We start from the raw sequence: 461,373 nt of genomic DNA, 5'->3' as shown, positions 1-461,373 counted from the left end.
ATCCTAGTATTGAGAAGGATAAGCCATTTCTGGAGCAACAAATGAAAGGGTTTACAGGACTCTTGAGCTTTGAACTCAAAGAAGCTAACTTCTCTTGTGTATGCAAATTCATTGACGGCTTGTCACTCTTCAAAATTGGTGTTAGCTGGGGAGGTTTTGAGAGCCTTGTTAACGCCCCAGTGAAGGCTAACAATGAAGAAATCTTAAAGCAACGAGGTATTTCACCAGGATTAATTCGACTATCGGTAGGATTAGAAGGCTCTGATCTTCAAATTAGTGACTTAGAACGTGCATTTCAACAGCTATAAAAAAATGTAGAGGAGAGTTGGTATATGAGTGAGGCTACGATGAAACGTCCTTCATTAGGGATGGCATTACTTCCTATTATTATTTCGTTAGTCATTTTTATTGGTGGTATCGGTATTTTAAAGTATCCTGCAGAATTAATGCTTTTATTTGCAGGAGTTGTCTTTACAATTTTTGCTGTTTTGAATGGACACAAATGGGATACGATCATCAGTGTAATGGGAGAAAAAATAAAAAAAGCCCTACCAGCTATCCTAATTTTATTTAGCATCGGGCTCTTAATAGGTACCTGGATGATCTCAGGAACGATTCCTTTATTTGTGTACTATGGTCTTGCGATTATTGACCCAAACTACTTATACTTATTAGCCTTCTTGGTGACGGCCATTGTATCAACCTGTGTTGGTACCTCTTGGGGCTCAGCAGGGACGATTGGTGTTGCGATCATGAGTATAGCTCAAACAATGGATTTATCATTGGCAATCACTGCAGGTGCGGTTGTCTCAGGGGCTTATTTCGGTGATAAATTATCTCCTCTATCAGATACAACAAATATGAGTTCCCTCGCTGCCGGATCTAATTTATATGAACATATTAAACATATGCTATATACAACCATTCCATCCTCTCTTATTACCATTATTGTTTTTACTATTGTAGGTTTTGGGATTGAACAAGATTCTACACAGCTAGCTAGTATTCAGGAAATGATGAATGGTCTTGATCAGTTATTTAACTTAAACATCTTCTTATTAATTCCAGCAATCGTCGTGATTGCAGGTTCTTTAATGAAAAAGCCACCACTTATTGTTCTATTCACCTCAGCGATTACAGCTTTAGTTCTTGCATGGGTCACACAAGGCGCATCCGTATCAAATCTATTTTCTTCAGCTGTTTCAGGCTTTCATGTTGACATGCTTGGTGAAAATACGATTAGTGAAGAAATGCAATCCTTACTAAACCGCGGCGGCCTTTATTCTATGTATAACGCTACCTTCTTTGTCTTTGTTGCTTTTTTCTTTGCTTCAGCCCTAGAAGTTTCTCAAGCCCTAAACATCATTCTAGAGCGTATCATCGTTCACCTAAAAACAATCGGCAGTATCACGTTCTCCGCACTTGTCACTGGCTTTGCGGTGATAAACTGTACATCAAACGCTCTTGTATCGTTTTTCCTAGTTCAAGATATTTATGGAAAAGTCTTTAAAGAAAAAAAGCTACATCCAGTAAATTTATCTAGAAATATGGAAGATTCAATTACCATAACAGAAGTATTAATGCCTTGGACCGTCTCCGGCGTATTCATGGCCACCACTTTAGGAGTAGGCAATTTTGAATTCCTACCATGGGCAATCTTTAACCTTGGTGGGTTCATATTCTCAGCATTATATGGATTCCTCGCACCATATACAAAAGGATTTGGTATTCGGAAGTTAGAGGAAGGTGGTTTTAAAGCAGCAGCCGTTGGGGATTCTAAGAATCTTCAACAATAGGAAAAAAGAAGCAAGGGAGCTCCCTTTGCTTCTTTTTAGTTGAGTGGGATGGTACTATATCTGGATTACTCTAAAATGTGCATAAAAAACAATATTTTTATCGTATCAAATTATTCTCAGTTCCTTATTACTCTTTTAAGCTAGAAGACAATCTTTCGGTCTCAAAAAAAGACTCATAGAGGTTCCTGATTTCTGGTTGAGTAATCGATTCAGAAACATATGAAATGAGAGATGGATCCTCAACATTACTCAGTTCTGAAAATAAGTAGCTCTTATTTCTTTTTCCTTTTATAGGCTCAATGTGTAGCCCCCAATTTTTGATAGCGAGCTCTAGAGTTGTAGAATTATAACGAACCAAATTGTACTGCTCGATGAATCTTTCCATTAACAAAGTAACAGTATCAAGCGAGTAACCTAATTCAAAAGCAATTTGCTTTTTTGTAATCTGATAGATTCCAATATGATTTGTACTTAAATTCGTTAGAAGATAAAGGTAAAAGAGCTTTTCCTCACTGTTCACTAAAGATGAATTCTTCCAAAAATCAGTATTTAACATTTGACCTGTTTTCATTTTAACCACATTCCCTTCTTCTCAATTATTATTTTCATAGACTATATATAGAAAAATGCAGAAATAGTAGCGTGTAATTTACAAAAAAATAAAAAATTCTATTTTGATTCATATGAATTCCAGCACTTGATTATGGCGATACAAGGATAAAACCTAAAAGAAAGTAAAAGGTTGTTAAAATCAACTTGCTATGCTTCTATTTTTAAAACCTAAGATCACCACCCCTAAAATTACAATGTCAGAAAATCTAACAAGTCATTTGATTAATAATTAGAAAATTCACTATACTTAGTCATGTTAGATTTACTCACATTTATTTGATTTGTATGTGGGTGGGTTTGTTAGTATTTAAAAATTGGAGGTAGGTTCATGTTAACGTCAACTACGGGATATATGATTTTACTTGTTTTCGGGGTGTTTTTTACTGGTTTGACAATTATTATGCAGCGTCGTTCGAAAACAAAGATGACAGCGGAGGAATTTAGTACGGCTGGGCGAAGTGTGGGAATTGGGCTAGCGAGTGCTTCAATCATTGCAGCTTGGACTTGGGCAGCAACGCTGATGATGTCTTCATCAACAGGATTTCAATATGGTATTAGTGGGCCTTATTGGTATGCGGCAGGAGCTTGTATTCAAGTATTATTATTTGCGATTGTTGCGATTCATTTAAAACGAAAGGCTCCGAAGGCACATACGTTTTTAGAGTTTATTGGAAAAAGATTTGATCAGAAAAATCATAAGTTAATGATGTTCTTTGCGCTTATGACAAATATTATTGTAACAGCGATGGTTATTTTAGGCGGCGCAATTGCTTTAAATTCATTAACAGGAATGAATGTTTATGTGGCGGCATTACTCATTCCACTAACGTTTACGATTTATACGATGATTGGCGGCTTAAAAGCATCATTTATTGCAGATTATTTAAATACGGTTATGATTTTTGTTATTTTAACGATTTTTGCAACTGTTGTGTATTTGAAGTTTGGTACAACAACAATTTATGAAGGGTTGCGCGCTTTACCAGAATCACAGCAAATGCTAACGATGGCTTCAGTACCGGGACTTCTTTTTGGAATGATAAATATTATTGGTAACTTTGGTACTGTGTTTGTTGATCAATCGTATTGGCAACGTGCGATCGCGAGTAAAGATAGTGCAGCATCGAAAGCATATATTTACGGAGGGATTGCATGGTTTTCGATTCCGTTTGCGATTGCTACATTCTTAGGGGTAACGGCAGCGGGACTTGGATTAAATATCACCGATCCGGATGCATCTGCACCGTTGATGGCAGCGGAATTACTAGGTAGCGTGGGTTCTATTTTGTTTTTAGTGATGTTGTTCATGGCCGTTATGTCCACAGGGGCAGCAGAGCTAACAGCTATTACAAATATTATTGTAACGGATATTTATCGTAAATCGATTAATCCAACAGCTAGTAGTGAAAAAACATTAAAGGTGTCACGTATTGTTACATTAAGCTTCGGACTTGCAATGGGTATTTTATCGGTTTTACTTTTTAATATTGGAATCGGTCTAGGCTTTGTGTATATGGCGATGGGGATCTTCGTAAGTGGTGCGGTTATTCCGTTAACAATTGGTCTCCTTTGGAAACGTGCAACGAACAACGGCTGTTTTTACGGGGCATTGGCTGGGATGGTGTCTGGTATTACGGTTTGGTTACTTTCTGCTAATATGCTATCAGGAGAAATTACAGTCGAATCACTAGGTCAACTACATGCAATGCTGTACGGAAATGTAACAGTGTTTGTTGTGAGTGGGGTTATCTCAATTGGTCATGCCTTAATTTCTAAACAGGAATTTGATTTTGAAGCAATGAAGGATCAATTCAAGAGCTTTGATGAAGAAGAGAAGGAACTTCAGCTTGCAACAGAAAGAGAGGTTATCTAATCATGGAAGATAAGCAATTGATGAAGGATGCCAAGATGTGCACGCGCTGGGCGCTCGGGTTAACGTTTATTCTGATCTTTGCTTTCCCAGGTATCATGTTTTTGACTGGCTACAATTATACACTGCAATTTTTCAAAGGCTGGACGTATCTTGCCTTTGCTTGGTTGATTATAGCAGGGCTTTATATTTCGATTCGGCCGTGGGTGGAGGTTTATATGGAAAAAAGAAAATAAAAAGAGAAAAAAGTAGGTGGTGCCAATTAACAGGCGTCACCTACTTTTTTACTACAATCCTCGAAGAAACCCAACCAATCTTCCCCGATGGTGTTTCCACCTTCAACCATCGTATTCCAGTTTCGTCGTATTCTTCCTCACCGAGGTATGTGACAACCTCTCCGGATGAGAAATTGCCAACAATTTTTCCTTTTAGGGATGGGGTGGAGCGGATGTTTCCGCCTTCTTTAAAGTCCTTTGTTAATACAAATTCAATTGGATTGATTTTTGCTGTGGCTTGGTTGACTCGACCAAGAATTTTGTTTTGTGTATCACTTAATTGAAATCCGAGCTCTTTTTCTACTTTTTCCGTTGTGACCCAATTGTCAAAGCGATGCCATGTTTCTGAGTAGGATGCGGTTGGATTGTTAACGACTGCGAGCGGTAGTAATATGGCCGACATAATGGCAGCAGTTCGTACAATTCGATTGGCTAAAATACTGTTTCTCTTACGTTTTCTTGAAAGGTCTTGTACCTTTGTTAGCCCCTTAATAAGCAGCGCAAAAACCTCTTCACTACCTTCAATCCAAACCGGAATATGATAGCTACCATTCTCTCTTTGTTTTGCTAAATATCTATGGAATCCGAGCATCACCGGATAGGAGAGCAGCTCGACTCCCTTTGCTAAAAGCATTGCCGTCCATTGAATGAGTCTCGGTGTTAGTCGGATGATGATCGGTCGCGCAACAAGTATGACGAGAAAAACAGTAAGACCAATTCGCAGCCATATGGGCAAAAGGGCTAAAGGGACCCATAGCCAGAATACTTGATTAATAATCGATTCCACTTATATGACTCTCCTTTTGTGACTCTCTACCTCTCGAGAGGAAAATATAGGTTCATTTTCGTCAGCTGTCTTCTTGCTTCAACCTCATCTACAGTAGGATCCAACAGCATTGTTCTGACCTGCTCCTGAACTTCCATTCGAAATCTTTCCTCATTAGCAATCCGATTTTTAATAATGTCAGCAGCAGCTTCATTTTTCTCAGCAATAAGCAGGGCATTAAAAAGGTTACCAGACTTAATTTCTTCTTGAATTTGTGACGCGATAAAACGGGCATCCTCAAGCTCGTATTCTTGCATATATCTTCGAAGCTCACGATCTTTGTCCACTTCACGGAACATTTTATCATGCTCCTGGTCACTGCTGCTTTGCTTCACAAGAACATTAATGTCAGAAACAACAATGCCAACCTGTTTAAGTCCGGTAACCATGGAAGAGTGCTCGTGAAGATCTTCGATATGCTTTTTCACTCGTTTAATATCTTCAATTGAATAATCTACAGTGATTTCTTCAAGCCAATATGGGAGCTTTTTCTTAATAAACGCAACAATCTCTCCAGCTCCTTGCTGCACGAGAGATATAGGGTCAACAACCTTGTAATCTATCGATAAATCAATCTGAAAGCTACGACCGCGGTCGAGTGATGGATACTCGCTTATATCTTTAAAGTTCTGGACACTCATATCGACAATATAAACTTTTGTATATTTACCTGCACGTAAATCACTTCGAGAAAGACGATCTCCGTTCTTAACAACCTCATAGTTACGCTCAGCATTTTCATAAACAAATGCTTGATTCATAGACGAAGCGGGCGGTTTTTCAAAAAAACTAAATTTAACGGGCTGTACTTCAATTAGATTCATAGTTAACCTCCTGTATTCGAAAGCTAGAAAAACTACCTTGAAAAGATGTATGATGCTCGTTCGAGAGTTATGACAGTAAGTTGTCCGTTAGACGGAATTATTATAGAAGTATTATACAGAAACAGAGGGGAAGTTCCAAGGTGGTGTGACTTATAAGGTTGTGAGATTGTGAGGGTTTTGTCGATTTTTGTAGAATCGCAGATAAATCGGTAAAATCGAAGATAAAACCTTCAGAATCGAAGATAAAGTTCCCAAAATCGAAGATAAACTCAAACGAACATGTTAAAGCGGTTTGTTTTTGCCTGTAGATCACTAAGTTTCCATGTTCCACAGCCCTAATTGCCCCTCAATTCCTCTATTATTCAAAAAAAAGAGGCTAACAGAAATCCTGTCAGCCCCAATCCTCATTATGAAAGCACAACATCCGCAACATTACGCTCTACAATCCTAGCTCCTTTCTTAGAAACAAAGTCTCCTCCAGTCGAGAAGAATATGTTCGCAGAAACGATCGTATCCATGACTGTGTTTAAAGCAGCCGTATCAACAGGTTCAATCGGTGAGTCGATGTTGATTTTAACTGTTTTGCCCTCTGTGTTTAAAAATTGAAGTTCTAACGTTTTCGCCATGATGTCACCTCCTTTCCTAATAATCTAGCGGAGCCTAGACTGTAAGCTGATGTGTGTCGCTACGCTCAACAAGTGTTAATGTTTCGGTTTGTAAGCTAGCAATTGCCTGTGCTACTTGAAGCAATTGATCTGGTGTTGCAGCTGTCTTCACGTTGTTGTAGCTTTTACGTTTAGTGATTGGTTTCCCGTTGATGTCCATCCCCATGTCGTAAATTAGGCTTAGGTTAGAATCTAAAATTACTTGATTTGCCATCCTGATCACCTCCTTTCACCCTCTATATATAAAAAAGGGAGACTTGGGTAGCGTGTGTATGAAAAAAAATTAAAAATATTAGTTATGTTGAAAGATTAAGAGGGGGGAGGGTTATTAATTTAGAAGCAACATTCCATAACTGTTCTTGTTACCAAATTCACCTATAAAGTGAAACTTTTACATAAAATAGTCGTCTAATCGAGTAGAGAAAGGGGAGGAAGATGATATGAAAATCCACAAATCATTACTTACTCTTGCTTTATTTATGTCGTTAGTATTATTCGGCTGTAGCAATGAGCCTGATACCGAAAGTAATCACAAAGATGTGATAGCAAGTGAAAAGACATTGCCGGCCGACTTTAATGAGATTGCCTTTGTGAGAGAAACTGGACCAATGTTTGAATACATGGTGAATAAAAGTGTTAATTCATCAGAATTTGAAGAAACATGGGACTTATATGGGTTTGAAAGTAAACGACCAAGCGTTAACTTTGACGAAAAAGATGTATTTTTCATAGGAGTTTATGAATCTGGCAGTTGTCCCTATAAGATTCAAAAAATCGAATTAAGCTCTGACAACCAAACGATGACAGTGCCTTTACCCGCACCAGAGGGAAACTGTACTGCAGATGGAACACCTAGAACATTTGTTATTCAAGTAGATAAAGAAACAGCTGAAAAAATAGAGAATGTAGTGATTGTTGAAAGTGGGTATGAAACGAGGGTCCCTATTGAATAGTCGAGTATTGGCTAAAACAGAAAAAGAGTGAGCCTATGCGTCACTCTTCTTAACAACTTCATTTAATTCACCTTCCCCAACTGCGAAGGCAGCATCTGGATTGATTGATTCAATGCATCAAGCTTGCTCTCAATTCTATTAAGCAGATACAGCGTGACGATAATAGGAAAGCCGACCTCGCTGATGAATGATATCCATTGTTCCATGGTTTGCACCTCACTTTCTGGTTTGTTTTATGCAAAGATGGGCTGACAAAAGTGTATTGTCAGCCCAACACCTTATTACGAAAGCACAACATCCTCTACGTTACGCTCCACGATTCTTGCTCCCTTTTTTGAAACAAAGTCCCCACCAGTTGAGAAAAAAATGTTTGCTGAAACGATTGTGTCCATTACTGTGTTTAAAGCAGCCGTATCAACAGGTTCAATTGGAGAATCGATGTTGATTTTAACTGTTTTTCCCTCAGTGTTTAAAAATTGAAGTTCTAATGTTTTCGCCATGATGTCACCTCCTTTCTGAGTAATTTAGCTCAGCTTAGACTGTTAGCTGATGTGTGTCGCTTCGCTCAACAAGTGTTAATGTTTCAGTTTGTAAGCTAGCGATCGCTTGTGCTACTTGAAGCAATTGATCCGGTGTTGCGGAAGTTTTAACATTGTTGTAGCTTTTTCGCTTTTCGATTGGTTTGCCGTTGATGTCCATCCCCATGTCATAAATTAGGCTTAGGTTAGAATCTAAGATTACTTGATTTGCCATGCTGATCACCTCCTTTCGCCCTCTATATATAGAAAAACTGTCATTGGGTAGCGTCTGATTTTAATTTTTTTAAAAAATTTTTTTAAATGAGGCGCTACTCAATCATGAAAAATCTCTATATAAGCAGTGAAGATTACTTTTTATCTATTAAATAAGGAGTGACAAGCTGTGGAAAAGTTAAATTATGAGACAATCAGGAAGTACCAATCGTTTCAAACGATCGAGGAGATGGATCAGGCTGTGCGAGGTTTTTTATATAAGCATAAAAGTGAGCTGTCAGATGGAACACTTGAGGTCCTTCGTGTGATATGGAGGCATTCGGTTAAGGTGGTTGGGGTGTCATTTGCAAAGTATGACTATATTGCTGAGAGGGTTGGCGTTAGTCGTCGGACGGTGATTCGCGCGGTGAATACATTAGAGGAGAAGGGGATTGTGAAGAAAGTCGCGACAAAACGAATGAATGGGTCACAGGGTGTTAACCTTCTTATCATACAATCCTTTGCTTCTGTTGAGTCATTGCAAGCACCGGTGTCACCCCAGGATGTCACGGCACCTGTCACCCCTAATAAAACAGAGAATAAATTTAGTTCACTCTGTGAGAATAAAAATAAAATACAAAACCAAGAGAAATCAGCTCAAGAAGAGATAGTAGAATTACCAGGCTCAATTCCTAAAGAATTTGTCCAAGTTGTAAAGCCTTACTTTAAAGCAGTTGAGATTTATAAGCTATGGAATTCAGTGATGGTTGCTTACAATAAAGTGAAGTTTCTTCAAGAAATTGAGTCTCTTGTTGATTATGTTATTGAAGCCTTTAAGCAAACACTATTCGCGCAAAAGCTAGGGAAAATACATAAGAGTTTTGAAGGATATTTTTATACAGTTCTTTATCAGCTGTTCTTGGATGAGTCCAGGAGAGAGTATAGAGCTAGGGTTGGCTTGTATGATTTTATTGAGGGTGAGATGAGATTTAGCTAAGCCATACACGAATCATTTGATCCATATAACAGTTTGCTACAATCTGCAACAAATTACATCAAAAGTTTACAAGATTTACAATAATATAACATACTATTCTGGAAAATTAACTTATAATATTGGAGGATATAGTAAATTTTGTAGGAAAATGGAAGGGGGTAGATGTGAGGAAAACGATAAAAAAACCCTAAGCACAAACTTTGGATGGCGAGTGCTTAAGGCCTGATAGGAGCTGGATAAATTCCAACTATATCCGTATTATATCCAACTCTTTTATAAAATTAAAGAATTAAATTTAATTAGAGGGTGATTATATGGAGAGCATTCAAATGTTAAATGATTACATTATTCATGAGTACACAATGGGTATTTTGCCTTATTACTCAGATAATGGTGAACTTTTCAGCATCGTTCTTGAACAATATCGAGTTGTGAAGGTTGCGTTAAGTCCTATAAAAATCATGAATGACAGTTGTATTTTTTACGGAAGTGATATGGACGGAAGAAAGGCCTCAGCACATTCCATTTTTGCAGGCAAAAAAATGATGCCTGTGATGGTTAGTGAAAAATATAGGTTGTGTATGATTCCTGTATGCTCTCCTTATAAGCCAAAATGTGTGTGGGTTGCTTATCAGCATGTAGTAGATATTATGGATGACGAGGGTCAGGCGTTAATTGTTTTCACAAATCATAATAAAGCAAAGGTCGAGTTAACGAAAAGAACATTACATACAAAGCTTGGCATTGCCGCCCGACTTGTTAGTACATATGATTTAAGGTATGAACGAATAACAGAAGGATTACGTCAGTCCTCTGTAGCAGAAGGAACGGAGTTGTATAAAATCGACCCTGAAAAATTTAAAGAGTAGAATGAAATAAGCACCTGTTTTATTTGGGTGCTTTTGTCGTCTTTTGTCTAAATAGGTCAAAATATATCACTTTTGACCTATACAGATCCTATCATCACTAGGTAAAATAGAAGTATCAGGTTAGACACTAGGGGAGTTTTTAATGAATATGTTTAAGCATAAATGGATGTCATATATATCGTTAATTATTATCTGTAATATCTTAGTGGGAACTTTATACTTCTTTTTTCATCATGACAGTTTTTTATATCATATTGTGTTTATTACATTGAATTTCGTGATGATTGCCTTACTTATTTATTTACTTGCAACCGTAAACAAGACAACAAAGGATTTGCAGAAGAGTAATCAAAAGCTGAATAGTATTTTTGATTCATTAGATGTTGCGATTTGGTCACATGATTTAAAAGAGGATCATCTTATGATCACTCCTGGAATTGAGAAGCTTTATGGTTACCCTCTTGAGGAATTTTATCAAGATCAGCTTTTGTGGAAAAAGGCTATTTATCCTGAGGATTTACAAATTATAGAGCAGCGACAGGAAAAGTTGAAGGAAGGAAAGCCAGTTACAGATGTTTATCGGATTTTAAAGCCTATTAGTGGTGAAGTAAGATGGATTCAAGACAGTGGGATTCCAGTATTTGATGAGAAGGGAAACTACGTGGACTTTACAAGTGTGTTATTTGATGTAACAGAAACGAAGGAGCGGGAAGAACGATACAGAGGGTTAGTGGAAATGTCTCCTGATCTTATTGCGGTTATTAGGAAATGGAGTTTGGATTTTATTAACGAAGCAGGTAGTAAACTGCTGGGGGAAGAAAACCCTTTTGAGTTAATGGGAAAATCAATTCTTCGCTATATGCCAACAAATAGTGTGATGATTATTAAAGAGGCACTATCAGACATGGAAGCCAACGCTCTTGAAAAAAATCGCTTTGAAACTGAAATTATCCGGGCAGATGGCAGGACAGTTAACATTGAGATTTCCGTCATGAATATCCTATACGAGGGAAGAAAAGCAAGGCTGATTGTTGGACGAGATATTACCGAACGTAAAAAGGCTGATGAGATTATTCATCAAATGGCTTACTATGACTCGTTAACAGGGCTACCAAACCGAAACATGTTTAAAGATCACTTAAATGAACACTTAAGCCAAGCAAAAGACAAGATGCTCGCGGTTTTATTTCTAGATTTAGATCGTTTTAAAATTATTAATGATACAAAAGGACATTCCACTGGCGATCTTCTCCTGCAGAAAGCGGCGAAACGATTGGTAGAGGCTGTTGGTAATCAAGGTATGGTCTCCCGACAAGGCGGTGACGAGTTTATCATTTTACTAGAGTCAACCTCATATGAGGAGATTGAAGAAGTTGCTCAGGGAATCATTCAAGCTTTTTCTCAACCATTTGATTTAAATGGCGACGAATTCTTTGTCACACCTAGTGTGGGTATTAGTCTCTATCCAGTGGACGGAGAGGATCAGGAAACGTTGATTAAAAATGCTGACACAGCCATGTACCTTGCAAAAGAACGTGGAAAAAATAACTATCAATATTATAATTCTACTCTTCAAAATGTATCAACGAGAAAAATGGAACTTGAGGTTGGCCTACGGAAGGCGTTAGCTAAGGAACATTTTGAAGTGTTCTACCAGCCACAATATAGGCTGGCTACTCGAGAGGTTTGCGGTGTTGAAGCCTTACTAAGATGGAAACACCCAAAGCTCGGAATGATCTCACCAGCAGACTTCATTCCACTTGCAGAAGAAACAGGGCTCATTGTCCCAATAGGAAGATGGGTGCTTCGCAAAGTTTGCGAACAGCATAAGCGCTGGAAGGACGCTGGGTTAGGAACTGTACCGGTTGCAGTAAACGTTTCGGTTAGACAAATACAGGACTTGGGATTTGTTGACGATGTAAAACAGGCACTGAAGGATTTTAAACTAGATCCTGCTGACTTAGAATTAGAAATCACCGAGAGCATCATGCAAAATATCGAATTCTCAAGAATTGTGTTAAAAAAACTGAAGGAGCTTGGAGTGAACATCGCAATAGATGACTTTGGAAAAGGCTATTCTTCACTAAGCTACTTAAAGTATCTTCCAATAGATAAAATTAAAGTTGATAAATCCTTTGTTGATGATATTTTAGACTCTACACTTAACGGTTCAATTGCCAAGGCTATTATAGAAATGAGTCATACGATGAACTTTTCTGTTATAGCAGAAGGGATAGAGGAAGAAGTGCAGCTTACTTTTTTATTAAACAATTTCTGTGAGCTTGGACAAGGTTATTTGTTAAGTAAGCCTTTAGATGTTGTGGGAGTAACAGAGTTAATAAAATAGAAACGGCTCTGCTGGTAATTTTTATGAAGGGAAGAATGTATATAGTACTGCATTCCTATCCCTGTCATTTAGTTAAACATAGATATTAAGGATAAAGTAAGTAAAATGGAACCCTGCAAAAGGTCTATGTACCCGAATATGGCGGAGTGTGTAGCACCATATTCCTATACATTTGGTTTCTTAACAATGATAGAATCAAACCATAATACGTAGAATGATGTAAAACATAGATCTTTGGTAGGGGGAAGCTGACATGTTACGAACATATAGACATTGGACAACTAAAGAAGACTTCCGATTAATCTCCTTACGTGAGAGCGGGAAAAGGTATAAAGAGATTGCCACGATTCTGAATAGAACATCAATAAGTGTAGAGAAAAGGTATAGAAAGCTTAAAAAAGAAGCTATTTACACATATTAAGTCAATCTTTTGAGGGATAGAAAATGAAAACCAAAACAATGACGAGAGAAAACCTGTTGGAAAACATAGAAGTAGCACGACAAGAACTAATCGAAGTTGTTAATCAGTTTGGAATGAACCATGAAATAGTGCTAATTTCCAGTGAAAAGCTAGATAGACTTATAAGTTTGTTTCAACGATCTTTCTAGTTACGGTTTAATAAATAGATAAAACCCCGAATCGCAGATTCGGGGTTTTTTACTGTGTATAAATAATTATTCCGCAAGCCCAGGGGAGGCATTTGAAACCCCAGCAGGAGATTCCTCACGTGCACCCGAACCTCCAGCTCGTCCACTGATTAACATTCCAATTACAACTCCAACGATTGCAGGCAAGATCCAGCCCACACCTTTATCGTAAAGAGGTACATAGCTCAATACAGAATCTAATGCTCTGCCTAGGAACGTGCTATTAATTGTTTCTAGCACACTAAAAGCAGCTGTGAAAAGTGTTGCAACCAAGTATACTTGATTGTTAATCCAATCCTGACATAAACCTAAAACAATCAACACAACGGCTACAGGATAAATCGCCCCTAAAATTGGAACAGAGATTGAAAGGATTTGAGTTAATCCCATGTTCGCTAATAGCAGACTTATAGCTGTTAAAATGATTGCCCATTTCGAATAAGAAAGCTTTGGGAAAATTGTAGAGAAATATTGACTACAAGAAATAACAAGTCCGATACAAACGCATAAGCAAGCTAGTGTAAACAACAATCCAAGCATCACAATGCCCACTCCGCCAAATAATTGATTCATCACAATTGTTAACACCTGCGCACCATTTTCCGCTTCGCCAAGCGATGTGCTAGAAGCTCCGAAAAATGCAAGAATTCCATAGATTGAAGCTAGTAAAACGCCCGCTACAATCCCAGCATAGCCCATGTATTTTGACACTAATTTCGAGTCTGTCACACCTTTTGTGCGAATTGTATTTGCCACAACAATTCCAAACACTAGCGCCGCAAGGGCATCCATTGTTAAATACCCATCCATAAATCCTTGGAAAAAGCCGTTTTGCGCATATGCGCCTGTTGCTTCAGAAAATGATCCAATCGGTGTAAATAAGCTTTTCACAAAAATAATCACAATCATCATTAATAGAAGTGGCGTTAACAGCTTACCGAATCGATCCACAAGTTTTGAAGGATTTAAGCTCAACCATAATGTAATCGCAAAAAAGACGATTGTGTAGAAGAATAAAACCATCGGTTGGCTTACTCCTTCAGCTGGTAGAAACGGCTTTAATCCCATTTCATAGGCAGTAGAGCCTGCGCGAGGAATTGCTAGCCCAGGACCTATTGATACATAAATTAAAAATGGAAAAAGAAACGCGAAAACAGGATGTACTCTGTTTACTAATGTATCAAGGCTACCTGCTTTAGCAACTGCTAATACTCCTAGAATCGGAAGTCCCACTGCAGTTAAGATAAATCCAGCAAGTGAAAGCCAAACATCCTCTCCTGCCGATCTTCCTAAAAATGCTGGAAAAATTAGGTTTCCGGCTCCGAAGAACATAGAAAATAACATAAAACTAATAAGAATAAGTTCTTTTTTCTTAAGCATAATATAATGGCTCCTTAAAAGATAATAGGCAGAATTATAGCAAGGAGCGAACATAAAATCTAGTAAACTCTAAAAAGTGCAACTTTTAAAATTATTATTTATATTCTGATTAAAAAGATATCTTGAGATAGAAAAAATTGCATGTTTGAAATTTTTATAAAATTTATTTTTTTCCTACAACATCGACAATATTTTATGTTAAACTATCTTTTGTGCTTTTTTTCGACAAACATTCATATATTGATATAACTTATTCATGCAGGAGGATATTATGGTAAAAAATTTATCCGGTAAGGAAACAATTGTTATCGGCTTAATGCTGTTTGCCCTGTTTTTAGGTGCAGGTAATATGATTTTTCCACCCGCCATGGGACAGCAGGCTGGTGAGCATGTTTGGGCAGCAACTCTAGGATTTCTTATAACAGGTGTTGGACTTCCCTTTTTAGGTATTCTAGCCATTGCTTTGTCAGGCAGTGACATTCAAACAATTGGAAACAAAGTTCATCCAAAGTTCGGTCTGATTTTTCCGATTATTTTGTATTTAACAATCGGGCCATTTTTCGGAATCCCACGAACAGCAACGGTGGCTTTTGAAATTGGAGTGACTCCGTTTCTACCAGTTGGCCTTGAAGCTCAAGGGTTGCCACTTTTTATTTATACAATATTGTTTTTTGCAATAACGTTTTGGTTGGCCTTAAACCCAAGCAAATTAGTCGATCGTATCGGAAAAATGTTAACTCCGGCTCTCTTAATCATTTTGGTGATCTTAACGGCAAAAGCTGTTTTAACTCCAATGGGATCACTACAAGCGCCGCAGAATGACTATATAGAAGGTGCGTTTTTTAAAGGATTTTTAGAAGGTTACTTAACGATGGATACGTTAAGTGCACTTGTTTTTGGCATTGTCATTGTTTCGGCAATAAAAGAAAGAGGCATTCAAGAACGAGTAGAAGTGATGAAGGTTTGTATCAAGGCGGGGTTAATCGCGTGTGCAGGGTTAATCTTTGTTTATGTTTCTCTTTCGTTTATCGGAGCAACAAGTGTTTCTCAAATTGGCTACCTAGACAACGGCGGGGCCATTCTCTCTGCAACAGCAAGCGCATTGTTTGGTTCGTTGGGAAAAGGAATCCTTGCACTAGCAATCACATTTGCATGTTTAACAACAAGTGTTGGTTTGGTGTCTGCTTGCGGAAACTACCTATCAAAAGTGTTCCCGAGGTTTTCATACAAACAAGTAATCTTCGTATTATCTGTTTTTAGTACATGCATTGCGAACTTTGGATTATCACAGCTTATCTCAGTTTCAGTTCCATTGTTGGTTGCGCTCTATCCGTTAGCAATTGTGTTAATTATTTTATCGTTTATCGATTATGCCTTTGGGATCAAATCGAGAGTCTATGTTTTTAGCTTAATTGCCACGGCAGTTTTAAGTATTATTGACGGCTTAACTGCCGCAGGAATCGCGATTCCAGGAATGAACCTTTTAGTAGACTACGTTCCGTTCTTTGAGATTGGACTAGGCTGGTTGGTACCAGCAGCTATTGGTGCGTTAGTCGCTGGGGTTATGAGAAAATAGACTAAAAAGGTAGTAATCGTCCTTATATACTTGGGGAGATTACTACTTTTTTATATGCCCTGTACAAAACAGAATTATAAAACGTCAAATTCGTGTGAAATATATAGATTTTAAGCTATTTATAAGGATATTCTTTATTTTATAGTTGGAAAAATGCTACTTACCTATGGGTGGTTTACCCTCTTTAATAGTAAAAATAAGCTGGTTTTGCGTTTGATTAACTTTTATCCGCGATTCCGGGTGCTATATCCGTGATTATTGGTGCTATATCTGCGATTCCGAGACATTTATCCGCGATTATTCAGTTTTATCCGCTATTCTACAAATTTCTACAAATTCCTACATATTTCAGCTTGAATATTCAGGTGAGCTAAGACTCTGCCCGCGAACGATTCTTCTCTCTCTTTCCACATCCATGTCTAATGTTTTACGTGTAGAATAAAAAAGCAGCTACTAATTCTATGATTAGTAGCTGCTTATAGAGGGTTTACACCAACTCCAACAAAGGCTCCTCCGCATCTTTCGCGATTTTATTTACAACCTTAGAAAGCCCTTTAACACCCTTGTCTTTTTCAATCCATTTAGCCAGTGCCTTGGATGTGCTGGCAAAGTCCTTAACAACAGTTTTAGTTAGTGGATCGTAGAGGTGTGGAAAATCTACTAAAAACACGTTGTGCCAGAAGGTTTCGTCGCATTCTTCCCAGCTTGAAACAGGGTGTTCTAGGAAGATTTCTCTTAGATCAAATAGGCAGTTTCGATATTTTCTTAGAGTCAAATCAGATTTACCTTCTGTTTTCTCCTTGAAGAACGTCACGAAATCTCCAGCAAAGAAATTATTGACTGTTGCTGGTGTGAAGCCCAACAGTTCATAGTTCGGAATGTCTTCTTCTTTTACGATCGATTTATTTTTAGCTAACGGTGAGTCGATTTTCTCGATAGAAGATGCTCGACCTTTTCCGCCTGTTACGAACGGTGATAGAGGAAGCCCCAATTCTCTACGTACTGAATTAAAGTCTGGTGTAACAGCGATATTCTTAAACTCATAATGAGCTTGAACATATAAGCTGTATTCTCTTTGCTGCAAGTACGCCTCAACCTCGTCCTTGCGTCCTGCTGCAATCAACTCACTAATCGATTGACCATCAAACAATGGAAGAGATTTATCTAAATCAAAACGCAGATCATGCTTTGCGTAGAAAGCAAAGTATTGTGGTGTATCTTCATTCATCGAAGAAATCGTGTTGATGATTTCAACTTGCAAAGGAACAGTTTGTGAATGTGTTTCCTCATTTACAAATGAAACTGCACCAACTCGCTCCATCATACCTTTGAATTCTTCCGCTCTTGTTTCATCTAATGTCACAAATGTAAGTTGATTTCCTTCAATTCGGATCGAGCCGTATACCGAGCCCATACGAATTGGGCCAGAAATCTCGCTATCTGAATATTGGTGCCAATTTTCAACCCAGTTGCAAAGCTTTTGAGCTGGCTCCCATTTATCCATTACGAAAATTCCCTCGTTTTGAAAGAAAGAATCAACAGCCTCGGAATCTTCAATCTTATAGTTGAGATTGTATTGATGAATTTCTTTTGTCCCTAATTCACGTTCTTCACCCTTAGCAATCGCCGCTAAAATCTCAGGGAAGTAATTCATCAAAATTTGCTCATGATTAAGCTCTTTTACCTCACGAAGCTCGTCCACTTTTTTTACAGCATAGTGGAAGTTTTGTGGGCTTTCGAATTTTCGTACACCATTAAAATAGAATAATTGATCAAAAGGTTCTAATAAAGCAATTGTTCCGTACCATGGTGCAACGCTAGGTAAGTTTTCCTGCATACGGGCAACAGGGAATTGCTCATGAGTGAAAGCATCTTCGAAAAGAACACTTTTTTCTCCTGAATCGATCGCCTGTATAAGCCTTGGCTTAAGAGATAGCCAAGTGTTTGCCATTTCGCGCTCATCTTCTGAAAGGCGTGATCCATTTTCCTGGATAAACCATTCAATTCCACGCGCACCATTCTCAAAACGGTTAAAAAAGATCAGCCAAAAATCGAAGAACTGTTTTTCTGCCTGCTCGTTCAAAGTGTGATCCGTTCTTCTTTTAAATTCCGTATGTAATTGGTATTGTTTACTTAAAGGAATCTTCTTAGAAACAAAGTCCTTCACCTTTACAACAAGTGCATGCTTTTGCTGATAAAAGCGTTCTTCCTTTACAGCATGAAGCTGAATCACATTTTCCTTCTTCATGCAGCACTTTTTATATTTTTTTCCGCTTCCACAAGAACACGGATCATTACGTTTTAATTCCAATTTCATCACCTATCATTCTTTTCTAAATGTATATTCTGTGGATGTCCTAGTAACAATCTTAACTCAAAATCAGGATTCTTTCTACCTTCTGCGACGTTCATATGTATATCAAGTGTGATTTTAGTGGAAAGATGGGATAGGATCAAGTCTTGAAATCTAAACTTTTTAATAGAACAATGAAACTTTCAAGAATGGCGATACGTACTAAATAGTAGGAATCATAAATTATAGGAGACGATTAACATGAATCAATTTGTCAATTTTTTCATACAGTCCACCACAGCGTTTGTATCAACGGGTACAATCTGGATGGTCAGCTTTTTCCCGCTCGATCAAACGTATCTTATGTCCAGTGCCTATGCGTTAGGGGGAGGGGCCGTTGCCTTTGCCGGAACAAAAGCACTAACGACTCACCGCTTTTTAAAACAAAACCAACTTTCAAGAAAAGAGTACAAATATATTCATCATCATTTAAAGGAAGCAGATAAGAAAATCAAGCGCCTTCGCAAAACGTTTTTTACGATTCGTTCGGTTTCTTCCATTAAACAAAACATCGAGCTGTATCGTGTTGTGAATCGGATTTATTCCATTACAAAAAAAGAGCCGAAGCGTTTTTACCTAGCTGAGCAGTTCTACTATTCACACCTAGACTCGCTCGTTGAGTTAAGTGAAAAATATGCTTTCTTAGCTTCGCAGCCGAAAAAGAACCGGGAATTGTCTCACTCATTAGATGATACGCGTGACACAATTTCCCAGCTTTCAGAAAAACTTGAGAAGGATTTACACGATGTTTTGTCTAAAGATATATCTCAATTGAACTTCGAACTAGATGTTGCAAAACTTTCAATTAAAAAATAGTAGGAGGCCATCCCAATGAAAAGTGAATTAGATCAGCTGCTTGCCAATCCATTTGGCGAAGAAGAGCTACAAATAAATGAAGTAAAAACAGAGCAAGGAGAACCAAAGCAGGTTAAGCTTATTGACGTTTTACCTGAAGAAAACCGCCAAAAGGCGATTCAGCTTGCCGAGCAAATTGATCCAAAGAATCAACAGGCGATTTCCTTATATGGATCACAGGCGCAATCAAAGCTGTTAAATTTTTCACACTCGATGTTGGATCATGTTCAGAAAAAAGACACCGGGGAGATTGGGGAAATAATCGGTGACTTAATGAAGAAATTAGACCAAGTTAGTCCTGATGCTTTAAAACCGGAGAAACGCGGACTGATTTCTAAGGTGTTTGGAAAACTGTCAAACTCCGTTCAGGAAGTTTTAACAAAATATCAAAAAACAGGTGTGCAAATCGATCGCATTAGCGTGAAGTTGGACCATGCGAAAACAGGCTTGTTAAAGGACATTACGGTTCTTGAGCAGCTTTACGAACAAAATAAAGAATATTTCCATGCGCTAAACGTCTATATTGCCGCTGGCGAATTGAAACTAGAAGAGCTCGAAACAAAACTAATCCCAGAGCTAAAGAAAAAGGCAGAAGCCACACAAGACCAAATGGCGTTCCAAGAGGTAAATGACCTCATGCAATTTGCTGACAGATTAGAAAAACGTACACATGACCTGGTGTTAAGCAGACAAATCACCATGCAAAGTGCACCACAAATTCGCTTAATTCAAAGTGCGAACCAAGCATTGGTTGAAAAAATTCAATCATCGATCACGACGGCGATCCCGTTGTGGAAAAACCAAGTAGCCATTGCCTTAACATTGCTTCGCCAAAAAGATGCAGTGGAGGCACAGAAGCTTGTTTCGAAAACAACGAATGATCTGCTTTTGAAAAATGCTGAAATGCTAAAAGTAAACACAATTGAAACAGCAAAAGAAAATGAACGTGGACTTGTTGATGTGGATACCTTGAAGAAGGTTCAGGATCACTTAGTGTCCACTCTAGAAGAAACACTCCGTATCCAAGCGGAAGGACGTGCGAAGCGACTGCAGGCAGAGCAGGATCTAGCAATGATGGAGACGGATTTGAAGAAGAAGTTGGCGGGGATGTAAGTAGAGCAGGCTCTCTATATAGATAAAAATAGGGTTTTGAATCATTATATTTTAAGCCCTATTTGTGTTTTGGGTTAAAAGCTGAATTCGGTGACTGAGCAAAACTAGATAAAAGATAGAATCATAGGAAAGCTTTAAATAGCTCACCGAAAAATAGAGTGGAACCTAGATTAACAAGTGAGGTGAACGAAGGATGGAAATGTTCTCGAAGGATCACCGGTTCTTTTCAAATAAACTCCCAAATTGGGCAATTGGTGCTCATGTGACGGTTATTTTATGTTTAACGCTTTTGGGTTTAGGAATGGCCTACTTAGCATTTGCGGAAGCGTTTGGAAGCAGCTTTGGTGCTTTTCTGTTGTTATTGTTTGCCGCTCTACTTATTTTACTTTTAGCCTTATTTGCATATAGAAATTTAAGGAAATATCTAGATTATGCAATAAAAGTCGAACTCCGTGATGCCGGCTATTACTATAGTTTTCATAATAAAAAAACAATAAAAACTGAGGAAATCCTATTACCCTATGAAAAAATAGAGTATGTTCTTATTGGAAAAAGCTATCTTTTAATGCCGATCAATGAACAAACGTTTAATGGAATTGAACCGCGGTTAAAGAAGGTCGCTCAAGCAAAGTTATTTATAAAAGGAATAAGCTCCTTAGAAAAGGAAGAAATTTTAACGTTTAAAATTGGAAATAAAGAAATGTTGGAAGAATGGGTCCGTGTATTTAAAGAAAATCAGGTACCCCTTTACCATACTGAATTATCTTTAAATAGAGCTCCTAAGACATCAGAGGCCATTGCGGGAATTCCCAAACAAGAGTATGAAGGCATATTAACATTTACAATCGGCGATATTATTAGTGATTTCGCCGAAGATGATGAGTATTTAATGGAAGAGAGTAAAAAACGGTTGGTAAAACGTAGAAAAAGGAGAAAGTATTATAGTGCTTTTATCGCTATCGCTCAAATACCCATGGTGTGTCTGTTGTTTCCACACTTTCCAATTGAAGATGGATTTTTTACTTCTGAGAGTGACATGCTTCCATGGTTATTGACTCTAATAGCCTTATTCGTTGTAAACATAGGAAACAGAAAATGGTATAAACCGTTATTAGATGGATTTTTAGTAGTTCTAGCTATAAATATTGGTTTATTACTCGTAACAAATAGAACAGACGAATTCAGTGAAGCTGTCTTAAGTTACAACTTAATGGTCACCATCTTCTTTTTGGCGGGCAGTTACCTGCATATGTTTAGTAGGTGGTTGTGGGGGAGGTTTAGGTAGGTGCCCCGTGCCTGTGTCACTTCCGGTTTTGTCGAGAAACTAAGTTATGGTGCCTGTCACTTCCCGGATTTTGTCGAACAAAAAGCCCTGTGTCCCACCAGACACAGGGCTTTTCCTAATTCCGAACAATCGACAATGCTTTCTCCAAAATCTCCGACTTCCGCAGCTCTTTCTGCTCCAAGTATTTATCTTTGAACTCTTCAGCCTCGGCCGCGCTATAGCCGTTTGAGACGAGCTCCTTAGACATTTCTTCATAAAGCACTTTAAATGCAGATTCAATTTCATCCTCAATTTTTTGACCTTCATTGGCGTATTTTTTATAAAGCTCTTTAAGGGAGCCATTCCCAGCTTCTGAAAACTCTTGGTAATCATTTTTTGCTTCAAGGAACAAAGCATCGATTCTCTCGTTCGTTTCAGCTTCGAGATCCGAAAACTTCTGCTGATAACGAGCTTTAATTTCCTCAACAGAGTTAACCTCAACGTGACCAATTTTTGTAGGATTAAAAACAGGTTCTCCAGGAACCTCTATTTCCTTGCCGACAATTTGCCGTTGAGGTGTGTGACTCGTTGGTGATTTCTCTTCATCCACTAACACATATTTACTACCTAGATATAAAATAACCAAAAGAATAAATGCAAAAATCGTAATCCTTCTCATATCAATCATCATCAAGCCTCCTTCCATTTCTCCATCTTGGTCACTTTTCAAAACTTATAAACACATGATGGATAAAATTAACAGGATACGCTAAGATAACGAGAGAGGTGTTAAATAAAGGAGGCTGGAAACATGAAATTTGATTTACATACACATCACGAGCGCTGCGGACACGCACTTGGAACGATTGAGGATTATGTGAAGCAGGCGATTGATTATGGCTTAAAGTATATTGGGATTTCTGATCATACTCCGTATTTTCACAGTGATGAGGATCAGCTATACCCAGGCATTGCTATGGCAAAAAGTGATCTTGTTAAATATGTGGAGGAAGTGCTCCATTTAAAGGAAAAATATCAAGATAAAATACATGTGCTACTAGGGATGGAAAGTGATTTTTTTCCGGATCATTTTAATGTTTATCGTGAGCAGCTTCTCAAGTATCCGTTTGATTACATAATCGGTTCTGTTCACTATGTGCACGATGTGAATATTTTTAAAAAAGGTCGCTGGGAAGGGTTAACGTCACAGGAGCAGATTGAAGTAAAGGATGAGTATTACCGTCTCATTCAGCAGTCAGCCAAAAGTGGCTTCTTTCAGGTGTTAGGGCATATTGACGCGATGAAAGGCTATTATCCTGAGTTTTCTGCGATTGAAACAAATATGATTGATTCAACATTAGAAGTCATCGGCCAAGAGGACGTGGCGATCGAAATCAACACGTCGGGTAAAACAAAATATTGTGGTGGCTGGTATCCGTCTGATGAAATTTTAGAACGAGCTCTACATTATAATGTAAAAGTAACATTCGGTTCCGATGCTCACAAGCCTGAGCGAATTTGCGATGAGTTTGAGCTCGTTCAAAAAAGGCTGAAAGAAATTGGTTTTAAAGAGTGGGCTTATTTTGTGGAGAAGAAACGATATTTAACAAGCTTATAATGATTTTCAATTTATGTATCGTTTTTCAGTGAAAAGGAGCTAAAAGCATACGCAAAAAAGGAATGGAATGCTTTTGTGTAGGTGGGCAGGACTAAACCATTCAAAAGATCCAAAAAAAGAGAAAAGCAACCTGGAAAGTGGTTAAAATTTCAAATATCATCCATTCTTGTATCGTTTTTCAGTTAAAAAGGAGCTAAAAGCATACGCAAAGAAGGAATGCGAATGCTTTTGTGTAGGAGGGCAGGACTAAACCATTCAAAAGATCCAAAAAAAGGGAAAAGCAACCTGAAAAGTGGTTGAAGTTTCAAATATTATCCATTCTTGTATCGTTTTTCAGTTAAAAAGGAGCTAAAAGCATACGCAAAAAAGGGATGCGAATGCTTTTGTGTAGGTGGACAGGACTAAACCATTCAAAAGATCCAAAAAAAAGGGAAAAATGACCTGAAAAGTGGTTAAAATTTCAAATATTATCCATTCTTGTATCATTTTTCAGTGAAAAGGAGCTAAAAGCATACGCAAAAAAGGAATGCGTATGCTTTTGAATGGATGGGCAGGACTAAACCATTCAAATGATAAAAGGGAAGAGTAGCCTAAAAAGTGGTTAAATTGTAAAAGTTATTTTAAGATGTTAATTATTTGAAAAACCCTACATATAAAAATGGCATCAAACAATGTGCAGTTTGATGGCCATTTTGAATTAAAAATTAAAGCCTTAAATCACGCTTCTTTTTCCCTTTACTAAAAAACCTCTTCACAATCAAAAAAACCGCAGCGATTGCAGCATACACTAGGAATAACGCAATATATCCCCACAAACCAACAACCGCATCAATAAACTCCATATTTCCTCGACTTGTAATAGCCTGTTGGATTTCAATAGCAAAGACGAGCACGAACATAAAGGTTAATGTATAAATAAACGCAACAAGATGCAGGCCGAATGGAAGCTTCGCCAGCCATTTTGTAAAAAGATAAACAACGGCAAATGTGCCAATCCCAATAAAGCCCATAATCCAAAAATGCATATCTTTATCTGTCATTTGAAGTCCGAGCATATCGTTAATCAAAACAATTAAAATGTCATGAATGGAATTAACAATGTCAACGAGAAATAAAATAGCATCCTTCATTCCGTCACACTACTTCCTTAAAAAATTCAAATCCGTCTTATACTATGTTAGAAACGGATCAAAATTGCAATAAGCCTCGTACCTTATTTTTTTAATTCCCGTTCTAATTCTTTTTCAATCTGATCATTGGGAACGACTTCTTTTTTATCGGCGCCAAGGTGTTTTATGATCAGATTTAATTGATAGTTTATTTTTGAGAGTCTGTATATGACATATAGCACAATAAGGATACAAACAATAGTCAGGATGTCTCCAAACGTTAACTCCATCAGTTTTCCCCCTTTTAAATCAATTCACCACCCATAATACCATAATTATCCATAAAAATCCTTCCACCCAAAGACATAAAGAATATCTTACCAACCCTCATCATACTCTGTATTAGACAGGCAGAGGGGTGTCCAAAATGCGCAGACGTTCATCAAGTAAGCTGCCGATTATTTTGATCGGTCTTGTGGTAGTGGTAGGTGGGTTTTTCCTAGTTCGCTTGATCTCAGGCTTTGGAGCGAATGATCCTGAAGATGTCGTGAAGGCTTTTTATGAGTATGAGCAAGAGGGTGACTTTGGTAGTGCGTGGGAGCTTTTTCATCCGAGCATGCAGGCGCGGTTTACGAAAAACAGCTATGTGACGGAGCGTTCACATATTTATATGAGTCATTATGGAGTGACGACCTTTTCATATGATGTAGATGGGGAAGAAGAGGTCGAGAACTTTAAAATGGCCAAGGATGCTGAGACGTTTCCTCTAGCGTATCAGATGCTGGTGAGTCAAACGTTTAAAAGTAAATTCGGAACGTTCACAGTTGAACAGGATGTGTACGCTGTTCAGCATGAGGAAGAGTGGAAAGTGGTGTGGGAATATAAATAAAAAAGTCCTTCGGGTGAAGGACTTTTTTATTAACCGCTAAAACCATTCATGACAAAGAAAATACCGACTGCAAACAACAGAATCACGAGAATGATCAAGAGGATCGAGATAATTAAAATGATCCAACCTGCCACTTTACGTCCCGTTTGAATTAAATAAATCCCAAGTACAATCGGACCGAAGATAAATCCTAAAATCCCCCAAAGCCAAGGGTTGCGGTTATGCTTTGGTGCATCAATCGCTAGGTAAATCGCGATTACAATAGAAAGTATAAATCCAAATGAAAATTCCATTAAAAATCCCTCCTTACATACTATATCCTTAAAGAATATGGAATGAAATAAAATTATATGCATTGTCTTTAAGAAAACGAGACAAGATTGAGACGAGTTGTCTAAAACCTGGTCTCGTTAAGAGCAAATCGGGACAGAAACGAGGTCCAGGGTTCAAGATCTGTCTCGATAAAAGCCGAATCGGGACAGAAACGAGGTCCAGGGTTCAAGATTTGTCTCGATAAGAGCTGAATCGGGACAGAAAAGAGGTCTAGAGATCAAGATTTGTCTCGATAAGAGCCGAATCGGGACAGAAAAGAGATCTAGAGATCAAGATTTGTCTCGATAATACCAGTATCGAGACAGAAAAGAGGTTCACCGCTCAAGATCTGTCTCGATAATACCAGTATCGGGACAGAAACAAGGTTCACCACTCAAGATCTGTCTCGATAAGAGCCGAATCGGGACAGAAAAGAGATCCAGCGCTCAAGATCTGTCTCGATAAGAGCCGAATCGGGACAGAAAAGAGATCTAGCGCTCAAGATTTGTCTCGATAAGAGCCGAATCGGGACAGAAAAGAGGTTCACCGCTCAAGATCTGTCTCGATAATACCAGTATCGAGACAGAAACGAGATCCATCGCTCAAGATGTGTCCCGATAATACCAGTATCGAGACAGAAACGAGATCCAGCGCACAAGATGTGTCCCGATAATACCAGTATCGAGACAGAAACGAGATCCAGCGCACAAGATTAGTCCCAATAATACCAGAATCGGGACAGAAACGATGTTCACCGCTCAAGAATTGTCTCGATAATACCAGAATCGGGACAGAAACGATGTTCACCGCTCAAGAATTGTCCCGATAATACCAGTATCGAGACAGAAACGAGGTCCATCGCTGAAGATTTGTCTCGATAATACCAGTATCGAGACAGAAACGAGGTCCATCGCTCAAGATCTGTCTCGATAAAACCATAATCTGGACAGAAAAGAGATCCACCGCTCAAGATCTGTCTCGGTAAAACCATAATCGGGACAAAAAAGAGGTCCAACGCTCAAGATCTGTCCCGATAATCCCAGCACCGAAACACACCGAAACACACCAAAACACAATCAAGGCCAATCTCCAACCCCGCGCCCCAATTACCTACTCCACACTAGCCGTCGTCCCCGAAATCTCCAAATGCTCCCTCAACTGCTCCGACAACGCCAAACGTTCTTCCTCAGAAACAATATAATAATAAACCCCATTAATCTTATCCCCCGACCCTTCGACCTGGAATTGAGTGAGGTTTCTGCTAGCTTCTTTATAATTTTCTTGAATGTCCCACATCTCATCAAAGGTTAAGTTCGTTTTAACGTTATTTTGGACAACATTGAACATATCACCAAATTTTGTGATCGAAGTAATGCTGGCCCCTTTTTTCATTACACCTTCAATGACCTGGCGCTGGCGGTCCTGGCGTCCGAAGTCTCCGCGGGGATCCTCTTTACGCATCCGTGTGTAGGCTAAAGCCTCTTCGCCATCTAAAGTTAATGTGCCTTTAGGAAAGTCATGGCCATCATACGAGAAGTCTAATGTATTTTCCACTGTGACACCGCCGACTGCGTCGACCGTATCTTTGAAGCTATCCATATTGATTTTCACAAAATAGTCAACAGGGACGTCGAGAAAATTCTCCACCGTGTCAATTGCCATTTGGGTACCGCCATAAGCATAGGCGTGGTTAATTTTATCTTGAGTACCCTTGCCGACAATCTCTGTTCGTGTGTCACGAGGGATGCTGACCATTTGTGTTGAGTTTTTATTTGGATTTATGGTCATTAAAATAAGAGTGTCAGCGCGCCCGACGTCACCCTCACGTTCATCCACACCCATTAGCAAGATGGATATTGGGTCTTTTTCGGTAAACACTACTTGTTCCGGTCTTTTTTCGGATACCTCTCTGTCGATATCTTCATGAATGGTCTCAACTGTATTGGCTGCTGATTGAAAAATATAATAGGCATAGCCGCCCACACTGATGAGAAGTAAGCCAATGATGCTTAAGGTAATCCAAAGCCATTTATTCTTCTTTTTTCTAGCTTCTCTCATATCTATTTCATCCTTTTTATTTAGGTATAAAGAAATTATAGAGCGACTAAGACTGGTTACACAATCCTCTTTTGTCAAAATTTGTTGTAAGTATTCTAGAACCTGTCGAAGATGTGTATAATGAGTGAAAGTGACAAGTCTATTTTATAGTTTGGATTTTCAGGAGAGAGAACATGTATGATCAAACTTTCCGCTTTTAGAATCTTTTTCAAGTAAGGTAAACAAATAAAGGTTATTTTTTCCTCATGAAAGGCTATATAGTAGTTAGACGCTAAGTCATCAAAACAAGTTTCACAAATTTATCATATTTTCTATTCAAAATTGCAAATTCCAATAGTAGGATGGGTAGGAATGTTGTATAGTTTCTTAGGGGAACGGCTACAAAAGAAAGAAAAGGTTCGAAGTGTATGATGACGAACCTAGCTTAACCCGCTGATTAGAAAATATTCTGATTGAGGCAATCGTTTAAAAAGTAAATTTGCCTTAATGTGTTAAGCACTTTTTTAACAATAAGTGAATGAAAAGAGCTCAGGTTACCTACATTAATAAGTAATTGTAGGACTTCTGTCTCTGATCTGCTATGACAAAAGAAAAGACAAATTGAGGATTATTTATCCAGTAATTCTAAATGTTCTTGTTGACCTTTTGCGTTCCAAGTGATATTTTTTTTATGATGATTTGTTAATAAAAGTGTTTGAACTATATGAGTACCATTAGAAGGTTCTCTATTTTTTTGATAGCCATGTTTTTAGTATTTGAGGTGATAAGGATGGCAATAAATCGAGCAGAGTCAACAATATTTCAAACAAGTTCATATCAACGATTAGCCGTAATACCGAAGGAAACAGTATATAACTTATATTTAAAACGTTTTTTTGACATTCTAGTTGCAAGCATTGGCTTAATCTTCGCTACCCCTATCATTTTAATCACGATGATATTGATTAAGCTGGAATCACCGGGTAAGGCTTTGTTTTTCCAAGAGCGTGTAGGGTATAAAGGGAAAAACTTCAATGTGATCAAACTTCGCTCTATGAGATCTGATGCCGAGAAAAACGGCGCACAGTGGGCTAGTAAGAATGATCCTCGTGTAACGAAAGTGGGCGCGTTTATTCGTAAAACACGAATTGACGAGCTTCCGCAATTAGTTAACGTGATTAGAGGGGACATGAGCTTAATCGGTCCTCGACCAGAAAGACCTGAATTCACAGAAGAGTTTGAGCGTGATATTCCAGGCTTTAAAATGCGTTTATTAGTGAAGCCGGGCTTAACTGGCTGGGCGCAGGTGAATGGCGGATACGACATTACACCGAAAGAAAAATTAGAATATGATTTAATTTATATAAAAAACATGGGATTTTTATTAGATTTAAACACTGCATTTAAGACAATAAGAGTTATCTTTACAGGTGAAGGTGCTAGGTAGCTTTAGGAGGACATCTCTAGTATGAAGGTTCTTGTAACTGGCGGATGTGGATTTATCGGTTCACATATCGTCGATAAATTAATTCAAGAAAAACATGATGTATATGTGGTTGATAACCTGGTGTCAGGGCACAAGAAAAACGTAGATCCAAGCGTGCAAATCATGGATTGTGATATCAACAGTGATTTGATGGAAAAAGTAATCCAAGATTTTCAACCTGAAGCAATCATTCATCAAGCTGCACAGGTGAGTGTAGCTCATTCAATAAATGATATATTGTACGATGAAAACGTAAATATACGTGGTTCCGTAAATTTAATCGACTTAGCAAGAAAGTATGGGATTAAGAAAATAGTGTTTGCATCATCTGCAGCTGTTTACGGAAATCCTGTTTCACTTCCAGTCGATTTAGCTCATCCGACAAATCCATTATCTCCATATGGTGTATCTAAGCTGTCGGTTGAATATTATTTAAAAATGGCTAGTCAAACATTTGGACTAGATTACACCATTTTGCGTTATGCTAACGTATATGGACCTCGCCAGGATGCACACGGTGAAGGTGGCGTTATTGCGATTTTTTCTGATTGCTTAGCAAACGGAAAATCACCGACAATCTTTGGTGACGGTGAGCAAACAAGAGACTTTGTTTATGTAGAAGACGTTGCTGGAGCAAATGTCCGTGCATTAACAATGGGTCATAACCAAACATTGAATGTATCTTCCGGAGAGGAAATTACTGTGAACAAGCTTTTTGAAACGATGCAAGAAGCCGCAGGAACATCCTTGGAAGTCAATTATAGAGAAGAACGAAGCGGAGATATCCGTAAGAGTGTCCTTTGCAACAAAGTGACGAAGGAACAGTTAAACTGGAATCCGGAAACATCACTGCTAGAAGGACTGCAAAACACATTAAATTTTTATAAGTAAACAATATCTCCCGTCTTGACGAACCTATCCATAGATAGGAGTGACGGGAGTTTTTGTCGTAGGTTCGAAAAACGAAACTAGTTGAATTGAGGGACGAAATAAATGAAGCACATTCTCGTGTACTTTCCATATGAACTACAAAAAAATCCGAAAAGCGGATCAGGTGTTAGGCCAAAACGAATTGTCGAAGCGTTTAAGCAATATTGTGAAGAAGAAAATCTCGAGCTTGTTGTCATCTCAGGGACAACGTCAGAAAGACAAGCAGCAATCGAACATTATCATGCGCGTAACGACTACAACAATGCTCTTTTCTGTTACATGGAAAACAGCACAATGCCATACTGGTTTACAGATCCGGATCGTAAGCCTAAGAACGTTAAGCTAGACAGCGGTTTCTGGAGCACATTGAAACAGCACAACATTCCGATCAGCTTGTTTTACCGAGATGTGTACTGGAAGTTTGACGACATGTATGTGCCACCAAAAGGAATTAAGTTTTTACGCTATTTAATGAGACAAGTTTATAAGCAAGAGCTAAAAACATACCAAAAATATGTAGACCTACTTTATCTACCTTCATTAGAAATGAACAAATATGTGGGCTGGCAAGGTGAAGTAAGTGAGCTACCTCCAGGTATGGAGAAAGTTGAAAAAAGAAACAACATCTCATTAAAGCTGGAAAAGCCATACCAAGCAGTTTTCGTCGGTGGAATCAGTGACCAAGTTGGGATGCTAATGCTTCTTGAAGCATTCAAAGTACTAAACGAAAATGAGCATGTCATTAATCTTGAATTAGTCTGCCGTGAAAATGAGTACACTAAATATCAAGAAATGCATAAGTACGAACAATATCATTGGTTAAAGGTAAGCCATTTATCAGGTGACCAGCTAATCGAAGTGTACGACCGTTCCCACTTGGCGTTAATTCCAAGGGAGAAAAATGCATACCACGATTTTGCAGTGCCTGTTAAATTGTTTGAATACCTTTCACACCACCTGCCTGTTGCGGCAACAGATTGTGATGCTCAAGCTCGACTTTTAAAAGAAGAAGACTTCGGCGCTGTGTCAACAGTTGATCCAGAACAATACGGAAAGGCTATTCTCGACCTTCTGCAGCCTGACACATACAATCAAACAAAGCAAAACATCGAGCTAAAAGCATGGGAAAACCATAGCTGGTATGCAAGAGTGAAAAAAGTTGCAAACGATATGCTGCGCATAAAAGAAGGGAGGAGCTAAAGATGAAGATTGCCGTCTTAGGACCAGCAAGTAACGTACACACAAAAAAGTTCCTTGATTACTATGATAAGCAAGGTTTTGACATCATCAACATTAGCTTTGACAGCCACAAGGATGACCAAGATCGTTCGCATTGGAAAAACGTCAAAACGCGCTACCTTAATGTTGGTTCGAATAAACTAACTTACTTTCTAACGGTATCAACTCTTAAGAAAATATTAAAAGAGGAAAAACCGGATATTCTTCATGCTCACTATGTATCGAGCTATGGAGTAATCGGGGCACTGGCGAATTATCACCCGTATGTGATATCAGTTTGGGGAATGGATATTTTTGACTTCCCAAAAGAAGGTGCTTTAAATACATATATGGTAAAATATGCATTGAAAAAAGCTGACATGATTGGCTCAACAAGTGAGGTCATGAAGGTAGAAACAGCTCAATATACAGACAAGAATATTGAAGTGACTCCATTTGGTGTGAACCTTGATGTGTTTAAGCCAAATGAAGTACGAACCGAATCAGACAAGGTCAACTTCGGTATTGTGAAAACGATGACAGAAAAGTACGGTATTCGCTACCTGTTACAAGGGTATGCTCTTTTTAAGGAGCAAGTGGACGAGGCAACGTATAAGAACACCCACCTAACTATTGTTGGGGGAGGTCCAAAGCTTGAGGAATATCAGAATTTGGCCACAGAGTTAAACATTGCTGACCAAACAACATTTACGGGGAAAATCCCACATGATCAAGTTCCAAACAAAATCAATGAGTTCGATGTATTCTTCGTACCTTCAACTCTTGATAGTGAAAGCTTCGGGGTCGCGGCTGTTGAAGCTCAAGCCTGTGAGGTTCCGGTTGTTGTTGCAAATGTTGGTGGCCTGCCTGAGGTTGTTTTAGATAAGCAAACTGGCTTTGTCATCCCAACAAAGGATGCACAAGTGATCGCAGACAAAATGATTTATTTCATTAACAACCCTGAAGAAGGCAAAAAGATGGGTAAGCTTGGGCGCGAGCATGTGTCAAAGCATTATCAATGGGAGGAAAACGCTGCTTATATGGTTTCCCTCTATCAAAAGAATTTATTATAGAAGGAAGGGAAAAGCGTGGACAAGCCATTAGTATCGATCATCACACCTTCTTACAATAGTACAAAGTTTATCCCGGCAACGATTGAGTCTGTCCTCTCGCAAACCTATCAAAACTGGGAAATGCTGATTGTGGATGACTGTTCAAAGGATGAATCACGAAAAGTCATTCGAGAGTACACAGAAAAAGATGACAGAATCAAATTAATAGAGTTACAAGAAAACAGTGGTGCTGCTGTTGCGCGCAATACAGCGATTAAAGCAGCTAAAGGAAAGTATGTTGCTTTCTTAGATAGTGATGATTTATGGGTGCCAAAAAAGCTCGAAAAGCAAATTGAGTTCATGGAAATCAATGATTATGCTTTTACATATTCAAAGTATCAGTTAATGGACGTGGATGGTAATAAGCTTGACCGCGTCATAGATGTACCAAGAAATATTGATTATAACGGTCTACTAAGCAACACAATCATTGGATGCTTAACAGCCGTTGTGAATATAGAAAAAACAGGTCCAATCGAAATGCCGAACATTCGAACAAGACAAGACTTCGCTCTATGGCTTTCGATTTTAAAACGAGGCATCAAAGCACATGGCCTTCAAGAGGTATTAGCCTATTACCGATTGGTACCGGGCTCAATTTCTAGTAACAAAGTAAAAGCTGCAAAACAAACATGGAAAGTATATCGAGAGGTTGAAAAGCTCGGGCTACTTCGCTCAATGTTTAGTTTTACCGGCTATGCGTTGAATGCAGTTAAAAAAACGTATTTGAAATAGGGGAGGAAATACCATGAAAGTACGTAAGGCGATTATCCCTGCAGCAGGGTTAGGAACAAGATTTTTACCAGCAACAAAAGCACAACCAAAGGAAATGCTACCAATCGTAGATAAACCAACGATTCAATATATTATCGAAGAAGCTGTTGCGTCTGGAATCGAAGACATTATGATCGTCAGTGGTCGTGGTAAACGCGCAATTGAAGATCATTTTGATAAATCATATGAGTTAGAGGAAACACTAGCTAAAAAGGGTAAAGACAAGGTTCTGGCGGAAGTTCAAGAGATTTCAAACCTTGCAAACATCCACTACATCCGTCAAAAAGAGCCAAAAGGTCTTGGTCATGCAATCAACTGTGCAAGCCGTTTTATCGGAAACGAGCCTTTTGCCGTGCTTTTAGGGGATGATATTGTAAAATCAGATGTTCCTTGTACAAAGCAATTAATTGATATGTACGAAAAATATGAGTGCTCTGTTGTGGGTGTACAGCCTGTACCTGATGAAGATGTATCGAAATACGGGATCATCGCTCCTAAGCAAGACCAGCAAAAGCCAGGAGTAATTACAGTTGATTCTTTAGTAGAAAAGCCAGCTAAGGAAGATGCACCATCAAACTATGCCATCATGGGGCGTTACATCTTAACGCCAGACATCTTTAACATCTTAGATGATCTACCAGCAGGTGCCGGTGGAGAAATTCAATTAACAGACGCATTAAAAATCTTAAACGACATTCAATCTGTTGTAGCGTACCCATTCACAGGTGTTCGCTATGATGTGGGAGATAAATTCGGCTTTATTAAAGCATCAGTTGACTTCGCTCTACAACGCGAAGATTTGAAGAATCAAGTGTATGAGTACTTAAAAGAGGTAGTCAGCAAAGATAATGGAGGCAGGTAATATGCAAATTGCAGTAGTAGGAACCGGCTATGTTGGGCTTGTTACCGGAGTATGCCTATCCGATATCGGCCATAACGTTACATGTGTAGACATTGACGAATCAAAAGTAGAACGAATGAAACAGGGCATCTCCCCAATCTTTGAACCAGGCTTAGAAGAGCTTATGGTCAAAAACTATGAAGCAGGCCGCCTGAACTTTACAACAAAGCACGCGGATGCTTTCAATGACGCGCAGGTAGTTTATATTGCCGTTGGTACTCCTCAGCGCGAAGACGGTACAGCAGATCTGCGCTTCATCGAACAGGTAGCGAAGGACATTGCCCAAAACCTACAAAACGATGCAGTCGTTGTCACAAAGAGCACAGTGCCAGTTGGAACAAATGAAAAGGTAAAGAGAATTATCCTTGAGTACTTAACGAAAGACGTAAACGTTGAGGTAGTCTCTAACCCAGAATTCCTTCGTGAGGGCTCTGCCGTGTCGGATACGTTTAATGGTGACCGTATTGTTATTGGAGCAGACTCAGAGCAAGCAGCAGCTATTATAGAAGAAGTAAACAAGCCATTTGGTATTCCTATCTATAAAACAGATATCCGCAGTGCTGAAATGATCAAGTATGCATCAAACGCATTCCTTGCTACAAAGATCAGTTTCATTAACGAAATTTCAAACCTTTGTGAAAAATTAGGCGCAAATGTAAGTGATGTTGCAAAAGGTATGGGAATGGACGATAGAATTGGGAATAAATTCTTGCAGGCAGGAATAGGCTATGGAGGGTCATGTTTTCCGAAGGATACAAACGCGCTTGTCCAAATCGCAAGCTTCGTTGAGCATGAGTTTAATTTATTAAAATCTGTAATCCAGGTTAACAACGAACAACAGCGTTTACTCCTTAAGAAAGCAAAGGAACGTTTTGGTTCACTGGAAGGCAAAACAGTTGCATTACTTGGTCTTGCATTTAAACCAAACACAGATGATATGCGTGAAGCAGCTTCAATCACTTTAGCTCATGAACTAGTGCAGGAAGGGGCTAAAGTCGTAGGCTACGATCCAATCGCCATGGATAATGCGAAGAACCTACTACCAGCAGAAACGATCTACACAAATTCAGCAGAAGAAGCTGTGAAGATGGCAGATGTTGTTTTCATCGTGACCGAGTGGGATGAAATCAAAAACATCAAATTTGTCGATTATGTGAACTGGTTAGAGGTTCCGGTTATTTTTGATGGACGAAACTGCTATGATTTAGAAGAAGCGGCAAAATATAAGGTAGAATATCACTCAATTGGAAGAAAATCCATTAATAATTTATCTTAAAAAAGCCTAAATAATTGCAACCTTATGTCGATAATATTGGTGTAAGGTTGTTTTATACATGCTATTCAAATAAAATATATTTTGAGTAGTGATACATCTTACCTAGCACTTACCATAGTTAACATAGTTTAATATTTTAATGAAATATTAAATTACAATTATTTGGAAAATAAAAATAGTCGAAAGTACTAGAATTTTTCCGAGTTATGTTATATTATTGGTAATGTATTCATCTGGGAGAAAGAGTTTCATAAATTAGAAGAAATTAACTAAAAAAATAGTTGAATTTTCTACTAGAATATGAAATAATTTCTAAATGTACAGGAGAATATAGCTAGAATAGTTAGTAGATTAATAGGGATTTAGCTATACACCTATATCTCCTATTGATAAAAACAATAATTTTTCAAAACTCGAAAGGGGAACACACACAATGTCTAAAAAGAAAGTCGCAAAGTTTGGTTTAACAGCTGCTGCAGCTGTAACAACTGTTGTTGCTGCTAACCCAGCTGGAGCTGCTGCTGCATCTTCAGTAGAACAAGCAGTAGTACAAGCAAGCACAAATGCAAAAGCATTAACAAAATTCTACGGTAACACTGATCTTACTGTATCTGCTGAATTCACAGCAGCATTCAATTCAGCTAAAAAATCTATCGCTAATGCAAAAGCTCAAGTAGCTGCATTCTCTGGTAAAGAGAAAGCTTACTATGAAGCAACTCTTGCACAAGCAACTGAATTACAAACTTACGCTGCTCGTTACATCGATGCAGTAAACATCTTATCTGGTGAACTTGCTGATGCTACTGAAGCTTTACAAGCTGACGTTGAAGCTGGCGAAATCACTGCTGAAGTTGTTGAAAACTACAACACTCTATCTGCTGCAATCAAAAAAGCAGAAAGAACAATCGGTAAAGTTCGTGGAGAAGCTGTTCGTGAAGCATTCAAAGCAGATTTCTTATTAGATGCTAAACTTGCTCGTGAGTCAGTAATCTATGAAGTTTCTCAATTCAACCTATTAACTCAAATCAACGCTAACATCGCAGCTGGAAACACTGCTAATGTTGAAGCTGATTTAGCTAAATTAGATCGTTTAAAAGAGCGTGCTGTTGAAATCAAAGAAGCTGGTAAAGCTCTTTACCCAGACCGCACTGACGTATACCCAGCTCTTCCAGAAATCGAAGCACAATTACGCACAACTGAAGCTGCAACTGTTGTAGCTTACGAAGAGACTTTAGCTCCTGCAGTTAAATCTGTAAGTGCGATTAACGCTAAACAAGTTAAAATAACTTTCAATAAAGTTGTTGACAAAGATACTGCTGAAGCATTAGCTAGCTATCAAGTACAACGTAACAGTGATAACGCTGTTAAAGCATTATCTGATTCAGCATTTGATAACACAGGTGTAGATGCATTCACTGCTGAATTACAGGAAGATGGTAAATCTGTAGTAATTACTACTGTAGAGGCGGAAACTGTTGAAGCAGCTCTTAGTATCCAAGCTGGCACAGCTTTCAACTTTGTTGTTGATGGTGTTAAAACAACAGATGGAAAAGCTTTCCCTAAATCAACTACTGAAATCGTTGTTAAAGATGAAGTTTCTCCAGAGTTAGTTTCTGTATCATCTAAAGCATCAACTGTTACTAAAAATGTAACACTTACTTTCAGTGAGCCAGTTGCTTACTCAACAACAGGAGTATTTAAAGTAGCAGGTAAGACTGTAACTCCAACTGCAGGTTCTAACCCTTATGAAGTAGTTTTACAAACTACTGATAACTTAACTGCTGGTCAATCTTATGAAGTAGAAGTATTAAACTTAAAAGATTATGCTGGTAACTTAGTCAAAGCTAACCCAACAAAAACAACAGTTACTGTTCAATCTGATACTAACGCTGCAACTATTACATCTGTTGAAGCTTTAGAAGATGATAAAGTGAAAGTTGTATTTGATAAGAGCATGAATATTTCAACTCTTTCTAGCAATACAGTTACTGTATTAAATAGTAATGGTGTGGCAACTGGTTCTTACACTGTAAACCGTGTTGAGGGCACTTCAAACAAAGAATTCACAATTGACTTCTCATCTGGTTTATATGCTACTTCAAATACAGAAAACTTAAGCTTTGTGTTCACAAATGCTATTAAAGATTCTTCTGGTAATGCTATTGCAGCAACTACTAAGACTGCAACATTAACTAAAGATACTGTAGCTCCTAAAGTATTATCGACTACAGTTTTAGCTAAAGGTGCTACTTATGATGGAACAACTCACCAAAACGGTGCATTAGTTGTTACGTTTGATGAAAAAGTAAAAGACCCAGGTAATGCAATTGCGGGAACTATTACGTTAATTGACCAAGATGGAAAAGACATTACTGGTGAAGTTACACTAGGTGCTCCTTCTCTTAACAGTAAGGATTCAAAAGTATTAGTTATTCCTTTCACAGCTAATACAATTGCAACAACTTCTAAGACTGCAACTGTAATTGTTTCAGAAGGTATTACAACTGATGCCTCACTTGGTAACAATAAAAACACGGCTGCTACTCTAAATGGTGTTAACTTACATGCTACTTTATCTGATACTCAAAAACCAGTTGTAGCAAACGTAGGTAACTCAAATAACGATATCACTTTCACTGTTACTGAAGCTAACTTAGACAAAGCTACTGTACAAAACGTTGATAATTATCGTTTAGATGGAAAACCACTTCCAGCAGGAAGCTATGTAGTAATTGCTACTAATGCTCAAGATAGCACTTTACACGCTGTAACCGTGAAATTACCTGCTAGTTCTGTTGATGCTAGCCGCAATAACTATGCATTCACTATCACTGGAATTAAAGACCAAGCTGGTAACGTTGCTGACGTAGTTGCTGTTAACAACTTATCTTTAACTGACGATGTTAAACCTGTACTTAACTCAGGTAAATTAAATAGCGACGGAACTATCACTCTTGGTTACTCTGAAGCTGTAACTGGTACTTTAACTGCTGATTTAGTTGTAACATTAAATGGTAAGGAACTTGCTACAACTGCAGTTTCCCCTGCTAATATTACAACTGGTGCAGATGCTGGTGGTACTCTATTACAAATCGCAGTTACTCATGATGCTGGTCTACAAGCTACTGGTGATGAGAAAATCTTCATTAACGTAGCTGGTGGTTCAAACGGTGCTGGATATGATGCTGGTCATGATATCTTACTAGCTGAAGGTACTTTTGTTGATGCTGCTGCTTACAATGGTGGATACATCAAAGCTGCTGATGTATTAACATTAAAGGTTGCAACTGCTGCTACTGGTACTTTAACTGGTGCAGATGCTGCTTCTAACCCATTAGCTAACAACAAATCTGTAACAATTAAATAATAAATTTTCAAAAGACAGAAGGTATAATACCTTCTGTCTTTTTACTTTCTATAGGTAGGATTTCAGTGCTTATTTATAATAAGTCTAACCACAAAATTACACCCGTAACTACATTAAAATTATTTATATTTCCCTAATAAATTATTTTAAACAGATATAGTTTTTATGAATAAAAATTATGTGTTTAGTTCAAACCATGCATACAACAATCATTCCAAAGTGAATGCTTGTTGTATGCATTTTTATTGGAGGTGTATATTAACTTAATTAGTTTGACATATACTTCTCACAGTTTATAAAGTCAAAGGGTAATAATCGTTTTTAAGCACTTTGTAACTTTAATAAATTGTATTTCTAAAGAGGTGTTAAATGGATTCACTGAGAATTGGTATTTCATACTGTCGAAAATCAATTAAACCTAAAGGAACATTGGATGATAGGGAAAGTATCTTATATCAAGAAGAAAGATGCCTCGATTTTTGTAAACGTAACGATATCTATCTAAAGTACCGATTTAGTGATATTGGTTACAGTGGTACTAATACAAATCGTCCGGAGTTACAGAAAATGCTAAATTTAATTAAAACAGGTGATGAAGATATAACAGATTTAATATTTTATACTGTTGACCGTTTAGGTAGAGATTTTCGTAACAACATTGACCTAGTATTAGAGATTAGCAAATTAGTAAAGAATATTACTTTTGTTGTAGAGGGCATAACTAATGACCATGAATATTTCAAGTTAATTCTCATGATGAAGTCCGTCTTTGCAGAAGAGGAAAGATTGTTACTTCTAGATAGGGTTAATTCAGGAAGAAAAGCAGTTGTTTTGTTTAACAAGCTGTTCAGAGGGCAACATAAACCCCTCGGTTATATACAAAAGAATAAGAAAGATTTAGTTCTTGCAGATTTTAATGAAACAAATGATTTAAGAGAAATGCAAAGTTTAGAAGCTGTTCAGTATATTTTTTTAGCTTATCTTGCAAATGTTTCAATGACAAATATAAAGAATCATTTAAACCAATACTATGGTTTAACTAAACGAGGGAAGACTTGGAGCACTAAAGCTGTTTCATATATTTTACGGAATGATATATATGCTGGGATTTTGACAGGTGAGTTTAAAGGAGAGCGTTACCGAGTAAAATCAGAAAAGGTTGAACCATTGTTAAATAAAGATGTATATCAATATGTACAAGTAAAACTTTCAACAGAAAGGACTGGAAGAAAACCAAAAAAACACCTTTTACCTCAGTTGTCACTCTGCATTCATTGTTTAAAACCCTTAGTAACTATACCTAACCATGTATCCTGTAATAGTTGTAAAGGGAGTATGGATGAGGCTATTTTTATTAAAAGTGTAGAAGGTTCTCTCTTGGATTTCTTATTTAACAATCCTAGCCAAAATGAAATATCCCAGAATTGGAAGCGAAAACTTATAAATCACTTTCTTAAATTAAAATCATTACAAGAAGAGATTATGCAATTAGATGGTCGTAGAGTATTAATGGAATCTATGTTTTATGATGAACCCTCCTTTCTGAAAAATCTACTTATGCATAATAAGATACAACAAGATGAGTGGATCTTTTTCACCAAAAACAGAACAGATTAACTAATAAAAGTAGAACAGTAATAACAAGTTATTCTTATATATATAGACAGATATTACTTTTATCTCGAGCGAAATATTAGACTATTCAGATATCTAAAGAGGGTAAAAAAGGGGGCATATTGTTTTTAGTATGAACTTTTTTAAGTTATTTAATTATCAAAGAACAATTGTTTTTCTAACATCTAGATATAAAGTCCAAAGCTGAAATAGATGTTAACTTTATATCGTGTACGCTGTGATATTTTAATAACCTCTTTACATTATCCCTCGAAGCATTCTTAATTAATTCAAGAAATATAAAGTATTCTTCTGCGTATTGGTTAAAATGCTGATCATATAGTTTTTTAAGCCAGCGAGGTAGTTGTCTTTTCTGGTTGGATTGATCAAAACCATCTGATTTATGCTGATGCATACGTAACATATTCCATACTCTGTATTTCCTGTATCCCTTTCCGTAGCAACGGCTATATTTAGCTAAAGTTTTCCCATCACTAGACAGGATCTTAACAGTTCGGTCATTATATTTTATCTTCACCTTTTCTCCTTTATATTCTTCAGGTGCAGAATAATAATTACCATCTAATGAAACTAATGTATCATTTCTAACCTTTCTAGTAATCTCATGAAAGTAAACGAAATGCTTTGAAGGAACTTGGCCTGCCAGTGAACACTCATATTTCATTAGTTTCTGACATGTATTATTTTTTGTTGGGTGTTTTTTATCATTCAATCTTTTAAAGATCACGTTTATTTCATTTTGTAAATGCTTAATAGATTTATAGTCTTGGTTCAGACCATGAAGTTCTTGTTTTAATGTAGCTACAGCATTTTCAACAGTTCCCTTTTGATTTGGTTTATAAGGAGTACACGGGCGTACCGTCATTCCATAATGATTCTCTAGCTGTTTGAATAGGTCTGTTAATTGTATTTGGTTTTCCCTAAATGAACGATTTTTTACAGCAATTTTCATATTATCTATAAGTAGAATGGAAAATACGCATTTGATATGCTTTGTAAAAGAGATAAATGCATCTACGAAAGACTTTGAATCCATTTTCTCAGTAACATGTACATAGCGAAAATTACTGTAAGGTAGAGCAAACACTGCAAAATGGATAAGTTTGTTACGCTGATTTACTCTAATTGTTTTTGATCCCCAGTCGAATTGTACAGCTACACCTGGTTCATGATAAATATCTAGATAGCTTTCCTTCAAACGATTTCGCTCAAATCTTACCCATTGTCCTACTTTAGATTTTTTAACAATATAACCGTCATTTAGTAGACTCAGATGTAATTGATTTACTGTGAATCTACTTTTACGTTTCTCTAATGATAGATAATACCGAATTCTTTGTCTGATCATTTCTTCTTGGGGGTCATACTGTGAAGTTCTCTTTTTATAAGGCATATGTGTGGTACCGGTTTGTTTAAAGTGCTGAATACGTTTATTTACACTATCTAAACAAACAGCAACTTCTTTAGCAATTGCCCGCTGAGCAGTACCGATTAGGTGTAAATCTAGGATTTGTGATTCTTGGGTTCTGGATAATGTCATATTGATTCTCCTTTTTAAATGAAAGAAATACATATTCTTTATCGGTATTGAAAAAGAAGAATTAAGTCGATGATGATAATTTAGCAAGACGGGAAATGGATATCTATTCCATATAATAACTTCTCAGAATATAATAGAATATGAACTTTATGATCAAATAGATGGGGGACTTGTTAATTGGCGAAGATTATGATTGTTGATGATGAAGCTCATATTCGTGAACTTGTTCGTCTGTATTTGGATGATGAGGGCTTTGAGATTGTTGAGATGTCAAATGGGGCAGAGGCATTGGATTATGCAGAGAATCATAAGTTGGACCTAGTGATCTTAGATATTATGATGCCTAAATTAGATGGTTGGGAGCTATGTAAGGAACTTCGTGAATTAGGCGATATCCCAATCTTGATGATTACCTCAAAAGGAGAGGCTCAAGATAAAATTAAGGGGTTTAAGCTTGGTACAGATGATTATTTGGTAAAGCCTTTTGACCCAGTTGAGCTAGTTCTACGAGTACGTGCACTTCTTAAACGATACCGGATTGCTGCTTCTAATATGATAAATCTTGGAGAAGTTGAGTTAGATCGCAAAACATATCAAGTAATATATCAGGATGGTAGAAGGGTAACGATTCCAATGAAGGAATTTGAACTATTATACAAGCTTGGTAGCTATATTGGGCAGTTGTTCACTCGTGACAATCTTATTGAGGAAATTTGGGGCATTGATTATGAGGGGGATGAACGGACAGTTGATGTCCATATCAAACGACTTAGAGAACGTTTCGCAGAGTTCGAAAATGACTTTAAGATCGTAACCATTCGTGGCCTTGGGTACCGCTTGGAGGTGTACAGAGATTAAGTCATTATACACTCGAATTGTTGTTATTTTTGTCAGTACGGTCATGTTGAGTTTAGTGATTGCTTATATTGGGACCAATCTAATGTACCAAGGGAGAATCCATTCTGAGATTCGAGATATCCTCGTTAGCAATGGGGAAAAGGTCATTGAAATCTATAAATCTACAGAATCTGATCAGCTACTACCTTTTTTAGAGGCATTTACTGGCACAGCCCAAACTCGTCTTCAGCTATACAATCAAGAAGGTATTCCACTTCTTGGAGAAGAAATGGAAGTGGATAGGAACTACATAGAGAGCGTTTTATCGGGAGGGAGAGAAGATTATATATATGCAGGAATGAATCATCTTCCGATAGTGGGAATACCATTTGAAGATAACGGAGAGTCTTATGCATTATTTTTAACGGTTGACAGGAATAAAGTCGAAGTTGAGATTATGAATTCTATTCATCTCATGTATGTTATCATTTTATTTTTAGGAAGCCTATTAATTATTATTGCAGCACGTTATGTTGTGAAACCTCTTATTCGCTTAACAGATGCAACAAAAAAGATGTCCCAGGGTCATTTTAATATCGAACTTCCTACGAAACGAAAAGATGAGATTGGTGTCTTAAGTGCAAGCTTTAATGAGATGGCTCGGGAACTTGGAAAGCTTGATCAAATGCGTCAAGAATTTGTGGCCAATGTCTCACATGAAATTCAATCACCCTTAACATCGATTTCAGGTTTTTCAAAAGCTCTAAGACAAAAGCAAATGAGTGAGGAAAAGCGAAACCAGTACTTGACAATTATTGAACAGGAAAGTGAGCGTTTATCTCGTCTAGGAAGGAATTTGTTAGGATTATCTCATCTTCAGCATGACCAGCATCAGCATGTAATCACTTCTTTCCGTTTAGATGAACAACTGCGAGATGTGGTTATTGGATTGGAGCCGCAATGGAGCACTAAGGAAATTACCTTTGATATTAAGCTTGAGCCGTTGAAAGTTGAAGCAGATAAAGACCAGCTGAAACAGGTGTGGACAAATATTATTAATAACAGTATTAAATTTACCCCTAGACAAGGGGAAATTCGAATAACAGCTAAGGTAAAGAATACTGTATTCACAGTATCAATCACAGATAATGGTGAAGGCATTCCAGAAGAGGAACGAAAAGATATTTTCAAACCATTTCATAAAGTGGATAAGTCCCGAGATCCTTCTATTAAAGGAAACGGTCTTGGCTTATCCATTGTTCAACAAATCATCCATCTTCATCATGGAACGATTGAAGTAGGAGAAGGCCCTGAAGGAGGGGCAACATTCACTGTTACAATACCTATGGAATTTAAAGGATAAAAAGCTGGAATGATATAAATCATTTATATGTTAAGAGGCCGAAATCAGCTATTGATTTCGGGTTTCTTTATCAATTATACGTTTTGGAAATACTTCAACAAAAAATCGTTGGATAACAATAAATCCAACATTATAAACTGATCAAACGCTCAGAAAAATCTGGGCGTTTTTTATATATTCATCCTTTCGGAATAACGATGATCCTTTCTTCTTCATTTTATTTCACAAGTTCATATTCAGTTCATATTGAGGTTTTATAGTATGTTCATAGTCAATCTTATAAAGCGTTTATTAAAAGAATAGGAGGGAGCAACCTTTTGTGAATCTTCCCAAACTCATGTTACTACCATTAATACTTTCAATGATTGTCGCATGTAACGTGTTTATTGAAATGGCTATTTCCGTGAGAAGGGGGCTGATTGTTTTAACTTTAGGTTCGATACTATGGTTCATTTACGAACAGTTAAAAGAGCCTGTTGTATCAGTGCAACTTGTCATTGTTATTTTTGTTTTTTCAACGTTTGCTTTTCTGTTAGTCGTATGGACTTTATTTGAAACAGGGTGGTAAGAAGAGTTTTTTCAGTAGTTCATATCCAGTTCATATTGGTGGTTTACATTAACAACAGAAATTGGTGAGGTCATATAGAAGATGGAAAATTGTTAGCCAGAATTTATTTCATTACTGAAAAAGAAGGAGGTAATTAATTGAATATATTTCTATTACACTGGGCAGGTTTTATCTTTTTGGTGGGACTATTATTATCACTGCCACTTGGAGCGGTATATTATCTGCATCATTCCGAGCTAAAGCAGTTTTTTACGAATCCTAGAAAATTAAAATCCGCTCATTTAGATTTTATCATGCAGGCTTTTTCAATTGGTCTGGTGTTTCTATTAGAGCTAGGAACGAACCATCAGCTTCCGGTGTTTGCTGTGATTCCACTCGCATTTGGAACATTTTGTAATCCATTTATTTTTCTTCTTGAGGCCACACCTTTATATAATAGGGGCTTTGTGAAAATCCTCTATCAAATCTTAAAAGGCCTTAGCCCATCGGCATTATTTTTTGCTTGGTTTGTTCTTGCATTTACGTTTTTACCAACTTACATTTTGTGGCTACTACTTGGCTTCATTTTACTGCTAGCCATTGCATCTTTAACGTATAACAAACAACACAAAAAAATAGTTTCAAACACAAAAAAAATCAATAGTGGAGGGAAATAAAAATGATAAAAGTGTCAAATGTATCAAAGGTGTATTCTTTAGAATCAGGAGATTTTTACGCATTAAAAGATAATAATATCCACATTAAAAAGGGCGAATTTGTAGCGATAATGGGCCCAAGTGGATCAGGGAAAAGTACTTTACTGCAATTGCTCGGGGGTCTAGATCTACCAAGCACAGGAAACATTGTGGTGGATGATGTTCAATTAAATGGATTAAGTGAGAAAGAACTGACTCAATTCCGACGTACAAAAGTCGGCTTCGTCTTTCAAAACTATCAGCTTTTACCGATGATGACAGTGGGAGAAAACATTGCCTTGTCACTATCAGCAAACAATGCTTCTAAAGAGAAAATTAAATCGACAGTTAGCCAGCTTTTATCTGATGTGAAACTTGAAGGAAAAGAATCTCAATTTCCTTCTCAGTTAAGTGGAGGGCAGCAACAAAGGGTAGCAATTGCCAGAGCATTGGCTATGAAACCAAAGTTAATTTTAGCGGATGAACCAACAGGAAATCTTGATCAGATAAATGGGGAAGGGATTTTGAACTTACTTTCAAAGCTTAATCTAGAGGACCAAATAACCATCGTGATGGTAACCCATGATTTACAAGCGGCACAAGTTGCCAATCGGATCATCACAGTCCGAGATGGATTAATTATAGAGGACGGTGTAAAAGGAGGTCATCATAATGAAACAATGGCAAATCGCTTGGCGTAACTTAATGCGTCGAAAGTTGAGAACCTTCCTGACAATTTTATCGATTGTCATCGGTGTCGCGTCCACTTTTTCGGTTATTGCTGCAGTGGATTCAGCAGAGAAGTCATTTCCAATCTTTGTGCAAAAAGCCTTCGCAAAAGCGGATTTCATTCTGGCAGGCACCGATGCGTATTTTTCAGAAGACGTGCATAAGCAAATGGAAACGATTGATGGTGCGACATCTGTTGCACTATTAAAAGAAAATACAAAGCTTGTCGTAGAGGAGGAAGAGATATCATCTATCCAAAAAAGGGTGGTTGTGACAGGTTACAGTAAGCTCGATACAACTGTTACTGGATTTGAGCTAATCGAAGGCGATCTAAACGGTGGAGGTGCTGTTATAACTGATAGAACAGCTAAGATATGGGGTTCAAGGATTGGTGATTCTATCTCGTTTAATACAGATCAAGGAATAAAAAACATCGAGGTTTCCGCTATTATCAAGTACACACAAGAGTTAATGGGACCATCCAGTTGGAATATGGCAAAGTATCATCACTGGGCAGTTGCTCTTCCACTACCAGTTGTTCAAGAATGGTTTGGGTTAGAGGGTCAAATTCAAGGAATTCAAGGAAAAGCAAATGATCGGGAAAGTGTTGCATCTGTTAAGCAAGCAGCTGATCAAATTGCAAAAATGAATTCAGACATCTTTATGCAACCAGTCGTTATCAATATTAATGAAGAATTCCAAAAAATGGATTCCTTTTTCATGGCATTGTATATCGCTGGTTTCCTAGGGATCATATTAAGTGCTTTCATCATCTTTAATTCACTATACGTGAGCATAAAGGAAAGAAAAAATGAATTTGCCGTTCTAAAAACGATTGGGTATACCCCAGGACAACTACAGGCCATGGTGTTATCAGAGGTGATCCTGTTAGCGTTGATTGGAACTGTAATTGGGTTGGTCGTTGGATATGGAATGGCATTAGGGTTAACAAATATCGTCTTTATGCTGATCGGTATTCAAGAAGGAAATAGTATTGTTCTTTTACCAGGGATTTTATTATCGTTACTCGCAGGATTGGTTGTTCCAGTCATTGCAGCTTGGTATCCGATTAGAGATGTAGGAAAAATTAGCGTGATAAAAGTATTAAAGGAGCACAAATCAAAAGCGAAACCTACGAATAAATGGGTGGGGATCCTCGGTATCGTTCTAATTATTTCAAGTTTTTTTATTGAACATTTACTATTAGTTTTGCCACTAATGGTGGGGATTGCATGCATCTTCCCATATTTATTTAGATTGTTTGTACTCGTTATAAAAGGGTTTTATGGTCTTATATTCAGATTTTCAGGAGATATGGCAATGAGGAATTTACATCGCAATCTTAGTCGCTCTTCGATGACCTCTGTCATACTTTGCCTAGGGATTGCCATGATTGTATTAATGAGTTCCCTGAATTCAGCACTATTACAGACCTATGAAAAAATGGTTCATTCAACGTATGGTGGGAATCTTGATATCATGTTTCACCACATTGAAGAAGGAGATCTAGAAAAAATCAAAAATACAGAAGGTGTTGCCGATGCAACGACATATTCTTTGCAATCAATCATCTGGACTCTTGATGGAGAAAAACGAATGCTCCCTATATTTGGAGTTGGAGAAGATTGGATTAATCGTTTTCCGCTGTTTACCGGACAAAATGAAACACATGGTGACTTAATTAAACGTTTACATGACGATGAAATCATTCTTGATGAAATTTCCTACGAAGTATGGGGTGGAAGAATTGGAGAAAGCATCATGCTAGATACCCTAGATGGAGCAAAGTCATTTAAGGTTATTGCTGTCGTTAATACAATGAAAAATAGAGGATATGGTGCGTTTATGAACGAGGCTCATTTTAAAGAGAGCTTCGGAGTGAAATTTGAAAAAAATGCATTAGTGTTGAAGGATGATGAAACAAGTTCACTTCAGTTAAGAGAAAATATCTATGGGCAATTTGGAGAACGCGTGGAAGAAATGTGGGGTCCAGAGGATTGGGTAACCGTCATAGGCTCCATGGTGACAAGCTCGTTTAGCATTATTAATGCATTAGTCATTTTGGCAATTATTATATCAGGGATCGGAATCACGAATACATTGCTAATCAATATCATGGAACGTGTTCGTGAAATCGGAATGATGCGTGCAGTAGGGGTCACACGAAAACAAGTCGTCCGAATGGTTATTCTTGAAGGGTTCGGAATAGGCTTAGCAGCAACTGTCATCGGTATTCTATTCGGTATCCTATTAATCTATATGACATCTGGCTTTATGGAGTATAATAACCTAACGTTTGAGTTTGGCGTGTCCCCACTGATCATTACGTTGATTTTCTCGTTTGGAATACTCATAAGCTTGGTTTCAAGTTTTGCCCCTTCAAGAAGAGCTGCAAAAATTCCATTAAATGAGGCGTTGCGATATGAGTAAAAAAAGCCTGATCTTATTTCTATGTTTTTCGGCTGTATTGTTACTGACAGCCTGTAATTCAGATTCATCGTGGGATGAAGAGGAGGTGGTTGAGAGTAAAAGAATCATGACGGATGATGTGAAGGTGGAGTGGGAGCTTGATGAACGTCAAGCTCCTGGTGATGACCATTTAATAAGAATGACGGTTGCTAACAACGGTGACCCCATTGAAGAATTTGAGGTTACTCATGAAAAGCTACTACATTTGATCGTAGTTAGTAAAGATTTATCCTATTTTAACCATATTCATCCAGAGTATAAGGGGAATGGAGTATTTGAGGTGGAGAATCATTTCCCAGCTGGCGGCGAGTATCGGATGATAGCGGACTTCAAGCCAAAAGATGGTGATTCCATGAGTAAAATGGAATGGGTAACAGTTGAAGGAGAAGCTGCTCAACTAAGTCCTGTATCTGTTGATCATCGTCTCGAGAAAATTATAGAAGGAATAAATGTATCGTTAACTGTAAACTCTGGGCTAGAGGCTGGGAAGGAGCTTACATTAGAATTTAGGTTAACGGAAGGTGATCTCAAGGATCCAATAACTGACCTTGAACCCTATCTAGGATCTATTGGTCACGTTGTTGTTTTATCTGAAGACAGTGAACGATATTTACATGTTCATGCATTAGAAAATCAAGGGAGCGGCCCTGTTGCCCTCTTTGAAACCACATTCCCACAACCTGGAGTCTATAAAATTTGGGCCCAATTTCAAAGAAACGGGAATATCTTGACAGTGCCTTTTGTCGTTGACGTTCCATAGAGCGCCAATGGCAGCGGTGGGGTTGTGTAAATAACATCAGGAACATCTATTTTAATAAAATCAACAAAAACTAACTTACGAGGTGAATGATGAAAAAAATAGAGTTCAAAAGTGTGGTTGTAGGTATTCTATTAGCATTACTGGTTTGTAAACTATTCTTTTCCTTTTCATCTCCGTTTTCTTATCAATTGTTTGCATCATTCTTAGCGTATACTGCTTGTGTTTATCTCGGAGCTGCATTGTCAGATTCACGTGTAAAATGGATTTCGACTGAACTAGCATTCTTAGGTCTTGTATTCTCACCTCTATGGATAGCTTTTGGCTACCTATTACATGGGGTAAGTGGGAGTGAATTATGAGTAACAAACTATTAATACAACACTTTGAAAAAATATATAATTTTCGTGACATCGGAGGGATAAAAACAGAGCAAGGATCTACCTTAAAGCAAGGTGTGCTCTATCGCTCAGATAAATTATCAAGCATGACTCCATCTGATCTGGAAAAATTGAAAAAATTTAAGATTAAAACAATTTTAGACCTTCGATCAGAAAAAGAATATAACAAGAATAAGCCCATATTACTTTCTGCCGAGGAGATTAATTCTGTGAACATTCCTCTACTTCCCATAGAGACTCAAGATGCTAATTTCCGAAAGTTTCTTAGCTTTTTGTTTCGAAAGACAGGAGCAGACGATTTTAAAAACTTTACTAGGGAGTATTATCATAGTATTGCATTCTATCAAACGCCACAGATAAAGAAAATACTTACCTTAATCTCTGATGATAAAAATTGGCCGGTGCTCATCAATTGTTCAGCTGGAAAGGATAGAACAGGGATTATTGCATCAATCATTCAGTCCTTAGTCCAGGTACCCTATCAAAAGGTATTGGAAGAATATCTCTTAACCAACGATTATTACAAACATCGATTAGATATATTTATAAAAGTCATGAGATGGATGACTCTTTTTCATGTCTCCCCAGAGCGTACTGAATTCATATTAAAGGCTCATCCTGAAGTGCTCGAGCAATTATATACCAATATTAAGGAACGATTTGGAACAATAGAAGCCTATCTTATGGAGGCTTGCCAACTAGAAGTAGAGATTCTAGATAGACTGAAGCAGAATCTAGTCCTTAAAAGTACGGAATAGAAATGAGTAATAACTGATGGATTCAAATTGTAAAATATCGGATTACAAGTTATTGATGGTAACTCAGATATTACTAGCGATTTAAATAAGTTAGCTCGATTAAAAAAGAGAGCAGTAGCAATTAAAGAAGCAGGTCATTATGAAGATGTACCAACAGGTATTGATACTTCACTCGAAATGTTTGAAAACTCCTTAAGAACTAAACATTTCGTAAAGATCGAAGAGGGTAATAGTTTAGGATTAACGAGTTTGAATACAATGTTTTTTAATGACAAATATCGAAAGGATAATATGCGGTAAAGATAACCCACAAAACTTAAACTTTAAATTAAGTTCTGTTGCAAGAGAAAAATCCAATGATAAGGGTTTATACAACTATTTTAGTCATCAATCTCCAACATACGGTTCACCCACTGAAATGATGAAGCAGTTTGATATCACTTATCAAGTATCAGCTGAAAATATCGCTGCCGGCTATCAAACACCTGAAGCAGTAGTTAGCGGTTGGGTGAATAGTCCTGGACATAGAAGGAGTTTTTTGAATAGGGGTCTGGTTCCTTGTCCCAGGTTTGCCTTGGAGAACTTTTCTACTAATAAAGATAAAATTTAATTGAGTACTAGTAAACTAGCGTCTATTCCAGGGAGAAAAGGGATATAGGCGCTAGTTTATTGTTTTTTATAAAATAGTGCACATGACTTTAACGACTACATGTAGTTTCCAGTAGATGTACAGGCAAGAAGTGATCCAATGGTGGAGGGCAAGAGGGACAGTTTCCTTGTTGTAAATGTTTGATAGAATAATTATTCTTGGTTTAGACCATGAAGTTCTTGTTTTAATGGTTTTATTATCCATGGTTTGCTGAGCAGTTCCAATTAGTTGTAAAACTTTCAATTCTTGTATTCTGGTTTTAATTTTACGGTAAAATATTCATAGGTCTAATAAACTGTAGAGGTGAGACATAACTTGAAAACATACATATTTCTTTTCACACTAGTAATTACATTTATTATCAGTATGAACACCACATATGCAAGTTCATTGGACGATGCTGTAAATGTAGGAGATAAACTGGCTAATCACTTAGAGACATTTGAAAAGTCAATTAATTCAGGAGATATAGTTAGTATTAATGAACAATATGATGGCTTTTCCAATGACATAAAGAAGGTAGAAAGAGCCATTGGAAAGGTGTCTGGAAAAAACAAAAGAGATAACCTTAATGCCAAATACGTAAGGCCAGCAAAAATAGCAAGAGAACGTGTTATCTATGAGGTATCACAATATCGTTTAATAAATATAATTGAGGGCCTATTTGAATCTGGCCACGACGAGAAAGCTAAACAAAACCTAGCTAAGTTAGATCGATTAAAAAAGGGAGCAGTTGAGATTAAAAATGCAGGAGGGTATTAGGCTTTACCTACTCAGATTAATAATACTCTTAAAAACAAAGAAAATTCTGCAGAAGCAAACCTGAACTCAAAAAGTATTTTGAGTACACTTCATCCTAATCTTAGTTGGGATATGACGGTAGAGGAAGTAATGGGCGTAATGTCCGGATACAGCCTTAGTCAAAATGATAATTATAACGCAAGTACTGTATTCTTAACATATGATGGACTAATCTGTTAGAGAGTTATTTAGGTTCGGAAAATCAGAGAATCGCATTGGCGTTTAATAATAATAAACTAGTTTCTATTTACGTAATTAATGAACTAATAACAAGTGATATACCAGATATTAAACAAATAGAAACAGATTATAATAGTTTATACATAAAAACAAAAAGTTTATTTGGAGAACCAAAGGATGGAATTGATGGTAGTGGCCTTAGCCCATCTCCACTTTTCTTTCAAAGACATAATTGGATTAAAAATGACCCATTTGAACAGTTATCAATAAAAATAAGTTCAAGTGAGTGGGAGCCAGGTAATAGTTATATGACAGCATATTCCATCTCTTTGAAAAATTATAAGTTTTAACACCTAGTCATAGATTATCATACTAGTTTTGTCAAAAAAGACTGTAGGCAAACTCAGATATTGAGTCGCCTACAGTCTTTTGATTAAAGATGGCGTTTTTTAACTGATTAATATATTGTGTTTATTTACAGAATATCACATAATATGGTAATATTTTTATGGGTTAATAGACCTATATCTGATGAGGGAGTTTATGTATGAAAAAAATTTTTTTAACTTTTATCATTTTAATATTCACAGTATCCTTTTCGAAGCAAGCTATTGCTAGTAGCCTTGATGAGGCAACTAAGCTGGGGAAAGGTTTACAAAATAAACTATCCAGCTTTGAAAAGACGATTGATTCAGGGGATATTGTGGCTATTAATGATCAATATGACAAATTGTCCAGCGAGATTAAGAAAACTGAGAAAGCAATCGGTAAAGTGTCAGGTAAATCTAAGCGAGATGCTCTTAATTCTACTTACGTTAAGAATGCCAAGATTGCACGTGAGCGTGTTATTTATGAAGTGTCTCAATATAGACTTTTAGGTGTTATTAATGAATCTCTAAAGGCGGGCAATACAGAGAAAGCAAACCTTGACCTAGCTAAATTAGAGCGACTAAAAAAACGTGCTATTGAGATTAAAAAAGCTGGTGGATATAAAGATATCCCAACAAAAGTAACGAATACGTTAGCTACTATGGAAAACAAAGTCGTAACAGAAATTGAAAACACATCTTTATTAACAAAAGCGTTTCCTGGTTTAGAGTGGGGAATGACAATTGATGAAGCAAAGGAAGTCCTAAAAGATAAACAGCTAATAGAAGAAGTTAAAGAAGATAGATTTACAGAGCTTAAGTATAAAGAGTTAACATATTCATTCAATATAGTAAATCCTACTACAAGAGAAGCAAGTGTGGCATTTTCTAAAAACGGATTATTCGCTGTTGATGTAAGTGAGGAAGAAATAAGTAATCAATTTTATACAAAAGAATACCTGGAACAAAAAACTACTCCAATATTTGCTCAATTCAATAAAATGTTAGGAAATGGAGTGAAAGTTTCTTTTAAAGTCGAGGAATTAAAAGAAATGAATTTAACAATCTTAAAAACAGAAACTTGGAACTCTCCTTTAGGTGAAGAAGCAGTTATTACATTATTTGAGGAGACTTTCCAAAGTGAATTAGAAGAACTTCTTGGTGGGAAATATCAAACATACATTTCATTTTATGTAGTAAACCAAAAAGTGAGAGGCTGGTAAATAAAGTCCACTAACATAGAATATTAAAAAAAGAGATGCAAAAATTGCATCTCGAAAGGTAACACACACAATGTAATCATAACATTGTCGAAAACTGTCGATAAGTGTCGTAGGTAGGGTTGCTAATTACCTATTTATATTTCTTAAATACTTATAAAATAAGGTTTTTCTTGAATTTCATATCACTAAAGTGTTTAAAAGCGAGACAGAGGGACAGGTTCCATGTCTCAAAGTTTCTTGCTGACATGATGGGAGACAGCGGGAAAGGTTCTGTGTCCCAACGTTCCTTATTAACTTGAAGGAAGCAGTAGTAAAGAAACAAAGGGCCAAGGTACCTGTCCCTTTAGTCCGCAGTATAATCAATTTCAATAAGATCCCATGCTGTAATTAGACCAAGGGGCTTTTCGTCGATCATGCCATTTTCAGTAATGATCACAGCTTCTAAATCGGTCTTTTTCTTATGGGCAATTTCATAGATTTCTTCTACTTCAAAAATATCAATCGATTTATTTGCAAATTCAATTGGATGTTGTAGTGTGTCTATTAAAATATCCATAACTTTAACATCTGCCAAATCTACTATATGATTAACAGTGTAGCTTGCCATCCATTTTACAATATCACCTGTTGTTAGTAATCCGATAAAATTCTTGTTTTTATAAACAGGGTATTGTGAATAGTTATGCTCCTTAATTGCTTGTATAACCGTCGTGATTTTATCTTCATATTGAAAGGAGATAACACTTTTTGTGGCAATGGTTAGTGCATAGTTTGGTTTTGTAAAGACTTCTGCAATTCTTTCAATTCTTTCTACAACATCATGGTGTGGTTCGGCGATATATGTACCTAACTCTCTTTTTTCATGAACAATCGCATTTCGAAGTCTTCCGTATTGTTCTAGTTCCTCTGAGTAAGCCTTAATAAGTCTATGCTGCTTAGCACCTTCTCTAAGAAGTACCGTAAATCTTTTATCATAATGTTTTACACGTTTCTTTAATATTTCATCTATCTTATTGTAAGCTACCTCAAACCGTTCACTTAGTCTTGTTTCTTTTAACAAAGACATTCAATAACCTCCTTTCTTCATATAGCTGTTTCTGAATAATATACTTTTCATTCCAAAAAAATAGGACGGCTAGCATTAGATAGCACGTCCTAGCAATCAGCTTTTAATAATAATTTCTTTTCATTTTACTCGTATACATCAACAACATTTGAGCTAATCCATCCAGTTAGTGAATCATTAACTTGGACTTTATACCAAATACGGCCTTCTCCATCGGTTTGTTCTTCACCTAAATAAAGAGCGTAATCACCATAAGGAAGAACATGAATATCACGTGAGTCAATACTTGGGCCTTCTCTGATATAAACACCATTCTTGGCATCTTCATTTGGGGAGACATAGTATTCTTCTGATGAAGTAGCGGTTGCTGTTTCCCCGCCGTTCCCCTCTAAAGCACTTTTGACGCTTGTGGAAGCTAGTTCAAAGCTTTTATAAGTAGAGGGATCATAGCCTAAAGGTTGTAAATGCTCGCTTACAAGCCTGTTTTCAAAGTCCGACCAGGCAACAACTAGTTTTCCGGCTGGGCTAAATAGCCCCCAGATAGGTAAACCGACTATGCATAGTATACTGATAAGTTTATAGTTTTTCTTCGTTTTTGGCTTCACTTGGGAACCCTTTATTATTCCGTTTCTTAACTTTGTGCCAAGAGCTTCAATTATTGAAAAAAGCCAGTCTATCAGTCCAGTTCCCACTAAAGGATTTTTTCCTTGTTTTCTTCGATTAGTTGTCATGTTGCCAATTTTATTAGATGAAGCTTCCATAAATTGAATTACATATTTCGTTAAATGGTTGAATAACCAGAGAATAAGCTTGATCGTATATGGAAGAACAATAGCTAATAGTAAAATAATAACGGCCATTCGAAAGGGAGCAGATAAGCTCATAAGTACAATGTATAATTTATAAATTAGTTCCATAATGGAGTCAAAAAGGTTTGTTATCCACTCCGACATGTTTATTCTCCTTTCTCTATTACTTTATTTAGCTCTGCTAATAAAGGGTCCTCTTCCTTCTGTTCCACCGGTTGCTCTATTTGAGCGGCAGACTGCAATTGTGCAGAAGTCAATAATGGGTTAACATGCACACTGCTTTGGAATGTCAACTTTAAGATTTTTTCGATTTCCTCAGGAGTTCTTCCCTCGCTATTTAAACGACTGACGAGTTCCTGTCTTACATTCTGCTCTTTTTCACGTTTTTCTTGAATTTCTTGAATAATAGCCATTCTTTCTTGATCGGAAGACGCATATGCAATACGGGCTCCATCTGGACCATACATTTCCAATAGTTGCTGTAAATTGTCCATTTCTTCATGTTGAATGCGTGTCTTAGACTGTGTTTCTTTAATTTTGGTCCCGGTGTTACTATCAATTTCAGCTTGTTTATAAGCAGTATCCTTTTCTAATTGCCTCATTTTTTCTAAATGTGCTTTTGATTTATCGCTCAAGTTGACTATTGCTTTCACGTCTAGCAATCTAAGTCCGATGCTTTCAATAGAATGAGTAAATCGAGAATCATTACGAAGTCCTTCAATATCAAACTTTAACCCTTGATATTGGTTGATATCGTATTTTTTGGCGATGTTCTCTATTTCAAAGTATAAATGCTTGTCAATTAGTTGCTTATAATTATGATCTCCGTTACGAATAACAAGGACAGGATCGTCAACTTTTACCTGAACAGTTGCTTCAATAACAAAGGTTTCAACGACTTCTGTAGAAGCAAACTCTCTTCTAAATTCAAAGTCCTTAGGGGTTAATTCAATCTTGTACATTTTCGTGAGTTTTTCGGATTTTACCTCCATACGGCTTAGTCTTTGTCCTGCTTTAACGGGGATCATGTCTCCACTAGCATTCGTATATACAAAGGCCACATCTGAAGAGGCCATCGGTTGCTTTTCAGCAAATAGCCCACTTTTTATTTCTTGAGTTCCAATAACGAACGTCATTTTTGCTTCATCCTTTCTAGTTTAATAATTTCATTTACGATCGGTACTGCAACCTCTCGATAAGGCTCTTGTAAGATATCCTTTAATATAGTTAGAATGCTTCCCTTTAGTGGTGAACCTCCTTTAACTAATAAGGAAAAAGTAAACATTCTAAGTGGTTCTTGTATTGTTTGATCTTTATTTGCTTCGCTAAACATGTGTTTTATAATTAGTGAGGCAAACTCTCGCGTTTTCCAGTGGCTTAGCCCCTCTGCAAGCATGCGAGGAAGGATGTCTACTTGAATTTCTTTTTCAGATAAAAGTACTTTCAGAGATTCTTCATCAATATAAGTTAAAATGGCAAAAAACAAATCATAAAAATGATGTTTTAATCCTAGCTCAAGCGTATTTTCCTTTAACCAAACATTAAAAAGATATGGGACAGCTTGATAAAAGAATGGATCGAATTTTCCAAATAGAAACAAATTACTAATGCTTTCTAAAACTATGTTGTCAAGCTTTTGGCTATTAACGTAAAAAATCGAAGCCAGATTGGTAAACGAATCAGGGAACAGATAAACCCCGAGATTGGTTCCATAAGCGGCCGCGGCAGTCCATTGAAGTCTATAGTTATTACTTAGGGACGACCAGTGATTTAAAAGCTTATCAACTATTACAAGATTTTCTTTATATTCTGCAAGCTCATTTAGTAGATTAATTGCTAACACACGGTAATACTGGTCTTTATGATTTGCCCAATCTTGCAGGATATGATTCATGATAAATAGAGTGTCATCCTGAAACAGGACGGCCAACGCTTTGGTGATTTGGCTATTAATTTGTTTATTGCCATGTTCTAATAAAACTTCCAACCAAACTAAGATAGCTTTTTTGAGTTGTGGATAATTATGCCAAATATAGCGCAAGACAGCCTCGGCATCTTCTTTTGTTTTAAATCGAATATATGTATCTCTTACTTGGCCGATATTAGCATTTGATAAGCCTTCGTAACGTTCTGCACCAATAGACTCAAGCTGAAGACCAAATGAAAGGTCTAAGATTTGCGTTTGCTCCTCATCCTTGTTGGAATTTAATTCTATATTCAAACAATCTCTCAGTCTCTTTACTATTACTTCGAGTTGGGAATAGGGATATTCATTAAAGACAGCCAAAGAAGTGATAAAAGCATATTGATCAATCGTTCGTTCTTCCTGAAACCATTGATGAATTCGTTTTTCTACATTTTGCTTTAACGATTGTAGAAATTCATCTGTAGACTGTTTCCCGGTAAGGACAGTAATCAATTTGTTGATTAGTGGTTCTGCATCTCGTGGCTGAAAATCATTTATTATTGAACTAACAATCTGTTTTTCTTCTATAAGATTCTGAAAGTCATCCTGAGTTTTATCGGTTTTATTCAAGTAAGAAAAATGGTTCTTAAGAAGTTGGTAGGTATTTTCTTGTTTCTTATGTTGAATTGAACACTCTTGATGCTCTACCTCAATACTGGTGGTGATTACCATATAAGCATTCAGATGTTGAAGACTTTCACTCAATTTTTTTAGTGAAAAAGAGTTGATTGATAGTAATGTATCTGGAGAAATATTATCGATAATATAACCAGCATTTTTCTCAAAAGGAACTTTTAAAAGTTCCTTTTCTGTAATAGTTGGAATAATTTGAGATAAAGATTCTATCTTTTGATCATTTAAAAGAGATAGACCAGTTGTATATTTACCGCTATGCTCTGAACTATGTAAGAACAAGATTCTTTTTTCCTCTAATAGTAATTTCGCCTTATTAAAGGATGGATCGGGAACAAAAAGTTGTTTAACCTTCTCAATTTCTTGACTCTGGATTTGATAGACTTGTGCAGAGGAATCTTTTAATCCCTTAACCTCTTGTGCTGATTTCCCATAGTGAGAGATTACGGGACTTTGAGAAAGGTTGTCCATTCCTTTTAGTTTCTGAATTAAAGATTCAATAGATTCATCCATGTTAGAAGGATTTACTTCAATCCAGCTCACACGAGATATGTAATATTTCATCCAATCAGAAAGATAGTCATCTATACGAAATGGTATAATCATTTTTTTGTTTTGTGCTGCTAATGAGACTTCACTTTGAACATGCTCGGATGTACAGGAGTTTTGGGAAACAATGACAAGGAAATATTGGAATTTATTGATAGCTTCCGTAATTCTTGAGGCATAGTCTCCCCCTGGGGGAACATCATTCGGGGCAAACCAACAGATAAAGCCTTGCTCTTGTAAAGTAGTATATAATTGTTCGGCAACCCGAGAGTCTTTTGTCGAATAGCTTATAAATATTTCTCCCACTTTTCTAACTCCTTCTTTAAAATAAAATAGGGTATATTTCCCTATTTTATTTTAAGGATACTATGTAAATATTTCCTTGTAAATATATTATTTCCCATAATTTATGGTAAAATATGATCACAAAATGTTGTGAAAGGAAAAAAGATGACATATAACCCTAAACCGATAGAGACTTCACACATACAATTACCTAAGGAAATGGAAGAACTAAGGGAGAAATTAGCGGAAAACATCCATGAAGTTTGGGCATCTCAAAGGATACAAGAAGGATGGACCTATGGGGAATATAGGGATGACCAAAAGAAAACACACCCAAATTTAGTTCCATATGAAAATCTTTCAGAAGAGGATAAAGATTATGATCGTAACACAATGATGGAAACTTTAAAAGTAATTATGTCATTGGGTTATACGATTAAATAGGGGGGGAAGTTATGGCTGTATTTTATAGATTTTCAAGCATGGCCTATTATTATTTTATTGCAATCTTGATGAGTTCTATCATTTGGATTCTTCATTTTAAATTAGGAACACCTGATCATGCAGTTTCTACTATACTAACAGTAATCTTTCTTACATATGGATTAATTTATCGTTTTTTTCGTAAAAATAGACTTCAAGTTTTTTTAGGACTCATTGCAATATCAGTGGGATATTACGGCTTTAAATTTTTAGCTATAGAAAACTATTCATTTATAAATGCGATATACTCAACATTTCGCTTGTTTATCTTAGATGTAGATCCAGTTTTTTCAAAGGAAGCTACAAAATTTATTAAATATCCTTTTGCTATAGAATTGGCGAGGTTTACAGCTGCCGCCTGTACAATCTCTACTGTTTTTTCGCTTGTTTATTCCTTTTTTAATCAATCAGTGAAGCTTCTATGGCACAGGGTATTCGGTGATCATATCGTCATATCTGGTTTTAATAGATATAGCAAAGCTTTAATTGAAAACTTAAGAAATCAACATAAACAAGTAATCTTGTTAGCGGAGGATATACCAGAATCTCAGAAAAAGTATTTACAGAGTCTAGGAGTCATTGTGTTTATGGGAAAACAAGGTGACTCACTATTGTACAAAAAGAGCAAGCTTCTACAAGCTGGAATTTTTATCATTTTTCATGAAGATGATTCCAAAAACTTAAATGAAGTTTTAGCTTTGGATGAGTATGTTGAGAAAGATTGGTCCCGCTTACGTGCTAAGCAAGTCATCCTTCACCTTGTTAATAGTCAATCCTTTGAACTCTTCGAGGATATTGAAGAGAATTTAGCAATTAATAGAATAGTAACGATTAAACCTATTAATCTTCATCGTCTCGTAGCCGAAAAAATTCTTGATGACTATCCTTTATATCAAGGGTATGAGGAGAGGCTAAAGAAAGAAAATGGGCAACCATTGCATTTGCTTTTTGTTGGATTTGGACAAACAGGGCAGCAGATGGCTGTTCAAGCAATTGAACGCTCACATTTTATTAATTCTAATTTATTGAAAATTACAGTATTGGATAAAGAAGCACCAAAGGTTCAAAAGCTCTGGTTTGATAACTATCCAAAAAGCAATAAATTCGTAAACATTAAGTTTCAGAAACTTGATATTGAAATAGAATCCATATACGAATATCTAAAGCAATCTTCTGTTGAATTTACGCATGTTTTTGTATGTCTAAAAGATGACTTTCAAGACTTAAAGGAAGGCATTGAATTAACAAGAAAGGTTCCAGAGCTCCCAATTTACCTAAAAATGAACGAAGAAGCCCAAATTAGTGAATGGCTTCAAAAGAATCAATCAAAATACGGAAAGCTGCGCTTATTTGGTGATTTACAGTCCGTCCTTAATTACGAAAACATAATTGATGATGTTCAAGAAAATCTGGCTAAAAAGGTTCATGAGGGCTATCAAGAAATCAAAAAAGCCGAAACAGGAAAAACTCCTGAAAAATGGGAAGATCTCTCAACTTTTAAGAAAGAATCAAACCGTAACCAATTAAATCATGCTTATGTGAAGCTAATGCTTCTGGAGTTACAGGCTGTGCAAAAGGAAAAAGTAGGAGTCCAAACTATCATTACGGAAACGCAATTCAAGAATTTAGCACTAAGTAAAATGGAAGCTATAGCCGCTGCTGAACACCAGCGTTGGAATACATTCCATTATTTAAGAGGCTGGGACACCCTTGACCATATTACCAAGGAACATGGTGTTAATATCCCTAATAAGCTACACGGATGTATCGTTCCTTATGACGACTTAGAAAGAATAAGTGTCATACGAGGGGAAAATTATAAGCAATATGATAGAGAAACGGTTCTAAACCTCTACAAAACCATGGATATGGCAGGGCTTGTAATTGTTCAAAGGGGTGAGGGCGCTGGTTCAATGTCCCAGTTGGAAGATAATAAAACTGCATAAGAAGTCGTCAGCATAGACAATGCTTAATTATGCTTTTGATTGTAATGATAGAAAAATAATAGACTGATAAACATGTATTATAATAGCCTTAATTCCTTGTTGGAATCAGGGCTATTTTCTACTAATTATATGAAAATGCGAAATAAACATCGTTAGTATTCTGTTTACATCTGCCTAATCTCTATCTTCTAGATTATTACTTGATATATGAGGGCAGTGTGTATAAGAATAAGTTGAATAATATCTATGAAACTGGTAATGAAGAGGGATGAATAATGAAATTCAAAGACTTTTTAATGCAGAAATATCAAATAAGTGAAGGCTCTGCTGAAGATTATGTCGGCCGTTTTAATGGAATTGTGAATAGAGGGTTATATAAGGGAGAAAATGAAATAACTCCAATATTAAAAGCAGCTATAGAGAAAGAATTTCCAAAATCTAAAAATCATTATCTCCTTGCTCTCCAACGTTATGTTGAATATAAAAAAACAAAAGAAAAGTTTTAGAATTTTCTTAGACCAAAAAACGTAAGGACAAGGGACCGGACCCTATGTCAAAAGGAGAGACAAATGATTCATTTCTATTTATCAGATCTTTTATTACGCTGTCAATACAACTTAACAAGAACATTACTTATCCGTCATTCAATGAAGCATGAACGATTTATTAATGCTTATCGTGATGGATCCTTGAGGGAATATACACAAAAGCAATCTCCTGGTTTTTTTGATGGATATGATAGAGTAATTGTTTTCTCTGCGGATGAAGGGACAACTGCAAAGTATTTAAAGTCATATGAAGTACGACACGGAGAGGCTCCAAGTATATCTCCACAGTGTTCACCATTTTTACTAGAGTCATATAAAGATGAAATTATGCATCCCCTATTTGAAATTGAAGATGACCCTTTAATGACATATGAAAATAAGTTATCTATTGAATGGGGTAAGGCAGCTGTGAAATGGTACCAAAAAGGAACAAATGAAAAGCCTATTACGCAGCTAGTGAATACAAGTGAAGTTGTGTTTCCAGGATACGAAAATGTCATAGTAACGTATCAGGAATTAAAACAAATCATCGATAATCAGCAAACATATGCGAATTGGCATATCGCTTTAAGTTCAATAAATGCGATTTATGCAATAACGGACCGTTCAAACGGCAAAATATATATCGGCTCTTCATATAATAAAAACGGTTTACTTGGACGTTGGAAGGAGTATGCCACAACCATTCATGGAGGAAATGAAAAATTAAAGGAGTTATATACTCTCAACCCCACAGCACATTTGAATTTCAGTATATCATCTTAAAAGTTCTACCCAAAGACATCACAGCATTAGAAGCAGTTGAAATTGAAAACTCGTTTAAGAAAAAACTTCAGACAATTCCGTTTGGTTACAACAAAAATTAGGCAAAAATTAGGGACAGGTTCCTTGTCCCAGACTGAATAGAAGAATGCTATTTTATAACTAGAAATCATGAATATAGATATTGTCAACTGCCACTCTTGATGAAGATGTTACAAGGAGAAGTGTTATTATGCACTTCTCCTTTTTAATTGTCTTTTAGAAAAACACATTAAAAAATGTATCAGCAGCTAAGTTCGCTTATAATAATACTTAAGAAAAGAGAGGGGTCATCATATGGCAACATCAATCATGAACAACACCAACACTAATGAGCATTCTAATGAACTAGATTCTTATATAAAAATTATATCTATCATCTCCAAAATGCTTCCTAATATTGCAATGGGAATAAGCAATACGGAAGAATGGCTTGCGTATTATCCAAGTCCTAAAATTGATCTAGGAGCGAGGAAAGGAACCAAAATTAATCCTCGTGAACCGCTCGCAGAATGTATTAGAAATAATAAATCTATTAAAGAGGAGGTACCAGCGGAGTTCTTTGGTTTTTCTTTTACAGGACTAGCACACCCTATTGTTCATCGAGGGAAGGTCATAGGGGCTATTGCCATTCAACTGCAAGAGCATAATGAAAGAGAATTAAGGAAGATTTCGGATCAAATCGTATCATCCGTTGTTTCAACTAACGAGAGAATTGAAACAGTAGAAAAGGGAGCAGAGGGGTTATCAAATATTAGCCATCATCTGTTAAACCAATCTAAACTAGCATCTGAAGAAATGAAAAAAACAGATGATGTTATCACGTTTATTAAGAAAATAGCAGATCAATGTAATCTATTAGGCTTAAACGCCTCAATTGAAGCAGCTCGTGCGGGAGAAATGGGAAAAGGATTTGATGTAGTCGCTAAAGAAATTAGAAAGCTATCCAATGAAACAAGTTCATCTGCTGAAAAGATCCGAGAAACGATAAAAGATATACAGAAATCTATGCACGATATGGCATCATCTATAGAAAAGGTAGTAGCGGTCGGGAAAGAACAGGAAATCTCAACAGAAGAAATCTCAAAATATATCGATGATATCGAAAGGATGAGTAAAGAACTGAATATCTATGCTTCGAAGCTTTAGGGACAGGTTCCGTGTCCCAAATTCCTTACTGATTCAAGGTAGCTCATTTGTAGAAAGAAAGGGGACAAGGTACCTGTCCCTTTGGCATCTCTGAAAAATGGGACAAGTTGCCTGTCCCTATGTCCCTATCATGGTGCTATACTTAGCCTAAGAATACTTAGGGGGTAGGAATTTGAGGAGATTTTTGGGTGTTTTTGTTTTTTTATTAATCATTCCTTTTCTACAAATGAATGAAACAAACGCAGCAGGTAATAGTGGACCTGTTTATCTGGGGTTTGAACCAGCGGATTCAGTACTGGATCCTGATAAGCCCATTATTTATTTAACACGAAAAGGTGCCAATACTGTCTATTCTATTAATTACAAAACTGGAGAAATGAAGACGCTAAATTTGCCATATCCAACTACTAAATTAGAAATATATCAAAATAAACTGGTTCTAATTCAGCATAAAATGGCTCATGATAGCTATAACTTCGGTTCTTATAAGGGAGCAATTGCATTAGTAGATATAAATTCTTTTACGCTTGATCGTACATTTGATATTGTAGCAGATCCATATGATATCGCAGTGGATAAGGATGGCTATGTATATGTGTCACCTGGTTCAGGGCAATGGAATGCAATGAAAGTATACTCACTAAAAGATGGACAAGAAGTTCCGAATAATGAAAATACAGCTAGAATTTATGACCGGTCAACAATTTCTTATAATGCTGTTAATAATAAAATCTATACGATAACGCCTCATATAAGTCCTAGTGATTTAAACGCACTTGAAATAAATAAAGGAACAATTTTCTTTAAATATGACTCGCCTTATCATGGTGATTATCCTTTAACAGACCAGATGAGAATCACTCCGGATGGCCTTAGAATGTTTAATAATAGCGGAATTGTCTTTTGGTCATCTTCGGTGAAAATGGGGGATATGGTATTTCAGGATGATTTAGGAAAAAGGTACAATGATTATGCATTCAATACAAGTGATGATCATATGTATGCTGCAGATGTTAATGGTGGTATTGATGTATATTCGTATGAAAATAATGATTTACTTTATTCTATTAAAACAGGTAATGTAACGAAAATATTGCATTATAAAGATGGTTTTATCTCTATATATAGAGATGATAGTGGATATTATCTTGATTATTATTCTACTCTTGTGGAACTCAAAAATCCTACAAGCTATGATGGGCCTTATTTTACATCTATCAATCATAATCATCCAATAGCCAGACTTTATATTAAACAGCCAGTACCGCTATTAAAAAGAGCACCGAATGGATCCTACACAGTTTATAAACAACTAAAAAAGGGAGAATATTACCGTACATTTGGTATATTAGGAAACTACTATCATCTTGGTGGCGGCTATTATGTTAGACATGAAAAGAACAAAATGGGCCTTCTGATTGGTCGATTAGTTATACGCAAAGAAACAACCCTCTATTCTCCAGATGGTAAACCATATCGTAAAGTAAAAACAAATGAGTTAATTAGGGTGTATAACTATGATGATTATGAATTTGACGTCGGCGGCGGCTACTATATCAAAAACGACCGCAACGTAGCATTCTACGTAGGATTCGTATCCATGCTACAAGACACAAAACTATACGCACCATCAGGCGAAATCCACAAAACCCTAAAAAAAGGTGAATCCTACAGAGTCTACTCCATCGACGGCAACAAATTCCAAGTCGGTGGCGGCTACTACATCATCGACAACAAAAATCAGGTTTCGTATATGAAGAACTAGGGGACAGGTTCCTTGTCCCAGACTAAATTTGCTCACTGGGAGAATGCTTATCTGGGAAAACTAAACTCTTGATTGAGATGGAATTAACTTAAAATCTTACTACAAAAAAGCCAACTATAGCAGTTGGCTTTTCCTGTTCCTCAACACAATACACTCATTAACTTTCAGACTTCACCTTCCCAAATCATCAACCCATCTAAAAACAAATCAAAATTAGCAGCTAATTCGACAATCTTTTCATCATCAACATCAATAAAAATAACAGGAGGATTTTCTCTCGTTTCTCTATAATCAAGAGCAATCCATGAATGCCCACTTCCAGAGATCAGTACAATATTGGTCGGCAGATCCCATTCATTTATTAAATACTCACTGTCTAATATACTGTTTTCTTTACCAATCCCAAAGATATGATCCACATTTACATGATCATCAGCCCAGGATGTTGGAGTAGAACAAGGAAAAGAATCAAACTTAATATATCCCCCATTCTGCTCTTTTAAGATATTTATATATGAGTCCGGAAGCTTAACATTAAGCTTATCCTCTGCCTCTTTTACCATCGCATCTGTTAATGGCTCTAACCTGTAGTACTCATCATCTTCTTGCCATATACTGTTTACCACTTGATCACCTCATAGGGACAGGTTCCTTGTCCCATTCATTTATTCATATCACTAATTATATATTTTTTTCCGCATATCCAAAATCAATTTCTAGTGTACGAAACAATGGGCTTCCATATACATTAATCGTAGCATTCCCAAACTTTTTGCTTGTTTTCTCTTTCGGTTCAACCGCATAAGAATCTTTTATATGAGAACGAACCCATTCTTTTGCGTCATCAGGTTATATATGCTTTTCTTTTGAGCAGAAGATGATAAGGAAAGTTCAACATAGATAAGGCATTTTTACAGATTAATATATCTTAGCAAAGTGAAAAAATGATAGGATATAGGTATATGAGTAAATTTTACTATTTTTAGAATTTATAACTCAAATATTTTATTTTAAACTGATAAGGAGAATTCGATTTGTTGCCTTCATTTCTGACTAAGATAGCTATTGATACCGTTCTTAAGAAAGGCCCTTCAATTTCCTCTGTTTTAATTAAAACCGGAATTAGTATAATTGGGACAAAAGCAGCTGAGGAAAGTGTAAAGAGTTACATAAAATACAAACAGAAAAATAGAATGCTAGTAGCTGGAGATGTTATAGGGGTTAAACGGAAGACGAAGCACGGAGTTCCGTTTGAACATTATGGGGTATACATAGGTAATGATAGAGTGATTCACTTTACCTCTAAAGATTCGGATATCGACATGAAAAATAACGAAATCATGGAAACTGATATGAACCATTTTCTAAGGGAATCCGGTCGTTTTTTCATCTTGAACTGTGAGTATGCACATTCGTCTATCAAAAATTCTCCTATTACAGTTTCAGATATCAAAAATGGATCAGTTAAAACAATGGTAAGGCAAGCAGACCCGATGTATGATCTCATTAAAAATGTAAACTTATTTTTAGAGCTATACACGCTGATCAAAAAAAGACCTTTAAATACAAATGAAGAAACCATACAAAATGCAAGAAAATGTTTAGGGCAAAAAGAATATAATCTTGTTGTAAATAACTGTGAACACTTTGCTATATGGTGTAAAACAGGTGTTCATCAAAGTCATCAGGTAGAATCGTTTATAAAGCTGGCTACAAAAACATTTAAAACAATTTAAAGACGAGGACCTCCAGCTTGAAAACATTACAACAGAAAGTTCATTTAATAATAGATCTAAGGCTTCCTTTTTTGTATTATCATTTCCGTTCTAGCATTCTTAGGATGTGAATTAAGTATTTACACAATTTATCCTTTATAGTAAAATACTAACATAATATACATTTTAGATTTATATACGCTTTATATACTAGATTTTGAAGTTTTATATCTTTATATACGAATCTCTTTCTTTAAGAAGAGATAAAGAGAAAATATACAGTTTTTTTTACGAATCACAAATTTATAAGCTTTTTTAGCACCTTATAACAAGGGCTTATTTAATTATGTGGTTTGTGTCTCTGTATATTTCATTCTTTATCAAACATTAAAGGAGGAGATTTTTTTGTGTTCTCAATTCTAAACTAGTAGAAGCTTTGATAAAAATTTTATTTATTACCTACAATGGAGGGCTAAAACATGAAACCTAGATTTTTAAAGACATTCTTTCTATTCATCATTATTTTATCAAGCCAAATCGGTTGTTCTGCTAAAGAAGAGATTTCATCTCCACAAGTGAAAACTGAAGAAGTACATAAAGTGTTAGATCCTAAGAACATGACACAAGAGGAACTAAACACTTTAAGTGAGGAAGAAATCGATGTGATGAATGGGCCGGAGAATGGAAACCCGATTGAAATCAATAAAACGGTCACGGTCGGAGACTATGAGGTGCAGCTAAACCATTATTACTATACGTTAAATGGTATTTATACAAAATCATCTTTAACTGGACATGTATTTGCTCAGAAACCAAGCAGCAATGACGAGGGCTATGGGGTTCTCAATGTAAAGGTAACAAACCATTCCGGAGAGGAACAGCTTAGCACAGTATCATTTGATGTGATTACACCTAATGGTGAGGTGAAAAGTGGAGGAATTTCTGGAACAAATATTAAAAATCCGTTTAATAATGGCTCAAGTGTTATTGATGGTGGTTTTAAAGAAGGAAATATTGTATTTATTACACCTAAGGACAAACCGAACTTAACGTTAAGAATTAAGCAAATCTTTACCGATAATGGCGAGGATGCAGTAGCAGAGATTCCGTTGCCAGTGGAATAATAAGGTTGCCTCTTTGATATGAAGTCATAGAGGCAAGATCATATTTAATCGTGATGGATTTAAAGGAATCAACGAATTCACCCTACAACGTGTTAAATACAATAGGTACTTATAATGAAGCTAATGAATGTTAGTAATTTTCTAGTACAATAGTCATTAAAAGGAGGATTACAATGTTACTATATTATCAACTTCAACATCTAGTTATGATTCTTGTTATTGCCTTAATTGTTTCATTTTTAATAGGAAAATTGATTGGAAAACTCAATACAATTCCAACGCTTTTGAATATGGCATTTATTGGACTAGGTGACATTTTAATAAGAAGATACAAAACGGGGTTTTTATCAATTTTAGGAACGTTTCCTTTTGCTTTTGTTATCTACTTTTTCTATGAAATAATGCCTGACAGTTTCTTTCGAGAAATGATCGAAAGGAATACAGCTACATTTATTTTCACAATAAATCTCCTATATTCAGTCGGAGCAGCCCTATATTTAGCAGATTTAAGAATGAGAGCAGAGCATAAGGAGTTTTTGAAGTATAAGCAAGATACGATTGATAGCATTAACCGAGATACACAAATGCTAAGGGAAGCAAGACGTAAAAAATCCGTTTTATCTTGGTTGAAAGGAACGCAAAAAAATACTTATACAAGAGAAAAGGGAATTCAAGCGTTTCATTATTCATTAGATTATTGTATGAAAAATGGATATTCCATTTGTATGGATACTAACTTCTTCATGGAGATTGTAAGAAATGATGAGAAGTTATTAGATAAACTATTGAAAATGAAGAATAAAAGCATTTGGGTGTCTACCTTAATTCTTAATGAATTAGAAGATCTGAAACAAGGAGATACCTACTACAAAGTTCAAAAGGCAACTGCTTATTTAACCAGATTAAATGAAAAAGGGAAAATTCAGTATGTTGGACAAGACTCAACAGAGGATTTCAACAAGTACGTTCTTTCTAAAAATTTGAAACCGAGAGTTAATGATGATGTGATTCTTTGTCATTATCTCTATCAATTAGAAACTCTGAGAAAAAGGAAATTATCCATATTCAAAAAGCCAAAAATAATGTTCTTTAATGAAGATCGAATTGCCCTAAATAAAGCTGCCTCACGGGGAATGGATGTTGTGACATTATTTGATACAAATTTAGGAAGAGAAGCATAATGATACTAATTGAACCTTAATCTATTTAAAAGAGTTTTTCAGGAGGGAATCATGTTATCTACTATTCTGTTCATCTCATTAATTGTCGTTTTTGCCCTTTTTCTAATTGCTTTTACGTTCATTTTAGTAATGAGTGCTCTTAGTAAAGGCCCATCATTACGGAAATCGAAAAAGTACTTTAATGAAATTTACAAAAATAAGGGATTAAAGGAGATAAAATTTTATAGGGAAACGTTTAGGAACGAAAACTACGATGTTCCTATTTCTCGTGAAGAGGTTAATGAATTACTAAGGAGGGCTGAAGAAAAGCATTCTACAGCTTTAGTCGGAATTGAAGAAATATCATTCGAAGATCGACCCGAAGAATATCCTTATCAGATTTTTGCTTCTTATACTCCAGATAACGATGATCGTTCAAGTATCGGAGCAGTCATAAGGGTCTATCCACTAGAAAGAGATCCTGAAGAGAATATGTACAGGTTTTATACTGATGTAGAAAAGAACTACTATTGGTTAATTACCAAAGAAGAGGCTCGCGATGAGTTACTATTCTCCCTAGGACATGAAATCGGACATAACATAAGATATAACTTTGAAAGAAGACTCTTCGGAGACGAAATTGAAGACTATTGTGATGAATTCTCAAAACAAATTGGACAAACCACCTACGAACAAGACTATGTGAAAACTCGCAAACTATATAAGCGGGACGGAGGGACAGGTTCCTTGTCCCGGAGTTCTGTTTAGAATCATAGGTTGCGGGTCAGAGGGACAGGTTCCTTGTCCCAAAGTTCTCTTTAAAATCATAGGTTACTTTCTTTCAAAATGTGATCAATTTAACAATTTTTATGTTAGGCCTAACACAGAATAAAGAAGAAGTTTGCGAGATAATCATACTAGAGAAGAAAGAGTGAGGTATTTTCAAAATCTTGTATATTAATAAAATGTAAAATTTTCAAATTTGGAAAATAGTGTTTCTTACAACAGCTATGATTAAGGTTTAGTGCTTATGCAACAAGGCCTTGGCGAAAAGAGGAGGAATTGTATGGGTTCGATGTTTGGAGGAAATTGGGTAAAAGAATCATTAGGGATGCCCACTTTAGATGTAGTTATGATGGTTATGCTTGCAACAATGATTGTTAATGTCCTGTTATTCCGTTTTGGTGGAAAAAGGAGGAAGGATTCGATATCCTTTTTTTCATCATTAGTATTTGTAGGTGCAGGGCAATTTTATAAACGAAAATGGATAAGAGGATCGATTATAACTGGTTTGTTTGTAGGTTGCTCATTTTACAAGCTAAATGTTGGGGAAAGCTTTGCAGATAATATTATTGTGATTATGACCCTTGTTTCTCCAATTGAAGCCTTTGTGACAGGAAACGAAAGTGGTTCATCAGGGTATTCTAGCGGTGGTTCAAGTAGTGGTAGGAGTTCTGGGGGAAGCAGCTATGGCTTGGCTGACCAAATGGAGGATGAGCAATTAGGTCGTTTTCAAGATGACCTTCATGATATGTCGAATGATTACAACCATCATTATTAATAGGTGGGACGAGGGACCTGTCCCGTTGTCCCAATCCGGAGGAGGAAAAACAATGAAAAAACTAGGATTATCAATGGGTATTTTAACAGCTGTATTTTTATTAGTATTCTTACCAAATGCAGGACAGATTCAGGCTGCTGCAGATTCTCAAACTGCGACAACTATAAGCAATGAGCCTAACGAACTATTCTCTACAGCGACAGCGATAGAGTTAAACAAAGAATATGAATCTACATTTGCTGATGATGATTTTAGGAGGGATCCTAAAGATGTTTATAAAATAGAATTACCTACAAGTGGGCTTGTAACGGTTAATGTAGATAGTAAACATGTGAATGGATCAGTTTCCGTTTTGTTAACAAATGGTAAGGTGAATAATGAGTATTTAAATTATGTATCTAAACCTAGCGTGATGGAGGATGAAATTGGTCAAGTGGGATTGCCTGCAGGTACCTATTATCTTGAATTAGCTGCTGGTACAACTGATCTAGACGTTACATATCAATTTAGTGTTTCATTTGAAACTAGTAATTATTATGAGAAGGAAGATAATGATACCTGGGATATAGCAACCGAAATGGAGCTTAATAAGCGTTACAAGGGATTCTTTTCAACTCATCCAAGAACAGATGATGGTGATACATATAAATTCACCCTCCAAAAGGATAGTACGATTATTATAAAACATGCAAAATATCCAAATAGTTATGGAACATTAAGGATTTATGACTCGTTAGGTAAAGATGTTTTTAACGACTACTTGATTAACGATATACCATCATTAGGGAAAGATCGTGTAAATGAAGTAACGCTTAAGGCAGGATCGTATTTCTTAGAGGTTTCTGAGTTTCTTACACATACCTTGCCGAGCTTTCCCTATGAAGTAGAGGTAAGCGTGAAAGAAACAACATCTTCTGATGAATATCCATGGATAGGTCGTGTATTAATCCAAAAAGATGGCATGGCTCTATACAATCCAAACGGCAAAGTTCACCGTAAACTAAAAAAGGGTGAGGGATTAAAGGTTTACGAAATAGAAAATGACCGTTATCAGGTAGGTGGCGGCTATTATGTTCTTAAAGGTAGTGCAAAGGATACACTCTACTATTATGGACATGTGTGGGCAAAAAGTTCATACATGTATGTCTATACACCTGATGGTGACTTCTTTAAGAGGTTCCCATCAAGACAAACCGTAAGAGTGTATGGTATGGAGGATGGAAAATATCAAGTTGGTGGAGGATATTATGTAGTGCCTGACACTAATATTCAACTAGATCGCTAGGGGGACAGGTTCCGTGTCCCGATTTAATGGGGACAGAGGGACAGGTTTCTTGTCTCGGTCTAAAATTGCTGACAAGAAGGATGATTATCGACAGAAAAGCCAACTTTTATTGTTGGCTTTTTCTCTATTTTATCAAATGAACTCAGCTACTAATAAAATATGTAATATATGATGAGGATGTTTGAGGCAATGAACAATGATTGTATGCATTCTTTTATTTTGTTTTGGTAGGAAAAGGAGAAAAGTTTCGGCTTCTTAAATAAATAGTACTAAATATAAAAACTCTTAAAAGTCTTTCGTTGTATGGCGAAAGATCTTTTGGTAGTGAATGAAAGGATTATACTTTTAAAATTTTTCTCCATGACTTTATATAAAAAGTTTAATCCAAGACAAACAGCAAGGGTATATTCTGTGGAATATGGAATGTATCAAGTTGGTGGAGGTTATTTTGTAGATCAAGCAGCTCTTGTTAAATTTGATAGATGATAGATGAACATAGTAAATAGGTTACTTACATACTATTTGGTTTGGAAATGGTGGAATCTAATAAGAATCCTATAGAATTCAAATAAATACAAATAGCTCTGACTCTATTGAGACAGGGCTACTTATGTAATAAGGAAATGTGAACATGAAAATTGAATAAAGCCTAGACAAAGAATCTGTCCGAAACAGCTATATATTTCTATTCCTTTATCGTCTTAATAAATTTATCCAACCTAATGTTGCAGCTTCGTTAGACTTTCTAAGATTTATCTCTTGCATTTGCTGAACGATATTAATTTCTTTCATTTGTTGATCATGGCGTTTTTCTTGTTCAAATAAATTTAAAGCCTCTTTTAAAGAATCTGCTCTTTTATTAATTAAGTAGGATTCTAACTTTGTTAACGCATAATAATTAATATATGTTTTCGGGATATGTATAGGGTTAATATCCTCTTCAATTTCATTCATGAGCCTTTGTAATTCGTTAATCCTCGTTTTATTCTTTTTCACTCTTCTTTTTACACTTAATTTTGGTGCAATAAACAACAAATAAATTAAACCAAATAGAATAATTGCTTTCAAACCATCATCTAATGAGGTAAATGCAAGAATAAAGTAACTTATAAATATAATAAAGATTCTTGATTTGATACTAATTCCAATCATAGGATTTACGTAGTAATCTTGATACTCTGTGTGGAGCTTAGTATACTGTGTAACTACCTCCTTATAATGTTGAATTTCTGATAATAGTTCATCTTTTGATGCCATATAAATCTTCTCTCCAATCAATTGTAATACTTAAAAAAAACTAAATAAAAAAACCTAACAGATTTCCTCGTTAGGTTGCATGCTTCATATAATCTCTAGAAATTAGATTTATAGATGTTTTGCAACCCGACGATCATAGTGGGTTAAACCACCTTAGACTCGTAGCTTTGCGTCCCAATCTTTCAATTGGTTTGCCGTGAATATTTTTTTAATACTTTAGCATTATATCATTTATAGTAATAAAGGAACAGACCTCTTACCCTTTATATACTTGCCTCTATAGATTAAAGTTATTTTATCGTATAAAAAATTTAAATTAGTAAATATTCTGCAGGATTTCCCCAGATAATGTCGAAATGAACTCATATATCCGGTCTTATTTCCCCAACAGTATCACCTCATCATTTTTCCCATTAAATAATACTAAGATATAAGGAGGCCATGCCTTTGACAATAAAAATCTCAAGTGTTAGTTTAAGAGGTTTAGAAGGTTATAGAGTTCAAGTAGAAGTACAAGTTCGCCCCGGAGTGGAGTCAATGGTCATTGTCGGACTGCCAGATGCTTCTGTAAAAGAGTCAAAGGAACGTGTATTATCATCGATTCGAGCGATTGTTAGTTCAGGGACAGCTGAGAAGGTAGTTGTCAATTTATCACCATCAGAGCAGAAGAAAAATGGTCCGTTGTTTGATTTGCCTATTGCGATAGGAATTCTTAAGGAAAAGAATTATATAAAGGAACAGATTCCGCCCGACACCATGTTCATCGGGATTTTGTCGCTAGATGGGATGGTTGAAAGGGTTGAGGGGATGCTGCCTGCGTTAATTGCTGCTAAAAAATTGGGGTATAAGAAAGTTTTTCTTCCATACGATCCACGTGTCCCGATTGATATGTTAAACGGAATCGAGTGTGTTGTTGTTCAACATGTTCATGATGTAGTTAAGCTCCTATCTGGCGAGGCTCCTACACCGTTACCATCATTTACACCCTTTCCTAATCAGGAACCCTCATTCAATGACCATCAAAAGGATTTTTCCCACATCATAGGTCATCAATTTACAAAAGAAGCACTAGAAATAGCTGCTGCTGGAGGTCACTATGTTCTCATGAGCGATCCACCTGGTTGCGGAAAAAGAGTGCTTGCTGAAACATTTCCATCCATTCTTCCACCACTTTGTAAGTCGGCTCAATTAGAAGTAATAAGCTTATATCAACTCACAAACGAGAGACTGTATGATCCCCAAATGGCCCCATTTCGACATCCACATCATTCTGCCTCTTCCATCGCGATTATTGGTGGTGGTTCTTATCCAAAGCCAGGTGAAATCTCACTTGCTCACCATGGTGTTCTTTTCCTAGATGAAATGGCTGAATTTACAAAGAAAACCTTAGATATGCTTCGTCAACCTCTAGAAACGGGAAAGGTCACTATTAGCAGGGTGCACTCAACCGTTATATATCCTACTTCTTTTATCCTCATCGGGGCTATGAATCCTTGTCCATGTGGTTACCTCGGCTCTGCCTCTCACTATTGCACATGTACTCAAAAACAAATAAAAGGTTATCGCAATCGTTTATCAGGACCTGTTTATGATCGAATGGATATCCTGCTTTCGTTGAATTCTGTTAATCTCAATCAGGTCACAGGGAAGCAAGAAACATCCTCGGAAATGCGGGGGCGTGTAGAAAGGGCGAGGGAGATGCAATTTACTCGGTATCAAGAACAGGTTACAAATGCAAAAGTCCCTTATGATTTATTAATTAAAACCAGCCCTTTGATAGATAAACAGCAAAAAATAATAATGCAGGAGGCAAATAAAAATCTCTGGAGTAACCGCGTTCAAATCAAAATTTTTCGCTTAGCCAGAACGATCGCAGATTTAGCAGGAGAACGACAGATAACGGATGAGTCCGTATGGAAGGCTATTCAATTAAGACGAGCAGTTTTCTGGGAAATGAGGTGATTGTTATCCCAAGGATAGCAAGGAAAAAGAGTCGTAGCGGTATCTATCACGTTATGCTAAGAGGAGTAAACAAACAAACGATTTTTGAGGATGACGCCGATAGAATAAGATTTCTAGAAACCGTTAAAAAATATAAAGATCAACGCAAATATCTGCTATTTAGTTATTGTTTAATGGATAATCATGTTCATCTCTTATTGAAGGAGGAAACGGAGAGTATCTCGGAATCTATCAAGCGTATTAGCTCAAGCTATGTTTACTGGTACAACATGAAATACGACCGCTATGGGCATTTGTTTCAAGATCGTTTTAAAAGTGAAGTTGTTGAGAGTACATTTTCTTTTTTAAAGGTTTTAAGATATATACATCAAAACCCTTTAAAGGCGGGAATGACCGGGAATGTTTTCGAAAGTAAATGGACGAGTGTGAACGAGTATATTGTAAAGCCGGAAATTGTTGATATAAATTATGGACTTGATTTGTTTTCTAATGATAGAAGTGATGCTATTAAACTGTATAAAGAATATATGGGACAGCCAAATGATGATGAGTGTCTAGATGATCATGTGAGAATAAGGGTAACTGATAGTGAAGTGAAAGATTACTTATGTGAAATGGGGGTTACCCATGTGAGTCTTTTGCAACAGATGGACAAAGAAAAGAGAGATTTGATCTTAAGTAGGTTGAAAGAGATGAATGGAGTTTCAGTAAGACAGCTGTCGAGAGTGACCGGCGTGTCGAAGTCTGTGATTGATCGGGTGGGTCAGGTGCTATCGGGACAGAGGGACAGGTGAACTGTCCCATAATTTTTTCAATATAAATATATAGGTAAATTACTTTATTCAGATTTTTATAATATACTTCTAGCATTTACACGATATCACAATATGTAACGTATGTAGTAGGTGTGTAACTATCTAAACAACAGAAGTTTCAACGGGACAAGGAACCTGTCCCTCTGTCGTTTTTTGTCAATTAATATACATTCCGTTCGTTGAATAATCATGGTAATATTTCCTTGTTAATAATACTTTTGTACTAGGAGAGAGGATTTGTTTATGAAAAAGGTTTTGCCATTATTACTTGTTTTACTATTATCTCTTAGTTTCGTACAACCACAATCAGCAGCCGCTAAGGTTATGTGGGGGGATATGGAACTTAAAAAAGGCCAAATTGGTCGAGTAACAATGCTGAAAGATGTTAATATCTACACTAAGTCTAACGATGAATATGTTAAATCAGGCACTGCTAAGAAGAATCAGTTAAACAGAGTTTATACAAATCGTAAGGGCTATTTAGGAATCGGTGGAGGAAAGTTTGTGAAAAATGATAGTTCAGTAAAATATGAGACTCCATCTCAATCTAGATTACAAGCTGCTAATGGTGTTAGAATTGTGAAAAAAACATACCCAGGTACAAATTTTATCTATCCTCAAGTAACTGGTATGTTTGACAAAAAGGCAGAAAAGAAAATCAATGACGAGCTATATTCAATCGCTCAATCTATCAACGAAACAATCATAAGCTTTAAAGAGGAAGAAGCTGCTGCAAGAGAAGATTGGGATGATTATGGATACGGAGATTTTTGGGATTGGGAATATGATTTTACATTCGAAATTCACTATAACCAAGAACATCGTTTAAGTGTTCTTTTTAGAGAGTATGCCTATACAGGTGGTGCTCATGGTATGAGCGGTATCTACACATTGAATTTTGATTGTTTAACTGGAAACACAATTAACTTATCATCAGCAATCAAGGGAAAAACAAAAACAGTTAGAAACTATGCATACAATGATTTACGAAACCAAGAAAAACGTGGCGAAGAAATGTTATTATTAGATTCCGTAAACCAAATTGTCATTAACGACAGTGATCGACCATGGGTTTACAATGCAAAAGGAGTTAAACTATTCTTCCAAGAATACGAAGTAGCCCCATACGCATCAGGAAATCCAGAAGTGATTGTACCTTCTGTTGTTTATAATTGAGGGACAGGTTCCTTGTCCCAGCGATTTATGGAATTCGTCGAAGTTCCTGAGGTGTAATTGAATAGTAAGTAAAAGTAAACTAGCGACTTTCAATGGAAAGATCGCTAGTTTTTTTGTGGTAAATCAGTAATGAATAACGTCATATCTTTTGTATGATTTACCACTCATTTTAATGGATGGGACAAAGTGCCTGTCCCCATGTCCCTGTAGAAATGTTATCCTAATAATAGGAAACTTTTAAAATAGTGTGGAGGTATGTATTCTTGAAATCAAACAATAAAAAAGTAGGTTTTCTAGTTGCAGCAATAGTTGTTGTGATTATCTTAGTTGGGTTTATCATTTGGGGAGTAAATAAAGGGAGTGATTCTACTAAGGAAGAGTCTCAACAAGAAGAGAGTCAAACAACTGAACAAACAGAAGATTCAGCAGATGGTTCAAACGAAGAGGAAAAGTCAGAGGTGAAGAATGAGGCTGAACTTCTAACAGTAGAAAAGTATAAACAAATTGAAAATGGCATGACATATGATGAAGTGAAACAAATCATCGGTTCCGATGGGGAAGTCATGTCTGAAGCAGGAGAAAAAGGATCCGAGGTTCACACAGTTATGTATAAGTGGGAAACTGGCGATGAAAATAAAGCCGCAAACTTTACGTTTCAAGGTGGACAACTGATTGATAAGACTCAGATTGGGTTGGAATAGGGGGACAGGTTCCTTGTCCCTCTGTATATCTATTAAAAGGAAATTGAAAGTAGATATGGGTTTTCTAGACTAAGTTATTAAAGGGTTGTCCATACAGGACAACCCTTGTTTTAAATAGGAAAATGTTTAAGAAGGTAAACCAGACCTGTGATTAAATATGGTGGGAAAGGATAGTCAAAATGGGACACGGAACCTGTCCCTATAACAAATAAACCCGAACCATACCGAGGCCTTTTACGTTAATTTTTCCGCGTTCGATAAAGTCGAATTTATCTTTGAGTATCGTGAAGGTAGCTTCGGATACTTGGACTTTGCCATTAATGCCTGTTGATTCCATTCGAGAGGCGGTATTAACGGTGTCTCCCCACATGTCATAGGCGAATTTATTTTTACCAATGACTCCAGCGACGACTGGGCCAGTGTGGATGCCGATTCGAATATGTAATGGTAATTTCGCTTGCTCTTTAAGTGAAGAAATAACTTTTATCATATCTTCAGCTAAATGGACGATCTTCTCAGCGGATTCCCTTGATTCAGATCCTACCTTCGATGACACCATATAAGAGTCTCCAATTGTTTTGATTTTTTCCACATCATATTTCTCGGAAAGTTCATCAAAAGCGGTGAAAATTGTATTTAAAATCGTAACCAGCTCGGAAGCGGGGAGAACCCGAGAAATCTTAGTGAAGCCAACTAGGTCAGCGAATAGAATTGTCACAGAGTCATGGCTATCAGCAATAACGGTATCACCAGATTTAAGCCTATTAACCACATGAACAGGCAATATATTTAATAATAACTCTTCTGATGCTTTGCGCTCCTCTTCAATGATTTTTTGAAAAATAAAATCCCGTCGACTGAAATATTCTAAAAAATAGCATGTTGTTGTACAAAGTAAAGAAAAAGCACCTAGCATGAAAATAATTAACTTTATGACGAGAATTTGTTCCTCAGATGCAACAGGGAATTGATAGAATACTGCAATAAAGGCATAGCTAAGGATATAAAACAAAGCTAAAATATTCGCAGCAACAAAGCGAATTCGTACCATACAATAGGTAACAGCAATGAGGAGAAACACACCTATAAAGTAATAATTAAAAGATATATCATTAGGTTCACTAATCGCAATAATCCATTTTAGCCCTAAATCAATGGAAAGGAGAATAATAGATATATATAACTGTGAAAAAGCTTGAAACTTTCCTGAAAAATTTAATATATAAACAAAGACAAGAATAACTAGTGAAATAAATCGGATGGCAACCATCTTTCTTTGTTCAACAGCCGGAAAGCTTGCCAAATCAAAGAGCATTAAGGAGATAACAAACACAATTCCAACGGGTATATACCAAACTGCATATTGTGCAGTGAGCTGGTTATAGGCAGTGATATACTGCTTTTCCATTTCGTGAGGAAACTTAAGCTTTTTAGAGTTTATGAGTAATGCTTCGAGACTTTTCATCTTTTCACCAATCATCTAAAAAATAAATTAAAATGTAATACAGGTTACAGAATAGAACAACTAACCATGTTATCTTGTTAGGTAGGTAGTAAATATAAGAAAGGCCGTGACCAATTGAGCTATCTTCTACTGATTTATGCGCATTTTCTCGGAGACTATCCGTTACAGGGGAAATACCTAGCTGAAACAAAGGGTAAAAACGTAATAAGTCTCATTGCACACTCTGTGATATGGACAGGTACAGTTTCGATAGCGGGTTTTCTCATTGGCTTTCAAGTCACTATTGTTGATGTGATTTTCCTATTTGTTGTTCATGGAATCATCGATTATTTAAAAGCAAATCAGCTTTGGTTTTTTCGTAAACTTAGCCCTGAAGGACTGGGTTTAGTTGTAGATCAATTGCTCCATGGCATTCAAATACTTATTTTTGCTTTATCAAACTATTAGTCATACACCAACTTGCTCTTCTAAATGAGTTAGTTTTTTAATTGAAATCTTTTTACTTTCTATACTAATCGTATTGCTCTGCTGTAATTCTACTAACACCTTTGAAACAGTTTCTCTTACAACGCCTGACATATCAGCGATTTGTTGATGTGTTAGCTTAAGGTCAATTAAAATTTTTCCTTCAATTACTACCCCATAATCCTCGGACAAATCAATTAGTGTTTTAAGAATTCGAGTTCTAGCATCTAAACTGGTTAGACTTCTAATCATTTCATTGGCTTTACGCAGTCGCTTCATTGAAACATATAATAGCTTAATCGAAATTTGAGGATTTTTTTCTAGTAACTTAGTAAAGTCTGATCGATGAATCGTATAAGCAGTACAAGGTTGTAGGGCCTCAGCATTGGCCGAGCGCTGTTCATTGTATTGAAGAATCCCCATTTCTCCAAAATAATCTCCATCTTTTAAAATCGTCAAAATGGTTTCTCTCGTAAAATCCTCTCTGAAGATTTTGACACTACCTTTTTCGATAATAAAAAGTTCTTCTCCATAATCTCCTTCGTGAAAAAGAGTTGTCCCCTTTTTAAATGTTTTCTCACGGAACAGTCTTTGAACTTCAGACAATTCTTCTTCGTTTAAATCATGAAATAAGTCGATGCTTTCTAAAAGTTGTCTTGGAATGTTTGTCATGTTTTTCACCTCAAAAGTACTAGGAAGAATGATAGAAAATGTGATCAATTTAACATTTTTTATGTTAAGCATCACACAGAATATTTCGGGTAGGTACGAGATAATCATACATGAAAGAGATGAAGGTTGTTAAGTGGTTTTGGAAAAAGAATAGGAGGAAATTCCTAATAGGTGAGATAGCTAGTTCTATTATTATTTTCTAAACATCCAACTATTGTAAAGGGCGTAACAGACTGACTATTAAAACTACTGATAAAATTCTACTTAATCATAAAGCCAAGGGGGACTTATTCATGGAAGTTATTATTTATATTATTGTTGGTTTCGTTATTTACAACCTAGTAAAAAAATCAAAAAAGAAAGCAAAAGGATTATCTAGATCAAAGGTAGCTGCAGGTGTTGGAGGTGCAGCAACAGTAGCATTCTTACATCAACTAATGGGAGACCAACAACTAGATCAAGATATGATTGATCAATTAGAGCAGCTGAACTTACAGCAAATGAAGGAATTTGCCCTGCAAAATGAGCTTTTAGATCAAATGGAAATGCAAAGAATGATGGATGAATCTATGGATCCGTATTTAAACCCAGGTATTGATGTAAATATTGATGAGCACTACCATGGGCACGATCATGGCATAGATCATTCATTTAACGATCATAATCACCATCAGTTTTAAGGGGGACAGGTTCCTTGTCCCAAAATTAGGAGGTAAGAATATGGGATTAATTTTTCTCTTAGTTATTTTAGCTAGTTTAGTAGCTTTTTATTTATTGTTTGGGTTATTACCTAATACTCGAAAGTGGTTAAACACTTATAAGGTTGAGTGTCATGAGGAATTATCACTTCTCGAAAAAGAAATTCAACAGATTACTAGAGTTAGAGAAGACCTAGAGCGTCGTGAGAAAATACAAAATCAGGAGTTCTACGAGTTACTTGAAAAAGAAGAACAAATTGAAATAAAAAAAGAACAAATCATCAAATTAGAAGTAGAGAAGGAAATGTTAGTCAAAGATCTATCAAAGCTCCGAATGGAATATAAAGCAAAACTAGAGGAGGGATTATCATGGAATGGCTTTTAAATATAGACATGATTTTAGATTTAAAAGGTAGTGATGTGTATGCATATCTTAAAGTATTGGTTAGAGGTGTTATCCTTTATTTTCTTTCCTTCTTTTATTTAGCCGTGGGTTTCTTGATCATTGATTTAATAAGAGAGAAAAGGGGATCATCAAATCAAATGATGAACTTTATCATCACTCTATTTTTCCCATTCATATCTTCATATATTTACAATGATTATGAAGCTGAATATAGAGTGAAAATAGATGCTGGGTTTCATACAATATTATTTGCTGCTGGAGTTTTATCACTTCAACCTGAAACATTAGAAATTATTCCATCATTTCATTTCGTGTTTTACAGTCTCCTTGTTACAGCACTTTTATCCATTCACCTTCGAAATCAAGCACTAACAAAACTAGCAAGTAAGGAAGAATACTTCAGAAGAGAAGTAGAAAAGGTCGTAACGAAGAAAGATCAGTTAATAGCATTAAATGAAGTCAAAGAAAAGGAATTACAAGAAATGAAGAAAGAATTCATATGGAAGAAAAAAGCAGTCACAACGGACTTGTATATTCACAATCGAGAATTAGAAGGCTTAGAAAAAACATTAAAACCTAAAAGGCAGCTGGCCAATTCTCTCATATTAAACACAATTATTTTGAAAGAGTTAGACAGATGTAAAGAAAATGACTATGAAATTGCGATCGATTCAAATGTATTTATGAAATTAAACGATGATTTATGTGACATCATCAAAAAATACAAAGTAGTCATAAGCCCTATTGTTCGAGATGAATGGAACGGATTAAAGAAAAATGAAGACCGAAATATTAGGACAGCTGCTGCAAGAGCAAGTGATTTGTTCGATTATATGGTTAGCATAGGGAATGCAAGAGAAATTACGATGACTGAGGAACAGATCATTCAATTTAAAAAGGGTCTCACGATTAAGCTGACAAAAAAAGAAAATGATGATCGCATTATCGAGCATTATGCGTATGAAATGGAACATGGCAATTCTTCTATCATTGTAGCTTCAGATGATACAAACTTCGTAACGTCATCAAGATTAGCAGGACTAAAGGTAATGGAAATAAAAATACCAAAATATTTATCAAATTGGAGTGAGTTAATTGCACAGTAGAAAAATGGAACGTGTAAGTGCGATGGGAATGTACGTATTTTCTTTCATGTTATTTCTATTAAGCGTCATAAACATGGCGTCATTTCTGGAACTAGGGTACGTGGCAATTTATATGGATGTTTACTTTTGTTTTGCTGGTGCAACAATTGCCATCTCATTATTATTTTATAGTGAATTAATATTTAGGCTTTAAGAAAGGCGTAGGGACAGGTTCCTCGTCCCACCCTTTACTATTGTAGTCGGTATTTTAATAAAAACCGTTATTAGCAATGATTGTCATTTTAAAATACAGACATCCCTACATAATATTGACCTATATTAGTAGACAAAAATGATAGTCATAACCAAGGTTGAAAAAAAGTGAAGCCTCCCATACTACTACTTAAACGAAAGAGTATGGGGTTTTTCATGTAAATCAACTAATAACAGCAGAATTTGTGAATGAATAATATTTGGTGTTTCAATTATTTGTGAGAATATTCAAAAATAGCTATACATCATTAACCTAAATCTAGTATGATTATCTTATATAATTTTCAAGTAATATGTGTAAAAAGCACCAGCTATTTGTCTGTTTTAGTCTAAATATAGACAAAAATGAAAGCGCTTTAATATTTTTAGGAGGGTGAGATCAAAATGAACCTTAAATTCCTTAACTCAATCCGCACAAAACTATTACTTTTCAGTTTGCTATTATTAATTATTCCTAGCGCGGTTATTGGGTTCACTAGTTACAACAAAACAGTCGATGAACTTGATGCAGCAGGTCAAGCCCAACTGAAAAATAACGTTCAACTAGTCTTGGAAATGATTGACCTATTAAATAGCGAAGTTGAACAGGGAACCATGACCCTCGAAGAAGCACAGGATAAAGTAAAGACTGTTATTCTCGGAGAAAAAGGGGCTGATGGAACTAGACCTATCAATAAGGATATTGATGTGGGTGAACATGGATATGTTTTTGTGATTTCAGATGATGGGTCATTAATTGCTCATCCTAGTAAAGAAGGGGAAAATATCTGGGATTCAGAGGACCCTAATGGAACAAAGGTTGGGAAACTAATCGTAGAAAAAGCGTTAACTGGTAATGGTTTTTCAACATACGATTGGGCTTTACCTGATAATCCAGACAAAGTTGAACCGAAAATTACCTATGCAGAGCAAGATCCTCATTGGGGCTGGGTTGTTTCTGCTGGTACGTATACGATGGATTTTAACCAAGGGGCAAACCATGTATTGATGAATTTATTAATTACATTAGGGGCATCAATCATAATAGGAGTTATTGTCGTTACCCTGTTTTCTGGAGTCATGGCAAGACCCGTTATCGCCATCACAGAAAGGTCGAAAAGTGTGGCAAATGGTGATTTAACAGTAGAGCCACTGCTTTTTAAATCAAATGATGAAATTGGTGAATTAGCAGAGAATTTTAATAGAATGGTTGATAGTTTAAAAGGGTTAATTAAGCAAGTTGGAGATTCTGCGGAAAAGGTAGCAGCATCCTCTGAAGAGCTAACGGCTAGTTCTGAGCTGACACAGAAGGCTACCGAGCAGATTTCAACATCAATTCAAGAAGTTGCAATCGGATCAGAGAAACAGGTTTTAAGTACAAGTCATGCTAACCATACAGTCACAGAAATTTCAAAAGGTATGAATCAGGTTGCATGTGCGATACAAGAGGTAGCTAAACTTACTGTACAAACAAATGAATCTGCTAATAATGGAAGCCAAGTTGTGACTCAAACGATTGAGCAAATGACGCTTGTAAAGGATAAGGTAAAAACAACCTCTAAAGTTGTGAATAGTCTTGGTGAAAAAACAAAGGAAATCAATGAAATCGTTTATTTCATAACAGAGCTTGCTAGTCAAACAAACTTATTAGCTCTTAACGCAGCAATTGAGGCAGCTAGAGCCGGAGAACAAGGGAAGGGATTTGCCATCGTGGCCGATGAGGTTCGCAAATTGGCTGAACAGTCAGGTCAAGCTGCTGGGAAAATACAAACTTCTATCGGACTTATTCAAAGTGAGGCAACTCAAGCTGTACATTCTATGAATGAAGGAACTGCTGTTGTAGAGGAAGGAATTAAAATGGTCCATCAAACAGGTGAGACCTTCAATGGGATAGCGGAATTAATTGAACAAGTTACCTCTCAAACGCAGGAAGTATCTACGATTGTAGAAGAAGTAAATTCAAGGTCGCAAAATGTAGTAGGAATTGTGGAAGAAGTGGCCCACATATCAGAGCAATCATCCTCCAACACTCAACAAGTAGCAGCTGCTGCAGAAGAACAAAGTGCTTCAATGGATGAAATTGCCGGATCAGCAGAATCACTGAGTAAGATGGCGCAGGAACTGCAAGGGGTTATTCAGAAGTTTAGGTTGTAGGGGGGACAGGTCCCATGTCCCTACCAAAAGTTGTTGAAGAAAGCTCATGCTAGAGAAATCTTGCGTGGGCTTTTTGCTTTCTAGAAAACTCTTTTAAACGGGACAGGGGACCTGTCCCTCCGGCCCCCCCTTAAGAGTGGGACAAGGAACCTGTCCCCTTATACTCCCCAGGTGTGCACCCCTTCTGCTTCTTAAATAACCGAATAAAGTAACTATGATTTTGAAAGCCTACGTCCATGGCGATGTCTAGGATTTTTCGGTCGGATTTTTGTAGGAGGGTGCAGGCTTTGCTGATTCTAATTGTGTTAATGTATTCCATTGGTGTCATACGGACTAGTGATTTGAAAAATCGGCTAAAGTGGCCTTCGCTCATTTGAACTTGTGAGGCTAGGTCCATGACGGTTAGCTTTTGTTTGTAGTTTTGGTCAATATATTGCAGAACTTTTTTTAATAGTTCTGTTTTTGTTAAGTCTTTTTCGGTTACTTCTTCGTTATGAATCCAGGCTTGTTTTCTTAATATATCTGCAAATAATAAAAACAAGTAACCTTTTATTTTTAGTTCATAGCTTGCGTCTTTTGTTGAATATGCCTCGATGATGTTGACGATTGATTTTAGCATGTTTTTTTCATCTGTTGTGTTAGGTTTGATGATCAGTGAATGAAACATTGAGAAGTTTTTTATAAATTGGATGTAGTTACTTTCAATTAAGTCATAACCAAAGCTTCTAATTAAATTAATATGAAAAACAATTGCATGGATTTTGAATGGTTGATCATCACAAGGATACGCCCCGTGTAATTGTTCGCTTGGAATTAAACAAGCACTACCAGCACTTAAGCGATGCTTTCTAGTTCCAATTTGTAAATTGATTTGACCTTCCTCAACATAAATAAACTCCAACTCAGGATGCCAATGCATATTAATAATGACTTGACCGTCTAAGTAGTCAACCATGTATACCCGAAGTGGAAATAATGAATCCCCATGTACTCGATCTTCAAGTAAGTTGTGTTTATTCATTGCTATCACCTTCTAAAAATATCAGAATTGTGCTACTTCTTGTTTTAATTGTACAAGAATTACCTGATTTTTATCAATATAATTATATTTGTAAGTAGGATTAATGACCTACAGCGAAATAAAGGAAGAGAAGCTGCAGTTAGGGGTGTTTCTATGAAATTTACAGATGGTTTTTGGCTAACGAGGGAAGGGTTTGAGATCCAACATCCCCGTAATGTAAGAGATCTTGCAATAGATGAGAAAATGGTAACTTTATATGGACCGTGCAAAGATATTCAGCACAGAGGTGATACGTTAAATCTACCTTCACTCACGATTCAACTATCATCACCACTTGAAAATGTGATAAAAGTAAAAGCTTGGCATCACAAAGGAACTAAGAATAAAACACCAAACTTTGACGTGAAAGAAGAATTAGTAGCGCTAGAGCTTCATGAAGATGAAAACGGCGCCAGCTTTGCAAGTGGTAATGTAAGCGCAAACATAAACTATCAGCCTTTTAAAATCACATTCTCTCAAGGTGATCGAGTATTAACCTCAATTGATTCCAAAGGAGTAGCTTGGATTACCGGACCTCAAAAACAAAGCTATATGCGTAGTCAGTTAAACCTTGGGGTTGGGGAATATATTTATGGACTTGGTGAACGTTTTACTCCGTTTGTGAAAAATGGTCAAACTGTTGACATTTGGAATGAAGATGGAGGAACAAGCTCAGAACAAGCATACAAAAATATCCCGTTTTACTTAAGTAATCAAGGATATGGGGTATTGGTGAATCATCCCGAAAATGTAAGCTTTGAGATTGGATCAGAAGCGGTATCGAAAACACAGTTTAGCGTAGAAGGCGAAAGTATTGAGTATTACATCATCGGTGGAGCTTCTCCGAAAGAGGTATTAAGTAACTATACAGTGTTAACTGGCAAGCCGGCCTTACCTCCAGCTTGGTCATATGGGTTATGGTTAACTACATCCTTTACAACCGATTATAACGAAGAAACGGTGAACCATTTTATCGATGGAATGGCTGAACGTGATATTCCACTAAGTGTTTTCCATTTTGATTGTTTTTGGATGAAAGAATTTGAGTGGAGTAATTTCGAATGGGATCGGGATGCCTTTCCAGAACCAGAAGCGATGTTACAAAGATTAAAAGATAAGGGCTTGAAGATTTGCGTTTGGATTAATCCTTATATTGCTGAAAAGTCTAAGCTTTTTGATGAAGCAGCTGAAAAAGGATATTTATTGAAGAAACCAAACGGAGATGTCTGGCAGTGGGATTTATGGCAGGCAGGCATGGGTGTGGTTGATTTTACAAATCCAGCTGCAAGTGACTGGTACTGCTCAAAATTAAAAGCACTCCTTGATATGGGCGTTGACTGCTTTAAAACAGATTTTGGCGAGAGAATTCCAACGGATGTTGTGTATCATGATGGCTCAGATCCACACCGTATGCACAATTATTATGCTTATCTTTACAATAAAGTTGTTTTTGATTTACTAGAGCAAGAAAAAGGGAAGCAAGAGGCTGTTGTGTTTGCAAGATCTGCTTCAGTTGGTGGCCAAAAATTCCCGGTACACTGGGGTGGCGATTGTAATGCAACGTACGAATCAATGGCCGAAAGTTTACGTGGAGGCTTATCACTAGCACTCTCAGGATTTGGCTATTGGAGTCATGATATTGGTGGTTTTGAAAATACTGCAACACCTGATTTATTTAAGCGTTGGACGGCTTTCGGTTTATTATCAACACATAGCCGTTTACATGGTAGCTCATCGTACCGGGTACCGTGGCTATTTGATGAAGAAGCAGTTGAGGTTACAAAGCATTTTTCAAAACTTAAAAATCGTTTAATGCCTTACTTATATAGCTCATCTGTTGAAAACACCCAATCAGGAGTACCTGTTTTGCGACCAATGGTATTGGAGTTCCCTGAGGATCAGAATTCCCACGTACTTGATCGACAATATATGTTAGGAAGTAGCTTGCTGGTAGCCCCAATTATGAATGAACAGGGTGTGGGCACTTGTTACTTACCACAAGGTAAATGGACGCACTACCTAACAAAAGAAGTAGTGGAGGGTGGTTCTTGGATAAAAGAGACCTATGATTATCTAAGTCTACCATTGTATATAAGAGAAAATACAATCTTGCCAATTGGTCAGGAAAGCAATCGTCCGGACTATGAGTTTGCTGAGAATGTTACTTTCGAAGTTTATCAACTAAAAAATGGTCAGAATACTTCTTCTTTTGTTACAGATTTAAATGGCAACAAAAAGGGTGAAATACAAGCTGTAAAACAGGATAACAAAATCTTCATTGAAACAAATATGGCAGATCTTACGTATTCGATTCTCCTTACAAACTGTGAATCTATTTCTTCCGCTTCAGTTGGAGAAATTGAAACAAGTTTCAATGGAGTGAAAATCAATCTTCAAGGATCACAAAAGCTAGAAATTATTCTGTAGTAATACATGGAGAGTGATATAACGATCACTCTCCAATAAAAATTTGGGGGTAATGTAGGCTATGAAAAAGAATGTGATTAAAGGATTAGGTACAGCTCTTTTATTATCTGGATTATTAGTTGGATGTTCATCAAATAGCAGCGGTGGTGAAGGCGGCGGAGATGTAGTCGTTGATGTTTTTAACATAAAAGTAGAAACAAAAGATCAGTTAGAATCGATGATTGAGAAATACGAGAGTGAAAATGAAAACGTAGACATTCGCCTAACAACAGTAGGTGGTGGGCAGGACGCGGCATCAGCTCTACAAGCAAAATTCTCTTCAAATGAAGAACCAGCGATCTTTTTATTAGGTGGATTATCAGATGCAGAAAAATATCAAAAATATCTTTTAGATGTCTCTGATATGGAATCAGCTAAAACGGCAATTGATGGAACGTTACAAGGCTCAACGATTGACGGGACACCATATGGTATACCGTTAAATATTGAGGGATTTGGTTGGATGATTAATAAAGAAATATTTAAATCTGCTGGAGTAGATCCTGCATCAATTGCTAGTTATGATGATTTTGTTAAAGCGGTTGAGACAATTGATAGTAAAAAAGAAGAGCTTGGCTTAGAAGCTGTATTTGGCTTTAGCGGAAAAGAAGATTGGGTAACGAGTCAGTTTTCAAATCATTTTTCAGCACCTGAATTTGAAAATGATTTAAATGTTGCATATGAAGCAACTGAGCTTACTTATAAATACGGTGACCGTATGAAAGAGTATACAGATTTAGTGAATCAATATAATGTTCAGCCTATTTTATCATTAGATTATAGTAAGAGTGTGGAAGAGCTATTTATTAATGATAAAGTGGCGATTATTCACCAAGGAAACTGGATTGTTCCTTCACTAGATAGTATTGACCCAACGTTTTCACAAGAAAAGCTAGGCATTTTACCACTATATGTTTCTGGTGATGATGAAGGATTTATTAGTGCTGGACCTTCTTGGTTCTGGGGGATTAATAAAGAAAAAGATGAAAAAGTTGTAGAAACATCTAAGGATTTTATTGACTGGATGTACACGTCTGATTATGGAAAACAACAAATCGTTGAGGAGTTTAAATACATCCCTGCACATGATGGATATGATATCGCAAGTATTTCAGATCCTGTATCAAAAGAAGTTTATCAAATGCTATTAGATGAGAAAGCAAGAGTTTGGGCACACAACCAATATCCAAACGGTTTCGGTTCAACAGCCTTTTTCCCAGAGTATCAAAAATACCTAAATGGCGATATCTCTTGGGATGACTTCACAGCGACAACAGGCTCTAAGTTTACAGAAATGCGCTAATTTCTAATACTGAGTGGAGGTATAGATGTTGATCTGCCTCCATTCACTATTTTTTCTTAAGGGATGTGAGCAAGATGAAAATGAGGAATAGTACCTATTGGATCTTTTTAGCACCATGTTTGTTAGCATTAGCAATGGTTTTAATCATTCCCAAGGTGTTTATTATTCTTTTACAGAATATAACGGATTTGAAGTAACAGAATTTGTTGGCTTGGACAATTATATAAATTTATTCAAGGATGACCAATTTCTTTATAGCCTCCTATTCACTGGTGGATTTTCCGTTGCTTCTGTTATTGGAATCAATATTATAGGATTACTTTTAGCTTTATTTGTTACACAAAAGATGGGGAAATTTAATACGGTTTTCCGAACAATCTTTTTTATGCCGAACTTAATCGGTGGTATTATTTTAGGTTTCATTTGGCAGTTTATCTTTCTAAAGGCTTTTGAAGGAATTGCTGACTTAACTGGCCTAGAATTTTTTAAAGGCTGGTTGTCAAATACAGAAACAGGCTTTTGGGGATTAGTGATTCTATTTATCTGGCAAATGAGCGGTTATATCATGATTATTTACATTTCGTTTTTGAATAATATCCCAGATGAGTTAATTGAAGCCTCAACAATTGATGGTGCGAATGTTTGGCAAAGATTCTGGAAAATTAAATTCCCGTTGCTGGCACCAGCATTTACGGTTAGTTTATTTTTATCATTATCAAATGCATTTAAAGTGTACGATCAAAACATGGCGTTAACAGCTGGAGGACCCTTCAGCTCGACACAAATGGCAACGATGAATATTTACGACAGTGCCTTCAAAGTTCAACAAATGGGCTATGCACAAGCAAAAGCGATTATCTTTCTACTGATTATTACTGTCATATCAGTCATTCAGCTATATATGACGAGAAAAAGGGAGACTGACTTATGATTGCACAAAACAAAGCTAAAACATATGGATTCATTTTGCTTGGGCTTGTCCTGTCGATCTTCTGGTTTTATCCATTTTACTTAGTCATTGTGAACTCGTTCAAAACAAAATCAGAGATTTTCGTCAACACTCTCGGATTCCCTACTAAGGCAACATTTGAAAACTATCCAGAGGCATTTGTTGCTCTAGAATTTATTCAAAGTTTCTTTAACTCACTTGTAATTACAACGTTAAGTATCATTTTAATCTGTATTTGTACGTCAATGGCTGCGTATGCTCTATCACGTAGAAAAGGAAAAATGAGTTCAGCAATCTACTTTCTCTTTGCAATCTGTATGCTGATTCCGTTCCAATCAATCATGATTCCGCTCGTATCTATTTTCGGTGCAATAGACATGTTAAATCGAGCAGGGTTAATGGTCATGTATTTAGGATTAGGCTCAAGTCTCGCCGTCTTTTTATACTTTGGTGCACTAAGAGGAATACCACAGGCACTAGACGAGGCCGCAATAATTGATGGCTGCAATAGATTCCAAGTTTATCGTTATATCATTCTACCAATGCTAAAACCAACAACAGTTACTGTTATTGTGTTAAATGCCATCTGGTTTTGGAATGATTATCTATTACCTTCTTTAGTTATCAACAAAGACGGAATGTACACCATTCCTCTAAAAATGTTCTACTTCTTTGGTGAATACTCAAAGCAATGGCATCTGGCACTAGCCGCACTAGTCATTGCCATTATCCCGATCATTATTGTATATATGTTTCTGCAGAAATATATTATTAAAGGTATTTCGGATGGAGCGGTTAAGTAAAGGGACTTGGGGTTCCATGGGGGGGGCCGCGGGGACAGGTTCCTCGTCCCAACCAGAAGTTGATGAAGAAAGCTCATGCGAGAGAAATCTTGCGTGGGCTTTTTGCTTTCTACAAAACCCTTTTGAAACGGGACAGGGAACCTGTCCCCTTGCACTCCGTGGGACAGGTTCTTTGTCCCAATCACTTAACGTTTTCTATTTTTATATTTAACTCTCTCAACCAATTCAACGTAAGAATGTAATAAAACAAGAGGCCAAAAAAAGATGGTTAAAATCGCCTTAAATTGAGTAATACCACTATATCTATAAAGTGAAAGGACTAACCCAATCATCATATAAATCAGTAACTCCATTAGCATGATGATCCTCCTCCTTTTTAAGCATTATATTCAACAGGTGGTTGGTTTGTTATGGAAATTAAAAATAGGAAGTTAAAAAATGGTGAGAGGAGAAGGGGAATTTGTGAAAGCTGCTTTATCGAGACAAGCAAGAACTACAATTGTATTTCTGCCCCGAGGATTCTCAACCAAATAAAACGGGTATAGAAAGAAAAAACAATGTGAGGGAATCCAATGAACAAAAAAAGAAAGATGATCATAATTGGTATGATCGTCATGATCCTAACATCCATCATGATTTATCACAGAATTAAACCCCTTCCACCCGGCATTTCCTATCAAGGTACAATACACACAATTCCCCAACAAGATGTGGAGTTTTTATATGACCTCACCTATCAAAAAGAAGGAAAAGAAGTACATGATCACTCCATTTTCAAGGAAGTTTTTAAAACAATTGAAGAAGCCGAGCATTTTCTAATAATTGATCTTTTTCTTGTGAATGGATATACAGACAACAAACGACCATACCCAAAGCTTAGTGAAAAATTAATGAAATCTATTAAAAAACAAAAAGAGAAGCACCCTGACCTAAAAGTCATTTTTATTACCGATGAAATTAATACAACATATGGCTCACATAAAGCACAGCAAATTGATCCACTAAAGGACAGTGGAGTTGAAGTGGTATATACAGACTTAGACAAACTACGTGATCCTAATCTGATTTATTCTGGTATTTGGAGAGCAGCATTTAAGTGGTTTGGACAAGGTGGATCTGGCTGGCTTCCAAATCCAGTGGAAAGCTCCGCACCAAATGTAACTGCTCGTTCTTATTTAAAATTATTGAACGTCAAAGCAAACCATAGAAAAGTGGTCATCTCAGAAGATGCTGGGTTCATTCTATCTGCCAATCCTCATGATGCTAGCGGATTTCATTCCAACATTGCCTTTAAAGTAAAAGGTGAAATCCTAAAGGATATGGTAAAAGCGGAGAAAGCAATCGCTGAATTTTCGGGCGGTAATTTAAAGGCATTTCCTACAGAGGCAGAATTAGATGAGATGATTCAACCTACCACCTTACGGAATGAAGAATTACCGGTCAAGGCTCAGATTCTAACAGAAGGCAAGGTCCAGAATCATGTAGTAGAAGCCATCACAAAGGCAAAAAAGGAAGATGAAATATGGATCGGCATGTTTTACTTGGCAGACCGTGATATCATCACTAGCATAGAGGAAGCAGCTAAACGGAGAGTAAAAATAAACATCGTCCTAGATCCTAACCAAAATGCCTTTGGCCAAGAAAAAATTGGATTGCCGAATCTACCTATTGCTGCAGAGTTACAGAATGTTGACTATGAAAATATTAAAATCCGTTGGTACGCTACCAATAAAGAGCAATACCACACAAAGCTCATCTACATAAAGAGTCAACAAGAATCAATTGTGATAGGAGGCTCGACCAATTATACATCTCGCAATCTTGATGACTATAACTTAGAAGAAAGTATAAAAATCAAAGCATCTACAGACAGCAAATTAATAAAGGGAGTTGATGATTATTTCAATCGGATTTGGACCAATGAAGACGGCACTTACACGGTGGAGTATGAAAAATATCAGAACAGTTTATCGGTATTTAAATACATGATGTATATTGTGCAAAAGGTTTTTCAAATGACAACTTATTAGGTGTAAAAACATTTGTATAGATAAAATTCTTTCTTATATGAAAATAGGGATCTTTCAAAGGAAAGATCCCTATATAAAGCAAATTGAAATTATTTCTGTAAATCTCTATATGATAAATGTGCCAAGGAACCCATTCCTAGTATTTATAACTCTTAATAAGCCCCTGCAATTCCTCTGCCATAACGGAAAGTGATCGCGCAGAACTTGATATTTCCTCCATTGAAGCAAGTTGTTCCTCTGTTGTTGCGGCAACTTCTTCAGCTGTTGCGGCATTGCTTTTTGCAGAGTCAGCAATTACGTTTGTTGATGCCTCAACTTCTTGGAGACTAGCGGACATTTGCTGTGCTGTTGAAGAAATAGATTCAATCTGTGGCGAGATATCTCTCATACTTGATAGAATATCCTTGAATTTTTGAATAGCTTCTTCTGATACAGAAAGTCCTTCTTTTACATCATCGGTTACTTTTACCATAATAGTTACGGTGTTATCCGTATCGTGCTGAATATCATTAATTAGGGTAGTAATTTGTTTTGCAGATTCTTGAGATTGCGCGGCTAGCTTTTTAACTTCTTCAGCAACTACGGCGAAGCCTTTTCCTGCATCTCCAGCTCTAGCTGCTTCAATTGAAGCATTTAAAGCTAATAGATTTGTTTGCTCTGAAATCCCTTTTATTACTTCAAGAATCACACCAATTTCTTTTGAGCGTTTTGATAGAGAGTGAATCATTTCATTTGACTCGTTTACAGATTGTGAAATAGATTTCATCTGACCAACAGTATTTGAAACAGACACTTCACCTTCCTCAGCTTTAGAAGTAGTGGCTTTTGTTAACTCTGTTACTGCGATCGTATTTGACGCGATCAATGAGGAGCCCTTTGAAATCTCACTTAAAGCCTCAACATTACGATCAATAGTAGTTGTTTGGCTTTCAGCACTACTTGCTACCTCGATAATGGCAGAAGAAACTTGGTCTACGCCTTGACTAGTTTGTTCAGCGCTAGCGGTTAATTGTTCTGAAGAAGAAGCTAACTGAGTAGAATTTTCTCCTAATTTAATTAAAAGATTACGTAAACTAGTCTGCATATTACTAAAGGAAGCCGCTAATTGACCGATCTCATCTTTTGAGGTTATTTCAATAAATTCCGTAAGGTCACCTTCGTCAATTTTCTTGGCCTTTTTCTGCAAATCACTTAATCTTCTTGTGATAGAGGAAACAATAATGACGACTGCAATTCCACCTAAAATGACGGCAATGCCCAAGACAATACTTGTGGTAATCAATATTGGCTGTGCAGAATCACTGATTTCCTTCGTAAAGAATGTACCTGCTACTTTCCAGCCTGTTACTTTGTTCGTCTCAAAATGCAATTCTTTGTCCTCGTTATTTAAAACATAACTAAAACTTCCAGATTCCTTTTTATAAAGCTCACTATAATGTTCTTCTTTCGCTGGTTCTCCAGTTTCGTTATTAGGATGAACAATGAAATTCTGCTTAGGATCCAGTAAAACCGCATAACCTTTCTGACCAATCACTAATTCTTTAACCGTTTCTTCTAGCCTGCTGATACTCAAATCAATTCCAACTACACCTGAACCGTCACTAAGGAACTTTGTAATGGTCACAACCATTTCACCAGAGCTTGCATCTTTATAAGGGCTAGTAATTGCGACTTCCTGCTTGTTTTCCACTGCGTCTTGATACCAAGGACGGTCACGAGGATCATAATCACTTGGTAATTCTAGTTTAGGAGAAGTGATCATTTTTCCATCAACTGTACCAATATAGACAGCCTGCACCTCAGGATGAAGACCAATATATTGATTAAGCTTCTGAGCAACAACTGAATTTTCACTACCATCTCCATACATCTCTGATTTAATTTGTTCAGAGAAAAAGCTAGCATCGTGAATCTTCGGTCCAATCGTATTGTTGATATTAGAATTTAAAAGAATAATATTTTCTTTTGCTGTTGCTAAAAGTTCCTCTCTAATCTCTTTTTTTGCACTGTTGTATGATAACAGACCTACAGTAAGCGAAGGAATGAGAAGAATAAGGGCAAAAGCTATAAGCAATTTGTGTTTGATTTTCATAAGCTGCTCCTTTTGTGTGAATTATATTAGTTTATATATCGGACACAATAAGGATATATAAAGGTGAAAAATCCTTTTTGAATTTAAAAAAGTCGATTATGACATAATATTCTAGTTTTTCTAGTTTTAAAGCGGGGGCCGTGGGTGGGACGAGGGGACAGGCACCACGGCCCACTCACGTTTTTAGATCCTATAATAGGAAGATGAAGAAGGGTCATATGAGAGAAGTCTTGCATGGGCTTTTTTTTGCATACTAGAAAACTTGAATGATGTGTGGGGTTTGTCGGAAATTGTCTAATCGAAGATAAAAGCTAAATAACCGAAGATAAATGTCTGTTTATCGTTGATAAAATGCCAAAAATCGAAGATAAACCTGTCTGCTTTATGCGGAGAACCCTTTTGATCGTCGTTTTCTTGCTAATTTTGCTGCTTTTTCGTTTTAAAAGTCACAAATTCAGGCTCTTAGTTCTAAATTAGCTTTGCAGCAGGAATAAATTCGGACCATAAGAGACGTGTGACTAGGGTTCCTCGTCCCACTCACATCTTTAGATCTATAAAAATGAAGAAAAAGCTTATATGAGAGAAATCTCGTGTGGGCTTTTTTGTTTTTATAGGTTCTTTAATCACCACCGTTCCGAGATGAGGGACAGAAAACCTGTCCCTCTGTCCCAATTTCAAGGACCGGGACAAGGTACCTGTCCCCTTGACAACGAGTGCACTTACCGTGTAATCTATTAACATTGTAAACAGGTTACCTTTATAGTGGTAACCTAATTGTTTTAGGAAGCGGATACAATAAATAAACCAAAGAAGGAGGATTTTCAATAGAATGAAAACAGCTTATATTAATGCCACATTCTTTTCTTTAGATCATGATAACCAAGTCTATGAAAATGGCATGATGATTACCGAAGATCAGCGAATTACCTATATAGGTAAAGGTAAACAGGAATTAGCTGATGTTGACCAAGTCATTGACCTAAAAGGAAAATGGGTTCTTCCGGGCCTTGTTAATGCGCATTCACATATTTTAATGACTCTTTTGCGCGGTAGTGGTGATGATATGCTGCTAAAGCCGTGGTTGGAGACGAGAATATGGCCGCTTGAACAGCGGTATACGACTGAGATTGCTTCTGTCAGTGCTCAGCTTGGGATTCTAGAAATGCTAAAATCAGGGACGACAACATTCTCGGATATGTTTAACCCGAATGGAATTGATTCTGATGTGGTAATGGAATCCATAGTGAATACAGGGATTCGAGGCGCTTTTTCTCATACAATCTTTAGCATGGGCTCCCCTGAAGATCAAAAAAGCAATTTAGTAGAAGCCGAGCGTTTTGCTAAAACATACAAAACTGTCGCAGATGGACGGTTTACGACAATGGTTTCACCGCACAGTCCTTATTCGTGTACAACAGATGCTCTATCAGAAAGCCTTAGGATTGCCACAGAAAACGAGTTAATGATCCACATTCATGTATCTGAAACAGATTATGAAATTTTGGATATTGAAAAACGATACGGAGCTCGTCCTGTTGAATATCTTCGAGGCTTGGGGATATTTAATCAGCCAACTGTAATGGCACATGGAGTGGTCCTTAATGATGAGGAAAGAGACATTTTAAAAGAATATGATGTAAGAGTTGCTCATAATCCAATGAGTAATTTGAAGCTAGGATCAGGGATTGCGGATATTGTTAGTCTGCTAGAAAAAGATATCAAAGTGGGAATTGCGACTGATAGTGCGGCTTCCAACAACAACTTGGATATGTTTGAGGAAATGAGAGTGGCTGCTTTACTTCAAAAAGGAATGTATAAAGATGCAACGAAGCTACCTGCTGAGAAAACATTAGCTTTAGCGACAAGAATCGGAGCAGAAGCGATTGGAATGAAGCATACAGGTTCCTTAGAAGTTGGAAAAAAAGCTGACTTTATCACGATTGATCCTTATGACAAAGCCCATTTACAACCAGTTAGTGAGGCATATTCGCATTTAGTATACGCAGCTAAGGGAAGCGATGTTTGTGATGTGTATATTGACGGCAAACAAGTCGTGAAAGAGGGAAGCTGCTTAACGATTGATGAAGAAAAAATAATAGCAGAAGCAAATCGGTTAAAAAGAGAACTTATTAGCTAACCTGAAGGGAGAAAACAATGAAAAATAGTGAAAGAATTCAAGAAACAAAGGAATATATCGAATCAAAAATTAAGTTTGCCCCAACAGTGGGACTAGTTTTAGGATCTGGACTTGGAGTACTGGCAGAAGAAATTGAAAATGCAACCTATATTAACTATGATGAAATCCCACATTTTCCTGTGTCAACTGTGTCAGGTCATCAAGGTCGTTTAGTGATCGGAGAATTGAAAGGGAAAAAAGTCATTGCCATGCAAGGGCGTTTTCATTTTTATGAAGGTCATTCTCTTGACTCTGTTACATATCCAATTCGGATCATGAAAGCACTTGGGGTTACACAGCTTCTTGTGACAAATGCTGCTGGAGGAATTAATCCTAATTTTAAACCTGGTGATTTAATGATCATTAACGATCATATAAATATGACCTCTCAAAATCCGTTAATCGGTCCAAATGAAGATGGCGTAAGGTTCCCGGATATGTCTGAGGCCTATTCAAAAGGATTAAGGCAATTAGCAAAAACTGTTGCGGAAAGAACAAATATAAAGCTGGTAGAAGGTGTGTATGCTGGTATGCTTGGACCTAGCTATGAAACACCAGCTGAGATCAAGCTTTTAAGTGTTTTAGGTGCAGACGCCGTTGGAATGTCAACAGTTCCAGAGGTAATCGTGGCTAGACATGCTGAGTTAGAGGTGCTTGGTATTTCATGTATAAGTAATATGGCAGCTGGTATTTCCAAAGTTTCTTTAACACATGAAGAGGTCATGGAAACAACCGAGAACATTAAAGCTCAATTTTTATTGCTAGTAAAAGAAATTGTCAGCGAGCTGTAGACGGGGGAATGAATGATGCTTCAACGAATAAATCAACACTTTCAGCTTGCAGAAAATAAGACCACCATTAAAACGGAGGTTATGGCAGGTTTTACGTCATTTTTCACATGTGCTTATATCATATTGGCAAATCCTTTAATTTTAAAAGATGCCGGAATTCCTTTAGGTGCATCGGTCATTGCCACCATTGTAGCCTCCGTTATAGGATGTTTACTAATGGCTTTATGGGTGAATGCTCCAATTATTATGATTCCTGGTATGGGAGTTAATGCTTTTTTTAGCTACACGATGGTTCAATCACTAGGGCTTTCCGTTCAACAAGGGATGTTGGTAATCGTCTTGTCAGGATTATTTTTCTTTCTTGTTAGCATGTCGTCGTATGGACATAAAATACTAGAATCGGTTCCGACTTCTTTAAAGCATGGAATTACCGTTGGAATAGGACTATTCTTAACTTTTATAGGTTTACAAAAAGGTGGAATCATCCAATCTAGTGAGACAACCATGTTGGCACTTGGGCAGTTGAATAGTCCAGTGACAGTCTCTACAATCGTAGGAATTATCATCACTTTAATTCTATTTATTCGGAATGTAAAAGGTAGTTTATTAATTGGAATTGTTGTGACTAGTGTGATGACAATTGCACTTGCTGATGGAAATCATAGTAGTATCGTGGACTTCCAAACAACGAATAATAATTTATTTCAATTAAGCGAACTGAATCTATTACAAATTCCATTTTGGATCGCTGTTTTTTCAATGACAATGATTGTTTTATTTGAAAATATGGGGCTACTTAGCGGAATGCTGCCTGATATGAAGAAATTTCCTCGTGCTTACAAAGCTGTTGCGATTTCAACAATAGCTTCAGGGGTAGTTGGGACAAGCCCAACAATTGCATCTGCTGAGAGTGCGGCAGGAATTTCTGAAGGCGGAAGAACGGGGATACCTGCTTTTGTGGCAGCTATTTTGTTTGGGTTATCAATCTTTGCTATGCCTTTGATTCAACTAATCCCTGGAAACGCCGTGGCACCTGTGTTGATTTTAATAGGGGCGCTTATGATGTCGTCAGTGAAAGACATCCCATTTCATGATCTTTCAGAGGGATTTCCTGCGTTTTTAATTATTATATGTATCCCTATGACATCGAGCATTGCGGATGGATTGGCATTCGGCTTTATTGTGTATCCGATTGTGAAAATCGCCATTGGGAAATGGAGGCAGGTTTCACCTCTAATTTATGTGATTTCAACTCTGTTTCTGTTGAATGTTGTTGCTTCAGCTTTACTTTTGCATTAGGAGAAAAAACCACTCTGGAGTGGTTTTTTTCCTTGTTAATACCTTAATTTCATTAGGGTATTTTTAATATCAGGATCACTCATTAGCAAATCATAATGCTTTTCATTAATTTTTGCTAGTGCAAGATCATGGTAGAAGAATTCTGTAAAAATCTTAATAAATGGTTTGGACATGGTTTTTAAGGCCTGCCAGGCATTCTCTTCCATACCAGCGAAAATCACTTCTTTTTCATCTACAATAATTAAGCGAAAGTGTTCGAGTGACTGGTGTTCAGTTGCTGGAATAAGGGCATGAATATTGGATAGAGGTGTGTCAATGCTGCCGACTACAAGTACCTCGACATCTAGTCCCTGTTTTTCCTTTTCAATTAATAGTGGTAAATACTCTTCAAGGTCTTCATTCCATGTTGAAATTCGAATAGAGTTCTTCGCGTCTTGAACAAGCTGTTTGCTTTGTGCCCGAATGGAGGTATCAACCTTCAAACTCCAAACATGTTCATCATAATATGACTTTTTTTGAAAATTGATGTTTTCTAGTTGTTTTAAATCTTTTTGAAATTCTGTATTTAATTTTTCGATTGCAAGTGATAATGGCAACGCGGTATAATACTTTTTGTTTTCTGAAACAGAATCTAGTATCATCCCTTTTTCGATCATGCGTGAGATCACTTCATAGACCTTTGATTTTGGAACACCTGAATATTTAACGATGCTAGTAGCATCCATCGGTTCCTCACTAGATACTAGAACTTCATAAACACTACTTTCATATTGTGAAAAACCAAACTTCTGTAACATAAATCCTCCTATAACAAACCACATTTTCGTACATACTATCTACTAAATATAATAATTTAAATGGAGGTATTATTCCACTGAGGGTTTGGGAATCGACATATTTCGGGTGGTGCCTGTCACTTATCGACAAAATTCGGGAAGTGACAGGCACCCATTTGACAAACAACATCCGAATATAGTATTCTATGTATGCGGTTACCAACTGAGTGGTAACTTTATGGAATTAATAGAGGTAGGACATCTGACATATTGTGAAATGAAAGGGATTACAGTTTTATTTAAATTAATAATATGGGGGGATCCATAATGAATTTTCTTTGGGGAGTTATGGGCATTGTTTTTATTTTAGGAATTGCATTTTTATTCTCAAACAATAAGAAAGCGATTAACTATCGTACGGTCTTAGGTGGACTTGCTATTCAAATTTTATTTGCTTTCATTGTTTTGAAATGGGAACTAGGGCAAAAAGCTCTTAACTGGTTATCTACGAAGATACAAGATATTACGAGCTACACAAATGAAGGTGTAACATTCTTATTTGGTGGTTTAATAGGAAATGAAGGGATCGGATTTATTTTTGCTTTTCAAGTTTTGACAGTTATCATTTTCTTCTCTTCGCTAATTTCAGTTCTTTACTATGTTGGAATTATGCAGTGGATTGTTAAGATCATTGGTGGTGGACTTTCAAAGTTATTAGGAACAAGTAAATCAGAATCAATGTCAGCGGCAGCAAATATTTTCGTTGGACAAACAGAAGCGCCATTAGTCATTCGTCCATATATTGCAAAAATGACTCAATCAGAGCTTTTTGCTGTTATGACAGGTGGCCTTGCATCTGTTGCAGGTTCAGTACTAATTGGATATTCATTAATGGGTGTACCACTTGAATATCTTTTAGCAGCAAGCTTTATGGCAGCTCCTGCAGGTTTAATCATGGCAAAAATCATGATTCCTGAAACGAAACATGCAGTAGAAGCACAAACTGCTGCAACAGCTGAATCAGCTCTATCTGAAGAAGTTGATGATAAAGAGGACGAACCAGCAAATGTTATTGATGCTGCAGCTCGCGGAGCATCTGACGGATTAGGACTAGCTCTAAATGTTGGTGCGATGTTACTTGCATTTATTGCGTTAATTGCATTAGTTAACGGAATGTTAGGTGGAGTAGGTGGCTGGTTCGGATTCGAATCACTTTCGTTAGAAATGATACTAGGCTGGGTTTTTGCTCCAATTGCATTTATGATTGGTGTACCTTGGGCAGAGGCACTTCAAGCTGGTAGCTTTATCGGACAAAAAATTGTCTTAAACGAATTTGTAGCATATGCTGCATTCACACCTGAAATGGCTAATTTATCAGATAAAACAAACATTGTTATTAGCTTTGCTTTATGTGGATTTGCAAACTTCGGATCACTTGCAATTCTTCTAGGTGGCTTAGGTGGTCTTGCCCCAAGCAGACGTCCAGACATTGCTAAACTAGGCGTGCGCTGTGTTATCGCCGGAGCATTGGCATCACTTTTAAGTGCTGCGATCGCTGGGATGTTGTTTTAGGGAAGGGACATGGGGACAGGTTCCTCGTCCCAGGATGAACAGGGACAGGTCCCGTGTTCCCCGTTATGAATATTATGATGATGAAAGCTCATGCGAGAGAAATCTCGTATGGGCTTTTTTTAGAAAAAAACTATGTAGACTTATCTCAAAATGAGGCTAGGTACCCATATCTTTTTGGAAAACTATATAGACTCTTTCATATGGAATAAGATAACAGTCCCTATGCTCCGTTTTTTCTTCTAGATACGGACAGATACTTATCAGCTCTCACCGAATGATTTATTTTACTATCATTTTAGGGGGAGAAAATTACATGGAGTACAAGAAGTTTAAGAAATTTCTGGTCTGCGGGCCAATCGCGTCAGCACTTATCTTTTCATTAATAACACCAGCCGCATTAGCAACTGAAGGTGTGGAAGATCAGCAAGATTCAGCTGTAACAGAAGAAACAATCACAGTAGGTGACGAAACGTCAACTAGTGAAGATACTACAACAGAAGAAAATGTAGTAGAAAATGAAGAAGCAGCTATAGATGAAAACGAAGAGAATACTGCTGCCGAAACTGAAACAACTCAGGAAGAAGTAGAAAAGGGTACTGCTATCGACATCGAAACAATTGAAGAAGAAGTAGAAGAGAATACTGCTACTGACACTGAAACCACTGAAAAAGAAATTCAAGAAGAAGAGCCTTCATTAGTTCCGGGAGATTTCTTTTATTTTGTAAAGACGATGATGGAAAAAATAAGACTTGCTATAACATTTGACGACTATGAAGAAGCTCGCCTATTAGCAGATTTTGCAGCAGAACGTATTGCAGAAGCCAATAAATTAATAGCTGAAGGTAAAAGTGAAGAAGCAGAAGAACTACTTAATGCAGCAATTGCTACTCAAGAGGAAGCAGCTAATCACTTAGCTGAATCGGAAGAGGTAGCGGGCGACACTATAGAAACTGAAGAAGCAGCGGTTGATACAACAGAATCTGCAGAGGATATTGTTGAAGCAACAGATACACAAGAAGCAGTGGCAGCAGAAAATGCCGATGAAAGTCTAGAAGAAACTGAAGATGAGGTTGAAGTTAAGCTTGCAAATAACATTGACTCATTAGCAAAAGCATTATCTCAAGTGAAAAACCCTACAGCACAAAAGGCATTAATGAAAAATATCCAAAAATCATTTGCTAAACTAGATAAAAAACTAGCAAAGCTTGAGGAAAAAGCGGCTAAATTTGGCCTTGAAGATAGTGAAAAGAGTGAAGAAGCAGAAGAAGTAGTTGCAGAAGAGCAAACAGAAGAGAACATTGCGGATGCTGAACAACCAGTAGATTTGAATGAAGAAACGGTAGAAGAAGAGAACGCTACTGAAGAAGAAACAACTGCCGTACAGCCTGTGAGTACTGTGACTACAACATCAGTTGTTGAAAAGCAACCGAAAGAAGAAAAGCCTGCTCAAACTAAAGAAGTAGCGAACGAGAATAAGCAGGAAACACAAGTGAAAAAAGCAGAAAATAAGCAAAAAGCTAACGAACAAAAGCAAGAAGCTTCCGTGAAAAAAGCTGAAAACCAACAAAAAGCTAATGAGAAAAAACAAGAAGCTCAACAGAAAGCGAACGAAAATAAGCAAAAAGCTGATAATAAAAATACAAACGGTGATAAAGGTAAAGATAATTAAGAATAGAGTTTAGTTTTCGGTGTTTGGAAGAAAGCTTTATCCACCGATTACGGAGGATGTAAAAGGGAAAGATTAGTTGTAACTTTACAAAATGATCCTATTGAAAATGAACATTAGTGAAATTAATGTAACAAAAATAACCCCGTCAACTAGACGGGGTAAAATTTTCACTTTATAAAATGGGACAAGGAACCTGTCCCCTTAATTCAACAACTCAATAATCTCATCATTCCCAATATCATAAGCATGATCAACAGCGGATATCCCCTCAGAATCAGTAAGAGTAGGATCTGCACCTGCATCTAATAATCTTTTAATAGAAGCAGTATCCTCGTCATAAACAGCAGTCATTAATGCCGTCCATCCCCAGCTATCTTGCCAGTTAGGATCTGCTCCATATTCTACGAGTAAGGGAATAAGGTCTCCACGATTATTATCAACAGCAATCATTAGGACACTTTCTTCATACTCATTTATCTCATTAGGGTCTTCACCACTTTGTAAAAGGTCCTCCACTTCTGCTTGATCAGCATCAATTACAGCCTGCATTAAAGGAGTATACTCATAGCTATACCCGTAGTCACTTTCCATGAAAAATTCTTCTAACTTGCTGCCAAATTGTGATAGAACAACTGCTGTTCCTACACCAATACCAATGAAAATTGTAGGAATAACAACAAAGATAACGAACATTAACAGAACAATTCTCTTTGTTCTGCTTTTAAGCTGTACGGAAGGTTCTCCGTATGTGAAACGTTCAATCTCATGAATTCGCTTTGGAATAGGAGGGTGTGTTGATAGTAGCTCAGTTAAAATAGCAAAAATCCCCCGTTTTTCGTTGTATTGCGTTAAATATTCTTGAATATTAACTTTGTTATAAAGCCTTCTACCAGCAGCTAGAACTAAAAGACCGTTTATAGCATTTTCCGGTTTTTCTGTATAATAAGCTGCCATGCGGTCACATGTATATTCTGCCATTCTTGAATAACTTGTGCCTAAGAATGGTACCCACATAGATAATGAGAGTAGGATACTTTTAGCGATATGATTTCTTTTAATGTGAGCTAACTCGTGAGCGATGATGTAATCAATATCGAAGTCCTCTGAATCGTCTGCAATATCAATGAAATCAGAATATAGCACAACCATGTTTTTCCCGAATAATGCTAGAACTTTTGTAGCAAATGCATTTAAAAGTCCACCAGATTCAATCACATACACTTCAGGTATTTTATCTAAATTCATCTTTTGACAAAGAGTAATAACCTTGCTGTGAAGCTCGGGAAACTGATTTTCTCTTAATCTCACCCCGTTTAATTGGATGTGTGCCATAGATAGGGCATGTGAGAATAATGATAATAGCCCAATCGCTAATACAATAAAAACGCCAATGATCGAAAGAAGTAAGTATAATGCCATAAAAACACTGACGATAATACAAATAATAAATAGCGTTTCTTCATGCTTATGGACAAGATTTTTATTATTTTCCAATTTGTTCAACTCCTAACAGTTTCTAACAGACAAATTTTATTATATGATGTTTAAAGGTAAAAATGAATGGAAAAACAACCTTTTCTTTTAAGGGAAAGGGTGGGAAATGCTTTTCAGAAATGTGGTATGATTTAAGTGGTGAAAAACTGTTTAAAATTGGAAGTGTTTTTTGTAGAAAATAGAAATATGAGGTGAAGATCAAGAATGAAAGCTAGTACAAAAAAGGAAATTCTTTCTTGGGTGAAAACATTAGCGCTTGCGATTATCATTGTTTTCATTTGTCGACAATTTATCTTTACTCCAACGTCTGTATTTGGGGAATCAATGTCTCCTACCTTTCATGATGCGGATCGGGTGATAGTGAGTAAAACATCAGGAATACAGCGCTTTGATATCATTGTGTTTGATGCTCCAGACCTTGAAGGAGAACACTATATTAAGAGAGTAATAGGTCTACCTGGAGATTCTATTAAGATGGAAGATGATGTGCTTTCTATCAATGGCAAAGAATATCCAGAAGAGTATTTGAGTGAAAATAAAGAAAATAATACATTAGAAGAATTAACCTTTGATTTCACCCTCGAAGAAATCACTGGAAAAACAAAAGTACCAAAAGACATGCTCTTTGTTATGGGAGATAACCGCTTAAACAGCAAAGACAGCAGAATCTTTGGATTCGTTCCCTATGACTCCGTGATTGGAGAAGTAAAGTTTCGGTTTTATCCTGTGAATGCGGTGGGGGTTCCGGAGTAGGTGGTGCCTGTCACTTTCCGAAATTTGTCGATGTGGGGCGCTGTCTAGTTTAACTTGTGTGCTTAAAGGAGGATGATAAAGGATGAAGAAGCTGCTGCAAATGTTTTTCTTCACTAGCATTCCTTTTGGAGTCATCATGGGACTTATGTTTCAAGAATTGGAAATAGGAGTTATGGCAGGTCTCTTTTTTGGACTAGGAATGACGATTATAGTAGGGGTCATTAACAAAATTTCAATGAAGTCAATTGGAGAATCAGGTACTAGTAGTGTGAAGCAGGAAAAAGAAATGGAATTAACCCTACCATACAACTCTGCCTTCGAGCTATGTAAAAAAGCTGTTCTATCCATCAACGGAACGAAAATCACCTATGAGAATGAACAGGAAGGTATGATCCGTGCAAAAACAGCAGTAAACGCCTTAACCTGGGGAGACAAGATATCCGTTTTTGTAGAGAAGGTGGATGAAGAAAGATCTAAGGTACATATACAAAGTAAGCCTGCCGTTGCCACAACTGTTGTGGACTATGGGAAGAATTTGAAGAATGTGAAAGTGATTGCGAATTATTTGGTGCCTCCCCGAAGTTTGTCAAAAGAGCATGAATGATAAAAAAACGTTTCAACAACATATAATGGGTTCTGTTTTGAAGTGCTAAATTAGAAATAACCATACTATTTGAACGGTAATTCACACTTGAATTAACAGATAATTGATTAGCAAAAATGCTTGGAACATTGTGTCTCCAAGCATTTTTTGCACTATATAGTAGTATTTCTTGAAAAATGAACGGAAAAATTCCGTTTAAATTAGGAAAAACCAACATTTCTCACAAAATAAGAGGATTTTTTCCGCTTATCTGAACCAAAACTTTAGATTTGGTTATATTTAGAGAAGTTAACCGGAATATATCCGCTTATATCGGCTTTTTAAGCACCTATTATATACTTTAACCGGAATTTCTCCGCCTATCAATTCCTATCCATCAATAACATCAGAGAGTCTAATATCTAACTTGAATATCCAAAACCTACCACTTTGATCCCCGAATAATTTAGCAAACAAACTCGAACACTGATTCTAACCTTTGTCATCCTGTTAAAAGGTATGCACATTAGGGTGCTAAAATAACGTTACATTTATGAAAACCTTCGATAAGCCACGAAAAATTTGTTTGCTAATTATGTTTTTGTACTTGAAAACCGAACTACTTCTACAACATGTAGGACGCTTTTTTATTTGCTTAGTAACCTTTCAGACTAGTTTTCTTCAAAAAAGTAAGTACATATATCTAGGAGCATAGATGTGCAACTGTTATTTTTAGATATTATTTACCATATAATTTCCAACCACTTCATTTATAATACATATGTATGTAAAAAATTAACATGAAAGTGAGTGAGTGGGTTGAATGAAAAAATGGAGTTAAAAACACTCGCTATGGAAAAAGTGGCTCAAGTAATTGATTCTTTATCAAATGAAGCAAAGATTAGATATTGTGTGGCAATCAATGAGTTTGCAGATGTGTTTCTTGATGATGAACTTGTCTTTCAAGAACTTTACTATGCTTACAAGCAAGAGCGATCTTCCTACGATATACAATGTACAAATGGAGAAAAGATTACTTATAGAAGAGAATATGATGAGCACGTGATTCAGTTTGCACAAACATATTTTTGTTTACCTGAAAAGCTTTTTGTCCTCTTTCTTACATCCTGTATTGAAATCATGAGAGAGGTACTACCACTAGGAACAGTTGTTGAACTTAATCCACTTCATTTTATTCCGGAACATCAAACGTCTTCACCTACCAAAGTTGTGATTACAAAGCGTTTCATAGCACCAACAGGGTATCAAACGTATTTCCCGTACGGTGGTGCTATTTACCCTGTAGGAGAGATGAAGAAAGATACAACGATTTATTTTACAGAGCCCTTGATTACAAATGTGATCCATACAGGCTATAAAGATGATATGGAAGATGCCTTTCTTCTGCTTATTAAAGAAGATTTTATTGTTCAAAAAAATATGAAGTCAATCGAATTCTCAGCACATGACATGAAACGTCTTCAGCTTGAAATCCAATCTAAGGAAAGAGCGGGTAAAAGGTAATGGCACTTTATACGTCAAGCTTTTGTTATAACATAGTTTCTGGTATTAGCTCGTCTTTGGAGGATGCCAAATATGAGATTAAGAAAAATTTTGAGCAAATGGACTTAGAAAATGCATCTGTTGAAGAAGAGATGAGAGAAATGATAGAAGAAATGATAGCAGAGATTGATCAATTACTTGCCACGATTCAATCTGTTCATTTTAGATAAAAAGTTGGTAGAGAGGAGTTTACGTATTGGGAACAACAAACATAAAGATGAGTGTTCACGATTTACAAACCACTTTACAAACACTTCAATCAAGTATTGAAGAGTTTAGTAGTTATACCGACACCTTCCGTACTGGCACAAGAGATCAATTAAAGAACTTTAATTCTGATTTCATTGAAAAAGTAGATGCGATTCTAGATAATATGAATGATGATATCAATAAGGATTTGCTAAAGGATATGTATGCTATTCATGCTGCTGGTAAAGAAATGCTAGAAGAAATGAAGAAGGCCGACGAAGAAGCGAGTGAAATGATTCGGAGTGGGCAGTCATGAAAAGAGACATACAAATTAACTATGGAATATTGGATCAGATTATTGAACAACTTCATACATACAAGAATGCCTTAAATCAAATGCATAGCTCCCTAACCTCGATAGCTGTTTATGTAGAAAGTAACGCGGGAAAAAGCTTGGATGTTTGGGATGACACCATTCAGCAATCAAAGAAAAATATTACTAGCTACCAAGCTCAAATAGACGACCTTTTATCATTATTTGAAAACTACGTGACCGATACAACAGCCTACATTACACCTATTTCTCGAAACAGTATGATGAGAGTCGATCGCAACGATATCTGGTGGAACCTCACACAGATTGAATCAGGGGTAAACAACAATATGTTCCATGCGATCCTAGAAACACATAAGTCTCCAAGCTTCTTATTTGGTTTGTTTGACGATCCAACTCCAGAAGAAATAGAAAGAAGCAGACATAATAAACAACAGCTCGATGCTATTCGGACGAATATTGAATCTTCCAAGGCAATGCTTGAAAAGAATATAGAAGGTTTATGGGACCTTTATGAAACAAAAGTAAAGAAGTTTGAAAATGTTGATGATGAATACTCAAACAAAGCCTCTGCAGTCAAAGATACCTACACCAACTTCTTTGAAGGAGTAAGTGATGTTGTTTCTGTAACGGTTGAAGGGGTATGGAATTTCATAAAAGGATTAGGTGTTGCCATCTATGAAATCGCAGAAGGCCTGATTAGCCTTGTCATTGATGCGGGAATCATCGCGATATCTAGTAAAATACCAGACTCAATTGAACCCGAATTCTTAAAGAAGGCGGCAAACACAAGAGTAGAGACCTTTGCCGGAACGCTCGAGCAAATCATCGACGACCCAATCATCGTCCTAGAATCCGTAGCACAATCCATATCAGACACCTCAGAAAAAGAAGGGATTATGTATGTAACTGGAGGAGCAGCAACCTCTCTCATCCCATACGTAGGCCAATCAAAATACCTCAAGCTACTAAAAGTAGAAAAAGACAAAGCAAACAGCACCAAAGCAGTAAACCCAGCCATCTCTCAAAAAGTAAAAGAAATCGTCCAAAACAACAAAGTATTTGAAGGAATCAAGAAAGAAACGGTAGAATTATATAAAGATGTAAAAAACGGTGGAACCCAATTTGTCGATGACGTCACTAATTTCTTAGGCAGAACCTTATTTCCTAATCAGTCCTTTCAAATGAGTACGGCGAATTCAGTGCCTGTGAATGTGTTTAGTAGGTCGACGGTGGAAGATCGGATTGATTCGGTTGTTTCTATGTCTGCTGTGAAGGTTGAGGAGAAGGGGACTGGGGATGGTACTAAGGGTACGGTAAAAATTGATTACGATTTAGCTAAAGATTATATTAGAGATGTTGAGTCAAAAACTGGATTGAAACTTCATAAATCACAAATAGAAAAATTAAAGGATACTTTAAGAGAAAATAAATATGAAAAAATGACACCATTGGAAACTTTAAAACACAGGAATAAATTCAATAGTGTGAAAAATAAATTGATTAAAGAATGGGAAGAAAACACGGGACAAACTTGGCCAAGATATACTGAGGAAATTTATGATAAAAAAGGTAGATTAGCAAGGGATATAGGTCAACCATATGATGCTCATCATATTATAGAAAATAATTTTGGCGGTCCTCACGAATGGTGGAATATACATCCCGCTAAATTTCCTGATGAACACCAGGCGGGGATTCATGGTAAGGGTTCGCCATCAAATAAGTTATTTCCAAGGAGGTAGTTTTAATGGCTACATTTGATTTTGTGAAAAATGATAAGCATAAATTTATTAGACTACAAGAAAACGAACTGTTAGATGCGGAAGAAAGACTTGGGTTTGAGTTACCTAATGAACTTAGAGATTTTTACTTAGAAGTTGGGTATGGCTTTATAAAAGGAAGCGATGGGAACGCAATAAATAGAATTATGGATCCAGATACTATAGCTGATATTACTTTGAGAGAAGGTATTTACGAGTTTGATCCAGATTTAGAAGGAATATATGAGGACGATGATAAATTAGTGTTTTATGAAGTAAACGAGGGTGTATATTTAACTCTTGATTTAAATACTCCACAACAAACTCCTGTATATTTTTTTGAAACCCAAATTGCTGGTTCATTGGAGGAATTTATAAGAAAGGTTGATGAGAATGCAGAGTACTTTAGGGATATGGTTGATTAATACTTCGGGTTCTCAGCAATAAAATATAAAAGTAAGCGTAAAATAGTCCACACATACTACTCACGTATGGACTGTTACGCTTGAAAAGTTGTTTTAAAGGTAATGAAATAAAAGCAGTATTAAACGAAAATGATGTAGATGTTTTTAAGACTCTTTATAGATTTTATTTATGGAAATCTTACGTTGCACAACTAAATTATATAGGAAGTAAAACATTGAATAGAGCACTTGATTGTCTACTTATGGCAACAAGTGCTTTTTGTTAGAAATGTAACTTTGGACAAATTAAAATGTCTACATGAAATTCATAACTCATGAAGGTAGTACCATCAAGGCATTCTGTTTTAATACTTGCTTTGCGAGAGAAGTACGATAAATAGGCGAGATGACATTTTACATGCCAAAAGGACTTATGATACTCCAAAATCCACAAACTAATGAAAATGACAAAGTTCGTAATGCTAAAGGTGGTAACGATACAGATACATAAAGCTAGTGAATAAAAAGAAAGTGAGGATTTTTTGGAGAGACAAAAAGAAAATGATTTAATTGAAAATCGAAAGCTCATTGGTTATACCATCAAGGAGTATCGTTTTAATACTTTACGGGAAATGAATAGGAAAGAGAAATAGGCGAGATGACATTTTACATGGCAGGTATAGTTATGATATGGAATGGTTGACAAACTAACGAGATTGAAAAGCTCGTGGCGATAAAAGGTAGGTTACGTAAGAAGGTTACTAGTTTAGCAACAGAGCAGACAAAAATTGTGTTGTATTTTTACAAGAGATGGTCGTATAATACTCGCTATTCGTTAAAAAGCGTTACATAAATTTTAATTTTCGTAACGGGAGGGTGAGAAATTGAACGTTGTAGGGTATATACGGGTTTCGACTCAAGGGCAAGCAAGAGATGGATATAGCTTGAAATATCAAGAAGATGAAATTAGAGCGTACTGTGAGGAACAAGGCTTGAACTTGATACATATTTTTAGAGATGAAGGAATAAGTGGTGCAAAATTAAATGAAGAAGCACTAGAAATAGACAGGGTGGGCTTACAAGAAATGTTGGCTCACCTTTCGTCTATCCAAATTGATTATGTGGTGGTGCTGAATACAAGCCGATTATGGCGGTCTGATATTGTGAAAGTACTAATACAACGAGAGATGAAGAAATATGGATGTGACATTAAAAGCATTGAACAAACCTTTTACAGTATCCATAAGAAAGACCCAAATGATTTTTTGGTAAATGGTTTAATGGAGTTATTGGACCAATACCAACGGCTTGAAATTGCTCTCAAACTAATGAAAGGGAGAAATAAGAAGGCGAAGGAAGGTGGTTATGCAGGAGGAAGGGCAACATTTGGCTATACCAAACAAAAGGGTGAGAAGGAACTAAAGATACATAATAGTCATGCAGAAGTAGTGAAACGATTGTTTGAGCTTAGAAAGATACATATGAAATGGTCACTGTCTAGGTTAGCAGAAGCATTAAATGATGAAGGCTATCAAACTTCGCAAGGGAAAACATTTACGAAAGTACAAGTGAAACGAATACTAGACCGAGAAAGTTTTTATCAAGGGATCTATACATACGGACAAATACAAGCAAATGGGAAACATGAAGCAATAATTTAATAGGTTACTTAAAAAAGGGACTCATTTTCTTATAAGTTACTATGTAACGATGAAAATGGATAGGCTTTCGTACCAATGCGCACCGGATGGTGAACGCTCGAACTAAGGTTGCCGGCATTTTCATTTAATTGAATAGGGGATGAGAAAATGCATGAAAAACAGAAACACTTGTATGTTGGAGTTGACTTGCATAAGCAGCACCATGTGGCTGTGGTCATCAATTGTTGGCAAGAGAAGTTAGAGGAAATAAAGTTTGAAAATAAACCGTCTGCATTCTCAACTTTTTTATTGGATATTGATAAACTGATGAAAGAAGAAGGATTGACACCTGTATTTGGTTTAGAAGATGTAGGTGGCTATGGACGAGCATTGGCATAGTTTTTAACTGACCATGGACAAGTAGTGAAAGAAGTGAATCCAGCACTTTCATACGCTGAACTAAAAAGCCACATGACCACACAAAAAAGTGACAGATGGGACGCGGAAATGTGGTAGGAGGAGTAAACTAATGATATTATATTTTTTAGAACCAGAAGTATCAGGTGGTCATGGTGAATATACTATATATGGAACAGAAGAAGAAATTGCAACAGAGGGTATATCAGAAAAGGTAAAATATTTACATTATGAATTTGAAGGATGGCTAGGAGATGACCTTTTAGAGTCAACACCAGCCTTCATCGTGTCAAGTAAACTTGGAACAGAATTAGAGAATAGTGATTTTATCGATTACAAACTTGAAGAGTGTTTGATTACAAAGACAGATGAGTTTATAGAAATGTATCCAGATAAAGAAATACCTACATTTAGCAGATTTATTCCGCTTGGTAAAACTGAAGTAGAAGAAGAGAACTTCAAAAACTGGTCAGGACATCATTTCTGTTTATCACCGAAAGGCGAGTTAGTTGTAACTCAAGAAGCATTGGATTTTTTAAATAGGTTTTCAATAGATAATTGTTTAATTACACCTCTAACACAGGAATAAAATATATAAACCTTAGAGATATAGACAATCTCTAAGGTTTTATTTTGGGAGGGGAGTGACGAATAGTTCATTTTTTATACTGAGAATATGAGTAACCCCTTGTAAGCCATATATTATGTTTCTACAATTTATAAAGTACGTACACACATTTAAAACGTATGCCCTATTTACCCTTTATTTTGTTAAGCAAATAACCATAATAACATCAGATACCACCATTTCTATTCTTCGAAGCCCAACCTTCTCTTTCTCCCTGACTTTGAAATTTTTTCGCGGCATTTACTTTCATAAAACGATTACTAGAGTGAGGACCACCTCGATTAAACCCTGAAAACTTTTAATACTTTAAAATTATGAAACTCGAAAATGTTGATGATGAATACTCAACCAAAGCCTCCGCAGTCAAAGATACCTACACCAACTTCTTTGAAGGAGTAAGTGATGTTGTTTCTGTAACAGTTGAAGGGGTATGGAATTTCATAAAAGGATTAGGTGTTGCCATCTATGAAATCGCAGAAGGTCTGATCAGTCTTGTCATTGATGCGGGAATCATCGCGATATCTAGTAAAGTACCAGACTCAATTGAACCCGAATTCTTAAAGAAGGAGGCAAACACAAGAGTAGAGACTTTTGCCGGAACGCTCGAGCAAATCATCGATGACCCCATCATCGTCCTAGAATCAGTAGCCCAATCCATATCAGACACCTCAGAAAAAGAAGGAATTATGTATGTAACTGGAGGAGCAGCAACCTCTCTCATCCCATATTTGATGTTTTAAAAAATTCTTTAGTACGTACAATATCTTTAAAACGTATGCCTTATCCAAAATTGATTAAGGAAAAAGCAATTGAAGATGGCCTGATTCCCAATGTAAATGTAATTAAAGCAGATGGAATGAGGTATGGTTTTGCAGATTTCAAGAGTGCGGGACTTGTGGTAGAGACTAAAGATTTACCAGAAAGTCTCTGGTTAAAGTCTGACGAGGCACAATTTGAATGGCTAGATAACATAATTGGAGGAAGGCCAGAAGGTATGACATGGCACCATACTGAAGTACCAGGTAAAATGGAGCTAGTACCTTTTGGAATACACAATATAACTATTCATAATGGTGGAAGATCTACTGGAATGTGGGCAGATGCTCCGAGATAACTAGTAAAGAAAGGAGAACAAATATGAAAATCAAACAGGACACTATAGTAAGGCCATTGCCTTCTGATAAATTAATAAAAAATCACGAAAAGTTTTGGAGACTTTTATTACCAGAGTCTTTCTTAGAATTTATAAAAGAAAATAATGGTGTAGAGGTTGAGGAAGCAACATTTGAGTGTAACAACCGTGGTTATGCGATAGAAAGGTTTTTGTGTATATTAGATGATATTGAGAATCATCCAAAAGGAATTTATGACATAGATGTTGTATTTTCACAAATAGGTGAAAGGTTAACTGATAACGAAGACTTATTAGGGGCAGAGGTATTGCCAATAGCTAGTGTATTTGCGGGTGACTTTGTATGTTTAGATTTTAGAACAGATAAAAATAATCCATCTGTTTGTATATGGTCTCATGAAGAATCTGGTGAGTTTGAGCCTGTTACATATAATTTGGCAGATAACTTTACTGAATTTTTAAGGATACTTGAATAGACAGTACAAGTTGAAAATATAGGAAATTGAATGTGATATTAATAATGGATAAATTTTAGAGTATAGAAGAAAGCACCTGATTGCCTTTTGAGCAACAGGTGTTTTTTATTAAAGTTTTAGATCTTGGTCAACATAGATGATGCATTAATGAAATTCATAACTCATGAAGGTTGTACCATCAAGGCATTCTGTTTTAGTACTTTGTTTGTGAAAATAATAATATAAACAGGCGAGATGACATTTTAAGTGGCAGGAAGACTTATGATACTGTAAAACAGACAAACTAAAGACAATGACAAAGCTCGTAATGCTAAAGATGGTAATGATACAGATACATAAATCTAGTAAAAAGAAATGGAGGATTTTTGAGTGAGACAAAAAGAAAATGATTTACATGAAAATCGAAAGCTCATGATGGTTGTACCATCAAGGAGTATCGTTTTAATAATTGGATAGTAAGAAAAGTACGATAATTAGGCGAGATGACATTTTATATGGCAGGGGTAGTTATGACAGGGAATGGCTAAAAAACTAACGAGAATGACAAAGCTCTTGGCGATAAAAGGTAGGTTACGTAAGAAGGTTACTAGTTTAGCATCAGGGCAGACAAAAATTTGGTTGTATTTTTACTAGAGAGGGTCGTATAATACTCGCTATTCGTTAAAAAGCGTTACGAAAATTAAAATTTATGTAACGGGAGGGTGAAAAGTTGAACGTTGTTGGGTATATACGAGTCTCAACTCAAGGGCAGGCAAGAGATGGATATAGCTTGAAATATCAAGAAGATGAAATTAAAGCATATTGTGAAGAGAATAACTTGAACTTGATACATATTTTTAGAGATGAAGGAATTAGTGGCGCAAAACTAAATGAAGAAGCATTAGAAATAGACAGGGTGGGCTTACAGGAAATGTTGGCTCACCTTTCGTCTGTCCAAATTGATTATGTGGTAGTACTGAACACAAGCCGATTATGGAGGTCGGATATAGTAAAGGTGTTGATACAACGAGAGTTAAAGAAATATGGATGTGACATTAAAAGCATTGAACAACCATATTACAGCATTCACAAAAAAGACCCAAACGACTTTTTGGTCAATGGCTTAATGGAGTTATTAGACCAATACCAACGACTTGAAATAGCCCTAAAACTAACAAAAGGGAGAAATAAAAAGGCGAAGGAAGGTGGGGATGCAGGAGGTAGAGCAACATTTGGTTATACGAAACAAAAGGGTGAAAAAGAACAAGATACATAAAGGTCATGCAAAAGTAGTAATACGGTTGTTTGAGCTTAAACAGCTACATAGGAAATGGTCACTGTCTAGGTTGGCAGAAGTATTGAATGAAGAAGGGTATCAAACAACGCATGGGAAAGCATTTACGAAAGTAAAAGTGAAGCGAATATTAGACCGAGAAAGTTTTTATCAAGGGATTTATACATATGGACAAATACAAGCAAATGGCAAACATGAAGCAATAATTTAAAAGATTACTTAAAAAAGGGACTCATTTTCTTATAAGTTCTTCTGTAAGGTTGAAAATGGATAGGCTTTCGTACCAATGCGCACCAGAAGGTGAACGCTCGAACTAAGGTTGCCGGCATTTTCATTCAATAATTGACAACTGAATAGGAGGATGAACGATGCATGAAAAGCAGAAACATATTTATGTGGGTGTAGACTTGCATAAACAGCACCATGTGGCAGTGATTATTAATTGTTGGCAGGAAAAACTAGATGAAATAAAGGTTGAAAATAAACCGTCCGCTTTCTCAACATTTTTACTAGATATTGATAAACTGACAGAAGAAGGGTTGACACCTGTATTTGGTAAGACAACTTAGCCAATTGCCTGACGCTAAACCACATGATTTATTTTGGTCGATACAACAATTGGTCACTAGAAGAAATGCGTTGGTGAAAGCTCAAGGTGCTTTAAAGAACCAACTGCACATTCAATTGAGCCACCATTATCCAAGCTATAAGAAGTTTTTCTCAGAAGTAGATGGAAAAACGGCATTGGCATTTTGGAAACGATATCCGTCACCATCTTGTTTAGAGAGTATAACCTTACAAGAGTTGACCACTTTTTTATTAGAAGCCAGTAACAATACATGTTCCGTGAAAAAGGCTAATGACATATTAAAGCTTGTAAAAGAAGATGGACGCACTGCGAAAGAACATCAAGAAACACGCGACTTTCTAGTAAGAAGCATCGTTCGAGACATTGTGTTTAAAAAGAAGGAAATGAACTATGTGGAAGGAGAATTAAAACAGTTATTGAGTTTACTAGACTTTCAACTAAACTCCATGCCAGGAATTGACCTTGTGACAGCTTCCGCTTTAATTGCAGAGATAGGTGACGTAAGACGTTTTCCCAATGCCAATAAATTAGCACGATTTGCGGGTATTGCGCCTGTTTACTTTGGGTCTGGTGGGAAAGGCAAGGAACAAAAAAGTAAACAGGGAAATAGGGCGCTGCACGCCTTATTTTATAACCTCGCCGTACAGCAAGTGCAAGTAGCAAAAGGGAGTAAACTGCCGAGGAATCCTGTGTTTCATGCTTACTACCAAAGGAAACTTAAAGAAGGCAAAACAAAGGGGCAAGCATTGGTGTGCATAATGAGAAGGCTTGTGAACATTATTTACGGCATGATGAAGCATAAAACAGCCTATGAACTACCGATAATAAAAGAGAAGGAAGTAGTTTAATAGAGTTTTAGATAGGTTTTTTTATTAGAAGCTTTTAAGATTACAACATAGGGTACGGGTGAAAAGGTTAATAACATTAAAGAAATTGATGACGTAAACTATGGCGAACATTTTACAAAAGGAAAAAGAGGAAGAAAAGAACTTGCACCTAATGTTCGCTATGTGACTCAAGATGGATATAAATATACAACGGATGAATTAGGAAGAATAGTCGATGTAGAAGCCGACAATCTGATATTACAGGAAGCGGATAGAAATTTAGGAATGCAAAGAGCTGCCGGTAGAGAAGACAGGTTACCTGATGATGACGGCGGACATTTAATTGGGAGTCAGTTTCATGGTTCGGGTGATATTGATAATCTTGTTGCTCAGAATAGCCAAATTAACCGTTCCGGTGGAGAGTGGTATAAGATGGAGACGGTTTGGGCAAATGCTTTGAAAGAAGTCCCACCGAAGAAGGTATCTGTAAGGATTGAACCTGTTTATAATGGAGATTCTCTACGACCAAGTAGTTTTGAGATTTTTTATAAAGTTGAAGGAAAAAGGGCTGTTAAAAAAATTATTAAAAACCAATCTGGAGGATGATATTTTTGACTATGGAACAAGAAATGAACCAATTGTATAGAAAAATTGCTGAAGCGGTTAATGCAATGATTCCAGAAAAATGGGTTAAATTTTATATGTATGCTCAAGTGTCAGAAACAGGTGGAGGTACTTACTTCTTCTATAATACTCCAGAAGATGAGTTTAACTATAAATATAGTCTAGAAATTCCTCTTGAATTTAATATTAATAAAGAGCAGTTTAAGCAAATGGAGAGAAACTTATTTGAGCTGAGTGACAAACTAAGAAAAGTTTTCACTGACTATCAGCAAGAGGTATGGTATTCGTTTACATTATCTCTAGAGGATAATGGGAAATTTAATATTCACTATGATTATACTAACTGGTTTGATACAAATTATAGCTTTGATGATCAGTTGGTTATTTGGGAGTATAAATATTTAGGGAATGAACCAGATGATGTTGAGAGTAAAGAGTTGATTGAAAGATATTTAAATGAATATCCAGATAATCCAATTTAATAAAATAGATTAGATAAGGGAAGTCCATAAATGAAATATTTTTAGATAACTATGAAGCGCTTGAATGTCTTTTTAGGCAACAAGTGCTTTTTTGTATGGAGTCACTGCTTTGACAGCAAAAAGGAAAATTCCTGATGAGGACATATGCTAAATCAAGAAGAGCATCGCCATCTTCTAAAAATACAAAGAAAGAGAAAATAAAAAATACTGATGATATTATTAGAACTGAGTATTTTGCTTTATATGGAAAAAATGACAAAAACTGAATGATGACCATATCGTTTCTCTAGAGTATTCGTTTGGATGGTTTTGAGACATTAACTTACAAACAACAGAAGGAAATTGGTGAATCAGCTAATACATCTAAAGGTTCAAAATCATTTGCGGATTGGTACATCTACAAAAAAAAATATTCCGGTAAACCCTGTATTTAGGATTAAAAGAAAAAGAACTTGAAATTGAGATACAAAAGATGATAGATGAATTTAATAGGATAAATAAAAAGGAGTGATTTCGGGTGGATAAATTATCTTTTTTAAGACAATATAGAAAAAGTATAGAGTTTGTGTCTAACAGGGACTTACTCAATATTGAAAAGGAAAATATGCCTGAAAAATGGATAGAGATATTTAAAGAAACAGATAAAACTAGAAAGAAAGATAAATTAATAGCATTATGGAATAGTGTATGTGAAAAAGAATTGAGTAATACTATATCATATTTGAAAGAAAATTTATTAGAATTTGAACTAATTGTAGATAATGGACAATATGCAGTACTATACAGCGTAAAGAGTGAAAATGACGAAATACTTTATTATGAAGGTGGTATACCGACTAATTCTATTTCAGAAATGCAACAAGATTGGTCAAATGTTCCAGAATCTATAAAGGAGTTCTATGAAAAGTTACACAATGGTTTTTATTATCTGCCAAGTAGAGCTATGGGACTTGTACCAGTAGAACGCATTACTCATTTTGAGGATCATGAATGGGGAATACTTGAAGAGTTAGATGGACCATTAGGAGTTAATATGGCTACAACATATGGTTTTTTTGAAAATGGCATGGGAGGATATGTTGCTATAGATTTAAACAACTGTATAGGTGATGTAGCGACATTGTGGTTTACCAATGATAAGCCTGAATATAATGTGGATTTCTGGGATATTGTAGACGAATGGATTGTAATTGGACTTCAAGACAATTAAAAAGTAGTTTCTTGCATACCTTTCACAGAGTAATATTATTGAAGTTATTCTAAATTCTATTTCATGAAGGTTGTGTCGAAGTAGTAGCTAGTTTATGAAAATAAGTACGCATAAGTAGGCGATACGACATTTTATCCTCATGTAAAATTGTTATAGAGAACAAGCTCAAAACTTAGAAATTAAACATGCTTGTGGGTGTTCAGATAGAATTAGTTATGAATTACTCTATATAACTAAACAAAAAACACTTGATTGCCTTGTAGGCATCAGGTGTTTTTGTTTTTTGTTAGAAATTTTGAATTTGGAAGACATTGGATTATGCTTTGCTGGAATTCATAGCTCTTGAAGGTAGTACCATCATAAAGTATCGTTTTAATAATTGGAGGAACGGAATATAAACGAGAAATAGGTGAGATGACATTTTTGGATAGTTATTATACGGATTAGTTGACAAAACTAACGAGATTGACAAAGCTTGTGACGATTAACAATGGATAACGTGAGAGTGTTTGCTTGTGCTATCTTGGCTTAGAGTTCTGGGTTGTATTTTAATTAAAGACAGTCGCATAATACTTGCTATTTGTCAAAAAAACGTAACGAAAATTAATTTTCGTTACGGAAGGTGAAAAGTTGAATGTTGTCGTGAGTCTTAGCAACACAAAACTATTCCTTCTCTGTCACTTCTCGAATTTCGTCACAGAGAAGGAAACCTCTCTATATGTGCCTTATTTGTTTTATCCCGCTCGATTAAAAGAGAGAAGATAGAATACTACTCTATGTAAATGGGACGAGGAACCTGCCCCCTCGTCCTTATTATGGAATATTGGATCAAATTATTGAACAACTTCATACATACAAAAATGCCTTAAATCAAATGCACAGTTCCCTAACCTCGATAGCTGTTTATGTAGAAAGTAACGCGGGAAAAAGCTTGGATGTTTGGGATGACACCATTCAGCAATCAAAGAAAAATATTACTAGCTACCAAGCTCAAATAGAAGACCTTCTATCATTATTTGAAAACTACGTGACCGATACAACTGCCTACATTACACCTATTTCTCGAAACAGTATGATGAGAGTCGATCGTAATGATATCTGGTGGAACCTCACACAGATTGAATCAGGGGTAAACAACAATATGTTCCATGCGATCCTAGAAACACATAAGTCTCCAAGCTTCTTATTTGGTTTGTTTGACGATCCAACTCCAGAAGAAATAGAAAGAAGCAGACATAATAAACAACAGCTCGATGCTATTCGGACGAATATTGAATCTTCCAAGGCAATGCTTGAAAAGAATATAGAAGGTTTATGGGACCTTTATGAAACAAAAGTAAAGAAGTTTGAAAATGTTGATGATGAATACTCAAACAAAGCCTCTGCAGTCAAAGATACCTACACCAACTTCTTTGAAGGAGTAAGTGATGTTGTTTCTGTAACAGTTGAAGGAGTATGGAATTTCATAAAGGGATTAGGTGTTGCCATCTATGAAATCGCAGAAGGCCTGATTAGCCTTGTCATTGATGCGGGAATCATCGCGATATCTAGTAAAATACCAGACTCAATTGAACCCGAATTCTTAAAGAAGGCGGCAAACACAAGAGTGGAGACCTTTGCCGGAACACTTGAACAAATCATCGACGATCCGATCATCGTCCTAGAATCCGTAGCACAATCCATATCAGACACCTCAGAAAAAGAAGGAATTATGTATGTAACTGGAGGCGCAGCAACCTCCCTCATCCCATACGTAGGCCAATCAAAATACCTCAAGCTACTAAAAGTAGAAAAAGACAAAGCAACCAACACCAAAGCAGTAAATCCAGCCATCTCTCAAAAAGTAAAAGAAATCGTCCAAAACAACAAAGTATTTGAAGGAATCAAGAAAGAAACGGTAGAATTATATAAAGATGTAAAAAACGGAGGAACCCAATTTGTTGATGACGTCACTAATTTCTTAGGCAGAACCTTATTTCCAAACCAAACTCTTCAATTGAGTACGGCAAATTCAGTGCCGGTGAATGTGTTTAGTAGGTCGACGGTGGAAGATCGGATTGATTCGGTTGTTTCTAGGTCTAGTGTGAAGGTTGATAAGGGTATAGATAATGTTAATCATCCTATAAGAACTTATAGGAATGCTGAATTAAAAAAATTAGAAGAAAAATATACTGCAGACCCAAGAATTACAGTAGAAATGCCTTATGTGGGTAAGGGTAAAGCAGGAACCAATTCAGAAGGCTGGTTACGTGATAAAGACTTTTATTGGAAAGAAATAATGAATAAACATCCAGAAAGTTTAAGTAAAGCAAATAAACAAAAAATTCAATTGGGTTTCTCTCCGATAAATGATAAAACATTTAGAGAACACTTCCCTCAATATGATATAAAGGAATTATATAATGATAAATTAATCCATCATCATGTAGGTGGGGGTGGTCAAGCAGTTGCAGTGCCTTCCAAGTTACACCCAGGAACAGGTGGTATACATAATGCGGAAAAAGCTGCAGGTGTTTGGGGAAATGACAGTGAGTATGCTGAATTACTTGAAAAATTTTTAAATAAGTAAAGGATGATAACTTTGTCAATAAAAGAAGCAATGCAGATATACTTTAAAATGAGAAAAGAAATAGCTAATGAAGGTTTAGATTTTTTATTTAAAACACCAATTAGTAGTGAAGATAACCTAATAATTTATGATGGTGAAGTTGATGAGGAAGAATATATCTCATGGAAACCTGTAGAAAAGACTGTTTCACAGGACTTTACAAGTTTAGAAGAAGAATTTGATATAAAATTGCATAAATCAATAGTTGAATATTTTAACTCATATTGGTTTGCAGATTTAGATGGATTTTATCAGGAACACTATATTGCATTAGAGTCTGTGCTACCGAATAGCGAGATAAGTTCATTCCGAGAGTCACTGAAAGGATATAAAGAAAATCATGGGGATAGTTTAAAGAAGATACCTATTGGTATTGAAGGGAATGGTTTGTTGGTGGTTATTGAGAACAATAGTGGAATAATACAGTTAGAAGATTTTGAAAGAGGGACATTTGAGCATATTGCTGAGAATATCCAAGAATTAATAGGGGATTTGAGACTGAAAAGATAGCATATTATTTAGTGTCGAATATTTCAACAAGGATAAGTACACAATTATGTATCAGAAACTAACCTTTAAAGAACTAGTTGAACTAGTAAATAAAATATGTAACCCTAAGCTATCTGATGAAGAGGTAAGTGAATATATAGAAATCTTAGAAGAAAATGTTCCTCACCCTGCTCCCAGTGACTTGATTTTTTGGAACGATGAGGATTTATCTCCAGAGGAAGTAGTGGAGATTGCATTAGCATATAAAGAAGAAAAATAATTGTATTTAGAATAATCTTAATAGAACCTTGAAGGGCTATTTACTTCAAGGTTTCTTTTTTTATGTGGGGCCACCCATTGACGAACAATTCCGATTTATATAGAGAAAAGGAGATAAAACATGTAAGCCCTATATTATGTTTTAATAAATTCTTTAGTACGTACAAAATCTTTAATAAAGCTATCCTATCTAGTGAGTTTCATTTGTTTTGAATAACCTAAAATCATCAGATAGTACCATACTTATCCTCAAATACTTTCCCTTCACTTTCTCCATGCCTTTTGAATTTTTTCGCAACTTTGTACATAGTAAGATTATTATGTCTGAAGACTACTCGACCTCGATCAAATCCTTAAAACTTTTAATACTTTTAAATTATGAAGTTTGAAAATGTTGATGATGAATACTCAAACAAAGCCTCTGCAGTCAAAGATACCTACACCAACTTCTTTGAAGGAGTAAGTGATGTTGTTTCTGTAACGGTTGAAGGGGTATGGAATTTCATAAAAGGATTAGGTGTTGCCATCTATGAAATCGCAGAAGGTCTGATCAACCTTGTCATTGATGCGGGAATCATCGCGATATCTAGTAAAATACCAGACTCAATTGAACCCGAATTTTTAAAAAAGGCGGCAAACACTAGAGTAGAGACCTTCACTGGAACGCTTGAACAAATCATCGACGACCCAATCATCGTCCTAGAATCCGTAGCACAATCCATATCAGACACCTCAGAAAAAGAAGGGATTATGTATGTAACTGGAGGCGCAGCAACCTCTCTCATCCCATACGTAGGCCAATCAAAATACCTCAAGCTATTAAAAGTAGAAAAAGACAAAGCAACCAACACCAAAGCAGTAAACCCAGCCATCTCTCAAAAAGTAAAAGAAATAGTCCAAAACAACAAAGTATTTGAAGGAATCAAGAAAGAAACAGTAGAATTATATAAAGATGTAAAAAACGGTGGAACCCAATTTGTCGATGACGTCACCAACTTCTTAGGCAGAACCTTATTTCCTAATCAGTCCCTTCAAATGAGTACGGCGAATTCAGTGCCAGTGAATGTGTTTAGTAGGTCGACAGTAGAAGATCGGATTGATTCGGTTGTTTCTAGGTCTAGTGTGAAGGTTGAGGAGAAGGGGACTGGGGATGGTACTAAGGGTACGGGTAAAGAAAGTACAATTAATATTGGTAAAAATGATATAGATGCATTAAGAAGAAAATGGAATGTTCCAGAAACCGAAACAGTTGCAGTTGGAAAGACTGATGTAAAAGGATTAGAAAATTTGACTTTTGAAGGAGGATCACCAAAAGTACGTAAAGAAGCTGGTTTGCCTGATTTAGATGAAGTAATGCCAAACAGGAATATTAAAGCTCCAGGAAATAACCCATTGTTCACTAGGCATGCAGAGGAAGGCGTTCTGAATGAATTTGATTCAGCAGTAATAAAGGCTGATATAAAACCAGAAGATGTAGCAGGAACATTAAAACTACATCAATCGAATCCTTCAGGTGTATGTAGAAAGTGTTATCAAGGGTTGGCGAACGATAAAGTTCCGCCTGGTGTGTTAAAGCAATTAAGTTTAAAATATCCTAATCTAAAAATCGCAGTAACATCGGAAATTGATGAAAGCATTAAAGTAACTGGTAGGCTTAATCTAATAATTAAAAATGGAAAGTATGTTGACTAGTTGGAGGTTAATTATGGCTAATACTAACTTTAGTAGTTTAACAGATGATGGTAAAGTAATATTATTTCTTGGACTTTCAGAGAAAGTTTTATCGGTATTTTCTCAAAAGGAAGATCAAATTTTAGCTCAGGAAATTATATATAAATGTTGGGAGTGGCTAAAATATAAAGAAAATATAGGAGAAAACCTTTATGAATTATTAGATAACGAGGAAAATGGTATAACAATAATTCAAGAGATGTCAGATAATGAAACAGATGTCATGGCTTGGAACTGTGTTATTGATGCAGTTGCTTATACTAGTAGGAAAGCATTTGAAAGAGAAGGTGTCAAATATTATCCAGAACCAATTGCTTTAGTAGATGATACATTAGTAGACCATTTTATGGATTGTTTTGAAGGATGTATCGAGAATTCAGATAGTTATATTCAAAGAATAAATTCTTTATTGAATGATTACAAGAATGGGAATATTGAGAGTGATTTGCGCACAGAAGTTTTAAGGGAATTACAAATACAAAATTAACTATTTCTGTATTATTTTATGAACTTTTTTGGATTAGAGTTATCAAATTAGAAAAGGATGTTTGCAGTATAAAGTTGCAGGAATCCCTATTATGCATAGAAACAGCACTTGATTTCCTTATAGGTAACAAGTGCTTTTGTTTTCTAATAAAGTATTTATGTCAGGATGATTAAAAATGCTTACTTGAAAGTCAAAACTCATGATGGTTGTACCATCAAGGTATATTGTTTTAATTCAGTAGGAGGCTACTATAATGGAAAAACAAGGATGGGTTTCAATTTGGTTAGGGAATTTTAACGATGAGGATTCAATAGGAGAGTATGTTGATTTAACGTATGATGAGGATGGCGAGTCAGTCCCATCTCAATTCTTTATCGATTTTAATATTGATATGGATGAAACAGATAAGGATACTATAGAAAAAGCGGTCTATAAGAATAGTAGTAGTGATATTTCAGCATTATTAGATGGGTGTTCATATGAAGAAATTGTCATCCAAAAAATCCAGAAAAGTATAAACCTAAAGAAATCATATAATGCAGTAATTTTAATATATAATTTTGAATATAAAAATGAAATTAGTTCAACAGGTGCTTTTGATTTTATTGCTGCTACAAATTATGAGTAAGAGAAATCTTAAAGGTAAGGAGAATTGGTTTAGTTGATGGTTAACTCAGAAATTATTTATCTGGTGGGGTTACTTTATAATACAGATAAAAGTATTTTAATCAGCCAGTTAAAAAAGGTAGATAATCCACTAATACTCCATTACTTTACTGCAAATTATAATTGGAATAGTGGGTTTGAGGTACTAACAGTCATCTTAGATAATGAGGCTTGTGACTTAGGAACAGGTTTACTAATGTTTCATTATGCAGATGGCTGCCGTTTGTTAGAGAGTTCAGATGAAATTTTAAGTTCTTCATTAGAGGAATGGAGAGTTTTTTTGAGGAAGATTTATAATAAACTTTTAAGCTTAGACTTTAAATCACAAAACATTTCTTTTGACCCTGAATTAACAAAAATTCAAAAGTATAAGTTGAAAAAGAATAACCCAGGCCTTCCTGACGTTCTAATTAGTAAGTCTCCAGGCAAAGAGATTGATATACCTAAGATATAATGTAATTTATTTTGGAGTACTGAAAATACAGCTCTGATAAAAAGAGGGCGTGTTCCAAAAGTTGATGAGAAGTTTTTAAAACACTTTCCCAATACAAGGAGTATATAGAAGAACCAATGAGGCATCATCATATTGGAGAAGGTGGGCAAGCTGTTGCTCTTCCAAAAAGTCTGCATCCTGGATATTGTGGTATCCACAATGTGGAGAAGGACTGGGGTATAACTGGAGTAGATGATGAAATTGCAAGAAGATTAGATACCTTTATAAAAGATTCAGGAAGGTGATAGAATGATAACACCAGAAGAATTTATTGATAGATGGATGTTATTAAGAATGGGCCATTAAATAAATTTAAAGAACAAGATTTAATGGATACAGTTTTTTCGGATGGTGTTAAGAGATTTTTGTCTATAGGAGGTCTACCGGAGACATCACCGCCGTATTTGGAATTTACTTCGCCACAATTTAGACCTATTACTAATTTATTTGATATGCCAGAACAATTTCAAAAGTATTGGTTTTTAGGGTCAACTGGTTCGGGGGATCCAATATGTATAACGGAGAAGGAAGAAAATATAGTGTTTCCTAATGGAGATAATTATGAAGAAATATTTGTTAATTCTTCCTTGAACCAGTTTGCAGAGTGTATACTAGCCTATATATCCATGATTGATAAAGCAATAGAGGTTAACGATGAGGATGCCTTTATTGATAACGATATACCTGAATCAGTAATAGACTGGTTAAAAGATGAGCTAGAGAGAATTGATAGTAGGTGTGTGCAAACTGGATTCTTTTGGTCTACTGAGTACGAAAATCTATTTGAATAATCTCACATAGATATGAAACCGTTAAAATAAATACAAAATGAAAAACACCTTCGATTCTATAAACAGGTATTGTCCTGGTTTTGACTCGTAGGTGTTTTTCTGCTTAAGGTAAGATAAATGTACTAGAACATGGGCAAATGCACTGTGACCCACCTACTGCTATGATAAATCCTCATGCACATCATATTCTATTTAAAAAAGGTCTTGGTCAGAAGCAGCAAGAACTGGTTCGAGAAGGTCAGGAAATATTAAGAAGGTATGGGATAGATCCAATAATTGGGGAGAAACCTTGTCTAGGCACCAAATGCCGTAGTAGGACAACATAGTCTTGATGCTCTAGAGTTAGTAGTTAATCGATTAAAGGCTATTGAAGAAATGGGCGGTGACTTTGATGATATTGTTGAAGCTCTTGAAGATTTAGGAGACATAGCTAGTACAAGGTAGCAGGAATATAGGAGGTAATATTATGGATGAAAAAAGTCTAAATAAAACTATAAGAAATGCTATTAAGGTTGGTGATATTAATGAAGTAAAGCGTTTATTAGGCGATAATGCAGAATCTTTACACTCAATGACACCATTTGGCACGTGGTTACATGTTGCAGCAAAGAAAGGACACTTTGGAATAGTAGAATATCTAATCCATAAAGGAGTTGATGTTAATACAAAGGGTGATATATTTGACGCTTCTCCTTTAAGAGTGGCTGCTGGAGCGGGGCATATTGAGATAGTAAAGTATTTAATAGAAGCCGGCGCAGAATTAGATGTAAGCTTAGCAAAAAGAAATCCGCTATTTGGAGCAATTTATGGCGGGCATAAAGAAGTAGCTGAGTTTCTAGTCGAAAAAGGAATAAATATTTCAATTAGATATACTGGAGAGAATATTGAGAATATGGATGCATCTGAATATGCTAGACAATATGGGCAAAAAGAAATTGCTGAATATTTAAAGAAGAAAATGGAGGAAAAAGAATAAAAAGATGTTATAGGTTTGTAGCATGAAAATTTTGAGATTAATATACTCATCAGTTTAGAGATGAGATATAAAGTTAATAAAGCACTTGTTTGCCTGTTAGGTAACAAGTGCTTTTTGTTTATTAGCGTGCCCGGTAATATCAGACACCTCAGAAAAATGTATGTAACTGGAGGAGCAGCAACCTCCCTCATCCCATACGTAGGCTAATCAAAATACCTCAAGCTATAAATTATAGACTTTTTTAAAGCTTTATATTCTCCACTTACCCTCCATGCAACTTACTTGCTTTTCTTTCATCTTTTCCCGATCTAATAACAACAAAAAATTAATAAAAATATTTTCAGATATTGTCGGATATTGTCTATAAGCGTTCTTTTTAAGTCTGAAAGGATTAGTAATTGATCTATATGGAGAATCATATCACCTTAAACCAATTGGACAATATAGGGAATGGTAAATAAAATTGTAAGAAAATAGTCCAAAAGTAATGATGCTTACGGGGGTGTCGAGTATGGGGAAAAGAAAAACCAAGATAAACCTTAATTTCTTTAAAAAAACGATACAAAGGCAGATTTTAATACCTTTTATTACAATGATTATTTTAACGGGTGCGATTATTTCAATTGTTAGTTACCGTTCAAGTGTGTCTGTCACGACAAACGAATTGGTGACAAGTGTTGAAAGTCAAATGGGAAGTATTAATAATTCATATGAACTATTCTTTAGTAATATCAGCAACATTGTTAATCGATTTAGTCATGATCCCACATTAATAAACTATAAAAATGACGGCAATATGGATAACATCCTTCATACGTTTAAGCAAAATGTAGAAAGTAACGAGGCCATTATTAATATCTACATGGGTACAAGTGAAGCTGGAGAGATGATCCTCTATCCACAAGCTGATTTACCATCCGATTTTGATGCACGAACAAGACCTTGGTATACAAAAGCTGTGGAAAATCCTGATAAAGTCATTTGGACGGATCCCTATTTAGATACGGAGGCAAATCAACTTCTTGTTAGTGCAGCAAAAGTGGTGGAACAGTCTGGTGAGGTTGTAGGTGTGTTTTCTGTTGATATAGATATTAAAGCTCTTACTCATATTATTGAGGATGTGAAAATAGGTGAAACAGGCTATGCTGTCCTTTTTGATAGTTCGGGGAGGTATATGGTTCATCCTAACAAAGAATATCTTGATAAAGATGTATCAAATCAAGAGCCTTATAAGAGCATAAAGCAAAGTGGGGAAAGTGGTACGATCCACTATCAATTTGAAGGCGACGAGAAGGTAATGGCCTTTATAACAAACCCAACAACAAATTGGACGATCGGTGGAACGGTATATATTTCTGAATTAGAAGAAAAAGTAAAAGGGGTAATCATGCCAATTGCTATTACCTTAGCCTTAATTATTACGATTGGTATTTTGCTATCTGTGTTTATTACAAGAGGGATCACAAGACCGATTAAGAAGCTTCAAAGCTCAATGAAAGAGGTTGAGAAAGGAAATCTACTAACTAAGCTAGATATAGCTCGTGTGGATGAAATAGGTCAGCTTTCAGCAAGCTTTTCTAACATGCTAACGGAATTTCGCCAAATGCTAAAGAAAGTTTCTCACGTTTCAGAAGAAGTCACAACAGCTTCTAAAACCTTAGTTACAAGTGCTGATGAAAATACGGTCGCTTCAAATGAAGTAGCCGTTACAATGGAACAAATTGCTTCCGGAGCTGGAGATCAAACGGAATTACTTGAAAAAAATGCAAATGTAACAAATGAGCTTGCTGAGATGATTAAAAAGGTAGAAGAACAATCTAGTGATATTCAGGAAGAATCTAGTGGATTATTAACTATTTCAAGTGAAGGAACAAAGAAGATTCACTTGTTGCAACACCAATTTGACAGAACCAATAATATGATGAATGAAATGGTTCATGCTGTAGATTCACTTAGTGAAAAATCGAATAATATTAATGCTATTGTAAACACAATTACAGAGATTGCTAGTCAGACAAACTTATTAGCCTTAAATGCAGCAATAGAAGCTGCCAGAGCGGGTGAGCACGGAAAAGGCTTTGCTGTTGTCGCGGATGAAGTACGTAAGCTAGCGGAGCAATCTGAAACAGCACTCATGCAAATAGGAGAAATTATCAATCAAATGCAGAGTGAAACAAAACATACTGTTGAGTTAATTACAAAAACAAATTCTGTTATGGGTGAACAAGGGGCAGCCGTCACAGATACCGAGGAAGCATTCAAGAAGATCGAAAATGTGATTACTCTAACGGATACTAAGATTATGGATATTGTTATATCTATGAAGCAGATGGTTGAACAAAAGGATGTTATTGTACAGAATGCCACCCAAATAACATCAATCAGTCAAGAAACAGCGGCAGGTACAGAAGAAGTTTCTGCATCAATTGAAGAAACAACTGCCTCGATGGAACAATTAAATAAGTTAGCAGAAAAACTAGACATATATTCACAAGAAATGAGAGAAGAATTGAAAAAGTTTATTCTTGAGTAAAGAGTGGAGGGCTGTTTTCACAAATGTGGGGCAGCCCATTTTAAGGAGGGTAGATTAGTGTTATGAACTTAAAGTTTAAAGTTTCTAATGTAGTAAAGTCGAGATTATTTAAAAGAACCTTTTTGTTTTTATTTGTGTCGATTATATTCTTTTCTGGTTTTATCTATGTAGCCTCAAGCATCATTCTTCCCAAAATAGCTCAAGATCAATATAGAGAAATGACTGATCTAGCCGTACATCGCTTATCTAATCATGCGAAAATGATTGTCGAGAATGCAAACGCTATATCTGAAACGAATAAACAAAATGAGGATTTATTACAAGATGATTCGTTAGTCTTAAATAGTGAATTGACGAAACTTCTCGATTCTTCTCCTTTTTTTGACGGGGGAACAATGACCGATGTTGAAGGTGAGATTTTAGTTGCAAGAAACTTAAACCTTAATGAATTTATTACGAAGAACGGAATTAAGTATGAACCACAGATTGGTAAGGAAGAGACGTTACATTTTAGTGATGTTTTAGTAAACAAATCTGATAAAAAGGAGTCTATTATTCTACTATCCTTTCCTGTTAATAACGAGAAGGAAGAGGTAAAAAGAATCGTCCATATGGCCATCCATCTTGATCAAAAAGGGTTATTTCAGTCGATGTTTAAAGAGCTGAATATAGGCAAGGATAGCTATGCTTATATTGTCGATTCAAAAGGAACTTTAATAGCTCACCCTCAAAGGGAAATGCTAGGTGAAGATGTTTCTGATAATCCAGCTGTACAAGCAATTTTAAAAAAGAAGACGGGTTATATGGAATTAATTAATCAATTTGATGTGGAAATGTATTCCTCCTATCAATATATTCCAGGCTTAGAATGGGGTATAGTTGCACAAGTACCATCAGAAACTACTTATTTAGGGGTAAAGAAATTTCATGAATCTCTCTGGTTAAGTAGTATCATCCTAATCATTTTATTAACATTCCTAGCTGCAATTCATACTGTTAAGACAATGAATCCAATAAGAAAACTTCATTATGCAGTAGATCAGGTAGCTAAAGGGAACTTTCGTTCAGAAATTGAAAATGATGAATCAAAAGGAGAAATAGGGGCCCTAATAAAAAGGTTCAATGAGATGATCACATCGCTCAATCATGCGAAGAAGCAGCTGAAATCTCAAAAAAATTTCTTGAGTAAGATTATCAGTAAAAGTCCTAACGCGATATATGTTGTAGATTATAACGGAAGATTCACGTTAGCAAATGAAGCTTTCACAAAGTTATTAGGAACAACTCCTACGGAAATTGTAGGGAAAAAAGAATCAGAGTTTAACCCAGATGATGAAGAGGTTGAACGCTATTTTCAAATCAACCGTGAAGTGATTAACAGTAAAAAGGACCGTTTTATACCCGAAGCCTCTCTCACTGATAGTGAGGGGAATCAACATTGGATGCAAGTTATGAAAATACCGATTATTGAAGAGGACGGTTCATCACATTCTCTTTTATGCTTTGCTACTAATATAACTGAGCGAATTATGAATGAAGAAAAAATAAAGTTCCATGCTTCACATGATAGTTTGACTCAGTTGCCAAATAGATATAAGTTTAAAAAAGCATTGGAGCAGGAACTGGAACTAGCATACGATGAACAAATGAACGTTGCCGTATTGTTTATGGACCTTGATCGTTTTAAATATGTAAATGATCATTTTGGCCATATGATGGGTGATAAATTACTACAAGCCGTTACGTCCAGATTAAAAGAGAATTTGCATGAAAGAGATACGATTTCAAGGTTTGGTGGAGATGAGTTTACTGTTATACTTTCTAATATAGATGATAAAGATCAAGTGAGCAGTATTGCAAATAAATTAATTCATGCTCTTGGGCAACCTTATCAGATTGACGGGCATTCACTAGTAACAACTACTAGTATTGGGGTCAGTATGTATCCTAATGATGGTGAAGATGTTGATATTTTAATTAAAAATGCTGATACAGCTATGTATCAAGCAAAGAATCAGGGGAAAAATACTTATCGTTATTTCCATAGTGAGATGAACTCATTATTATCAAATAAATACAAGCTAGAAAATTATATGAGAGACGCTTTAGAAAAAGAGGAATTTCATCTTTTTTATCAACCAAAGATGGACACACATACAGGTAAGATCTCAGGAATTGAGGCACTACTTCGTTGGGAACAGAAAGAGCTTGGTATGGTTTCGCCCTCAGAATTTATCCCTATTGCAGAGGAAAGTGGATTGATTTTACAGGTAGGCGAGTGGGTGTTGGAGCAAGCCTGTTTGCAAAATAAGAGATGGCAGGATGAAGGATATCCGCCAATTAAAGTGTCTGTCAATCTTTCTGTATGGCAAATTAAACATTCGGATATTGTCAAAACAGTGCAGCAGATATTAGAGAAAACAGGCTTGAATCCGATATGGCTTGAATTAGAAATTACAGAAACGGCCATCATGGAGAATAAAAGGTCTATACTACGTACTTTGAAACAGCTAAAGAAGATGGGAGTATCCATTGCTATTGACGACTTCGGTACAGGATATTCATCATTGAACTACTTAAAAAGATTTCCTGTTGACACATTGAAAATTGATCGTTCATTTATTCAAGGTATTCTAACGGAACAAGATGATACAGTAATCGCAACAGCGGTTATTTCAATGGCTACTAAGTTAGGATTAATCGTTGTTGCTGAGGGTGTAGAAACGGATGAACAACTGCATTATTTACATGATTTACACTGCAATGAAGTTCAGGGATTCCTTATAAGCCCACCAGTTCCAAAAAAACAAATGACAAAAATGTTAGAAAAAGAGCTTCTTTATTATATGTCTAAGACAGTGAGTTAATAGAAAGGGCCTGTATTCGATGAATACAGGCTTTATCTTATATTTGGGTTTTACATAAAAGGAAGACTAGAAGGAGATATAAAAATGGAGATTTTGGATTACAAACATCTATTTTACTTAGGTGTTGCTGCTATTATTAATTTTATTGGCTTCTTTTTAGGACAAATGTACATTAGGAGATTAATTTCTTCAGATGGGAAATTTAGATTACTTACGCTGATCCTTATGGCAATCGGATCAGGATGTGCACAATGGTCGATTGTTCTAATCGGACTTATTGGTTATCAAGATCCTCATACTCCAACATTTGATTTTGTCTTGCTTGGTATCTCTCTACTATTTGGTTCTATAGGATTACTATTTACTTTTTATAATCTTACTTTAGGAAATAACACAAAAACCAATCGTTTCATTGCAGGTCTAATCTTTTCATTAACCATTATCTCTATGCATCTGACAGGTATTTACTCGATTGGACATTTGGGGCAGATACATTTTGATTGGTTTCGACTGTTAGTAGCACTTTGCTTTTCTATCATATTAACGTTGGTTGCCCCTTACTATATCCAATACGCTAAGTGTATGTCTTTAAGGAGAATTCGCTATTTAGCACTGGCTACGGTATGTTCTATTGTCATGTCTATTCTCGTAATCGGAGTGCAATATTCCTTATTGTCTGCTACAACCTTTATATCTGATCAGTCAAATGTATCTTTTTATGACGGTGATCACAAGCATATTGCTTTATTTATAGGAATTGCTGCTTTGTTCATTTTTATCAACTTCCTTTTTCTAGTTTACATGGATAGAGAAAATATGAAAATAAGTAAAAATTTAGTTGATGAGAAATTTAAATCACTTTTTCATTCAACTCCTATAATGGTTATCGAGGTAGATGAAAAAGGAGTTATTAGGGAAGTGAATGAAACATTATTATACTTACTCGGCTATACGGAGGAAGAAGTAAAAAAGCAGTACGTTCACTTCCTGTTTATGAAGGAACAAGAACGAGATATTGAGAAGGCCCTAAACGATGCAAAATCTGATATGAATAGTTTTATTGAGATTCAAATTGTTAAAAAAAATGGGGAGCTCATTGATTTTAATTTTATTTTTATCCCTATTAAAAATGGTGAGAAGATAATCGGGTTATATCTAATGGGTAGAGATGTTTCAAAAAGAAATGAAGCTTTTCGTAAACAACAAGAAATTGAAGATGATATGCGTGATCTTGTACATAATCAATTATGTATTATTAATAAGTTTAAAAAAGAGGGAAGCCGCTTTGTCCATACATTAGTTGATGGTCAATTTTTATATAAGGTAGGTTTAGTGCCAAGTGATATATTAGGAAAAGCTTTAGAGGAATTACCGATATCGTCCGAGATGTACCATTTTCATTTAAAGCAATATGAAAAAGCCTGGAATGGTGCTGAGGTAATTTATGAAAACAGTATTAACGGTTTAAATTTACTTAGTTCGTTAAAACCTATAGTTAAAGATGGAAAGACAGTCGAAGTGGTAAGTACGATTGTAGATATTACTAAGCAGAAAATGGTTGAGAAAGAGTTGTTAGTAGCAAAGGAAGAGGCAGATAAAGCAAATAGGGCGAAATCTGAATTTTTATCTAAGATGAGTCATGAATTGCGAACACCACTTAACGGTGTATTAGGGTTTGCACAGGTATTAGATATGGAGCCAAACTTGACGAAAACACAGCATTCACACGTTTATGAAATCTTATCTGCAGGACGCCATTTGTTAAAACTAATTGATTCCATATTAGATCTTTCTAGAATTGAAGCTGGGAATCTAAGATTTGAAATGGAAGAAGTATCAGTTAATTCCGTTTTACAACAGAGTGTAAAGATGGTAGAACCACTTACTGAGAAGATGGATCTAAAACTTTACTTTAACGAACAAGCCAATGACCCTATCGTCTGGGCCGACAGCACAAAATTGAGACAATTATTTATAAACCTTTTAGACAATTCGATAAAGTACAACAAAAGAAACGGTAAAATTTTTCTTCATACTTACGAAGAAAACAATCAAATTTGTATATCAATTAAAGATACTGGGATAGGCATACCGAGAGAGGATATTAAGAAGGTGTTTGATCCATTTTATAGGAGCGGCTCTCTCAAGAGTCAAATCCCTGGTGCTGGCATAGGACTTGCACTCGTGCAACAAATTCTACATCGCTTTAATGGCACAATAAAATTATCTAGCAACTTTGGTGAAGGAACACAGGTCTTAGTGAAAATACCTTTAATCTACTCCAGTAATAAAAATGAATTTTCATTACAAAGGGAAGCTGAAAAGGCTAATTTAACGATTTCCCATTCTACTATTTTATATATAGAGGATAATGAAATGAATCGGGAGCTTATGAGAAATGTGTTGAATGAGAAGAATCAGAAATTAAACCTCCTTATAGCCCCTACAGGTAAAAAAGGGCTTGAAATGTTTAGGAGTAGGCATATTGACCTTATTTTGTTAGATTTAGGTCTCCCGGATATTAATGGGTTGGAGTTCATTGATATAATAAGAAATGAAGATAAAAGTAATGTTCCTATCGTTGTATTAAGTGCTAATGCTATCAAAGAAGATATTGAAAATGCATTGAAAGTTGGCTGCAATCGTTATTTAACGAAACCAATAGATATTGGAGAGTTATTTGAGGTACTAAATTATTATTTAAGAAGGTGAAAGAGAAATGAAGGTAGTTATTGCTGAAGATGATCTCCCTTCTAGAAAAATCTTATCGTTGTTTCTTTCAAAAATGCCATCCTATCAAATTGTTGGTGAGGCGAATAATGGAGAAGAACTTATTCGGTATATTGTGACCGAAAAACCGGATATTGCCCTTGTCGATATTGAATTGCCTTTAATAAATGGTATGGATGCAATAAAGTCTTGTAAAAAATTGCTACCTAATTTGCAAATTATATTTATTACTGGAAATGATGAGTATGCCTTAGAAGCCTTTGGTGTAAATGCTGTAGATTACATTATTAAGCCTATAGAGTTCGACCGTTTTAAGCATGCGCTGAAAAGAGCTTCCCATATGGTAATAAAGGAAGAAGAATTAGTAGAAGATCCTTCTAGTAAAAAACAGGAAAATAAATTGGTTTTAAAATATTATAACAATATTACTGTGATTCCAACGAATGATATATATTATATTGAGAAGCAAGAGCGAAAAACATTTATCCATACAAGTAACAAAGTTTATCAATCATCTTTATCCTTGGAAGAATTATTAGAGAAATTACCGGATAATTTTGTCCAATCCCACCGATCAAACATTGTAAATGTTAGTCAGATCGAATATATTGAATCACATGGTCAAACCTACTTTGCTAAATTCTCCGGGTACAAAGAACCAGCTAGGATATCCAAGCTTCAATTAAAATCAATCCAACATATAATAGCCAGACAGTAGAAATAGCGAAATTTGCTATTTCTTTTTTTTCTTAAAATTTTATAATTTTGTCTAATTGTTTCATTATATTGTCTAAAAGGATTTAAAGAGAGTGTAAACATTTAGTTAGGATACATGAACTCACTTGGACATATTTGTAATTGAGAAATATACTTGACGAAAGTAGGTATTTAGTATGGTTTCAATTAGAAAGAGGAGGATTTTCATGTCATTTAGTAATGAATCCGAAATGTATGGTATACATCATAGCTTTCAACCTATCTGGAATATTGCTAAATCAACTATATATGGATATGAGAGTTTTACTAGGAATAATCCGGGCTTAAATGGAGAAAAAGTATATAGTATAGTGCGTGAACATAATCATTTATACCAACATGATATTTATTCAATTGAGAAGGCGATAGAAGCTTTTCCTTTTTTAAAATCGCACTTCTTGTTTACTAGTATCTTTCCATCTACTTTGTTTCATGAAACCTTTCCAAGATTTCTTAATGAGTTAATTAAGAAGTTCCCAGATATAATCGGTCGATTAGTTCTTCAATTAGATGAAACAAATGAGGGAGAGCATAGACGAGACCTATCAGATATAAAGAATACAATTAATACACTACAAGAGCTTGGTATATTTGTTGCGATTACGAACGTTGGAAAAGGGATTAATTCGCTAAAAAAGATGACTGAAATCAAGCCTTCTATTGTGAAGTTAAGCAGTTATTTATCTTTAAATTTAAATACGTCGGAGCAAAAGCAAAAGGTCGTTTCTCTCCTTGTTGACTACTGTACGGAACAGGGAATTGTACTCATAATGGAGGGAATAAAATCTTCAATAGATTTATCTTATTTAAAGAAATTAAAAGTAACTCTTGGACAAGGAGATCTCTTGGGGAGGCCTTCTTGGTCTCTTTCATAATAATTACAAATGGTAGGGGACGAATAATGAGAACATACAAACATTGGACAACAAGTGAAGACTTTAAATTACTAAAGTTAAGAAAAAGTGGCAAGAGATTCAAGGAGATAGCTGATATTTTAGATAGAACGGCCATTAGTGTTGAAAAAAGATATAGAAAAATTAAGTATGAGAAAATATATGCATAACCGTAGGAAAGAAAGTTGTTATCGATGTGTTTTTGTAGAGGGAGATAAAGAAAAGTTAGTTCAAAAAATAGAAGCAGCTCGTCAGAACTTATTTTATACAGCCCAGGCTTTTGGATTTTTGGATGAAAAGACAATTATGAAAAGTCGTGAGTTAGACAAATTAATCGTAGTCTATCAAAAATGTACCTGTTTAAAAGTTAGCTGAATGGATGTTGTGAAGGCTTTCTTTTTTAACTATGCGAAGAAAACTCTAGTGGATGTGGAAGTAGTTGAAATTATTCCAAACCTTTATTCATAAAAGTGATCACTTAAATTCAAAAATTAAAATATTAATAACATATAGATATTTGTTCTTCTTGATCTTTGCGCTTTTTATTTGGATAGATTTTCATGTGTATACTGGCAGAAGTTTAGTCGGACTTTATAGTATCATTATGGTTTTTTCAGGACTTGTTTTTAAACCAGTTTGGCAAGGTATTCTTCAGAGTATATTAGTTACTATTATTAGGTATGTTGTAGCACCAGATGGCTTACCTTTTGAGATTGAAGTTATTTTCTTTCAATGGATCAGTTATTTTGCCATTTGGTATGCGATATCAGCATTGGTACGAAATAGTATTGAACAAAAAGAAAATCTCGTTAGGATGACAACAGCTCTGGCAAATAGTATAGATAAAAGAGATAAGTATACTGCCTTTCACTCCTCAAATGTTGCTAGATATGCTGAATTAATTTCTAAGGAAATGGGGTTTGATCAGAAGTTTTGTAGTGAGATAAAACTCGCTGCCCAGCTACATGATCTTGGAAAAATAGGTATTCCTGAGAGTATATTAAATAAATCAGGTAGATTAACTCAGGAAGAATATGAAATTATAAAAACCCATCCAATGATAGGATATGATATAGTCAAGCACATAAAAACATTTAGTAACAATGGAATTTTAGATGCAATTTTATATCATCATGAAAGAGAAGATGGAAGCGGTTATCCTTCGGGCCTTGAGGGGCAGAAAATCCCGATTAAAGCAAAAATTATTGCTGTTGCAGATTCCTTCGATGCGATGACCTCTAATCGAAGATATAGGGAAAACAATAGCTTCTCATTTGCAGTCAAGGAAATTTTAAGATGTAGAGGAACACATTATGATCCGGCTGTGGTAGATAGCTTTATACAGGTTATTGATCGTAAAGGGACGGATATTTTAAATGTGAAGATTATTAGTGACCAAGGTTAAAGTAGAAATCATGAGACTAATTAATAGAGGACATGCCTTATATAGAGCATGTCCTTTTAACTTATTTCTGCCATACTTCGTGTGTAAGGGTGGGGACGAGGGACCTGACCCCGTGTCCCTTTTATTTCGGGTTTAAAGGTTGGGGAGAGGGACCTGTCCCCATGTCCCTCGTGTGTAAAGATGGGGACGACCGTGTGTATCTTAATTAACCCCTACACGATCCCAAGCTGACTTCACAGCGCTATAAGCACTACTTCCACTACCATATAAATCAGCAGCAGATTGTAATAAGGCAGCACGTGCGTAACTGAAGTTGCTAGTTGGTGTGAGGTAAACAGTTAGTGCACGATAGTAGATTTTTTCTGCTTGTGTTTTGCCAATGCTACTGATTGTATAATAAGCAGCTTTATTTGGAATTCCACTATTCGTATGAACTCCACCGTTGTCAGATGTGGTGTTCACATATTGATTCATGTGCTCAGGCTGGCCGAATTGAGCTGGGTTTGAGAGACTTCGCAATGCATCACCAGGTTGTCCTGGTGTATAAACATCTTCTCCCATTAAATAATCCTGTGGATCTAGGAAATAGCCGAAAACATCTGAGAACGATTCATTTAACGCTCCGGATTGGTTGCGGTATTCAAGAGATGCTGATCGATCTGTCACAGCATGTGTGAGTTCGTGTGCAACAACGTCGAGTGCACCTGATAATGGAGCGAAAACACTACCGTCGCCATCTCCGTACACCATTTGTGAACCATTCCAAAAGGCGTTGTTATAGTTACTGCCATAATGAACAGTTGAACGAATAGTAGCACCTTTATTGTCAAAGCTATTTCGGCCATGTGTGTTTAAGAAGTAATCATATACCTTTCCTGCATAAAAGTGAGCATCAACATCAGCTCGTTGCGTAGAGCTTGTCCAAGCATTATTGCTATCAACAGAACGTGCGCCAGGATATGTTGAACGATTTTGTGCTGTGAATGTTTCAATCACACCATTCATCGGCTTGGTTACATCATATAAATAATACGTGCCACCTGAGGAATAGGTGTTGAGTGTTTTAGAATCACCTAGTACTCCATAACCAGTTCCGGTAGTAGCTGCATCGTTAACAGCGTTGTAAGCATCCACAACTGAACCGTCTTTTGCATTAACAAAAATTCGCCAATTTGCTCCATATGGCTCTATGAATTGTAGCTGGATTTTATAGGTTAATGTGTAGGTGCCCTCGTGATGATAAATCACTAAATCCTTCTTTACTTGAGTATTTTCTGAGCTAGAAAGCTCGTCTTGATGGTCATGTCCACTGTTCGTTTCTTTTTCTGTTAAGCCAATTTTTTCCCAGGCTAAATCTACCGCTTTTTCAGCTGTGATGGAAGCCTTTGTTTGTGTTTTTGCTAGCTTATCAGCAGCATCAGAATATAGTTGTCCAGCTGTAGCGATGACTTCATCGTTTTCGTTCGTATGAACAACAAAGACAGCTCCGTCAATTGGCACGCCATGAATGGCTTGGGCAAACTTGTAGTGAGTCATGCCAAGCTCGTCCGTCTCTTTTTCTAGTAATGTTAGTTCTTTATGGGAATCAATCTTAAATAACTCTTTGTTTGCTTTTAAAAATTCCTTCACATCTTTGTCATTTTTTATTTTATCTTTTGAGAGTTTTCCAGAGAGGAATAATGGAGCATCCTTGTCCTTTTCGATCAGCTTTTGCTCTAAATTCATTTGTTCCATGAGCTTTTCAGATGAAGTTTGGGCAAATGATGTGGATGCGGGTAAGATGGTGCTGAATGCTAATGAGGTACCAAGAACAATAGTAGCTAGTTTTTTTGACATCTTTTCTATCCCCTTTACAAAAATTTTACGATTAGCGAATGCTTCATCGTTTTTTTAGTTTAGAAGGTTAGAAGCATCTGGTCAAAGAGGTTTAGAACGAATAACCAACCTTACAGAAGGCAAGGTGTTTTCAAAAAGCCATTGTCCTTGTTATTTTAAAATATTTTATAATTATACGAATATTCTCTTTTATGTTAAATATGGAAGAGAGTAACATAGATGTATAGTTCACTTTCATGGTATGTTCTTTTTAGTAGATTATGATTAAGATACTGAGCAGGGGGCGTGGAGTATGTATGAAACTGTTGATATTGGTCGTGTCATTAAGGACTTAAGAAAATCGTTGAATTTAAGTCAACAGCAGTTAGCTGAGGGAATTTGTACTCAAGCTCAAATTAGTAAGATTGAAAATTCAAATGAAATCCCATCTTCCCTTATTTTATATAAAATATCACGTAAGCTTGGAGTCGATATGAATTATTTTTTTGAAATAGCAGAAACACCACGACTGGACTATGTAAGGGATGTGTATCAAATGATCAGATATTACATCCGTGAACGTGATTATCAGTCTGTTTATCATATTGTTCAAAAAGAAAAAGGAAACGCTTTGTTTCAAACCATTGAGCATCAACAGTTTTTTACTTGGCATGAAGGAATTTGTCAACATTACCTGTTTAAAGATCTTCAGAGTGGAATAGATAAGTTGAAGCTGGCCCTTTCTATGACTTATAAAGATGGAAATACGCTAATGAAGGAAAGAGAAATTGAAATAGCCAACAGCCTGGCGATTTTCTATAAAGAGAAAGGGAAATATGAACAATCACTAGAGCTATATACAAAGCTGCTTCAAAGTATGAAGTTTTTAGAAGAGATAAAGGATGAAACCATATATCTACGCATCTACTATGGGATTGGAAAGGCTTATACTGATTTGGGAGATTACCAAAAGTCTTTAATTTTTTGTCAAAAAGGAATAAAAAAAGCATTAAGAATGGAAACATTGTATTTGTTAGGAGAGCTTTATTTCCAATGTGGCTCGAATTATTATCGTATGGGTGACGTTGATCATGGCTCCAGTTTTATCAAAAAGTCCATTACGATCTTCAGATTGCAAGGAAAAGAAGAAATGATTCATGCAGCTCAAAGGATTGAGGCTAGCTTCTTGGAAAAAGGCGCCTCCTAATCTAATTAAAATATTCCTATTATTATAATTTCGTATGTTTATGGTTCTAAAACAGAGTACAACATGGTGAAATAAAAGCTAGATGCCCATCATGACCAAATCATGAAAGGTAAATTCCTATTATAATAGAAGAAACTAGTTAGGAGGTCATGTTTATGAAACGGTACTTTTTACATGTAGTTGTTGCAGTAGCACTTACGATTTCTAGTATTTCTTTATTTTCTGAGCCTCAGCAAGTATCAGCAGCTAAAATCGATACTTCAGCTTCGGTGAGTGGACCAAGTTACGCTGATTTACCTGACCAGCATTAAAGAGAATGAATAGTGAAATTGAGACTCCCGAACTTGAAGGCGGGAGTTTTTTTGGTCTTAAATGTAAGGGTAACTGCTAAAAAGGGCCAAAGGGTGTAAATATCAATGAGTAGAAATGCATATTGATTACTCTATCTTTCAACAATGATTTACCGGAAAATACCATTATCAACAACATATCTCCTAAATTTACAAAAAATTTATTTTCAAAACCCTTACAAATTTAGTAAAATAGAAGTGTTGAAGGAGGGTATGATGATTCGATCAAACTATGAACTATCCGATATAGTAGCATACCTAATTGATCCTAAGAACAAAGAGGAACTACAACAAATACTTTTAAATCGCTCATGCCTACTTTATGTAGATGAGATAGAACAAAAAGCAATAAAAGATGTACTTTTAGAAACCATATAAAAAGGAGAGATTTTGAATGAATCCAACAGTTGAGCAAACAGTTAATTACCTAAGAAACAATGAGGTAGAAAAGCAAGCGGTTTTAGCAGGTACAGCTTCTTTAGTAAAAGTAACGAAGGAAGAGACTCTTCAGGTTATTAAAATGATTAAAGATCATAGTAAAGTGTCTTTATCTAAATTCTGGATGTAATTAATATATGCTTTAAAGCATAAAGGAGTTATATAGGAACAAAGTGAATAAAAGACAGTCAAGAGTGTTCTTCACCATTGCCGTAATCATCTTCTTATCAATTGTTGCGTATACAACAGTTTTTATAACTATGCACCCCTATATCGGGGCAAGGGTTACAAATGATCCAGATAAACCAACTACAGTTGTTGAGTTAGAACCAGGCTCAATAGCGGAAGAATCTGGACTCAAGCCGGGAGATATCATACTTTCAGTCAATGGTGAAGATCCACATAATTATAAACTAGTAAATAAATATGAAAGAATTGAACAATCAGATCGAATAAGCGTCCTAAAACAAAATGGTGAAATAGAAGAATTTCAGTTCGATTATACGTTTGATTTGCAAACGGTATTTCAAATTATCGTTCCATCAATTGTCGCTATTTTAGTGCTTTATGCATGCTTCCATATCTATAATACAACTGAAAATGGATTAAATCGCCCTTCATTCTACCTCATTATTTTTCTACTGGATCTCTCAGTTGCATATTTTAGTGCTGGAGGATCTACTAGAGGAGAAGTACTACTTAGAAATTTAAATCTTGTCACTTTTTTATCTGTTCCAGTATTATTCTTACAATTTATCTACCATTACTTTTCAAATATTGGAAAAGTATGGTTCAGCAAATGGTGCTATAAGACAGGTTATCTACTAATTATTCTAAATGTTTTAATTGAACAAATGATATTTGTGGAATTTTCTTATCAAAAATCTATAAACTTATTGTCATTTTTTATCCTGTATGTAATTGCATTTATTGTAATGGTTTTAGGATTAAGACGTATAGATTACAGGGTACAAAAATATCTAATTAAAGTACTGCTTATTTCAAATATCATTGCTATTTCACCATTTGTTATTTTTTATGTCATTCCATATGTATTGTTTAGGGTATATATTTTTCCTCCGATTATATTGGCTGGATTCCTAATTATTATCCCAACCGCGTTAGTTTATCAATTTTTAGCTGACAAAATTCATGATATTGATTTTGTTATTGGGCGAGTACGCTATTACTTTCTTATAGGATTAATTCCTGGATTGCTTAGTATTTCTGTAGTTGCAATGACAAAAGGTAATAACGCTATATTATATTCAATCAGATTATTTGTATTTTTCATATTTATCTATATGCTAACGTTTTACTATAAGGAAATACTAGACAGCAAATTAAACCGTTTTTCTGAAAAGAAAAATTATCAACAGAGTATTTTTCGCTATACAGAAAGTCTTAGGAATGCAAATAATATTAGTCAGGTAATGGATGAACTTAAGAAAACAATACTAGATATTACACTAGTTAGTGATATCTACCATGTTGAGATTGGTAAAGATTCAGAAATACTAAGTGAGCTTAATCCGGATATTTTTGAATATGAAGATGAAATTAAGAAATGCAATAAGTCGGTTGGGCAAATTATTGAAGTAAATAGAGGATTCATTATCAATGTAGGTGAAGTGGATAAAAACTTTTACTTACTTGTATGTACTTCTAAAATAAACACACCCATTTTAACAAGGGATGAACTCTCGTATCTAAAAACTCTTGCCTATTATACCCATGTAACGCTTGAGAACTTCTTGAAAATAGAAAATCTCATGTCATATCTTGAAAACTTGGAGCATTCAAAGGAAGAATCGAATCCAATTTGGCTAAACCGCGTGCTCTATAAGTTAGAGGAAAAACAAAGATCAGAGGTTGCGAAGGATCTTCATGATTCGGTTTTACAAGATTTGCTTTCTTTTCAAAAGAATTTTGAAAGAGCGAGTGAATGGTATGTAAGCGGTAATGATGTAAGTATTGACGAGATAAATAAAATGATGAATGACATCACGAAGGTTATTAAGACAACTAGAGAAACTTGCTATGAATTAAGACCCAATGTTTTATATGACTTAGGGTTAAAAAAGGGTTTGGAAAAGTTAATTTATCAACATGAAGAAAACCATCAAATGACGGTTAATTTAAATATTAACAACCTTAGGGAACCTGAGGATCTAGATGTTCAATTAAATATCTATCGAATTGTCCAAGAGTTGTTAAACAATGCGGCTAAGCATTCTCAGGCCTCACATATTAACCTTATCCTTGTCAACATTAAAGAGGTATTGGTGATTCACTATGAAGACAATGGTGTTGGAACAGGAGTAGATACAGTTTTCTCCAAAGAAAGCAGCATGGGATTGTCGGGTATTCGTGAAAGAGTTACGTTATTAAATGGAACAATGAAGATTGATACGAACCCTGGTGATGGATTTAAAGTAATCATTGAAATATAAAAAGATAACCTGTACTTGCCTAAGACAAGAAGAGGTTATCTTTTTTTTATAACAGTCCTTCAGATTTTGCGATTAAAACGGCTTCTGCACGTGATGATACGTTCAGTTTATTGAATATCTCAGTGATGGAATACTCAACGGTTCGTTTACTTACGTAAATTCTATCTGCAATCTCCTGGTTTGTTAGACCTTCGCCTAATAATTCTAGGATTTTTCGCTCACGCTCCGTGTAGCCAACTTTCTCTCTTGGTGGCTTTGCCGAAGTCTTTAGAGATCTTTTGCAAAGCTCTAATGACATCACAATTTCCCCGTTAAGAACATGATGAATATAAGTAACGATACTTTGTTTTGTTGTGTTTTTGTTTATTGCTCCGTAAATCCCATTCTTGACAGCCTCTAAAAAATAATCCTCAATGTCATATCCCGTATAAATAATGATTTTGCAATTAGGCTGGTCCTTCAGAATAAGTTTAGACACTTCAATTCCGTTTTGATCCAAACCTAAATTAATATCCATTAAAATAACATCGTATTTTGCATAATCTTTGTCCTTAATCAAATCAATAGAAAAAGGGGGCGACAAAGTATCAACAAAGATATCATTACACGTTTCTAAAATAGCCTTTGTTCCTTCAGTTACTGCGATATGATCATCGACAACTAATACATTAACCATTGGAAATCACCCTCGTCCTTCAGCTCTTTTTTTAGTATACAACAAATCTGCGGACAAGGGGACAGGTCCCTTGTCCCACTAAATTAACGGATTTTGGTAAGTGGAATAGGGACAAAGAACCTGTCCTTCTGTCTCGAGGAATACATCAAAGAAGTTTGTATAGAGTGTTAGTAAATAAAATAATAGGTAGCTAGTACTCTATCATATCCATTTCAGTTCATGTATGATGAAGGAAAAAAGTGGAGATAGAGGATGGTAAATAAAAAAATAATTTACTCCATAGCTGTTTTACTTTTGTGCCTTGTATCCTGGATCATCTACTCACTAAATCAACCCCCTGAGTGGGAAGGATCCTCTCAAAATAAGGACTGGAAAACAATGTTCAAGGATGAACTAAGTCCTAAAGGCTTTTGGAACGGTAGCCTTATGTGGAACGGAAAAGAAACAGTCACTGTCTCAAGTGTTCTACTTACTAAAAACAGATCAGAAGTACATTCGGTAGACAGTAAGGTTGTATTAGAAAAAGGTCAAACCTACAATTATTTAACAACAACTGAGATGATAGAAAATAAAGAGGATGAAGTTTTACTAACGATAATTTGGAACGACAAAAATGGTAGTCATGAAGAGGTTATACGATTAGAACCTAAAGTAAGGTATTTTGTAATTCCTGTGTTTTAGGTTGCATGTGAATACGGAGGGAATACGGAGGGACAGGTTCCATGTCCCACCAAAAAAAGGGTGTCCACCACTGGACACCCTTTTAATGTTGAATTAGGAAATGGGACAAGGTACCTGTCCCCCTATAAACTTTTTTTTAGTTGCTTTATTAGTTGTAGTTCGAAAATGAATTTATCTAATTGTTTACTTTTACCTATTGTTCTAGTACTGTTAAGGCCAAAACTTTTAACAGTTTTCTTTAGGTCTTCTTGTAGTTCATTAATTGACTTCTCTAGTTGTTTCTCTAGTATCTCTAGAGTGTTGGATGTTAATGCAGTAGCCAATCTTATTCACTCCTGATAGGTATATTTACCTAATTATTTTACCTTATTATGGTGAAAGTGTGAATCGAAAGTTTCGGAAATTGAAATAAAGTGGTGACTCTCACTGTTAAGCAGCAGAACCTATTCTTTAGTGATAAAGTCATTAATAACGGTATAATAATAGAAGATAAGTTGGAAAGAGACGTTGGAACAGTATAACAATAAACAACTTATGCTGGAGGTTGCATGGAAAATAAAAAGAATGGCTTACATAGTTTTGAAGAAAAGTGGCAGGAAGGGATAAAAGACTGGCAAGGAAATCTGCCTGAGAGAATGATAAACGATCAGAGTGAGGAGAATTTTTGGCAGGAGTTGCTAAAAAAGAAAGACAATATCGGTAACCCAGATCCTTATGCCATCGAAATAATGAAACATGTTTCAAGTTTAATAGATGATCAAGATGAACTACTTGAAATTGGGCCAGGATGGGGAAATTATACATTTTCGTTATCAGAAAGAGTAAAGAAGCTATCACTTGTTGATAGTTCTTCAGCAATTCTTGATTTTTTAAATGGAGAATTACATAAACGAAATATTACGGACGTTGAGTTCATTCGTGAAAAGTGGGAACGTATAGAACTAAATAAAAACTATGATGTTATCTTTGGCTTTAATTGCTTTTATCGAATGTTTGAAATTAAAAAAGCCTTGCTTCATATTCATAAACATGCAAAGCGATTAGCAATCATTGGGATGACAACAGGTCCCATTCAACCACATTACCTAGAGCTTCATGATCAATATGGTATTGAGGTGAAATTTCCACGTAAAGATTATATTGACTTGCTCAACCTATTATATGAACTAGGAATCTATGCAGATTGTAAGATCATCCCTTTATCCAGAACACAGGTATATTCATCATATGAAGAATGCTTAGAGAAAAATATGAGTAAAATTCTAACCGATAACGTAGATATATCATTGGTGGAGGATGTTCTAAGTAAATATATTGTGTGTGAGAACGGGAAGTTTATTTATAGGAATGAGTATAATGCGGCTTTGATTAGCTGGAGACCTAGATAGATAGGTAGGGGGTGCCTGTCACTTCCCGGATTTTGTCGAATAGAAATCTCCCTTTTTGTCATTTTATCAGCGTAATGACTAAAGTGCTTACAAAATAAACCGATAATAAAAGAAAAGACTATTTTGGGGGCACTTAGGATGTTATTTAAACGCTTTAAAAACCTTAAACTTGGTGTGAAATATAATCTTGCACTGAGCATCTCAATTATCCTTTTCACGATTTCTGCATTTTTTATATACAATGAAATGCAAGAAATTCAAGATCAATTATCTGCACTAGAGAGAAGAGGAGAGCGAGCAGTTAAAACAGCTGATATGGCTGGTATCTTTAGAGACAAAGATGGTCGAATCGCGGATTACATTAATTCACCAGATGAAAAATTTGTTACTGACTTTGAAGAAAAAAGAGCACTATTTAATAGTCTTCAAGAAGAACTAAAAAGTTCGATTGATACTAAGAGAGAAGAAGAGCTTTTCAATTTCATTCAAAATAGCGATAACGAAATGAATAGAGTGTTTTTGGAAGAAATTGTTCCTGAAGTAGAAAGCGGGAGTACAGAAGGTCTGGATGCTAAAAGAAAATTAACTCAGGCATTGAGCAATGAGGTCGTTGGGCATTTAATGGAATTAAAGGAAATGATCAACGAAGCCCGTGATAAAGCGATAGTAGCAACAGAGGCTAGTATTAAAGAGACAATCATAATCATCTTCAGTGCGATTATCTTTAATATCATTATAGGAGTTATTATTGCATTTTTTATAAACCGTCAGATTAAGCAAAAATTAAATAATGTCATCAATATGGCAACCGAGATCTCGAATGGAAATCTATTAGTAGAAGAAAGTGATTATGATAGCAAAGATGAAATTGGTCAACTTAGTCTGGCAATGAACTCTATGCTAGTTAATTTAAGAGACATGATCAAGCAGATTTCTAATGTTTCGGAAAATGTATCTGAACAAAGTGTGGTGCTAACTCAATCTTCTGCTGAAGTAAAAGAAGGAAGCAGCCAAGTGGCAGTCACGATGCAAGAATTATCAGCTGGTGCAGAAACCCAAGCTAATGATGCATCAGATCTGGCAGAAACGATGAGTGGATTTGTTGATAAAATTAAAGAATCTAACTCTTTTGGAGAAACCATTGTATTTTCTGCAGTTTCAGCACAAGGGCTTACAGAGGAAGGCACTAGACTTATGGAATCTTCCATTAGTCAAATGGATAAAATCAATACAATTGTGAAAGAGTCAGTTGATAAAGTAAAACAACTCGATACTCAATCAAAGGAAATTTCAAACTTAGTAGGCGTCATTCAATCCATTGCTGAGCAAACAAATTTACTTGCTTTAAATGCAGCGATAGAGGCAGCTAGAGCAGGGGAGCACGGTAAGGGATTCGCTGTTGTAGCCAGTGAGGTTCGTAAGCTGGCTGAGCAAGTTACTTTATCTGTTTCTGATATAACAGGAATTGTGAATAGCATTCAAAAGGAATCAAACAATGTTGTGATGTCTTTAGAAGAAGGCTACAGTGAAGTGGTAAAAGGAACGAGTGATATTCAAACTACCGGTAAAACATTTGAAGAAATTCACCTGGCTATTACGGAAGTTGTCGATAAAATTCAAGGTGTAGCCATGAGATTAAGCGACATTGACATTGAATGTGGAAAAATGAACAACTCGATTTCAAATATAGCATCAATTTCAGAGGAATCAGCAGCAGGAATCGAGCAAACCTCTGCTTCAATTCAGCAAACAAGTACCTCTATGGAAGAAATAGCTAGAAGTGCAGAAGGGCTAACAGAACTGTCTGATGACCTAAACGGATTAATTAAAAGATTTGAGGCTTAATGGGGACAGGTTCATTGTCTCCAAAAGGTCGGGACAGAGGGACAGGTTCACTGTCCCATAGGAGAAGGGGTATCCGCTGGATACCCCTTCTTTATCTTCAATATGGAGATGATACCCCTTCTTTATCTTCAATATGGAGAATTCATCCTAGCTCTATAATGGTGGGACAAGGTGCCTGTCCCCACGTCCCACCGCTTTAATTCTTATTGGCTAGTTTATTTAGTAACTCTTGAGCATTATTCTTAGCAGTACTTGTTTCGTCTTCCAGAACGTTTGCGGATAAAACAGATCCGTCACCAGCAAACTCAACCTCAAGAATACTATCTACTTCTATTCTATCCGGCAACTGATTGCGCGGAACATCAACCTGAACTGTTTCATCTGTTCTTGAGAGCAAAACAGCCAAGTCCTTTTCGAAACGATCTATTGTATAAACCTTCGCTTCCACTAAAACACCCCATTAGAGTGGGACAAGGAACCTGTCCCCATGTTAACGTTCTGTGTAAACCGTGATTTCCTGTCCGTCTGTTGTTATTAGGATGTCTCCGCTTTGAAGAGTTGTGTAGAGGTCTACTCCATAAGTCGTTAAACGATCCATTACAGTGGGGGCAGGGTGGCCGTAGCTATTATCTCCAACAGAGACAGCGGCTATAATTGGATTAACAGCTTCTAGAAATGCTTGTGATGTTGATGTGTCAGAACCGTGGTGACCAACCTTTAACACTTCTGAGTCGAGATTGTATCCTTCTGCCATCATTTCTGCTTCGATCTCAGCATCCGCGTCACCAGTTAATAAGAAATCTGATTCTTTATAAGATACCTTTAATACGACTGATGAATCGTTAGTATCACTGCTTTCTTCTAATGAGTTTAAAACCTCAATGGTAACTGCAGAATCTACGTTCAAAAATGAACCCTCTTTTGCAATTTCAAACGGAATATTTTTCTGATCAATAAGTGCCAGATAATTCATATATGTTTGAGTTGTATGGGATTTACCTGAATCAACCACTTTTTTTACTTCAAATTGTTCTAAAACAGGCACCAGTCCACCAATATGGTCTGCGTCAGGGTGAGTGGCAACCATTAAATCAATTGTTTGGATTCCTAAGTCCGTAAGGTGTTGAATCAATTGATCTGCTTCAGATTCCTTACCACCATCAATTAAAACCGTTTTACCGGTAGGAGTAACTAATAACGTACTGTCACCTTGTCCAACATCAATGAAATGAGCTTCAAAAAGTCCTACACCTGAAAAGTCTTGAGGATTTCTTAGATCTCCTTCTAAGCTTTCAAGATCTGTTTTAATAATAGAAGGAAGTGCTTTGTAGCCACCTGTATCCTTTATTTCATCTGCTCTATTTTTCAAACGATCTAACACTTTAAACTTAGAATCAATTTCACTAGTTTGACCGCTCTCAATTAAGTCAACGATCACGTACATTAAACGAATCTGTGAAACCTCGTAAATTGTGCGTTCAACTGCAACTTTGGCTGGTGTAATATATTTTTCATTCAATGCTGAACGATTATTTGGACCTGAAACTTGTCCAATCTTTAATTCTGTTATGCGTAACTGCTTTGTAAATTGATCATATAGGAAGTCAACCTCATATATATCGCCACTATTTATTGCCTCATTATATGTTGCAAGCAAGTGAGTAAGAAGATTTCCTTGGTGGTTAGCCTCAGTAGCACGTAATGATTTATTCACTCCACTTGGCAGCTGTTGATAACCACCAGCATCTTTAATCTCATCAGCTCGATCCTTTAAACGCTCAAGCTTTTCTGTATTAGAAATTGCCTTTCCGATATTACCCTTTGTAATATCTGTACTAATAAAACTTAACAAACGATACTGTGACACTTCATAAATTGTTCTTTCAATCGCAATTTTTGAAGGTCTTACATACTGCTCATTTAAACTTGAGCGATTAGATGAACCAGATACCTTCCCAATCTTTGATTCTACTAATTTTAATTGCTTCGTAAAAGCATCATATAGTCCATTTATTTTCGCGATATCTCCGCTGTTAATTGCCTGATGATAAGCTGATAATTTGGAATTGAGGATCTTACCTTGATTTACAGCATCTTGGTAAGCTACATTGCTCGTATTTGTTGTAGGTGTGTTTGTAGTTGGAGTAGTGACCTTAACAATCTCACCATTTCTGTGATAGTGATATTCACCGGTTTCTAAGCCGTACTGTGAACAGTTTGTACGACAAGTATGACCACCGTTAGAATCCAAACCTCCTGGAGATGCATTCGTCACAACTGGAGCCATTAATAACGTTGTACCTAATAGTAGTGTGTATAATAGTATCTTTTTTCTCTTTTTTATCAAAAGAATACCCCCTTAATTAATATCCATCGACTATGGTATAGGAAATGAAATGGGATTTCTAGGGGGGATTATTGGAAATGGGAAAAAGGTCCTGAAGAAGGTCCTGAGGGACAGGTTCTCTGTCCCATGGAATGGGACAAGGAACCTGTCCCTTTGTTAATTTTATGTAAAATCGATCTTTATAAACTCTAGTAATATATGGATATATGTTACTATTTCAGTGGGAAAAATATTACTAGTAAGGAGAGTTGATTGTGTATGCGTCTTGATAAAAAACATGTCACAAAAGTAGTAGCTCCATCTGTTTTAGCAACAGCTGTAATGGTAGCAGTAGCCCCAGGTCAGGTTGATGCTGCATCTAGTATTAGTAATCTTGTAAAGCAAGCCCAATTATCTTCAAATCAACTAGTTTCATTTTATGAAATAAAAAATCAAGAGAATTTAGTAATTTCTAACGATTTTCTTGAAAAGTATCAAAAGGCAACAAGTGACATCCTGAAAGCAGAAAAAGCTTTAAAAGACTTAAAAAATGATTCGAATATTAACTGGTATAAAGCTCAGTTAGAAATAGCAAAAAATAAACAATTAAAAGCAGCCAGAGTTATTGATGCAGTAAACATGGGTAACCATTTAGCTGCATCAATGAATAAATTAAATAGCTATGTAAAATCACAAACATTAAATGATGATATGGTCGCTGCCTATCACGAATTATCAGACCAAATTATAAAAGCTGAGAGAGTTTTTAGTAAGGTATACGGTGAAACAAACCGCCAAAAGTTAAGAAAAACGTTCTTAATCAACCCTAAAATTACAAGAGAATCAGTTATATATGAAGTATCTAACTATACCTTACAAAAGCAAATTACAACGTTAATTGATGAAAATAAATTGGAAGACGCAAGAGAGGCCTTTGAAAAGTTAAGCCGTTTAGAAAAACGTGCAGTAGAAATTAAAGAAGCGGGAAATAAACTGTATCCAGGGAAATATCCTTCTCTTCCTAAAATGGATCAAACATTAAATGAAGGAAAAGAGAAGATCAGTGAGTCATTACCATCTATTTTTACACTTTCCCTCATGCATACAAACGATACACATGCTCATTTAGATAACGTGGCGAAAAGTGTAACGGCTGTAAAAGAGGTACGCGCTAAAAAGCCAAATGCGTTACTAGTAAATGCAGGTGACGTTTTCTCTGGAACTCTTTACTTTAATGAGTTCAAAGGACAAGCAGATTTAGAGTTTATGAACTTAATGAAGTACGATGTGATGACATTTGGAAACCATGAATTTGATTTAGGCTCAACCGATGAGGGACATCAAGCATTAGTAGACTTTATAGAAGGAGCAAACTTCTCATTTGTCAGCTCAAACGTAGACTTCTCGGCTGATGATAAATTTACGGGGTTATTTAGTGACTTAATCTCAAGTGAGCCGGAAAACGGCAAAATCTACAACGGTATTATAAAGGAAGTAAATGGCGAGAAAGTAGGATTCTTCGGTCTGACGACAGCAGAAACTGCGGACATCTCTAGTCCTGATAAAGTCAAATTCGAAGATTATATTGAGGAAGCTGAAAAAGCAGTTAAAGCATTTGAGGACCTAGGGGTTAATAAGATCGTTGCTGTTACACACATCGGCTATGATGACAATCCTGAATATGATAATGACTTGGAATTAGCAGCCAACGTTGCGGGAATTGACGTGATTGTTGGTGGCCATAGCCATACCGAACTAGAAGAACCGGTTGTTATCACGAAGGATGGTTCTGGAAAAGAAAAAGACCCAACAGTCATTGTCCAAGCCTATCAATACAACAACAGTTTAGGGACAATAGATGTAGAGTTTGATGAAAATGGCAAGGTCATTGGACAAGCTGGTGAATTAATTTCAATCAGTGAAAAAGCTGATGACCCAAAAGCAGCAGAAATGCTTAAAAAATACTCAGATAAAATTGCTGAAGTGAAAAACACTCCAACTGGTGGTACAGCTGTTAAAGAACTGCCAAATCCACGTATAAATAATGATAACATAATTAGTGTCCGAAACAGTGAAACAGCACTAGGTAACTTAATCACAGATGGAATGCTTGATAAAGCGAAGCAGTTCAATTCTAGTGTAGTGATTGCCATGCAAAATGGTGGTGGAATTCGTGCTGCGATTGATCAAGGAGAAATTACGTTAGGTGATGTATTAACAACTCTTCCATTCGGAAATACATTGGCAACAATAGAGGTAACAGGTGCTGAGATTAAAGAAGCTTTAGAACATAGTATTAGCGAGGCACCAAATGAAAGTGGTGGATTCCTGCATGTATCTGGAATGACATTCACCTATGACAGCTCTAAGCCTGCGGGTAGCAGAGTCGAGACGATTGAAGTAAAGGGTAGTAATGGCAGTTATACAGCTTTAGAAGTAGAACAAACTTATACGATCGCAACCAATGCGTTCACTGCAAAGGGTGGCGACGGCTATGATGTATTCAGTAAAGCCTATGCAGAAGGCCGTGTAACAGATCTTGGCGTGGCTGACTGGGAAAACCTAAGAGACTACGTGCAAAAATTAGGTACGGTGAATCCTCAAATTGAGAATCGTATTGTGGATGTGGCAAAGTAAGTCTGGAAAGAAGGGGGTGTCCTAAAAGATGGGCACCCCTTTTCGGGGACAGGTTCCTTGTCCCAGGCCGCCGAACGCTGAACTAGACCCAGTGTCACGCGAATTTTGTCGAGCTTAGAACAGTACTTTTTTATCTAAAAAAAATACATTTTAGTTCTTTAGGCCTTTTATCCTTCTTTTCACCTGATGAAAAAGTTGTGTTTTAGACGCTGTAACCCTTGATATAACTGGGATTGAAGAATTACAGTTTAGAATTTTTCTAGACACATATATGCCCATAATAGATAATTGGATAGGTTAGGTATAAATGTAAAATTTAGGAGGGTAAGTAAATGAGGTTTTCGAAAATCGCATTTAGTTTGGTTTTAAGTGTAGTACTAATTTTAACTCTTTATACTCCAGGTAAGGCAGAGGCATCATCAAAGGGAACTGCTGTTAATGCAGGGGAGTACCTTCTTTATTTGTTAAATGATTTTAATAAAAAGATTAACAGTGGAGAGATTTATGATATTGATGCACAGTACGATGCACTATCTAATCAAATTAAGAAAACGGAAAGAGCAATTGGAAGAGTTTCAGGATCTAGTACACGTAAATCTTTACAAGCAAAATATGTAAGACCGGCAAAGGTTGCGAGAGAGCGCGTTATTTATGAAGTGTCTCAATTCCGCTTGCTTAAGGGAATTGGGAAGAATGCAATCGCGAACAAGGTAAGCGTAGTAAATAGTGATTTACAAAAGCTTGATCGCTTAAAAAGAAGAGCAGTGGAGATCAAGAAAGCTGGTAACTATGCTGCTGTACCAGGATCAATCAATAAACAGTTGGAAAGTATTGAAGTACCTTTAAAAAATAATACGTTTGCCATTCCAGATCCAGCTGTAAGCTTTACCATTAACAATTATGAGCTTGATGTGTTATTACTAGTTAACATGGAACGCTACGAAGCAGGAATTAAACCACTACCAATACATAAAAAGCTAAGTGCAGTTGCAAGAAAGAAATCAAATGATATGTATGTAAGTAATTACTTTTCTCTTTATTCTTCAAAATATGGGTCAATTGAAGACCTATTAGAACGCTACGGCTTAACATCAGGTGGTGGAAGCTACGGTGTTAATATCGCCAAGAATTGGGGCTCTGCACGTAAAACTGTTTCAGAATTACTAAACAGCTCACAAAATAGAGAAATTTTACTGCAAAACGACATTAGCTACTCTGGTGTTGGTGTTGACCATGACCATGTAACAATCTTGCATATAGCAAACTAGAGGGACAGGTTCCTTGTCCCAAAAGGGACAAAGAACCTGTCCCCACGTCCCTAGGGCAATTCTTATAAGAATTGCCCTATTTTACATTTCTTTATAATATCGATATGTATTTAACATATTATCTAATTCCTGACTTTGTTTAAGAGTGTTTGGATGATTAAGTCCTTTATTCATACCTGTATAGACCATTTGCTTTCTTAAGATATAAATACGTAATGTAAGATAATAAATCTTTAACTTAATCATAGCTTTTCTCCTGTGTAACTACTTATTTTTAATTAGCTTATTTTACATAATTTTTCCATAAATGTTAAGGGAATTCAAGGGGAACATTTCAATTTCAAGACTCTTAACATCAAAATAATCACTTAAAAGGACAGTTTGTTAAAAATCGTTCAAAATACCTACCTAAAATCCAACACTTTTCTACAATTTTCATATAAAATTGTCCATTTTTCTAGTAAAATAAACACATTGGTATATTATTCTAATCACAGATTGAAAGGAGTTTGAAAGCTTGAAGAACCGACATATGATCACCGCTATGTTTCTTACAATCTTGTTATGTGTTGTTGGGTACATTTCTCCATCAAATGTATCGGCGGCAATTTCATATTCATCGGTAGAGAAATTAGTCAGTGAAGCGGAAGAGAATGCAGAAGCATTAAAATCGTATTATAATCTTAGTTCGTCAAAGCAGATTACAATTTCCTCCTCGTTTATGTCTGTTTATGACGAGTCAAAAGCTTCTATAAATGAGGCGCAAACTGCTATTTATAACTTAAGTGATTCTAGAAAAAGTGATTTACAAAAAAGATTAAATGCAGCTAATGGTTATCGACTTCGTGCTGCTTATTTAATTGATAGTGTAACAAACGGTGATACACTTCGTAAGTATATGCAGCAGTTTGAAGTGGCTATTAATAAGGGACAAATCAGTGAGATCAATAGCCAATATGATAAGTATTCCACACAGCTAAAAAAGGTGGAAGCTACAATTGGTAAGGTGTACGGATCTACATCTCGTCGTATCCTTCTGGATTATTACATAACACCTGCAAAAGTTGCTAAGGAACGTGTAATATACGAAGTGTCTCAATTTCGACTATTAAACAAAATCAATACGTACATTTCTCAAGGAAGTTTAACACAAGCGAATAGCAATTTTGCTGTTTTACAAAGGTTAAAAAACAGAGCAGTAGAAATTAAAAAAGCTGGAAATTATGCAAACGTACCAACCTCGATTACACAATCTTTACTTCAAACTGAACAAAAGCTGAAGCAAGATTATGCAGCTGGTGGAAACTCAGGTTCATCTCCAGTTGAAGCAGTAGTCACAGCTAGTGCGTTAAATGTTCGTTCAGAGCCGTCCTTAGACTCAGATGTTGTAGGGAAGCTTTATAATGGAGATAGCGTAACTGTATATAAGTTTGTTGGTGACTGGGCACAAATCAAGATGAATGGAACTGTTTGTTATGTGCATAAAAACTATCTTGTAATTGGTTCGTCTCAAGAATCAGGTGACGCCTTGTTATCAGGCAAAGTAATTGGCATTGATCCTGGTCATGGCGGAAAGGATTCAGGTGCTGTAGGCTTTGGCCTTAAAGAAAAGGATATTGTGCTGGATGTTGGCTTAAAGGTGCAGAAGTTGCTTGAAGCTGAGGGTGCAAAGGTCGTCATGACAAGAAAAGATGATACATTCTTGGAACTGCAAGATCGGGCAAAGGTTGCCAATAATGCAAAAACTGATATTTTCATCAGCTTGCATATTAATGCTGCCACAAGCGAATCGGCTAATGGAACAGAAACATACTGGAACGGAAATTACGAAAGTGCTGCAAGTAAAAAGCTAGCAGAAAAAATCCAAACTAGATTAATAGAAAAGCTAGGTACTAGAAATCGCGGAGTAAAAGATGCTGGTTTTTATGTAATTAAGTATACTACTATGCCTAGCGTACTAGCTGAGCTTGGTTTTATTTCTAACGAAGCTGAAGCGGCTAGACTAAAAACAAGTCAATTCCGTGATAATGCAGCGGAAGCTATTTTATTGGGAGTTTTGGATTATTATAAGTAGGTTTTAAGAAGAAGGGCACAAACTGGTTGTGCTCTTCTTTTTTTCGCTTTTTACCCCTAAATCTACTAAAATATGTTAAAAATTCATTTTTATGTTAGGATAATAGAGTAATTTAGTAATAGGATTTAAGGAGGATATTATGTTAAAGAAGTTTATTTTTATGCTGACTGTTGTGTTTATCACATGTACTGTATGCACGACATATGCGAATACCGCAGCAAATCAAGCCAAGAGCAATGGTGAAAGATTACTAGAAAGACTAGCGAATTTTGAAGAGACAATAGATTCAGGTGAAATAATGGCCATTGATCGTCATTATGATGCACTATCAAATGAGATTAAGAAGACTGAGCTTTCAATTGGAAAAGTGTCAGGTAAATCAAATCGTGACTATTTAAATAATACATATGTGAAACCAGCTAAAATTGCAAGAGAGCGTGTTATTTATGAGGTTTCTCAGTATAGATTGCTCTTAATTATTCAAGATCAAGTTGACGAAGGTAATGTAGAGAAGGCTGAGGCAAACCTTGAAAAGTTAGAGAGATTAAAGAAACGTGCTGTAGAAATTAAGAACGCTGGTGGATATGAAGGTCTTCCAGAAGCTGTTGAATTTGACTTAAGATATACAGAAAACTATTTAGCAGGAATTATCACACCACGCGGCATTTATATTTCAGATGTTGACCTGGAGTGGGAGTCTGTTACTGTTATGAATGATACAAATGAAACAGTTGATATTTCAGGCTGGTATTTAATCAGTGAAGAAGGTAATCAACGCTATGATTTTCCTGAAGGATCAACAATGGAAGCCGGCTACTACATAGCTGTACTGTCAGGTCCAGATGCTTACGATGGAGCTTATGAACAGTTATGGACAACAAGCTATATGTGGAATAATAATGGGGATGCTGCATTGTTATATAATGATGAGGGTGAACTTATTAGCGAATATAGATAATACAGAAAAAACCTGTTCCAACACTGGAGCAGGTTTTTCCTTCTTCTATTAATATAGCGTAAACTCCACAGCCACATCATTACCTTCAAAATCAACAAAGTGTAGAGTAATCACACCATTTTCAAAGAAGATTTCGCCGGTTCTTATTTCATCGCTATCGTCCCAAGTAAGATCATATTCATAGGTAGCTTTTGTTCCGTCGAAGCTTTTCAGTGTTGCCATGAAAACATCATCACCATAAGTTGGTGACTGATAGCCTAACCAAAAACCATTTTCCACTTCTGGATTAGCCCCTAGCATAAAATACTCGTTCGGGCTACTGGAGTTTAAATATCCGTAAGTAGATAAAAGGTTAATCAGTAGCTTTAATTGGTCGCCACTTTTATAAGCTTCGAAAATTTCGACCACTGTTTCTTCATAGTAATCTAATGTTAAGGCAACTTCTACAGGCAGCTGCTCATATCCGCCTGCTTCTTTAATTTCTACTGCACGTTTTTTAAGGCGCTCAAGCTTTTGGAAAGCTGCTTCAGCTTCTGCGAATTGGTTGGAGCTTTGTAGTCCAAGAATAATATGTAGTAATCGTAGCTGTGATACTTCATAAATCACTCTTTCTCTAGCGATTTTTGCTGGTGTAACATACTTTTCAAGCAAGGCACGGCGATTTGTTTTTCCTGAAACCTTACCAATTGCTCGTTCTGTCTTTTTGATCGCTGCTGAGTAGTCATCATAAGATATGTCAATAAGTTCTAAGTTGCCAGCATCAATCGATTCTTCAAACGATAAACGAAGTTCTGTTAAGACTTTTCCACTTTTGTCTGCGTCTTTGTAAGCAACGCTAGGTGGTGCAGCGGATGCTTGTGTTGTTACCCCAATTGTTAGAGCAATCACAAGAATAATGAATTTACTAAAGAAATTTTTCACGTGCTTTCCTCCCGAATCTTGAAATTGTTAGAACTTACTCATTATAACTGGAGAATTCGGCTGATTTTGTCGGAATTAGTCAATGGTACCTATCAAATTTTCTAGGCGGAAAGAGGTGATAAGCAGGTTATTGCAACTATTCCTAGTTTATTTGCGACTTTAGTTTTTTCTTTGCAACTTCTGGCTAAGATCTTGCAACATTTACAATTTATTTGCATGTATAGAAATTCTTACTCTCGATATGGAATTCAGTATAGATCAACTGGTGAAGGGATATTCTGTATGAAAAAAACCTCAATTTTGAGAGAAGGGATAAATAACATGCGAATCTTCTCAAGATTTTTGTTTTACCTTAGCAGCATTACAGGTGCTTTACTTCTTTTTGCCATCCTTTTAGATGTATTTATGTTTAAAGAAGAAGTGATGTTTGAGCTAAATGAATATCTTCAGTGCTTTGCTCTTATTTTTTTAGCTGTTGCTATTAAGTATACGATGATTCCTTACTACGACAAGAAAAGGGAAGGGTAGGTAGGCATAAAAAAGGTGACTCATACACACGATATATGAGTCACCTTTTTATGTTTTCTATAGTTTTGCTCGAAGGTTTTCTTCTAACTTATTTAGATCAGAAGAAATACGACTTGGTAGGCTTTGATAGCCACCTGCCTGCTTGATTTCAATTGCACGGCGCTTGAGTCGATCTAGTTTTGAAAGCTCACTCTTTGCTTGATCGATTTTATTAGATGAGATTAACACATCAATTTTTAGTAATAGACGATAAATCGATACTTCATAAATGGTTCTTTCCACTGCAATTTTAGCAGGAGTGATGTATTGATCATTAAGGGCTTTACGATTAGCGCTTCCGTATACCTGACCAATGGCTACCTCTGTTGTTCTAATTTTGCGTGTGAAGGAATCGTATAGATTATTCACGTTCGCTATGTTGGCACTACCGATGGCTCGATTAAAGTGGGTAAGAGATATTTGTGTAATCGTGCCTTGAACAGTTGCTTCAAGAGATTGAAGTGATCGGCCAATTTTAGGGTTTAGCGCTTCATAATTACCTGCATTTTTAATAGCAACCGCACGGCGTTTTAAGCCGGCTAGCTTTGCGATCTCATTTTCTGCATGTGTTAATTTATTTTTTGAGAGGTGCTCCTCTACTGTTTTTAATAGTCGATATTGAGATATTTCATAAATCGAACGTTCTACAGCTACTTTAGCAGGGCGGACATAGGTAGCTTCAAGCTGATCGCGGTTGCTTTTTCCACTAACCTTTCCAATCGCGACTTCTGTTGCTCTTAATTGCTTTGTAAAGCGGTCATATAGACTATTCATATTTGAAACAGAGCCAGCATTCATTGCTGCTTGATAATTTGATAATTCGTTAAGAAGCGCGTTTCCTGCTTTTTGAGCATTCACTTTATTGAGAACGTCTGGAGATAAATAGTTATGCTTCACCGCAAGCTCTTCAAAGGATGAACTAGAATTTGTGATCACAACCGTTGTATATAATTCAACTTGTGAAAATAGCCAGCGTACTTCGCTATTGTGCATTCTCACACAACCAGAGCTAACATATCTTCCAATTGAACTTTCATTGCTGTTGCCGTGAATGGCATAAGTTGTTCCATATGTACCTCTTGCATCTAATCCAAGCCAGCGATCTCCTAATGGATTTCGTGGATCTCCGCCAGGTATGTTTTTCGTATAATAAGGACGGTTTTTGATTTTATTCACAATTCTAAACCTGCCTTCAGGAGTGTATGAGTCCTTTCTTCCGGTCGCTACATCAAATACTTTTACAAGCTTCCAATTATTGAAAAATGCTAGTTTGTTATTCGCTTTGTTAATAATGATAAATTGGTCATTTCCTGCTGCCTGCGCTGGTTGCTGTAATCCTACTAAACATCCGATCACAAAAAGTAAAATTATCCCGATTTTCCTCAATACTCTCACCCACTAATTATTAGATTCTTTTTATCAAGTATAAAGTTTACTAGATGAAAAAAATGTAAAAAACTGGAGCGAATGATATGTGTTTTTGTAGATAGAAAGGTTTTATTTCGACATGCTCCTACTTGTTTCTTTCCTCTCATTTTCTCTACAAAAACCAAAATAGCCCAAATTAGTAAGTAAAAAGTTCGAGATATTATCTGACTTAGGTCTAGTAAACTATCAAGTAGTGTACTATACTCATTTTGGGATGACTGAAAACGTCTTCTCCAGTTTTTAATTGTGGCTGTATTTTTATCAAACAAACGAAAAAGGGGAGCTTTTTTTAAATGAAAAAAACAAAAAAAGTATCACAAGTAGTAGCTACTTCAGCAATAATGACAGCAGCTTTTGTCGCAGCAGGTCCACAGGCGGAGGCAGCATCAAACGTTCAAAGCGTTGTCGCAGAGGCACATGTTTCAGCGAACAAGCTAGTGAAGTTTTATGATGTGAGAAATCAACAAAATGTTGCGATTTCAACAGACTTTTCTACAGCATATGCAAAAGCAAGTGAAGATATTAAAAAAGCTGAAAAAGCAGTGCAACAACTAAAAGATGGTTCAGAAAAAAAGAATCTAACAGCGCAGCTTGATGTAGCGAAAGATAAACTGTTAAAAGCAGCTAGAATCATTGATGCAATTAAAACTGGACAAGAACTACAAACATTACAAGAGACGTTAAACGGATTAGTTGAAGCTGATACATTAAATACAGAGCTTGTCGACGCTTATCATGGATTATCCTTACAAATGAGTAAAGCAGAAAGAGTGTTCAGTAAGGTGTACGGTGAAGGAAATCGACAAGTGATTCGCGATGCATTCTTAGTAGATGCAAAAATTGCAAAGGAAACAGTTATTTACGAAGTTTCTATGCATACACTCCAAAATCAAATTGATCAATTGTTAGTAGACAATAAAATAGAAGAAGCGAAGGCAGCTTACGAAAAGCTGAATCGCCTAGAAACAAGAGCGGTTAAGATTAAAGAAGCAGGAAATAAATTGCACCCAGGTAAGTACCCAGATTTACCTGAAATGGCGCAAAAAGCAAAAGAGCGTAAAAACAAAATCAAAGAAAATCTTCCATTTGAATTATCTCTTATGCATACAAATGATACACATGCACATATTGAAAACGTAGCAAAATTTGTAACAGCTGTGAACGAAGTAAGAGAGGAAAATCCAGATGCACTTTTATTAAACGCAGGTGATGTTTTCTCTGGAACTTTATATTTCAATGAATTCAAAGGACAAGCTGATCTTGAGTTTATGAATCTAGTAAAATATGACCTAATGACATTTGGTAATCATGAATTTGATCTGGGCTCAAGCCCTGAAGGACATAAGGCATTAGCTGATTTCGTCAAAGGTGCTCAGTTCCCATTCGTAAGCACAAACGTTGATTTTTCAGCGGATGAGAACATGAAAGTTTTGTTCCATGATGAAGTGACTGAAGAGCCTGTTGATGGACAAATTTACAGTGGTGTTGTGAAGGAAGTAGATGGAGAAAAAGTTGGATTCTTCGGCTTAACAACAGAAGAAACAGCTGATATTTCAAGCCCAGGTAGTGTTGTTTTTGAAAATTACATTGCTGAAGCGGAAAAAGCAGTTGCAGCATTTGAAGCGCAGGGAATTAATAAGATTGTTGCGATTACACATATCGGCTATGACGATAATATAGAATACGATAATGACCTTGAGCTTGCGAAAATGGTAGATGGTATCGACATTATTGTTGGTGGCCACAGTCATACGAAGTTAGACACTGGTACAGTTGTTAACAAAGATGAAGCAGGTGTGGAAAAGGATCCTACTTTAATTGTTCAGGCTAGCCAATACGGTGAATATCTAGGAACTGTAGATGTTGAATTTAATAGTGAAGGTATCATTACAAATGAAGCGGCTCAGCTAATTAAAGTAGCTGATAAAGAAGAGAATGCAGAAGCAGCAGCATTGCTGAAAAAATATTCTGATCAAATTGCTGCAATAAGAGATACTTCAACAGGTGCGACAACTGCAAAAGAACTAGCCAATCCACGTACAACAGCTGAAAACCCAACAGCACCAAGTGTACGTAACAGCGAAACAGAGTTAGGTAACTTGATCACAGATGGTATGCTAGCAAAAGCAAAACAATATAAACCAAACACAGTCATTGCAATGCAAAATGCTGGCGGGATTCGTGCTTTTATAGATGCCGGTGAAATTACATTAGGTGATGTGTTAACGGTGTTACCATTTGGAAATACGCTAGCAACAATGAACTTAACAGGAGCAGAAATCTTAACTGCGCTTGAACACAGCGTAGGACAAGCACCGAACGAAAGCGGTGGATTCTTACATGTTTCAGGTATGAAATTCACATATGACAGCAGCAAACCAAAAGGTGAGCGTATCGTAACAGTAGAAGTAGAAGAAACAGAAGGTGTATTCACAGCGTTAGACCCAGCGAAGGAATACGCAATCGCAACGAATGCCTTCACAGCAAAAGGTGGAGACGGCTATACGGTCTTCGCTGATGCATACGCTGCAGGACGCGTAACAGACTTAGGTTTATCTGATTGGGAAAACTTAAGAGATTATGTGGCGAAACTTGTGACGGTTGAACCGGTGATTGAAGGTCGTATTACGGATGTAGCGAAATAATAAAGTCTAACCAAGCCTTGTTCATTAGAACGAGGCTTGGTTTTTATATTGTAATTTTCTTACATAAGGACTAAAAATCAACATTCCTTTGCCGATATATAGGTGTGGATATGAAAGTTCGGAGGGGAACAAATGTATAAAAAGATAGTAAATATCATCCTTGCATTATTATTAGTAATTTTTATGTATCAACCAAGCTCTAAAGCTCAAGCGGCAGAATCCAAAATCATCTGTATTGACCCTGGTCACCAGCGAAAAGGAAACAATCACAAAGAACCCAATGCACCAGGCTCTCAAACAATGAAAGCTAAAGTTTCTTCAGGCACACAGGGCGTTTCCACGAAAAAACCTGAATATGTACTAGTTCTAGAAATCTCTAAAAAGCTCGAAACGAAGTTAAAAGAACGAGGCTATAGAGTTTATATGACAAGAACACATCATGATGTAAATCTAAGTAATATGGATCGTGCACTGTTTTGTAATGCGAAAAGTGCAGACTTAACGATTCGTGTTCATGCAGATGGAAGTACTAATAGAAATGTAACAGGCATTCATGTTTTATATCCATCAGGCTCGTATACAAAAAGCATCAATGAAAAAAGCAAAGTAGCAGCTTCTCACATGATTGATGAAGTAATCAAATCAACTGGTGCCAAAAAAGCAAATGGCGACGGCCTATCACCACGAACAGATATTACTGGTTTTAACTGGGCAAAACAGCCTGTTGTTCTTCCTGAAGTAGGATTTATGTCAAATCCAGAGGAAGATCAAAAACTATCAACAAACGCCTACCAAGAAAAGCTTGCTGAAGGAATGGCGAACGGAATTGACCGTTTCTTTGGTTTGAATGGCTCTGCATCAGTTGAAGGCGAGAAATTGCTTCAGCAGCTAGCGACTTTTAACAAAGCGATTGAAGCTGGAGATCTTAAAAAGGTTAATACACTCTATGATTCCTTTACAAAGCAACTAAAAAATGTAGAAATGAAAATTGGGAAAGTTTCAGGCTCTTCAAATCGTGCGAACTTAAACGAACGCTATGTAAGGCCTGCAAAAATTGCAATAGAAAGAACTATTTTTGAGATTTCACAATATCGTCTATTACATGGAATTCAATCAACTGTTAGTAAGGGGAATTACGACCAAGCTATCAGAGAAACGAAGAAGCTTGAACGTTTAAAGAATAGAGCAATTGGTATTAAGCAGGCAGGTGGATATCAAGCGCTGCCTACTAAAATAAATGCAGATTTAAGAAAAAGTGAAGCTGAGATACAAGGTTCATTGTTAACTGGTTTAGTAAGTAGATATAACAAAGCGATTAACAATGGGGATCTTTATGTAGTGGACGGCCAATATGATCAACTAACAGCACAGCTTCGCTTAACGGAAGTGAAAATTGGACAGGTTGGTGGGGCTTCTAATCGTCAAGCGTTAAATGCTACCTATGTGAGACCTGCAAAAGTTGCAGTAGAACGAACAATTTATGAGGTCTCCCAGCTCAGGTTAATAGAAGTGATGCAGAAATTGATTGACGAAGATCAGTTAGTGAAGGCTGAGGCAAAATTATCTGTCCTAGAGCGTCTGAAAAACAGAGCCGATGCGATTAAGAAGGCTGGTGGGTATGAGCTATTGCCGATAGTGATTGAGGAAACATTAGAAGAGGTTGAGACAGAAGTTCGGGTGATTGTTACACCCTGAAACATAACCAATAAGAAACCCGAGTATCTACTATTAAATAAGTTTGGTTTTCGAGTACAAAAGCTTAATTAGCATTCTTTCAACAGGATGGCAAAATTAGTGTCAGTGGGGATTGATGTACTGAAAGTGGCAGGGTTTTGGTATTTAAGTTAGAAAAGGCTCTCTGATGTTATTCATTGTTGATTTTTTCGAAGAGATACAGGAATTAATAGGCGGAGAAATTCCGGTTAAAGTATATAATAGATGCTTAAAATGCCGATATAAGCGGAAATATTCCGGCTAACTTCTGTATATATAATTAAATCTAAAGAATAGGTTCATATAAACGGAGAAACTCCCCTTATTTTGAGGGAAATGTTGGTATTTCTCCATTTAAACGGAACTTTTCCGTTTATTTTCCAAACCTTAGTAAAAATTCAACTATGCAGAATAATGTAAAAAAAGCTTGGAAACACATTGTTCCAAGCTTTTTTGCTAATCAAATGATCTGTTCATTTAAGTGCGAATTACCGCCCGAATAGTACGGTTATTTCTAATTTTGTACTTCAAAAACTGAAACCACAGTTAACATACCCGGGTTTTTCTCGTTATCTCTCGACCAAACCAATCAAAATATATTTCCACACTTCACGTGAAGTAAAGTCCTTCAAAGCGACCTTTGTAATCTGCTTCGGCTTCATTTCGGTTACAAAGCTAGTGTTAGTTTGAGGTGTTTTCCCTGGAGTCAGCATAGCAACTTCCCCAATTTCAGCTCCCTCAACAATCTCTGTATAACCATCAAAGCTCAAACCTTTTTCAATAGTATTCTTCGTAATTTGTCCATTCTTATTTAACTTATATACATAGGAAGTTTTTTTGCCGTGAATCACTCCATCACGTACTGCAGGTACATCAGAAACCTCTGCGGTTACAACAGAAACAGTTGTTTTTGTGCCGATTGAAGATGTTTCTGGCTGTTCAAGAATGCTTGCAACAAACTTATAGGCATTTTTCTGGTCAAGTGCCGGTTCATCAACTGGATATGGATTGATTTTATCAAGTGTTCCTTCAAGCTTCCTTTTCTCACCAGAAGCAGTTGCAGTTAATTTCATACCAGTTTCAGCTTTTTTTAGTTGCTGTTCTGAAAACTCTCCTTCAATCGCTAATTCATTAGAAGCAATTGTAATAATAGGATTTCCGAGATTTTTATTAACATCAACAACAACTCCGTCGATATTACTTACCATTGAGGCGGAGTTTTCTTTTTCGTTAATATTGTCTAACTGATTTTCGTACTTCGTCTTTTGCTCCTCAAGCTTACGTTTTTCAAGCTCCTGTTTATAGATTTCCTGCTCAATTGTGCTTTCAATCATTTCAGAAGATGCATGAACATCAATTTTTAACCCATCCTCAAGAATAGAATCTACCTCTATTTCAGATGTGGTCGTAGGGATGGAGCGTTGATAGTCTTCTAGAGAGTCGATGTAGTCTTCAACCCCTTCTATTTCACCCTCAACCTGTGTTATGTCTGATTCGAGCGTTTCTTTCAATGAATCGATCTCAGGTGATGTATATAAAAATAAAGGAGTTCCGACCGCGACCTCATCTCCTTCTTCTACAAGAAATTGTTGAAATTCAATGTTTTCCAGAGGAAGATATACATCCTGCTTTTCCTTCGGTACCAAGATCCCATCTGTTTCAAACGTTTCAACAATATCCCGTTCCTGTACTCGATTCCATTTTTCAACATGAACGGTATGCTGAACCTTACTGTCTTCCTTAAAAATTAAATAAACGTTTGTTCCAATAAATCCGATAACAATAACTGCTACTACAATGCTTACCCATCTTTTCATTTCGTCCACCTCCTTAGAATAATACAGGGATTTTAATGAAAGCCATTAACCCTGTTAGTAGCCAAGTTATTAGGTAGAACAAAATCAAAAGAGTAAGAGCTACATATCTATTTTTTTCACTAAGAGATGCGAAGTAATAGTATTGAAGCATTAATGCTACTAAATGAAACAATGTGATGGAACCAAAAAAAGAGTTCCAATACTCATGTTCAAAAGCATATTGACTTAGTACACCGAAAGAAAAAGGATTGCTTACCAGATTTAGATCAAGTAGGACCAAAACGGGTATTGTTAAAATTTGTCCTAATAAAAGGAAGGCGAAACCAAATGTTTGTACAATGACAACCTTGATATAAGAAATTTCCAGAAAGATCCAAAAAAATATGGAGGCAAACCAGATAAAAAGGGTTGGGAATAAAATGCCTGAAATAAGCTTTCCACCAAGTAATAGAAGTTTGCCAGATTCATATTTTTCTAACGTATAATTGGTAATATTTCCAGAATAAGTTTCAGTACCGATCCCGAAATAGGTACTAGTTGCAAAAGTAACTAAGCATATAACATATAGGAAAATCAGTTTGGGGATAACCCCCTTGATGGCTTCCGCTTTTTGTAGCTGATAAAGGCTGATTTGTGGTCTAAATAGCCCTTTCACTATGTTCAAATGGTAATTCATTTGTGTGCTCCTTTTAAAAATATGTCTATATTTGTATTCTAACTTAATTTGCAGAGAATGGAAATGGGACAAGGGGACAGGTACCTTGTCCCTCAAAGAAGATACTTCTTGTTAAGTGTCTTTGTAAAAACTTCTTTTTATAAATGAATAGTAAATCATGACATCTAATAAAATCTACAAATTTTGCTATTTGTTTCAAAAAATACACAAAATTTAACAAAAACATCTGTATTTAAGAGTGAAAGTAATTAGATTTTGTTTAGGGGGGGAAAGTATATTAGAAGAAAGCGGTTAACAATGAATACAAAAAAAGAGTGCAATAATTCTGCACTCAAAAAGGTAACACACACATATATAGAATACCCAATCCAACCAAAATTTATGTCCGTGTTCAAGGCTTAATTTCATATATGTATTAATAGACCCCAATAGTAACACCCACAATCAACCTCACCTCAATCACATAGCTCCACCAATTTCCTAAATTTAATATTAAATACTACTTAAGTACTATAAAACCCGTAGAACCAACGATTCACACCCCTCCCAAAGTGCTATTTCAATAAAATGAAAAAAATTCTCATTTAAAAAGGAGGAAAAAAAAGGAATTGTGTCGTAAAGTAGTAAGTGGACGTATAAAAAAAGAAAGTGGGTAGGCACATGAAAAGTTTTAAGAAAGCAGGCGTTATGGCATTTGCTTTAGCTTTGACTTTTTCCTCTGTGGGACAAAGTCAGGTAAGCTATGCGACGAGTCAGCCAGAGCAAGCTCAAAAGAGTTATAACGAAGCATTAAGTAAGCTTGGATTTAAGAATTCAAGTGTACAATCTCTTCCAACATCTAAAGGTGAGGATGAAGTGTACTTTGATGACCTTTTAGTTGTTAAATACAAAAAAGGGATTTCTTCTAATACTCATAAAAAAATGGGTACAACATTAGTGAAGAAAGTAAGCAGTCTTCAATATGACGTTGTTCGTGTAACGAATAAGAAGAATCTTGATAAAATTGCAGCAGATTATATGAAACGTGCTGATGTTCAATCGGTTTCTAAGAGTGCTAAAATCTCTAAGCTTGGTTTACCGGACCAAAAGAGATCTGAGATGTATCATTTAGATAATCTTAAAATTGATGATGCGACAAAATTAGCAGGTAAAAACAAAGTAAAAGTGGCCGTAGTTGATACGGGTGTTGATGCGAATCACCCTGAATTAAAGAATAAGATCGTTTACAACTATAATGTAATGGATCCTATGAAAAAGGGTGCAACAGATTTACATGGTACACATGTAGCTGGAATTATTGCTGCTGAGAAGAACAATGAAGTGGGTGGCTATGGAGTTAACCCAAATGTTCAAATTGTATCAATTGATGTATTTAATCGCTCTATGTTTGCAAGTGATTATTCTGTTGCAGAAGGTATTTTAGAGGCGGTTAAACAAAAAGTACAGGTGATTAACCTAAGTCTTGGATCAAGCGTTCCTTCTCCAATTATTAAAGAAGCCATTGATAAAGCAATTGAAGCGAATATTACTGTTGTTGCAGCAGCTGGTAATAGTGGATCTGAAATGCTAGAATATCCAGCGTCATTCAATGGTGTTATTAGCGTAGGGGCAACTAATGAAGAAAATCAGCTAGCAGAATTCTCTACTTATGGTTCTTCCGTTGATGTTGTTGCACCAGGTCAAGACATCTACAGCTCAGCTTATGATGCGGAACGCGGTTCTACTTTTATGAAGCTTGATGGAACTTCAATGGCTTCACCTGTTGTAGCTGGAACCGTTTCATTACTATTATCAAAAAATCCTAAATTAACACCACAGCAAGTTCAGTACATCCTAAATACGACTGCAACAGATTTAGGTAGCAGAGGGTATGATACTACTTATGGATTTGGTTTAATCAATCCTATCAATGCTTTAAAATATGATACTTCAAAAATACCAGCGGTAGAAAAAGTATCTGAAGATCAATTAGTAGAAAAAGCAAAAACACTTGATGGTGAAGGAAAATCTGTTCAAAAAGGAGCTATTACGAAGCTTTATCAAACAGATTACTATCAATTGTCTGTAAATGAGGGTGAATATGTACAAGTAAGCTTAGATCCTTATAAAAAGACGAATGACTATGAATATGAGCTTTATTTCTTCCCAGAAGGAGAAACAGAAGCAGCAGCTGAAAAGCTAACAGTAAACGATGTAACAGTTGGTGCAACAGAGGCTTCTTTATACAAAGCTCCTGAAGCAGGAACAGTTGTTATTGGCGTTAAAGATGCATTGAAAAAATATAGTGAATCAGCAAAACAAACATACACATTAACGGTTGAAAAAGTAGCTGAGTTACAAGAAGATGGATTGTCTGAAGAAAATATGGCTTCTATTACAAAGTTCCCATACAAATCAGGTAACCTATATTTCACTGAAGCAACACCACCCGTTTCAGAAGAAGAAACACCAGCTGAAGAAGAAGTTCCTGTTGATCCATTAGCGATCGGTGATAGTGACTTTTTCACGTTCTCTGTTCCTGAAAACAGTGAGAGTTCAGAAACATACAAATTTAGTTCAACAGGTGTTCCTGGAATTGACGTTACCCTAAATCTTTATATGGTTGAGAAATTTGAGATGGACGGGGAAGTAATCGAAGAAAAGATGCTTTACGATGTTGTTAATAACAAAGGATATGGACAAGGTGAATCATTCACATTTACTGGTATGCCTGGAGCTACTTATATTCTTGAAGTAACAAATAACCCATTATCTGAATTGTTAATGTGGGGATATTATGGTCAAGAACTAGATTTAACAAGAGGGTTTTCCTCAAACATTCCTTATCAAGTAACAGCTGATAAAGTTGTATTACCAGCTGACGAAGATCAGTTCCCTGAAGCTTCATATGACTATTCAGAGGAAGTAACAGAGGAATACGTGGAACAAGCATATAGAACAAAAGATAGTATCCGAAATGGTATTTTAGAAGATTTATTGGCATTACTAATGGGAGGTCAAGAAGATTATTATTCACTTGTCCCTGAGATAGCAATGCCATACACATTGAATGAAGAAAAAACAGGCTATTTCCAATATAGCGGTGATGAAGACTGGTATTCTGTTGAGCTAGACAAAACAGGATTATATGAAGTTTCTTATGATGGCAATGGAGCAGAAGCTGGAATTGAAATTTATCAGCAAGATCCTGAAACAGGTAGCTTTATTATGCTAGCGTCTAATCTATACTTTGATATGGTTGGAGTATCAATGAATGAGAAAACGTATGTAGGATTAAAAGCTGATCAAACATACTATATTAAGTTAGCAGATCCGAATTATCGTCCAAACTCTAACGAGTACACGTTCTCTGCCAAGTTTGTTGCTGAATCTCCAGTTGATAAGCAAGAATCAAACGATGTTTATGCAGAAGCTACAGAGTTAAAGCCAGGAACGATCACTGGTAACTTCTCAACAGAGCAAGATATGGACATGTTCTACTTCACACCGGATTCAAATGGTATTTACGGATATCAAGTACAACCAGTGGAAAGTAAGACAAATAGTAAATATCCTAAACAAATTCAAAGAGAATTAGATCCAGTTGTGTTTGTCATTGAGGACACAGATGGAGATGGAGAATTAGACGTTGAAGAAGAAGGGAAATTAACAATTACAGACTTCGGTTTCACTGGCGATGAAGAACGTGGATCATTCCATGCATCAAAAGGAAAAGGTTATTTTGTTGTCTTGTTTGATTACTATGGAACAGCATCATTCAAAGATTACAAGTTTACATTCGCTTCAGGGAATAAAGTGGATGAAGACAAAGGGTCTGTCATTAAAAATAATGTTCCATCAAAACCAATTTCACTAAGCAAAGACAAAAGTGGGAAATTAACGGGTACAGGCTACTTAAATCCATCAACTGGTAAAGGTGATGTTGATTACTATAAGCTTGTAATTCCAAACGCAAAACAGAAATATAAAGTATCACTAGATGTACCAACGGATATAGATGGTGTAATAAGTCTTTATGAAGCAAACGGAAAGCAAATTCTTAAAAAGGATCTTTATGGAAAAGGAGATTCTGAAGAGTTTTATGTGAACCTAAAAAAAGGTACTTACTTCTTTAAAGTAGAAGATAAAAATGGTAATGCTAGCATTTCACCATATAAGTTAACACTTCAATAAGGTTCTTAGGCCCTCTATGAGAGATTCATAGAGGGTTTTTTACGATTAACATCTTAATCAAACGTTTATTTATCAACTGCTTTTGAATGATTTTTAGTACTTTATTAATTTTGACCAATTTCGACATTGTTGATATCATATTCTTAATAAGTATAATGAGGTGATCATAATGAGAATGTTAGCTGTTTTATTTCTATTAACCTCCATTTTCCTTGCGGGATGTGGTACGGATGTAAAACAAAGCGCGAATGGATCAACTGAAGAAAATACAATAGAAGAAAACGAAACAACCGAAGCAACTGAAGAAGTAACAGAAACAGAAGAACCTCAAGAAGAAACAGGTGAAGTAACGGAAGAGGCTGAAGGGGAAGAAACAACGGAAGAACCTGCAATAGATTCTGAACAAGTGAGCACTGAAAGCCTAGAAGGTGTCTACATTGGACAAGTTGATACACACAGCATAGAAGTTGATCATGCGGATCACGGACCGATGATTTTCCAAACGCTAGAAGCTGATGTTGACTTTGATTCAATTAAAGAAGGTAGTAATGTAACACTAGAATATTATGTTGATGAAAATGGTCTAAATGTCTTGAAAACTATTACAGTTGTGAATTAATTTTAAGTCCCCACAATAAATTGTGGGGCTTTTTGTTCTATAAAATCAGGAATAAAAATGGTAAAAATGTTACACTCACCCTTTTGTTATTTAATGGTAAAATGGTTTAGCAGATTAATAAAAGGAGCGTGCAAAATGAAAAGATTCAATGTTATTCTATCTCTCATCTTTGCTTTTGTGCTTATGATACCAACCACAGGTACATATGCTGCATCGAACTCAAATTATCAACGTGCAGTTAGTGCGGGAGAAGAATTGAAAAAGGAATTATCAAAGTTTAATAGCTATATAAACTCAGGAAATTTATATAATGTGGATGCTCAATATGATTCGTTTACGAAAAAAATTCGCAATACAGAGTTACTAATTGGAAAAGTATCAGGTTCTTCAAACAGAAATTACTTAAATACGACGTATGTTCGTCCGGCTAAAATAGCAAAAGAACGTGTAATTTATGAAATTTCTCAAATAAGATTGCTATATATCATTGATAAACGCTTTGACTTAAATCAATTAGCTGAAGCGGAAAGTGATTACGCAAAGCTTGAAAGGCTACAAAAAAGAGCAAAGCAAATAAAAGAAGCTGGAGGATACGACACCCTACCTACATCCATCAATCGTTCTTTACATTGGTGGGAAAGCTATATTGTTGAGCGGCTTAACGCGAATACAAGTGAAGAAATCGTACCATCTGACATAGGGACCATTCACGACTTTTTAGTTTACTTGAATCATGTTTATATCAATGATAAAGGTAGCTTACTTGAGCTAAAAGGATGGACGATGGATCAACTCGGTGAAGACAGTTTCGGCTTTTTCTTAAGCTATTTCCCAAGAACTACCTTAGAAAAATTAGATGAAATCAACGCAAAGGGAAATGATGAAGCTGTTAGAGAATGGGCAACTAACATTGTGAAGGCAATTGATTACTTTTCAACTGAAAATGGAGCTGTTTGGCATGCGGATGCTTCTTCTGCTTGCCAAGGATATGTACCTTCCTCGTTCCCTGAAGATTCATATTGGTATTATGTAGGATCCTGTGGCTACACCTTCACTGTTTTTCATGCTGATTCTGAAAATAAAACGCCAAGTGTTTTCTATGATTGGTATTTAGAAAATAAAGATAATTATTAATTAAAGTAGGGCAGCCTAGAAGAGGGCTGCCCTTACCTTTTTAACTAATTTAATTTGCTTCTCGTTTCTGCTTCATAAGTTTCTAAGAAAAACTTCATACCTGGCAGATCTGGGTATTTTCCGGGGTAAAGCTTATTTCCTGCTTCCTTAATTTCAACTGCACGATTTTTTAACCGATCGAGTTTTTCTAGTTCCCTTAAAGCAGTTGTTTGATCGCTTTGAGAGATGAGGTGATTGATTTTGTTCAATAACTCATAGATGGAAACTTCATAAATAACCGTTTCTCGAACAATTTTTGCTTGCTTTACAAGTGCCTCAGCCATGTATTTGCGTGTTTCACTTCCATAAACCTTCCCTATTATGAGCTCTTCCTTTCTAATTTCAGCTGATAATAGATGATACGATGTAACTAGTTCAGGAGAAAATGCATCATTTTGTACAAACTCATAAACGTTGTTTCTCGTAGGTTCTACTTCATTTTTTCCATAATTAATAGCATCAATAAATTGAGCTGATCTTATTTGATAGGGTTTAACGGCATCTAGCCCTTGTTGTAGCTCATGTTTTTTCACACTTTGAAGGAGGTTGATTTTTGCTTGTGCGTTTAAAATAGCTGTTTTCGCAGCTGAATAATTTGAACTAAATTGTGGAGAAAGTGTTACTTCTTCTATAGAAGATGCAACGTATTTCCCTCTTAGCTTGTTGGAATTTATTTGAGCATCTGCTACAGCTTGACTTGCTGCTTTTTCAGCATGATCATTTAAAAGACTGTTAATTTGACTTGTCTTTCCAATCACAACTATCGGCTTTTTCTCAGGATCAATCCATGTTAAAAGCTTCTTAACATTTTCTTCTGCAAGAGCAACACAACCTGCTGTTGGACTTGTTGAGTTTCTCCAAACATGTAAGAAAATTGCACTTCCTTTTCCTTTCACTATCGGGTTCGTATTGTAGTTAATCGCTACTGCATATTTGTAAAGAGGCTGCTTTAAAATTTCATAGGAATTCCAACGTGTAGTAGGGTTTCCGTTATAAGTGACCCATTTGTTGTAATCAGGTGAAGCTGGGTCATCAATCCAATAATCATTTGCTGTGGTAGATCGGAATGGGAGCTTCACACCATTTGGCTTTTCACCCCAGCCAAAAGCGGTGCCAAGAGAGTACACTCCAGTTGGTGTAATTCCGTCACCTTCTTTTTGCTTAGTCGAAATACCGCTTTTACCAACGACGGCCGACATAGTTGGAAGAGCTTTTCTCCACTCGCCGTTTATTTTTTCATATGTTGTGACAACAGCACCGATACCACCATTGTTATTCACAAGGATGATCTGGTTTCCATCACTAATTTGTTTCATAGAATCAAAGCCATTCAGTTGACTGGCTGCATTTGAATGTTGTGGAATGATCGCAAAACAAACCACAAGTGCCAGGAAAAATAATAGCTGCTTCTTCAAAAAAATACCCTCCAATACCGTTTTCTTCTACTATATAAATCTACGATAAAATCATTAAATTTAAGTCTATAGACAAACCAAATAGAATACAAGGGTAATATTTGTTTAAAATTCCCAAATGTGCCTTAAATTTAACTTTCAAAATAAGAAAAAAATGATACAATTACTTATTAGTAATCTACTATCTATTACGAAAGAGGATAAACGATGAATAAAAGACAAGATCGTCATAGAAAGAAAAAAAAGAAAAAGAAATTTGTTAGAGGGTTTTTCTTCCTTCTAGTTCTTATACTTGGTTTTGCTGGTTATATTTTTTATCAATATTACACTGGCCTGCAGGCAGCAGGTGAGGGCTTTGATAAAAATGCTGCTACTGACTTTGACGGAGCAGCAGTCGATAAGTTAGGAAAAATCAATGTTCTGTTACTCGGGATTGATTCTCGAGGGGAAGAAAAGTCGCGTACTGATACAATCATGATTGCTCAATATGATACAAAAGAAGGAACAGCCAAGCTTGTATCGATCATGCGTGATACGTATGTTGAAATACCGGATTACAAAAACTATAAAGTAAACACAGCTTACTTCTTAGGTGGCCCTGAATTATTAAGGAAAACAATTCAAGAAAACTTTGGAATCGATCTTCATTATTATGCACTTGTTGACTTCAAAGGCTTCCAGCAGGTTGTCGATACACTTGCACCAGAAGGAATCGAGATGGACGTTGAACAAAGCATGTCCAAAAACATCGGTGTCAGCTTAGAGCCTGGTGTGCAAATGCTTGATGGAGCAGAGCTGCTTGGTTATGCACGATACCGCGCGGATGCGAAAGGTGACTTTGGACGAGTTGAACGTCAACAGAAAGTAATTAATGCTTTAAAAGACGAATTAATTAGTGTAAATGGTGTTACGAAGCTTCCTAAATTAATTGGAACGGTACAGCCATATATTGAAACAAATGTTGATGGTGCTGAAGTAATTGGGATTTTAAAAGACTTTGTTTTAAACACACCTGAGGACATTGAGACAATGACAATTCCGGTTGAAGGCTCGTATACAAGTAAAAGTTATTCTCACGCAGGTTCTGTATTGGAAATTGATATGGAAGAGAATAAAGCGGCGTTGGATGCGTTTTTGAATGGCGGTTCGTCGGTGGTGACGAGTGATTCGGATGAGGAACAGTAATTAGATTTTGAGGGAATGCTCAGGCCTTGTGGTGGCCTGGGCGTTTTTTGTTTAATGGGAGGAAGGGAAGTAGTTGTTTTTTAGCAGATGAAGACCAGAGTGGTGGTGGAGGGTCTTCTTAAGTTGGGTGAAGATAAAAGTGGTGGTGGAAATGGGGGGAGGTGGTCTTTATGAGGAAGATGAAGACCAAGGTGGTGTTGGAATAAGGATGAGATGGTCATCATAAGGAAGATGAAGACCAAGGTGGTGTTGGAATAAGGGTGAGATGGTCTTCATGTGGGAGATGAAGACCAAGGTAGTGCTGGAATAAGGGTGAGATGGTCTTCATGTGGGAGATGAAGACCAAGGTGAGAGTTAAAATTGGGGAAATTGGTTTTCATTAGATGATGAACGACAAACCACAATCCAAAAAAGAGGAAACTGTCGTTCATAAAGGAGATGAACGACAAAACGCTACCAAAAAAAGGGGAAACTGTCGTTCATAAAGGAGATGAACGACAAAACGCTACCAAAAAAAGAGGAAACTGTCGTTCATAAAGGAGATGAACGACAAAACGCTACCAAAAAAGAGGAAACTGTCGTTCATAAAGGAGATGAACGACAAAACGCTACCAAAAAATGGGAAACTGTCGTTCATAAAGGAGATGAACGACAAAACGCTACCAAAAAAAGAGGAAACTGTCGTTCATAAAGGAGATGAACGACAAAACGCTACCAAAAAAAGAGGAAACTGTCGTTCATAAAGGAGATGAACGACAAAACGCTACCAAAAAAAGAAGAACCTGTCGTTCATAAAGGAGATGAACGACAAAACGCTCACCAAAAAAAGGGGAAACTGTCGTTCATAAAGGAGATGAACGACAAAACGCTACCCAAAAAAGAGGAAACTGTCGTTCATAAAGGAGATGAACGACAAAACGCTACCAAAAAAAGGGGAAACTGTCGTTCATAAAGGAGGTGAACGACAAAACGCTACCAAAAAAAGAAGAAACTGTCGTTTATAAAGGAGATGAACGACAAAACGCTACCAAAAAAAGAAGAAACTGTCGTTCATAAAGGAGATGAACGACAAAACACCTTCCCCATAAGTTCTAACAGTCTCACACAAAACAAAAACAGCCCAATCTCACAAAAATTGGACTGCCCGCCATTCTAAAAACCACCTATTTCATATACTGCCCATCCGTCGCCTTCGGAAATCCAGCATTGTCCCACTTATGATCCTTCGCCAATTCACTATCCGTCACCAGGAAGTAATCATAACGCACATACCCTTTCTTATCCGGAACAGGATCATTCCAAGTAGCGTCGACGTTATACCACGCACCATCAATCTTCACTTTATTCCATGCATGAGCCCCACCGTTAGCTGTACCTGTTACATACTTCGTTTCAATATTCAACTTACTTAACAAATAAATCATAGCTTCAGTGTAACCCTCACAAACAGCTGTCCCTTTTATAAGTGCTCCATACACATTATAAGAGTCTTCAGGTAGAGAGCCTCGCAGATAATTATCATAATCATATGCCATGTTCAAAACTAGGTAATCATGAATGGCTTTCACCTTTTCGTACTCTGTCATACCAGGAGTAATGGTTTGAGCCAGAATCTGATTTGCCTTTTGCTCTAACTGACTCTTCATCGATAATATCGTACTCGTAGAGTAAAGATACTTAATTTCAAACCTGCCATCAGACCAGAACAAACTCCCTTTATAGCTAAAATAAAAAAGCTCTGGATGATCTTGAAGTACAGAATTAAATGTTTCAAAAACAACAGCTGAATCCTTTGAAAAACTTCCAACATTAATTTCAGGTTTTATACTAGAGATTCCATTATAAATAGAAGAATAAAGGCTCGGTACACTACCTGTTTCAATTTGATTTCTTAAGGTATTTTCATAGTTTGCAAGATAGCTATTTACAGCAACAGGCAGCGAAGCATATCCACCTGCATCCTTAATTTCAACAGCTCTCTTCTTTAAACGATCAAGCTTTGCTAGTAAACTTTTTGCTTCATTAAAGCTTCCTTTTTTCACATTTGCATCGATTTGCTCTAGCAAACGAAGCTGTGATACTTCATAAATGACACGTTCTCTTGAAATTTTGGCTGGTCTTACAAATTCGTTCAACAAATACTCCCGCTTTGAACTGCGCGGAACCTTTCCTATAGCTCTTTCTGTTTTTCCGATCATAGCAGAAAAATCATCATATAAAGAATCAACTACCTCGATATTCCCTTGATTGATTGCTTTATCAAATGCTGCTTGCTTCTGTTTTAATTGATTAGCTACGTTTAATGCATCTTTATATGGAACTTCCCAGGAACCAGCATAAGCCTGTACTTGTGAGAAGCAAAAAAACAGGATAACTAGTAACAAGGTTCTCCTTAGCATCAACATCCTTACTCCCACCTTTTCATAGAGTTACTAGAATTATAGCAAACTTTCATCAAAAACAATCAAACTTCCCCACAATGGAAAAATGTAAACAACGTTTTGACAATGTTTTTACATTTTTTACATAATTTTTACGACAATTTACATTAGATAAACACTTGGTTAACAAAACTCTATTAATATAATACTAGTATTTATGATAACTAGTAGGAGGATGAGCAATGAAAAGTAAAGATCTTTTCAAGAAATTAGTCCCGGTTACAATTCTATCTTCAGTAGCAATTGCGGGTGTTATTGGGGCAACATCAAACACAACTGTTTCTAGTGCGAAAAGTAAAGGCGATCCAGAAATTAAAAACGTTATCTTTTTAATTGGTGATGGTATGGGTCCATCTACAGTTGCGGCACACCGCTACATGAAGAATAATCCGAAAACAAAAGAAATGGAACCAACGGAATTCGACAAGTATTTAGTAGGTATGCAAACTACATATCCTGATGATCCTGCCCAAAACATTACTGACTCTGCATCTGCAGCAACAGCAATGGCATCAGGGATCAAAACGTATAACAATGCAATCGGTATGGACGCCGACAAAAACCCATACGAAACAGTTCTTGAGCAATCAAAAGAAATGGGGAAAGCAACTGGTTTAGTTGCAACTTCTGAGATTACACATGCTACACCAGCTGCTTATGGTGCACATGATGAGAGCCGTAAAAACATGGATGCAATCGCTGATGACTACTTTGATGAGCTAATAAATGGCCAACATAAATTAGACGTTCTTCTTGGCGGAGGATTAAAAAACTTCTCAGCTGATATTCGTAAAGATAAGCGTGACCTTGTAGGAGAATTCGCGGATGCAGGTTATACAACTGTATCAACAAAAGAAGAGCTTATGAACGATGATAGCGAGCAAATCTTAGGATTATTCGCTGATGGTGGTCTTCCAAAGATGATCGACCGTCCTGACAGCATTCCTTCTTTAGAAGAAATGACTGAAACAGCAATCGAGCGTTTAAGCAAAGATGAAGATGGTTTCTTCTTAATGGTTGAAGGAAGCCAAATCGACTGGGCTGAGCATGACAATGATGTTGTTGGCACAATGAGTGAAATGGAAGATTTCGAAAGAGCATTTAAAGCAGCAATCGACTTTGCTGAAAAAGATGGTCATACATTAGTTGTTACAACTGCTGACCATGCTACTGGTGGTTTATCTCTAGGTTCTAATACAAAAGCTGCTCCAAATGGAGACTATAACTTCCACGTAGCACCAATTAAAGCATTCTCAAAAACTCCTGACTTCATTGCAGCTGAAATCTTTGCTGCTGGCGACAAAGCTGATGTTGAAGGAATCATGAAAAAGTACATTGCAGCTGATTTCTACAGCAAGATCACTAAAGAAGAAATTCAGGCTGTGAAAGATGCAGCTGTTGCGAAAAACGGTACAGCTATCGATAATGCAATTGAAGCAATCGTAGATGACCATTCTGTTACTGGTTGGACTACTGGTGGACACACTGGTGAAGATGTACCTGTATATGCATATGGTCCACAAAGCGAGCGTTTTGCTGGATTAATCGACAATACAGATCAAGCAAAAATTATCTTTGATCTTCTTGAAGAAAACTATGTACCTGGTGATGACAATGAAGAAAAGCCAGAAACAGGTAAACATATTGGTCGTATCTTAATTAAGAATGACACAACTATGTATAAGCCTAATGGTGATGTATTCCGTACGTTAAAAGCTGGCGAAGGCATTCGCGTATTTAGCTCAGAAGACGGTGTGTATGACGTAGGTGGCGGCTATACTGTTAAGCATGATAATTCAAAAGTAGTATTCTATGTTGGTTTTGTTACTATTAAAGCTGATACTTCTTTAATGAAAGATGGTAAGGCTGAAAAAACACTTAAAAAAGGTAACATGTACCGTGTTTATAGTGTAGATGGAGATCAAATCCATGTAGGTGGCGGATACTACGTTCAAGCAGATAGCAAAGTATCTTATGCAAAACACTAAGATATAAAGAAAAAGCTTTGTGGGATCTTTCTCCTACAAAGCTTTTCCCTTAATCAATTCCTTCTATTAGGATAGCGGTTATTCTCTTTAGAAAGCTCATAATAATCCTCTGCTTTCTTAAAATCTCCAGTTTCTTCCGCAGCCTTACCAGCTTGATAAAGCAACCAAGCATGATTTGGTTCATATTGTAATGACTGTTCCAGTAGTCTTAATTTCTTATCTCCGATTACCAACTCATTTTCCACGGCAAAGCGGACATAATCAGTTTCCCATGCGTTTTTATCGATAGCCTTTAGAATCCATTGCTGTGCTTCTTCTCTAGTCAATGAACTGTTTGCTGCTTTATACGCTGAATCGGCATTCAGAAATTGATAGGATAACAAGGCACTACTAACAAGAAGGATAAATGTGCTTGATATCGCAATTTTGTTTTTTAAAGAAGATAGCTCCAACTTCTTTGGAGTGACTAAAAGACACAACAGAAAAAGTAAAAAGAAAGGATAGGAAAAAGTAAACTCCAACATTCCGTGTATTAATAAAAAGAGAAAAGCAGGAAACGCCGCTGCATGACTACGCAATAAACGATAGCCAACTTTAATTAAAATAATACAAACATAGATCAGTCCAACGATCCCAATTTCAATCCATATATTTAAAAAGCTATTATGAACTTCACTTGTTAAATACGGAGAAGATTGAATACGATACATGAACAGCTGCCAGGCTTTTCCGCCAAGTCCTATCCAGGTAAATTGCTCCCAATGTTCCAGCGAATCCTTCCAATACAGTACTCGCTCTGAAAACGTACCAACATCAAATCCTAAACGACGTTGTAAGGAGTCAGGTAAGATTCTGTAAAACAATCCTTTCCAATAAAGGTCACTCACTGTTAAAACGATAAAGACTATTAGGGCTAGTGGAAAGATATGACGGTTCTTAAGGTTAGGTACTTTCTCTAAAACTTTAAATCTGTCTCCAATCCAAACAATGATACCTAAGAACATCAGTGAAATTATCGATAAAAATGTAATTTTAATCGTACCACTTAACGTAAATAACATATAAAGAAGAGTTCCACCTGAAATCATAAAGGAGGATAAAAGAAAATATTGTACATGCCGATTTGCTGATACAACATAAAATGACATCACCCATACTGCGGCAAATAGAAGCCATGCCCCTCGAGACTCTGTTAATAAAAACAAAGGCCATGCCGGCAGGACAATGAAACTATGAAGGAAGTAAAGATGTTTTTTTGACTCCTTCATAGCTTGGACAAGATGAAACAAAATGATGGCAGCAAGAAAGGATGCAAAAGCATTTGGGTATTGCAAAAATCCTCCAAGGCGCTCACCAAGTCCGGAAAGTTCCTTAGATAAAGGTAAAATAAAATGTGGAAACGAAATGATTTTTATTAAAATAAAATAGGTTCCTATAATCATTGTCCAGCTTAGAGCAGTAAGGATTAGTGGTAGTTGCTGACTGGGGTTTTTTAGGTGAATAACTAACACGCCAAAAGCAATAACCGTACTCCAAACTAGAAATTGATCCAAGGTCCCCTGAACAGATTCAACACCAAAGAACAGAGTAAACAAGTATAAAAGAGGTATCGGCAATAACCATAGAGGAATATAAATAGGTTGATGACGTATGAAACGAATGAGTAAATAAATCCCTACGAAAGCAAACAGTACGAGGGAATATTTGTACATTAACTCACTAGGGTAAAGCCCGAAGCTTATGAGAGATAACAATAAAAAAAGATAAATGATAAATACCATTAGACGCACCTTCCGTAAACTACATAAGAAAAAGAAACAGCCATGTAGCTGTTCCTTCCTCTTTCTATAATCTTACCATAATAATCAACTAATACTTTAACGCATGTAATGTTGTTTTAATTTGATCAAGACTTTCAATATACTCACTTTGCGTTAAGAAGATTGTGTTTGTATTTGGATTTTCAGCTGATAATCTTATATACCCACCTGTATAACCCAAATTATATATTCCTAATTTGTCTCCATTATTTGAATAAACATAAGCTTTATTATCATCAAATGGAGTAAATAGAATCTTGTTATTAAGTGGATAAAGAGATGCCCACTCTGTATAAGGAATATTTGATTGCCAACTGAATTGGCCATTCGGTGTGATGCTTGCGATATATTCACTAGTATTCATATAAAGCTGGTTAGTAGAACTGAAGAAGCTGCTGTGAATATAGTCATCCGAAAAGTCAGGGATAATCTCAATCTCTTTTTGAATATTTCCATTAGCATCTAAAGAATAATAGTGTGAACCAGTTAAGATTAAAGTGCTTAGTCCATATTCACGTAAATCATATACATACCCAATATCATTTGCTTCCCAGTTCTTTTCGCCCTCAGGATTAAAAGAATAAAGGGTATCTATTGAAGAGAAATAATCATCTCCACCATAAATGATATTTACATACACATTATGATCAACTTTCAGTAGCTCAAAATGGTTAATGTAATTGATCTCTGGGTTGTCAATCGCTAGACTGTTAGTCCACTCTTCATTTCCTGTATTCGAATACTTTGTTAGCGTGCTATCTTTCCAATTGTTTATGTCGATATTTATCACATAAACTGATCCATTTGGTCCTAGTTTCATATCCCAGGCACCAGTCGGCTTAGAGAGTGAATATAGAAGCTTACCGCTAGATGAAACAGCATGAATTTTATCTTTTACAACTAAGTAAACTGTTCCGTTTTCGCCAATTAGGTAGAAATCTTCAAATTCCATGCTTTGATTTACTGAATAAGTCCATTCTTTTTTTCCATCGGTTGTGTAGGAAGTAACAGCTCCCTTTGTATAGTTAATTGTCACAATTCGCGGGTCCTTCTTTGTGCCGCCTAGTTCAACTCGGTGATCTTTTACAGTCCAAAGATTCTTTTTTGTTCCATTCTCATCAAAAGACATAATATCTGCCTTGTAGACTTCATCAACAATATTATAATTTCCATAAAGTAGGCTGCCGTCGTCTTGAACATTTCCTTCAAATAATGGTTCACCAGTAAATGAGGCTTTCCAACCGTCTTCAGGGTTGCTAGTGTTTAGTTCAGATTCAATGTTGCTTTCCCACTCTGTTAAGGTGTTAGTGATTGTTTCGGGAACAGCTTTATATCCGCCCGCTTCTTTAATTTCAACGGCTCTTTTCTTTAGGCGCTCTAACTTTTCTAAATTGCTTTGCACTTTATCGAGTTGGCCTTCAATATATTGCTTTTCGATAATGAGTAATAAACGGTATTGAGAAACCTCATAGATCACACGTTCTCTCGCAATTTTTGCGGGACGCACATAGGTATTGTTCAATTGATCTCGGTTAGATTTTCCAGAAACCTTTCCAATGGCTCTTTCCGTTTTTTTAATTTCATTTGACATAGCATCATATTGATTATGTATGTCCTCAATATCACCAGCGTTAATTGTTTGTTCAAATGATGACAGCTTTTTCAGAAGTCCTTGACCAAGTGCTTTTGCATCATCTTTTGCAGCTGCATGAGTGATGTTGGCACTGAAAATAAGAGTGAAAATAGCTGTTAAAAGAAATAGTGCTTTTTTCAATGGTTGAATCCTCCTATGAAATATAATTCAATAAACCTATGAATATATTACCATAAAATGAAAATATTTAAAGTTGCTTAGGAAAGGATCTAGTAGATAAATGGGAATGAAATCCTAATTCTAAAGTAGTGCTTGCATGATAAAATGACGAAGTAATCTATTATTTATTTTTACCGTAGAGGAGATCGTCTGTTGAAAAAATTACCGATTATTGCTTTATCCGTAGGTTTACTTGTAAGCCCTATTAGTCCATTAGCAACTGAAACAACTGCCTTAGCAGCTCAAAGTCATACCAACTATGATGCAGCTGTGGAGCAAGGTAGATCGTTAAATGCGATTCTATCAATTTATAACAATGCTATTAATAAAGGTGAGCTTATTACGATTGACATGTTTTATGATACGTTAACAAGTGAAATTCGTCAGCTAGAGATTAAGATCGGAAAGGTATCAGGAGCTTCGAATCGTGAAAGGTTAGCACAAACATACTTAGTTCCCGCAAAAATAGCTGTTGAGCGTACGATCTATGAGGTGTCTCAATCTCGATTAATGGATGTTATTATAGAAAATATTTTTAATTATGAATTTGGAAAAGTTGAAAGAAACACGGCGAAGCTTGAGCGGTTAAAACAACGCGCAGTAGCAATTAAACAAGCCGGTGGTTATGCAGCATTGCCAGCGGTTATTGACCAGGACTTAAGATATTGGGAAGCTGATTTACAAGGCTTTTATTTAAGTGAACTTCTTTACGAATATAGTGATGCTATTGATTATTATGAAGATATTGACATGGCAAACGAACTATACAACAACCTAACAAAGCAAATGAAGCTAACTCAACAAAAAATTGGGAAGGTAGCAGGAAAAGCATACCGTGCTGAGCTTGATGAATTCTATGTACTACCCGTAAAAATGGAAATTGAACGCACAATTTATGAAATTTCCCAATATCGTTTATTAAATATGATTTCTGATGACTTGTATTTAAATTCTGATACAGAAAAAGCACAAAAAGAATTTGCTAAACTTGAAAGATTAAAAAATAGAGCAGTCGAAATCAAAGCTACCGGTGGTTATGCAGAGCTTGTAGCAATTGAAGAGTATTTAAGGAATATGGAATTTGGGTTAACTGATTATCTTAACTTGTTGGTTAATGGAGGAGAGCTTCCAGTAGACACGGGTGATGCTGTTAATGAACTTTGGTCAGCCATTTCAAATAGTGACACAACGACTGTTCAAACTCTTCTTACTGAGAACACATTTAACTTAAATGAACTTGTTGTAACAGATAACACGATTAATTCGGACATGCTTGTTCTTCAATATGCTGCTGAGTATTCAAATGTGGATATTGTTAAATTACTAATTGATCACGGAGCCGATCCATTACAAACGAATATACATGGACAAGATGCAATGGGCAGTGCGATTATTGGCAACAATATTGAGATTGTTCAATATTTCTTAGACAACCATTTTGATGCGAGCTATGTGAATGTCGATGATAATGTGTTCCAGCGTACACCGTTAATGTATGCAGCTGGTCATGAAAGACCGGAAATTACTCAACTTTTGATTAATTCTGGTGCCGATTTTAATGCACAAGATCAAATGGGACAAACTGCACTTATGTGGGCTGCTTCTTATAATCATGTTGAAACAGCTAGAGTCCTACTTGAAAACGGAGCAGATACAACACTTGTTGATGGAAGTGGTTTAACTGTTTTTGATATGCCTTCTGCTGATTATGAAAATTATGAGGCGATGGTGGCTTTATTAGATTCCTATAGATAATAGATGTAACAGAGAGCAAAGACGCTCTCTGTTATTTTTTATGGGTTTGCACCTTTTCAACATAAAACGATAGAAACCTAAATAGTGTAATAGTATAATTATCCTATTATTAGAAAAAAAGGGACACATTGTAGTAAATGTAGGAGGTAAACATGCGAACAGCAAAAGCACTACTATCTATTATTTTATTTCTATCACTTTTTTCATTCTCGTATCCAACACATGCAGCAAATACTGCACTTAAAGATGCTGAAAATGTAGGGAGTATGCTGCTGCAAAGGCGCGCCAATATGGAGGCAGCTATCAACAAAGGTGACCTGGAAACAATTGATATGCTTTATAACGATTTCACAGCATATATCACCAAAACGGAGCGGGCAATTGGTAAGGTATCCGGGAGCTCTACTCGTTCAAAGCTACTTAACAAATATGTAAAGCCATCAAAAATAACAAAAGAACGAGTGATTTATGAAGTATCACAAATTAGATTATTGGATATCATCGAAAGATCTTACTTTGATGGGAATGGACAAAAAGCAACAAGTGATTTAAAGAAATTAGAGCGTTTAAAGAAAAGAGCCGTTGATATTAAAAAAGCTGGAGGCTATGCACAACTGCCGGCTTCCGTTACAACGTTTTTAACGAAAACGGAAAATCGAGTAAAAAATACGAATCTTGTTCAAAAGTTAGGTCCTCAATTAACAAATATTAATGTATCAGTTGCAACGTTTGGCACGAGCTCAAATGGAGAACACCTTATGCTATCTGTTCTACAAGGACTTCCGGCGACGTTAGCTGTAACAAATCTTTATACAAAAGAACTAGTTGACGTAGAACCTCTTGCGAACACAACGGCAGGCTGGTCAATTAAAGAAGGTCCTGCAGGTACGTTTTTCATCGGAACCACACCAAACGAATTATTATACAAATACGATGTGAACAAAAAACAGCTTACGAAAATTGGAAAAGCTACAACAGAAAATAACACGGTTATTTGGGATCTTGATTATTCAAGCTCAAGCAATGCGTTTTATGGTGTTACTTCAAATGAAGGAAAGGCCTTTAAATTTGTTGATGGCAAAGGCTTTTATGATTACGGCACGATTCTTTCAGGTAAAAAGGATGCGAAGAGTGTTGCTTATGGAGACAATGATTATCTCTTTGTTGGCTTAGGTTCTCCGGCAGAGCTTGTTGCACTTAATGTGAAAACGAGAAAAAAAGAGCTGCTCTTACCGAGTGCTTATAAAAATGAAAAGAACATTCAAGCTTTAGATGTTGTTGACAATCTTTTGTTTGTGAAGGTAAATCCAAGCGGAAAGATTTTATACTATGACGTGAATTCAAGGAAATATCTTGGTGAATTTGCAGCAGACTCTTTTGGTGTATCCGCGAAATCGCCTAGAGGAAATGTTGTGTACTATGGCTATCAAAATTCGATCTATTCGTTTAACTTAACAACGAAGGAACGTAAGCTTTTGGTAGATCGTAAGGTTCCGGGTACAATTGTTTCCTTTGATTTTATCGATAACGATACACTTGTGGGCAAATTAGGTAGTAATGAGCGTTATTTTACGTATGATTTAGACAGTCAGCAATTTCAACATGATTTAATGACTCTACCTGCCCAACCGATTGAATTACATCATATTGGTTCTGATGGTCAGGGAAATGTGTTTAGCAGTGGATTTTTAAATGGTAGTCTTGGTATTTATTCACCGAGCACGAAGAAAACCGAGGTAAAAGGAACAACTGGTCAGGTAGAAGGCTCTGCTTATATTAACGATAAGATGTATTTGGGTGTTTATCCGCAAGCGAAGATGATTGAGTACAACCGATCTACTGGTACATCTAGAGAGCTTCTTAATTTAAGTGGATATGGGCAAGATCGACCAAGTGCTGTTCTTCATCTTCCGAATACAAATAAATTATATATCGGAACAACACCACGTTCAGGGTATAGTGGTGGAGCGTTAGCGATTCTTGATGTTGGTTCGAATAAAGCCACAGTTAAAAATCAGCTGATTAAAGATCAGAGCATTGTGTCATTATCATATTCAAAATCCCAGGGAAAAATCTATGGAGGAACATCTATTTTTGGAAAACCAAATGTAGATCCTGCTAAAACGAACGCAACATTGTTTACAGTTGCTGCGAATAATGCAAATGCAGCCCCTGTTATATTAAAGATGCCATTTAAAAATATCCGTTTTTATTCAGCTCTTGCTGTGGCAAATGACGGAATGATTTGGGGATTAGCAGATGAAATTCTTTATGCTTACCATCCTGCTAAAGGTGTCGTGTTCAGCAAGAAAATTGTGAACGATGTTTCAGGTCATTCACCAAATGGTTCCTTATTAATAGGAAAAGACGGATACCTCTACGGAGTTGTCGAAGGAACGATCTTCAAAATGAATCCGAAAAATCATAGACTCACCTATTTACGTCAAAAACGAGATGTAAAACAAGTGATTCAATCTCCAGATGGAACGATTTATTTTCATGATGGAGTTAGTTTGTGGAAGTACTCCCTTTAATATGATTTAGTAAAACACCTTGTATTCCTTACAAATACAAGGTGTTTTTTATTCATAAAATAAGAGATATTGTACAGGCTAATCAATAATATCTGTCAGTGGGAGTGTCATCCATGGAATTATTTGAACGACATAAAATCATAACGACGGACAATGAAGTTGTGATTACTCTTTATTTAGATTCTTTTTCAACAGAGTTTTCTAGTGAATTAGGATTTAAAGGGAAAATAGATGATTTACATGCAACGGCAAAGGAATATATTCAAAAACGTTTTCCGGATATTAAACATGCGACAGTAAAGGTTGTAGCAGGAGTTGTACTTGTTTCAGCTTTTTCTCTTCATACGACGCAAAAAGCTTCGGCACATGTTGCTGATTTTAATATGACATATTTGTACTTTGGGAATACCAAAAGCTACATAAGTCAGATTGATCGCACGGGTGGAAACCTTAATCTTGTTTCTCCAAGCTATTTTGATTTGAATAGTGATGGCTCATTAAAATTAACATCTCAAGTTGATAAAACATTTGTAAACGAAATGCATAATCGTGGGATTAAGGTTGTGCCATTCTTAAGTAATCACTGGGATCGGACATTAGGGAGAACAGCATTAGCTAATCGTGAACAGCTGTCTCAACAAATTGCAGATGCAATCGTTACTTACAATTTAGATGGAGTTCAGGTTGATATAGAAAATGTAACAGATGTTGATCGGGACAATTATACCGACTTAGTTCGACTACTAAGAGAGAAGATACCTGCAGATAAGGAGGTTTCTGTTGCAGTAGCGGCCAATCCTTATGGGTGGAATAAAGGCTGGCACGGCTCCTATGATTATAAACAGCTAGCCCAATACTCCAGCTATATTATGATAATGGCCTATGATGAAAGCTTTCAGGGAAGTCCTGAGGGTCCTGTCGCAAGTCTTTCGTTTGTAGAAAACTCGATTAAGTATGCATTAGGTGAAGAGGTTTCTCCAGAAAAAATTGTGCTTGGAATTCCTTTTTACGGTCGTTACTGGAAGCAAGGAGAAAGTTATGGAGGCTATGGACTATCAAATAGCAGGGTAAGTGAAATTACAAGTAAATATAAAACAACTACAACCTATGATACAAAAAGTCAGTCACCGATGATGACTTTTGAAGTAAAATCAACAGATCCAATTATGACGGTGGCGGGAAGAACATTAACCGCTGGTACTTATCATCTTTGGTATGAAAATGAAAGGTCCATTCAAGCAAAAGTGAATTTAGTTCATAAGTATGGTTTAAAGGGAACAGGAAGCTGGAGTCTAGGGCAAGAGGACCCGAGTATATGGGAGAATTATCGAGCTTGGTTAACAACCCATACTACAACAGTCGATAGTGATCAAAGTCCAGCTGTGGAGGAGCCAGCAGGGGATAGCACAACCTACGTTGTCCGTGGAGGAGATACATTATCTAGTATTGCCAAAAAGTTTGGATTAACAGTTACACAGCTAAAGGAGTACAACTCGTTAACGACAGATGTTATTTATATCGGACAACTTCTTTATTTGGTTCCTAACGAAGAAAATACACCGATCATTATTCCAAATACAACTCTTCCGACAAACCATGGCCAGATTATTGGAAGGCTGTACTTAAAGGAAGATACACAGCTACTAAAAAAGCAGCCAAATGGTTCCTATTTTAATTATAAGCTGCTCAAAAAAGGCGAAGTGATTAATGTGTTTGGCGCTCAAGGAAATAAATATGATGTTGGCGGTGGATATTATATAGAAAAAACAGACCGAATGAGTCTTCACATTGGGCGGTTATTGATAAAGAATCGGGAAGTGTTATATAAGCCGGATGGTACGTTTTATCGGTACTTAGAAAAAGGGGAAGCAATAAAGGTATTTTCCTATGATGAAAATAAGTATAATGTTGGTGGGGGCTATTATATCAAACCAACTGACAATGTGTTATTTTATGAGGGGTTTTTAAAGCCAAAAAGCTATCTAACTTTATATAAACCGAATGGGGCGGTACACAGACAAATTCGTCCTGATGAATATATCCGAGTTTACAGTATTGATGGTGACAGATTTTACGTTGGTGGAGGATATTATATAAAAATTGATCGGAATTTAGCTTCGTTTGTGAGACATTAAGATGAAAAATAGGTATCAACATAAAGACCTCCACTTGGAGGCCTTTATGTTAATCATACACTTGTCTAAAAGAAAAATCCAAACCCTATAGTAAAACGAAAATGATGTCATAATTATGGAAAGCCGTCCAACAATATGGAATACTACCATATTTATGAAACCACGGGAACAAAGACTATTTTACCACATTTCAGGGAAAATTATGCTGTTTTTTCACAATTTATTAAGAAAGTTTTTTCTTTATTTTTCAGTGGGGAAAAAAATAAGGACTTCTAGAAAAATCAAGGGTTTATTATGGTTTTTATATAAAATTTATTTAGAAAAAAACGTTAATTAACATAACTATTAACAAAATGTTCCATAAAGTTTAACAATAAATCCCTTTAAAATATTAGGAAAGTCACATAGAATAAAAGGTAGAAAGAGACTATCAAATTTCGTCGAGGAGTAGGAGATTTTGTTTAATTTTAGGAGAGTTATTTATTTGGGTTTGTTAATCATGTGTATAAGCTTCATTATACCATCTATTAAGGGACAAGCTGCCTCGAATTCTGAGGAGTCAAATTTCGAGAATTTGGGTCCTAAAGTAGAGTATTTAAATGTAATTAGAGGAAAAAGTGTTACCGTTCAAGGGAAAACGTATTATGTAGCTCTGTTACAAGGAGAGCCTGCAAAAGTAGCGGTAGTAGATTATCAAACAAAGAAAGTGATTGATTTAAAGGAACTTGAAGGAGCAAAGGCTGCTTGGTCAATTGAAGCAACTTCTGACGGACAGGTTTACATTGGAACAACTCCAAATGAACATGTGTACAAATATGATTTACTAACGAATAACCTAGAAGACCTTGGTAAGGCAACTACGAATTCGGACACTGTTATTTGGGATTTGAATTACGATGAGAAAAATGATCGATTATTTGGTGTTACTTCTTATGGTGGTCGAGTATTTTCTTACAATCAAGAAGAAGGCTTTAAAGATTTTGGCACAGTAATGCAAGGTAGACAATATGCGAGAAGCGTTGTTTATGATGAAGCTGAGGATACCTTATATGTAGGAGTTGGATCACCTGCAGCACTGATTAAGTGGAACTTAATTACAAATGAAAAAACAAATCTTTTAGAAGACTATACAAAATCTAGCTCATCTGTTTATGATCTTGATATCGTAGACGGACAGTTGTTCGCAAAGATGGAAGGAACAAATGAGATCCTTCATTATGATCTTGAAACAGATGAAATGGTAAATCAGTTTAAGGCTGATTCTAGAGGGGTTTCACAAAAGAAGGCAAATGCGACAACTGTATTTTACAGCTTAAAAGGATCTTTATACGAATACAACTATGTATCAAAATCGAGTAAAGAAATCCAATCAGATTTAAACGGATCCAGTGCTGTGTCACTAGATATCATTCCGGATGAAGGTAAAGTAATTGGATTGGCAGGAAATCTCGGTAAATTTTATGACTATAATTATCAAACTGATCGGTTCTCATTAACTGTATTAAAGCTTCCACCACAGTTTGTTGAAATTTTTCGAATCGGAAGTAGTTCAACAGGCGATATTTATAGCTCAGGGTTTATTTCTGGCTATTTATCTAGATATACTCCGTCTATCGCCATGAATCAAACCTTTAGTGGAATTGGACAAGTAGAAGGAATCACTGAATCCAACGGAAAGCTATATTTTGGAACATATCCTAATGGCGATATTTACGAATATGATCCAACTGAAGTATGGAGTAAAGGAACGAATCCGAAAAAAATTCTTTCATTATCAAGTGATGGTCAATCTCGTCCATCAGCTCTTGTCGCAGATGATGAAAACAACCGTTTATTCATCGGCTCTGTTCCAAAACGAGGAGAACATTCAGGTTTAGTGACGATTTATGATACGAAAAATCAAGAAATCATAGACCAAATCGTATTAAAAGAAGGACAAAGTGTTGTATCAGCTACATATGATAAAGAAAAGAATATTTTATATGCTGGTACGTCTGTTTATGATGGCACAGGTGTAAAAACCGAGGATAGTGCGAGTATTTTTAAAATCGACTTAAATCAAGAGACTTATACAGCTGAAGAAGTATCAATTTCTAACGGATACAGCATCATGGTTTCTGCATTAAAATGGGATGAAGATGGGAAGATATTTGGAATCGTTGATAATAAGTTTATTGTGTATTATCCACGAGTAGAGTCTGCCCCAGAGCCTGAGCCGGAAACGGAAGAAGATACTGAAACAGATACTGAGGAAGATACAGAAACAAATCCGGAAACAGATTCCAAGCCTGAACCTGAAGTTGAACCAGAACGAATTGATATTTATCCGATCATTCCTGAGAGTGTATTAGGAATGGGGAAGAATGAATCATTAATTGATGGTGAAGATGGTTATTTATATGGAACTGTTCAAAATACACTATTTAAGGTAAGTCTTACTAATTTTTCGATTAAGATTTTTAGACAAGGTGATGTAAATACATTAGCTAAAGGTAATGATGGCTACTTATACTTTAATAGTGGAGCTAACTTGTGGAGAGTGAAGCAATCTAAGTTAACGAATGACAAGGCGATTGAGCCGACGCAAATTCAACTGCCACATGTCACAGTAACTGAATCACCATTCCCAATTGCGCGTGTTTATACGAAAAAACCTGTTGTTCTTTATAAAAAGGTAGCAGGAAATATGGTGCCGTATAAAAACCTACAATCTAAGCAAGCATTTAGAGTATACGGTTTAGAAGGCCAATATTATCATACTGGTGGCGGCTATTATATTTATCATGAGGCTTCAAAAACATCTGCCTATATTGGTAGAGTGTTTACGAGTATACCGACTCAAATTTATACTCCTACCGGCGAGCCATTTAGAATGATGCTCCCTGGAGAAGAAATTAAGGTGTTTAACTATGATAATGAAAAGTATGATGTTGGTAATGGTTATACGATTGCTAAATCCGCAGAAGTGACCTATTTTACTGGTGCAGTCAAGCTACTGGGTGATACGGAGCTTTACAAATATGGTGAAGAAGAACCTGTTCTTACTTTATCAGCAGGTGAAGAGCTGTTTATCTCCAATACAGATGGAAATAAATTAGAGATTGGAAACGGGTATTACATCTTGTATGATAAAAGTAGTATGGAATACAGTAAGAGTTAAGTCATATAAAGACTGACCTGGTTTGGGTCAGTCTTTCTATTATCTTTTAATAAAGGGAGGCAGCTATGAGGAAACTAGTCGGATTTTTTGCCATTATTCTTATGATTATTACTCCAGTTCATTTTCATGCCTCTGCCGAAGAAACGCCATCTGAGGTTACAGATGAATTTATGACGAAAACAAAGCCATTGAAAGGCAATCAGCAAGAACAATCAATTAACGAAGATGCTGTTGAAAATCGTGAAATGATTATTCAAGGAAACGTAGATTTATCTGAGTTCCATTCCTTAGGTCTAGAGTTAGTTGAAACAACTGATTTATCAAGCTCAAATACGACTCTCTATACATTTAAGATTCCTAATGAACTAGATTACGAGAATACTTTATTAAAAGTAAAAGAATTGAATGGTGTCGAGAATGCAGAGCCTAACTATAAAGTGGAAATGAGCGCTACTCCGAATGACTATTACTATTCAAATCAATGGTATATTCCAGCCCTTGATTTTCCTAAGTCCTGGAATTCATTTTCGTTTAGAAATGAAGTGAAAGTTGCGGTACTAGATACGGGTGTGAGCAAAGGCCATGAGGATCTGAAGGGTAAAGTGCTTAATGGTTATGACTTTGTGAATAATGATTCTGATCCAGCTGATGATCATGGTCATGGGACGAGTGTAGCTGGAACAATCGCAGCTATATCCAACAATAGAACGGGAATAGCGGGAATTAATCAAAATGTTAAAATCATTCCGGTGAAGGTTAGTGATCGTGAGGGCCACTCAACAGTTGAGAATCAAATTAAAGGAATCCATTATGCAATTGAACAAGGTGCAGACATTATTAATATGAGTTATGGAAGCTATTATTATTCTGATATTGAAAATGAAGCACTATGGGAAGCTTTTGAGCAAGGGATTACTCTGATTGGTGCAGCGGGTAATGATACAAGCAGAGAGCCGATGTATCCAGCCACATATCTACCAGTTATCAGTGTAGCTGCTACAGATCAAAGTAAAGCTCTTGCTTATTTTTCAAATCGTGGTGAGTGGATTGACCTTGCAGCACCAGGTGAGGACATGTATTCACTTCATTCAGAAGGTGGTTATTCGGTAGTAAGTGGGACATCTTTTTCAGCACCAGTTGTTGCTGGAATGGCATCCCTATTGTTAAGTGAACGTCCAGATTTAACTCCAAGAGAGGTTGAATGGCTTCTCGAATTAGGGGCAAACGGAAGCTGGAAGAAAGATTATGGATATGGAATACCAAATATGTATAAAACCTTAACTACATCACTTCCAGTCGAAGAAGAAGTTTCTGGTACAACAGAAGGTGCTTTTGATATTGGGTACTATGAATATCATTCGGAAAAGATGAATTTTCCATATGATTATGATGTGTATGTGTTTCATGTGGATTCGAATACAGATGTTGATATCAACCTTACAGGAATGTCGAATGAGCTTGATTTAAGCATCGATATTGAAAAGCTGGAAGGCTCTACCCTTGAAATGGTCGATTATATTGATGAATACGGCCTAGGAAAAGCAGAATCATACTCATTTCTCGCTTCACCTGGCACCTATTATGTGATTATTTCGGACTATCATAACCGTTGGTCGTCAACACCATATCAACTAAGTGTGATATCTACTAATCAAAATGTTCCATTAGTAAGTCCAACAGCTACAGTTCCATCAGGGAAATATACTCAACCGTTTGAGGTTAAATTATCATCAACATCAAATAAACGAATTGTTTACACTCTTGATGGATCAACACCTTCTAGTGTGAATGGTCTTTCATATGTGAATTCTATTCCAATCTATGAATCAACAACAATTAAAGCAGCTGTTGTTAGTGGAACAGCTACAAGTGATGTTAGCACGTTTACGTATGAGTTGAATGATATGTTGATTCCGAACCTTACGCTACCGGTTGATCACGACCATCCTTCGGCACGTGTGATTATCCGTCGAGATGGACTTGGGTTATACCGCAAAAACAGTGACAATACCTTCACTTATTATCGTGGCTTAACAAAAGGAGAACAACTCAAGGTATTCGGTGTTTCAGGTCATTACTATAATGTTGGCGGAGAGTATTACGTTAGACATCAAGAAGGAAAAACCATTGCTTACATTGGTAGGGCGTTAATTAAAGAGCCAACACCATTATATGATCCTAACGGAAATGTTTATCGCATGCTGCAAAAGGGCGAAGCGATTAAAGTGTATTCCTATAACGATCAAAAATATGAAGTTGGTGGCGGTTATACCATTAAGGCTGACAAAAAGAGCTTCTACCTAATGGGATACGTAAAACCTAAAAAAGATATTGTGTTATATGCTCCAAATGGAGCGAGGCACAGTACGCTGAAAAAGGGTAATTTATATTATGTGAAGAGCATCGGAAATGGAAAAGTGGATCTTGGGAACGGATATTTTGTAGTTGATCGGAAAGAGGATTTTTATTTTATAAAGAATTAGAGCTGACAGATGTCGACTCTATTTTTATAGGGGTAAAGTTGACTTGAAAAGTCTTAAACTAACATGGTGACATAAGCTTTTGTCACCATGAAAATTCGCATCCCAATTGGTTGGTGTTCAAAAAATATATTTAACTATCAGTGATAAAAAGTAACTGAGAGTTTAAATAAACGGAGTTTTTCCGGTTAGACTGAAGAATGGAGCTCGGTTGGGGGATATAAGCGGAATTTTTCCGGTTAAGCAAAGTAAAATGGTCCATTTTCGCCTTTTTTAATCCAATAAGCGGAATCTTTCCGTCTATTTGAGCTAGATTTCATGATATTTTCTTTTTAAGAGGAATTTTTCCGCTTATTTTAGTATCTTATTTCTCGGCAATTCTTGAAGATTTGAAAATTGACTTAATTGGATGTTTATGTTGATATAAAAAATGCTTGGAGTATATATGTCTCCAAGCATTTTACTGTGTTGATTAACTTGCTAAATTTTAAATCAAGTGCAATTTATTGTACGAGAAGCAATGTTAATTAGTATTTTGTACTTCAGAATCGAACCCGTTAGTTTCACCTCGACAGTCCTCTTTTACGGCACAAACCTTTTCACAACCGGTATCTTCTGAAGAATCATCACAACAATCATACTTACAAGTAGTGTGAATGTCGCCAATATCGGAATGCCAGCCCAGGCACGCACGGTATGAGCGTGAATATCGTAGTTTTCCAAAAGAAGTAGGAAAATATATGGGTGCAAAAGATAAATTCCTAAGCTTGTTTTATTAATGATTGAAAATAAAAAGAACCGGCTTAAATCGAACTTAAAGTCCTGGAAGAATATAAACACTGCAATGGATAGAAATACAACAGGCATATTTAAATAATGATAGAAAAATCCATCAAAGAAGCCTTCGTTTTGAACTGTTAAGTCATAGGTGCCGCGAATGATCACGATGCTAGCGACGATTGCGAGTAGATACATCACTATTTTTGTGATTTTCGATAATCCATATCGATGCAGGTAATAGCCTAAAAGAAAATAGCCAATATAACCAGTTGCAGCTTCAACCTTTATATCAACGGTAATTTCATGAAATTTACTAATATAACTAAATACACTTGTCACGATAAAGCAAAGCAGTAAGTAATATTGTAGATTTTTCTGACTTGCACCAGCAATATAAACTTTTAAAACAGGGAGAATGAGGTAAATGGCAATAATCACATATAAAAACCAAAGATGATAATACACATCATTCTCAAAAAAAGCCTTTGTAATCATGAAAGGATCATTAATAATGACCTCTCGATTAATCTGAACAATTAAATAAAACGTGCTCCAACCAAGTAAGGGGATAATTACTTTACTAATGCGTTTACGGATAAAGATCATTGGCTTATCCGTTCTATCGGGATTGAGCAATAGAGCGCCACTTAGCATAAAGAAGATTGGTACACACCATCTTGTTAAAGAATCATAAATATTCCCTGTCCACCAGGTAGTGCTTGTAACAGTTTGGAACTTATATAAAATAGGGGCAGCGGCATGTAAAAGTACAACTGCAAAGGTTGCGACAATTCGTAAATTATCAAAATAAAAGATCCTCGATTTAGTCATGTAAAAAATCTCCTTGAAGTATATCTTCCTGTTATCTCGATTAAATTAGCTTTTGAAAAAATGGAAAAAATTATAACCTTTATTTTTGGGGGAAGTCGAATTCTGCAGAAAAATCCGCTCTATCAAAGAAAAATATACCAAATAAAATCTAGTAAATCAAAGCAGAAAAAGGAAATGACATTTTTTGAAAAAATCCTCACGACAATGTCGAAATTTGGTATGATTAGTAAGGTTATAGATTACGAGGTCATGAGGAGGATCTAAGGTTGAGGACGAAGCAATTATGTACTTTTTTCTTTTTATTCACGTTAGTAGTATTGTTCGCACTTCCAGAAAGCACGTCTGCTGCTTCTTATGTGAGCAATAATAAAGTTTATACGTACGAAATCATGGAGCAGGACATTAAGGAACTTGCACAAGCTTATCCTGATTTAATTTCATATAAAGTGATTGGGAAAAGTGAGTATGGTCGAAACATCTATGCGGTCTCACTAGGAAAGGGAACTTCGGTTGTTCAGGTGAACGGTTCTCACCATGCCCGGGAATGGATGACAACCATGGTCAATATGAACATGATTGATCAATATGCGAATGCCTATAAAAATGGTTCTTCTTATCATGGATATAATGTTAGATCCGTTTTAAACAACTCGACTATATGGTTTGTTCCAATGGTTAACCCAGATGGTGTTACTTTGCAGCAATTTGGTTTAAAGAAATTTCCTAGCTCAGATCATGCAGCAATTATTAAAATGAATGATGGTAGTATGGATTTCCGAAGATGGAAAGCGAATGCTAAAGGAATAGATTTGAACAGACAGTATGATGCTGATTGGAATAACATTTGTTGTAGTCCCGGACGTCCCTATTTTAAAAACTACCCGGGCCCAAGAGCTAATTACGCTAAAGAAACCATTACAATGGTCGACTTTACGAATAAAACAAAACCAGAAATGGTTGTAAGTTATCATAGTAGTGGTGAAATCTTATATTGGGATTTTCATCAAACTGGTTCATGGTACGATCGAGATCATGCTTTGGCAAAATCAATTGGAAAAACAACGGGCTATTCCCTTATTTACCCTAAAGGATATCAATCTGGTGGAGGACTTACAGATTGGTTTATCTCTCATTACAAACGCCCTGCGTTTACGATTGAAATTTCACCTTATGTAGGTGAAACAAGTGTACCACTTTCTTATTTCTCAAGTATTTGGAGCGAAAACAAAACAATTGGTCTTTACGCTGCAAACGAAGGTCATAAGTTATTTTTAACAAAATATAACCCAGTAAAGGCAGCAGCAACGAAAAAAGTAAACGATGCATTTTTAGCTAGTAAGTCACTAAGCCCTTATCACACAAGCAATCTTAAAACTACGGCAGATATTAAGGCTAGCACTTCATTTATCTCTCTATACAATAAGACTGGTAGTTTAATAAAAACAGCTGAACAATCGCTTACTGGTTTAACAAAGAGTGATCGTGACTTCCTATCACAATACATTGTGGAAGCGAAGAGTCGTAAGCTAGATGCAGCTAGATTTATAGATGCGGTTTATGTAGGAGATCAGCTTTTAGAGCAAAAAGGTCGTTTTACAACACTAATTAATCAAAATAAAATTGATGATAACTTTGTTGCTCAGTATAATGCGATGTCATCAAGCATTAACAAAGCTGAACAAGTGATGAGTAGTGTTTATGGTAGTCAATATCGTCAATTAACCCGAGATAAGTATATTAGTCCAAGTAAAATTGCTAGAGAATCAGTTATTTACGAAGTTTCTCGATATAACCTATTGAACATTATTGAGAAAGAACTAAATAACGAGCAATTTGAACAGATTGAAGAGAGATTCGCTGTATTAGAACGCTTAGAAGATCGTTCTGTTCAAATTAAGGAAGCGGGTAATAAATTATATCCTGGTAAATATCCTGATCATCCGGAAATTGAGGAACAGCTTGTTACTTTAAGAGAATCATTAATTCAGCAATATAAAAAAATTGTAGGAATTGATGAAGCTGTTTTCTTCCAAGAAATTGAACAGTTATATACTGATTACGAAAGCTTAACAACGATCAGCAGTGATTTAAGCTTACTTGATTCAATTCATCATGCTGAAGAACAAATAACGTTAATTGATGAAACATCTTTAGATGCTGAATCCAAAGTATTATATGATGAAGCCATTAGTAAGCTTTCTGAGTTAAGCACATTTAAAGAAGCAGTTCTACTAGGTGAAGAAATCCTTGTTCTGCAGGCAGAGATTGAAGCAGGACAAAGTGATGAGCAGAAACTAGCACTAGTAAATGAAAAGCAGCAACTTTTTAATGAGAAGGTTTCTACTCTTTTAAATGAAGCTATCAAACAATTGTTACAAGAAACATATTCTATTCAATAAACGACATCAAAAACCCACAAATTAATTGTAAATTTGTGGGTTTTTCTCTGTTTTTAATCGAAAAATGAGATCAATTAAAGGGGGAATTGTCGAACTTTATTTCAATTTGTAAAGAAACTGTAATATAAAGCGACAAATTTAACGTTACTGTAACGTAACAGAGACAATATGCTTGTTAGAATAAAGAGGTACATTTAGAGAGGTGATTGTTATGAAGAAGCACTTATTCATTTTAATGTTATGTTCGTTTGTATTTTTGATAGCGCATTCTAAGGCCTTCGCGGATTCTACAATAAATGAACAGCAATTTATCCAAGAGAGTAAGAAATATTTAGGAGTTCCTTATCTTTTTGGTGGAATAACTCCAAGTGGTTTTGATTGCTCTGGATATATTAATTATGTGTTAAAAGAATATGGATATTCAGTACCTAGAACCGCCGCAGATATGTATGCCTCAAGCAATCTTACAAAGGTAAGTAAACCTGAAGTTGGAGATCTTGTCTTTTTTACTACATATAAGCCGGGTGCATCACATGCTGGTATATATATTGGTAATAGTGAGTTTGTTCATGCCTCATCATCTAAAGGTATTTCAGTAAGTAAGCTAGACGAATCATATTGGAATACTAGATATCTTGGTGCCAAACGTCTGGAAGGGCTGTCTACTTATTTAAACTCTGTTGATGCAGAAGCAAAGCAGCTTTGGCAAACAACTTCACAGCATTTTTTGACTTCAGACACAACAACACATAATCAAGACGTGTTATCAACATATAACGAAATTCGTAAGCAAGCTGATAGTGGAGCAGCAAAAGAATATGTACTAAGAACAGCTCATGTAATAGATTCGGTTAACCTTTCTTCGAATCTAGCAGGAAGCACAAAACAGTTAACAGACACAATGATTACAAATCAAAGCTTAACAGACGAATCAGTTAATTTATATCATCAGCATTCATCAAATATAAAGAAAAGCGAAACAGTATTCAGTCGTTTATACGGTTCAGAGCTTCGTAAGCGATTTAACAATGAATCAATCACACCAGCTAAAATTGCTAAAGAAACAGTAATCTACGAGGTATCTATGTACGGTTTACTAGATACAATTGAACAAACAGTAGAAGCTGGAAATTTAGATGAAGCTGGTAATCTACTGGAAAAGTATGATAGACTAGAAAAACGAGCGAATGAAATTAAAGCCTATGGTAATACACTTCATGCAGGATCTTACCAAAGCCTTAATGAAATAAGAACACAGCTAGAAGAACGAAAGAAGGCTGTTGAAGAGATCATTCTATCGAACTAATAGGGGAGGAATCTGGCATGCGTAAGCTTAGTCTAAGCCTATTGATGATCGTCACGCTTGTTTTAAGTTCTATTAATCTATCATCAGTAGAAGCAGCGTACGATGAGTTATCGTATCAAAAGAAAAAAGAATTAATTGTTGAGGTAGCGAAACAATATAATATACCTCCTGAAATTTTAAAGGCCATTGCTTATAGCGAAACAGGCATGAAACAATTTGACAGTAACGGTAATCCGATTGTCAGTGATGACGGCGGAATCGGAATGATGCAAATCACTTTATCTGACCAAGAATTAGCAGATAAACAGATTAGTAAGGAAAGGCTACTTACGGATACAGAGTACAACATTAAAATAGGTGCTCAAATCCTGAACGAAAAATGGGGTTATAACTTCATCCCGAAAATCAATGATCATGACCGTTCGAAAATTGAGCATTGGTACTTTGCAGTTTGGGCTTATAACGGACTATCAAAACGTAACGACCCAAATGAACATGCTGAGCCTTATCAAGAAAAGGTTTTTGATTATCTTAGAAGAGATAATACGGGCGTGAAAATTACAGCAACACCTAAAATCGAAACGTCTTATAAGAGTGATGGAACATTACAGTTTACAAAGCTTCAATATAATATTGATAGCTGGAACACACCTTCTGTACAGGCCATGGAAGCTGGAGATGTAGTTTATACATCTAAAAGCAGTTTGGCTAACGGTGTATCAAACCTTCGTGACTACCATGATACAGTTGGTTCCTCTATTACTGACAAAATTGAGCCGCTAAGTAAAGTGAAAATCTTAGCTGGACCATATGAGTCTACTAGTTCAGCAAACTTCTTTTCCTTCTTTAAAGTAAGTGTTAATGGTAAAGAAGGTTATATGGCAACATCGAATTTACAGGGAATGGAACCAGCAACACTTACAGTTCCTCATGCAACGTTCCCGACAAATCATCGTCAGCCGGTTGGTAGAGTGATCATTCGTGATGATGTTCCTTTGTTAAGAGATAATAAAGATGGTACGTTCACTATTACCGAAACGAATGAAGGAAACCCTACACTTGTAAAAGGTGAAATGATTAAGCTATTCGGTGCCATGGGTGATTACTATAACGTTGGTGGAGACTACTATATTAAACGTTATGATCCAAACATGGTTGTGATGATTGCTCGAGCTAACACAAGAGAAAATATTAAGCTATTTGTTTTGAAAGATGGTAAATTAACAGAACAAGGAACAACCTACGGACCAGGTCATAATCTAAGAGTATATGATTATGATAGCCAATATGTCTACGTTGGCGGATCTGAAGAAACCGGATTACAGGTTCTGAAAAATGATGGTTCTGTCCTACTTTACAAAGGTTTTGCGACAGCTAAAAAGCCGGTAAACATGTATGCGCCAGATGGCTCTATTCACAAAGTCATTCAACCAGGCGAACGTGCTAGAGTTTATTCAATCGATGGTGACCGTTTATATGTCGGTGGCGGATACTACCTACCGAATGATAAAGGCTTAGTAAACTATTCCCCGCATTAAGAGGAATAAAACCCCACAGAAGAAATTTTCTGTGGGGTTTTTTGTATATTAAGAGAAAAGATATGAAATTCTTCCTTCTATTAAATTTGCTATAAAAATAAAAAAAGAACTTGGATCATAAAATCCAAGCTCTTCTCTCAAGCTATTCCGCCTTCTGCTCTCCAGTCAAAGGATACACCTTCCACTTAGATAAATCAGGCTGATGATTTACTATCAAATCCCTTGGGAAGATAAATGTCCAAGGCTTACTTGTGTTTGCTTTTACTTCTAATTTATTTAGTGTAAACACACCTTTTGCGACAACTTCTTTGTTAGCATCCTCAACCACAAGTGGAAGCTGTTCAAGATGAATGTTCTTTAAGCTGCCGTTTCGAATAAGAAGGGTAACAACAAGATTTTGTTCATCGTTGAATTTTGCTTCAAGCCCCATAATGTTCACTTCGTTTTGCTTAAGAGGAGGCATTTTTGCAACAAGCTGTTTGAAATGCTCTTTGCGTTCTTTTGATAGGTTTTCTTCCCAGCTTTGTTCTAGGTCTAGCTGATGGATAGCGTTTGGTTTCTTTTTCAGTTCGAAGGCAATTTGCCAGTCTTCTAAGGAGATTCCTTCTTCATTGTTCCAGCTAGATTTTTCAAAAACAAATGACCAAGGGCGGCAGCTGTTTGCAGGAAGCTCTCCGAATTTTTCCATGTCGAACGTTTCTCTGGCAACGGCCTGTTTGTCTTTGTTGAGAATTAATAAATCTAATAGCTCAAACTTAATTCCTTTAGGAAGGGTATTACGAATAAATGCTGTGACATAAATCAAGTCATCAAATTCTTCTAGTTTAATTCCTGTAATCGAAATTTGGTTTTCTTTTAGCAAATCTAGTTGATTGTGATGAAATTGATAAACGTAATATTCTTGCTTGCTTAAATCCCAGTCAGGATGAATGGATAATGTTGTTTCAACAGTTTCAGTTGTTGTCACGTTACTCATCCTCCTTTTCTATACTTTTTTTGAACGCATATACTTTTGTTGCCATATTGTATTGGAAGCTTGTCGTGCTTTCGTTGAAAAGCTCGAAGCCTTCCATCGTAAATAAACGATACGGATCTTCTTGGGCATAGCCACGTAAGTGAATGCCTTCTTTTAGGCTTTCGATGCGTTCCATATGCTCAAGCCACATTTGATCTAATGTTTTGATCATAATATTTCTTACCTGATTTTTCACTGTTTCGTCTTCTAATAGCTCTGTTAGAGAAGCTAAGAATTCATTTGCAGTCGGCTGGATTAGCTCACGTAATTCATCTTCTTCAAGATCAACAAGTTCATTTTTGTTTAGTGTTAATCCAAATAACTCATTGATTTGATAGATGAAAAATTCAAGTTTGTCATCTTTTAGGTCAATATCATTTGTTACAGTCGTCTTAACAAGGTAATCAAGATATTCGTTCAATTCGCTTTCAAATTGCTCAGTAATATCTGATGTGTTAAGCAATTCATTGCGTTTACTATAAGTTACTTTACGCTGTTGATCGAGTACATCATCAAGCTTTAATAAATGAATTCTTGATGAGTAATGACTGTTTTCAACTGTTTCTTGAACTGTTGTAACAAATTTCAAAGGATTTGGACTAAGAATCAAACCTTCTTCGTTTGTTTTAATTTTTTTCTTATATTTCTCAAGCTCTTCATCGTCAAATTGATTCATTAGGTGATCTTCTAATGACAAAATAAATTGCGTTGAACCTAGGTCACCTTGTCGACCGGCACGACCTCTTAGCTGCATATCAATTCGTAGGCTTTCGTGTCGTTCTGTACCAAGAATATAAAGGCCACCAAGCTCAGCAACACCTTCACCTAGAAGGATATCTGTTCCACGACCAGCCATATTTGTTGCGATTGTGATCATGCCTCTTTGACCAGCAATAGAGATCATTTTCGCTTCTTCTTCAGCACTTTTTGCATTAAGCAGCTGGTGTTTCACATGTTCTTTTGTTAACAATTCTGAGATGGTTTCTGATTGCTCGATCGAGGTTGTCCCAATTAAAATTGGTCGACCTGTTTCGTTCATTTCTTTAACCAGTTGTACGACTTTATTATATTTAGACTCTAGGTCCTTATAAATTAAGTCTTCTTGGTCAATACGTTGGTTTGGACGGTTTGTTGGTACACTCACAACATCCATGCCGTACGTTTCTAAAAACTCTTTTTGAGCAGGAAGGGCGCTACCTGTCATTCCGCAAAGAGTTGAGTACATTCTAAAATAGTTTTGCACCGTAACAGACGCTTGTGTAATATTTTCTTCGTTAATTTGTAAGCCTTCTTTAGCTTCAATCGCTTGATGAAGACCATAGCTTAAGCTTCTGCCTTCCATAACACGACCTGTAAAGGAGTCCACCAATTCGATTTTTCCTTCGCGAATAATATAATCACGGTCTTTTTTGAAGATAAAATGTGCTTGTAGTGATTGATTAATGAAATGATAAAGCACTTGGTCGTTTGCACTATAAATGTTATCAATTCCAAAAGCTTTTTCAATCTTAGCAGCGCCTTGCTCTGTTAAGTGAACTTGTCTGTACGAAAGATTCAATTCGTAATCTTCTTCTTTTTTAAGAGATTTAACGAGCATAGACGAAATGGCGAAAAGCTCTGATGAAATGGTCGATTTGTTCGCAATCACTAATGGTGTTCTTGCTTCATCAATTAATGTGTTATCAATTTCATCAATAAGGGCAAAATGATGACCACGTTGAACTTTGTCAGCTTCACTGAGTACCATATGATCACGTAAATAATCAAAACCGAACTCTGTTCCAGTTCCATACGTAATGTCAGCATCATATGCAGCCTTTTTCTCAGCAGGTGATAAATCAGCAACATTTAAACCAACGTTTAATCCAAGGAATTGATGAATTTGTCCGATTAACTCAAAATCACGCTGTGCTAAGTATTCATTTGAAGTGATGACGTGAACGCCTTTTCCTTGAAGAGCGAATAAATAACTTGGAAGAGAAGCCATTAATGTTTTCCCTTCGCCTGTTTGCATTTGCCCGATATTACCGTCTGTTAAAACGAGTCCACCTAACAGCTGAACGTCATAGTGGCGCTGATTAATGACGCGTGACGCGGCTTCTTTTACAACGGCGAAAGCTTCAACACGAATGTCTTTTAATGTTTTACCGTTTTGAATGGCCTCTTGAAAGTCAGCGGTTTTAGCGCGTAACTCTTCATCAGTTAAAGCTTGTAAATCTGCTTCTAATGCGTTAATTTGTTTTACTAGTTTTTCTAACTTTTTTATTTCAGAACGAGACTTTAATTTTGTATATTGATTTAACATAACTGACATGTCTGATTCCCCATTTTTCTCTAATGTTCGACCATAATTATATCATAACAAGTTTAGAGTTTTCCTACTACTTCCTTTTAATTGGTAGGGAATTAGAGGAAATGTTTCGAATATTAACCGGGTTTAGTTTAAACAATTTGTTCTTTTTTAAACTAAAAAGATGATTTCTGGACACACTATTCGGGAGGTTACGCTAGAAATTGTCTAAATTACAAACATTACGATTATTACAATTAGAAATAAACGACAGCTAGTGACAATTATCTCATAAATTGTGGTAGAATATCATAGATTGTAAAATCTTTATTAGTTATAAAGGAGACGATTCTTTTATGAAAGTACCTATGCTCGATCTTTCAGAGCAATATGCGACTCTACGTGATGAAATTCTTCAAACATTAGATGAGGTTATGAAATCTTCGCGCTTTATCTTAGGCGATAATGTAAAAAAATTAGAGCAAGATGTTGCTACATATAGTAATGTTCCTTACGGGATTGGTGTTGCAAATGGTAGTGACGCTTTACATATTGCACTTCAGGCTAGTGGAATTACTGCTGGTGATGAAGTGATCACAACTCCATTTACATTCTTTGCAACAGCAGGTGCGATTGCTAGATGCAATGCGACTCCTGTATTTGTTGATATTGATCCTGTTACGTTCAATATTGATCCTGCTAAGATTGAAGAGAAAATTAACGACAAAACAAAAGCAATCATGCCGGTTCACCTTTATGGTCAAAGCTCCGACATGGATCCAATTATGGAAATTGCGAAAAAACATAATTTATACGTGATTGAAGACGCGGCTCAAGCAATTGGGGCTACATACAAAGGAAATACAGTTGGTCAATTAAGTGACGCTGCTACATATAGCTTTTTCCCTACAAAAAACCTTGGGGCATATGGCGATGCAGGGATGATTGTAACAAAGCATGAAGATCTTGCAGAAAAAATGCGCGTGATCAGAGTTCATGGAAGTAAGCCAAAGTATTATCATCATGTTCTTGGCTACAACAGCCGTTTAGATGAAATGCAGGCTGCGATCTTAAATGTGAAATTCCCACATTTAAATGATTGGAGCGAAAAGCGCAGAAACATTGCGAACCGTTATACTGAATTGTTAAAAGCTTCACTAGGTGACAACATTGTTACTCCTGTTGAAGTTGAGGGGAACTACCATGTGTTCCATCAATATACAATTCGAGTTGAAAAACGTGATGAGCTTCAAAAGTTCTTAGGAGAACAAGGCGTTTCAACAATGATTTACTATCCACAGCCGTTACACCTTCAACCTGTGTTCAAGGATCTTGGATATAAAGAAGGTGACTTCCCAATTACAGAAAAAGCGGCTAAGGAAGCCATTTCGTTACCAATGTTCCCAGAATTAACAGAAGAACAACAACAATATGTTGTTGAGTGTGTAACGAAATTTTATCAATAAAAGTCTTTTATAGGACTTTTTGAGAAAACATGCTTTTGGAAAGAAGCTCGCCAAGAGGCGGGTTCTTTCCATTTATCCAATGCAAAAGAAAGGGTAAATATAATGTCCGAAAAAAAAGAATATCTGTTTTATAAAAATCTAGTGTTTTTCTGGAGAAAAAAGTGGCTGCTTATCGGTATTCCATTAGTAATTTGTCTCATTGTGTCAGCATTTTCAATGTTTAGTAGTCGGGAGTATGTTGGGAAGGCGATATTTTTTACTGGTGACATTAAAAAGGGTGAATTAACAGAACCTTTATTAATGGAAGCTAAATACCTCGATGACAATTCAGATACTGATGTGGAGTTTTCAGTAATTAAGAGTAAGCAGGTTCAAATTAAAGTTATCGATGATAACAAAGATGACGTACATAAAAAGCTAAGTTCCTTGGTGACAACATACACCGAGGATTTACAAGCTGAATATCAGTTAAGGTACAATTTGACAAATGATGCAGTGAAATTATACGAAAAAAGCCTTGAGGAAAACGAAGAGCTATTACCAAAGTACATTGATGCAATTACAGCTGTAGAGGATGAGGCAATAGTAGATACTGATCTATTAGTAGCAGCTGCTACAATGAGTGAAATTGTCTTTGAATATGAAACATCTGGAAAGCGAATGGAAACAGACTTAGCATTATTTGAGGAACCGGAATTTATTAGCGAAACAATCACTCAATCAGACAATTACCTAGTTCAAAATGCAGTTGTATCATTTGCACTGAGCTTTTTTCTAATGTTAGTTGTTTTATTACTTTGGAGATACATCCGTGAAGCTAGGAGGGCACTAAATGATTAATTTTGCGATTGTAGGGGCAGGGTTTATTGCTCAAAAACATATTGATGCGATTAATAATGCTGAAGGTGCAAACCTTGTGGCGGTTTGTGACACAAATGAACAGCGCCTTGAAGAATATAAAGAGTTATGTAACGTATATACGGATTTAAATGAAATGCTTGAGCAGCAAACAGATATTGATGTTGTAAATATTTGTGTGCCATCAGGACTTCATTTTAAGCTTGCTGAAATCATTGCAGCTAAGGGCAAGCACATTGTTATGGAAAAGCCAATGGCGTTAACGAGCAGTGATTCTGAGAAGATTATTGCGATTGCAGAAAAAGCGAATATCAAGCTTTCTGTTGTTCACCCAAATCGCTTCCGTCCAGCTATTCGTGCTCTTCAAGATATTAAATCAAAAGGCTTGTTTGGTAAGCTGAGCCATGCGAATGCAACGGTTCGTTGGAATCGCGGTCAAGAGTACTATGATCAAGCTGCTTGGAGAGGAACGAAGGAGTTTGACGGCGGTGTGTTAATGAACCAAGCTATACATAATTTAGATCTGTTAATTTGGTTCATGGGCCCAGTTAAATCGGTTCAAGCAATGGCAGCAACTCGTCTTCGTGACATTGAAACAGAAGATGTAGCAGTTGGTGTTGTTGAATTTGAAAGTGGTGCTCTAGGTGTGATTGAGGCAGCAACAACGATTTATCCGAAAAATCTTGAAGAATCTCTATCAATTTTCGGTGAAGCGGGCACAGTAAAAGTAGGCGGGCCGAACGCGATTTATTTCGAAACATTAAATGTAAGTGATATAAACGAAGAAGAAAAGAACAAACTAATCGAAACTATTAAAGAAGATCCATTTGGCAAACCTGGTCATCAGTGGATTATCGAGGATATGGTTCGTGCAGTTGAAACAAATACAGAGCCAGTGGTAACTGGTAAAGACGGACTAGCACCTGTAAAGCTTATTGAAGCGTTTTTAGAATCAGCGGAAACAGGCAAGAAAGTCTTTTTACAATAAGGAGTGAAAATGAAATGTCTCATTTAGATTCGATTTTAGCAAAAATTGAAAATAAACAAGCAGTTGTCGGAGTTGTTGGTTTAGGATATGTAGGTTTACCGTTAGCGGTTGAAAAAGCAAAAGCTGGCTTTAAAGTGATCGGTTTTGATGTACAACAAAGTCGTGTTGATCAAGTAAACAACGCTCAAAACTATATTGGTGACGTTGTGAACGAGGATCTAGAAGAAATCATCAAATCTGGCATGCTTGAAGCAACAACAGATTATAACCGTATTACAGAAGTTGATGCTGTGGCGATTTGTGTACCAACACCACTTGATCACCATCAACAGCCTGATACTTCTTATGTGGAAAGCTCTTCAAAAGAAATCGCAAAGTATGCGCGTGAAGGCATGTTAGTTGTTTTAGAATCAACAACATACCCTGGAACTACAGAAGAAATCGTTGTACCGGCATTAGAAGAAAAAGGCTTAGTATGTGGTGACACAGTATTCGTTGCGTATTCTCCAGAACGTGTTGATCCAGGTAACAAGCATTTTAAAACAAAGAACACACCAAAAGTTGTTGGTGGGGTAACGGAAAATTGTACAAAGGTTGCTTCTGCATTATACCGGGCTGTTCTTGAAGGAGACGTGTTTGAAGTATCAAGCCCAGCTGTTGCGGAAATGGAGAAAATCTTTGAAAACACATTCCGTCACATCAACATTGCGTTAGCAAATGAAATGGCGATTCTTTGTGAAAAAATGGGAATCGACGTTTGGGAAATGATCGATGCAGCAAAAACAAAACCATACGGCTTTATGGCATTCTATCCAGGCCCTGGTCTTGGCGGTCACTGTATTCCAATCGATCCATTCTACTTAACATGGAAAGCACGTGAGTACAACTACCACACTCGTTTAATCGAGCTTGCTGGTGAAATTAATAACTCAATGCCTGAACTAGTTGTAGATCGCATGATGCGCATACTAAATCATGATGGAAAAGCACTTCGTGGGGCGAAGGTTGCGGTTCTAGGTGTAGCTTACAAGAAAGATATTGATGATGTTCGTGAATCACCAGTTTTAGATATTTTAACGATTTTAGACAAAGAGGGTGCAGACTATCAAGTGGTTGACCCATTTGTACCAGCATTCCGTTTAATTGATAAGCAAATTGAAACAGTTGCTTTAACAGAAGATCTATTATCTTCAGCTGACTTAGTATTGATTGCAACAGATCATACAACATTTGATTATGAAATGATTGCAAACAGCAGCCGCGTTGTATTTGATACTCGTAATGCATTAAAAGATGTTGAGAAAAAGCCAGAGAGATATATCAAACTGTAATAAAGACGGGAGCGGATCGTATGAATAGTATCCATTCAACAGTAGTTGTGAATGATTCAGTTACACTTGGTCACTTTAATGTGATCGGCGAAAATGTAAAGATCGGTGAAAATGTAACAATCGGTAACCATGTAACGATTTATGATGGCACAGTGATTGGTGATAATGTTCGTATTGCAGACGGAGCAGTCTTAGGAAAACAGCCTTCACCGGGGAAAACATCAACTGTAAAGCTTTCAGGAGCTGTTGCACCTCTTCAACTTGGAGATGACGTAACTATCGGTACAAATGCAGTGCTTTATGCTGGCTCAACTATCGGTTCTTCAACACTTGTTGCGGACTTAGCGAGTGTACGTGAAAACGTAGAAATCGGACCAGAATGTATTGTTGGAAGAGGCGTAACGGTTGAAAACTATGTGAAAATTGGTCGCAGAGTAAAAATTCAATCAAATGCTTACATCACAGCATACACAACGCTTGAAGATTTCGTCTTTATTGCACCTTGTGTAACAACAACAAATGACAACTTTATGGGACGTACGGAAGAACGCTTCGATAAAATTAAAGGAGCAGTCGTAAAACGTGCAGCACGTGTAGGAGGAGCTTCCATCCTTTTACCGGGCGTTGTTGTCGAAGAAGAAACGTTTGTTGCGGCAGGAGCATTGGTCACAAAAGATACGGAACAAAAAACAGTAGTAAAAGGGTTCCCGGCTAAACCTGTACGAATGGTTGAGGAACGGGAGCTGTTATAGGTGTTACAGAAATTAAAAGGCTTAGGAGGGGATTCCCTCCTTTATGCATTAATGAATGTAGGAACGAAAATGATTGCATTCATTATGATGCCGGTTTACACACATTTTTTAACTACTGCAGAATATGCACCAGTTGATATTATTGACCGATGGACTTCGATGCTGCTGTTTTTAGTTATACTAGGAACAGATTCTGCGTTAGCTTTTTATTATTTTGATACGAAGGATGAAAACAAGCGAAAAGTATATGTGCAAAATGTATTAAATATACGATTAGCTATGGTTTTACTTCTTTTTCTTGTTGTTGTCCTAGTAGGTCCGTTTTTTGCAGACACCTTACTAAAATCAGAAAATGGACTTTATTTATTATATTTGAGCATAGCAATTTTACTATTAGATACCCTATCAGCCCTAGTTTTAACGGTGTTAAGATATGAGTTTAAAACACTAAAGGTTGTTATTCTCACTGTTTTGAAAATGCTATTGGTCGCAATTGGCTCCTATCTTTTCCTTGAACTGGTCATAGAATCTGTTGAAGGAATTATTTATGCGCGCATAATTAGTGGTGTTCTAATTGTCCTGTTATTGGCTCGACCTTTAGCTAAAGCGATCAATTTTAAGATTAATAAAGAGGTTTTAAAGGACTTATTGAAGTACGGACTACCACTAGTACCAGCTTCAATCGCATTTTGGGTGATTTTAAACTCCAGCTCATTCTTTTTAGCTTTTATGAAAACAGCTGAGGATGTTGGGATCTATGGGGTTGCGACGAAATTTGCAGCTCTGATTACTCTTGTTACAAGTGGGATCCAAATGGCATGGAGACCTTATTCGATGTCATTAAAGGACAAGCCTGATAGTAAAGAGCTTTTTTCGAAAGTGTACCTGATCATTTTAATCATGGGTACAGTCGGGGTACTCGTTGTGGCAACGATTATGCCATATGTTATTTTATTGCTAGGAGATGGATATGAATCTGCTTATCAATATGTAGCACTGCTTGCGGCCGCAACATTTTTAAACTTCTACTATTTAATTATTTCAGTAGGAATTTTCTTTCAAAAGAAAACAAAAATTATTTCGTATGCATTTATGGCAGCAGCCGTTTTGAATATTATATTAAATCTTCTGTTGATTCCAAAGTATTCAATATGGGGAGTCGTTGTTGCTTTCTTAGTGTCAAATATCATAGCGGTAATTTATATTTTTATCAAAAGTCAAAAAATATACTATGTACCAGTTTCCTACTGGAAAATGTCTTTAATTTTTCTTATCATGCTTATCGGCACGATCGGGATTGTTTATGTACAGGAAAATGGATTATCTCCACTTTACATCGCTCTGGCATGGGGAGTATATCTTGTTACCCTACTTATTACTCGTGTTGATAAAGAGTTAAGAAAAAAAACAATCCACGAAACAGCAAATTAGGTGATTAACTTGGAAATCAATAATGTGAGCCTGACTCTTTCAAAAAGCTGGTCACAGTTAAAAATAGACAATAAAGAATTATATTTTAGGGGATACTTTTATTATCAAGATAAGTTGTTTACGAGTCACTCTCTTGATGAACTCATTCAACTTTCCTTTCATCGGGAATTTTTTGAGAAAATCAAAGGTGAGTTTGCGCTTGTTTATCATGATACTGAGAAAACAATTGCTGCGGTTGATCGTAAAAGAACAATTCCTCTGTTTTATCAACAAAAAAATGACCGACTAATCATTAAAGATCAGGTTTCACCAAGTGATGCTGATTCTGAGCTTCATGATCTATCGGTTTCTGAATTTCTTTTAACAGGCTATGCGGCAGGCAACCGTACTCTTTATCACGGATTGTATCAGGTTGAGGCTGGTCAATTTCTTATTTTTAACGGGAAAACTCTCACACAAGAAACGTATTTCCGATACTACCATTCTCCAAGAGAAATGGATGTTTCAGAAGCGGCCGATGAGCTGGCCCAGCTTTTTCATCAAACGTTTGATCAAATGGTTAAGCGTATAAAAGATAAAAAAGTAATTATCCCTTTAAGTGGGGGTTATGATTCTCGTATTATTGCTTTGTTGTTAAAGGAATACGATGTGAAAAACATCAAGACCTTTACATATGGTGTTCCGACAAGTAAGGAAGCGGTACGGAGTAAGGAAATTGCGAACCGTCTTGGCTTAGATTGGTCAGTTTTTCCTTATACAAAAAACGATTGGTTTCAATGGTATCATTCAGATGAGTGGAGAAATTATCAAGATTTCGGAACGAATCTATCATCAATCGCTCATATTCAAGACTGGCCGGCAGTGAAAAGCCTTCTACACAACTTAGAAGCGAAAGATCACGAATATGTGTTTATACCTGGTCATTCAGGAGACTTTATAGCAGGAAGTCATATCCCATATGAGTTAATGATCGATCGCTCTTACACAGTAGACGAAATTGTTCAGGAAATCATGAAAAAGCACCATCGCTTATGGATGACAAATGATGATTCAGTTACAAAAGCTGTTTCTACATCGATTGCTGAACAACTTCAGGGACTGCCTTATGAAAATCGTGAAGAAGCTAGTGCATTGTTTGAGTTTTGGGATTGGAAGGAACGACAAGGGAAATTTATTATTAACTCATTAAGAGTATACGAATTCTATCATCAGGGCTGGGAAATTCCGCTATGGGATGACTTGCTTGTAGAATTTTTCCTGAAGGTACCGGTTGATCAACGTTTTAAGAAATACATATATGATTATACTTTGCATCAAATGTATCCGGATTACTTTGATAAGCCGAACAATCCGGTTGGAAAAACGACTTCTTATAAAAACAAATATGGGGCACTCTATCCTCTGTTAAAGAAGCTTTATAATAAAAAAGAATTGTACAGCCGTTACCATAAAGATCCGATGGAATGGTACGGAATTACGGGTAACTATGTTCAATATCTTAATTCACTATCATTTAAAGTAAAGGGAAGCAAATATCATACTCCCTATAACATCAATTCGATTCTAGTGAAAAATTATATTAATAACTTAAAGGGTTGATAATATGAAGATTGTAACGATACTTGGGGCAAGACCACAATTTATTAAAGCAGGTCCTGTTTCTCGTGAAATTAGAAAGCAACATACAGAAATCATTGTTCATACTGGTCAGCATTATGATGCCAATATGTCTGATATCTTTTTTGAGGAATTAAACATTCCAAAGCCTGATTATCACTTAAATGTTGGGTCAGGATCTCACGGTGTTCAAACGGCAAATATGCTAACAAGCATCGAAGAAATTATCCTAAAAGAAGAGCCAGATTATGTGTTAGTGTACGGTGATACTAACTCAACATTAGCAGGAGCACTTGCTGCATCTAAACTACATATCCCAATTGTTCACATCGAAGCAGGCTTACGTAGCTTTAATAAAAAAATGCCTGAAGAAGTAAACCGAATTTTAACAGACCATGTGTCAGAATTTCTATTTTGTCCAACAGACACGGCTGTTCAAAACCTTGAAAAAGAAAACATTACGAAAAACGTGTTTAACGTTGGAGACGTAATGTATGACGCGGTTATGTATAATCAAGACATTGCGGACAAATCAACGTTAATGAGCGACCTGGGTTTAACAGAAAAAGAATTCTACTTGATTACAGTTCACCGTGCTGAAAACACAGAAGATCCTGAGCGTATGAACAATATTCTTGATGCATTCAGCAAGGTTGAAGGAACAAAGGTGTGGCCAATTCACCCAAGAACAAAGAACAAGCTAAAATCTTCTGGTATTGATCTTGACGCTATTCCAGGATTAAAGGTTATTGAGCCAATCGGATACCTGGACATGCTTTCTTTAGAAAAAAATGCGAAAAAGATCTTAACAGACTCTGGCGGTGTACAAAAAGAGGCTTACTTTGTGAAAACTCCATGTGTGACTCTTCGTGACGAAACTGAGTGGGTTGAAACATTACATCAAGATGCAAACATCCTAGTTGGAGCAGACACAAATAAAATCTTAGAAGCAGTTCAAGCACCATGTCACTCTGACTACCCACCAATATTTGGGGATGGAAACACCTCCGAAAAAATTGTTAAAATGATAAGCGACAAATAAGAAAGAGGGGCGCTTAATGGTTGCCCCTTTTTTTGATGAGATGGTGCCTGGCACTTCCCGATTTTTGTAGAATGGGGGAGGGGGTGGTGCCTGTCATTTCCCGAATTTTGAAAAACTCAGTTAGGCTATTTTCGCAGGTAGTTATCTAGTCCCTTCAACAATATTGGCGAAAGAAGCTTCAATTTTAGAACATCAAAGCTGGAGGTCTAATCAAGTGCTATATATCACGATTTGGCTCATTGTAGCTGTTCTATCTTTTTATTTGTTTAAAAAGTCTGCAGGAACGATGTCCATATTAAAACCAAATTTACTTTCTCTTGTCTTCTATTATTCATTATTTATTTCTTCCTTTATTGGTAGTTTACTCATCGCCTTGGACATTGATAAGCATTATATGATTAATCTCTTATCAGACGATCGTTATCGTGTGATTGGCTTTTATACGATTTGTTTTGTCATGGTGATGCTGCCATTGTCGATGTATTTTGTGTCAAACTTGATTGGTTTTCGAGCGGAAAAGGAATTTGATACTTATTTGAAAAGTCCTATAGTCATTCAGCAAGATAAATTAACGTATCTTGTGTATCTAGGATTAACAGGACTTTCTCTTTTATCAATTGCCTACACAATCTATTATTTAGAGGCTATTCCAATTGTTGAATTGTTGTTAGGAAGCAGCAATTTGGCAGAGCTTCGTATTGAAGCTGCCCGAGGCTTTCAGGGAAACACACTAATTCGTAATATTTTTGCAATTGGTCTAACGCCGATTTTATCAATGATTACGTTTATTTATAGCTATAAAACAATGAAAATGAAATGGATTGCACTTTTTCTTATTACATTTTCATGCTCAGTGTTTATTCAAATTTATGATTTGTCAAAAGCACCAATTTTCTTTTATCTATTAATGTTTATTTTATTACTGCTTTACCTTCAAGTGATTAAGCTTACGTGGTCACGTGTGATTGCTCTTGGGACAATAGCCATCGGTGGAATTATTGTTTTATATGTAGTCATTCAAGGTGTGTCCGATCCAAGTGCATTTTTAGATTATAATCGTGGTCCGGTCGGTCGCTTAATTCTTACGCAAATTGCTGGATACTACATGCATTTAGAGCTATTCTCTGATAAAATGCCGCTGTTAATGGGACAAAGCCTGCCATCTTCAATCATCGGCCTTTACGATATTGAACAAATACGTTCAGCTCGTTTAGCGATGGAGGTTTACTTCCCACAACGTGTTGAAGAGGGAACAGCAGGGGTGTTAAACACTTTATTCGCAGGTGAAGCTTTTGCGAACTTTGGATATATTGGATTAATACTTGGTACCGTTTATGTTGGCGTGTTTATTCAATTGATTTATATTGCGTTTCTTCGTTTGCAAAAAAATCCATTGTACATTGCCTTGTTTGTGTATTTCACGGTAAACATACCAAGGGTGGTAATAGGTGGATTTACAGATTTCCTTCTTAATACGTTATGGGTTGCGATATTAATTGTCTTGGTTGCGCCTTTCATTTTCTTGAGGCTGTTAGAGTTTATTAGTCAGAGGACGGGGAAATGGACGTCGGTGAAGGAGTAATAGAGGTTTTGTTTGGGTGGCCCTATTCACTTGGTGAATGGGGTTTTTAATGTTAGGGGGGACAAGGGAATTGTGGGGGGATGAGTCGTCCTTTTTTAACCGATTCTCTCATAATTGAGACATGATTTAGCTTGTCATTCATATATATGTCCCGATACTGGTGCTATTGAGACATAATATAGTTTGTCATCCACAATTATGTCCCGATACTGGAACTATTGAGACAAAAAATAGCTTGTTATCGATAATTATGTCTCGATACTGGTAGTATCGAGACAAAAAATGGTTTGATATCGATAATTATGTCCCGATACTGGTAGTATCGAGACACATAATAGCTTGTTACCCACATATATGTCCCGATTCCCGTACAATCGAGACACAAAATAGCAAGTCATCCACAATTATGTCCCGATACTCGTACTATTGAGACACAAAATAGCAAGTCATCCACATATATGTCCCGATACTCGTACTATTGAGACACAAAATAGCAAGTCATCCACAAATATGTCCCGATACTCGTACTATTGGGACACAAAATAGCAAGTCATCCACATATATGTCCTGATACTGGTACAATTAAGACAAAAAATGGCATATCATCCACAAATATGTCCCGATACTGGTACAATCGAGACACAAAATAGCAAGTCATCCACAAATATGTCCCGATACTCGTACTATTGAGACAAAAAATGGCATATCATCCACAATTATGTCTCAATACTCGTACTATCGAGACACAAAAAAGCAAGTCATCCAGATATATGTCCCGATACTGGCACTATCGAGACACAAAATAGCAAGTCATCCAGATATATGTCCCGATACTCGTACAATCGAGACACAAAATAGCAAGTCATCCAGATATATGTCCCGATACTGGCACTATCGAGACACAAAAAAGCAAGTCATCCAAAATTATGTCCCGATACTGGCACTATCGAGACACAAAATAGCAAGTCATCCAGATATATGTCCCGATACTGGCACTATCGAGACACAAAATAGCAAGACATCCAGATATATGTCCCGATACTGGCACTATCGAGACACAAAATAGCAAGACATCCAGATATATGTCCCGATACTGGTACAATCGAGAAAAAAATAGCAAGTCATCCATAATTATGTCCTGATTTTCCGACTATCGGGACACCTTTTCGCTGTACATTCTAATATAATCACCTTCGTACATTATTGAATTAACATTTATAGTAAGAGATGGTCTTAATAAGAGCGATAAAGAACAAGTTAGGTGATTTATGGGAGCAAGATAGTCTTTATATGAGCAAGGTTGATTAAGTTAGGTAATTGCTGAGAGCGAGATAGCCTTCATAAGAGCCATGAAGACCAAGTCATGTGAATTATTGGAGTGAGATGTTCTTCATATGAGCCATGAAGACCAAGTTATGTGAATTATTGGAGTGAGATGTTCTTCATGTGAGCGATGAAGACCAAGTCATGTGAATTATTGGAGTGAGATGTTCTTCATATGAGCGATGAAGACCAAGTCATGTGAATTATTGGAGTGAGATGTTCTTCATATGAGCGATGAAGACCAAGTTGTGTGAATTATTGGGGTGAGATGTTCTTCATATGAGCGATGAAGACCAAGTTGTGTGATTAATGAGAGTGAGATAGCTTTCATATGAACAATGAAGACTAAGTCAGGTGATTAATGAGAGTGAGATAGCCTTCATATGAGCGATGAAGACCATTATGGTGAGTTATGTAAGTGAGATATTCTTCATAGAAGCAATGAAAACCAAGTTAGAAGATTGATAGAAGTAAAATGGTCTTCACCCTAAATATATCTAACATCCCCAGAATTTCCTATAAATCTAAAAAGCATGGATCAAACAAGATCCATGCTTTTCATATACCATTACTTCGAAACATCCGTATTAGGGAAGTAATGCTTCACAATATCAACGGCTTTCCAGTTGTTTTCGGCGAAGCCTTTGGCGCCGTATTGGCTCATGCCGATACGGTGGCCCCAGCCTTTACCTGTTGCGGTGATGGAGGCAGGGTCAGCTTCTTTTGTGATGGTTCCACTCGCTGTTTGAATGGCAACGTCTGTTGATGAGATGGTTGATGTTGTGTTTGTGCCCGTCATGACTTGTTGGCCAGAAACACTTAGTTGTGATTGTTGGCCACTAGCGGTTTGAACGGTATATTCTTTATTTACATCCAATGTGAACCAGTTTGATTTTAAGAAGCCGTAGCTTCCTTCGATTGGGAAGAGCTTACGGATGGTGAGCTCGTTACCTGTGACTGTTTTTTCTCCAGCAGAAGTGCTAATGGTGACGCTTGTTATTTCGCCATTGGCTCCTGATGGATTTGTTTTAATATCATAGAGCGTTGTTGTTGCTGGATCTAAGCCGAAGCTGTTTAAAATCATGCTTGATGTAAAAGAATTTTGCCAGTTGCTGTGTGGTGAGTTTTCGTATGGATCATCAACGGAAATCAAGTATGGGAAGCTTGCTTGATTTGAGTTCCAAACATCACCAACATTTGCTGTTCGGCCGCCACTTGTTGAGTAGAAAAATGTTTGAATTGGCTTTCCGTTGTACTTCACCATTACACCAGCTGTTTCTTCAACAGCCTGATTCGATCTAGCATCTTCAGATGTGTAGCCTTTGTACACTTGGCTTGCAGTTGTATTTTTTAAAGACATGCTGTTAGCAGCATAGCTTCGCGCTACAATTGCTTGTGCTTTTAGAGCTTCTTTATGCCATGATGCGGGCATTTCATTTGGTACAACACCTTTTAAGTAGTCTTCTAGATCAAGATTATTGACGATTGCTACTTTACCAGCTGTTTTAGCCAGAAGAGACATGCCGCCTCGATAAGCGTTAGCACCGTATGCAATAGTTGGCAGCGAAACGGTGTTTTTGTCAATCAAAGTTGTTTTAGCAGGGACCCAGCCTTTTGTTCCGTCTGCAACCTGAACGTTGAACCATGTTTCGCCTTTGTTGTTAACGAAGCTTCCAATATATTCAGCTGTTTCTGCCTTTGTTAATGACTTTCTCGTCTGGTAATCAGATGTAGCTCCACTTTTAAGATCAGTTGTTGTGGTGAAACGTGCATATTGGGCAACGTTGTACACTTCTTTTAATTCAAAGCCACTTGCTGAAGAAAAAGAAACTGCACCTGCGTCAATGTTTACATTACTTTGTGAACGGGTAATCGTTATAGTAAGACCCGGTAAAAAGTAAGTTTTTTGGTTGTTTGCTTTATTCGTTAATTCATAGATGCTTTGTAGTTTGAGTGTACTAGTTGAACTATCAACGAGTTGTACAGCAACGGGATTAGGATATGTTTTAATTGATGCAGCATTAGTGGCATCTGCATTCCATAGTAGGCTAAGTGTCAGAAAAACACCTAATAGAACTTTTTTAGCCATACTATTATTTCACCTCTCCATAGATTGCTTGAATCCAACCTCTTACACCGTTTGATAATTCAACGTTGTACCAAAGTTCACCGTTGTTGTTCGTAAAAGATCCTACGTATTTAACGGTTGTCCCTTTTTGTAGAACAGCAACTGAACGATAATCTGTTGTTGCTCCTCTATGAACGGTTGCTGTTGCTGTGATTGTTACCGTTGAGAGCTTTGCAACTGTTGTTGTAGAAACATCACCAGAAAAGATCCAGCCATATTTGCCCGTTGCATATTCAACGCGATACCATTTACCAGTGCTACCATCGTGTTCGTCAATAACAGAAAGTTCTTTTCCTTTCATAAACGTAGCAACAACTGCGTAATCTTTCGTTGCTCCTTTATGAACGGTTGCAGATGTGCTGCTTACATAAACTTTAGAAGGCAAAGTTGTCTCAGAGCCACCGCCGTCTTTAATGGCGTTTTTTAGAGAGGCTACTTCACTTTCTAGTTTCGTTACTCGTGATTGAAGAGGATTAATTTGGTTTGTTACCCACTCAACGCTTGCTAGCACAACATTGCTTGCAGCTGAGCCGACTTGAGTAGGAGTGTAGCTTCCTACTAAAAATCCAGTAAGAAAAACAGAAGAGATCACAAGCATACTTTTCTTTTTCATCTTAGTTTCCTCCAGTGAAGTATTTTTTAAGGCCTTCAGCAATTCCAACGGCAGCTTGTCCACGTGTAATGTCGTTTTTTAGCATGGACTCTTCGTTTGGATTTGAGATAAAGGCTAATTCAACTAATGCACTTGGTAGTTCGTTATTTTTTAGTACATAGTAGTTCGCTGTTTTTGTGCCACGGTCGTAGGTGTTGATTCTATCAACTAATGAATCTTGAATATAAGAAGCTAGTACACTACTTTTTGGGCCATTAAAGTTATAGGCAGTGTTATAGTATGTTTCTGTCCCTCGTGCAGATGTGCTCACACTAGCATTTGCATGAATGCTAATAAAGGCATCATTGTCTGATGAGTTTGCAATCGCAACACGCTGTGCCAAAGTTAAAAACGTATCACCACTTCGAGTAAGGGTAACAATTGCTCCTTGGCGCTCAAGCTCTGCTTTTAATTTTCTTGAAACGTCTAATGTTACATCTTTTTCTTTTAATTTTGTTGGACCAACGGCACCTGGATCTTGATCTCCGTGACCTGCATCAACAATGATTTTCTTACCAGCTAATCCAATTGGCATGACCTTAACCTGAGTTTGCTTGCTGTTGTTGCGTACTCCAATCAAATAGCCTGATTCAGGTGTTAACGTAATGGCACTAGATGTAGCTGAGATGTTTTTCAATCCTTTAATCGATTGAGAAGGTAAAACAGTATGAAGCTTGCTTCCTGTTAGCTGAACAACTCCATTTGAAAGAAGCTTGTTTCCTACAGCAAAATTCAATGATTTATCCCAAACTAATGTTGTGGCATTTCCTGATTGAGAAACCTTAGGATTTAAGAAAATGTTTGGAATGAATTCCCTTGTGTCATTCTTTAGGATCCAGCCTCGGACACCTTTTGAATTTTCAACGTTAATCCATTCATTGTGACTCCAAAGGTAAATTAATTGTTCACCTGCTTGAACTTTTGTGTTGTATCCAGAGCTTGCAGTTGCACTTTTGTGTAGCACATTGGCGTTAAGCGGGTAAACAAAGGTTCTGTCTGAAAGGCTAGTAAATAATTCTGCCTTAGGTACCCAGCCTTTTGTTCCATTTGATAATTGAACATTGTACCAATGTTGATTTTTATCATTAATAAATTCGAATAAAACTTTTACCTTCGAACCGTATGGAAGTTTTGTTACCTTATTATAATGATGCATGGCACCTTTATAAACGTAGGTGCTATTAGTACCAACAACGAATGATTTATTAAGGTAGATCTGTTTGCTCGTTACAGCTGTTGACTTGATCCAGCCATTCTCACCAGATTCTAATGTCACTCGATACCAAAGCTCTTTATTGTTATTTTCAAAAGTATCAATAACGTAAACAGCAGAGCCTTGAGAAAGTGATGCTAACTGACGATAAGAATCAAGGGCACCGCTTCTTACAACACCGTTTGTATTAAGATAATAAGTGGTGTTTACTTTCGTTTCCTTTTGAGTGTCTGTAGCAAGTATCCAGCCTGTTACATTGTTTGATGTTTGAACACGTAACCAGAATTCGTCGTTTTGGTTAATAAATGTTCCTATTACCTTCAGATCATCATTTACCGTTAATGTATCTGCTGTAGGATAGCTGCTTAATGCACCTTTTCTAACAACAGCTCCATCATTTTTAACAAAAACATAGTTCCCAACAATTTGACTCTCATAAAGGGGTTGTTCTTGAACTTCGGTTGATAGAATCCAGCCTTTTAAATCAGCACTTAATTCAACACGGTACCATGTTTGATTTAAGTTGTTCGTGAATTCATCAATAACTTGTAATGCTTCATTTTGGTTTGGTAGATACACAACACGATATGAATCTAGTGCACCACTATGAATCTTGGAACCTACATTTTTTACATAAACAATAGGGAAGCTTTGTGTTGTGTCATTATTCTCTTGAATTACTTCAGTGAATTCTGAATGGACCCAACCTTTTGTTCCATCTTCGAGCTGAATTCGATACCATACTTCTTGCTGATTATTGGTAAAAGAATCAATAATAGTTAATTCAACATTTTCTTCAAGAGTAGCGACGATTTTGTATGAAGATGTTGCACCACTATGAACGGTTGCGGATTGATTTGTTTGAAGCAATTGGACAACAGGTGTTTTAGTTAATTGTTCACTATACACCCAACCTTGAACACTTCCTAAATCAATGCGATACCAAATTTCTCCTTGTGTGCTTACATACGTATCAATTACGGTTACTTTCTGTCCGTATTGTAATGTTTCAACAGAAGGATAAGATGTTGATGCTCCTTTTCTAACATCGGCAAGATTTTTGTTTGCGTAGAGTGATGAGGGTGCTTCCTCCAATGGGGAAACACTGGTTTTCTTAACCCAGCCTTTCACGGAGTTCACAGAAATGTTCAGCCATTCCTCATTTGAATTGTTGGTAAAGTCTCCTATGACCCCAACAATTTCTCCTTTTTTCAATGTAGAAACAACATCATAGTTCGTCGTAGCACCTTTATGCATGCTAACAGTATCACCAGTTACTTGACCGATGAAGGGGTAGGGTTCGGTTGATTCTGCCGCATATGTAGAGAACGGCTGACCGATACTTAAAAACAAGAAGGTGACAGCAATAAGTGTTCTAAACCATTTCAATATACCTAGTTCTCCTCTCCTATATTTTATTTGGCAAAAAAATACCTCTGAAAGGGAAATTCAGAGGATAAGTTATATAAATATTCTAACAAACTATAAAAAGTTTGTCTTTGGGAATAATGTCTTAATCTGTCTAGTTTTGATAATCTGAAGAGGTGCTTGTCGAGGTTTGTTGTTCTTGCTCTAAATGTGTTTGTAGCTCAAGCTGCACTTCTTCAAGCATTTCTTCATCCGGAATAAAATAATAAATATCATTAATATATTCATCGCTGCCTTCAATTGTTAGCTTTTCAATATTATCTCCATTAATGTTTGGATATTTTTGTTGTAGGGCGATCGCTTGCGATATTCTAAAATTCGTTTCAACATTGTCTCCAATGTGCATAGCTAGTTCATCAATTTTAAATAAATTAGCTGGAGAGGTGGCTTTGTCGATAATGGCTGTAATAATCTCTTTTTGACGGTCATTTCTTCCAAAGTCTCCGCGAGGGTCTCTTTTCCTCATTCTTGCATAGGCAAGAGCTTCTTCACCATCAAGCTCAGCAGGCCCTTCTTCAAAATAAATTCGTTTGCCGTCTTCATCACTGTTCTCGTAAAAGTCAAAAGGTACATCGACTGTTACACCATCAAGCTCATCGACAATTGATTTAAACGCTTGGAAGCTAACAGTAGCATAATAATCGATTGGTATGTCCAAAAGTTCTTCTGTTGTTTCAATTGTTAACTCTTTTCCACCAAAGGCATAGGCGTGATTTATTTTTGTTTCACTTCCATCCTCTGGGAGAGTAACAAATGTATCACGAGGGATACTTAACATTTTTATCGTTTGAAGTGTTGGATTTACGGTGACAACTATTAATGTATCCGTACGTCCATTTTCTCCACCCGAGGAATAATCCTCTACACCCATTAAAAGAATCGAAAATGGATCTTCATTTACTTTAACTGCTGTTTCTCTTCGCTCAGATTTTTCACCGCGTTCCAATTCTGAATACGATTGGTTTGCTGCTGCATAGGTTTTATAAATGGTGTAGCCGGTATATCCGCCTACACCTAAAAGAACAAGTAAAAGAAAAAGAAGAATTCGTTTCAAAAAGCTTTTCTTTTTCTTCACTTTTTTATTTTTTAATCTAGTTGCCACTACTATCCCTCATTTATTTAGTGTTTGGGTCGGCTTTGTGAAAAGGTTTCGCTGTAAGTGCTCGTTTTCTGCGGGCACCTTCTAGATCAGCAAAGCTTTGTGATTAAATCGGTTCTTCTAAATAAATATTTTCTCCCTTTACCAAGTAACATTGCCCATTTGTGAGCTCTGTCATCCATTTTTCAAAGGTATTTATGGAAGCTTCTTCAACAAAAGCCTCAATTTCGACTTGCTCTAGGTAATGAATTTCCTTTATTTTATAAATAGAATCTCGCAGTTCATTTTCTACTTTGCCTAGCCATGTATAGTCGATCTTAGTATGCATAACGCGCATTAGTTTGCGCTCGACGATTCCGATTGCTGAAAGTCCTTCTGAAACCGATTTTCCGTAAGCGCGAATAAGGCCGCCTGTGCCTAGCTTAATTCCGCCAAAATAACGGGTGACAACAACAACCGTGTCTTTTAGTTGTTTCTTTTTTAGAACTTCAAGCATCGGAACTCCGGCTGTACCACTCGGTTCACCGTCATCGTTCGCTTTTTGAATGGAATCATTTTCTCCTATTAGATAGGCTGAACAATTATGATTGGCATTCTGATGTTTTTTCTTTATTTGCTGAATAAATTGAATGGCTTCTTCTTCCGTTTTTACTCGTTCTACATAACAAATAAAACGTGATTTTTGTATAACAATTTCATGCTCTCCATAGCCTTTTACGGTATAATAGTGTGAAAGCATGCTTGTACACCTCCTGACAAGCAAGCAGATTTAGAATAGCACATTCTTTTATTATAAAACGACAAATTTTTTACTTCAATTGTTAAAAATGTGACAAACTAAAATTATGGTATAAAAGTCGGAGGGAAAACAATGAACTCCAGTCAAAAAATAGATAGTAAATTACTTGATGAAATATTAGATAAAATGATTGGGACGGTTGCTGGAAGTAAGGATGAAATCTTTCTTATCGGTGAGCAGTCCAGACAACAGTATGAGTCTTTAGTAGAAGAGTTAGTTGAAATCAAAAAGCAAGTGAATACGGTGATTGATGAGGGAGATAAGCTAGAGGTCCAAGCCAGACTTGCCCGCAATCGCCTTTCACAGGTGAGTAAAAATTTCAAGGACTTTTCTGAAGAAGAAATTCGTAAAGCCTACGAAAATGCTCATAAGCTTCAGGTGGAGCACTCCATGCTGCAGCAGCATGAAAAGCAGCTTCGTGATCGCCGTGATGACTTGGAAAGACGGTTACTAGGCCTTCAGGAAATTATTGAACGATCTGAAGCGCTTGTTGGGCAAATTTCTGTTGTTTTAAATTATCTAAACAGCGATCTCCGCCAGGTTGGTATGCTTTTAGAGGATGCCCAGCAAAAGCAGGATTTTGGCTTGCGTATTATAGAAGCGCAGGAAGAAGAACGAAAAAGAGTGTCCAGGGAGATTCATGACGGTCCCGCGCAAATGCTTGCGAACGTCATGATGCGCTCTGAATTAATTGAACGTATTTATCGTGAGAGGGGAGCGGAGGAAGGCTTTAAAGAAATCCGTAACCTGCGAAAAAACGTCCGAAATGCTTTATATGAGGTAAGACGAATTATTTATGACCTAAGACCAATGGCATTAGATGACTTAGGACTTATACCCACCCTCAGAAAATATATGGACACGATCGAAGAATATAATGGAAAAACAAAAATTCATTTTCAAAGCATTGGTGAAATTGATGGACACCGACTTCCACCACGATTTGAGGTTGCGTTATTCCGGCTAGCACAAGAAGCTGTAACAAATGCACTGAAGCACTCGGATGCAAATGAAATAGCAGTAAAAGTGGAGGTTACCTGTGAATCGATTACAATGATTGTGAAAGATGATGGAAAAGGGTTTAATATAAAGGAAGCAAAAGGAAATAAAGATAAAAAATCTTTTGGACTGATTGGAATGAAGGAACGAGTCGATCTTCTCGGCGGAAAGATGACGATTGACTCAAAAGTTGGATTAGGGACTTTTATCATGTTTCAAGTCCCATATCATGGAACTTAATACCAATTCCTAGTATAAATACGGCTAAAGACATATTGACGTAATGGATGCCAATTAGACTAGAATAGACGATGGGGAGGCGTAAGCGCATGAAGACGAAAATTGCCATTATTGATGATCATCAATTATTTCGTGAAGGTGTTAAACGCATTTTGGATTTCGAACCAAGCTTTGAGGTAGTTGCAGAAGGTGACGACGGTGAAGAAGCATTAGCAATCGTTGATGCACACAAGCCTGATGTTGTGATCATGGATATCAATATGCCTAAAGTGAACGGTGTCGAAGCAACGAAACAATTGGTTGAAGCAAATGAAGATACAAAAATTATCATCCTATCGATTCATGATGATGAAAACTATGTAACACACGCCCTGAAAACAGGTGCAAGAGGCTATCTATTGAAAGAAATGGATGCTGACACATTAATCGAAGCAGTGAAGGTTGTTGCAGACGGCGGCTCTTATTTACATCCAAAGGTTACTCATAACCTTGTAAACGAATTTAGACGCCTTGCGACTTCAAATGGACAAGCTAATCTTCAGCCGATGCAGCCGGAAATTCGACGTCCATTACATATCTTAACTCGTCGTGAGTGTGAGGTGCTTCAAATGCTTGCTGACGGTAAAAGCAACCGCGGCATTGGTGAAGCATTGTTCATAAGTGAAAAAACCGTTAAAAACCATGTAAGTAATATTCTACAAAAAATGAATGTAAACGATCGTACGCAAGCAGTTGTTGTCGCGATTAAAAATGGTTGGGTTGAAGTGAAGTAATAGAATTGGGGTCAGACTCTATCGAGAGAGCTGACTCTTTTTTTGCCAAAATTTCAAGTAATAATAAGATAGATAAATTACATACACTAAACAAATAGATATTCCCTGCATTTTCCGGTAGAATGGGAAATGGACAAAACGATAATAGACAAGGAAGGAATTAAACTATGAAAACGGCTATTGTCACAGATAGTACAGCATATATCCCTCAACATATCCGTGAATCACATGACATACATATGATTCCTCTAAGTGTAAACTTCGGGGACGAAACCTACCAGGAAGAAGTTGAAATCACCTCACAACAGTTTTTCGAAAAAATGAAGAATTATCAGGAACTACCAACAACATCACAGCCATCGATTGGAATGTTTGTTGAGCTATTTGAAAGACTCTCAAAAGAATATGACGCCGTGATTTCGATTCATCTCTCAAGCGGTATTAGTGGTACATATAACGGAGCGGCTACTGCCGGAGACATGGTAGAAAACATCGAGGTTTATCCGTTTGACACGGAAGTAAGCGCAATGGTACAGGGCTTCTACGCGCTAGAAGCAGCAGAGATGGCTCAAGCAGGAAAATCCCCGACTGATATCATGGCACGATTAGAAGAAATGAAAAAAACAATGAGCGCTTATATCATGGTCGATGATTTAACAAATCTTCAAAAAGGTGGACGCTTAAGCGGGGCAGCGGCACTAATCGGAAGCTTACTTCAAGTGAAGCCAATTCTACATTTTGATAACAAGGTGATTGTGCCTTATGAAAAGGTGCGTACGAAGAAGAAGGCATTAAATAGAGTATTTGATTTGCTTCATGAGGATGCGAAGGATAACGAGCCAATGCGGGTTGTTGTGATTCATGCGAATCGTCCGGAGGAAGCGGAGAAGATGAAAGAAGAGCTCCAGGAGAAGTACGAGAATATTGAGTGTATGGTAAGTTACTTTGGTCCTGTTGTTGGCACGCATTTGGGTGAAGGTGCAATTGGGATTGGTTGGTATAAGAAATAATAGGGTATGTTATAGGGAGTTAGTGCTAGCCGATTAGTACTAACTCCCTAATTTTTGCTAAAAATATAGACAGAGAACTAGAATTAACTCATACTAGAAATTAGAAAAATAAGGGGGTTTTAAGCAATTGGATACTCCATCCAACCATACAATGCACCAGGAACAAGATGAAAGTAAACGTACATACCGTCATTGGACTACTCTTGAGGATCGAAAGCTTTTAGAATTACGAAAAAGTGGAATGAAATTTAGACATATTGCTGAACAGCTGTCACGCACGCCAATTAGCGTTGAAAAACGTTATCGTAAGATTTGTAAGGGTTATATATGAGATTTATATATAAGCACGAGTATCTCACTCCAGTTTTTATCCATATTGAAGGTTTACCTCTATCAAGGTATGAGCAACTACCTCATATACCAAAAAATCCGCATTTTTCTTTTTCAAAGAAACTACAACAGTATCTACAGGGTAAGGAATTACTACTCACAGAAATTCCTTTCTCTGTTGAAGAAATTCAAAATCATTATGAAAAAGGCTATATTCAACTAAATTATGGGGTTAGAAGAAAGCAGCAACGACTTTCTTGTACTCGATGTGGAAATTCAAACTCTTCCTTTTTTTCGTCCTTCGATTGTGCGAAATGTGGGGAACTGGAGTGTCACTACTGTCGTAAATGTATTATGATGGGGAGAGTTAGTGAATGTACTCCTCTATTTAGTTGGAGTGGACCACCTTTTCTAGAAGAAACAGAATCCCAGTTACAATGGGAGGGGCAGCTTTCGAGAGGGCAAGCGGTGGCCTCACAACGCGTGGAAGATGCCGTTATCAACAACAGTGAACTCCTAGTTTGGGCTGTTTGCGGAGCAGGGAAAACAGAAGTGCTATTTAAAGGTATTGAACGTGGCCTTACTGAAGGCAAGAAAATCTGTATCGCAACTCCTCGTACTGATGTTGTACTTGAATTAGCTCCTCGCCTGCGACATGTATTTCCTTCAACCTCAATAGCTGCTCTTTATGGCGGCAGCGAGGAAAAACACAAATCAGCAGCTCTCACCATCTCTACTACTCACCAACTCCTTCGCTTTAAACAAACGTTTGATTGCATCATTGTTGATGAAGTTGATGCCTTTCCCTACTCAGCCGATACCTCCCTTCAATTTGCCGTAGAAAAATCCCGGAAAGAAAAAAGCTCTCTTATTTATTTAACTGCAACACCGTCTGAGAAATGGAAGAATGATGTGAAACAGAAGAAGCGAGATGCTGTGACCATTCCTGCTCGATATCATGGTCATCCGTTGCCGGTTCCGGAATTTGCTTGGTGTGGGAATTGGAGGAAGCAGCTTAGTAAAGGGAAGCTCCCGAAGAATGTTGTGGAGTGGCTGAAGGAGAGGTTAACAAGCGGAAAGCAGGCATTTTTATTTGTGCCTTCTGTAAAACTTATTGATGAGGTCGTTGATTTATGTAGACAATTAGATCAACGGATCGAAGGGGTTCATGCTGAAGACCCGGAACGTCGAGAAAAAGTCCTGCGGTTTCGAAGTGGTGACATGCCAATTATTGTGACGTCTACCATCTTGGAAAGGGGTGTTACGATTCCAAATAGTGATGTAGCTGTGCTTGGAAGTGAGGATGGTATTTTCACAGAAAGTGCTCTCGTGCAAATTTCTGGCCGAGTTGGTAGAAGTTCATCCTATCCCACAGGCAACATCACCTTTTTTCATTACGGAAAAACAAATGCAATGATTGATGCCAAAAGACATATACAGCAAATGAATCAACAAGCAATCAAAAGTGACTATATTACCAAAAAATAGTAGCTACTTCCCGGAATCCTTTTCATATGGCATAATATATTCATAATTTGAGTGAGGAGACCGAGGGATATGGTTATTAATGCGATGGAACGGATTATGAAAGACTTGTTAGATGAATATAAGCACGGGCTTCATATCAAATGTACCTGCTCAGAATGCTTGGACGATATTCTAGCTCTTTCTTTAAACCAAACAAAGCCACGCTATGTAACAAATATTGATAAGGTCATGTATATTAAAGCTGAGTTTATTGATAAACAGGAACTGACTACACTATTAGTGAAACTAGCAGAATGTGCAAAGCTTGTTTCCGATAAACCATTATGTGAATCACAAGGAGTTTGATGAATATTCTTTGTCTTATTTGTCATGAAGAGCTTTCACAGCAAATGAGTTGGTCGAGTTTTCTATTAAGTGAGCCGAAAGTTTGTGATGAATGTTATCAGAGCCTTAGGAAGATCAATTCCCCGACCTGTCCCCATTGTTTTAGACCTCAAGAGAATGATCATGTTTGTCAAGACTGTCTCACATGGGAAAACAGTCACCACTGGAAAAACATTCTTCAGCAAAATGTTTCTGTTTTTGAGTATAATGATTCGATGAAAGAGTTGCTTGCTACCTTTAAGTTTCGTGGTGATGCTGCTTTGGTAGAGGTTTTTCAAAGGGATTTTTTAGCAAGCTATAAAACAAACTTTATTAATGAGAAAATAGATTATACGATTCCTATTCCCCTTAGCCCAGAGCGGTTATATGAACGAGGCTTTAACCAAGCCAAACTGCTCGCTGACTTTCTCCCACTAACTCAAACTGATATCCTCACACGAACTCACCATGAAAAACAATCTAAGAAATCCCGACAACAGCGCTTAACAGCTTCAAACGTGTTTTCTATAGTAGATTCTAGTAAAATAATGAACAAGAAGATTCTTTTAATAGATGATATTTATACGACTGGCAGTACGTTGAGACATGCTGCTAAGGTGTTAAAGAACAATGGAACAGATTCAGTTTTTTCATTAACATTAATTAGAAGTTAAAAATATTAAAACATGTGCCGATATACTATATATAAAGAAACGGAATAGGAGAATAGATTATGGGAGAATTAGCGAATTGCCCTAATTGCGATACATTATTTGTTCAAACACAATTTAGATCTGTATGTGATAAATGTTATAAAGAAGAAGAAAAGCACTATGAAACGGTTTATGCATTTTTAAGAAAACGTGAAAATCGTAAAGCTCTTTTAGATGAGGTTGTCGAGGGTACAGGTGTCTCTAAAGACCTGATATTAAAATTTATCCGTCTTGGAAGATTACAGTTATCGAATTTTCCAAACTTAGGATATCCGTGTGAGAAATGTGGCACTTCGATTAGAAAAGATCGTTTATGTGAAAAATGCAGTAATGATATTCAAAGGCAGCTTCATCAAGTAGAACAAGAAGCACAGATCAGCGAACGTAACAAACGACAAAGTTCGCCTTCAGCCGCAACTTTCTATTCCCAAAGTACTAAAAAGTAGTGAATTACTAAATAATTAATTTATAAAGACCGATATAAATGTTAGACAACTGAATGTTGAATGAAAGTGAGGGAAACTCATGAAAATAAATAATCTTGGATCTGTAAATGTTAATCCTTATAAAAAGAACTTAGAAAAGCAGGCAGCTGCTTCAACAAAGCCTCAGTCAAAAGAAGACAAAGTAGAGATTTCCTCAAAGGCAATTGATTTGCAACAATCAAATGAGGTTGTGAAAGCTAGACAGGAAAAAGTACAAGCAATCAAAGCACAAGTAGAAAACGGAACTTACACAATTGATCCTAAAGCTGTTGCAAAGGGATTAGTTGAATTTTATAAGAAGTAAACTAGATTTACGGAGGGTTATGGATGGCTGCTGAACAATTAATACAAACATTAGAAAAACTACTAAAACTTCATCAAAACCTATACGAAGTAACCCTTCAAAAAACAGAAATATTAAAGCATGATTCTGTAGAAGAACTAAAAGAATTACTTAAAAAAGAGCAGATGTATGTTCAGGCTATTAAACAAGTGGAAGATGAACGAATCAGAGTTGCTGCTGAATTCTTAGGTAATAACGAAGAAGCTACTCTTTCGGCATGCATCGTAAAAGCAACCGGGGCTGAAAAAGAAAAGCTACAAGTTATTTTAAAAGAATTCACTAAGACTATGAATCAACTTAAAGACAGAAATCAGCTGAACAGAGAACTAACAAAACAAGCGTTACAGCTTACATCTATGACACTTGATATGATCATGCCGCAGGAAACTGATATTAATTACGATAAACCAACAAACAAAACAACAGAGAAACAGCGTCGATCCATCTTTGATTCGAAAGCTTAATGTTAGGAGGGGACTAAATGCGTTCAACTTTTATGGGGTTAGAAACGGCTAAGCGTGGGATGTTTGCGCAGCAGAGTGCACTTCATACGACGGGTAATAATATTGCGAATGCGAATACAGAGGGTTATACACGCCAGCGTGTAAACTTAAAAGCAACAGAAGCTTATCCATCACTAGGAATCAACCGGCCGCAAATCCCTGGGCAAATGGGGACAGGTGTTGAAGTTGATAGTGTCCAACGTGTAAGAGAGAGCTTTTTAGATATTCAATATCGCTCGGAAAATAATAAACTAGGGTACTGGGATTCTAGAGCAAATGCCCTTCAAAAGATGGAAGAAATAATGAATGAACCATCAGATACTGGTTTAGCTAATTCACTTGACCAATTTTGGCAGTCTCTTCAAGATTTAGCTCTTGACCCAACGAATGCAGGTGCCCGATCTGTTGTACGTGAGCGAGGTAATGCTGTTGCAGATACGTTTAGTTATTTAGCTACATCTTTAAAATCTGTACAAGGTGACCTGAAAAATGAACTAGATGTATCAGTAAAAGAAGTGAACTCAATTGCTAACCAATTAAATAATATTAATAAACAAATCTCAGAGATAGAACCAAACGGTTATCTACCGAATGATTTATATGATGAACGTGATCGACTTTTAGATAAATTATCATCGCTAGCTAATATTAAAGTATCCTACAATCCTTCAGGCGGAAATGCTCTGAAGATATCAGAAGGAACAGCAACCGTTGAAATCGTCGATGACAACGGCAAGATACTAGGAACCTTAGTAGATGCAAAAAGCCAGCGAGTAAATGAATTAAGTGTTACCTTTAAAAAAATCACTGATGATAATGGAAATATTTCCGATGGACTTGTTGAAGGTGTGAAAATTGGCTCCAAATCAATTAGCATTATGGACTTTAACAGTGCTGGTAAGGTTAGTGGATTAATAGATTCATATGGATATTCTGAAACGTTGAGTGATGGTAGTGTTGTTGAATATGGGCTGTATCCGCAGATGTTGAATGATTTGGATACAATGGCGTATACGTTTGGAACGGCATTTAATGCTGTTCATAGTGAAGGATGGACATTAAATGACTTTGATTCTGATACTAAAGCTCCTAATACAACCAATAGTAAGATTAACTTCTTCACTCTTGGAGGCGTGGCTTTTGGTAATAACTCAAAAGGAGCAGCTAGCTTAATTCAAATATCAAAAGAAATTCAAGATTCTACAAACAACATCGCTGCAGCCTATTATGACGGTAAAACTTTACCTGAAATAGGTAATGGTAAAAATGCCGTTCAATTATCAAATGTTAAAAATGGGATCCTTACTATCGGAACAACCAATACAACTCTTCAGAACTTTTATGAAGGAATTATTGGTGGAATGGCAGTAAATGCTCAGGAAGCAGAAAGACTTACAACGAATAGTACTGTTTTAAAAGACTCTGTAGAAGAGAGAAGGCAGTCAGTAAGTGCTGTTTCTCTAGATGAAGAAATGACGAATATGATTCAATTTCAGCATGCTTATAATGCATCTGCAAGAATGATTACATTGCAGGATGAAATACTAGATAAAATCATAAATGGCATGGGGATATCAGGAAGATAGGTAGGTGAAAGTGTATGCGTGTAACACAAAGTATGCTAGCAAATAATTCATTAAGAAATTTGAGTAAGAGTTATGCGAACCTTGGAAAATATCAGGATCAGCTAGCGACAGGAAAGAAAATAAATCGTCCGTCTGATGATCCCGTTGTGGCAATTAAAGGTATGTTTTATCGTACCAATCTTACGGAGAATGAACAGTATCAGAGGAACTTATCTGAAGCTTATACATGGTTGGAGAATTCTGAAGCAGGAATTGAGCAAGTAACAGAAATTACTCAAAGAATAAGAGAATTAGTGGTACAGGGTAAGAATGGATCAAACAGCCCAGAAGATTTAAATGCTATTGGCGTTGAGATTGGTCAGCTGAAAGAAGATTTAATTGGTGTAGCTAATACTCAGGTTGCAGGTAGATATATTTTTAATGGTGAAAAAACTCTAACTGCACCAATAGGGGATAATGGCTTTACCACAGATGCCGACGGTAAAAAACAATATACATTCACACAGAATACATCCTCCTACAATGTTGAGGTCTCTAAGGGAGTTCAACTAAAGGTAAATGTTAATTCACAAAATGTTTTTAGTAAGGATTTATTTAATGTACTAGAAGAATTAGAAAGTAATTTGACTGATGGTGTTGGTATATTAGAAAATGGAGATCAAATCTTAGAGAAGTTAGATATGCATATTCAAACTATTACTTCTGAAAGAGCAGAACTCGGTGCTAGATATAATCGCCTAGAATTAGTGGATAGCCGTTTAAGTGATCAAGAGGTTATAGCGAATAGAATCTTATCTGATAATGAAGATGCTGATATTGAAAGAGTAATAACTGATTTAACAATCCAAGAAAGTATCCACCGAGCAGCCCTATCAGCCGGCTCTAAGATAATTCAACCTACATTAATAGACTTTTTACGATAAGCTATCTTTAATTAAGATAGCTTTTTTACTAGGAGTGATTTTTTTTATGAGGATACCTCAAATTAGACTTGAGAGTACAAAGGCGCAGATAGGACTTAAAACCATAAATGCGGTTAATAATATTAAGCAACCTAAGGCCGATCTATCAATTGAACAACCTAAAGCTGAGCTCACAATAAGGACCACTCCATCAAAACTTACAATTGATCAAACACAAGCAAGAGCCGATGTCGATCTGAAATCTGTAGTTAAAAGGATGGAGGAATTTTCTCAAAAAGGCTACCAGGATCTCCTTGCAGGAATTGCTCGTCGTGCTCAGCAAGGTATTGAGTTAATGAAAATTGAAAATGGTGGAAATCCTATTGCAACACAAGCTAAACAAAATAGTCAAAAACCTATGAAAGAATTTGGACTTGGATTTATTCCATCACACGGTAGTGTGAAAATAAGTTATGAACCTGCAAGAGTTGATATAGAAGTAGCACCAAATAAACCGAAAATACATGTAAATGTAAATAAACCAATTATGGAATATGAGCCAGGAAAAGTAGAAGTTTCCTTAAAACAAAAAAATGAACTGAATATAGATTTTGAAATGATTGATATAAAGGCATAATACTATTGAGAAGGATGGTGAAGTAATGGAAATTAATACAAAATACCACGGTGTTTTAGATGTAGAGGACTCGAAGATTGTTCATTTTGAACAAGGCATTCCCGGATTTCTAGACGAAAAAGACTTTATCCTATTACCTATAGATAATGATTCTCCATTTTCTATTCTGCAGTCCGTGCAAACTTCCGAACTCGGCTTTGTTGTGACAGAACCATTTATTTTCTTTAAAGATTACGAGTTTGATCTTGGGGAACATGATAAGGAGGTTCTAGGAATAGCGGATGACCAAGCATCCATTCTGGTATTAGCAATTCTCTCCCTAAAAGATCCATTCGTTGAGACAACGGCTAATCTCCAAGCTCCTATTGTAATTAATCAAACATCTAAAAAAGCTAAACAGGTTATATTAGTTGATGAGTCGTATACAACTAAACATAAAATTCTTAAAGAAGTTACTAAGTAATAGGAGGTGGAAGTATGCTAGTACTAACAAGGAAAACAGGAGAGACTATACAGATTGGTGATAACATAGAGTTAACGGTTTTATCAATACAAGGTGATCAAATAAAATTAGGTATAAAAGCACCAAAAAATATAGGGATTCTTCGGAAAGAGATCTACGATAGCATACAGGAATCAAATAACGAAGCAGCCTCCGTAAATAAAAATATTTTGAACCAATTAAAAATGAGCAAGTTAGACCTCTAGATATCATAGAGGTTTTTTTTTGTTAAAGGTTATAAAAAAAAAAATATTTCTTTTAAAAACTATTAAACTATCTTCATAACTGTCGATAATAATAGTGTAAGGAAGAACACAAAATGGCGGCCGACAAAATGTGTATCTTTCCAAAATAAACTTTCATTCACAAGGATGTGAATGAACCTAAATTCAAGGAGGAAATTCAAAATGAGAATTAATCATAATATTGCTGCTCTTAACACTTATCGCCAGTTAAATAGTGCTTCTGGTGCTCAATCTAAATCTATGGAGAAATTATCTTCAGGTCTTCGTATTAACCGTGCTGGAGATGACGCTGCTGGTCTAGCAATCTCTGAAAAAATGCGTGGTCAAATCCGTGGTTTAGAACAAGCATCTCGTAACTCACAAGATGGTATCTCTATGATCCAAACTGCTGAAGGTGCATTAAACGAGACTCACGACATCCTACAACGTATGCGTGAACTAGCTACTCAAGCAGCTAACGATACTAACGTTGGCGTTGACCGTGCGGAAATCCAAAAAGAGATGGATGCATTATCTTCTGAGATTAACCGTATTGGTAATACTACTGAGTTTAATACTCAAAGCCTTTTAAAGGGTGATGGTAAGGCTAATTTAAATAAAACTAATACGTTAACTGATGGAACACTTGCATCTGGTTTAACAAACAATACGCAAGCTACTCAGACTGTTACTGTGGTAGGTACTACTACAACAGTTACTGATAATGGAAAAACAGCAACTTTTACAATTAACGGACAAGAACTTAAAGTTACTTTTGTAGAAGATGCTAATACAACGGCTAATACAACTGCTCTAGATACTTCTAGTATCACAGGTAATTCTGCAACTATTAAATTTAATGCTGCTGCGACTACTGGAGAACAAGCAGGTGATTTAAGAACTGCTTTAGAAGAAATGATTAAAAAGAACTCAACTTTAGCAGGTAACTATGCTATTTCAGGCACTGGGGATAATGTTACTATAACAGCTTCATCTACTGGTGAATTCAAAGGTTCTGCAGGAAACATAGCTGGATTTAGTGAAGGTATGAGTGGTGCTTGGACAGGCGGTAGTGCATCTGTAGGTACTACAACTTACACTCAGGCAAGTAAAACAATTAACTTTAATACTTTAGAGACAGGTACAGCAAGTACTACTAACGATAAAATTAAAGCACTAGAAGGAACAGGCTTTACAGTTAATGGGCAACAAGTAGAATTTTATGATTCAACTAAAGGTGCATATACTGGAAGTGGTATTGGTGTCGCTATTAATACTGCTCTTGAACAAGTAACAGACGGCTCAAAAGCTGATGCTTTAGCAAAAGCAATTGCAGACACTGTTGGTTCTAAAGTTGAGGGAGTAGTTTTAACGGCTTCAGCAGGTAGCCTTACAATTACTGCTTCAGATGAATATAAAGGTGAAGCAGGCAATAACATTGAAGTTAAAGACGGTGGTCTACAAGAAAACTTCAAAGCTGCTTTCCAAGTAGGCGCAAATAAAAACCAAAGCATGACAATCGAAATCAAAGACATGCGATCTGAAGCTCTTGGAATCACAGGTAAAGCTGGAGATACTGGTTTCACTAAAACTAACACAGTATCTGACGGAACAAGCAACACAACTAAAGAAGCTTCTCTAGATGTTTCTACAGCTGAAAATGCTTCTAACGCTATTAAAGTAATCAACGATGCAATCGAGAAAGTATCTACTCAACGTTCTTCTCTTGGTGCATTCCAAAACCGCTTAGAGCATACAATTAACAACTTAGGTACATCTGCTGAGAACTTAACAGCTGCTGAGTCTCGTATCCGTGACGTTGACATGGCGAAAGAAATGATGACTCAAACGAAGAATTCTATTCTTTCTCAAGCTGCTCAAGCGATGTTAGCTCAAGCAAACCAACAACCACAAGGTGTACTTCAATTACTTCGTTAATTGAAGATTGGATTAGAGATATTAGCCTCATGGTTAATATCTCTTTTCTTTTTCTAAGAAATTCTTATGAAAATAAATCATAATATATCAGCATTACATACATATAGGCAGCTATCAGCAAATAATCATAAATTATCAGAATCCATGGAAAAGCTCTCTTCAGGTTTACGTATAAATAAAGCAGGAGATGATGCTGCTGGTTTATCGATTTCGGAGAAAATGCGTGCTCAGATTAGAGGCTTAGAACAAGCTTCTAGGAACATACAGGATGGAATATCCCTTATTCAGACAGCTGAAGGTGGCCTTAATGAAATTCATGAACTTGTTCAAAGAGGAAGAGAACTATCTGTCCAGGCCTCAAATGACACGTTAAATGATGCAGACAAGGCAAGCATACAGGAAGAAATTGAACAGATAAAAGAAGAAGTAACGAATATCGCAGGGAGAACCAATTTTAATGGAATTAAATTGTTAGATATTGACAATGACACTTCATTAACATCCTCTAAAACTGATGAAGAATTAATGATGGAAACTTTAAAACGTTCAATGCTCGAACAAAGTGAAAAAATGGTGAAAGATTATTTTGGTCTTCAAGCTGATGGTGTAGATATTAAAATTATTATGAAAGATTATAATGATCCAAATGCACTAGCTTGGGTGCAATATCAAGTTGATCCCTTGACAGGTAAAGGTATTAATATAGAAATGCACATGGATAAACAAGATTTCTTACCACCCGAATGGCCAAATGGTGGTTCTGCTCCAATTTATAATGATCGAATAATTGCACATGAAATGACACATGCCATTATGGCTAGAAGTATGAACTTTGCTGCGATGCCAAAATGGTTTAAAGAGGGTGCAGCTGAGCTAATACATGGTGGAGATGAACGATTAGCTGCGGATATCTCTATTAACGGTAAACAGAATGTCATTGACGCTATAGATGATCCGATTGATTCATGGGACGACCCACGATCACCTATGCAGAGCATTCATTACTCGGCAGGATATGTTGCCGTTCGATATCTCCATGACCGAATTAAAACTGCAGGTGGAGCAGAGGGTATTAAGGAGTTAATGACATATTTAAATAGCAATCCAAGTTCTAATTTAGATACTGCATTAAAAAACATTTCACACGGTGCATATACAAATGGTTTAAGTGACTTTATAACAGATTTTAAAACGAACGGTGTTAACTTTATTGATACTAAAATGAATTTAAGTAATACAGACACCGGGGCTATTGGAGGACGCGATGCAGAAGGGATTACCGCGGAAATAAAAACAGCAACATCAGTTGTAGCAGATGTTGATAACTATACTGAGGACCCTTTGTCGGGATTTAATGAAATATGGTTGGATTCTTCAGGTAATGTAATGGTTTCACATAACAGTGACAATGGAAATTCCCCTTCAAATGGACAACATATAAATATACAAGTCGGGGCTGGGAGTTTAAGTGCGTTCTCTTTTAACTTAACTAATATGAAATCTGATACATTAGAAATAGGAAATGTTAATGTGATAAAAGATGCGAGTGGTGCAATAAGTGCATTTGATCAAGCAATCTTATCAGTTTCATCTGAAAGAGGTCGATTTGGTGCGATTCAAAACCGTCTTGAATATGCACTTGAGGTTTCTAATAACATAAATGAAAACTTAACCTCTGCTGAATCACGAATTCGAGATGTTGATATGGCAAAAGAAATGATGAAGCAAACGAAGAGCTCTATTCTCTCTCAAGTTGCACAGACAATGCTAGCACAAGCTAATCAGCAGCCACAAAATGTTCTTCAATTATTACGGTAACCTTACATGAGGAAGAAACTATAATTTATAGCTCTTCCTTATGTAACAAATATACAAATCTATTCCACTTCTTGTGTTTGTATATATATAGCAGAGTATATGAGTAGAAGAAGTGTAATATAGTTAAAGGAGTAATGTCATGATTATTAATCACAATATTCTATCATTACAGGTATCTGAGAGATTAAAAGATAAATCATTAAAACAGTCAAAATCAATGGAAAAACTATCATCTGGATTAAGAATTAATCGGGCAAGTGATGATGCTGCGGGATTATCAATCTCTGAAAAGTTAAGAGCTCAAATAAGGGGATTAAGCCAAGCGAAAAACAACATCCAAGATGCTATATCACTTATTCAAACTGCGGAAGGTGCGCTATCAAATATACTAGACCCACCTCTCCAAAGAATGAGAGAACTAGCTATACAGTCTTCAAATGATACTTTAACTGATGAGGACCGAGTACACATTCAAAAAGAAATAAATCAGGTCCTAAGAGAAATTGATGACATTGCAAATAATACTGAATTTAATACTCAAAAATTAATAAATGGATCAAATAAAGTAACAATGACTTCCATTGTTCAATCAGAAAAAATAAGTTGGACAGAAATTGATACAGGGTCCGATACAAATTTTTATGACATTGCATGGAATGGCAGTCTCTATCTAGCTGTAGGCTATCAAGGAAATACCTTAGCTTCAAATGATGGTGAATCTTGGTATGTCCCATCTGGTTCTGTAACAAACTCTAATTTAAACAGTATCAAATGGGATGGTAGTCGCTTTCTTATCTCTGAAGGTGGTGCCATTTATTCGACAACTAACGGAGTTAATAGAACAGGATATAGCTCAAGCATCCCAGGAATAAATGGTCATTTTTTTGATGTGGATTATGTTGGCGGAAAATATTTGGCAGTTGGAGACAATGGTCAAATGGCAACGACAAATGACCCAACAGTTAATTCATCATGGACAAGTTTAGTATCAGGAACATCAGAGCAATTATTAGATGCAGCATCTAGTGGAGACGAATATGTTGTAGTAGGGAAAAACGGTACAATCCTAAGGTCGACGGATGGAGTTAATTGGAGTACTCAAGTCTCTGGAACAACTGCTCAATTAAAACAAGTCATTTGGGAAAATAATCAATATACTGCTGTAGGAGGAAGTGGAACAATTTTAACCTCTTCTGACGGAATTACTTGGGATAAACAGAATACACCAGGTGGTATTAATGTCATCTATGACATTGTGTACAATGGTGATGAATATGTTGCTGTTAGCAATAATGGTTGGGTACTTAATTCTAAAGACGGGATCAATTGGAATGGAGAACAATTACAGGGAAATCCATACTTACAAGGGATAGTTTTTGATGGCAATGATTATTTAGCTATAGGCTGGGAAGGAAAAGCGTTAAAGGGAACACGTCCAACTACTGCGAAAACAACTGTTTTACAACAAAACGTCAATATTCAAGTTGGAGCTAATAAGGGAGATAGCATGTCCATTGAACTTTGTGATGTTCGAACTCAGGCATTGGATATTGCCGATATCAATGTCCTCTCGAGTACAGACAGATTTGATTCAATTGCAAGACTTGATAGGGCTATAGCGAAGGTCTCTTCAGAAAGAACAAAATTTGGTTCTTATCAAAATCGTCTTGAATATACGCTTGAAAATACAAGTAACTATGGAGAGAATCTTTCAGCTTCAGAGGCTCGTATACGAGATGTTGATATGGCAAAAGAGATCATGAATCAAACTAAGAATTCAATCCTAGCTCAAGCATCACAATCTATACTAGCTCAGGCAAATCAACAGCCCGAAAATATATTGCAATTATTAAAGTGATTTAAAGGGGATCGAAAAGATCCTCTTTTTACTATGACAATTATCTATCTTACCTTTTAAAAAGCTAAACAATTCTAGAACATAACCGATATTAAAAGTAGATCAAGTTATTTAAGGAGTGAACGTATGTCTGTTGAAAAGGTAATTTCGCAGTCCACTCTATATAACAACCCAGAACTGACAAAAAATAAGAGTGAGTCTTCAAGTCAACCCTCTGAGCTACTAATACCTGAGTATATGCCATCTAAGGAGGACTTGGAGAAAAAAGTTAGTAGCATGAATGATTTTGTTAAAGCTTCTAATACACATTTGAAATTTGAACTTCATGAAGAATTAAATGAATATTATGTAACAATTGTTGATGATCTATCTAATGAAATTATAAAAGAAATTCCATCGAAAAGGTTGTTAGATATATACGCTGCTATGACAGATTTTTTAGGCCTTGTTGTGGATAAAAAGATTTAAGGTGGTATGAAAATGGCTATGAGAATTGGTGGTCTTGCTAGTGGAATGGATATTGATTCCCTAGTAGGAGACTTAATGAAGGCAGAAAGAATGCCTTTAGATAAATTAAACCAAAAGAAACAAACAATGGAATGGCAAAGAGATGGATATCGTGAAATGAATAGTTTAATGCTTTCATTCCGAAATCTAACGTTTGACATGCGTCTATCTTCAAACTACAGAGCTCGTTCAACTTCTTCATCAAATGATAGTAAAGTTACTGCAACTGCTACGAGCGCTGCAGCTCTATCGTCGTATAACATATCAAAAATCCAAAAGCTTGCAACTGCAGCTACGAGGGTTAATGAAGGGGCAATTTCTAAGAGTGGAACAAAGATCGATCCAACTAAGAGCTTGCATGAGATAAAAGACAACTTTGCTGACTCTAACTTTTCTTGGAAACCTGGTAGTGTACAAAGTGAAACACTAGTGGCAAGTGAAGAAAATCAGAAAGTATTTAAGTTGAAAAATTTAAATCGAGAAGAAGGAGTCCAGGTAATTACAGCTGATTCCTCAGTCTATGTTAACGGAAAGGCTTTTAAAGTAAAAACAGATACAAATTTAACTAGTTCAACACTTGCATCGAATGAAGTATTGGTTGATAGTGATGGAAATATAACATTTTCTGATTTAGCTACTATAACTAAAGGAAGCTCAATTAAGGTTGAATATGCAGCCGATAAAACTGTAGATAAATTTGCGGCGGCAACAACATTAGAGTCTGTTCAACTTACGAAAAGTCCAGTCTTACTAAATGGTTCTATGACTTTAACTATTGGTGATGTTAAATACACGTACGATACAACTAATAACAACTTTGTAGATACGAATGGAAATGTTGCTGATGCGCAAATTGATTCTAAAGGCAAAATCACATTCCAAAATGGATCAGCCGATGGGAAAGAAGTGAAAGTTAATTATCAACAAGAATACTTCACTTTTGACCTAGGTACGTACAAATCTCAAGATAGACTTGAACAAAAGTTTATTATTCAAGGTTCCGAGTCACTGAATTCAGTTTTAAATAAAATTTCTTCATCTAACCTAGGATTAACAGCTTTTTATGATGAGTATTCCGATCAAGTAACACTAACTAGAAAAGAAACTGGAAATCATAATGAGGCTGGATTAGAAATAGATACCGGTTCTAATGCTGATGGACCTATCCCTGGGTTCATTAATAACGTATTGCGTTTTGGAAATAGTGTAGAATCTGGTGGAGATAATGCTGAGTTCACAATAAATGGATTAACTACACAAAGGACAACTAATACCTTCGAAATGAATGGAGTAACCTTTACACTAAAAGATACTCTTAATCCGAGTGTGAATGGAGTGGAACCAACCACACTTGACCCTAGCATTTCAGTTAACATATCAAATGATTCGAATAAGGTATTTGAAAATATTAAAAACTTTGTAGAAAAGTATAATGAGCTAATAGATAAAATTAAATCTAAAGTTAACGAAGAACGTTATAGAGACTTTACACCACTTACAGATGAACAACGTGAACAACTATCAGATAAGCAACAAGAGCAATGGGAAGAAAAGGCAAAAAGTGGTTTGTTAAGACGGGATTCTTTACTTACTAATGTATTAAGTAGTATGCGTTTAGACTTTTATACCCCGGTTAATGGAACAAATGTAGATTCAAAATATAATCAGCTTTCAAGCATAGGAATTAAAACTAGTGCGAACTATTTAGATGGTGGAAAGCTTCAAATAAATGAAGCTGAATTAAAGAAAGCGATAGAAGAAGATCCAGCTGCAATCGAAGCATTATTTAAAAATAGTGGCTCTTCTAATAGTGAACAAGGAATTGTTAACCGCCTTTATGAAACACTGACTGATACGATGGATGCGATAAAATCTAAAGCAGGTAGTTCAAATTCATCTTATAGTCAATATACTCTTGGTAAAAACTTGAATAACCTTAGTACACAAATTAACCGTTTTGAAGATCGGCTTGTTCAAGTAGAGTCCCGTTATTGGAGACAGTTTACTGCAATGGAAAAAGCTATTCAAAGATCTAATGAACAATCTATGTATTTAATGCAACAATTCTCAATGTAATCTAAAGGAGTGTCGAAATGGCTATAAATAATCCTTATGCAGCATACCAGCAAAATTCAATTCAAACGGCATCACCTGGTGAAGTAACTTTAATGCTTTATAATGGTTGTATAAAGTTTATCAAACAAGCAGTACAAGCAATCAATGAATCCAATCTTGAGGAAAAAAATATAAATATTCAAAAGGCACAAAAAATTATTACAGAGTTAATGATTACGCTGAATATGGATTTAGATATTTCTAAAAATATGGTTGTAATGTATGAATATATAAATCATCGCTTGATTGAAGCCAATGTCAAAAATGATACAGAAATACTGAATGAAGTAGAGCAGTATGTAGTGGATTTTCGGGATACTTGGAAACAGGTAATCCAAATTACACGTCAACAGCAATATGGAAAAGGTGAACAAATATAGTGAATGCTGTTCAAGAGGTTTTCAAACTCACCCAGGAACTTGTTGATCTGTTTGACAACAAGAACAAAAGAGATAGAGATTCTGTTATCGAAGAAATTGAAAAACTCCTACATGAACGCGACAGATTGTTTCCGATGATAAAGCCCCCTTTTACTCAAGAGGAAAAGGCTTTAGGTGAACAAATTAAGAAATTAAATGAGAAGATCAATTTGGAATTTCAAAACATAAAAAAAGAAATTCAATTTGATATTAAAAGAGCGAAAGAATCCAAACATACACAAAATCAATATGTTAATCAATACACGAGTACGGAAAATGGCGGTATCTTCTACGACAAAAGAAAATAGGTGACCTATGGAAACTCTAACAACTGACCAATACCAGATGATTACTTATTACTATCATCTTTTGAATACAATCGAAGAGGGCTTTGATTACGTAAACGAAGGCTTCAATAATTTATCGAAAACTGAAAGTGACCGTATTTTTTCAGATATTCTGATTGCCTTCAACCACATAGACTCTTCAAACCCAACAATTGTTGCTAGTTTGAACGATGAGCAAAACCTCTCAGAAGCAGTGAAAAACTTTGATATTGTAATTAAGGAATTAGAGGGTCTTGAGCAATTTTTTATGGACTCAGAAAAGAAACATCACTATATCAAAAATCAACTTACTCCGGCATTTGTAGCTTGGAAAGAAACCGTTCAAAAAAAGCTTCAACCGTATATCACAAACTAACAAAAAAACTCGTCTACAAAGGCGAGTTTTTTACATGTATGTAAGACCTCCAACATATATTATCTTTACACAACCTTCACAATCTTAACCCAATCAAACACCATTCTACAAAATCCACAAAATTTTTCAAAAACTTTTTCAGTTTAGGCAGGAGACAAGCAGGGAAATATAGAAGTAGTACTACATAGCTTTATCATAAAGGAGGAGTTCAATCATGAGATATAACGTCAGAGGGGAAAACATTGAAATAACTCCAGCATTAAGAGAATATGCAGAAAAGAAAATTGGTAAGCTTGAAAGATACTTTGAAGAGGCCGTTAATGCAAATGTTAATGTGAATCTGAAGTATTATAACGATCAAGAATCTAAAATTGAAGTTACCATTCCGATGACAGATCTAGTGTTACGAGCTGAAGAAAATCACCAGGATATGTACGCAGCGATTGATCTAGTTGTTAATAAATTAGAACGTCAAATTCGTAAGCACAAAACAAAAGTAAATCGTAAGGTCCGCGAGCAAGGTGCTCCTAAATATATTTTTAGTAACTATCAAGGTGAGGGTAATCAACCAGTTGAAGAAGATGAAGACCATGAGGTAGTTCGAACAAAGCGTTTCGACCTTAAGCCAATGGATGCTGAGGAAGCAATCCTGCAAATGGATATGCTAGGGCATAATTTCTTCGTCTATACCGATGCTAAAACAAATACGACAAGTGTCGTTTACAAGCGTAAAGACGGAAAATATGGCTTGATTGAGCCAACTGTATAATATGAAACAGCACCTTTAATGGGTGCTGTTTTCGTTTCTGAAGGAGGACTATGAAAATGAAGGAGCGAAAGATTTTAGTTATTGGAAGTATTAATATGGATCTTGTTACACAAACAAATATCGTTCCAAAAGTCGGTGAAACGGTTTTGGGAACTTCTTTTTTTACTATTCCAGGTGGAAAGGGAGCTAACCAGGCTGTCGCAGCTTCGAAGCTTGGAGCTGATGTCACAATGCTAGGTTGTGTTGGAGATGATGCTTTTGGACAGGAACTAATGCAAAACCTGTCAGATCAGGGTGTTACTACTAATTATATAAAAACAGTACCAAACGCTTCATCCGGAATTGCTTCTATCACCTTATCTGAAGGTGATAACAGTATCATTGTTGTTCCAGGTGCTAACCACGAACTTACCCCTGATATGGTTAGAGAGAATGAGAAGATCATTGCAGATGCAAATATTATTCTACTACAACTAGAGATTCCTATTGAAAGTGTAAAGTTATCAATTGAATTAGCGAGCAAACATAGTGTGCCTGTTATCCTAAACCCAGCACCTATTCAATCATTACCAAAGGAATTGCTGCTTCAAGCTACATACATAACACCAAATGAACATGAACAAGAAAGTCTTCTATTAAATGGTGAGCTAACTGAAGAAGAGTCAGAACAGGTTAAACAAAAATGCATTGTTACTCAAGGTTCACAGGGAGTTCTTATCTATCAGAAGAAAGAAGAGTTAATTCCCGGATATAAAGTGAAAGCCGTAGATTCTACAGGCGCAGGGGACACCTTCAACGGAGCACTTGCTGTTTCTCTAAGTAAAGGAGTTGCCTTAAAGGAAGCATGTCAATTTGCCAATGCTGCAGCTGCTCTTTCTGTAACAAAGCTAGGTGCTCAATCAGGTATGCCAACATTAGAAGAAGTAGAAAAATTCATCGCTCAAGTATGATTAGCTTTTAGATAAATATCTGTTGTTCTATACTCTCGCAACTATGTTGAGATTTCGTGAATTCGCTTGTGTATCATAAAATCATATAGAGGTTATATGTATATTTCGATATAATGGGAGTGTTAATAGAAAAGGAGGGGGAATCATGGATAACGAAACAATGTTGAAAGAGATCCTCCATGCATTGAAAATACATGAAGATCGTATGGATCAAAATTTAAAAAAGATAGATGAAAGATTTGAGAAAATTGAAGAAAGACTCGACAAGATAGAAGGACGATTAGATAAAATAGAGAAGAAAATGGATGGAGTTTTGAAATAACAGAAACCCAACAACAAAGGTGACTTTATTTCTGTCAAAACGTTACAACATGAAAAAAAGCTACGTGATTTAAATCAATTTTAAATGACTATTGCCGCCAGACCCTCGTGTTTACCTCCAACTAACAATGCCATCTAGCGAATAAACTATCATAAATTATTCTAAACTTACTAAGGTCATTCTTAGTAAGTTTTTTTATTGCAAAAAAGAGTGCTATATTCATCGACAAACCTCGGGGCGTGCCTGGCACCCCGAAGTTCTACCGACAAAATCCGGGAAGTGACACACGCACCCCAAAACCCCTTCCCACCCCCAACTCCAAACCATGTCACCCGCCTGTTGCCCCACCACCCCAACTAGTGCTAAAATAAGGAATAGACGAAACTTACATAAAAGCAATTTCACTCTAAACACAGAGGAGCGTATTAGATGCTTGGAATTTTGAATAAGGTGTTTGATTTTAATAAACGTGCGTTAAATCGTTATGAGAAGATGGCTGATCAGATTGATGCGCTTAGCGGTCAGATGAATGGCTTATCTGATGAGCAATTAAAGGCTAAAACAGAGGAGTTTAAAGGTCGTGTAGCGAATGGTGAATCGCTAGATAATCTTTTAATAGAAGCATTTGCTGTTGTTCGTGAAGCAGCGAAGCGTGTATTGGGGTTATACCCGTACAAGGTTCAATTAATGGGGGGTATTTCCTTACATGAAGGGAATATTTCTGAGATGAAAACAGGGGAAGGTAAAACCTTAACTTCCACAATGCCTGTTTATTTAAACGCGCTTTCTGGTGAAGGCGTACATGTTGTCACGGTCAATGAATATTTAGCAAGTCGTGATGCACATGAAATGGGTCAACTTTACGATTTCTTAGGCTTAACAGTAGGTCTTAACTTAAATTCTTTAAATAAAGATGAAAAACGTGAAGCGTATGCAGCAGATATTACCTATTCTACAAATAACGAATTAGGTTTTGATTATTTGCGTGATAACATGGTTCTTTATCGTGAACAAATGGTTCAACGTCCGCTTAACTTTGCTGTAATAGATGAGGTTGACTCAATCTTAGTCGATGAAGCGAGAACTCCGTTAATTATTTCGGGACAAGCGGCTAAATCGACTAAGCTTTATATTCAAGCAAACGGCTTTGTTCGTCAGCTTAAGCAAGAGGAAGACTTCACATATGATGTAAAAACAAAGGCTGTTCAGTTAACAGAAGAAGGTATGACAAAGGCTGAAAAAGCGTTTGGTATTGAAAATCTTTTCGATATTTCACATGTGGCATTACTTCACCACATTAACCAAGCATTAAAAGCACAGTTTGTTATGCAAAATGATGTGGATTATGTTGTGGAAGAGGGACAAGTTGTGATCGTTGACTCGTTCACAGGTCGTTTAATGAAGGGCCGCCGTTACAGTGATGGACTTCACCAAGCAATTGAGGCTAAAGAAGGTCTTGAGATTCAAAACGAAAGCATGACGCTTGCGACGATTACGTTCCAAAACTACTTCCGTATGTACAAAAAGCTGTCTGGTATGACAGGTACAGCGAAAACGGAAGAAGAAGAATTCCGTAATATTTACAACATGCAGGTTGTTGCGATTCCAACGAACAAACCGATTGCACGTGATGATAGAGCCGATTTAGTTTATCGTTCAATGGAAGGGAAATTCCGTGCGGTTGTTGAGGAAGTTAAACAACGTTATGACCTTGGTCAGCCTGTACTAGTTGGTACAGTTGCCGTTGAAACGTCTGAATTAATTTCTCAGCTACTTAAGAAAAAAGGTGTTCCGCATCATGTCTTGAATGCGAAGAATCATGAAAAAGAAGCAGAAATCATCGAGAATGCTGGTCAACGTGGTGCAGTAACAATCGCGACAAACATGGCTGGTCGTGGTACAGATATCAAGCTTGGCGAAGGTGTTCGTGAGGTTGGCGGGTTAGCCGTTATTGGTACGGAGCGCCATGAATCTCGTCGTATTGATAACCAGCTCCGTGGACGTTCTGGTCGTCAAGGAGACCCTGGTATCACTCAATTCTATCTTTCAATGGAAGATGAATTAATGCGTCGTTTCGGTTCTGAAAACATGATGAACATGATGGATCGTCTTGGAATGGACGACACTCAACCAATTCAAAGTAAAATCGTTTCACGTGCGGTTGAATCTGCACAAAAACGTGTTGAAGGTAATAACTTTGATGCACGTAAACAGCTTTTACAATATGACGATGTTCTTCGTCAGCAACGTGAAGTTATTTACAAGCAACGCTTTGAAGTTCTTGATTCTGACAATCTCCGTGAAATTGTTGAAAAAATGCTAAAATCAACGATCGAACGTGCGGTTGGCATGTATACTCCTAAAGAGGAAGTAGAAGAAGATTGGAACCTAGAAGGCATCATCGACTACATGAATGCAAACATTCTTACAGAAGATGAGCTTGCTGTGTCAGATCTTCGCCGTAAAGATCCTGAGGAAATGTCAGAGTTGATCTATAAAAAAGCACTTGCACATTATGATGCGAAGGAAGCAGACTTTGGCGAAGAGCAAATGCGTGAGTTCGAAAAAGTTATCCTTCTTCGTGCAGTTGATACAAAATGGATGGATCACATCGATGCAATGGATCAGCTTCGTCAAGGTATTCATTTACGTGCTTACGGACAAAACGATCCGTTACGTGAATATCAAATGGAAGGTTTCGCCATGTTTGAAAACATGATCGCTTCTATTGAAGAAGATGTAGCGAAGTACATCATGAAGGCACAAATCCGCAACAACCTTGAGCGTCAAGAGGTTGCACAAGGTCAAACAGCTGTTCACGCGAAAGAAGGCGATGAGCCAGTTAAGAAAAAACCAACTCGTAAAGTTGTGGAAATTGGCCGTAACGATCCTTGCATTTGCGGCAGCGGCAAAAAATATAAAAACTGCTGCGGTCAATAATAACTGGCGTTTACGTATCGTAAAGTATATAATAGAACATTATCAAAGAGAGAGGTGCACCCACCTCTCTCTTGTTTGCGAATAAAGATTAGCACTTTTTCAATATAAATTTATAAATGGAGTGACTTTCATGGAATTAGTAGAAATTCGTCAAGAGCTCGAAAAAACAGCTAAACGTTTAGCGGACTTTAGGGGGTCTCTTTGACCTCGATATAAAAGAAGCACGAATTCAACAGCTTGAAGCCCAAATGACAGCACCAGATTTCTGGGATAATCAAAACGCTGCACAAGCTGTTATCAATGAAACAAATGCATTAAAAGAAATGGTGGATCAATTCCACGAACTAAACGAATCATATGAAAATCTTCAATTAACATATGAACTTGTAAAAGAAGAAGATGATGAAGATTTACGTGAAGAACTAGTGACTGAAATAAAAGATTTAGTTTCAAAGCTAAATGACTTTGAACTTCAGTTGCTATTAAGTGAACAACACGACAAAAACAACGCAATTCTTGAGCTTCACCCAGGTGCAGGTGGTACAGAGTCTCAAGACTGGGGCTCAATGCTACTTCGTATGTACACTCGCTGGGCTGAGAAAAAAGGCTTCAAGGTTGAAACACTTGACTACTTACCTGGTGATGAAGCGGGTATAAAGAGTGTTACACTTTTAATCAAAGGCCACAACGCGTACGGCTATTTGAAAGCTGAAAAAGGTGTACACCGTTTAGTTCGTATTTCTCCATTCGACTCATCAGGCCGTCGTCATACTTCATTCGTTTCTTGTGAAGTTATGCCTGAATTCAATGAAGAAATCGACATTGAAATTCGTACGGAAGATTTGAAAATTGATACGTACCGTGCAAGTGGTGCTGGTGGTCAGCATATCAATACGACTGACTCAGCTGTTCGTATTACCCATACACCAACTAACATCGTTGTAACGTGTCAAACTGAACGTTCGCAAATTAAAAACCGTGAACGTGCCATGAAAATGCTTCAAGCAAAGCTGTATCAAAAGCGTATTGAAGAGCAAGAAGCAGAGCTTGCTGAAATCCGTGGTGAGCAAAAGGATATCGGTTGGGGAAGCCAAATTCGTTCTTATGTTTTCCACCCGTATTCAATGGTTAAAGATCACCGTACAAACACAGAGATCGGAAACGTTCATGCTGTAATGGACGGCGAGCTTGATCCGTTTATTGACGCGTATTTACGTTCGAAGATTCAGTAATATAGTAATGAAAATCGCTCAGAGCTTGACTGTTCCTTTCTACAAGGAGGACAGTCAGTTCTGGGCGTTTTTTCTATACTTTCATGGTTTACAATTATTAGGATGAGCTATGCAAGATATAGCAGCAGAATGAAGTTTAACTTTAAAAGAGACTCACTAAAAAAGAATATTAGAAAACAAAATCATATTTGTAGTTTTATGAAGACCAAAATCATCAGCCGAAGCATACGAAATGTACTTCATAATTTGGATGAAGACCAAAACAAGCATTCTCGCAAGCCAAATGTACTTCATAAAGTGGATGAAGACCAAAACGAGCAATCCTCGCAGGCAAAATGTACTTCATAAAGGAGATGAAGACCAAAATCAGCAATCCGAGCAAGTGAAATGTACTTCATAATTTGGATGAAGACCAAAACGAGCAATCCACGCAAGCCAAATGTACTTCATAAAGGTGATGAAGACCAAAATCAGCAATTCGAGCAAGCGAAATGTACTTCATAATTTGGATGAAGACCAAAACGAGCAATCCACGCAAGCCAAATGTACTTCATAAGGGGAATGAAGACCACAACCAGCTGCCCGCGCAAGCGAAATGTACTTCATAAGTGAGATGAAGACCAAAATCAGCAGTCCGCGCAAGCGAAATGTACTTCATAAGTGATGAAGACCAAAATCAGCAGTCCGAGTAAGCGAAATGTACTTCATAAATGAGATGAAGACCAAAACCAAAACCAAAACCACCAGTCCAAGCAAACAAAATGTACCTTATACCCACAGCAATACCAACTCGCCCCACACAAAAACACCCACCCCCCATAATTTCCCCCAAAATAGCAAACACTAAAAAAACTCCCCACCAACACTTGATTTCTTTACCTCGTTACCACGTTATTTAGGTGTTATTCACAGATAAAATCACGGGTGCTATACTCATCTAGGGCAAGAATAGCTTTAGTGAAAAAGGAGGGTAACAAAGCGATGAATATGCGCAAAAGAAATGATACATATAATCCTACATTAGAAAAAGTACTTGAGTACGTCTACATATTAGTTGGCTCATCGTTTGTTGCAATTGGCTTTAATTTATTTTTACTACCAAACCGGGTTGCATCAGGTGGTGTGAGTGGAATTAGTACGATCCTTGATGCGACGTTTGGTTTTGAGCCGGCTTATGTTCAGTGGGCGTTTAACATCCCCCTATTTATTGCCGGAGTTATTTTACTAGGAAAGCAATTTGGGATCAAAACACTAATCGGTACAATTTTTGTCCCACTAGTCGTTTACCTAACAAGAAACTGGGAGCCCGCAACAATGGATCCTCTGTTAGGATCTCTTTTCGGTGGTATTTGTATAGGACTTGGTCTTGGCATTGTGTTCCGTGGCAAAGCTTCAACGGGCGGAACCGATCTAGCTGCGCAAATTATTCATAAATACACAGGGCTTTCACTTGGAACTTGTGTCGCGCTCCTTGATGGCTTAATCGTTCTAGCAGCTGCATTTGTATTTGATATTGAAAGAGGACTTTATGCTTTAGTAGGCTTATATGTCACGAGCAAAACGATTGATATTGTGCAAATTGGCCTCGGCCGATCAAAGATGACAATGATCATTACTAACAAGCAAACAGAGGTTCAGGATGCCATTCTAAACGAAATCGATCGTGGCGTTACTAGACTTGCGGCACATGGCGGGTTCACAAATAATGAGAGACCAGTCCTCATGTGTGTTGTGGATCAAACGGAATTCACAAAATTGAAACAACTGGTGCGAAGTATCGATCCGCACGCGTTCGTGACAGTTACGGATGCTTCTGAGGTGCTTGGTGAAGGTTTCAAAAGAGTGTAGTTAGGTTATAATAATCCTTGAATTGACTCTTTTTACATAATTGAATTCGATGCAAGGAGGAATACCTTTGAAAACGAAATTATTCGCCTTATTATTAGGGTCTGTGTTTGTTTTATCAGCATGTGGTGGAGAAGAAGCGCCTGCTGATGAAGCGGCGGATACAACTGAGGGGACAACAGAAACAGCGAGCGGAGATGCAGAAGAAATTTTTCAAAAAAGCTGTATCGGCTGTCATGGTCGTGAACTTGAAGGTGGAGCAGGTCCGAATTTAACGGAGGTTGGCTCGAAATATAGCCAAGATGAAATTGCGAGCATCATCATTAATGGTCAAGGAAGCATGCCAAAGGGAATTTTAAATGAAGCAGATGCTGAAGTTGTGGCAGCTTGGTTAGCTGAAAAGAAATAAGTGTAAGGGATAGCCTAAATGGTTATCCTTTTTTTAGTAGGTAAGAAAGTATAAAATTTTGTACGTAGTTTTAGTGTCTAGCAAGGCGCTTGCGCTTTTCTTAGTAGGTAGCATACATTTTTGGTGATTTTGTCATATTTTGTAGTATACTAAATTTTAAGAAATTTTCACCAAGGAGACAAGAATGAATATATACCATGATACAACCATTATCAATCCTTTGTTGGTAACGCTGTCTAAATTTAGATGGGTTCTTTATATCATTAGCGCCTTTATCCTTTTCGCAGCCGATAAAGCCCCTTACGGTAGATTTGTTGTTGTACTGTTAATGCTAGTGATGATTCTCCTCGGCTTAATTTATAAAAATCTGATTGTTTTACTTATGCAAAGTGGACTTGTCACGTTAGCAAGGTATCTTTTAGCGCCTGATAGTATCCCTTATATTGACTCTTATTTTTTAGTGTGGGTCTATTATTTTATTGTCGGCGCAGCGATTTCGGTTCTAGTATCAAACTACATTCGCCAACAGCAGATAAATGTTGAGTTAGCAGCGTCCTTTTCAAGATTGCTGGACTCTCGTGACCCATATACTGCGATGCATTCAGAAAATGTAGCAAATTATGCGAAAATCATCGCAGAAGAATTAGGTTTATCCAAACAAAAAGTGAAAAGTGTTTATCTCGGTGGATTACTGCATGATATCGGGAAAATTTCAATCCCAGAAGCTATCTTAAATAAAAAAGAAAAGCTCTCAGATGATGAGCTTACAGCAATAAAAGCTCATCCAAACGTTGGCTACAACACACTTAAAAATTTATCAAATTATAAAAATACAGGCATACTGGATATCATTTTACATCATCATGAAAGATATGACGGCAAGGGTTACCCTAATGGCTTAAAAGGTGATGAAATTCCGTACCTTGCACGGATTGCTGCAGTTGCTGACGCTTTTGATGCGATGACAACGAGCAGAGTGTACAGAGGGAAGAAAAATATTGAAGCAGCACTAGCTGAAATACAGAAAAGTAAAGGAACACAATTTGATCCAGCAATTGCTGATGCCTTTATTAAAGTAGTTGAAAAAAATAAACATAGTCTCACTAAAAAGAAACACTGAAGATATTTTTCAGTGTTTTTTTCTTGTTACTTTATTCCAACCTGCCCCAAAAAACTATCTATATTACAACGTTTCGACACCTATTAACAGACATGAAATGAAAATGTAATATAATTTAGTCTATTCTTGACGAAAATTGATGTTATAATAAATTTTGTAGTTTTAGAGACAAGGAATCACTATGTCTACTTTATCGACAATTAACGACAAAAAGTGACATAGACTCAAAAAAACAACTTTAGGTGGTTTATTATGATAGAAATGTCCGAAGTGTATAAAACGTATCCAAACGGTGTGTTAGCCGTCAACGGTATCGATATAATGATCAACCAAGGTGAGTTTGTGTATGTTGTTGGACCAAGTGGTGCAGGTAAATCAACGTTTATCAAAATGATGTACCGTGAGGAAAAGCCTTCAAGCGGAAAAATCATTATTAACGGAATGGATTTATCTAAGCTTAAGGAAAACAAGGTCCCTTTATTAAGACGTAATATCGGCGTCGTTTTCCAGGACTTTAAACTTTTGCCGAAGCTAACAGTCTTTGAAAATGTAGCATTTGCCTTAGAAGTTATTGGTGAAAACCCTAAAAATATTAAAAAGAGAGTACTAGATGTACTAGATTTAGTTCAATTGAAACACAAAGCGAGATTTTTCCCAAATGAATTATCAGGTGGGGAGCAGCAACGTGTGTCGATTGCGCGTTCCATTGTGAACAACCCGGCTGTTATGATTGCCGATGAGCCAACGGGTAACCTTGACCCTGATACATCATGGGAAATCATGCATTTGTTTGAAGAAATCAATGATCGTGGAACAACGATTGTGATGGCTACACATAACAAAGAGATCGTGAACACGTTAAAAAAGCGTGTCATCGCAATCGAGGATGGTAGGATTGTGCGTGACGAAGCAAGAGGGGAGTATGGTATTTATGACTAATTCTCTTGGCCGTCATATTCGTGAAAGCTTAAAGAGTTTAGCAAGAAATACATGGATGACATTTGCATCGATCAGTGCGGTGACTGTGACGCTGATCTTAGTCGGAACATTCCTAGTCATCATGATGAATCTTAACCATGTGGCATCGAATCTTGAAAAAGATGTTGAGATTCGTGTATTGATCGATGTAACAGCAGATGAAGCAGCGCAAAATGCTCTTAAGAGTGAGATCGAAAAAATAGAACAAGTTGATACCGTTGTATTCTCTCCTAAGGAAAAAGAGTTAGAAAATCTCGTTGAAAGCTTAGGAGAAGAAGGAAAGTCATTCCAACTTTTTGAACAAAATAACCCGTTAAATGACGTGTTTATTGTAAAAGCAAAGGATCCAAATGATACGAGTGCTTTAGCTGAGAAGATTACGAAATTGGCTAATGCCTCTAAGGTAAGATACGGTCAAGACCAGGTTGAAAAATTATTTGATGTGATTTCGATTTCTCGTAATATTGGGATCGGCTTAATCATCGGTTTAATCTTTACGGCGATGTTCTTAATTTCTAATACCATTAAAATTACGATCGTTGCTCGTCGACATGAAATTGAGATTATGAGACTTGTAGGGGCAACAAACGGATTTATTCGTTGGCCGTTTTTCCTTGAAGGTTTATTCTTAGGTGTATTTGGTGCAGTGGTTCCGATTATTTTAATTGGCGTTGTTTATAAATCTCTGTACACATGGGCGATTCCGAAGCTTCAAGGATCATTTGTTGAGTTATTACCGTCAAGTCCATTCCTTTTCCAAATATCAGCTCTTTTATTGTTCATCGGTGCGTTAATTGGAATTTGGGGAAGTTTAATGTCTGTTCGTAAGTTCTTAAAAGTGTAAACTAGCAATATTTTTATTGCTAGTTTACTAGTTTTGTGGCTGTAAAAGTTGGATTATTGTCTAGCTCCAGGCGCCATCGGCTCGAGGTCATAAGTCAAGTAGGAATTGAAGGCAAAGAACACCTTCTATTCCTACTCGCCTTATGCTTGTCGCCGAATGCTGAGTACCTTTCGCATTTCGTATTACATAACGTTGGGGAGGAAACAAGATGAATCGAAAACTAATGACGTTTAGCTTGGCTGCTGTTTTAGGGACAAGCACATTATTACTACCTAATCACCACCTTGGCTTCGCTCAAACGTTACAGGAAAAGAAGCAGGAAATAGAGCAAAAACAATCAGACGTATCATCTGATCTTGATCAAAAGGAAAGTGAAATCTCAGAGCTTAAAGATCAAGAAGCGAAATTAGATGAAGAAATTAAAAAAATTGACACGCAATTTGCTGAAACGAACGGGAAAATTCGTGAACAAGAGGCTAGTATTGAAGAGTCTAGAAAGCAAATTGAAGAACTAAAAGTAGAGATTGAAGAAGTAAAAGCTCGTATTGCTGAACGTAATAAGCTTTTAGAAGATCGTGCTCGCACGCTACAAGAATCTGGCGGTATGATTAGTTATTTAGATGTGCTCCTAGGTGCTCAAAGCTTTGGAGATTTTGTTGGTCGTGTTAATGCGGTCACAACAATTGTAGAAGCAGATCGCGAAATTATTAAAGCTCATGAAGCAGACAAGCAAACGCTAGAGCAAGCAGAGGCAGATCTAAATAAAAAACTAGTAGAACTTGAAAATGCTTTAACAGAATTAGAAACTCTTAAACAGCAATTAGCTGGTCAAAAGAAGAAAAAAGAAGAGTTAATGGCTCAAGTTCAAGTTCAGCATGATGAAGCCATTCATGAAATGCATGAATTAGAAGATGAAGCAGCATTTTTAGAAGAGCAAAAGACAGCAATTGAAGCTGAAGAAAAGCGTCAGCGTGAAGCAGCAGCCGCGGAAGCTAAACGAAAAGCAGAGGCAGCAGCAGCTAATAAATCTAGCTCAGGTTCTTCTGGCTCAAGTAATAATTCATCTTCACAAACACCAGCTGTAACAAGTGGAAGCTTTATGTGGCCTGCATCTGGTTCCTTCACATCAGGATATGGCTACCGTATTCACCCTGTAACAGGTGGTAAGAAGTTGCACTCTGGTATTGATATTGCCAACAGTGCAGATGTTCCGATTGTCGCTGCAGCAGGAGGTACAGTAATTCGTGCCAACTATTCTAGCAGTTACGGAAATGTCGTGTACATTTCTCATAAAATTAATGGACAAGTGTACACAACTGTCTATGCTCATATGGAACAATTCTATGTGAAATCAGGACAATCTGTTTCAAAAGGTCAGCAAATTGGCATCATGGGAAATACAGGTCGTTCAACAGGACAGCATTTACACTTTGAAATTCATAAAGGGCCATGGAACGGATCTTCAAGCTCTGTCAATCCATTGGACTATTTACCATAACATTACCCACAAAGAAAGCCTCTAAAACATCGTATGTTTTAGGGGCTTTTCGTTTTAACCTCGTTTATCTATTGTACCTGTTGTCTAACTTTCGTTTTTTTATTTACATGATATGACCAAGCTTTACATATAATAGGAAAAGTCTACTTACAAAAGGATTTACATAAACCTGGCTATATTGGCATGAGGAGGTAAAGGATGAATCAGAAAATCACAGCATTTTTACTAGCACTTGGCGTACTCGTTGGCGCAGGTGGAATGTTTGTAGGATTAGAGCTTACAGAAGATCCAGCACCCAAGGAAGCTGAAGCCATCCCAACCTTTGGGAATGTGTTTCAATCTGAAGAAGAACAAGCATCTGAAATTGAAGGGTTTGATAAGTTTAAGCAAGCTCTTGAGTTAATCTCAACAAAATATGTTGAGGATGTTGATGAAGAAGAGCTATTAGAAGGCGCGATTCAGGGTATGCTTTCAACGCTTGAAGATCCATACTCTGTATATATGGACAAAGAAACAGCAGCACAGTTTTCACAATCACTTGATTCCTCCTTTGAGGGAATTGGTGCTGAGGTTGGTATGCAAGAAGGTAGAGTAACGATTGTTTCTCCATTTAAAGGCTCTCCTGCTGAAAAAGCAGGTCTTCAGCCAAACGATCAAATCGTGAGCATTGATGGAGAAAATGTTGAAGGCCTTGATTTACACGAAACGGTGTTAAAAATTCGTGGAAAAAAAGGAACAAAAGTCGCGATTGAGGTTGTTCGTCCGAACACAAGAGAAAAATTAACATTTGATGTTGTTCGTGATGAAATTCCGTTAGAAACAGTCTTCGGTTCAACAAAGGATTATCAAGGGAAAAAGGTTGGTTACATTCAAATTACTTCTTTCTCTGAAAACACAGCAAAAGATTTTAAAGAAACACTAACAAAGCTAGAGAAGGACAATATTGAAGGACTTGTGTTAGATGTTCGTGGAAATCCTGGAGGCTACTTACAAAGTGTTGAAGAAATATTGAAAGAGTTTGTAACGAAGGATCAACCTTATATCCAAATTCAAGAACGCAATGGAGATAAAAAGCGTTATTTCTCTACACTTTCTGAGAAAAAAGATTATCCTGTTTCTGTGTTAATTGATAAAGGAAGTGCTTCTGCTTCTGAAATCTTAGCAGGTGCGTTAAAAGAAGCATCAGGATATGATATTGTTGGTGTGACCTCGTTCGGTAAAGGAACGGTTCAACAGGCTGTTCCAATGGGAGATGGCAGCAATATCAAGTTAACTCTCTACAAATGGTTAACACCTGAAGGCAATTGGATTCACAAAAAGGGTGTGGAGCCAACGATTAAGGTTGAACAGCCGGCACTATATCAAGCGAGTCCTTTACAAATCGAAGAGGCGTTAACGTTTGATATGAATAATGACCAAATTAAAACCGCACAGCTTGCGTTAAAAGGTTTAGGCTTTGAACCTGGAAGAGAGGACGGCTACTTTAGTAAAGCGACAGAAAATGCCGTAAAAGCTTTCCAGCAAACAAATGAGCTCCCGATCAGCGGGAAAATTGACTTGCAAACAGCAGACACTCTAAATCAAAAGGTAGTAGAGCTGCGAGGAAAAGAAGACAACGATGTTCAGTTAAAAATGGCGATTAAATCGTTGTTTAAATAAACGTTTAATTAATCAGGGCTAACACCATGTTAGCCCTGATTTTTGTATTAGTGCCTGGCAACAAGCCAAGCTTTTCTGCCAATAAGGACGAAAAAAAGCCTCTATGTTCGAACCTATATAATATATCGGTGAAACTTAGGAGGTTAACCATGAGAAATTCCAGTTTACAAAAGGAGCAGGTGTATCAGGAGTTTTTAACTGAGTTGATGGAAAGCAGTTCTGAACATAAGTTTCACACTAGCCCTAGTAAGCCTGTTCGGTTGTTTAGTATGTATATTGCCAACTACACAAGCATCAAAAAAATACAGCAGATTGATCAAGAATGTGTGAAAGCATTTTTTGCTTATCTCTTAAAAAATCATAAACGACTTTCGCTTTCTCTTTCAGATATAAAAAAATCGATTAAAACGATTGTTCTTATTTTAGGTATTGAGGAAGATGAGTGCTTTAGTGATTTTTCACTTTCTAACACGTGTATTTGGAACAACTTAAAATAAGCATACTAAATTTTCCACCGAGATGTTAAAATATGATTAACCTAATAGAAACAGTAAGGTGGGATTCTGTTTTGATCGATGATTGGTTACTAGAGTTGCTATGGGCAGCCGGTCGCTTCTTTATCCATCCGCTCTTTTATCTTTTTTTCCTTTTCACATTTGCCTATGGCTATCTTCGTGTTAAGCAAGAAAGAAATTCTTTTCATATTCGTGTGTTCGATATTTATAATGAAATGAAGTTTACGTATACAAAAGGAATTGTGTTAGGACTGATTGTCTCGGTTGTTTCTTTTGGATTAGGCTTAAGTCTGCAGTTTGGAACTGTTGTCCTCATGGCGATTATTACAGCCGTGATTGGTCTTACATTTCAGCTGCGATGGCTGTCAGCTGCTTTTACAGTGGGATTAACACTGCTAGCCGCAACCTTTATTCCAGATGGATCTTTTTTTGTAGGATTATCTGAGACAAGCTTTGCTTCACTCAGCATTTTAGCTGCTTTATTAGTCATAGCGGAGGGAATTCTTATTTTCCGCACAGCACATATCCAAACGTCTCCGTTTTTAAAAACAAGTACTAGAGGTTTACCAATCGGAAATCATCAGGCAAAACGAACGTGGATGCTTCCATTGCTGTTACTTGTTCCAGGTGGTTCGTTAACCTCGTCACTACCTTGGTGGCCAGTGCTATCAATTAACGGAGAGCCGTTTTTACTACTGTTCATACCATTTTTCCTTGGATTCCATCAGCGTGTTCAAGGCTCATTGCCAAAAGAAAGTATGAAGGTGACAGGAGAACGGGTTATCTGGCTCGGTGTGTTGACTCTACTCATGGCAGTAGCAAGTATTTGGTTTGCACCTGCAGCATTTATCGCTGTGTTTGTTGCGATGGTAGGACGCGAATTCATCACAATCCGTCAACGACTGAACGATGACTCAGCAGCGTTTTATTTCTCAAAACGAGATCATGGCTTAATGATACTAGGTATCCTTCCACATTCACCAGCAGAAAAAATGACCCTCCAAGTCGGAGAAATGGTCACAAAGGTTAATGGGTATGCTGTGAAAACAGTGGACGAGTTTTATCAAGCTCTCCAGAAAAACCGAGCATTTTGTAAGCTTGAAGTGATCAATTTTAACGGAGAAATCCGATATGCTCAAAGAGCGCTTTATGATGGGGAGCATCATGAGCTTGGAATTCTGTTTGTGCAAGATGGGAAGAAGAAGTGGGAGAATGAGGCTGTTTAGTGTAGTTTTCCAAAATCCTCCGGAATGAAACTTCTGAATGGGCAGTTATAAAAAAAAAATAGGAAAAGAATCAATAGAGAAACGTTTAGTCGTTTCTCTATTTTTATATTGAGTGATTCTATGGTTACGTGTAAACCAAGGGGTGAAGAGGTTAAAACCTCATTAACGATTCCCAAAATTGTTTAGTTCCCTAGAAGATATAAGGAAATAATAGTACTAAATAAATTAAGTATTCAACTTTTGATTAGTAGGCACATGAGAAAAGATAAAGTGGGTTACAGTTTGTGCAAATGGGTTGACGTTATTAATAAATTCTTCTGCTTCAGCAAAGGTCTCAAAATTCATTTTGAGCATATAACAGGCATTACCTGCGATACGGTAGCAAAACTCTACGTTTGGAAGTTTTTCTATATAGTTTTTAAAAGATTTATAGTCCCCATTTTTTACAGTTGCTTCTATTATACATTGAATCGGTAGTCCTAATTTTTCATAATCCACTTCTAAAGTATAGTTCTTAATGATACCAAATGACTCCATTTGTCTGACTCGCTCAGTTACAGATGGAGAAGACAGGTTTACCCTTCTTCCAAGTTCACTCATAGACAGGCGGCTATTTGTATTTAATTCATCTAGTATTTTTTTATCAATCACGTCAATTTTCATATTTAAGGTGAAACCTCCTTATTAATTTAAATTTATAAAATATTATATGTATTTCTATTTCAGATTTAATGTGAAAATGCTTTACGGAATTTTATAATTAATTTTACAAGGAGGTTGTTTCAATGGCAAGGATTGCAGAATCTAAGTATGGTCGTACATCATTCCAAAAGCTATTAGGACACAATAAACGAGTGATGGAAGGCTGGGTTCATTTAGGTAATGAACTAGAGAAGGATGGTTTACTATCCTTAGAATTAAAGGAACAAGTGAGGAGAACATTAGCACAGGGTAATGGTTGTGAATACTGTAAGGCAAAAGGGAAGCCTGAACCGGATAAGTTTGATGAAAAAATTTCCGTTGCAGTTGGTTTTGCAGAAGTATTTTTGAAGCAAAAGGGTGATATCTCAGAATCTACTTTTACTATATTACGAGACACCTTCTCCGATAATGAAATAAGTGAGCTATGTGCCTTTATTTCATTTGCTACTGCATCTCAATACTTTGGTGCGATGATGAAACTAGAAGATTGAGGGGGAATGTGTGTTGGTAGATCATTTGCAAATAGAACATGTTCATCAGTTACTTAAAAAGTCATGGTCCTCAGAATCAAGTACAAAATGGAGTCAAGATAACCCGGCAAGAGGCCAATGTGGAGTAACCGCTTTAGTTGTTCAGGACCTTTTAGGTGGAGAAATTAAGAAAACTCTTCTACTAGATGGTTGGCACTTTTACAATATCATAGATGGTAAACGATATGACTTTACCGCTTCACAATTTAACAATGAAATGAGTATTCAGATATACATTCCGACAGAGATGAGGCTTTTTCTGATACTAATGAAAAGCAATACAATTATTTAAAGCTGAGTGTATATCGTTATTTACATAAATGATATAACCGTTGATGGATATTGAATCAGTCCAGTACGAGATCAATTTTATTGGTTGCAAAAATTCTCCTTTATATGATTCATTAAATACCACTCTAAGCGCTTTGGTGAGTTGAATATAGAGCTTCATTCCTTGAGGATTGGAGCTTTTTTAATAGGAGAAAAAGTCAATATATTCATAATTGTTCAGGTGTAGATATTGATATTAAATCTGATATAGGATAAGATTCAGAATATATTTAACCTTATAAAATATGGAAGTCGTGAAAAGAAAAAAGAACAGTGCATGTGAAATGACTATATAGAAAGCTAGACTTCTAATTAAATATACTGAATAACATTTTTGAAAAGCAATCAATCTAAAAGTTATTGAAAGCGTTAACAAAACTATAGGAGGGGGTGAGGACATTGTGATGATGAACTTACTAGTTAACCGTTTGAGCAAAGTCACGTTTAAAAATAGAATTATCCTTATTTTTCTGATCAGTACCTTCATTCCGTTTATTTGCCTTGGTGTTATCTCTTTTTACACAATAGATTCCATTATAGACAATAAGGTAGAGAGTTCCATTCAAAGTAACTTGAAGCAGGATTTGGTTACCTTGGAGAATTCGTTAAATAACATAAATCACGTTTCACAACAGTTAGCGTTTGGTGGGCGAGTGACTTTATTGTTAGAAGAATTACAAAAGGAGACTGAACCATCTAAACGGATAGAGCTATTAAGTGAAATCAAAAGTGAAATAAACTTGATTTCTTTTTCTAACCCGAATGTTGGGTTAATTATGTACTATTATCCTGACACAGGTTTACATGATTTTGAAAATTTTAGGCTTCGTGATGATTTTTTGCCGGAGCAGCTACCTGTTATGGCTAAATATTCGGGAATCACCTATTATGGTCCACATAAAAGTTACAGCGGCTATATTAATCAATTTGTATTTAGCTCGATGCGAAAAGTGAATATATCAAATCATAATATTTATTTATATATTGAAACAGGTCGGAATGCTTTGGAGACCTTATTTGCTCCTCAAAATCGTAAAGATAACTCACGGAGATTACTCATTCTAAATAATGAAGGAAGAGTCACGTTTAGTGAAAACAAGGATGTTTTTCCTGAGAACAATATGTTTCCTGGATACAGCTCTGAAGCTAAATCAGGATATTATAGTACATACTTTTGGAGTAAAGAAACAAGTAACCAAGGCTGGAGTATTGTTTCGATCATTCCGATTAAAGAACTGAATCAAGAACGAAACAAATGGCTTCTTCAAGTTTCGATTATTTTTATCGTATTCATTTTAATTTCGTTATTATTTGCCTGGTTTTTATGGAAGATGGTATATAACCCTTTGAATAAGTTTAACAAGGAAATTAAAACGTTAATACAAACCGAAACGCAAGATACAGAATTAACGAAAATACCTGAATTTGATTATTTACTAAATCAAGTAAGAACGATGAAAACGAAGATTTGGGATCTGTATAGAGAAGTTGAACAAAAAGAAAAACGTAGAGCAGATTTGGAGGTAGAGAAATTATTATATCAAATTAATCCGCATTTCCTCATGAATACACTAGATACTGTGCGTTGGCTTGCTGTTTTTAACGGAAACAAAGAAATTGATAAGTTAGTTCTCTCGTTAAATAAATTGCTAAGTTACAATCTTGGGAAAATGGGTGAGGAAACAACGGTTGAGAAAGAAATACAAGCAGTAAAGGAATACCTACAGTTACAGCAAATTCGCTATGATTTTCAATTTGATGTTGATATTGATGTAGATGAAAACACGATGGGGATTTCGATTCCTCGATTCATTCTACAGCCATTGGTGGAAAATGCTCTTTATCATGGTGTTAGTGATAACGGATATATTCATGTGGACATTCAATTGATGGACAACCTCCAAATTACGATTCAAGATAACGGGTCGGGAATGTCAAAAGAAGAAATTGAAGCTTTATTTCTTGATCAAAAAGATGAAAGCCAAAAGGTGGGGATGGGAATTGGGATGAGGTATGTAAAGCGAATTCTTGAATCAAATTATGGAGATAAAGCTAAGTTGGAAATTAAAAGTGAGGTTGGAAAAGGCACGATTGTATCTATACTCCTACCTGTATCAGGGGGTGAAGATGCTCAATGATAAGAGTTTTAGTTGTAGATGATGAAAAAATCGTTCGTAAGGGATTAATCTCATTTATGCCTTGGGAGGATTTTGGGATGATTGTTGTGGGGGAAGCGAATAATGGTGAGAAAGCACTTGAATTTTTGGAAACGAACAAGGTTGACTTATTAATTACAGACTTAGCAATGCCTGTTATGTCAGGAATTGAATTGATGGAGGAAGTAAGTCAAAGGTATCCACATATCCAAATTGTTGTTCTGACGTTGCACCAAGATTTTGAGTATGTGCAGAAGGCTCTTCGCATGGGGGCAGTTGATTATATTGCAAAAACGGAGCTAGAAAAAGAGCAGTTTGAGGATGTTTTAGAACGAATTGTTTCGTTGATAGAGCAGAAAGATTCTTCAAAAAGACAGTTAACAGGTGAGAATGAAATAGAAGAAACAAATGATTTAGTTGTTTTATACGCATTAAACCTCCAAAGAGATGAAATGAAAATAGATGCCTCCCTATTGAAAAGAGCCTTCGAAGCAGATGTGGGCATATGGTATTGGACAGATATGCTAGAGCGAGAAAAGAAATCAATACTTGAATGGATAAACTCAAAGATAGAATATGCTCTGATTGTCTTTCAAAATCTAAAAGGAATGGATCGAAAGTCAATTTTACAACTTCTTCGTGGATATCAAAAGAGTGACTTGTTTTATGACTATGACCCAGCACAGCCATTTCAGATTGTTCAAGGTGAGGAGCTGTTAGCGAAGGAAAGGAAAGAGACGAAATATGATTTAAATAGATTAAAAGACAGGTGGCTTTCCGGTGAGTGGATTTATGATGATGCGGTGTTTGTAACGATGATTCATGAGCTTAAAGCGATGCGGATGCAGCCAATACGATTAACTAGGTTTTTTTATTCGTTAACAGATGAATGGAACAGGCTTTATAGTCAAATCCTGCCTGAGCCCATCACCATAGACGACTTTCTGTCAAGCTGGTTTCATTTTGAGATCTGGTTAAAGGAAATTAGAGAGATTATTAAAGTGATTAATATGAAGACGCCTTATTCAGATGAAATTCATGATAGCATCATGCGTGCTGTGACATTGGCGCAAAAAAAGATTGATCAGCCTTTGACAGCAGGGGAGATTGCTAGAAAGGTAAATATGAGTAGCAGTTATTTTAGTCAGTGTTTTAAAGATATTATTGGTCAAACCTATACAGACTACTTAAGGGAAATCCGTATGGAAAGAGCAAAGGAATATTTGCGTAATTCAACGAAAACGATTCAGTGGATTTCAGAGAAGGTTGGATATAACGATGAAAAGTATTTTAGCAGACTGTTTCGGGATTATGTAGGTGTGTTGCCTAGTGAATATAGAAGAACGGATTCAAAGGGTAAATAGGAGGTAGGATCGTTCGGAATAAAGTAGACTTTATTTCGAGCGTTTTTTTATCTACTTGTACTTAGAGCAAAAGCATGACATTTTGTATTCATTTGTAGAATCGTAGATACATTGGCAATAATCGTAGATAAAAATGATTAAGAGCTTTAATTGTGCCGTAGCCATAGTTAAAAAACAATAAAGGGTAGAAAACGTTCGAAAAGAAGGTAGACATTTTTTGGGCGTTTTTCTATTTATTAGAGAATAGTGAACTTTATTTGAAATCGCTTTCTAACTCGAAGGAATAAGGTGTCATGGTATATTGAAAGCGTAAACAAAAAAGGACAATAAAGAGGGGGAGAAAGATGAAAAAAAGGCTGTTCACATTCTTGAGTTTATTGCTAGTGATTGCAAGTTTAAGTGCTTGTGTGGGTAAGGACACAAGCAGTACCGAGTCAAAAGAAAGCAAAAATACTTCCGAAGAAAATATTGATCCATTAGGAAGCTTTTCAGAACCCGTTGAAATTTCAATTGGAAGAGGAATTGATCCGAATTATAAATTTGATGGTGAGGATACACCTGAAAACAATGTTTACACACGTTGGTTAGAAGATCAGTATAACATTGTGACAAAGCATGAATGGGAAGCAACAGCAGGTGAGGACTATGAGCAAAAAGTAAGCTTATCAATTGCTAGTAACGATATCCCAGATGCAATGGTGGTGAACGAAACCCAGCTAAAGCAAATGATTAAAGCAGGTCAGCTGGCAGATTTAACAGATGTTTATGATAAATATGGGGCAGAAAGATTAAAGGATATTTATGACTCTAATCCAGGGCTATTAGATAATGTTACTTATGATGGAAAATTATACGCTTTACCTGAAACAACTCTTCCATCAGCACCGTTAACTTGGATCCGACAAGATTGGCTTGATGAGCTAGGCCTTGAGGCACCAAAGACGTTAGAAGATCTTGAAAAAATTGCCCAAGCATTTATTGATAATAAAATGGGTGGAGAAAACACACTAGGAATTGTAGGAACATCACAAGGCGGAGCACTTAGTTCAACATTCTTGACCTCAGGTGATCATTTCTTAAATTTCTCATCTCTATTCTTTGCGAATAACGCTTATCCGGGAATATGGGTAAAAGATAAAGATGGCAAGGCTGTATATGGATCAACTACTCCAGAAACAAAGAAAACACTTGAAATGATGCGCGAGTGGTATGCAAAAGGAATCCTTGATCAGGAAATGGCTTTAAGAAAAAGTGCGCAGGAAGTTCTTGTGAGTGGAAAAGCAGGGATCTTCTTTGGTCCTTGGTGGTCACCGTACAATCTAGAAGATTCTATTAAAAATGATCCAAAGGCTAACTGGCGTCCTTATGCCGGTCCTACAGACTCCTCAGGTAAAATTAATTCAAACGAAACGACTGGAAGCACGTATATTGTCGTTAGCAAAGATTATGAACATCCTGAAGCTGTCATAAAAATGACTAATATTCATGTAAGTGAGAAAGATGCTAGCTATGAGGAAGTAGTAGCAGATAAGCAAATGACGTCACAGGAAATTCCATTATTTATGGTTATGGGACATGGAGATCAGTTAGAGTATGCCGTGACTTCAACACAGAAGCATCTTGCTGGAGAGCTTAAACTAGAGGATATTGATAAAGTAAACTATGGCTTTGCGTATGATCTTGCAGAGCATGTGAAAAATGTGAAAAAGGAACCGTATGATGACTATAACATTCAATACTGGGATCGAGCTGGAGATGAAGCATTCTTCACTCATTTATACGCTCATCTAAATGGTGGTTCTGCTTTCATCAATGCAGATATCAATTATGTTCGAAGCATCGCTACTGCAAAAACAAAAACAATGGAATTAAAATGGAATAATTTAAAGAAATTAGAAGATGAAACATTCTTGAAAATTATTATGGGTAATGCACCTATCAGTGATTTCGATAAATTCGTTGAGAAGTGGAACGAACAGGGTGGAGAGCAAATCACGAAGGAAGTTAATGAATTGAAGTAAAAATAGTCAAGACGGGTGGTGTTTCACTCGTCTTGATATCTTCTTAAGGAGGATAAAGAGTATGGAAAATAGAGCGGAAACGATTAAAAGTCATCGTGGTCTTCGTCTCAACCTTAGGACAAAGACGAAGAAAAACAGATCAGATTATAAGCATTATTATTTGATGCTGCTTCCGGGAATTATCTGGCTATTCTTTTTTAATTTATTACCTATGTATGGAATTTTAATGGCTTTTAAAGATTTTAATCCAGGAATAGGGTTATGGAAGTCAGAGTGGATTGGGCTTGAGAACTTTAAGTATATGTTTGAGCTTGATGATAGTAAACAAATCTTTAGAAATACAATCGTCATTGCGCTGTTAAAAATGATCGGAAACTTAGTTGTGCCATTAGTATTTGCACTGATGTTAAATGAAGTGAAAAACAGATTTTTTACCCGTTCTGTTCAGACGATTGTTTATTTACCACACTTTTTGTCTTGGGTGATTATTGCCGGCATTATGCTGGATATGTTTTCAATTTCAGGTCCTGTGAATCAATTACTTACGGCTATTGGAATTAAACCGATTATGTTCTTTGCTGATGCTGGCATCTTTCCAGCACTTGTTGTTGGTAGTGATATATGGAAGGAATTTGGTTTTGCGGCCATTATCTATTTTGCAGCTCTTACATCTATAAGTCCTGAATTGTATGAAGCAGCTGCAATTGATGGTGCTTCTCAATTTCGACGACTAATTAGTATTACGCTACCGAGTATCTTACCTGTTGCTGTTTTATTAGGGACGTTAAGTATGGGCAATATTTTGAATGCGGGTTTTGATCAAATTTTTAATCTGTATAATCCACTTGTTTATTCAACAGGCGATATTATCGACACATGGGTTTACCGTGCTGGACTTATTGATATGCAATATGGATTAGCAACAGCAGTAGGACTATTAAAATCGATTGTTGGATTTATCCTAATTGCGTTCTCATATGGATTAGCCTATCGATTTGCTAATTATCGAATTTTCTAATAAAGGTGTGAGGTAAATGGTAGAAGATAAAACACTAGTATCCAGGTTTTTCAACGGTTTTAATGTTGTTTTGCTTATTTTAATAACGCTTCTTTGTATCTATCCCGTTTGGTATACGTTAGTTATTTCATTAAGTGATAAAGCCGCTGTTTCTGCAGGGCAAGTCTTTTTCTGGCCAAAGGATTTTACATTAGGAGCTTATTCTCTAATTGTAGAAGATGGCAAATTTCTCAATTCATTTTTGATTTCCATTCAGCGAGTGGTCTTAGGAACGATCACGACCTTCGTAGTCGTGCTCTTAATGGCATACCCATTATCGAAAACATCGAAAGAGTTTGGACCAAGAAATATTATTATGTGGCTGTTAATTTTTGCGATGCTTTTTAATGGTGGTTTGGTTCCGTGGTATATGACGATGAAAACACTAGGAATGACGAACAATATTTGGGGACTTGTTCTTGGTGGTGGATTACCTGTGTTCAATGTGATTTTGGTGATGAATTTCTTTAGAAACCTGCCAAAGGAATTAGAAGAGTCAGCGGTAATGGACGGTGCAGGACCTTGGAGAATTTTGTTTGATATCTATTTACCATTGTCAAAGCCAGTTCTAGCGACAATCTTAGTTTTTACGATTGTTATGCATTGGAATGAGTTTTTTCAGGCACTGGTGTTAATGACAAATAATGATTTATATCCTTTACAAACATATATCCGTTCTGTAACGGTTGAAATTGATCCTTCACAAATTGATGCAGAATCAGCACAACGTCTTGCAAGCTCTTCTAATCAAACCTTAAATGCTGCGAAAATATTCATATCAATGCTTCCTCTTTTAGTGATTTATCCATTTTTTCAACGATATTTCGTTAAAGGAATTACGCTCGGTTCTGTTAAAGGGTGATGAAGGGAAAGACTTTAACTTGTTTTATTCATATTCATACTTCAAATTCGAAAGGAATGAGAAAGAGTGAGTATAGCAGATCGTAACAAAGTGATTAATGAAGAGGAGTTTAAGGAAAATAAAGCTCAATATCCTGAATGGGGAAAAGATGCCGTCATATATGAAGTAAATGTAAGACAATATACGTCTGAAGGAACGTTTAAGGAGTTTGAAGAACATCTTCCAAGGCTTAAAAATTTAGGAGTAGATATTCTTTGGTTTATGCCAATACATCCTATTTCCAAAGAAAAAAGGGCTGGTACCCTAGGCTCCTACTATGCTGTACAAAACTATACAGCTGTTAATCCTGAGTTTGGAACAATGGATGATTTTAAGAGATTAGTAGAAAAAGCACATGAAATGGGATTTAAGATTTTATTAGATTTAGTGGCAAATCATACAGGATGGGATTCTGAATGGATGAAGAATGAAACTTGGTATAAAACAAACAACCATGGAGAAATCCTTTCGCCAACAGCACAAGGAACGACCTGGCATGATGTAGCTCAGTTAAATTATGATCATCCAGATATGTGTGCGGCAATGTTAAGTGCTATGAAGTTTTGGGTGGAAGAAGCAGATATCGATGGGTATCGTGCTGATTATGCCGGTGGTGTTCCAGTAGAGTTTTGGGAGAAAGCTCGTAAAGAACTGGATAAGATCAAACAGGTTTATATGTTAGCAGAGGATAATAGATTCTATGAATTACTAGATGAAGCCTTTCATTCAAACTATGGTTGGGAACTCAATCATATTATGCGGGATATTGCTAAAGGAGAAAAAAGTGCAAGTGATATAAAGGATTATATTGATCGAATGGGAAGGTTATATCCACAAGGTACGTACCCCATGCATTGGACTACAAATCATGATGATAATTCTTGGGAAGGTACCACATCAGAATTATTCGGTAAAGCTGAAAAAGCGATGGCAGTATTGACCTTTACTTTACCAGGGATTCCATTGATTTACTCCGGACAAGAAGCTGGACTTGATAAAAGATTGGAGTTCTTTGAAAAAGACGAAATCTCTTGGAATGATCTTACCATGCAAGCCTTTTATAAGGAGCTAATTTGTTTGAAAAAGGAAAACTCTGCTCTTTGGAATGGTCATGATGGAGGAGACACACACTTTCTGGAGTCATTAGATGAACGTATTTTCATGTTTGAACGGGTAAAGGAGAAGAATAGGGTTGTAGTGATGGTTAACTTATCACAGAACCATGTTTCTGCGACTCTAAAAAATAACTCATTAGCAGGTAGCTATAAGCTGTACTTCGGTCATTCTCCTTTCAGGTTAACGAAAGAACATACTTTTGATTTTGAACCTTGGGGTTTTTATGTTTTGATACAAAAATAATAAGGAGGTCTTTACATGCAAGATACGAGCTTTGCTATACATCCGGGCAGTAAAAAGTCTATGAAAGGTGTTCCTTATCACGACATTGGAAATTTGAATTCTTTTACGAGAATAGATAATACTTATTCATTTGTTTGTGAACAGGGGTTTGTGAATATTCAATTTTATAGAGAAGAAATTGTCAGAGTTGTAATGAATCCATTTTCACCACCTACGATGGAAAGTAGCTTTGCCTTAGTAACGGAACCAGAAACTGTAGATATAGCAGTGAGTGAAACAGAAGAAACAATTAATCTTCATACTTCAAAACTATCATTAAACATATCGCGTGTACCCTTCCGTATCTCAATCTACGATCGGGATGAGCGATTACTAGTACAAGAAACATCACGTGGTATGGGATATAACGAGAATAAAGAAGTGATTTGCTTTAAGGAAATGAAAACAGATGACCATTTCTATGGATTTGGTGAAAAAACCAGCTTTTTAGATAAACGTGGAGAAAAGATGACGATGTGGAATAGTGACGTATTTGCTCCACATAATCCAGAGATCGATTCGCTTTATCAATCAATTCCGTTTTTTATGACCTTAAACAAAGGGGTTGCACATGGTATTTTCTTTGATAATCCATTCAAATCAATCTTTGATATGAAAACAGAACGTGATATTTACTCGTTTTCTGCTGAAGGTGGAGAGCTAGATTATTATGTGATGGTAGGTCCAACACCTAAGGATGTGTTAGAACAATATACAACACTTACAGGTCGTATGGATATTCCGCCAAAGTGGGCTCTAGGTTATCATCAGTCTCGCTATAGTTATGAAACAGAAGCGGAAGTACGGGAACTTGTTACTTCTTTTCTTGAAAAAAAGATACCGGTGGATGCCATCTATTTAGATATTCATTATATGGATGGTTACAGAGTATTTACATTTGATAGGAATCGTTTTCCGAATCCAGAACAGCTTTTGAAAGACTTAAAAAATGCGGGCATTCATGTTGTACCAATTGTTGATCCAGGCGTGAAAGAAGATCCGGAATACTCCATTTACCAAGAGGGGATTCACGGTGACCATTTTTGTAAATACATTGACGGAAACATTTATCATGGAGATGTTTGGCCAGGAAATAGTGCATTCCCTGACTTTACAAACAGTGAAGTTAGATCATGGTGGGGAGAAAAACATAAATTTTATACAGATATGGGGATTGAAGGCATTTGGAATGATATGAATGAGCCGGCGGTCTTTAATGAAACAAAAACAATGGATACTAAAGTGATGCATAATCAAGATGGAAGCTTGAAATCTCACCGAGAAATGCATAATTTATATGGTTTTTATATGGGAGAAGCAACCTACAATGGGATGAAAAACCTACTAGATGGAAAGCGGCCATTTTTATTAACGCGTGCTGGTTATGCTGGAGTGCAGCGTTATGCTGCTGTGTGGACTGGTGATAACAGAAGCTTCTGGGAGCATTTACAAATGGCGATCCCAATGTGTATGAATCTTGGGATTTCCGGTGTAGCTTTAACTGGACCGGATGTAGGTGGGTTTGCACACGATACAACAGGTGAGCTGTTAGCACGCTGGACACAATTTGGGACATTTACTCCTTATTTCCGTAATCATAGCGTTCTTGAAAGTATCCGCCAAGAGCCATGGTCATTTGGTGAAGGTATTGAAGAAATTGTTAAAAAATATATCCAGCTTCGATATAAATGGCTGCCACATCTTTATACTTTATTTCAAGAAGCAAGCAAAACAGGTGTACCAGTAATGCGTCCATTATTTATGGAGTACCCAAAGGACCGTCATACCTTCAACTTATCTGATCAATTTTTGATTGGAGATAATGTCATCATCGCTCCCATTACAAAGCCTGATACATTCCATCGCGTTGTTTATCTTCCTGAAGGAAATTGGATTGATTATTGGACTGGTGAAATCAGTGAAGGCAATCAACATATTTTAGTAGAAGCAAATCTTGATACGTTACCAATTTTTATTAAAGAAGGAACATTCATAGCTCATGGTTCTATTAAACAATCTACAGAACACCGTGAAGAGGATTTGCAAATTCATTTGTACCCAACTACTCATGGTAAGGCAAAGTATGCTTTATATGAGGATGATGGAAAAACATTTTCTTATGAACAAGGTCACTATTTAGAGAAACATGTTTCCTGTGAATTCCATGCCAATAGGGTAGAATTTACGATTGAAAATAGAGGAAACTATCAGCCTGATTGGAAAGAATGGACATTGATCATACACGGATCTCTTGAAGAGAAGGAAGTTTTCATAAACGGAGAGAGTATTTCACCTGAATACTTTATTGAAAATGGAAGGGAAAAGATTCGTATTAACTTAGATATTTAAAGGATCACTTGCCTAAAAGATCCTCGTATTAATTTGCGAGAACTACTAGACAAATCATTTCGTTTTTTAGGGAGGTGATTACCGGAAAATAGAAAGCGCAAACAATAAGATTGTGAAACACCTAGAAAGGCTAGTAAAAAGTAGAGGAGTGGGTGGATTGAAAAAGTGTTTGAGTAAAAGTGTAGTACTGATGATGATGGCAATTATGTTGTTTTCGATTTTGTCCTTTTCTTATCACAACACTGCTTCAGCTGAGACGACAGATTCTACAATCAGAATTCATTATGAAAGAGAAGATCAAAATTACGACAAATGGGGACTATGGCTATGGGGAGATGTTGCGACACCTTCTGATCAAGTAGGTGGCTGGCCAATAGGTGCTACTCCTTTTTCAAATGAGCAAATAGGAGAGCATGGAGCATATGTTGATATTGAATTAAATGAAAATCCAGGGGTAATCAACTTCATCGTTGTTAATCGGGAAACGGGAGAGAAAGACGGGGATAGCAAGGCATTTACAAAACTAAATGAATATGACTCAGTGTATATTACAGAGGGAGACGACTATGTTTATACCTCGCCAGATCTTACAGTCAAAGTTGAAAATAGTAACGCACATTTCCCTAAATGGTCGGAGAATTCAACCATTTATGAAGTGAATGTAAGACAATATACAGAAGAAGGAACCTTTCAAGCATTTGAAGAGCATTTACCACGATTAAAGCAGCTAGGAGTAGAAGTCTTATGGTTTATGCCGATTCATCCTATTTCTCAAGAGGGGCGAATTGGAACATTAGGCTCCTATTATGCCATCCAGGATTATAAAGCGATTAATCCAGAATTTGGAACAATGGAAGATTTTAAAAGATTAGTGGATCGTGCACATGATATGGGCTTTAAAGTGATGCTTGATTGGGTCGCGAATCATACAGGAAAAGACCATGTTTGGACAGAAAATAAAGAATGGTACACATTGGATGACGAAGGAAATATCACTCATCCACCGGGTACAAACTGGTTGGATGTAGCCGATTTAAATTATGAAAATGCTAACATGCGAGCTGCGATGATCGATGCAATGAAATATTGGGTAGAAGAAGCTGATATTGATGGTTATCGTGCTGATTACGCAGTTGGTGTACCAGTAGACTTCTGGGAAACCGCACGTAAAGAACTTGATAAAATTAAACCAGTTTATATGTTAGCAGAAGATAACGTTGAATATGATTTGTTAAAAAATGCTTTCAACTTCAACTATGGCTGGGAGCTTTCTCATACGATGAGAGATATTGCGGCAGGAAATAAGAGTGCAAATAATATAGAGTTTTATGTGAATAAAATGAAACGACTGTATCCAACTGGCTCTTATGCGATGCATTGGACGACAAATCATGATGAAAATTCATGGGAAGGTACGACACAAGAGTTATTCGGAGAAGCCGAAAAAACAATGGCTGCCCTAACCTTTACTTTACCAGGCATACCGTTAATTTATTCTGGTCAAGAAGCAGGACTGAATAAAAGATTAGCGTTCTTTGATAAAGATGAAATTTCGTGGGAAGACTTAACTATGCAAGATTTCTACAAAGATCTAGTTCGACTTAAAAAGAAACATCAGGCATTATGGAATGGTTCAGCTGGTGGAGAGACGAACTTTTTTGAAACATCTGACGAACGTATTCTTGCTTTTGAAAGAGTAAAAGGTAAATCGAAGGTCATTGTTGTTATGAATCTTTCACCAGAACCTGTTTCTGGTAATGTAGAAGGTAGCTCACTAGAGGGGAAATATCACTTATATCCTTCGAATAAGCTCTTTAAAATGAACAGTAAGCAACTGTTTAACTTAGAACCGTGGGACTATAAAATTATAGTTAAGTAAAAAGGTATTTTATCTTTGCAAATAGGGATGACTAGGAAATGAAGAAGAATCTAGTCATCCTATTCTCCTTTTCATTTCACAATCAACACAGGACAATTCGCTCTTTTTGCTACTTTATGACTGACACTTCCTAATACAAACTCCTGAAGGCCATTTAAGCCACGACTGCCGATCACAACGATATCCATATTGTTATCGTTTACATATTTGACGATTGTTGGTCCGGGTTCACCGTGGAGGATCTTAATTTCATAAGATACTCCTGCTTCTAGTGCCCTTTTTTCCACTTCCTTCATTCGTTCTTTGCGCTGATCGTTAATATCAACTGAATTCCAGTTACTAAGAACATCTGATTTAGCTCGATCAGGGTCAACAACGTACACAACATCAATTTTGGAGCCCTTACTACATTGTGCGATATGAATGGCATTTTCGGCTGCGCGTTTAGAATGTTCGGACCCGTCGGATGCTAATAAAATTCTTTTATACATTCTTCTCTACCTCCTTAATGAGAGCTTAGTTTATTTGCTAGTTTTTCAACTAATTCTGTACTCTCCTCATTTAATCCTGTTACTTCTACAATTTTTCCGGTTTCTTCAAATTTAGAAACAATCCTATCTATGGCAGCTACACCAGAGTCATCCCAAATGTGAGAACGACTGAGATTGATTTCAACCGATGAAATTTCTTCTTTATAATCAAATTGTGTTAACAGCTCTGTGACAGAGGCAAAAAATAATTCACCATTTATATGGTATATTCTTTTATTTCCCTTTAAGTTACTTTCCACACGTATTCTAGATATTTTCGATACGAAGAAGATGGCACTTAATAAGATTCCAGAGAAAACCCCGATAGCTAAATTATGTGTGAAAATAACGGTAGAAACAGTAACAATCATCACAATAGCATCACTTCTTGGAACTAAATGCAGAGTTCGAATTGAATTCCAGTCAAACGTACTGATTGATACCATTATCATCACACCAGCTAATGCAGCCATTGGTATTTGAACGACAATATCTCCTAGAAAAATGATTAGGAACATTAGAAAGATCCCGGCAACTAGGGTAGAAAGCCGTCCCCTTCCACCAGATTTTATGTTTATAACCGATTGCCCGATCATTGCACAGCCTGCCATTCCTCCAAAAAAACCAGTGATAATATTCGCTACACCTTGGCCGTTGCTTTCTACATTTTTATTACTTGGAGTATCTGTCATATCATCAACAATAGAAGCGGTGAGAAGAGACTCCAATAAACCAACAATGGTTAAAGCAAGTGAGTAAGGAAAAATAATTGCTAGAGTTTCAAAATTGAATGGTACGTCTGGAACTAAGAAATTAGGCAATGTGCGTGTTAATTCACCCATATCCCCAACAGTCCTTACTTGTATATCACCGAAAATGACAATAGCTGTGACCGCTATAATAGCTATTAGGGTTGATGGGACGATCTTCGTTACATAGGGTAATAAGTAAATGATTAATAATGTAGCACCAGCTAAAACGTAGATTATCGATGTTTCATCTACAAAGTGTTGTAGCTGTGAGGTGAAAATTAAAATCGCTAGAGCATTAACGAATCCAACCATGACGGATCTTGGGATAAATTTCATATATCTTGCTAACTTAAAGACAGCAAATAGAATTTGCAAAACACCAGTTAAGATAGTAGCTGCAAGGAGATATTCAATGCCGTGATCTCTTACTAGTTCCGTAAACAGAAGTGCCATTGCCCCTGTTGCAGCAGAAATCATTCCAGGTCTTCCGCCAACAAACGCAATCGTTACGGCGATCGTAAATGATGCATAAAGTCCTACCATTGGATCAACACCTGCAATAATAGAGAAGGCAATGGCTTCGGGAATTAACGCTAGAGCTACTACTAGGCCAGATAGAATATCTCCTTTTATATTTCTAAACCAAGACTCTCTATATGATACTTGTTCCATTTCATTCGCCTCCTTAAACCTCTATTTAGTATGTGCAGGTTGTTGGTGAAAACACATAAGGATTTATCTTCAACTCTGCTCTTTTACGATGAGGATAAGAAGAATACGATATGATTATCAGGGTGACATATCTTTTAAACAACTCAATGTAAAAAGTTACCGACACTTATTTTTTGGCATTTAGTTGTATTTGTTTGAGAACCGGAGAAATAAAGAGTATTTAATTTATGTATACGCTTACCTACAATTTCACAAAACCATAAAAAACAGATATAATGCTTTTTGTTAATAACGGACCCGACTTTCATGAGAGTTGAAAGTCATTAAAAAATAAAAGTGAAAAAGGAGAGGATTTTTTTTGGAGAATATGACAATTAAATATTCTTGGTTTGGAAATATCAGAGGAGACATCTTATCAGGTATCGTAGTAGCGCTCGCTTTAATTCCTGAGGCTATCGCATTTTCAATTATTGCCGGTGTTGATCCTATGATTGGGTTGTATGCCTCATTTTGTATTGCTGTAACAATAGCATTTGTCGGCGGACGTCCCGGAATGATTTCAGCCGCAACTGGTGCGACCGCTCTGCTTATGACAACATTAGTTGCTGACTATGGATTGCAGTATTTACTTGCAGCAACCATTCTAACTGGTATTATTCAAATCGTAATGGGGATTTTGAAATTAGGCAGATTGATGAAATTTGTGCCTCGTTCGGTTATGACTGGCTTCGTTAATGCTTTGGCTATCCTTATCTTTACTGCACAATTGCCTCATTTTGTTGGTGAATCTTGGCCAATGTATACAATGGTTCTAGGTGCTCTAGCTATTATTTACATTTTACCTCGTTTTACTAAGGTGGTGCCATCACCTTTAGTAGCAATTGTTGTGATTTCGATTATTGCTGTAATGACAGGAAGTAATGTTGGAACGGTAGGAGATATGGGTGAGTTATCTCAAACATTACCGATGTTCTTAATACCTGATATTCCTTTTACTTTTGAAACATTACAAATCATTTTCCCGTATTCTTTATCAATTGCCATTGTTGGGTTAGTTGAGTCATTATTAACAGCACAAATCGTAGATGATATGACAGATACAGGCAGTGACAAAAATAAAGAAGCTCGTGGGCAAGGTATTGCAAACATTGTGTCAGGATTTTTTGGCGGAATGGCCGGTTGTGCAATGATTGGACAATCGGTAATTAATGTGAAGTCAGGTGGTAGAGGACGTTTATCTGCTTTAGTAGCGGGTGTTTTCTTAATGGTCCTAATCCTACTGCTCAATGACCTGTTAGTTCAAATCCCAATGGCTGCTCTTGTAGGAGTTATGTTTATGGTATCAATCGGAACTTTTGACTGGACATCATTAAAAACACTTCATAAGGTACCATTAACAGATACAATCGTTATGGTTGTAACAGTGATCACGGTTCTTATGACACATGACTTGTCTAAAGGTGTTCTTGTTGGAATTATTTTAAGTGCAATTTTCTTTGCATCTAAAATTTCTAAGGTGAAGATTACAAGCTTATCCTCAGATCAATCTAGCAAGAAAATATACCGTGTTTCTGGTCAACTATTCTTTGCATCTGTTACTGATTTTGTTGAAAGCTTCAATTATAGAGAAAATGTAAAAGAAGTTGATTTAGATTTAACAAATGCTCACCTTTGGGACGATTCGGCAGTAGGTGCTATCGATAAAGTCATTATTAAATATCATCAAAATGGTGTGAAGGTTAACCTTATTGGTGTGAATACAGAAAGTAACAAATTAATAGAGAGAATTGCTGTTCATAATAAGCCAGGCGGTTTAAGTAAAGTCGCAAACCATTAAAGAATAGTGATAAAAACATCAAATCGAAATGATTTGATGTTTTTTTATGAGCTATAAAACTTGATCATAATATCTATACCTTGACAATTAACGGTATTCAGTATTACTATATACAGGTAGTAAGTAATACTGAATATCTGTATCACAAGGTACACAGTGTTTAAGAAAATATATTGAAATACAAGTGAGGGAATACTTTGGAGAATATTACAGAAATGCTGAAAGGGGTGCTTGAGGGTTGCGTCCTTGAGATCATCAGCCGTGGTGAAACATACGGCTATGAAATCACGCAACAGCTGCGAGAACTTGGATTCACTGATGTGGTTGAAGGCACTGTTTATACGATTACCATGAGGCTTGAAAAAAACAATTTGGTGAACATCGAGAAAAAGCCATCCAATATGGGACCGCCGAGAAAATTTTACACACTCAATGCAGCAGGTCAAGAGCATCTTGAAACTTTTTGGAAGAAATGGGAATTTGTCTCGAGTAAAATTAACGAACTCAAAACAAAAATAAAATAAAAAGGAGAAACAATATGAATATTATTGAAAAAATGATCGGAAGTCTGGAAGACAAGCGAGAATGGAATGCGATGGAGGCACGTGCAAAGGCACTTCCAAGTGAGTATCATAACGCTTATAAAGCCATTCAAAAGTATATGTGGACTACTGGTGGTCCTACTGAATGGAAGGAATGCAGCCGTATCTTTAATGGAATCATCGACCTTTTTGAGGAAGGTGCAGCAGAAGGCAAGAAAGTCACTGACCTCACAGGTGAAGACGTGGCTTCTTTCTGCGATGAACTCGTGAAGGATACGAAAACGTGGTCGGATAAGTATCGCACGAAGTTGAACGATACGGTTGGTCGTGGATAAATGGTTTTGCAAACACGAGACGAAAGGAAGTTCCATATAAGCTAACTTTTGAACATGCATTTAAAAAGGAAGAGGAGGATGTTAAGATCCTCCTCTTTAGTCCATTAATGTAAGTATTCACTTAAAGCTTGTTGCAGTGTTCCCAATGTTTTTGATTTTTGTTCAAATGAGATACCAAGGTGTATCATTTTTCTCACAACTTCTACTCGTAAACCAGTAATAACTGATTTACATCCCATCATACTTGCACCATCTATTATTTTTAATAAATGTTCAATCACATCAATCTCCATATCGGCAATACCGGATAAATCAATAATTAATGTTTGAATGCGTAGCACTCCAATTTCAGTTAGTACTTTTTCTTCTAAAATATGTGTGCGAAATTCATCTATGGCACCAATTAGTGGCAATATACAGACGGAGGAATTGATTGGGATGATCGGCACAGACAAATTCTCGACTAGCTCTCTATGTGCCTTAATCAAAGAATCCTTATATGTAGAGTAACTAATAAAAAAGGCATTTAAAAAGTCATCAATTTGATTATTTACTTCTTTTTCAAGAGTAAAAAAGTTTTCAATAATTTTGTCATTTGTTAACTTGTTATACTCTTTAATTAGAAACCAAATTGTTCGACGAATGGCTTGCACCCACTCTAATTTAAATGATAGGTCAATTGAATGAGTAGCCCAAGCAATACCTTCATGTTTGGCAAACTGTCGAAGCTCTTTTTCTTTTCGGTCAATAATATAGAAAACAAGAATCTTAGCATTATTTACTAGATCGATATTTCCAATATGTAAAATGTCATCAATCATATCTTTTACATTAACAGCTTCAGAAAGAAGCAACTCTTCGAAGCTTTGAATGTTTTTCTCAAAAAAATCTTTTAATTGATATGATTCATGGTAGAAGAATTCCACTGTAATCCCCCCAATATGCTTTAAATTTTTTGAATTCTACTGCCTAATTTCATTTTATTATAGTATTTGAGAAAAATAAACGGATTCTTTGGCCTAAATTACAACAGAAAAAGCAGTGGTTCTTTCTTAGTAACAGCAGACCATAGTTAAAAAGGAAACTTTAAAAAAGGACCCCACATGGTGTGAAATTGTGAGGTCGTTTTGTTTATATTAGTGTCATTAATGACCCACCAATTGCCCCTGTAATAACGACGATCCAAGGTGGAACTTTATAATACACCAACATGGTAAAAAGAATTGCAGCAAGTGCAAAATCAATTGGAGCTAATATCGAACTCGTCCAGATTGGTTGATAGAAGGCAGAAATTAAAATGCCAACTACTGCAGCATTTACTCCCATTAAAGCGCCTTTGATTTTAGGGTTTCGACGTAAAGCGTCCCAAAATGGAAGTGTACCAAAGATTAATAGAAATGCTGGTAAAAAGATCGCAATTGTGGCTAAAAGGCCTCCTTGCCAACCATTCATTACGGCCCCTAAATAGGCAGCGAATGTAAAGAGTGGGCCAGGTACAGCTTGTGCAGCACCGTATCCAGCTAAGAAAGCTTCTTCACTCATCCATCCTGTTGGTACAAATTCACGTTCAAGTAACGGTAAAACAACGTGACCACCACCAAATACTAAAGAACCTGAACGATAAAAGCTATCAAACATGGCAATCCAATTTAATGCTGTTGTTTCTCTCAAAATTGGCAAAAGGACGAGAAGTCCAAAAAACAACGATAAGCATACTAATGCAAAAGGCTTTGAAATAGGTACTTGTAAATCAGCATCATCAGTATTGGTATTTTCTTTATACAATAGAAAACCGATAAAAGCAGCAAGTAGAATAACACCGACTTGCGTAAAAGCTGTTTGCCATAAAAGGGTAATTACTAATGCTAATAAAGCGAGAGTTTTTCTCTTTAAATCAGGAGTAAGCTTTTGTGCCATTCCTAAAATAGCATGTGCCACAACGGCAACGGCTACAATTTTTAACCCATGTATCCAGCCTGCATCTGCTACATCTACCCCTTGAAGAATCAATGCAAAAACAATAAGAGCAATAACAGATGGCAAGGTAAAACCAATAAATGAGACAATTCCTCCTAAGACGCCAGCTCTCATGACGCCAATTCCAATCCCCACTTGGCTACTTGCTGGACCTGGTAAGAACTGACATAGGGCAACTAAGTCAGCATAGCTTTTTTCATCCAACCATTTCCTTTTACGAATATACTCATTGTGAAAGTAACCTAAATGAGCTACAGGACCTCCAAATGAGGTTAAACCAAGCCTTGTAGAAATAAAAAGTATTTCCATAAGTGCTTTAAAACTTAAATTTTGTTTCTTCATAAAAACTCACCTTCTTTTCTTAATCTTTTATTTCTTTAAATAACTCGTAAGCTTTTTTTCTAGCCTCAACTAGGACTTCATTTCCTTTTTCCGTAGTTGTGTAATATTTTCTAATTTTTCCCTCAACATTTCGTTCTTCTTTTTCTAATAACCCATCTGATTCCATAGAATGTAGAATGGGATAAAGAGTACCAGAACTGATATTATAGCCATGCTCTCTTAATTCTTCGACCATCCAAACTCCATAGATCGGGTGGTCTTTGGCATGATGCAAAATATGAATGTGGATAAAACCGAGAAATAGTTTGCGTAACACTTTGTCTTCCAAACAATCACCTCCGGAAAGTTCAATATCAATATACAATATCGATTTTCGATAACGAAAGTCTATAACATGAAAAAATTATTTGCAATAACTTCGCAGTTATATTTACAAAATCTTAACATTGATATTGATCTAAATTTCATAATGATGTAGCGCTGTATAAGAAGTTTTCGATTGTGATTCGTAGATGGCGAAATATGTAGTAAATTGTAGAATCGAAGATAAAATGGGGAAAATCGTAGATAAATTCTGATAATCGAAGATAAACTCACTGTAATCGAAGATAAAACGTCCATAATCGAAGATAAATGACCTTTTTAAATTTAGGCAGTATTTTTTGCTTCGTTTATAATGAAATTTAAGGAAAAGCAGGGGAGTTATGTCATGTGGCATGCATAACCTTTCTATAAAATAACAGTGAAAAACAAAAAAATAAAAGGAGGATTTGATCCAAAGTTCAAAGCCCCCTCAACAGACTCTTAATAAGCTATACAGATGATAATAGGAGTACCTCCAATCTCTTCTCTCCTATTTAAATAGATAAGATTCACCGTCATCAGGTACTAAAACGTTAGATGTCATATCTTTTTCCTTACTAAATTGTTTTAATTCTTCTCTCGATAAACCCCAGTGATTTACAGCCTCCATGTGGACTGCGATAATCTTGGAGGTAGGGGCTGCTTTATAAACTTCAAAAACATCATCTTTTCCCATAACAAGAGAACCGCCTTCAAAGAATTGATTATCACCAGCATTTACTACAATAATTTCTGGTTTGTGTGTGTTGATCACTTCCTGAACGGCTTCATACCACACTGTATCTCCAGCAACATATAGCGTTTTCTCAGTTTGATGTTTGAAAACAACACCACATACGAAACCAGTGAATTTTAAGATTTCGCCTCTTCCATGTTCACCTTTTGTTTTGATTAATTTGATATCTTCAAAGACTGTATTCTCTTGTAGAACCTCTACGTTTTGAAAACCAGCGCTTTGAATTTCTTTTGCGTCTTCCTCATTTTGGGCAAATATTTTCATATCTTTTGGCAATGCCTCTTTTGCCGCTTCATCCCAATGATCATAATGGAGATGGGTGACAATAACCGCATCTACGTTGATCATATCTTCAATTGATGTAGGTAAGCTAACTAAAGGGTTATGCTGATCTTGTCTTGGTGAATTTGGGAATGGTGGGTAAGCTCCCTTTTCTGCTAACATTGGATCTATTAAAAATTTTTTACCGGCATATTCAACAATGATCGTCGCATTTCGTATTGTATTTATCTTCATGTGAAAAACTCCTTTTCTTTATAAATTCCTTTCTACAATGTATATTCTAAAATATAAGCTAATCACGGATACATAGAATAAATAAACTCTTTTGGCCTTTTTACTTTAATAATGAAAGGAGTTGAATCAATTGTTAGATCACACAGATTTAAAAATTCTTGATGAACTTTCCAAGAACAGCCGAATTAGAATGAAAGAACTGGGCGAGAAAGTCCATTTAACAGGACCAGCTACTTCAGCAAGAGTGGAGAAGCTAGAGGATAGTGGAGTGATTGAAGGATATACGATTAAAGTGAACCAAGGTAAATTAGGTTATCATATATATGCTTTTATTACGATCATTACCCAAAGCATTAATCACCAACCGTATCTTTCTTTCATTAAGCTTCATGATCAATATATCCTAAATAATTATAAAATTAGTGGAGAAGGCTGTTACTTACTTGAATGCAAATTTACGTCCAATGAACATATGAATCAATTTTTAGAAGCATTAAACGAGCATGCAAACTACAAACTATCGATTGTGATTAATAAATAGGGGAGTGTAACATGGAACATAACGTTTTTGAAGAGATGGCCAAAAGATATGATACAGAAGAAAGAATGGAATTAGCAAAAGTGATCGTGAAGGAAGTGAGAACAGAATTACAAAATAGCCATTCTAAATCTTTACTAGACTATGGAAGTGGTACTGGTCTTGTTAGTTTAGAAATGGCAGATTTAGTAGATTCTGTTTTGTTGGTTGATTCATCTAAAGAAATGCTGGAGGTCGCGAAAGCTAAAATATCTCATAAAGGAATCACTAACGCAAAGGTACTTTATTCAGATTTTACTCAAGAAACTCATGAGCTTAAGGCAGACATCGTGTTCATGTTACTGGTCCTTCTTCATATTCCGGACACGAAAAAAATACTACAAGAATTGTTCAACATTTTAAATCAAGGTGGCAAGCTCATTATTGTCGATTTTGACAAAAACGATCACATTCATCATCCGAAGGTTCATAACGGTTTTTTACATGAAGAACTGAAAGAGATGTTACATGAAGTAGGATTTAAATCAGTTGACATGAAGACATTTCACCATGGACAGCGTATTTTTATGAATCAGGATGCTTCGATGTTTCTAGCTAGTAGTGTTAAGTGATAGTTGTTTACTTAGTAAGAATAAGGTTTATACAATACAGGCTATCTCAAGATGGGATAGCCTGCTATTTAGATAGAGTTTATAACATACATTTTCCTACATCACCCAGCTTCTTTAAATAAAGAATTCTCTCTATCCCCATTCCTAAACTTCATATAAAAACAACCCGTAATCAGGAGTGACAGCACACCAAAGATCACAGTCATCTGTTGAAATCCGATGATATCTAATAAAAGTCCTGTTGCGACTAAAACGATGTGATAGGTGAAATCGTCAAACATTCCCCTGAAAGAGAAAAATCGACCATGAAAGTCACTCGGAACATTTGTCTGAAAGATCGTCGCTGCAGTTGGAAAGAAAGTGCCTACTGAAAAGCCGAATAAAATAAACGCTACAACTGTTATAATCGGCATGTTTGTAAAATAGAGGACTAGTTGAGAAATCCCGATAATAGTAGAAAAGAACAATAACGTAGCATATGGAGACTTGTTCCCATACCTTTTAACGAAAAAAGCACCGAGCATAAAGGAAATTCCTTCTGCAGCATATAGCCAGGCTTTTACTGAGGGATTGTTTTGGATTTCACTTATCGCGATAATGATTAGATTAAAGCCCCCAATAAACAGAATCGGTACGATCGTTAAAACAAGTGTCATGAGGACAAGAGGCTGACCTTTTATAAGAGGAAACACCTCTTTAAATCCTTGTCCATTTGAAGCAGCGTCTTCTTTAATGCTTTGAGCTTTACACTTTTGTTCATCTACTTTTAAGAAGCATGTAAGAATAAAAAGAACAACATAAGAGATAAACGCCAACAAATAAAGCGTCCAAAGTGACATTACACTTAAGAAAATCCCAGCAGCGGCTGTACCAAGAATGCGGGATAGGGTAGAAACATTTGTATGTATTCCGTTAAGCTGCAATAAATCTTTTTTCTCCACAACAAGAGGGAGAGTTGCTTGCAATGCTGGGAAATAGAAGGCTGCCGAAAGATTAATAGAAACGAGAAAAGCAATCATCCACCATACAGAGCCTGTTTCAATTGCAATAAACATAAAAGCTACACTGATGAGTCGGGCAATGCCAGAGTAGAGCATGATGGTTTTCTTGTTATATTGGTCTGTAATCTTTCCCGCAAGTGGACCAGCGATTATTCCTGCAAAAATACCAGCTACAAGAATAAGAGATTTTAAGAAATCAGAAGATACCTTATCCTGCATAAACTCAAGATCACCGATAATCCCCAGCCATAACCCAAAGCCTGCTACAAACTCACCTGTTAGCAAAATCCACACATTTCTATTTTTTCTCATAAGTAAGAAGCCTCACATTCTCGTAGAATTTTACGTTTCATATGTATATATTTTACTAATCAATCATTCTCTTATTGAAATTGATTATCATTATTATTTATAATAACAGAAGATCACACAATGATTAAGGAGGAGATGTAACATTTTTATCCAGAAAAAATCAATCACTGTTACAGAGGGTCATGCGGAGAAGATGGTCGAGCGTTTTGCAGGGGAGGGAGTCATTGAGAAGCAGCCGGGCTTTATTGATATGAGTGTTAGCAAGAAAAAGCAACGAAAAGGTAATGAAGAAGTGATGATTCTCATTCGTTGGGAATCAGAAAGCGCATGGAAGGCATGGGAAACAAGTGAGATTCACCTAGCTGGACACCGGGAAAATCGTGGAAAACCTTCTCCTTCCTTCATTTTAGATAGTTGTCAAGATTTGTACTATGTACTTGGACAGAAAGAATATACAAGCCCATAAAGGGAGAAAGAGATCGCTTATTATCTGATGAGCGATCTCCTTATTTAGCTTTTCAAGCCAACTCCCTTTCTCGTAAGCAACATATAAATGAGATATGGAGCTCCGATGACAGAGATCACAATACCAACTGGAATATCAGCTGGTGCTAAGAGATTTTTTCCAATCATATCCGCTAGAAGTAAAAGAAGGGCACCGATTAAAGCGGAAACTGGTAAAATGCTGAAATAATTTGCTCCACATAGTCGGCGGGCGAGGTGAGGTGCTAGTAGTCCAATAAATGCAATGCCACCACCAACAGCTACACATGCTCCAGCTAATGCTGCTGAAAGAATTAATAAAAACCGGCGCTCAGACTCAACCTTTAGTCCAAGAACATGTGGAACAGTTTCACTAAATTGAAGCAAATTCATTGATCTTGCTTTTAAAAAGGAGATAGGAATTAAGAGTAGAATCCAAGGTAGCAAAGCCCATACATATGGCCATTGTGCTCCCCAAATGCTACCTGTCAGCCATATCGTTGCTTGTTGAAAATCCTTTGGGTCCATTTTTAATTGGAAAATGATTAATAATGCCCCACATAAAGCATTAAAGCCAAGTCCCATGAGGAGGAGACGGCCAGGGTCAATTCCATTTTTCCAAGAAAAGCTATAGATTAAGAGTGCAATAATTAAAGCGCCTACAAACGCGAAAACAGGTAGAAAAAAGGTAGAAGAAAGAATGCTGCCTTTGGATTGTCCAAATAGAAAAATACTGCATACAACAGCTAATCCTGCCCCTGCATTTATGCCTAGTATGCCAGGGTCGGCTAATGAATTACGTGATAAGCCTTGGAGAATCGCTCCTGATAGTGCTAGTCCTGCTCCAATTAATAGTGCAATCATCATTCGCGGTAATCTTAATTGATACAAAACAAGTTCTTGTTGAGGTGTTCCATTTCCTAAAAGTGTCGCAACGATATCTTTGAGTGAAATGGGCAAAACTCCTGTTGAAAGACTGATTATAAAAACGCTAAGAATCAAGCATGTAAGTAGTAATAGCCATAATTTAGATTGAAGTAATGCTTCTTTCCAGTCCATTACATATACCCCCTTTTCTGACGTGATAGATAAAGGAAAAATGGTACCCCGACAAGGGCAGTAACTGCACTAACAGGTGTTTCAAAAGGTGGGTTGATCATTCGGGCGCCGATATCTGCCACAACAAGAAGAAATGCTCCAGCAATCGCACTAAGCGGTAGCAATATACGGTAATCGGGACCAACAAGCAACCGAATCACATGTGGAATCACAAGTCCGATAAACCCGATTGCACCAGCAATTGAAACAGCAGCACCTGACAGTAAAATAACACTGATCAATCCGATCCAACGAACCTTTTGATAAGATTGTCCAAGTCCTGTAGCGACCTCTTCTCCCATAGCTAAAATGGTGAGCGAACGACTTATCCATAATGCTAGTGTTAGACCAATGATAACGGTGGGAAGGAGAATGAAAACATGAAGCCATTTTGTGCCTGATAATCCTCCAGCAAACCAAAAGCTAAGGTCTTGGGATACTTGAAAATAAAGCGCGATACCAGTTGATAAGGCACTAAAAAGGGTACTCAAGGCAGCCCCAGCTAAAGTAAGTGTTACAGGAGAGATGCGGTCTCTTGATATCATCGAGAAGGCTAAAACACAAAATGCACCAATCGCTGATCCTGCAAATGACCAAAGAAGAAGCACCCAATAAGATCCTGATCCTACAAACGCAAGAGAAATCGCAATGGCTAATCCAGAACCATGTGTAATTCCAATAATAGAAGGATCAGCAAGTGGATTTCGTGTAAGTCCTTGCATGATTGTTCCTGCAACTGCAAGGGTTGCCCCGACTAAAGCAGCCGTTAGAGCACGCGGAATCCTGATTTCTCGGATAAGCTGGTGCTCAATATTTCCATTTTGAAACGAAAAAAAAGAATCTATGATAACAGCAGGACTTATCCAAACTGCTCCAAGACCAATGGAAACAATTAAGCTAATAAAAATGAAAAGCAGACCAACTAAACTCACTACTGTTGCGTTATTGTGCTTCACAGATTGAGATGGTGTATCACATGCTAATTCAGTCATTGAATGGTTTTTCATCAGAATCATTCCTTTTATTTTTCGCGTAAATGATTATCATTTTCATTTACTGTCGTAATTGTCTATTAATCTACTATTGTTACGTTCAGTTTGTCAATTCTTTTTCTAAAATAAGGAAGGTGCTTTTATGTCACAGTTACTTTTGACGAAACTTCATCATTTTAAGCTTGATATGTTAAAAGTTCGGGATGGAGGTGTTGAGTCAATCAACATCATGAACGGGCATATTAACCTTATGTACATTGCTTCGGGTCATGGGTTTTTAACGAAAAATGGAGAACAGGAAGCTCTTAAAGAAGGTAAAAGTTATTTCCTAACAGAAGACTGTCATTTTCTATCCACATCTTCTGAGCTTTTAATAGTTTATATGCTGTCATGGGATAAGGAAGTAAAAAACCTTTCAAATGTTTTGTCCATTCGCCTAGCTGATCAATTGCCAGCAAAGATGGTGTCACTATGGGATGAAGCGATTCGGTTACAAAATGGGGAGTCGTTATCGGCTCAATGTAAATTTCAATCTGCAGTTTGGACGATCTTATCTTTGTTAACAGATTATGCTGAAGTGGATCAAATTGAGGAAATGATTGAGTTAATTCGAAAGAATGTAGCCAATCCATATTCGGTAGCAACACTAGCTGAAAAGGCAAATATGACACCAAATTCTTTTACACGTGCGTTTAAAAAGCGAGTAGGAATGTCACCTAAAGAGTTTTTAATGGAGGAAAGAATACAAACTGCGAAAGCGCTGATGCTTCAAAATAAGGGGATTACAACAAAAGATGTTGCGATGAAAATCGGGTTACAGGATGAATTTTATTTTAGTCGTCTTTTTAAACAAAAAGTAGGAGAGGCTCCTACCATTTTTATGAAAAAGTCAAAGGAAAGAATTGCGGTTGTGAGTCAAATGTTTTTACAGGATCATTTGCTGTCATTAGGCATACAGCCTGTAGCGGCTCCATTCTATCCATCCGTTTATCCTTTGAGTAGTGGGCTTCCAAGCTATCTAGAACATCATTTACAAGGAACACGTTTACTAAATGCAGAAAAGATGTTTAAACCGGAGGAAATTCTTCAATCACAGCCGGACCGCATTTTAAAAACGCCGTTACATAATGGAGAGGTACAAGCTGTGTTGCTATCACATCAACAAAGAGTTCAGCATATTTCATTCAAAACGGAATGGAACGACTATCTTCGCGAGATTGCAAGCTTGCTTGGAAGAGAGAGTATGGTGGATAAAATTGAACAGGAGATTTCTTGCTTAGAGTCAAAGGTGAAGGATGAACTCTGTCCTTTAACGCGTAAAGGGAAATGGGCGGTTATTTGGATTAGACAAAATGAAATTCGTCTTTATGGCCACAGCCATCATGCTTGTTTTGATTTGTTATATCAAAAGCTGGGCTTTGAGCCTCATCCTGATTTGCCTACTAGCGGATATCGATTACTAACAGTAGAGGAGCTTGCCACATTAAATATTGACAAGCTGCTTATCCTTTGGAGTCATGAAAAAGATGTATGGAAAGTGGTTCAATCAAAGGAATGGAAGAAAATAAAAGCTGTTAAAAATAAGGAAGTTTATTATCCTAAGAGCCACGAATGGGATCCTTGGGGACCAATAGGCAGGAAACAAATGCTCCTTCAATTTAGCTCAAGCTTTAAAGCTTCAAAATTAATGTCATAGTTTAGTAAGGTGTGTATTTCGTCCATGTAAAAAGGATGAAATCTCCATGTTCGCTTTAATTGATAATTGTTATCATCATAAATGAAATTCATTATCAGTTAGGAGGAAGGCTCATGGCAAAGAAATTAGCTTCATGGAGCATGATGTTAATGCTGCTTTTACTTGTATTAACAGCATGCGGTAATGGAGAAAAAACTGCTTCTAATGCAGAAGAGAATAAAGAAGAACAAGCAGCAGAGGAAGTAAACGAGACAGAGCAAGAAGAGCAAGTAGCGGAGACAAGAAAAGTTAAGCATTTATACGGAGAAGCAGAAGTACCGATGAACCCAGAGAAAATTGTGCTTTTATCACATGTTTCATGGGAAGGTTCACTCGTATCTGTAGGGGTAAAACCACATGCTGTTATGGCATATGACAATGAATTCCCACCACATTTAACAGAAGAATTAGCTGGTGTAACAGCTCTGCCATATGCAGATGAAATAAATACGGAAGAAATTGTAAAGCTTAACCCTGACTTATTAATTATCAGTGATCGATACAAACCATTGTACGATGCATTAGCTGAGACAATTCCTACTGTTGTTGTTGAGGTAGGCGGAGATTGGAAGGAAGATCACCTAAAAGTAGCTGAAGCAGCTGGTAAATTAGAAGAGGGTAAAAAGGTAATTGAAGATCTAGAAAAAGAAGCAGAAGATATCGGAAATCGTATTCGTGAGAAGGTTGGGGAAGAAACCTTCATGGCAGTTGGTATCAATAAAAAGGACATTCGTGTATATGGAACAACAAATCATGCAACGAACTCATTATTATTTGATGATCTAAAACTAAAACCAACTGAGAACCTCCCTGAAGATTTTGGTGAAAATATTTCGATTGAAGGTCTAGTAAAATATGATCCTGATCACATTATTGATGTTACTTACTTTAATAGTGGAGAATACTATGACTCTGTTACTCAAGGAGAAGTTTGGAAAAACCTAAGAGCAGTACAAAATGATAAAGTACATACTCTTACAACTACTTGGGGCTTTTGGGATCCGATTGAACGTCAAAAAGGCTTGAAAGAAATTGAAACATTATTATTAGGTGAATAATCATCACTTTTGAAAATGTAGTCTTCTGTAAAGGAAGACTATTTTTCCCTCACCTAATGAGAATGATTTTCAATTAGTAGGACTATAGACTCTGTGAAAGGGTGGAAATATGAACGATTCAGCTAAAATAATCGCTGAAAACGCAACGTTTCAGGCCTTTTTTAATAGTTATATTCGAGAAGCTGGTACTGGACATTACATAAGGACGGAGGATTGGATCATAGAAAATAGGTCTTCGATCCTCCTTGATGGTCCATACATTATAGAGCTTGAGCTTCTTCAGCAAGACATTCGAATAGCAATCGAAGTAAACTATCTCTCAAAGGTTGGAAGGCATGTTTTAGGAGCAGCACTTAAGTACTGTCAGAAGGGAAAGCAGTGGTATAGAGAAGAAAAGCTCACCCTTATGATGACGTTGATTCAAGAGCTTCACTTAATAACAAATTCTAACAGTGATCATGATCTTGCTTCACATTATGATGAACTTATTCTCAGATTAATTGGAAGCTATCAAACAATGAAAAGATATATTGAAGCAAGAATGGAGGATTCTCAAACTCTTTATTCAGAAAACAGCTCATTTATTGAAACAGAGCAATCGTTACTTTTTGGTCATTGGTTTCACCCTACACCAAAAAGCAGGCAAGGAATGTCATATTGGCAGCACAAAAGCTTTGCACCAGAATTAGCAGGAAGTTTTCAGCTTCATTACTTTCAAGTTGATTCCAGCATGATAAAAGAAGAATGCATTTTGTCAACTGAGAGTGCTAGTGATCTGCTGAAAACGGCCTTAATTCATTCATCTCCGACTCTACACATACCGAAAGAAGCTTTTATCATTCCAATGCACCCACTTCAAGCTCAGTGGCTTTTACAACAAGATCATGTGAAAGACGCAATGAATAAGGGATTAATAAAAAGCTTAGGGACTTTAGGGAAAAACTATACCGCAACATCCTCACTACGAACGGTTTATAGAGCTGATGAGGAGTATATGCTCAAATTTTCAATTCCTGTGAAAGTCACCAATTCATTACGAGTGAATCAACAGCATGAACTAAAAGCTGGTGTCGTAATAGCAAGATTATGGAGGAAATTATCGTTTAATGAATATTATCCAGCTTTCCAAATGATTGACGATCCAGGTTATGTAACGGTTGATTTTCCAAATCAGAAAGAATCAGGATTTGAAGTGATTATTAGGTCAAATCCCTTTCCTTCAGGAAGAGATGAGGGAATAAGCTCCATTGCAGCCATTGTTCAAGATCCTTTGCCAAATCAACAATCAAGGCTTTATCACCTCATTTTGAAGGTGGTCAAGCGAGATCATCTTTCCATAGAGGAAGTGAGTATGAAATGGTTTGAAAACTATTGGTGCTGTGCGGTTGAACCACTTATCCGTTTATATGATGAATATGGAATTGCATTAGAAGCTCATCAGCAAAACAGTGTTCTAGATGTTTCAGAGGGTTATCCAAAAACGTATTTTTATCGGGATAATCAGGGCTATTATTTATCAGAACATCACAAACAAGTTCTTTGTCAGATGGAGCCTTCGTTATTGGAAGCACCGGAGCTTTTTTATGAGAATTCGTTAATACAAGAAAGATTTACCTATTATTTAGTGATGAATCAGCTTTTCTCGGTTATCTACCGATTTGGAGCTGATGGTCTGATATCTGAAGCAACTCTGCTTGAGTGGTCATTAGATAAGCTGAAGATGTTAGAAGGAGAGCTAGTAGGGCAAGGCAAGCAATTTGTTTCTAGCTTATTAAATGAAGAAAAACTATCATACAAAGCAAATTTATTAACACGTCTTCATGATGTAGATGAACTAACAGCCAAGCTAGAGCAAGCCATTTACACAAAAATAGATAATCCTTTCTTACCCCTTCAAAAGGAGGAGAAATGTGCAAAAGTTATCTCTTATACCTACTAAAACAACAGAAGCACGAGTGAAAAAACAATTAGTCGAGGCGATGATATATGAAGGTTTGATTCAATTTGAAGAAAGGGATGGCACCTTTTTTCTATTCGGAAAATCACGTACCTATCGTTTAAGAGGAAAAAGAATGGCCTTTGATAGGGTGCGTTTAGATGAAGAGAATATGGAGGCAACATTAGAAGAGCTAGTAGAAGAGTGTATAGCAGATGATGAGGCAAAACGGCGATTAATGAGAGAGTTAACTCAAACGATAAATCTATGTGAGTGGAATGAAACTTATCTTTTCCACCCCATGTCCAGGAGGGATACAAGCTATGAAGAATTAGAATCAGAAATCATGGAAGGTCATCCCTATCATCCGTGCTTTAAGTCACGTATCGGCTTTTCAGCTGAAGATCATAAACAGTATGGTCCAGAAGCAAAGCGATCGTTTCCATTAATATGGACAGCGGTGAAACGAAACAAAGTTAGAATAGCGGTACCTGGGGACGAGGAAGCATTTTGGAGAAAAGAGCTTGGCACATTAATGTGGGAATACCTGTTACAGCAGCTTCATTCGATGGGAGAAAGTTTTGAAACCTATACGTTTTTACCAATTCATCCTTATCAATGGGAATCAATTCAGGAACAACTAGAAAATCATCTCAATGCAAGAGAAATCCTTTTGTTAGTGGTAAAAGGGGATTATTACAGAGCAACGCAATCTGTTCGCACCTTATGGAACGAGTCCAATCCAGAAAAAGCGAATATCAAGCTGTCTATGAACATGGTCAACACATCTTCTGTAAGAACATTACAACCTCATGGAGTTTGTGCAGCACCGTATATTTCAACTTGGCTTGATCACATCATTCAAAAGGATGTTTATCTAAAAAATGAGGCATCGCTCGTTATGTTGAAGGAATATGCTGGTATCACTTTTGAATCATCGGAGCAAGAGCTAGAGGGACAGCTAGGAGCCATTTGGAGAGAAAGCATAAGGCTATATGTGGAAGAAGATAAGAGGGCTGTCCCGTGTAATGCTCTATCATTAATCGAGCAAGATGGTCGACCATTTATTGATGATTGGCTTAATCGATATGGAATTGAAACTTGGTTAAACCAATTGTTACGAGTAAGTGTAGTCCCTGTCTGGCATCTTCTCATCGCACATGGAATTGCCGTTGAGGCCCATGCCCAAAATATGATTCTTTTACACAAAAATGGCTGGCCAACAAAAGTTGCTTTACGAGATTTCCATGATAGTTTGGAGTATGTTGAGGAGTTCATAGTAGATCAAGACCTCGTTCCAAATTTCAGAAGCATTCATCCTGCTTTTAAAGATGCACCTGCTAATCAATATTATTGGATGTCATCTGTGGAGGCGTTAAGAGAGCTAGCAATGGATACCTTATTTGTCTTTCATCTATCAGAATTATCAGCACTACTTGAAAAATACTATGGCTACAAAGAGGAAAAATTTTGGAATGCAGTCCATACAGTGATTTCTCTTCACTTGGAGGAGTTCCCAGAGTTAAAACAACGACACAAACAGGTAGAAATAAACAAATCGTCTATATATGTTGAATCTCTTTTAAAGAAAAAGCTTAACAGAAAGAGTGGAAGTGAATTTCGTCACCTTGTGAAAAATAAGTTAGGAAAAAGGGAGGATTTGCGATGATCTATGTGGATGATCATTACTATACATTGAATGAAGTGGAGAAGCAATTTGAGCTCTTTGATTCCATTCAACCGATAAGAGAATGTCAACATAAAAGATTAGCTGTTTGTTTATCTGATATGTTTCAGTGGATCACACTCTGCTTATATATTCGTCAAAAAGGGGGAATGGTGTTTCCTATTCATCCCTCTACACCACAAGAAGGAGCGTTACGAATGGCGACTGCTGCTTCTTGCAACCTTCTATTCTATCAATCATTCCATTCTATAACTGAATTATCTAGTAGAGAATGGGAAGGTGAAGGTGGTCTTATTCAAATGAGTTCGGGTACAACAGGTGCTCCTAAATGTATTGAACGATCATGGAATTCGGTTGAGGAAGAGCTCAATAGTTATGTTTCTGCTTTATCTCTTGATCGTTTCACCACCTCAATCGTAGCTTGTCCTGTTACTCATTCTTATGGATTAATTAGCGGTGTGCTTTCTTGTCTAAATAGAGGAGCAGAGCCTGTTATCATCACAAAAATGAATCCAAGCTTTATATTGAAAAAACTAAGTGAACATCGCAATCATATTCTTTATGCAGCACCAACACTTCTGCACACTCTAAGCAGGTTAATGGATGCGAATCAACGGTTCCACTATGTGATGACTTCAGGAACAGTTATCCCAGCTACTTGGTTAGAGTCATTAAAAGCCGTATCAACAAAGGTTTTTCAGCAGTATGGATGCTCTGAGGCTGGATGTGTTGCCGTTCACACAAATTTACAACAGGCTTGGGAAATGGGATATCCTCTACCACATCTAAGCGTGGAAGCGGGCGAAATCGATTCACCGAGTGAGATCATCGTTCACACAGCAACAAAGTCCATTTCTACAAAGGATTTAGGCTATGTTAAGGATGGGATTCTATCATTTTTAGCAAGAATGGATGACACGATCAATGTTGCTGGCTTAAATGTATACCCTCAAGAAGTGGAAAATGTGTTGATGAAGAAACCGAGAATCATTGAAGCCGTTGTATTTAGAAAGCAAAACAAATTCACAGGAGAACGGGTATGTGCTCAATATGTTTCAACTGAATTTATTGAAGAAATAGTGCTTAGGGAATGGTGTAGCAAGTATCTTGCTCCGCATCAAATACCGATCGAGTTCGAACGTGTTTCACAAATTGACAAACTACCAAATGGCAAGGTAAGTCGAAAAAAATTAGCGGAGACGTACATATGACAAGAGATGATATCATTCAAGCAATCTATCACATATTGAAAAATAAAATAGAGCTTCCGACGATCGCTTCCTTTCATGAAGAAGCACGTTTAAATGAAGATCTTTATATGGATTCAGTCATGATTTTAGAGCTGATTTTATTCATTGAGTTAGATCTAGGGATCAAAATGCCAGACGAGGCACTTTCACCAAATGATTTTAGAACAGTAGGCCACTTAGCTACTTTCTTAGAGCGCCAGCATGAAAAAGGGGTGGTGGTGGAAACCCATGATTAAAGTTCATTGCTTTGTTAGCTGTGTTTGTGAGGTCATTAAGAAAACAAATGGAGTTGACCATAGGCCTTATTATTTTGGTGTCTGGGACGCAGATTTTGATGTTCTTGAGGATGGAACATTAACGTACCATTCAGACAGAATTGACCATGAATTTTTTCAAACATGGTATGAAATGCTTTACGGTATTAAGCTACAAAAATGGTACGACGAGTCAAAATCAAAGCAGGAAAATATCGAAAAGATGTTAACACTTTTAGAGGATAAAGATCGGCACCAATATGTGATGGTGATGCTCGACTTATCACTGCTTCCAGAACGAGAAAATAAGTTTCATTCAAAGCCTTTTCCTCATTATGTGATGCTTGAAAAAACAGGAAATGAGGATGAGTGGTTTATGTATGATCCTGATTTTAGGTGGGAGGGCGTATTACCGAAGGACAGAATTCTGAACGCCATTGCGGAACCAGCAGTAGAAGGAGGGTATGTTTTTCAGGCTGAAAGGATTCGCCCTCCAAGTGCTGAGACAATTCAAGCTTATTTTCATACTTGCCTTAAGCTTGATTCCAATCCTATTACAGATGCTCTATCAGACATTGTTAAAGCCTATACAATTGGAGAACAGAAGGAGAATCTAGGTCAGCTTTCACCGGCATTAAAGCAATTACCTGTACTTGCGATTCGAAAATATGCGTATGAGCATGCCTTTGCTTACTTTTGGGAGCTTCTTGAGCTTGAGGAGGATGGCTTTGAAGCTTGGTGTGATGAAATTGAACATCTTGTAAAGGGGTATACAACTATACAATACCGAGCAATGAAGCTTGCGCTAACAAAGGACTTATCACTTGTTGATGATATTACTTCAAAATTAGCTGAGCAAAACGAACGAGAATTTAAGATTAAACAGGGATTATTGCAATGCTTTGAACAATGGTCTAAAGGACAAAACAACAAGATAAAGAAGGTGACAATGATATGAAGCTCTCGATCTGCACAATCTCTTTTCGACATCATCTCCACTCCCTTGATCAAATCGCGCACTGGGCTCAAAACCGCGATTTTCAGGGGATTGAGCTTTGGGGAATTCATGCAAAAAACCTAGCCGATGAACCTCATTATGGAGCAGACTGGCTGAATGCATATGGTTTAGAAACAAGTATGCTTAGCGATTACCTTCCGTTAGAGGCTAGCGAATCAGATCTACTTGCAGAAACGAAAAAGCTTTCTCAACTAGCAAAGCATTGGGGAACAAAAAAGATTCGCACTTTTGTTGGAAAAAAGGGAAGTGCGCAGACAACTAAAATGGAACGAGAAGATTTGATAGAAAAGCTTCAATTGATCTGTGAATACCTTTATTCAGAAGGCCAGTCTGTTCTTGTTGAAACACATCCAAATACGTTAGCAGATAACGTAGCTTCAACGATTCAGCTGCTTGAAGAAGCAAATCACCCTGCTCTCCGAATAAACTTTGATGTGTTACATGTATGGGAATCTGGCATAAATCCACTTGAAGCTATGAAGCAGCTTGGACCATATGTGTCTCATTTTCACTTTAAAAATATTGCCTCGCGGTCTCAATTAGATGTTTTCTCTCCTAATAATGTTTATGCAGCCGCCGGCTCTAGAAAAGGAATGGTTTCATTATTTGAAGGGTCTGTAAATTATCAGGAGTTCCTTGAGAAACTGATTCCAGCAAGGGACGTACATGCATCGTTAGAATGGTTTGGTCCAAATGTGAAGGAAGTGCTTGAGAAGGATGGGAAGCAGATTAATGAGATAATTGAGGCTATGAAGGTGAGAAAAGAGTAGTGATCTTGAATAAAGTTAGCAAAGAAAGTAGCCTATCAATTCATGTAAATTGATAGGCTATTTTTGATTGTTTTTTCTTATATTTTATTCTGTTGCTTGTAATGTTTGCTCATACTTCCTTAATGCCTTTTCAATCTGGGGTACAGCTTCATAGGTGCCTGACTGATTTTTTTCCTCTGTACGTGCCTTTAAGCGTTGAAGCATTGCCATTTGTTCTTCGTACTGCTCTTTACTTCCATTTGTGATGAGATCATTTTTGATTGTTTCCATTAACTGATATTGTGATATTTCGTAACGGGTTCTCTCTAATTGAAGTTTAGCAGGTCTTACAATCTCTTCTCCGAATTTTTTCCTTGTGTTAGCATTAGGAATTTGACCAATTAGCAAATCCATTTGCTTCATACTACTTCTTAATTGCAGAAATGAATCATTAAGCAGGGGGAGATTTCCTGAGTCGATTATCGTTTTATATTTCTTAGTATAGGCGGTTACTAAATGGCCTTGGGTGACAGTTTCCTTTAAGTATAAATCGTTATAAATTTGTCGAGGGAGTGATTTATATCCAGTAGTCTGTTTTATTTCTTTCCCACGTTTTTTTAGTCTATCTAATTTATCTAGCAAAGATTCTGCAACCTCTAGCTGATCTTCTTCTACTTTGTCAGTCACTTTATCTAATAACCGATATTGTGAAACCTCATATATCGTTCGTTCAATGTCCACCTTCGCGGGATGAACAAACCATCTTTGTAGATTTTTACGGTTTTGATAACCAGGAACCTTCCCGATCGTTTGTTCAATCTTTTTTAGATCACTCGTAAAATCATCATATAAATGATTGATTTTTTCAATGTCTCCTGCTTCAACAGCTCGATAGTAAGTAAGGATTTTCTCGGAAAATACTTCGCCTTGCTTATATGCTTGTTGAAACGTAACTTGTGAAGACGTTTGAACTTGGGCATTTACAGGATCAATAAGGACAGCATTACTTGTTAAAAGAAGACTCGAGATAAGGGCTCCTTTTATAAAATGTTTTTTCACTTTTAAAACCTCTCCTCTGTTTAAGTATCTATTAATAAGACGTTTCTGTTTAGGAGAAAGTTCCAGATTTCCCTAAATATGAAGCTTAAGTAGGAGAAGGAAACTGGATTTTACTAAGAAAGACTTATCAGGATTTAGCCGTATGTGCTTACAAATTAGCAGGGGTAAGATTTGTTTATCGTCGATTATTAAGCTTTTATCTTCGATTTTGGAAGGTTTATCGTCGATTATTAAGCTTTTATCTTCGATTTTGCCCTACTTATTTCCGATTCGATAAATTTCGACAATCTCAAGAATTACACCAGAGTATTCAATAAATTCCCCCTTTTAATTTAGCTACCATCGGACACAATAAGCATAATAAATGTTTATAAAAGGCAAAAAAGGATGGCGGTAAGATGGATTCTTCAACCTTTGTATTATTTGGTGCAACTGGAGATTTGGCAAAGAGAAAAATTATTCCGGCCCTGTTTCGATTATTTTATGAACAAAAGCTGCCAACTCCGTTTTCGATCATAGGGGCTAGCCTTACAGACCTCTCTGATGAAGATTTTCATGAGCATATCAAGCAAACGATTCAATCCTTTACAGAGTTTGATGCAACAATCCCTCAAATGCAGGAGTTTCTCAAGCTTATTCGCTACTGCAAGGTGGATGTGACAAAGGATCAGGAATATCAAGGATTATTAACTCTAATCAAAGAGCGAGAACAGGTGTTACATATTCCAGAAAACCGTTTGTTTTATTTATCGGTGGCTCCACAATTTTTTGATGTGATCGCATTAAAGATAAAAGAATCAGGTTTAGGAGAGACAAACGGATGGAAGCGGCTTATTATCGAAAAGCCGTTCGGGCACGACCTTGCATCAGCGCAACAATTAAATGAGAAGTTAACAAGTGCATTTGATGAAGAGGAAATCTATCGAATTGATCATTACTTAGGAAAGCCAATGGTTCAAAATCTTGAAGCATTGGAATTTGCTAATCCAGTTCTTCAATCACTTTGGAATAATGAACATATTGCGAATGTCCAAATAACGGCTAGTGAAACCGTTGGTGTCGAAAGCCGAGCAGGTTATTACGATAAAGCTGGGGCTATTCGTGATATGTTTCAAAATCATATGCTGCAGCTTCTTATGATGGTTGGCATGCATTTGCCATCTGGATTAACGGCAAAAGATATCCGAGAAGAAAAGAGAAAAGTAATCAAAGCCGTCCGTCCAATTCCAAAAGAAGAAGTAAGTACACAAGTGATCAGAGGGCAATATGGTCCTGGTGAGATCAATGGGCAACAAGTGCCAGGATATACAAATGAACAGGGTGTAGATCCTACATCTACGAATGACACATTTGTAGCAGCTCGTTTATGGATAGATGATCCAGTTTGGAAAGGCGTTCCGTTCTATATACGTACAGGTAAAAGGATGAAAAATAAGTCTACGAGGATCGTTATTGAATTTAAAAATCCGTTAAAAGAGCTTTATGAAACACAAAATGTAGAAACATGTCCAAATATATTAGAGATCGGAATAAATCCAGATCCGGAAGTTTCTCTACAATTAAATAGTAAAAGTCCTTTACAAGGTGGAAAAATTGTCCCGATCTCTGTAGATTTTTCCCCACAACATATTAGTTTGCCTGAAGCCTATGAAGTTCTGCTTCTAGATGCATTAGAAGGTGATTCTACGTATTTTGCTCATTGGAAGGAGGTTGAACTTTCTTGGAAGCTTGTTCAGCCCATCTTGGAAGCCTTTGAAGAAAATCTTGTTCCATTACACATGTACCCTTCTGGTTCATATGGGCCTGAGGCATCATATGAGCTACTTGAAGAAGATGGATTTGGCTGGTGGTTGGATCAAACAAAACCAGAAAAGGATGAATTCCCTAAATTCTTACCACATCAGCTAGCTCCACCTAGACAAGAACAATCTATGTCTGACATAGAGTTAGACCATTAAGGAGGAAATGACATGAAAGTAGGATTGATTGGTTTAGGAAAAATGGGTCTTAACATTAGTAAAAACTTAATCGACCATCACCATGAAGTTGTTGCATATGATATTAATGAGCAAGCTATTGAAGAAATTCAGGCATACGGGGCTCAAGGTACATCGACTCTTGAAGAGTTCGTGCAATCTTTACATACTCCAAGAATTATTTGGATTATGGTTCCACATCAAGTGGTCGATAAGGTCATTAGCGATTTAAAACCGATCCTTTCAAACGGAGATATTGTGATTGAAGCGGGAAATTCACATTATAAAGAATCGATGAGACGTTATGAGGAATTCAAGGAAATAGGAGTAAGTTATTTGGATGCTGGAACATCCGGTGGGATGGAGGGTGCCCGTCATGGCGCAAATTACATGATTGGCGGAGACCCTGAGGCATGGGAAATTGTTGAACCACTTTTTCGTGATACGGCTGTTGAAAAAGGCTATTTATACACAGGAAAATCCGGTAGTGGCCATTTCTTGAAAATGGTTCACAATGGGATTGAATACGGCATGATGGCTGCAATTGGTGAAGGATTTGAAGTGTTAGAAAAAAGTCAGTTTGATTATGACTATGAAAAAGTTGCTCGCGTCTGGAGTAACGGATCTGTGATTCGTTCATGGTTAATGGAACTTACCGAGAGTGCTTTTTCGAAAGACGCGAAACTAGATGATCTTAAAGGCATTATGCATTCTTCAGGAGAAGGAAAATGGACAGTAGAGGAAGCACTAGACCTTCAAACAGCAACACCTGTTATTGCTCTTTCGTTACTAATGCGTTACCGGTCATTGGAAAATGACACGTTTACTGGGAAGGTTGTTGCGGCGTTAAGAAATGAATTTGGTGGACATGCGGTGGAGAAGAAATGAATAGAAGGAGTTACCCACCGGGGGTAACTCCTTCTATTTAAGGTGAAGGATTATTTGGGACAAAATTTGTCTGGGGACTTAATTCTCCTTCAATCATTGTATCTGTTTGTAATAAAGGTACAGATTGATATGGACTATATTTTATTTGAACCATATGAACCCAATTGAAAAATTCCCTTTTACGATGATAGCTAGCTGTTGGATTAAAAAATGTGACTGGGTTGCCATAGGGAATGACGGTCGGTAGTAGTAATGTTACAAACACTTATATTCACCCTAACTTCATAGTGTAATCTATCATTTCATTCTTTTAACACGAGTTTTTTCTTATTAATCGGTAGATTACATACAGGAGGAGAAAAGACATAATCATTACAACTGATATTGTGGTGCCAATCTTACCAAAGACCTCTAATGCTGGAATTTCGGAGTGAAGTTGCTCAGATGGGATTAACCATGCTCCAGCTGAAAGCAAAAGAATGACAAAGATCGGTATTAGGTTTTTTAGCAGCATTGACACTCAACATCCCCTTATTAAGCTTTTTTATATGTTATGACCATCGTGATATTTAGTTCCATCCTTTTTTATTTTTCCTCAATTAGTATTTTAATAGGTATATATCTAGTAAAAAAAGTCAATCCTTTTTCTTGAGGGGAGAGAGAGCAATGATCAAACAAATTGGGCTAATAGTAAGCTGTCTAATTACTATTATTTTTTATTCTATTCATTCTGTAGAAGGAAGTAATGGAGAATATAAATTAGAAGAAATGATCGAAATCGCAGAAAAGAATCAGATAAGCATCACTTCATGGCAAGGATACTTAAAAGCAGACTTAGGTACTGCGAATAGTGATGAAGAGGTTAAAAAAATAGTGGGAAATACAAAAGATGAGTTTCCTTTTATAAACGAATGGATCACACATGAACCAGAAAACCATCATGTCACTGTTGAGGCAAAAATAAATAAGCAGGTAAGTAGTCAGCTTCATAAAATTCAAATTTATGTAACGGAAAGTAATGATCGTTATCAAATGTTTTTAACAATACAATTTAAAGATAACGCGTTGGATAGTAAGGGACTTCATTCAATAGTAGATAATATCAATGTAAAAATAGACAAAGAGTATTATACAATTAGTGGATATCTTGAGGGGAAACCCGATTTGAAAGAAACGACAACAAAGCTAATGAATGGGTATGGAGCAGATTTTATAGAGGGTGTTCAAGAAAAAGGGTTTCATTCAATTTCTGGTTACACACAAAAATGGGAAGAAAGCATTCCAGCTAAGAATAATAAGGAAGTTAATGTGCAAATGGGCTTACGCTATAGTCCCGACCAAGAACGGACAAATGTGACAATTGGAACACCGATTATTATTACGGAATATTAATAGTGAAAAGGCCAAGCACTTAGTATTGTATCTGACTAAGGTGCTTGGCTTTTTACAGGTCTGTACATTATTGTAGTTTTTCTAGTTACTGGAATATTTTTGTTGATTTTCACAAAAGAAGTATTATAATAATCAATGTACTAACGTTCGTTAGTATTTGGTGGACTTTCTTTGAATTGTTCAAATATATATATGACTCGTTTTTTTTAAAAACCGTGTGGAATTAGATTACTAGGAGATGTGAAGCTATGAAGGTGAAGAAAAAGTCTACATTTTGGAAAAGAACTAGAAATGTTTTGATCGTCTTACTATCATTCTTTCTACTATGGATGGGATATCATCAAATTATGACGAAATTTGAGCAAAAAAAGTACCCTGCACTAGGGCAATTCGTTGAGGTAGATGGAAAGAAAATGCATGTATATTCAAAGGGGAAAGGTGAACATACTGTTGTTCTTTTAAGTGGGTTAGGTACGACAGCCCCTGCCTTAGATTTCGAACCGTTAATGAATGAATTAGCAAAACATCATAAAGTAGTTGTCATTGAGCCCTTTGGTTATGGCTGGAGTGAGTTCACAAAGAAGGAACGAACAGTAGAGAACATAACAGAGGAAATGAGAACAGCTCTTAAAAAAAGCAATATTGATGGACCTTATATCTTCATGCCTCACTCTGTTTCGGGAATTTATAGCATGTATTACGTTAATCAATATCCAGATGAGGTGGAAGCCATTATTGGTATTGATAGCACCTTACCAATGGCAACAGAATACTTTCAAGAATCTGCACCAGGCTTGCCCGGATATCTGAAATTTGTTGCTCCGACGGGCATCGCAAGAGCTGCAGTAAATGTGATTTCAGATAACTTTCTGCCTATCGCAGATGAAGAAACTTATTCTGAACAGAATTTATTGATGACAAAGAAGCTTTCTGCTTGGAAGGCTTACAATTCGAATGTGATCGAAGAAGCACAAGAGCTAAGTAATAATATTAAGAAAACAAAGAATATGGTATTCCCTCCAAATATGCCTATTATGATGTTCACGACGAAAGAAGACAAGGTTAATGAAGAAGGAAAATCAAACGTGACATTTTATCAAGACCAATTACGTAATCAAAAGACAAGTGAACTTATCACCTTAGATGGACATCATTATTTGCACTGGACAAAATCTCAAGAAATGAGTAAACAAATTAATGAGTTTATTGAGAGTAACTTGGAAGGTGAATAAAGGTTGTTCAAGAGTCGTTTTAGTTAAAGGTAAAGGGTTTCATTTAGTTGTAATAATGAAATTGGAAAAAAATATTAAAACGTTTCTTTACATACATTAGGGGGGTATGGTATAAAATAAATATAGAAATTATTTCCTTGTTAGATATTGGAGGTTAGAAGTTATGGAAGCATTATTAGAAAACAAATTACAAACGCAAAGTAAACAAAAATCTCTTGTGTTAAGTATTTTTCTTACAGGTATCTTTATGGGTGCTCTAGATCATGGAATTGTCGGACCCGCGTTAAGTTCAATTGTTACTACATTTGGTATTAATACTTCATGGGGGGTATGGAGTTTCACCATTTATACTTTACTCTTTGCAGTTAGTATACCCCTAATGGGTAAATTTTCTGACCGATTCGGTAGAAAGCAAGTTTTCGTGTCTGGTATTTTGTTATTTGGATTAGGTTCTTTACTATCAGGCATTGCTCCTAACTTTTTAACCTTTTTAATAGGAAGGAGTATTCAGGCGATAGGTACAGGGGGTATCTTCCCAATTACTGCTGCTTACATTACTGTAAGTTATCCAGCACAAGAGCGTGCAAAAGCAATGGGATGGATTGGGGTAGTATTTGGTTTTGGAAGTATTATGGGTCCTATTGTTGGAGGATACATTATTCAACATTTTGCATGGCAATGGATTTTCTTAATCAATGTTCCAATTTCTATTCTAGTAATTTTATTAATGAGTACGATGAAATTACCGCAAACAATTAGTAAAAAACCAATTGATTATCTAGGTATTATCTTACTAACAGCTATGATCCTTTCCATTATGCTGGGGATTACATCAAAAAATATCACAATGCTTATTATTGGAGTACTACTCGTCCCATTGTTCATTAAAACTGAAAAGCATTCACAAGATCCTATCATTAAACTAAATTATTTCAAATCAAAATATGTGTTAGTTGTTTTACTACTATCATTAATGTCCGGCTTCATCATGGCATCAACAATGAATTTATTACCTTTATATATAGAAACAAATTTTGAAGTAACGAAGGCACAATCATCCTATGGGGTGGCTCCACTTGCTGTAGCTTCTATGATTGCCTCACTGATAGGAGGGTATTTGGTTTCAAAATGGGGGGCTAAAAATGTATTGTTTTTAGGATTTGCGATTACATTAATTGGCTCACTTTCTTTTATCTTTCCTGTTAATTATCTCTTACTCCTTATTTCTGCTGCTATAGCAGGGTTTGGAATTGGCATTATCATTGGTGCACCATTAAATATTCTTATTATACAGGGCACATCAATGCAAGAAGCAGGTTCAGCAGTTGGATTGTTAAGCTTATTTAGATCATTAGGCTCAACAGTTGGACCAACAATTGCAGGGATTATCTTATCTTCAATTGCTAGCGGCTTCTCCTATGTATTTGCTGTGTTGATGATTGTTTCAAGCATAGCGCTGCTGTTGTTTATAAACTTTAAAAAGTGAGGAGTGTTTACATTGAAACAACGATACATTCTTGAGCTGTATACTCGACCAACCTGCTCTGACTGCCAAGAAGCGAAAAAGTATCTTCAAGAAAATGAAATACCATATATCGATAAAATCGTAAGTAAGAATTCTAGTTTGGAAAAAGAGCTTATACAATTATCGGGAACAAGGATTGTACCGTCTTTTGCTTTCTATAAGAAGGGATTTCTTGGATCTAAAAAGTTGGTTAAAAATATCATTGGATTTGAGATGAATAAACAAGAGATTTATACCTATTTAGACTAATGACTAAAAATACTTTAGGAGGTAACCCTATGAAAATAGTATTAATTGGTGCCAATGGAACAATTGGTCGTGCAGTCCGACAAGAGTTAGAACAACATCATGAAGTCGTGTCAGCAGGAAGAAGAGAATCAGATATCTATGTGGATATCACTTCTCCAGATAGTATAAGAGACATGTACCTATCTGTAGGGGAGGTTGACGCAGTTATTAGTGCCACAGGTGAAACCTATTTTGGTCCGTTAAAAGAATTAACACCACAGACGAATGATTTATCCATTAATAGTAAATTAAAAGGTCAAGTGAACCTCGTTCTAATAGGACAGCATTTTATTAAGGATGGTGGTAGCTTTACGTTAACCACTGGAATTATCATGGAAGATCCTATTATTGGAGGTACTTCGGCAGCAATGGTTGGGGGAGCTATAAAAAGTTTCGTAGAGTCAGCTGCAATCGAATTACCAAGGGGAATTAGAATCAATAATGTTAGTCCCAATGTGTTAGTGGAGTCAATGGATAAGTATGGCCCATATTTTCAGGGATTTGATCCTGTTCCAGGAAGTAAAGTCGCAAAAGCCTATGTAAAAAGTGTAGAAGGAGCACAAACCGGAAAGACGTATCGGGTTTACTAATTGTCCTAATCAAAACAAGGGGTGGAGGATCAAATGAAGCCTTTTATAAAAAGCTACCAATATAATGTTATTAAGTCAGATGTAATAGGGCTAGTCAATGTTCTTGAATCTGGGTGCAGTCTGGATGTTTTAGATAGTATTAAGCAAATGATGTGGCAAAGAATTTATCGTTTATTTACTAACTTAGATCAAGATAAGAAAGCTTTATTGGATCCAATTTTTTATCTTAATGATAAAAAGGAGGCATTGGTTTATTTGCTTAGATTGAAGATTTATGTTATTCCATTTGGAAAGATTTCTGAGCAATTATTTAGCACGTTTTTTGATAACGAAATCAAGCTTCCTTCAATAGAAAATATAGATTTGAGAGACATTAGTTATTTTAAGTGGCAGGATCCTGGTGTAAACAAGCAATTTATCATCGCTTCAATGAATAATGAGTTAGTAGGTTTAAAAGGAATATTTACAAGGGCCAATAAAGGAATTTGTGAAGTTTGCAATCGTTATGAAGAAATAGGTGTTTTTACAATTGAAAATGATACGTTACCTAAGCAAAGTCATTATATGTGCCAAGATATCATGAAATGTAATCAAAATATGACCTCTTTAGATCAACTTCACAGAATAATCACACCACACACTGATGAGAAAACACCCTCTTTGACCCTCGTAAATTCTTAAAAAGCATCTAAAGAGAAACAGATAGTTAGTGACATACCTAAGGGGAAAATAGATAATCTGAAACCTTGTTTGAGGGTCTTACGTATTTTTAAGGCCCTTTTAGTGATTTTTATCTAACGCAAGCTTTAAACCAAATCCGATTAAAACTAAACCTGTAGCCTTATCCATGATTCCTTGTACTGTCGGAGACAACAGCCATTCACGTAAATAGTTGATGAAAAATACATAAATGAAAAACCAAGAAATGGATAGCAGTGTATAAATAACACCCATGATAATTAGTTGCTGTGTGGCATTTTCACCTGTTTGAATAAATTGTGGTAAAAACGTTAAGAAAAACATAGCAACCTTTGGGTTGAGTACATTTGATATGAGGCCTTGTTTAAAAGCTGACTTTTTCATTTCTGCATCTTGTTGATTTTCAGCAGCAGGATCTTTTTTCTTTCTTGAAATAAAAGTAGAAATCCCGAGATATATCAGGTATATCGCACCCACATATTTTACAATTTCAAAGGCAACAGCAGACTGCAGCAAAATAGCTGAAAGACCAAAGGCAGCTGCAAATGTGTGAACGAAAGATCCACTTGTAATTCCTAAAGCCATACTAAATCCATCTTTTCTACCGTCTGAAATCGTTCTTTTTGTAATAAGGGCCGTGTCGATACCTGGACTTGTTACAACAAATAAAGAAAGAACCAAAAATGTTAAGAAATCGCTCATTTTCTTCACTCCTAACCTCGACTTGTAAAATTTAGTAATATAAAGTAGAATTTAACAATTATTTAATTTAGTTTAACACAATATATTCATTGTAGTTTAATAAATTTAAATTTCATTTAATTTATTTTACTGAGGGGGATGATGATGGAAAATATCGATATTGGAAAAAAAGTTGAGAAGTTTAGAAAAGCAAAAGGGTTGAGCAGCAGAGAATTAGCAAATATAGCTGAAATAACACCATCCATGTTAAGTCAAATTGAAAGAGGATTAGCTAATCCATCAATCCAGACATTAAAGGTATTAGCAAAGGCTCTTGATGTTCCGACATTTAGCTTTTTACTTGAAGAAACAAAAACAGAGGATTTAGTTGTAAGATCCCATTCGCGTAAGAAAATGGTTGTTGAAAACCTATCGTATGAGTTAATTTCTCCTGATTTTACAGGCACATTGGCAACAGCTATTATGACAGTTCCTCCAAACACCTCTTCGTCAGAAAAGCTTTTAGAGCATAAAGGAGAAGAGGTGGCTATTGTGATTGAGGGAAAAATAAAAGTGTTTTTAGATCGTGAAGAATATAGATTAGAAACTGGTGATAGCGTCAAAATCCCAGCATATATGAAGCATAAATGGGAAAATAGCTTTACGGAAAAAGCTGTTATTCTATTTTCAGTGACACCTCCGGCTTTTTAATTTTTATATAAAAAAGAACAGTAAACAAAAAGGAGGAAGAACATGGGATTATTTAAAAAGTTATTTGGTATAGAAGAAGCTACATCAACACCAAAAAGTGATGCTAAGGGAGATTTAACGTTAGTCACTGTTTACAGAGAGTTTGATGATGAAGATCATGACACGTTAAACAAGCATTACGAATATGAAGATGATTTATGGCAGTTCCATAATGTCGGAGAATCTCAAGCATTCTCAAGAGACATTGCTCTTGAAGAAGGAATTCCATTGTATGATCTTACAGAATTTCCTTGCTTCTTTGTTTACGACTATAGAAGTGGTAAGTTGGATTATTCAACTCCATTATTTATGGCAAAGGATAAGCAAAGTATGCTCGAATTTTTGAAAGACTACTAATTCTAAATTCTATGAGCAGATTTACTACTTGGTAGAGTTGAAAATTGTAGAGTTTTGTAGAATCGAAGATAAAATACTGAAAATCGAAGATAAAGTGCCTAAAATCGAAGATAAAATACTGAGAATCGAAGATAAGATGCCTGAAATCGAAGATAAACTGCCTAAAATCGAAGATAAAGCACCAACAATCGGAGATTAACTGATTCAAACAGCCCCTGTAAGTAAGTACCTATATAAAAAAGGAGATTAATAGGATGAATACAATGAAATTAAACCTGTTTCGTGGAGAAAAACTGAAGCTGGCTCTGCCATTAGAAGAAGACTTTGAAACAATGGAGAAGTGGGGGGAGGATGCTGAGTATCTTCGCAATGTTGATACTGAAATTGCACTTCCTAAAAATAAGGAGCAGTTAGCAGAGGAAGGAAAATCGAGCCACAATGAAATATTCTTCACTTTAAAAACGATTCAAGATAGTAGATTAATAGGGTTGATTTGTATTCACTCAATTGAATGGAATAACAGAACCGGACTTTTAGCGATAGGCATCGGGGACTCAACTAATAGAGGGCAAGGATATGGAACGGAGGCACTACAATTGATTCTTCGCTATGCATTTCATGAATTAAATTTAGATCGAGTCGGTCTTGAGGTGATTGAATATAATATCGGCGGTTTAAAAGCATATGAACGGGTAGGGTTTCAATTAGAAGGAAGAAAAAGATCGGCCGTTTATAGAGACGGAAAAAGGTACGACATTTTAGTTATGGGAATTCTAAGGAATGAGTGGGAGAGCCATTTAATTTAGTGGAGAAATAACCAAACTTCAGCTGAAAAATATAAGGTCCAATGAAAAAGCATGTAGAGAACTGGTACTGTCCCTACATGCTTTTATCATGATTAATGATTTTCCTCAGAAGGCTCCTCATCTAAGTCAGGTTCTTCTTCATCCATTCCAGGAGCTTCATTACCTTCTTCTGTTGGCTCCTCATCTAAATCAGGCTCTTCTGTATCCATTCCAGGTGTTTCTACCTCAGGTGGTGCAGGGTCTTGTTCATCTGCTGTGTTACAGCCAAACAAAAATCCTAATGAAAGAAAAATCGTCAGTAATGACATTAGTCGTTTTGTATTCATAACCATCCTCCTTTGCTTAGTAGTTATATGATTTGGTGAAAATTTAAAATTATACAAGTTTCTGTCAAAAACTTAAGGTTAATTTAAGGTTTGGCGTATATAGTAAATTTTGGTAGGAAGTGTTGGTGACGACTACTTAATAGTTACGTGATATTCAGAAGAGGCATAATAGAACGGAGGAACAAATGAATACACTAATCAATGATCTACACACGATCACAATAAAATCTTCGCGCTATCAATCGCTTTATAATCAGTACATACAATTAATGAAACCGTTAGAAACAAGTCATAAAAACCGAGAATTAGAAACGATCGAGGAGTTTATCTTATTTTTAACAACTCATACTAGAATGAGAAAAATTGAAAGAGTGGGAAAAAAGCAGTTGGTTTTGTTTTCCAAATATCGAATAAACAATAACGAAGAAAATACAACTGAAAACATATTAAGAGAGGTAGTTAAAACATTAACTGCTTTAAAAAGGTTACATCGTTTAAGTTTGGATGTTTCATTAAGGAATTATCAATTCTGGAGAGAGGTTCTTAGCTAAGAAGGAACATGATAAAAAATGGTGTTGTCTACTTCTCCTTGTTATGAAATTTTGTTCTTTCATAATAAAAAACAAAATATTCCTTCATACTAGGAAAGAAAGGTCGTTGAGTTAAAATCGGTTAAACTTTTTTGAGAAAGGATTTACACTCATGAAAACAACTAGGAGTAAGGATGAACCCGATTTATTATATTATTGCAAAAAAAATCAAACAAGTGAAATAGTAAATGAATTCTTTATCCCTGAGAAAAACGATGATACACTTTGGGTTCATATTATCCCTTCTACTAAAGGTGAGTTAAAAAAGATCATTGAATCACTAAATATACATACCCTTGCAGCGGAAGCTATTGCTTCTTTCAGTGATTCGCCACGAATGGATGTATATAGCTATCATACATATATTTCAATATTTATCATCAAAGAAGATTATTCTAACGTAAGAATTAGTATTTTATTAGGGGATAATTATGTGATAACCCATGAAGAAGAAAATGACTTGCAATTTTTTTCTACTATACTAGAGGATTTTCAAGACCATCCTCATCACATGAGCAGTCCAGGGCACATCCTGTATCATATATTAGACCATGTTAGTGAGTATTACCTACAAGCAGTTGATGCTATTGCTGATGAAATTCAGGCGCTTGAAAAATCTGTTTTCAAATATCCGTTTGCTAATGAAATAGGTCATGAAGTGTATAATTGGAAAGGGAGAATTCATAACTTAAGACAAATTGTTGAAGCTCAGGAGTCTGTTATAAACGATATTGGAGAATCAGATTCCAAATATATTAATGAAGATTCAGCGATATACTTAAAGACTCTAGGCAAAAATTTTGAACGAGTTGTCAGTGCATTTGATACGTTTATTGAAACGTTAACAGGTATCTTTGATTTGCAAATGTCTCTTAAATCCGATCATATGAATTCTATTATGAAAACTCTAACATTAGTTAGTGTTATTTTTATTCCTATGACATTTATTGCTGGTTTATATGGAATGAATTTTGAACATATGCCTGAATTAACATGGGATTTTGGCTATGGATTAGCACTTATTGTGATGTTTGGTCTTGGCATTAGTATCGCTTTATTTTTTAGAAGTAAGGGATGGTGGGGGAAACGATCATCATCTGATAAACGAAATAAATGACTAAGAATAGCACTGTAATTTATTAGAAAGGTACTTATTAGGTATATTTCTCTAATAAGTACCTTGCAAATTCCTATTTTATAGGGTAGTATCTTCAGACGTTTCTGATGTATCAGGCATACTTGGCATTTCTACTCCTAACTCAGCCAATTGTGCTACAGCTTCTTCTCTTGTAATCGTACCTTCTCTCATTGCACTCATAATTTCTTCCGCTTTAGCTCGGGTTTCTTCATCAAGATTAGAAAACATATTGCTGCCCGGGCCTCCACCAGCTCCGCCACCTATAGGTAGGTCTACACCTAACTCAGCTAATTGTGCTTCAGCTTCTTCACTAGTGATGGTTCCTTCTCTCATTTGAATCATGATTTCTTCAGCCTTTGCCTTTGCTTCTTCATCTAAGCCTGCGAACATATCCATTCGATTTCCTGCTGGCTGTTCAGGAGCTTGTTCTGTTGTTTGTGTTGTTTCTGCATCAGATGAGCAGCCCGCGATTAGTGCGATGGAAGATGCTAAAACTCCTGTTAAGATTAATCCTGAAATTTTTTTCATTTGGCATATTCCTTTCTATTATTTATTGTTAGAGTGCTTGTTGGTTTTGCAAGATTTATTATGATAGACGAACCTTAATTCAACCTTAAAATATTGTTTTCTCAATCCATTTAAATTTCCTCCACTCAACATTCTTTCGCCCTTCATATTTATATAAAAGCAGGCAAAAAGGTTGCTCTAGACCCACCCGATTTGTTGTTGCTATGATATGAAAGGCGATAAGGAGGTTTGTGATGGAAGAAGAAAAATATCGGAACCTAAAACTTGGCGAACGTGGTGCTATTATTAGCATCGTTGCATATATATGTTTATCGGTTTTAAAGCTTGTCATTGGATACATAAGTAACTCGGATGCGTTGAAAGCAGATGGATTGAACAATTCAACGGATGTGATCGCGTCTATTGCCGTTCTCATTGGTCTTAAGCTTTCACAAAGACCTCCTGATGAGGATCATGGTTATGGACACTGGAAAAGTGAGACAATTGCCTCGATGCTGGCTTCCTTTATTATGGCAGCAGTAGGGGTGCAAGTGTTGTTTGATGGTATGTTGTCTATTTTCCAAGGTGAAAAAGAATCACCAGATGTGATCGCTGCATATGTAGGAATGTTCTCTGCACTCGTGATGTATTTTGTTTATCGTTATAACAAAAGATTAGCTGAAAACATTAATAGTAGTGCCGTGATGGCTGCAGCAAAGGACAATTTATCAGATGCTTGGGTCAGTATTGGGGCTGCCGTTGGGATCATTGGTTCTCAACTAAATATGCCGTGGTTAGATACGGTTACTGCCATTATTGTTGGCATAATAATATGTAAAACAGCTTGGGACATTTTTAGGCAATCTTCACATGAACTTTCAGACGGATTTGATCAAGATAAATTACGCTTGTATCAGGAAGTTATTTTAAAGGTAGATGGAGTAAAGGGGATTAAGCAAATAAAGGGGAGAAATTACGGAAACAATGAAGTGATAGATGTGGTAATTCTTGTTAACTCCTCATTGAATATTACGAAGGCTCATGATATTGCGACAATGGTTGAAAAAATGATGATTATTGAATACGGTGTGCATGATGTTCATATTCATGTTGAACCGAATTAATGGGAGCTGTTCTTCGAGTGAAGAGCGGCTTTTTTTGTTATAAATCGTACACCTATTATCCTATTAAAACCAAAGTGAAAGTGTCTTTCTTCATACATAAATTTACATTTGTTTGTCGGGTATGTAAAAATTTAAAGACTCAATAAAGATTTGATTAACTTTAGCTTCTTTCAAAAATATTTAGTTATGATAGGAGTGAAATTGGAATTCATAACCATTTTGAAAGGAGAATCTAGTAAAATGAAGAAAGGTAACAAAGGGTTTAAAGGAGCGATTAAAGGGCTAAGCTCAGTGTTAGTGTTAACTGCTGGTATTTTTGCAATGTATCCAGGTTCAACTTTTGCCAAGAATGTAGACAAGCCTAAAATTGAGTTTGGTGTTGTCCCTGACGCCCAATATTGTGATTGTGATCCATCAGGAACAAAATACTACCGAAATTCATTGGAGAAGCTTGCAGATGCGGCCCAAACGTTTAATGAACGTAAACTACGCTTTACCATTCAGCTTGGAGATTTAATCGATCGGGATATGTCGAGTTTTGATCAAATTTTGCCAGTATATGAGATGATTGAAGGAAAGAAATATCATGTTTTAGGAAATCATGATTTTCCTGAGCCCTCAGATACAATTGTTGAACGACTTGGTATGAAAAATCAGTATTATGATTTTAAGCAAAAAAATTGGCGTTTCATTGTACTTGATTCAAATGATCTTAGTTTTTATGCAAATCCAAAAGGATCTGAAAAGTACCAGCAGGCTCAAGAAATGTATGATTCAATCAAGGCAAAAGGTGATATTAATGCACAAACATGGAACGGCGGAATTAGTGAAGAACAATTAGATTGGTTGAAAAATGTCCTTAAAAAGGCTAAAAAAGCAAATGAAAAAGTCATTGTATTTTCCCATATGCCAGTTTATCCAGAGAATTCACATAATATTTGGAACGATGAAGCTGTAATCAAAGAGCTTGAGTCCTCTGGAAATGTTGTTGCTTATTTTAATGGGCATAATCATGCAGGCAATTATGGTGAAAAAAATGGCATTCATTATGTGAATCTTAAAGGAATGCTTGAAACTGCTGACACAAACACTTATTCAATCATTGAGATCTATAAAGATCGTATTTTTATTGATGGCTATGGACTTGAGCAGGACCGTGTACTTCCGTTTGAAAAATAGTTTTTAACATGATTAAGGTTTCTTTCAAGCTCGATTATGTACACTTAATCTTAATCATTCGTAAAAAAATGTATTGACTTTTTGGTCAGATACCAGTAAATTATATATAAATTTAATTTCCGATAGATCCAACTTGTTCTAAATGAAGGAATTGCTTTAGCATATGATTAATAAATGTATTGATTATATGAAAAAGACATGAACCTATTCATTTGATCTAAGGTGAAGATAAATCGGTATATTTCTTAACAAGATGACGATGTTAGGGAGTATACCGATTTTTTTATTAGGAAGAAGGTGGAAATATGAAGTCAAAGGGTTTCATCGAATCTGAAATAAGTAGGGCGTTAACACAGTGGGAAAAGGACTTTCTTGGGCGTGGTTCCGTTTCTGTGAAAACAGATATATTACGGGACATGATTATTGTGAATTTAAGAGGAGTGTTGGCACCAGCAGAGATCACCCTTTGTAAAACAAAGGAAGGAATGCAATCGATTAAGAGAACTCGTTCCGATTTAGTCGAGTCAGGGATCGAAACATTAGGTGAAATCATATTTACTATTACTGGAGAAAAAATAAAAAGCTTTCACACAGATGTTAGCACCGTAACAGGTGAACGAATGATGCTGTTCAAGCTGAATCGTAATCTTGAGGAAACTTTTGAGAAATAAATAGTGGGAGTCATTCAAAAAAGCATGTAGCTTAGTTGAAAGGAAACCGGCAATTTTAAGATGAAATGGGCCATACCATTTCCCTTAAGTTGTCGGTTTTTTTATTAGAATGACGAAAAGGGGGAGAAGAGGATGTCAGATATTATCATACAAAATTTACTTTCGCCGGTTGTGCTATTTTTTGTACTAGGAATTTTAGCAGCAATCGTAAAATCAGATTTGAAATTTCCGAGTGGATTAAGTGAAGCGTTGAGTATTTATTTATTAATTGCCATAGGGATAAAGGGAGGAATTGAATTATCTCATTATACGATTGGGTCAGTTATTAAACCGATTATGGCAACCTTATTTCTAGGTATTTTAATTCCAATTATCACGCTGATGATTGGTAGACTTATGAAATTAGACTTAAAAAACGCAATAGGGTTAGCTGCAACATATGGGTCAATTAGTATTGTGACATATGGGGCTGCCATTTCTTTTCTTGAGAAAAATGGAACTTCTTATGAGGGATTTATGAATGCAATGGTTGTGATTATGGAAAGTCCGGCAATTTTAGTTTCTATTTTTCTATTAAAAATAATAGAGAAAAAAGACTCATCTCCGAGCTTATCGTCACAGGGAATTGGGATTGTGCCTTTATCTGTCAGAATGATTGATAAGGAAGTGCTAAGAGAAAGTATTTTTGGGAAAAGTATCTTTCTTTTGCTTGGAAGTTTGGGCATCGGTGTAGTACTTGGTGAACAGGCAGTTCCAGCGGTTAAACCATTATTTATGGATTTATATAACAGTGTTCTTATCCTTTTCCTATTAAATATGGGAATAGTTGCAGGTCAGCGACTACCAGAAGTAAAAAAACATGGCATTAAGTTATTGTTTTTCGGATTAATCACTCCATTATGTTTTGGAATGTTAGGTGTTTTGCTTGGTAGCTTGATAGGACTTTCGTTAGGCGGAACAACCTTAATGGGTGTTTTAGCGGGAAGTGCCTCTTATATTGCAGCACCTGCGGCATTGAAAGCATCAGTTCCAGAAGCAAATCCTTCTATTTATTTAGGCTTATCTTTAGGTGTAACGTTTCCATTAAATTTAATAGTTGGTATTCCGTTTTATTATCAATTATCACAGATGGTACAAATTTAGGAGGATTTAATGATGATGAAGAGGAAGGAAAAGGTGTTAATTATTACTGGTTTTAACAGTTCGTTACACCCTATCTATCAAAGCATTACAAAGAGAGAGCAAGAAGAAATGATTATACTTTCTAGTTATAACGCCGAATTATCTCAAACATATAGCTGCTTGATTCGCTCAATCATCATGGCCGTTTTATCCGAGCATATAGAAGAAATTTATTTTATTGGAGAAAAGGGCAGGAATGATTTCATTCTTAATGAAGAAGAGCTTCTAACTCGAATGAGGGAAAAAGGAGTGAATACAGACATTCTTTCCACACTAAATTATCTTCAAGTTGGGGGCGGGGATGTTATAAAGTGGTTAGCAGGGGAGAACAATATGGAAACAATCATTAAGAAAAATATGAATCTGGTACAAATGCATCCCCTTCTTCCAAAATCTATTGCAGTTCATGGAGTTGTTGTGGATACGAAGACAAATCATATTGAAATGGTTTCTTAGACTAGAAGAAGGGCTAAGACCTATCCGGATCATAGCCCCTAATTTTGTCAGCATTTAATAGAAGCTCGACTTAATAATCTTCGTATTGAATTATTTGCTTCATCCAATACTAATCTCTTATTAACAGTTTTTAAACAACCATTTTCCATTACAATCTTGCCATTAATAAGAGTAGTTTCTACATCAGCACTTGTTGCGGAATAAACAATTCTTGAGATGGGATCTACTCCATAGGATGGGTAGGTATGAAAGTCTTTTAAGTTTAAGATAGCTAGATCTGCTTTTTTTCCAATTTCAATACTCCCAATTTCATCTTCCATTCCAACAGCCTTTGCGCCTCCGATTGTAGCCATTTTAAAAACAGTATGTGCATCCATCGCGGTTACGCCTTTTTCTAGAAAGCCTACACTTTCTCTAATTGATTTCTCCGTTATCTCTTGTAATGACAGGGGATTATCATCACCTTTATCCATCATGACTTTTCCAGATAATGCTCGAATTCCACTTTCAGCAATCTATTCGATGACTTTTCCTCCAATTACAGTCAATAAAGGTGGATATTAATCTGTTGAAAGTACTAATTATTGTTGAGGGACCTTTACATTAAGAATGTACTGTGTTAAATTTCTTGGGTATAAATTCCTATTACTATTTAGATATAGAAAAATTTTAACAATTAGGGAGAGTGACAGGATGTCTTTAAAAAGGAAATTAATTAGTCTAACCAGTTTGTTCATTATTTTGTTAATAGCGACAAACAGCATTATACAATGGGTTGAAACAGCTCAGTTGAAGAAACAAACTGATGACGTAATCACGGAGTTACATGCTAACTCAGAAAAGCATGTAACTGAAAACTTAAATGAGTTAGCGGCTCAAATATCCAATCACATAGTAGCGTTGGAAAAAGAAGTGGATAAAAATATTTTGAATGCTGCATACACATTACAACAAATGGATGCTACTAAAGTCCTGACTAATGAGGATCTTGGGGAAATTGCTAAGCAGACTGGCATGACAGATCTTTATTTAACAGATGCGAAAGGGGAATTTATACGCTCCACGGAGGAAGCTTCATTAGGACTTAATCTTGTTTCAATGGTCAGTATATACGGACAAATTTTATCTGGAGAATCTAGCTTAATAGATGGACCACTAATGCTAAAACTAGAAACGGGTGAAATTTTTAAATTCACAGCTATTCCACGTTTAGATAATAAAGGAATTATTGAGGCGGCATTAAATGCTGAGTTATTTGAGGATTCTCTTACTCACTACCTTCAAGAGGGAAATGGAGTTGAAGCTCTATATTTAATAGACTCCTCAGGTCTTGTCCTAACTGAAAACCTGAATGATGGTCAAGAATCTTTGTGGGAAAAGGGAGAAAAAATCAATAATCAAGATGTTCAAAAGGTGACTGAAACAAGTAAGCCATCCCTAAATATAGCTGATAAAGCTGCTACTATTTTTTACCCGATTGTTGTAAATGATTCTGTCCGATATGTGTTATCTGCTCAGGTTGATACAACTCCTTATTACATAAATTCCAGTATTGCTGAAGAATCTTTAGAACAGGTTCAAAGTAACGTATCCCATACAGCAAATGTAACACTTGTATCATCTCTAATTCTAACGTTTGTGCTAATTACTGCCTTAATTTTATTTATTCGGAAAAGCTTCAAGCCTCTTGAAGCTATAAATGAACATGCTCAAAAAATTGCTCTGGGAGATTTAACTAGTGAAACGATTGAAGTCAACTCCAAAGATGAGATAGGAACTCTGGCTACCTCGTTTAACAAAATGTCAGAGAACTTAAGAGAGGTTCTTCATAAGGTTTCCTTTGATTCTCAACAGGTTGCAGCTTCTGCAGAAGAATTAACGGCAAGTGCAGAACAGATGAGTCATGCGTCTGAACATATTTCGTCAACAGTTCAGGAAGTTGCGGCAGGAACTGATGAACAGGTTAAAGAAATGAATGAAACAGACCGTACTGTTACTAGAATGCTTGAATACGCTCAACATATCTCGGAAAGTTCGCTAGGAGCAACTAAAAAGGCTCATGAAACATCAACTAATGCAGCAGATGGCAATAAAGCCATACAAACGGCAGTCTCACAGATGAATACAATTCATGGTAGAGTATCTGAGACATCAAAAGTGATTGAAGAGCTGGGCAGTTATTCTAATCAAATTGGTGAAATTTCTAAAGTGATAACAGATATTGCGGATCAAACAAATCTATTAGCGCTTAATGCAGCCATTGAAGCGGCAAGAGCTGGTGAGCAAGGGAAAGGGTTCGCGGTTGTTGCCGATGAAGTAAGGAAGCTGGCAGAACAATCATCTCAATCATCAAGTCAAATTAGTCATTTAATTAATAGAATTCAGGAAGAAACGTCTAGAGCTGTGAACTCCATGCAAAATGTTACAGCAGAAGTAGGAGATGGCATTGGAATAGTGAACAAAGCAGGAACAACTTTTGGTGATATTCAAGTTGCAGTTGATGAAGTAAATCATCAAATTACTGGAGTTTCGACTTCCGTTGAGCAACTGAGCCATGGAATGGAACAGATGGTACAAGTTGTTAAACGGGTTAAACAAGTGTCAGAAGATAATAATTCAGGTACCCAAAATATTTCGGCTGCAACAGAGGAGCAACTAGCATCCATGCAGGAAATCTCTTCTTCAGCTGTTTCTCTAACAAATATGGCTGAGGAATTGATGGAGTTAATAGGAAAGTTTAAAATATGAAAAAATTAAAAACCTTACTTTTATGTAGGGTTTTTCTTCTTTGAAAAAATAAAGAATAAATCTCTTGAATTAAAACCATTCTTCGCTCATAATGAGAAAGGAATTTTTCTATAGGGTGAAGTGGATGGGACCAGAGCTAAGTACAATTAATAATAATGAATTATCTTGTATGTATTTAAAATATAAGAAACAATTAAAAGTACATAAAAGTAGAGGATCTTTTTATGATCTGAATAGAGTGATTGAAATTAAGATGTACCTATCTTTAGTGAAATGGGAAATGAAAAATCGCGGCATGAATCATAAAGAGATTAAGAAGACGCAAAAATTACTTTGATGACAAGACTTATAGAGGAAAATAAAATTTGAACTAATAGCGCTTTCCTTTTTCTAATGGTGAGTGTTTTTTTGTGTATTATTTGCTGAATTTTTATGCTATTTACTATACAATAAAAGGAAAACACTCATGAGGAACCTACAATGACCAATCACATTGATTTTCAGAAAATAGTAGACCAGGCGTTAAGCGGTATCTTATTGTTAGATCAAAATAGAAAAATAGTCTATTATAATCAAACGTCTCTTCAGCTATTTAATTGTGAACCTGAAAAACTGAAGGATCTAAAAGATTTCCTTCATCCTGATTATCATGAAGTATGCAGTCAAAGGTTAAACAGAGTATTTAGCTTTCATGAAACAGCTGAGGCAATGGAACAGAAGTTAGTAACATATACAAAAGAAATCATTGATGTTGAAATAAAAGCTATCCCATATGATCTCTCTGATAAAACGCTGGCTTTGATTTACATACGAGATATAACAAAACAAAAACTAGCGGAAAAGCTATTATCACATAATGATAAACTGGCTTCAATCGGACAAATTTCCGCAGGAATAGCACATGAAGTGAGAAATCCGCTTACTGCTGTAAAGGGGTTTACCCAGCTACTAAAGGAACAAGTAGAGCATAACTATTTAGAAACAATCGAAAGCGAGTTAGATAAGGCGTTATCTACACTTAACAATCTATTGCAGGTTTCGAAGCCGGACTTAATAGATGAGGCTCGTGTGCCAATCCGTTTGTGCCAAGAGCTTGATTCGATTGTTTTTATGTTTCAGGAACGGTTATATAATATAGAGATTCATACAGATTTTAAGGATAGACAACAAGTGTTTATGGGAAAGAAGAATATCCTTGTAAAAGCATTTTTTAACTTAATCAAAAATGCAATCGAAGCAATCGAAGGTGAAGGGAAAATAACGATTAAACATTTTGTGAAAGATCAGGTGGTTCATATTGTGATATCTGATACTGGAGTAGGAATGAAGAAGGAAGAAATAAGACTAGTTGGAACACCGTTTTTCTCTTCAAAGCCAGATGGAACAGGAATGGGATTAACACAAGTATTCACGACTGTACAACAGCATCAAGGTGAGGTACATATTGATAGCGTGAAAGGTAAAGGAACGTGTTTTTATATTATGTTGCCGATTCTTTAAGAAAAGATCGGGAAATTGGTATGTAAAAAGATCATCACTTAATAAAGAGTGATGATTTTTTTACACTTCTAAGCTTTAAACTTATTTATCACTTTATATAAATTTTGTGCCATTTCACTTAATCCTTCAGCTGATGAAGAGACTTCTTCCATTGTTGCGTTTTGTTCCTCAGTAGAGGCTGCAACGTTTTGGATACTTACTGAGGATTGTTCAACAATATCTCTTGCTTCTTTCATTCCTTCTGTAACTATTTGTGTATTTGAGTGAATTTGATTCACAATAGCAGCCACCTCATGTGATTCAGCTGCTACCTGTTGGATTGCTCCAACAATGTTTTGGAATGATTCACCGGTTTGACTTACTAGCTTTAACCCTTCTTTTACAACATCTGTTCCATTATTCATAGATCTTACCGCTTTTTCGGATTCTTCTTGTATTTCTTCAATAAGTTGACGAATTTGACCTGCTGCATCTGCGGATTGCACAGCTAATTTTCGAACCTCATCTGCTACAACTGCAAACCCTTTTCCTTGTTCACCTGCACGAGCTGCTTCAATGGCAGCATTTAACGCAAGTAAGTCGGTTTGACTTGCAACCTTTGTTATTAATTCAATTATATGGCCAATTTCCTTAGACTTATTACTTAGTGTATGAACAACTTCAGCAGACTCCATTGCGGAATCCTGCACCAGTTTCATTTGATCAATTGTTTTATTAACTACATCGTTACCTAATGTTGCTTTTTCATTTGCCACAATCGTTAAATTAGCTACAGACTGAATGGATTCAGTTGCCTTATTCATTCCTTTTGTAATTTCCTCAGCACTTTCAACTGATTGAATAACTGTGCTAACTTGTTTTTCCGCTCCTACTGCAACCTCTTGCATCCCAAGAGTAATGTGTTGTGTTGCGAGATTCGTAGCATCGGCACTTGCAGATAATTCTTCCGAGGTTACCGAAACCTGTTGTGCATTCAAGCGTACTTCATCAATGAGTTGTTGAAGATTTTGCTTCATGATATTAAAGGAATTTGCCAATTCACTGATTTCATCGCTATTATTCACACCAATGTCCTCTTGTGTTAAATCACCTGAAGCAATTTTTTTAGCTCCTTCTACTAATAAAGAAATAGGACGAGTAATCATACGGGACATGAACATGCCGATTAAGATGGCCAGAAGCAGAGAAATAAGGCTCCATACTAGCATCATGTTTTTAACAGAAGAAACCATTTCCGTATTTGAAGTTGTTTCAGTTTGCATTTCTTTTGTTTGGATTTCAACGATTCTATTTGCTGCTTCTTCGATTTGTATCGCTAATGGAATAATTTCTTCTTCAACAAGTTCAGTAGCTTGCTCTGCTTGAACCTGCTCCATAATTTGTTCCTTTAAGGAAGTGATAGTTGTTAAAAGTTCTTTTGCTTCCTGATTATGTATGTCAGCCTCTATGTAGTTTACCTGTTCGGTTATCTGATCAAGAGAAGTTTGAAAAAACTCCATATTGTCTGTTCCGTTAGATTGCATACCTCTCAAGCTAGCAATGGAGCGGGAGGCGTAGAGTTGGATATCTTTAATACTAGTTAAATTAGTTGATTGCTGCTCAACTAATACGGAATAGGAGTAGTTGATTTTAGAAATCTGATAGTAAGATAGCGCACACACCATCCCGATTAGGATAGCGAGTAGTAAAAAGCCGGACATTATTTTCTGTTGAATTGTAATCTTCATTTGTAGTTCTCCTTTATGTCGTAGTAAATAATGACTATTTCTAAAGTTGTATTTTCTATGGCTCTATTATTACGGAAGAACCTTAAAGGAACCTTAAAGTTTTATTTTGAGTGTGGTGTCGACAAAATTCGGGAAGTGACAGGCCCACAAAATTCAATTTTTTCTTGAATTTTCCTTCATTATTAACACAAAGATGTCGATAAAAAGAGTGGAAGGTTCTATAAAACTAGATGATGACAAACGTAGTTTGTTTTATATAAGTAATAGACCAAGAAGAATATCCAGAATGTTGTTACATAACGGTTTTTAGGGGAATTGAGATGAATTTATTTTTTTATTTTCATATTTTCGATGTTGTAGTCGTTGCTATATTGGCTATTTTGACGTGTAAGCTTGGGTTTGAATATAGTACAAAAATTAAGTTGGTCACGGATAAAAAAGAATTAAAGAAAAAATTATTTCTTTTTTCTTCTGTAGTTGGTCTTGGTTTTTGGTTAACTTATACGTATGCATTCCTATCCGTTGATGTACCGATTGTTATAGAACAAAATTACTTTTTACTTCTATTCGTGTATTTACTATGTTTTCTTGGTGCCTATTTTACGCTATTTATGGCAAGGGCTAAGGAATTCAAATGGTGGAAGTATATTATTTCAAGTATTGTCGTTTCCATGATGTTTATTGGAATTACAACTTTGGGGTATTGGTGGACATTTCGAGAATTAATCTACTTTAAGCCTGTTTCTTTTAGCATATCCTGTCTGATCATAGGTACTTGTATTTTTAAACTCATGAAGTTTTTAAGGCAGATAACAAATGAAGAGGAAGAAGTGGTTAAGAAGAGTTGGTTAAATATTGGAGCTATTTTATGTGGGGTCTCAATAAGTGGAATCCCTTATCTGCTTCTAACATCACTACTTGATTTCAAGGGTGTTTTACAATATGAATACAAAGGCTATACCTACTTATTTCCGTTTCTATACCCAATGCTCTCGAACTTTTTATTAATGATACTTCCGGATATTATTTCAGATCGAATGTTGTCAACGACGACGGTTAAATATAAATCTCTTTTTAGCCATAACCCGAATGCTGTTTTTTCTGTTGATTTAAAAGGGAAAATAATGGATGTAAATAAAGAAACATTAAAGTTGGTAGGGTACACTCGAGAAGAATTAATTGGGAAAGAGCTTTTTTCACTTTTACAACCTAATTTAGATAACCAAACAATTATCAAAAAAGTAAAATCAGGCAGCATTGAAGATGTTGAAACGGTGATCGTGACAAAAGATCAACGAGCAGTTGATATTAAAATTACAACAATGAGGATCGTTATTAATAATGAAACGATCGGGTATTACGGAATTGCAAAGGATATTACTGAAGATAAAAAGGCAAAACAACTGATTCATAAGCTGGCTTTTTACGATGAGCTAACAGGTCTATACAATAGAAGAAAGCTAATTGAGTTATTAAACCAATGGGCAGCAAACGGTGAAGAGTTTCATCTTTTATTATTGGATTTTGACCGTTTTAAACGAATAAATGATAGCTTTGGACATAGCTTTGGTGATCAATTATTAAAAGAAATTTCCATTAAGCTAAAACACTTTACTGAAAAAAAAGGTGTAGTAGGAAGGCTTGGGGGAGATGAGTTTCTCATTATGCTTCCTTTGAAAGAAACTCAGGAGGGATATTTAGAGGAGCTTGTTGATTGCTTTAGAAAGCCATTGAATGTTGAAGGAGTAGACGTTATATCAACTGCAAGTATTGGCATCTCCACACACCCACATCATTCAACTAATCTAACTGAGTTAGTAAAGTACGCAGATATTGCCATGTACCATACGAAGGAAAATGGATCAAATGGATATTCATTTTTTTCGGAAAGTATGTTGGAAAATAAATTTAAAAACATTGCCATTGAAAATGAGCTACGCTATGCAATCGATCATAATCACATATCTGTTTATCTTCAGCCGAAATATAATATGGTCAGTGGAGAGTTAATAGGGGCAGAATCACTTGCAAGATGGAAACATTCTACACATGGAATGATCGCTCCTAATGTATTTATTCCGTTGGCTGAAGAAATCGGAGAAATTGATCGCTTGGAAAAGAATATGATTAAAGAGGTTTGTGGTTTGCTTTCAACCTGGATAAAGAAAGGGAAAAAGATCCATCAAACCTCTATTAATATATCTCTCCCTACTTTACTGCATGATGGTTTTATACCTTTTGTTTCTCATACCTTAATTCAAAACCAATTAAATGGCTCTTTTTTGGAGTTCGAAATCACGGAGAGAATTGTGATGAAATACGAAACTGAGGTAAATAGTCGTCTTCAGCAATTACGTAATATGGGCATTGAAATAAGCATAGATGATTTTGGAACTGGGTACAGTTCACTTAGTTACTTGTACAAGCTAGAAGTGGATCGGTTGAAAATAGATAAAATGTTTGTCGATCAATGTGTGGAAAATTCAGAGGTTGTTTCAATGATTATATCGATGGCAAAAGCACTAGGATTACAGGTGATTGCTGAAGGTGTTGAAGACGAAAACCAAATAAGAATTCTTAAAAAACTAGGTTGTATCGAGGCCCAAGGCTTTTATTTTTCGAGGCCTGTACCACATGTCGAATTTCAAGAGTTGTTGGAGGAATACTCTACTGCTGACTTTTAGTTAGGTGGAAGAGTATTTCTTTTTTATTGACAAACTTCGGGAAGTGACAGGCACTCCCCGTGGTATAATAGTCATGTAATTCTCATGAACATAATGAAAGATGAATAGAATTTATAAGATTAGTAGTTACATAGTTGGGGTTTTGACAAACTTCGGGGGGTGACAGGCACCATGGAAAAAGGTACAAAGCAGGAAGGCGCGATAAAACCAGATACCACACAAGCATTCATTCAAATGAAAAGAAGGATTATTTTAACTGAGATATTAGTTGTTTTTGTTGTTATTTTTGCTGTGTTGTTTTTGGATGTTGTTCCGGATGTGTTTGTGAATTATTTGTTGTTTTTAGCTGTTACGCTGTTTGGAATACGGTATGGGTTGTTGTATGGGGGAATTAGTATCATGGCAGCTGTTATGATTTATTTATATCATCAACAAACGAGTGGATATGATTTAATTTTAATGGTCTATCAAGCAGAGCAAATGCTGCCGTTGATTTTTCTAATGATAATCGGCGTAATAACGGGTCTATTTCGTTCTAGTTTAAATGAGAGATATGAGGATCTTTTGTATCAAAAGATTGAGGTTGATGATGAGCGTAAGGAAATGAAAGAAACGATAGATGTATTTAGAGAGGCGAATGAGCTGTTAAAGAAGAAAGTGCTTGAATCAGAAAATAATTTAGCGACAATTTATACGATGACACAGATGCTGAAAAAAGGACAGTCAGAAAAGATATTAAATGAAGCTGCGGAGATTATTAGAAGTCATTATGGGGCAGAGGCTTTTGGTTTGTATCATGTTGATCAGTCTAAAAAGGTCCTGCGGATGAAGCTAAATATGGCGGTTGGAAATGAAAAAATTCCTAATTCAATCTTCTTTGAAAGTGCTCCAAGAATGTTTGAGAGAGTGTTGGAAGATAAAGGAATCTTCTTTCGGAAAGTTGAAGATGAGGAATTAAATACGCCACTTATTGCTGCTCCTATTACAATAGATCATGAAGTAAAATTTGTTCTTATTATTCAAAAGGTAGACTTCTATAGAATGACTTCTGAAGGATTGGAAGTACTAAAATGGATTCTTCAGTTTATTGCGGATCCACTTGCCAACACGATGAAACAAGAAGAAGATCTTAAAGGGTCCGCTGTTGTTGAAGGAACAAGTTTTTATAAGATGGAATTCTTTGAAGAATACGTAAGCATAGAAAAAGAACGAAAAGAATTAACGAAACAGCCTTACACAATCTTTCAATCAAAAATTCCAGGAACTTCTCCAGAATTGCTTCAGTTTTTAAATAAATATCTTGTAAAAACACTACGTGAAATTGATGTCATTGGCTTAGATTTAGAGTCTGCGACGGTTCACTTTTTATTACCTGGTACAGATCCAGGCTATGCTGACTCTATAAAAAAACGGATCATTACATCGATTTCATCAAAGGTGGAGTCCAATGTTTCTTAATTTTTACTTTCTAGTATATGCCATTTATATCATAGTTGTTTATGCTGCTAGTCGTTTATTGAAAAAAAGAGTAGATGAGGAGTATAAAGGATTACTAGAATGGTTGACAATTACCTCCATTATTTTCCCTGTTGTTGGGCTCCTTTTCAGTCTCATTATTTACCCACTGTCACGGAAAACAAGCGATAAGAACTTGATTGATTATGATGAATATTTGGAGTTTGATGTTACTTCCTATGAAGTGCTAAGGGAGGAAGCTAGAGATTCAATTGAAGTTCTTCCAATATCAATGAGCATTGAAAGTGAAAATGATCAAGTAACAAAGGCATTTATTACAAAGCACCTGGAGTATTTAGAAAAAAGCCAGGGAATGTATTTAAAAAGGGCGATCAAAAATAGTCAATCAGAGTTATCTCATTACGCTTCAACAACGCTTACTTTATTAAAAGATCGCCATCAAAAGAAGATTCGGTTTATACAGCAATCTCTGCCAAAGCAATCATTAGATTACTACAGACAGCTTTCAAAAGCATATCTAGCTTATTGGAATAGTGATTTACTAGATATTCAAGATGAAAAACAGGTGTTAACGTTTCATCGGGAACTTCTTCTGGAAATGGTACAGCTATTTCCAGAAGAAGAGCAGGGACACCGAGATTTAGGGGAAGTTTATAAGCGACTAAAGGTTGATTTTACTGAATTACAAACCTTTTATAAACAATGCATAAACCTTTTTCCACATTCAGTGGAATTCTATGAATCTCTTATCGTTTTATTGGTAAACCATGAACAATGGCCGGAAGCAAAAAGGTATATGAAAAAAGTACAGGATCAACAAATGATTTCACAGTCATCAGAGTCCTTTCAAAAGGTTGTGGATTTTTTATGGTCACAATAGATAAAAAGTTAAGGTGGACAATAATTGGTATTATTGTAGCCTCAATCATTTTTATTGTCATTTCTCAGACGTTACGAGTACATCCCGGCTTGGTATCAACACAGGTGGCTGTTCAAGAACAAAACATTGAGTTGGTTTCTGGAGAATCGTCTATAGGAAATTCTGTTACACCCAAGTTTTATTTAGTAAATCCTCAGAATAAAGAAAACTTACAGTATGATAATTTTCGTTATGCCTTAGAATACGCAAAGCTTCCTTATAAAATTATTGAGCCCAATGAGATTCAAACCATTGAACCGTCTCCTTATACAGTTTTAATTACTGCGGAGGAGAAAAGCGAACGATTACCGTTAAATGATATAAAAGCATTTGTTGAAAATGGTGGAAAGCTCTATATAGGGAAACGGTTTTATAATCGAGAGTGGAATGATGTTGTGGGTATTCAAGAAATCTATCAGTTTACGGATTCAATTTATGGATACCAATTTTTAAATCAGCGAATTCAACATCATTTTTTGGGGCATGAGTCATATGAAAATGTTGTGAATAACAGTCTTGATGTGGAGCTTCAGGATGATGTTGATGTTCATATTGAATCAGAAAATATACCGTTATACTGGACGCATTCATACTCTAAAGGCCAAATCGGCTATTGGAATGGAACATGGCTGTCCGCTAAAGTTTCGAGGGGGATATTTTTGCAAACGTTGCTTGAACTATTACCTCAAAAGGTTCATATTATGGCAGGTGTGAAGACGGTATTCATCGATGACTTTCCAGCACCCTTTCCTGAAGTTTGGAAAAAAGAAGCGAATTACTATGCTGAGCAATATCGTATGCAGCCGCCAGAATTCTTTCAACAAGTATGGTGGGAGGATATGAAGCAAATTGCAGAGGAGCACGACTTATTATATACAAATGTTATGATCGGAAATTATAGTGAATCTCTTAGCCAGACAAAACGTGATATTATCACAAGAAATAAAAAGCAGTTACTTTATTATGCTAGGGATTCAATTTTAAATGGGTATGAAATTGGTTTTCATGGATATAATCACCAATCTCTAGTGACGAAGGATGAAGAAATTGATTCCTCGTTAGGTTATCATCCATGGAAGAACAAAGAGGAAATGAAAAGAGGGATCAATATTCTTAATGACCTCTATGAGGAGTATTATCCAGATCGTTCATTTAACTCCTATGTTCCCCCATCAAATGTTATTGGTCCAACGGGATTAGAAGCTATTAAAGAAGCTTTACCAAATTTAAAGGTTATATCGTCACTTTACGCAGGAGACATGTTGGGTGCTTTTATACAAGAGTTTGAACAGGATAAGGGGGAAGGAGATATATTCCATCTGCCTAGACTTTCAAGTGGGTACTCTGTAGCAAATAGCGAACAAAATCTAGCTTTTGATGGATTGGCGAACTTTGGTGTATTTACTCATTTCGTTCATCCAGATGATTTGATTGATGCTGAACGTTCACGAAATTATACATTTACATGGGAAGAAATGAAAAAGGAGTTTGAGGATTTCTTAACAAAAGTAGATGAGAAATATCCTATTTTAATGCCCTATAGAGCAACAGATGCAGCTGCCTATATGGAAAAGTACTTACAAGGTAATGTTCAAATTTCCTATGGGAAAGATTTTATAGAAATCAGTGGAGAAAATATGCCATCGCCAATTAATGTGTCCGTTCAGTTAGAAGAGGGGCAGGAAATTACCTCGGGAAAATCAGCAGACTACCAAGCTTATCACACTCACGAAACTCTGCCAATCTACCAAATTAAAGCAACCAATCTGCCAATCGTAATACCGATCACGTCAAAATATCAGGGAGTCGAATAACATCATGAAAATTGGAATTGTGTGTGAAGGTAGCTATCCGTTTATTAGTGGCGGTGTATCCAGTTGGGTGCAAGGGCTAATAAAGGGAATGCCACAGCATGAATTTGTGATTTTAGCGATTATTCCTCCAAGTCAAAAGCAAGTTTATCAATATGAGCTTCCTGAAAATGTTATAAATGTAAGCATTTTTCAGCTTCAAATTGAAAATAAACGAACTATTAAGAAAAAAATGAAACGAAGGATTACGAAAAGTGAGCTTGAGCAGTTGTTTTCACTTTTTCAAATGAAAAACACATCTCGTGAGGTGTTACAGCTCATTCACGAAATTGCGATGGAAGACGATATTGATACGTTTTTTAATAGCAGGTATTTTTGGGAGATTGTTAAAAGGTCAAGCCAAGAACAAGAGGTTCATAATTTTATTGAATTTTTCTACATGATGAAAGGAATGTATATGCCAATATTTACTCTGTTAAAGCGTGAGTTTCCAGATATTGATCTTATTCACTCTGCGTCTACTGGTTATGCGGGGATATTAGCAGCAGCACTCGCCTCTCACCAGGGTATTCCTTATCTATTAACGGAGCATGGTATTTACACTAGGGAGCGCGAAGAAGAGATCCTGTTAAGTGAATGGATTCCAGCTGTGTTTAAACAAAGGTGGATGGATTATTTTCACCATATTGGGAGTATTTCCTATCATCATGCGGATCACATTATTACTTTATTTGAACGAAATAGTCGAGTGCAAAAGGAAAAGGGTGCTGTTCCGGAAAAACTTATGATTATTCCTAATGGTGTGATACCACCTGAGACTGTGCCTGATTCAGAACAAAGAGATGTTTTTCATATTGGTTCGATCGTCCGGGTTGTGCCAATTAAAGATATAAAAACAATGCTTTATGCAGCAAGGGAATTAAAGAATAGAGGAATCGCGTTTAAGTGGTCAATTTTAGGGCCGATGGATGAAGATAAAGAATATGTTGCTGAATGTCTTGAGCTACTGGAGCAGTTAGGATTAATGGAACATGTAGCATTGCTTGGAAAAGTGAACGTTTCGGAATATCTTCCAGATTTTGATGTGAAGGTATTGAGTAGCTTATCTGAAGGACAACCATTATCTATTTTAGAAGCTTTTTCGTATGAAGTACCGTGTATTTCAACAGATGTTGGATCTTGTATGGAATTGATAAAAGGTTCAAACGTCGATACCTTAGGGACAGCTGGACTTGTCTTCACCCCAACAGATGTTGGTGAGCTAGTTGAGTCTCTTATATGGATGCAGAAAAATGAAGAAAAACGAAAAGTAATGGGGAAAATTGGACGGAAACGAGTGTTAAAGTTTTACCAACAAGACGATGTGATTCGTTCTTACTTAGAGCTTTACGAAGGGAGGAAAGAATAAATGGCTGGAATCGGATTTCAGTTACAAAAACTGTTTAAAGAAGATTATTTTTCTTCTAGGCTTAAAGCATATGGCTTTTCTGTGCTTGTTACATCAGGTCCATGGCTTATTATTATTCTTTCCCTTTCTTTAACACAGTGGATCATTGGAAACATTCCTACTTTTCCGATTGAAACAAGGGAATTGCTGACAATCTCTTTATCTTATTGTTTCATTTTTTCACAGCTTATTTTTAGTGTGCAGCAGCTAACATTAACGCGTTATTTGGCTGATCAATTATACGAAGTGAAATATGAACGAGTGATTCCATCTTATCTTGGATTAACCAAAACCTCTTTGCTGTTAGCGATCATTTTATTTTTTGTATTTTTGATTCTGTCGCCATTACCTATTTATCTAGAGTTGATTATCGGGATGTTTTTTATGATCATGCTTCTAATCTGGAACACATTTATGTTTATTACTGCTCTAAAAGATTATAAAAGTGTTTCAACAGCATTTTTACTCGGAGGACTCGTGATTGTACTAGGTGAACTTGCTCTTGCTTTTGTTTTAAATTTTGATAAAGTTTCAGTCTTTCAAGGGGTAAGCATCTTGTATATCCCGTTCATTTTAGGGATGTTTTTAACTTTGAGTATTTTATTTGTTGTGCTTTCCAGAACCTTTGCCTACAAAGGGGAGGAACGCCCACTTGAGTACTTAACGTATGTGGACTATTTTCCAAGGTTCGTCGTAATCGGTACACTGTACACGGCTGGTTTATGGATAGCAAACTTTGTGATATGGTTCGGAGAAGGTTCGAGTCAGTTGTACGATGTGTTTTTATTTAATCGAATGTATGATGTTGCTGTATTTTGGTCATATTTAACGATCATCCCAACACTTATGTTCTTTGTCATTTCGGTCGAAACTAGATTTTATGATCGATATCGGAGTTTTTACGGATATATAAACGAGGGTGGAAGCTTAGAGCAAATTCTTCGTTCAAAGGATAGAATGATCACAGTCTTAAAGGAAGAAGTTTTTCGCTTATTGAGAAATCAGGGGGTTGTGACTGTTCTGTTTTTAATTTGTGCTAGTTGGATTGGTTCATGGTTAAATGCGAGTCCTGAATTTGTTCCGATGTTACGTCTAACAATCGTAGGTGCCTATTTTAACGCTATGATTTTAGTTTTTCAGCTTTTATTGCTTTACTTTGAAGATCATAAAGGAGCAATGATTATCTCTGTCTTGTTTTTTGGAAGTATTTTGCTTCTATCGATTGCGTTTTTACCAATGGGAATAAGTGGATACGGATTAAGCTTTTGTATCGGTTCAATCATTGCCTTTATCTATTCTTCTCTTCGGTTAATCACATTTATAAAACATGTTGACTATTTTGCATTTACCCAGGGACAAATGCTTCAAAAAGCAAAACTGTTTGTTCCACTTGTGAAAAAATTGTACAAGTATTAGTGAAGCTACTAATAGGGCTTCGGTAATGGTAACGTTTGGAGGGATATTTTTGCTCACACGTAAAGTACTGGGATTGTGTGTTGTTTTCCTTATTTGTTCTTCAACAGTTGGGTCAATATCTAAATCAATTGGAATGCCTAATCCATTAAACAACATGAAATCATACAAGGTTTTTTATGATGAACCAACAAAACAGATTATAAGCCAAATGGCTGCTTATGATGTAGTGATTGTTGAACCTCTTTATTACACAAAGGAGCTTGTAAAAGAAATACAGGCAAAAGGGGTACAGCTTTATGCATATGTGTCTGTCATGGAATCTGATTCTTGGAACAAAAATCGTATGAGTAAAATTAAAAAGGAAGATTATTATTATAAAAATGGTAAAAAAGTTTATTTTGAAGAATGGGACTCATATTTAATGAATCTAACCTCTAAGCACTATCAAAATGTATTGTTTGAGGAAATTGAACAACAAGGAATTGATAAAGGGTTTAATGGGATCTTCCTAGATACTGTAGGAGACATTGATGATCAATTTTATTACACGAACAAAGCAGAATACAAAAAGCAGGCGAAAAGTTTTGTTTTGTTGATGGAACGAGTCATCAAAAAACATGGAGATATTTCTTTCATACAAAACTGGGGAATCAATCTGTTTCGAGATTACACCCATACCTACATGGACGGAATGATGTGGGAAGACTTTGAACCGAGAAACATTTCGAATGATGATTGGGCAAAGGACCGATTAAAAGATTTGAAAACTCTACAAAAGAAACAAGATTTCAAAGTGCTTACTTTGTCTTTTAGTGATGGTAGTCGAAGTAAGAAGCTTTCTAGTCGGTATGGATTCGTTCATTATCATGAAGCGAAGAGTTTTAATGAGTGGTAAGGGTCTGGGAAACAAAATAAAAAAGCCAGTAGGTTTCTGGCTTTTTTATTACCCCTCCTTATCTCTATACAACTTAAACACCTTCCGAGTCTCATTCAAATAGCGCATAAGTCGGTATGGCTTACTCAATATTCGAATTGGCAGGCTTGCTAATAATTTGCTTAAATCTTCTTTATACTCCTGAGTGATTCTCACAGGCTTTGTGGAAATTCGCTCATACACTTCTTTTTGAAATTCTTTAACAAGATTCATTTTTAACGCTTGTGTACGGTGACATTCTTCACATTGAATTCCGTTTATTTTGCTATTAACGTAAGTGATGACATGGGACGTGTCGTCATTACATGAAAGGCAATACAGTTTTGCGTGCATTTCAGAAACCTTCATCTCAACCTCTCCTTGCTTTATGTAGTAGGAAATGAACGTTTGTTACAAATACATACCATTTTTTTCATCTCGTTACTACTATTTTACCCAATAAACGGCAGAAATCTATTTAAATATTTTATTAACGAATATATGCCTCTGATTGATTGTTTTGTGCATCCCGGATCCGTATCTTTTGGGTGATGTGCATATTTAATGAATCGAGTTCACTTAAAGAAACAAATGCTACACGCTTTGACTCATGACTTGTGACCAATGTTCCCCCTGTTACCTCACATGAAAAGCAGATAGAAAATTGTTGCCTCACTTCACCATCTTCGTATGCAATCACATGATTGGGATCACTATAGATACCCGTGAGCTTTATGACTTTAACATCTAAGCCAGTTTCTTCTTTAACTTCCCTTATAATTGCTTGCTCCACATTTTCCCCTGGATCCATGCCACCTCCAGGTAGTGACCATTTCTCATTATCAACACGTTCTTGAAGTAATATCTGATTGGTTTTATTAATAATGACTGCAGAAACAGCAGGAACAATTGTTTTAGGCTCTGGCGCATTTTTATCATAATAATAGTCTTTTCTATTCACTATTATCAACCTTTCTATAAGTGCTTGGTTGTGGTCATTATTACGGATCTAATCCAACAAAAAATTCTGAAAAGCTTAAAATGACCTTAAACATATTTTAATTTATTATTGACAACCCTTACAATCCATTTTACAATAAACCCATACCAATTAACAAATGTTAACTATCGTGTCATATGACACGAAAATAAAACATATGTTATATAAATGATACTTTGATAGTTAAAAAGAGAATTTGTCACATTGAAAAACATTTTAAACGGCTGCTATGTTAGAGCTACCTTGCTGATTTGGTAGGCATTGAAAGTAAACGCCTACATGAATGTGTAGTTGCAAGATTAAGAGAATCAAAAAATACTTGAAACATATTAGGGAGGATACAGAACATGTCAATTTATCAGAAGTTACTTGAAAGAGAAAGAGCAAACGAACCAATTAGAGTCGGAGTAATCGGAGCAGGACAAATGGGATTTGGTATGATTGCACAAATTTCAACAATCCCAGGTATGAGTGTGGCGGGAATCAGTGATATTAACTTAGATGCAGCAAAAAGAGCAGAAGATTTTTATTTATCACGAATTTCTAAAAAAGAACAAATTGTTGTAACAAATGATTTTAAAGAAGTGATTCACTCTCCAAATGTAGAAGTAATCGTAGATGCGACGGGTATTCCAGAAGTTGGAGCAAATATTTCTCTAGAAGCATTAGTAGCGAAAAAGCATCTTGTTCTATTAAACGTAGAAGTGGACATCACAATTGGCTCAATCATGCATCAACAATTTAAAAATGCTGGATTAGTTTACAGCGGGTCTGCAGGCGATGAGCCAGCGGCAACAGTTGAGCTTTTTGAATTCGCGAAAACAATGGGTATGGAAGTACTTGTTGCAGGTAAAGGGAAAAACAACAAATTAAAAGTAACAGCAAATCCTGATACAGCTAAAGAAGAAGCAGCTCAAAAGAAAATGTCTGCACATATGCTAGCAGCATTCCAAGATGGTACAAAAACAATGGCTGAAATGAACTTATTATCAAATGCGATTGGCTTTGTTCCAGACGTAGTTGGTATGCACGGGATCGCAGGAGATCTTGATTCAGTTGTAAGCGATTTAGATCTTAAAGAACGAGGCGGAGTTTTAAACAACTATGGTGTAGTTGAATATGTAGATGGTTTAGCTCCTGGGGTATTTGTTATTGTTAAAGGACAAAATGAAGGTGTACAACATGAGTTAAACTACTTATTGAAAGTTGGCGACCGTGATCACCATATTCTATATCGTCCATATCACTTAGCAAGCCTTGAAACACCAATTTCAATTGCGAAAGCGGTATTAGAGCATGATTCATCTATTCATCCATTAGGTGCACCAATTTCTGATACAGTGGCAGTAGCGAAAAAAGATATCAAAGCTGGTGAAGCATTAGATGGTATCGGTGGTTATTGCGTACGTGGTGTTCTTGAAACACACCAAGAACTAAAACGTAACGGTCATATTCCAATTGGTTTAATCAGTGGAAATGTAGTGGCGAAGAAAGATATCAAAGAAGGTCAATTCTTAACAGAAGAAGACGTAGAACTAGACCACTCTACAACTGTTTGGAAGTTAAGATCACTTCAAGATCGCCTGTTTCCTACTGAATAATAAAGATGTTACTAGATTACTGCGGGAGCAATGAGAATGTCTTAAAAACATAACGTTTTAAGATAGGTGAGCCTCATAGGTACGCCGAGGAGGTTCACCACACACCCTGTGGGAAGCGACCCATCTAATGAAAAAACAACAACTAAAGATTGATCTTAAATAGATAGGAGTGATTAACTTCTTATGAAAATTGCCATTATTCTTTGCTGCTTATTAGTGATTCAATATGTACTAACGTTTATACAAGTAAGATATTATCGCAAAAGTATGGATAAGATTATAAGTCGTTATAAACAAAAAGAAGGCTATTATTTATTCTCAGGTATGGAAAGAAGACAGTTCAGACCTGGTGCAATTGCGATGATCGTTGTAAATAACGAATATATGATTCAAGAGTGCTATATTGTAAATGGTTTTTCAGTTCTATCTAAGTTTAAAGAGTTGGAGATGTATAAAGGTCAACATGTAGGTGCGGTTCTGGACAGTGTTCAAGTTGATTCTGGAGACAAGAAAAGAAAGCGTAAACAAATGCCTGCAATCAGTGCAGCTCTTGCAAAGGCTGCTGAGAGTGCATTGTTATCAATATCAAAGAAAAATATATCTATGGGTTAATAGGAAGGAGTGCTTAAGGTAATGGAATGGATTCAATGGTTTGGAGAACATTTTATCGGTTTATTTGATGCCGGTGGAGAAACATTTATGGGGTTATTAACAGGGATTGTCCCAACCTTGGTTGTTTTATTAACATTCACTTATGCAATGATTAAATTTGTTGGAGAAGAACGCGTAAACAAAGCCATTCAGTTTGCGGCAAAATATACAATTTTACGTTATACATTAATGCCGATTTTATCGATCTTATTACTAACAAATCCGATGGCCTATACATTTGGGCGATTTTTACCAGAAAAACAAAAACCAGCGTTTTATGATTCATTAGTTTCATTTTTACATCCTGTAACAGCACTATTTCCATATGCAAATGCAGGGGAGCTGTTTGTTTATTTAGGAATTGCAAACGGTCTTGCACAGGCTGGTTATTCTATGTCAGAGCTAGCTGTTCGCTATTTCTTAGTAGGTATCGTCATTATACTCATGCGCGGTGTGATTACAGAGCTTATTACAAAATATCTTGCCAGAAAAATGGAAGCGAATTCTTAAGAGAGGGGAGTTTACATCATGTCACAACGAGCTGTTTTTGTTGATAAAGGTCCAGGCGGTTGGGGAACTGGTCTTCGCATTGAGCCACAAGGAAAAAAAGTAAAGGTTGTTTCAATAACAGGGGGAGGCATTCACCCTGTTGCAAAGAGAATAGCAGAATTATCTGGAACAGAAGCTGTAGACGGATTTAAAAACTCAGTTCCAGAGGATGAAATGATGTGTGTTATTATTGACTGTGGTGGAACAGCAAGAATTGGTCTTTACCCAATGAAGCGTATTCCAACAGTTGATATTCTAGCATCGTCTCCTTCAGGTCCGCTTGCTAAACATATTAAAGAAGATATCTTTGTATCGGGTGTAACTGAGAAAGAAATTAAAGTAGCAGATGAATCTGAGGTTGCTGCAGGTCAAGAAAGCGCAGCAGCAGAAGCAAAGTTTGATACTAGTGATAAAGAAAGCTTTAAAGAAAACTATGAAAAATTAAAGCAAGAAAATCGTGAAAGTAACGACAATTTCTTAATGAGATTTTCAAGAGGAATTGGAAAAGTAACAGGAACTTTCTATCAAGCAGGCCGTGATTCAATTGACATGCTGATTAAAAATATCATTCCTTTCATGGCATTTGTTAGTATGTTAATTGGGATTATTAACTACACTGGAATCGGTGATGTGATTGCTAACTTGATGACGCCACTTGCTGGTTCACTTTGGGGATTAATTATCATCGTGATCATTTGTACATTGCCATTTCTATCACCAGTTCTTGGACCTGGTGCCGTTATCGCCCAAGTTATTGGGGTTTTAATCGGTACACAAATTGCTGCTGGTAATATTCCACCACAGTTTGCGTTACCTGCGTTATTTGCAATCAATGGTCAAGTAGGTGCTGACTTCGTACCAGTTGGGTTATCACTTGGTGAAGCAAAGCCTGAAACCGTTCAATATGGTGTTCCTGCGGTATTATACAGCCGTTTAATTACAGGAGTTTTAGCAGTTGTAATCGCTTATGTTGCTAGTTTTGGAATGTATGAGTAAACTAAAAGTATCGAAATTAACTAGAATAGTGGAGGGATCTCTGTGTATAAAAGTATCGTAAAAGAAGTTGGAGCATTAGCCTTATCATTTGAAGAAGATAAAGTTTGTATTTTATTTGGTCCACAAGCACCACAAGAGCTAAAAGAAGTGTCTATTATTCATGAACTTGAAGGAAATAGTTCTGCTGAACCAATTACAGTTGGTGGAACGTTCCAAGTAGATGATGAAGAATTTACAATCACAGCAGTTGGTTCTGCTGCAAACAATAACTTAAAAGAGCTTGGTCATATTTCCATCTATTTTTCAGAGCCAAATGAAGAGGTTCTTCCGGGTGCAGTTTTCGCAAGCCCTTTTAAACTTCCTCAGTTCAAAGATGGAAGCGTTATTGAATTCAAGGGGTAATGTAGCAAGGGGGTAAAGTTTTTGTCCTTTTTTGAAGATAGAAGATTACTTGTAAAAGTGGCTCACATGTATTACGAGGAAGGAGCGACCCAATCTCAAATTGCTGATGAGATTGGGGTTAGCCGCTCATTGATCTCAAAATACCTTGCAAAAGCAAGAGAGCTAGGAATTGTAGAAATTATCATTCATGATGAAACGATTCATCCTTTCAGACAGCTGGAAGGAAAGATCGAGCGCATGTACGGGTTACGTGAAGTAGTATGTGTGCCGAATCTAGGGAATGAATCTTCCAAAAGCCGTCTCGGTGCTGCGGCTAGTAAATATCTGTTAAGAGTGATTCGTGATGGTCAGACAATTGGAATCTCTTCAGGAACCACTTTACATGAGGTGGCTAAAGCGCTTCCAACAAATCAGCATTTTCCATCTGTTACATTTGTACCAATCGTAGGTGGAATGGGAAATGAGCGAGTGGATATCCACGCTAATCATATTGTGGCAAAGTTTGCAGAAAGCCTACAAGCTCAATACAGACTTTTGCATGCCCCGGTTATGGTTGATTCTAAAGAAGCCCGTGACATTTTCATGAGACAAACATCCATTCAAGAAATTTTTACGATGGGTGAAAAGTCTAATATTGCCATCGTAGGGATTGGAGCTACACCTGAGCATTCAACGATGGTTCATTCGTATTTAGGTCAAGAGCAAACCGAGTATTTTGATGATACAGATGTGGTAGGCGATATTTGCTACAACTTTATTAACAAAGAAGGAAAACCATCAAGCAGCTCTTGGAACGAACGAGTGATTTCATTAGAATTAGAAAAACTAAGAGAAATACCTCTTGTTGTTGGCGTAGCTTGTGGTCTAGAGAAGGTAAAATCGATTAGAGCTGCTTTGGAAGGCAAGCTTGTTCATGTGTTAATAACAGATGAACAAACAGCAAAAGCACTATTAGATTAAATATGTAGCGATTGGGACGAAATATTTCGGTAGATCGTCCCATTATTTATTATGTATAAAATTTAGAAAAAACAAGCTAATGGAGGATTTAACATGGTAGAAAAAACGTATACAATCATTGATGAAGCAGGTATTCACGCACGTCCGTCAACAGCCCTAGTTGGTGCAGCAACAAAATTCAAGTCAGAGGTTATGCTAGAATACAAAGAAAAACAAGTAAACCTAAAATCTATAATGGGTGTCATGTCACTCGGAATCCCATCAGGCGCAACAATAAAAATTATTGCCAACGGCGAAGACGAATCAGAAGTAATCTCTACTCTTGAAGAAACGTTGAAGACTCAGGGGTTAGCGAAGTAGTTTTTGGTGCCTGTCACTACCCGATATTTGTAGAGTTTTGTCGATTTCAAAGATTTCAAGTATCGTTAACAGAATAGTAGATTTTACTAAATAAATCATGAAGTTTTCAGGAGTATGAGTAAGCAGTATATTACCTTAGGCATGATGAATGTGCTAATGTTTCAGAAGATAATAAGTTCAAAGAATAGGTGATTTTAAGTGAATGAAAAAGACATTGTCTATGTTCTATCTGATTCACTGGGTGATACAGCAGAGCTGTTGGTCAAAACTGTTGCTGCCCAATTTATCGGAACAGAGGTTACCATTAAAACAATCTCCTATATAGAAAATAAGGAAGAAATAAATGATCTGATTGCTCTCGCGAAGCTAAGCAACTCTATCATTGCCTATGCACTCTTTACTCCGCTATTAAAAAAGCATTTTGATCATAAAGCGAATGAAGAAGACGTTACGGTGATTGACTTAATTGGTCCACTATTGGAGACCTTTGCAAATAAGCTTAATAAACAACCAGTACAAAAACCAAGTATAATAGAAGGACCTGATAACTCCTATTTTCGTAGAATTGAAGCCATTGAATTTGCTGTGCAATATGACGATGGAAAGGATATGCGTGGAATCAAGGAGGCGGATATCGTTCTCATCGGTGTTTCAAGAACTTTAAAGACACCATTGTCGATGTATTTGGCTCATAAAATGGTTAAGGTAGCAAATATCCCATTAGTCCCTGAGGTTTCTCCTCCTGAAGAACTTTTTAAGCTATCAAAAGGAAAATGCTTCGGGTTAACGATGTCAGCCGAGAAACTAAGAGAAATAAGGGTAGAAAGATTGAAGCATTTAGGGTTATCTTCGGACTCAAGTTATGCAAAAATTGAACGGATTCAGGAAGAATTACAATATGCTGAAGACATTATGGGAAAAGTAGGTTGTTCAATAATAAATCTTTCTTGTAAGGCAATAGAGGAAGCTGCAGAATTCATTATAGGAAATCTAGCGGATTCTAAGATCGAATATACAACAAGCTAACAAAAGCCCTTCGATATTTATTGACGGGTTTTTCGTGCGTAATTAATTCCTTCTAAAGAAACGATTGGAAGAAATTAAAACTATATTCAATGTATTTCACATGGTATAGTTAAACTAGAAAATGTCGAACTTTGTAAGTTCTTCATTTGAAAAAGGCAAATCCATTGAAAAATGGAGACGCAAAGTCACAGACCTAAGGAGAAATCTATGGTGGCTGGATTGCTGAAGGATGGAGAATGAACTCATATGAGTTGCTTCTTAATCCTTCCTAATTACTATATTTGGAGGGTTTTTTATGTTGACAAGTATTCGAAATGTTTTATCAACAAGTGTTTTGGTTTCAGCACTAGCGTTTACTCTAGGAACAGGACCTGCATTTGCAGAAACAGATGGTCCAGTAGAAGAGGAAGCAACTGAACAAGTAGAACAAACTTCTGAACAGAATGTGGAAACAGTGGAATCTGGAGATGAGACTGAAGCGGTAAACGAGGAAGCAGTAGAAACAGAAGGTGAAACTGAAGCAGTAGACCAGGAAGCAGTAGAAACAGACGAATTAGAATTGGAAACGAGTACACCATCGCTACTTCCGGGTGATTTCTTCTATTTTACTAAAAAACTATTAGAAAATGTTCAATTGGCTTTTACATTAGATGAAGAGAAGGAAGCATCATTGCTTGCTAGCTTTGCAGAAGAACGGATTAAAGAGGCGTTAGCTTTAATTGCGAAGGGTGAAGAGGAAGCAGCCAATGAGGTTCTTCAAAAAGCGATCGAGCAACAAGAATCTGCATTAGCAAAATATGAAACGACTGAAAATGAAGAACAAGAAGAAACTCAAACAGACTCTGTTGATGAGGAGCCATCAGCTGAAACAACTGTTGAGGAAGATGGAACGGCAGATTCTCTTCGTGCTGAACTAGAAGAAAAACTATCAGCAAACATTATTGCCTTAAAGGCTGCAATAGAAAAGATAGAAAACCCAAAGGCTAAAGAGGCACTTCAGAAAAATATTGTAAAGGCACAGGAAAAGTTAGAGGAAAAAATAAACAAAAAATTAGCTGAGCTAGAGAAGAAAGAGCTTGAAATGACTGAAGATATAGTTGAGTTAGAAGAAAAGCTTTCTTCTGGAGAAATTGATGAAGAAGAGTATAACAAAGAGCTTGCAGAACTAAGCAAGGATGTTGTTGAAGAAACAGAAGAAATGATAGAAGAGATTGATGAAGAAATCGAAGAAAAGACTACGGAGATAGAAAATGAAAGTAAACAGGTATCTGTAGAAGAAGATAACGAAGAAGAGGAAAAAGAAAAGTCTTCTAGTAAAGAGCTTGAGAGTAAAGTGGAAGAACAAAAACGAGAAGAGCTGAAGAAGCAAGAAGAAGCACGTGAGAAAGCGGAAGAACGTGAGCGAGAAGCGTTGAAGAAGCAAGAAGAAGCACGTAAGAAGGCGGAAGAACGTGAGCGAGAAGAGCTGAAGAAGCAAGAAGAAGCACGTAAGAAAGCAGAAGAACGTGAGCGAGAAGAGTTAAAGAAGCAAGAAGAAGCACGTAAGAAAGCGGAAGAACGTGAGCGAGAAGAGTTAAAGAAGCAAGAAGAAGCACGTAAAAAAGCAGAAGAGCGTAAAAAGAAAGAACAAGAAGATGAAGAAGATGAAGAAGAAGAAGAAGATGAAGATGAGTAATGCTTTTATTAGGGGTTGCCAAGGCAACTCCTTTTTCCCTTCAACTATAAACGTAAATATGATATAAGTTAGTAATACGAGTTAGATGAGTAGCAACAAGGAGGATATCATGAGATTTATTGATATAGAGGATTACAACCCACAGGCCATGCAATTGGCGATGCCTGTTTATGATCGGATGAGACGGATCCTTTTAGCAGCAGGACGTACGATTCACCCTAACTATTTGGAACGTATTAAAGAAATTGGAGTAACAACCCTTGTGGTAGAAGATGCTGAGTCATATGGAATTACATTAGATGAAATGCTGGACATGCCAACTTGGATGGATATTATTGCTGTTGTGCAAGAAGCATTTGAAGATGTGAAAAAAGGAAAAAGATTAAATGTCGTAGCTATTCAAAAGGCTGCCATGACTCTTATCCAAGAAGTAAATGCTCTTAAAACGATCATTTTAATCCCAACAACCTCTATTTCAGAAGGATTGGAAAAATATGCTCACTCAGTAAACGTGGCATTGTTATGTTTACAAATATCAAAGAAAATGAGTTATTCTCCTGTTCAGTTAAGAGATCTTGCCATTGGAGCGTTGCTTCATGATATCGGAAAGGCTATAACAGATCAAGAAACAGAACATCCTGCAAAAGGCTTTGAGGTAATTAAGGAAAGTCGCGAAATTAGTTTATTATCTGCCCATGTTGCGTTTCAACATCATGAGCTATTAAATGGAAAAGGCTACCCTAGGGGACTTAAGGACAAAGAAGTACTAGAATTTCCACAAATTTGTGGGATAGCAAACTTGTATGATCATATGCTTTCAAATCAAAAACTTCCTCCACATGAAGCGTTAGAATTGATTATGACTAAAAGTGATGATGAATATTCTCACAAAGTAGTTCAGGCATTTGTGAACAGTGTTCCTTCTTATCTACCTGGTACAAAAGTGGAACTATATACAGGTGAGCAGGCGATTGTGATCGGAATAAAAAATCATTTACAACGACCAGTTATTCGCTTTTTAGATAGTGGTAAAGAATTGAATCTTGCAGAAAATCCTTCTGTTTTAATATCAAAAGTTATTAATTAGTGGAAAGCTCAGAGTCACACGTAGACTCTGGGCTTTTTTTGGCTTGCAAAAAATTATATAACGCAAGAAAGAGGGGAATTGTTTCATGAAAATAAGAAAGTTCAAAAAGAGATGGATGTTTGTTAATAATATAAAATATTGCGTTTTCAAAGAAGTGAACCTGATAGAATTTTATCAGATTCGCTTCTTTGTTAATGAAAAAAATTTGAAAAGTGTTAATAGAATAAAGTGTTTTCGACAATATTAGCTATTGACAAACCAATAACAACTCTTTCCAAAATTAATTCTGTCAACATTGTGTCAGACAAAATCGAGTTTAGTTTAAATTGTTTTGTCGTTGTAATCGCTTTATTATTAAGACATGAAGAAAACAACACATTCTAAAAAGAGGTGACATAAATGGAAACAAATCAAAACAAAGGTGATTTTCGCGTTAAGGTCCAACGTTTTGGTAGTTATTTAAGTGGCATGATTATGCCAAATATAGGTGCATTTATTGCATGGGGTATTATTACAGCTTTATTCATTCCTACAGGTTGGGCGCCAAACGAAACATTAGCAGCATTGGTTGGTCCAATGATCACATATCTTCTACCTCTATTAATCGGATACACAGGTGGTAAGATGATTTATGACGTACGCGGTGGTGTGGTTGGTGCTACTGCTACGATGGGGGTTATCGTTGGTTCTGAAATCCCAATGTTCTTAGGTGCAATGATTATGGGTCCACTTGGTGGATACTTAATCAAAAAAGTAGACGGACTTTTAAAAGACAAAGTACGTCAAGGATTTGAAATGTTAGTAAACAACTTCTCAGCTGGTATTTTAGGTGCGATTTTAACCCTAGCAGCATTAGTGGGTATTGGTCCAGTTGTTGAAGGTTTAAACAGAGTCTTAGCGGGTGCAGTTCAAGCCATTTTCGATGCAGGATTACTTCCATTAGCAAGTATTTTCATCGAGCCGGCAAAAGTTTTATTCCTAAACAATGCAATTAACCATGGTATTTTAAGTCCAATTGGTATTGAGCAAGCAGCAAGTGCTGGAAAATCAATTTTATTCTTACTTGAAACAAACCCTGGTCCTGGTTTAGGTATTCTTTTAGCTTATATGTTCTTTGGAAGAGGGACTGCAAAACAAACAGCTCCTGGTGCAGTAATTATTCACTTCCTAGGTGGTATTCACGAGATTTACTTCCCGTACATCTTAATGAAGCCTATGTTAATTCTTGCAGCAATCGCTGGTGGTATTAGTGGTGTATTCACATTCTCAATCTTCAATGCAGGTTTAGTAGCAAGTCCTTCACCTGGTAGTATCATTGCCTTACTTGCAATGACGCCAAAAGGTAACTATGTAGGTGTACTTCTAGGTGTAATTGTAGCAGCAGCGGTATCATTCTTAGTAGCTTCTCTAATCTTAAAAACAAGCAAGCAAACAGAAGAAGATCTAACAGAAGCAACTGCAAAAATGGAAGCAATGAAAGGTAAAAAGAGCTCTGTAAGTGGTAACTTAACAGGCGCTGAAGTAGCAGTTGAAGCAACTTCGACTGAAGAATTTGATTTTGCCAATGTGAAAAAAGTCATCTTCGCATGTGACGCAGGTATGGGTTCAAGTGCGATGGGTGCCTCAATCTTAAGAAATAAAGTGAAAAAGGCAGACATTGAAGGTGTTGACGTTTCAAACACTTCAATCAACAACATCCCAGCTGATGCAGATATCGTTATTTCTCACAAAGACTTAACAGACCGTGCAAAAGCGAAGTTACCAACTGCTTATCACGTATCAGTTGATAATTTCTTAAACAGCCCGAAATATGATGAGATTGTTGAGAAGTTGAAATAATAAGGGAGGATGCGACTACTTTGGGTAGCGCATCCTTTTTATATTTTAAGGTGTGAACTGTTGGGGCGGGGTGGCGCGTCGCGAAAGTTGTCGGAAATTGTCTAATCGGAGATAAAACCTTCAGAATCGAGGATAAATTTGGATAATCGAAGATAAAACCTTCAGAATCGAAGATAAAACCTTCAGAATCGAAGATAAACTTGGATAATCGAAGATAAAACCTTCAAAATCGAAGATAAATTTCAATAATCGAAGATAAGACATTCAGAGACCGCAGAAAAGTTTAAATAATTCTAAATAACCACGCCAAAATCACAAATAAACAGCACTTTTCAAGCTGTATGTCGCAATACGAAGTTGGGAAAGGTAAATAGAAACAGGTTTTCATTCACTAATTAAATAATGTCATCATCATATCTGAAAAAATTGCTATTTCTATCTTTTGAACCTACATACTAGTCACATTTATAATTAAACTATGTCAATAACTCATGTTGAAACGAGTTGATGGGGAATGATTGTTTCCGCTAGGGAGCGTCTTATTCTTCAATATTTAATTGAAGAAGCTAATCAGGAAGTGACAATTAAGGAGCTTGCTGACTTAATTGATGTAAGTGAAAGAACGATTCATAGAGATCTGAAAAATATTGAGTCTGTGTTACAAGACTTCAAGCTTGAGTTGGTAAAACGAGCTGGGATTGGTATTAAGATTATTGGAGATGAAAGTAGTCTTCATGAATTAAGAATATCGATTCAAAAGCAGGATTATAAGGAATACACACCTGACGAACGAATGATGGTGGCACTTTGTACATTATTAGATCATCAGCAGCCAATGAAACTTCAATCATTGGCAAACGATCTTGGCGTCACAACCGCAACAATTAGTCATGATCTTGATAAATTAGAGCCTTTTGTACAGGAATATGGGTTGAACTTAATTCGAAGAAGAGGTTATGGAATAGAGCTAACCGGAGCGGAGGAAGCAAAGCGGAAGGCGATCACTAGCTTGATTTCCAACCGGTTTGATGTTCCTGACTTTTTACGAATGGTCCGGGAAAACATTGAAAGAAAATCTTCAAATAAAATTGATTCCATTTCAGAGCGACTGCTGGGTCTCGTTCAAAAAGAAAAACTCATTATAATAGAAAATCTAATTAATACGATTAATTCACGCTTGCCATATCCATTAGCCGACAGCTCATACGTTGGGTTAGTTGTTCACCTTGCGCTTGCGATTGAACGAATTCAGCGTGGTGAGAACATCACAATAAAGGGCGAATATCTTGATCAGCTGAAGGAATCCCGTGAGTTTGCTTTTGCAAATGAAATTGCGATGAAGCTTGAAGAAACCTTTAGTATCGACATACCTGAAGATGAAAAAGGGTATATTACGATGCATTTAAGAGGCGCAAAGCTTCGATTTGAAGGTAAGATGGATATCCAGGATGAAAATTTCGGGATTGCCTATCTTGTTCAAAGGTTAATTGAGCAGGTTGAAAAGCTTACTGATAAAGGATTAAAGCATGATCAATCTCTTTTTCAAGGCTTGATAGCCCATCTTCAGCCTGCTGTTTATCGGTTAAAGCAGGGGATGAAAATTACAAATCCACTTCTTCAAGAAATTAAACGAGATTACCAGGAGCTTTTTCAAGTTCTTCAACAAGCTGTAAGTGTAACTTTGCCGTTTGAAAAAGTCCCGGATGAAGAAGTTGGATACCTAGTGTTGCACTTTGGGGCAGCCCTAAATAAACGAAAAAACGCAAAAAAATTAAAGGCGTTAATTATCTGCTCAAGTGGTATAGGAACATCAAAAATGCTTGCCACACAGATTAATAATCAATTTCCGCATATTGCAGAGCTTAGAAACATATCAGCATTTGAATTGAGAGATATTAATGTTAGTGAATATGATCTTATTTTATCTACAATTCCTATAGAAGACATTTCAAGTGATTACTTACTTGTTAGCCCAATTTTAACAGCAGATGAATTACATAAGATAAAAGATTATATTGAGGAAAAAGGGCTAGAAATAGCAACAGGTTCAAGCTTCTATGAGGTAAAGGAAGACGAAGAAAAGTTAACATTAACCTTCGAGCAGTACCAAGAGTTTACTGGTAAGTCACACATTTTACTAAAACTTTTAGAGGAATTAGAAGTGTTTGATATAGAAAATACAGAACAATTAAGGTCAATCCTAGCACCTGTTAGTCAGAGGTTAAAAGATAAAGGATTCGTTCATAATGAAAACGATATTGTGGAAGCTTTGCTACTGCGTGAGCATGTTGGTGGGCTAGCAATACCTGAAACAAAACTAGCCTTATTCCATGCTAGAAGCGAGACAGTTGTCCGACCTGGCTTTCATGTACTTAACCTCCAGCGCTCGGTCACTTTACGTGCGATGGACAATGAAATGCTTGAGGTTTCAAGAATTCTTTTACTCATTGCACCTGAACATGCAGATGCTGAGGATTTGGAGATTATGAGCTTTATCAGTGCTAGCATTATTGAATCATTAGAAAGTATTACCATGTTTGAAACGGCTGCGAAAAGTAGTCTTATTCAATATATTAGTCAAAAATATTTTTCAAACTTTGTTCAAAACTTAAGGAGTGTTTATTAATGAGTATTTTAAACCAAGAAAACATAATATTAAATCAACAATATAGCGATAAAACAGAGGCAATTAAAGCAACAGGTCAGATCTTAGTAGACAAAGGATATGTAGAGCCAGCTTATATCGAAGCCATGTTACAAAGAGAAGAATTATCTTCAACGTTCATGGGTAACTTTGTTGCCATTCCGCACGGAACAGAAGAAGCAAAATCAGCTGTTCTTAACTCAGGATTATCAGTTATTCAAGTACCTGGTGGGGTTGACTTCGGTAATGGTAACACAGTAAAACTTCTAATCGGAATTGCAGGTAAAGGCGACGAGCACTTAGACATTCTTTCTAAGATTGCCATTGTTCTTTCTGAAGAAGAAAATGTTGAAAAACTTGTTCAAGCACAAACGAAAGAGGAAATACTTCAACTTCTTAGCGAGGTGAACTAATTTGAAGGCGACTCACTTTGGTGCCGGTAATATCGGACGCGGCTTCATCGGCCTTCTTCTTCATCAGTCAGGCTATTCAGTTGAATTTGTTGATGTAAATGAAGCGTTGATCAATGAATTAAATCAAGAGAAATCTTACCGTGTGATGCTTGCAAACGAAGAAAAGCAGGAAACTTTGGTTGAAGGAGTTTCAGGCATTAACAGTCAGCAATCTCCAGATGCAGTTGTGGAATCAATCTCTACAGCTGATATCGTAACAACTGCGGTTGGTCCACATATTTTAAAATTTGTGGCCCCTTTAATTGCAGAAGGCTTGAAAAAACGTAAGGAAATCGGTGGGGCAGCACTTAACGTCATTGCTTGTGAAAATATGGTTGGTGGCAGTAGTGAGCTTAAAAAGCATGTGTTAGAAAAGCTGAATGAAGAAGAACAAGCATGGGTGGAAGAACATATCGGCTTCCCGAACTCTGCAGTAGATCGTATCGTACCAAATCAAAACAACGAACGTCTTTTAGATGTCCTTGTTGAACCATTCCATGAATGGGTGATTGATGCTACACAAATCAAGGGTGTACAGCCGAAAATTGAGGAAGCACTTTTCGTTGAAAATCTTTCAGCTTATATTGAGCGTAAGCTATTCACGGTCAACACAGGGCATGCTGCAACTGCTTATTTAGGAAACTTGGCTGGACTTAACACCATTGCTGAAACGATTGCGAAGGAAGACGTGAAGAAAGATGTGTTAAGAACACTTGGTGAAACAGGTAAGGTGTTAGTGTCTAAATACCGCTTTGATGCCGATCAACATCAAACGTACATTGAGAAAATCATTGGACGCTTTGCTAACCCATATATTGTCGATGATGTTCAGCGTGTTGGAAGAGCACCAATTCGTAAGCTTGGACCAAAAGACCGTCTTGTGGCACCAGCATTAGAATACCTACATGAATTCAATGAAGTGCCAGAACACCTTGTAAAGGTTATGGCAGCGGCATTACAATTTGTATCACAAGAAGATCAGGAATCATTAGAGCTGAACCAAAAGGTAGAAGAAAAAGGTGCAGCAGCTGCATTTAGTGAAGTTGCAGGCTTACCTATCGATCACCCATTGGTTGAGAAGGTAGCGGAGAAATTTTAATCGTGTATTATGTGAAGTGTCGCCACAACGAGGGCGGCACTTTTTTGCCTTTGGGGGATGTCTATTCTTGTCGAATGATAGACTTTTAATTGAAGTTGATAGATTCGCTGAATCTTGGGCCAGAACTTCCGAATTCTTAAGATTCCTGTCTCAATTAGGAGGGTATCGGGACAAACGCCAGTGCCATAAGTAGATTTCTGTCCCGATACAGGGGGTATTGGGACAAACGCCAGAGCTATGAGTAGATTTCTGTCCTGATTCAGGGGGTATCGGGACAAACGCCAGTGCCATGAGTAGATTTCTGTCCCGATACAGGGGGAATCGGGACAAACACTAGTGCTATGAGTGAATTTCTGTCCTGATTCAGGGTGTATCTGGACAAACGCCAGAGCTATGAGTGAATTTCTGTCCCGATTCGGAGGGTATCTGGACAAACGCCAGTGCCATGAGTAGATTTCTGTCCCGATACAGGGGGTATTGGGACAAACGCTAGTGCTATGAGTAGATTTCTGTCCCGATACAGGGGGTATTTGGACAAACGCCAGAGCTATGAGTAGATTTCTGTCCCGATTCGGAGGGTATTTGGACAAACGCTAGTGCTATGAGTAGATTTCTGTCCCGATTCGGAGGGTATCGGGACAAACGCCCGAGCTATGAGTAGATTTCTGTCCCGATACAGGGGGAATCGGGACAAACGCCAGTGCCATGAGTAGATATCTGTCCCGATACAGGGGGAATTGGGACAAACACTAGTGCTATGAGTAGATTTCTGTCCCGATTCGGAGGATATCGGGACAAACGCCAGAGCCATGAGTGGATTTCTGTCCCGATTCGGAGGGTATCGGGACAAACGCCAGTGCCATGAGTAGATTTCTGTCCCGATACAGAGGGTATCAGGACAAACGCCAGTGCTATGAGTAGATTTCTGTCCCGATACAGGGGGTATCGGGACAAACGCCAGTGCCATGAGTAGATTTCTGTCCCGATACAGGGGGTATCGGGACAAACACTAGTGCTATGAGTGGATTTCTGTCCCGATACAGGGGGTATTGGGACAAACACTAGTGCTATGAGTGGATTTCTGTCCCGATACAGGGGATATCGGGACAAACACTAGTGCTATGAGTGAATTTCTGTCCCGATTCGGAGGGTATCGTGACAGGAACCTGTTCGAACATGTTATACCTTAGAAATTCCGAATACAATGTATCTATGCTTCAAAACAGGCACAAAAAAACCCTCACCTATCCAATCTAGGATGTGAGGGTTTCTTCGACAAACTTCGGGCGGTGACAGGCACCAGTCAAACCTACGCCAAATCCGCAGCTCCTTGTGCAATCAAATCAAATAGTTCTTCGATGTCATCGGCTTCAACGCATGAGAAGGCGATGCGAAGGTCTGTTGAGTTGATTGAGATGGTTCCTACTCCGTATTTGTCTAGTAGGTGTAGGCGGAGTTCTTCGGCGTCAATTCCGTTAAGTTTTAGGCACATGAAGTAGCCAGAGTTGAATGGATAGTAAGTCCAGTATTTTTGGTATTCTTCTTTTGCCAGAACTTCTTTTGTTTTATCCGCACGGCTTTTCATCAGTGCAAATTTTTGTTCTTTTTCTACAGCAAATTCATTTGATTTTAGTGATTGTAGAATCAGTGTTTGAGATGGGTGAGAGCTGCTAGAGATTGTTCCTCTGATTAACCCTTTTGTTTTTTGCTCAAGTGCGTTTAAGATCGCGGCACTTTTGCTTGCGTATGTGATAAATCCAACACGGAAGCCCCATACATAGTTTTCTTTTGTTGCACCGTCAACTTTTACAGCAAGAATGCGTTCGTGAGCATCTGCTAAGTAGCTGAAAATGGATTCTTTCATAGACTCTTCATAGAATAAGCCAAAATAAGCATCGTCGATTAAGACAACAACATTTAAGCCTTCTTCAGCTGCTTCTGTTAACACTGCTGCAATTTCTTTTGCTTCCGACTCAAGTGGTGTGTAACCAGTTGGGTTGTTCGGGAAGTTTAAAAGAACAATGACTTTGCCTGCTGATTTTTGAGCAGCAATTGTTTCTTTTAATGCTGCTGTATTAAAGGCGTTTTCTTCATTAAATAATGGGAAAGTGACAACATTTGCACCGCGGCGTACTTTAAATGTTAAGTTGTAGTTACCCCAGAATTTATCAGGCACAATGACCGGAGTGCCTTCATCAGCGAATAAGTCAGCAACAATGCTTAAACCGTGTGTTAATGCGTTTGTAACAATTGGAGAACCAACTACCTCACTGTTTACACTTGGGTTATCCTTTAGGATTTTTTCTTTCCAAACTTTTCGTAATTCTTCTTTCCCTTGTGGTGGTGCATATGGATACAAGTCTTTTGGTGCTACACGATCTCCAAAAAGGTTTTGCAAGTGATTGAAATGCATTGGTTGATTGCCTTCTGTTGCAATTCCAATTGTTGCGTTGAAGCGGTGAGCTTTTTTGCCTGCTTCAGCTGATTGACTTAAAATTCCCTTTGGATAGAACATTTCCTTTCCAAGCTGGGATAACATATTATAGACATGTTCATTATCTTCTTTGATTGCTTGGTTTAAAGCTTGTGCTAATTCATTCATGATCCTATCTTTTCACCTCTATGGGAAATAATATTTTGAAAATTCATTAAGAAGTATTTTAACATAGTGAGGGTTGTTCTCACAGTGGTTATTACACTTTAAATTGAAATTTCTTAGACTTTTCTTTATTTGAAGAAAATAAACGATAAAACATACAACATTTACCATCGGTTCACGATATACTAATTGTGAAAAGATCAGTTGTGGATGAGAGGAATTTACATGAATATTGTATCAATATTACTTGGTTTTATTATCGTTTTAAATATTTTATTTGCGATTGTGATGATTTTTAGAGAAAGAAGAGATGCGCCGTCTTCATGGGCGTGGTTGCTTGTTCTCTTTTTTATTCCGGTTTTAGGATTTGTGCTTTATCTGCTTTTTGGTCAAAATTTAAGTCGATACCACATGTTTCAATGGGAAGACAGGAAAAAGCTTGGAATTGAAAAGCTATTGGCCACTCAGCTTGAAGAAATTCGTAAAAATACATTTGCTTTTCAGAGTGAAACGGCCAAGCAGCATAAGCAGTTAATTAATATGCAGGTTATTAACAATGATGCGGTGTTAACAGAAGATAACTCTGTTGATATTTTCACGGATGGAAATGAGAAGTTTGCTCAGCTGTTCAAAGATATTGAAGAGGCGACCGATCACATTCATTTACAATATTATATTTTGAAAAACGGAGAACTTGGTAAGAAGCTGATTGCGGCTTTAACGAAGAAGGCAGCCCAAGGTGTTAAAGTGAGAGTTTTATATGATGATCTTGGCTCGAGAGGATTAAGAAAATCGTTTTTCAAAGAGCTTCGTGCTGCTGAAGGTGAGGTGGAGGTGTTCTTTCCTTCAAAGCTAAGATGGATTAATTTACGCTTGAATTATCGTAATCATCGGAAGCTTGTTATTATTGATGGTAAAACAGGGTATGTAGGTGGCTTTAATGTGGGTGACGAATATTTAGGTCTTGATCCTTCATTCGGTTACTGGCGTGATACACACTTAAGAATTCAAGGAACGGCGGTACATGCGATTCAAGCAAGGTTTATTCTTGATTGGAATCAAGCAACAGAAAAGCGGACGATTGCTTATTCACAGAAGCTTTTTCCTGAACCTGTTATATCAGTTGGGAACAGCAGCCTGCAAATTGTGACGAGTGGTCCGGATTCTGAATGGGAACAAATCAAAAATGGCTATATCAAGATGATTTCTACCGCAAAAAAATCTGTCTGCATTCAAACACCATATTTTATTCCTGATGCTAGCTTGCTTGATGCGTTAAAGATAGCCTGTTTATCAGGGATTGAAGTGCAGCTTATGATTCCAAATAAGCCTGATCATCCATTTGTCTACTGGGCCACTCTCTCATATGTTGCCGAATTATTAAATTCAGGGGCGATGGTGTACATATATGACAATGGTTTCATTCATGCCAAAATGATTGTCGTAGATAATGAAATAGCCTCTGTTGGAACAGCGAATATCGATGTAAGAAGCTTTAAGCTGAATTTTGAAGTAAATGCTTTTATTTATGATGAAAATATTGCTAGAAAACTATCAGAAGAGTTTCAACATGATGTTATGCAGTCTCGGGAATATACTTTGGAAGCTTACCATCAACGTTCAAAGGCCATTCGATTTAAGGAATCTGTTTCCAGATTGCTATCTCCTATCTTATAATGAATTTAAGCCCTTTTTACTATTTGACTGTTTTTTAATGAATGTATAACGAACTAGTATGATAAGGAGGAAATTGTGTGGTAGAGCTACTGAAATTAAAGCCTGTTTTTAAAGAACGTATTTGGGGTGGAACAACATTAAGAGATTCCTTCCAGTACGATATTCCGAGTGAGCATACGGGGGAGTGTTGGGCAATTAGTGCGCACCCAAATGGAAATAGTACCGTTCAAAATGGACCCTTTGCAGGAAAGGAATTAAGTTGGCTATGGGACAACCACCAAGAGCTTTTTGGACATACAAGCGGCGATCGCTTTCCTCTATTAACGAAAATACTAGATGCTAAAGCAGACTTAAGTGTACAAGTTCATCCGGATGATACATATGCGAAAGAACATGAAAATGGCGAACTAGGCAAAACAGAGTGCTGGTATATTATTGATTGTAAAGAAGGGGCCGAAATGATTTTTGGCCATCATGCCCGTACAAAAGAAGAGCTGGTCACGATGATTCATTCTGGTCGTTGGGAGGACTTGTTAAGAAGAGTAAAAATTAAGCCCGGTGACTTTTTTTATGTTCCAAGCGGGACTATTCATGCGTTATGTGAAGGAACACTTGTGTTGGAAACGCAGCAAAGCTCTGACACTACCTACCGTGTATACGATTATGATCGCGTTGATCAAAATGGAGAGAAAAGAGAGCTTCACTTATCAAAGGCTATTCAGGTGACAACTGTACCCGACGATGTGAATCAAGTAAAACCTTATAAGGAAGAGCATGGTTCAACGGTCATTACGACATTTGTAGAAGAAGAGTATTTTTCTGTTTATAAGTGGAATGTTGTTAGCGAATATATACATAAAAACGATGCACCTTTTCTGTTGTGCAGTGTAATCAATGGTCAAGGTTTTGTAAAAACAAAGGAAGAAACACTTTCGGTTCAAAGAGGTGACCATTTTCTAGTAACAGCAAATGCCAAAGAAATGCTCGTAGATGGTACACTTGAACTAATTGTGTCGCATACATAAGTGAGTCTCCCTTAAGGGGGCTTTTTTCTATGAAAATGAATTAGGTACTTTCTAATCTATAAAAAAGTGGAGGTGGATCTTTGGGGAAACATATAACAATGCGAGATATTGCTACAAAATTAGGTGTAAGTAGTGTTACAGTTTCAAAGGCCTTGAACGATAAAGAAGGCGTCGGCGAGGAGCTTAAGCAAAAAATAAAAGAAACCGCGAAAGAGATGGGCTATCGAATCAATACGTTTGCAAAGGCAATGAAGGAAGGACAGGCTTATAATATTGGTGTTATCATTCCTGAACGTTTTGCTACTGAAACACAGTCTTTCTATCTAAAATTTTATCAACATCTTGCAAAAACACTTGACTCATACCAATATAGTGGAATTCTTCATATTCTGAATACTGATGATGAAGATCAGCTTGTTTTACCGAGGATTTATAATGAGCAAAAAGTAGATGGCATGCTCATTTTAGGACAAATCAGTAATGAATATATAAACCTATTAAATGAGATCGATTTTCCAACTGTGTATCTCGATTTTTATAATGAAAAGGCAAAAGCAGATACGGTAATCACAGATAATTTTTATGGTATGTATGAGATGACAAATTATCTCATACAGTGTGGACATTCAGAAATAGGATTTATTGGGAATATTTATGCAACAAGCAGTATTCAAGATCGTTTTTTAGGTTATTATAAATCCCTTTTAGAGCATAAGCTTGTGCTGAATCAAGATTATGTAGTCAATGATCGTGATGAACGTGGAAACTTGATTGAATTGCAGCTACCTGAAAAACTACCGACGGCATTTGTTTGCAATTGTGACAAAGTAGCTTATCATTTAATAAATAAATTTCATTCGCTAGGGATAAAAGTACCTGAAGACTGTTCTGTAGTTGGTTTTGATAATGATATTTATGCAGAAATCACAAACCCTAAGCTAACAACAGTGGCTGTAGATATTGAAGAAATGTCAAAAACAGCAGTGGACTTAATGATTTCAAAACTGAAGAATAAGGAAAGACAATGGGAGCAGGTTTCTGTAAAAGGAAAAATGATCCATCGTCAATCTGTTAAGAAACTAGTGGAATAAATCATAAAACAGGGATAGCTCATCCCTGTTTTATTTTAGCTTAAAGTAATGTTCAATAATAGCAATTAGTTCTTCTAAATCAGGATCATTTTTTATATTACTTAACATCCCCTTGATCACGGGTAAACGCGGTGAATCTTCGTTTATTTCTTCTTCAATCACATCGAGTGTGATGAGAAATGCTTCATTGTCGACCTTCTTTTTCACGAGTGAAATTTCTCTTATTAAATCATCCTTCGTTAGCTCTGGGTATTGTTCGTTTAACTGACAGACGAATTCATCTGATAGTATTGGTTCCTCATCTGATTTTAAGTAGCCTTCAACTAAATCATCAGCTCGTCTTAAAACGAAGACTGCCAACTTATGAAGGTCAAATTGTCCTAAATCAAAAATGATTAGTTTTAAATACGATTGAACAATTCCTTGTAGAATCATATTTAAATCAAAAATATAGAGATTAATCTTTGGACCATAAATTGCGTGAAGAGATCTATGATAGAATCTCCCAATATTTTGAGACATTTTTTTAATAAAGTCCTCGATCTCAGAATTAATCGGTATTGCTTGTTCACGTGTTTGCATAATAATAAATTCTTTGTTTTTTTGAATTTCTTCTAGCTGTGTTTTTAGCTGAAGAACAAATGCATCACGAGGCGATAAATCTTTTACTGGTACAGAATCGACCTTAGACTGAATTAATTGAAACTGATACTTGAATGCTGCAAGTAGTAGAGCATCCTTCGATTTAAAGTATAAGTAAAAGGCGCCTTTTGAAATGCCACAAGCATCAACAATTTCTTGAATCGATGTAGCCGAATATCCTTTTGTTGCAAAAATACTAACGGCGGCCTCAATAATTTTCTTTTCTTTTTCCTTCATTATGACCTAACCTCCTTACTATGAAACCTCGAGACGATGGCGCCTGGAGCTAGACATCGAAACTAGGTATGAACTTTTGCCTTTATTAAGCTTAAAAAAATCTATACTTTATATGATGTTTTACAGGGTATACATAAGAACATTTACAAAAAAATTAAAGTTTATTAACAAAATGTTCATTGACTGTGACTGACTAGTCATTTATATTATTAGTTATTGTGACCCGATAGTCAATTGGATTCTAAAAAATGGAGGATGTTATGAATAGCATAATTAATTTTGTTTTGAAAAACAAATTTGCTGTATGGCTGCTTACAATTATTATAACAGTAGCTGGATTATATTCTGGATTAAACATGAAGCTTGAAACAATCCCGAATATTAATACCCCAATTATTTCCGTTACAACGATTTATCCAGGGGCTACACCTGAGGAAGTTGCTGATCATGTTACAGAACCGATAGAAAAGATTGTTCAAAATTTAAATGGAGTGAATGTTGTTAGCTCAAATTCTATGCAAAATGCTTCATCTCTTCAAATCGAATACGGATTTGAAAAAAATATGGATGAAGCTGAAGACGAGCTAAACGATGCATTAACTAATATTGAACTTCCCGATGGTGTTAATGAGCCTAGCGTTTCAAGAATTAGTTTAAATGCATTCCCTATTTTAGCATTAAGTATTGCAAATGATGATCAATCACTTGCAGAGCTTACAACAGTTGTGGAAGACGAAATACTCCCAGCCTTAGAAGGGGTTGAAGGTGTTTCTTCTGTTCAAGTATCTGGTCAACAGTTAGAGGAAGTAGAATTTACTTTTAAAGAAGATAAAATGGCAGAGCTAGGATTAGATGCTGAGACAGTTAAAGGTCTTATCCAAGGCTCGGATGTTACTTTTCCTTTAGGCGTATTAACGTTAGATGAAACAGAAAAATCTGTTGTAGTCGATGGGAACATTACAACTATTGAAGATTTGAAAAATATTGAAATTCCAGTTATGCCTTCGGCGCAGGGAAATCAACAGGCAGCAGCACAAGGTGGTCAATCAGCTGATATGACCGTTCAGTCACCGCAAGCTGGTGCAGGTCAAGCCCAAGCACAAATGCCTGCAAACATCGAATTACCTACTGTAAAGCTATCCGAAATTGCAGATATTGAGTTAGTCGGAAAAGCTGAATCAATTTCTCGTACTAATGGGAAGGAAGCAATTGGCGTTCAAATTGTAAAAGCAACAGACGCTAATACAGTAGATGTTGCCAACGGTATTGAAGAAAAATTAGCTGACTTCGAAGATGAAATTGAAGGTCTTGATGTTGTTTACACACTTGACCAGGCAACACCAATTGAAGAGTCAGTCGGAACGATGCTAAGTAAAGCACTATTTGGAGCGCTTTTCGCGGTTGTCATTATTCTCTTATTCTTAAGAGATATTAAATCAACATTAATCTCAATTATTTCAATTCCGTTGTCATTATTGATCGCGATTATCCTGTTAAATCAAATGGGAATTACGCTGAACATGATGACACTTGGTGCAATGACTGTAGCGATTGGTCGTGTTGTTGATGACTCGATCGTTGTTATTGAAAATATTTACCGAAGAATGTCACTCAAAGGTGAACAATTAAAAGGTAAGGCATTAGTTCGTGAAGCAACAAAAGAGATGTTCATACCAATCATGTCCTCAACAATTGTTACAATCGCGGTATTCTTACCGTTAGCGCTTGTAAAAGGAATGATCGGGGAACTATTCTTACCATTCGCATTAACAATGGTATTTGCGCTTTTAGCATCATTATTAGTTGCGATCACAATTGTACCAATGATGGCGCACAGTTTATTTAAGAAAAATTTATATGGTGAAAGCAAAAAATTAAAGCAACATGACGAACACAAACCAGGCAAAATGACAGGTGCTTATCGTTCCATTCTAAATTGGACGTTGAACCACAAGATCATTACATCTCTGATTGCGATCGCTATGTTAGTAGGAAGCTTATTCTTAGTTCCGGTTATCGGTGTTAGTTTCTTATCTTCTGAAGAAGAAAAGATGATGATCGTTACGTACAAACCAGAGCCAGGTGAAACAAGAGAGCAAGCAGAAGAAGCAGCTTTAAGTGCTGAAGAATTCTTCTTGGATAGAGAACATGTGAAAACCGTACAATATTCACTTGGTAGTGAAAACCCAATGAACCCTGGTGACACAAACAGTGCGATGTTCTTCATTCTTTATGAAGATGACACACCAGAATTTGCGGAAGAAAAAGAACAAGTTGTTGAAGATTTAATTGAAGTAGCAGCTGGAGGTGGAGAATGGGCTTCACAAGACTTTGCTTCGATGGGATCTAGCAATGCGATAACAATGTATGTTTATGGTAACAGCCTGGAAGACATTGAGCCTGTTGTAGCAGATATCCAAGAGATTATGGAAAACAATGATTCTCTTAAAAATGTAGAATCCAGTATGTCAGAAACATATGATGAGTATACATTTGTAGCTAATCAAGAAGAGTTAAGTAAGTACGGACTAACAGCAGCTCAAATTGGGATGGCGCTTAACCCAACAAGAGAACGTCCAGTATTAACAACAGTTGAAAAAGACGGTGAAGACCTAAATGTGTATCTTCAAGTAGAAGAAGAAACATATGAAACGGTTGATGATTTAACGGAAAAAACAATTCAATCTCCACTTGGAACAGAAGTGAAAATTGGTGATGTAGTTGACGTACAAGAAGGTGAAACATCAAATACTGTCACAAGACGTGATGGAAAAATCTATGTTTCCGTTTCAGGTGAAATCACAACGGATGATGTTGCAAAAGTTTCAACAGATGTTCAAACAAAGGTAGATGATCTAGATCTTCCTTCAAAAATTGAAGTAAATATGGGCGGTGTATCAGCAGACATCCAAGAATCATTTACTCAATTAGGGTTAGCCATGTTAGCAGCGATTGCGATTGTTTATCTGATCTTAGTTATCACTTTCGGTGGAGCACTAGCGCCATTTGCGATTCTGTTCTCCTTACCGTTTACGGTAATTGGTGCCCTTGTCGGCTTATTAATTGCTGGTGAAACATTAAGTGTTAACTCAATGATTGGTGCTCTAATGCTTATCGGTATCGTTGTAACAAACGCGATTGTATTAATTGACCGCGTGATCCACAAGGAGAAAGAAGGCTTAAGTACACGTGAGGCCATCTTAGAAGCGGGTACAACTCGTCTTCGTCCTATCCTTATGACGGCAATTGCAACAATCGGTGCCCTCATCCCATTAGCACTAGGACTAGAAGGCGGCGGGATGATCTCGAAAGACCTTGGTGTAACGGTAATTGGTGGCTTAACAAGTTCAACGTTATTAACGCTTGTGATCGTGCCAATTGTATATGAAGCATTAAGCAAGATCCGTCGTAAAAAAACGTTAGTTGAAGAAGAATAAAAGTTGAGAACCTGACACGTTGTGTTGGGTTCTTTTTTGGTTTTTGCTCAATTTATTGGAAACGAGTGCAAAAAATAAAGATAAACTCGACTTCATCAAGTCGACTAATTTAGACAAATGTCGACGAAAATATTCTCCAACTATCTAGCATAATAACCATTGAATAAGCTACAATACGAGTTAACTAGATAATTTTGACATGTTTTTATAATTACATACGTAACAATAAATAAGGACAAGGTTTCTTGGGGGAATAAATGGTGTTTTCAAAGGGTAAAAGAGATAAATTTTCAGAGCTATTATTAAAAATGACAGATAATCTTCAATCAACAACGCAGTATTGTATTGAACAAAACATATCAAATCATCATGAATTACAGATTTTCTTAGAAGCAATCAAAGAATATGAATCAACTGGTGATGAGCTCATCCAAACAATTACGAGAGAGCTTAATCAAACGTTTATCACACCGATCGATAGAGAGGACATCCTTCAGCTGGCGATTGATATCGATGATGTACTGGATGGTATTGAACATACTGCCGCACTATTTGAAATGTATTCCGTAACAAACGTAACGGAGCATATGAGGAAATTCGTGAACATTAACCATCAATGTGCCGTTGAGATTTCGTTAGCTATTACATGTTTATCGCAGAAAAAATTACAAGCAATCTCACCGTACTCTTTAAAACTCAAAGAACATGAAGCGAATAGTGATAACTTACTTCGTACAGCTGTGAAAAATCTATTTGCTACTGTAAAAGATCCAATTAAAATCATTCAGTATAAGGACATCTATGAATCTCTTGAGGGCATTGTTGACAGCTGTCGCAAAGTGGCGAACACACTTGATAGCATTGTGATGAAAAATGCGTAAGGAGCCGAGCTAGATGGAGATGACGTTGCTTATTACCTGCTTCATTGTTGTCGGTGCTTTGGCTTTTGATTTTATAAATGGATTTCATGATACAGCAAATGCGATTGCAACGAGTGTTTCTACCAAAGCGCTCAAGCCAAGACATGCCGTCATTCTTGCAGCGGTTATGAACTTTGTTGGGGCACTTACATTTACCGGTGTGGCAAAAACGATTACTAGTGGAATTGTGGATCCATTTACATTAGAAAATGGATCGGTTGTGATCTTATCGGCCCTTGTCTCAGCAATAGCATGGAATTTGATTACTTGGTATTACGGGATTCCGAGCAGCTCCTCACATGCGATTATTGGATCAATTGTTGGAGCAGCAATTGCTGCGTCTGGCTTTGGAAGCATTAACTACTCAGGGTTTATAAAAATTGTTCAATCCCTGCTAATTTCACCAATTCTAGCATTTATCGTTGGATATGTTGTTTTTAGTCTCTTTAAAGTATTGTTCAAAAATCATTCGCTAACAAAATCGAATAATCGATTTAGGAGAATTCAGATTTTAACAGCTGCTTTTCAAGCCTATACACATGGGACAAATGATGCCCAAAAAGCAATGGGGATCATCACATTAGCTCTTATCGCCAATAACTATCATCAAACAATGGATATTCCGTTTTGGGTACAATTTTCCTGTGCTTTAGCAATGGGATTGGGTACATCTATTGGAGGGTGGAGAATTATTCAAACAGTTGGAAACAAAATTATGAAAATCCGACCAGTTAACGGGGTCGCTGCAGATCTGTCATCGGCTTCAATTATTTTTGCAGCTACCTTTTTTCATCTACCCGTTAGTACAACACATGTGATTTCTTCCTCCATTCTGGGTGTAGGTGCTTCAAATCGAGTAAAAGGAGTTAATTGGGGTACAGCCCAAACCATGATTTTCACTTGGGTAATAACACTGCCAGCAGCTGCTATTTTGGCAGGAATTGTCTATTATTTTCTTCAGTTCTTCTTATAATTTTTGAGAATGTTTCCCCTCGTCTCACATATAAATGTGTACAAGGAAGATTGGGGGAGATAAAATGGATATCTTATTTTTAATTGTAAGTTTATTATTATTGAGCCTTATCACAGGAATGCGCATGCTGATTTCGGTATGGGGTAAGAAATACCGTTACACTACTGCTTGGAATTTAGTTGATTCAAAGAATGAACGAAAAAATGTGAGGAAAAGCGCGATTAGAAAATATGGAAGATAGGCAGGAGTATTTTACTTCTGCTTTTTTCTGTAATAAAAAATGGGAAGCTATCGTTAATACTTAGTCATTTGTGTATGGTTTTTAAGTGAAAAAGTGAAAAAAGCATACGTAAACGAGAAATGTGTATGCTTTTGCATAGCTAGTCAGGTTAAAACAATTCGCAAGATCCAGAAAAAGGGAAATTTAATATGAATGGAGCTTAAAATTGTAGTTATTTTCCAGTTATGTATCCTTTTTAAGTGAAAAAGTGAAAAAAGCATACGTAAACGAGAAATGTGTATGCTTTTGTATAGCTAGTCAGGTTAAAACCATTCGCAAGATCCAGAAAAAGGGAAATTCAATATGAATGGAGCTTAAAATTGTAGTTATTTTCCAGTTATGTATCCTTTTTAAGTGAAAAAGTGAAAAAAGCATACGTAAACGAGAAATGTGTATGCTTTTGCATAGCTAGTCAGGTTAAAACCATTCGTAAGATCCAGAAAAAGGGAAATTTAATATGAATGGAGCTTAAAATTGTAGTTATTTTCCATTTACGTATCCTTTTTAAGTGAAAAAGTGAAAAAAGCATACGTAAACGAGAAATGTGTATGCTTTTGTATAGCTAGTCAGGTTAAAACCATTCGCAAGATCCAGAAAAAGGGAAAATAAGTATGATAGGCGCTTGTGATTTACATACTTCCCTATTTGCGTATCGTTTTTAAGTGAAAAAGTGAAAAAAGTATACGCAAACGAGAAATGTGTTTGCTTTAGCTTAGGTAACAGTTTAATCAATAAGTAAATGTAATGAAAAAACTCAATATAAAAACATAAAGTGACCATCAAAACAATATGAGGATTGATGGTCATTTCAGATTATATTTATATATGTTTCGGTAGTTTACGGAAACTCGAAACCTTTATTGGCAGCTTTTTTTGTGGTGAATAAACTAACTATGAAATCCCTTTACCATAAACAACAAATTGTTCTTTCATCTGCTTTGTAGTATATTTGAAGCACGAATTTATTTAAAAGAGGTTATTGCTAATGAGCTTACAACAAGAAATAAATAAACGACGTACGTTTGCCATCATCTCTCACCCGGATGCTGGGAAAACAACGTTAACAGAAAAACTACTTTTCTTTGGTCAAATCATTCGTTCAACAGGGACGGTTAAAGGAAAAAAATCGGGCAAATTTGCTGCATCAGACTGGATGGAGATCGAGAAAAAACGTGGAATCTCGGTTACTTCAAGTGTTATGAGTTTCCCGTATCATGAGTTTCACGTGAATATCCTAGATACACCAGGACACGAAGACTTTAGTGAAGACACATATCGTACGTTAACAGCCGTTGACAGTGTTGTCATGATTATCGATTCAACCAAAGGTGTTGAGCCGCAAACGATTAAGCTTTTTAAAGTATGTCGGATGAGAGGTATTCCTATTTTTACGTTTATTAATAAGCTTGACCGTGAAGGACGAGATCCGTTAGAGCTTCTTTCAGAAATTGAGGAAGTGCTTGGAATCGAGTCATATCCAATGAATTGGCCGGTCGGAAGCGGTAAACGTTTCTTAGGTATACATGATCGGTTTAATAAGCAATTTGTTCGTTTTAAAGGTGATGAAGAGGAAGAGATACTTTCTCTAGACGACCTTGCTAACACGGATATTGAAGAAAATCCTATTTATCAAGATACATTAGGTGAGCTGGAGTTACTTGAGGAAGCAGGAAATGAATTCACATCGGAGCGAGTGGAAAAAGGAGAGCTTACACCAGTATTCTTTGGCAGTGCCCTTGCAAACTTTGGTGTGCAAACATTTTTTGATACATTCCTGCAATTTGCTGCACAGCCACAGCCTCGTAAAACAGATCAAGGCTTAATTGAGCCGGAAAAAGATCAGTTCTCAGGCTATATTTTCAAAATCCAAGCGAATATGAATCCGGCTCACCGTGATCGTATTGCGTTTTTCCGTGTGTGCTCAGGAAAATTTGAACGTGGCATGAGTGTTAATTTAAGCAGAACGAACAAAACGATTAAGTTAAATCAAACACAAGCCTTTATGGCAAAGGATCGCGATACAGTAGATGAAGCGTATCCTGGGGATATTATCGGAATTTATGATCCAAACATTTACCAAATTGGTGATACGTTAATTGGCGGAAAGGATTCGTATCAATATGAAGAACTTCCGCAATTCCCACCAGAATTGTTCAAACGAGTGCAAGCGAAAAACGTAATGAAGGCAAAGCAGTTCCGTAAAGGAATTGAGCAGCTTGTTCAAGAAGGGGCAATTCAGCTTTATCGTCAGGAAATGAATGATTCCATTATTCTAGGTGCTGTTGGTCAGCTGCAATTTGAGGTATTTGAATACCGTATGAAAGCTGAGTATAACGTTGATATCGAATTCACTCCACTAGGTGAACGAATTCCAAGATGGATTAAAAGTGAAAAGTTTGATAAACGCTTCTTTGATTCAAGAAGTATGCTTGTTCGTGACCGTTATGGTGCATACGCAGTTCTATTTGAAAATGAATTCACTTTACGCTATTTCTTAGAAAATCAAAAAGACATTGAGCTAGTCGATTTATTAGAAGAAAACGATTATCAAGGTGTAACATCACAAAAGTAAGGTAGAAGGCTAATTCCTCAAGGGGATTAGTCTTTTTGTGGTTTTTTGACAATTTTCCATGATATGATGAAAGCATAGATAAGGGAATAGAGGGAAAGCAATTGAATATTCTAAAAGTGACTTTAAATGAGTTAGACCAAGTATCACAGTTATTCAATCAATACAGAATGTTTTACGGACAAGCATCAAATCTTGAAGGTGCAAAAGAATTTATAAAAGAGCGAATCGAAAATAATGAGTCTGTTATCTTCTTAGCAGTGGAAAGCGATTCTCCAGCTGGGTTTGTTCAGCTTTATCCGATTTTTACATCAGTAGGTATGAATCGCAAATGGCTATTAAACGATTTATTCGTTGCCGAAGATTATCGCCGTCATGGAGTAGGAAAAGCACTGATGAATAAAGCAAAGGATCTTGCAGTCGAAACAAGGGCCGCGGGCATTCTTTTAGAAACAACAAAAGACAATGTAAAAGCACAGACTCTTTATGAAAGCTTAGGCTATGAAAAAGAAGATGCTGTTTATTTTTACAATTTATCAATTTAACAGGAGATTTATATGGTAATTAAAATTATTTTAGCCATCTTTATGCCATTTCTTCTTGTGCTACTGTTTACACGTGTCAGCTATAATCACTATGTAGGAACAGCCCTAACTGCGGCATTGTTAACAGCCTCTTACATAAAAGGCTACACACACGGTCCAAGCATTTATTTTATTGATATCGTATCACTAGGAGTAGGCTTCTTCTATGCGAAAAAAATGAAGGATAACCTACATAAGAAGAAATAGGTTTGAGGTTGAACAAAAAAAGAAATACTGAAAGAAAAAGGGCTGCTCTGTATGCTCTTTTTTCTTTGGTTGTAAGTTTGACTTAGAAAGTTGCAAAAATGAGTTACTTACATAAACTTGTTTTTTATTATTGAAAGCCTTATCAGTAACAATTGTTCTTTTTGAATAATTTTATAAAACTATAGTGTCTGGAGCGCAATGGAACGACCGTGTTTTTATGTTAGCTAAATTAACAGCCCGAATACAAATATGAATAATAATTTAAAACTAAACACGAACTTTAGTTCGTATTTTTAGTGATTTTCCACACAAATGTGGTAAACTATTGATATTGACATTTTCTGAATGGAGGCTTATGCGTGAGCGAGCAATTTGAATTAGTCTCAAAATACAAGCCGCAAGGTGATCAACCTAAAGCAATTCAAGCGTTAGTTGAGGGAATTAAACAAGGAAAAAAGCATCAAACACTACTAGGTGCAACAGGTACAGGTAAAACCTTTACCGTTTCGAATCTAATAAAAGAAGTAAATAAACCCACATTAGTTATTGCCCATAACAAAACATTGGCAGGGCAGCTATACAGCGAGTTTAAAGACTTTTTCCCCAATAATGCAGTTGAGTATTTTGTTAGTTACTATGATTATTATCAGCCAGAGGCATATGTTCCACAAACGGATACATTTATTGAAAAAGATGCCAGCATTAATGATGAAATAGATAAACTTCGTCACTCTGCAACATCCTCTCTTTTTGAACGAAACGATGTCATCATTATTGCCAGTGTTTCTTGTATTTACGGCCTCGGTTCGCCAGAGGAATATAAGGAGCTAGTGGTTTCATTAAGAACAGGGATGGAAATTGAACGAAATCAGCTCTTAAGAAGATTGGTAGATGTTCAATACGAGCGAAATGATATTGATTTCCGAAGAGGAACGTTCCGTGTTCGCGGTGATGTGGTGGAAATCTTTCCAGCATCTCGAGATGAACAATGCATTCGGGTAGAGTTTTTTGGAGATGAAATTGACCGAATCCGTGAAGTTGATGCTTTAACAGGAGAAATCATGGGAGAGCGCGAGCATGTGGCCATTTTCCCGGCATCTCACTTCGTTACAAGAGAAGAAAAAATGGAGAAAGCCATTAAAAATATCGAAGCAGAGCTAGAGGAACGTTTAGAGGAAATGCGTGAAAATGGTAAGCTGCTAGAGGCTCAGCGCCTTGAGCAAAGAACAAGATATGACTTAGAAATGATGAGGGAAATGGGCTTTTGCTCCGGTATCGAAAACTACTCTCGTCACCTAACACTTCGCCCATCAGGATCCACTCCTTATACGTTACTAGATTTCTTTCCTGAAGATTCACTGATTGTTATTGATGAGTCACATGTTACATTGCCGCAAATTCGGGGTATGTTTAATGGTGACCAGGCCCGTAAACAGGTGCTAGTGGACCATGGATTCCGGTTACCATCTGCAATGGATAACCGTCCTCTTAGATTTGAAGAATTCGAAAAGCATATTGAAAACATTGTGTATGTATCTGCTACTCCCGGTCCTTATGAAATGGACCATTCACCTGAGATGATTGAGCAGATTATCCGCCCGACAGGACTATTAGATCCTACGATTGATATTCGTCCAATCGAAGGACAAATCGATGATTTAATTGGCGAAATTCACGCAAGAGTTGAAAAAAATCAACGTGTCCTCATTACAACTCTAACGAAAAAAATGTCTGAGGATCTAACAAACTACCTTAAAGAAATCGGGATTAAAGTAAACTACTTACATTCAGAAATAAAAACATTAGAGCGGATTGAAATCATCCGAGAACTTCGTCTTGGCAAATATGATGTTCTTGTTGGAATCAACCTACTGAGAGAGGGCTTGGATATTCCAGAGGTTTCGCTTGTAGCTATTCTTGACGCAGACAAGGAAGGCTTCTTAAGATCAGAACGTTCTCTTATCCAAACAATCGGTCGTGCAGCCCGTAACGCAGAGGGACATGTTATTATGTACGCCGATAAAATCACAAATTCGATGGAAATTGCACTTAATGAGACTAAGCGTCGTCGTGAAATTCAGATAGAATTTAATGAAAAGCATGGAATCACTCCTCAAACCATTCAAAAAGAAATTCGTGACGTTATTCGTGCAACAACTGCTGCTGAAACTCCTGAAGAGTACGAGGCAACAGCTGCGAGTAAGTTAACGAAATTAACGAAGAAAGAACGAGATAAAGTGATTGCTGAAATGGAAAATGAAATGAAGGAAGCAGCCAAAGCGTTGAACTTTGAACGAGCTGCAGAGCTGCGTGATTTGATTTTAGAGTTAAAAGCGGAAGGATGAAGCGATAATGGCAATGGAACATATTGTTGTGAAGGGAGCACGTGCCCACAACTTAAAAAACATAGATGTAACCATTCCGCGTGACAAGCTTGTGGTGCTTACCGGGCTATCTGGATCCGGTAAGTCTTCACTCGCATTTGATACGATTTATGCTGAAGGACAACGTCGCTATGTAGAGTCTTTGTCAGCATATGCTCGTCAGTTTTTAGGGCAAATGGATAAGCCTGATGTTGATGCGATTGAAGGATTATCACCAGCTATTTCAATTGACCAAAAAACAACTAGCCGAAACCCACGATCAACGGTTGGGACTGTAACGGAAATTTATGACTATTTGCGTCTTCTCTTCGCAAGAGTCGGGCGTCCCACATGTCCGATTCATGACATTGAAATATCGTCCCAAACCATTGAACAAATGGTTGATCGTATTCTAGAGTATCCAGAGCGAACAAAGCTACAGGTTCTTGCTCCAGTTGTGTCAGGTCGCAAGGGAACGCATGTTAAAGTGTTCGAGGACATTAAAAAACAAGGCTATGTCCGTGTAAGAATAGACGGAGAAATGCAGGAATTATCGGAAGAAATTTCTTTAGAAAAGAATAAAAAGCATTCGATTGAGGTTGTAATAGACCGTATTGTTGTAAAAGAAGGTGTTGCTTCACGACTTGCTGATTCATTAGAAACAGCTTTAGGTCTTGGAGAAGGAAGAGTCATTATCGACGTGATGGGTGAAGAAGAGCTGCTTTTCAGTGAGCATCATGCCTGCCCGCAATGTGGTTTCTCAATTGGTGAGCTTGAGCCAAGAATGTTCTCGTTTAACAGCCCGTTTGGAGCATGTCCAGAATGTGATGGTCTCGGTTCAAAGCTTAAAGTGGATTTAGATCTTGTTATTCCTAATAAAGATTTAACCTTGAAACAGCATGCGATTGCCCCATGGGAACCAACTAGTTCTCAATATTATCCGCAAATGCTTGAAGCAGTCTGCAATCATTATGGAATTGATATGGATATTCCAGTAAAGGACATTCCAAAGCACCTACTAGATAAAATCCTTTACGGCAGCGATGGCGAGGAAATATATTTCCGTTATGAAAATGATTTCGGACAAATTCGAGAAAATTATATTCAGTTCGAAGGCGTTATTCGCAATGTAGAAAGACGTTACAAAGAAACGAGCTCTGATTTTATCCGTGAGCAAATGGAGAAATACATGGGACAGCAAAACTGTCCAACATGTAAGGGGCATCGTTTGAAAAAGGAATCTCTTGCTGTGTTAATTCAGGGTAACCATGTTGGAGAGCTAACAAAACTGTCTGTTCAGGATTCACTTAAATTCTTTCAAAATTTATCTCTAACAGAAAAAGAAATGACGATTGCGAATTTGATTTTAAAAGAGATTAGCGAGCGGTTAGGTTTCTTAAATAATGTTGGCTTAGATTATTTAACATTAAATCGTGCAGCCGGAACCCTATCTGGAGGAGAAGCACAGCGAATTCGTCTTGCCACTCAAATTGGCTCACGTTTAACAGGTGTTTTATACATACTTGATGAGCCATCAATTGGACTTCATCAACGTGATAACGACCGTCTCATTCAGACACTACAAAATATGCGTGATATCGGAAATACACTAATTGTTGTTGAACATGATGAAGATACAATGATTGCTGCCGATTATTTAATTGATATTGGTCCTGGAGCAGGCATTCATGGTGGACAGGTTATTTCGGCAGGCACACCTGAAGAAGTCATGAGTGATGAAAACTCATTAACAGGTCAATATTTATCAGGGAAAAAGTTTATTCCTTTACCATACGAGCGTAAAAAACCTGATGGCCGATATATTGAAATTAAAGGTGCAAAAGAAAATAATCTGCGTAATGTGAATGTGAAATTTCCGCTAGGGATGTTTATCGCTGTTACTGGTGTTTCAGGATCAGGTAAGAGTACATTAGTCAATGAAGTACTGCATAAATCTCTAGCGCAAAAGCTCCATAATGCTAAGGCGAAGCCAGGTGAGCACAAAGAAATTAAGGGAATTGAACAACTTGAAAAGGTCATTGATATTGATCAATCACCGATCGGTCGGACACCGCGATCCAATCCTGCAACATATACAGGTGTATTTGATGACATACGTGATGTGTTTGCAACAACAAATGAGGCAAAGGTTAGAGGCTATAAAAAAGGCCGCTTCAGCTTCAATGTTAAAGGTGGACGTTGTGAAGCCTGCCGTGGAGATGGAATTATTAAAATTGAAATGCACTTCCTACCTGATGTGTATGTCCCATGTGAAGTTTGTCATGGGAAACGATACAACCGTGAAACATTGGAAGTTACCTACAAAGGGAAAAACATTTCTGATATCTTAGAAATGACAGTCGAAGATGCAGTAACGTTTTTCGAAAATATTCCTAAGATTAAACGAAAGCTGCAAACGATTTTTGATGTAGGCCTTGGTTACATTACTCTTGGTCAACCCGCAACGACACTTTCCGGTGGGGAAGCACAGAGGGTGAAGCTTGCATCAGAACTGCACCGACGTTCAACAGGTAAATCACTCTACATCCTTGATGAACCGACAACTGGCTTACATGTTGATGATATCGCAAGACTCTTAAAAGTTCTTCAACGCCTAGTGGATAATGGTGATACCGTTCTTGTCATCGAGCATAACCTTGATGTTATTAAAGGTACCGATTATATTGTTGATCTTGGTCCTGAAGGTGGAGACAAAGGTGGTCAGATCGTAGGCTTTGGTACACCAGAGGATATTATGAATAACGAACAATCTTATACAGGTAAATATTTAAAGCCAATTATAGAGCGCGATCGTGAGCGAATGAGAAATCTGATTAAAGAAAAAGAAGAAGTAGCGCAAAGTTAATTTGGTTAATTTGAGGTAGAGGCTGAATGATATGTTCAGCCTCTTTTTCTATTTTTAATAACTAAGAAGTAGAGTTAATATAGTAAATGGGAAAAATGTCATTATTTGTCGAACGGTTGGTGAAATTGTAATAATTTGTTGTGGTATAATAGACCTACAAAATGATAAAGGCAAACTTATTGAAAGATAAGGGCGCAAAGCCAAGGACCTAAGGTAGATCATCTACTATGGTAGCCTAGCCGCCGGAGAATATTTTACTATTGTAAAGTGAGCGAGTATTCTTCTCGTTCACTTTTTTTCTAACAAAGGGGGGATTTACGTGACGATCAACGAAGGAAACATCTATCATCATTTTCAACCTATTTTTTCATTAAAGGATAAGAAAAGGATTGGTTATGAGGGACTTCTAAGATCTACTGATTTTTCTAATCCGGAATTATTTTTTCAACAAGCAATCATAAACAATCAATTATATCAACTAGATACTCAGTCCGTTTACAAAGCTCTTAAAATGTTTCGCCCGAATGAATCAAAAGAAAAGCTATTTCTAAACATTTTTCCATCAACTATTTTCCATCATGAATTTCTGGATTTTATAAACAAGCTAGCTACAGAAAAGTTGCTATCCAGTCGAACTATCACATTTGAATTATCAGAGGTTGAGACTGTTAGAGATCTTGCACAATTAAAAGAGAGAATTGCTATTTTAAGAAATTATGGTATTAGTATTGCATTTGATGATGTAGGAAAGGGTAAAGCGTATATACAAGATATTATTGAGCTTGACCCCGAATATATAAAACTCGATCGCTATTTTTCCCAAGATTTGCACCGGTCAGAAAAAAAACAAGCATTTATCTATTTAATATTAGACTATTGCAGACGATATAATAATACTGTCATTCTCGAAGGCATAGAAACAGTGGAAGACTTACAGATAGCTCAAAGCCTATCCGTTCCATTAGGCCAAGGTTTTTTACTAGGGAGACCGCAGTTATTAAGCAATTATGCTGATGTTAGTAATGGCTAATCAAAAACTTAAGAATGAAGTAAATATTAGGAAAGAATAGCGACCCTGTTACTTTATAATATTTAGTTTTGTATAAGGAAGAGATATTGGTATAAGGGTAGCGATCCTGCCACTTGCTAATAACGCGTTTAATTCCAAGATGTACATGCTTGGATTAAAGGTGTTTTTTTGTTTTTTACTAAATCAGACAAAAGGAGATATTTACATCATGAAATTAACAATCAAACGGAAATTAATAGGAAGCTTCCTAATCGTCTCATTGATCTTTGGGATCGCTTCATATGTGTCATATTCCAATATGAAGCAGTCAAATGAATCATACAATTATATTGTTGAAACTGTTACTGAGATACGTGCAATTACTCAATCGATTCAAACCGATTCAGCGCAACAATCTGGATATTATCGTGCATTTTTGCTATATGGTGATAATAGCTATCGAGACAAAATGAATGAAGCAAATGATCGTATTAATGCGGCAATTTTAAAAGGGAAAGAATTATCCACTTTGCAGGAAACGGTTGATCGTTTAAATTCAATTGAGAACTCGAATATTGAGTTTAGAGAAAAGGCAAATCAAATTCTGGATGAAAGTTTGGTTGATAAAGAGAAAGCTATTGATAAGGGACTAGCGCAAATTGTTCCTATAAGCACTCGTCTAACAGAAGATACCCTTTCAATGCATAATTGGTTAAAAGAAATATTAGATGTTCGATATAAGGAAACACATGAATCATCAGATAACGCAAGAGTGAAAGTAGTGATTTTAAGTGTTTTTGCCCTATTATTTGCTATTGCATGTGGTGTTGTTATTTCCATCTTCATATCACGACCTGTTGTAAAATTAGGAAACATGGCAAAGCAAGTAGCAGCTGGAGATTTAAACGTCGAAAAATTAAAGATTAAGAGTAGAGATGAAATCTATTATCTAAATGAGTCTTTTGAACAAATGACAGATAACTTAAAAGAAATGATTAGTTCGATTTATACAAGCTCTGATCAAGTAGCGGCATCAGCAGAGCAATTGAATGCAAGTGCGGAACAATCAAGTAGAGCATCAGAAACTGTTTCATCTGCAATTCAGGAGATTTCAAGTGGGGCTGAAGAAACCACAACAAAATTAGAAAGCAACACAACTTCATTACAAGAGGTTTTACAAGGAATTCAACATATTTCTGAAAGCTCAGCAAATGTGTCTGAACTATCACGACAAACAACAAAAGAAGCCGAGGAAGGTGGAACGTTTGTTGAAAATAATTTGGCACAAATGAAGTTTATCTCTGAGTCTATTAGTCGTTCAAACGAAAAAGTGACCTCATTATCAAAACGATCAAAAGAAATTGGCTCGATATTAGATGTGATCAGCGGTATTGCTGAACAAACAAATTTATTAGCCTTAAATGCAGCGATTGAAGCAGCTAGAGCTGGTGAGCATGGTAAAGGTTTTGCTGTTGTTGCAGATGAGGTAAGAAAATTAGCTGAGCAATCACAAGTGTCTACAAAAAGTATTGCAGAGTTAATTGCCTTAGTCCAAAAAGATACTGATGAATCAGTGAACATCATGAATGAAGTTGTCACGAATGTTGAGGAAGGGGTAAAAGTATCAGAACAAACATCTGATAAGTTCACGCAAATCCTTTCTAGTACAAGAAATATGACACCACAAATTGAACAGGTAACAGCAACTGTTCAACAAATATCGGCTAGCATTGATGAAATTACCAATTCAGCTATGGAAATATCTCAACTCTCCCAAGCTAATGCGGCAAGCTCTGAAGAGGTAGCAGCTTCAGCTGAAGAACAATTGGCTTCGATGGAAGAAATTGATGCATCAGCTCAAGCTCTTGCGCAAATGGCTGAGGAATTAAAGGTAGTTGTCAATAAATTTAAATTATAATTTAGCAGTAGATAGGAAAATAGTGAGATAAAAAGCAGCTTCTAAAAATGGTATAATATAACAAGTTACTATGCAGGGGTTGGGCTGCGGTGGTTACTCCCGGGGCAGATCGGGGGTGATGCCTTGTACATCACGCGTGAAGAGTTGGATACGATGATTGCATTTGCCGCTCTGGTCGTTTCGATTATAGCCGCAACAGGAAACAGCGGAAATAAAAACGACTAGCCCACCCTGACATTTGGCGATGAAGGAAGTGAGCTAATCGTATTATGTTCTACAAGCCTCAGCCACCGCAACTTGCACTGCGGAGTAACTGAAACAATGAAAGGCGGTTGGTGTACGTTCACCAATCGTCTTTTAGTATATGTTTTTATATCCATCATATACCAATTTTGCATGGTCTTCAAGTAAGACGAATACATATAAAAAGTTAAAGGGTAGTGCTCTTCAAACTTTATGTAGATCATAAAAAATTGAGGGAAATAGAAAAAATACATATCAAAGCCTGAAACCTCTTATCTTTTCATACGTATTAATGATAAGGGAGTGAAAAGAACAAATGGATAAAACAAATAGATTTTTAGCAGCTTTGAATTACTTTAGCGTGTTCTTTGCGCCGTTTTTGTTACCGATTGCAATTTACTTTATTGTTGATCAGTTGGAAGTTAAGAGTCATGCGAAAAAAGCACTCGTGTCACATATCATACCGTTTTTGTCAGTGATCGTTGTGGTCATGGTGCTCTTCTTTTCAGCAGGAGCTGACTCTTCTCAGGAGGGAATATTTTTGACCTTCATTTTTGGATTTCTTTTTGTTGGTTTGATTAATTTGATTGTTGGGATTTGGAACATTGTAAAAGGAATACAGCTTTTAATTAGGGATTAAAAAACAAAAAATTTCTGAGGAGGAATGTTCATGAAGGATCAAAAAATAAGAATTTTAAAGTTGGTAGAAGAAGGGAAACTATCTGCAGCTGAGGCTCTTTCATTAATAGAATCATTGGAAAATGAAGAAAAAGTGAAGGAACAGAAAATAACAGCTCTTTCAACTGAGGTCATAGGTGATCATAAGCAAGATCAACATGACGCAAATGAATCAAAACAGCAATCATTAGGAAATAAGCTGATGGATTGGGTAGATTCTGCTGTGAAAAAAGTAAAGGATATGGACCTCGATTTAAACTTTGGCAAGTCTATTGATCTTAAACATATTTTTCAGTTTCAAGACTCTGATTTTCAGGATATTGATATTCACTTGCCAAACGGAAGTGTCATAATTGAACCATGGAATGAAGAAGATATTCGAGTCGAATGTGATGTGAAAGTTTATCGAGTTGAAAACAATGAACAGGCAAGAGAAACCTTTTTAACAGGTGTTGACTGCCAAATGGAAGGAAATCGTTTTATTTTCTTTACAGAGAAAAAAATGATGAAAATCAATGTGTATATAAGAGTGCCGCAGCAATCTTATGAAAGAGTAAAGATCAAGTTGTTTAATGGACCAATAAGAGGGGAAGGTTTACTAGTAGGGACAATCAAGGCGAAAACCGCAAATGGTGTTCTTTCCTTCTCAGATATAAAAGCGACAACAGGTGAATTTGAGACTGCGAATGGACAAATTAAAGTAGCAAACTCGAGCTTTGGTAAAATAGAAGCAGAAACAATTAGTGGCTTGATTCAGTTTAATGGTTCAGCTGAAAAAGTGGATGCGCAAAGTTTCAATGGTAATGTGCAGCTCACTTTACATGATGAGAATTGTGAAACACTTTATGCTAAAACAACAACAGGTAACATTGATATTCATGTACCTGAGGACACCAGTATGATCGGGGAATTAAAGTCGAATTTAGGGGCTCTTTCCACAAAAGTAAAGAATGTCGAAGTTTCCTTTGAAAAGAATGAAACCATTCAAAAAGAATTGAAATTTCGAACAGCACACGAAGCGAAATTAACTGTTTTTGCAGATTCAAAAACAGGATCTATTACAATTAAATAAATAAGGATGATGGAAAATGAAAAGATTGTTTCGATCACGTCATGATCGGAAGTTATCAGGTGTACTTGGAGGCTTATCAAACTATATAGGTATTGATGCATCACTATTACGAATATTGTTCGTTGTTTTATTAATCTTTACTGGATTTTTTCCATTGGCACTGATTTATATAGTCTCGATCTTTTTAATACCAGAAGAAACGGATTATTAGGATGATAAGATGGCTTATAAGTATTCTAGTAAATGCGCTCATATTAATTGTTGTTGCAGGATTTTTTGATTCGTTTCAATTAAGTGGTGTTGCAGCAGCTTTGGGAGCAAGCTTACTTTTGTCTATTCTTAACGTGTTAGTAAAACCATTTTTAATTTTATTAACATTACCTGTTACGGTATTAACGCTTGGGTTGTTTTTATTTGTTATTAATGCAGTAACTCTTATGATCGCTCAAGGGTTAATGGGAGATTCCTTTGTTATCGATGGCTTTGGTACAGCTTTACTAGCCTCTGTTTTTATTTCCATTCTTCATTTGTTGATTCAAAAGGGAATTATTGAGCCGATGAAGAAGGATAAATAAACGTTTGTTTAAAAAGAGTGAGAGTAGTCTTGCTCTTTTTTAGTTGTTTTCATAGTTTTTTCAAGGCATTGAATGGGTGAACATATAAGAAAATATCAAAACCAATTTTATCAGATTCAGTTAGAAAACTTTCGAAATAATATTTATGAACAATAAACTTATTAAGGTTGATTGGAGCGAGCAACCTAGAGCGGAAATCAACCTACACAAAACCTGTTACATAGCAACTAAGTCTATGGAAGTTAGATTTATCAGGTGAATTGAACAGACAATTCCTAAAAATACTTCTTTCATCAACCTTTGGTAAAACTACCTCATCCTGCACATACTAGTACTGGGTGAGTAGCATGTTCAAACAACGATTAAAAAAGCTTATCTCAATTCTTTGTATGACCTTTCTTTTACCTGCAGCATTTCCTTCTGATCATCAGTACCAGCCTTCACTTAGCAGGGAAGTGAGTGTGGTACAAAATTACTATCATGCTCATCAGTACAATTCAATTAGTCAAGATTCTTTAGTGGTCAGTGAAAATGCAACATCAACGGAACCACCTAAAGTTTTTGCTCCCAAGGGTGAAAAAGAGTTTTCCTATAAAAAGTATCTTTCGCTAATAGAGAAAAACAGTGATGTGAATCGAACAGACTCTATCACAAAATTTCCTTATCACCGCTTTGACGTAAAGGTAGACCGAAATATAAAACCAGCGGATAAGGTAACACTTCATTGGGAGGGAAAGTCACTTCCGGGAAGGCAAGTTACCATGTATGCCTGGAATGTTGCAAATGAAAAGTGGACGGAGCTTGATGGTACGATAGCTAGTGATGAAGAATTTGCGTTAAATGGAACGATAAAAGCAGATGAATACGTGCAAGACCGTAGAATCAGTGTGATTGTTCAGGATCAGCTTCCGAAACATGGAAAAAGCTATGATTATTCGTTTGTTTGGATGACAGATACTCAATATTATGCACAGGATTATCCCGCCATTTTTAAAAGCATCACAGAATGGATTGCTCAAAACAAAGATGTGATGAATATCCGTTATGTGTTTCATACCGGAGACATTGTCAATAAAGCTCATGATGAAAAGCAATGGCAACGAGCAAGTGCTTATATGAATACATTAGATGTTGCGAAGATTCCTTATGGAGTTCTCCCGGGCAATCATGACGAAGGAGACGATTTCAAAAAATATAAGCAGTACTTTGGTGAACATCGGTTTAAGCATAAATCCTATTATGGCGGCTCTTATGATGATAATCTGGGTCATTATGACTTGATTTCTGCAAATGGAAAAGATTATATCTTTGTTTATATGGGCTGGGATATTGGGGAAGAAGAAATGAAATGGATGAATAAGGTTCTTCAGCGACACTCTGATCGAACAGCGATTCTCTCGTTTCATGAGTATTTAAAAAAGAACGGAAAACGAAGTCGTGAAGGAAATGAATTATTTGAAAAAGTGGTTGTTCCAAATAAAAATGTTGTTGCTGTTCTATGCGGTCATTACCATAGCAGTCAGCTAAAGGTTGATGAGCTTGATGATAATCAAGATGGAGATGTTGATCGGAAGGTATATCAAATTCTTGCGGATTATCAAAAAGGTGGAGAAGGAGGAAATGGGTTTTTACGCTTGCTTCATATTGATGAAGAAACAAACTCAATTGATGTTCAAACCTATTCCCCTTATTTGAATCAGTATCACTATTATGATCCTGAAAAGTATCCAGATAAAGAACAGTTTACAATGGACATTAATGTGAAGAGAACGCAGAAGATGATTGCAACTACGTATTTTGAAGTGAACATCTATAAACATCTTACAGGTGAGAAGGTAGCATATCAAAAAGAGTGATGAGGTTGATCTCATCACTTTTTTATTTACTTTCTAAGCTTATAATATGATTCAATTCCCTCAACAATTGCTTTGGCGCATGATTTTTGATAATCAGCAGTCCGCAATAGCTTTGCCTCTGTTTTGTTTGTCATAAACCCACATTCGCAAAGAATGGCTGTCATTTTTGTTGCTTTTAAAACATAAAAGCTTGCTGATTTCACTCCTCGATTTTTTCGACCGGTACGGTGAATTAATGCTGCTTGTACATTTGATGCCAAACCAAGGGCAGTTTTTGGTCTAGAGGTATATACAAATGTTTCAATTCCTTCTGCAGAAGTCCATTCCTTTCCATTGCCATGTGCATTTGCATGGATAGAGACAAATAAATCAACCTTTGCTTGATTTGCCATTGTTGTTCTTTCGATGATAGGGACATCTTTTTCGTCTGAGTGTGAAAAGTAAATTGTGACACCTTGGTAGCTTGTAAATATTTTTTTCATTTCAATGGCAACGGCTCGATTAAATTCATATTCCTTCATACCATCAACGGTTTGTTTACCAGGGGTGCTGTAGCCATGTCCAGCATCAATCATGATCCTCATGCTAAAACCTCCAATTTTTATTTATTCTTTCACTGTGTATATAGACTTTCTGATAGGTTAGAGTAGCGGACATTTGAAAAAAAGTTAAAATTTAACATGTTATAACTTTCCTATTATAGATATTTTTTATTATAATTAGAGCTATAAAAACTAACGTTCTATTTTTTACATAAATTACGGGGGAATTGTGTTGAACTCAAACAAACGTTACATCGTATCCGATCATAAAGAAATTACCTCCATTGATGAACTTGAAATCATTTGGAATAATACGAATGATGCCATCTTTTTAATTGCTCCGGATGGGGCTCTATTAAAAGCAAATCCTGCATTTGAGGAAATTCTTGGTTACAGCACTGAAGAATTAATCGGTAACCCACACCCTCCAATTCTGCCAACACTCCAGAAGCAAAAAGGCTTTTTAGAAAGAATGAAAAAAGGTGAAATCATCAAATATCATGAAGCGCAACGGGTGACAAAGGAAGGGAAAGTGATTGATATTGTATCCTCCTACTGTCCTGTGCATAATCATAATGGGGAGCTAGTATGCACGGTCGGAATGTATAAGGACGTAACAAAACAGATTGAGGCCCAAAGAAAGTTAAGGGAAAGTGAAGAAAAATATAGATTTATTGCCAATCATACATCAGACTTAATTATGATTCTTGATGATCAAAAATCAATCACATATGTTTCACCTTCCTCAGAACCGTTGTTGGGGTACTCTTCAGTAGAATGTCTGGACAAGCATATTTCGGTATTCATTTCTGAACATGACATACTTTCTTTTATGAACTGGGGTGAACAGCTAGAAAAAACAAATACAGTTCTAGAAACAGAGCTTCGTTATAAACACGCAAGTGGTTGTTTGATTTGGATGGAATTAAGGGGTTCTTATGTAGTTGATGAGGATAAAAAGAGAACGATTATTGTGTCAAGAGATATCAGTGAACGTAAAAAGTATGAAGAAGAATTAAGAAATATAGCTTTTCATGATTCTTTAACAGGTCTGCCAAACCGATATTATTTTAATGAATTATTAAAAGACGAAATGAGAAAATCTAAGGTCCACTCAATGGAAATGGCTATAATGTACCTTGATATTGATTCTTTTAAGCAAGTAAATGATACGTTTGGACATGCTGGCGGTGATGCCATTTTGATCGAATTCTCAAAAAGAATTCAAAAAAGCATTCGAAATAAAGATATTGTTTGCCGCTTAAGTGGTGATGAATTTGTTATTATTGTTTCAATTCCAAGTGATGAGGAAGTTGTTCGAAACATTGCTTCTCAAATTCAAGCTGAGCTAAAACAACCAATAGTTTTTGAACATCGTCAAATCTATATTACAGCATCTATTGGAATCTCAATCTATAATGAGGAAGAATTATCATCAGAAGAATTAATTAAAAGAGCTGATCATGCCCTTTATGAAGTAAAAGAAAATGGAAAGAACGATGTTACGTTTTGGGGTGATTCGTTCGTTAATAGATGATGGTGCATTTCATGATGAAATGCACCATTTTTTCATACGTTAATTAACTTCGACGTAGTAGCTACTACACCTTGCAGGCTCACCAGTAGGAGAGTTTTCTAATTATCTAATAAATAGTTTTGGAAAGCAGGATACTAATGCTAGAATAGAAAAAGAAGTCTTTCTTTCCAGATGAACAAGTATTTGGTGTAAGAAACTTAAGGCTAGCAAGGACTTAAACATATATTAATGAACATAGAAAGATTTTCTTTCTAGTTAACAAAGGAGGACACACCGTGCCAAAAGTTCGCACAAAGGATCTTATTGACAAATTTAATTTTGAAGTGATTAGTGGAGAAGAAGGAATAAATCGTCCAATTACAACAAGTGATTTGTCACGTCCTGGTATTGAGATGGCTGGTTTTTTTACATATTATCCGAAAGAACGTGTTCAATTACTTGGTAAGACGGAATTATCATTTTTTCACCAGCTTTCCGCGCAAGAGAAAAAGCATCGTATGGACGAGCTTTGTACAGAGATTACTCCTGCCATTATTGTGACTAGAGAAATGGAAACTCCTCAGGAGCTGATCGATGCCTCTGAACGTGAAGGAGTTCCTGTGTTACGTTCATCGATGAAAACAACCCGTTTATCAAGTCATTTGACGAACTTTCTTGAAGGAAAACTTGCCCCAACAACTGCTGTTCATGGAGTGTTAGTTGATATCTATGGTGTGGGTGTTCTAATTATTGGAAAAAGCGGTGTTGGTAAAAGTGAAACAGCCCTTGAGCTAGTAAAACGCGGTCACCGTCTTGTCGCAGATGATTGTGTGGAAATACGTCAGGAAGATAAGGATACACTTATTGGAAGTGCCCCTGAGCTAATTGAACATTTATTAGAAATTAGAGGACTAGGAATCATCAATGTGATGACACTATTCGGTGCAGGTGCGGTTCGAAGCTTTAAACGTATTACACTTGTGATTAACTTAGAACTATGGGATCAAAATAAACAGTACGACCGCCTAGGTCTTGAAGAAGATAAAATGAGAATCATTGATACAGATATTACCAAGCTAACAGTTCCTGTTCGTCCTGGACGTAACTTATCTGTTATTATCGAAGTAGCTGCGATGAATCACCGCTTAAAACGAATGGGTGTAAATGCAGCGGAGCAATTTACAAATAAGCTTGCCGGTGTGATTGAAGATGGAGACAACGAGGAAGAATAAAAAATACTAACCATGTGGAATCGGAGTCATTGCTCCGGTTCCATTGTTTTGGAATAATAAGGTAGTATTCTTAGTCGATAAAAAGTAAAATAAGGATGGTTGGTCAAAGTAATTAAAGGGTGGAAATACATAGAAACTACATATGCAGGGAGTTGAAGATATGGAAGAAAGTATTAAGCCACTAAATCCGATAGCAATCGAATTAGGTCCGATTCAAGTACATTGGTACGGTGTGATCATCGGCTTGGGAGCATTGCTTGCCTTACTTATTGCTGTAAGAGAAAGTGAACGACGCGGGCTGCATAAAGACACATTTGTTGATCTTGTTCTGTTTGCGATTCCAATTGCCATTTTAGGAGCAAGAGCCTATTATGTTATTTTTCAATGGGATTATTATTCTCAAAACCCGGGCGATATTATAAAAATCTGGAATGGCGGTCTCGCCATTCATGGTGGATTAATCGCGGCGTTTATAACTGGAGCAGTTTATGCAAAAGTGAAAAAGCTTTCGTTCTGGAAGCTAGCTGATATTGCAGCACCAAGTATTATTCTTGGGCAGGCAATTGGACGCTGGGGAAATTTTATGAATCAAGAAGCACATGGTGGACCTGTTACAAGAGAATTTTTAGAAGGTTTGTTTTTACCAGATTTCATTGTGAACCAAATGTATATTAATGGTCAATATTATCATCCGACATTCTTATATGAATCATTATGGAATCTAGCTGGATTTATCGGATTAATGCTATTAAGAAAAGCAAATTTCAGACGTGGGGAACTTTTCTTAACATATGTAATTTGGTATTCAGTAGGAAGATTCTTTGTTGAGGGACTTCGAACAGATAGCTTAATGCTGACAGAAACGTTAAGAATTGCGCAAGTTATTTCAATTGTTCTTGTTGCAGTTGCTGTGGGGATCATCATCTTCAGACGTTTAAAAGGCTATTCTAAAGTAAGATATTTAGATACGACTCAATAAGTTTGCTAAACATCAAGGGAGAGGGTTGAAATGGGAAAAAGCTTTAAAAACGGTCTGCAATCAGGCTTACAAACAACTTGGACACTGGGAAAGGTTATTTTTCCCATAACATTAGTCGTGAGCTTGCTGCAGTATACGCCAATCCTTGATTGGATTGTTCAGCTTATTTCGCCTCTAATGGGGATTTTCGGGCTTTCAGGAGAAGCGGCAATTCCATTGGTTATCGGAAATTTCCTTAATCTTTATGCCGGAATTGGTGCAATTCTCTCTTTAGATTTAAGTGTAAAAGAAGTATTTATACTAGCCACAATGCTTTCATTTTCACACAATCTTTTAGTGGAATCATCTGTTGCGGCGAAGGTTGGGTTGAAGCTTTGGATTATCTTGCTTGTCAGGCTTGGCCTTGCCTTTAGCTCTGCGATCATCATTAACCTTGTTTGGCAAGGTGGAAGTGAGATGGCTCAGTACGGATTTGTTAGTCAAACGGCTGTAGTTCCAAACGGATGGTTTGAGATTATCGGATTAGCTATCCAAAAGGCTGCTCTAGGGGTTGTTCAATTAGCACTTATCGTTATTCCTCTAATGATTGTGATTCAATATATGAAAGACTTAGGTTTATTAAAGGTATTTACAAGATGGATGGCACCTGTAACCCGGATGCTCGGAATGAAAGAAAACACATCGATGACATTAGTAGCAGGCCTTACAATTGGCTTAGCGTATGGAGCAGGTGTGATGATTCAGGCGGTAAAAGAAGATGGTGTTAGCTATAAAGATTTAACATTAGCCTTTATTTTTCTAGTAGCCTGTCATGCAGTTGTTGAGGATACATTAATCTTCATTCCACTTGGCATTCCAGTTTGGCCATTGCTAGCTATTCGTTTATCAGTAGCCATCATTTTAACAATAACAGTTGCCGCAATTTGGCGTAAGCTTGAAGCAGCACCAAGACGAAAGGAAGCGACATATGAAAATTAATACACTCTTATTCGACCTAGACGGAACATTAATCAATACAAATGAATTAATCATTGAATCCTTTCTCCATACATTACATTCTTATTATCCGGATCAATATAAAAGAGAAGATGTGTTACCATTTATCGGTCCAACTCTTTATGATACGTTCAATAGCATTAATCCTGAAAAAGTAGAAGAAATGGTGAAAGTATACCGCAAATTTAATCATGAACAGCATGATGTTCTTGTAAAAGAGTATGAGACAGTTTTTGAAACGGTAAAAACTCTGAAGGAAAAAGGCTTTAAGCTTGGTATTGTCACAACGAAAATTCGTGCAACCGTGAATATGGGCTTAACATTAACAAAGCTTGATCAGTTTTTTGATGTGGTTGTCACGCTTGATGATGTAGAAAATGCAAAACCACATCCAGAGCCAGTTCTAAAAGCGTTAGAGCAGTTAGGATCAAAACCTGAGGAAGCTATTATGGTCGGAGATAATCACCATGATGTGGAAGCTGGTAAAAATGCTGGCACTAAAACAGCGGGAGTTGCGTGGAGCATTAAAGGAAGAGACTACATTAGCAGCCACAATCCCGATTACTTACTTGAAACAATGAGCGATTTATTACCAATAGTCGGAGTGGAATAAGGTGAGAAGAACAACTCGATATCCTGTCACAGGAGCAAATTCATTATGGCATGTCTATAAAACCGTGCCATTTTGGAAGGTTGTTAAAAACTTTATTGTCATACAGCTTGCGAGGTATACACCGTTTTTAGGAATGAAAAATTGGCTGTACCGTAATTTTTTGCAGATGAAGGTTGGCGATCAAACATCATTCGCCCTCATGGTCATGCTAGATGTGATGTTCCCAGAAAAAATTTCGGTTGGGCGGAACACCGTAATCGGCTATAACACCACGATTTTAGCTCACGAATATTTGATTAATGAATACCGCCTCGGAGATGTTGAGATTGGGAGCGAAGTACTAATCGGTGCTAACTCAACGATTTTACCAGGTGTCATCATCGGGGATGGCGCCATCGTTTCTGCAGGAACTCTTGTCCATAAAGATGTCCCAGCAGGAGCATTTGTCGGCGGCAACCCCATGAGAATCATCTATACAAAAGAAGAGCTGGCAAACAGGGGAGAAGAGGCTGCTAGTCAAGACTAGTGGTCTTTTCTTTTTAAGATGGACAAGCTTTTGGAGTGCTTTTTGTTGGTGGTGAACGACAAATCTCAGTGTGTAAGTCGTTGTAATGTCGTTCATAAGGGTGATGAACGACATTACAGAGGTTGGAAGTAATGGTAGTGTCGTTCATAAGGGTGATGAACGACAAAATAGAGGTTGGAAGTAGCGGTAGTGTCGTTCATAAGGGTGATGAACGACAAAATAGAGGGTGGAAGTAATGGTAGTGTCGTTCATAAGGGTGATGAACGACAAAATAGAGGTTGGAAGTAATGGTAGTGTCGTTCATAAGGGTGATGAACGACAAAATAGAGGTTGGAAGTAATGGTAGTGTCGTTCATAAGAGTGATGAACGACAAAACAGAGGGTGGAAGTAATGGTAATGTCGTTCATAAGCGTGCTGAAGCCCAAACCAGAAGCCACAAGCACGAGAAATGTTCATCATAATCGAAATGAAGCCCAAACCAGAAGCCGTAACCACAAGAAATAGTCATCATAATCGAAATGAAGCCCAAACCAGAAGCCGCAAGCACAAGAAATGGTCATCATAAGCGAGATGAAGCCCAAACCAGAAGCCACAAGCACGAGAAATGGTCATCATAAGCGAGATGAAGCCCAAACCAGGAGCCGTAACCACAAGAAATAGTCATCATAATCGAAATGAAGCCCAAACCAGAAGCCGCAAGCACAAGAAATGGTCATCATAAGCGAGATGAAGCCCAAACCAGAAGCCACAAGCACGAGAAATGTTCATCATAATCGAAATGAAGCCCAAACCAGAAGCCGCAAGCATGAGAAATGTTCATCATAAACGTAAAGAAGCCCAAACCAGAAGCCGTAACCACAAAAAATGATCTTCATAAACACGATAAAAACCAAACCAGGAACAGCAATCACGAAAAATAATCTTCATAAAGAGAAAAGTCCAATAAATAGCACCACCGCGAGGCAATTCATCACTCTATTAACATTTAATTAAACGTTTGTTTAACTAAAAAAGTCAGAATAGCGCGTGAAATCAAAAGTCTTTTATATCCAAAATAAGAATGATTTCCTTGAAAAAGTTCCTTCACTTTGGTAGTATATTAGCATATTAGCGAAGTAAAGGATTCTGAAAATTAATGATAGTAATCAATGACGGGGGTACAGACTCTTATGTTTATGTTTGAAAAACCGCTTGGAATGGTTGATACATTACCAAATTTATATGAAGTGAAGAAGAAGACTCGTCGTGCGATGACGAATGAAATAGAAGCTTGGGGTTTTGAATTTATTGAAACACCAACTCTTGAATATTACGAAACAGTCGGAGTTCAGTCTGCGATTTTAGATCAGCAGCTTTTTAAATTGTTAGATCAACAAGGTCATACTTTAGTGCTGCGTCCGGATGTGACAGCACCAATTGCACGTGTGGCTGCATCGAAATTATTTAATAATCTTTATCCACAACGCCTTGCTTACTCTGCCAATGTTTTCCGTGCACAGCAGAACGAAGGTGGTCGCCCAGCTGAGTTTGAACAAGTGGGTGTTGAATTAATTGGTGACGGAACTACGAGCGCAGATGCTGAAGCGATTGCTTTAATGATCTCTGTTTTAAAGAAAGCAGGACTTAAGAACTTTAAAATTGCAATTGGTCATATTGGGTATGCCAATGCCTTATTCAAAGAGGTGCTTGGCAATCAAGAACGTGCAGACGTGTTAAGACGTTTTCTTTATGAGAAAAATTATGTTGGCTATCGTGAGCATGTTAAGGGGTTGCCATTATCATCAATTGATAAAGAACGTTTATTTACTTTACTAAAATTACGTGGTGGGATCGAGAAGGTAGAAGAGGCGAAGGAGCTTGTTACCTCTCAAGAAGCACGAAGTTCATTAGAAGAAGTTTCTCAATTATGGAATGCGCTTGAAGCATATCAGGTAACAGACTACTTAAAGCTAGATTTAAATATTGTGAGTCATATGAGCTATTATACGGGTGTTTTATTTGAGGTGTACGCGGACAATGTTGGTTTCATCATCGGAAATGGTGGGCGTTATGACCACTTATTTGAGAAATTCAATCGTGCTGCTCCAGCAACAGGCTTCGGTCTTCACCTTGATCGACTGATTGAAGCACTTAATGAAACAGAAGAGGCTAAGCTTCAATGCGTAATTTATAGCCAAGAACGACGTGCTGAAGCGATTTCGTTTGCAACAGAACTACGTGAAGACGGCAAACGAGTAGTGATGCAGGATATCACAGGTATTAAAGATGTTGATGCCTATACAAAGAAATTTGAAGAAGTAAGCTATTTTATCGGATCAAGAAAGGAGGAGCTGTAGGATGAGCCAATTATTAACGATTGCGATGCCAAAGGGAAGAATTTTTGAAGAGGCAGCAGATATGCTTCGTAAAGCTAATTATCAGCTTCCTCCTGAGTTTGATGAATCAAGAAAATTAATATTAGATGTTCCAAATGAGAATATTCGCTTTATCCTGGCTAAGCCAATGGATGTTGTCACGTATGTTGAACACGGTGTGGCTGATGTTGGAATTGCTGGAAAGGACGTTATGCTTGAGGAAGATCGCGATGTGTATGAGGTGTTGGATCTGAAGATTAGTGAATGCTACTTAGCTGTTGCTGGTCTCCCTAATGCGAAACTATCAGATGTTGCACCAAAAGTAGCAACAAAATATCCAAAAGTCGCTTCAAGCTATTTCCGTGAGCAAGGTGAACAGGTTGAAATTATAAAACTGAATGGTTCAATTGAGCTTGCTCCTTTAATTGGCTTAGCTGACCGAATTGTTGATATTGTCTCAACAGGGCGAACGCTAAAAGAAAATGGTTTGGTTGAGCTTGAGCATATTTGTCATATTACATCACGTCTTATCGTAAATCCGGTGAGCTATCGTATGAAGGATGAACCGATTGATGAGCTAGTGGAACGTCTATCGAAAGTAATTGGAGGATAAGAGGATGAAGATTACTCAAATTACAGACAAAAAAGTATCACTCAGAAGAACGATTGATACAGGGACAGAGGAACAACGTAAAATTGTTCAGTCAATTATCGCGACAGTTCGTGAAGAAGGAGATTCAGCTCTTTTTTCTTACACAGAAAAATTTGATCGTGTAAAATTGCCAAATCTTAAAGTAACCGAAGAGGAATTTACAGGTGCATACGAAGCTCTTGATAAAGAGCTAGTTGAAATTATCCGTGAAGCTGCAGCTAATATTCGTGCATTTCATGAAAAGCAAAAAAGAGAATCTTGGATCAGCTATGATGATAACGGCACGATGCTTGGACAGAAAATTACAGCTCTAGATGCAGTTGGGGTTTATGTGCCAGGTGGGACAGCAGCCTATCCATCTTCTGTGTTAATGAATGTCATTCCAGCGCAGGTTGCTGGGGTGAAAAGAATTGTGATCACTTCTCCTCCAAATGAGCTAGGAACACTTCCAGCAGGCGTCTTAGTTGCGGCAAAGGAGCTTGGTATCGCTGAAATATACAAAGTTGGTGGCGCACAGGCCATTGCTTCGTTAGCGTATGGAACGGAAACGATTGCGGCAGTTGATAAGATTATGGGTCCTGGTAACATTTTTGTTGCGCTTGCGAAGCGTGAAGTGTTCGGCATTGTTGATATCGACATGATCGCAGGTCCGAGTGAAATTGTGGTACTAGCGGATGAAACAGCTAAACCAAATGAAATTGCAGCCGACCTCCTTTCACAGTCTGAGCATGATAAAAATTCATCTAGTATTCTTGTCACAACATCAATGAAGCAGGCTGAAGAAGTAAAAGCGGAAGTGGAAAAGCAAGTAGAAACTCTTCCTAGAAAAGAAATTGCAAAGGCATCAGTTGAAGCGTACGGTCACATTTATGTTGCGGATGATCTGGAAACAGCCATTGCGGTTGTCAATGAGCTAGCTCCTGAGCATCTTGAAGTGTTAACGGTAAATCCATTGGCAAGCTTAAATGATATTCGTCATGCTGGAGCCATTTTCCTTGGACGTTATAGCTCTGAGCCAGTTGGTGATTATTTCGCAGGTCCTAACCATGTGTTGCCAACGAATGGAACAGCACGTTTTTCAAGTCCATTAAATGTTGATGATTTTGTGAAAAAATCAAGCATCATTTCTTATAGTGAAAAAGCATTTTTAACGAACTATTCAAAAGTTGCAAAGCTGGCACGCTTAGAGGGCTTAGAAGCACATGCCCGGGCAATGGAAGAACGACTTAAATAAGGAGGAAAAATGAATATGTCAAGAACAGCTTCGATTGAACGTCAAACAAAAGAAACGCAAATTTCACTGTCTTTTAATATAGATGGAACGGGTCAATCATCTCTTAAAACAGATGTGCCATTCATGGATCATATGCTTGACCTTTTTACAAAGCACGGGCAATTTGATTTAACAGTAAATGCAAATGGAGACGTTGAAATTGACGATCACCACACGACAGAAGATATTGGCATTTGCCTTGGTAACGCATTGCGCGAGGCGTTAGGCGATAAACGTGGAATTAAACGTTACGGAAATGCATTTGTTCCAATGGATGAGGCGTTAGCACAGGTTGTAGTTGACTTGAGTAACCGTCCGCATCTTGAGTTTCGCGCTGAGCTGCCAAGCACTAAAGTCGGTACATTCGATACCGAGAATGTTCATGAATTTTTATGGAAGCTGGCTCTTGAAGCACGTATGAATCTTCATGTGATTGTTCACTACGGTCATAACACACACCATATTATTGAAGCGATTTTTAAAGCATTAGCGAGAGCATTAGATGAGGCAACTAGTATTGACCCGCGTATGGAAGGGGTACTTCCTTCAACGAAAGGGATGTTATAGGCATGATCGCGATTATTGATTATGGAATGGGTAATTTATACAGCGTAAGTAAAGCGTTGGAGCGTATGAATGCTGACTATATTCTTTCAAGTGATGAAAAGGAACTAGCTAAAGCTGACGGCTACATTTTACCTGGAGTAGGTTCTTTTAAGGATGCAATGTCCATTTTAAATGAAACAGGCTTAACAAGCTTTATTCAAAAAGTTGTAGAAGAAGGTAAACCTTTGTTAGGTATTTGCTTAGGGATGCAGTTGCTTTTTGAGGAAAGTATTGAGAATGGGGAGGCGAAGGGACTTGCTTTCCTACCTGGTAAAGTAATTAGAATTCCTGAGGCAGCAGGAAGTGAACAGCTTAAAGTGCCACATATGGGCTGGAACAACTTAAATATGAAAAATGAAAGTCCGTTACTTGCAGGTCTTTCTAGTGGTTATGCTTATTTTGTTCATTCTTATTATGTTGATTCAGCTGAAGAAGACACATTGTTAGCAACAGCAAGCTATGGTGTGGAAGTACCGGCCGTAGTTGGACGTGGTAATGTGTATGGAACGCAATTCCATCCGGAAAAAAGCAGTGAGCTTGGCTTGGGCATACTAGAAAATTATATCAACATTGTGGAGGGAGAAAAACGATGAGCCAATTTATTATTTATCCGGCAATTGATATGCGCGGTGGCAAATGCGTGCGATTGCTTCAAGGCGATTATAACAAGGAAACGGTCTATGGTGATTCTCCTTTTGATATGGCGAAGACGTTTGATGACCAAGGAGCAAGCTGGATTCATATGGTAGATTTAGATGGAGCGAAAGCAGGTAAGCTTGTTAATCATCAGCATGTCATTGATGCAGCTACGAAACTATCAGCTAAAATTCAAATTGGCGGGGGCATTCGTACGGAGGAAGATGTAGAGTTCTACCTTTCAAACGGAGTTGACCGAGTGATTTTAGGTAGTGCGGCCATTTCTAATCCTGATTTTGTGAAAAAAATGCTCGCTGCATATGGAGAAAAAATTGCAATTGGTATTGATGCGAAAGATGGTTATGTGTCAACAGAGGGCTGGTTGAATACATCAACTGTAAAAGCAACAGATCTTGGAAAAGAGCTTGCTGCTGCAGGTGCTGAAATATTTATTTTTACGGATATCGCAACAGACGGAATGCTTTCTGGACCTAATGTGGAAGCGGTCGTTGAGATGGCGAAAGCAACTGGAAAAGAAGTGATTGCTTCTGGTGGGGTAAGCTCATTAAAAGATTTAGAGACTCTCGCTGAATATCAGCAAGAAGGTGTTGCGGGTGCGATTGTAGGAAAGGCGCTATACACAAATCAGTTTTCTCTTACTGATGCTTTAAAGGTAGGAACACAATCATGATTACTAAACGGATCATACCATGCTTAGATGTAAAAGAAGGACGAGTTGTAAAAGGAATTCAGTTTTTAGGATTAAGAGACGCAGGAGATCCGGTTGAGCTTGCGAAGTTTTACGATCAAGAAGGGGCAGATGAATTAGTCTTCTTAGACATTTCTGCTTCACATGAAGGTCGAAAAACAATGGTCGATGTTGTTGAACAGGTTGCCGCTCAGCTAGCAATTCCTTTTACAGTTGGTGGAGGAATTAACTCACTAGAAGATATGAAGCGAATTCTACGTGCAGGTGCAGATAAGGTTTCTTTAAACACAGCAGCTTTAGTAAATCCTGAGCTTATTACAGAGGGAGCAGGTTTCTTTGGTTCTCAGTGTATCGTTGTCGCAATTGATGCGAAATTTGATGAAGAATTAGGCAGCTGGAGAGTGTTTACTCATGGTGGTCGTAATGCGACACATTGGGAAGTGGTAGAATGGGCAAAAGAAGCTGTGAAACGTGGTGCTGGGGAAATTCTTCTCACAAGCATGGATAGTGATGGAGAAAAAAGCGGCTTTAATATCGCCTTAAATAAAGCGGTTAGTGAAGCGGTCACTGTTCCAGTTATTGCATCAGGTGGAGCTGGAAATGCCGAGCACTTTTTACATGCTTTTCAAGAAGGAAAAGCAGATGCTGCTCTAGCTGCTTCGATTTTTCATTACAAAGAAACGTCGGTTAAAGAAGTAAAAGCATACTTAGATCAACAGGGGGTGAATGTACGATGAACGTTAAATTTGACCAAAATGGCTTGGTTCCGGCAATCGTACAAGATGCGGCAAGTAAAGAAGTGTTAACACTAGCTTATATGAACGAAGAATCCTTACAAAAAACGTTGGATACGAAGGAAACTTGGTTTTACAGCCGTTCTAGACAAGAGCTTTGGCATAAAGGTGCAACGTCTGGGAATACGCAAAAAGTGGTTGAAATGAGATATGATTGTGATCAAGATGCCATTCTTGTCCTTGTTCAGCCTCAAGGTCCAGCATGTCATACAGGTGCATATACATGCTTTAGTGAAACAATTGAGAAACAAGAAGTTTCTCCTGCTCAAGACCGTTTCCAGATTTTAAATACATTAGAGAAATTAATTGCTGAACGTGAAAGTGAGCTGCCGGAAGGATCTTATACAACATACTTATTCACTGAAGGTGTAGATAAAATTTTGAAGAAGGTCGGAGAAGAAGCAGGGGAAGTAATTATTGCTTCTAAAAACCGTGACCATGATGAGTTGAAATGGGAAGTGGCTGATTTGCTATTTCACTTAATGGTTTTATTACGAGAGCAGAAGCTACCTTTAGATGACGTGTTAAAGGTATTAGAGGAGAGACATGCGTCAAAATAAAGTCAGTGAGGCAATCGGTTTAACATCGATTGCCTTTATATATGGGGATGTGCTGTGTGCCCTGCTTTTTCCTGCTTATTGGTTAGTCTTTTTTAGATAAGTTTTCTCGATCAATAGCCTGGGGTGGCCTCTCAAACCATTCATTTTTAATCATGATATTTACACCGTCTTCTGCATATAATCCTATGTCTTTCATCATTTTTAAGTATTTTGCAGCTACATCACGTCTAAACGATAAAGCTAGCGAGCCCCCAATATTCCCCAAACCTATCCCGTTTAATGACATAACGTGAAATAACATTAGTTTATCTGAAAAAGGGGCAACCGTTGAATCTGTTACTTCTGTATCCCATGTCATTGGGGAAGGAAGTGTGCTTTCTTCTAAAATTTGCCGTAAAGATTCCATAATGGACTTTGCTAAATCAATTCCTCTTACAAAGTGGTTTCTAAGCTCTTCAGAACCAGCTGTCTGGGCAAACCCAATTAACAAGGCTTTTCCGTTTGCGTTGTTTGTGTGATTCATGTAGATGTGGGCAATTTCATCTGCTGTTAATGTTCTTCGTTCACCAAACCAACCTCGTAGGAAACTTTGCTTTTTAACCATATCAGGATGATCTGGAACTGCGATGTACGGCGGGCGAATATAAAGTCCTTTTGAGAGCATAACTTCTTTTGCAACATCTTCTACCTGTGCTGCTTCAACCAAATAATGAAAATATAAGTTCCTAATATCTTTTCTAGCACTCATAGAAAATGCCATTCCATCTGCAGCAATTCCAGCTTTACCCAAGTTGCGAATAAAGTAAAGCATGTACGTATCAGAATATAATCTCGGCGCATCAAAGTTAATATCTTCATCAGAAAAGCCAATGGGAATTGGGTAGTTCTCTTTATTAAAAATCTCTTTTAATGTTAAAAGATGTTCAGTAGACTTTTGTAAACTAAAGTTAATTACTTGTTTTATTTCTTCATCTACTACAATTTTGCTAAAATACTTCAATACTGGATTCGATGCACTCTCGGTCATATAGGATGTCCACAGCGCAGCAAGCTCTGCTGATGTTAAGTCGATATGATGTTCCATTTTATCCATAGTCCCGATCCTCCTTGTTTGTTAGTACTAGTATAAACAATTGAAGTGTAAATATTTGTAATTCATTAAATGTGAGAAAGGGCTTAATAAATATCTATTTAGAACTATAAACTTATGGTATACTTACGTACGGGAATTTAATGAAATGGAGGATCTCAGTGGGAAGACAATTGAGCAAACAACAAAAAAGAGCACAGGTTGTCCCGTTTCTCCAAGATGGACAATATTACTATAATAAGGGCCTCAAGGCTTACCGTGAATATAACTATCAAAAGGCAAGTAAATATTTACAGAAGAGCATTGAGTTAGATCCGAATGACTCAATGAAGCTGTCTCAGCTAGCGGCCATCTATACAGATATGGGAAAATACAGCCAATCAAATGAATTGCTTTCACACATACTTGAAGAGCTTGATCAGGATATGACGGAATGTCATTATTTAATGGCAAATAATTACGCACATCTTGGATTGTTTCAGGAAGCCTACAAGTGTGCGACTGAATATGCAAATAAAGAGCCATATGGTGAGTTTACTGAAGAAAATGAAGATCTGATTGATCTTTTAACGATGGAAGATGATGATGAAGAGCCATTTTTAAAAGATCCTGATGATTTAATTTTAAAACAGGATGCGGCAAAATCACTACTTGAAACAAGTCAGTTTGAAGAAGCGATTTTACTTCTAGAAGAAATTGTTGCTGAATACCCTGAATTTTGGTCAGCACACAACAACTTATCTTTAGCCTATTTTTATGTAGGGGAAGTGGAAAAAGCTAAAGAGTACCTGCAAACTGTCCTTGAACGGAATCCGGGCAATTTACATGCTTATTGTAATCTTTTAGTATTCTATTATTATGAACGCCAGGATGACAAGGTTGAGGAGCTTGCAAATACTTTATCGACTGTACACCCGCTTTTATTCGAACATCGCTATAAATTAGGGGCAACATTCGCTTTAGTTGGTTATTATCCTTTAGCATACAAATGGCTTCGTTCATTACACAAACAAGGCTACGAAGGTGATGAGGTATTCTACTATTGGCTGTCATATGCAGCTTATTTTACAGGAAATGTATCATTCTCTGAGCAAATGTGGGAGCGAGTATTAAAGGAAAATAAAGATAAAGCAGGCTCTGAGCCGTGGAATTTGAACGCAGATTCAAATCAGCGAGTGAGCAATATGACACTAGAAGAGCGCCTATACGCGATTTTCTTGGCCATACAAACAAAAAATCTCGATCAACTATATGAATATCAATCATCAGCTGTCCCACAATCACAGCTAGAAAAAGAGTTTATCAAACTAGCCTTATCTAAACACTTTGATTCATATGATCAGGTCTCGTCTCTCTATCAAATAGCAGAGTCTTTATTCGTGCATTCCGAGCATGATGAATTATTTTTGTTCTCATTCCGTATTTTAATGAAAGCTTATAAACAAAATTACTCGCTAAAAAACTACCAAGGCTGGGCTGCTGCTCTGGACTATGTATGGAGAAGCCAAGCAAACCAGTCAATTACACAAACTGTTATTGCTTCTGAGTACGGCACATCGGTATCGTCTGTAGGGAAGTATGTAAAGCTTGTGAAGAGTATTTTAGCTTAATGATAAAACCTGCCTGAGAGAAGGCGGGTTTTTTGTTGGAGATGTAAGGAATCATGTTCATGAAAATCAATACATTCATCTTGGTGCTCCACAAATGAGCAAAAATATGGCATGATTTCACTATATTTTATACGATGTCTATAAGGCAAAATGATGAAGACGGTAGGAAAAGGGTGTATGTGTCTTCTCGTATTGGCAGATAATCAAAGTAAAGGTCATTTTAAGGAGTGAACAACGTGTCAGAAGAAAAAATTTATGACGTCATTATTGCAGGAGCAGGTCCCGCTGGAATGACAGCTGCTGTTTATACGTCTCGTGCAAATTTATCAACGTTAATGATTGAGCGTGGAGTACCGGGCGGCCAAATGGCAAACACAGAGGAAGTTGAAAACTATCCGGGCTTTGATCATATATTAGGACCAGAATTATCAACGAAAATGTTTGATCATGCGAAGAAATTCGGTGCAGAATATGCGTACGGAGATATTCAGGAAATTATTGATGGTGAAGAATACAAAACAGTAAAAGCTGGGAAAAAAGAATATAAAACAAGAGCAATCATTATTGCAACAGGTGCAGAATACAAAAAAATCGGTGTTCCTGGAGAGAAAGAACTAGGTGGACGTGGCGTATCTTATTGCGCAGTTTGTGATGGTGCTTTCTTTAAAGGAAAAGAATTAGTCGTTGTTGGCGGAGGGGATTCAGCAGTTGAAGAGGGTGTTTATTTAACTCGATTCGCTTCAAAGGTTACAATTGTTCACCGTCGTGATGAATTAAGAGCGCAAAAAATTCTTCAGCAGCGTGCATTTGATAATGAAAAGATCGACTTTATCTGGAATCATACAGTAAAAGAAATTCATGATGTAGACGGCAAGGTTGGCAAAGTGACCTTAGTGAACACGCAAAATGGAGAAGAACAAGAATTCAAAACAGATGGTGTGTTCATTTATATCGGAATGGTTCCACTATCAAAGCCGTTTGAAAGCCTTGGGATTACGAACGAAATGGGCTATATTGAAACAAATGACCGTATGGAAACAAGAGTTGAGGGGATTTTTGCAGCTGGAGATATCCGTGAAAAAATGCTCCGTCAAATTGTGACAGCTACAGGTGACGGTAGTATTGCGGCACAAAGTGCTCAACACTATGTAGAAGAGCTTGTTGAAAAGCTTAAAGTAAGTAAATAATTATTTCAAACGTAAAAGAATGTCGAATGGCGGTTAACAATTTCGTAATTGTGTTTTAACTCTCCTGTAACATGAGTGAAACAATTATGAGGTACTATATAAATAGTAATTGACCCCCTTTTATAAATAGACTTAATTTCGAGCATGGGCGCCCTTTCCCGTGCTCCCTTTTTTTGTTCTTCAACCTGTTTTTATTTCTTTTTAAAAAAAATGAAACAGATTTCCATCTTATCCGTATATACATATAGTAAATTCCTCTTTTTTTACCAAATGAAAAGCTAATCGTGTTCGTTGTATACATAATTTGAACATAGTATAATAAACAAAAGTAAAGATCGAGATAAAATGAGGAAAATTCCAATGTCATGTGAATAATAGAGGTGAAGAATTTGCAAAGAGTAACCAACTGCGTCTTAATGGAAGGAAACAAGGTTCTTCTCCTGCAAAAGCCTAGAAGAGGTTGGTGGGTAGCTCCCGGTGGGAAAATGGAACTGGGGGAATCTGTGAAGGATACTGTCACACGTGAATACAGGGAAGAAACAGGAATCTATATAAAAAACCCTCAATTAAAAGGTATTTTTACGTTCATCATACAAGATGGAAAAGATATTGTTTCAGAATGGATGATGTTTACCTTCTTAGCAACTGATTATCAAGGAACGAATGTAGGAGAATCAGAAGAAGGAACAATTAAATGGCATGATAAAGAAGCGGTTCAGGAGTTACCGATGGCACCAGGAGACCACCACATCCTGGATTATGTGATGAAAGGTACTGGAATGCTTTACGGGACCTTTACATATACTCCAGATTTTGAACTATTATCTTATCGCTTGGATCCACAATAAACCGTCATATTTACTTACAAGCTTTTATAAGAAATGAATACATTTATGATACGTTACATGTAGCAGGAAAACGAGAGGAGGAGAGATTAATGAGTGTCGAGCAGAATGAGCAGCAATTTTCACAGCAAGATGTACAGATGGTTATTATTACTGGTATGTCTGGCGCAGGAAAAACAGTAGCCATTCAAAGTTTTGAAGACCTAGGTTACTTCTGTGTGGACAACTTGCCGCCAACCCTTTTACCGAAGTTTTTGGAGTTAATGAAAGAATCTGGCTCTAAAATGAATAAAGTTGCATTAGTTATGGATCTTCGTGGAAGAGAGTTTTTCGATAGTTTGTTTAAAGCACTTGATGATCTACCGGAAAACTCATGGGTAACTCCCCATATTTTATTCCTTGATGCAAAAGATTCTACTCTTGTCACAAGATATAAGGAAACAAGACGCTCCCATCCTTTAGCTTCTAAAGGTCTTCCATTAGAAGGGATTGGCTTAGAACGAGATTTGTTAGAAGAAATGAAGGGTAGAGCTCAATTAATTTATGATACATCAGATTTAAAGCCAAGAGAGCTACGTGAAAAGATCCTTAAACAATTTTCATCAAGTGTTCAGCACACGTTTACCGTGAATGTAACATCATTTGGATTTAAATATGGAATCCCAATCGATGCTGATCTTGTCTTTGACGTTCGTTTCCTACCAAATCCTCATTATATAGAACATATGAGGCCAAAAACAGGCTTGCAGGAAGAGGTTTCTTCATACGTGTTAAAGTGGAATGAAACACAAAAGTTTCTTGAAAAGCTTATAGATTTGCTCACGTTCATGCTGCCTTATTATAAACGTGAAGGAAAAAGTCAAATTGTTATTGCGATTGGTTGCACAGGAGGTCAACATCGCTCAGTAACACTCGCTGAATATCTTGCAAAACATTTTCACCAAGACTATCATACTCAAGTCTCACACCGAGATATTGAGAAGAGAAAGAATCACTAAGCATGACAGAACATTTGCCTAAAGTTGTGATTATCGGGGGCGGTACAGGGTTATCCGTTTTATTAAGAGGGTTAAAGCACTTTCCTGTTGATATTACGGCCATTGTGACTGTTGCTGATGATGGCGGGAGCTCGGGCAGGCTCCGAAATGAGTTGAACATTCCACCTCCTGGAGATATACGAAATGTATTAGCTGCTTTATCTGATGTTGAACCACTTGTTGAAGAACTATTTCAACATCGCTTCAATAAAGGGAATAATCTCATTGGCCATTCCTTAGGGAATCTCATTTTAGCTGCTATGACGAATATTACTGGTGATTTTGTTCATGCAATCAAAGAAATGAGTACTGTCTTAAATGTACGTGGAAAAGTTTTACCAGCTGCTAATTCTAGTGTTGTGTTAAACGCAGAAATGGAGGATGGCACAATTGTATCAGGAGAATCAAAAATTCCTTTCTCAGGTAAAAGAATTAAAAAGGTGTTTTTGAGTCCTACCGAAATTGAGCCTCTTCCTGAAACAATTGATGTGATCAGAGAAGCTGATTTAATTGTCATTGGTCCAGGCAGCTTGTACACAAGTATCCTACCGAATCTTCTTGTACCGAAAATAGGAGAAGAAGTTTGCAAAGCAAAAGCGAAAAAGGTATATATCTGCAATGTGATGACACAGGCGGGGGAAACATTAAATTACTCTGCAAGTGACCATGTGAAAGCATTGTATGAGCATATGAATGAATCATTTATTGATACCATTCTCGTAAATGAAGAAGAAATACCTGAGAACATAAAGTCATTATATGAGGAGGAGCTTGCGAAGCCTGTTCATTATGATATTGAAAGGTTAAAATTACTAGGTCTTGAAGTGATAACAGACAATATTGTTTGTTATGAGAATAGTGTCATTCGACATGACACAAATAAAGTTGCAAAGCTATTATATGGAATTCTTCAAGAAGACTAACACGGGTTCCAGGTAAAGAATGGGGGTGCAGAGTTGTCATTTGCATCTGAAACGAAAAAAGAATTAACGAATTTAGAACTAAAACCGTGCTGCTTACGAGCTGAGTTATCAGCTTTAATTCGTATGAATGGATCACTGTCATTTTCAAACAAAATGCTGGTTTTAGATATTCAAACAGAGAATGCAGCGATTGCCAGAAGAATTTATACTTTGTTAAAAAAGCAATATCAAGTATCAGTAGAGCTGCTTGTTCGAAAGAAAATGCGTTTGAAAAAAAACAATGTTTATATCGTAAGACTTGTTGATGAAGCCAAGTCGATACTAGAGGATCTGAATATTTTAGATGAAGGGTTTACCTTCTATCATAGTATTTCTGAAAATCTTGTGAAAAAGAAATGTTGCAAACGCTCTTATATAAGAGGCGCATTTCTTGCTGGAGGCTCCGTTAATAACCCGGAAACCTCATCCTATCACCTTGAAATTTTCTCACTATATAAAGAGCATAACGATTCTCTTTGTGAGTTAATGAATACATTTGATTTGAATAGCAAAACGTTAGAGCGTAAAAAAGGCTTTATCACGTATTTAAAAGAAGCAGAAAAAATCACAGAGTTTTTAAATGTCATTGGTGCCCATCAAGCGCTACTTCGATTTGAGGATGTTCGCATTGTTCGTGACATGAGAAATTCAGTGAATCGTTTGGTGAACTGTGAAACAGCCAATCTTAACAAAACAATTGGTGCCGCACTAAGACAGGTAGAGAATATTCGCTTTATTGATGATAAAATAGGCTTAGATGCTTTACCGGATAAACTAAGAGAAATCGCCAAGCTAAGAGTCGAATATCAAGATGTCACGTTAAAAGAGCTAGGTGAAATGGTATCAAGTGGTACCATCAGCAAATCGGGTATCAATCATCGACTACGTAAGCTAGATCAAATAGCTGAGCAATTAAGAACTGGTCAACCGTTATCATTAAAATAAATATAAAAAAACTAAAGAAGAGAAGAGGAGATTACTATGGTTGAAAAGCAAGTAGAAGTAAATCTTAAAACAGGTTTACAAGCACGTCCAGCTGCATTATTTGTTCAAGAAGCAAATCGTTTTGCATCTGATGTGTTTTTAGAAAAAGACGGCAAAAAAGTAAACGCAAAAAGTATTATGGGACTCATGAGCTTAGCAGTTAGCACTGGAGCAGTTATTAATTTAATTGCAGAGGGGAACGACGAGCAAGAGGCTGTTGAAGCTTTAGCGAAGTTTGTGCAGCAAGAAGGATAATTCATAAGAAGAAGCAGGCATTGATTATAATGTCTGCTTTTTTTATGTTTTTGGGGGAAATGGTGGGAGTTCTGTCCGATAGTGTGAGAATTGGGACAACCATAGGGGAGGAAAGGGAGGATGTGTCTCGATAGTGAGGGAATCGGGACACACATGGGAGAGGGAAGAGAGGATGTGTCTTGATAGTGCGGGAATCGGGACACAAATAGGGGAGGAAATAGGAATTGTGTCTCGATAGTGCGGGAATCTGGACAAACAAAGGTGAGGAAAGAGCCACTTGTATCTCGATAGTGCGAGAATCGGGACACAAATAGGATAGGGAAGAGAAGATGTGTCTGGATAGTGCGGGAATCGGGACAAACATAGGATAGGGAAGAGAAGATGTGTCTCGATAGTGCGGGAATTGGGACACAAGTAGGTGAGGAAAGAGTACTTGTGTCTGATAGTGCGAGAAATCGGGACACAAATAGGATAGGGAAGAGAAGATGTGTCTCGATAGTGCGGGAATCGGGACACAAATAGGAAAGGGAAGAGAAGATATGTCTCGATAGTGCGAGAATCGGGACACAAATCGGGCAGGGAAAAGAAGATGTGTCTCGATAGTGAGGGAATCGGGACACAAATCGGGCAGGGAAAAGAAGATGTGTCTCGATAGTGCAGGAATCGGGACACAAATAGGAAAGGGAAGAGAAGATATGTCTCGATAGTGCGGGAATCGGGACACAAATCGGGCAGGGAAGAGAAGATGTGTCTCGATAGTGCGAGAATCGGGACACAAATAGGAAAGGGAAGAGAAGATGTGTCTCGATAGTGCGAGAATCGGGACACAAATCGGACAGGGAAGAAAAGATGTGTCTCGATAGTGCGAGAATCGGGACAAACAAAGGTGAGGAAAGAGCACTTGTGTCTCAATAGTGTGACAATCGGGACAAACCAAGGGTAGGAAAGAGCACTTATGTCTCGATAGTACGAGAATCAGGACAAGACTAAACCAGGATAGAGAAGATGTGACTCAATTACAAAAAAGAGCGACTGATCACATAAGACATAAGCTCCATCTCCTACCTCCGTGACTCAGTGCTTATATGCCCTCAATCTAAAGCCCTCAATCTAAAACAAAAAAGCCCCAATCACTATCAAATCGGATTGGGACCTACTTCATCTAATCTTATTTACTTAACGTATTACGATCTAACACCTTGTCAATTAAACCATATTCTAACGCACGATCAGCAGTCATGAAGTTGTCACGCTCTGTATCGCGTTCGATAACTTCTAGATCTTGACCTGTACGATCAGAAAGAATTCTGTTTAATTTGTCCCGTAAGAATAAGATACGTTTTGCAGCAATTTCGATTTCCGTTGCTTGACCTTGTGCGCCACCAAGTGGTTGGTGAATCATCACTTCACTGTTTGGAAGAGCATAACGTTTACCTTTTTCACCAGCTGCAAGTAAGAATGCACCCATTGAAGCAGCCATACCAATACAAATCGTTGATACTTGTGGTTTAATGAATTGCATTGTATCGTAGATTGCCATACCTGCTGTGATGGATCCACCAGGGCTGTTGATGTAAATTGAGATATCTTTCTCTGGATCTTCAGCTTCTAAAAACAGTAGCTGTGATACAATTGAGTTTGCAACATTATCGTCGATGCCGCTTCCAAGCATAATGATACGGTCCTTTAAAAGACGGGAGTAAATGTCATAAGCACGCTCACCACGGTTTGTTTGTTCAATAACTGTAGGGATTAAATTCATTTCATATTCCTCCTTTATTTTAAGAAAGATTCGTTGTTCTAAAAGGTAAAAGTTTAATATGTAATCTTTTAGAACAGTAAACATAAACATGTTTCAAAGGTAAATCTTATGTATCTCCATCATACAACTATGGTCAATAAAGGTCAAACGAAAAGACCGATGCTTTACGATGAATTTTTAAAGTGCCATCAGTGGTGTCTATACTATACTATGTATGCGATAACCATAACATGTAATCATGTTTCCCACATTTGCTTATTTTCAAACTGTGAGAATACTTTTTTAACTACTTAAAATATCTCCTAAAAGAGAAAATGAACAGAGAACATGAAAAAGGCAGACCAAAAAGCCTGCCCGATCATAGAAATCACATTAAAATGGTTTTACAGTCATTAAAACAATTAGAATAACCGCAGATGCATGTAAAACATTATTAAACGGGATCACCTGTTTTGCCAGCTTTTTATACTCTTCTGGTAACTCTTCACCTTCGTGGCTTTCAAGTGATTTTAATTGCAGTTTTTCTTTTTTGGGGAGAATTCCTGCTGTGATTGGTTGAACAGCTACGTAAATAACAAGGGAAGCAATGTACCAAACTTCTTTAAAAAGGTAAGGATTGATAATAGCCATAATAATACCTGTAAGTAATAATGTGATGCTTCCCACTTTTGCGAACTTTTCAATGCCTTTAGAAACCTTATGAGCAAACTGAGCTTGTGATACAGTTTTTACATTACTCATTAATACTGGCATTCCAAATGTAGCCCCAAGCCCAACAACAGCCGCAACAAGATGGATAAGTAATAAAATTGTGTAAAAAGTCATGAATTTTCTCCTCCTTTTTTACTACATCCTAAATTATACCTAAATTGTATAAAATTAGAACAGTATTTTGAAAATTGATTTTTCTTCATTCAGTTGGAAACAATCACAGAAAAAGGCAGTTGAAATTGTTTTGAAGTTCCCGTATAATTTTCCATACTGATATAATAATGTGCGCTCGTAGCTCAGTTGGATAGAGCGGTGGTTTCCGGTACCACGTCTGTCGGGGGTTCGAATCCCTTCGAGCGCGTCACATGAAAGAAGCCTCCTGAATATGATATTTCAGGAGGCTTCTTACTGTATGCCAACTATACACTTTAAATTTTTACAAGCATGTATATCGTTTCCACCACTGACTGATAATGTAGTCGAGGAGGTGTGAGTATGTACGATGACCTATATGTAATTAACGGAAAAGCAGCCATTTTATCTTCTCTATTAAACGGTAATATTCCTACTGCCGAAGAGTGTAGCTTATCTTCAGAAGACTTTGAGCAAATATGTGAAGAGATGTATGATGAAGGTTTAATACAGCGTACAAACCTTGGGCACGTGGTAAATGCTGAGGTATCCAATAAAGGTATTCACTACTATGAGAATATCATCAAGAGTTCGTTAGAATAATCGCTTTTCCAATTATAGATCGCTAGAAGTTGTCAGGTTTGGAGTTTTTATCTGAAGCGCCAAACCTGACAAAATAACGTATGTTTTTATGATCCCGACATACTATGTAAAGACCAACAATATGCTTTGAGGAATCGTTTTTCTATCCAGTTTCATAAAAGTACTTGTCATAGAGACTAGAATATTAGTAAAATAAACTGTAAGCGCTTACTCAAGAAGGCATAGTGTAGAATGTGTTAGGGGGATTTTTAATGAGAATAGAGTTAGTGCAACAACAAACATTAAAACTGAATATGACGCAAGAATTGCAGCAAGCCATTTCGTTATTGCAATATTCCTCAGATGATCTTCTTTCATATGTGCAAGAACTTACAATGGAAAATCCACTTATTGAAGTAAGAGAAAATGATCATTCTCCATTTCGTCAGAAACCATCATCTTCTACAAAACAATCCTTTATAGAGAATACTTTAAGAGAGAAAACAAGTTTACGTGAGCATCTACGTCAACAGCTAATTGATTTTTCTTTGAATAAAAATGACCGGGCTTGTCTTGAACTGTTAATACAGGCAATTGACTCAAATGGATATGTAAAGGACTCCCTTACAGATTTGGCTAGTATTTTGGGTGTTAGTGAGGAACTACTAGAAAGTAAACTATATTTCTTACAAAGCCTTGAGCCTGCAGGTATTGGTGCCCGTTCACTACAAGAATGTATTTTACTGCAGTTAAGACGTCTTCCTGCTCGTAATGAACTAGCTGAAACCATCATCTCTGAGCACTTTCGTTCATTTGCTGAAAAGTCATGGAAGGAATTATCGAAAAAATTGGATGTGAAGATTAGTGAAATACAAGAGATACATGATCTTGTTAGGCAGTTAGAACCGCGTCCAGGCTTAAAGTATGAGTCAGATGACTGCACATATGTTAAGCCCGATATGACAATTAAGCTGATAAATGGAGATTGGCGGATTCTTTATAATGATGAATTAATTCCACAGTTGCTCATAAGCAAGCCGATTGAATGTAGTGGCCCTTTTTCATTGGATGAAGAAGCACAAAGCTATTATTCTAAAAAACTAACACAAGGAAAATGGTTGCAAAGAGCGATCGAGCAGCGAAAAGAAACGATGATTAATGTAATGAAAGTAATTATTCAAAAGCAGCAAGAGTTTTTTATTCATGGGAAAAGTCATTTAAGACCTTTAACATTAAAGGAAGTTGCTGATCTTTTAAATATTCATGAATCAACAGTTAGTCGAACCGTGAAGGATAAGTTCATTCAAACACCACATGGCTTAGTGATGATGAAAACCTTTTTTACGAATAAGTTAGCAGAAGATAATGGCGAGATCTCCTCAGCATCAGTTAAAATGAAGCTGAAAAAATTAATAGATTCAGAGAATAAGAATAAGCCTCTTTCAGATCAAAAAATAGCTAATGAGTTAAAAACCTTGTATGATATTGGTATTTCCAGAAGAACCGTAACAAAATATAGAGAGCAACTAAATATTCCTACATCAGCTATAAGAAAACAGTATTAATAACAATATCGAATTGGAGCAGCAATAGATGAAGAAAATCACGTTTTATTCAAAAGAGAACTGTTCATTATGTGAAAAAGGCTTAACACTCATTCATGAATTAAAAAATGAATTTAATTTTCACTATGAAGTGGTGGATATTTACAAAGATGATGTGCTGCTGGAAAAGTTCCAAATCATGATTCCAGTGGTAGAAATAGACAATGAGGTTGTATCTTATGGCATTTTGGATAAGAATTCCATAAGAAACCGCTTACTTTAAAAAGTCGATAAACATTTCTTGAATATGCAAATTTACCCTGTTAAAATAAAAATTGTAGCAGGGAGATTTTTTTTTGAGTGGGTGGGACATAATAAGTCATAGCGGGACGAAAAAGGTCCATATCGACTCAGAAAGGGATAGCAAATGAATTCACTTATAGAAGTACAAAGAAAATTATTGCCTGACCTGTTAACGGTTATGCAAAAACGCTATCAAATTCTTCAATACATACGATTAATGCAGCCGATTGGACGCAGAAGTCTCTCTACTAGTCTTGGCCTGAGTGAACGAATTCTTAGGAATGAAGTTCAATTCTTAAAAGATCAGAATTTGATTGAGATTCATACATCAGGTATGACGTTAACAAATGATGGCACCTCTTTACTTATTAATCTCGAAGAAATGATGAAAGATGTTTTAGGATTATCTTCTTTGGAAAATACATTAAAGGAGAAGTTCCAATTAAACAGGGTCATCGTTGTTTCGGGTGATAGTGATCAATCTCCATGGGTAAAAAAAGAAATGGGAAGAGCATGTGTTACATGTATAAAAGAACGGTTAAATGGTAAAAATATCGTCGCCGTTACTGGTGGGACAACGCTCGCATCAGTAGCAGAAATGATGACACCTGATAGTAAAAACCGTGAAATGTTATTCGTCCCAGCACGTGGAGGGCTTGGTGAAACAGTGGAAAATCAAGCAAACACAATCTGTGCAAAAATGGCAGAGCGTGCAAGCGGCAATTACCGTCTGTTACATGTACCAGATCAACTAAGTAAAGAAGCATATCAATCAATCATTGAGGAGCCCTCTATAAAAGAGCTTTTAGCGATTTTGAAATCCTCAAGTATGGTCATCCATGGAATAGGAGACGCTAAAACAATGGCGGAGCGCCGGAAAACTCCGGAGAAAGATTTCCTTAAAATTGAGCAAGGAAATGCTGTTGCAGAGGCATTCGGCTACTATTTCGATCAAGAGGGAGAAATTGTCCATAAAGTTCAAACCGTGGGAATTCAGCTTGATGATATTGATGAAGTACCTAATGTTATCGCGGTAGCAGGTGGTGCATCAAAAGCAAAGGCAATAAAAGCCTATATGAAACAAGGATTAGACTCTGTCCTTATCACAGATGAAGGGGCAGCAAATGAGTTAATAAGGGACTAAATATCCCTGATTATATATGTTTCTCTTAAGAAAAGCGCAAGCGCCTTGCTCAGCCTCGGGCAAATAAGACGCAAGTGAATGGAAGACGTTCTCTGTCTTTTATTCACTTGCGGCTTATGACCTCGAGGCAGTCAAAAACGCGACGTTAATCGCCATGACTGCCCTTGCACGTCCTGTGCATCAGGGCTAGGCGCTGGAGCTAGACAACTACACTAGGTACTCTTTAAGTGTTAATTAAGGTGAAACAAACTTAATGTAAGTGTTCAAGGTACATAACCTGAACAAAATTAAAGGAGGAAATTTATCATGGCAGTAAAAATCGGTATTAATGGTTTTGGTCGTATTGGTCGTAATGTATTCCGTGCAGCTTTAAAAAATCCTAACGTTGACGTTGTAGCAGTTAACGACTTAACAGATGCTAACATGTTAGCTCATCTTTTAAAATATGATTCTGTACACGGAAAATTAGACGCTGAAGTATCAGTTGACGGTAACAACCTAGTTGTTGACGGTAAAACAATCCAAGTAACTGCTGAGCGTGACCCAGCAAAACTATCTTGGGGAACTCAAGGTGTTGAAATCGTTGTTGAATCTACTGGTTTCTTCACAAAACGTGCTGACGCTGCGAAACACTTAGAAGCAGGAGCTAAAAAAGTAATCATCTCTGCTCCAGCTAGCGATGAAGATATCACAATCGTTATGGGTGTTAACGAAGACAAATACGATGCAGCTAGCCACGATGTAATCTCTAACGCTTCTTGTACTACTAACTGCTTAGCGCCATTCGCTAAAGTATTAAACGATAAATTCGGTATCAAACGTGGAATGATGACAACTGTTCACTCATACACAAATGACCAACAAATCTTAGACTTACCACACAAAGACTACCGTCGTGCTCGTGCGGCAGCTGAAAACATCATCCCAACTTCAACTGGTGCTGCTAAAGCTGTTTCTCTAGTATTACCTGAATTAAAAGGTAAATTAAACGGTGGAGCTATGCGTGTTCCAACTCCAAACGTTTCTTTAGTTGACTTAGTTGCTGAATTAGATAAAGAAGTAACAGTTGACGAAGTAAACGCAGCTCTTAAAGAAGCTGCTGAAGGCGATTTAAAAGGTATCCTTGGATACAGCGAAGAGCCATTAGTATCTGGTGACTACAATGGTAACCCTAACTCTTCTACTATTGATGCATTATCAACAATGGTAATGGAAGGTCAAATGGTAAAAGTAATCTCTTGGTATGACAACGAAAGTGGTTACTCTAACCGCGTAGTTGATCTTGCTGACTACCTTGCTTCTAAAGGTCTTTAATTCTTAAGAGTTAACGACGAAACTTTATAGCTATACTCAAATGGGGAAAGGGGAGTATCCCCTTTCCTCTTTTTATATGATATTGTTATTTCGGGTGATTATTTTTAAAAAAGTAATCGCTTCTGAAACAGGCTTGAGGCAAAACACAAGTTTAGAGGAGGACTTTCCATGAACAAAAAGTCAGTTAAAGACATTGATGTAAAAGGAAAAGTCGTCTTTTGTCGCGTTGATTTCAACGTACCGATGAAGGATGGACAAGTAACAGACGAAACTCGTATTCGTGCGGCTTTACCAACAATTCAATATTTAAGTGAGCAAGGAGCTAAAGTTGTTTTAGCAAGTCACTTAGGCCGTCCAAAGGGTGAAGTAGTAGAAGAGCTTCGCTTAAATGCAGTAGCTGCAAAACTACAAGAGCTTTCTGGTAAAAATGTTGTGAAAACAGATGAAGCTTATGGTGAGTCTGTAAAAGCTGAAATCGCGAAATTAGAAGAAGGCGGACTTCTTTTACTAGAAAACGTGCGTTTCTACCCTGGTGAAGAGAAAAACGATCCAGAATTAGCGAAAGCTTTTGCTGAACTTGCTGATGTTTATGTAAATGATGCATTTGGAGCTGCACACCGTGCACATGCTTCAACTGAAGGAATTGCAAAACACATTCCAGCAGTAGCAGGTTTCTTAATGGAAAAAGAGCTTGAAGTTCTTGGTAAAGCTTTATCAAATCCAGAGCGTCCATTCACTGCAATCATTGGTGGAGCAAAGGTTAAAGATAAAATTGGTGTAATTGATAACTTGCTTAATAAAGTTGACAACTTAATCATCGGTGGTGGACTTGCTTACACATTCATTAAAGCTTTAGGCCATGATGTAGGTAAATCATTACTAGAAGAAGACAAAATTGACTTAGCGAAGTCTTACCTTGATCAAGCGAAAGAAAAAGGTGTTAACTTCTACATGCCTGTTGATGTCGTAGTAGCAGATGATTTCTCAAACGATGCAAATACTCAAATCGTTTCAATCGACAGCATTCCAAGTGATTGGGAAGGTCTTGATGCAGGTCCGAAAACTCGTGAAATCTACGCTGACGTTATTAAAAACTCTAAGCTTGTTATCTGGAATGGACCAATGGGTGTATTCGAATTAGAAGCATTTGCTGGTGGTACAAAAGCAGTTGCAGAAGCATTAGCTGAGGCAAATGATACATATTCCGTAATTGGAGGAGGAGATTCAGCTGCTGCTGTAGAAAAGTTCAATTTGGCTGATAAAATGAGCCACATTTCTACTGGTGGTGGAGCTTCTCTAGAATTCATGGAAGGTAAAGAGCTTCCAGGTGTTGTAGCATTAAACGATAAATAAAAATCGAATGCATGCTTCGCAATGTAGATTTGTCGCGACATCTATTTTGCTGAAAAATTGCACTCAAAGAGGACGGTGTAAAGAATGAGAAAACCAATTATCGCAGGTAACTGGAAAATGAACAAAGTTTCTTCAGAAGCAAAAAGCTTCGTAGAGGAAGTAAAAAGTCTAGTGCCTTCTGCTGAAAACGTTGACTCAGTAGTTTGTGCTCCAGCTCTATTTTTAGAAAGCCTTGTAGCTTCAACTGAGGGCAGTGACCTAAAAGTAGGTGCACAAAATATGCACTTTGAAGAAAATGGAGCTTTCACTGGCGAAATTAGCCCAGTTGCCCTTAAAGATCTAGGTGTTAGCTATGTCATTCTAGGACACTCTGAGCGAAGAGAAATGTTCGCTGAAACGGATGAAACAGTTAACAAAAAGACTTTAGCTGCATTTAAGCATGGTTTAACGCCAATCGTTTGCTGTGGTGAAACATTAGAAGAGCGTGAAGCAGGAAAAACAAATGATCTAGTAGGAGACCAAGTAAAGAAAGCTTTACAAGGTTTATCAGAAGATCAAGTCAAACAAACAGTTGTTGCTTATGAGCCAATCTGGGCAATTGGAACAGGAAAATCATCTTCTGCTGAAGATGCAAATGAAGTATGTGCGCACATTCGTCAAGTAATTGCAGAGCAATTTTCTTCTGACGTTGCACAAGCAGTTCGTATTCAATACGGCGGTAGCGTTAAGCCTGCTAACATCAAAGAATATATGGCGCAATCAGATATTGATGGTGCATTAGTAGGTGGAGCAAGCTTAGAAGCTCAATCTTTCCTTCAACTTTTGGAGGGTAGCAAAAATGAGTAAAGCACCAGTTGCACTAATTATTCTTGACGGATTTGCTTGCCGTCAAGAAACGAAAGGTAATGCTGTTGCACAAGCGAAAAAGCCTAACTTTGACCGCTTTTGGAATCAATATCCTCATGCTCAATTAATCGCTTCAGGTGAGGCTGTAGGTCTTCCTGAAGGTCAAATGGGGAACTCTGAAGTAGGTCACTTAAATATTGGTGCAGGTCGTATTGTGTACCAAAGTTTGACGCGTGTAAACGTAGCAATTCGTGAAGGTGAGTTTGCAAAAAACGACACGTTTGTTGAAGCTATTAATCACGTAAAGAAAACAGGTAAAAATCTTCACTTATTCGGTTTGTTATCTGACGGTGGCGTTCATAGCCATATTCATCATTTATTTGCCCTTTTAAAGCTAGCTGCAGATGAAGGCGTAAAAAATGTGTACATTCATGGCTTCTTAGATGGTCGAGATGTTGGTCCAAAAACGGCAAAAGTTTACTTGGATGAACTTCAAGAAAAAATCAAAGAATACGGTGTCGGGGAAATTGCGACATTATCTGGACGTTACTACTCAATGGACCGCGATAAGCGTTGGGATCGTGTTGAAAAGTCTTATCGTGCTATGGTATACGGTGAAGGCCCTACTTACAGCACACCAGATGAGCTTGTTGCCGATTCTTATAACAATGGAATCTTTGATGAGTTCGTGATTCCTTCTGTTATGACAAAAGAAGACGGTTCACCTGTTGCAACGATTCAAGACAATGATGCGGTGATTTTCTATAATTTCCGCCCTGACCGTGCGATTCAAATTTCAAACACGTTCACAAATGAAGATTTCCGTTCATTTGATCGTGGTGAAAAACACCCGAAAAACCTACACTTTGTGTGCTTAACACACTTTAGTGAAACGGTTGACGGATATGTGGCATTCAAGCCAACAAACCTTGATAATACACTCGGTGAAGTATTATCTCAAAACAACCTAACACAACTTCGTATTGCTGAAACGGAAAAATATCCTCACGTTACATTCTTTATGAGTGGCGGACGTGAAGAGAAGTTTCCTGGCGAAGAAAGAATTTTAATTGATTCTCCGAAGGTTGCAACTTATGATCTCAAGCCTGAAATGAGCGCCTACGAAGTAACGGACGCGTTACTAGGCGAAATTGCAGCTGACAAATTTGATGCTATCCTTTTAAACTTCGCAAACCCTGATATGGTTGGGCACTCTGGAATGCTTGAACCTACGATCAAGGCAATCGAAACAGTTGATGAGTGCCTAGGGAAAATTGTGGACGCTATTGTTGCAAAAGGCGGTAAAGCGATCATCACTGCAGACCATGGTAACTCAGATGAAGTCGTAACATTAGAAGGTGAGCCAATGACAGCTCATACAACGAACCCAGTACCTGTCATTGTGACACAAGAGGGAGTTACGCTTCGTGAAGATGGAATTTTAGGTGACCTAGCACCAACAATGCTAGATCTACTAAATGTTGAAAAACCGGCTGAAATGACTGGAACCTCTTTACTTAATAAGTAATTATTCAACCTTGCGGACAAGGGAACACCCAAAGTCGGCCGCAGAGGGTGGATCTCCCGGACAACCAGGGAAATATGACAAACTAATTTTAAAAATAATTTTTTATAAAAAAGGAGATTAAACAATATGCCATACATTGTAGACGTATATGCTCGTGAAGTATTAGACTCTCGTGGTAACCCAACGGTAGAAGTAGAAGTACACACAGAATCAGGCGCTATGGGACGCGCGTTAGTACCAAGTGGTGCTTCAACTGGTGAATATGAAGCAGTTGAACTTCGTGACGGAGACAAAGAACGCTACCTTGGAAAAGGTGTTCTTCAAGCTGTTAAAAACGTAAACGAATTAATCGCTCCAGAATTACTTGGATTCGATGTTACTGAGCAAATCGCAATCGACCAAGCTTTAATCGAGCTTGATGGTTCTGAAAACAAAGGTAAATTAGGTGCTAACGCAATCCTTGGTGTATCTATGGCTGCTGCTCGTGCTGCTGCAGATTACCTACAAGTTCCTTTATACCAATACCTTGGCGGATTCAGCGCGAAAACTCTTCCAGTACCAATGATGAACATCGTTAACGGTGGAGAGCACGCTGATAACAACGTTGACATTCAAGAATTCATGGTTATGCCTGTAGGTGCTGAAAACTTCCGTGAAGCACTACGTATGGGTGCGGAAATTTTCCACAGCCTAAAATCAGTTCTTTCTGCTAAAGGTCTTAACACAGCTGTAGGTGATGAAGGTGGATTCGCTCCTAACTTAGGATCAAACGAAGAAGCACTTCAAACAATTATCGAAGCAATCGAAAAAGCTGGTTACAAACCAGGTGAGCAAGTAATGCTTGCTATGGATGCTGCTTCTTCTGAGTTCTACAACAAAGAAGACGGTAAATACCATCTTTCAGGAGAAGGTGTTGTAAAAACTTCTGCTGAAATGGTTGACTGGTATGAAGAAATGGCTTCTAAATACCCAATCATCTCAATTGAAGACGGTTTAGATGAAAACGACTGGGAAGGTCACAAACTATTAACTGAACGCCTTGGCGGTAAAGTTCAACTTGTTGGTGACGACTTATTCGTTACAAACACGAAAAAACTTGCTGAAGGTATCGAAAAAGGAATCGGTAACTCAATCCTTATCAAAGTTAACCAAATCGGTACACTTACTGAAACGTTCGAAGCAATCGAAATGGCTAAACGCGCTGGTTACACAGCAGTTATCTCTCACCGTTCTGGTGAAACTGAAGATACAACAATTGCTGACATCGCAGTTGCAACAAACGCTGGTCAAATCAAAACTGGTGCTCCATCACGTACTGACCGTGTTGCTAAATACAACCAATTACTACGTATCGAAGATCAATTACAAGACGCTTCAAGATACGATGGAATTAAAACTTTCTATAACTTAAAAAAATAATTTTAAGTTGATGGGAACTGCCGCGGGTGCGGCAGTTCTTTTTTGATGGTGTATGAGGCGAAACTTTGTATTTCTTGCTGGGAAAACGTACCGGCGTGCGAAAATTGTAGGAAATTGTCTAATCGCTGATATATTATGATAATCGCAGATAAAATAACAAAAATCGCGGATAAACTCTTGAAATAGCGAATAAAACCTCCAAATCGCGGATAAACAAATTTTTTACCCGAGACAAGCAGGATTAATTAGAAAAACACTGAATAATATACATCAAAACTACATATGGAGTGAGAAAATGATCTTAAAATCCCGTACAAAACCCCGTATTATTCTCCAATTAGAAGCTTTACTTCCACGGATACCTAATTTCCATCCAACTCTGCCACTCATTACCGAAGATTACAACAAACGAATGGCCGGTTATAAAGGTGAACAATCCGTTGATTACCCACTCAGCTACCTTGATGAGAAAAACTACTTTATTTTTCACCACCTAAGATTGAAAACAGACAAACATTTCTTTCAAATGGACACATTAATTTTCACCAACAAAATGGCGATTATCCTCGAAATAAAGAATTTCTCCGGAACCATTTATTTTGATCCTAAGTTTAAACAACTCATTCAAACAAAAGATGGGAAAGAAATTGCCTATGCCTATCCATTGACGCAGCTTGATCGTCAGAAAGCTAACTTAAAAGAATGGTTGCGTATTAACAAGTTAGAAGATATAGCAATACAGTCATTAGTCGTGATCAGTAATCCCTACACAATCATAAGCACCTCTCCGGAAGATCATCATATTCACCACACAGTGATACACAAAGAAGAATTACCTAATAAAATACTTCAATTAGAAAAATCAAAGATCACAAATAAACTGGAAGAAAAGACTTTAAGGAAGATATTTAAATTATTACTAAAAAAACATACCGAAGGAGACGCATCCATCTTAGAGAAATATGACATAAAAGAAAGTGACCTTCTTAAAGGTGTTTTTTGTCCAAAATGTAGTGTCCTTCCGATGGATCGGCTTAAAGGGAATTGGTTTTGTCCTTATTGTGGGGAAAAGAATAAACATGCTCATGTTAAGGCTGTTAAAGACTATCGACTTTTAATCAAATCAACGATTTCTAATAGGGAATTAAGAGATTTTTTAAAGTTTGATTCTGCAGATACTGCTACTAGATTGTTTCAGACAATGAATTTGAGGAGTACGGGAAAAAATAAAACACGAATCTACTTTTTGGATAGTCTAGAAAATGGTAAGCGGTAGTAAAGTTGAATAGTACCGAGAATTGTACAATCGCGGATAAAGCAACGAAAATCGCGGATAAAATCTCAGAATCGCGGATAAAGCAACGAAAATCGCGGATAAAATCTCAGAATCGCGGATAAAGCAACGAAAATCGCGGATAAAATCTCAAAAATAGCAGATAAGAACAAAAATGTGTCTTAATCTTAAAATAAATTATACTAAGCTATTTCTTTGGCTTTAAGAAACCATATATGCTGATAAAAAAGTCTGTGAAAACAGGCTTTTTTTGTTAGGTTACGGCACATTTTTACACAATCATTCATTTGCCTGCTGTTATAGATTATAAATACTATTCTAGTTAAAATTCAAAGCTGTTTATTAACGAATTGTTAATTTGTAACAAAAAATTTACATTTTACATCCATTTCACAAACCAAAACATAATAATCACTGGGTTGTCATCTATTTCTTATCATTATGATTTGTGAATTATCTTCTTTATCTTTACAGAAAATTTTCAAAATATTAATTGTGAATTTAATGTCGCTTAATATCGAAATCTTAAACTTAAGATAAGAGTTTGAGAGGAGGTATAATTTGGACTTACATATTCATTCTGTATATTCCGATGGAGAGTGGTCACCAAAGGAAATAATTGATGATGCAAAGCGGAAGTCAATATCAATTATTTCTATTACAGATCATGATGCAATTGAAGGGTATGTTCAAGGTAAGGATTATGCTAATGAACTAGGTATTAAATTATTGCCGGGAATAGAGTTAAATACGGATGGTGAGGATGGAGAGCTTCACATCCTAGGGTATAGTTTTGATCCTGATCATCACAAGTTTAAAGAACATATTAATTGGAGAAAAGAAGAGCGGTTGAAATGGGGAGAAAAAATCGTTAAAAAATTAAATACGCTTGGATACAAGATACAGTTATCTTCTTGTGTAGAACGTGTTGGCAAGGGTGTACTTGTACGAACTCATATTGCGGACGAGTTGGTGGATAAAGGATATTTTTTAACTCAACGTGAAGCGTATGACACTTTGCTTAAAAAAGGATCACCAGGCTTTATCAGACGTTCACCCTTTTCAGCAAGTGATGCTATTTCTCTAATTAAGCAAATAGGTGGGAAGTCATTTCTTGCTCATCCAGGAATATATAAGCATTCCTACGACTTTGAAAGCTTGGTTAAAGCAGGTCTAGCTGGAATTGAAGTGTATCATTCAAAACACTCATGGGAAACAGTTAATAAACTTGAGTCTTTAGCCTTAAAGTATAACTTACATATTTCTGGAGGTAGTGATTTCCATGGTCCAACTTCCCGAAATCCTTTTCCAATCGGGAGTATTCATTTCAATAAAAACCTAGTAGACACATGGTTAAAGAAGGAGATGATGCTTTGAATTTATTATTATCATCAACTCTTTGCTGGCAACACTCAGTAGATCGTGTAATTGAAATCGCAAACGATTTAGGTTTTGAAGGAGTAGAAGTATGGGCTGAACAAGTTTGGTTTCATCGGACTCCGATTAATCAGATAATTGAAGCTAAAGAAAAATATAACGTAAAGTTAACATTCCATGCAGCGAGTTGGGATTTAAATCTATGTGCTCTTAATGAGGGAATTCGCCAGCAATCTATAAATGAAGTTGAGAAATCAATGCTTTTAGCAAGGGAAATAGGAGCATTAAATGTAACTGTTCATCCGGGAAAAAGAACTCTAACTGAGTCATGGACGCAATGGCATTATGATCAGCTTGTTACTTCCTTTTCTAGCTTGGCACAATTTGCTAGTAATATAGGAGTTGAAATGTCAATTGAACAAATGGAGCATGAAAAAAAGGAGTTCATTATAGATGCGAGATCAATAAACGAGCTGATAAATGATCTACCATCCACAGTAAAAGTAACATTTGATATTGCCCATGTTCCTTTAGAAAAGGATATTCTTCAATATTATTCTCAAATAGAGCGCATTAATAAGATTCATGTAAGTGATGTTACACATTCAAAGTATCACGTACCTTTGGGTTCAGGAGGAGTTCAGGTGGAGACTCTCCTTTACATGATTATGGAGAATCAACATCCTGTAATCTTAGAAGGCTTTGATCAAAATGAAGGTTTCTCTAACTTAAATAAAAATGTTAGGTTTTTAAGAGATAAATTGAACCTTTCGATTAAGGAGGTTACTAGTGAAAATATTAGTTACAAATGATGATGGAGTATTTGCACCAGGTGTTGAAATAATGGTTGAGGTTCTTCAGCATTTTGGAGATGTGTATGTTGTCTGTCCTGATCAGGAGCGGAGTGCAATAAGTCATTCTATTACGTTAAGACAACCATTAAAGGCAAAAAAAGTAGGGAATTTCCCAGGCACGAAAGGGTCTTGGGCAGTAAATGGAACAACGGCAGATTGTGTCAAGCTTGCGTTAGAAGTGTTATTAAAAGATACTCCAGATTTTGTCTTTTCAGGCATTAATATGGGGCCAAATTTAGGAAGAGACCTTTACTATTCAGGAACCATAGCTGGTGCTGCGGAATCTTCATTGTATCAAGTCCCATCTATAGCTGTCTCATTAGATGCTTTTCATGATACAACAATAAAAGCAGGACAAGTTAAAAGCTTATTTTATGAGGTTGTAGAAGTTATTCTTCAAAATAAAATACCTAAAGGTGTTTTTCTTAACATAAATCTACCGAATATTCCTAAAGAGCTATGTGAAGGAGTTAGTATTGTACCTCTAGATATGGAATTATCAAGATATCGCTATGTGGGATTAAATGATCCGCATGGACAAGTTTATTATTGGCTTAAAGATGAGCTAGTATCGATACCATATCCACCAGAGACAAACGACTATGGAAAATTAAAGCAAGGTTTTGTCACTATTTCACCTATAACAATCAAAACATACGAAAAAAGAAAAATTGAACAAATTGAACGATGGTTTAAAAGTTTTAAATATAAACAGCATTCATAAGGAGGAAAATAACAATGAAAAAATTGAAAACGGGATTTCTAATGTCACTCTTATCACTTGCACTTGTAGCTTGTGGAAGTGAGGAAAGTAGCAGTAACAGTGATAATACTGAAAGCAATGGGGAAACAACAGAAACAGCGATTGAAGGAGATTTATCTTTTTATACGTCACAACCAGATGAAGATGCACAGAAGCTGGTAGATGCATTTAAAGAGAAATATCCAGAGGTAAATGTGCAAACATATCGTTCAGGTACCGAAGAAGTGATTAGTAAAATTAAGGCAGAGAAAGAAGCTGGGGATGTTCAGGCTGATGTATTGCTTGTAGCTGATTCTGTCACATTTGAAGACCTAAAAGAAGAAGATATGTTACTTGAATATAAGTCAGAGGAATTAAGTGAGATTCCTGCCAATTTAGTTGATGCTGATGGGATGTATGCAGGTACCAAGGTAATGGCCACAGCATTAGTAGTAAATACTACGAACGTAACTGAAATGCCAGATTCATGGAATGTGTTAACTGAGGAGAGCTCTAAGGGACAAACGATTATGCCAAGTCCATTTTACTCTGGGGCTGCAGCTTATAATCTTGGTGTTTTAACAAGAAATGATGAGTTTGGATGGGGTTTTTATGAAAGTTTAAAAGCTAATGAAACAACCATCACACAAGGAAATGGTGCTGTTCTTAAAGCAGTAGCAGATGGAGAAAAATCATATGGAATGGTTGTGGATTTTATTGTTGCACGTGCAGCTGCTGAAGGATCACCAGTTGAACTTGTTTATCCAAGTGAAGGAGTACCAGTTATTACTGAACCAATCGGTATTATGAAAGATGTTGAGAATGAAGCTGCAGCAAAGGCGTTTGTTGATTTTGTTCTGTCAGAAGAAGGTCAAAATCTAGCTGCGGAGTTAGGGTATACACCAATTCGTAAAGGTATTGAAGCCCCTGAAGGGTTAAAAAGTATTGAAGATATGAAAGTGTTAGATGCTGATATCAATGAATTATATCAATCAAGAGAAGAAGATAAAAAAGAATTTGAATCAATTTTTGGTCAATAAAAAGTTTTAATACAAATAAGGCTACTCAAAGCTCCAATTTCATGAGCTAGCCTTATTTGTCCTTAATGCCGAAACTAGGCAATAAAATGTAAGGAGAGAAATCAAGAATGTGGCAAAGTGTTTTTAGCAGGATACATGTGAATAATAAACATTGGTTCTTAATCGGTTTATTATTTATCGTTATTTTTTTTGTTATGCCTATATTTAGGCTATTCTTTTTAAGCCTCTCTTCTGATAACGGCTTTACAATAAGCAATTATACGTCGGTCCTCCAAGATCAAACAACATGGACGACAGTGAAAAATACGGTTTATATTGTATTAGGTTCTTCATTCATAGCTATTGTTTTAGGAATCTTCACAGCTTGGATCGTTGCTTATACCAACATTAGAAATAAAAATATCATCCAATTATTCATCTTTTTACCCTTTATTATACCTTCTTACATTACAACATTAGCATGGACTCAATTTATGAGTAAAAATGGTTTTCTAGCAAAATTCCTATCTATATTTCCAGGATCAATTGAGCCAATAAATATGTATAGCATACTAGGAATTATTCTAGTTATGGGGTTAACAAATTATCCACTTGTTTATTTATTAACTGTAGGGGTTTTTAGGAAAATTCCTCGTGATCTTGAATATGCAGCAAGGGTTTCAGGTTCTAGTAAGTGGCAATCTTTTAAGAAAATAACTTTACCACTTGCATTACCTGGTATAGCTAGTGGCGGATTTTTAGCTTTTATTGCAAGCCTTGATAACTTTGGAATACCTGCATTTCTTGGTATTCCAGGAAATATTAGAGTGCTTAGTACATATATTTATGAACAAATTGTTGGCATGGGACCTAATTCATTTGAACGGGCAGCAACATTATCAGTTATTTTAGGATTAATTGCTTTACTAGGTACTTATCTACAGTGGATTCTACTAAAAAAATCTAAAACGATAGAAACAACAGTTGAAGATAAAGAACCACGATATTTTTTAAATAAGAAAAAACGTTTAACTCTAGAAGTGTTTTTATGGGCTTTCTTACTTATGACAACATTGGTTCCATTTGTTTCTATGCTAACAGCTTCTCTTATAAAAGCATATGGTTTACCGTTTGTTATAGACAACATAAGTTTTAAAAATTATCAATTTGTATTATTGGAAAATCAAAAAGCAACCACTTCTTTAATAAATAGTACCAAGTTAGCACTTATTACTACGTGTTTTTGTGCTGTAGTAGGTACATGTATCGCATACGTTAGAACAAAAAAACCTACATTTTTAAACAAGAGTATAGAGTTGATCATCGGGATTCCTTATGCATTACCAGGTACGGTGCTAGCTCTGGCTATGATTTTTGCTTGGATGGAACCTATTCCAGGTTGGAATCCCGGTATCTACGGATCCATTATTATTTTGTTAATTGCTTATATCACTCGTTTTCTTGTTTTACAAATACGGGGAAGCATGACAGCGTTTATGCAAGTGGATCCTTCCATTGAAGAAGCCGCAAGAGTGAGTGGCTCGAATGGTTATTTTAAATGGAAGCAAATTTTACTTCCTCTCATCATCCCTGGTGTTTTAAGTGGTGCATTGTTTGTCTTTTTATCGGCACTAACTGAGCTCACTGTTTCATCATTGTTATGGTCTAGTGGAACCGAGACTATAGGTCTAGTTATTTTTAACTTTGAACAAGCGGGTTATTCGACTTACTCAACAGCATTTTCTTGTATTGTTGTTCTATTAATCTTGTTAACCTTCTTCATACTCCATTTCTTACAGAAACGATGGAATCGAAAGGTGTTGCATAATGAGTACTCAAATTAGAAATTTAATGAAAAAGTTTGGTTCGTTTAAGGCACTACATGATATTAACCTAGAAATTAATTCGGGAGAGTTTGTTGCCATTTTGGGTCCTTCTGGTTGTGGGAAAACAACCTTATTACGATTATTAGCGGGATTTGATTCTCCAACATCAGGTGAAATATTAATAGATAAGCAGGAATTAGCAACTACGAAATTTTTCTTGCCCCCTGAAAAGCGTAATATTGGAATGGTTTTTCAATCTTTTGCTTTATGGCCTCATATGAATGTAAAAGATCACATTCGTTTTCCTTTAAAGCATCAACAGTTCTTAAGTGAAGATCTTAAAATAAACATTGATTCGAGAGTGGATGAGGTATTAAAAATGGTAGATTTGCTTCATTTAGGAGATCGGATGCCAAATGAACTCTCAGGTGGACAAAAGCAAAGGGTTGCCTTGGCGAGGGCTATTGCACCAAAACCCGCATTACTTTTGATGGATGAACCATTAAGTAGTTTAGATGCTGAGTTACGAATGTCTATGCGAAAGGAAATAAAACAGCTGCATCAACTAACAAAAGCTTCAATTGTATATGTGACTCATGATCAAAGTGAAGCTTTGGCAATGGCTGATAGAATCGTTGTCATGAACAAGGGGAGGATTGAACAAGTAGGAACACCAAAAGAAATTTATAGCTACCCAACATCAACATTTGTAGCCTCCTTTGTTGGTAAAGCGAACTTGATCCAAGGGAAGTGGGAAGGGAATACATTTTATCCATTAGATGATCCTACAATAAAATGGGGAAATACCGATGTAACCTCAGAATTAAAGAATAAAGGCATTTTTCCAGCGCGTCCGGAGCAACTTGAGATTTCGTTAAATGAAGGTGGTCTAGAGGGTATTGTCACAAGCGTGCAATATCAAGGTAAAGAAATTCACTACACAGTAACAATTAAAGAAGAGGAGCAATGGGTGATACATCAAGATATTAGTAAAGGATTTTCAGTAGGGGAACAAGTATTTATTCATTTGAAAATCAATCAAAATACTACTGATGGGATTAAACAGTTAGCCTACGTGTAATGTAAATTATAAACCCGAATAAGTCACTTAAAATCAGTGTCAATATTCGAGCTTATTTTATTTCATATTAGAAAAATATTCTATTACGATTACTACAAACAGTCTCAGTTTTTTATCCAATCGAATTAATTGAATGTTTTATTGTGAATCAAAAAGAAGTATGGTACATTTAAACTATCTATTTGTGCGCATTTCAGGAGGTGTCAACTCATGCATACAGCATTAATTATTCTACTTGTTATCGTTTCAGTTGCTTTAATTACAGTTGTATTATTACAATCTGGTAAAAGCGCAGGGTTATCAGGGGCAATCTCTGGTGGAGCTGAGCAGCTTTTTGGAAAACAAAAAGCTCGTGGACTTGACTTAGTTTTACACCGTATTACAATCGTACTATCTGTTTTATTCTTTGTTTTAACTGTTTTAGTGGCATATGTTGTTCAATAAATAATAAGTAAAGGGTCTGTAGAAACAGGCTCTTTTTTGTTTGGGGCTGAAGAAAAAAGCTCACTAAGCATAAGAATTGTTCAAGGCCGAACGTGTTTGATTAAATAGAAGTATAAAGAATACATAGCTTGATGTTAGTTGTTTAGTAATACTGATGGTAATTTTGGGATAAACTAAATAAAAGATAGTAAGGAGTTAGTAAGAATGAAAAGAGTTTTGCCAAAGCCGTTTACATTTGAAGGCGGCGATCGAGCTGTTTTATTATTACATGGATTTACAGGGAACACAGCGGATGTTCGAATGCTTGCACGCTTTCTTAGTGAAAAAGGCTATACATGTCATGCGCCACAATATAAAGGCCACGGTGTACCGCCAGAAGAGCTCGTTCATACAGGTCCTGAAGATTGGTGGAAGGATGTACAAGAAGGGTATGAGCATCTGAAAAGCATGGGATTTGAGGACATAGCTGTTGGGGGATTATCACTTGGTGGAGTTTTCTCATTAAAATTGGGTTACACTTTACCTGTAAAGGGAATTATCCCAATGTGTGCGCCAATGTACATTAAAAGTGAGGAAGTTATGTACCAAGGAGTTCTCGAATATGCGAGAAATTATAAAAAGTTTGAAGGGAAGTCTCCTGAGGAAATAGAAGAGGAGATGAAGGAGTTTGAGAAGACTCCAATGAATACACTAAAAGCCTTACAAGAGTTAATTGCAGATGTCCGAAATAATGTAGATATGATCTATTCACCAACGTTTGTGGCACAAGGTAGACATGATCATATGATTAACACGGACAGTGCAAATATTATCTACAATGAAGTAGAAAATGATCATAAACAAATAAAGTGGTACGAGGAATCTGGACATGTGTTAACACTTGATAAAGAACGTGATCAACTCCATGAGGATGTGTATCAATTTTTAGAAAGCCTTGATTGGTAAGGTTTTTTTAGAACGAGAAAAGGAGGATGAAAATGGATCAAGAAATTCAAGTACATATTGATAAACTGCTTTCATTTATGAAAGAGGAAGCTTATAAGCCCCTAACTGTTCAAGAGCTTGAACAAGCATTTGGAATAGAAGATTCAACAGAGTTTAAAGATTTTGTAAAAGCATTAGTTGTCATGGAGGACCAGGGCCTCGTTGTTAGAACAAGAAGCAACCGTTATGGCTTGCCAGAAAAAATGAATTTAATTAAAGGAAAGCTAATTGGTCACTCAAAAGGCTTTGCTTTTGTTGACCCTGAGGACCCGGCTTTAGATGATATCTTTATTCCGCCTACTGAATTGAAAACAGCTATGCACGGTGATGTTGTTATGGTCAGAGTCAGTGCAAGCACAGGTGGGACAAGACAAGAAGGAACGATTGTCCGTATTTTAGAGCGAGGAATAACAGAGGTTGTTGGTACTTATACGGAAAGCAAAAATTTCGGTTTTGTTGTTCCTGATGATAAAAAAATCGCCAATGATATTTTCATTCCAAAAAATGCATCAAAGGGTGCTGTTGAGGGACATAAGGTTGTTGTAAAACTAACAACATATCCTGAAGGACGCATGAGTGCAGAAGGTGAAGTTATTGACATTCTAGGTCATAAAAATGATCCAGGTGTTGATATTTTATCTGTTATTCATAAGCACGGACTGCCTGGCCCATTCCCAGTCGAAGCACTTGAGCAAGCAAATGATGTTCCGGAGACGATTAGAGAAGAAGATCTAAAGGATCGCCGTGATTTAAGAAATGAAACAATTGTGACAATTGATGGTGCCGATGCAAAAGATCTAGATGATGCTGTTACAGTGACAAAATTAGATAATGGCCACTATAAGCTTGGTGTTCATATTGCCGATGTTAGTCATTATGTAACAGAGAAGTCTCCAATTGATCGCGAAGCATTAGATCGTGCGACAAGTGTGTATCTTGTTGACCGTGTTATTCCAATGATTCCACATCGTTTATCAAATGGAATTTGTTCATTAAATCCTAAAGTGGATCGTTTAACACTTTCTTGTGAGATGGAAATCGATGAAAAAGGTACAGTTGTTAAACATGAAATTTTCCAAAGTGTGATTAAAACGACAGAGCGTATGACGTACTCTGATGTTAATAAAATATTAGAAGACCGTGATGAAGAGCTTCTCCAAAAATATGAAGGCCTTATTCCAATGTTTGAACAAATGGGTGAGCTTGCAGCGATTCTGCGCCAAAAGCGTATGGAGCGTGGCGCTATTGATTTTGATTTTAAAGAAGCAAAGGTTCTTGTAGACAAAGAAGGAAAGCCAACAGAGGTTGTAATTCGCGAACGCTCAGTAGCAGAGCGTCTAATTGAAGAATTTATGCTACTTGCCAATGAAACAGTAGCTGAGCACTTCCATTGGATGAATGTACCGTTTATTTACCGTATTCATGAAGATCCAAATGCTGAAAAATTACAACGATTCCTTCAGTTTATTACGAACTTTGGGTACTCAGTAAAAGGTGCAGGAAATGAAATTCATCCAAGAGCATTGCAAAATATTTTAGAAGAAGTACAGGGTACACCAGAAGAAACAGTTATTTCAACAGTCATGCTCCGTTCGATGAAGCAGGCGAAGTACGATCCTGAAAGCTTAGGTCACTTTGGACTGGCTACGGAGTTTTACACACACTTTACATCACCAATTCGTCGTTACCCTGATTTAATTGTGCATCGCTTAATCCGCACATATTTAATAGAAGGAAAAGTTGATGAAGAAACTCGAGCTCATTGGGCGGAAAGCTTACCTGTCATCGCCGAACAATCCTCCAATATGGAACGAAGAGCTGTAGAAGCAGAGCGTGAAACAGATGAACTGAAAAAAGCAGAGTACATGCTTGATAAAATTGGTGAAGAATATGACGGTATGATCAGTTCTGTTACGAACTTTGGTATGTTCGTTGAGCTTCCAAATACAATAGAAGGTCTTATTCACGTCAGCTATATGACAGATGATTATTACCGATATGATGAGCAGCATTATGCGATGATTGGGGAACGCACTGGTAATGTCTATAGAATTGGTGACGAAATCACTGTACGCGTAGTAAATGTAAACAAAGACGAGCGCGCAATTGATTTCGAAATTGTTGGTATGAAAGGGACAAGAAGACGTCCTGAAAAAGACAAACCAAAAGTCATCATTGCTGGTAAAGGAAGAAAAGATTCCAATGGTCGTGGCGGCGGTAATAACGGCAAGACATATGGAAATGACAAAGATGGCGAATGGTCTACACGTCCTCCTCGTAAAAAGAAGAAAAAGCACTTTGAAAATGCACCAAAAGCAAAACGTAAGAAAAAGCGCTAATGATGTGATGGGACTGACAATCCTAAGTGTCAGTCCCTCTTTAGCTCTATTTATTGAGTTACAGTCCATTTTTTGCTAAAATAGAACGTATCGCTAGATCGAGGGGAGTGAACACAATGCCAAAAGGTATGGGAAAAGTAGTCGCCCAAAACAAAAAAGCAAATCATGACTATTCAATAGAGGAAACATTTGAAGCTGGCATTGTCCTTCAAGGTACGGAAATTAAATCAATTCGTAATGGACGTGTAAACTTAAAGGACTCGTATGCACGTATTGATCGTGGCGAAGTATTTCTATTGAACATGCATGTTAGCCCGTATGAACAAGGAAATCGCTATAATCATGATCCACTAAGACAAAGGAAGCTATTACTTCATAAGCGTGAAATTGTGAAACTAATTGGTGCAACCAAAGAAGAAGGTTATGCCCTTGTTCCTTTAAAGATGTATTTGAAAAATGGTTATGCAAAGGTGCTAATCGGTCTTGGTAAAGGGAAAAAGAAATACGATAAACGTGAAGATCTGAAGAAGAAGGAAGCGAAGCGTGATATCGAACGTGCCTTTAGAGAACGTCAAAAAATGTAGTGGGAAAACCTTACAATTGCATTTTTTAGCCAGTCTGATATAATAAGTTTTGTAAGACAGTCAACTTACTTTTTAAAACTTAATAAGCAATTAAGCTTGATCTTCTTAAACTTCCCGTATTCCCTAGCTGGTATATACGGCTTACATGGGGACGTTACGGATTCGACAGGGGTAGTTCGAGCTTAGGTTGCGGGCCGAAGGGATCGTCTTCGTAAAAACGTCACGCCAATAATAACTGGCAAATCTAACAATAACTTAGCTTTAGCAGCTTAATAACTGCTTAGCTGTTCCTCCCTCCATCGTCCATGTGGTAGGGTAAGGGACTCACTCTTAGTGGACTACGCCTAATTCCTCCGTCTGGGGATGATGGAAGAGACCAATCAGACTAGCTGCTCTGACGCCTGTCGATAGGCATAGGAGTTAGCGAAACCGCAAATATATCGACTACGCTCGTAGACGCTTAAGTGCCGATATGTCTGGACGTGGGTTCGATTAAGTATTAGTCGCCTTATGTGGTAACACATAAGTGAAAATTCGGCTTTATCGGTGAAACCTAAGTCACTTAATGTGATAGGGCAATGCCGAGCGGTATGTGGAGTAATCCAACAGCCGTGTATCGACTTATAGGCTACCAAGTATTTGGTAGTACTAGGATACGAAAATCTGCCTGACTTTCAGGTAAATCTATTTTTCGTATAAGACGCCGAAGGACCTATAAAAAGGTTCAAGATATAGTCAGTGCCATGACGAAAGCATGGAATAGCATGTCCCACCGTCTCCACCAAATACATATTTGGTGGTTTTTATTTTGCCTTTGCGACTAAACCCATAAAATTGCAGGTATTGCAACTTTATTAGTAAATTACTACCGGCAACTTTATTGGTAAATTAGAATTTGTTTATTAAACATAAAATGTTCATCATAACGGGTTCAGCTATGATTACAAGATCAATTGAGAACTGAAAAATTGGACTTAAATACGACCCGAATTAACAAGCAATCTATCCTGATACAGGTACAGAAAAAACGCTCAGAGTATATAGAATCTCTGAGCGTTTTTCGTATAGTTGGTTATCAACGTAAGCACTCCCTTACAATTCTTCACAATTTTTGGATTAAAATAAGAATACATAAATAAGAAACCTATACACTAATATGAAATATGGCTAAAAATAAGAACGTACCTAAATATTCTTATAACGATTCTACAATAGCAATTACCTTTTCAAATTCTTCAATCATATTTTCTGTATCGGTATATGTAGGCTCAAGTACTGAATGTGCTATCAAATGTCTAAATTTTTTTCTCAGAGTGTCCACAGTACTCCATTCAGTAGGATAATCTGTTACTAGCGATTTACCTGTTGCTCTCTTTAGTGTTTTGTTACACCTATCTTTGAAGTTCAATTTTGTTGCGTTTAATATACTTTCAATACTTTGTGCAGTCTTACCTTTTGCTAAAAGCTTCGTCCTAATTTTTCTTTCAACTGAATATTCAAGGACTGCCGATATATTGATTATTGCAGATCTTGTTTCTCCCTTCTCTAACAGGTTCTTAGAAACGATAACTAATGATTTAAGTGGATCAATTTCTACGCCGTTCTGCAAGATGTTTTTAAAATCAGTTAATTCTTGTTGAGAAATGTCGGGTAACCACGGTTTGTTTATAATGGGTGGTAATTTCCCGATTCTTTTAAACCCTTGCCATTGAATATTATCAACAAACTGAGTTACTTGAATTCCTCGTAACGTATGAAGTGTACATTTTTCAACAAAAAAGTCATTTCTGAATACTGAATATGCTTTAATTAACTGGTTAATCGCTGATAAGAATAAATCTGAATTAGATAATCCTGAAAGCTGTGTATCTATTAAGACCGAGTAGCCAAGTTCCTCCTTTTCTTCATCATTGAAAAGGGTGTACATTGCTTGTGAAAAATCAGTTAAATTGTTTTCGTAATCAATTTCATTATAAAGGATTATAGATTTTAATTTGTCAACCTTAACTTCTTCGCTAATATTGTCCAACATTTCCTTTGTAACATTAAAAAGTTTTTTTTCTTCCCAAGAAATATACGTCCGTAATTTTTCTCTATAATTGCTTCTTTCGTCCTCGTCTAAAGAAGATATCTCATCTTCTTCTACTTCAATGTAAGCATCTTTTCCTTGATATTTTGTCATTACTTTATATTTGGTATTACTTATATTTAATTCTAAATTATAAATGCTACCTTTAAAATTAACTTGGGTGTTATACACATCATTATGCAGATTTAATATAAAGGGTAACTCCACTGAATGAATTACTTTTAATTCCACTAGTCATCCTCCAAACCTCAAAAGGTAATGTTATGATTAAATATTTTTATAAATATAATTTTCTCGATTTATGTGACAAAATCCTTTATTATTCGATATTAATCTTCTTTACTAGCTTTTGAGTTAATAATAGAGTTCAGTTTTTCTTTATCTATATTCTTTAATTTTACATAGTTTTCATAAAAATATAATTAATCAAGTATACGTTCAGCAAATGGCAAGAAACATTGATAGAGCTATCTGATAAATGTTGTCGACTAATATGATAATCTGTCGATTGTTGTATTATAATAGTAGATAAATATGGAACATTTGAGACTTTTTGTAAGAAAGGAGTAAGTAAGATAAATTTTTGACATTAGTTATTGTAAGATGAAACTATTAAGAATGGAGGTAAAGTAATGAATTTTAGAGGTAATAAATGGTATAAATGTGATTTGCATCTTCATACTCCAGAAAGTAAATGTTTCCCTGATAAAGAGGTAACCCCTGAGCAATGGGTACAATCTTGTATAGAAAAGGGATTAGATGTTGTAGCTGTAACTGATCATAACAGTGGTAATTATATTGATCGAGTAATTGAGGCTGCCAATGGGACAAACTTAACAGTCTTCCCTGGAGTTGAGATAACTTGTGATACATCAAAAGTTCATTTATTAATCCTGTTTGATAAGGACAAGCGTTCTAGTGACATAAATCAATTCCTTCATTATTGTGGAATTCAGGACAATATGTTTGCAGAGCAAACTGCAACTACGGAAATAAATGAAAATATATTTACTGTTGCAGATAAAGCTAATAGCCGTGGAGCAATTGTTATCCCTGCTCACATTGATGAATATAATGGGATCTCTGTAACAAGTTATCAAACAATGCAACAATTCTTAGATATTTCTTATATCAATGGTGTACAGGTTGTTAATAAGGAGCTATATAATGCAGGAAATTACACTTCCGACGAACGTATAAACTTAATTAAAGCAAGATATCCATCTGTCACTGAAGAGCTTATAAAAAATTGGAATAATGCAGTTAGTATAGCAAAAGAAGCAAGGAAAGCAATTTTAACCTTTTCTGATAATCCTAGTGGAGATAATGAAACCACACACGGTCTGTGGGGAATCGGGAAAAGGTATACCTGGATCAAAATGGAAGAGGAAGTTTCCCTAGAGAGTCTTAGACACGCTTTATTAATGCCTGATCAGAAGATTAGGAACGATTTTGATTGTACGACACTGCCTTATAATACTCCTGAACTTCTTATAAAAGGCTTAGAAGTAAAAAATACTGTTTTAAATCCTGAAAACACAATAAAGGTTCAATTTAACCCTCAACTGAATACCATTATAGGTGGACGTGGACTGGAAAATCTGCTATCAACAGGATTATCCGCGGACTCTTGGTTGGCAATGCTGATTTAGCTGAATTTAAGGAACTCTTAGAAGATCAAACAAATTTCTTTAAACAATTTGAATCTAGTAGACTAGGTGAAGAAAAGGGAATTATAAAAAGCGATACTGTCATTGAATTATATTTAGAACGTTTAGGAAGAACATACAAAATTACATTTTCTAACTATGGTGGCGGACAATTTAGTAAAAATGTATATAAGTTGAATGACCAAGGGGAATATGAAGAATCAACCGATCCTATTTTAGAGCTATTCCGTGTGAATATTTTTTCACAAAAGCAAATTTATAATATTGCCACACGTCCTAATGCTCTAAGAGATAAAATTGATCAATCAATTGATTCTTTAGAAGCACATCTTAGTGCTATTAGAGATATTCAAAGTAGTTACTTTGAGACAACTGCTAAAATCAGAAATTTAAAACATCAAATTAGTAAAAAAGAAAGGCTAGAAATTGATATAACTGATATTAGAGAAAGACTTTTACAGTTTGAGGAGAAAGGATATCAAACTACCTTAAAAAAGCAGAAGGAACTTGAAACTGAAGAGTTATTCCTAAAGAAAGTTATTAATGATTTTGAGAATAAAGAGGATAGATTGAGAGAGTTTATTGAGGGATTCTCTTACATAGATTTTGATGAATTCAATTTTACTCCGGAATCAAGCGATGAGTTAAGAAGAATCTTAGCACGGAATTCAACAGAATTACAACAAGTTATTATTAAACTCACCGAAGCAGGTACAGAACTATCCAGAGCAAAGAATTCATTAACACAATTGATTGAAACTTCAAATTGGTTTGATAGATTTAATCAGGTTAAAAGTGATTTTGAAACTTTACAGTCTGAGCTCACACAAGAGGATTTAGATGACTTAGGAAATATAGAGCACCTTTCAAATCAGCTAATTATTAAAGAAAAGGAACTTGGTGATATTGAACAATCTGAAAGAGAACTAGAATCATTAAATGATGAATTAAACACAATTTCAGATACTTATTTAGAGCTAAGAAAACAAGTGACTACATTCCGAAGAGAGTTTTTACAGGTTGTACTTGCTGATAGTAGAAATATTAAAATCGAAGTTAAGCCGTTTCGAGACTCCGAACATTATGAAATTGAGTTAAGAAAGATTCTCCAAAGAGAAGATAAATTTAATGAAGACTTTCAAACAATTAATTCATTTATCTTTAATGGAAATGCGGAGAGAAAGACTAAAGAAATAAGCGGAATTATAGCTGCTATAAAAGAAACTGCTGAAAATGATGGTAGGTTTACAACAAGGTTTAATACCTTACTTAAGGGTTTGAATGATGAACAAATAGATAACATCAGGCTATTATATCCTGAAGATAAGATTGAGGTTCAATACAAAGCAAATGAAGCATCTGGGTTTAAATCTATTTCCAATGCTTCAGCAGGTCAAAAAACTTCAGCAATACTTACATTCCTTTTATCTTATGGTAATACTCCACTACTATTGGATCAACCAGAAGATGATTTGGATAATCAATTGATATACGAATTAATTGTAAATCGCTTAGCTAATTCGAAAAATAAACGTCAGATTATAACTGTTACTCATAATGCTAACATTCCCGTGAATGGAGACTCTGAATGGGTAATAGCAATGAATTCTGAGAGCAAGTATACTGAAGTTCTTTGTGATGGTTCCATTGAAAACCAAAATATTAAGGATGCGATATGTAATATTATGGAAGGTGGAAGAGAGGCCTTTAAACTAAGGGCTAGAAGATATAAGTTTCAAATATAATATTATATTTAGATAAAATAAAATTTAACACTATGCTACTTAAAGGAGGATATTAATGTGAAATTTTTATTTAACAGTAAGGGACAGCATATTGCCAACCTTGTAAACAATCATCTTCATTCACCTAGTGGTCAAAATATTGGTCATTATCGTGAAACTGAAAAAATATTTATTGATATGAGAGGAAAATATTTAGGTGAAATTATTAATGATAATCGATTAATGTATAATAATAATTCCTCTTATAAAAATGTTAATTTTGGAAGTTATGGTAACTACGGTAATGTAGGGAATTATGGAAACCCTGGTAATTATGGTTCTATCGGATCTATTTCAGGATATAAAGATGTCGTTTTTTAATGTTTAAATTTTATAAAAGTCATTACTTAAATTTTTGTACACTAATCTATGAAGAGAATTAACCACTATTTAGTTAAACGGGCAGAATGGTGGGAAAAAATCCCTTATCATTATAGGATATGATTCCCTATAATGATAAGGAGATCGCTCTTGTGTGTGGAATTTTTAAGTAGCAGTGCACACAAATGGAATTCATAGTTTAATAAGACAGATAGAAGTTAATAGCCATATTCACCCCTTGAAACAAGGAAGGGGATTCCCTTGATAAAATGATAGTAATAGGAGTTAGAAATTGATAGTATTTTTGAAGTGAGGAATAAATTAATTAATGAGGTGTTTTTGTGAAGAAACAAGGCTATCTATATTGGGGAAATGTTCCTGACAATACAGGAGTATCAGGTAAAAGACCATTTTTAGTTTTATCAAATAACCAAGTGAATAATAATTCAGTAATTGTAGCACCATTAAGATCTATTAAAAGCTCTATAGCAACTCATATTACAATAGCCAGTGATTCGTACCCATTTAAAGATGGCTCCATATTATTAGATCAAATTACTACAATAAAGGAAGAATATTTACAGGAAGAAATTTGTAAAATAAGGGACGAGAACTACAGTAAAGTTAAGGAAACATTGAGAATGTTGTTTTCGCTATAATATACTACATAAGTTTCCATTAACAATTAAATTTAAAATACATAATTCATAGTTTAATAATGAAAAGATTAAATATCAATTCAAAGATGAGATCTATAACAGATGATGAGATAGGCTTTTTAATAGGAAAAGATCTACCCAGTTTTGAATAGATCTTTTTTTATTCTTAAAAGTTGAAAGGAACGGAAGATTTGAAACATATATTAGGTTAACAGAATGTCATTCACTTTAAAATATATATTTCCTTTCTGAGAAGCAACCCGTTTTTTAAAAGATAATAATTCGATTAGATCAATTCTTCTCTCTAATACTGCCATTAAATCCATTCCATCCATTAATATCATTGACTTCTTTCCAGCGGAATGTGCTGTCACAGCATCATCAGTAAATCCATTTATAGAAATAAACAATCCAAGTGTATTTTCTAATTTTCGACCTAATTTTCCATTAAAGGCATCCAAGTGTTGAATATTTGTTGGTTCCTTATGCCACTTTGCTTCGAGTAAAAACTCTGTATTTTGAAAAGAAAAAGCACCGTCAATTTGCTCTCCTAACAATTTAAAAGACGACTTGGGATCAAGATCAAATAAAAGGAATAATTCTTTTAAAAAAATCTCTAACTTATATCCTCTCGATTGCGGATTATATGATTGGCCTAATAACTGATAATATTCATATTTTAATTGCTCTAATCGTTCATTTAATGCTTTATTTCTTACTAACTTTTCAGTGGCTAGTGCTCGCCGTTCTTCAATTTTCTTTTGTTCTTCTAACAGGGAAGAGTGAGAAGAATAAAGTTCTTTTAAAGCATTAATTGCCTCTTTTGCTGCTTTAGCTTTTTCTTTTCCATCCTCTAAATTCTGTAGATGGCTAAAGTCACTTATCTTTACTAACTCAGCCATAAGGGTTAGTAGGTCTTCTTTATATAGCTCTTGATTTTCTGCTAAGCGGTCAATTAAATCAGAAACTATATTCCTCTTATAATCGTCCCAATCAATTTTGAGAGAATGCTAGAATTACTGATACTATGTAATAAAAAGCTTCTTAATTGTTTCTTATACCAATAAACATTAGTTAATGCTTCTTTAAGTGCGTTAATAGCAACTGAAGATATGATTTTCTTTGACATCAAAAACACACCTTTTCTATTTTTTCGAATCTATACTTTTGATAATATTATACCAATTTTATCATTATTGGTAATGAATAAAAGGAAATGAATGATATAAATGGCTTATATAACCAAAAAGTCAATATATAGAAAAAAAATTGACTATAAAATTATAAAGAATAAAGAAATGGATAATAAAAGGGAAGGTCTTTGTTTTTTTCTTATTTAAGTAACGGGACAGGTTTGTTGAAGAAGGATTGTAATAATAAATTCCTGCTTTGCACAAAAAACATTCATAATTCTGATTTTTTCGGCAGTACGTTTTATTATTGTCAGTAGTAACGTATACTAAAAATAGTTTTAAGACAAACAGCACCTCTTATACCTATAAAGAGAAGGTGCTATTACTAATTTTTGCCGCAAATACTTATGATATGGTTCACCGAATATTACCTAAGAACATAGTTAACTTCGAACAAAAGATATACATCCTTATATATTAAATAAAGAAGCCTTTTTCAAGGCTTCTTTATTTAGAAAGATATGTTTTCTTTTATGGATATTATTATGAAGATGATGGAAATTAATAAAATATAAATAATTAAAAATACAGCGAAAAACTTAGGTTTTCTAAACATTATCATATAAGGTCTTAATAATGCATTTAAAAAGGATGAGTTTAGCTCCAAGTATTTTCCTTCAATTATTTTTTTCTCAAGTTCATCTATTAATTTATTAAAATTTTTTTGGTCATTTGTTGCATTTGCTTCCCTTAACTCTTGGAATACATTTGAGTATGGTCTTGGAATATTTGTGCTTCTCTCCTGTTTACTTTGTTCTTCTTTTAATTCATTTTTTATATTTGTTATTTTCTCATAGTATTTATCTTTTTGATTTGGGTCTAGATGCTTACTTCTTTCAAATCTTAATACGAGGTCCTCTAATAAACTCTCCAATTCATAATTAGCTTCTAAATCAATTTTAATATCTCTTTCAATTGAACGAAAAACCATAATTAATCTATTTGGAGAGATATTGACTTCATTTACTAGCATTCCTTCAAAAGTATCTAGTAACATATCTATTGCTTTTTTAACTCTTTCTTTCTTTACCTTTTTCCCCGAAAACCATAATCCTATTGGACCAAGTATAAAAAAAACTAAACCTATTATAAATGAAACGATAATATTGCTACTATTTGCCTCCCAAAAAGTTACTATATTTTCCATAAACTCCAACCCTAACATTTTTTAATACATTAATTATAACGATAATACCTAAAGTAAACTACTATATTATTCCTATATGCTTCTTTACTCTAAAAGAACTTTGTCTTATTTGTGGTATGGCTCTCCGCAACTATTCTAAAGGAGGTTTTATTTTTTCAAAACTGACTAATACCATACCTTTTTTTCTAATATATTGTTTATTAAACTGCAATCTTTGCAAATCTAAATTTCTTTGACCCACTTTGCATTCTAAAAATTCTCCAATTAATTCAGTTAATCTAACCATCTCATAAGATTTCAATTTTTTAAGATCAAATTTCTTATTTTCTAAGTAGGTGCCCGTTGTTAAATATATTCCAGCTTTATCAATTATACCTACGAAGCCTTTATCTTTTGGAGATAAAGATTCCATCATTTTTATTTGATTCTCTAAATTTTGACTATCGCCATCTTCCATTTTGTTTTGAATAATTAAAGATTTGATGAATCTTTTACTCTTATCTTTTAAAGTAATACCCATATCAAAACCATATTTTTTTTCTAAAGAATTTCGACCTTTATTTGATAATTCTATGGCATCGCATCTCCAGATACCTTTGTATTTTGACTTGCTTATAATTCTATTAGTTTCATCTTGAATCCTTGTTGCAAGTCTTGTAGTTATCGGATCTTCCTGATCTACATTATTTAAATCATAATCAGTTAGTGTTTCTTCTTCAGCGAACTTAATGCCTTCTAGAATATCCTCTATTAATTCATTTGGAAATATCATTATATATCATCCCTTTCTTATCTTAGTAGTATTATACAGAAAATGTAATTAAAAAAGGTGTAGATAAGTCATCAAACCGGACTATCTACACCTTTTTCTATAAAGTAATTTAATACTACATTATCAAATTATACTTGGATACTATGGAGCACCAGTGAAGAATCGAGATTGTCATTTTGGTACATATCTTTTTGTGCTAACGGGACAGGTTTATGGAAGAAGGAAATTAACTCATCAATTCCGAATTAGAAGTAGCTAGATAGTGAAAGTGGTTTCTTGAGGTTGTTGAAGTTATTGAGATACTTACTTTTTTTGGGGTGTATTAGCTTGGACTATTATATTTAGTATTTTGAAAGGTGATATTGAGTGGAATAATCTCCCTCTACTCTTTTAGGTGGACTTATAGGTGTTGTTGCCGCCTTTTTCCAAGGGGGAAACCTCAATAAGTAGTACTAAAAATGAAGCTATCAAATGCACAAAGGCACTTTAAAGTTTGAGTATTAATCTATAAGTATTATGCTTTTTTTGGAATGTATTTCTTGCAGAAATGGGCAGGTTAGTTTAATAATAAATTTGTAAGATTAGTCTTTTACAAAGGTGCTTACTACTAAAAACGATATGAATTGGAATTTTGAAATCATCTTTTATTTTATTAACTGTATAATAAGGGCAATATTAGGAGGCAGTATTGTGATTCTATTAAACATAGAGGAAGAAGAATTAAAAAGAATAGCAATAGATTTGGATTTGCCATCATTCCCAAACAAAAGAAAATTAGAAGAAATAATATCAATTTTATATGGAATTGAAGAAGTTGAAACTAACAAATTATTAAAAATTGCAGATTGGTTATTTTCTATTATCACTAATCATCTTGAATTAAAAACGGCAATAGTATATGGTATCGCACATAAAAAAGATGACTTTAATACAGATTCATATGTTGCTTTATCTAATCAACCCTTTTATCATCCACCACTTTCTTATTTTGCTAATCATTCTGTAGAGCTAGCATTTTCTTTAAGTGAGAAATTGGCTCAATTGATTAATGTTATTGAAGATATTAATAAGAATATTGAAGAAGTATCACTTTATAATTTCACGAATGAAAATGTTCTTAGAAGAACACCTAAAATGCAGGATTCAAAATTTCTAGAACCTTTAAAATCTATAGCTGATAAACGTAACATAATTAGAGATATAAGAAATAATAAAACCCATAAAGCTGAATCAGAACTTATTCGAAATAAAGTTCAATTCTCGGAAGGAAATATTGGTGATAAACCTACTACATTTATTATGCACACTATAGATAATTTACCTATTGTCCCCTACAAAACACTTTTGATATGCAAGGAATTTTATATAACTTGTACAGAAAAAATTAATGAGATTATTAAATTAACCGAGGAGTACCTACTTGTTAAATATGAAGAGTTATTGAATGACTTTTATGAAATGGGTGTATATAAAATAGGAATGGGACAATATACATCATTAACTGGTTTGAATTTAGAATAATTGGGCACTATTTTAGAACAAATAATGACGAGTTTTATGGGAATCCAGTAGTAATTACTATAAAAAAATTGCTGCCATTTATAGTAACAAAGGTTTGTTAAAATACTATGCTTAAGCTAACGGGCATTCCTTTATGCAGGGATGTTTTTTGTTCTTTAACAAATGAAGAGGTTTGTTGAAGAAGGAAATTATTGAAACTCGGTAAATATTGCTATTATGCAGAATTTATGTACCTAAAGGATAAATTAAGGGCGTTAGTGAAGGAGGTTGTCTTATTTGTAATAACGGGGTGCTTTGAAAGATTAAAAATTCTAGAGAGGATGTACTAGATATGTTTTACGTTAGAGTGGTTTTTTTAGTCGGTAAGAATTATGATTTTAATATTCAAGATGAATTTATTTTGTTCGAGTCTGAGAATGCTGTATGTAGGGGTAAAATTGACCGTAGGACTGAGGATGTAAAAGTAATATTGTCATATGGCGAATTTGAAGATAGAGAAACGGCAGAAAAAGAGGGTAACAAACTTTTTTATAGTGTAAAGAAGCTTTTTATTAAAAAAGGAATACCTATTAATATTTCAGGAGGTCTTGGCGTCTTAGACACTACCCAAATGTCATTCAACACAGGTGGTCTTACAGAATACGGATTAAAAAATATAGGGCTATTATTCCCTCAATTGGCAAGCGAGACAGTTAAAAATGAAACATTAGGAATGGAGATTTATCAATTAGATAAAGACATATCTGAAGTGAAATTTCTTAGCCAGAGTGCTACCCCGAAATTGACATTACAATTTCCTGAAGTAGAAATTGACAATTATAAAGAAGATAAAAAATTAAATACTGCATATTCGTTACTAAATTCTAGTAATGCAATTAATGACTTAAGAGCTAGTTTTTTATTAAAGGTATCTACTATCGAATCCTTAGTTCCAGAGGATTCCTATAAAGACGACACTTATTGTTACTTCCTAAAGCAAATCAATAAATCTATTACGATGGAGAATATAAAAATTGATATTGATATTCCTGACACAGAAAAACAAAACATACTTCAAGGTATTAAAAGTTCATTCGGTTTACTAAAGAAAAAAACTATTGGTGAAAAATGTAAAGAATTGATTGGGAGTTGTAATTTTGAAAAAGATTACAATGGTAAAAATGCTATACGTTTTTTTGATGAATGTTATAAAATACGAAGTGAGTTTGTTCATACAGGAACTTATAAGGATGGCGTTTCTGAGACACAAAAAATCCGCGAGTTAGAAACATATAAAACTGAACTAAATATTTTAATTATAGATGTATTGGAATTTTACGAAAAGAACCTGATATGAATTTAAGAGACTACAATTTAAGTAGTCTTTTTCAATTTGAACACAATAAAAGTTTCAGTCATTTTAGTTAAAAGTAGGGAGTAGATACTCCCTACTTTTGGTGATATGGCCAAAAGAAACTAAGACCGCTATAGCTATGTGATTCTTCTCTTTTGTAAATTCAAAAAGTACCTATGAATGTATATAGCTTCTGGAATATGGTAACTAATTGTATAAACTGTAGTATGGAGAGATTAGTATGGAGAGAAGCACTTTATATAATCTAGAACCATTAAATTTAAATAATGCATATATCGAATCAATAGGTAGTTATGTAGAAAGAATAGCAGTTTTACATAATATAACTACCGGTACATTACTGTCTAAAATAATATCTCCAATTCTTGATAAAAAGTATATAAATAACATTAATCTAAAAGGGGGAGATGGATTCTATAAGGGATCAAATGCTATTGCTGGTTTTGGTACAACTGCAAATGACTTTAGGAATGCAATGGAAGTCTTAACTACAAGAGGAGATTTAGTTAAAACCACACTAATCAACCAAGGTCCAATGTTAACATTCAGAGGACTACTAAGGAACAAAAAGGCGTGGTGTCCAGAATGTTTAGAAACTATGGTAGAGGTTGATAAAGAAGAAGTATATTTTCCTCTATTGTGGAATATTGAATTATTTTCTATATGTCCTAAACATAGAATCAAATTAGAAGATAAATGCCGAAATTGTAATGGAGAAATGAATATATTGTCAAGAACATCCATACCTGGATATTGTTCAAGATGTCTTAATTGGTTAGGGAGTAAAGCTAAAATAGAGGGATTAGACACAATATATAATCCTCAGAAAGAATATGAAATTAGAAAGTCCCTTTTTGCAGAAGAATTAATAGCTCTTGGTATAGAGAATAATAATCAACCTTTTACAAGGGAAGATGTAATAAAGGGGCTTAATGGAGTTGTGCATAACATATTTAATAATAATATAAGGAAGGCTGCAAATGAGCTAGGATTTAAGGAGACTACGTTTAGATACTGGGTTAAAGGAAAGAATTTACCAGGATTAGATGCTGTAGCTAAAATGTGTCTTACTTTTAATATTAGTTTGAAACAATTTCTAAACGTTAATATATCAAGTTCAGATATATTATATATCAATATAAATGTGGAGGAGGCAAGACAGATAAACAATAAATACGATCACATCTTTATATCGAAAATTTTGCAAAAAGTGATTAATGATAATCTATTCATTTCCATAAAGAGGTTAGCTGATTATATTGGGTGCGACCGTACTTTGTTAACCAAAATATATCCAGAGGAATGCAAAATAATAATAGAGGAAAATAAAAAATTTATGTCAACTAAAAAAATTAAAAGACTAAAACAAAAGTTTGATGAATTAGATACGGCTTTTTTTCATACCATCAAAATCGATGAATTTCCCAGTGTTAGACAGTTAGAGAAGAAATTAGGTAAAAATTTTTTGAAGGAAAAAGAGTTAAGAGAGAGATTTAATAACTTAAGAAACTTATATCTGTAAGAATTTATATCTCTCAATCAGTGTTAAGTATATATTTAGAGTAAAAATAATCCTCTTCAATCCCATTTTTATTAATTAATTTTTCTCTTGAATTATTGCAATCTTTGCACAGTAATGTAATGTTATCAAGATTTTTTTCACCACCAAAACTAGTAGGCTTAATATAAGTAGCTATTATTGTAGAAGAAGGGGCCTTAGCACCACACAGTTGACAAGTGCTTTGGAATTTTACTAAAGCATTGTATTTGGTATCCGCATCTATTTCAGTTTCAAATGTATTTTCAGAGAATAGACGGGAGAATTGCAACAATTCATTTAAGTCTATACACAAAGCTTCGCTTAATTTCTCAATTGTTTCTAAAGATGGTTTATGAACATTTTTTTCTATCTTAGATATTTGACTAAAACTTACTCCTGAGATTTTTTCTAACTCTTTAAGGGTTAAATTTTTTTCTTTTCTTAATTCTTTTAAATGTGTTCCAAGTTGGGAAGAATATTCGTACACTTTATACTTCATAGTTAGAACCCTCGCTTTATTTTCATAATTTAAGGATAATTAGAAGAGATAAATATTGCAAGTACACAGACTAATTGTCAATTTCTTTTTTTTGCGTTAAAATTGTCGTAAACGACAAAAACAACGACAAAGAGGCGAAGTAAATGAAGGATAATGAATTTGATAAGTGGATCGCTACAAAAGGATTATCCAATGAAGCTATTGATTTGATAGGGAAAATTAGAAAATCTGACCCTGCGAGGAGAGTGGGAAGTGGAGGAGAGAATGTTCCAGGTTTTTACCCAAGTAGAAAAATGGGAGTTACAATTCAGTTTGAAAGTCATACACTTGAACTAGCAGCTATTTATGAAAAGGAAATTAACGAAACTGTATTAGAATACTATGATCAACCTAATCAATTTAAGATTAACTTCCATAATGAAAAGGGAAAGAAATTGGGAATAAGGTATACTCCAGATTTTTTCGTCATAGAAGAAAACTGGATTGGTTGGGAGGAATGGAAAGAAGAAGAAGCGTTAAAAAATTTATCTTTCAAATATCCTGACAGGTATTTGAAGGATGAAAATGACGCTTGGCGTTGTCCGCCAGCAGAACGATATGCTGCACAGTATGGGGTATCTTTTAGAGTTAGATCTTCGTCGGAGATTAACTGGACATATCAACGTAATATTAGATTTCTAGAAGATTATTTACTAAATCCCATTAAAGTTAAAGACGTTACTAGAAATTTTATACTTAACACTATCAGATTAAGACCTTCAATAAAACTTGATGAGATAAGCGGAAATATTGAAGGAGTATATGAAATAGATGATGTCTATCAATTAATCGCTAATGGTGAAATTGTGGTGGATTTACAATCAGAAGATATTTGCGATCGGAAAAACTTCTCATTACACTTATCTATCGAATCATTAAGAACTCATCAAACAATTATGAAAACACAAGTTGAAAATGATAATTCAATTTCATTGAGAACATTGGATACTTCAATTGGGAATAAAATTCAATGGGGTGTTGAAATTTGGGAGATAAAAAACGTCACAGGTGAAAGAATTTACATAGAAAATAATGGTGAGTTTACAGATTTATCACTAGAATATTTTGAGTCGTTAATTTTAAGTGGGACAGTCAAAGGTCTTACAAACAAGGTAATCTCTAATGAAAATGATAATTATAAAGAATTAATTATGACTATGAGTGAAAGAGATTCAAAGGAAGCACTACACCGGTACAATGTAGTTATGGGTATTATGAATGGGGCAAAATATGATGAATTTAATGAGAGCGAAAGAACAATTAGAAATTGGTTAAAAAAATATAAAGATGCTGAGAAAAAATATGGAAATGGATATGTTGGATTAATTCCAAATAAAAAGGCGAGGGGAAATCGTTTGCCTAAGTTGGAAATAGAAGTTATAGAATTAATGGAAGAAATAATAAAAAATGAATATGAGAATAAAAAACAAAAAAATAAAAATACAGTTTATAACCAATTCATAAAAGTTTGCAAAAATAAAGGATATGAACCACCTGCCTACAAAACATTTTTAGGATACATAAAGAAAAGACCGATTCATAACCAAATTAAAAAGAGAAAAGGTCATAAAGCAGCTTATGCAACAGAGGAATTCTTCAGACTAGATCATTTAAGAACACCTCGTCACGGGAGTAGACCATTCGAGATTGTTCACATAGACCATACAGAACTAGATATTGAGTTAGTATGTTCAACAACTGGAAAAAATCTTGGGCGACCGTGGATCACCTTTGCTGTGGATGCTTATACACGGAAGGTCCTTGCATTTTACTTAACTTTTGATTCACCGAGTTATAAGTCTTGTATGATGGTTTTAAGGGAACTTGTAAATAGATATAAAAGGAAACCATCCTCCATAATTGTTGATGGAGGGAAAGAATTTGAAAGTGTATATTTTGAACAACTTCTCGCAGTTCTTAAAGTAACTAAAAAGAAAAGACCACCTACAAAAGCAAGGTTCGGAAATGTTGTTGAAAGACTATTTGGAACAATGAATAAGCAATTTATTCATAATTTAATGGGTAACACACAAATAACAAAGAATGTTAGGCAAGTGATAAAGAGCTTCAATCCAAAAAACAATGCAACTTGGACACTTGAGGCATTATATGAATTAATAAAAGAATATACTTATGATATCTATGACAACACGTATCACACAACTTTAGCTATATCACCTAATGAACTTTATGTACAAAGTCTTTCTGATACTGGAAAAAGAACACAGACTTATGTGACTGATATGGAAGGTTTTTATTTCTTAACTTTACCATCTACATCGAAGGGAACAGCAAAAGTTCAAATTAACGAAGGAGTAAAAATTAGAAATACATATTATTGGACTGATAGGTTTCGAAATCCCAAGTTTCAATTAAAAGAAGTGAAAATAAAGTATGATCCTTTTGATGTAGGAATTGCATATGCATACTTAGATAATCAATGGGTTGAGATGTATTCAGAGTACTACTCTGTATTGAAAGGAAGAACAGAGAAGGAGATAAAACTAATTACTTCAGAAATAAGAAAACAGGATAAATTACTTGGAGTAAATAAGGCGATGACATCTACAAGGTTAATTGAATTTATTGATAGGGCTGAAAAGAATGAAGTTATTGAACTCCAAAGACTAAAGGATGAGGCTTTAAAGAAAATAATTGCTCCAAATAAAGGGATTAATAGAAATAACACTGATTTGAAAACTGAAGTAAATAATGTTATAGAAATGAGCAATAAATTTGAAAAACAAGGAAGTAAAGATAATGTGAAGAGCTTATCAGAACTAAAAAGAACTAAACTACTGGAACAAGTAAAGGAAGACCTTGAAGGATTTGAGGGCTTTTAGTTATGAAAGAGAAACGATATCCAAAAAAACTCTTGGAACAGTCGGTTCAAGAACGAATAGAGTACTTCCACCAATATTCAATTAAACATCCTAAGTTAGAGAAGGTATTTAATGAACTTTTACTACTAACTGAATTTGCTTCAGAAGAATCTATCTTTTTCTTAATTGGTCCATCAAGAGTCGGCAAAACTTTTATAGGATTAAAATTGGTTGAAACCATTAATAAAAAGTATAGTGATGAAGTCGAAAAAAATAAAGGATTTATACCGGTTGTTAATGTACTTGCCCCAGCGACAGAAACGGGACATTTTAATTGGAAGGAATTCTATTTGCAAATTTTGCAGAAATTGAATGAACCCCTAATCGATAAAAAAGTGGAAATTGTAAGGGATAGGAATTTTAATAAAGTTACTATTAACAAATATGAATCAGTAGGGGCATTGAAAAGCTCTGTTATTAATGCACTTAATTATAGAAAAACTAAATTGCTTATTATTGATGAGGCACATCATTTAGCTAAAGTAAAAAGGGGCTCTGTTTTATTAGATCAAATGGATGTTATAAAGACTTTAGTTAATATGACCAATGTTCCCATCTTATTAATGGGGACAGATTTGTTAATTGAGTTTATTAATCAAAGTGACCAACTAAGTAGTCGAGGAATTAATAGATATTTTACAAGATATAGGAAGGAAATCGATGAAGAACTTCAAGTTTTTTTTCGCTGTCTTCTTAGTTTTCAACGTCACCTCCCATTATTAGAGGAACCAGAGCTTATGGATAATTGGGAGTTTTTTTATGAAAAGTCGATAGGATGTATTGGTCTTCTTAAGAAATTGATTTACGACACCTTTAAGTATGAGTCTATAAAAAATCCTAATTTAATTACTCTGCGGATTGAGGATTTTAAGGAGTATGCTTTAAATAATCAGCAATTAGAAAAGATAATAAATGCAGCTAAAAAAATAGATGGAAAATATAGTCAGGAAGAAAGAGAGAAAACTGTAGTAATAAATGATGACATTGAATCGAGAGACGAAAATATAAAGACTAATAAACAAACTAAGAGAAAGCCAGGAGTGAGAAATCCGAAGAGAGATTCGATTGAAATGGATGATGTTAATGAAGCTTAATTGATATTTTACATATAAGGGGAAGAAATTTATTGTGGGAGAGGACAAAAAAACTGATTTAGAAATTTTGGGAAGAAGCAGACTATATAATCTGCCCCCCATAGGTATCGATTCAGTTAACATTGAATCTTTAAGAAGTTATATTGGGAGAATTGCACAGGCACATTCTTGGAAAACTAGTGATTTTATTAATGATATTTTAATAACTGAAATTAAAAATATTCATTACAAAGATAATCCGGAGATATTTTATGGCAGGGCTGGTTCAATAAATGGCTTTGGTGATTTTACAGAGGAGTGTATAAAATCACTAGAAAGTTTAACAATGTGCAATAACCTGAGTTATCTTACTCTTAAAAAATGTAAGGATATTTTTCATCATCCAAATATTTTTCATAGATATTTAAGGTGGTGCTCATCTTGCTTAGAAGAGTTTAGGGAAAGAAAAATTGAGATCTATGAACCATTATTATGGAGTATCTCAATTGTCGAATATTGCCCCAATCATCGGAAACCTTTGAATTCTATATGTCCGGGCTGTGGAAAACGACCAGTCTCATTTTCAAGAAAGTATAGTCCGGGCTATTGTACAAGGTGCGAACAGTGGTTAGGGAGCGATAGTGAAGATGACAAAAAATTATGTGTTACTGAAATGGACAGTGAGTGGAAGTTATTTGTAGCAGAACAGATGGGGGAATTAATGAAATTAAATTCTAGTGATAAATTGCCTCTAGAAAAAAACGGCCTGTTTAATTTGATTCATTTAATTATAAAGATAACATCCGGAGGAAATGTATCAAGATTCGCAAGTTTGATAAATAGGGATAGAAAACGTGTTACTGAATGGAAATTAAGAAGGGGGTTACCAAATGTTGAATCATTAATAGCCATTTGTAGACTATTAGAAATTAATCTACAAGAGCTTTTATTAGGGAATGTTAATAAAACTACACTTAATAAAGAATACAATCATTTGCTGAATTTAAACATTCCACCAGGACAAGTTCAGAAGAAGAGATCAGATCAAGTTAATGATAGTTTAGAAATAGAACTAGAGAAAATATATTTAAATGAGTATCCACCACCATCATTGGCTGAACTTCAACGAAGATTCAATTATTATAATATGGAAAGAAGATTTCCAGAGTTAAGTAAAAAGATTGCAGCAAAGAATACTAAGTATAGAAGAGAACAACAAAAGTTAAGAGAAGAATTAATTTGTAAAGAAGTAAGAGAGATTATAATGCATCTACACAATTTAGGTGAAGTAATTTCAGAGAATAACATAAAACGGAGAATGGATAACCCAGGGAATTTTAGAAACCCACTTGTAAGAGCAACTTGGAAAAAAATGAAACAATTGTTGGAAGAGAATTTAATTTGAGTTGTGAATTAACAACTCTTTTTTTGTGGTCATATATAAGAGAAGTTACATTTAATTTATTTACTCATAAGATTGCCATTAGTAAATAACATCACCATAAAATTGCAGAAAGTCAGAAAAAATTGGGTTAGTTAATGAAAAAAATGAGTTGGGATAAGATTTTTAATTGAATTTTATTACTAAAAATTATAAAGGATTCATTGATATCAACGTTTGGTAATTAATTGAGTAAACAATATGTAATTTTATGAGTTAAGTCATAGCCTTTTTTAAGTTAAAATTTAAAAAAAGCTTTTTCGAAAGCTAACTTTTGATTTAAACGCTCCTTACTGTATTTACCGTTTCTTATTGTAACTTTATCGTAGTGTTCAATAATCCAAAATGCACGTTTTCTTTTTGAAGGAACTCTTAAATACGGTAAAACATGGGTAAGTATATCAATAACTTTTTCTTTTTTCTTAATGTTTAGAGTAAAGGAATTCTTATGTTTTTCAGGATTGTAATTCTTCTTATTACTAATAATTCCACCTGTCAAAGATTTAGTGTAAATCAATAGTTCTTTGTCTGTTGATGCAATTGTAATACAAGGCCTCCGATGTTCGTTTTTATGTATTCTAGTTAGTGTGATAGTACCCTCACCATCGATAATACCAGCTAAATATGCAGCCTCCCATGCCATCAAATGTATCACCTGCACTTTTCTTTGTTCAATTCCATTCGTGAAAAATAGAACGTATGTTCTAGATGACTTTATCTTACTATATTCTCCAACTCCTTTCAATAAATTTATTTCAATATTATATTTAATAAATAGAAGAAATTTCTCCATGACAAACCAAAAGTATTTATATACAATAGAGAATACTCAAACTTGTAAGCGATTTCTAAAAACTGAGGTGTGAGCTATTGAAAAGAACGAATCGACCTAAGCTTTATATACGCATTATTTTGTTTGCCCTTAGTCTTATTTTATTAATTGTTCTTTTATGTAGTATTTTATACTATCATACTTTATCAAAAACAGTTGAGCAGCAAATTAGCAAAAGAGCTTTACATGTTGCTACAACGATAGCGAACATGCCTGAGATTCATGAAGCATTTGATACTGAAGATCCATCTAGAATTATTCAGCCTTTGGTTGAAAAAATAAGAGTGGAAATTGGCGCTGAATATATCGTAATTGGTAATAAAGAAGGAATTCGATATTCTCACCCAATTCCAGAGAGAATTGGGAAAAAGATGGTTGGAGGAGACAATGTTAAGGCGTTAAAAGAAGGTAAATCTTATGTTTCCAAGGCAACTGGATCCTTAGGGCCTTCATTAAGAGGAAAGGTACCAATTCTTGATGGTGATGAAATTATAGGTGTAGTCTCAGTAGGTTTTTTAATTGAGGATATTGAAAATACAGTCTTTGATTACGGAAAACCTGTTATTTGGATTGCCATTACTGCATTTCTTTTGGGAACATTAGGTTCGATTATATTAGCAAGAAGGATAAAAAATACAATGATGGGACTAGAGCCTGAGGAAATTGCTACATTGTTTAAACAACGTAATGCTGTTATTGAAACGGTTCATGAAGGAATCATTGTTATTAATGAGGATGGAAAGATATTGATCATCAATCAAGCTGCATATGACATTTTATCACTAGATAAGACAAAACCTGTTGTTGGAGAACAGGTTTTTGATATTATCCCTAATTCTTCTTTACTAGATGTTCTAAGAACAGGCGAAAAGCAACTAGATAAACAACTAGAAATTAGAAATAAGATCATTATAGCAAACCGTATTCCTGTTAAATATGGAGATGAAGTGATTGGTGTCGTATCTAGCTTTAGACTTAAATCTGATATTGATCAATTAACAGAAGAATTATCACAAGTGAAGAGATACACAGAAGCCTTAAGAGCGCAGACCCACGAGTTTAATAACTTGCTTTATACGATTTCGGGATTAATTCAATTAGGGTCATTGGATGAGGCCCTGACACTTATTCATGAAGAAACAGAAAGTCAAAGAGATTTTACACAATTTCTCATGAGGAAAATAAAAGATCCATGGCTTGGTGGGATTTTACTAGGGTTTTACAATCGTGCTAAAGAGCTAAAGGTTACCTTTCATGTTGATCGAGAAAGCAGTCTGGAGGAGATTCCTAAGCACATTGGTTATAGTAGTTTGGTTTCAATTTTAGGAAACCTTATAACGAATGGATTTGAAGAATTAGAAAAGCAAAAACGTAAAGAACGATATGTACGTTTTTTTATAACTGATCTAGGTGATGATCTCATTATGGAAATTGAAGATAGTGGAACCGGTGTTGAACCTCACATGTTATCTGAGATTTTTAAAAAGGGTTTCTCAACAAAGGATGGGAAAAATCGAGGGCTTGGTTTAGCGAAAGTGAGTGAATTAGTCGAGGAACTAAATGGGAGTATTACAATTGAAACAGGCGAATTAGGTGGTGCTTTGTTTATTATTGCGATCCCAAAGGAGGAGCCAAAATGAAGGTAGAAGTAATGGTGATTGAAGACGATGCTAGGATAGCAGAAATTAATAGCCGTTTTACAAAGAAGATAGATGGCTTTGAGGTAGTAGCCATAGCAACGTCTGGAGCGGAAGCAATTGAATTACTTGAAATTATTCAACCGCAGTTAGTTTTGTTAGATGTGTTTTTACCAGATATGTTAGGAACAGATTTAGGGAGGGTCATCCGTAAGTCTTATCCAGATATCGACATTATTATGATTACTGCATCTTCAGAGGTTGATATAGTTGGAGATTCTTTACGAAATGGGGTTTGTGATTATATTGTCAAACCGGTTACATTCGAGAGATTTAAGACAAGTCTAGAAGCCTATCAAAAAAGATTGGAAAAATTAAAAACGACAAAACATTTAACTCAAGAAGAGATAACAGCTTTATGGAGTTTATCCCGACAAGATAGTCATTTAATAGAGGAAGATGGTGCGCCAAAGGGGATTGATCCACTAACACTCAACAAAATATTAGAGTTTCTTTTAAATGTTGCTGAAGAGGGGATTACAGCTGAATCATTAAGTAAACAGTCTGGGGTTAGTCGATCAACAGCAAGGAGATATTTGGAATATCTTATTTCACAAAAAAAGATATATGCAGAGCTAGTATATGGAAATGTTGGGCGGCCGGAAAGAAGGTACTTCCGTTTTCAGTCATGAACTTTATGAACAAAAAGAATTCATTACAGTTAATTGAACTTATGAGGTTAAGATTCTATAAATTAAAAAATTCTGTTAACTTTAAGACAGCGCTTACATTAAGTGCTGTCTTTTTAAATGGACAAAGAATTGGGGGAAATTATATGAAGAAAACAATGTTGGTCGTATTAGTTGGACTTCTAAGTTTTATGTTAGCTGCTTGTGGTGGAGATAAGGAAAAAGCCAATAGTAGTGAAAGTAGCTCTAATTATCCAGAAAAACCAATCACCGTTGTAGCTCCATCAGGTGCAGGCGGCGGCTGGGATTTAACGGCAAGAGCATTAGCGAAGGTTTTATCTGATACAAAGTTAGTTGAAGAAACATTAACAGTTGAAAATAAACCAGGTGGTGGTGGTGCTGTTTATATGGCAGAGTTTGCAACACAAGAAAAAAACAATCCATATAAATTAATGATCAGTTCACCGCCAATTTTAATAAATCATGAGAAAAAAGAAGGAAACAGTCCATATGGTTATGGCGATACAACTCCTTTAGCACAGCTTACAAAAGATTACGGAGCTATTGTTGTAAAAAGTGATTCACCTTTTAATGATTTGCAATCTGCATTAGATGCCATTAAAGCGGATCCAACAAAAGTGACAGTTGCAGGCGGATCTTCACCTGGCTCAATGGATCATTTAGTAGCAGTATTACCTGCATTTAAGTCTGATATTGACCCGAAATCAGTGAAATATGTTTCATATGATGGTGGTGGTGAAGCGATTGCGGCACTGCTAGGAGGAAATGCTGACTTAATTGCTACAGATGCTTCAGCTATTGGAGAATATGTGAAATCAGGAAAAGTGAAAGTGTTGGCGGTTAGTTCACCTGAACGTTTGGAAGGTGATTTAGCAGATGTACCAACTTTTAAAGAAGCAGGGATAGATGCAGACTTTACAATCTGGCGTGGTGTATTTGGACCAAAGGAATTGAAGGAAGAAGAATTAGCTTTCTGGGATAAAACATTACAAAAACTGTCAGAAAGCGAAGAATGGAACAATGAAGTAAAATCAAATGGGTGGGAAAGTGAATTTAAAAACTCAACAGATTTCAAGAAGTTTTTAGATGAGCAAAATGTTGTGATTCAGGACCTCTTAACAGCATTAGGCATGCAAAAATAAAGCTTTAGGAAGAGGGGGCCTCCCCTCTTTCTCTCTATAGGGAGTGAGAGTAAAGATGAGTAAAGCTTTTGATCGTTACTCAAGTGTTATGTTTATGGTCATAGGAATATTCTTCGTTGTCGAAAGCCAAAAAATTTCGGAAAGTGCATATGGGAGTAATGTTGGCCCTGATATGTTTCCAACTATACTAGGGGCTATATTAGTCTTGCTTAGCCTTCGTCTATTCTATGAAACATTTAAATATGTGAATGAACAAAAGGGGAAAGAAGAGCTAGATTACAAGAGATTTTTCATTATTTTAATTTCTGCTATTCTTTATGCTTCATTTATCGAAACATTAGGTTTTATTTTAACAACATTTCTCTTTTTACTTGTTAGTTTCATCGCAATGGATAAAAAGAATATACTAAAATCCATCGTTATTGCAGCATGCTTTTCAGGTGGGGTTTATTATTTATTTGTTGAAGTTCTTGAAGGCTCTTTACCTGGCTTTCCAACTTGGTTTTAGTGAGGTGTTATAAATGGATACAATTCAATTTTTAGCAAATGGCTTTGCAGAAGCTTTGCAATGGCATAATTTATTGTTTGCGTTTGTTGGAGTATTAATTGGTACTGCGGTTGGTGTTCTTCCAGGAATAGGTCCAATGAGCGGAGTGGCGTTATTAATTCCCGTAACAGCTACTCTTACATCAGGTCTTGATCCTGAATCAGCGGCAGCAAGCTCAATTATTTTATTAGCCGGTGTTTATTATGGAGCGATGTATGGCGGATCGACAACATCTATTTTATTAAATACACCAGGTGAATCGTCATCAGTTGTAACTGCTCTTGATGGTTATCAAATGGCCAGACAAGGAAGAGCTGGAGCTGCACTGTCAATTGCTGCAATTGGTTCATTTTTTGCAGGGATTGTTGCACTTATCGGTCTAACAATTTTAGCGGAACCATTGTCTAGTGTCGCATTGTCTTTTGGTCCAGCAGAGTATTTTTCATTAATGATATTAGGACTTTGTGCCGTCAGTGGCCTTGCAGGAAAATCAAGAACAAAAGCTTTAATTATGACAGTTGTTGGACTGCTAATTGCTACAATCGGAATGGACAATGTATCAGGTGTAGCACGCTTTACGTATGAGGTTCCTGTTTTATATTCAGGTATTGAATTTTTAACTGTTGCAGTGGGACTGTTTGCTCTTGGAGAAGTATTTAAAACAATCTTGGAAAAAGAGAGTGTTGATGGATCTATTGCGAAAGTGGAAAGAATTCTTCCAACAAAAAAAGATTTGAAAGAGAGCTCAGGGCCGATTGTCAGAGGATCTTTATTAGGATTTTTCATTGGGATTTTACCAGGTGCAGGAGCAACATTAGCATCCTTCTTTTCTTATATTATGGAAAAGAAGATTAGTAAAAATCCTGATAAGTTTGGAAAAGGGGCAATTGAAGGGGTGGCCGCACCTGAGGCCGCAAATAATGGTGCCTCAGGTGGAGCAATGATTCCATTATTAACGTTAGGTATACCAGGCTCAGGTACAACAGCAATCTTAATGGGAGCTCTTATTATGTATAATATACAGCCAGGTCCACTATTCTTCACGGATCACCCACAAGTTGCTTGGGGTTTGATTGCTAGTATGTTCATCGGAAATGTGATGCTGCTTATTTTAAATTTACCACTTGTTAAAATTTTTGCGAAAATCATCGAAACACCAACAAAGTATTTATTACCTATTATTGTAGCTATATCAATATTCGGAGTTTATGCTGTTCAATTTACAGTGTTTGATTTATTACTTTTAATTGGTTGTGGAGTAGTGGGTTACTATTTAACAAAGCATGATTACCCTGTAGCGCCACTAGTACTCGGTTTGGTACTAGGGCCAATGATTGAAAATAATATGAGAAGAGCTTTAACTACATCGAATGGAGATTTTATTATTTTCTTAGAGAAGCCCATTTCACTTATCTTTTTAGTGATTGCATTGTTATGGATGACCATTCCAATTCTATTAAAAATGAGAGGTCGAAATGTTGTTGTAAACGAAGATTAAATAAAATCAACTGTAGATAAACATAGGGAATTCGACAATCATAGTTATATTGAAAATGAGGCGCGGTCCGTGACTTAGGATCAGTGCCTTTTCACATTTTTAGACCATACTAGAAACTATTACCAGTAAATAAAAGTCGAAAATTACTCATTCATATTATAAATGGTCGATATATATAATGAGAAAATTTATGGGGGAGCTTAGTATGAAGAGGAGAATTAAGGTCGACTGGCATAGTATATCAATCAAGATGATGGTTTTACTTACGATTATTATTGTGTTTTCCGTATCAACGATTGGATTAACTAGTTATTTCATAGCAAAGGATCAATTAACGAAAGCTGGTAAACAAGAGATTTATCACATTGTTAATAGTTCATTAGCTACTTTAGAGGCAATAAACCAACAGGTGGAAAACGGTCATCTAACTTTAGAGGAGGGGAAAGAGGAAGCAAGGCTCCTTTTGAGTGGACCAAAACTTAAGAATGGAGAGCATGATTATAAGAATTCGCATTTTTTATATAAAGGTGAAGGGTATATCCTCGCCTATGATGCAAACTTTTCCTCACAAGTTCATCCAAGTAATCCAGTAGGAGATATTCCTGAGGATACGACAAATCGTGAAAAAATGGTGAAAGGCTCATTAGCTTCAAATAAAGAAGACCGTTATGTCTATTACGATGACGTGAACGATGAAACAGGAGAAATGAGAAAGAAAATATCTTATATGGAACATTTTGAGCCGTGGGATTGGTATGTTGGTCTAGCTGTTTACGAAGATGAATTTTATGAAGGCTTAGAAATCATTAAATTTATCATATTATGGGGAACTTTTGTGCTTATATTAATAAGTATATTAGTATTTTACTTGGCAATTAAAAAGAAAATTTCTTTATTGAAAGAAGTTGCAAAATCTTCAATGGATATTGCTGATGGAAAGATTCAGGCTACAAATCTTTCAGAATCAAGAGATGAGATTGGTCAATTAGCAGGTGCATATAATAAGATGTCTTATCAGCTTCTTGAATTAGTACAAAATGTAAAAAGTACAAGTTCAAACTTACTTGACTCAGCAACAGAGCTTTCTGCAGTATCAGAACAAACGCTAGCAAGCAGCGAAGAGATTGGTACAGCTGTCTCGGAAATTTCTACAGGAACTCAAGAGCAAGCTAATGATTTAGAAAACATTAATCATAGTGTTGAAACATTGACAAAATCAATTGATTCAATGAATCAGCAGAGTAATATAATTAAGGGAGTTACAAGTAAATCTCAACTATTATCGAACGAGGGAAATGAAATTGTTTCTTCATTGAGAAAATCTAATGCTGATTCTTTACATGCATCGGAGAAAATTAACACAGGAATAAAAAGTCTGTATGATAAAACTCAGGAAATTCATCATATTATGGTAACAATTGAAAATATTGCAGCGGAAACAAATTTACTTGCATTAAATGCTAGTATTGAAGCAGCTAGGGCAGGGGAGCATGGAAAAGGCTTTTCTGTGGTAGCGGATGAAATAAGAAAGCTTGCTGAACAATCTAAGCAGGCAACATATCAAGTTCGAGGAGTAGTGTCTACGATCGCAACTGAGACCGGTAATACGGTAGAAATTGTAGAACAAACCATGCTTACATCGACTAAATTAAATGATGATGTTTTAGAAACGCAAGATAAGTTTAATCAGTTATCGAATTCAATAAATGAAACTGTCTCAGCACTAGAAATTTTAAATGATGAAATTAGAAATATCACCAATCAAACTTCTATGATAGGAGATGGAATTCAAAGTTCATCAGGTGTTTCCGAACAAACAGCTGCATCTGTGGAGGAAATTAGTTCGTCAATTGACGAGCAAAACAATGCTATAAGACAGGTGGCAAAATCTGCAGAGCAATTAAATATAATGAATAAAGAATTAGATGATATGTTAAGCAAATATAAATTATAAAGGTACAATCATTATAAAGATAAAATAGCAAGGCAAGCTGAGGTGTCAGCTTGCCTAGCTATTTGCCCAAATAAGTATGATTTTATATAGGAATGTACTTATTGGTAAATGGTAGAGGAGGAACTGTCTTAATCAAGCAAAGATAAAGAATAAAGTATTGCTTCATTAGTCTATTTTGTATTTGATTATCTTTTATAATGAAGAAGCTAGTTATCTATCATATAAGATGTTTTCATAGAAGTTGACATAGGTGATGATGGATGATAATATATAACTTGTCGCTAAGTAAGACGATATAGAAGACAAAAAAGATTTGAAAATACTATTGACTTCTACGAAATGAAATGGTAAGATATTATTTGTTGCTACGAGATATGACATTAAATTTTCTTGCTTGAGAAAAATGATTCATAGAAGTTGACAACAGAGAAATTATCTGATACAATGGTTTTTGTCGCTGATAAAGTTCTCAGCTAAAGTAGTTCTTTGAAAACTAAACAAAACAGAAACGTCAACGTTTTAAAGATTTAATTAT

400 protein-coding genes, 1 tRNA gene, 1 other RNA gene, 9 pseudogenes and 3 riboswitches (1 of these 414 cut by a window edge) are annotated in these 461,373 nt (G+C 36.4%); of the genes and pseudogenes, 327 read left to right on the top strand and 84 right to left on the bottom strand.

All coding sequences use genetic code 11. The features are described 5' to 3' along the window. Together D9842_RS18670 and nhaC are read left to right on the top strand one after the other, a co-directional pair. On the top strand, positions 1 to 308 hold the end of the coding sequence (locus tag D9842_RS18670; protein WP_121665129.1) for a trans-sulfuration enzyme family protein. 847 nt of this gene lie to the left of the window's left edge; only the last 308 of its 1,155 coding nucleotides appear in the window; its start codon lies off the left edge, out of view; its stop codon occupies positions 306 to 308. Positions 309 to 332: 24 nt separating this feature from the next. Next, positions 333 to 1,796, top strand: coding sequence for a Na+/H+ antiporter NhaC (gene nhaC / locus D9842_RS18665; RefSeq protein ID WP_121663814.1), 1,464 nt, complete (start codon positions 333 to 335; stop codon positions 1,794 to 1,796). A 127-nt stretch (positions 1,797 to 1,923) separates the two neighbouring features. Here nhaC and D9842_RS18660 read toward each other — a convergent pair whose 3' ends face one another. Continuing rightward, positions 1,924 to 2,376 (bottom strand): hypothetical protein, encoded by a 453-nt coding sequence (locus D9842_RS18660; protein WP_121663813.1) that lies wholly within the window; start codon positions 2,374 to 2,376, stop codon positions 1,924 to 1,926. A 360-nt stretch (positions 2,377 to 2,736) separates the two neighbouring features. On the opposite strand from D9842_RS18660, the gene D9842_RS18655 reads away from it, so the two are divergent. Together D9842_RS18655 and D9842_RS18650 are read left to right on the top strand one after the other, a co-directional pair. Further along, positions 2,737 to 4,281, top strand: coding sequence for a sodium:solute symporter family protein (locus D9842_RS18655; RefSeq protein ID WP_121663812.1), 1,545 nt, complete (start codon positions 2,737 to 2,739; stop codon positions 4,279 to 4,281). A 2-nt stretch (positions 4,282 to 4,283) separates the two neighbouring features. Beyond that, positions 4,284 to 4,514, top strand: a complete 231-nt coding sequence (locus D9842_RS18650) for a hypothetical protein (RefSeq protein WP_121663811.1) — start codon at positions 4,284 to 4,286, stop codon at positions 4,512 to 4,514. Between the two features lie 40 nt (positions 4,515 to 4,554). Here D9842_RS18650 and D9842_RS18645 read toward each other — a convergent pair whose 3' ends face one another. The 4 genes from D9842_RS18645 to D9842_RS18630 form a co-directional block, all read right to left on the bottom strand. Beyond that, complete coding sequence (locus D9842_RS18645; protein ID WP_121663810.1) at positions 4,555 to 5,340, bottom strand: SH3 domain-containing protein; 786 nt, start codon at positions 5,338 to 5,340, stop codon at positions 4,555 to 4,557. A 26-nt stretch (positions 5,341 to 5,366) separates the two neighbouring features. Continuing rightward, the gene (locus D9842_RS18640; RefSeq protein WP_121663809.1) at positions 5,367 to 6,203 is read right to left on the bottom strand and encodes a hypothetical protein; all 837 of its coding nucleotides are present in this window, start codon (positions 6,201 to 6,203) and stop codon (positions 5,367 to 5,369) included. A 407-nt stretch (positions 6,204 to 6,610) separates the two neighbouring features. Next, on the bottom strand, positions 6,611 to 6,829 hold the full coding sequence (locus tag D9842_RS18635; RefSeq protein WP_121663808.1) for a DUF2922 domain-containing protein: 219 nt from the start codon (positions 6,827 to 6,829) through the stop codon (positions 6,611 to 6,613). A gap of 34 nt (positions 6,830 to 6,863) precedes the next feature. Beyond that, positions 6,864 to 7,082, bottom strand: a complete 219-nt coding sequence (locus D9842_RS18630) for a DUF1659 domain-containing protein (RefSeq protein ID WP_121663807.1) — start codon at positions 7,080 to 7,082, stop codon at positions 6,864 to 6,866. Between the two features lie 226 nt (positions 7,083 to 7,308). Between D9842_RS18630 and D9842_RS18625 the strand changes: the two genes are divergently transcribed. Further along, on the top strand, positions 7,309 to 7,821 hold the full coding sequence (locus D9842_RS18625; RefSeq protein WP_121663806.1) for a hypothetical protein: 513 nt from the start codon (positions 7,309 to 7,311) through the stop codon (positions 7,819 to 7,821). A 62-nt stretch (positions 7,822 to 7,883) separates the two neighbouring features. Here D9842_RS18625 and D9842_RS18620 read toward each other — a convergent pair whose 3' ends face one another. The 3 genes from D9842_RS18620 to D9842_RS18610 all read right to left on the bottom strand — a co-directional run bounded on the left by D9842_RS18620 (position 7,884) and on the right by D9842_RS18610 (position 8,574). Continuing rightward, positions 7,884 to 8,027 carry a YvrJ family protein gene (locus D9842_RS18620; RefSeq protein WP_098795627.1) on the bottom strand — a complete coding sequence of 48 codons (144 nt, stop codon included), beginning with the start codon at positions 8,025 to 8,027 and terminating at the stop codon, positions 7,884 to 7,886. A 75-nt stretch (positions 8,028 to 8,102) separates the two neighbouring features. Then, positions 8,103 to 8,321 (bottom strand): DUF2922 domain-containing protein, encoded by a 219-nt coding sequence (locus D9842_RS18615; RefSeq protein WP_121663805.1) that lies wholly within the window; start codon positions 8,319 to 8,321, stop codon positions 8,103 to 8,105. 34 nt (positions 8,322 to 8,355) lie between these two features. Further along, positions 8,356 to 8,574, bottom strand: a complete 219-nt coding sequence (locus tag D9842_RS18610; protein ID WP_121663804.1) for a DUF1659 domain-containing protein — start codon at positions 8,572 to 8,574, stop codon at positions 8,356 to 8,358. A 168-nt stretch (positions 8,575 to 8,742) separates the two neighbouring features. Between D9842_RS18610 and D9842_RS18605 the strand changes: the two genes are divergently transcribed. From D9842_RS18605 to D9842_RS18585, 5 genes are all read left to right on the top strand, one after another. After that, positions 8,743 to 9,549, top strand: coding sequence for a helix-turn-helix domain-containing protein (locus D9842_RS18605; protein ID WP_121663803.1), 807 nt, complete (start codon positions 8,743 to 8,745; stop codon positions 9,547 to 9,549). Between the two features lie 314 nt (positions 9,550 to 9,863). Further along, a complete protein-coding gene (locus D9842_RS18600; RefSeq protein ID WP_121663802.1) occupies positions 9,864 to 10,418 on the top strand; it encodes a competence protein ComK in 555 nt (184 codons plus the stop codon). Between the two features lie 142 nt (positions 10,419 to 10,560). Next, positions 10,561 to 12,765 carry a sensor domain-containing protein gene (locus D9842_RS18595; protein WP_121663801.1) on the top strand — a complete coding sequence of 735 codons (2,205 nt, stop codon included), beginning with the start codon at positions 10,561 to 10,563 and terminating at the stop codon, positions 12,763 to 12,765. Between the two features lie 253 nt (positions 12,766 to 13,018). Further along, the gene (locus D9842_RS18590; RefSeq protein ID WP_121663800.1) at positions 13,019 to 13,186 is read left to right on the top strand and encodes a Myb-like DNA-binding domain-containing protein; all 168 of its coding nucleotides are present in this window, start codon (positions 13,019 to 13,021) and stop codon (positions 13,184 to 13,186) included. A gap of 23 nt (positions 13,187 to 13,209) precedes the next feature. Beyond that, entirely contained in the window at positions 13,210 to 13,374 is a 165-nt protein-coding gene (locus D9842_RS18585) for an aspartyl-phosphate phosphatase Spo0E family protein (RefSeq protein ID WP_121663799.1), read from the top strand. Positions 13,375 to 13,440: 66 nt separating this feature from the next. Here the strand turns inward: D9842_RS18585 and brnQ (D9842_RS18580) are convergent, their stop codons facing one another. After that, positions 13,441 to 14,793: a branched-chain amino acid transport system II carrier protein gene (gene brnQ / locus D9842_RS18580; RefSeq protein WP_121663798.1), complete on the bottom strand. Its 1,353-nt coding sequence runs from the start codon at positions 14,791 to 14,793 to the stop codon at positions 13,441 to 13,443. Positions 14,794 to 15,064: 271 nt separating this feature from the next. On the opposite strand from brnQ (D9842_RS18580), the gene brnQ (D9842_RS18575) reads away from it, so the two are divergent. Continuing rightward, positions 15,065 to 16,369, top strand: coding sequence for a branched-chain amino acid transport system II carrier protein (gene brnQ / locus D9842_RS18575; RefSeq protein WP_121663797.1), 1,305 nt, complete (start codon positions 15,065 to 15,067; stop codon positions 16,367 to 16,369). 487 nt (positions 16,370 to 16,856) lie between these two features. Here the strand turns inward: brnQ (D9842_RS18575) and D9842_RS18570 are convergent, their stop codons facing one another. After that, entirely contained in the window at positions 16,857 to 18,680 is a 1,824-nt protein-coding gene (locus tag D9842_RS18570) for an SEC-C metal-binding domain-containing protein (protein WP_162987501.1), read from the bottom strand. A gap of 243 nt (positions 18,681 to 18,923) precedes the next feature. Here D9842_RS18570 and D9842_RS18565 point away from each other — a divergent pair, with 243 nt between their 5' ends. The 3 genes from D9842_RS18565 to D9842_RS18555 all read left to right on the top strand — a co-directional run bounded on the left by D9842_RS18565 (position 18,924) and on the right by D9842_RS18555 (position 21,975). Continuing rightward, the gene (locus D9842_RS18565) at positions 18,924 to 19,538 is read left to right on the top strand and encodes a 5-bromo-4-chloroindolyl phosphate hydrolysis family protein (protein WP_121663795.1); all 615 of its coding nucleotides are present in this window, start codon (positions 18,924 to 18,926) and stop codon (positions 19,536 to 19,538) included. A gap of 15 nt (positions 19,539 to 19,553) precedes the next feature. After that, positions 19,554 to 20,690 carry a toxic anion resistance protein gene (locus D9842_RS18560; RefSeq protein ID WP_121663794.1) on the top strand — a complete coding sequence of 379 codons (1,137 nt, stop codon included), beginning with the start codon at positions 19,554 to 19,556 and terminating at the stop codon, positions 20,688 to 20,690. Between the two features lie 193 nt (positions 20,691 to 20,883). After that, positions 20,884 to 21,975: a hypothetical protein gene (locus D9842_RS18555; protein WP_121663793.1), complete on the top strand. Its 1,092-nt coding sequence runs from the start codon at positions 20,884 to 20,886 to the stop codon at positions 21,973 to 21,975. Positions 21,976 to 22,090: 115 nt separating this feature from the next. Here the strand turns inward: D9842_RS18555 and D9842_RS18550 are convergent, their stop codons facing one another. Continuing rightward, positions 22,091 to 22,642 carry a hypothetical protein gene (locus tag D9842_RS18550; protein ID WP_121663792.1) on the bottom strand — a complete coding sequence of 184 codons (552 nt, stop codon included), beginning with the start codon at positions 22,640 to 22,642 and terminating at the stop codon, positions 22,091 to 22,093. Between the two features lie 123 nt (positions 22,643 to 22,765). Between D9842_RS18550 and D9842_RS18545 the strand changes: the two genes are divergently transcribed. Beyond that, positions 22,766 to 23,572, top strand: a complete 807-nt coding sequence (locus D9842_RS18545; RefSeq protein ID WP_121663791.1) for a histidinol-phosphatase — start codon at positions 22,766 to 22,768, stop codon at positions 23,570 to 23,572. A 704-nt stretch (positions 23,573 to 24,276) separates the two neighbouring features. On the opposite strand, the gene D9842_RS18540 is transcribed toward D9842_RS18545, so the two are convergent. Both D9842_RS18540 and D9842_RS18535 read right to left on the bottom strand, forming a co-directional pair. Further along, on the bottom strand, positions 24,277 to 24,702 hold the full coding sequence (locus tag D9842_RS18540; protein ID WP_121663790.1) for a hypothetical protein: 426 nt from the start codon (positions 24,700 to 24,702) through the stop codon (positions 24,277 to 24,279). An 83-nt stretch (positions 24,703 to 24,785) separates the two neighbouring features. Next, positions 24,786 to 24,971, bottom strand: coding sequence for a hypothetical protein (locus D9842_RS18535; RefSeq protein ID WP_121663789.1), 186 nt, complete (start codon positions 24,969 to 24,971; stop codon positions 24,786 to 24,788). 137 nt (positions 24,972 to 25,108) lie between these two features. Between D9842_RS18535 and D9842_RS18530 the strand changes: the two genes are divergently transcribed. Beyond that, the gene (locus tag D9842_RS18530; RefSeq protein WP_121663788.1) at positions 25,109 to 25,570 is read left to right on the top strand and encodes a hypothetical protein; all 462 of its coding nucleotides are present in this window, start codon (positions 25,109 to 25,111) and stop codon (positions 25,568 to 25,570) included. A gap of 29 nt (positions 25,571 to 25,599) precedes the next feature. Here D9842_RS18530 and D9842_RS18525 read toward each other — a convergent pair whose 3' ends face one another. Further along, positions 25,600 to 25,863: a hypothetical protein gene (locus D9842_RS18525; RefSeq protein WP_121663787.1), complete on the bottom strand. Its 264-nt coding sequence runs from the start codon at positions 25,861 to 25,863 to the stop codon at positions 25,600 to 25,602. A gap of 1,129 nt (positions 25,864 to 26,992) precedes the next feature. Further along, positions 26,993 to 27,940 carry a polyisoprenyl-teichoic acid--peptidoglycan teichoic acid transferase TagU gene (gene tagU / locus D9842_RS18520; RefSeq protein ID WP_121663786.1) on the bottom strand — a complete coding sequence of 316 codons (948 nt, stop codon included), beginning with the start codon at positions 27,938 to 27,940 and terminating at the stop codon, positions 26,993 to 26,995. Between the two features lie 703 nt (positions 27,941 to 28,643). On the opposite strand from tagU, the gene D9842_RS18515 reads away from it, so the two are divergent. The 9 genes from D9842_RS18515 to D9842_RS18475 all read left to right on the top strand — a co-directional run bounded on the left by D9842_RS18515 (position 28,644) and on the right by D9842_RS18475 (position 40,600). Next, on the top strand, positions 28,644 to 29,366 hold the full coding sequence (locus D9842_RS18515) for a sugar transferase (protein WP_121663785.1): 723 nt from the start codon (positions 28,644 to 28,646) through the stop codon (positions 29,364 to 29,366). A gap of 21 nt (positions 29,367 to 29,387) precedes the next feature. Continuing rightward, positions 29,388 to 30,296: an NAD-dependent epimerase/dehydratase family protein gene (locus tag D9842_RS18510; protein WP_121663784.1), complete on the top strand. Its 909-nt coding sequence runs from the start codon at positions 29,388 to 29,390 to the stop codon at positions 30,294 to 30,296. A gap of 102 nt (positions 30,297 to 30,398) precedes the next feature. Beyond that, a complete protein-coding gene (locus tag D9842_RS18505) occupies positions 30,399 to 31,535 on the top strand; it encodes a glycosyltransferase (RefSeq protein ID WP_121663783.1) in 1,137 nt (378 codons plus the stop codon). 2 nt (positions 31,536 to 31,537) lie between these two features. After that, positions 31,538 to 32,626 (top strand): glycosyltransferase, encoded by a 1,089-nt coding sequence (locus D9842_RS18500; RefSeq protein WP_121663782.1) that lies wholly within the window; start codon positions 31,538 to 31,540, stop codon positions 32,624 to 32,626. A gap of 15 nt (positions 32,627 to 32,641) precedes the next feature. Continuing rightward, positions 32,642 to 33,400, top strand: coding sequence for a glycosyltransferase family 2 protein (locus D9842_RS18495; protein ID WP_121663781.1), 759 nt, complete (start codon positions 32,642 to 32,644; stop codon positions 33,398 to 33,400). Positions 33,401 to 33,413: 13 nt separating this feature from the next. Beyond that, positions 33,414 to 34,301, top strand: a complete 888-nt coding sequence (gene galU, locus D9842_RS18490) for a UTP--glucose-1-phosphate uridylyltransferase GalU (RefSeq protein ID WP_121663780.1) — start codon at positions 33,414 to 33,416, stop codon at positions 34,299 to 34,301. A gap of 1 nt (position 34,302) precedes the next feature. Next, positions 34,303 to 35,616 (top strand): UDP-glucose dehydrogenase family protein, encoded by a 1,314-nt coding sequence (locus D9842_RS18485; RefSeq protein WP_121663779.1) that lies wholly within the window; start codon positions 34,303 to 34,305, stop codon positions 35,614 to 35,616. A gap of 433 nt (positions 35,617 to 36,049) precedes the next feature. After that, entirely contained in the window at positions 36,050 to 38,983 is a 2,934-nt protein-coding gene (locus tag D9842_RS18480) for an Ig-like domain-containing protein (RefSeq protein WP_121663778.1), read from the top strand. A 369-nt stretch (positions 38,984 to 39,352) separates the two neighbouring features. Continuing rightward, positions 39,353 to 40,600, top strand: a complete 1,248-nt coding sequence (locus D9842_RS18475) for a recombinase family protein (protein WP_121663777.1) — start codon at positions 39,353 to 39,355, stop codon at positions 40,598 to 40,600. Between the two features lie 175 nt (positions 40,601 to 40,775). Here the strand turns inward: D9842_RS18475 and istA are convergent, their stop codons facing one another. After that, the gene (gene istA / locus D9842_RS18470) at positions 40,776 to 42,158 is read right to left on the bottom strand and encodes an IS21 family transposase (protein ID WP_162987500.1); all 1,383 of its coding nucleotides are present in this window, start codon (positions 42,156 to 42,158) and stop codon (positions 40,776 to 40,778) included. Between the two features lie 177 nt (positions 42,159 to 42,335). On the opposite strand from istA, the gene D9842_RS18465 reads away from it, so the two are divergent. The 13 genes from D9842_RS18465 to D9842_RS18405 all read left to right on the top strand — a co-directional run bounded on the left by D9842_RS18465 (position 42,336) and on the right by D9842_RS18405 (position 53,935). Continuing rightward, positions 42,336 to 43,016: a response regulator transcription factor gene (locus D9842_RS18465; RefSeq protein ID WP_121663775.1), complete on the top strand. Its 681-nt coding sequence runs from the start codon at positions 42,336 to 42,338 to the stop codon at positions 43,014 to 43,016. 82 nt (positions 43,017 to 43,098) lie between these two features. Next, positions 43,099 to 44,358 (top strand): sensor histidine kinase, encoded by a 1,260-nt coding sequence (locus D9842_RS18460; RefSeq protein WP_232273768.1) that lies wholly within the window; start codon positions 43,099 to 43,101, stop codon positions 44,356 to 44,358. A 319-nt stretch (positions 44,359 to 44,677) separates the two neighbouring features. Then, positions 44,678 to 44,926 (top strand): hypothetical protein, encoded by a 249-nt coding sequence (locus tag D9842_RS18455; RefSeq protein WP_162987499.1) that lies wholly within the window; start codon positions 44,678 to 44,680, stop codon positions 44,924 to 44,926. 137 nt (positions 44,927 to 45,063) lie between these two features. Further along, a complete protein-coding gene (locus tag D9842_RS18450) occupies positions 45,064 to 45,582 on the top strand; it encodes a hypothetical protein (protein ID WP_121663772.1) in 519 nt (172 codons plus the stop codon). Positions 45,583 to 45,584: 2 nt separating this feature from the next. After that, on the top strand, positions 45,585 to 46,301 hold the full coding sequence (locus tag D9842_RS18445) for an ABC transporter ATP-binding protein (RefSeq protein ID WP_121663771.1): 717 nt from the start codon (positions 45,585 to 45,587) through the stop codon (positions 46,299 to 46,301). After that, positions 46,273 to 48,759, top strand: coding sequence for an FtsX-like permease family protein (locus D9842_RS18440; RefSeq protein WP_121663770.1), 2,487 nt, complete (start codon positions 46,273 to 46,275; stop codon positions 48,757 to 48,759). Before D9842_RS18445 ends, D9842_RS18440 begins: the two co-directional genes overlap by 29 nt. Beyond that, the gene (locus D9842_RS18435; protein ID WP_121663769.1) at positions 48,752 to 49,558 is read left to right on the top strand and encodes a COG1361 family protein; all 807 of its coding nucleotides are present in this window, start codon (positions 48,752 to 48,754) and stop codon (positions 49,556 to 49,558) included. The genes D9842_RS18440 and D9842_RS18435 overlap by 8 nt, the downstream gene beginning before the upstream one ends. Before the next feature lie 89 nt (positions 49,559 to 49,647). Next, on the top strand, positions 49,648 to 49,917 hold the full coding sequence (locus tag D9842_RS18430) for a hypothetical protein (RefSeq protein WP_121663768.1): 270 nt from the start codon (positions 49,648 to 49,650) through the stop codon (positions 49,915 to 49,917). After that, positions 49,914 to 50,714 carry a tyrosine-protein phosphatase gene (locus D9842_RS18425; protein ID WP_121663767.1) on the top strand — a complete coding sequence of 267 codons (801 nt, stop codon included), beginning with the start codon at positions 49,914 to 49,916 and terminating at the stop codon, positions 50,712 to 50,714. Before D9842_RS18430 ends, D9842_RS18425 begins: the two co-directional genes overlap by 4 nt. A gap of 268 nt (positions 50,715 to 50,982) precedes the next feature. Further along, the gene (locus D9842_RS18420) at positions 50,983 to 51,324 is read left to right on the top strand and encodes a CAP domain-containing protein (protein ID WP_121663766.1); all 342 of its coding nucleotides are present in this window, start codon (positions 50,983 to 50,985) and stop codon (positions 51,322 to 51,324) included. 354 nt (positions 51,325 to 51,678) lie between these two features. Then, positions 51,679 to 52,125 carry a hypothetical protein gene (locus D9842_RS18415; RefSeq protein ID WP_121663765.1) on the top strand — a complete coding sequence of 149 codons (447 nt, stop codon included), beginning with the start codon at positions 51,679 to 51,681 and terminating at the stop codon, positions 52,123 to 52,125. 254 nt (positions 52,126 to 52,379) lie between these two features. Further along, positions 52,380 to 52,694: a hypothetical protein gene (locus tag D9842_RS18410; RefSeq protein ID WP_121663764.1), complete on the top strand. Its 315-nt coding sequence runs from the start codon at positions 52,380 to 52,382 to the stop codon at positions 52,692 to 52,694. 197 nt (positions 52,695 to 52,891) lie between these two features. Next, entirely contained in the window at positions 52,892 to 53,935 is a 1,044-nt protein-coding gene (locus tag D9842_RS18405; RefSeq protein ID WP_121663763.1) for a hypothetical protein, read from the top strand. A 343-nt stretch (positions 53,936 to 54,278) separates the two neighbouring features. Here D9842_RS18405 and D9842_RS18400 read toward each other — a convergent pair whose 3' ends face one another. The 4 genes from D9842_RS18400 to D9842_RS18385 form a co-directional block, all read right to left on the bottom strand. Further along, positions 54,279 to 55,001, bottom strand: a complete 723-nt coding sequence (locus D9842_RS18400; RefSeq protein WP_121663762.1) for a CBS domain-containing protein — start codon at positions 54,999 to 55,001, stop codon at positions 54,279 to 54,281. 125 nt (positions 55,002 to 55,126) lie between these two features. Beyond that, complete coding sequence (locus D9842_RS18395; protein ID WP_121663761.1) at positions 55,127 to 55,954, bottom strand: SH3 domain-containing protein; 828 nt, start codon at positions 55,952 to 55,954, stop codon at positions 55,127 to 55,129. A 2-nt stretch (positions 55,955 to 55,956) separates the two neighbouring features. After that, complete coding sequence (locus D9842_RS18390) at positions 55,957 to 56,946, bottom strand: hypothetical protein (RefSeq protein WP_121663760.1); 990 nt, start codon at positions 56,944 to 56,946, stop codon at positions 55,957 to 55,959. Continuing rightward, on the bottom strand, positions 56,943 to 59,264 hold the full coding sequence (locus D9842_RS18385) for a toll/interleukin-1 receptor domain-containing protein (protein WP_162987498.1): 2,322 nt from the start codon (positions 59,262 to 59,264) through the stop codon (positions 56,943 to 56,945). Before D9842_RS18385 ends, D9842_RS18390 begins: the two co-directional genes overlap by 4 nt. Positions 59,265 to 59,408: 144 nt before the next feature. Here D9842_RS18385 and D9842_RS18380 point away from each other — a divergent pair, with 144 nt between their 5' ends. The 6 genes from D9842_RS18380 to D9842_RS18355 all read left to right on the top strand — a co-directional run bounded on the left by D9842_RS18380 (position 59,409) and on the right by D9842_RS18355 (position 65,935). Then, positions 59,409 to 59,687: a RyR domain-containing protein gene (locus D9842_RS18380; RefSeq protein WP_121663758.1), complete on the top strand. Its 279-nt coding sequence runs from the start codon at positions 59,409 to 59,411 to the stop codon at positions 59,685 to 59,687. 11 nt (positions 59,688 to 59,698) lie between these two features. Beyond that, the gene (locus D9842_RS18375) at positions 59,699 to 61,672 is read left to right on the top strand and encodes an NAD-binding protein (protein WP_121663757.1); all 1,974 of its coding nucleotides are present in this window, start codon (positions 59,699 to 59,701) and stop codon (positions 61,670 to 61,672) included. Positions 61,673 to 61,947: 275 nt separating this feature from the next. Continuing rightward, complete coding sequence (locus tag D9842_RS18370) at positions 61,948 to 62,178, top strand: hypothetical protein (RefSeq protein ID WP_121663756.1); 231 nt, start codon at positions 61,948 to 61,950, stop codon at positions 62,176 to 62,178. 63 nt (positions 62,179 to 62,241) lie between these two features. Continuing rightward, positions 62,242 to 62,985, top strand: coding sequence for a GIY-YIG nuclease family protein (locus D9842_RS18365; RefSeq protein WP_257535904.1), 744 nt, complete (start codon positions 62,242 to 62,244; stop codon positions 62,983 to 62,985). A gap of 333 nt (positions 62,986 to 63,318) precedes the next feature. Then, entirely contained in the window at positions 63,319 to 64,170 is an 852-nt protein-coding gene (locus D9842_RS18360; RefSeq protein WP_121663755.1) for a methyl-accepting chemotaxis protein, read from the top strand. 172 nt (positions 64,171 to 64,342) lie between these two features. After that, on the top strand, positions 64,343 to 65,935 hold the full coding sequence (locus D9842_RS18355) for a YncE family protein (protein ID WP_121663754.1): 1,593 nt from the start codon (positions 64,343 to 64,345) through the stop codon (positions 65,933 to 65,935). A gap of 164 nt (positions 65,936 to 66,099) precedes the next feature. Here D9842_RS18355 and D9842_RS18350 read toward each other — a convergent pair whose 3' ends face one another. Next, positions 66,100 to 66,561 carry an SMI1/KNR4 family protein gene (locus D9842_RS18350; protein ID WP_121663753.1) on the bottom strand — a complete coding sequence of 154 codons (462 nt, stop codon included), beginning with the start codon at positions 66,559 to 66,561 and terminating at the stop codon, positions 66,100 to 66,102. Between the two features lie 408 nt (positions 66,562 to 66,969). Between D9842_RS18350 and D9842_RS18345 the strand changes: the two genes are divergently transcribed. From D9842_RS18345 to D9842_RS18320, 6 genes are all read left to right on the top strand, one after another. After that, positions 66,970 to 67,671: a lecithin retinol acyltransferase family protein gene (locus tag D9842_RS18345; protein WP_121663752.1), complete on the top strand. Its 702-nt coding sequence runs from the start codon at positions 66,970 to 66,972 to the stop codon at positions 67,669 to 67,671. Positions 67,672 to 68,129: 458 nt separating this feature from the next. After that, entirely contained in the window at positions 68,130 to 68,774 is a 645-nt protein-coding gene (locus D9842_RS18340) for a DUF4352 domain-containing protein (protein ID WP_121663751.1), read from the top strand. 173 nt (positions 68,775 to 68,947) lie between these two features. After that, a complete protein-coding gene (locus D9842_RS18335; RefSeq protein WP_121663750.1) occupies positions 68,948 to 69,955 on the top strand; it encodes a PIN domain-containing protein in 1,008 nt (335 codons plus the stop codon). A 51-nt stretch (positions 69,956 to 70,006) separates the two neighbouring features. Further along, complete coding sequence (locus D9842_RS18330; RefSeq protein ID WP_121663749.1) at positions 70,007 to 70,702, top strand: hypothetical protein; 696 nt, start codon at positions 70,007 to 70,009, stop codon at positions 70,700 to 70,702. Positions 70,703 to 71,000: 298 nt separating this feature from the next. Further along, the gene (locus D9842_RS18325; protein ID WP_121663748.1) at positions 71,001 to 71,495 is read left to right on the top strand and encodes a hypothetical protein; all 495 of its coding nucleotides are present in this window, start codon (positions 71,001 to 71,003) and stop codon (positions 71,493 to 71,495) included. A 52-nt stretch (positions 71,496 to 71,547) separates the two neighbouring features. After that, positions 71,548 to 72,780: a hypothetical protein gene (locus tag D9842_RS18320; protein WP_121663747.1), complete on the top strand. Its 1,233-nt coding sequence runs from the start codon at positions 71,548 to 71,550 to the stop codon at positions 72,778 to 72,780. Positions 72,781 to 73,473: 693 nt separating this feature from the next. Here D9842_RS18320 and D9842_RS18310 read toward each other — a convergent pair. Next, positions 73,474 to 74,037 (bottom strand): hypothetical protein, encoded by a 564-nt coding sequence (locus D9842_RS18310; RefSeq protein ID WP_121663745.1) that lies wholly within the window; start codon positions 74,035 to 74,037, stop codon positions 73,474 to 73,476. 117 nt (positions 74,038 to 74,154) lie between these two features. After that, positions 74,155 to 74,243: riboswitch (cyclic di-GMP riboswitch) on the bottom strand. A 241-nt stretch (positions 74,244 to 74,484) separates the two neighbouring features. Between D9842_RS18310 and D9842_RS18305 the strand changes: the two genes are divergently transcribed. From D9842_RS18305 to D9842_RS26405, 4 genes are all read left to right on the top strand, one after another. Continuing rightward, entirely contained in the window at positions 74,485 to 75,999 is a 1,515-nt protein-coding gene (locus D9842_RS18305) for a YifB family Mg chelatase-like AAA ATPase (protein ID WP_121663744.1), read from the top strand. After that, on the top strand, positions 75,951 to 76,793 hold the full coding sequence (locus D9842_RS18300; protein WP_257535903.1) for a transposase: 843 nt from the start codon (positions 75,951 to 75,953) through the stop codon (positions 76,791 to 76,793). The genes D9842_RS18305 and D9842_RS18300 overlap by 49 nt, the downstream gene beginning before the upstream one ends. Positions 76,794 to 77,057: 264 nt before the next feature. After that, positions 77,058 to 77,990 carry a DUF3298 and DUF4163 domain-containing protein gene (locus D9842_RS18295; protein WP_162987580.1) on the top strand — a complete coding sequence of 311 codons (933 nt, stop codon included), beginning with the start codon at positions 77,058 to 77,060 and terminating at the stop codon, positions 77,988 to 77,990. Between the two features lie 263 nt (positions 77,991 to 78,253). Beyond that, a complete protein-coding gene (locus D9842_RS26405) occupies positions 78,254 to 78,691 on the top strand; it encodes a DUF3862 domain-containing protein (RefSeq protein ID WP_257535901.1) in 438 nt (145 codons plus the stop codon). A gap of 199 nt (positions 78,692 to 78,890) precedes the next feature. Here D9842_RS26405 and D9842_RS18285 read toward each other — a convergent pair whose 3' ends face one another. After that, positions 78,891 to 80,156 (bottom strand): adenylate/guanylate cyclase domain-containing protein, encoded by a 1,266-nt coding sequence (locus D9842_RS18285; RefSeq protein WP_162987497.1) that lies wholly within the window; start codon positions 80,154 to 80,156, stop codon positions 78,891 to 78,893. Between the two features lie 114 nt (positions 80,157 to 80,270). On the opposite strand from D9842_RS18285, the gene D9842_RS18280 reads away from it, so the two are divergent. After that, positions 80,271 to 80,603 (top strand): DUF3307 domain-containing protein, encoded by a 333-nt coding sequence (locus D9842_RS18280; protein WP_121663741.1) that lies wholly within the window; start codon positions 80,271 to 80,273, stop codon positions 80,601 to 80,603. On the opposite strand, the gene D9842_RS18275 is transcribed toward D9842_RS18280, so the two are convergent. Next, complete coding sequence (locus tag D9842_RS18275; RefSeq protein WP_162987496.1) at positions 80,604 to 81,293, bottom strand: Crp/Fnr family transcriptional regulator; 690 nt, start codon at positions 81,291 to 81,293, stop codon at positions 80,604 to 80,606. A gap of 293 nt (positions 81,294 to 81,586) precedes the next feature. Between D9842_RS18275 and D9842_RS18270 the strand changes: the two genes are divergently transcribed. The 5 genes from D9842_RS18270 (at position 81,587) to D9842_RS18250 (ending at position 85,888) form a co-directional block, all read left to right on the top strand. Then, positions 81,587 to 81,973 carry a hypothetical protein gene (locus D9842_RS18270; RefSeq protein WP_121663739.1) on the top strand — a complete coding sequence of 129 codons (387 nt, stop codon included), beginning with the start codon at positions 81,587 to 81,589 and terminating at the stop codon, positions 81,971 to 81,973. 40 nt (positions 81,974 to 82,013) lie between these two features. Then, complete coding sequence (locus tag D9842_RS18265) at positions 82,014 to 82,376, top strand: hypothetical protein (protein ID WP_121663738.1); 363 nt, start codon at positions 82,014 to 82,016, stop codon at positions 82,374 to 82,376. Continuing rightward, a complete protein-coding gene (locus D9842_RS18260; RefSeq protein ID WP_121663737.1) occupies positions 82,361 to 83,503 on the top strand; it encodes a PIN domain-containing protein in 1,143 nt (380 codons plus the stop codon). The genes D9842_RS18265 and D9842_RS18260 overlap by 16 nt, the downstream gene beginning before the upstream one ends. After that, a complete protein-coding gene (locus D9842_RS18255; RefSeq protein ID WP_121663736.1) occupies positions 83,493 to 83,696 on the top strand; it encodes a hypothetical protein in 204 nt (67 codons plus the stop codon). Before D9842_RS18260 ends, D9842_RS18255 begins: the two co-directional genes overlap by 11 nt. Positions 83,697 to 84,139: 443 nt before the next feature. Beyond that, entirely contained in the window at positions 84,140 to 85,888 is a 1,749-nt protein-coding gene (locus tag D9842_RS18250) for a methyl-accepting chemotaxis protein (protein ID WP_121663735.1), read from the top strand. Positions 85,889 to 86,018: 130 nt separating this feature from the next. Here the strand turns inward: D9842_RS18250 and D9842_RS18245 are convergent, their stop codons facing one another. Continuing rightward, positions 86,019 to 86,909 carry an AraC family transcriptional regulator gene (locus D9842_RS18245; RefSeq protein WP_121663734.1) on the bottom strand — a complete coding sequence of 297 codons (891 nt, stop codon included), beginning with the start codon at positions 86,907 to 86,909 and terminating at the stop codon, positions 86,019 to 86,021. 153 nt (positions 86,910 to 87,062) lie between these two features. Between D9842_RS18245 and yicI the strand changes: the two genes are divergently transcribed. The 4 genes and pseudogenes from yicI (at position 87,063) to D9842_RS18225 (ending at position 92,469) form a co-directional block, all read left to right on the top strand. Continuing rightward, complete coding sequence (yicI, locus tag D9842_RS18240; RefSeq protein WP_121663733.1) at positions 87,063 to 89,375, top strand: alpha-xylosidase; 2,313 nt, start codon at positions 87,063 to 87,065, stop codon at positions 89,373 to 89,375. Between the two features lie 61 nt (positions 89,376 to 89,436). Further along, positions 89,437 to 90,717: an ABC transporter substrate-binding protein gene (locus D9842_RS18235; protein ID WP_121663732.1), complete on the top strand. Its 1,281-nt coding sequence runs from the start codon at positions 89,437 to 89,439 to the stop codon at positions 90,715 to 90,717. A 74-nt stretch (positions 90,718 to 90,791) separates the two neighbouring features. Then, a pseudogene (locus D9842_RS18230) lies at positions 90,792 to 91,648 on the top strand (carbohydrate ABC transporter permease). Then, positions 91,645 to 92,469 carry a carbohydrate ABC transporter permease gene (locus D9842_RS18225; protein ID WP_121663731.1) on the top strand — a complete coding sequence of 275 codons (825 nt, stop codon included), beginning with the start codon at positions 91,645 to 91,647 and terminating at the stop codon, positions 92,467 to 92,469. The pseudogene D9842_RS18230 and the gene D9842_RS18225 overlap by 4 nt, the downstream one beginning before the upstream one ends. 185 nt (positions 92,470 to 92,654) lie before the next feature. Here the strand turns inward: D9842_RS18225 and D9842_RS26040 are convergent, their stop codons facing one another. Further along, positions 92,655 to 92,828 carry a hypothetical protein gene (locus tag D9842_RS26040; protein ID WP_162987495.1) on the bottom strand — a complete coding sequence of 58 codons (174 nt, stop codon included), beginning with the start codon at positions 92,826 to 92,828 and terminating at the stop codon, positions 92,655 to 92,657. Between the two features lie 213 nt (positions 92,829 to 93,041). On the opposite strand from D9842_RS26040, the gene D9842_RS18215 reads away from it, so the two are divergent. After that, complete coding sequence (locus D9842_RS18215) at positions 93,042 to 94,499, top strand: phospholipase D family protein (protein ID WP_121663729.1); 1,458 nt, start codon at positions 93,042 to 93,044, stop codon at positions 94,497 to 94,499. Between the two features lie 136 nt (positions 94,500 to 94,635). Here the strand turns inward: D9842_RS18215 and D9842_RS18210 are convergent, their stop codons facing one another. Continuing rightward, positions 94,636 to 96,591, bottom strand: coding sequence for a methyl-accepting chemotaxis protein (locus D9842_RS18210; protein ID WP_121663728.1), 1,956 nt, complete (start codon positions 96,589 to 96,591; stop codon positions 94,636 to 94,638). 829 nt (positions 96,592 to 97,420) lie between these two features. On the opposite strand from D9842_RS18210, the gene D9842_RS18205 reads away from it, so the two are divergent. From D9842_RS18205 to D9842_RS18195, 3 genes are read left to right on the top strand one after another with little or no spacing between them, the layout of a single operon-like run. Further along, entirely contained in the window at positions 97,421 to 98,728 is a 1,308-nt protein-coding gene (locus tag D9842_RS18205) for an amidohydrolase family protein (RefSeq protein ID WP_121663727.1), read from the top strand. Between the two features lie 17 nt (positions 98,729 to 98,745). Next, positions 98,746 to 99,558 carry a purine-nucleoside phosphorylase gene (locus tag D9842_RS18200; RefSeq protein WP_121663726.1) on the top strand — a complete coding sequence of 271 codons (813 nt, stop codon included), beginning with the start codon at positions 98,746 to 98,748 and terminating at the stop codon, positions 99,556 to 99,558. A 15-nt stretch (positions 99,559 to 99,573) separates the two neighbouring features. After that, the gene (locus D9842_RS18195) at positions 99,574 to 100,857 is read left to right on the top strand and encodes an NCS2 family permease (protein ID WP_121663725.1); all 1,284 of its coding nucleotides are present in this window, start codon (positions 99,574 to 99,576) and stop codon (positions 100,855 to 100,857) included. A 35-nt stretch (positions 100,858 to 100,892) separates the two neighbouring features. Here the strand turns inward: D9842_RS18195 and D9842_RS18190 are convergent, their stop codons facing one another. Next, positions 100,893 to 101,654 carry a TrmB family transcriptional regulator gene (locus D9842_RS18190; RefSeq protein WP_121663724.1) on the bottom strand — a complete coding sequence of 254 codons (762 nt, stop codon included), beginning with the start codon at positions 101,652 to 101,654 and terminating at the stop codon, positions 100,893 to 100,895. 306 nt (positions 101,655 to 101,960) lie between these two features. Here D9842_RS18190 and D9842_RS18180 point away from each other — a divergent pair, with 306 nt between their 5' ends. Both D9842_RS18180 and D9842_RS18175 read left to right on the top strand, forming a co-directional pair. Further along, entirely contained in the window at positions 101,961 to 103,205 is a 1,245-nt protein-coding gene (locus D9842_RS18180) for a NupC/NupG family nucleoside CNT transporter (RefSeq protein WP_121663722.1), read from the top strand. Positions 103,206 to 103,518: 313 nt separating this feature from the next. Further along, the gene (locus D9842_RS18175; protein ID WP_121663721.1) at positions 103,519 to 104,874 is read left to right on the top strand and encodes a DUF5667 domain-containing protein; all 1,356 of its coding nucleotides are present in this window, start codon (positions 103,519 to 103,521) and stop codon (positions 104,872 to 104,874) included. 201 nt (positions 104,875 to 105,075) lie between these two features. Here D9842_RS18175 and D9842_RS18170 read toward each other — a convergent pair whose 3' ends face one another. Further along, positions 105,076 to 106,368, bottom strand: coding sequence for a M48 family metallopeptidase (locus tag D9842_RS18170; protein ID WP_121663720.1), 1,293 nt, complete (start codon positions 106,366 to 106,368; stop codon positions 105,076 to 105,078). 204 nt (positions 106,369 to 106,572) lie between these two features. Here D9842_RS18170 and lepB point away from each other — a divergent pair, with 204 nt between their 5' ends. The 37 genes and pseudogenes from lepB (at position 106,573) to D9842_RS17975 (ending at position 140,959) form a co-directional block, all read left to right on the top strand. After that, the gene (gene lepB, locus D9842_RS18165; RefSeq protein WP_121663719.1) at positions 106,573 to 107,121 is read left to right on the top strand and encodes a signal peptidase I; all 549 of its coding nucleotides are present in this window, start codon (positions 106,573 to 106,575) and stop codon (positions 107,119 to 107,121) included. Between the two features lie 82 nt (positions 107,122 to 107,203). Continuing rightward, on the top strand, positions 107,204 to 107,725 hold the full coding sequence (locus D9842_RS18160) for a hypothetical protein (protein WP_121663718.1): 522 nt from the start codon (positions 107,204 to 107,206) through the stop codon (positions 107,723 to 107,725). A 798-nt stretch (positions 107,726 to 108,523) separates the two neighbouring features. After that, positions 108,524 to 109,228, top strand: a complete 705-nt coding sequence (locus D9842_RS18155; protein ID WP_121663717.1) for a DUF4176 domain-containing protein — start codon at positions 108,524 to 108,526, stop codon at positions 109,226 to 109,228. Further along, entirely contained in the window at positions 109,228 to 109,437 is a 210-nt protein-coding gene (locus D9842_RS18150; RefSeq protein ID WP_121663716.1) for a hypothetical protein, read from the top strand. Before D9842_RS18155 ends, D9842_RS18150 begins: the two co-directional genes overlap by 1 nt. Before the next feature lie 26 nt (positions 109,438 to 109,463). Further along, positions 109,464 to 109,772, top strand: a complete 309-nt coding sequence (locus D9842_RS18145) for a hypothetical protein (RefSeq protein WP_098794741.1) — start codon at positions 109,464 to 109,466, stop codon at positions 109,770 to 109,772. Further along, positions 109,769 to 111,535: a hypothetical protein gene (locus tag D9842_RS26575; protein WP_306821490.1), complete on the top strand. Its 1,767-nt coding sequence runs from the start codon at positions 109,769 to 109,771 to the stop codon at positions 111,533 to 111,535. The genes D9842_RS18145 and D9842_RS26575 overlap by 4 nt, the downstream gene beginning before the upstream one ends. 5 nt (positions 111,536 to 111,540) lie before the next feature. After that, positions 111,541 to 111,978: an SMI1/KNR4 family protein gene (locus D9842_RS18135; RefSeq protein WP_121663715.1), complete on the top strand. Its 438-nt coding sequence runs from the start codon at positions 111,541 to 111,543 to the stop codon at positions 111,976 to 111,978. 863 nt (positions 111,979 to 112,841) lie between these two features. After that, positions 112,842 to 113,618 carry a recombinase family protein gene (locus D9842_RS18125; protein ID WP_121663713.1) on the top strand — a complete coding sequence of 259 codons (777 nt, stop codon included), beginning with the start codon at positions 112,842 to 112,844 and terminating at the stop codon, positions 113,616 to 113,618. A 147-nt stretch (positions 113,619 to 113,765) separates the two neighbouring features. Continuing rightward, a pseudogene (locus D9842_RS18120) lies at positions 113,766 to 114,104 on the top strand (IS110 family transposase); the annotation flags it as partial. A 22-nt stretch (positions 114,105 to 114,126) separates the two neighbouring features. After that, positions 114,127 to 114,603 (top strand): hypothetical protein, encoded by a 477-nt coding sequence (locus D9842_RS18115; protein ID WP_121663712.1) that lies wholly within the window; start codon positions 114,127 to 114,129, stop codon positions 114,601 to 114,603. 353 nt (positions 114,604 to 114,956) lie between these two features. After that, positions 114,957 to 115,382, top strand: a complete 426-nt coding sequence (locus D9842_RS18110; protein ID WP_121663711.1) for a hypothetical protein — start codon at positions 114,957 to 114,959, stop codon at positions 115,380 to 115,382. A 35-nt stretch (positions 115,383 to 115,417) separates the two neighbouring features. After that, a complete protein-coding gene (locus tag D9842_RS18105) occupies positions 115,418 to 115,756 on the top strand; it encodes an HNH endonuclease signature motif containing protein (protein WP_257535900.1) in 339 nt (112 codons plus the stop codon). A 23-nt stretch (positions 115,757 to 115,779) separates the two neighbouring features. Further along, positions 115,780 to 116,250, top strand: a complete 471-nt coding sequence (locus D9842_RS18100) for an SMI1/KNR4 family protein (RefSeq protein WP_121663710.1) — start codon at positions 115,780 to 115,782, stop codon at positions 116,248 to 116,250. Positions 116,251 to 116,959: 709 nt separating this feature from the next. Beyond that, positions 116,960 to 117,734, top strand: a pseudogene (locus D9842_RS18095) (recombinase family protein). Between the two features lie 157 nt (positions 117,735 to 117,891). Continuing rightward, a pseudogene (locus D9842_RS18090) lies at positions 117,892 to 118,960 on the top strand (IS110 family transposase). Positions 118,961 to 119,035: 75 nt separating this feature from the next. Beyond that, complete coding sequence (locus D9842_RS18085) at positions 119,036 to 119,545, top strand: DNA/RNA non-specific endonuclease (RefSeq protein WP_121663709.1); 510 nt, start codon at positions 119,036 to 119,038, stop codon at positions 119,543 to 119,545. Between the two features lie 11 nt (positions 119,546 to 119,556). Continuing rightward, on the top strand, positions 119,557 to 120,045 hold the full coding sequence (locus tag D9842_RS18080) for an immunity protein YezG family protein (RefSeq protein ID WP_121665126.1): 489 nt from the start codon (positions 119,557 to 119,559) through the stop codon (positions 120,043 to 120,045). Positions 120,046 to 120,179: 134 nt separating this feature from the next. Continuing rightward, positions 120,180 to 120,311: a hypothetical protein gene (locus D9842_RS26400; RefSeq protein WP_257535899.1), complete on the top strand. Its 132-nt coding sequence runs from the start codon at positions 120,180 to 120,182 to the stop codon at positions 120,309 to 120,311. Between the two features lie 251 nt (positions 120,312 to 120,562). Next, positions 120,563 to 121,255: an SMI1/KNR4 family protein gene (locus D9842_RS18070; protein WP_121663708.1), complete on the top strand. Its 693-nt coding sequence runs from the start codon at positions 120,563 to 120,565 to the stop codon at positions 121,253 to 121,255. Positions 121,256 to 122,078: 823 nt separating this feature from the next. Next, positions 122,079 to 123,824, top strand: a complete 1,746-nt coding sequence (locus D9842_RS26395) for a hypothetical protein (RefSeq protein ID WP_257535898.1) — start codon at positions 122,079 to 122,081, stop codon at positions 123,822 to 123,824. Between the two features lie 30 nt (positions 123,825 to 123,854). Next, the gene (locus D9842_RS18060; RefSeq protein ID WP_180320442.1) at positions 123,855 to 124,373 is read left to right on the top strand and encodes a SecY-interacting protein Syd; all 519 of its coding nucleotides are present in this window, start codon (positions 123,855 to 123,857) and stop codon (positions 124,371 to 124,373) included. A gap of 46 nt (positions 124,374 to 124,419) precedes the next feature. After that, positions 124,420 to 124,632: a bacteriocin immunity protein gene (locus D9842_RS18055; protein WP_121663707.1), complete on the top strand. Its 213-nt coding sequence runs from the start codon at positions 124,420 to 124,422 to the stop codon at positions 124,630 to 124,632. Between the two features lie 377 nt (positions 124,633 to 125,009). Continuing rightward, complete coding sequence (locus D9842_RS26390; RefSeq protein WP_257535897.1) at positions 125,010 to 126,323, top strand: hypothetical protein; 1,314 nt, start codon at positions 125,010 to 125,012, stop codon at positions 126,321 to 126,323. Positions 126,324 to 126,336: 13 nt separating this feature from the next. Beyond that, the gene (locus D9842_RS18045; RefSeq protein WP_121663706.1) at positions 126,337 to 126,849 is read left to right on the top strand and encodes an Imm6 family immunity protein; all 513 of its coding nucleotides are present in this window, start codon (positions 126,337 to 126,339) and stop codon (positions 126,847 to 126,849) included. Positions 126,850 to 127,102: 253 nt separating this feature from the next. Further along, positions 127,103 to 127,477 (top strand): immunity 22 family protein, encoded by a 375-nt coding sequence (locus D9842_RS18040; protein WP_121663705.1) that lies wholly within the window; start codon positions 127,103 to 127,105, stop codon positions 127,475 to 127,477. Between the two features lie 36 nt (positions 127,478 to 127,513). After that, a complete protein-coding gene (locus D9842_RS18035) occupies positions 127,514 to 127,969 on the top strand; it encodes a DUF4274 domain-containing protein (protein ID WP_121665123.1) in 456 nt (151 codons plus the stop codon). A gap of 33 nt (positions 127,970 to 128,002) precedes the next feature. After that, positions 128,003 to 128,253, top strand: a pseudogene (locus D9842_RS26385) (hypothetical protein). Positions 128,254 to 128,257: 4 nt separating this feature from the next. After that, positions 128,258 to 128,799: pseudogene (locus D9842_RS18025) on the top strand (SUKH-4 family immunity protein). Positions 128,800 to 129,265: 466 nt separating this feature from the next. Further along, a complete protein-coding gene (locus D9842_RS18015; protein WP_121663704.1) occupies positions 129,266 to 129,775 on the top strand; it encodes an ankyrin repeat domain-containing protein in 510 nt (169 codons plus the stop codon). Positions 129,776 to 130,286: 511 nt separating this feature from the next. Next, a complete protein-coding gene (locus D9842_RS18010; RefSeq protein WP_162987494.1) occupies positions 130,287 to 132,308 on the top strand; it encodes a methyl-accepting chemotaxis protein in 2,022 nt (673 codons plus the stop codon). A 62-nt stretch (positions 132,309 to 132,370) separates the two neighbouring features. Continuing rightward, complete coding sequence (locus D9842_RS18005) at positions 132,371 to 135,175, top strand: EAL domain-containing protein (RefSeq protein ID WP_121663702.1); 2,805 nt, start codon at positions 132,371 to 132,373, stop codon at positions 135,173 to 135,175. Positions 135,176 to 135,259: 84 nt separating this feature from the next. Further along, complete coding sequence (locus D9842_RS18000; RefSeq protein WP_121663701.1) at positions 135,260 to 137,887, top strand: ATP-binding protein; 2,628 nt, start codon at positions 135,260 to 135,262, stop codon at positions 137,885 to 137,887. 7 nt (positions 137,888 to 137,894) lie between these two features. Next, positions 137,895 to 138,623, top strand: coding sequence for a LytR/AlgR family response regulator transcription factor (locus tag D9842_RS17995; RefSeq protein WP_121663700.1), 729 nt, complete (start codon positions 137,895 to 137,897; stop codon positions 138,621 to 138,623). A gap of 205 nt (positions 138,624 to 138,828) precedes the next feature. Continuing rightward, the gene (locus tag D9842_RS17990) at positions 138,829 to 139,536 is read left to right on the top strand and encodes an EAL domain-containing protein (RefSeq protein ID WP_162987493.1); all 708 of its coding nucleotides are present in this window, start codon (positions 138,829 to 138,831) and stop codon (positions 139,534 to 139,536) included. Between the two features lie 26 nt (positions 139,537 to 139,562). Further along, the gene (locus D9842_RS17985; RefSeq protein WP_162987492.1) at positions 139,563 to 139,724 is read left to right on the top strand and encodes a Myb-like DNA-binding domain-containing protein; all 162 of its coding nucleotides are present in this window, start codon (positions 139,563 to 139,565) and stop codon (positions 139,722 to 139,724) included. Then, on the top strand, positions 139,705 to 139,929 hold the full coding sequence (locus D9842_RS17980) for an aspartyl-phosphate phosphatase Spo0E family protein (protein ID WP_306821527.1): 225 nt from the start codon (positions 139,705 to 139,707) through the stop codon (positions 139,927 to 139,929). Before D9842_RS17985 ends, D9842_RS17980 begins: the two co-directional genes overlap by 20 nt. A 64-nt stretch (positions 139,930 to 139,993) precedes the next feature. Continuing rightward, entirely contained in the window at positions 139,994 to 140,959 is a 966-nt protein-coding gene (locus D9842_RS17975; RefSeq protein WP_121663696.1) for an HD-GYP domain-containing protein, read from the top strand. Between the two features lie 201 nt (positions 140,960 to 141,160). On the opposite strand, the gene D9842_RS17970 is transcribed toward D9842_RS17975, so the two are convergent. Then, on the bottom strand, positions 141,161 to 142,795 hold the full coding sequence (locus tag D9842_RS17970) for a M4 family metallopeptidase (RefSeq protein ID WP_121663695.1): 1,635 nt from the start codon (positions 142,793 to 142,795) through the stop codon (positions 141,161 to 141,163). Between the two features lie 292 nt (positions 142,796 to 143,087). Between D9842_RS17970 and D9842_RS17965 the strand changes: the two genes are divergently transcribed. The 5 genes from D9842_RS17965 (at position 143,088) to D9842_RS17960 (ending at position 147,222) form a co-directional block, all read left to right on the top strand. Continuing rightward, entirely contained in the window at positions 143,088 to 143,981 is an 894-nt protein-coding gene (locus D9842_RS17965; protein WP_121663694.1) for a helix-turn-helix domain-containing protein, read from the top strand. A 155-nt stretch (positions 143,982 to 144,136) separates the two neighbouring features. After that, positions 144,137 to 144,292, top strand: a complete 156-nt coding sequence (locus tag D9842_RS26030) for a hypothetical protein (RefSeq protein WP_162987491.1) — start codon at positions 144,137 to 144,139, stop codon at positions 144,290 to 144,292. A gap of 255 nt (positions 144,293 to 144,547) precedes the next feature. Further along, a complete protein-coding gene (locus tag D9842_RS26025; RefSeq protein WP_162987490.1) occupies positions 144,548 to 144,709 on the top strand; it encodes a hypothetical protein in 162 nt (53 codons plus the stop codon). 16 nt (positions 144,710 to 144,725) lie between these two features. After that, on the top strand, positions 144,726 to 144,899 hold the full coding sequence (locus D9842_RS26020) for a hypothetical protein (protein WP_162987489.1): 174 nt from the start codon (positions 144,726 to 144,728) through the stop codon (positions 144,897 to 144,899). Positions 144,900 to 144,942: 43 nt separating this feature from the next. Next, positions 144,943 to 147,222, top strand: a complete 2,280-nt coding sequence (locus D9842_RS17960; RefSeq protein WP_121663693.1) for an ATP-binding protein — start codon at positions 144,943 to 144,945, stop codon at positions 147,220 to 147,222. A 46-nt stretch (positions 147,223 to 147,268) separates the two neighbouring features. Here D9842_RS17960 and D9842_RS17955 read toward each other — a convergent pair whose 3' ends face one another. Continuing rightward, positions 147,269 to 147,898, bottom strand: a complete 630-nt coding sequence (locus D9842_RS17955; protein WP_121663692.1) for a response regulator transcription factor — start codon at positions 147,896 to 147,898, stop codon at positions 147,269 to 147,271. Between the two features lie 252 nt (positions 147,899 to 148,150). Here D9842_RS17955 and D9842_RS17950 point away from each other — a divergent pair, with 252 nt between their 5' ends. Further along, the gene (locus D9842_RS17950; protein WP_121663691.1) at positions 148,151 to 148,579 is read left to right on the top strand and encodes a hypothetical protein; all 429 of its coding nucleotides are present in this window, start codon (positions 148,151 to 148,153) and stop codon (positions 148,577 to 148,579) included. 122 nt (positions 148,580 to 148,701) lie between these two features. Here the strand turns inward: D9842_RS17950 and D9842_RS17945 are convergent, their stop codons facing one another. Beyond that, positions 148,702 to 148,902 carry a Spo0E family sporulation regulatory protein-aspartic acid phosphatase gene (locus tag D9842_RS17945; RefSeq protein ID WP_162987488.1) on the bottom strand — a complete coding sequence of 67 codons (201 nt, stop codon included), beginning with the start codon at positions 148,900 to 148,902 and terminating at the stop codon, positions 148,702 to 148,704. 225 nt (positions 148,903 to 149,127) lie between these two features. Here D9842_RS17945 and D9842_RS17940 point away from each other — a divergent pair, with 225 nt between their 5' ends. Together D9842_RS17940 and D9842_RS17935 are read left to right on the top strand one after the other, a co-directional pair. Further along, entirely contained in the window at positions 149,128 to 149,967 is an 840-nt protein-coding gene (locus D9842_RS17940) for a class I SAM-dependent methyltransferase (RefSeq protein ID WP_121663689.1), read from the top strand. A 138-nt stretch (positions 149,968 to 150,105) separates the two neighbouring features. Continuing rightward, positions 150,106 to 151,812 (top strand): methyl-accepting chemotaxis protein, encoded by a 1,707-nt coding sequence (locus D9842_RS17935; protein ID WP_121663688.1) that lies wholly within the window; start codon positions 150,106 to 150,108, stop codon positions 151,810 to 151,812. A 196-nt stretch (positions 151,813 to 152,008) separates the two neighbouring features. Here D9842_RS17935 and D9842_RS17930 read toward each other — a convergent pair whose 3' ends face one another. Then, a complete protein-coding gene (locus D9842_RS17930) occupies positions 152,009 to 152,260 on the bottom strand; it encodes a DUF3006 domain-containing protein (RefSeq protein ID WP_121663687.1) in 252 nt (83 codons plus the stop codon). A gap of 42 nt (positions 152,261 to 152,302) precedes the next feature. Continuing rightward, positions 152,303 to 154,159 (bottom strand): MBL fold metallo-hydrolase, encoded by a 1,857-nt coding sequence (locus D9842_RS17925; protein ID WP_121663686.1) that lies wholly within the window; start codon positions 154,157 to 154,159, stop codon positions 152,303 to 152,305. Positions 154,160 to 154,417: 258 nt separating this feature from the next. On the opposite strand from D9842_RS17925, the gene D9842_RS17920 reads away from it, so the two are divergent. Both D9842_RS17920 and D9842_RS17915 read left to right on the top strand, forming a co-directional pair. Continuing rightward, on the top strand, positions 154,418 to 156,775 hold the full coding sequence (locus D9842_RS17920) for a 5'-nucleotidase C-terminal domain-containing protein (RefSeq protein WP_162987487.1): 2,358 nt from the start codon (positions 154,418 to 154,420) through the stop codon (positions 156,773 to 156,775). 332 nt (positions 156,776 to 157,107) lie between these two features. Continuing rightward, on the top strand, positions 157,108 to 158,043 hold the full coding sequence (locus D9842_RS17915; protein ID WP_121663685.1) for a CAP domain-containing protein: 936 nt from the start codon (positions 157,108 to 157,110) through the stop codon (positions 158,041 to 158,043). Between the two features lie 81 nt (positions 158,044 to 158,124). Here D9842_RS17915 and D9842_RS17910 read toward each other — a convergent pair whose 3' ends face one another. Continuing rightward, positions 158,125 to 158,289, bottom strand: coding sequence for an aspartyl-phosphate phosphatase Spo0E family protein (locus D9842_RS17910; RefSeq protein ID WP_121663684.1), 165 nt, complete (start codon positions 158,287 to 158,289; stop codon positions 158,125 to 158,127). A gap of 271 nt (positions 158,290 to 158,560) precedes the next feature. On the opposite strand from D9842_RS17910, the gene D9842_RS17905 reads away from it, so the two are divergent. Further along, positions 158,561 to 160,117 carry an N-acetylmuramoyl-L-alanine amidase gene (locus tag D9842_RS17905; RefSeq protein WP_121663683.1) on the top strand — a complete coding sequence of 519 codons (1,557 nt, stop codon included), beginning with the start codon at positions 158,561 to 158,563 and terminating at the stop codon, positions 160,115 to 160,117. 139 nt (positions 160,118 to 160,256) lie between these two features. Continuing rightward, positions 160,257 to 161,075, top strand: coding sequence for a lamin tail domain-containing protein (locus D9842_RS17900; RefSeq protein WP_121663682.1), 819 nt, complete (start codon positions 160,257 to 160,259; stop codon positions 161,073 to 161,075). Positions 161,076 to 161,123: 48 nt separating this feature from the next. Here the strand turns inward: D9842_RS17900 and D9842_RS17895 are convergent, their stop codons facing one another. Beyond that, on the bottom strand, positions 161,124 to 161,996 hold the full coding sequence (locus tag D9842_RS17895) for a hypothetical protein (RefSeq protein ID WP_121663681.1): 873 nt from the start codon (positions 161,994 to 161,996) through the stop codon (positions 161,124 to 161,126). Positions 161,997 to 162,278: 282 nt separating this feature from the next. On the opposite strand from D9842_RS17895, the gene D9842_RS17890 reads away from it, so the two are divergent. Further along, the gene (locus tag D9842_RS17890) at positions 162,279 to 162,524 is read left to right on the top strand and encodes a hypothetical protein (RefSeq protein ID WP_121663680.1); all 246 of its coding nucleotides are present in this window, start codon (positions 162,279 to 162,281) and stop codon (positions 162,522 to 162,524) included. 57 nt (positions 162,525 to 162,581) lie between these two features. On the opposite strand, the gene D9842_RS26570 is transcribed toward D9842_RS17890, so the two are convergent. Beyond that, positions 162,582 to 163,949, bottom strand: a complete 1,368-nt coding sequence (locus D9842_RS26570; protein ID WP_121663679.1) for a L,D-transpeptidase family protein — start codon at positions 163,947 to 163,949, stop codon at positions 162,582 to 162,584. 335 nt (positions 163,950 to 164,284) lie between these two features. Between D9842_RS26570 and D9842_RS17880 the strand changes: the two genes are divergently transcribed. Together D9842_RS17880 and D9842_RS17875 are read left to right on the top strand one after the other, a co-directional pair. Then, complete coding sequence (locus D9842_RS17880) at positions 164,285 to 166,636, top strand: 5'-nucleotidase C-terminal domain-containing protein (RefSeq protein ID WP_162987486.1); 2,352 nt, start codon at positions 164,285 to 164,287, stop codon at positions 166,634 to 166,636. A gap of 132 nt (positions 166,637 to 166,768) precedes the next feature. Beyond that, positions 166,769 to 168,331, top strand: a complete 1,563-nt coding sequence (locus tag D9842_RS17875) for an N-acetylmuramoyl-L-alanine amidase (protein WP_162987485.1) — start codon at positions 166,769 to 166,771, stop codon at positions 168,329 to 168,331. Positions 168,332 to 168,918: 587 nt separating this feature from the next. Here D9842_RS17875 and D9842_RS17870 read toward each other — a convergent pair. Continuing rightward, on the bottom strand, positions 168,919 to 170,166 hold the full coding sequence (locus D9842_RS17870; protein ID WP_121663678.1) for an efflux RND transporter periplasmic adaptor subunit: 1,248 nt from the start codon (positions 170,164 to 170,166) through the stop codon (positions 168,919 to 168,921). Between the two features lie 13 nt (positions 170,167 to 170,179). Next, positions 170,180 to 170,842 (bottom strand): hypothetical protein, encoded by a 663-nt coding sequence (locus tag D9842_RS17865; protein ID WP_121663677.1) that lies wholly within the window; start codon positions 170,840 to 170,842, stop codon positions 170,180 to 170,182. 660 nt (positions 170,843 to 171,502) lie between these two features. On the opposite strand from D9842_RS17865, the gene D9842_RS17860 reads away from it, so the two are divergent. The 3 genes from D9842_RS17860 (at position 171,503) to D9842_RS17850 (ending at position 176,768) form a co-directional block, all read left to right on the top strand. Beyond that, positions 171,503 to 175,015, top strand: a complete 3,513-nt coding sequence (locus tag D9842_RS17860; RefSeq protein ID WP_121663676.1) for a S8 family peptidase — start codon at positions 171,503 to 171,505, stop codon at positions 175,013 to 175,015. A gap of 169 nt (positions 175,016 to 175,184) precedes the next feature. Then, positions 175,185 to 175,634 (top strand): hypothetical protein, encoded by a 450-nt coding sequence (locus D9842_RS17855; protein WP_121663675.1) that lies wholly within the window; start codon positions 175,185 to 175,187, stop codon positions 175,632 to 175,634. A 135-nt stretch (positions 175,635 to 175,769) separates the two neighbouring features. After that, entirely contained in the window at positions 175,770 to 176,768 is a 999-nt protein-coding gene (locus D9842_RS17850; protein ID WP_121663674.1) for a hypothetical protein, read from the top strand. A 44-nt stretch (positions 176,769 to 176,812) separates the two neighbouring features. Here the strand turns inward: D9842_RS17850 and D9842_RS17845 are convergent, their stop codons facing one another. After that, positions 176,813 to 178,222 (bottom strand): L,D-transpeptidase family protein, encoded by a 1,410-nt coding sequence (locus D9842_RS17845; RefSeq protein ID WP_162987484.1) that lies wholly within the window; start codon positions 178,220 to 178,222, stop codon positions 176,813 to 176,815. Positions 178,223 to 178,429: 207 nt separating this feature from the next. Here D9842_RS17845 and D9842_RS17840 point away from each other — a divergent pair, with 207 nt between their 5' ends. Beyond that, entirely contained in the window at positions 178,430 to 179,407 is a 978-nt protein-coding gene (locus D9842_RS17840) for an LCP family protein (protein WP_121663673.1), read from the top strand. A 490-nt stretch (positions 179,408 to 179,897) separates the two neighbouring features. Next, complete coding sequence (locus tag D9842_RS17835; RefSeq protein WP_162987483.1) at positions 179,898 to 180,098, top strand: hypothetical protein; 201 nt, start codon at positions 179,898 to 179,900, stop codon at positions 180,096 to 180,098. Between the two features lie 472 nt (positions 180,099 to 180,570). Here D9842_RS17835 and D9842_RS17825 read toward each other — a convergent pair whose 3' ends face one another. Continuing rightward, positions 180,571 to 181,812, bottom strand: a complete 1,242-nt coding sequence (locus tag D9842_RS17825) for a transglutaminase domain-containing protein (RefSeq protein ID WP_121663670.1) — start codon at positions 181,810 to 181,812, stop codon at positions 180,571 to 180,573. A gap of 218 nt (positions 181,813 to 182,030) precedes the next feature. On the opposite strand from D9842_RS17825, the pseudogene D9842_RS17820 reads away from it, so the two are divergent. Continuing rightward, positions 182,031 to 183,440: pseudogene (locus D9842_RS17820) on the top strand (alkaline phosphatase); the annotation flags it as partial. Between the two features lie 449 nt (positions 183,441 to 183,889). Here the strand turns inward: D9842_RS17820 and D9842_RS17815 are convergent. Both D9842_RS17815 and D9842_RS17810 read right to left on the bottom strand, forming a co-directional pair. Next, positions 183,890 to 185,617, bottom strand: a complete 1,728-nt coding sequence (locus D9842_RS17815; RefSeq protein WP_121663668.1) for an O-antigen ligase family protein — start codon at positions 185,615 to 185,617, stop codon at positions 183,890 to 183,892. Positions 185,618 to 185,705: 88 nt separating this feature from the next. Continuing rightward, the gene (locus tag D9842_RS17810; RefSeq protein WP_121663667.1) at positions 185,706 to 187,430 is read right to left on the bottom strand and encodes a PQQ-like beta-propeller repeat protein; all 1,725 of its coding nucleotides are present in this window, start codon (positions 187,428 to 187,430) and stop codon (positions 185,706 to 185,708) included. A gap of 192 nt (positions 187,431 to 187,622) precedes the next feature. On the opposite strand from D9842_RS17810, the gene D9842_RS17805 reads away from it, so the two are divergent. The 5 genes from D9842_RS17805 to D9842_RS17785 all read left to right on the top strand — a co-directional run bounded on the left by D9842_RS17805 (position 187,623) and on the right by D9842_RS17785 (position 199,536). Further along, on the top strand, positions 187,623 to 189,224 hold the full coding sequence (locus tag D9842_RS17805) for an ankyrin repeat domain-containing protein (protein ID WP_121663666.1): 1,602 nt from the start codon (positions 187,623 to 187,625) through the stop codon (positions 189,222 to 189,224). A gap of 152 nt (positions 189,225 to 189,376) precedes the next feature. Further along, positions 189,377 to 191,758 carry a hypothetical protein gene (locus D9842_RS17800; protein WP_121663665.1) on the top strand — a complete coding sequence of 794 codons (2,382 nt, stop codon included), beginning with the start codon at positions 189,377 to 189,379 and terminating at the stop codon, positions 191,756 to 191,758. Between the two features lie 113 nt (positions 191,759 to 191,871). Beyond that, on the top strand, positions 191,872 to 193,893 hold the full coding sequence (locus tag D9842_RS17795; RefSeq protein ID WP_121663664.1) for a glycosyl hydrolase family 18 protein: 2,022 nt from the start codon (positions 191,872 to 191,874) through the stop codon (positions 193,891 to 193,893). A 484-nt stretch (positions 193,894 to 194,377) separates the two neighbouring features. After that, a complete protein-coding gene (locus D9842_RS17790; RefSeq protein WP_121663663.1) occupies positions 194,378 to 197,053 on the top strand; it encodes a ligand-binding sensor domain-containing protein in 2,676 nt (891 codons plus the stop codon). Positions 197,054 to 197,118: 65 nt separating this feature from the next. Beyond that, positions 197,119 to 199,536 carry a S8 family serine peptidase gene (locus D9842_RS17785; RefSeq protein WP_121663662.1) on the top strand — a complete coding sequence of 806 codons (2,418 nt, stop codon included), beginning with the start codon at positions 197,119 to 197,121 and terminating at the stop codon, positions 199,534 to 199,536. Positions 199,537 to 200,115: 579 nt separating this feature from the next. Here the strand turns inward: D9842_RS17785 and D9842_RS17780 are convergent. Then, positions 200,116 to 201,144 carry an acyltransferase gene (locus D9842_RS17780; RefSeq protein ID WP_121663661.1) on the bottom strand — a complete coding sequence of 343 codons (1,029 nt, stop codon included), beginning with the start codon at positions 201,142 to 201,144 and terminating at the stop codon, positions 200,116 to 200,118. Positions 201,145 to 201,410: 266 nt separating this feature from the next. Between D9842_RS17780 and D9842_RS17775 the strand changes: the two genes are divergently transcribed. The 3 genes from D9842_RS17775 (at position 201,411) to D9842_RS17765 (ending at position 206,387) form a co-directional block, all read left to right on the top strand. Then, positions 201,411 to 203,543, top strand: coding sequence for a M14 family zinc carboxypeptidase (locus tag D9842_RS17775; protein WP_162987482.1), 2,133 nt, complete (start codon positions 201,411 to 201,413; stop codon positions 203,541 to 203,543). A 211-nt stretch (positions 203,544 to 203,754) separates the two neighbouring features. Next, positions 203,755 to 204,849 (top strand): NlpC/P60 family protein, encoded by a 1,095-nt coding sequence (locus D9842_RS17770; protein WP_121663660.1) that lies wholly within the window; start codon positions 203,755 to 203,757, stop codon positions 204,847 to 204,849. A gap of 17 nt (positions 204,850 to 204,866) precedes the next feature. Next, positions 204,867 to 206,387 (top strand): transglycosylase SLT domain-containing protein, encoded by a 1,521-nt coding sequence (locus D9842_RS17765; protein WP_121663659.1) that lies wholly within the window; start codon positions 204,867 to 204,869, stop codon positions 206,385 to 206,387. Between the two features lie 142 nt (positions 206,388 to 206,529). Here D9842_RS17765 and D9842_RS17760 read toward each other — a convergent pair whose 3' ends face one another. Together D9842_RS17760 and secA2 are read right to left on the bottom strand one after the other, a co-directional pair. Next, a complete protein-coding gene (locus D9842_RS17760) occupies positions 206,530 to 207,354 on the bottom strand; it encodes an accessory Sec system S-layer assembly protein (protein WP_162987481.1) in 825 nt (274 codons plus the stop codon). Position 207,355: 1 nt separating this feature from the next. Next, complete coding sequence (gene secA2, locus D9842_RS17755; protein ID WP_257535895.1) at positions 207,356 to 209,716, bottom strand: accessory Sec system translocase SecA2; 2,361 nt, start codon at positions 209,714 to 209,716, stop codon at positions 207,356 to 207,358. Between the two features lie 332 nt (positions 209,717 to 210,048). On the opposite strand from secA2, the gene D9842_RS17750 reads away from it, so the two are divergent. The 9 genes from D9842_RS17750 (at position 210,049) to D9842_RS17710 (ending at position 220,759) form a co-directional block, all read left to right on the top strand. Continuing rightward, positions 210,049 to 211,158 (top strand): DegT/DnrJ/EryC1/StrS family aminotransferase, encoded by a 1,110-nt coding sequence (locus tag D9842_RS17750; protein WP_121663657.1) that lies wholly within the window; start codon positions 210,049 to 210,051, stop codon positions 211,156 to 211,158. A gap of 102 nt (positions 211,159 to 211,260) precedes the next feature. Next, positions 211,261 to 211,998 (top strand): hypothetical protein, encoded by a 738-nt coding sequence (locus D9842_RS17745; RefSeq protein ID WP_121663656.1) that lies wholly within the window; start codon positions 211,261 to 211,263, stop codon positions 211,996 to 211,998. Next, the gene (locus D9842_RS17740; protein WP_121663655.1) at positions 211,991 to 213,004 is read left to right on the top strand and encodes a Gfo/Idh/MocA family protein; all 1,014 of its coding nucleotides are present in this window, start codon (positions 211,991 to 211,993) and stop codon (positions 213,002 to 213,004) included. The genes D9842_RS17745 and D9842_RS17740 overlap by 8 nt, the downstream gene beginning before the upstream one ends. A gap of 14 nt (positions 213,005 to 213,018) precedes the next feature. Continuing rightward, positions 213,019 to 214,335 (top strand): nucleotide sugar dehydrogenase, encoded by a 1,317-nt coding sequence (locus tag D9842_RS17735; protein WP_121663654.1) that lies wholly within the window; start codon positions 213,019 to 213,021, stop codon positions 214,333 to 214,335. A gap of 20 nt (positions 214,336 to 214,355) precedes the next feature. Continuing rightward, on the top strand, positions 214,356 to 215,087 hold the full coding sequence (locus tag D9842_RS17730) for an acyltransferase (protein WP_121663653.1): 732 nt from the start codon (positions 214,356 to 214,358) through the stop codon (positions 215,085 to 215,087). Continuing rightward, complete coding sequence (locus tag D9842_RS17725; RefSeq protein ID WP_121663652.1) at positions 215,088 to 216,518, top strand: lipopolysaccharide biosynthesis protein; 1,431 nt, start codon at positions 215,088 to 215,090, stop codon at positions 216,516 to 216,518. Positions 216,519 to 216,527: 9 nt separating this feature from the next. Continuing rightward, positions 216,528 to 218,117 carry an asparagine synthetase B family protein gene (locus tag D9842_RS17720; protein ID WP_121663651.1) on the top strand — a complete coding sequence of 530 codons (1,590 nt, stop codon included), beginning with the start codon at positions 216,528 to 216,530 and terminating at the stop codon, positions 218,115 to 218,117. 4 nt (positions 218,118 to 218,121) lie between these two features. Next, a complete protein-coding gene (gene wecB / locus D9842_RS17715; RefSeq protein ID WP_121663650.1) occupies positions 218,122 to 219,177 on the top strand; it encodes a non-hydrolyzing UDP-N-acetylglucosamine 2-epimerase in 1,056 nt (351 codons plus the stop codon). 214 nt (positions 219,178 to 219,391) lie between these two features. After that, complete coding sequence (locus tag D9842_RS17710) at positions 219,392 to 220,759, top strand: oligosaccharide repeat unit polymerase (protein ID WP_121663649.1); 1,368 nt, start codon at positions 219,392 to 219,394, stop codon at positions 220,757 to 220,759. 1,891 nt (positions 220,760 to 222,650) lie between these two features. Here the strand turns inward: D9842_RS17710 and D9842_RS26370 are convergent. The 5 genes from D9842_RS26370 to D9842_RS17685 form a co-directional block, all read right to left on the bottom strand. Then, the gene (locus D9842_RS26370; protein ID WP_257535894.1) at positions 222,651 to 224,171 is read right to left on the bottom strand and encodes a SpoIID/LytB domain-containing protein; all 1,521 of its coding nucleotides are present in this window, start codon (positions 224,169 to 224,171) and stop codon (positions 222,651 to 222,653) included. 4 nt (positions 224,172 to 224,175) lie between these two features. Next, the gene (locus D9842_RS17700; protein ID WP_121663648.1) at positions 224,176 to 224,823 is read right to left on the bottom strand and encodes an SH3 domain-containing protein; all 648 of its coding nucleotides are present in this window, start codon (positions 224,821 to 224,823) and stop codon (positions 224,176 to 224,178) included. Between the two features lies 1 nt (position 224,824). Beyond that, positions 224,825 to 227,464 (bottom strand): N-acetylmuramoyl-L-alanine amidase family protein, encoded by a 2,640-nt coding sequence (locus D9842_RS17695; RefSeq protein ID WP_121663647.1) that lies wholly within the window; start codon positions 227,462 to 227,464, stop codon positions 224,825 to 224,827. Positions 227,465 to 227,597: 133 nt separating this feature from the next. Then, a complete protein-coding gene (locus D9842_RS17690) occupies positions 227,598 to 228,605 on the bottom strand; it encodes an LCP family protein (protein ID WP_121663646.1) in 1,008 nt (335 codons plus the stop codon). A 103-nt stretch (positions 228,606 to 228,708) separates the two neighbouring features. Next, on the bottom strand, positions 228,709 to 229,341 hold the full coding sequence (locus tag D9842_RS17685) for a YigZ family protein (protein WP_121663645.1): 633 nt from the start codon (positions 229,339 to 229,341) through the stop codon (positions 228,709 to 228,711). 132 nt (positions 229,342 to 229,473) lie between these two features. Between D9842_RS17685 and D9842_RS17680 the strand changes: the two genes are divergently transcribed. From D9842_RS17680 to D9842_RS17500, 37 genes are all read left to right on the top strand, one after another. Beyond that, complete coding sequence (locus D9842_RS17680; protein WP_121663644.1) at positions 229,474 to 230,640, top strand: two-component sensor histidine kinase DegS; 1,167 nt, start codon at positions 229,474 to 229,476, stop codon at positions 230,638 to 230,640. An 89-nt stretch (positions 230,641 to 230,729) separates the two neighbouring features. After that, entirely contained in the window at positions 230,730 to 231,413 is a 684-nt protein-coding gene (locus D9842_RS17675; protein WP_098798413.1) for a two-component system response regulator DegU, read from the top strand. A gap of 167 nt (positions 231,414 to 231,580) precedes the next feature. Further along, positions 231,581 to 232,423, top strand: coding sequence for a DegV family protein (locus D9842_RS17670; RefSeq protein ID WP_121663643.1), 843 nt, complete (start codon positions 231,581 to 231,583; stop codon positions 232,421 to 232,423). Between the two features lie 127 nt (positions 232,424 to 232,550). Then, on the top strand, positions 232,551 to 232,754 hold the full coding sequence (locus D9842_RS17665) for a Myb-like DNA-binding domain-containing protein (protein WP_121663642.1): 204 nt from the start codon (positions 232,551 to 232,553) through the stop codon (positions 232,752 to 232,754). Continuing rightward, positions 232,751 to 234,241 carry an ATP-dependent helicase ComFA gene (locus D9842_RS17660; protein WP_121663641.1) on the top strand — a complete coding sequence of 497 codons (1,491 nt, stop codon included), beginning with the start codon at positions 232,751 to 232,753 and terminating at the stop codon, positions 234,239 to 234,241. The genes D9842_RS17665 and D9842_RS17660 overlap by 4 nt, the downstream gene beginning before the upstream one ends. A 69-nt stretch (positions 234,242 to 234,310) precedes the next feature. Further along, a complete protein-coding gene (locus D9842_RS17655; protein ID WP_121663640.1) occupies positions 234,311 to 234,586 on the top strand; it encodes a late competence protein ComFB in 276 nt (91 codons plus the stop codon). Next, positions 234,586 to 235,278 (top strand): ComFC family protein, encoded by a 693-nt coding sequence (locus D9842_RS17650; RefSeq protein WP_121663639.1) that lies wholly within the window; start codon positions 234,586 to 234,588, stop codon positions 235,276 to 235,278. The genes D9842_RS17655 and D9842_RS17650 overlap by 1 nt, the downstream gene beginning before the upstream one ends. Before the next feature lie 59 nt (positions 235,279 to 235,337). Then, positions 235,338 to 235,763, top strand: a complete 426-nt coding sequence (locus D9842_RS17645) for a TIGR03826 family flagellar region protein (RefSeq protein ID WP_121663638.1) — start codon at positions 235,338 to 235,340, stop codon at positions 235,761 to 235,763. A 79-nt stretch (positions 235,764 to 235,842) separates the two neighbouring features. After that, positions 235,843 to 236,106 (top strand): flagellar biosynthesis anti-sigma factor FlgM, encoded by a 264-nt coding sequence (gene flgM, locus D9842_RS17640; protein ID WP_121663637.1) that lies wholly within the window; start codon positions 235,843 to 235,845, stop codon positions 236,104 to 236,106. 23 nt (positions 236,107 to 236,129) lie between these two features. Continuing rightward, on the top strand, positions 236,130 to 236,609 hold the full coding sequence (locus D9842_RS17635) for a flagellar protein FlgN (protein ID WP_121663636.1): 480 nt from the start codon (positions 236,130 to 236,132) through the stop codon (positions 236,607 to 236,609). 17 nt (positions 236,610 to 236,626) lie between these two features. Beyond that, positions 236,627 to 238,234, top strand: coding sequence for a flagellar hook-associated protein FlgK (gene flgK, locus D9842_RS17630; protein WP_121663635.1), 1,608 nt, complete (start codon positions 236,627 to 236,629; stop codon positions 238,232 to 238,234). Positions 238,235 to 238,248: 14 nt separating this feature from the next. Further along, positions 238,249 to 239,157 (top strand): flagellar hook-associated protein FlgL, encoded by a 909-nt coding sequence (gene flgL, locus D9842_RS17625; RefSeq protein WP_121663634.1) that lies wholly within the window; start codon positions 238,249 to 238,251, stop codon positions 239,155 to 239,157. Between the two features lie 46 nt (positions 239,158 to 239,203). Continuing rightward, on the top strand, positions 239,204 to 239,773 hold the full coding sequence (locus D9842_RS17620; protein WP_121663633.1) for a DUF6470 family protein: 570 nt from the start codon (positions 239,204 to 239,206) through the stop codon (positions 239,771 to 239,773). A 25-nt stretch (positions 239,774 to 239,798) separates the two neighbouring features. Beyond that, on the top strand, positions 239,799 to 240,236 hold the full coding sequence (gene fliW / locus D9842_RS17615; RefSeq protein ID WP_121663632.1) for a flagellar assembly protein FliW: 438 nt from the start codon (positions 239,799 to 239,801) through the stop codon (positions 240,234 to 240,236). Positions 240,237 to 240,250: 14 nt separating this feature from the next. Further along, entirely contained in the window at positions 240,251 to 240,481 is a 231-nt protein-coding gene (csrA, locus tag D9842_RS17610) for a carbon storage regulator CsrA (protein ID WP_121663631.1), read from the top strand. A 201-nt stretch (positions 240,482 to 240,682) separates the two neighbouring features. Beyond that, positions 240,683 to 242,437: a flagellin N-terminal helical domain-containing protein gene (locus tag D9842_RS26565; protein WP_121663630.1), complete on the top strand. Its 1,755-nt coding sequence runs from the start codon at positions 240,683 to 240,685 to the stop codon at positions 242,435 to 242,437. Positions 242,438 to 242,503: 66 nt separating this feature from the next. Then, positions 242,504 to 244,255 (top strand): flagellinolysin, encoded by a 1,752-nt coding sequence (locus D9842_RS26015; protein WP_162987480.1) that lies wholly within the window; start codon positions 242,504 to 242,506, stop codon positions 244,253 to 244,255. A 139-nt stretch (positions 244,256 to 244,394) separates the two neighbouring features. Beyond that, the gene (locus D9842_RS17590; protein ID WP_121663629.1) at positions 244,395 to 246,113 is read left to right on the top strand and encodes a flagellin N-terminal helical domain-containing protein; all 1,719 of its coding nucleotides are present in this window, start codon (positions 244,395 to 244,397) and stop codon (positions 246,111 to 246,113) included. 126 nt (positions 246,114 to 246,239) lie between these two features. Next, positions 246,240 to 246,581, top strand: a complete 342-nt coding sequence (flaG, locus tag D9842_RS17585) for a flagellar protein FlaG (protein WP_121663628.1) — start codon at positions 246,240 to 246,242, stop codon at positions 246,579 to 246,581. 12 nt (positions 246,582 to 246,593) lie between these two features. Further along, positions 246,594 to 248,696 (top strand): flagellar filament capping protein FliD, encoded by a 2,103-nt coding sequence (fliD, locus tag D9842_RS17580; protein WP_162987479.1) that lies wholly within the window; start codon positions 246,594 to 246,596, stop codon positions 248,694 to 248,696. 17 nt (positions 248,697 to 248,713) lie between these two features. After that, positions 248,714 to 249,115: a flagellar export chaperone FliS gene (gene fliS, locus D9842_RS17575; RefSeq protein ID WP_121663627.1), complete on the top strand. Its 402-nt coding sequence runs from the start codon at positions 248,714 to 248,716 to the stop codon at positions 249,113 to 249,115. Beyond that, positions 249,115 to 249,462: a flagellar protein FliT gene (locus tag D9842_RS17570; RefSeq protein WP_121663626.1), complete on the top strand. Its 348-nt coding sequence runs from the start codon at positions 249,115 to 249,117 to the stop codon at positions 249,460 to 249,462. The genes fliS and D9842_RS17570 overlap by 1 nt, the downstream gene beginning before the upstream one ends. 7 nt (positions 249,463 to 249,469) lie before the next feature. Further along, positions 249,470 to 249,856 (top strand): DUF8042 domain-containing protein, encoded by a 387-nt coding sequence (locus tag D9842_RS17565; protein ID WP_121663625.1) that lies wholly within the window; start codon positions 249,470 to 249,472, stop codon positions 249,854 to 249,856. A 214-nt stretch (positions 249,857 to 250,070) separates the two neighbouring features. Further along, entirely contained in the window at positions 250,071 to 250,625 is a 555-nt protein-coding gene (gene hpf, locus D9842_RS17560) for a ribosome hibernation-promoting factor, HPF/YfiA family (RefSeq protein WP_121663624.1), read from the top strand. Positions 250,626 to 250,681: 56 nt separating this feature from the next. Beyond that, positions 250,682 to 251,575, top strand: a complete 894-nt coding sequence (gene rbsK / locus D9842_RS17555; RefSeq protein WP_121663623.1) for a ribokinase — start codon at positions 250,682 to 250,684, stop codon at positions 251,573 to 251,575. Between the two features lie 145 nt (positions 251,576 to 251,720). Then, the gene (locus tag D9842_RS26010; protein WP_162987478.1) at positions 251,721 to 251,897 is read left to right on the top strand and encodes a hypothetical protein; all 177 of its coding nucleotides are present in this window, start codon (positions 251,721 to 251,723) and stop codon (positions 251,895 to 251,897) included. A 429-nt stretch (positions 251,898 to 252,326) separates the two neighbouring features. Then, positions 252,327 to 254,837, top strand: a complete 2,511-nt coding sequence (secA, locus tag D9842_RS17550) for a preprotein translocase subunit SecA (protein ID WP_121663622.1) — start codon at positions 252,327 to 252,329, stop codon at positions 254,835 to 254,837. A 130-nt stretch (positions 254,838 to 254,967) separates the two neighbouring features. Further along, a protein-coding gene (gene prfB, locus D9842_RS17545) for a peptide chain release factor 2 (protein WP_098797103.1) occupies positions 254,968 to 256,069 on the top strand; the annotation gives its coding sequence in 2 pieces (ribosomal slippage) (positions 254,968 to 255,039 and positions 255,041 to 256,069; 1,101 coding nt in all). A 987-nt stretch (positions 256,070 to 257,056) separates the two neighbouring features. Continuing rightward, positions 257,057 to 257,917: a YitT family protein gene (locus tag D9842_RS17540; protein ID WP_121665113.1), complete on the top strand. Its 861-nt coding sequence runs from the start codon at positions 257,057 to 257,059 to the stop codon at positions 257,915 to 257,917. 67 nt (positions 257,918 to 257,984) lie between these two features. Next, on the top strand, positions 257,985 to 258,323 hold the full coding sequence (cccB, locus tag D9842_RS17535; protein WP_121663621.1) for a cytochrome c551: 339 nt from the start codon (positions 257,985 to 257,987) through the stop codon (positions 258,321 to 258,323). 184 nt (positions 258,324 to 258,507) lie between these two features. Next, positions 258,508 to 259,443 (top strand): HD-GYP domain-containing protein, encoded by a 936-nt coding sequence (locus D9842_RS17530; protein WP_121663620.1) that lies wholly within the window; start codon positions 258,508 to 258,510, stop codon positions 259,441 to 259,443. A 252-nt stretch (positions 259,444 to 259,695) separates the two neighbouring features. Then, complete coding sequence (ftsE, locus tag D9842_RS17525) at positions 259,696 to 260,382, top strand: cell division ATP-binding protein FtsE (RefSeq protein WP_121663619.1); 687 nt, start codon at positions 259,696 to 259,698, stop codon at positions 260,380 to 260,382. Next, positions 260,375 to 261,265, top strand: a complete 891-nt coding sequence (ftsX, locus tag D9842_RS17520) for a permease-like cell division protein FtsX (RefSeq protein WP_121665112.1) — start codon at positions 260,375 to 260,377, stop codon at positions 261,263 to 261,265. Before ftsE ends, ftsX begins: the two co-directional genes overlap by 8 nt. A gap of 208 nt (positions 261,266 to 261,473) precedes the next feature. Next, positions 261,474 to 262,763 (top strand): murein hydrolase activator EnvC family protein, encoded by a 1,290-nt coding sequence (locus D9842_RS17515; RefSeq protein ID WP_121663618.1) that lies wholly within the window; start codon positions 261,474 to 261,476, stop codon positions 262,761 to 262,763. Between the two features lie 198 nt (positions 262,764 to 262,961). Further along, entirely contained in the window at positions 262,962 to 264,422 is a 1,461-nt protein-coding gene (locus D9842_RS17510; protein WP_121663617.1) for a S41 family peptidase, read from the top strand. Positions 264,423 to 264,571: 149 nt separating this feature from the next. Then, positions 264,572 to 264,919 carry a swarming motility protein SwrAA gene (locus D9842_RS17505; RefSeq protein ID WP_121663616.1) on the top strand — a complete coding sequence of 116 codons (348 nt, stop codon included), beginning with the start codon at positions 264,572 to 264,574 and terminating at the stop codon, positions 264,917 to 264,919. A gap of 71 nt (positions 264,920 to 264,990) precedes the next feature. Next, positions 264,991 to 266,163, top strand: a complete 1,173-nt coding sequence (locus tag D9842_RS17500; protein ID WP_121663615.1) for a PDZ domain-containing protein — start codon at positions 264,991 to 264,993, stop codon at positions 266,161 to 266,163. Between the two features lie 225 nt (positions 266,164 to 266,388). On the opposite strand, the gene D9842_RS17495 is transcribed toward D9842_RS17500, so the two are convergent. Then, complete coding sequence (locus D9842_RS17495) at positions 266,389 to 266,826, bottom strand: Lrp/AsnC family transcriptional regulator (protein WP_121663614.1); 438 nt, start codon at positions 266,824 to 266,826, stop codon at positions 266,389 to 266,391. Between the two features lie 122 nt (positions 266,827 to 266,948). Here D9842_RS17495 and D9842_RS17490 point away from each other — a divergent pair, with 122 nt between their 5' ends. The 10 genes and pseudogenes from D9842_RS17490 to D9842_RS17445 all read left to right on the top strand — a co-directional run bounded on the left by D9842_RS17490 (position 266,949) and on the right by D9842_RS17445 (position 280,850). Next, positions 266,949 to 267,356 carry a carboxymuconolactone decarboxylase family protein gene (locus D9842_RS17490; RefSeq protein WP_121663613.1) on the top strand — a complete coding sequence of 136 codons (408 nt, stop codon included), beginning with the start codon at positions 266,949 to 266,951 and terminating at the stop codon, positions 267,354 to 267,356. A gap of 13 nt (positions 267,357 to 267,369) precedes the next feature. Continuing rightward, positions 267,370 to 267,719, top strand: a pseudogene (locus D9842_RS17485) (YunG family protein). A 410-nt stretch (positions 267,720 to 268,129) separates the two neighbouring features. Continuing rightward, a complete protein-coding gene (locus D9842_RS17480) occupies positions 268,130 to 269,863 on the top strand; it encodes a sensor histidine kinase (RefSeq protein ID WP_162987577.1) in 1,734 nt (577 codons plus the stop codon). Continuing rightward, a complete protein-coding gene (locus tag D9842_RS17475) occupies positions 269,860 to 271,245 on the top strand; it encodes a response regulator (protein WP_121663611.1) in 1,386 nt (461 codons plus the stop codon). The genes D9842_RS17480 and D9842_RS17475 overlap by 4 nt, the downstream gene beginning before the upstream one ends. A 344-nt stretch (positions 271,246 to 271,589) precedes the next feature. After that, positions 271,590 to 273,266 (top strand): extracellular solute-binding protein, encoded by a 1,677-nt coding sequence (locus D9842_RS17470; protein ID WP_121663610.1) that lies wholly within the window; start codon positions 271,590 to 271,592, stop codon positions 273,264 to 273,266. A gap of 163 nt (positions 273,267 to 273,429) precedes the next feature. After that, on the top strand, positions 273,430 to 274,284 hold the full coding sequence (locus tag D9842_RS17465) for an ABC transporter permease (protein WP_232273887.1): 855 nt from the start codon (positions 273,430 to 273,432) through the stop codon (positions 274,282 to 274,284). Between the two features lie 16 nt (positions 274,285 to 274,300). Next, positions 274,301 to 275,185: a carbohydrate ABC transporter permease gene (locus D9842_RS17460; protein WP_121663608.1), complete on the top strand. Its 885-nt coding sequence runs from the start codon at positions 274,301 to 274,303 to the stop codon at positions 275,183 to 275,185. A 66-nt stretch (positions 275,186 to 275,251) separates the two neighbouring features. After that, positions 275,252 to 276,583 carry an alpha-amylase family glycosyl hydrolase gene (locus tag D9842_RS17455; RefSeq protein ID WP_121663607.1) on the top strand — a complete coding sequence of 444 codons (1,332 nt, stop codon included), beginning with the start codon at positions 275,252 to 275,254 and terminating at the stop codon, positions 276,581 to 276,583. 15 nt (positions 276,584 to 276,598) lie between these two features. Then, positions 276,599 to 278,971 carry a glycoside hydrolase family 31 protein gene (locus D9842_RS17450; protein ID WP_121663606.1) on the top strand — a complete coding sequence of 791 codons (2,373 nt, stop codon included), beginning with the start codon at positions 276,599 to 276,601 and terminating at the stop codon, positions 278,969 to 278,971. A 157-nt stretch (positions 278,972 to 279,128) separates the two neighbouring features. Further along, on the top strand, positions 279,129 to 280,850 hold the full coding sequence (locus tag D9842_RS17445) for an alpha-amylase family glycosyl hydrolase (RefSeq protein WP_162987477.1): 1,722 nt from the start codon (positions 279,129 to 279,131) through the stop codon (positions 280,848 to 280,850). A 71-nt stretch (positions 280,851 to 280,921) separates the two neighbouring features. Here the strand turns inward: D9842_RS17445 and D9842_RS17440 are convergent, their stop codons facing one another. Both D9842_RS17440 and D9842_RS17435 read right to left on the bottom strand, forming a co-directional pair. Further along, positions 280,922 to 281,341 carry a universal stress protein gene (locus D9842_RS17440; protein WP_121663605.1) on the bottom strand — a complete coding sequence of 140 codons (420 nt, stop codon included), beginning with the start codon at positions 281,339 to 281,341 and terminating at the stop codon, positions 280,922 to 280,924. Positions 281,342 to 281,355: 14 nt separating this feature from the next. Continuing rightward, positions 281,356 to 282,804: a SulP family inorganic anion transporter gene (locus D9842_RS17435; protein WP_121663604.1), complete on the bottom strand. Its 1,449-nt coding sequence runs from the start codon at positions 282,802 to 282,804 to the stop codon at positions 281,356 to 281,358. Between the two features lie 367 nt (positions 282,805 to 283,171). Between D9842_RS17435 and D9842_RS17430 the strand changes: the two genes are divergently transcribed. The 3 genes from D9842_RS17430 (at position 283,172) to D9842_RS17420 (ending at position 285,518) form a co-directional block, all read left to right on the top strand. Continuing rightward, positions 283,172 to 284,641, top strand: a complete 1,470-nt coding sequence (locus D9842_RS17430) for a SulP family inorganic anion transporter (protein WP_251404030.1) — start codon at positions 283,172 to 283,174, stop codon at positions 284,639 to 284,641. 197 nt (positions 284,642 to 284,838) lie between these two features. Then, positions 284,839 to 285,165 (top strand): PadR family transcriptional regulator, encoded by a 327-nt coding sequence (locus D9842_RS17425; RefSeq protein WP_121663602.1) that lies wholly within the window; start codon positions 284,839 to 284,841, stop codon positions 285,163 to 285,165. 14 nt (positions 285,166 to 285,179) lie between these two features. Further along, positions 285,180 to 285,518 carry a DUF1048 domain-containing protein gene (locus D9842_RS17420; RefSeq protein WP_121663601.1) on the top strand — a complete coding sequence of 113 codons (339 nt, stop codon included), beginning with the start codon at positions 285,180 to 285,182 and terminating at the stop codon, positions 285,516 to 285,518. Positions 285,519 to 285,622: 104 nt separating this feature from the next. Here D9842_RS17420 and D9842_RS17415 read toward each other — a convergent pair whose 3' ends face one another. The 4 genes from D9842_RS17415 to D9842_RS17400 form a co-directional block, all read right to left on the bottom strand. Further along, on the bottom strand, positions 285,623 to 286,444 hold the full coding sequence (locus tag D9842_RS17415; RefSeq protein WP_251403919.1) for an STAS domain-containing protein: 822 nt from the start codon (positions 286,442 to 286,444) through the stop codon (positions 285,623 to 285,625). Between the two features lie 205 nt (positions 286,445 to 286,649). Next, a complete protein-coding gene (locus D9842_RS17410) occupies positions 286,650 to 287,837 on the bottom strand; it encodes a chromate transporter (RefSeq protein WP_121663600.1) in 1,188 nt (395 codons plus the stop codon). 19 nt (positions 287,838 to 287,856) lie between these two features. After that, positions 287,857 to 288,165, bottom strand: a complete 309-nt coding sequence (locus D9842_RS17405; protein ID WP_121663599.1) for a PadR family transcriptional regulator — start codon at positions 288,163 to 288,165, stop codon at positions 287,857 to 287,859. A gap of 525 nt (positions 288,166 to 288,690) precedes the next feature. Next, entirely contained in the window at positions 288,691 to 289,452 is a 762-nt protein-coding gene (locus D9842_RS17400) for an MBL fold metallo-hydrolase (RefSeq protein ID WP_121663598.1), read from the bottom strand. Positions 289,453 to 289,582: 130 nt separating this feature from the next. On the opposite strand from D9842_RS17400, the gene D9842_RS17395 reads away from it, so the two are divergent. Next, positions 289,583 to 289,993, top strand: coding sequence for an Lrp/AsnC family transcriptional regulator (locus tag D9842_RS17395; protein WP_121663597.1), 411 nt, complete (start codon positions 289,583 to 289,585; stop codon positions 289,991 to 289,993). 11 nt (positions 289,994 to 290,004) lie between these two features. Next, positions 290,005 to 290,601, top strand: a complete 597-nt coding sequence (locus D9842_RS17390; RefSeq protein WP_121663596.1) for a class I SAM-dependent methyltransferase — start codon at positions 290,005 to 290,007, stop codon at positions 290,599 to 290,601. Positions 290,602 to 290,702: 101 nt separating this feature from the next. Here D9842_RS17390 and D9842_RS17385 read toward each other — a convergent pair whose 3' ends face one another. Next, positions 290,703 to 291,914: an MFS transporter gene (locus tag D9842_RS17385; RefSeq protein ID WP_121663595.1), complete on the bottom strand. Its 1,212-nt coding sequence runs from the start codon at positions 291,912 to 291,914 to the stop codon at positions 290,703 to 290,705. Positions 291,915 to 292,056: 142 nt separating this feature from the next. Between D9842_RS17385 and D9842_RS17380 the strand changes: the two genes are divergently transcribed. Next, positions 292,057 to 292,380, top strand: coding sequence for an antibiotic biosynthesis monooxygenase family protein (locus tag D9842_RS17380; protein WP_121663594.1), 324 nt, complete (start codon positions 292,057 to 292,059; stop codon positions 292,378 to 292,380). Positions 292,381 to 292,424: 44 nt separating this feature from the next. Here D9842_RS17380 and D9842_RS17375 read toward each other — a convergent pair whose 3' ends face one another. Together D9842_RS17375 and D9842_RS17370 are read right to left on the bottom strand one after the other, a co-directional pair. Continuing rightward, the gene (locus tag D9842_RS17375) at positions 292,425 to 293,456 is read right to left on the bottom strand and encodes a FecCD family ABC transporter permease (RefSeq protein WP_121663593.1); all 1,032 of its coding nucleotides are present in this window, start codon (positions 293,454 to 293,456) and stop codon (positions 292,425 to 292,427) included. Next, positions 293,456 to 294,502, bottom strand: a complete 1,047-nt coding sequence (locus D9842_RS17370; protein ID WP_257535893.1) for a FecCD family ABC transporter permease — start codon at positions 294,500 to 294,502, stop codon at positions 293,456 to 293,458. The genes D9842_RS17375 and D9842_RS17370 overlap by 1 nt, the downstream gene beginning before the upstream one ends. A 127-nt stretch (positions 294,503 to 294,629) precedes the next feature. Between D9842_RS17370 and D9842_RS17365 the strand changes: the two genes are divergently transcribed. The 8 genes from D9842_RS17365 to D9842_RS17330 all read left to right on the top strand — a co-directional run bounded on the left by D9842_RS17365 (position 294,630) and on the right by D9842_RS17330 (position 304,195). Beyond that, a complete protein-coding gene (locus D9842_RS17365; protein WP_257535892.1) occupies positions 294,630 to 296,183 on the top strand; it encodes an AraC family transcriptional regulator in 1,554 nt (517 codons plus the stop codon). A gap of 113 nt (positions 296,184 to 296,296) precedes the next feature. Then, entirely contained in the window at positions 296,297 to 297,280 is a 984-nt protein-coding gene (locus tag D9842_RS17360) for an ABC transporter substrate-binding protein (RefSeq protein WP_121663592.1), read from the top strand. Between the two features lie 109 nt (positions 297,281 to 297,389). Continuing rightward, a complete protein-coding gene (locus tag D9842_RS17355; protein WP_121663591.1) occupies positions 297,390 to 299,219 on the top strand; it encodes an IucA/IucC family protein in 1,830 nt (609 codons plus the stop codon). Continuing rightward, positions 299,191 to 300,885, top strand: a complete 1,695-nt coding sequence (locus tag D9842_RS17350; RefSeq protein WP_257535891.1) for an IucA/IucC family protein — start codon at positions 299,191 to 299,193, stop codon at positions 300,883 to 300,885. Before D9842_RS17355 ends, D9842_RS17350 begins: the two co-directional genes overlap by 29 nt. Continuing rightward, positions 300,882 to 302,114, top strand: a complete 1,233-nt coding sequence (locus D9842_RS17345) for an AMP-binding protein (protein WP_121663590.1) — start codon at positions 300,882 to 300,884, stop codon at positions 302,112 to 302,114. The genes D9842_RS17350 and D9842_RS17345 overlap by 4 nt, the downstream gene beginning before the upstream one ends. Beyond that, the gene (asbD, locus tag D9842_RS17340; RefSeq protein ID WP_121663589.1) at positions 302,111 to 302,389 is read left to right on the top strand and encodes a petrobactin biosynthesis protein AsbD; all 279 of its coding nucleotides are present in this window, start codon (positions 302,111 to 302,113) and stop codon (positions 302,387 to 302,389) included. Before D9842_RS17345 ends, asbD begins: the two co-directional genes overlap by 4 nt. Then, a complete protein-coding gene (locus D9842_RS17335; protein WP_121663588.1) occupies positions 302,382 to 303,365 on the top strand; it encodes a DUF6005 family protein in 984 nt (327 codons plus the stop codon). Before asbD ends, D9842_RS17335 begins: the two co-directional genes overlap by 8 nt. Next, complete coding sequence (locus D9842_RS17330) at positions 303,362 to 304,195, top strand: sugar phosphate isomerase/epimerase family protein (RefSeq protein ID WP_121663587.1); 834 nt, start codon at positions 303,362 to 303,364, stop codon at positions 304,193 to 304,195. The genes D9842_RS17335 and D9842_RS17330 overlap by 4 nt, the downstream gene beginning before the upstream one ends. An 84-nt stretch (positions 304,196 to 304,279) precedes the next feature. On the opposite strand, the gene D9842_RS17325 is transcribed toward D9842_RS17330, so the two are convergent. Next, positions 304,280 to 305,233: a hypothetical protein gene (locus D9842_RS17325; RefSeq protein WP_121663586.1), complete on the bottom strand. Its 954-nt coding sequence runs from the start codon at positions 305,231 to 305,233 to the stop codon at positions 304,280 to 304,282. 398 nt (positions 305,234 to 305,631) lie between these two features. Here D9842_RS17325 and zwf point away from each other — a divergent pair, with 398 nt between their 5' ends. Together zwf and gnd are read left to right on the top strand one after the other, a co-directional pair. After that, entirely contained in the window at positions 305,632 to 307,191 is a 1,560-nt protein-coding gene (gene zwf, locus D9842_RS17320) for a glucose-6-phosphate dehydrogenase (RefSeq protein WP_121663585.1), read from the top strand. A gap of 12 nt (positions 307,192 to 307,203) precedes the next feature. Further along, the gene (gene gnd, locus D9842_RS17315; protein ID WP_121663584.1) at positions 307,204 to 308,097 is read left to right on the top strand and encodes a phosphogluconate dehydrogenase (NAD(+)-dependent, decarboxylating); all 894 of its coding nucleotides are present in this window, start codon (positions 307,204 to 307,206) and stop codon (positions 308,095 to 308,097) included. A gap of 37 nt (positions 308,098 to 308,134) precedes the next feature. On the opposite strand, the gene D9842_RS17310 is transcribed toward gnd, so the two are convergent. Both D9842_RS17310 and D9842_RS17305 read right to left on the bottom strand, forming a co-directional pair. Continuing rightward, the gene (locus D9842_RS17310) at positions 308,135 to 308,362 is read right to left on the bottom strand and encodes a hypothetical protein (RefSeq protein ID WP_121663583.1); all 228 of its coding nucleotides are present in this window, start codon (positions 308,360 to 308,362) and stop codon (positions 308,135 to 308,137) included. A 45-nt stretch (positions 308,363 to 308,407) separates the two neighbouring features. Next, complete coding sequence (locus D9842_RS17305) at positions 308,408 to 308,617, bottom strand: hypothetical protein (RefSeq protein ID WP_121663582.1); 210 nt, start codon at positions 308,615 to 308,617, stop codon at positions 308,408 to 308,410. 146 nt (positions 308,618 to 308,763) lie between these two features. On the opposite strand from D9842_RS17305, the gene D9842_RS17300 reads away from it, so the two are divergent. The 6 genes from D9842_RS17300 (at position 308,764) to D9842_RS17275 (ending at position 313,805) form a co-directional block, all read left to right on the top strand. Next, positions 308,764 to 309,489, top strand: a complete 726-nt coding sequence (locus D9842_RS17300; protein WP_121663581.1) for a YwmB family TATA-box binding protein — start codon at positions 308,764 to 308,766, stop codon at positions 309,487 to 309,489. A 248-nt stretch (positions 309,490 to 309,737) separates the two neighbouring features. Next, complete coding sequence (locus tag D9842_RS17295; RefSeq protein WP_121663580.1) at positions 309,738 to 310,721, top strand: alpha/beta fold hydrolase; 984 nt, start codon at positions 309,738 to 309,740, stop codon at positions 310,719 to 310,721. 163 nt (positions 310,722 to 310,884) lie between these two features. After that, positions 310,885 to 312,207: an MFS transporter gene (locus tag D9842_RS17290; RefSeq protein WP_121663579.1), complete on the top strand. Its 1,323-nt coding sequence runs from the start codon at positions 310,885 to 310,887 to the stop codon at positions 312,205 to 312,207. A gap of 12 nt (positions 312,208 to 312,219) precedes the next feature. Next, entirely contained in the window at positions 312,220 to 312,495 is a 276-nt protein-coding gene (locus tag D9842_RS17285) for a glutaredoxin family protein (RefSeq protein WP_121663578.1), read from the top strand. 29 nt (positions 312,496 to 312,524) lie between these two features. Further along, on the top strand, positions 312,525 to 313,124 hold the full coding sequence (locus tag D9842_RS17280; protein WP_121663577.1) for a short chain dehydrogenase: 600 nt from the start codon (positions 312,525 to 312,527) through the stop codon (positions 313,122 to 313,124). Between the two features lie 33 nt (positions 313,125 to 313,157). Then, a complete protein-coding gene (locus tag D9842_RS17275) occupies positions 313,158 to 313,805 on the top strand; it encodes an elongation factor G-binding protein (RefSeq protein ID WP_121663576.1) in 648 nt (215 codons plus the stop codon). Positions 313,806 to 313,904: 99 nt separating this feature from the next. Here D9842_RS17275 and D9842_RS17270 read toward each other — a convergent pair whose 3' ends face one another. Next, positions 313,905 to 314,525: a LysE family translocator gene (locus tag D9842_RS17270; protein ID WP_121663575.1), complete on the bottom strand. Its 621-nt coding sequence runs from the start codon at positions 314,523 to 314,525 to the stop codon at positions 313,905 to 313,907. 144 nt (positions 314,526 to 314,669) lie between these two features. On the opposite strand from D9842_RS17270, the gene D9842_RS17265 reads away from it, so the two are divergent. From D9842_RS17265 to D9842_RS17255, 4 genes are read left to right on the top strand one after another with little or no spacing between them, the layout of a single operon-like run. Then, positions 314,670 to 315,215: a cupin domain-containing protein gene (locus D9842_RS17265; protein ID WP_121663574.1), complete on the top strand. Its 546-nt coding sequence runs from the start codon at positions 314,670 to 314,672 to the stop codon at positions 315,213 to 315,215. Positions 315,216 to 315,257: 42 nt separating this feature from the next. Continuing rightward, positions 315,258 to 315,611 carry a hypothetical protein gene (locus D9842_RS17260; RefSeq protein WP_121663573.1) on the top strand — a complete coding sequence of 118 codons (354 nt, stop codon included), beginning with the start codon at positions 315,258 to 315,260 and terminating at the stop codon, positions 315,609 to 315,611. A 28-nt stretch (positions 315,612 to 315,639) separates the two neighbouring features. Then, positions 315,640 to 315,810: a hypothetical protein gene (locus D9842_RS26005; protein ID WP_162987476.1), complete on the top strand. Its 171-nt coding sequence runs from the start codon at positions 315,640 to 315,642 to the stop codon at positions 315,808 to 315,810. Positions 315,811 to 315,865: 55 nt separating this feature from the next. Continuing rightward, positions 315,866 to 316,417 carry a GNAT family N-acetyltransferase gene (locus D9842_RS17255; RefSeq protein ID WP_180320397.1) on the top strand — a complete coding sequence of 184 codons (552 nt, stop codon included), beginning with the start codon at positions 315,866 to 315,868 and terminating at the stop codon, positions 316,415 to 316,417. A gap of 92 nt (positions 316,418 to 316,509) precedes the next feature. On the opposite strand, the gene D9842_RS17250 is transcribed toward D9842_RS17255, so the two are convergent. Beyond that, on the bottom strand, positions 316,510 to 316,743 hold the full coding sequence (locus D9842_RS17250; RefSeq protein ID WP_121663572.1) for a hypothetical protein: 234 nt from the start codon (positions 316,741 to 316,743) through the stop codon (positions 316,510 to 316,512). Between the two features lie 185 nt (positions 316,744 to 316,928). Between D9842_RS17250 and D9842_RS17245 the strand changes: the two genes are divergently transcribed. Then, positions 316,929 to 317,294 (top strand): hypothetical protein, encoded by a 366-nt coding sequence (locus tag D9842_RS17245; RefSeq protein ID WP_121663571.1) that lies wholly within the window; start codon positions 316,929 to 316,931, stop codon positions 317,292 to 317,294. 151 nt (positions 317,295 to 317,445) lie between these two features. Beyond that, on the top strand, positions 317,446 to 318,450 hold the full coding sequence (gene corA, locus D9842_RS17240; protein WP_121663570.1) for a magnesium/cobalt transporter CorA: 1,005 nt from the start codon (positions 317,446 to 317,448) through the stop codon (positions 318,448 to 318,450). 78 nt (positions 318,451 to 318,528) lie between these two features. On the opposite strand, the gene D9842_RS17235 is transcribed toward corA, so the two are convergent. After that, positions 318,529 to 318,999 (bottom strand): hypothetical protein, encoded by a 471-nt coding sequence (locus D9842_RS17235; protein WP_121663569.1) that lies wholly within the window; start codon positions 318,997 to 318,999, stop codon positions 318,529 to 318,531. Between the two features lie 233 nt (positions 319,000 to 319,232). Between D9842_RS17235 and D9842_RS17230 the strand changes: the two genes are divergently transcribed. From D9842_RS17230 to D9842_RS17210, 5 genes are all read left to right on the top strand, one after another. Next, positions 319,233 to 320,102 (top strand): cation diffusion facilitator family transporter, encoded by an 870-nt coding sequence (locus D9842_RS17230; RefSeq protein ID WP_121663568.1) that lies wholly within the window; start codon positions 319,233 to 319,235, stop codon positions 320,100 to 320,102. A gap of 240 nt (positions 320,103 to 320,342) precedes the next feature. Further along, positions 320,343 to 321,281: a metallophosphoesterase gene (locus D9842_RS17225; RefSeq protein WP_162987475.1), complete on the top strand. Its 939-nt coding sequence runs from the start codon at positions 320,343 to 320,345 to the stop codon at positions 321,279 to 321,281. 305 nt (positions 321,282 to 321,586) lie between these two features. Beyond that, positions 321,587 to 321,952: a Na-translocating system protein MpsC family protein gene (locus D9842_RS17220; protein WP_121663566.1), complete on the top strand. Its 366-nt coding sequence runs from the start codon at positions 321,587 to 321,589 to the stop codon at positions 321,950 to 321,952. A gap of 132 nt (positions 321,953 to 322,084) precedes the next feature. Continuing rightward, positions 322,085 to 323,095, top strand: a complete 1,011-nt coding sequence (locus tag D9842_RS17215; protein WP_121663565.1) for a sodium-dependent bicarbonate transport family permease — start codon at positions 322,085 to 322,087, stop codon at positions 323,093 to 323,095. A gap of 12 nt (positions 323,096 to 323,107) precedes the next feature. After that, on the top strand, positions 323,108 to 323,590 hold the full coding sequence (locus tag D9842_RS17210) for a carbonic anhydrase (RefSeq protein ID WP_121663564.1): 483 nt from the start codon (positions 323,108 to 323,110) through the stop codon (positions 323,588 to 323,590). Positions 323,591 to 323,637: 47 nt separating this feature from the next. Here the strand turns inward: D9842_RS17210 and D9842_RS17205 are convergent. Beyond that, positions 323,638 to 323,979: pseudogene (locus tag D9842_RS17205) on the bottom strand (amidohydrolase family protein); the annotation flags it as partial. Positions 323,980 to 324,283: 304 nt separating this feature from the next. Between D9842_RS17205 and D9842_RS17200 the strand changes: the two are divergent. The 3 genes from D9842_RS17200 (at position 324,284) to D9842_RS17190 (ending at position 327,838) form a co-directional block, all read left to right on the top strand. Beyond that, positions 324,284 to 326,338, top strand: a complete 2,055-nt coding sequence (locus D9842_RS17200; RefSeq protein ID WP_162987474.1) for a methyl-accepting chemotaxis protein — start codon at positions 324,284 to 324,286, stop codon at positions 326,336 to 326,338. A gap of 124 nt (positions 326,339 to 326,462) precedes the next feature. Beyond that, the gene (locus D9842_RS17195) at positions 326,463 to 326,675 is read left to right on the top strand and encodes a hypothetical protein (protein WP_121663561.1); all 213 of its coding nucleotides are present in this window, start codon (positions 326,463 to 326,465) and stop codon (positions 326,673 to 326,675) included. Positions 326,676 to 326,818: 143 nt separating this feature from the next. Beyond that, positions 326,819 to 327,838: a two-component system sensor histidine kinase NtrB gene (locus D9842_RS17190; protein ID WP_121663560.1), complete on the top strand. Its 1,020-nt coding sequence runs from the start codon at positions 326,819 to 326,821 to the stop codon at positions 327,836 to 327,838. Between the two features lie 68 nt (positions 327,839 to 327,906). Here the strand turns inward: D9842_RS17190 and D9842_RS17185 are convergent, their stop codons facing one another. Beyond that, entirely contained in the window at positions 327,907 to 329,565 is a 1,659-nt protein-coding gene (locus D9842_RS17185; protein WP_121663559.1) for a methyl-accepting chemotaxis protein, read from the bottom strand. A gap of 320 nt (positions 329,566 to 329,885) precedes the next feature. Between D9842_RS17185 and D9842_RS17180 the strand changes: the two genes are divergently transcribed. The 7 genes from D9842_RS17180 (at position 329,886) to D9842_RS17150 (ending at position 340,213) form a co-directional block, all read left to right on the top strand. Then, positions 329,886 to 332,249 carry a sensor domain-containing protein gene (locus D9842_RS17180; RefSeq protein WP_121663558.1) on the top strand — a complete coding sequence of 788 codons (2,364 nt, stop codon included), beginning with the start codon at positions 329,886 to 329,888 and terminating at the stop codon, positions 332,247 to 332,249. 171 nt (positions 332,250 to 332,420) lie between these two features. Further along, positions 332,421 to 333,707, top strand: a complete 1,287-nt coding sequence (locus D9842_RS17175) for a DUF4118 domain-containing protein (RefSeq protein ID WP_121663557.1) — start codon at positions 332,421 to 332,423, stop codon at positions 333,705 to 333,707. After that, on the top strand, positions 333,697 to 334,605 hold the full coding sequence (locus D9842_RS17170) for a tetratricopeptide repeat protein (RefSeq protein ID WP_121663556.1): 909 nt from the start codon (positions 333,697 to 333,699) through the stop codon (positions 334,603 to 334,605). Before D9842_RS17175 ends, D9842_RS17170 begins: the two co-directional genes overlap by 11 nt. Further along, positions 334,593 to 336,458 carry a DUF2194 domain-containing protein gene (locus tag D9842_RS17165; RefSeq protein WP_162987473.1) on the top strand — a complete coding sequence of 622 codons (1,866 nt, stop codon included), beginning with the start codon at positions 334,593 to 334,595 and terminating at the stop codon, positions 336,456 to 336,458. Before D9842_RS17170 ends, D9842_RS17165 begins: the two co-directional genes overlap by 13 nt. A 4-nt stretch (positions 336,459 to 336,462) precedes the next feature. Continuing rightward, on the top strand, positions 336,463 to 337,863 hold the full coding sequence (pelF, locus tag D9842_RS17160) for a GT4 family glycosyltransferase PelF (RefSeq protein WP_121663554.1): 1,401 nt from the start codon (positions 336,463 to 336,465) through the stop codon (positions 337,861 to 337,863). Continuing rightward, positions 337,864 to 339,318: an exopolysaccharide Pel transporter PelG gene (gene pelG, locus D9842_RS17155; protein WP_121663553.1), complete on the top strand. Its 1,455-nt coding sequence runs from the start codon at positions 337,864 to 337,866 to the stop codon at positions 339,316 to 339,318. 49 nt (positions 339,319 to 339,367) lie between these two features. Next, a complete protein-coding gene (locus tag D9842_RS17150) occupies positions 339,368 to 340,213 on the top strand; it encodes a glycoside hydrolase family 191 protein (protein ID WP_162987472.1) in 846 nt (281 codons plus the stop codon). A gap of 48 nt (positions 340,214 to 340,261) precedes the next feature. Here D9842_RS17150 and D9842_RS17145 read toward each other — a convergent pair whose 3' ends face one another. Further along, a complete protein-coding gene (locus D9842_RS17145; protein WP_121663551.1) occupies positions 340,262 to 340,600 on the bottom strand; it encodes a bh protein in 339 nt (112 codons plus the stop codon). A 121-nt stretch (positions 340,601 to 340,721) separates the two neighbouring features. Continuing rightward, positions 340,722 to 341,192 carry an NUDIX domain-containing protein gene (locus D9842_RS17140; protein ID WP_121663550.1) on the bottom strand — a complete coding sequence of 157 codons (471 nt, stop codon included), beginning with the start codon at positions 341,190 to 341,192 and terminating at the stop codon, positions 340,722 to 340,724. Positions 341,193 to 341,578: 386 nt separating this feature from the next. Here D9842_RS17140 and D9842_RS17135 point away from each other — a divergent pair, with 386 nt between their 5' ends. From D9842_RS17135 to D9842_RS17070, 14 genes are all read left to right on the top strand, one after another. After that, complete coding sequence (locus D9842_RS17135) at positions 341,579 to 342,832, top strand: NAD(P)H-dependent oxidoreductase (protein ID WP_121663549.1); 1,254 nt, start codon at positions 341,579 to 341,581, stop codon at positions 342,830 to 342,832. 183 nt (positions 342,833 to 343,015) lie between these two features. Further along, the gene (locus tag D9842_RS17130; RefSeq protein ID WP_121663548.1) at positions 343,016 to 343,444 is read left to right on the top strand and encodes a transcriptional regulator GutM; all 429 of its coding nucleotides are present in this window, start codon (positions 343,016 to 343,018) and stop codon (positions 343,442 to 343,444) included. Positions 343,445 to 343,465: 21 nt separating this feature from the next. Then, complete coding sequence (srlA, locus tag D9842_RS17125; RefSeq protein WP_121663547.1) at positions 343,466 to 343,993, top strand: PTS glucitol/sorbitol transporter subunit IIC; 528 nt, start codon at positions 343,466 to 343,468, stop codon at positions 343,991 to 343,993. 18 nt (positions 343,994 to 344,011) lie between these two features. Beyond that, a complete protein-coding gene (gene srlE, locus D9842_RS17120) occupies positions 344,012 to 345,028 on the top strand; it encodes a PTS glucitol/sorbitol transporter subunit IIB (protein WP_121663546.1) in 1,017 nt (338 codons plus the stop codon). Positions 345,029 to 345,070: 42 nt separating this feature from the next. Beyond that, a complete protein-coding gene (locus D9842_RS17115) occupies positions 345,071 to 345,430 on the top strand; it encodes a PTS glucitol/sorbitol transporter subunit IIA (protein WP_121663545.1) in 360 nt (119 codons plus the stop codon). Between the two features lie 21 nt (positions 345,431 to 345,451). Next, complete coding sequence (locus tag D9842_RS17110) at positions 345,452 to 346,390, top strand: sugar-binding transcriptional regulator (protein ID WP_121663544.1); 939 nt, start codon at positions 345,452 to 345,454, stop codon at positions 346,388 to 346,390. Positions 346,391 to 346,483: 93 nt separating this feature from the next. Further along, positions 346,484 to 346,750, top strand: coding sequence for a phosphocarrier protein HPr (locus tag D9842_RS17105; protein ID WP_121663543.1), 267 nt, complete (start codon positions 346,484 to 346,486; stop codon positions 346,748 to 346,750). Positions 346,751 to 346,948: 198 nt separating this feature from the next. After that, a complete protein-coding gene (locus D9842_RS17100) occupies positions 346,949 to 347,776 on the top strand; it encodes a pyruvate, water dikinase regulatory protein (protein ID WP_121663542.1) in 828 nt (275 codons plus the stop codon). A gap of 144 nt (positions 347,777 to 347,920) precedes the next feature. After that, positions 347,921 to 348,003, top strand: a riboswitch (cyclic di-GMP riboswitch). A gap of 68 nt (positions 348,004 to 348,071) precedes the next feature. Beyond that, complete coding sequence (locus tag D9842_RS17095) at positions 348,072 to 349,451, top strand: DUF5667 domain-containing protein (protein WP_121663541.1); 1,380 nt, start codon at positions 348,072 to 348,074, stop codon at positions 349,449 to 349,451. A 109-nt stretch (positions 349,452 to 349,560) separates the two neighbouring features. Next, positions 349,561 to 350,538 carry an HD-GYP domain-containing protein gene (locus D9842_RS17090; RefSeq protein ID WP_121663540.1) on the top strand — a complete coding sequence of 326 codons (978 nt, stop codon included), beginning with the start codon at positions 349,561 to 349,563 and terminating at the stop codon, positions 350,536 to 350,538. 399 nt (positions 350,539 to 350,937) lie between these two features. Next, entirely contained in the window at positions 350,938 to 352,377 is a 1,440-nt protein-coding gene (locus D9842_RS17085) for a PTS mannitol transporter subunit IIBC (RefSeq protein WP_121663539.1), read from the top strand. Between the two features lie 514 nt (positions 352,378 to 352,891). Further along, positions 352,892 to 355,003 carry a BglG family transcription antiterminator gene (locus D9842_RS17080; RefSeq protein ID WP_121663538.1) on the top strand — a complete coding sequence of 704 codons (2,112 nt, stop codon included), beginning with the start codon at positions 352,892 to 352,894 and terminating at the stop codon, positions 355,001 to 355,003. After that, positions 355,003 to 355,434 (top strand): PTS mannitol transporter subunit IIA, encoded by a 432-nt coding sequence (locus D9842_RS17075; protein ID WP_121663537.1) that lies wholly within the window; start codon positions 355,003 to 355,005, stop codon positions 355,432 to 355,434. The genes D9842_RS17080 and D9842_RS17075 overlap by 1 nt, the downstream gene beginning before the upstream one ends. A 1-nt stretch (position 355,435) precedes the next feature. Next, a complete protein-coding gene (locus D9842_RS17070) occupies positions 355,436 to 356,572 on the top strand; it encodes a mannitol-1-phosphate 5-dehydrogenase (protein ID WP_121663536.1) in 1,137 nt (378 codons plus the stop codon). Positions 356,573 to 357,881: 1,309 nt separating this feature from the next. On the opposite strand, the gene D9842_RS17065 is transcribed toward D9842_RS17070, so the two are convergent. Further along, entirely contained in the window at positions 357,882 to 359,174 is a 1,293-nt protein-coding gene (locus tag D9842_RS17065) for an aminotransferase class I/II-fold pyridoxal phosphate-dependent enzyme (protein WP_121663535.1), read from the bottom strand. Between the two features lie 222 nt (positions 359,175 to 359,396). Here D9842_RS17065 and cls point away from each other — a divergent pair, with 222 nt between their 5' ends. The 3 genes from cls to D9842_RS17050 all read left to right on the top strand — a co-directional run bounded on the left by cls (position 359,397) and on the right by D9842_RS17050 (position 362,964). Further along, on the top strand, positions 359,397 to 360,848 hold the full coding sequence (cls, locus tag D9842_RS17060) for a cardiolipin synthase (RefSeq protein ID WP_121663534.1): 1,452 nt from the start codon (positions 359,397 to 359,399) through the stop codon (positions 360,846 to 360,848). A gap of 77 nt (positions 360,849 to 360,925) precedes the next feature. Further along, positions 360,926 to 361,873, top strand: a complete 948-nt coding sequence (gene manA / locus D9842_RS17055) for a mannose-6-phosphate isomerase, class I (protein WP_121663533.1) — start codon at positions 360,926 to 360,928, stop codon at positions 361,871 to 361,873. 80 nt (positions 361,874 to 361,953) lie between these two features. Further along, positions 361,954 to 362,964: a substrate-binding domain-containing protein gene (locus D9842_RS17050; protein ID WP_257535890.1), complete on the top strand. Its 1,011-nt coding sequence runs from the start codon at positions 361,954 to 361,956 to the stop codon at positions 362,962 to 362,964. Between the two features lie 30 nt (positions 362,965 to 362,994). Here the strand turns inward: D9842_RS17050 and D9842_RS17045 are convergent, their stop codons facing one another. Continuing rightward, complete coding sequence (locus tag D9842_RS17045; RefSeq protein ID WP_121663532.1) at positions 362,995 to 363,843, bottom strand: TetR/AcrR family transcriptional regulator; 849 nt, start codon at positions 363,841 to 363,843, stop codon at positions 362,995 to 362,997. Positions 363,844 to 364,103: 260 nt separating this feature from the next. On the opposite strand from D9842_RS17045, the gene D9842_RS17040 reads away from it, so the two are divergent. From D9842_RS17040 to D9842_RS16970, 16 genes are all read left to right on the top strand, one after another. After that, on the top strand, positions 364,104 to 367,280 hold the full coding sequence (locus D9842_RS17040) for an efflux RND transporter permease subunit (protein ID WP_121663531.1): 3,177 nt from the start codon (positions 364,104 to 364,106) through the stop codon (positions 367,278 to 367,280). Between the two features lie 257 nt (positions 367,281 to 367,537). Further along, the gene (locus D9842_RS17035; RefSeq protein ID WP_121663530.1) at positions 367,538 to 368,161 is read left to right on the top strand and encodes a DUF47 domain-containing protein; all 624 of its coding nucleotides are present in this window, start codon (positions 367,538 to 367,540) and stop codon (positions 368,159 to 368,161) included. 13 nt (positions 368,162 to 368,174) lie between these two features. Next, on the top strand, positions 368,175 to 369,173 hold the full coding sequence (locus tag D9842_RS17030) for an inorganic phosphate transporter (RefSeq protein ID WP_121663529.1): 999 nt from the start codon (positions 368,175 to 368,177) through the stop codon (positions 369,171 to 369,173). A 64-nt stretch (positions 369,174 to 369,237) separates the two neighbouring features. Continuing rightward, positions 369,238 to 369,414, top strand: a complete 177-nt coding sequence (locus D9842_RS26000) for a hypothetical protein (protein ID WP_162987471.1) — start codon at positions 369,238 to 369,240, stop codon at positions 369,412 to 369,414. Positions 369,415 to 370,438: 1,024 nt separating this feature from the next. After that, positions 370,439 to 372,025 carry a peptide chain release factor 3 gene (locus D9842_RS17025; RefSeq protein ID WP_121663528.1) on the top strand — a complete coding sequence of 529 codons (1,587 nt, stop codon included), beginning with the start codon at positions 370,439 to 370,441 and terminating at the stop codon, positions 372,023 to 372,025. 101 nt (positions 372,026 to 372,126) lie between these two features. Beyond that, entirely contained in the window at positions 372,127 to 372,567 is a 441-nt protein-coding gene (locus tag D9842_RS17020; protein ID WP_121663527.1) for a GNAT family N-acetyltransferase, read from the top strand. Positions 372,568 to 372,579: 12 nt separating this feature from the next. Then, positions 372,580 to 372,813: a DUF2198 family protein gene (locus D9842_RS17015; RefSeq protein ID WP_180320396.1), complete on the top strand. Its 234-nt coding sequence runs from the start codon at positions 372,580 to 372,582 to the stop codon at positions 372,811 to 372,813. Between the two features lie 359 nt (positions 372,814 to 373,172). Beyond that, on the top strand, positions 373,173 to 375,158 hold the full coding sequence (gene uvrB, locus D9842_RS17010; RefSeq protein ID WP_121663526.1) for an excinuclease ABC subunit UvrB: 1,986 nt from the start codon (positions 373,173 to 373,175) through the stop codon (positions 375,156 to 375,158). A gap of 7 nt (positions 375,159 to 375,165) precedes the next feature. Continuing rightward, positions 375,166 to 378,042 carry an excinuclease ABC subunit UvrA gene (gene uvrA / locus D9842_RS17005; RefSeq protein ID WP_121663525.1) on the top strand — a complete coding sequence of 959 codons (2,877 nt, stop codon included), beginning with the start codon at positions 375,166 to 375,168 and terminating at the stop codon, positions 378,040 to 378,042. 159 nt (positions 378,043 to 378,201) lie between these two features. Further along, a riboswitch (cyclic di-GMP riboswitch) is annotated at positions 378,202 to 378,289 on the top strand. Between the two features lie 72 nt (positions 378,290 to 378,361). Continuing rightward, positions 378,362 to 379,072: an EAL domain-containing protein gene (locus tag D9842_RS17000; RefSeq protein WP_162987470.1), complete on the top strand. Its 711-nt coding sequence runs from the start codon at positions 378,362 to 378,364 to the stop codon at positions 379,070 to 379,072. A 208-nt stretch (positions 379,073 to 379,280) separates the two neighbouring features. After that, complete coding sequence (locus tag D9842_RS16995; RefSeq protein WP_121663523.1) at positions 379,281 to 380,969, top strand: methyl-accepting chemotaxis protein; 1,689 nt, start codon at positions 379,281 to 379,283, stop codon at positions 380,967 to 380,969. Between the two features lie 559 nt (positions 380,970 to 381,528). Beyond that, positions 381,529 to 381,852 (top strand): magnetosome magnetite crystal formation protein family, encoded by a 324-nt coding sequence (locus tag D9842_RS16990; protein ID WP_121663522.1) that lies wholly within the window; start codon positions 381,529 to 381,531, stop codon positions 381,850 to 381,852. Positions 381,853 to 381,882: 30 nt separating this feature from the next. Further along, a complete protein-coding gene (locus tag D9842_RS16985; protein ID WP_121663521.1) occupies positions 381,883 to 382,962 on the top strand; it encodes a DUF4097 family beta strand repeat-containing protein in 1,080 nt (359 codons plus the stop codon). Between the two features lie 16 nt (positions 382,963 to 382,978). Beyond that, positions 382,979 to 383,173 carry a PspC domain-containing protein gene (locus D9842_RS16980; protein ID WP_121663520.1) on the top strand — a complete coding sequence of 65 codons (195 nt, stop codon included), beginning with the start codon at positions 382,979 to 382,981 and terminating at the stop codon, positions 383,171 to 383,173. A gap of 1 nt (position 383,174) precedes the next feature. After that, positions 383,175 to 383,537, top strand: a complete 363-nt coding sequence (locus tag D9842_RS16975; RefSeq protein WP_121663519.1) for a phage holin family protein — start codon at positions 383,175 to 383,177, stop codon at positions 383,535 to 383,537. A 347-nt stretch (positions 383,538 to 383,884) separates the two neighbouring features. Then, positions 383,885 to 385,393, top strand: a complete 1,509-nt coding sequence (locus tag D9842_RS16970) for a metallophosphoesterase (protein ID WP_121663518.1) — start codon at positions 383,885 to 383,887, stop codon at positions 385,391 to 385,393. Between the two features lie 26 nt (positions 385,394 to 385,419). Here D9842_RS16970 and D9842_RS16965 read toward each other — a convergent pair whose 3' ends face one another. Then, positions 385,420 to 385,977, bottom strand: a complete 558-nt coding sequence (locus D9842_RS16965) for an N-acetylmuramoyl-L-alanine amidase family protein (RefSeq protein WP_121663517.1) — start codon at positions 385,975 to 385,977, stop codon at positions 385,420 to 385,422. Positions 385,978 to 386,167: 190 nt separating this feature from the next. Between D9842_RS16965 and D9842_RS16960 the strand changes: the two genes are divergently transcribed. The 14 genes from D9842_RS16960 to hisIE all read left to right on the top strand — a co-directional run bounded on the left by D9842_RS16960 (position 386,168) and on the right by hisIE (position 399,382). Further along, the gene (locus tag D9842_RS16960; protein ID WP_162987469.1) at positions 386,168 to 387,472 is read left to right on the top strand and encodes a diguanylate cyclase domain-containing protein; all 1,305 of its coding nucleotides are present in this window, start codon (positions 386,168 to 386,170) and stop codon (positions 387,470 to 387,472) included. Positions 387,473 to 387,747: 275 nt separating this feature from the next. Continuing rightward, a complete protein-coding gene (gene hprK, locus D9842_RS16955; protein WP_121663515.1) occupies positions 387,748 to 388,683 on the top strand; it encodes an HPr(Ser) kinase/phosphatase in 936 nt (311 codons plus the stop codon). Between the two features lie 160 nt (positions 388,684 to 388,843). Beyond that, positions 388,844 to 389,662: a prolipoprotein diacylglyceryl transferase gene (gene lgt / locus D9842_RS16950; protein WP_121663514.1), complete on the top strand. Its 819-nt coding sequence runs from the start codon at positions 388,844 to 388,846 to the stop codon at positions 389,660 to 389,662. Positions 389,663 to 389,692: 30 nt separating this feature from the next. Next, complete coding sequence (locus tag D9842_RS16945; protein WP_121663513.1) at positions 389,693 to 390,640, top strand: nucleoside recognition domain-containing protein; 948 nt, start codon at positions 389,693 to 389,695, stop codon at positions 390,638 to 390,640. Continuing rightward, on the top strand, positions 390,630 to 391,271 hold the full coding sequence (gene ppaX, locus D9842_RS16940; protein WP_121663512.1) for a pyrophosphatase PpaX: 642 nt from the start codon (positions 390,630 to 390,632) through the stop codon (positions 391,269 to 391,271). Before D9842_RS16945 ends, ppaX begins: the two co-directional genes overlap by 11 nt. 1 nt (position 391,272) lies before the next feature. Beyond that, a complete protein-coding gene (locus D9842_RS16935) occupies positions 391,273 to 391,797 on the top strand; it encodes an acyltransferase (RefSeq protein ID WP_121663511.1) in 525 nt (174 codons plus the stop codon). A 1,170-nt stretch (positions 391,798 to 392,967) separates the two neighbouring features. Then, complete coding sequence (locus D9842_RS16930; RefSeq protein ID WP_373995077.1) at positions 392,968 to 394,134, top strand: ATP phosphoribosyltransferase regulatory subunit; 1,167 nt, start codon at positions 392,968 to 392,970, stop codon at positions 394,132 to 394,134. A 1-nt stretch (position 394,135) separates the two neighbouring features. Then, positions 394,136 to 394,765, top strand: coding sequence for an ATP phosphoribosyltransferase (hisG, locus tag D9842_RS16925; RefSeq protein ID WP_121663510.1), 630 nt, complete (start codon positions 394,136 to 394,138; stop codon positions 394,763 to 394,765). A gap of 4 nt (positions 394,766 to 394,769) precedes the next feature. Beyond that, on the top strand, positions 394,770 to 396,038 hold the full coding sequence (gene hisD / locus D9842_RS16920) for a histidinol dehydrogenase (protein ID WP_121663509.1): 1,269 nt from the start codon (positions 394,770 to 394,772) through the stop codon (positions 396,036 to 396,038). A gap of 15 nt (positions 396,039 to 396,053) precedes the next feature. Continuing rightward, entirely contained in the window at positions 396,054 to 396,644 is a 591-nt protein-coding gene (gene hisB, locus D9842_RS16915; RefSeq protein ID WP_121663508.1) for an imidazoleglycerol-phosphate dehydratase HisB, read from the top strand. Between the two features lie 2 nt (positions 396,645 to 396,646). Next, positions 396,647 to 397,276: an imidazole glycerol phosphate synthase subunit HisH gene (gene hisH / locus D9842_RS16910; RefSeq protein WP_162987468.1), complete on the top strand. Its 630-nt coding sequence runs from the start codon at positions 396,647 to 396,649 to the stop codon at positions 397,274 to 397,276. Then, positions 397,273 to 398,010 (top strand): 1-(5-phosphoribosyl)-5-[(5-phosphoribosylamino)methylideneamino]imidazole-4-carboxamide isomerase, encoded by a 738-nt coding sequence (gene hisA, locus D9842_RS16905; RefSeq protein WP_121663506.1) that lies wholly within the window; start codon positions 397,273 to 397,275, stop codon positions 398,008 to 398,010. Before hisH ends, hisA begins: the two co-directional genes overlap by 4 nt. Next, positions 398,007 to 398,765: an imidazole glycerol phosphate synthase subunit HisF gene (gene hisF, locus D9842_RS16900; RefSeq protein WP_121663505.1), complete on the top strand. Its 759-nt coding sequence runs from the start codon at positions 398,007 to 398,009 to the stop codon at positions 398,763 to 398,765. Before hisA ends, hisF begins: the two co-directional genes overlap by 4 nt. Further along, positions 398,762 to 399,382, top strand: coding sequence for a bifunctional phosphoribosyl-AMP cyclohydrolase/phosphoribosyl-ATP diphosphatase HisIE (hisIE, locus tag D9842_RS16895; protein WP_121663504.1), 621 nt, complete (start codon positions 398,762 to 398,764; stop codon positions 399,380 to 399,382). Before hisF ends, hisIE begins: the two co-directional genes overlap by 4 nt. An 82-nt stretch (positions 399,383 to 399,464) precedes the next feature. Here the strand turns inward: hisIE and D9842_RS16890 are convergent, their stop codons facing one another. After that, on the bottom strand, positions 399,465 to 400,475 hold the full coding sequence (locus tag D9842_RS16890) for a DUF3231 family protein (RefSeq protein ID WP_121663503.1): 1,011 nt from the start codon (positions 400,473 to 400,475) through the stop codon (positions 399,465 to 399,467). A gap of 158 nt (positions 400,476 to 400,633) precedes the next feature. Here D9842_RS16890 and D9842_RS16885 point away from each other — a divergent pair, with 158 nt between their 5' ends. The 7 genes from D9842_RS16885 (at position 400,634) to D9842_RS16855 (ending at position 407,352) form a co-directional block, all read left to right on the top strand. Beyond that, positions 400,634 to 402,082: a tetratricopeptide repeat protein gene (locus D9842_RS16885; RefSeq protein ID WP_162987467.1), complete on the top strand. Its 1,449-nt coding sequence runs from the start codon at positions 400,634 to 400,636 to the stop codon at positions 402,080 to 402,082. A gap of 236 nt (positions 402,083 to 402,318) precedes the next feature. Further along, the gene (gene trxB / locus D9842_RS16880) at positions 402,319 to 403,269 is read left to right on the top strand and encodes a thioredoxin-disulfide reductase (protein ID WP_121663501.1); all 951 of its coding nucleotides are present in this window, start codon (positions 402,319 to 402,321) and stop codon (positions 403,267 to 403,269) included. Positions 403,270 to 403,649: 380 nt separating this feature from the next. After that, positions 403,650 to 404,117 carry an 8-oxo-dGTP diphosphatase gene (locus D9842_RS16875; protein ID WP_098797864.1) on the top strand — a complete coding sequence of 156 codons (468 nt, stop codon included), beginning with the start codon at positions 403,650 to 403,652 and terminating at the stop codon, positions 404,115 to 404,117. An 89-nt stretch (positions 404,118 to 404,206) separates the two neighbouring features. After that, positions 404,207 to 405,112 (top strand): RNase adapter RapZ, encoded by a 906-nt coding sequence (gene rapZ / locus D9842_RS16870; RefSeq protein ID WP_121663500.1) that lies wholly within the window; start codon positions 404,207 to 404,209, stop codon positions 405,110 to 405,112. A gap of 2 nt (positions 405,113 to 405,114) precedes the next feature. Further along, positions 405,115 to 406,074 carry a gluconeogenesis factor YvcK family protein gene (locus D9842_RS16865; RefSeq protein WP_121663499.1) on the top strand — a complete coding sequence of 320 codons (960 nt, stop codon included), beginning with the start codon at positions 405,115 to 405,117 and terminating at the stop codon, positions 406,072 to 406,074. Positions 406,075 to 406,107: 33 nt separating this feature from the next. Further along, on the top strand, positions 406,108 to 407,058 hold the full coding sequence (whiA, locus tag D9842_RS16860) for a DNA-binding protein WhiA (RefSeq protein ID WP_121663498.1): 951 nt from the start codon (positions 406,108 to 406,110) through the stop codon (positions 407,056 to 407,058). Positions 407,059 to 407,094: 36 nt separating this feature from the next. Beyond that, positions 407,095 to 407,352, top strand: coding sequence for an HPr family phosphocarrier protein (locus D9842_RS16855; RefSeq protein ID WP_098797861.1), 258 nt, complete (start codon positions 407,095 to 407,097; stop codon positions 407,350 to 407,352). A 1,168-nt stretch (positions 407,353 to 408,520) separates the two neighbouring features. Here D9842_RS16855 and clpP read toward each other — a convergent pair. Both clpP and D9842_RS16845 read right to left on the bottom strand, forming a co-directional pair. Beyond that, positions 408,521 to 409,114 (bottom strand): ATP-dependent Clp endopeptidase proteolytic subunit ClpP, encoded by a 594-nt coding sequence (gene clpP / locus D9842_RS16850; protein WP_098797860.1) that lies wholly within the window; start codon positions 409,112 to 409,114, stop codon positions 408,521 to 408,523. Positions 409,115 to 409,486: 372 nt separating this feature from the next. Then, positions 409,487 to 409,939 carry a DUF2269 family protein gene (locus D9842_RS16845; RefSeq protein WP_121663497.1) on the bottom strand — a complete coding sequence of 151 codons (453 nt, stop codon included), beginning with the start codon at positions 409,937 to 409,939 and terminating at the stop codon, positions 409,487 to 409,489. A gap of 171 nt (positions 409,940 to 410,110) precedes the next feature. Between D9842_RS16845 and D9842_RS16840 the strand changes: the two genes are divergently transcribed. From D9842_RS16840 to ssrA, 22 genes are all read left to right on the top strand, one after another. After that, positions 410,111 to 410,186, top strand: a tRNA-Arg gene (locus D9842_RS16840). Positions 410,187 to 410,320: 134 nt separating this feature from the next. Then, a complete protein-coding gene (locus D9842_RS16835; protein WP_121663496.1) occupies positions 410,321 to 410,560 on the top strand; it encodes a hypothetical protein in 240 nt (79 codons plus the stop codon). A 251-nt stretch (positions 410,561 to 410,811) separates the two neighbouring features. Then, on the top strand, positions 410,812 to 412,104 hold the full coding sequence (gene rpoN / locus D9842_RS16830; protein ID WP_121663495.1) for an RNA polymerase factor sigma-54: 1,293 nt from the start codon (positions 410,812 to 410,814) through the stop codon (positions 412,102 to 412,104). A 28-nt stretch (positions 412,105 to 412,132) separates the two neighbouring features. Beyond that, positions 412,133 to 412,366, top strand: coding sequence for a glutaredoxin family protein (locus D9842_RS16825; protein ID WP_121663494.1), 234 nt, complete (start codon positions 412,133 to 412,135; stop codon positions 412,364 to 412,366). A gap of 144 nt (positions 412,367 to 412,510) precedes the next feature. Next, positions 412,511 to 413,530, top strand: a complete 1,020-nt coding sequence (locus tag D9842_RS16820) for a sugar-binding transcriptional regulator (protein ID WP_121663493.1) — start codon at positions 412,511 to 412,513, stop codon at positions 413,528 to 413,530. Between the two features lie 306 nt (positions 413,531 to 413,836). Further along, positions 413,837 to 414,844 (top strand): type I glyceraldehyde-3-phosphate dehydrogenase, encoded by a 1,008-nt coding sequence (gap, locus tag D9842_RS16815; RefSeq protein ID WP_121663492.1) that lies wholly within the window; start codon positions 413,837 to 413,839, stop codon positions 414,842 to 414,844. A 168-nt stretch (positions 414,845 to 415,012) separates the two neighbouring features. Beyond that, positions 415,013 to 416,197: a phosphoglycerate kinase gene (locus D9842_RS16810; RefSeq protein WP_121663491.1), complete on the top strand. Its 1,185-nt coding sequence runs from the start codon at positions 415,013 to 415,015 to the stop codon at positions 416,195 to 416,197. An 84-nt stretch (positions 416,198 to 416,281) separates the two neighbouring features. Then, entirely contained in the window at positions 416,282 to 417,043 is a 762-nt protein-coding gene (tpiA, locus tag D9842_RS16805; RefSeq protein ID WP_121663490.1) for a triose-phosphate isomerase, read from the top strand. Continuing rightward, positions 417,036 to 418,571 (top strand): 2,3-bisphosphoglycerate-independent phosphoglycerate mutase, encoded by a 1,536-nt coding sequence (gene gpmI, locus D9842_RS16800; RefSeq protein WP_121663489.1) that lies wholly within the window; start codon positions 417,036 to 417,038, stop codon positions 418,569 to 418,571. Before tpiA ends, gpmI begins: the two co-directional genes overlap by 8 nt. A gap of 126 nt (positions 418,572 to 418,697) precedes the next feature. Beyond that, positions 418,698 to 419,990, top strand: a complete 1,293-nt coding sequence (gene eno / locus D9842_RS16795) for a phosphopyruvate hydratase (RefSeq protein ID WP_121663488.1) — start codon at positions 418,698 to 418,700, stop codon at positions 419,988 to 419,990. A 295-nt stretch (positions 419,991 to 420,285) separates the two neighbouring features. Continuing rightward, positions 420,286 to 421,266: a nuclease-related domain-containing protein gene (locus D9842_RS16790; RefSeq protein WP_121663487.1), complete on the top strand. Its 981-nt coding sequence runs from the start codon at positions 420,286 to 420,288 to the stop codon at positions 421,264 to 421,266. A gap of 579 nt (positions 421,267 to 421,845) precedes the next feature. Next, entirely contained in the window at positions 421,846 to 422,661 is an 816-nt protein-coding gene (locus tag D9842_RS16785) for a PHP domain-containing protein (protein ID WP_121663486.1), read from the top strand. Beyond that, positions 422,658 to 423,473, top strand: a complete 816-nt coding sequence (locus D9842_RS16780; RefSeq protein ID WP_162987466.1) for a sugar phosphate isomerase/epimerase family protein — start codon at positions 422,658 to 422,660, stop codon at positions 423,471 to 423,473. The genes D9842_RS16785 and D9842_RS16780 overlap by 4 nt, the downstream gene beginning before the upstream one ends. Further along, entirely contained in the window at positions 423,451 to 424,239 is a 789-nt protein-coding gene (surE, locus tag D9842_RS16775; protein WP_121663484.1) for a 5'/3'-nucleotidase SurE, read from the top strand. Before D9842_RS16780 ends, surE begins: the two co-directional genes overlap by 23 nt. 14 nt (positions 424,240 to 424,253) lie before the next feature. Next, the gene (locus D9842_RS16770; RefSeq protein WP_121663483.1) at positions 424,254 to 425,297 is read left to right on the top strand and encodes an ABC transporter substrate-binding protein; all 1,044 of its coding nucleotides are present in this window, start codon (positions 424,254 to 424,256) and stop codon (positions 425,295 to 425,297) included. A 137-nt stretch (positions 425,298 to 425,434) separates the two neighbouring features. Then, positions 425,435 to 427,120 (top strand): ABC transporter permease, encoded by a 1,686-nt coding sequence (locus D9842_RS16765; protein WP_251395623.1) that lies wholly within the window; start codon positions 425,435 to 425,437, stop codon positions 427,118 to 427,120. Beyond that, positions 427,104 to 428,183, top strand: a complete 1,080-nt coding sequence (locus D9842_RS16760) for an ABC transporter ATP-binding protein (protein ID WP_121663481.1) — start codon at positions 427,104 to 427,106, stop codon at positions 428,181 to 428,183. The genes D9842_RS16765 and D9842_RS16760 overlap by 17 nt, the downstream gene beginning before the upstream one ends. Before the next feature lie 210 nt (positions 428,184 to 428,393). Then, complete coding sequence (gene secG, locus D9842_RS16755; protein ID WP_121663480.1) at positions 428,394 to 428,627, top strand: preprotein translocase subunit SecG; 234 nt, start codon at positions 428,394 to 428,396, stop codon at positions 428,625 to 428,627. Between the two features lie 204 nt (positions 428,628 to 428,831). After that, on the top strand, positions 428,832 to 429,572 hold the full coding sequence (locus tag D9842_RS16750; RefSeq protein ID WP_121663479.1) for an alpha/beta hydrolase: 741 nt from the start codon (positions 428,832 to 428,834) through the stop codon (positions 429,570 to 429,572). A gap of 32 nt (positions 429,573 to 429,604) precedes the next feature. After that, a complete protein-coding gene (gene rnr, locus D9842_RS16745; RefSeq protein WP_121663478.1) occupies positions 429,605 to 431,950 on the top strand; it encodes a ribonuclease R in 2,346 nt (781 codons plus the stop codon). Positions 431,951 to 432,066: 116 nt separating this feature from the next. Continuing rightward, a complete protein-coding gene (gene smpB, locus D9842_RS16740) occupies positions 432,067 to 432,534 on the top strand; it encodes an SsrA-binding protein SmpB (RefSeq protein ID WP_098797845.1) in 468 nt (155 codons plus the stop codon). A 155-nt stretch (positions 432,535 to 432,689) separates the two neighbouring features. Further along, positions 432,690 to 433,029, top strand: a transfer-messenger RNA (tmRNA) gene (gene ssrA / locus D9842_RS16735). 700 nt (positions 433,030 to 433,729) lie between these two features. Here the strand turns inward: ssrA and D9842_RS16730 are convergent. Beyond that, positions 433,730 to 434,854 carry a hypothetical protein gene (locus D9842_RS16730; RefSeq protein WP_121663477.1) on the bottom strand — a complete coding sequence of 375 codons (1,125 nt, stop codon included), beginning with the start codon at positions 434,852 to 434,854 and terminating at the stop codon, positions 433,730 to 433,732. Positions 434,855 to 435,255: 401 nt separating this feature from the next. On the opposite strand from D9842_RS16730, the gene D9842_RS16725 reads away from it, so the two are divergent. The 4 genes from D9842_RS16725 (at position 435,256) to D9842_RS16710 (ending at position 439,057) form a co-directional block, all read left to right on the top strand. Next, positions 435,256 to 436,275: a PHP domain-containing protein gene (locus tag D9842_RS16725; RefSeq protein ID WP_121663476.1), complete on the top strand. Its 1,020-nt coding sequence runs from the start codon at positions 435,256 to 435,258 to the stop codon at positions 436,273 to 436,275. Continuing rightward, a complete protein-coding gene (locus tag D9842_RS16720) occupies positions 436,254 to 438,038 on the top strand; it encodes a TrlF family AAA-like ATPase (protein WP_121663475.1) in 1,785 nt (594 codons plus the stop codon). Before D9842_RS16725 ends, D9842_RS16720 begins: the two co-directional genes overlap by 22 nt. A gap of 57 nt (positions 438,039 to 438,095) precedes the next feature. After that, positions 438,096 to 438,398 carry a hypothetical protein gene (locus D9842_RS16715; RefSeq protein WP_121663474.1) on the top strand — a complete coding sequence of 101 codons (303 nt, stop codon included), beginning with the start codon at positions 438,096 to 438,098 and terminating at the stop codon, positions 438,396 to 438,398. A gap of 341 nt (positions 438,399 to 438,739) precedes the next feature. Next, positions 438,740 to 439,057: a type II toxin-antitoxin system PemK/MazF family toxin gene (locus D9842_RS16710; protein WP_121663473.1), complete on the top strand. Its 318-nt coding sequence runs from the start codon at positions 438,740 to 438,742 to the stop codon at positions 439,055 to 439,057. A 203-nt stretch (positions 439,058 to 439,260) separates the two neighbouring features. Here D9842_RS16710 and D9842_RS16705 read toward each other — a convergent pair whose 3' ends face one another. The 4 genes from D9842_RS16705 to D9842_RS16695 form a co-directional block, all read right to left on the bottom strand. Continuing rightward, positions 439,261 to 439,959, bottom strand: coding sequence for a restriction endonuclease (locus D9842_RS16705; RefSeq protein WP_218975591.1), 699 nt, complete (start codon positions 439,957 to 439,959; stop codon positions 439,261 to 439,263). Positions 439,960 to 440,024: 65 nt separating this feature from the next. Further along, a complete protein-coding gene (locus tag D9842_RS26125) occupies positions 440,025 to 440,186 on the bottom strand; it encodes a hypothetical protein (RefSeq protein WP_218975590.1) in 162 nt (53 codons plus the stop codon). 515 nt (positions 440,187 to 440,701) lie between these two features. Continuing rightward, positions 440,702 to 441,397, bottom strand: a complete 696-nt coding sequence (locus D9842_RS16700) for a hypothetical protein (RefSeq protein WP_121663472.1) — start codon at positions 441,395 to 441,397, stop codon at positions 440,702 to 440,704. Between the two features lie 130 nt (positions 441,398 to 441,527). Further along, positions 441,528 to 442,169 (bottom strand): hypothetical protein, encoded by a 642-nt coding sequence (locus tag D9842_RS16695; protein ID WP_121663471.1) that lies wholly within the window; start codon positions 442,167 to 442,169, stop codon positions 441,528 to 441,530. A gap of 690 nt (positions 442,170 to 442,859) precedes the next feature. Between D9842_RS16695 and D9842_RS16690 the strand changes: the two genes are divergently transcribed. From D9842_RS16690 to D9842_RS16680, 3 genes are all read left to right on the top strand, one after another. Further along, the gene (locus D9842_RS16690; protein ID WP_121663470.1) at positions 442,860 to 443,690 is read left to right on the top strand and encodes a Cthe_2314 family HEPN domain-containing protein; all 831 of its coding nucleotides are present in this window, start codon (positions 442,860 to 442,862) and stop codon (positions 443,688 to 443,690) included. 331 nt (positions 443,691 to 444,021) lie between these two features. Beyond that, complete coding sequence (locus D9842_RS16685; protein ID WP_121663469.1) at positions 444,022 to 445,026, top strand: hypothetical protein; 1,005 nt, start codon at positions 444,022 to 444,024, stop codon at positions 445,024 to 445,026. Positions 445,027 to 445,264: 238 nt separating this feature from the next. Continuing rightward, positions 445,265 to 446,566 carry a TniQ family protein gene (locus D9842_RS16680; protein WP_121663468.1) on the top strand — a complete coding sequence of 434 codons (1,302 nt, stop codon included), beginning with the start codon at positions 445,265 to 445,267 and terminating at the stop codon, positions 446,564 to 446,566. Between the two features lie 13 nt (positions 446,567 to 446,579). Here the strand turns inward: D9842_RS16680 and D9842_RS25995 are convergent, their stop codons facing one another. Then, complete coding sequence (locus D9842_RS25995; protein WP_162987465.1) at positions 446,580 to 447,083, bottom strand: helix-turn-helix domain-containing protein; 504 nt, start codon at positions 447,081 to 447,083, stop codon at positions 446,580 to 446,582. 143 nt (positions 447,084 to 447,226) lie between these two features. Between D9842_RS25995 and D9842_RS16670 the strand changes: the two genes are divergently transcribed. Genes D9842_RS16670 through D9842_RS16660 form a run of 3 tightly spaced genes read left to right on the top strand, consistent with a single transcriptional unit; the run spans position 447,227 to position 452,482 of the window. After that, on the top strand, positions 447,227 to 449,965 hold the full coding sequence (locus D9842_RS16670) for a TnsA endonuclease N-terminal domain-containing protein (RefSeq protein ID WP_121663467.1): 2,739 nt from the start codon (positions 447,227 to 447,229) through the stop codon (positions 449,963 to 449,965). 2 nt (positions 449,966 to 449,967) lie between these two features. Further along, positions 449,968 to 451,098 (top strand): TniB family NTP-binding protein, encoded by a 1,131-nt coding sequence (locus tag D9842_RS16665; protein ID WP_121663466.1) that lies wholly within the window; start codon positions 449,968 to 449,970, stop codon positions 451,096 to 451,098. Positions 451,099 to 451,132: 34 nt separating this feature from the next. Continuing rightward, positions 451,133 to 452,482 (top strand): TniQ family protein, encoded by a 1,350-nt coding sequence (locus D9842_RS16660; RefSeq protein WP_162987464.1) that lies wholly within the window; start codon positions 451,133 to 451,135, stop codon positions 452,480 to 452,482. Positions 452,483 to 452,756: 274 nt separating this feature from the next. Here the strand turns inward: D9842_RS16660 and D9842_RS16655 are convergent, their stop codons facing one another. Then, complete coding sequence (locus D9842_RS16655; protein ID WP_257535889.1) at positions 452,757 to 453,161, bottom strand: LAGLIDADG family homing endonuclease; 405 nt, start codon at positions 453,159 to 453,161, stop codon at positions 452,757 to 452,759. A gap of 227 nt (positions 453,162 to 453,388) precedes the next feature. Here D9842_RS16655 and D9842_RS16650 point away from each other — a divergent pair, with 227 nt between their 5' ends. From D9842_RS16650 to D9842_RS16625, 6 genes are all read left to right on the top strand, one after another. Then, the gene (locus D9842_RS16650) at positions 453,389 to 454,990 is read left to right on the top strand and encodes an ATP-binding protein (RefSeq protein WP_232273806.1); all 1,602 of its coding nucleotides are present in this window, start codon (positions 453,389 to 453,391) and stop codon (positions 454,988 to 454,990) included. Next, complete coding sequence (locus tag D9842_RS16645; RefSeq protein WP_121663463.1) at positions 454,987 to 455,679, top strand: response regulator; 693 nt, start codon at positions 454,987 to 454,989, stop codon at positions 455,677 to 455,679. Before D9842_RS16650 ends, D9842_RS16645 begins: the two co-directional genes overlap by 4 nt. 143 nt (positions 455,680 to 455,822) lie before the next feature. Beyond that, positions 455,823 to 456,839 (top strand): tripartite tricarboxylate transporter substrate binding protein, encoded by a 1,017-nt coding sequence (locus D9842_RS16640; protein ID WP_121665101.1) that lies wholly within the window; start codon positions 455,823 to 455,825, stop codon positions 456,837 to 456,839. Between the two features lie 55 nt (positions 456,840 to 456,894). After that, positions 456,895 to 457,347: a tripartite tricarboxylate transporter TctB family protein gene (locus D9842_RS16635; protein ID WP_121663462.1), complete on the top strand. Its 453-nt coding sequence runs from the start codon at positions 456,895 to 456,897 to the stop codon at positions 457,345 to 457,347. 13 nt (positions 457,348 to 457,360) lie between these two features. Beyond that, positions 457,361 to 458,884, top strand: coding sequence for a tripartite tricarboxylate transporter permease (locus D9842_RS16630; RefSeq protein WP_121663461.1), 1,524 nt, complete (start codon positions 457,361 to 457,363; stop codon positions 458,882 to 458,884). 205 nt (positions 458,885 to 459,089) lie between these two features. After that, positions 459,090 to 460,838, top strand: a complete 1,749-nt coding sequence (locus D9842_RS16625; protein WP_121663460.1) for a methyl-accepting chemotaxis protein — start codon at positions 459,090 to 459,092, stop codon at positions 460,836 to 460,838. Positions 460,839 to 461,373: the final 535 nt, after the last annotated feature.

Source organism: Metabacillus litoralis (assembly GCF_003667825.1).
Classification (GTDB): Bacteria; Bacillota; Bacilli; order Bacillales; family Bacillaceae; genus Metabacillus; species Metabacillus litoralis_B.
The sequence above is the reverse complement of the archived record's forward strand: the minus strand, read 5'-3'. Positions and strand labels throughout refer to the sequence as shown.

Coding starts and splice junctions, on each gene's coding strand:
- nhaC (WP_121663814.1), top strand. CDS start 333: ATGAGTGAGGCTACGATGAAACGTCCTTCATTAGGGATGGCATTACTT.
- D9842_RS18655 (WP_121663812.1), top strand. CDS start 2,737: ATGTTAACGTCAACTACGGGATATATGATTTTACTTGTTTTCGGGGTG.
- D9842_RS18650 (WP_121663811.1), top strand. CDS start 4,284: ATGGAAGATAAGCAATTGATGAAGGATGCCAAGATGTGCACGCGCTGG.
- D9842_RS18640 (WP_121663809.1), bottom strand. CDS start 6,203: ATGAATCTAATTGAAGTACAGCCCGTTAAATTTAGTTTTTTTGAAAAA.
- D9842_RS18635 (WP_121663808.1), bottom strand. CDS start 6,829: ATGGCGAAAACGTTAGAACTTCAATTTTTAAACACAGAGGGCAAAACA.
- D9842_RS18630 (WP_121663807.1), bottom strand. CDS start 7,082: ATGGCAAATCAAGTAATTTTAGATTCTAACCTAAGCCTAATTTACGAC.
- D9842_RS18625 (WP_121663806.1), top strand. CDS start 7,309: ATGAAAATCCACAAATCATTACTTACTCTTGCTTTATTTATGTCGTTA.
- D9842_RS18620 (WP_098795627.1), bottom strand. CDS start 8,027: ATGGAACAATGGATATCATTCATCAGCGAGGTCGGCTTTCCTATTATC.
- D9842_RS18615 (WP_121663805.1), bottom strand. CDS start 8,321: ATGGCGAAAACATTAGAACTTCAATTTTTAAACACTGAGGGAAAAACA.
- D9842_RS18610 (WP_121663804.1), bottom strand. CDS start 8,574: ATGGCAAATCAAGTAATCTTAGATTCTAACCTAAGCCTAATTTATGAC.
- D9842_RS18600 (WP_121663802.1), top strand. CDS start 9,864: ATGGAGAGCATTCAAATGTTAAATGATTACATTATTCATGAGTACACA.
- D9842_RS18595 (WP_121663801.1), top strand. CDS start 10,561: ATGAATATGTTTAAGCATAAATGGATGTCATATATATCGTTAATTATT.
- D9842_RS18590 (WP_121663800.1), top strand. CDS start 13,019: ATGTTACGAACATATAGACATTGGACAACTAAAGAAGACTTCCGATTA.
- D9842_RS18585 (WP_121663799.1), top strand. CDS start 13,210: ATGAAAACCAAAACAATGACGAGAGAAAACCTGTTGGAAAACATAGAA.
- brnQ (WP_121663798.1), bottom strand. CDS start 14,793: ATGCTTAAGAAAAAAGAACTTATTCTTATTAGTTTTATGTTATTTTCT.
- brnQ (WP_121663797.1), top strand. CDS start 15,065: ATGGTAAAAAATTTATCCGGTAAGGAAACAATTGTTATCGGCTTAATG.
- D9842_RS18565 (WP_121663795.1), top strand. CDS start 18,924: ATGAATCAATTTGTCAATTTTTTCATACAGTCCACCACAGCGTTTGTA.
- D9842_RS18560 (WP_121663794.1), top strand. CDS start 19,554: ATGAAAAGTGAATTAGATCAGCTGCTTGCCAATCCATTTGGCGAAGAA.
- D9842_RS18555 (WP_121663793.1), top strand. CDS start 20,884: ATGGAAATGTTCTCGAAGGATCACCGGTTCTTTTCAAATAAACTCCCA.
- D9842_RS18550 (WP_121663792.1), bottom strand. CDS start 22,642: ATGATTGATATGAGAAGGATTACGATTTTTGCATTTATTCTTTTGGTT.
- D9842_RS18545 (WP_121663791.1), top strand. CDS start 22,766: ATGAAATTTGATTTACATACACATCACGAGCGCTGCGGACACGCACTT.
- D9842_RS18540 (WP_121663790.1), bottom strand. CDS start 24,702: ATGAAGGATGCTATTTTATTTCTCGTTGACATTGTTAATTCCATTCAT.
- D9842_RS18535 (WP_121663789.1), bottom strand. CDS start 24,971: ATGGAGTTAACGTTTGGAGACATCCTGACTATTGTTTGTATCCTTATT.
- D9842_RS18530 (WP_121663788.1), top strand. CDS start 25,109: ATGCGCAGACGTTCATCAAGTAAGCTGCCGATTATTTTGATCGGTCTT.
- D9842_RS18525 (WP_121663787.1), bottom strand. CDS start 25,863: ATGGAATTTTCATTTGGATTTATACTTTCTATTGTAATCGCGATTTAC.
- tagU (WP_121663786.1), bottom strand. CDS start 27,940: ATGAGAGAAGCTAGAAAAAAGAAGAATAAATGGCTTTGGATTACCTTA.
- D9842_RS18515 (WP_121663785.1), top strand. CDS start 28,644: ATGAGTACCATTAGAAGGTTCTCTATTTTTTTGATAGCCATGTTTTTA.
- D9842_RS18510 (WP_121663784.1), top strand. CDS start 29,388: ATGAAGGTTCTTGTAACTGGCGGATGTGGATTTATCGGTTCACATATC.
- D9842_RS18505 (WP_121663783.1), top strand. CDS start 30,399: ATGAAGCACATTCTCGTGTACTTTCCATATGAACTACAAAAAAATCCG.
- D9842_RS18500 (WP_121663782.1), top strand. CDS start 31,538: ATGAAGATTGCCGTCTTAGGACCAGCAAGTAACGTACACACAAAAAAG.
- galU (WP_121663780.1), top strand. CDS start 33,414: ATGAAAGTACGTAAGGCGATTATCCCTGCAGCAGGGTTAGGAACAAGA.
- D9842_RS18485 (WP_121663779.1), top strand. CDS start 34,303: ATGCAAATTGCAGTAGTAGGAACCGGCTATGTTGGGCTTGTTACCGGA.
- D9842_RS18480 (WP_121663778.1), top strand. CDS start 36,050: ATGTCTAAAAAGAAAGTCGCAAAGTTTGGTTTAACAGCTGCTGCAGCT.
- D9842_RS18475 (WP_121663777.1), top strand. CDS start 39,353: ATGGATTCACTGAGAATTGGTATTTCATACTGTCGAAAATCAATTAAA.
- istA (WP_162987500.1), bottom strand. CDS start 42,158: ATGACATTATCCAGAACCCAAGAATCACAAATCCTAGATTTACACCTA.
- D9842_RS18460 (WP_232273768.1), top strand. CDS start 43,099: ATGTACCAAGGGAGAATCCATTCTGAGATTCGAGATATCCTCGTTAGC.
- D9842_RS18445 (WP_121663771.1), top strand. CDS start 45,585: ATGATAAAAGTGTCAAATGTATCAAAGGTGTATTCTTTAGAATCAGGA.
- D9842_RS18440 (WP_121663770.1), top strand. CDS start 46,273: ATGAAACAATGGCAAATCGCTTGGCGTAACTTAATGCGTCGAAAGTTG.
- D9842_RS18435 (WP_121663769.1), top strand. CDS start 48,752: ATGAGTAAAAAAAGCCTGATCTTATTTCTATGTTTTTCGGCTGTATTG.
- D9842_RS18430 (WP_121663768.1), top strand. CDS start 49,648: ATGAAAAAAATAGAGTTCAAAAGTGTGGTTGTAGGTATTCTATTAGCA.
- D9842_RS18425 (WP_121663767.1), top strand. CDS start 49,914: ATGAGTAACAAACTATTAATACAACACTTTGAAAAAATATATAATTTT.
- D9842_RS18420 (WP_121663766.1), top strand. CDS start 50,983: ATGACAAATATCGAAAGGATAATATGCGGTAAAGATAACCCACAAAAC.
- D9842_RS18405 (WP_121663763.1), top strand. CDS start 52,892: ATGAAAAAAATTTTTTTAACTTTTATCATTTTAATATTCACAGTATCC.
- D9842_RS18400 (WP_121663762.1), bottom strand. CDS start 55,001: ATGTCTTTGTTAAAAGAAACAAGACTAAGTGAACGGTTTGAGGTAGCT.
- D9842_RS18395 (WP_121663761.1), bottom strand. CDS start 55,954: ATGTCGGAGTGGATAACAAACCTTTTTGACTCCATTATGGAACTAATT.
- D9842_RS18390 (WP_121663760.1), bottom strand. CDS start 56,946: ATGACGTTCGTTATTGGAACTCAAGAAATAAAAAGTGGGCTATTTGCT.
- D9842_RS18380 (WP_121663758.1), top strand. CDS start 59,409: ATGACATATAACCCTAAACCGATAGAGACTTCACACATACAATTACCT.
- D9842_RS18375 (WP_121663757.1), top strand. CDS start 59,699: ATGGCTGTATTTTATAGATTTTCAAGCATGGCCTATTATTATTTTATT.
- D9842_RS18370 (WP_121663756.1), top strand. CDS start 61,948: ATGAAATTCAAAGACTTTTTAATGCAGAAATATCAAATAAGTGAAGGC.
- D9842_RS18365 (WP_257535904.1), top strand. CDS start 62,242: ATGATTCATTTCTATTTATCAGATCTTTTATTACGCTGTCAATACAAC.
- D9842_RS18360 (WP_121663755.1), top strand. CDS start 63,319: ATGGCAACATCAATCATGAACAACACCAACACTAATGAGCATTCTAAT.
- D9842_RS18340 (WP_121663751.1), top strand. CDS start 68,130: ATGAAACCTAGATTTTTAAAGACATTCTTTCTATTCATCATTATTTTA.
- D9842_RS18335 (WP_121663750.1), top strand. CDS start 68,948: ATGTTACTATATTATCAACTTCAACATCTAGTTATGATTCTTGTTATT.
- D9842_RS18330 (WP_121663749.1), top strand. CDS start 70,007: ATGTTATCTACTATTCTGTTCATCTCATTAATTGTCGTTTTTGCCCTT.
- D9842_RS18325 (WP_121663748.1), top strand. CDS start 71,001: ATGGGTTCGATGTTTGGAGGAAATTGGGTAAAAGAATCATTAGGGATG.
- D9842_RS18320 (WP_121663747.1), top strand. CDS start 71,548: ATGAAAAAACTAGGATTATCAATGGGTATTTTAACAGCTGTATTTTTA.
- D9842_RS18310 (WP_121663745.1), bottom strand. CDS start 74,037: ATGGCATCAAAAGATGAACTATTATCAGAAATTCAACATTATAAGGAG.
- D9842_RS18300 (WP_257535903.1), top strand. CDS start 75,951: ATGGAAGGCTATTCAATTAAGACGAGCAGTTTTCTGGGAAATGAGGTG.
- D9842_RS18295 (WP_162987580.1), top strand. CDS start 77,058: ATGAAAAAGGTTTTGCCATTATTACTTGTTTTACTATTATCTCTTAGT.
- D9842_RS18285 (WP_162987497.1), bottom strand. CDS start 80,156: ATGAAAAGTCTCGAAGCATTACTCATAAACTCTAAAAAGCTTAAGTTT.
- D9842_RS18275 (WP_162987496.1), bottom strand. CDS start 81,293: ATGACAAACATTCCAAGACAACTTTTAGAAAGCATCGACTTATTTCAT.
- D9842_RS18270 (WP_121663739.1), top strand. CDS start 81,587: ATGGAAGTTATTATTTATATTATTGTTGGTTTCGTTATTTACAACCTA.
- D9842_RS18265 (WP_121663738.1), top strand. CDS start 82,014: ATGGGATTAATTTTTCTCTTAGTTATTTTAGCTAGTTTAGTAGCTTTT.
- D9842_RS18260 (WP_121663737.1), top strand. CDS start 82,361: ATGGAATGGCTTTTAAATATAGACATGATTTTAGATTTAAAAGGTAGT.
- D9842_RS18250 (WP_121663735.1), top strand. CDS start 84,140: ATGAACCTTAAATTCCTTAACTCAATCCGCACAAAACTATTACTTTTC.
- D9842_RS18245 (WP_121663734.1), bottom strand. CDS start 86,909: ATGAATAAACACAACTTACTTGAAGATCGAGTACATGGGGATTCATTA.
- yicI (WP_121663733.1), top strand. CDS start 87,063: ATGAAATTTACAGATGGTTTTTGGCTAACGAGGGAAGGGTTTGAGATC.
- D9842_RS18235 (WP_121663732.1), top strand. CDS start 89,437: ATGAAAAAGAATGTGATTAAAGGATTAGGTACAGCTCTTTTATTATCT.
- D9842_RS18225 (WP_121663731.1), top strand. CDS start 91,645: ATGATTGCACAAAACAAAGCTAAAACATATGGATTCATTTTGCTTGGG.
- D9842_RS26040 (WP_162987495.1), bottom strand. CDS start 92,828: ATGCTAATGGAGTTACTGATTTATATGATGATTGGGTTAGTCCTTTCA.
- D9842_RS18215 (WP_121663729.1), top strand. CDS start 93,042: ATGAACAAAAAAAGAAAGATGATCATAATTGGTATGATCGTCATGATC.
- D9842_RS18210 (WP_121663728.1), bottom strand. CDS start 96,591: ATGAAAATCAAACACAAATTGCTTATAGCTTTTGCCCTTATTCTTCTC.
- D9842_RS18205 (WP_121663727.1), top strand. CDS start 97,421: ATGAAAACAGCTTATATTAATGCCACATTCTTTTCTTTAGATCATGAT.
- D9842_RS18200 (WP_121663726.1), top strand. CDS start 98,746: ATGAAAAATAGTGAAAGAATTCAAGAAACAAAGGAATATATCGAATCA.
- D9842_RS18195 (WP_121663725.1), top strand. CDS start 99,574: ATGCTTCAACGAATAAATCAACACTTTCAGCTTGCAGAAAATAAGACC.
- D9842_RS18190 (WP_121663724.1), bottom strand. CDS start 101,654: ATGTTACAGAAGTTTGGTTTTTCACAATATGAAAGTAGTGTTTATGAA.
- D9842_RS18180 (WP_121663722.1), top strand. CDS start 101,961: ATGAATTTTCTTTGGGGAGTTATGGGCATTGTTTTTATTTTAGGAATT.
- D9842_RS18175 (WP_121663721.1), top strand. CDS start 103,519: ATGGAGTACAAGAAGTTTAAGAAATTTCTGGTCTGCGGGCCAATCGCG.
- lepB (WP_121663719.1), top strand. CDS start 106,573: ATGAAAGCTAGTACAAAAAAGGAAATTCTTTCTTGGGTGAAAACATTA.
- D9842_RS18160 (WP_121663718.1), top strand. CDS start 107,204: ATGAAGAAGCTGCTGCAAATGTTTTTCTTCACTAGCATTCCTTTTGGA.
- D9842_RS18150 (WP_121663716.1), top strand. CDS start 109,228: ATGGCACTTTATACGTCAAGCTTTTGTTATAACATAGTTTCTGGTATT.
- D9842_RS26575 (WP_306821490.1), top strand. CDS start 109,769: ATGAAAAGAGACATACAAATTAACTATGGAATATTGGATCAGATTATT.
- D9842_RS18135 (WP_121663715.1), top strand. CDS start 111,541: ATGGCTACATTTGATTTTGTGAAAAATGATAAGCATAAATTTATTAGA.
- D9842_RS18115 (WP_121663712.1), top strand. CDS start 114,127: ATGATATTATATTTTTTAGAACCAGAAGTATCAGGTGGTCATGGTGAA.
- D9842_RS18110 (WP_121663711.1), top strand. CDS start 114,957: ATGAAACTCGAAAATGTTGATGATGAATACTCAACCAAAGCCTCCGCA.
- D9842_RS18105 (WP_257535900.1), top strand. CDS start 115,418: ATGCCTTATCCAAAATTGATTAAGGAAAAAGCAATTGAAGATGGCCTG.
- D9842_RS18100 (WP_121663710.1), top strand. CDS start 115,780: ATGAAAATCAAACAGGACACTATAGTAAGGCCATTGCCTTCTGATAAA.
- D9842_RS18080 (WP_121665126.1), top strand. CDS start 119,557: ATGGAACAAGAAATGAACCAATTGTATAGAAAAATTGCTGAAGCGGTT.
- D9842_RS26400 (WP_257535899.1), top strand. CDS start 120,180: ATGAGGACATATGCTAAATCAAGAAGAGCATCGCCATCTTCTAAAAAT.
- D9842_RS18060 (WP_180320442.1), top strand. CDS start 123,855: ATGCAGATATACTTTAAAATGAGAAAAGAAATAGCTAATGAAGGTTTA.
- D9842_RS18055 (WP_121663707.1), top strand. CDS start 124,420: ATGTATCAGAAACTAACCTTTAAAGAACTAGTTGAACTAGTAAATAAA.
- D9842_RS26390 (WP_257535897.1), top strand. CDS start 125,010: ATGAAGTTTGAAAATGTTGATGATGAATACTCAAACAAAGCCTCTGCA.
- D9842_RS18045 (WP_121663706.1), top strand. CDS start 126,337: ATGGCTAATACTAACTTTAGTAGTTTAACAGATGATGGTAAAGTAATA.
- D9842_RS18040 (WP_121663705.1), top strand. CDS start 127,103: ATGGAAAAACAAGGATGGGTTTCAATTTGGTTAGGGAATTTTAACGAT.
- D9842_RS18035 (WP_121665123.1), top strand. CDS start 127,514: ATGGTTAACTCAGAAATTATTTATCTGGTGGGGTTACTTTATAATACA.
- D9842_RS18015 (WP_121663704.1), top strand. CDS start 129,266: ATGGATGAAAAAAGTCTAAATAAAACTATAAGAAATGCTATTAAGGTT.
- D9842_RS18010 (WP_162987494.1), top strand. CDS start 130,287: ATGGGGAAAAGAAAAACCAAGATAAACCTTAATTTCTTTAAAAAAACG.
- D9842_RS18005 (WP_121663702.1), top strand. CDS start 132,371: ATGAACTTAAAGTTTAAAGTTTCTAATGTAGTAAAGTCGAGATTATTT.
- D9842_RS18000 (WP_121663701.1), top strand. CDS start 135,260: ATGGAGATTTTGGATTACAAACATCTATTTTACTTAGGTGTTGCTGCT.
- D9842_RS17995 (WP_121663700.1), top strand. CDS start 137,895: ATGAAGGTAGTTATTGCTGAAGATGATCTCCCTTCTAGAAAAATCTTA.
- D9842_RS17990 (WP_162987493.1), top strand. CDS start 138,829: ATGTCATTTAGTAATGAATCCGAAATGTATGGTATACATCATAGCTTT.
- D9842_RS17985 (WP_162987492.1), top strand. CDS start 139,563: ATGAGAACATACAAACATTGGACAACAAGTGAAGACTTTAAATTACTA.
- D9842_RS17980 (WP_306821527.1), top strand. CDS start 139,705: ATGAGAAAATATATGCATAACCGTAGGAAAGAAAGTTGTTATCGATGT.
- D9842_RS17970 (WP_121663695.1), bottom strand. CDS start 142,795: ATGTCAAAAAAACTAGCTACTATTGTTCTTGGTACCTCATTAGCATTC.
- D9842_RS17965 (WP_121663694.1), top strand. CDS start 143,088: ATGTATGAAACTGTTGATATTGGTCGTGTCATTAAGGACTTAAGAAAA.
- D9842_RS26030 (WP_162987491.1), top strand. CDS start 144,137: ATGAAACGGTACTTTTTACATGTAGTTGTTGCAGTAGCACTTACGATT.
- D9842_RS26025 (WP_162987490.1), top strand. CDS start 144,548: ATGATTCGATCAAACTATGAACTATCCGATATAGTAGCATACCTAATT.
- D9842_RS26020 (WP_162987489.1), top strand. CDS start 144,726: ATGAATCCAACAGTTGAGCAAACAGTTAATTACCTAAGAAACAATGAG.
- D9842_RS17955 (WP_121663692.1), bottom strand. CDS start 147,898: ATGGTTAATGTATTAGTTGTCGATGATCATATCGCAGTAACTGAAGGA.
- D9842_RS17950 (WP_121663691.1), top strand. CDS start 148,151: ATGGTAAATAAAAAAATAATTTACTCCATAGCTGTTTTACTTTTGTGC.
- D9842_RS17940 (WP_121663689.1), top strand. CDS start 149,128: ATGGAAAATAAAAAGAATGGCTTACATAGTTTTGAAGAAAAGTGGCAG.
- D9842_RS17935 (WP_121663688.1), top strand. CDS start 150,106: ATGTTATTTAAACGCTTTAAAAACCTTAAACTTGGTGTGAAATATAAT.
- D9842_RS17920 (WP_162987487.1), top strand. CDS start 154,418: ATGCGTCTTGATAAAAAACATGTCACAAAAGTAGTAGCTCCATCTGTT.
- D9842_RS17915 (WP_121663685.1), top strand. CDS start 157,108: ATGAGGTTTTCGAAAATCGCATTTAGTTTGGTTTTAAGTGTAGTACTA.
- D9842_RS17910 (WP_121663684.1), bottom strand. CDS start 158,289: ATGATTAAGTTAAAGATTTATTATCTTACATTACGTATTTATATCTTA.
- D9842_RS17900 (WP_121663682.1), top strand. CDS start 160,257: ATGTTAAAGAAGTTTATTTTTATGCTGACTGTTGTGTTTATCACATGT.
- D9842_RS17890 (WP_121663680.1), top strand. CDS start 162,279: ATGAAAAAAACCTCAATTTTGAGAGAAGGGATAAATAACATGCGAATC.
- D9842_RS17880 (WP_162987486.1), top strand. CDS start 164,285: ATGAAAAAAACAAAAAAAGTATCACAAGTAGTAGCTACTTCAGCAATA.
- D9842_RS17875 (WP_162987485.1), top strand. CDS start 166,769: ATGTATAAAAAGATAGTAAATATCATCCTTGCATTATTATTAGTAATT.
- D9842_RS17870 (WP_121663678.1), bottom strand. CDS start 170,166: ATGAAAAGATGGGTAAGCATTGTAGTAGCAGTTATTGTTATCGGATTT.
- D9842_RS17865 (WP_121663677.1), bottom strand. CDS start 170,842: ATGAATTACCATTTGAACATAGTGAAAGGGCTATTTAGACCACAAATC.
- D9842_RS17860 (WP_121663676.1), top strand. CDS start 171,503: ATGAAAAGTTTTAAGAAAGCAGGCGTTATGGCATTTGCTTTAGCTTTG.
- D9842_RS17855 (WP_121663675.1), top strand. CDS start 175,185: ATGAGAATGTTAGCTGTTTTATTTCTATTAACCTCCATTTTCCTTGCG.
- D9842_RS17850 (WP_121663674.1), top strand. CDS start 175,770: ATGAAAAGATTCAATGTTATTCTATCTCTCATCTTTGCTTTTGTGCTT.
- D9842_RS17840 (WP_121663673.1), top strand. CDS start 178,430: ATGAATAAAAGACAAGATCGTCATAGAAAGAAAAAAAAGAAAAAGAAA.
- D9842_RS17835 (WP_162987483.1), top strand. CDS start 179,898: ATGAACGACAAAACGCTACCAAAAAAAGAGGAAACTGTCGTTCATAAA.
- D9842_RS17825 (WP_121663670.1), bottom strand. CDS start 181,812: ATGTTGATGCTAAGGAGAACCTTGTTACTAGTTATCCTGTTTTTTTGC.
- D9842_RS17815 (WP_121663668.1), bottom strand. CDS start 185,617: ATGGTATTTATCATTTATCTTTTTTTATTGTTATCTCTCATAAGCTTC.
- D9842_RS17800 (WP_121663665.1), top strand. CDS start 189,377: ATGCGAACAGCAAAAGCACTACTATCTATTATTTTATTTCTATCACTT.
- D9842_RS17795 (WP_121663664.1), top strand. CDS start 191,872: ATGGAATTATTTGAACGACATAAAATCATAACGACGGACAATGAAGTT.
- D9842_RS17785 (WP_121663662.1), top strand. CDS start 197,119: ATGAGGAAACTAGTCGGATTTTTTGCCATTATTCTTATGATTATTACT.
- D9842_RS17780 (WP_121663661.1), bottom strand. CDS start 201,144: ATGACTAAATCGAGGATCTTTTATTTTGATAATTTACGAATTGTCGCA.
- D9842_RS17770 (WP_121663660.1), top strand. CDS start 203,755: ATGAAGAAGCACTTATTCATTTTAATGTTATGTTCGTTTGTATTTTTG.
- D9842_RS17765 (WP_121663659.1), top strand. CDS start 204,867: ATGCGTAAGCTTAGTCTAAGCCTATTGATGATCGTCACGCTTGTTTTA.
- secA2 (WP_257535895.1), bottom strand. CDS start 209,716: ATGTCAGTTATGTTAAATCAATATACAAAATTAAAGTCTCGTTCTGAA.
- D9842_RS17750 (WP_121663657.1), top strand. CDS start 210,049: ATGAAAGTACCTATGCTCGATCTTTCAGAGCAATATGCGACTCTACGT.
- D9842_RS17745 (WP_121663656.1), top strand. CDS start 211,261: ATGTCCGAAAAAAAAGAATATCTGTTTTATAAAAATCTAGTGTTTTTC.
- D9842_RS17740 (WP_121663655.1), top strand. CDS start 211,991: ATGATTAATTTTGCGATTGTAGGGGCAGGGTTTATTGCTCAAAAACAT.
- D9842_RS17735 (WP_121663654.1), top strand. CDS start 213,019: ATGTCTCATTTAGATTCGATTTTAGCAAAAATTGAAAATAAACAAGCA.
- D9842_RS17730 (WP_121663653.1), top strand. CDS start 214,356: ATGAATAGTATCCATTCAACAGTAGTTGTGAATGATTCAGTTACACTT.
- wecB (WP_121663650.1), top strand. CDS start 218,122: ATGAAGATTGTAACGATACTTGGGGCAAGACCACAATTTATTAAAGCA.
- D9842_RS26370 (WP_257535894.1), bottom strand. CDS start 224,171: ATGGCTAAAAAAGTTCTATTAGGTGTTTTTCTGACACTTAGCCTACTA.
- D9842_RS17700 (WP_121663648.1), bottom strand. CDS start 224,823: ATGAAAAAGAAAAGTATGCTTGTGATCTCTTCTGTTTTTCTTACTGGA.
- D9842_RS17685 (WP_121663645.1), bottom strand. CDS start 229,341: ATGCTTTCACACTATTATACCGTAAAAGGCTATGGAGAGCATGAAATT.
- D9842_RS17680 (WP_121663644.1), top strand. CDS start 229,474: ATGAACTCCAGTCAAAAAATAGATAGTAAATTACTTGATGAAATATTA.
- D9842_RS17675 (WP_098798413.1), top strand. CDS start 230,730: ATGAAGACGAAAATTGCCATTATTGATGATCATCAATTATTTCGTGAA.
- D9842_RS17670 (WP_121663643.1), top strand. CDS start 231,581: ATGAAAACGGCTATTGTCACAGATAGTACAGCATATATCCCTCAACAT.
- D9842_RS17660 (WP_121663641.1), top strand. CDS start 232,751: ATGAGATTTATATATAAGCACGAGTATCTCACTCCAGTTTTTATCCAT.
- D9842_RS17655 (WP_121663640.1), top strand. CDS start 234,311: ATGGTTATTAATGCGATGGAACGGATTATGAAAGACTTGTTAGATGAA.
- D9842_RS17650 (WP_121663639.1), top strand. CDS start 234,586: ATGAATATTCTTTGTCTTATTTGTCATGAAGAGCTTTCACAGCAAATG.
- D9842_RS17645 (WP_121663638.1), top strand. CDS start 235,338: ATGGGAGAATTAGCGAATTGCCCTAATTGCGATACATTATTTGTTCAA.
- flgM (WP_121663637.1), top strand. CDS start 235,843: ATGAAAATAAATAATCTTGGATCTGTAAATGTTAATCCTTATAAAAAG.
- D9842_RS17635 (WP_121663636.1), top strand. CDS start 236,130: ATGGCTGCTGAACAATTAATACAAACATTAGAAAAACTACTAAAACTT.
- flgK (WP_121663635.1), top strand. CDS start 236,627: ATGCGTTCAACTTTTATGGGGTTAGAAACGGCTAAGCGTGGGATGTTT.
- flgL (WP_121663634.1), top strand. CDS start 238,249: ATGCGTGTAACACAAAGTATGCTAGCAAATAATTCATTAAGAAATTTG.
- D9842_RS17620 (WP_121663633.1), top strand. CDS start 239,204: ATGAGGATACCTCAAATTAGACTTGAGAGTACAAAGGCGCAGATAGGA.
- fliW (WP_121663632.1), top strand. CDS start 239,799: ATGGAAATTAATACAAAATACCACGGTGTTTTAGATGTAGAGGACTCG.
- csrA (WP_121663631.1), top strand. CDS start 240,251: ATGCTAGTACTAACAAGGAAAACAGGAGAGACTATACAGATTGGTGAT.
- D9842_RS26565 (WP_121663630.1), top strand. CDS start 240,683: ATGAGAATTAATCATAATATTGCTGCTCTTAACACTTATCGCCAGTTA.
- D9842_RS26015 (WP_162987480.1), top strand. CDS start 242,504: ATGAAAATAAATCATAATATATCAGCATTACATACATATAGGCAGCTA.
- D9842_RS17590 (WP_121663629.1), top strand. CDS start 244,395: ATGATTATTAATCACAATATTCTATCATTACAGGTATCTGAGAGATTA.
- flaG (WP_121663628.1), top strand. CDS start 246,240: ATGTCTGTTGAAAAGGTAATTTCGCAGTCCACTCTATATAACAACCCA.
- fliD (WP_162987479.1), top strand. CDS start 246,594: ATGGCTATGAGAATTGGTGGTCTTGCTAGTGGAATGGATATTGATTCC.
- fliS (WP_121663627.1), top strand. CDS start 248,714: ATGGCTATAAATAATCCTTATGCAGCATACCAGCAAAATTCAATTCAA.
- D9842_RS17565 (WP_121663625.1), top strand. CDS start 249,470: ATGGAAACTCTAACAACTGACCAATACCAGATGATTACTTATTACTAT.
- hpf (WP_121663624.1), top strand. CDS start 250,071: ATGAGATATAACGTCAGAGGGGAAAACATTGAAATAACTCCAGCATTA.
- rbsK (WP_121663623.1), top strand. CDS start 250,682: ATGAAGGAGCGAAAGATTTTAGTTATTGGAAGTATTAATATGGATCTT.
- D9842_RS26010 (WP_162987478.1), top strand. CDS start 251,721: ATGGATAACGAAACAATGTTGAAAGAGATCCTCCATGCATTGAAAATA.
- secA (WP_121663622.1), top strand. CDS start 252,327: ATGCTTGGAATTTTGAATAAGGTGTTTGATTTTAATAAACGTGCGTTA.
- D9842_RS17540 (WP_121665113.1), top strand. CDS start 257,057: ATGCGCAAAAGAAATGATACATATAATCCTACATTAGAAAAAGTACTT.
- D9842_RS17530 (WP_121663620.1), top strand. CDS start 258,508: ATGAATATATACCATGATACAACCATTATCAATCCTTTGTTGGTAACG.
- ftsE (WP_121663619.1), top strand. CDS start 259,696: ATGATAGAAATGTCCGAAGTGTATAAAACGTATCCAAACGGTGTGTTA.
- ftsX (WP_121665112.1), top strand. CDS start 260,375: ATGACTAATTCTCTTGGCCGTCATATTCGTGAAAGCTTAAAGAGTTTA.
- D9842_RS17515 (WP_121663618.1), top strand. CDS start 261,474: ATGAATCGAAAACTAATGACGTTTAGCTTGGCTGCTGTTTTAGGGACA.
- D9842_RS17510 (WP_121663617.1), top strand. CDS start 262,962: ATGAATCAGAAAATCACAGCATTTTTACTAGCACTTGGCGTACTCGTT.
- D9842_RS17505 (WP_121663616.1), top strand. CDS start 264,572: ATGAGAAATTCCAGTTTACAAAAGGAGCAGGTGTATCAGGAGTTTTTA.
- D9842_RS17495 (WP_121663614.1), bottom strand. CDS start 266,826: ATGAAAATTGACGTGATTGATAAAAAAATACTAGATGAATTAAATACA.
- D9842_RS17490 (WP_121663613.1), top strand. CDS start 266,949: ATGGCAAGGATTGCAGAATCTAAGTATGGTCGTACATCATTCCAAAAG.
- D9842_RS17480 (WP_162987577.1), top strand. CDS start 268,130: ATGATGAACTTACTAGTTAACCGTTTGAGCAAAGTCACGTTTAAAAAT.
- D9842_RS17475 (WP_121663611.1), top strand. CDS start 269,860: ATGATAAGAGTTTTAGTTGTAGATGATGAAAAAATCGTTCGTAAGGGA.
- D9842_RS17470 (WP_121663610.1), top strand. CDS start 271,590: ATGAAAAAAAGGCTGTTCACATTCTTGAGTTTATTGCTAGTGATTGCA.
- D9842_RS17465 (WP_232273887.1), top strand. CDS start 273,430: ATGCTGCTTCCGGGAATTATCTGGCTATTCTTTTTTAATTTATTACCT.
- D9842_RS17460 (WP_121663608.1), top strand. CDS start 274,301: ATGGTAGAAGATAAAACACTAGTATCCAGGTTTTTCAACGGTTTTAAT.
- D9842_RS17450 (WP_121663606.1), top strand. CDS start 276,599: ATGCAAGATACGAGCTTTGCTATACATCCGGGCAGTAAAAAGTCTATG.
- D9842_RS17440 (WP_121663605.1), bottom strand. CDS start 281,341: ATGTATAAAAGAATTTTATTAGCATCCGACGGGTCCGAACATTCTAAA.
- D9842_RS17435 (WP_121663604.1), bottom strand. CDS start 282,804: ATGGAACAAGTATCATATAGAGAGTCTTGGTTTAGAAATATAAAAGGA.
- D9842_RS17430 (WP_251404030.1), top strand. CDS start 283,172: ATGACAATTAAATATTCTTGGTTTGGAAATATCAGAGGAGACATCTTA.
- D9842_RS17420 (WP_121663601.1), top strand. CDS start 285,180: ATGAATATTATTGAAAAAATGATCGGAAGTCTGGAAGACAAGCGAGAA.
- D9842_RS17410 (WP_121663600.1), bottom strand. CDS start 287,837: ATGAAGAAACAAAATTTAAGTTTTAAAGCACTTATGGAAATACTTTTT.
- D9842_RS17400 (WP_121663598.1), bottom strand. CDS start 289,452: ATGAAGATAAATACAATACGAAATGCGACGATCATTGTTGAATATGCC.
- D9842_RS17390 (WP_121663596.1), top strand. CDS start 290,005: ATGGAACATAACGTTTTTGAAGAGATGGCCAAAAGATATGATACAGAA.
- D9842_RS17385 (WP_121663595.1), bottom strand. CDS start 291,914: ATGAGAAAAAATAGAAATGTGTGGATTTTGCTAACAGGTGAGTTTGTA.
- D9842_RS17375 (WP_121663593.1), bottom strand. CDS start 293,456: ATGGACTGGAAAGAAGCATTACTTCAATCTAAATTATGGCTATTACTA.
- D9842_RS17370 (WP_257535893.1), bottom strand. CDS start 294,502: ATGAAAAACCATTCAATGACTGAATTAGCATGTGATACACCATCTCAA.
- D9842_RS17365 (WP_257535892.1), top strand. CDS start 294,630: ATGTCACAGTTACTTTTGACGAAACTTCATCATTTTAAGCTTGATATG.
- D9842_RS17360 (WP_121663592.1), top strand. CDS start 296,297: ATGGCAAAGAAATTAGCTTCATGGAGCATGATGTTAATGCTGCTTTTA.
- D9842_RS17355 (WP_121663591.1), top strand. CDS start 297,390: ATGAACGATTCAGCTAAAATAATCGCTGAAAACGCAACGTTTCAGGCC.
- D9842_RS17345 (WP_121663590.1), top strand. CDS start 300,882: ATGATCTATGTGGATGATCATTACTATACATTGAATGAAGTGGAGAAG.
- asbD (WP_121663589.1), top strand. CDS start 302,111: ATGACAAGAGATGATATCATTCAAGCAATCTATCACATATTGAAAAAT.
- D9842_RS17335 (WP_121663588.1), top strand. CDS start 302,382: ATGATTAAAGTTCATTGCTTTGTTAGCTGTGTTTGTGAGGTCATTAAG.
- D9842_RS17330 (WP_121663587.1), top strand. CDS start 303,362: ATGAAGCTCTCGATCTGCACAATCTCTTTTCGACATCATCTCCACTCC.
- zwf (WP_121663585.1), top strand. CDS start 305,632: ATGGATTCTTCAACCTTTGTATTATTTGGTGCAACTGGAGATTTGGCA.
- gnd (WP_121663584.1), top strand. CDS start 307,204: ATGAAAGTAGGATTGATTGGTTTAGGAAAAATGGGTCTTAACATTAGT.
- D9842_RS17300 (WP_121663581.1), top strand. CDS start 308,764: ATGATCAAACAAATTGGGCTAATAGTAAGCTGTCTAATTACTATTATT.
- D9842_RS17295 (WP_121663580.1), top strand. CDS start 309,738: ATGAAGGTGAAGAAAAAGTCTACATTTTGGAAAAGAACTAGAAATGTT.
- D9842_RS17290 (WP_121663579.1), top strand. CDS start 310,885: ATGGAAGCATTATTAGAAAACAAATTACAAACGCAAAGTAAACAAAAA.
- D9842_RS17280 (WP_121663577.1), top strand. CDS start 312,525: ATGAAAATAGTATTAATTGGTGCCAATGGAACAATTGGTCGTGCAGTC.
- D9842_RS17275 (WP_121663576.1), top strand. CDS start 313,158: ATGAAGCCTTTTATAAAAAGCTACCAATATAATGTTATTAAGTCAGAT.
- D9842_RS17270 (WP_121663575.1), bottom strand. CDS start 314,525: ATGAGCGATTTCTTAACATTTTTGGTTCTTTCTTTATTTGTTGTAACA.
- D9842_RS17265 (WP_121663574.1), top strand. CDS start 314,670: ATGGAAAATATCGATATTGGAAAAAAAGTTGAGAAGTTTAGAAAAGCA.
- D9842_RS17260 (WP_121663573.1), top strand. CDS start 315,258: ATGGGATTATTTAAAAAGTTATTTGGTATAGAAGAAGCTACATCAACA.
- D9842_RS17255 (WP_180320397.1), top strand. CDS start 315,866: ATGAATACAATGAAATTAAACCTGTTTCGTGGAGAAAAACTGAAGCTG.
- D9842_RS17250 (WP_121663572.1), bottom strand. CDS start 316,743: ATGAATACAAAACGACTAATGTCATTACTGACGATTTTTCTTTCATTA.
- D9842_RS17245 (WP_121663571.1), top strand. CDS start 316,929: ATGAATACACTAATCAATGATCTACACACGATCACAATAAAATCTTCG.
- corA (WP_121663570.1), top strand. CDS start 317,446: ATGAAAACAACTAGGAGTAAGGATGAACCCGATTTATTATATTATTGC.
- D9842_RS17235 (WP_121663569.1), bottom strand. CDS start 318,999: ATGAAAAAAATTTCAGGATTAATCTTAACAGGAGTTTTAGCATCTTCC.
- D9842_RS17230 (WP_121663568.1), top strand. CDS start 319,233: ATGGAAGAAGAAAAATATCGGAACCTAAAACTTGGCGAACGTGGTGCT.
- D9842_RS17225 (WP_162987475.1), top strand. CDS start 320,343: ATGAAGAAAGGTAACAAAGGGTTTAAAGGAGCGATTAAAGGGCTAAGC.
- D9842_RS17220 (WP_121663566.1), top strand. CDS start 321,587: ATGAAGTCAAAGGGTTTCATCGAATCTGAAATAAGTAGGGCGTTAACA.
- D9842_RS17215 (WP_121663565.1), top strand. CDS start 322,085: ATGTCAGATATTATCATACAAAATTTACTTTCGCCGGTTGTGCTATTT.
- D9842_RS17210 (WP_121663564.1), top strand. CDS start 323,108: ATGATGAAGAGGAAGGAAAAGGTGTTAATTATTACTGGTTTTAACAGT.
- D9842_RS17200 (WP_162987474.1), top strand. CDS start 324,284: ATGTCTTTAAAAAGGAAATTAATTAGTCTAACCAGTTTGTTCATTATT.
- D9842_RS17195 (WP_121663561.1), top strand. CDS start 326,463: ATGGGACCAGAGCTAAGTACAATTAATAATAATGAATTATCTTGTATG.
- D9842_RS17190 (WP_121663560.1), top strand. CDS start 326,819: ATGACCAATCACATTGATTTTCAGAAAATAGTAGACCAGGCGTTAAGC.
- D9842_RS17185 (WP_121663559.1), bottom strand. CDS start 329,565: ATGAAGATTACAATTCAACAGAAAATAATGTCCGGCTTTTTACTACTC.
- D9842_RS17180 (WP_121663558.1), top strand. CDS start 329,886: ATGAATTTATTTTTTTATTTTCATATTTTCGATGTTGTAGTCGTTGCT.
- D9842_RS17175 (WP_121663557.1), top strand. CDS start 332,421: ATGGAAAAAGGTACAAAGCAGGAAGGCGCGATAAAACCAGATACCACA.
- D9842_RS17170 (WP_121663556.1), top strand. CDS start 333,697: ATGTTTCTTAATTTTTACTTTCTAGTATATGCCATTTATATCATAGTT.
- D9842_RS17165 (WP_162987473.1), top strand. CDS start 334,593: ATGGTCACAATAGATAAAAAGTTAAGGTGGACAATAATTGGTATTATT.
- pelF (WP_121663554.1), top strand. CDS start 336,463: ATGAAAATTGGAATTGTGTGTGAAGGTAGCTATCCGTTTATTAGTGGC.
- pelG (WP_121663553.1), top strand. CDS start 337,864: ATGGCTGGAATCGGATTTCAGTTACAAAAACTGTTTAAAGAAGATTAT.
- D9842_RS17145 (WP_121663551.1), bottom strand. CDS start 340,600: ATGAAGGTTTCTGAAATGCACGCAAAACTGTATTGCCTTTCATGTAAT.
- D9842_RS17135 (WP_121663549.1), top strand. CDS start 341,579: ATGTCAATTTATCAGAAGTTACTTGAAAGAGAAAGAGCAAACGAACCA.
- D9842_RS17130 (WP_121663548.1), top strand. CDS start 343,016: ATGAAAATTGCCATTATTCTTTGCTGCTTATTAGTGATTCAATATGTA.
- srlA (WP_121663547.1), top strand. CDS start 343,466: ATGGAATGGATTCAATGGTTTGGAGAACATTTTATCGGTTTATTTGAT.
- srlE (WP_121663546.1), top strand. CDS start 344,012: ATGTCACAACGAGCTGTTTTTGTTGATAAAGGTCCAGGCGGTTGGGGA.
- D9842_RS17105 (WP_121663543.1), top strand. CDS start 346,484: ATGGTAGAAAAAACGTATACAATCATTGATGAAGCAGGTATTCACGCA.
- D9842_RS17095 (WP_121663541.1), top strand. CDS start 348,072: ATGTTGACAAGTATTCGAAATGTTTTATCAACAAGTGTTTTGGTTTCA.
- D9842_RS17090 (WP_121663540.1), top strand. CDS start 349,561: ATGAGATTTATTGATATAGAGGATTACAACCCACAGGCCATGCAATTG.
- D9842_RS17085 (WP_121663539.1), top strand. CDS start 350,938: ATGGAAACAAATCAAAACAAAGGTGATTTTCGCGTTAAGGTCCAACGT.
- D9842_RS17080 (WP_121663538.1), top strand. CDS start 352,892: ATGATTGTTTCCGCTAGGGAGCGTCTTATTCTTCAATATTTAATTGAA.
- D9842_RS17075 (WP_121663537.1), top strand. CDS start 355,003: ATGAGTATTTTAAACCAAGAAAACATAATATTAAATCAACAATATAGC.
- D9842_RS17065 (WP_121663535.1), bottom strand. CDS start 359,174: ATGAATGAATTAGCACAAGCTTTAAACCAAGCAATCAAAGAAGATAAT.
- cls (WP_121663534.1), top strand. CDS start 359,397: ATGAATATTGTATCAATATTACTTGGTTTTATTATCGTTTTAAATATT.
- D9842_RS17045 (WP_121663532.1), bottom strand. CDS start 363,843: ATGAAGGAAAAAGAAAAGAAAATTATTGAGGCCGCCGTTAGTATTTTT.
- D9842_RS17040 (WP_121663531.1), top strand. CDS start 364,104: ATGAATAGCATAATTAATTTTGTTTTGAAAAACAAATTTGCTGTATGG.
- D9842_RS17035 (WP_121663530.1), top strand. CDS start 367,538: ATGGTGTTTTCAAAGGGTAAAAGAGATAAATTTTCAGAGCTATTATTA.
- D9842_RS17030 (WP_121663529.1), top strand. CDS start 368,175: ATGGAGATGACGTTGCTTATTACCTGCTTCATTGTTGTCGGTGCTTTG.
- D9842_RS26000 (WP_162987471.1), top strand. CDS start 369,238: ATGGATATCTTATTTTTAATTGTAAGTTTATTATTATTGAGCCTTATC.
- D9842_RS17025 (WP_121663528.1), top strand. CDS start 370,439: ATGAGCTTACAACAAGAAATAAATAAACGACGTACGTTTGCCATCATC.
- D9842_RS17015 (WP_180320396.1), top strand. CDS start 372,580: ATGGTAATTAAAATTATTTTAGCCATCTTTATGCCATTTCTTCTTGTG.
- uvrA (WP_121663525.1), top strand. CDS start 375,166: ATGGCAATGGAACATATTGTTGTGAAGGGAGCACGTGCCCACAACTTA.
- D9842_RS16995 (WP_121663523.1), top strand. CDS start 379,281: ATGAAATTAACAATCAAACGGAAATTAATAGGAAGCTTCCTAATCGTC.
- D9842_RS16990 (WP_121663522.1), top strand. CDS start 381,529: ATGGATAAAACAAATAGATTTTTAGCAGCTTTGAATTACTTTAGCGTG.
- D9842_RS16985 (WP_121663521.1), top strand. CDS start 381,883: ATGAAGGATCAAAAAATAAGAATTTTAAAGTTGGTAGAAGAAGGGAAA.
- D9842_RS16980 (WP_121663520.1), top strand. CDS start 382,979: ATGAAAAGATTGTTTCGATCACGTCATGATCGGAAGTTATCAGGTGTA.
- D9842_RS16975 (WP_121663519.1), top strand. CDS start 383,175: ATGATAAGATGGCTTATAAGTATTCTAGTAAATGCGCTCATATTAATT.
- D9842_RS16970 (WP_121663518.1), top strand. CDS start 383,885: ATGTTCAAACAACGATTAAAAAAGCTTATCTCAATTCTTTGTATGACC.
- D9842_RS16965 (WP_121663517.1), bottom strand. CDS start 385,977: ATGAGGATCATGATTGATGCTGGACATGGCTACAGCACCCCTGGTAAA.
- lgt (WP_121663514.1), top strand. CDS start 388,844: ATGGAAGAAAGTATTAAGCCACTAAATCCGATAGCAATCGAATTAGGT.
- D9842_RS16945 (WP_121663513.1), top strand. CDS start 389,693: ATGGGAAAAAGCTTTAAAAACGGTCTGCAATCAGGCTTACAAACAACT.
- ppaX (WP_121663512.1), top strand. CDS start 390,630: ATGAAAATTAATACACTCTTATTCGACCTAGACGGAACATTAATCAAT.
- D9842_RS16930 (WP_373995077.1), top strand. CDS start 392,968: ATGTTTATGTTTGAAAAACCGCTTGGAATGGTTGATACATTACCAAAT.
- hisG (WP_121663510.1), top strand. CDS start 394,136: ATGAGCCAATTATTAACGATTGCGATGCCAAAGGGAAGAATTTTTGAA.
- hisD (WP_121663509.1), top strand. CDS start 394,770: ATGAAGATTACTCAAATTACAGACAAAAAAGTATCACTCAGAAGAACG.
- hisB (WP_121663508.1), top strand. CDS start 396,054: ATGTCAAGAACAGCTTCGATTGAACGTCAAACAAAAGAAACGCAAATT.
- hisH (WP_162987468.1), top strand. CDS start 396,647: ATGATCGCGATTATTGATTATGGAATGGGTAATTTATACAGCGTAAGT.
- hisA (WP_121663506.1), top strand. CDS start 397,273: ATGAGCCAATTTATTATTTATCCGGCAATTGATATGCGCGGTGGCAAA.
- hisF (WP_121663505.1), top strand. CDS start 398,007: ATGATTACTAAACGGATCATACCATGCTTAGATGTAAAAGAAGGACGA.
- hisIE (WP_121663504.1), top strand. CDS start 398,762: ATGAACGTTAAATTTGACCAAAATGGCTTGGTTCCGGCAATCGTACAA.
- D9842_RS16890 (WP_121663503.1), bottom strand. CDS start 400,475: ATGGATAAAATGGAACATCATATCGACTTAACATCAGCAGAGCTTGCT.
- rapZ (WP_121663500.1), top strand. CDS start 404,207: ATGAGTGTCGAGCAGAATGAGCAGCAATTTTCACAGCAAGATGTACAG.
- D9842_RS16865 (WP_121663499.1), top strand. CDS start 405,115: ATGACAGAACATTTGCCTAAAGTTGTGATTATCGGGGGCGGTACAGGG.
- D9842_RS16855 (WP_098797861.1), top strand. CDS start 407,095: ATGGTTGAAAAGCAAGTAGAAGTAAATCTTAAAACAGGTTTACAAGCA.
- clpP (WP_098797860.1), bottom strand. CDS start 409,114: ATGAATTTAATCCCTACAGTTATTGAACAAACAAACCGTGGTGAGCGT.
- D9842_RS16845 (WP_121663497.1), bottom strand. CDS start 409,939: ATGACTTTTTACACAATTTTATTACTTATCCATCTTGTTGCGGCTGTT.
- D9842_RS16835 (WP_121663496.1), top strand. CDS start 410,321: ATGTACGATGACCTATATGTAATTAACGGAAAAGCAGCCATTTTATCT.
- rpoN (WP_121663495.1), top strand. CDS start 410,812: ATGAGAATAGAGTTAGTGCAACAACAAACATTAAAACTGAATATGACG.
- D9842_RS16825 (WP_121663494.1), top strand. CDS start 412,133: ATGAAGAAAATCACGTTTTATTCAAAAGAGAACTGTTCATTATGTGAA.
- D9842_RS16820 (WP_121663493.1), top strand. CDS start 412,511: ATGAATTCACTTATAGAAGTACAAAGAAAATTATTGCCTGACCTGTTA.
- gap (WP_121663492.1), top strand. CDS start 413,837: ATGGCAGTAAAAATCGGTATTAATGGTTTTGGTCGTATTGGTCGTAAT.
- D9842_RS16810 (WP_121663491.1), top strand. CDS start 415,013: ATGAACAAAAAGTCAGTTAAAGACATTGATGTAAAAGGAAAAGTCGTC.
- tpiA (WP_121663490.1), top strand. CDS start 416,282: ATGAGAAAACCAATTATCGCAGGTAACTGGAAAATGAACAAAGTTTCT.
- gpmI (WP_121663489.1), top strand. CDS start 417,036: ATGAGTAAAGCACCAGTTGCACTAATTATTCTTGACGGATTTGCTTGC.
- eno (WP_121663488.1), top strand. CDS start 418,698: ATGCCATACATTGTAGACGTATATGCTCGTGAAGTATTAGACTCTCGT.
- D9842_RS16790 (WP_121663487.1), top strand. CDS start 420,286: ATGATCTTAAAATCCCGTACAAAACCCCGTATTATTCTCCAATTAGAA.
- D9842_RS16770 (WP_121663483.1), top strand. CDS start 424,254: ATGAAAAAATTGAAAACGGGATTTCTAATGTCACTCTTATCACTTGCA.
- D9842_RS16760 (WP_121663481.1), top strand. CDS start 427,104: ATGAGTACTCAAATTAGAAATTTAATGAAAAAGTTTGGTTCGTTTAAG.
- secG (WP_121663480.1), top strand. CDS start 428,394: ATGCATACAGCATTAATTATTCTACTTGTTATCGTTTCAGTTGCTTTA.
- D9842_RS16750 (WP_121663479.1), top strand. CDS start 428,832: ATGAAAAGAGTTTTGCCAAAGCCGTTTACATTTGAAGGCGGCGATCGA.
- rnr (WP_121663478.1), top strand. CDS start 429,605: ATGGATCAAGAAATTCAAGTACATATTGATAAACTGCTTTCATTTATG.
- smpB (WP_098797845.1), top strand. CDS start 432,067: ATGCCAAAAGGTATGGGAAAAGTAGTCGCCCAAAACAAAAAAGCAAAT.
- D9842_RS16725 (WP_121663476.1), top strand. CDS start 435,256: ATGAATTTTAGAGGTAATAAATGGTATAAATGTGATTTGCATCTTCAT.
- D9842_RS16705 (WP_218975591.1), bottom strand. CDS start 439,959: ATGGCTGAGTTAGTAAAGATAAGTGACTTTAGCCATCTACAGAATTTA.
- D9842_RS26125 (WP_218975590.1), bottom strand. CDS start 440,186: ATGTCAAAGAAAATCATATCTTCAGTTGCTATTAACGCACTTAAAGAA.
- D9842_RS16700 (WP_121663472.1), bottom strand. CDS start 441,397: ATGGAAAATATAGTAACTTTTTGGGAGGCAAATAGTAGCAATATTATC.
- D9842_RS16695 (WP_121663471.1), bottom strand. CDS start 442,169: ATGATATTTCCAAATGAATTAATAGAGGATATTCTAGAAGGCATTAAG.
- D9842_RS16685 (WP_121663469.1), top strand. CDS start 444,022: ATGTTTTACGTTAGAGTGGTTTTTTTAGTCGGTAAGAATTATGATTTT.
- D9842_RS16680 (WP_121663468.1), top strand. CDS start 445,265: ATGGAGAGAAGCACTTTATATAATCTAGAACCATTAAATTTAAATAAT.
- D9842_RS25995 (WP_162987465.1), bottom strand. CDS start 447,083: ATGAAGTATAAAGTGTACGAATATTCTTCCCAACTTGGAACACATTTA.
- D9842_RS16670 (WP_121663467.1), top strand. CDS start 447,227: ATGAAGGATAATGAATTTGATAAGTGGATCGCTACAAAAGGATTATCC.
- D9842_RS16665 (WP_121663466.1), top strand. CDS start 449,968: ATGAAAGAGAAACGATATCCAAAAAAACTCTTGGAACAGTCGGTTCAA.
- D9842_RS16655 (WP_257535889.1), bottom strand. CDS start 453,161: ATGGCATGGGAGGCTGCATATTTAGCTGGTATTATCGATGGTGAGGGT.
- D9842_RS16645 (WP_121663463.1), top strand. CDS start 454,987: ATGAAGGTAGAAGTAATGGTGATTGAAGACGATGCTAGGATAGCAGAA.
- D9842_RS16640 (WP_121665101.1), top strand. CDS start 455,823: ATGAAGAAAACAATGTTGGTCGTATTAGTTGGACTTCTAAGTTTTATG.
- D9842_RS16635 (WP_121663462.1), top strand. CDS start 456,895: ATGAGTAAAGCTTTTGATCGTTACTCAAGTGTTATGTTTATGGTCATA.
- D9842_RS16630 (WP_121663461.1), top strand. CDS start 457,361: ATGGATACAATTCAATTTTTAGCAAATGGCTTTGCAGAAGCTTTGCAA.
- D9842_RS16625 (WP_121663460.1), top strand. CDS start 459,090: ATGAAGAGGAGAATTAAGGTCGACTGGCATAGTATATCAATCAAGATG.